The 461,373-nt window shown below is 72.9% G+C and carries 389 protein-coding genes, 9 tRNA genes, 3 rRNA genes, 4 pseudogenes and 3 riboswitches (2 of these 408 running past the window's edge); of the genes and pseudogenes, 183 read left to right on the plus strand and 222 right to left on the minus strand.

Translation table 11 applies throughout. The features are described from left to right. Together OG823_RS14825 and OG823_RS14830 are read right to left on the minus strand one after the other, a co-directional pair. Positions 1–2,510, minus strand: partial view of a sacsin N-terminal ATP-binding-like domain-containing protein gene (locus OG823_RS14825; RefSeq protein WP_371479999.1) — the 5' portion only. Its footprint begins 796 nt before the window's first position; only the first 2,510 of its 3,306 coding nucleotides appear in the window; the start codon lies at positions 2,508–2,510; its stop codon lies beyond the left edge, outside the window. 196 nt (positions 2,511–2,706) lie between these two features. Next, positions 2,707–3,588 carry a DUF3027 domain-containing protein gene (locus tag OG823_RS14830; protein ID WP_371484486.1) on the minus strand — a complete coding sequence of 294 codons (882 nt, stop codon included), beginning with the start codon at positions 3,586–3,588 and terminating at the stop codon, positions 2,707–2,709. A gap of 621 nt (positions 3,589–4,209) precedes the next feature. Between OG823_RS14830 and OG823_RS14835 the strand changes: the two genes are divergently transcribed. The 4 genes from OG823_RS14835 to OG823_RS14850 all read left to right on the plus strand — a co-directional run bounded on the left by OG823_RS14835 (position 4,210) and on the right by OG823_RS14850 (position 7,751). Continuing rightward, positions 4,210–5,532 (plus strand): MFS transporter, encoded by a 1,323-nt coding sequence (locus tag OG823_RS14835; protein WP_371484488.1) that lies wholly within the window; start codon positions 4,210–4,212, stop codon positions 5,530–5,532. A gap of 83 nt (positions 5,533–5,615) precedes the next feature. Then, positions 5,616–6,140 carry a hypothetical protein gene (locus tag OG823_RS14840; RefSeq protein WP_371480000.1) on the plus strand — a complete coding sequence of 175 codons (525 nt, stop codon included), beginning with the start codon at positions 5,616–5,618 and terminating at the stop codon, positions 6,138–6,140. Positions 6,141–6,151: 11 nt separating this feature from the next. Beyond that, positions 6,152–6,913, plus strand: coding sequence for a futalosine hydrolase (locus tag OG823_RS14845; RefSeq protein WP_371480001.1), 762 nt, complete (start codon positions 6,152–6,154; stop codon positions 6,911–6,913). After that, complete coding sequence (locus OG823_RS14850) at positions 6,906–7,751, plus strand: 1,4-dihydroxy-6-naphthoate synthase (RefSeq protein ID WP_371480002.1); 846 nt, start codon at positions 6,906–6,908, stop codon at positions 7,749–7,751. Before OG823_RS14845 ends, OG823_RS14850 begins: the two co-directional genes overlap by 8 nt. A gap of 16 nt (positions 7,752–7,767) precedes the next feature. Here OG823_RS14850 and OG823_RS14855 read toward each other — a convergent pair whose 3' ends face one another. Further along, entirely contained in the window at positions 7,768–8,151 is a 384-nt protein-coding gene (locus tag OG823_RS14855; protein ID WP_371480003.1) for a cold-shock protein, read from the minus strand. A 504-nt stretch (positions 8,152–8,655) separates the two neighbouring features. On the opposite strand from OG823_RS14855, the gene OG823_RS14860 reads away from it, so the two are divergent. Beyond that, a complete protein-coding gene (locus OG823_RS14860) occupies positions 8,656–8,922 on the plus strand; it encodes a hypothetical protein (protein ID WP_371480004.1) in 267 nt (88 codons plus the stop codon). On the opposite strand, the gene OG823_RS14865 is transcribed toward OG823_RS14860, so the two are convergent. Continuing rightward, complete coding sequence (locus OG823_RS14865; protein ID WP_371480006.1) at positions 8,919–9,566, minus strand: HAD family hydrolase; 648 nt, start codon at positions 9,564–9,566, stop codon at positions 8,919–8,921. The genes OG823_RS14860 and OG823_RS14865 overlap by 4 nt on opposite strands. A 95-nt stretch (positions 9,567–9,661) precedes the next feature. Here OG823_RS14865 and OG823_RS14870 point away from each other — a divergent pair, with 95 nt between their 5' ends. From OG823_RS14870 to OG823_RS14885, 4 genes are all read left to right on the plus strand, one after another. After that, positions 9,662–10,795, plus strand: coding sequence for a FecCD family ABC transporter permease (locus OG823_RS14870; RefSeq protein ID WP_371480007.1), 1,134 nt, complete (start codon positions 9,662–9,664; stop codon positions 10,793–10,795). Then, positions 10,792–11,865 carry a FecCD family ABC transporter permease gene (locus tag OG823_RS14875; protein ID WP_371480008.1) on the plus strand — a complete coding sequence of 358 codons (1,074 nt, stop codon included), beginning with the start codon at positions 10,792–10,794 and terminating at the stop codon, positions 11,863–11,865. The genes OG823_RS14870 and OG823_RS14875 overlap by 4 nt, the downstream gene beginning before the upstream one ends. Then, entirely contained in the window at positions 11,865–12,689 is an 825-nt protein-coding gene (locus OG823_RS14880) for an ABC transporter ATP-binding protein (RefSeq protein ID WP_371480009.1), read from the plus strand. Before OG823_RS14875 ends, OG823_RS14880 begins: the two co-directional genes overlap by 1 nt. A 75-nt stretch (positions 12,690–12,764) precedes the next feature. Next, complete coding sequence (locus tag OG823_RS14885) at positions 12,765–13,706, plus strand: ABC transporter substrate-binding protein (protein ID WP_371480010.1); 942 nt, start codon at positions 12,765–12,767, stop codon at positions 13,704–13,706. A gap of 24 nt (positions 13,707–13,730) precedes the next feature. On the opposite strand, the gene OG823_RS14890 is transcribed toward OG823_RS14885, so the two are convergent. From OG823_RS14890 to OG823_RS14900, 3 genes are read right to left on the minus strand one after another with little or no spacing between them, the layout of a single operon-like run. Beyond that, the gene (locus tag OG823_RS14890) at positions 13,731–14,096 is read right to left on the minus strand and encodes a hypothetical protein (protein ID WP_371480011.1); all 366 of its coding nucleotides are present in this window, start codon (positions 14,094–14,096) and stop codon (positions 13,731–13,733) included. Further along, on the minus strand, positions 14,093–14,332 hold the full coding sequence (locus tag OG823_RS14895; RefSeq protein ID WP_371480012.1) for a hypothetical protein: 240 nt from the start codon (positions 14,330–14,332) through the stop codon (positions 14,093–14,095). Before OG823_RS14895 ends, OG823_RS14890 begins: the two co-directional genes overlap by 4 nt. A gap of 49 nt (positions 14,333–14,381) precedes the next feature. Next, the gene (locus OG823_RS14900; RefSeq protein WP_371480013.1) at positions 14,382–14,795 is read right to left on the minus strand and encodes an ATP-binding protein; all 414 of its coding nucleotides are present in this window, start codon (positions 14,793–14,795) and stop codon (positions 14,382–14,384) included. 279 nt (positions 14,796–15,074) lie between these two features. On the opposite strand from OG823_RS14900, the gene OG823_RS14905 reads away from it, so the two are divergent. From OG823_RS14905 to OG823_RS14915, 3 genes are all read left to right on the plus strand, one after another. Next, the gene (locus tag OG823_RS14905; RefSeq protein ID WP_371480014.1) at positions 15,075–15,938 is read left to right on the plus strand and encodes a helix-turn-helix domain-containing protein; all 864 of its coding nucleotides are present in this window, start codon (positions 15,075–15,077) and stop codon (positions 15,936–15,938) included. Further along, on the plus strand, positions 15,931–16,134 hold the full coding sequence (locus tag OG823_RS14910) for a DUF397 domain-containing protein (RefSeq protein ID WP_371480015.1): 204 nt from the start codon (positions 15,931–15,933) through the stop codon (positions 16,132–16,134). The genes OG823_RS14905 and OG823_RS14910 overlap by 8 nt, the downstream gene beginning before the upstream one ends. Positions 16,135–16,837: 703 nt before the next feature. Further along, complete coding sequence (locus tag OG823_RS14915; protein ID WP_371480016.1) at positions 16,838–18,223, plus strand: IS1380 family transposase; 1,386 nt, start codon at positions 16,838–16,840, stop codon at positions 18,221–18,223. Between the two features lie 331 nt (positions 18,224–18,554). On the opposite strand, the gene OG823_RS14920 is transcribed toward OG823_RS14915, so the two are convergent. Then, on the minus strand, positions 18,555–18,866 hold the full coding sequence (locus OG823_RS14920) for an XRE family transcriptional regulator (RefSeq protein WP_371480017.1): 312 nt from the start codon (positions 18,864–18,866) through the stop codon (positions 18,555–18,557). Positions 18,867–18,915: 49 nt separating this feature from the next. Continuing rightward, a complete protein-coding gene (locus OG823_RS14925) occupies positions 18,916–19,272 on the minus strand; it encodes a type II toxin-antitoxin system RelE/ParE family toxin (RefSeq protein WP_371480018.1) in 357 nt (118 codons plus the stop codon). Positions 19,273–19,351: 79 nt separating this feature from the next. On the opposite strand from OG823_RS14925, the gene OG823_RS14930 reads away from it, so the two are divergent. The 3 genes from OG823_RS14930 to OG823_RS14940 all read left to right on the plus strand — a co-directional run bounded on the left by OG823_RS14930 (position 19,352) and on the right by OG823_RS14940 (position 22,231). Beyond that, a complete protein-coding gene (locus OG823_RS14930) occupies positions 19,352–19,954 on the plus strand; it encodes an ATP-binding protein (protein ID WP_371480019.1) in 603 nt (200 codons plus the stop codon). Positions 19,955–20,031: 77 nt separating this feature from the next. Then, positions 20,032–21,408, plus strand: a complete 1,377-nt coding sequence (locus OG823_RS14935; protein ID WP_371480020.1) for an IS1380 family transposase — start codon at positions 20,032–20,034, stop codon at positions 21,406–21,408. 250 nt (positions 21,409–21,658) lie between these two features. Beyond that, positions 21,659–22,231 carry a hypothetical protein gene (locus OG823_RS14940; protein ID WP_371480021.1) on the plus strand — a complete coding sequence of 191 codons (573 nt, stop codon included), beginning with the start codon at positions 21,659–21,661 and terminating at the stop codon, positions 22,229–22,231. A 186-nt stretch (positions 22,232–22,417) separates the two neighbouring features. Here the strand turns inward: OG823_RS14940 and OG823_RS14945 are convergent, their stop codons facing one another. Further along, complete coding sequence (locus OG823_RS14945; protein ID WP_371480016.1) at positions 22,418–23,803, minus strand: IS1380 family transposase; 1,386 nt, start codon at positions 23,801–23,803, stop codon at positions 22,418–22,420. Positions 23,804–24,118: 315 nt separating this feature from the next. Continuing rightward, positions 24,119–25,375: an Ig-like domain-containing protein gene (locus OG823_RS14950; RefSeq protein WP_371480022.1), complete on the minus strand. Its 1,257-nt coding sequence runs from the start codon at positions 25,373–25,375 to the stop codon at positions 24,119–24,121. Between the two features lie 357 nt (positions 25,376–25,732). Here OG823_RS14950 and OG823_RS14955 point away from each other — a divergent pair, with 357 nt between their 5' ends. After that, positions 25,733–27,016 carry a helix-turn-helix domain-containing protein gene (locus OG823_RS14955; protein ID WP_371480023.1) on the plus strand — a complete coding sequence of 428 codons (1,284 nt, stop codon included), beginning with the start codon at positions 25,733–25,735 and terminating at the stop codon, positions 27,014–27,016. 94 nt (positions 27,017–27,110) lie between these two features. On the opposite strand, the gene OG823_RS14960 is transcribed toward OG823_RS14955, so the two are convergent. Further along, a complete protein-coding gene (locus OG823_RS14960) occupies positions 27,111–27,974 on the minus strand; it encodes a hypothetical protein (protein WP_371480024.1) in 864 nt (287 codons plus the stop codon). Positions 27,975–28,110: 136 nt separating this feature from the next. On the opposite strand from OG823_RS14960, the gene OG823_RS14965 reads away from it, so the two are divergent. Beyond that, entirely contained in the window at positions 28,111–30,648 is a 2,538-nt protein-coding gene (locus tag OG823_RS14965; protein WP_371480025.1) for a helicase-associated domain-containing protein, read from the plus strand. A gap of 18 nt (positions 30,649–30,666) precedes the next feature. Here OG823_RS14965 and OG823_RS14970 read toward each other — a convergent pair whose 3' ends face one another. Further along, complete coding sequence (locus OG823_RS14970) at positions 30,667–30,900, minus strand: hypothetical protein (protein WP_371480026.1); 234 nt, start codon at positions 30,898–30,900, stop codon at positions 30,667–30,669. Positions 30,901–31,086: 186 nt separating this feature from the next. On the opposite strand from OG823_RS14970, the gene OG823_RS14975 reads away from it, so the two are divergent. Then, positions 31,087–32,724, plus strand: coding sequence for a DNA repair helicase XPB (locus OG823_RS14975; RefSeq protein ID WP_371480027.1), 1,638 nt, complete (start codon positions 31,087–31,089; stop codon positions 32,722–32,724). Between the two features lie 35 nt (positions 32,725–32,759). Here OG823_RS14975 and OG823_RS14980 read toward each other — a convergent pair whose 3' ends face one another. Continuing rightward, a complete protein-coding gene (locus tag OG823_RS14980; protein ID WP_371480028.1) occupies positions 32,760–32,984 on the minus strand; it encodes a hypothetical protein in 225 nt (74 codons plus the stop codon). A 332-nt stretch (positions 32,985–33,316) separates the two neighbouring features. Between OG823_RS14980 and OG823_RS14985 the strand changes: the two genes are divergently transcribed. After that, positions 33,317–35,401, plus strand: a complete 2,085-nt coding sequence (locus OG823_RS14985; protein ID WP_371480029.1) for an AAA family ATPase — start codon at positions 33,317–33,319, stop codon at positions 35,399–35,401. Positions 35,402–35,453: 52 nt separating this feature from the next. Here OG823_RS14985 and OG823_RS14990 read toward each other — a convergent pair whose 3' ends face one another. The 3 genes from OG823_RS14990 to OG823_RS15000 all read right to left on the minus strand — a co-directional run bounded on the left by OG823_RS14990 (position 35,454) and on the right by OG823_RS15000 (position 37,578). Next, positions 35,454–36,140: a copper homeostasis protein CutC gene (locus OG823_RS14990; protein ID WP_371480030.1), complete on the minus strand. Its 687-nt coding sequence runs from the start codon at positions 36,138–36,140 to the stop codon at positions 35,454–35,456. Positions 36,141–36,283: 143 nt separating this feature from the next. Continuing rightward, entirely contained in the window at positions 36,284–37,234 is a 951-nt protein-coding gene (locus OG823_RS14995; protein ID WP_371480031.1) for a hypothetical protein, read from the minus strand. Beyond that, entirely contained in the window at positions 37,231–37,578 is a 348-nt protein-coding gene (locus OG823_RS15000; protein WP_371480032.1) for a PadR family transcriptional regulator, read from the minus strand. Before OG823_RS15000 ends, OG823_RS14995 begins: the two co-directional genes overlap by 4 nt. 91 nt (positions 37,579–37,669) lie before the next feature. Between OG823_RS15000 and OG823_RS15005 the strand changes: the two genes are divergently transcribed. After that, positions 37,670–38,299, plus strand: a complete 630-nt coding sequence (locus tag OG823_RS15005) for a hypothetical protein (protein WP_371480033.1) — start codon at positions 37,670–37,672, stop codon at positions 38,297–38,299. A 66-nt stretch (positions 38,300–38,365) separates the two neighbouring features. Here OG823_RS15005 and OG823_RS15010 read toward each other — a convergent pair whose 3' ends face one another. The 5 genes from OG823_RS15010 to thrC form a co-directional block, all read right to left on the minus strand. Continuing rightward, positions 38,366–38,722, minus strand: coding sequence for a hypothetical protein (locus OG823_RS15010; RefSeq protein WP_371480034.1), 357 nt, complete (start codon positions 38,720–38,722; stop codon positions 38,366–38,368). A 96-nt stretch (positions 38,723–38,818) separates the two neighbouring features. Beyond that, positions 38,819–40,441: a chaperonin GroEL gene (groL, locus tag OG823_RS15015; RefSeq protein ID WP_371480035.1), complete on the minus strand. Its 1,623-nt coding sequence runs from the start codon at positions 40,439–40,441 to the stop codon at positions 38,819–38,821. Positions 40,442–40,791: 350 nt separating this feature from the next. Next, on the minus strand, positions 40,792–40,995 hold the full coding sequence (locus OG823_RS15020) for a cold-shock protein (protein WP_030289665.1): 204 nt from the start codon (positions 40,993–40,995) through the stop codon (positions 40,792–40,794). Positions 40,996–41,606: 611 nt separating this feature from the next. Then, a complete protein-coding gene (locus OG823_RS15025; protein ID WP_371480037.1) occupies positions 41,607–41,885 on the minus strand; it encodes a ubiquitin-like small modifier protein 1 in 279 nt (92 codons plus the stop codon). A 29-nt stretch (positions 41,886–41,914) separates the two neighbouring features. After that, complete coding sequence (gene thrC, locus OG823_RS15030) at positions 41,915–43,198, minus strand: threonine synthase (protein WP_371480039.1); 1,284 nt, start codon at positions 43,196–43,198, stop codon at positions 41,915–41,917. Positions 43,199–43,215: 17 nt separating this feature from the next. Continuing rightward, a riboswitch (SAM riboswitch) is annotated at positions 43,216–43,348 on the minus strand. A gap of 191 nt (positions 43,349–43,539) precedes the next feature. Here thrC and OG823_RS15035 point away from each other — a divergent pair. Beyond that, positions 43,540–44,574 carry a glucosyl-3-phosphoglycerate synthase gene (locus tag OG823_RS15035; RefSeq protein ID WP_371480040.1) on the plus strand — a complete coding sequence of 345 codons (1,035 nt, stop codon included), beginning with the start codon at positions 43,540–43,542 and terminating at the stop codon, positions 44,572–44,574. Between the two features lie 38 nt (positions 44,575–44,612). Next, positions 44,613–46,082, plus strand: a complete 1,470-nt coding sequence (locus OG823_RS15040) for a trehalose-6-phosphate synthase (protein WP_371480041.1) — start codon at positions 44,613–44,615, stop codon at positions 46,080–46,082. A 47-nt stretch (positions 46,083–46,129) separates the two neighbouring features. Here the strand turns inward: OG823_RS15040 and otsB are convergent, their stop codons facing one another. Continuing rightward, a complete protein-coding gene (gene otsB, locus OG823_RS15045; RefSeq protein ID WP_371480042.1) occupies positions 46,130–46,975 on the minus strand; it encodes a trehalose-phosphatase in 846 nt (281 codons plus the stop codon). Between the two features lie 118 nt (positions 46,976–47,093). Continuing rightward, a complete protein-coding gene (locus OG823_RS15050; RefSeq protein WP_371480043.1) occupies positions 47,094–47,321 on the minus strand; it encodes a DUF3263 domain-containing protein in 228 nt (75 codons plus the stop codon). 125 nt (positions 47,322–47,446) lie between these two features. On the opposite strand from OG823_RS15050, the gene OG823_RS15055 reads away from it, so the two are divergent. Further along, the gene (locus OG823_RS15055) at positions 47,447–47,794 is read left to right on the plus strand and encodes a cupin domain-containing protein (RefSeq protein ID WP_371480044.1); all 348 of its coding nucleotides are present in this window, start codon (positions 47,447–47,449) and stop codon (positions 47,792–47,794) included. A gap of 77 nt (positions 47,795–47,871) precedes the next feature. Here OG823_RS15055 and OG823_RS15060 read toward each other — a convergent pair whose 3' ends face one another. Next, positions 47,872–49,095 (minus strand): extracellular solute-binding protein, encoded by a 1,224-nt coding sequence (locus OG823_RS15060; protein ID WP_371480045.1) that lies wholly within the window; start codon positions 49,093–49,095, stop codon positions 47,872–47,874. 1,114 nt (positions 49,096–50,209) lie between these two features. On the opposite strand from OG823_RS15060, the gene OG823_RS15065 reads away from it, so the two are divergent. Continuing rightward, complete coding sequence (locus OG823_RS15065) at positions 50,210–51,157, plus strand: ROK family protein (protein ID WP_371480046.1); 948 nt, start codon at positions 50,210–50,212, stop codon at positions 51,155–51,157. After that, positions 51,154–52,383, plus strand: coding sequence for an N-acetylglucosamine-6-phosphate deacetylase (gene nagA, locus OG823_RS15070; protein ID WP_371480047.1), 1,230 nt, complete (start codon positions 51,154–51,156; stop codon positions 52,381–52,383). Before OG823_RS15065 ends, nagA begins: the two co-directional genes overlap by 4 nt. A 78-nt stretch (positions 52,384–52,461) precedes the next feature. Here nagA and OG823_RS15075 read toward each other — a convergent pair whose 3' ends face one another. Beyond that, entirely contained in the window at positions 52,462–53,472 is a 1,011-nt protein-coding gene (locus tag OG823_RS15075) for a hypothetical protein (protein WP_371480048.1), read from the minus strand. A 119-nt stretch (positions 53,473–53,591) separates the two neighbouring features. Then, positions 53,592–55,421 carry a diguanylate cyclase domain-containing protein gene (locus tag OG823_RS15080; RefSeq protein WP_371480049.1) on the minus strand — a complete coding sequence of 610 codons (1,830 nt, stop codon included), beginning with the start codon at positions 55,419–55,421 and terminating at the stop codon, positions 53,592–53,594. A gap of 364 nt (positions 55,422–55,785) precedes the next feature. Between OG823_RS15080 and OG823_RS15085 the strand changes: the two genes are divergently transcribed. Next, on the plus strand, positions 55,786–56,322 hold the full coding sequence (locus tag OG823_RS15085; protein ID WP_371480050.1) for a flavin reductase family protein: 537 nt from the start codon (positions 55,786–55,788) through the stop codon (positions 56,320–56,322). Between the two features lie 33 nt (positions 56,323–56,355). Here the strand turns inward: OG823_RS15085 and arfB are convergent, their stop codons facing one another. Then, positions 56,356–56,784, minus strand: coding sequence for an alternative ribosome rescue aminoacyl-tRNA hydrolase ArfB (gene arfB / locus OG823_RS15090; protein WP_371480051.1), 429 nt, complete (start codon positions 56,782–56,784; stop codon positions 56,356–56,358). Positions 56,785–56,852: 68 nt separating this feature from the next. On the opposite strand from arfB, the gene OG823_RS15095 reads away from it, so the two are divergent. Beyond that, on the plus strand, positions 56,853–57,350 hold the full coding sequence (locus OG823_RS15095; RefSeq protein WP_371480052.1) for a hypothetical protein: 498 nt from the start codon (positions 56,853–56,855) through the stop codon (positions 57,348–57,350). A 154-nt stretch (positions 57,351–57,504) separates the two neighbouring features. Beyond that, positions 57,505–58,080, plus strand: coding sequence for a TerD family protein (locus tag OG823_RS15100; RefSeq protein ID WP_371480053.1), 576 nt, complete (start codon positions 57,505–57,507; stop codon positions 58,078–58,080). A 73-nt stretch (positions 58,081–58,153) separates the two neighbouring features. Here OG823_RS15100 and OG823_RS15105 read toward each other — a convergent pair whose 3' ends face one another. From OG823_RS15105 to OG823_RS15135, 7 genes are all read right to left on the minus strand, one after another. Beyond that, complete coding sequence (locus tag OG823_RS15105; RefSeq protein WP_371480054.1) at positions 58,154–59,356, minus strand: hypothetical protein; 1,203 nt, start codon at positions 59,354–59,356, stop codon at positions 58,154–58,156. A 206-nt stretch (positions 59,357–59,562) separates the two neighbouring features. Further along, positions 59,563–60,051 (minus strand): DUF3180 domain-containing protein, encoded by a 489-nt coding sequence (locus OG823_RS15110; RefSeq protein WP_371480055.1) that lies wholly within the window; start codon positions 60,049–60,051, stop codon positions 59,563–59,565. 175 nt (positions 60,052–60,226) lie between these two features. Next, entirely contained in the window at positions 60,227–60,826 is a 600-nt protein-coding gene (gene folK, locus OG823_RS15115; RefSeq protein ID WP_371480056.1) for a 2-amino-4-hydroxy-6-hydroxymethyldihydropteridine diphosphokinase, read from the minus strand. 42 nt (positions 60,827–60,868) lie between these two features. After that, positions 60,869–61,228: a dihydroneopterin aldolase gene (gene folB, locus OG823_RS15120; protein WP_073926649.1), complete on the minus strand. Its 360-nt coding sequence runs from the start codon at positions 61,226–61,228 to the stop codon at positions 60,869–60,871. Positions 61,229–61,457: 229 nt separating this feature from the next. Continuing rightward, positions 61,458–61,940, minus strand: a complete 483-nt coding sequence (locus OG823_RS15125; protein ID WP_371480057.1) for a nuclear transport factor 2 family protein — start codon at positions 61,938–61,940, stop codon at positions 61,458–61,460. A gap of 45 nt (positions 61,941–61,985) precedes the next feature. After that, positions 61,986–62,858, minus strand: a complete 873-nt coding sequence (folP, locus tag OG823_RS15130) for a dihydropteroate synthase (RefSeq protein WP_371480058.1) — start codon at positions 62,856–62,858, stop codon at positions 61,986–61,988. 133 nt (positions 62,859–62,991) lie between these two features. Continuing rightward, complete coding sequence (locus OG823_RS15135) at positions 62,992–64,830, minus strand: phosphatidylglycerol lysyltransferase domain-containing protein (RefSeq protein WP_371480059.1); 1,839 nt, start codon at positions 64,828–64,830, stop codon at positions 62,992–62,994. 372 nt (positions 64,831–65,202) lie between these two features. On the opposite strand from OG823_RS15135, the gene OG823_RS15140 reads away from it, so the two are divergent. Both OG823_RS15140 and OG823_RS15145 read left to right on the plus strand, forming a co-directional pair. After that, positions 65,203–66,384: an alpha/beta hydrolase gene (locus OG823_RS15140; RefSeq protein WP_371480060.1), complete on the plus strand. Its 1,182-nt coding sequence runs from the start codon at positions 65,203–65,205 to the stop codon at positions 66,382–66,384. A 124-nt stretch (positions 66,385–66,508) separates the two neighbouring features. Next, on the plus strand, positions 66,509–67,294 hold the full coding sequence (locus OG823_RS15145) for a ferritin-like domain-containing protein (RefSeq protein ID WP_371480062.1): 786 nt from the start codon (positions 66,509–66,511) through the stop codon (positions 67,292–67,294). A gap of 60 nt (positions 67,295–67,354) precedes the next feature. Here OG823_RS15145 and folE read toward each other — a convergent pair whose 3' ends face one another. The 6 genes from folE to dacB form a co-directional block, all read right to left on the minus strand. Then, positions 67,355–67,960, minus strand: coding sequence for a GTP cyclohydrolase I FolE (gene folE, locus OG823_RS15150; RefSeq protein WP_371480064.1), 606 nt, complete (start codon positions 67,958–67,960; stop codon positions 67,355–67,357). Between the two features lie 131 nt (positions 67,961–68,091). Then, positions 68,092–70,146 (minus strand): ATP-dependent zinc metalloprotease FtsH, encoded by a 2,055-nt coding sequence (ftsH, locus tag OG823_RS15155; RefSeq protein WP_371480066.1) that lies wholly within the window; start codon positions 70,144–70,146, stop codon positions 68,092–68,094. Positions 70,147–70,393: 247 nt separating this feature from the next. Further along, positions 70,394–70,948: a hypoxanthine phosphoribosyltransferase gene (gene hpt, locus OG823_RS15160; RefSeq protein ID WP_073926604.1), complete on the minus strand. Its 555-nt coding sequence runs from the start codon at positions 70,946–70,948 to the stop codon at positions 70,394–70,396. A 72-nt stretch (positions 70,949–71,020) separates the two neighbouring features. Beyond that, a complete protein-coding gene (tilS, locus tag OG823_RS15165; RefSeq protein ID WP_371480067.1) occupies positions 71,021–72,148 on the minus strand; it encodes a tRNA lysidine(34) synthetase TilS in 1,128 nt (375 codons plus the stop codon). Positions 72,149–72,401: 253 nt separating this feature from the next. After that, positions 72,402–73,580: a zinc-dependent metalloprotease gene (locus OG823_RS15170; RefSeq protein ID WP_371480068.1), complete on the minus strand. Its 1,179-nt coding sequence runs from the start codon at positions 73,578–73,580 to the stop codon at positions 72,402–72,404. Between the two features lie 130 nt (positions 73,581–73,710). Beyond that, complete coding sequence (gene dacB, locus OG823_RS15175; RefSeq protein WP_371480069.1) at positions 73,711–75,255, minus strand: D-alanyl-D-alanine carboxypeptidase/D-alanyl-D-alanine-endopeptidase; 1,545 nt, start codon at positions 75,253–75,255, stop codon at positions 73,711–73,713. Between the two features lie 133 nt (positions 75,256–75,388). Here dacB and OG823_RS15180 point away from each other — a divergent pair, with 133 nt between their 5' ends. The 3 genes from OG823_RS15180 (at position 75,389) to OG823_RS15190 (ending at position 77,900) form a co-directional block, all read left to right on the plus strand. Beyond that, positions 75,389–75,880, plus strand: a complete 492-nt coding sequence (locus OG823_RS15180) for an inorganic diphosphatase (protein WP_371484490.1) — start codon at positions 75,389–75,391, stop codon at positions 75,878–75,880. Between the two features lie 179 nt (positions 75,881–76,059). Next, positions 76,060–77,088 carry a FecCD family ABC transporter permease gene (locus tag OG823_RS15185; protein WP_371480070.1) on the plus strand — a complete coding sequence of 343 codons (1,029 nt, stop codon included), beginning with the start codon at positions 76,060–76,062 and terminating at the stop codon, positions 77,086–77,088. Then, entirely contained in the window at positions 77,085–77,900 is an 816-nt protein-coding gene (locus OG823_RS15190; protein ID WP_371480071.1) for a heme ABC transporter ATP-binding protein, read from the plus strand. Before OG823_RS15185 ends, OG823_RS15190 begins: the two co-directional genes overlap by 4 nt. 77 nt (positions 77,901–77,977) lie before the next feature. Here OG823_RS15190 and OG823_RS15195 read toward each other — a convergent pair whose 3' ends face one another. The 3 genes from OG823_RS15195 to OG823_RS15205 form a co-directional block, all read right to left on the minus strand. Further along, complete coding sequence (locus OG823_RS15195) at positions 77,978–78,193, minus strand: dodecin (RefSeq protein WP_371480072.1); 216 nt, start codon at positions 78,191–78,193, stop codon at positions 77,978–77,980. A gap of 101 nt (positions 78,194–78,294) precedes the next feature. Continuing rightward, positions 78,295–79,254 carry an asparaginase gene (locus OG823_RS15200; protein WP_371480073.1) on the minus strand — a complete coding sequence of 320 codons (960 nt, stop codon included), beginning with the start codon at positions 79,252–79,254 and terminating at the stop codon, positions 78,295–78,297. Positions 79,255–79,322: 68 nt separating this feature from the next. Beyond that, positions 79,323–80,036: an AmfC protein gene (locus OG823_RS15205; RefSeq protein ID WP_371480074.1), complete on the minus strand. Its 714-nt coding sequence runs from the start codon at positions 80,034–80,036 to the stop codon at positions 79,323–79,325. 442 nt (positions 80,037–80,478) lie between these two features. Here OG823_RS15205 and dtd point away from each other — a divergent pair, with 442 nt between their 5' ends. Further along, positions 80,479–80,931: a D-aminoacyl-tRNA deacylase gene (gene dtd, locus OG823_RS15210; protein WP_371480075.1), complete on the plus strand. Its 453-nt coding sequence runs from the start codon at positions 80,479–80,481 to the stop codon at positions 80,929–80,931. A gap of 34 nt (positions 80,932–80,965) precedes the next feature. Here the strand turns inward: dtd and OG823_RS15215 are convergent, their stop codons facing one another. From OG823_RS15215 to OG823_RS15225, 3 genes are all read right to left on the minus strand, one after another. Next, entirely contained in the window at positions 80,966–81,928 is a 963-nt protein-coding gene (locus OG823_RS15215) for a folate-binding protein YgfZ (protein WP_371480076.1), read from the minus strand. A gap of 10 nt (positions 81,929–81,938) precedes the next feature. Then, positions 81,939–82,403, minus strand: a complete 465-nt coding sequence (locus OG823_RS15220; protein WP_371480077.1) for a Fur family transcriptional regulator — start codon at positions 82,401–82,403, stop codon at positions 81,939–81,941. 87 nt (positions 82,404–82,490) lie between these two features. Further along, complete coding sequence (locus tag OG823_RS15225; RefSeq protein ID WP_371480078.1) at positions 82,491–83,093, minus strand: FABP family protein; 603 nt, start codon at positions 83,091–83,093, stop codon at positions 82,491–82,493. A gap of 277 nt (positions 83,094–83,370) precedes the next feature. On the opposite strand from OG823_RS15225, the gene OG823_RS15230 reads away from it, so the two are divergent. Beyond that, on the plus strand, positions 83,371–83,733 hold the full coding sequence (locus OG823_RS15230) for a DsrE family protein (RefSeq protein ID WP_371480079.1): 363 nt from the start codon (positions 83,371–83,373) through the stop codon (positions 83,731–83,733). Between the two features lie 13 nt (positions 83,734–83,746). Here the strand turns inward: OG823_RS15230 and OG823_RS15235 are convergent, their stop codons facing one another. The 7 genes from OG823_RS15235 to OG823_RS15265 form a co-directional block, all read right to left on the minus strand. Continuing rightward, complete coding sequence (locus tag OG823_RS15235) at positions 83,747–84,064, minus strand: DUF3099 domain-containing protein (protein ID WP_371480080.1); 318 nt, start codon at positions 84,062–84,064, stop codon at positions 83,747–83,749. Between the two features lie 232 nt (positions 84,065–84,296). After that, complete coding sequence (locus OG823_RS15240) at positions 84,297–84,587, minus strand: DUF1416 domain-containing protein (protein ID WP_371480081.1); 291 nt, start codon at positions 84,585–84,587, stop codon at positions 84,297–84,299. Positions 84,588–84,669: 82 nt separating this feature from the next. Continuing rightward, a complete protein-coding gene (locus OG823_RS15245; protein ID WP_371480082.1) occupies positions 84,670–85,503 on the minus strand; it encodes a sulfurtransferase in 834 nt (277 codons plus the stop codon). Between the two features lie 216 nt (positions 85,504–85,719). After that, positions 85,720–85,800 (minus strand): Ms5788A family Cys-rich leader peptide, encoded by an 81-nt coding sequence (locus tag OG823_RS15250; protein ID WP_353652343.1) that lies wholly within the window; start codon positions 85,798–85,800, stop codon positions 85,720–85,722. 362 nt (positions 85,801–86,162) lie between these two features. Continuing rightward, positions 86,163–86,873 (minus strand): DUF2993 domain-containing protein, encoded by a 711-nt coding sequence (locus tag OG823_RS15255; RefSeq protein ID WP_371480083.1) that lies wholly within the window; start codon positions 86,871–86,873, stop codon positions 86,163–86,165. A 106-nt stretch (positions 86,874–86,979) separates the two neighbouring features. Further along, on the minus strand, positions 86,980–88,176 hold the full coding sequence (locus tag OG823_RS15260) for a hypothetical protein (RefSeq protein WP_371480084.1): 1,197 nt from the start codon (positions 88,174–88,176) through the stop codon (positions 86,980–86,982). 5 nt (positions 88,177–88,181) lie between these two features. Beyond that, complete coding sequence (locus OG823_RS15265; protein WP_371480085.1) at positions 88,182–88,490, minus strand: MoaD/ThiS family protein; 309 nt, start codon at positions 88,488–88,490, stop codon at positions 88,182–88,184. 678 nt (positions 88,491–89,168) lie between these two features. Between OG823_RS15265 and OG823_RS15270 the strand changes: the two genes are divergently transcribed. The 5 genes from OG823_RS15270 (at position 89,169) to OG823_RS15290 (ending at position 94,794) form a co-directional block, all read left to right on the plus strand. Further along, entirely contained in the window at positions 89,169–89,900 is a 732-nt protein-coding gene (locus OG823_RS15270) for a response regulator transcription factor (protein ID WP_371480086.1), read from the plus strand. Positions 89,901–90,022: 122 nt separating this feature from the next. Next, positions 90,023–91,066 carry a LacI family DNA-binding transcriptional regulator gene (locus tag OG823_RS15275; RefSeq protein WP_371480087.1) on the plus strand — a complete coding sequence of 348 codons (1,044 nt, stop codon included), beginning with the start codon at positions 90,023–90,025 and terminating at the stop codon, positions 91,064–91,066. Positions 91,067–91,167: 101 nt separating this feature from the next. Then, positions 91,168–92,394, plus strand: a complete 1,227-nt coding sequence (locus OG823_RS15280; RefSeq protein ID WP_371480088.1) for a S1C family serine protease — start codon at positions 91,168–91,170, stop codon at positions 92,392–92,394. 94 nt (positions 92,395–92,488) lie between these two features. Next, positions 92,489–93,256: a response regulator transcription factor gene (locus OG823_RS15285; RefSeq protein ID WP_371480089.1), complete on the plus strand. Its 768-nt coding sequence runs from the start codon at positions 92,489–92,491 to the stop codon at positions 93,254–93,256. Beyond that, on the plus strand, positions 93,253–94,794 hold the full coding sequence (locus tag OG823_RS15290) for an ATP-binding protein (protein ID WP_371480090.1): 1,542 nt from the start codon (positions 93,253–93,255) through the stop codon (positions 94,792–94,794). The genes OG823_RS15285 and OG823_RS15290 overlap by 4 nt, the downstream gene beginning before the upstream one ends. 104 nt (positions 94,795–94,898) lie before the next feature. On the opposite strand, the gene OG823_RS15295 is transcribed toward OG823_RS15290, so the two are convergent. The 6 genes from OG823_RS15295 to OG823_RS15320 form a co-directional block, all read right to left on the minus strand. Beyond that, positions 94,899–96,692, minus strand: coding sequence for a bifunctional UDP-sugar hydrolase/5'-nucleotidase (locus OG823_RS15295; protein WP_371480091.1), 1,794 nt, complete (start codon positions 96,690–96,692; stop codon positions 94,899–94,901). Positions 96,693–96,970: 278 nt separating this feature from the next. Next, positions 96,971–98,281 carry an ATP-binding protein gene (locus OG823_RS15300; protein ID WP_371484492.1) on the minus strand — a complete coding sequence of 437 codons (1,311 nt, stop codon included), beginning with the start codon at positions 98,279–98,281 and terminating at the stop codon, positions 96,971–96,973. A gap of 69 nt (positions 98,282–98,350) precedes the next feature. Then, positions 98,351–99,925 (minus strand): SCO6880 family protein, encoded by a 1,575-nt coding sequence (locus OG823_RS15305; RefSeq protein ID WP_371480092.1) that lies wholly within the window; start codon positions 99,923–99,925, stop codon positions 98,351–98,353. Positions 99,926–99,932: 7 nt separating this feature from the next. Beyond that, positions 99,933–101,201, minus strand: a complete 1,269-nt coding sequence (locus OG823_RS15310; protein ID WP_371480093.1) for a hypothetical protein — start codon at positions 101,199–101,201, stop codon at positions 99,933–99,935. Further along, the gene (locus tag OG823_RS15315) at positions 101,191–102,030 is read right to left on the minus strand and encodes a hypothetical protein (protein WP_371480094.1); all 840 of its coding nucleotides are present in this window, start codon (positions 102,028–102,030) and stop codon (positions 101,191–101,193) included. Before OG823_RS15315 ends, OG823_RS15310 begins: the two co-directional genes overlap by 11 nt. A gap of 234 nt (positions 102,031–102,264) precedes the next feature. Beyond that, a complete protein-coding gene (locus OG823_RS15320) occupies positions 102,265–102,615 on the minus strand; it encodes a hypothetical protein (RefSeq protein WP_371480095.1) in 351 nt (116 codons plus the stop codon). 248 nt (positions 102,616–102,863) lie between these two features. On the opposite strand from OG823_RS15320, the gene OG823_RS15325 reads away from it, so the two are divergent. Together OG823_RS15325 and OG823_RS15330 are read left to right on the plus strand one after the other, a co-directional pair. Next, positions 102,864–104,027: an NlpC/P60 family protein gene (locus tag OG823_RS15325; protein WP_371480096.1), complete on the plus strand. Its 1,164-nt coding sequence runs from the start codon at positions 102,864–102,866 to the stop codon at positions 104,025–104,027. A 182-nt stretch (positions 104,028–104,209) separates the two neighbouring features. Beyond that, the gene (locus OG823_RS15330) at positions 104,210–104,935 is read left to right on the plus strand and encodes a phosphatase PAP2 family protein (RefSeq protein WP_371480097.1); all 726 of its coding nucleotides are present in this window, start codon (positions 104,210–104,212) and stop codon (positions 104,933–104,935) included. A gap of 98 nt (positions 104,936–105,033) precedes the next feature. Here OG823_RS15330 and OG823_RS15335 read toward each other — a convergent pair whose 3' ends face one another. After that, positions 105,034–105,228 (minus strand): hypothetical protein, encoded by a 195-nt coding sequence (locus OG823_RS15335; protein WP_371480098.1) that lies wholly within the window; start codon positions 105,226–105,228, stop codon positions 105,034–105,036. Between the two features lie 157 nt (positions 105,229–105,385). Here OG823_RS15335 and OG823_RS15340 point away from each other — a divergent pair, with 157 nt between their 5' ends. Both OG823_RS15340 and OG823_RS15345 read left to right on the plus strand, forming a co-directional pair. Continuing rightward, positions 105,386–106,264: a hypothetical protein gene (locus OG823_RS15340; protein ID WP_371480099.1), complete on the plus strand. Its 879-nt coding sequence runs from the start codon at positions 105,386–105,388 to the stop codon at positions 106,262–106,264. A gap of 241 nt (positions 106,265–106,505) precedes the next feature. Then, positions 106,506–106,715 (plus strand): hypothetical protein, encoded by a 210-nt coding sequence (locus OG823_RS15345; RefSeq protein ID WP_371480100.1) that lies wholly within the window; start codon positions 106,506–106,508, stop codon positions 106,713–106,715. Between the two features lie 140 nt (positions 106,716–106,855). Here the strand turns inward: OG823_RS15345 and OG823_RS15350 are convergent, their stop codons facing one another. Further along, positions 106,856–107,239: a metal-sensitive transcriptional regulator gene (locus OG823_RS15350; RefSeq protein ID WP_371480101.1), complete on the minus strand. Its 384-nt coding sequence runs from the start codon at positions 107,237–107,239 to the stop codon at positions 106,856–106,858. A gap of 474 nt (positions 107,240–107,713) precedes the next feature. Between OG823_RS15350 and OG823_RS15355 the strand changes: the two genes are divergently transcribed. Together OG823_RS15355 and OG823_RS15360 are read left to right on the plus strand one after the other, a co-directional pair. Next, a complete protein-coding gene (locus OG823_RS15355) occupies positions 107,714–108,334 on the plus strand; it encodes a DUF47 domain-containing protein (protein ID WP_371480102.1) in 621 nt (206 codons plus the stop codon). 5 nt (positions 108,335–108,339) lie between these two features. Continuing rightward, on the plus strand, positions 108,340–109,335 hold the full coding sequence (locus OG823_RS15360) for an anion permease (protein ID WP_371480104.1): 996 nt from the start codon (positions 108,340–108,342) through the stop codon (positions 109,333–109,335). 199 nt (positions 109,336–109,534) lie between these two features. On the opposite strand, the gene pstB is transcribed toward OG823_RS15360, so the two are convergent. The 13 genes and pseudogenes from pstB to OG823_RS15425 form a co-directional block, all read right to left on the minus strand. Next, positions 109,535–110,311, minus strand: coding sequence for a phosphate ABC transporter ATP-binding protein PstB (gene pstB / locus OG823_RS15365; RefSeq protein WP_371480106.1), 777 nt, complete (start codon positions 110,309–110,311; stop codon positions 109,535–109,537). A 64-nt stretch (positions 110,312–110,375) separates the two neighbouring features. Further along, entirely contained in the window at positions 110,376–111,455 is a 1,080-nt protein-coding gene (pstA, locus tag OG823_RS15370) for a phosphate ABC transporter permease PstA (protein ID WP_371480108.1), read from the minus strand. Then, positions 111,452–112,432 carry a phosphate ABC transporter permease subunit PstC gene (gene pstC, locus OG823_RS15375; RefSeq protein ID WP_371480109.1) on the minus strand — a complete coding sequence of 327 codons (981 nt, stop codon included), beginning with the start codon at positions 112,430–112,432 and terminating at the stop codon, positions 111,452–111,454. The genes pstA (OG823_RS15370) and pstC (OG823_RS15375) overlap by 4 nt, the downstream gene beginning before the upstream one ends. A gap of 160 nt (positions 112,433–112,592) precedes the next feature. Further along, the gene (pstS, locus tag OG823_RS15380; protein ID WP_371480110.1) at positions 112,593–113,726 is read right to left on the minus strand and encodes a phosphate ABC transporter substrate-binding protein PstS; all 1,134 of its coding nucleotides are present in this window, start codon (positions 113,724–113,726) and stop codon (positions 112,593–112,595) included. 461 nt (positions 113,727–114,187) lie between these two features. Further along, positions 114,188–114,619 (minus strand): NUDIX hydrolase, encoded by a 432-nt coding sequence (locus OG823_RS15385; RefSeq protein WP_371484493.1) that lies wholly within the window; start codon positions 114,617–114,619, stop codon positions 114,188–114,190. Positions 114,620–114,841: 222 nt separating this feature from the next. Further along, complete coding sequence (locus OG823_RS15390) at positions 114,842–115,909, minus strand: CHAD domain-containing protein (RefSeq protein ID WP_371480112.1); 1,068 nt, start codon at positions 115,907–115,909, stop codon at positions 114,842–114,844. A gap of 66 nt (positions 115,910–115,975) precedes the next feature. Continuing rightward, a complete protein-coding gene (locus OG823_RS15395; protein WP_371480113.1) occupies positions 115,976–118,156 on the minus strand; it encodes an RNA degradosome polyphosphate kinase in 2,181 nt (726 codons plus the stop codon). A gap of 267 nt (positions 118,157–118,423) precedes the next feature. Then, a complete protein-coding gene (gene mshD / locus OG823_RS15400; RefSeq protein WP_371480114.1) occupies positions 118,424–119,422 on the minus strand; it encodes a mycothiol synthase in 999 nt (332 codons plus the stop codon). Positions 119,423–119,504: 82 nt separating this feature from the next. After that, positions 119,505–119,621: ribosomal RNA gene (rrf, locus tag OG823_RS15405) — 5S ribosomal RNA — on the minus strand. Between the two features lie 90 nt (positions 119,622–119,711). Continuing rightward, positions 119,712–122,833, minus strand: a 23S ribosomal RNA gene (locus tag OG823_RS15410). Between the two features lie 286 nt (positions 122,834–123,119). After that, positions 123,120–124,643: ribosomal RNA gene (locus tag OG823_RS15415) — 16S ribosomal RNA — on the minus strand. The 16S, 23S and 5S rRNA genes sit together here, the layout of an rRNA operon. 632 nt (positions 124,644–125,275) lie before the next feature. After that, positions 125,276–126,661: pseudogene (locus OG823_RS15420) on the minus strand (PP2C family protein-serine/threonine phosphatase); the annotation flags it as partial. Between the two features lie 131 nt (positions 126,662–126,792). Next, positions 126,793–128,229, minus strand: a complete 1,437-nt coding sequence (locus OG823_RS15425) for an NAD(P)/FAD-dependent oxidoreductase (protein WP_371480115.1) — start codon at positions 128,227–128,229, stop codon at positions 126,793–126,795. Positions 128,230–128,615: 386 nt separating this feature from the next. On the opposite strand from OG823_RS15425, the gene OG823_RS15430 reads away from it, so the two are divergent. Then, positions 128,616–129,671: a TetR family transcriptional regulator gene (locus tag OG823_RS15430; protein ID WP_371480116.1), complete on the plus strand. Its 1,056-nt coding sequence runs from the start codon at positions 128,616–128,618 to the stop codon at positions 129,669–129,671. Between the two features lie 324 nt (positions 129,672–129,995). After that, on the plus strand, positions 129,996–132,260 hold the full coding sequence (locus OG823_RS15435) for a sigma-70 family RNA polymerase sigma factor (protein WP_371480117.1): 2,265 nt from the start codon (positions 129,996–129,998) through the stop codon (positions 132,258–132,260). Positions 132,261–132,351: 91 nt separating this feature from the next. On the opposite strand, the gene OG823_RS15440 is transcribed toward OG823_RS15435, so the two are convergent. The 3 genes from OG823_RS15440 to OG823_RS15450 all read right to left on the minus strand — a co-directional run bounded on the left by OG823_RS15440 (position 132,352) and on the right by OG823_RS15450 (position 136,240). Then, positions 132,352–133,065 carry a DsbA family oxidoreductase gene (locus OG823_RS15440; RefSeq protein WP_371480118.1) on the minus strand — a complete coding sequence of 238 codons (714 nt, stop codon included), beginning with the start codon at positions 133,063–133,065 and terminating at the stop codon, positions 132,352–132,354. Between the two features lie 192 nt (positions 133,066–133,257). Further along, the gene (locus OG823_RS15445) at positions 133,258–133,773 is read right to left on the minus strand and encodes a universal stress protein (protein ID WP_371480119.1); all 516 of its coding nucleotides are present in this window, start codon (positions 133,771–133,773) and stop codon (positions 133,258–133,260) included. A gap of 169 nt (positions 133,774–133,942) precedes the next feature. Beyond that, positions 133,943–136,240, minus strand: a complete 2,298-nt coding sequence (locus OG823_RS15450) for an asparagine synthase-related protein (protein ID WP_371480120.1) — start codon at positions 136,238–136,240, stop codon at positions 133,943–133,945. A gap of 675 nt (positions 136,241–136,915) precedes the next feature. Here OG823_RS15450 and OG823_RS15455 point away from each other — a divergent pair. The 8 genes from OG823_RS15455 to OG823_RS15490 all read left to right on the plus strand — a co-directional run bounded on the left by OG823_RS15455 (position 136,916) and on the right by OG823_RS15490 (position 147,222). Next, a complete protein-coding gene (locus tag OG823_RS15455; RefSeq protein WP_371480121.1) occupies positions 136,916–138,343 on the plus strand; it encodes an MFS transporter in 1,428 nt (475 codons plus the stop codon). 507 nt (positions 138,344–138,850) lie between these two features. After that, positions 138,851–140,446, plus strand: a complete 1,596-nt coding sequence (locus tag OG823_RS15460) for a TROVE domain-containing protein (protein ID WP_371480122.1) — start codon at positions 138,851–138,853, stop codon at positions 140,444–140,446. A 115-nt stretch (positions 140,447–140,561) separates the two neighbouring features. Continuing rightward, the gene (gene lhgO / locus OG823_RS15465; RefSeq protein ID WP_371480123.1) at positions 140,562–141,797 is read left to right on the plus strand and encodes an L-2-hydroxyglutarate oxidase; all 1,236 of its coding nucleotides are present in this window, start codon (positions 140,562–140,564) and stop codon (positions 141,795–141,797) included. 95 nt (positions 141,798–141,892) lie between these two features. Further along, positions 141,893–142,711, plus strand: coding sequence for a tRNA (guanosine(46)-N7)-methyltransferase TrmB (gene trmB / locus OG823_RS15470; protein WP_371484494.1), 819 nt, complete (start codon positions 141,893–141,895; stop codon positions 142,709–142,711). 133 nt (positions 142,712–142,844) lie between these two features. Then, on the plus strand, positions 142,845–144,152 hold the full coding sequence (locus OG823_RS15475) for a PrsW family intramembrane metalloprotease (protein ID WP_371480124.1): 1,308 nt from the start codon (positions 142,845–142,847) through the stop codon (positions 144,150–144,152). 127 nt (positions 144,153–144,279) lie between these two features. After that, a tRNA-Met gene (locus OG823_RS15480) sits at positions 144,280–144,353 on the plus strand. A gap of 501 nt (positions 144,354–144,854) precedes the next feature. Next, the gene (locus tag OG823_RS15485; RefSeq protein WP_371480125.1) at positions 144,855–145,658 is read left to right on the plus strand and encodes a hypothetical protein; all 804 of its coding nucleotides are present in this window, start codon (positions 144,855–144,857) and stop codon (positions 145,656–145,658) included. Between the two features lie 502 nt (positions 145,659–146,160). Beyond that, complete coding sequence (locus OG823_RS15490) at positions 146,161–147,222, plus strand: hypothetical protein (protein ID WP_371480126.1); 1,062 nt, start codon at positions 146,161–146,163, stop codon at positions 147,220–147,222. Positions 147,223–147,240: 18 nt separating this feature from the next. Here the strand turns inward: OG823_RS15490 and OG823_RS15495 are convergent, their stop codons facing one another. From OG823_RS15495 to OG823_RS15510, 4 genes are all read right to left on the minus strand, one after another. Then, complete coding sequence (locus OG823_RS15495) at positions 147,241–147,999, minus strand: tyrosine-protein phosphatase (protein WP_371480127.1); 759 nt, start codon at positions 147,997–147,999, stop codon at positions 147,241–147,243. Between the two features lie 10 nt (positions 148,000–148,009). Then, positions 148,010–148,771, minus strand: a complete 762-nt coding sequence (locus tag OG823_RS15500; RefSeq protein ID WP_371480128.1) for a class I SAM-dependent methyltransferase — start codon at positions 148,769–148,771, stop codon at positions 148,010–148,012. Positions 148,772–148,880: 109 nt separating this feature from the next. Continuing rightward, complete coding sequence (locus tag OG823_RS15505; protein ID WP_371480129.1) at positions 148,881–149,603, minus strand: sensor domain-containing protein; 723 nt, start codon at positions 149,601–149,603, stop codon at positions 148,881–148,883. A gap of 119 nt (positions 149,604–149,722) precedes the next feature. Continuing rightward, positions 149,723–150,286, minus strand: a complete 564-nt coding sequence (locus OG823_RS15510; protein WP_371480130.1) for a GNAT family N-acetyltransferase — start codon at positions 150,284–150,286, stop codon at positions 149,723–149,725. A 34-nt stretch (positions 150,287–150,320) separates the two neighbouring features. Between OG823_RS15510 and OG823_RS15515 the strand changes: the two genes are divergently transcribed. Beyond that, positions 150,321–151,259, plus strand: a complete 939-nt coding sequence (locus OG823_RS15515; RefSeq protein WP_371480131.1) for a hypothetical protein — start codon at positions 150,321–150,323, stop codon at positions 151,257–151,259. Positions 151,260–151,307: 48 nt separating this feature from the next. Here OG823_RS15515 and OG823_RS15520 read toward each other — a convergent pair whose 3' ends face one another. Continuing rightward, entirely contained in the window at positions 151,308–152,015 is a 708-nt protein-coding gene (locus OG823_RS15520) for a M23 family metallopeptidase (RefSeq protein ID WP_371480132.1), read from the minus strand. A 168-nt stretch (positions 152,016–152,183) separates the two neighbouring features. Continuing rightward, positions 152,184–152,345: riboswitch (cyclic di-AMP (ydaO/yuaA leader) on the minus strand. Between the two features lie 236 nt (positions 152,346–152,581). Between OG823_RS15520 and OG823_RS15525 the strand changes: the two genes are divergently transcribed. From OG823_RS15525 to OG823_RS15590, 14 genes are all read left to right on the plus strand, one after another. Continuing rightward, a complete protein-coding gene (locus OG823_RS15525) occupies positions 152,582–152,872 on the plus strand; it encodes a YiaA/YiaB family inner membrane protein (protein WP_371480133.1) in 291 nt (96 codons plus the stop codon). Positions 152,873–153,070: 198 nt separating this feature from the next. After that, positions 153,071–153,892: an alpha/beta fold hydrolase gene (locus tag OG823_RS15530; protein WP_371480134.1), complete on the plus strand. Its 822-nt coding sequence runs from the start codon at positions 153,071–153,073 to the stop codon at positions 153,890–153,892. Positions 153,893–153,926: 34 nt separating this feature from the next. Beyond that, the gene (locus OG823_RS15535) at positions 153,927–154,496 is read left to right on the plus strand and encodes a TetR-like C-terminal domain-containing protein (protein ID WP_371480136.1); all 570 of its coding nucleotides are present in this window, start codon (positions 153,927–153,929) and stop codon (positions 154,494–154,496) included. Between the two features lie 120 nt (positions 154,497–154,616). Next, positions 154,617–155,777: a PP2C family protein-serine/threonine phosphatase gene (locus OG823_RS15540; protein ID WP_371480137.1), complete on the plus strand. Its 1,161-nt coding sequence runs from the start codon at positions 154,617–154,619 to the stop codon at positions 155,775–155,777. 86 nt (positions 155,778–155,863) lie between these two features. Then, positions 155,864–158,125: a SpoIIE family protein phosphatase gene (locus OG823_RS15545; protein ID WP_371480138.1), complete on the plus strand. Its 2,262-nt coding sequence runs from the start codon at positions 155,864–155,866 to the stop codon at positions 158,123–158,125. A 146-nt stretch (positions 158,126–158,271) separates the two neighbouring features. Then, entirely contained in the window at positions 158,272–158,640 is a 369-nt protein-coding gene (locus tag OG823_RS15550) for a hypothetical protein (RefSeq protein ID WP_371480139.1), read from the plus strand. 117 nt (positions 158,641–158,757) lie between these two features. Beyond that, complete coding sequence (locus OG823_RS15555; RefSeq protein WP_371480140.1) at positions 158,758–160,482, plus strand: alpha/beta hydrolase; 1,725 nt, start codon at positions 158,758–158,760, stop codon at positions 160,480–160,482. A gap of 233 nt (positions 160,483–160,715) precedes the next feature. Next, complete coding sequence (locus OG823_RS15560) at positions 160,716–162,014, plus strand: ATP-binding protein (protein WP_371484496.1); 1,299 nt, start codon at positions 160,716–160,718, stop codon at positions 162,012–162,014. Next, on the plus strand, positions 161,998–162,408 hold the full coding sequence (locus OG823_RS15565) for a roadblock/LC7 domain-containing protein (protein WP_371480141.1): 411 nt from the start codon (positions 161,998–162,000) through the stop codon (positions 162,406–162,408). Before OG823_RS15560 ends, OG823_RS15565 begins: the two co-directional genes overlap by 17 nt. Next, entirely contained in the window at positions 162,405–162,749 is a 345-nt protein-coding gene (locus OG823_RS15570) for a DUF742 domain-containing protein (protein WP_371480143.1), read from the plus strand. The genes OG823_RS15565 and OG823_RS15570 overlap by 4 nt, the downstream gene beginning before the upstream one ends. Beyond that, entirely contained in the window at positions 162,727–163,344 is a 618-nt protein-coding gene (locus OG823_RS15575) for an ATP/GTP-binding protein (protein ID WP_371480144.1), read from the plus strand. The genes OG823_RS15570 and OG823_RS15575 overlap by 23 nt, the downstream gene beginning before the upstream one ends. Continuing rightward, positions 163,341–164,855: a cytochrome P450 gene (locus tag OG823_RS15580; RefSeq protein WP_371480145.1), complete on the plus strand. Its 1,515-nt coding sequence runs from the start codon at positions 163,341–163,343 to the stop codon at positions 164,853–164,855. The genes OG823_RS15575 and OG823_RS15580 overlap by 4 nt, the downstream gene beginning before the upstream one ends. After that, complete coding sequence (locus OG823_RS15585) at positions 164,819–165,928, plus strand: cytochrome P450 (protein ID WP_371480146.1); 1,110 nt, start codon at positions 164,819–164,821, stop codon at positions 165,926–165,928. The genes OG823_RS15580 and OG823_RS15585 overlap by 37 nt, the downstream gene beginning before the upstream one ends. A gap of 108 nt (positions 165,929–166,036) precedes the next feature. Continuing rightward, positions 166,037–166,258, plus strand: coding sequence for a hypothetical protein (locus OG823_RS15590; RefSeq protein ID WP_371480147.1), 222 nt, complete (start codon positions 166,037–166,039; stop codon positions 166,256–166,258). 40 nt (positions 166,259–166,298) lie between these two features. Here the strand turns inward: OG823_RS15590 and OG823_RS15595 are convergent, their stop codons facing one another. After that, positions 166,299–167,135, minus strand: coding sequence for an isocitrate lyase/phosphoenolpyruvate mutase family protein (locus OG823_RS15595; protein WP_371480148.1), 837 nt, complete (start codon positions 167,133–167,135; stop codon positions 166,299–166,301). Positions 167,136–167,194: 59 nt separating this feature from the next. Further along, complete coding sequence (locus OG823_RS15600) at positions 167,195–167,668, minus strand: carboxymuconolactone decarboxylase family protein (protein WP_371480149.1); 474 nt, start codon at positions 167,666–167,668, stop codon at positions 167,195–167,197. 50 nt (positions 167,669–167,718) lie between these two features. Between OG823_RS15600 and OG823_RS15605 the strand changes: the two genes are divergently transcribed. Beyond that, positions 167,719–169,143, plus strand: coding sequence for a PLP-dependent aminotransferase family protein (locus OG823_RS15605; protein WP_371480150.1), 1,425 nt, complete (start codon positions 167,719–167,721; stop codon positions 169,141–169,143). 50 nt (positions 169,144–169,193) lie between these two features. On the opposite strand, the gene OG823_RS15610 is transcribed toward OG823_RS15605, so the two are convergent. From OG823_RS15610 to OG823_RS15635, 6 genes are all read right to left on the minus strand, one after another. Then, positions 169,194–170,258 carry a cobalamin-independent methionine synthase II family protein gene (locus OG823_RS15610; RefSeq protein WP_371480151.1) on the minus strand — a complete coding sequence of 355 codons (1,065 nt, stop codon included), beginning with the start codon at positions 170,256–170,258 and terminating at the stop codon, positions 169,194–169,196. A 254-nt stretch (positions 170,259–170,512) separates the two neighbouring features. Continuing rightward, positions 170,513–170,716: a DUF6126 family protein gene (locus tag OG823_RS15615; RefSeq protein WP_371480152.1), complete on the minus strand. Its 204-nt coding sequence runs from the start codon at positions 170,714–170,716 to the stop codon at positions 170,513–170,515. Between the two features lie 113 nt (positions 170,717–170,829). Next, complete coding sequence (locus tag OG823_RS15620; RefSeq protein WP_371480153.1) at positions 170,830–171,432, minus strand: helix-turn-helix domain-containing protein; 603 nt, start codon at positions 171,430–171,432, stop codon at positions 170,830–170,832. A 67-nt stretch (positions 171,433–171,499) separates the two neighbouring features. Then, a complete protein-coding gene (locus tag OG823_RS15625) occupies positions 171,500–173,212 on the minus strand; it encodes a pyruvate dehydrogenase (protein ID WP_371484497.1) in 1,713 nt (570 codons plus the stop codon). Between the two features lie 123 nt (positions 173,213–173,335). Continuing rightward, entirely contained in the window at positions 173,336–175,744 is a 2,409-nt protein-coding gene (locus tag OG823_RS15630; RefSeq protein ID WP_371480154.1) for a glycoside hydrolase family 65 protein, read from the minus strand. Next, the gene (locus OG823_RS15635; protein WP_371480156.1) at positions 175,741–176,490 is read right to left on the minus strand and encodes an HAD family hydrolase; all 750 of its coding nucleotides are present in this window, start codon (positions 176,488–176,490) and stop codon (positions 175,741–175,743) included. Before OG823_RS15635 ends, OG823_RS15630 begins: the two co-directional genes overlap by 4 nt. A gap of 641 nt (positions 176,491–177,131) precedes the next feature. Between OG823_RS15635 and OG823_RS15640 the strand changes: the two genes are divergently transcribed. From OG823_RS15640 to OG823_RS15680, 9 genes and pseudogenes are all read left to right on the plus strand, one after another. After that, positions 177,132–178,631 carry a sensor histidine kinase gene (locus OG823_RS15640; RefSeq protein ID WP_371484499.1) on the plus strand — a complete coding sequence of 500 codons (1,500 nt, stop codon included), beginning with the start codon at positions 177,132–177,134 and terminating at the stop codon, positions 178,629–178,631. Next, on the plus strand, positions 178,628–179,035 hold the full coding sequence (locus OG823_RS15645) for a roadblock/LC7 domain-containing protein (RefSeq protein ID WP_371480157.1): 408 nt from the start codon (positions 178,628–178,630) through the stop codon (positions 179,033–179,035). Before OG823_RS15640 ends, OG823_RS15645 begins: the two co-directional genes overlap by 4 nt. Next, the gene (locus OG823_RS15650) at positions 179,032–179,391 is read left to right on the plus strand and encodes a DUF742 domain-containing protein (protein ID WP_371480158.1); all 360 of its coding nucleotides are present in this window, start codon (positions 179,032–179,034) and stop codon (positions 179,389–179,391) included. The genes OG823_RS15645 and OG823_RS15650 overlap by 4 nt, the downstream gene beginning before the upstream one ends. Continuing rightward, positions 179,372–179,986 carry an ATP/GTP-binding protein gene (locus tag OG823_RS15655; protein ID WP_371480160.1) on the plus strand — a complete coding sequence of 205 codons (615 nt, stop codon included), beginning with the start codon at positions 179,372–179,374 and terminating at the stop codon, positions 179,984–179,986. Before OG823_RS15650 ends, OG823_RS15655 begins: the two co-directional genes overlap by 20 nt. A gap of 136 nt (positions 179,987–180,122) precedes the next feature. After that, complete coding sequence (locus OG823_RS15660) at positions 180,123–181,616, plus strand: cytochrome P450 (RefSeq protein WP_371480161.1); 1,494 nt, start codon at positions 180,123–180,125, stop codon at positions 181,614–181,616. A gap of 214 nt (positions 181,617–181,830) precedes the next feature. Then, complete coding sequence (locus tag OG823_RS15665; protein WP_371484501.1) at positions 181,831–183,018, plus strand: selina-4(15),7(11)-diene synthase; 1,188 nt, start codon at positions 181,831–181,833, stop codon at positions 183,016–183,018. 27 nt (positions 183,019–183,045) lie between these two features. Beyond that, a complete protein-coding gene (locus OG823_RS15670; protein WP_371480162.1) occupies positions 183,046–184,404 on the plus strand; it encodes a cytochrome P450 in 1,359 nt (452 codons plus the stop codon). A gap of 427 nt (positions 184,405–184,831) precedes the next feature. Further along, positions 184,832–187,231 (plus strand): annotated as a pseudogene (locus tag OG823_RS15675) (discoidin domain-containing protein); the annotation flags it as partial. Positions 187,232–187,342: 111 nt separating this feature from the next. Further along, positions 187,343–187,723: pseudogene (locus tag OG823_RS15680) on the plus strand (discoidin domain-containing protein); the annotation flags it as partial. A gap of 76 nt (positions 187,724–187,799) precedes the next feature. Here OG823_RS15680 and OG823_RS15685 read toward each other — a convergent pair. From OG823_RS15685 to OG823_RS15715, 7 genes are all read right to left on the minus strand, one after another. After that, entirely contained in the window at positions 187,800–188,813 is a 1,014-nt protein-coding gene (locus OG823_RS15685; RefSeq protein WP_371480163.1) for a LacI family DNA-binding transcriptional regulator, read from the minus strand. A gap of 171 nt (positions 188,814–188,984) precedes the next feature. After that, positions 188,985–193,262, minus strand: a complete 4,278-nt coding sequence (locus tag OG823_RS15690) for a discoidin domain-containing protein (protein WP_371480164.1) — start codon at positions 193,260–193,262, stop codon at positions 188,985–188,987. Positions 193,263–193,832: 570 nt separating this feature from the next. Then, positions 193,833–195,470 carry a glycoside hydrolase family 13 protein gene (locus OG823_RS15695; RefSeq protein ID WP_371480165.1) on the minus strand — a complete coding sequence of 546 codons (1,638 nt, stop codon included), beginning with the start codon at positions 195,468–195,470 and terminating at the stop codon, positions 193,833–193,835. A gap of 103 nt (positions 195,471–195,573) precedes the next feature. Continuing rightward, entirely contained in the window at positions 195,574–196,443 is an 870-nt protein-coding gene (locus OG823_RS15700; RefSeq protein ID WP_371484503.1) for a carbohydrate ABC transporter permease, read from the minus strand. Positions 196,444–196,478: 35 nt separating this feature from the next. Further along, a complete protein-coding gene (locus OG823_RS15705) occupies positions 196,479–197,456 on the minus strand; it encodes a carbohydrate ABC transporter permease (RefSeq protein ID WP_371480166.1) in 978 nt (325 codons plus the stop codon). A 91-nt stretch (positions 197,457–197,547) separates the two neighbouring features. Next, positions 197,548–198,954: an extracellular solute-binding protein gene (locus tag OG823_RS15710; protein ID WP_371480167.1), complete on the minus strand. Its 1,407-nt coding sequence runs from the start codon at positions 198,952–198,954 to the stop codon at positions 197,548–197,550. A 394-nt stretch (positions 198,955–199,348) separates the two neighbouring features. Beyond that, on the minus strand, positions 199,349–200,368 hold the full coding sequence (locus OG823_RS15715) for a LacI family DNA-binding transcriptional regulator (RefSeq protein WP_371480168.1): 1,020 nt from the start codon (positions 200,366–200,368) through the stop codon (positions 199,349–199,351). A gap of 270 nt (positions 200,369–200,638) precedes the next feature. On the opposite strand from OG823_RS15715, the gene OG823_RS15720 reads away from it, so the two are divergent. The 3 genes from OG823_RS15720 (at position 200,639) to OG823_RS15730 (ending at position 206,942) form a co-directional block, all read left to right on the plus strand. After that, entirely contained in the window at positions 200,639–200,857 is a 219-nt protein-coding gene (locus tag OG823_RS15720) for a hypothetical protein (protein ID WP_371480169.1), read from the plus strand. 387 nt (positions 200,858–201,244) lie between these two features. Further along, positions 201,245–204,961 carry a multifunctional oxoglutarate decarboxylase/oxoglutarate dehydrogenase thiamine pyrophosphate-binding subunit/dihydrolipoyllysine-residue succinyltransferase subunit gene (locus tag OG823_RS15725; RefSeq protein WP_371480170.1) on the plus strand — a complete coding sequence of 1,239 codons (3,717 nt, stop codon included), beginning with the start codon at positions 201,245–201,247 and terminating at the stop codon, positions 204,959–204,961. A gap of 1,147 nt (positions 204,962–206,108) precedes the next feature. Further along, a complete protein-coding gene (locus OG823_RS15730) occupies positions 206,109–206,942 on the plus strand; it encodes a BTAD domain-containing putative transcriptional regulator (RefSeq protein ID WP_371480171.1) in 834 nt (277 codons plus the stop codon). A gap of 27 nt (positions 206,943–206,969) precedes the next feature. Here OG823_RS15730 and OG823_RS15735 read toward each other — a convergent pair whose 3' ends face one another. Then, positions 206,970–208,034, minus strand: coding sequence for a ketoacyl-ACP synthase III family protein (locus OG823_RS15735; protein ID WP_371480172.1), 1,065 nt, complete (start codon positions 208,032–208,034; stop codon positions 206,970–206,972). A gap of 284 nt (positions 208,035–208,318) precedes the next feature. On the opposite strand from OG823_RS15735, the gene OG823_RS15740 reads away from it, so the two are divergent. From OG823_RS15740 to OG823_RS15760, 5 genes are all read left to right on the plus strand, one after another. After that, positions 208,319–209,302, plus strand: a complete 984-nt coding sequence (locus tag OG823_RS15740) for an acyltransferase domain-containing protein (RefSeq protein ID WP_371480173.1) — start codon at positions 208,319–208,321, stop codon at positions 209,300–209,302. 39 nt (positions 209,303–209,341) lie between these two features. Beyond that, positions 209,342–210,340 (plus strand): methyltransferase, encoded by a 999-nt coding sequence (locus tag OG823_RS15745; protein ID WP_371480174.1) that lies wholly within the window; start codon positions 209,342–209,344, stop codon positions 210,338–210,340. A 71-nt stretch (positions 210,341–210,411) separates the two neighbouring features. Further along, positions 210,412–211,188, plus strand: a complete 777-nt coding sequence (locus tag OG823_RS15750; RefSeq protein WP_371480175.1) for an SDR family NAD(P)-dependent oxidoreductase — start codon at positions 210,412–210,414, stop codon at positions 211,186–211,188. Between the two features lie 52 nt (positions 211,189–211,240). Next, complete coding sequence (locus OG823_RS15755) at positions 211,241–212,731, plus strand: FAD-dependent monooxygenase (protein ID WP_371480176.1); 1,491 nt, start codon at positions 211,241–211,243, stop codon at positions 212,729–212,731. 26 nt (positions 212,732–212,757) lie between these two features. After that, a complete protein-coding gene (locus OG823_RS15760) occupies positions 212,758–213,192 on the plus strand; it encodes a nuclear transport factor 2 family protein (protein ID WP_371480177.1) in 435 nt (144 codons plus the stop codon). 75 nt (positions 213,193–213,267) lie between these two features. Here OG823_RS15760 and OG823_RS15765 read toward each other — a convergent pair whose 3' ends face one another. The 5 genes from OG823_RS15765 to OG823_RS15785 form a co-directional block, all read right to left on the minus strand. Further along, positions 213,268–214,032, minus strand: coding sequence for a cyclase family protein (locus tag OG823_RS15765; RefSeq protein WP_371480178.1), 765 nt, complete (start codon positions 214,030–214,032; stop codon positions 213,268–213,270). Between the two features lie 101 nt (positions 214,033–214,133). Then, positions 214,134–214,427, minus strand: a complete 294-nt coding sequence (locus tag OG823_RS15770) for an antibiotic biosynthesis monooxygenase (RefSeq protein WP_371480179.1) — start codon at positions 214,425–214,427, stop codon at positions 214,134–214,136. 168 nt (positions 214,428–214,595) lie between these two features. Continuing rightward, positions 214,596–216,194, minus strand: coding sequence for a class I adenylate-forming enzyme family protein (locus OG823_RS15775; RefSeq protein WP_371480180.1), 1,599 nt, complete (start codon positions 216,192–216,194; stop codon positions 214,596–214,598). A 28-nt stretch (positions 216,195–216,222) separates the two neighbouring features. Then, entirely contained in the window at positions 216,223–217,191 is a 969-nt protein-coding gene (locus tag OG823_RS15780; protein ID WP_371480181.1) for an aromatase/cyclase, read from the minus strand. Between the two features lie 146 nt (positions 217,192–217,337). Continuing rightward, a complete protein-coding gene (locus OG823_RS15785; RefSeq protein ID WP_371480182.1) occupies positions 217,338–218,126 on the minus strand; it encodes an SDR family NAD(P)-dependent oxidoreductase in 789 nt (262 codons plus the stop codon). A gap of 175 nt (positions 218,127–218,301) precedes the next feature. On the opposite strand from OG823_RS15785, the gene OG823_RS15790 reads away from it, so the two are divergent. Continuing rightward, positions 218,302–218,742, plus strand: a complete 441-nt coding sequence (locus tag OG823_RS15790) for a nuclear transport factor 2 family protein (protein WP_371480183.1) — start codon at positions 218,302–218,304, stop codon at positions 218,740–218,742. A gap of 142 nt (positions 218,743–218,884) precedes the next feature. On the opposite strand, the gene OG823_RS15795 is transcribed toward OG823_RS15790, so the two are convergent. Further along, positions 218,885–220,402: an MDR family MFS transporter gene (locus OG823_RS15795; RefSeq protein ID WP_371480184.1), complete on the minus strand. Its 1,518-nt coding sequence runs from the start codon at positions 220,400–220,402 to the stop codon at positions 218,885–218,887. Positions 220,403–220,799: 397 nt separating this feature from the next. Between OG823_RS15795 and OG823_RS15800 the strand changes: the two genes are divergently transcribed. The 5 genes from OG823_RS15800 (at position 220,800) to OG823_RS15820 (ending at position 226,545) form a co-directional block, all read left to right on the plus strand. Then, a complete protein-coding gene (locus OG823_RS15800) occupies positions 220,800–222,068 on the plus strand; it encodes a beta-ketoacyl synthase (RefSeq protein WP_371480185.1) in 1,269 nt (422 codons plus the stop codon). Then, positions 222,065–223,315 carry a ketosynthase chain-length factor gene (locus tag OG823_RS15805; RefSeq protein WP_371480186.1) on the plus strand — a complete coding sequence of 417 codons (1,251 nt, stop codon included), beginning with the start codon at positions 222,065–222,067 and terminating at the stop codon, positions 223,313–223,315. The genes OG823_RS15800 and OG823_RS15805 overlap by 4 nt, the downstream gene beginning before the upstream one ends. 219 nt (positions 223,316–223,534) lie before the next feature. Further along, the gene (locus tag OG823_RS15810; protein WP_371480187.1) at positions 223,535–223,792 is read left to right on the plus strand and encodes an acyl carrier protein; all 258 of its coding nucleotides are present in this window, start codon (positions 223,535–223,537) and stop codon (positions 223,790–223,792) included. A 221-nt stretch (positions 223,793–224,013) separates the two neighbouring features. Then, positions 224,014–225,714 carry an FAD-dependent oxidoreductase gene (locus OG823_RS15815; RefSeq protein WP_371480188.1) on the plus strand — a complete coding sequence of 567 codons (1,701 nt, stop codon included), beginning with the start codon at positions 224,014–224,016 and terminating at the stop codon, positions 225,712–225,714. Positions 225,715–225,732: 18 nt separating this feature from the next. Beyond that, positions 225,733–226,545, plus strand: coding sequence for an SDR family NAD(P)-dependent oxidoreductase (locus tag OG823_RS15820; protein ID WP_371480189.1), 813 nt, complete (start codon positions 225,733–225,735; stop codon positions 226,543–226,545). Between the two features lie 264 nt (positions 226,546–226,809). Here OG823_RS15820 and OG823_RS15825 read toward each other — a convergent pair. Next, positions 226,810–226,885 (minus strand) — tRNA-Lys (locus tag OG823_RS15825). Positions 226,886–227,083: 198 nt separating this feature from the next. Beyond that, entirely contained in the window at positions 227,084–227,776 is a 693-nt protein-coding gene (locus tag OG823_RS15830) for a DNA polymerase beta superfamily protein (protein WP_371480190.1), read from the minus strand. A 189-nt stretch (positions 227,777–227,965) separates the two neighbouring features. On the opposite strand from OG823_RS15830, the gene OG823_RS15835 reads away from it, so the two are divergent. From OG823_RS15835 to OG823_RS15845, 3 genes are all read left to right on the plus strand, one after another. Beyond that, positions 227,966–228,712 carry an SDR family oxidoreductase gene (locus OG823_RS15835; RefSeq protein ID WP_371480191.1) on the plus strand — a complete coding sequence of 249 codons (747 nt, stop codon included), beginning with the start codon at positions 227,966–227,968 and terminating at the stop codon, positions 228,710–228,712. Positions 228,713–228,819: 107 nt separating this feature from the next. Then, positions 228,820–229,554, plus strand: coding sequence for a tyrosine-protein phosphatase (locus OG823_RS15840; protein ID WP_371480192.1), 735 nt, complete (start codon positions 228,820–228,822; stop codon positions 229,552–229,554). A 209-nt stretch (positions 229,555–229,763) separates the two neighbouring features. Further along, a complete protein-coding gene (locus tag OG823_RS15845) occupies positions 229,764–232,910 on the plus strand; it encodes a DUF3427 domain-containing protein (RefSeq protein WP_371480193.1) in 3,147 nt (1,048 codons plus the stop codon). A 33-nt stretch (positions 232,911–232,943) separates the two neighbouring features. Here OG823_RS15845 and OG823_RS15850 read toward each other — a convergent pair whose 3' ends face one another. The 9 genes from OG823_RS15850 to crcB (OG823_RS15890) form a co-directional block, all read right to left on the minus strand. Then, positions 232,944–233,387 (minus strand): RICIN domain-containing protein, encoded by a 444-nt coding sequence (locus OG823_RS15850; protein ID WP_371480194.1) that lies wholly within the window; start codon positions 233,385–233,387, stop codon positions 232,944–232,946. Further along, positions 233,384–234,580 carry a low temperature requirement protein A gene (locus OG823_RS15855; RefSeq protein ID WP_371480195.1) on the minus strand — a complete coding sequence of 399 codons (1,197 nt, stop codon included), beginning with the start codon at positions 234,578–234,580 and terminating at the stop codon, positions 233,384–233,386. The genes OG823_RS15850 and OG823_RS15855 overlap by 4 nt, the downstream gene beginning before the upstream one ends. A gap of 127 nt (positions 234,581–234,707) precedes the next feature. Beyond that, a complete protein-coding gene (locus OG823_RS15860) occupies positions 234,708–235,955 on the minus strand; it encodes an SLC13 family permease (RefSeq protein ID WP_371480196.1) in 1,248 nt (415 codons plus the stop codon). Positions 235,956–236,220: 265 nt separating this feature from the next. Continuing rightward, positions 236,221–237,039, minus strand: coding sequence for a TIGR02452 family protein (locus OG823_RS15865; protein WP_371480197.1), 819 nt, complete (start codon positions 237,037–237,039; stop codon positions 236,221–236,223). 257 nt (positions 237,040–237,296) lie between these two features. Next, complete coding sequence (locus OG823_RS15870) at positions 237,297–239,690, minus strand: DEAD/DEAH box helicase (RefSeq protein ID WP_371480198.1); 2,394 nt, start codon at positions 239,688–239,690, stop codon at positions 237,297–237,299. Positions 239,691–239,884: 194 nt separating this feature from the next. After that, positions 239,885–240,508, minus strand: coding sequence for a hypothetical protein (locus OG823_RS15875; protein WP_371480199.1), 624 nt, complete (start codon positions 240,506–240,508; stop codon positions 239,885–239,887). A gap of 340 nt (positions 240,509–240,848) precedes the next feature. Further along, positions 240,849–241,223 (minus strand): fluoride efflux transporter CrcB, encoded by a 375-nt coding sequence (crcB, locus tag OG823_RS15880; protein ID WP_371480200.1) that lies wholly within the window; start codon positions 241,221–241,223, stop codon positions 240,849–240,851. Next, positions 241,220–241,570: a DUF190 domain-containing protein gene (locus OG823_RS15885; RefSeq protein WP_371480201.1), complete on the minus strand. Its 351-nt coding sequence runs from the start codon at positions 241,568–241,570 to the stop codon at positions 241,220–241,222. Before OG823_RS15885 ends, crcB (OG823_RS15880) begins: the two co-directional genes overlap by 4 nt. Then, positions 241,567–242,073 carry a fluoride efflux transporter CrcB gene (crcB, locus tag OG823_RS15890; protein WP_371480202.1) on the minus strand — a complete coding sequence of 169 codons (507 nt, stop codon included), beginning with the start codon at positions 242,071–242,073 and terminating at the stop codon, positions 241,567–241,569. The genes OG823_RS15885 and crcB (OG823_RS15890) overlap by 4 nt, the downstream gene beginning before the upstream one ends. A 70-nt stretch (positions 242,074–242,143) precedes the next feature. Here crcB (OG823_RS15890) and OG823_RS15895 point away from each other — a divergent pair, with 70 nt between their 5' ends. The 5 genes from OG823_RS15895 (at position 242,144) to OG823_RS15915 (ending at position 243,673) form a co-directional block, all read left to right on the plus strand. Continuing rightward, complete coding sequence (locus tag OG823_RS15895; protein ID WP_371480203.1) at positions 242,144–242,485, plus strand: metallopeptidase family protein; 342 nt, start codon at positions 242,144–242,146, stop codon at positions 242,483–242,485. A gap of 117 nt (positions 242,486–242,602) precedes the next feature. After that, positions 242,603–242,675, plus strand: a tRNA-Glu gene (locus OG823_RS15900). A 60-nt stretch (positions 242,676–242,735) separates the two neighbouring features. Beyond that, positions 242,736–242,809, plus strand: a tRNA-Asp gene (locus tag OG823_RS15905). 27 nt (positions 242,810–242,836) lie between these two features. After that, positions 242,837–242,910, plus strand: a tRNA-Phe gene (locus OG823_RS15910). A gap of 217 nt (positions 242,911–243,127) precedes the next feature. Next, positions 243,128–243,673 carry a Uma2 family endonuclease gene (locus tag OG823_RS15915; protein ID WP_371480204.1) on the plus strand — a complete coding sequence of 182 codons (546 nt, stop codon included), beginning with the start codon at positions 243,128–243,130 and terminating at the stop codon, positions 243,671–243,673. A gap of 310 nt (positions 243,674–243,983) precedes the next feature. On the opposite strand, the gene OG823_RS15920 is transcribed toward OG823_RS15915, so the two are convergent. Together OG823_RS15920 and OG823_RS15925 are read right to left on the minus strand one after the other, a co-directional pair. Then, positions 243,984–244,232 carry a hypothetical protein gene (locus OG823_RS15920; protein ID WP_371480205.1) on the minus strand — a complete coding sequence of 83 codons (249 nt, stop codon included), beginning with the start codon at positions 244,230–244,232 and terminating at the stop codon, positions 243,984–243,986. A 332-nt stretch (positions 244,233–244,564) separates the two neighbouring features. Next, on the minus strand, positions 244,565–245,662 hold the full coding sequence (locus OG823_RS15925; protein ID WP_371480206.1) for a glycosyltransferase family 2 protein: 1,098 nt from the start codon (positions 245,660–245,662) through the stop codon (positions 244,565–244,567). A gap of 719 nt (positions 245,663–246,381) precedes the next feature. On the opposite strand from OG823_RS15925, the gene hrpA reads away from it, so the two are divergent. Continuing rightward, positions 246,382–250,338 carry an ATP-dependent RNA helicase HrpA gene (gene hrpA / locus OG823_RS15930; RefSeq protein ID WP_371484505.1) on the plus strand — a complete coding sequence of 1,319 codons (3,957 nt, stop codon included), beginning with the start codon at positions 246,382–246,384 and terminating at the stop codon, positions 250,336–250,338. A gap of 182 nt (positions 250,339–250,520) precedes the next feature. Next, positions 250,521–250,594 (plus strand) — tRNA-Asp (locus OG823_RS15935). A gap of 393 nt (positions 250,595–250,987) precedes the next feature. Here OG823_RS15935 and bldC read toward each other — a convergent pair. Beyond that, positions 250,988–251,194: a developmental transcriptional regulator BldC gene (gene bldC / locus OG823_RS15940; protein WP_014137253.1), complete on the minus strand. Its 207-nt coding sequence runs from the start codon at positions 251,192–251,194 to the stop codon at positions 250,988–250,990. A gap of 547 nt (positions 251,195–251,741) precedes the next feature. After that, positions 251,742–252,650: a hypothetical protein gene (locus OG823_RS15945; protein ID WP_371480208.1), complete on the minus strand. Its 909-nt coding sequence runs from the start codon at positions 252,648–252,650 to the stop codon at positions 251,742–251,744. A gap of 150 nt (positions 252,651–252,800) precedes the next feature. On the opposite strand from OG823_RS15945, the gene OG823_RS15950 reads away from it, so the two are divergent. Next, positions 252,801–253,961 (plus strand): Glu/Leu/Phe/Val dehydrogenase dimerization domain-containing protein, encoded by a 1,161-nt coding sequence (locus OG823_RS15950; protein WP_371480209.1) that lies wholly within the window; start codon positions 252,801–252,803, stop codon positions 253,959–253,961. A 366-nt stretch (positions 253,962–254,327) separates the two neighbouring features. Next, a complete protein-coding gene (locus OG823_RS15955; protein ID WP_371480210.1) occupies positions 254,328–254,582 on the plus strand; it encodes a DUF3073 domain-containing protein in 255 nt (84 codons plus the stop codon). Between the two features lie 152 nt (positions 254,583–254,734). Here OG823_RS15955 and purM read toward each other — a convergent pair whose 3' ends face one another. From purM to OG823_RS15970, 3 genes are all read right to left on the minus strand, one after another. Continuing rightward, entirely contained in the window at positions 254,735–255,820 is a 1,086-nt protein-coding gene (gene purM, locus OG823_RS15960; protein ID WP_371480211.1) for a phosphoribosylformylglycinamidine cyclo-ligase, read from the minus strand. A gap of 71 nt (positions 255,821–255,891) precedes the next feature. Beyond that, a complete protein-coding gene (purF, locus tag OG823_RS15965; RefSeq protein ID WP_371480212.1) occupies positions 255,892–257,475 on the minus strand; it encodes an amidophosphoribosyltransferase in 1,584 nt (527 codons plus the stop codon). 380 nt (positions 257,476–257,855) lie between these two features. Continuing rightward, complete coding sequence (locus OG823_RS15970) at positions 257,856–258,710, minus strand: diacylglycerol kinase (RefSeq protein WP_371480213.1); 855 nt, start codon at positions 258,708–258,710, stop codon at positions 257,856–257,858. A gap of 126 nt (positions 258,711–258,836) precedes the next feature. Between OG823_RS15970 and OG823_RS15975 the strand changes: the two genes are divergently transcribed. Both OG823_RS15975 and OG823_RS15980 read left to right on the plus strand, forming a co-directional pair. Then, the gene (locus OG823_RS15975; RefSeq protein ID WP_371480214.1) at positions 258,837–260,120 is read left to right on the plus strand and encodes an adenylosuccinate synthase; all 1,284 of its coding nucleotides are present in this window, start codon (positions 258,837–258,839) and stop codon (positions 260,118–260,120) included. Positions 260,121–260,251: 131 nt separating this feature from the next. Then, positions 260,252–260,854, plus strand: coding sequence for a GNAT family N-acetyltransferase (locus tag OG823_RS15980; protein ID WP_371480215.1), 603 nt, complete (start codon positions 260,252–260,254; stop codon positions 260,852–260,854). Positions 260,855–261,034: 180 nt separating this feature from the next. On the opposite strand, the gene OG823_RS15985 is transcribed toward OG823_RS15980, so the two are convergent. Both OG823_RS15985 and OG823_RS15990 read right to left on the minus strand, forming a co-directional pair. Further along, positions 261,035–261,457 carry a DUF350 domain-containing protein gene (locus OG823_RS15985; RefSeq protein WP_371480216.1) on the minus strand — a complete coding sequence of 141 codons (423 nt, stop codon included), beginning with the start codon at positions 261,455–261,457 and terminating at the stop codon, positions 261,035–261,037. A 143-nt stretch (positions 261,458–261,600) separates the two neighbouring features. Then, positions 261,601–262,089, minus strand: a complete 489-nt coding sequence (locus tag OG823_RS15990; protein WP_371480217.1) for an LURP-one-related/scramblase family protein — start codon at positions 262,087–262,089, stop codon at positions 261,601–261,603. A 93-nt stretch (positions 262,090–262,182) separates the two neighbouring features. Here OG823_RS15990 and OG823_RS15995 point away from each other — a divergent pair, with 93 nt between their 5' ends. Then, positions 262,183–262,686, plus strand: a complete 504-nt coding sequence (locus OG823_RS15995) for a GNAT family N-acetyltransferase (RefSeq protein WP_371480218.1) — start codon at positions 262,183–262,185, stop codon at positions 262,684–262,686. Between the two features lie 119 nt (positions 262,687–262,805). Next, complete coding sequence (locus tag OG823_RS16000; RefSeq protein WP_371480219.1) at positions 262,806–264,641, plus strand: NHL domain-containing thioredoxin family protein; 1,836 nt, start codon at positions 262,806–262,808, stop codon at positions 264,639–264,641. Positions 264,642–264,708: 67 nt separating this feature from the next. Here the strand turns inward: OG823_RS16000 and OG823_RS16005 are convergent, their stop codons facing one another. Together OG823_RS16005 and OG823_RS16010 are read right to left on the minus strand one after the other, a co-directional pair. Continuing rightward, positions 264,709–266,004, minus strand: coding sequence for a M18 family aminopeptidase (locus tag OG823_RS16005; protein ID WP_371480220.1), 1,296 nt, complete (start codon positions 266,002–266,004; stop codon positions 264,709–264,711). Positions 266,005–266,386: 382 nt separating this feature from the next. Further along, entirely contained in the window at positions 266,387–268,216 is a 1,830-nt protein-coding gene (locus OG823_RS16010) for an acyl-CoA dehydrogenase (protein ID WP_371480221.1), read from the minus strand. A gap of 239 nt (positions 268,217–268,455) precedes the next feature. Between OG823_RS16010 and OG823_RS16015 the strand changes: the two genes are divergently transcribed. Continuing rightward, entirely contained in the window at positions 268,456–268,962 is a 507-nt protein-coding gene (locus OG823_RS16015) for an SseB family protein (protein ID WP_371480222.1), read from the plus strand. 121 nt (positions 268,963–269,083) lie between these two features. Further along, positions 269,084–270,034 (plus strand): pirin family protein, encoded by a 951-nt coding sequence (locus OG823_RS16020; protein ID WP_371480223.1) that lies wholly within the window; start codon positions 269,084–269,086, stop codon positions 270,032–270,034. A gap of 132 nt (positions 270,035–270,166) precedes the next feature. Here OG823_RS16020 and OG823_RS16025 read toward each other — a convergent pair whose 3' ends face one another. After that, the gene (locus OG823_RS16025) at positions 270,167–270,988 is read right to left on the minus strand and encodes an integrase (RefSeq protein ID WP_371480224.1); all 822 of its coding nucleotides are present in this window, start codon (positions 270,986–270,988) and stop codon (positions 270,167–270,169) included. A gap of 368 nt (positions 270,989–271,356) precedes the next feature. Between OG823_RS16025 and OG823_RS16030 the strand changes: the two genes are divergently transcribed. After that, positions 271,357–271,599: a DUF5302 domain-containing protein gene (locus tag OG823_RS16030; protein ID WP_371480225.1), complete on the plus strand. Its 243-nt coding sequence runs from the start codon at positions 271,357–271,359 to the stop codon at positions 271,597–271,599. Positions 271,600–271,783: 184 nt separating this feature from the next. Here the strand turns inward: OG823_RS16030 and OG823_RS16035 are convergent, their stop codons facing one another. From OG823_RS16035 to OG823_RS16065, 7 genes are all read right to left on the minus strand, one after another. Next, positions 271,784–272,665 (minus strand): alpha/beta hydrolase, encoded by an 882-nt coding sequence (locus tag OG823_RS16035; RefSeq protein ID WP_371480226.1) that lies wholly within the window; start codon positions 272,663–272,665, stop codon positions 271,784–271,786. Positions 272,666–272,973: 308 nt separating this feature from the next. Further along, entirely contained in the window at positions 272,974–273,612 is a 639-nt protein-coding gene (locus OG823_RS16040; protein WP_371480227.1) for a TetR/AcrR family transcriptional regulator, read from the minus strand. Between the two features lie 101 nt (positions 273,613–273,713). Continuing rightward, a complete protein-coding gene (locus OG823_RS16045; protein ID WP_371480228.1) occupies positions 273,714–275,141 on the minus strand; it encodes an amidase in 1,428 nt (475 codons plus the stop codon). A gap of 22 nt (positions 275,142–275,163) precedes the next feature. After that, on the minus strand, positions 275,164–275,394 hold the full coding sequence (locus OG823_RS16050; protein ID WP_371480229.1) for a hypothetical protein: 231 nt from the start codon (positions 275,392–275,394) through the stop codon (positions 275,164–275,166). A gap of 87 nt (positions 275,395–275,481) precedes the next feature. Continuing rightward, the gene (alc, locus tag OG823_RS16055) at positions 275,482–276,636 is read right to left on the minus strand and encodes an allantoicase (protein WP_371480230.1); all 1,155 of its coding nucleotides are present in this window, start codon (positions 276,634–276,636) and stop codon (positions 275,482–275,484) included. A 180-nt stretch (positions 276,637–276,816) separates the two neighbouring features. Beyond that, on the minus strand, positions 276,817–277,743 hold the full coding sequence (locus OG823_RS16060) for a LysR family transcriptional regulator (RefSeq protein ID WP_371480231.1): 927 nt from the start codon (positions 277,741–277,743) through the stop codon (positions 276,817–276,819). 129 nt (positions 277,744–277,872) lie between these two features. Beyond that, the gene (locus tag OG823_RS16065) at positions 277,873–278,523 is read right to left on the minus strand and encodes an ATP-binding protein (protein ID WP_371480232.1); all 651 of its coding nucleotides are present in this window, start codon (positions 278,521–278,523) and stop codon (positions 277,873–277,875) included. A 228-nt stretch (positions 278,524–278,751) separates the two neighbouring features. Here OG823_RS16065 and OG823_RS16070 point away from each other — a divergent pair, with 228 nt between their 5' ends. From OG823_RS16070 to OG823_RS16115, 10 genes are all read left to right on the plus strand, one after another. After that, positions 278,752–279,576, plus strand: coding sequence for a hypothetical protein (locus OG823_RS16070; protein ID WP_371480233.1), 825 nt, complete (start codon positions 278,752–278,754; stop codon positions 279,574–279,576). A 160-nt stretch (positions 279,577–279,736) separates the two neighbouring features. Then, a complete protein-coding gene (locus OG823_RS16075) occupies positions 279,737–280,489 on the plus strand; it encodes a YcnI family protein (protein ID WP_371480234.1) in 753 nt (250 codons plus the stop codon). An 86-nt stretch (positions 280,490–280,575) separates the two neighbouring features. Continuing rightward, on the plus strand, positions 280,576–281,289 hold the full coding sequence (locus OG823_RS16080; protein WP_371480235.1) for an SCO family protein: 714 nt from the start codon (positions 280,576–280,578) through the stop codon (positions 281,287–281,289). Further along, on the plus strand, positions 281,286–281,777 hold the full coding sequence (locus tag OG823_RS16085) for a copper chaperone PCu(A)C (protein WP_371480236.1): 492 nt from the start codon (positions 281,286–281,288) through the stop codon (positions 281,775–281,777). The genes OG823_RS16080 and OG823_RS16085 overlap by 4 nt, the downstream gene beginning before the upstream one ends. 20 nt (positions 281,778–281,797) lie before the next feature. After that, positions 281,798–283,843 carry a FixH family protein gene (locus OG823_RS16090; RefSeq protein WP_371480237.1) on the plus strand — a complete coding sequence of 682 codons (2,046 nt, stop codon included), beginning with the start codon at positions 281,798–281,800 and terminating at the stop codon, positions 283,841–283,843. Positions 283,844–283,848: 5 nt separating this feature from the next. Beyond that, complete coding sequence (efeB, locus tag OG823_RS16095; RefSeq protein WP_371480238.1) at positions 283,849–285,066, plus strand: iron uptake transporter deferrochelatase/peroxidase subunit; 1,218 nt, start codon at positions 283,849–283,851, stop codon at positions 285,064–285,066. 166 nt (positions 285,067–285,232) lie between these two features. Next, positions 285,233–286,168, plus strand: a complete 936-nt coding sequence (gene pheA, locus OG823_RS16100) for a prephenate dehydratase (protein WP_371480239.1) — start codon at positions 285,233–285,235, stop codon at positions 286,166–286,168. Positions 286,169–287,378: 1,210 nt separating this feature from the next. Continuing rightward, on the plus strand, positions 287,379–288,656 hold the full coding sequence (serS, locus tag OG823_RS16105) for a serine--tRNA ligase (RefSeq protein WP_371480240.1): 1,278 nt from the start codon (positions 287,379–287,381) through the stop codon (positions 288,654–288,656). 49 nt (positions 288,657–288,705) lie between these two features. Then, positions 288,706–289,551 (plus strand): HAD family hydrolase, encoded by an 846-nt coding sequence (locus OG823_RS16110; protein ID WP_371480241.1) that lies wholly within the window; start codon positions 288,706–288,708, stop codon positions 289,549–289,551. A 326-nt stretch (positions 289,552–289,877) separates the two neighbouring features. Further along, positions 289,878–291,614 (plus strand): LCP family protein, encoded by a 1,737-nt coding sequence (locus OG823_RS16115; RefSeq protein WP_371480242.1) that lies wholly within the window; start codon positions 289,878–289,880, stop codon positions 291,612–291,614. A gap of 81 nt (positions 291,615–291,695) precedes the next feature. Here the strand turns inward: OG823_RS16115 and OG823_RS16120 are convergent, their stop codons facing one another. Further along, the gene (locus OG823_RS16120) at positions 291,696–292,139 is read right to left on the minus strand and encodes a sporulation protein (protein ID WP_371480243.1); all 444 of its coding nucleotides are present in this window, start codon (positions 292,137–292,139) and stop codon (positions 291,696–291,698) included. Between the two features lie 121 nt (positions 292,140–292,260). On the opposite strand from OG823_RS16120, the gene OG823_RS16125 reads away from it, so the two are divergent. Both OG823_RS16125 and OG823_RS16130 read left to right on the plus strand, forming a co-directional pair. After that, complete coding sequence (locus OG823_RS16125; RefSeq protein ID WP_371480244.1) at positions 292,261–292,992, plus strand: FadR/GntR family transcriptional regulator; 732 nt, start codon at positions 292,261–292,263, stop codon at positions 292,990–292,992. Between the two features lie 62 nt (positions 292,993–293,054). Further along, positions 293,055–294,296: a CynX/NimT family MFS transporter gene (locus OG823_RS16130; protein WP_371480245.1), complete on the plus strand. Its 1,242-nt coding sequence runs from the start codon at positions 293,055–293,057 to the stop codon at positions 294,294–294,296. A 34-nt stretch (positions 294,297–294,330) separates the two neighbouring features. Here OG823_RS16130 and OG823_RS16135 read toward each other — a convergent pair whose 3' ends face one another. From OG823_RS16135 to OG823_RS16175, 9 genes are all read right to left on the minus strand, one after another. Then, on the minus strand, positions 294,331–295,047 hold the full coding sequence (locus OG823_RS16135) for an ABC transporter permease (RefSeq protein WP_371480246.1): 717 nt from the start codon (positions 295,045–295,047) through the stop codon (positions 294,331–294,333). Between the two features lie 143 nt (positions 295,048–295,190). Further along, the gene (locus OG823_RS16140) at positions 295,191–296,108 is read right to left on the minus strand and encodes an ABC transporter ATP-binding protein (protein ID WP_371480247.1); all 918 of its coding nucleotides are present in this window, start codon (positions 296,106–296,108) and stop codon (positions 295,191–295,193) included. Between the two features lie 25 nt (positions 296,109–296,133). Continuing rightward, positions 296,134–297,036: an ABC transporter permease gene (locus OG823_RS16145; RefSeq protein ID WP_371480248.1), complete on the minus strand. Its 903-nt coding sequence runs from the start codon at positions 297,034–297,036 to the stop codon at positions 296,134–296,136. Then, a complete protein-coding gene (locus OG823_RS16150; RefSeq protein WP_371480249.1) occupies positions 297,020–298,117 on the minus strand; it encodes an ABC transporter ATP-binding protein in 1,098 nt (365 codons plus the stop codon). The genes OG823_RS16145 and OG823_RS16150 overlap by 17 nt, the downstream gene beginning before the upstream one ends. A gap of 194 nt (positions 298,118–298,311) precedes the next feature. Next, complete coding sequence (locus tag OG823_RS16155; protein ID WP_371480250.1) at positions 298,312–299,379, minus strand: hypothetical protein; 1,068 nt, start codon at positions 299,377–299,379, stop codon at positions 298,312–298,314. Next, positions 299,376–300,434 carry a hypothetical protein gene (locus OG823_RS16160; protein ID WP_371480251.1) on the minus strand — a complete coding sequence of 353 codons (1,059 nt, stop codon included), beginning with the start codon at positions 300,432–300,434 and terminating at the stop codon, positions 299,376–299,378. Before OG823_RS16160 ends, OG823_RS16155 begins: the two co-directional genes overlap by 4 nt. Beyond that, entirely contained in the window at positions 300,431–301,339 is a 909-nt protein-coding gene (locus OG823_RS16165) for a hypothetical protein (RefSeq protein ID WP_371480252.1), read from the minus strand. Before OG823_RS16165 ends, OG823_RS16160 begins: the two co-directional genes overlap by 4 nt. A 186-nt stretch (positions 301,340–301,525) precedes the next feature. Next, a complete protein-coding gene (locus tag OG823_RS16170; RefSeq protein ID WP_371480253.1) occupies positions 301,526–302,482 on the minus strand; it encodes a hypothetical protein in 957 nt (318 codons plus the stop codon). Positions 302,483–302,896: 414 nt separating this feature from the next. Continuing rightward, positions 302,897–303,784, minus strand: coding sequence for an LLM class flavin-dependent oxidoreductase (locus OG823_RS16175; protein WP_371480254.1), 888 nt, complete (start codon positions 303,782–303,784; stop codon positions 302,897–302,899). Positions 303,785–303,869: 85 nt separating this feature from the next. Here OG823_RS16175 and OG823_RS16180 point away from each other — a divergent pair, with 85 nt between their 5' ends. From OG823_RS16180 to OG823_RS16195, 4 genes are all read left to right on the plus strand, one after another. After that, on the plus strand, positions 303,870–304,181 hold the full coding sequence (locus OG823_RS16180) for a hypothetical protein (protein ID WP_371480255.1): 312 nt from the start codon (positions 303,870–303,872) through the stop codon (positions 304,179–304,181). Between the two features lie 52 nt (positions 304,182–304,233). Then, positions 304,234–305,391, plus strand: coding sequence for a hypothetical protein (locus tag OG823_RS16185; protein ID WP_371480257.1), 1,158 nt, complete (start codon positions 304,234–304,236; stop codon positions 305,389–305,391). Positions 305,392–305,556: 165 nt separating this feature from the next. After that, positions 305,557–306,204, plus strand: a complete 648-nt coding sequence (locus OG823_RS16190; RefSeq protein ID WP_371480258.1) for a DUF433 domain-containing protein — start codon at positions 305,557–305,559, stop codon at positions 306,202–306,204. Continuing rightward, entirely contained in the window at positions 306,201–306,662 is a 462-nt protein-coding gene (locus OG823_RS16195) for a DUF5615 family PIN-like protein (protein ID WP_371480259.1), read from the plus strand. Before OG823_RS16190 ends, OG823_RS16195 begins: the two co-directional genes overlap by 4 nt. 44 nt (positions 306,663–306,706) lie before the next feature. Here OG823_RS16195 and OG823_RS16200 read toward each other — a convergent pair. From OG823_RS16200 to OG823_RS16215, 4 genes and pseudogenes are all read right to left on the minus strand, one after another. Next, positions 306,707–306,943: pseudogene (locus OG823_RS16200) on the minus strand (LLM class flavin-dependent oxidoreductase); the annotation flags it as partial. A gap of 73 nt (positions 306,944–307,016) precedes the next feature. After that, positions 307,017–307,646, minus strand: coding sequence for a hypothetical protein (locus OG823_RS16205; protein ID WP_371480260.1), 630 nt, complete (start codon positions 307,644–307,646; stop codon positions 307,017–307,019). Positions 307,647–307,803: 157 nt separating this feature from the next. After that, entirely contained in the window at positions 307,804–308,271 is a 468-nt protein-coding gene (locus OG823_RS16210) for a response regulator transcription factor (protein WP_371480261.1), read from the minus strand. Positions 308,272–308,278: 7 nt separating this feature from the next. Further along, entirely contained in the window at positions 308,279–308,485 is a 207-nt protein-coding gene (locus OG823_RS16215) for a hypothetical protein (RefSeq protein ID WP_371480262.1), read from the minus strand. Positions 308,486–308,707: 222 nt separating this feature from the next. Between OG823_RS16215 and OG823_RS16220 the strand changes: the two genes are divergently transcribed. The 5 genes from OG823_RS16220 to OG823_RS16240 all read left to right on the plus strand — a co-directional run bounded on the left by OG823_RS16220 (position 308,708) and on the right by OG823_RS16240 (position 314,131). Beyond that, positions 308,708–309,697 (plus strand): response regulator transcription factor, encoded by a 990-nt coding sequence (locus tag OG823_RS16220; protein WP_371480263.1) that lies wholly within the window; start codon positions 308,708–308,710, stop codon positions 309,695–309,697. Between the two features lie 428 nt (positions 309,698–310,125). Continuing rightward, on the plus strand, positions 310,126–310,326 hold the full coding sequence (locus OG823_RS16225) for a hypothetical protein (protein ID WP_371480264.1): 201 nt from the start codon (positions 310,126–310,128) through the stop codon (positions 310,324–310,326). A 158-nt stretch (positions 310,327–310,484) separates the two neighbouring features. Then, positions 310,485–311,354, plus strand: coding sequence for a JmjC domain-containing protein (locus OG823_RS16230; protein WP_371480265.1), 870 nt, complete (start codon positions 310,485–310,487; stop codon positions 311,352–311,354). A 217-nt stretch (positions 311,355–311,571) separates the two neighbouring features. Beyond that, a complete protein-coding gene (locus tag OG823_RS16235; RefSeq protein WP_371480266.1) occupies positions 311,572–312,444 on the plus strand; it encodes a JmjC domain-containing protein in 873 nt (290 codons plus the stop codon). Between the two features lie 802 nt (positions 312,445–313,246). Further along, positions 313,247–314,131, plus strand: coding sequence for an HAD family hydrolase (locus tag OG823_RS16240; protein WP_371480267.1), 885 nt, complete (start codon positions 313,247–313,249; stop codon positions 314,129–314,131). Positions 314,132–314,243: 112 nt separating this feature from the next. Here the strand turns inward: OG823_RS16240 and OG823_RS16245 are convergent, their stop codons facing one another. From OG823_RS16245 to OG823_RS16320, 16 genes are all read right to left on the minus strand, one after another. Next, positions 314,244–316,157, minus strand: a complete 1,914-nt coding sequence (locus OG823_RS16245) for a glycoside hydrolase family 9 protein (protein ID WP_371480268.1) — start codon at positions 316,155–316,157, stop codon at positions 314,244–314,246. A gap of 90 nt (positions 316,158–316,247) precedes the next feature. After that, positions 316,248–317,597 (minus strand): cytochrome P450, encoded by a 1,350-nt coding sequence (locus OG823_RS16250; protein ID WP_371480269.1) that lies wholly within the window; start codon positions 317,595–317,597, stop codon positions 316,248–316,250. 279 nt (positions 317,598–317,876) lie between these two features. After that, complete coding sequence (locus OG823_RS16255; RefSeq protein WP_371484507.1) at positions 317,877–318,683, minus strand: phosphate ABC transporter ATP-binding protein; 807 nt, start codon at positions 318,681–318,683, stop codon at positions 317,877–317,879. A gap of 113 nt (positions 318,684–318,796) precedes the next feature. Further along, entirely contained in the window at positions 318,797–319,759 is a 963-nt protein-coding gene (locus OG823_RS16260) for a sortase (protein WP_371480270.1), read from the minus strand. Between the two features lie 34 nt (positions 319,760–319,793). Continuing rightward, positions 319,794–321,539 (minus strand): phosphate ABC transporter substrate-binding protein PstS, encoded by a 1,746-nt coding sequence (locus OG823_RS16265; protein ID WP_371480271.1) that lies wholly within the window; start codon positions 321,537–321,539, stop codon positions 319,794–319,796. A 92-nt stretch (positions 321,540–321,631) separates the two neighbouring features. Then, positions 321,632–322,807 (minus strand): phosphate ABC transporter permease PstA, encoded by a 1,176-nt coding sequence (pstA, locus tag OG823_RS16270; RefSeq protein WP_371480272.1) that lies wholly within the window; start codon positions 322,805–322,807, stop codon positions 321,632–321,634. Positions 322,808–322,889: 82 nt separating this feature from the next. Beyond that, a complete protein-coding gene (gene pstC / locus OG823_RS16275; protein ID WP_371480274.1) occupies positions 322,890–323,903 on the minus strand; it encodes a phosphate ABC transporter permease subunit PstC in 1,014 nt (337 codons plus the stop codon). Positions 323,904–324,081: 178 nt separating this feature from the next. After that, positions 324,082–326,640: a hypothetical protein gene (locus OG823_RS16280; RefSeq protein ID WP_371480275.1), complete on the minus strand. Its 2,559-nt coding sequence runs from the start codon at positions 326,638–326,640 to the stop codon at positions 324,082–324,084. Positions 326,641–326,916: 276 nt separating this feature from the next. Further along, on the minus strand, positions 326,917–327,462 hold the full coding sequence (locus tag OG823_RS16285) for a hypothetical protein (RefSeq protein WP_371480276.1): 546 nt from the start codon (positions 327,460–327,462) through the stop codon (positions 326,917–326,919). 278 nt (positions 327,463–327,740) lie between these two features. Continuing rightward, positions 327,741–328,769 (minus strand): substrate-binding domain-containing protein, encoded by a 1,029-nt coding sequence (locus tag OG823_RS16290; RefSeq protein WP_371480277.1) that lies wholly within the window; start codon positions 328,767–328,769, stop codon positions 327,741–327,743. 279 nt (positions 328,770–329,048) lie between these two features. Continuing rightward, complete coding sequence (locus OG823_RS16295) at positions 329,049–329,453, minus strand: hypothetical protein (protein ID WP_371480278.1); 405 nt, start codon at positions 329,451–329,453, stop codon at positions 329,049–329,051. Continuing rightward, positions 329,443–329,838 (minus strand): YegP family protein, encoded by a 396-nt coding sequence (locus tag OG823_RS16300; protein WP_371480279.1) that lies wholly within the window; start codon positions 329,836–329,838, stop codon positions 329,443–329,445. Before OG823_RS16300 ends, OG823_RS16295 begins: the two co-directional genes overlap by 11 nt. Positions 329,839–330,072: 234 nt before the next feature. Next, positions 330,073–331,896, minus strand: coding sequence for a GAF domain-containing sensor histidine kinase (locus tag OG823_RS16305; RefSeq protein ID WP_371480280.1), 1,824 nt, complete (start codon positions 331,894–331,896; stop codon positions 330,073–330,075). Between the two features lie 73 nt (positions 331,897–331,969). Next, positions 331,970–335,620 (minus strand): thiol reductant ABC exporter subunit CydD, encoded by a 3,651-nt coding sequence (gene cydD / locus OG823_RS16310; RefSeq protein WP_371480281.1) that lies wholly within the window; start codon positions 335,618–335,620, stop codon positions 331,970–331,972. An 18-nt stretch (positions 335,621–335,638) separates the two neighbouring features. Beyond that, complete coding sequence (gene cydB / locus OG823_RS16315; protein WP_371480282.1) at positions 335,639–336,664, minus strand: cytochrome d ubiquinol oxidase subunit II; 1,026 nt, start codon at positions 336,662–336,664, stop codon at positions 335,639–335,641. Positions 336,665–336,684: 20 nt separating this feature from the next. Continuing rightward, on the minus strand, positions 336,685–338,229 hold the full coding sequence (locus OG823_RS16320; protein WP_371480284.1) for a cytochrome ubiquinol oxidase subunit I: 1,545 nt from the start codon (positions 338,227–338,229) through the stop codon (positions 336,685–336,687). Positions 338,230–338,790: 561 nt separating this feature from the next. On the opposite strand from OG823_RS16320, the gene OG823_RS16325 reads away from it, so the two are divergent. Then, positions 338,791–339,228, plus strand: coding sequence for an MscL family protein (locus OG823_RS16325; RefSeq protein WP_371480285.1), 438 nt, complete (start codon positions 338,791–338,793; stop codon positions 339,226–339,228). A gap of 174 nt (positions 339,229–339,402) precedes the next feature. On the opposite strand, the gene OG823_RS16330 is transcribed toward OG823_RS16325, so the two are convergent. From OG823_RS16330 to OG823_RS16365, 8 genes are all read right to left on the minus strand, one after another. Beyond that, a complete protein-coding gene (locus OG823_RS16330; protein WP_371480286.1) occupies positions 339,403–339,690 on the minus strand; it encodes a DUF2087 domain-containing protein in 288 nt (95 codons plus the stop codon). Positions 339,691–339,824: 134 nt separating this feature from the next. Continuing rightward, on the minus strand, positions 339,825–341,306 hold the full coding sequence (locus OG823_RS16335; RefSeq protein WP_371480287.1) for a sensor histidine kinase: 1,482 nt from the start codon (positions 341,304–341,306) through the stop codon (positions 339,825–339,827). 8 nt (positions 341,307–341,314) lie between these two features. Next, entirely contained in the window at positions 341,315–342,085 is a 771-nt protein-coding gene (locus OG823_RS16340) for a response regulator transcription factor (RefSeq protein ID WP_371480288.1), read from the minus strand. 249 nt (positions 342,086–342,334) lie between these two features. Continuing rightward, positions 342,335–343,045, minus strand: coding sequence for a hypothetical protein (locus OG823_RS16345; RefSeq protein ID WP_371480289.1), 711 nt, complete (start codon positions 343,043–343,045; stop codon positions 342,335–342,337). Positions 343,046–343,064: 19 nt separating this feature from the next. Continuing rightward, positions 343,065–344,276, minus strand: a complete 1,212-nt coding sequence (locus OG823_RS16350; protein ID WP_371480290.1) for an ABC transporter permease — start codon at positions 344,274–344,276, stop codon at positions 343,065–343,067. Further along, positions 344,273–345,142 (minus strand): ABC transporter ATP-binding protein, encoded by an 870-nt coding sequence (locus OG823_RS16355; protein WP_371480291.1) that lies wholly within the window; start codon positions 345,140–345,142, stop codon positions 344,273–344,275. The genes OG823_RS16350 and OG823_RS16355 overlap by 4 nt, the downstream gene beginning before the upstream one ends. Then, positions 345,139–346,488, minus strand: coding sequence for an efflux RND transporter periplasmic adaptor subunit (locus tag OG823_RS16360; protein WP_371480292.1), 1,350 nt, complete (start codon positions 346,486–346,488; stop codon positions 345,139–345,141). Before OG823_RS16360 ends, OG823_RS16355 begins: the two co-directional genes overlap by 4 nt. A 182-nt stretch (positions 346,489–346,670) precedes the next feature. Then, positions 346,671–347,567 (minus strand): helix-turn-helix domain-containing protein, encoded by an 897-nt coding sequence (locus OG823_RS16365; protein ID WP_371480293.1) that lies wholly within the window; start codon positions 347,565–347,567, stop codon positions 346,671–346,673. A 180-nt stretch (positions 347,568–347,747) separates the two neighbouring features. On the opposite strand from OG823_RS16365, the gene OG823_RS16370 reads away from it, so the two are divergent. After that, positions 347,748–349,229 (plus strand): MFS transporter, encoded by a 1,482-nt coding sequence (locus OG823_RS16370; RefSeq protein WP_371480294.1) that lies wholly within the window; start codon positions 347,748–347,750, stop codon positions 349,227–349,229. 79 nt (positions 349,230–349,308) lie between these two features. On the opposite strand, the gene OG823_RS16375 is transcribed toward OG823_RS16370, so the two are convergent. The 4 genes from OG823_RS16375 to hisC form a co-directional block, all read right to left on the minus strand. Next, a complete protein-coding gene (locus tag OG823_RS16375; protein WP_371480295.1) occupies positions 349,309–350,154 on the minus strand; it encodes a bifunctional 5,10-methylenetetrahydrofolate dehydrogenase/5,10-methenyltetrahydrofolate cyclohydrolase in 846 nt (281 codons plus the stop codon). After that, on the minus strand, positions 350,151–350,771 hold the full coding sequence (locus tag OG823_RS16380) for a cyclodeaminase/cyclohydrolase family protein (protein WP_371480296.1): 621 nt from the start codon (positions 350,769–350,771) through the stop codon (positions 350,151–350,153). Before OG823_RS16380 ends, OG823_RS16375 begins: the two co-directional genes overlap by 4 nt. 301 nt (positions 350,772–351,072) lie before the next feature. Next, positions 351,073–352,008, minus strand: coding sequence for a hydroxymethylbilane synthase (gene hemC, locus OG823_RS16385; protein WP_371480297.1), 936 nt, complete (start codon positions 352,006–352,008; stop codon positions 351,073–351,075). 155 nt (positions 352,009–352,163) lie between these two features. Further along, positions 352,164–353,240 (minus strand): histidinol-phosphate transaminase, encoded by a 1,077-nt coding sequence (gene hisC / locus OG823_RS16390; RefSeq protein WP_371480298.1) that lies wholly within the window; start codon positions 353,238–353,240, stop codon positions 352,164–352,166. A 363-nt stretch (positions 353,241–353,603) separates the two neighbouring features. On the opposite strand from hisC, the gene OG823_RS16395 reads away from it, so the two are divergent. From OG823_RS16395 to OG823_RS16405, 3 genes are all read left to right on the plus strand, one after another. Then, positions 353,604–354,761, plus strand: coding sequence for a LacI family DNA-binding transcriptional regulator (locus OG823_RS16395; RefSeq protein ID WP_371480299.1), 1,158 nt, complete (start codon positions 353,604–353,606; stop codon positions 354,759–354,761). 114 nt (positions 354,762–354,875) lie between these two features. Beyond that, positions 354,876–356,093 carry a metallophosphoesterase gene (locus OG823_RS16400; protein ID WP_371480300.1) on the plus strand — a complete coding sequence of 406 codons (1,218 nt, stop codon included), beginning with the start codon at positions 354,876–354,878 and terminating at the stop codon, positions 356,091–356,093. A 249-nt stretch (positions 356,094–356,342) separates the two neighbouring features. Continuing rightward, positions 356,343–357,365 (plus strand): hypothetical protein, encoded by a 1,023-nt coding sequence (locus tag OG823_RS16405; RefSeq protein WP_371480301.1) that lies wholly within the window; start codon positions 356,343–356,345, stop codon positions 357,363–357,365. Positions 357,366–357,434: 69 nt separating this feature from the next. Here OG823_RS16405 and OG823_RS16410 read toward each other — a convergent pair whose 3' ends face one another. Then, a complete protein-coding gene (locus tag OG823_RS16410; protein WP_371480302.1) occupies positions 357,435–357,755 on the minus strand; it encodes a hypothetical protein in 321 nt (106 codons plus the stop codon). A gap of 29 nt (positions 357,756–357,784) precedes the next feature. On the opposite strand from OG823_RS16410, the gene OG823_RS16415 reads away from it, so the two are divergent. After that, on the plus strand, positions 357,785–358,333 hold the full coding sequence (locus OG823_RS16415; RefSeq protein ID WP_371480303.1) for a stealth conserved region 3 domain-containing protein: 549 nt from the start codon (positions 357,785–357,787) through the stop codon (positions 358,331–358,333). A 19-nt stretch (positions 358,334–358,352) separates the two neighbouring features. Here OG823_RS16415 and OG823_RS16420 read toward each other — a convergent pair whose 3' ends face one another. Together OG823_RS16420 and thiC are read right to left on the minus strand one after the other, a co-directional pair. Beyond that, complete coding sequence (locus tag OG823_RS16420; RefSeq protein ID WP_371480304.1) at positions 358,353–358,832, minus strand: hypothetical protein; 480 nt, start codon at positions 358,830–358,832, stop codon at positions 358,353–358,355. Positions 358,833–359,020: 188 nt separating this feature from the next. Next, positions 359,021–360,871 (minus strand): phosphomethylpyrimidine synthase ThiC, encoded by a 1,851-nt coding sequence (gene thiC, locus OG823_RS16425; protein WP_371480305.1) that lies wholly within the window; start codon positions 360,869–360,871, stop codon positions 359,021–359,023. Next, positions 360,866–361,000, minus strand: a riboswitch (TPP riboswitch). It overlaps the preceding gene by 6 nt. A gap of 237 nt (positions 361,001–361,237) precedes the next feature. Here thiC and OG823_RS16430 point away from each other — a divergent pair. Genes OG823_RS16430 through OG823_RS16440 form a run of 3 tightly spaced genes read left to right on the plus strand, consistent with a single transcriptional unit; the run spans position 361,238 to position 364,647 of the window. Further along, positions 361,238–362,599, plus strand: coding sequence for an MFS transporter (locus OG823_RS16430; protein WP_371480306.1), 1,362 nt, complete (start codon positions 361,238–361,240; stop codon positions 362,597–362,599). Positions 362,600–362,653: 54 nt separating this feature from the next. Beyond that, positions 362,654–363,316: a response regulator transcription factor gene (locus OG823_RS16435; RefSeq protein WP_371480307.1), complete on the plus strand. Its 663-nt coding sequence runs from the start codon at positions 362,654–362,656 to the stop codon at positions 363,314–363,316. Further along, on the plus strand, positions 363,316–364,647 hold the full coding sequence (locus tag OG823_RS16440; protein WP_371480308.1) for an ATP-binding protein: 1,332 nt from the start codon (positions 363,316–363,318) through the stop codon (positions 364,645–364,647). Before OG823_RS16435 ends, OG823_RS16440 begins: the two co-directional genes overlap by 1 nt. Here OG823_RS16440 and OG823_RS16445 read toward each other — a convergent pair. After that, complete coding sequence (locus OG823_RS16445; RefSeq protein WP_371480309.1) at positions 364,626–365,576, minus strand: TAXI family TRAP transporter solute-binding subunit; 951 nt, start codon at positions 365,574–365,576, stop codon at positions 364,626–364,628. The two genes, OG823_RS16440 and OG823_RS16445, sit on opposite strands and share 22 nt — an antisense overlap. Before the next feature lie 61 nt (positions 365,577–365,637). Here OG823_RS16445 and OG823_RS16450 point away from each other — a divergent pair, with 61 nt between their 5' ends. From OG823_RS16450 to OG823_RS16485, 8 genes are all read left to right on the plus strand, one after another. Next, a complete protein-coding gene (locus OG823_RS16450) occupies positions 365,638–365,838 on the plus strand; it encodes a hypothetical protein (protein ID WP_371480310.1) in 201 nt (66 codons plus the stop codon). Positions 365,839–366,053: 215 nt separating this feature from the next. Next, positions 366,054–367,526, plus strand: a complete 1,473-nt coding sequence (locus OG823_RS16455; protein ID WP_371480311.1) for an SPFH domain-containing protein — start codon at positions 366,054–366,056, stop codon at positions 367,524–367,526. A gap of 213 nt (positions 367,527–367,739) precedes the next feature. Beyond that, positions 367,740–370,553, plus strand: a complete 2,814-nt coding sequence (locus OG823_RS16460) for a PKD domain-containing protein (RefSeq protein ID WP_371480312.1) — start codon at positions 367,740–367,742, stop codon at positions 370,551–370,553. A 126-nt stretch (positions 370,554–370,679) separates the two neighbouring features. Continuing rightward, positions 370,680–371,684 carry a 3-oxoacyl-ACP synthase III family protein gene (locus OG823_RS16465; protein ID WP_371480313.1) on the plus strand — a complete coding sequence of 335 codons (1,005 nt, stop codon included), beginning with the start codon at positions 370,680–370,682 and terminating at the stop codon, positions 371,682–371,684. Next, positions 371,681–372,442 carry a glycosyltransferase family A protein gene (locus tag OG823_RS16470; protein WP_371480314.1) on the plus strand — a complete coding sequence of 254 codons (762 nt, stop codon included), beginning with the start codon at positions 371,681–371,683 and terminating at the stop codon, positions 372,440–372,442. The genes OG823_RS16465 and OG823_RS16470 overlap by 4 nt, the downstream gene beginning before the upstream one ends. A 110-nt stretch (positions 372,443–372,552) precedes the next feature. Beyond that, positions 372,553–374,022 (plus strand): AMP-binding protein, encoded by a 1,470-nt coding sequence (locus OG823_RS16475; RefSeq protein ID WP_371480315.1) that lies wholly within the window; start codon positions 372,553–372,555, stop codon positions 374,020–374,022. Beyond that, entirely contained in the window at positions 374,019–375,134 is a 1,116-nt protein-coding gene (locus OG823_RS16480; RefSeq protein WP_371480316.1) for a cytochrome P450, read from the plus strand. The genes OG823_RS16475 and OG823_RS16480 overlap by 4 nt, the downstream gene beginning before the upstream one ends. Further along, positions 375,131–376,006, plus strand: a complete 876-nt coding sequence (locus OG823_RS16485) for an NAD-dependent epimerase/dehydratase family protein (RefSeq protein ID WP_371480318.1) — start codon at positions 375,131–375,133, stop codon at positions 376,004–376,006. Before OG823_RS16480 ends, OG823_RS16485 begins: the two co-directional genes overlap by 4 nt. Positions 376,007–376,063: 57 nt before the next feature. On the opposite strand, the gene OG823_RS16490 is transcribed toward OG823_RS16485, so the two are convergent. From OG823_RS16490 to OG823_RS16500, 3 genes are all read right to left on the minus strand, one after another. Then, complete coding sequence (locus OG823_RS16490; RefSeq protein ID WP_371480319.1) at positions 376,064–376,264, minus strand: DUF5326 family protein; 201 nt, start codon at positions 376,262–376,264, stop codon at positions 376,064–376,066. A gap of 224 nt (positions 376,265–376,488) precedes the next feature. Further along, positions 376,489–377,214, minus strand: a complete 726-nt coding sequence (gene tenA, locus OG823_RS16495) for a thiaminase II (protein ID WP_371480320.1) — start codon at positions 377,212–377,214, stop codon at positions 376,489–376,491. 190 nt (positions 377,215–377,404) lie between these two features. Beyond that, entirely contained in the window at positions 377,405–377,722 is a 318-nt protein-coding gene (locus tag OG823_RS16500; RefSeq protein ID WP_371480321.1) for a cupin domain-containing protein, read from the minus strand. Between the two features lie 144 nt (positions 377,723–377,866). Here OG823_RS16500 and OG823_RS16505 point away from each other — a divergent pair, with 144 nt between their 5' ends. Both OG823_RS16505 and OG823_RS16510 read left to right on the plus strand, forming a co-directional pair. Then, complete coding sequence (locus OG823_RS16505) at positions 377,867–378,241, plus strand: phage holin family protein (RefSeq protein WP_371480322.1); 375 nt, start codon at positions 377,867–377,869, stop codon at positions 378,239–378,241. 378 nt (positions 378,242–378,619) lie between these two features. Continuing rightward, positions 378,620–381,712, plus strand: coding sequence for a protease pro-enzyme activation domain-containing protein (locus OG823_RS16510; protein WP_371480323.1), 3,093 nt, complete (start codon positions 378,620–378,622; stop codon positions 381,710–381,712). Positions 381,713–381,840: 128 nt separating this feature from the next. Here OG823_RS16510 and OG823_RS16515 read toward each other — a convergent pair whose 3' ends face one another. Both OG823_RS16515 and OG823_RS16520 read right to left on the minus strand, forming a co-directional pair. Then, positions 381,841–382,272 carry an SsgA family sporulation/cell division regulator gene (locus OG823_RS16515; protein WP_371480325.1) on the minus strand — a complete coding sequence of 144 codons (432 nt, stop codon included), beginning with the start codon at positions 382,270–382,272 and terminating at the stop codon, positions 381,841–381,843. 358 nt (positions 382,273–382,630) lie between these two features. Next, a complete protein-coding gene (locus OG823_RS16520; RefSeq protein WP_371480326.1) occupies positions 382,631–383,452 on the minus strand; it encodes an IclR family transcriptional regulator in 822 nt (273 codons plus the stop codon). Positions 383,453–383,783: 331 nt separating this feature from the next. On the opposite strand from OG823_RS16520, the gene OG823_RS16525 reads away from it, so the two are divergent. Beyond that, positions 383,784–384,335, plus strand: a complete 552-nt coding sequence (locus OG823_RS16525) for an NUDIX domain-containing protein (protein ID WP_371480327.1) — start codon at positions 383,784–383,786, stop codon at positions 384,333–384,335. Between the two features lie 40 nt (positions 384,336–384,375). Here OG823_RS16525 and OG823_RS16530 read toward each other — a convergent pair whose 3' ends face one another. The 4 genes from OG823_RS16530 to pdhA all read right to left on the minus strand — a co-directional run bounded on the left by OG823_RS16530 (position 384,376) and on the right by pdhA (position 389,719). Further along, complete coding sequence (locus OG823_RS16530) at positions 384,376–386,007, minus strand: globin domain-containing protein (RefSeq protein WP_371480329.1); 1,632 nt, start codon at positions 386,005–386,007, stop codon at positions 384,376–384,378. Positions 386,008–386,229: 222 nt separating this feature from the next. Continuing rightward, on the minus strand, positions 386,230–387,564 hold the full coding sequence (locus tag OG823_RS16535) for a dihydrolipoamide acetyltransferase family protein (RefSeq protein WP_371484508.1): 1,335 nt from the start codon (positions 387,562–387,564) through the stop codon (positions 386,230–386,232). Further along, the gene (locus OG823_RS16540; RefSeq protein WP_371480331.1) at positions 387,564–388,568 is read right to left on the minus strand and encodes an alpha-ketoacid dehydrogenase subunit beta; all 1,005 of its coding nucleotides are present in this window, start codon (positions 388,566–388,568) and stop codon (positions 387,564–387,566) included. Before OG823_RS16540 ends, OG823_RS16535 begins: the two co-directional genes overlap by 1 nt. Continuing rightward, on the minus strand, positions 388,568–389,719 hold the full coding sequence (gene pdhA / locus OG823_RS16545) for a pyruvate dehydrogenase (acetyl-transferring) E1 component subunit alpha (RefSeq protein ID WP_371480332.1): 1,152 nt from the start codon (positions 389,717–389,719) through the stop codon (positions 388,568–388,570). The genes OG823_RS16540 and pdhA overlap by 1 nt, the downstream gene beginning before the upstream one ends. 212 nt (positions 389,720–389,931) lie before the next feature. Here pdhA and OG823_RS16550 point away from each other — a divergent pair, with 212 nt between their 5' ends. Next, the gene (locus OG823_RS16550; protein WP_371480333.1) at positions 389,932–390,414 is read left to right on the plus strand and encodes an Lrp/AsnC family transcriptional regulator; all 483 of its coding nucleotides are present in this window, start codon (positions 389,932–389,934) and stop codon (positions 390,412–390,414) included. A 269-nt stretch (positions 390,415–390,683) separates the two neighbouring features. Here OG823_RS16550 and OG823_RS16555 read toward each other — a convergent pair whose 3' ends face one another. Then, positions 390,684–391,274, minus strand: coding sequence for a TetR/AcrR family transcriptional regulator (locus tag OG823_RS16555; RefSeq protein WP_371480334.1), 591 nt, complete (start codon positions 391,272–391,274; stop codon positions 390,684–390,686). A 265-nt stretch (positions 391,275–391,539) separates the two neighbouring features. Here OG823_RS16555 and OG823_RS16560 point away from each other — a divergent pair, with 265 nt between their 5' ends. The 3 genes from OG823_RS16560 (at position 391,540) to paaN (ending at position 395,230) form a co-directional block, all read left to right on the plus strand. After that, positions 391,540–392,004, plus strand: coding sequence for a GtrA family protein (locus OG823_RS16560; RefSeq protein ID WP_371480335.1), 465 nt, complete (start codon positions 391,540–391,542; stop codon positions 392,002–392,004). Between the two features lie 96 nt (positions 392,005–392,100). Further along, positions 392,101–393,366: a glycosyltransferase family 39 protein gene (locus OG823_RS16565; RefSeq protein WP_371480336.1), complete on the plus strand. Its 1,266-nt coding sequence runs from the start codon at positions 392,101–392,103 to the stop codon at positions 393,364–393,366. Between the two features lie 163 nt (positions 393,367–393,529). After that, entirely contained in the window at positions 393,530–395,230 is a 1,701-nt protein-coding gene (paaN, locus tag OG823_RS16570) for a phenylacetic acid degradation protein PaaN (protein ID WP_371480337.1), read from the plus strand. A 12-nt stretch (positions 395,231–395,242) separates the two neighbouring features. Here paaN and OG823_RS16575 read toward each other — a convergent pair whose 3' ends face one another. Beyond that, complete coding sequence (locus tag OG823_RS16575) at positions 395,243–396,520, minus strand: glycosyltransferase (protein ID WP_371480338.1); 1,278 nt, start codon at positions 396,518–396,520, stop codon at positions 395,243–395,245. Between the two features lie 101 nt (positions 396,521–396,621). Here OG823_RS16575 and OG823_RS16580 point away from each other — a divergent pair, with 101 nt between their 5' ends. From OG823_RS16580 to OG823_RS16595, 4 genes are all read left to right on the plus strand, one after another. After that, a complete protein-coding gene (locus OG823_RS16580; RefSeq protein ID WP_371480339.1) occupies positions 396,622–398,202 on the plus strand; it encodes an FAD-dependent monooxygenase in 1,581 nt (526 codons plus the stop codon). A gap of 575 nt (positions 398,203–398,777) precedes the next feature. Next, positions 398,778–401,183 (plus strand): protease pro-enzyme activation domain-containing protein, encoded by a 2,406-nt coding sequence (locus OG823_RS16585; protein ID WP_371480340.1) that lies wholly within the window; start codon positions 398,778–398,780, stop codon positions 401,181–401,183. Positions 401,184–401,440: 257 nt separating this feature from the next. Then, a complete protein-coding gene (locus tag OG823_RS16590) occupies positions 401,441–402,616 on the plus strand; it encodes a hypothetical protein (protein WP_371480341.1) in 1,176 nt (391 codons plus the stop codon). 268 nt (positions 402,617–402,884) lie between these two features. Continuing rightward, on the plus strand, positions 402,885–404,198 hold the full coding sequence (locus OG823_RS16595) for a peptidoglycan-binding protein (protein WP_371480342.1): 1,314 nt from the start codon (positions 402,885–402,887) through the stop codon (positions 404,196–404,198). A gap of 101 nt (positions 404,199–404,299) precedes the next feature. Here the strand turns inward: OG823_RS16595 and OG823_RS16600 are convergent, their stop codons facing one another. The 5 genes from OG823_RS16600 to OG823_RS16620 all read right to left on the minus strand — a co-directional run bounded on the left by OG823_RS16600 (position 404,300) and on the right by OG823_RS16620 (position 410,843). Beyond that, the gene (locus OG823_RS16600; protein ID WP_371480343.1) at positions 404,300–405,067 is read right to left on the minus strand and encodes a TrmH family RNA methyltransferase; all 768 of its coding nucleotides are present in this window, start codon (positions 405,065–405,067) and stop codon (positions 404,300–404,302) included. Positions 405,068–405,121: 54 nt separating this feature from the next. Beyond that, the gene (locus OG823_RS16605; protein WP_371480344.1) at positions 405,122–407,290 is read right to left on the minus strand and encodes an FUSC family protein; all 2,169 of its coding nucleotides are present in this window, start codon (positions 407,288–407,290) and stop codon (positions 405,122–405,124) included. A gap of 10 nt (positions 407,291–407,300) precedes the next feature. Beyond that, positions 407,301–408,551 carry an HTTM domain-containing protein gene (locus OG823_RS16610; protein ID WP_371480345.1) on the minus strand — a complete coding sequence of 417 codons (1,251 nt, stop codon included), beginning with the start codon at positions 408,549–408,551 and terminating at the stop codon, positions 407,301–407,303. Positions 408,552–408,565: 14 nt separating this feature from the next. After that, entirely contained in the window at positions 408,566–409,195 is a 630-nt protein-coding gene (locus OG823_RS16615) for a DUF5819 family protein (RefSeq protein WP_371480346.1), read from the minus strand. Positions 409,196–409,577: 382 nt separating this feature from the next. Further along, positions 409,578–410,843 carry a rhodanese-like domain-containing protein gene (locus OG823_RS16620; RefSeq protein WP_371480347.1) on the minus strand — a complete coding sequence of 422 codons (1,266 nt, stop codon included), beginning with the start codon at positions 410,841–410,843 and terminating at the stop codon, positions 409,578–409,580. A 257-nt stretch (positions 410,844–411,100) separates the two neighbouring features. Between OG823_RS16620 and OG823_RS16625 the strand changes: the two genes are divergently transcribed. Continuing rightward, complete coding sequence (locus OG823_RS16625) at positions 411,101–413,947, plus strand: SpoIIE family protein phosphatase (protein ID WP_371480348.1); 2,847 nt, start codon at positions 411,101–411,103, stop codon at positions 413,945–413,947. Positions 413,948–414,014: 67 nt separating this feature from the next. Here the strand turns inward: OG823_RS16625 and OG823_RS16630 are convergent, their stop codons facing one another. Beyond that, positions 414,015–414,698, minus strand: a complete 684-nt coding sequence (locus OG823_RS16630) for a hypothetical protein (protein WP_371480349.1) — start codon at positions 414,696–414,698, stop codon at positions 414,015–414,017. 378 nt (positions 414,699–415,076) lie between these two features. Beyond that, positions 415,077–417,065: a phosphatidylglycerol lysyltransferase domain-containing protein gene (locus OG823_RS16635; RefSeq protein ID WP_371480350.1), complete on the minus strand. Its 1,989-nt coding sequence runs from the start codon at positions 417,063–417,065 to the stop codon at positions 415,077–415,079. Positions 417,066–417,334: 269 nt separating this feature from the next. On the opposite strand from OG823_RS16635, the gene OG823_RS16640 reads away from it, so the two are divergent. Together OG823_RS16640 and OG823_RS16645 are read left to right on the plus strand one after the other, a co-directional pair. Next, entirely contained in the window at positions 417,335–418,006 is a 672-nt protein-coding gene (locus OG823_RS16640) for a response regulator (RefSeq protein WP_371480351.1), read from the plus strand. After that, the gene (locus OG823_RS16645; RefSeq protein WP_371480352.1) at positions 418,003–419,187 is read left to right on the plus strand and encodes a sensor histidine kinase; all 1,185 of its coding nucleotides are present in this window, start codon (positions 418,003–418,005) and stop codon (positions 419,185–419,187) included. Before OG823_RS16640 ends, OG823_RS16645 begins: the two co-directional genes overlap by 4 nt. A 143-nt stretch (positions 419,188–419,330) precedes the next feature. Here the strand turns inward: OG823_RS16645 and OG823_RS16650 are convergent. Further along, positions 419,331–419,414 (minus strand) — tRNA-Leu (locus OG823_RS16650). A gap of 486 nt (positions 419,415–419,900) precedes the next feature. On the opposite strand from OG823_RS16650, the gene OG823_RS16655 reads away from it, so the two are divergent. The 6 genes from OG823_RS16655 (at position 419,901) to pknB (ending at position 428,827) form a co-directional block, all read left to right on the plus strand. After that, positions 419,901–420,791: an FhaA domain-containing protein gene (locus tag OG823_RS16655; RefSeq protein ID WP_371480353.1), complete on the plus strand. Its 891-nt coding sequence runs from the start codon at positions 419,901–419,903 to the stop codon at positions 420,789–420,791. 13 nt (positions 420,792–420,804) lie between these two features. Then, positions 420,805–421,344: an FHA domain-containing protein gene (locus OG823_RS16660; protein ID WP_371480354.1), complete on the plus strand. Its 540-nt coding sequence runs from the start codon at positions 420,805–420,807 to the stop codon at positions 421,342–421,344. Positions 421,345–421,574: 230 nt separating this feature from the next. Further along, positions 421,575–423,170 carry a PP2C family serine/threonine-protein phosphatase gene (locus tag OG823_RS16665; RefSeq protein ID WP_371480355.1) on the plus strand — a complete coding sequence of 532 codons (1,596 nt, stop codon included), beginning with the start codon at positions 421,575–421,577 and terminating at the stop codon, positions 423,168–423,170. Positions 423,171–423,417: 247 nt separating this feature from the next. Then, on the plus strand, positions 423,418–424,776 hold the full coding sequence (locus OG823_RS16670; protein WP_371484509.1) for an FtsW/RodA/SpoVE family cell cycle protein: 1,359 nt from the start codon (positions 423,418–423,420) through the stop codon (positions 424,774–424,776). Between the two features lie 91 nt (positions 424,777–424,867). Further along, entirely contained in the window at positions 424,868–426,325 is a 1,458-nt protein-coding gene (locus tag OG823_RS16675; protein ID WP_371480356.1) for a peptidoglycan D,D-transpeptidase FtsI family protein, read from the plus strand. A gap of 408 nt (positions 426,326–426,733) precedes the next feature. Further along, positions 426,734–428,827, plus strand: coding sequence for a Stk1 family PASTA domain-containing Ser/Thr kinase (gene pknB, locus OG823_RS16680; protein ID WP_371480357.1), 2,094 nt, complete (start codon positions 426,734–426,736; stop codon positions 428,825–428,827). A 127-nt stretch (positions 428,828–428,954) separates the two neighbouring features. Here pknB and OG823_RS16685 read toward each other — a convergent pair whose 3' ends face one another. From OG823_RS16685 to OG823_RS16710, 6 genes are all read right to left on the minus strand, one after another. Beyond that, on the minus strand, positions 428,955–429,932 hold the full coding sequence (locus OG823_RS16685; RefSeq protein WP_371480358.1) for an NADP-dependent oxidoreductase: 978 nt from the start codon (positions 429,930–429,932) through the stop codon (positions 428,955–428,957). A gap of 225 nt (positions 429,933–430,157) precedes the next feature. Next, positions 430,158–430,961: a class E sortase gene (locus OG823_RS16690; protein WP_371480359.1), complete on the minus strand. Its 804-nt coding sequence runs from the start codon at positions 430,959–430,961 to the stop codon at positions 430,158–430,160. Between the two features lie 53 nt (positions 430,962–431,014). Then, positions 431,015–432,106, minus strand: coding sequence for a class E sortase (locus OG823_RS16695; RefSeq protein ID WP_371480360.1), 1,092 nt, complete (start codon positions 432,104–432,106; stop codon positions 431,015–431,017). Positions 432,107–432,111: 5 nt separating this feature from the next. Continuing rightward, entirely contained in the window at positions 432,112–432,777 is a 666-nt protein-coding gene (locus OG823_RS16700) for an aminodeoxychorismate/anthranilate synthase component II (protein ID WP_371480361.1), read from the minus strand. 55 nt (positions 432,778–432,832) lie between these two features. Further along, a complete protein-coding gene (locus OG823_RS16705) occupies positions 432,833–433,003 on the minus strand; it encodes a hypothetical protein (RefSeq protein WP_371480362.1) in 171 nt (56 codons plus the stop codon). Positions 433,004–433,160: 157 nt separating this feature from the next. Continuing rightward, on the minus strand, positions 433,161–433,916 hold the full coding sequence (locus tag OG823_RS16710; RefSeq protein ID WP_371484510.1) for a DUF881 domain-containing protein: 756 nt from the start codon (positions 433,914–433,916) through the stop codon (positions 433,161–433,163). A 219-nt stretch (positions 433,917–434,135) separates the two neighbouring features. On the opposite strand from OG823_RS16710, the gene crgA reads away from it, so the two are divergent. Continuing rightward, on the plus strand, positions 434,136–434,390 hold the full coding sequence (crgA, locus tag OG823_RS16715) for a cell division protein CrgA (protein WP_073929226.1): 255 nt from the start codon (positions 434,136–434,138) through the stop codon (positions 434,388–434,390). 657 nt (positions 434,391–435,047) lie between these two features. Here the strand turns inward: crgA and OG823_RS16720 are convergent. Beyond that, positions 435,048–435,986, minus strand: coding sequence for a rhomboid family intramembrane serine protease (locus OG823_RS16720; protein ID WP_371480363.1), 939 nt, complete (start codon positions 435,984–435,986; stop codon positions 435,048–435,050). Between the two features lie 89 nt (positions 435,987–436,075). Then, positions 436,076–436,600, minus strand: a complete 525-nt coding sequence (locus OG823_RS16725; protein WP_371480364.1) for a peptidylprolyl isomerase — start codon at positions 436,598–436,600, stop codon at positions 436,076–436,078. 227 nt (positions 436,601–436,827) lie between these two features. Between OG823_RS16725 and OG823_RS16730 the strand changes: the two genes are divergently transcribed. Beyond that, positions 436,828–437,772 carry a DUF5324 family protein gene (locus OG823_RS16730; RefSeq protein ID WP_371480365.1) on the plus strand — a complete coding sequence of 315 codons (945 nt, stop codon included), beginning with the start codon at positions 436,828–436,830 and terminating at the stop codon, positions 437,770–437,772. Between the two features lie 91 nt (positions 437,773–437,863). Here the strand turns inward: OG823_RS16730 and OG823_RS16735 are convergent. The 13 genes from OG823_RS16735 to dnaA all read right to left on the minus strand — a co-directional run bounded on the left by OG823_RS16735 (position 437,864) and on the right by dnaA (position 453,903). Continuing rightward, positions 437,864–437,936 (minus strand) — tRNA-Ala (locus OG823_RS16735). Between the two features lie 165 nt (positions 437,937–438,101). After that, a complete protein-coding gene (locus OG823_RS16740) occupies positions 438,102–438,233 on the minus strand; it encodes a DLW-39 family protein (protein ID WP_371480366.1) in 132 nt (43 codons plus the stop codon). A gap of 285 nt (positions 438,234–438,518) precedes the next feature. Further along, entirely contained in the window at positions 438,519–438,833 is a 315-nt protein-coding gene (locus OG823_RS16745) for a DUF6191 domain-containing protein (protein WP_371480367.1), read from the minus strand. 262 nt (positions 438,834–439,095) lie between these two features. Beyond that, positions 439,096–439,169, minus strand: a tRNA-Ile gene (locus tag OG823_RS16750). A 16-nt stretch (positions 439,170–439,185) separates the two neighbouring features. Then, positions 439,186–440,589 carry a class I SAM-dependent methyltransferase gene (locus OG823_RS16755; protein ID WP_371480368.1) on the minus strand — a complete coding sequence of 468 codons (1,404 nt, stop codon included), beginning with the start codon at positions 440,587–440,589 and terminating at the stop codon, positions 439,186–439,188. 247 nt (positions 440,590–440,836) lie between these two features. Beyond that, positions 440,837–441,574 (minus strand): DUF3566 domain-containing protein, encoded by a 738-nt coding sequence (locus tag OG823_RS16760; RefSeq protein ID WP_371480369.1) that lies wholly within the window; start codon positions 441,572–441,574, stop codon positions 440,837–440,839. 149 nt (positions 441,575–441,723) lie between these two features. Continuing rightward, the gene (gene gyrA / locus OG823_RS16765; RefSeq protein WP_371480370.1) at positions 441,724–444,333 is read right to left on the minus strand and encodes a DNA gyrase subunit A; all 2,610 of its coding nucleotides are present in this window, start codon (positions 444,331–444,333) and stop codon (positions 441,724–441,726) included. Positions 444,334–444,388: 55 nt separating this feature from the next. Continuing rightward, positions 444,389–446,413, minus strand: a complete 2,025-nt coding sequence (gene gyrB, locus OG823_RS16770) for a DNA topoisomerase (ATP-hydrolyzing) subunit B (RefSeq protein ID WP_371480371.1) — start codon at positions 446,411–446,413, stop codon at positions 444,389–444,391. Positions 446,414–446,670: 257 nt separating this feature from the next. Beyond that, complete coding sequence (locus tag OG823_RS16775; protein ID WP_371480372.1) at positions 446,671–447,207, minus strand: DUF721 domain-containing protein; 537 nt, start codon at positions 447,205–447,207, stop codon at positions 446,671–446,673. Between the two features lie 138 nt (positions 447,208–447,345). Next, the gene (gene recF / locus OG823_RS16780) at positions 447,346–448,479 is read right to left on the minus strand and encodes a DNA replication/repair protein RecF (protein ID WP_371480373.1); all 1,134 of its coding nucleotides are present in this window, start codon (positions 448,477–448,479) and stop codon (positions 447,346–447,348) included. A 61-nt stretch (positions 448,480–448,540) separates the two neighbouring features. Further along, positions 448,541–449,416 (minus strand): phosphogluconate dehydrogenase (NAD(+)-dependent, decarboxylating), encoded by an 876-nt coding sequence (gnd, locus tag OG823_RS16785; RefSeq protein ID WP_371480374.1) that lies wholly within the window; start codon positions 449,414–449,416, stop codon positions 448,541–448,543. Positions 449,417–449,678: 262 nt separating this feature from the next. After that, on the minus strand, positions 449,679–450,809 hold the full coding sequence (dnaN, locus tag OG823_RS16790; RefSeq protein WP_371480375.1) for a DNA polymerase III subunit beta: 1,131 nt from the start codon (positions 450,807–450,809) through the stop codon (positions 449,679–449,681). A 1,066-nt stretch (positions 450,810–451,875) separates the two neighbouring features. Further along, the gene (gene dnaA, locus OG823_RS16795; protein ID WP_371480376.1) at positions 451,876–453,903 is read right to left on the minus strand and encodes a chromosomal replication initiator protein DnaA; all 2,028 of its coding nucleotides are present in this window, start codon (positions 453,901–453,903) and stop codon (positions 451,876–451,878) included. Positions 453,904–454,337: 434 nt separating this feature from the next. On the opposite strand from dnaA, the gene rpmH reads away from it, so the two are divergent. The 9 genes from rpmH (at position 454,338) to OG823_RS16840 (ending at position 461,280) form a co-directional block, all read left to right on the plus strand. Next, positions 454,338–454,475, plus strand: coding sequence for a 50S ribosomal protein L34 (gene rpmH, locus OG823_RS16800; RefSeq protein ID WP_371480377.1), 138 nt, complete (start codon positions 454,338–454,340; stop codon positions 454,473–454,475). A gap of 18 nt (positions 454,476–454,493) precedes the next feature. Further along, positions 454,494–454,922, plus strand: a complete 429-nt coding sequence (gene rnpA / locus OG823_RS16805) for a ribonuclease P protein component (protein ID WP_371480378.1) — start codon at positions 454,494–454,496, stop codon at positions 454,920–454,922. Continuing rightward, complete coding sequence (gene yidD, locus OG823_RS16810; protein WP_371480379.1) at positions 454,919–455,287, plus strand: membrane protein insertion efficiency factor YidD; 369 nt, start codon at positions 454,919–454,921, stop codon at positions 455,285–455,287. The genes rnpA and yidD overlap by 4 nt, the downstream gene beginning before the upstream one ends. Positions 455,288–455,290: 3 nt before the next feature. Continuing rightward, positions 455,291–456,484, plus strand: coding sequence for a membrane protein insertase YidC (yidC, locus tag OG823_RS16815; RefSeq protein WP_371480380.1), 1,194 nt, complete (start codon positions 455,291–455,293; stop codon positions 456,482–456,484). Between the two features lie 68 nt (positions 456,485–456,552). Next, entirely contained in the window at positions 456,553–457,086 is a 534-nt protein-coding gene (locus tag OG823_RS16820; RefSeq protein ID WP_371480381.1) for a protein jag, read from the plus strand. A gap of 164 nt (positions 457,087–457,250) precedes the next feature. Further along, a complete protein-coding gene (rsmG, locus tag OG823_RS16825; RefSeq protein WP_371480382.1) occupies positions 457,251–458,042 on the plus strand; it encodes a 16S rRNA (guanine(527)-N(7))-methyltransferase RsmG in 792 nt (263 codons plus the stop codon). 354 nt (positions 458,043–458,396) lie between these two features. After that, on the plus strand, positions 458,397–459,368 hold the full coding sequence (locus OG823_RS16830) for a ParA family protein (protein WP_371480383.1): 972 nt from the start codon (positions 458,397–458,399) through the stop codon (positions 459,366–459,368). Then, entirely contained in the window at positions 459,365–460,495 is a 1,131-nt protein-coding gene (locus OG823_RS16835) for a ParB/RepB/Spo0J family partition protein (protein WP_371480384.1), read from the plus strand. Before OG823_RS16830 ends, OG823_RS16835 begins: the two co-directional genes overlap by 4 nt. Positions 460,496–460,662: 167 nt before the next feature. After that, complete coding sequence (locus OG823_RS16840; protein ID WP_371480385.1) at positions 460,663–461,280, plus strand: GNAT family N-acetyltransferase; 618 nt, start codon at positions 460,663–460,665, stop codon at positions 461,278–461,280. Between the two features lie 82 nt (positions 461,281–461,362). Here OG823_RS16840 and trxA read toward each other — a convergent pair whose 3' ends face one another. Continuing rightward, positions 461,363–461,373 carry the 3' end of a thioredoxin gene (gene trxA, locus OG823_RS16845; protein ID WP_371480386.1) on the minus strand. Its footprint extends 316 nt past the window's final position, so 11 of the gene's 327 nt are visible here — the last part of the coding sequence; the start codon falls outside the window, past its right edge — the gene reads right to left on this strand; it ends in the stop codon at positions 461,363–461,365.

Raw genomic sequence — 461,373 nt, forward strand, 5'->3', positions numbered from 1 at the left:
GCCTCGTCGTAGAGCCCGCGCAGCAGCGGGTCCGCGCCGGCCGCGCGCAGGCCGGCCGGCTCGCGGCCGTCCAGCACCGGGTGGTCGCGCAGCCACCAGGCGGTGTAGGGCGGCAGATCGACGTACCCGCCCTCGGGCAGCAGGGTGCGGACGGGGTTGACCACCGCCTCCCGGTACGGCGGGCGGGCCAGCACGGCCAGTGCCTGCGGCCAGGCGTCGTCGTGGACCAGATCGAGGTCGCGTACGGCGAGCAGTTCGGCGGCCACCGGGGGGACGCCCAACTCGCCGTCGTCGTCGGCGTGCAGGGCTTCGAGCGCGTCCTCGCACCACTCGGCCAGGCCGTCCGGCGCCTCGTCGATCAGACCGCTCGGCGCACCGCCGGCCGCGCGGGCGGGTGCGGTGGTCGGGTCGAGCCGCTCCAGGTCGTCCGGGTCGAGCGGGACGTCCTCGGCCCGGACGAGTACGAAGGTGCTGAGCACGCCGACGGCGGCCAGCACCTCGGGGCCCCAGCGCTCCAGCAGGTCCTCGTCCGGGTAGCCGGAGTCCTCCTCGCGGGCCAGCACGGCCAGCGGGCTGTCGGGCAGGATCAGCTCGCCCGCCCGGGTGGCCTCGCCCTCGTCGTCCAGCAGAGCCAGCCGGGCCAGCCAGGGATGCTCGCCGGGGGCCGGCTCGGCGGCCTTGACCAGCGCGAGAACGGAGTCGGCGAGGTCGACGGCGGCGTCCAGGTCGTCCTCGGCGAGGTCGTAGGAGCGCGCGACGGCCGCCCGCACCTCGGGGGTGTCCAGCACCCCGGCGGGGGTCGCGGTGGCGGCGCCCAGCTTGGCCAGCAGCGGGTGCGCCGCCTCGGGGTGGGCCAGGCGCAGGCCGAGCAGGGCGAGCGCGCCGGCCAGCGAGTCCGGATAGCCGGGGTAGGCGGCCCAGTCGGCGTCGGCCGAGGGCAGCAGGACCCGGCGCGGGCCGGTGACGGTGCGGCCGTCGGCCAGCGGGACGGGCAGCGCGCCGAGCGCCTCCGGGTCGGCGCCCGCCAGCGCCCCGTACAGGTTGCGCCACCAGGCCGGCTCACGGTCCAGGCCGCCGAGCTGGTCGACCACCTCGGCGAGCGGGACCCGGCGCACGTTCAGCACCCGCAGCTCGCTGCGGCGCTCCAGCCCGGCCGGGAGCAGCCCGGGGAAGATCGGGGCGAGCGCCTCGACCACCGAGGTGTCCGCGCCCTCCAGCAGCGTCGCGTCCCGGGGCCGCAGGGCCGGGGTGCCCTCCTCGACCGGGGCCGGGTGCGGCAGGAACGGGATGCCGGGCAGCCGGCTCAGCACGGCGTCGCGCACCGCGTTGTCGAGCGCACCCTGACCGAGCCGGCCGGGGACGAGGCCGAGCGAGCCGAGGTCGCCGCCGCGGGCGCGCAGCAGGTCGGCGTAGGTGTCGGCGGCCCGCTCGGTCAGGAAGTCGGTGAGCGGGCCGGGCGCGACGTGCCGGCGGGTCGGGTCCAGCGGGTAGGAGGCGATCAGCAGGGCGGGCACGCCGAGCGGCTCGTCGCTGGGCGTCGGGGCGTGCACCACGGGGGTGGTGCGCGGCGGCCGCGGGGTGCCGTCCGCGCCGACCGGGACGGCCCAGGTGACCGTCCAGTACGGGCGGGCGCGCTCCTCGGTGGGGCGGTCGGCGAGCAGGGCGGCGTCGAGCGTGCCGGAGGCGCCGGCCAGCTGCCAGACGGTGCTGTCGCTCCGCTCGCCCTCGGTGTCGGTCAGCGTGACCACGGTGATCCCGTCGGGCCGCTGCTCGCCGGCCGAGCGGGTCAGGGTGCGCAGGCCGTCCTCGGTCTCGACCACGATCTCGGCCAGACCGGGCAGGGTGAGCAGCAGCGCGTCGTCGATCTCGGTCAGCAGGCGCCGGGCCAGGTCCTCGGCGGCGGCGTCGCGCAGGGGGAGGACGACGACCGTGTCGTAGCCCTCCGGTGCCTCGCCCTCGGCGGCGAACGGCAGGCGCAGCAGCGGCACATGGCCGTCGCGGCGGCGCAGCTCCTCGGCCAGCGAGGGCTCCGTCCCGGCCAGCGCGTGCGCCTCGGCCAGGGACCAGCGCACGCCGCCCGCGCCGCCGAGCACGGCCGGTTCGTCGGTGACGGCGAGGACGGCGGCGAAGCCGACTCCGAAGCGGCCGACGGTCGGGGCGTCGTCCGCGCGCTTGGAGGAGGCGCGCAGGGTGGAGAGCGACTCCACGGCGGCCGCGTCCGGCGGTGCGCCGGTGTTGGCGGCGGCGAGGACGCCGCCCTGCAGGGTCAGCCGGAGCCGGCCGGGCCCGGAGCCGGCCCGGGCGGCGGCGTCGGCGGCGTTCTGCGCCAGTTCCACGACGAGGCGGTCCCGGTAGCCGCCGAGGGCCAGTTCCTCCTCGGCGTTGGCGTCCTCCCGGAACCGCGCCGGGGAGGCGGACCACGCGTCGAGCACGCGCCGGCGCAGCGCCGTGGTGCCGAACGGGTCCGCGGCGTGCTCGTCCGTACCGCTGCCGATGATGCGAGCCTCCACTGGACCTGCCGCCTTCCGCCGCCCTGTACCGCCTACGGGGGCATTCTTCCCTGCGCGGCGGCCGCCGCCGACCAGCGGGGCGCCGGACGGCGCCGTGCACGGACGCCGAGAGCCCCGGCCGGCGTACGCGCGGCGGGGCTCTCGGCGGGCCGGGGCACCGACGGGGTGTCACCCCGGCGGTGCGGCGGGCGGTGCGTCAGGCGTGGCCGAGTTCCTCGGCGGGGGCGTCGGGCTCGACCGAGCCGCTGGAGCGGTCCGGGTGGAGCTGGAGCGGCTCGATGACCAGTTCGTCGAGGATCAGCTCGGAGGGGGCCGGCGGCGCCGGGATGACGGCGGCCTCGGAGTGGCCGCCGCAGCCGTACGCGAAGGAGACGATCTGGCCGTCGGCCGGGCCGAACTCGTTGCCGCAGACGCCGAACGCCTGGCCCAGCGAGCCGCCGATCGGGATCAGGAACCCGCAGCTGTTGCAGCAGGCGGGGGCGGCCTGGGCCATCGGGGTCTGCGGGCCGTGCGCCTGCTCCCAGCGGTCGGCGGCCAGGTGCAGCCCCAGTCGGGAGAGCACCCGGGGGCGGCCCAGGCCCAGCTCCTCGGCGATCGCGCCGATCCGGGCCCGGGCGGGCGCGGGCTGGATCGCCGGGTCGGTGATCTCCAGGTCCTCCTCGGCCTCCAGCGCGGCGACGGAGTTCGGGGCGGGCTCGTCCTCGCCGGTCCAGCCCGGCTCCAGGCGCAGGTCGTCGGCGTCGGTGGGCAGCAGGTCGCCGGGGCCCATGTCGCCGGGGCGCAGCCGCTCGCTCCACGGCACCCACTGCGGGGCCAGGACGGCGTCGGCGCCGGGCAGCAGGACGACCTCGTCCAGGGTCACGTTCTTGGCGCGCGGGGCGCGGGCGACGGTGACGGCCCAGTGCCAGCCGCGGTAGGCGGCGTCCAGGCACTCGAACGTGTGGGTGACGACCCGCTCGGCGTCCGCCTGGGCGCCGATGTGCGCTCCCACTGCCTCGGGTCCGACCGCCTCGGCCGCTGCCTGCCGGGCGAGCTCGACGGCCTCGGCACAGAGCCGATCGGGGGTACGGCTTCGCATCGCAGCACTCACGGCGTCGATTCTCTCCCAGTTCTTCTGTTGCCTACGGCATCTTGCCTGTTTTCGTCGCGGCTCGGTCTCTCGTCCATTCTGCGCGACCGCAGGCCCCTCTGGTTACCGACCGCGCCGCTCACCCCGCCCGGTTCCCCCCACGGCGGCCCCCGTCGTCCGTGTGTGAGGCCGGACGGTGACGCACAGGGCAGGCTACCCGTCGGTCAGCCTCCTGGGACAGTCCGGGGCCCGAGCCGAGACGGTCCACGGGCGCGCGGGCCGCGCCGAGCCGCGCCCAATCCTGGGTTCCGACCGGGATTCTCGGGCAGGATGGGCTGTGTGGCGGAAGAGAACCCGTCGCAGCACGCACTGCACGCCCCGCAGGCCGGCAGCCCCGACGAGCCGGGCGCCGTGCCGCGACAGCATCCCTCGGTCCTCCCTGCGGACGGCGACGAGCCGCAGCCGGTGGACGGCTCCCCGACGCCCGCGCCCGGCGGCGCCACCGGGGCGGAGGAGGACGCCGGGGCCGGGCCCGGGTCCGACGCCTGGGCGGAGGAGGAGGGTGAACTCCCCGGCTCGCGCAACTTTCTGATCCGCGGCGCCTCCGCGGCCGGCCTGCGGACCGGTCGCGTGGTGCACGGCACCGGACGGCGGATCCGCAAGGCGACCTCGGCCGAGGGCGCCGGCGAGTCCGGGCTCGCCAAACTGATCGAACTGCACGCGCTGAACTCGTTCGGCGACATGCTGATCACCATCGCGCTGGCGTCGACCATCTTCTTCTCGGTGCCGACCGGCGAGGCCCGTGGCCGGGTCGCGCTCTACCTGCTGATCACGATGGCGCCGTTCGCCCTGCTGGCCCCGGTGATCGGCCCGCTGCTGGACCGCCTGCCGCACGGCCGCCGGGCCGCGATGGCGACCTCGATGCTGGCCCGCGCCGTCCTGGCCTGGACGATGGCCGGCACGGTGGTCGGCGGCGGTATCGCGCTCTACCCGGAGGCGCTCGGCGTGCTGGTCGCCTCCAAGGCCTACGGGGTGGTGCGCAGCGTCGTGGTGCCCCGGCTGCTGCCGAGCCGGCTCTCCCTGGTGAAGGCGAACTCCCGGGTGACCCTCGCCGGGCTGCTGGCCACCTTCGTCGCCGCGCCGATCGGCGCGGGGCTGCACCTGATCGGCCCCGGCTGGCCGCTGCGCGGCGCCTTCCTGGTGTTCGTGATCGGCACCCTGATGGCCTTCCACCTGCCGCACAAGGTGGACTCGGCCAAGGGCGAGCAGCGGGCCGTGCTGCACGCGGACGACCAGCACGAGCACCTCCTGCACCACCACCAGCAGCAGCCGCAGAAGGCGCAGCCCCCCAAGGCGACCCTGCGCACCGTCGGCCCGTCGGTGATCCTCGCCCTGCGCGGGGTGGCCGGCCTGCGCGGGCTGGTGGGATTCCTGGTGATGTTCCTGGCCTTCCTGCTCCGCGAGGACCCGATCGGCGGTCTGGATCCGACCGTCGCGCTGGGGCTGGTGGCGGTGGCGGCGGGCACCGGCAACGCGCTCGGCTCGGTGTTCGGCTCGCTGCTGCGCACCCGCGGTTCGGAGGCGACGGTCACCGCGATGCTGATGCTGGCCGCGGCCGCCACCGCGGCGGCCGCGCTCTGGTACGGGGTGGTCACCGTGGTGGTGGTCGCGGCCTGCTCGGGGCTGGCCGCCTCGCTGGGCAAGCTGGCGCTGGACGCGCTGATCCAGCGGGACGTCCCGGAGGCCGTTCGGACCTCCGCGTTCGCCCGTTCGGAGACCCTGCTCCAGCTCTGCTGGGTGGCGGGCGGCGCCCTGGGCATCACCCTTCCCCTGGAGGGCGCGCTGGGGCTCTCGGTCGCGGCGGGTGTGATGGGCCTGCTGCTGCTCTGGACGCTGCGGGCGCTGTTCAGGATCGGACTGCGCGGGCGGCCGGCGACGGCCAAGGTGGCGTGAGGCGGCGGGCGGTGCGTCGAGGCCAACACGCGGCGACCGACCCCGGCGTAGCGTGATCGGCAAAGCCCGGTAGCCTCTGTGCCATGAGCCTCAGCACCCGTGTCATCGCCGCCGTCGGCGCCGTCGTCGTGATCGGCGCCGGCACGGTCGGCGGTTCCATCGCGTACGCCTCCGGCAAGGACCAGCCGAGCGACCGTCGCGCCACCGTGACGGTCGGCCGTTCCTCGCACGAGATCAGCGCCCCGTTCTGCGGCGGCACCGGCACCGCCCTCACCGACGAGGAGCAGGCGAAGTGCCAGGCCGACGCCAAGCAGGCGCTGGCCGACGGCCGGATCCCGGGCTCCGACGTGGTCGTCAGTGACCGGATCGGCGTCGGCGTGACGCCGAAGGTCGCCGACAAGGGCTGGTTCGCCTTCACCAACGGCGGCAGCCAGGGCCAGTTCAGCCTGGCGGCGGCCAACAAGGGTGCGACCTTCTCGGGCATGGTCCCCGCGTCCACCGCGCTGCTGTCCACCGGCAAGACCCTGGTCACCGTGGTCGAGGCCGACCCGACCAGCCAGGCCATCTACTCCGTCTGGTACTACCAGCTGACGACCAAGGACGCCTGACGGCCGCGCCAGTGACCGTACGCGTGACCGGCGACGAGCAGCCGGGCCTCCCGGAGGCCAGGCTGCTCGTCGTCGTCGCCGTGCCGGCCGAGGCCGAGGCGGTGCTGCGCGGTGTCGGCCCGGCCGAGCGGCTGGCGCTGCCCGGCGGGACGCTGCACCGCGGCCGGGCGGCCGATGTGCTGGCCGCGGGGGTCGGGCCCGCCGCGGCCGCCGCCGCCACCGCCACCGCCCTCGCGCTGCACCGCTACCGGCTGGTCGTCTCGGCCGGGATCGGCGGCGGGTTCGCCCCGCACGCGCCGGTCGGCTCGGTGGTGCTCGCCGACGCGATCGTCGCCGCCGACCTGGGCGCCGACACCCCCGAGGGCTTCGCCGACGTCACCGAGCTGGGCTTCGGCACCGTCAGGCACACCCCGCCCCCGGCTGCCGTCCGGCTGCTCGCCGACGCCCTGGCCGACGCCGCGCTGCCGTGCGCCACCGGCGCCGTGCTCACCGTCTCCACCGTCACCGGCAGCGCCGCCCGCGCCACCGCGCTGGCGGCCCGGCACCCGCGGGCGGTGGCCGAGGCGATGGAGGGGTTCGGGGTGGCCGAGGCCGCCGCCCGGCACGGCCTTCCGACGCTGGAGATCCGCGCGGTGTCCAACCCGGTGGGTCCGCGCGACCGCTCGGCCTGGCGGATCGGCGAGGCGCTGGCCGCCCTGGAGCGGGTTTTCGCCGCGCTGCCGTACCCGCGGCTGCTCACGACCGTCATGCCCAAGGAGAGCCCCCGTGGCTGAGCCCCTGCACGTCGCCTACTCGCCGTGCCCCAACGACACCTTCGTCTTCCACGCCTGGGCGCACGGCCTGGTGCCCGGCGCGGACGCGCCCGAGGTCACCTTCGCGGACATCGACGTCACCAACTCGATGGCCGAGCGCGGGGAGCTCGACGTCCTGAAGATCAGCTACGGCGCGCTGCCCTGGGTGCTGGAGGAGTACGCGCTGCTGCCCTGCGGCGGCGCCCTCGGCCGGGGGTGCGGCCCGCTGGTGCTGACCCGTCCGGGTGACTCGGGGGATCTGGGCGGCCGCCGCGTCGCGGTGCCCTCCGAGCGCTCCACCGCGTACCTGCTGTTCCGGCTCTGGGCCGCGAAGGCGGTGCCCGGCGGTCTGGGCGAGATCGTCGTGCTGCCGTTCCACGAGATCATGCCCGCCGTCCGGGACGGCCGGGTCGACGCCGGTCTGGTGATCCACGAGGCCCGCTTCACCTACCGGGAGTACGGCCTGGAGAAGCTCGCCGACATGGGCGAGGCGTGGGAGCTGGAGACCGGTCTGCCGATCCCGCTGGGCGCGATCGTCGCCCGCCGCTCGCTCGGTGCGGAGCGGCTGCACGAGATCAGCGAGACGATCCGGGCCTCCGTCCGGCAGGCCTGGGAGGATCCGGCGGCCAGCCGTCCGTACGTGCTCGCTCACTCGCAGGAGATGGACCCGGCCGTCGCGGACCAGCACATCGGGCTGTACGTCAACGAGTTCACCGCCGACCTCGGCGAGGCCGGCTACGCGGCCGTCCGCGGCCTGCTCACCCGGGCCGCCGCCGAGGGGCTGGTGCCCCCGCTCGGCCCGGGTGCGCTGGAGATCTGAGGCGCCGGGGCCCGGGTCAGACGTCGAACTGGTCGGCCACCGCGCGCAGCAGTGAGGCCAGCTTCTGTCCGGTCGGCTTCGCCGGGTAGCGGCCGTGCTGGAGGCCGGGGAGCACCGCGTCCAGCGTGGTGATGAGGTCCTGGACGATCGGGGCCATGTCGTCGGCGCTCTTGCGCTGGGCGGCGGCCACCGAGGGCAGCGCGTCCAGCAGCGTCACGGACATCGCCGAGTCGCCCCGGTGACCGGCGACCACGCCGAACTCCACCCGCTGGCCCGGCTTGAGCACGCTGACACCGTCGGGCAGCGCCTTGGTGTGGACGAAGACCTCACCGCCGTCGTCGCGCGACAGGAAGCCGTAGCCCTTCGTCTCGTTGAACCACTTGACCTGGCCGGTGGGCATCTCGAACAGTCCTCGGTGTGGGTGTGGGGGACTCCGGGCCGTGCCGGAGTCGCCGGGGTGGATGTGCTCTGGTGAAGGTCTGCGGCCGCCCGGCGGGCCGGGCGCCCGCGGGCTCCGGTCCGCGCCGCGCGGAGATCCGCGGTCGGCGCCCTGCCGGGAGCAGACTAACGTTCCGTCACGGCCCGTCGCCGATGAGGTGCGAAAGGCCCCGGCGCGGATCTGGCGGACGGGGCCGGACCGGGCCTGGCACGGCCGGGTCGCGACAGGGCGTTGTCCACCGGCTCACACCCCCGATCGGAGAGCGGGGTGCACCTGCCGCACCCCGTGCACAGCCTGCATACCCCCGCCCAGCAGCCATCGAAACTCCCAGCGCCCGTGAAACTGCGCAACGTGACGAGGCTCGCCACCGGGCGGCGCCACGGCGCCGGTCGGGCCTCTGCGAGACTGGGGGCCGACCGCGGACCCCAGCCGGAGGAGCCCGCCGCCCCGCCCGAGGAGCACCGAGTGAGCAGCCAGAGCACCGACCGCGGCGACGGCTACGTCCGGGCCGGCGCGATCGTCTTCGCCGTGGGCGCGGTGGCCACCCTGGTGACCTTCGTCCCGCTGTTCTTCCACCTCACGCCGCTGCCGACGGCGGCGTACTGGCTGAGCATGCTGATGCCGCTGGGCTTCCTGATCTCGCTGGTCGGGCTGCTCCTCTCGGCCCGCGCCCAGCGCCGCCGCGCGGCCGCCGCCGACGAGGCCCGGACCACCGCCCGGACCACCGCCTAGACCTCGGCGGGGGCCAGGTGCCCGGCGAGCCAGGCGGGGAACTCCGTCAGGTCCGCCAGCACCACGTCCGCGCCGGCCGCCAGCAGCTCGTCCGCGCCGTAGGGCCCGGTGGCCACCCCCACCGCGACCGCCCCGGCCCGGCGCGCTCCCCGGATGTCGCCCAGGTGGTCACCGACGTACACGCCGGCGCCGTGCTCGCGCAGGGCGTCGCCCTTGCCTTCCGCCCACAGGTCGCCGACCAGGACGTCGGCGTGCAGGCCCGCGTGCTCCAGGTGCAGCAGCGCGTTCGGCTCGTACTTGCCGGTGATCACCGCCACCCGCCCGCCCGCGGCGCGGACGGCCTCGACGGCGGCGTGGGCGCCGGGCAGGGCCACGGTCGGCGCGAGCGCCAGCTCCCGGTAGAGCGCCCGGTAGCGGGCGGCGACCTCCGGCAGCCGATCGGCGGCGAACCAGTTGCGGAGCTCGTCGAGCAGCGGCGGGCCGAGGCGGGTGACGACCAGGTCGCTGTCGATGTAGGTGCCGGTCTCGGCGGAGAGCGCCAGATACGTGGCCCTGATGCCCGGCCGGGTGTCCAGCAGGGTCATGTCGAGGTCGAAGCCGACCGTGAACGGGGCGGCCGGCACGGCAGCGGGAGTCGAAGGCATGGGGCCAGGCTATGCGAAGCGGTCGAACGGCCGGTTCGCCCGCGATCCACCCCGGCCCGGGCCGAGAAATTAGCTTAGCCTAAGCTACTTTCGAGATGGATCCCACGACCGCCGCCCCCGTGCCCCCGCCCGCCCCCGGGCCGCCCTCCGCGACCTCTCCCGCACCCGCCCCCTCGCCCTCGCCCGCCCCCTCGTCCGCGCCCGCCCCCTCGTCCGCGCCCGGCCGACGGCGGCTGCTGCGCCGCCGGGTGCTGTGGCTCGCGGCCGCGCTGACCGTCCTGGTCGTCGCGGTGCTGCTGAGCCTGGCCGTCGGCAGCCGCACCATCCCGTTCGGCGAGACGGTGTCGGCGCTGCTGCACGGCGGCGACTCCACCGACGCCGTCGTCGTCAGGGAGCTGCGGGTGCCCCGCACGGTCGTCGGCCTCGCCGTCGGCGCGGCCCTCGGCCTGGCCGGCACCGTCATGCAGGGCATCACCCGCAACCCGATCGCCGACCCCGGCATCCTCGGCGTCAGCCAGGGCGCGGCGGCCGGCGTGGTGCTGGCGATCTCCGCCTTCGGGGTCGGCTCGCTCACCGGTTACGTCTGGTTCGGCTTCGTCGGCGCCGCCCTCGCCACCGTGCTGGTGTACGCACTGGCCGGGCACGGCCGGGGCGGGGCGACGCCGATCAGGCTCGCGCTGGCCGGCGCGGCGATGTCGGCGTTCATCGCCTCACTCAACTCCCTGGTGCTCACCACCGACGCCGCCACCATGGACCGCTTCCGCTTCTGGCAGGTGGGCTCGCTCTCCGGCCGCTCCGCGGACGTGGCCTGGCAGCTGATGCCGTTCCTCGCGGCCGGCACGGTCCTGGTGTTCACCGTCGCCCGCGGTCTGGACGCGCTGGCCCTGGGCGACGACACGGCCAAGGGGCTCGGCGCGAGGACCGGCCTGGTGCGGCTCGTCGGGGCACTCGGCGCGACCGTGCTGACCGGCTCGGCGGTGGCCGCCGCCGGACCGATCGCCTTCGTCGGACTCGCCGTGCCGCACGCCGCCCGCGCACTGGTCGGCGCCGACCACCGCTGGGTGCTGACCCTCTCCGCGCTGCTCGGGCCGGCGCTGCTGCTGCTGGCGGACGCGCTCGGGCGGGTGCTCTTCCCGCCCTCCGAGGTGCCGGCCGGGGTGATGACCGCACTGGTCGGTGTGCCGGTGCTGGTCGCACTGGTGCGCCGGCGCACGGTGGTGGCCGCGTGAGCGCCGCCGTCACCCCCGGCTCCACCCGGAGAGCCACGCCCGCCGGTTACCGGGTGCTGCGCGCCGGACGCGCCTCCTTCCTGCTGCACCGCCGCTCCGTACTGGTCGCCGCCGCCCTGCTGCTGGTGCTCGCCGCCGTGGCGGTCGCCTCGCTCTGCCTCGGCGAGTCCACGCTCTCCCCGGCCGAGGTGCTCAAGGTGCTCCTCGGGCGCCCCAGCCCGGACCGGCTCGTGGTCGGCGAGTTCCGGCTGCCCCGGATCGAGGTCGGCCTGCTGGTCGGGCTCGCCCTCGGGCTGGCCGGTGCGCTGATCCAGACCGTCGCCCGCAACCCGCTGGCCGGCCCGGACGTCATCGGGGTCTCGCACGGCGCGGCCGCCCTGGTGGTCGGCCTGCTCGCGTACGGAGTGGTCGGCTCCACCGGCCAGGTGCCGTACGCGGCGGTGGCGGGCGGACTGGCGGCCGGGCTGCTGGTGTACGCGCTCGCCTGGCGGCGCGGCATGCACGCGCAGCGCTTCGTGCTGGTCGGCATCGGCGTCAGCGTCGCGCTGTCCTCGCTCACCACCGTCTTCCTGACCAAGGGTGACGGCCTCCAGGCCCAGCAGGCCAAGGTCTGGATGACCGGCAGCCTGAACGGGGCGGGCCAGGACCAGTTCGACTGGCTCCTCCGGGTGCTGGTGGCCGCCGTACCCGCCGTGCTCTGGGCCGCCCGGGCGCAGCGCGGCATCTCCTTCGACGACGCCACCGCCGTCGGCCTCGGCCTGCGGCTGGACCGCATCCGCCTGGGCATGGCGCTGCTGGGTGTCGTGCTGGCCTCCTGCGCGGCGGGCGCGGCCGGGCCGGTGGACTTCGTCGCGTTGACGGCCCCGCAGATCGCCCTGCGCCTGGCGCGCTCGGCGCAGATCCCGCTGCTCTGCTCGGCGCTCACCGGCTCGGTGCTGGTCGTCCTCGCCGACCTGCTCGCCCGCCGACTGCTCGCCCCCGTCGAACTGCCCGTCGGCGTGGTGACCGGCCTGGTGGGCGCGCCGTACCTGATGTGGCTGCTCGTCCGATCCCGCCGTGGAGGCTCCTGATGACCGCGCCCCTGACGACCGCCCACCGCCTGGAGGCACGGGACCTCACGCTCGCGTACGAGGCGCGCACGGTCGTGGAGGGGCTGGACCTCGCCGTCCCCGACGGCCGGGTCACCGTGATCGTGGGGCCGAACGCCTGCGGCAAGTCCACCCTGCTGCGGGCGCTGGGGCGGCTGCTGAGGCCCACCCGCGGAGCCGTGCTGCTGGACGGCTCCGAGCTGGCGCGGGTGCCCACCCGGCGGATCGCCCAGCGGATCGGCCTGCTTCCGCAGTCCCCGCTGGCGCCGGAGGGCATCACGGTCGGCGACCTGGTCGCGCGCGGGCGCCAGCCGCACCAGAGCTGGTGGCAGCAGTGGTCGGCCGAGGACGAGGAGGCCGTCGCCGAGGCGCTGCTGCGCACCTCCACCGCCGAGCTGGCCGACCGCAGCGTGGACGAGCTGTCCGGGGGCCAGCGACAGCGGGCCTGGATCGCGATGGCGCTCGCCCAGGGCACCGACATCCTGCTGCTGGACGAGCCGACCACCTTCCTGGACATCGCCCACCAGGTCGAGGTGCTCGATCTGGTGCGCCGGCTGAACGTGGAGAAGGGACGCACCGTGGTCGCCGTGCTGCACGACCTCAACCAGGCCGCCCGGTACGCGGACCACCTGGTCGCGATGCGCGACGGGAGGATCGTCGCGCAGGGCGCCCCGACCGAGATCGTCACCGCCGCGCTGGTTCGCGAGGTCTTCGGCCTGGAGTCGGTGATCGTCCCGGACCCGGTCACGGGTACTCCGCTGGTGGTACCGGGCGCGCCCTGGGCGGTAACGGCCGACCTCCAGTGACAATCCGGACATAATCGACGCATCGAACGGCCGCCGAACCGGCGGGGCCGCCCGACCGACGTCCGAGAGGTCCCGATGCCTGGTCAGATCCCGCACCGGCTCGCCCGGCGGACGCTGCTCGCCGGGCTCGCCGGGCTGGGCCTCGGCGGAGCGGGCCTCACCGCCTGCGCGGGCACCACCGCCACCACCGCCGACAGCGCGGCCTCCGCGACCACGCCGCCGCCGGGCCCGCGCGTCGTCGTCCTGGACACCGCCGCGCTCGACTCCGCCATGACCCTCGGCATCACCCCGGTCGGTGCCGCCCGGGCCCCGGCCGACACCGGCCTGCCCGACTACTGGCCCGCCTCCCGACTCGCCGAGATCACCACGGTCGGCGAGATCGGCGCCCCGGACACCGCCGTCGTCCGGAGGCTGCGACCGGACCTCGTCCTCGGCAACCAGGTCAGCGACGGTGCCCACTACGAGACGCTCCGGCGGGTCGCCCCGACCCTCCTCACCCCGGCCGCCGCCCAGGTCTGGAAGAGCAACTTCCTGCAGCACGCCCAGGCCCTGGACCGCCGTGCGGCGGCCGACGCCTTCACCACCGCCTACCAGCGGCACGCCGCGCAGGTCGCGCAGGCCCTGGCCGCGGCCGGGCTCGGCGGCCGGCGGATCAGCCTCGTCCGGTTCGCCGAGAACGCCCCGCCCCGGATGTACGGACGCCAGAGCTTCCCCGGCACCCTGCTGACCGACGTCCAGCTGGGCCGCCCCGACCCGCAGGACACCGACCAGGCCGAGATCGACCTCCCCGCCGACCAGATCGCCCGCGCCGACGGCGACTTCATCCTGTACGCGACCTACGGCGACCCGGTGGCCTCCGGTGCGACCGCCACCCTGGCCTCCCCCGGCTGGCAGGCCCTGGGCGCGGTCCGGGCGCACCGCGCCTTCCCGGTCGACGACCGGCTCTGGTTCCAGGGCGTGGGTTACACCGGCGCCAACGCCGTCCTGGACGAGCTGCAGCACCTGCTCGGCGCCTGAGACGAGGCGACGGGTCGGCCCGGGTCAGGCGGGTATGCCGGGGCGCCTGCGGTGGCGACCGGGCCGAGGCCGGGTCGCCGGGATGTGCGTCTGGGGGATGTGCGGCGCGGGGATTTCAGTCTCGGGGATATCAGTCTCCGGGTGGTGGGTCTCGGGGCCGAAGTGACCGGCCTGGCGGGCGATCCAGGAGTACTCGCTGCTTCCGTCGGGGAGGCGGCGGAGCTCCCAGCGCCCGTGGCGGGTGATCGGGGTCGGCGGAGCGAGCGCCTGCTCGTCGGGATGCGGCGCCCTGAGCGTCGCCAGGACCCCCAGGGCCACCGTGACGAGCGCGAGCGCGAGGAGGGTCAGCAGGGCCGCACCGGCGAGGAAACCTGCGGTCCCGCTCCTCATCGGTGCGGCCGGATGACCCGGGTGCCGAGGTGGGCGGCGAGGGCGTGCAGGAGTTCCTCGGCCTGGTCGCGGGTGAGCGGAAGCGCGAGCTGCTCACCGGGGCCGAGGCTGATGTCCAGATCGACCGCGCAGCGGAGTTGGACGGCGGCGTCCGGCACGCGTTCGACGGTGAGGTAGGGCACGGTGGTGCGCTCGACGTGCGCCGGCTGCGGCACCAGCGGGATCAGGACTCCCACGGTCCACCCCGGTCCAGGTCGCCGAGCGGATCGGTGCGGTGGTCGCCGGTCATGCGGCGGCGTCCAGCTCGAACCAGATGCTCTTGCCGGTCCTGCGGGGCGCGGCGCCGAAACGGTGGGTGAGGTTGCGGACCAGGTGCAGGCCCCGGCCGGACAGCTCGTACGGGTCGGAACAGGGCAGCTCCTCGGGGAGGTCCGGGCCGTCGTCGGAGACGGACACGCGCAGTGTGCGGTTCGCCAGCACGACGACCACCACGACGGGAGCCGGACTGCCGCCGTGCTTCCAGGCGTTGACGTACAGCTCGCAGAGGGCGAGTTCGGCGTCGTGGATGACGTCCGGGGGCCAGCCGACCAGGCTCATCGCCTCACGCAGCTCCTCGCGGGCGGCGGACCAGTCGGGTGGCTCCGGCGAACGGGACGATTCGGGGGATCGGTACGGTTCGGGCAGGTTGCAGGCACGCATGGGAGACCTCCGTGCGGGATGGGGTGAGGGTACGCGTCGGCGGGGTCGTCGCCGTGAGCCAGGCCAGGACATGGCTGCTCTTCGGTGCGGGGCAGCAGGTATCTACTGCCCTGTGAGTAGGCGTTACTGACGATCCGTCCGATCCACGCGATGACGACCATAGCCGACTCCGGCTTAAATTTAAGTGCGATGCCGGGAAGTTCCCTCTCCAGTGGGACGGATGGCCGCTCTCATGGACGGCGCGGCACACTAGTCTCACAAGAACGCCGAGAGGAACCCATGCCCGGTCGCCACGACCCCACACTTCGTCAGCGCCGCATCGGCGCCGAACTGCGGAGGATGCGAGAGCAGGCCGGTTTCGGCGGCAGCCACCTCGCCCGCGTGCTCGGCGTCAGTCCTGCCCAGGTGACGCAGATGGAGAACGGCAAGTCCAGCGTCAGCGCCGATCGGCTCCGCACGGTCGCGGCAGCCTGCATGTGCGCCAACGGACCTCTCGTCGAAGCCCTCGCCGCCATGGCCTCGGAGCGAGGAGTCAGGTGGTGGGACGAGCATCGCGGCTCCCTGGGCACTCCCTTCCTCGACGTGGCCGAGATCGAGGGCCACGCGGAGAAGATCTCCACCTACACGATCACCTTCATCCCGGGACTGTTGCAGACCGCCGACTACGCCGCCTCCGTATTCGATCGGGCGATTCCGCCCCTGCCCCGCCAAGCCGTCGACACGCGGATCGCCTTTCGCCTGCAGAGGCAACAGATCGTCCGATCCGGCGCGGTTCCCTACACCGCTTTCATCCACGAAGCGGCGCTCCGCATGCAGTTCAGCGGACCGAAGGTTCTCATCGAACAGCTCGGCGCCCTCGTCCAGGACTCGCACCACCCGAGGATCTCCATCCGAGTAGTGCGGTTCGACGTCAAATCGCTGCCTGGCCCCAGCGAGAACCTCACCTTCGCCGAGGGCCCGGTGCAGGAACTGGACACCATCCAGATCGATGTCAGCCATGGCCATCTGATCCTCGACTCGCCGGCTCAACTCGCGAGCTACCGGGAGATCCTCGCTCGCATCGACTCCGTGGCTCTCCCGGAGGACGAGTCACGAGACCTCATCCAGTCCGTCCAGAAGGAAATCGAAAGCAAACATGGCTAGTCCCGCCTGGCAGAAGGCCACGCACTCAAGCGCGAACAACGCATGCCTGGAGGTCCGGACCGTCGACGGCCTGGTCGAGCTCCGCGAGTCCGACGACGGCGAGATCATCGTCCGCACCACACCCCTCAAGTTCGCCAAGTTCCTCCAGGGCGTCAAGGACGGCGAGTTCGACCACCACGCCGACCCCGACACCTGACGACATCGGCCCCTTCGGGCGGGGCGGACGCGGCGGTCGGGCGGCCCTTCCTCGCGAAGGGGCCCGCCGTCCGGATGGGGGCGGGCATCGCAGGGACGCGTGCCCGCTGCTCCTCTACGCTGTCCGGGGAAAATGACGATCTGTCAACAGCGATCAGGGGGCCCTCGTTGACTCCGGCAAGCGCACCGTCACGTGTGATAGCGGGTCGTTACCGGCTGGTCGGCTTCCTCGGGTCGGGCGGGATGGGACGGGTCTGGAGGGCCCACGACCAGCAACTGGGCATTGACGTCGCCGCATCCCGCCAGGAGTGTGATGCCGTCTATTGCGGGGGCTCTTTGTGAGATCACTTCTCTGAGAACCTCAGCTCAGCCTGCGCAACGGGACAATCCGACCGGACAGCACATGGTCGCGGCGCTGACGCCGCCAATCGTCCTCTGGGGAAATCCTGGAGAAGATCTTGCGGTTGGGCCCTCGGAGCGCCGATTCAGACCAACGCAGGGCAACGCACCGATCTGCTCCTTTGACGGCGACCCAGCGCCAGCAAGTTTGATGGGGACTTCGAAGCCCACCTGAAGGTTCAGCCCGAATCCACCGGCCGATAGTCGGTCCAGGGTCCGGACATGAAAACGGAGATGCCCTCTGACCTGGGAAGATGTGACTTGTCTAGGGTTACATCCATCGGGTCTGGAGGGGCATCTCCGGAATGCAGTCTCTCATGCCGCCGCGAGCGGTTTCCGCCGTGTTCGACGAGCCGAACCTGATCGCGGATGCGGGGCTGGTCGCGCTGGTCCGCCTCGCCGAACGGGTCGGCCTGCCGGCCTTGGTCGAGGACAGGCTGCGCATCGACGGTGCCGGCAACAGTGGCGGCGCGAACCCGGTCGCGAAGGTGGTGAGCCTGGTCGCGGCGATGTGTGCCGGGGCCGACTCCATCGACGACACCGACCGGCTGCGGTACGGCGCGATGGGCCTGCTGTTCGGCGGGGTGCGGGCGCCGTCGACACTGGGCACCTTCCTGCGCTCGTTCACCCACGGCCATAACCGGCAACTCCATGCCGTGCACCGGGACTTCCTCGCCCGGCTCGCACGGGCCACTTCACTACTGCCCGGCGCGGACCAGGTGGCGTTCGTCGACATCGACCCCAGCCACCGACGCGTCTACGGCCGCGGCAAGCAGGGCGCCGAGGTCGGCCGGTTCAAGGGCGTGCGCACCCTGCACCCGATCCTGGCCACCCTCTCCACGCCGTTGGCCCGGCCGGTGATCGCGGCCGTCCGGCTGCGGCGGGGCAAGGCTGCCGACGCCCGCGGCGCCGGACCCTTCACCGCCGAGGCCCTGGCCTCCGCCCGACAGACCGGCGCGAGCGGGACGGTGATCGCCCGCGCGGACAGCCAGTTCTACAACGCCGACGTCGTGGCCGCCTGCCGCCGTGCCGGGGCCCGCTTCTCCCTGACCGTGCGGATGAACCCCCACATCGCGGCAGCGATCACGCGGATCCCCGACGACGTTTGGACGCCGATCCGCTACCCCGAGGCGTTCGTCGACCCCGACACCGGCGAGCTGGTCTCCGACGCCGAGGTCGCCGAGACCGAGTACACCGCGTTCACCGGCCGCAAGAAGGCCGAGCAGGTCACCGCTCGCCTGATCGTGCGCCGAGTGCGCCGCCTCAACAGCGAAACAACGGCCGGCCAGGGCGAGTTGTTCACCGCCTGGCGCTACCACCCGGTGTTCACCGACAGCCCGTTCACCATGCTCCAAGCCGAGTACCAACACCGCCAGCACGCCGTCATCGAACAGGTCATCGCGGACGGGAAGTCCGGGCCGCTCGCCCACCTGCCCTCCGGCAGATTCCAGGCCAACAACGCGTGGCTGACCCTGTGGGCGATCGCGTTCAACCTGCTGCGGGCCGCCGGCTGCCTCGCCGGCACCTTCCACGCCCGGGCCACCACCTCCACCCTGCGCGCCCACCTGGTCAACATCCCCGCCCGAATCGCCCGTTCAGCCCGCCGCCTGACGCTCCGCCTGCCCGACCGCTGGCCCTGGCAACACGCCTTCACCGACCTGTTCGACGCCGCCCACGCACCACCGGGCTGATCACCGACCTGACCACCCCGCCCGCCAGGGCCCGACCGGAGCACACGTGGAAGAGCTGGACAGACCAGCGGACACCCCACGCCCTCCGGCCGGATCACCCCGACAGAACCACCAAAACGATCAGTCCGGGAATCAGCCCGGTGGATTCGGGTTCAGTAGAAGGGCTCGCCACGCGCTCATAGCCATACCAGGAGCACGGACTCCTGAGGGCGTTCAGCCCAACCAGTGCACTGGCATTCCTGCGACTTCATCCCGTCATGAGGCGTCCACAGGTCATGGCCCCGCGCCAGCGACCGCGCGGGGCCGATGTGGCGTAAGCACCGGGAGATGGCTAGCCAAGGATGATCCTCTCGTCGCCAAAGTCGGCCACGATCTCCAGTTTCCCGCCCAGGGCGGCGACGTAGGACTCCAAGGTGCTGAGTTCAGTTCGACTCAGCCCACCGCGCTCGATGGCACTGACTCGGGACTGCGTGATACCCATCGCCTCGGCCATCGCCTGTTGCGTGAGGTCACGCCGCTTGCGCGCCTCCGCAAGGCGATGGGCGCGAACCTCAGCGAGCATGCGTCCGCGGTGCGTGTCGACTGAGTCCTCGTCGTCCGGCTCGATAAGTTCAGCGCGCAGGTCACGCCAGTTGGTGCTCATCACGTTCTCCCCTTGGCTCTTCTGATCTTGGTCGGCGGGCGGTCCGGGCTCACTTCGGGTCCAAGTGGGTCCGATAGCGCTTCTCAGCGAGGGGAATGGCTTCCTTGTACCAGCCTGTCCAGTTGCCGGACTTGTCGCCAGCGACAAGTACGACTGCTCGGCGGCTTGGGTCGAAGATGAACAGGAGTCGCACTTCACTGGCGCCGGCCGAGCCGGGCCTGAGCTCCTTCAGGTTCGCAAGATCCGAACCCTTGATGCCGTCCACGAGCGGGCGCCCAAGCGCCGGCCCCTGTCCTTCCAGCACGTCCAAGGCTGCGGTGATGAGGCGAAGGGTGTCACGGTCCTCTTTGCGGAGCAGGTGCAACCACTCGCGCACCTCGTCGACGATGACGATTTCCCAGGCCACGTGTACCCTCACCTTCAACCATGCACAACACAGCTATACTACAACACTTGCGTTCTGATGACTACAGCGAGGTGCGCGTGTGAGCGAGTCTGATCTATACACCCGCAGGAAGCTGGTGCTGCGCTCCTTCAGCCCATCGGCCCCCATCACCAATCGCACCCTGTTCGCCGGTCGCATTGATCAGATGAACACTCTTATGTCCGTCGTCTACCAGCGTGGTCAGCACGCTGTCATCTACGGTGAGCGCGGCGTCGGCAAGACCTCATTGGCGAAGGTCATGAAGGAGGTATTGGACTCTGGCTCCTGGGCCAGCTACCACACCTGCGCGAGTGGCGACACCTTCGGGTCCATCTGGAGATCTATCCTCGCAACCTTTCGGACGGACGAAAGACGCCCTGGTGTCGGCTTCGTCAACACTACAAAGGTGACCATTGGGTCACTGGCGGATGAACTTCCGCCCGGCGAACCTTCGCCCAACGACGTGCGGCTGGCACTCGAGCTGCTTGCGGATGCCGCTCCAGAGTCGGTGATCTTCATCGATGAGTTTGACAGGCCCACCGATCCGGCCATCAGCTCCCACTTTGCGGACACCATCAAGATCCTCTCCGATCAGAGTGTGGCGGTCACGGTGGTCCTAGCCTCGCGCTTTCATGAGCGGCTCGTCCAAACCTTGATCAAATAAACGGAGAGTGCTTCTGACCTGCAACGATGGGACTTGTCTAGGGTCCTGTCCGCTGCAAGGAAAGAAGCACTCTCCAGGTGAAGAAGCTTATCGGGTCCTACCCGCGCGTCCGCGTCCAGGGCGACGGCGGTGCGGTGGTCTCGCAGGCCGGCGGGGTGCTGCTGGTGGAGACCGTGCGCAAGACCGGGTTGGACACAGCGATATCGGCGGCGCTGGCGCCGTGGCGCAAACAGCGTGCGGTGCACGACCCGGGCAAGGTGCTGCTGGACCTGGCCCTGGCGATGGCGCTGGGCGGGGACTGCCTGTCGGACGTGGCCGTGCTGCGTGCCGAACCGCAGGTGTTCGGGCTGGTGGCCTCCGACCCCACCGTCTCGCGCCTGGTGGAGACCCTGGCCGCGGCCGGGCCCCACGCGCTGACCGCGATCCGCCGGGCCAGGGCCGAGGTCCGCGAACGGGTCTGGAAGCTTGCCGGGGCCGATGCCCCCGACGCCGGAGGGCAGGTGATCGTGGACATCGACGGAGTGCTGGTGCTGGCGCACTCCGAGAAGCAGGACGCGACCGCGACCTGGAAGCGGACCTTCGGACACCACCCGCTGGTCGCGTTCGTCGACCACGGAGCGGGTGGTTCCGGGGAACCGGTGGCCGCACTGCTGCGGCCGGGCAACGCCGGCAGCAACACCGCCGCCGACCACATCACCACCACCCAGCTCGCCCTGGCCCAACTTCCCAAGCGCCACCGGCGTGGACGCCGCACCCTGATCCGCACCGACTCCGCAGGAGGCACCCACGACTTCCTGAACTGGCTGACCACACGCGGCCGGTGGCTGTCCTACTCGGTCGGGATGACGATCACCGACGCGGTCCACCAGGCCGTGCTCCATGTCCCGGCCCCGGCCTGGACGCCCGCGGTCGAACCCGACGGCCAGGTCCGCGACGGCGCCTGGGTCGCCGAACTCGCGGGCGACGTCCTCAACGGCTGGCCGAAGGGAATACGGCTGATCGTCCGCAAGGAACGACCGCACCCCGGAGCCCAGTTGAGGTTCACCGACGCCGACGGGATGCGCCTGACCTGCTTCGCCACCAACACCCCCGGAACCGCGATCGCAGCCCTGGAACTGCGGCACCGCCAGCGCGCCCGCGCCGAGGACCGCATCCGCGCCGCCCGCGACACCGGCCTGCGCAATCTCCCCCTGCACCACACCGCCCAAAATCAGCTCTGGCTGGAGATCGTCCAACTCGCCCTGGACCTCCTCGCCTGGATGCCCACGCTCGCCCTCACCGGCCGAACCCGCAGATGGGAACCCAAGCGCATGCGGCTGCGACTGTTCTCCGCCGCCGCCCGCCTGGTCACCACCGGCCGCCGCCGCATCCTCCGCCTGGCCAACCACTGGCCCTGGACCGACGTGATCACTACCGCGTTCAGCAGGCTGCAAGCACTACCGAACCCTGGCTGACCAGCGACAACGACCCACCCCGACGAGCAGCCGAACACCTCCGGAACCGTGGAATCCGACGCGCACCCGACGCGACAGTCGGGCCCTCGGCCTACCCACCACTACCCACACAAGCCGAAACGGCCCGCCGACCACGCCAACGGACCGTCATGAAAAATCGAGGCTAGTCGGGGTAGCGGACACCATCGACGAACTGATCGCCGAACACGCCTCCGTTCAGCGCGCCTTGGTGCAGATTCAAATGCCACGCATGACCAACCAAGAGCTGATGGAGATCGTTACGCAGGGAATGAAGTCAGCCACCCTCAAGGTGAGGCAGGGGTTCGCGCATCGCGTCGTAAAACTCTCGCAAGGGCTGCCCCACTACACTCACTTGCTTAGCCAACACGCCGGACTTCACGTCGTGAGGGAAGGTCGCGTAATTGTCACCAATGATGACTTCGATGCGGCCGTTTCCAACGCCCTCACCAATGTCTCCCAGACCGTGCGGGAAAAATACCACCGTTCGACGTTCAGTAATCGTGAGAACCTCTACCAGGAAGTGCTCCTCGCCTGTGCCCTGGCAGAGAAGGACGAGATGGGCACTTTCGGAGCGCCCGACGTACGCGACAAACTCTCACTCATCACAGGGAAGCGCTACGAGATCCAAGCATTTGCGAATCACCTGACGAACTTCTCCACACAGGACGGAACCCGTGGAGGTATCCTCGTCAAGCGAGGCACCCAACGCCGATTCCGGTATCGGTTCATCGATCCATTGCTCCCTCCCTACGTGCTCATGAAGGGGACCTCGGAGGGAAAGATCAGCCTCCCAGGAGGCTGACAGCGGCCGGCTGGCAGAGGCTGTGGCTGACTCAGCCCGAATCCACCGGGCTGATTCCCGGACTGATCGTTTTGGTGGTTCTGTCGGGGTGATCCGGCCGGAGGGCGTGGGGTGTCCGCTGGTCTGTCCAGCTCTTCCACGTGTGCTCCGGTCGGGCCCTGGCGGGCGGGGTGGTCAGGTCGGTGATCAGCCCGGTGGTGCGTGGGCGGCGTCGAACAGGTCGGTGAAGGCGTGTTGCCAGGGCCAGCGGTCGGGCAGGCGGAGCGTCAGGCGGCGGGCTGAACGGGCGATTCGGGCGGGGATGTTGACCAGGTGGGCGCGCAGGGTGGAGGTGGTGGCCCGGGCGTGGAAGGTGCCGGCGAGGCAGCCGGCGGCCCGCAGCAGGTTGAACGCGATCGCCCACAGGGTCAGCCACGCGTTGTTGGCCTGGAATCTGCCGGAGGGCAGGTGGGCGAGCGGCCCGGACTTCCCGTCCGCGATGACCTGTTCGATGACGGCGTGCTGGCGGTGTTGGTACTCGGCTTGGAGCATGGTGAACGGGCTGTCGGTGAACACCGGGTGGTAGCGCCAGGCGGTGAACAACTCGCCCTGGCCGGCCGTTGTTTCGCTGTTGAGGCGGCGCACTCGGCGCACGATCAGGCGAGCGGTGACCTGCTCGGCCTTCTTGCGGCCGGTGAACGCGGTGTACTCGGTCTCGGCGACCTCGGCGTCGGAGACCAGCTCGCCGGTGTCGGGGTCGACGAACGCCTCGGGGTAGCGGATCGGCGTCCAAACGTCGTCGGGGATCCGCGTGATCGCTGCCGCGATGTGGGGGTTCATCCGCACGGTCAGGGAGAAGCGGGCCCCGGCACGGCGGCAGGCGGCCACGACGTCGGCGTTGTAGAACTGGCTGTCCGCGCGGGCGATCACCGTCCCGCTCGCGCCGGTCTGTCGGGCGGAGGCCAGGGCCTCGGCGGTGAAGGGTCCGGCGCCGCGGGCGTCGGCAGCCTTGCCCCGCCGCAGCCGGACGGCCGCGATCACCGGCCGGGCCAACGGCGTGGAGAGGGTGGCCAGGATCGGGTGCAGGGTGCGCACGCCCTTGAACCGGCCGACCTCGGCGCCCTGCTTGCCGCGGCCGTAGACGCGTCGGTGGCTGGGGTCGATGTCGACGAACGCCACCTGGTCCGCGCCGGGCAGTAGTGAAGTGGCCCGTGCGAGCCGGGCGAGGAAGTCCCGGTGCACGGCATGGAGTTGCCGGTTATGGCCGTGGGTGAACGAGCGCAGGAAGGTGCCCAGTGTCGACGGCGCCCGCACCCCGCCGAACAGCAGGCCCATCGCGCCGTACCGCAGCCGGTCGGTGTCGTCGATGGAGTCGGCCCCGGCACACATCGCCGCGACCAGGCTCACCACCTTCGCGACCGGGTTCGCGCCGCCACTGTTGCCGGCACCGTCGATGCGCAGCCTGTCCTCGACCAAGGCCGGCAGGCCGACCCGTTCGGCGAGGCGGACCAGCGCGACCAGCCCCGCATCCGCGATCAGGTTCGGCTCGTCGAACACGGCGGAAACCGCTCGCGGCGGCATGAGAGACTGCATTCCGGAGATGCCCCTCCAGACCCGATGGATGTAACCCTAGACAAGTCACATCTTCCCAGGTCAGAGGGCATCTCCGTTTTCATGTCCGGACCCTGGACCGACTATCGGCCGGTGGATTCGGGCTCAGTGGTCGGAGAAACGTGCGCAGCTCGTCCAGCAGATCCGCCACGCCGAGGCGGGCGAGATCGACCACCTGCTCGTCCCAGACCTCCGGCCGCCCGGCCGTCATTCGATCGGTGGCCGCTCTGGAAGAGCTCCCTGGTTCGGCGGTCGCCCGTCCTGTTCGTCACGGACGGTGCGGACGAACGGGCGGGGTTACCAGTTCGCCCAGAGGATGTTCCAGCCGCCGAGTCCGTTGTCGGGGGCGACCGTCTTCTCCTTCGAGTTCACGACCTTGACCACGTCGCCGATCAGCGAGCTGTTGAAGAACGCGCCCGCGACGGAGGTGTCGCTGCCGCCCTCCACGTCCTTGAGCGAGACGCAGCCGTGGCTGGTGTTGGCCTTGCCGAACGGGTCGCCCTTGTACCAGTAGTTGCCGTGGAGGTAGGTGCCGCTCGCGGTCAGCCGCATCGCGTGCGGGACGGCGGGGATGTCGTACTCGTCGCCGAGTCCGACGGTCCGGGAGTTCATGTGGGTGACCTTCTCCTTGGACATGATCACCATGGTGCCGCCCCACGACGGGTGCTTGTCGTCGCCGAGCGTGGCCGGCACGGTGGTGGTCTTGCCGTCCCGGACGATCGTGAGCTGGTGCGCGGCGGAGTCCGCAGTGGTCACCTGCGACCGGCCGATGGTGAACGGCTCGTCCTTGTCCACGTCGCCGTAGACGCCCGGCGCGACCTCGACGCTCTTCAGCCGGTAGTGGATGGTGACCTTGGTGCCCGGCTTCCAGTAGTCGGCCGGGCGGAAGTCCAGCCGGTCGTCGCCGAACCAGTGGCCCTTCACCTCGGTGCCGTTGTCGGTCGCGAAGGTGATGCCCCTGGCGACGGCGTCCTTGTTCACGATCTTCGTGCTGAACTCCACCTTGACGATCATGCCCACGCCGTAGGTCTGGCCGTCACCGATGTTGTCGTTGGTGGAGACCTGCTTGTCGGGCGCGCGTGTGGTGAACGCGGTGGTGGCGGCGGCGGTGAGGCCGTCGGCGTCCGTCGCCTGGGCGTTCACCGTGTACGCCGTGCCCGGTGCGAGCGAGGCGGCGGGCTTCCAGCCGGTGCCGTCCGGGGTGAGCGAGCCCTGCACGGGCCTGCCGTTCTTGTCGGTCACCTCGACGGTGGTGAGCTTCCCCTGGGAGACGGACACCTGAAGCGCGTCCGGGGCGACGCCCTGGGAGCCGTCCTTCGGTTCGACGTCCAGCACCGCGGCCGACGTCTTCGGCGCAGCCTCGGCCGCGGTGCTGGCCGCCGGGCCGGCGGCGGCTGCGGTGCCCGTCGGGCGGGAGGCCTCGGCGCCCCCGCCGTGGGGGCCGCCGCAGGCCGCGGTCATCAGCAGGATGCCGCCCATCGTCAGCGCCACCGCACCGCGGTTGAACCGGTCGCCGTTACGTATGGCGGTACGGGCCGCCTGAACAGTACTCACTTCTGCTCCTTCGCGGTGCAACAGTGCTCACTGTTGCTCCTTCTCGGTGATCACCCAGAGCTTGTCGGCGGGTTCGTCCCAGCGGCAACGGCCGGCGTCCGATCTGGGACGCAGGGACGGCTCTACCTGCTTTGAACTGGGACGACGTAACCTTCCTGGGACGCGTCCCAGGGGCGGAGAAGCGGCGTGGCGGGCGGCGGGAACCACGGGAGCGTGCGCGGCGTGCTTCTGTCCCGGAGACCGCTTCACGGTGGTCCGGCCGCAGGGGGGACGCGACAGCGCCGAACCCGACCGCCGGTGGCGGACGGAGACGGCGGGGCACGATCACTGCGGAAGCACGAACGGGGTGGAGGAACGGTGTCAGAGGGGTTCGGGGAGTTGACGGAGCGGGACGAGATCGCGCGGCTGCTCGGGGAGCTGAAGGGCCGGTCGGGGCTCAGTTACGGCACGCTCGCGAAGAGACTGCATCTGAGCACCTCGACGCTCCACCGCTACTGCACCGGCAACGTGGTGCCGACGGAGTTCGCCCCGCTGGACCACCTCGCGCGGCTGTGCCGGGCGACGCCGGAAGAGCTCGTCGAGCTGTACCGCCTGTGGGTCGTCGTCCACGCGGCGCGGGGGAGCAGGACGTCATCCGGGTCCGAACCGTCAACTCCGGCGGGCCCGACGGGAACGCAGGAGTTGACGGGGACGCAGGCGCAGGCGGCACCGGACGGGAGAGGTGACGAGCCCGGGCCGGTCCTCGCCGCCCGCGCCGAACCGGACCGTGTCCCCGGGGCGGCACCGCGGCGGTGGCGCGTCCGCTACCCGGGGATCCTGGCCGCGGTGGCGGTCACCGTGGTGCTGGCGACCATCGGGGCCGTCGCCACGGGGCTGAAGTCGGCCACGGGCGGTGACGCCCGTCCCGGGCGGGCAGTGGCCGGCGGGTCGCCCGCCGCATCCCCGGCACCGGGCGGCCTCGGCTCGCCCTCCTCCCCTGCCCTCGCCTCCGCCGGCTCGGGCTCGGGGTCGGGCTCGCCGGGGCCGACCGGCGCGACGGACACGAGCGCCCCGATCAAGGTCTCGGTCAAACCCGCCGGATGGGACTCCGAGTGCGATCGGTACCTGGTCGACCGCCCGCCGTCCGAGGTCCCCCGACCGCCCCAGGTGCCGGACGTGGCCGGTTGGGTCTCCCAGCTCGGCGCGGTTCCCGGCCACTACCTGTCGACCGAGATCGTCGTCCAGGGCACCGGCAAGGACACCGTCGTGGTGTCGGGCCTCAACGTCCGGATCGCCCGGATCGCGGCTCCCCTCGCCTGGAACGCCTACTCCATGGGCGAGGGCTGCGGCGGTGGAGTCGACGTCCACTCCTACGACCTCGACCTGGACGCGCCCCGCCCGCGGCCGGTCCTGACCGAGGGCCACACCGGTCTGCCGCTCAAGGTGAGCGAGGGCGACCCGGAGGTCATCGAGATCACCGCCCAGACCACCTCCCACGACGTGTCCTGGTACCTGGAACTGGAATGGTCCAGCGGCGACCGGAAGGGAACGCTCACCATCGACACCGGCCACGGCACGCCGTTCCGCACGAGCGCGTTGAACGGCCGGCCGCTGTACGTCCACCCGATCGACGGACAGGCCTGGGAGCGGAGCCAGTTCTGACGGTGGCCGGCGACACGACGCCGGACACCCCGGTGCCCCCCGCCGCCGCTCGGAACGCGGTGCGGCCGTGGCTCCCGGGGTCGCCGTCGGCGGCTCACTCCCCCCGGCGACGGCGCAGCGTGACGCCCAGCAGGAACAGTGCCGACAGCACCGCCGCCAGACGCAGGACGCCCGGCGCCGATCCCCACACCTGCTGCCCGACCTGTTGACCGGGCTGCAGGGCGGCCCCCCAGCGGCCCTGGGAGCGTCCCCAGAGCCAGAGGGTCAGTCCGGTCATGGTCCCCAGGGGAATGCCCAGCACCGCGAACTTCCGGGTGAAGTCGCTGAGACTGCGGGTGAGGTACGCCAGTGCCCAGCCCACCAGCATCACCAGCAGCAGACCGGTCACGGCGCCGCCCAGCAGCACCACCGAGGCGAGCAGCAGCAGCGGTGACGGCCGGCGGCCCGCCAGTGGCCCGGGGCCGGCGGGCGCGGGTGCGGCCTTCCGTCCCCTGCCCGTGCGGCCCGTCCAGCCCGCTGCCTCCGCCGGCTCCGCTCCCGGCGGCTCCGGCGCGGGCTCCTCCGTCGACTCCGGGGCCGGCTCGGCCGGCGAATCGTCCAGCACCGAGAAGTCGATGTGGGCCGACCAGCCGGGAAAACCCCCGGGCTCCGCGCCCCCGAAGCCCGCCGGCTCGCCGACCGGGGGGAGCGGCGCGGGCGGGCGACCCGCCGGCCGGGGCACCGACGACCGGGGCGCCGGCCGGTCGCCCGACGGCTCGGCCGGCTCCCGGTCCGCCGGTACGGCGGGAGCCGGGTCCGACTGCGGGGCCGGCGGTGCCACCGGCCGGGTCGGCTCGGCGGGCGCGGCCGGCACGGTCGGTCGCGGAAGGTACACGCTCTCGCCCGGCTCACCCGCCGCCGCACCGCCGCCGTCGCCTCGTCGGCCCCCGCCCAGCCGCCACCACTCGCCGTCCACCATCGCGCCCACCACCCCACTCGCCCGCCCTACCCCGCCGACGCGACGGTACCGACCAGGCGCCCCCGCACACCACCCACCCGGAACCCCGGCCGCCGACCGGCTCCGCCCCCGCCCGAAGCCGACTAACCTAGGCCGGATGACCGCACAGCAGAGCGAGCAACGCCCGGGCGGCCCCGCCACGGGTCCCCGCACCCTCGCCGAGGAGCTCCGCAGCCGCTCCGACGAGGCCCTCGCCGGCCTGCTGCGGTCCCGCCCCGACCTGCTGAACCCCGTCCCCGGTGATCTCACCCAGCTCTCCGCCCGGCTCTCCTCGCGCGCCTCCGCGCTGCGCGCCCTGGAGCGGCTGGACCGCTTCACCCTCCAGGTCGCCGAGGCGCTGGCCGCCGCCCCCGACGGCAGCCCGCACACCGTCGTACGCAACCTGCTCACCGGCCCCGCCCGGGTCAAGCCCCACCCCGGCGCCACCGCGCTCACCCCCGCCGAACGCACCGCCGTCACCGAGGCGCTGCCCGGGGCGCTGGCCACGCTGCGCGACCGCGCGCTGGTCTGGGGCCCGGACAACGGCCTGCGGCTGGTGATCGCCGCCCGTGAGGCGCTCGCGCCCACCGCCGCCAACCCGGGCCGGACCGGGCTGGGCCCGACCCTCGCCGAGGCCACCGTCGGAATGTCGCCGGCCCGGCTCCAGCAGCTGCTGGCCTCGGCCGGACTGCCGCCCACCCCCGATCCGGTCACCGCCGTCGCCGCGCTCATCGCGCTGCTGACCGACCGCAAGCGCTGCGCCGCGCTGCTCGCCGACGCCCCGGAGCCGTCCCTGCGGCTGCTGGAGCGACTGGTCTGGGGGCCGCCCACCGGCACCGTCCCGGACGCCACCCGCGCGGTCACGGCCGAGGACGCCCGCAGCCCGGTGGAGTGGCTGATCGCCCGGGGCCTGCTGCTGCCCTCCTCTCCAGGCAGCGTGGTGCTGCCCCGCGAACTCGCCCTGCACCTGCGCGGCGGCCGCAGCCACCGTGCCGTCGAGCCCGCGCCGCCCGCCGTCGCCACCGGCGCCGTCCGCGATCCGGCGGCCGTGGACGGCGCGGCGGCCGGTCAGGCCCACACGGCGGTCCGCGTCGTCGAGGAGATCCTCGACCTCTGGGGTCTGCAGCCGCCCACCGGCCTGCGGGCCGGCGGGGTCGGGGTCCGGGATCTCAAGCGCACCGCCCAGGCCGTCGAGAGCAGCGAGCGAACCGCGGCCTTCTGGCTGGAACTCGCCTACGGTGCGGGCCTGCTCGCCCCCGACGGGGAGGCCGACGAGCACTGGGCCCCCACCCCGGCGTACGACACCTGGCTCCAGCAGCCCGTCGCCGTCCGCTGGTCGGCGCTGGCCGCCGGCTGGCTCGCCGGCACCCGGGTCGCCGCCCTCACCGGCACCCCGGACGGCAAGGGCAAGACCCGTGCCGCGCTCGGCCCCGAACTGGACCGCACGCTCGCCCCGTCCGTCCGCCGCGCCGCGCTGACCACGCTGGCCGCCCTGCCGCCCGGCTCGACCGCCACCGCCGACGCCCTGTCGCCCGCCCTGCGCTGGCACCGGCCGCTGCGCGGCGGCCCGGCCACCGCCGAGGGCCGGGACCTGCGCGACGACCTCGTCGAGTGGACTCTGCACGAGGCGGAGCTGCTCGGCGTCACCGGTCGGGGCGCGCTGTCCTCACCGGCCCGGGCGCTGCTCGACGGGCGCGATCCGGCCACCGTGCTCGCCCCTCTGCTGCCCATGCCGCTGGACCACGTGATCCTCCAGCCCGACCTGACCGCCGTCGCACCCGGGCCGCTGCTCACCCCGCTCGCCCAGGCCCTCGCGCTCTGCGCCGACATCGAGTCCAAGGGCGGCGCGACGGTCTACCGCTTCACCGCGGAATCCGTCCGGCGCGCCCTGGACGCCGGGCGCAGCGCTGCCGACCTGCACGCCTTCCTGGAACAGCACTCCCGCACGCCCGTCCCACAGCCGCTCAGTTACCTGGTCGACGACGTGGCCCGCCGGCACGGCGTCCTGCGAGTCGGCGCCGCCTCGTCCTACCTGCGCTGCGACGACCCGGCTCTGCTCGCCGAGGTGCTGGCCGACCGCCGCTCGGCCGACCTGCGGCTGCGCCTGCTGGCCCCCACCGTGCTGGCGGCCCAGGCGGCGCCCGACACCCTGCTCGCCACGCTGCGCGTGATGGGGTACGCCCCGGCCGCCGAGTCGGCGGACGGCGACGTGCTGATCACCCGCCCCGACAGTCACCGCACTCCACCGAGGACCGCCCCCACCCCGGTGCCCGACGGCCCGCCGACCCCGGACGACGCCCTGCTCGGCGCGGCCGTCAAGGCCATCCGGGCCGGCGACCGGGCCGCCACCGCCATCCGCCGCGAGCCGGCCGCCGGCGCCGGCCGACGGCCGGGCGGCCCGCCCGCTCCCGCCGCCCGGCAGCTGCCGCGGACCGTGGCCGCCGAGACCCTCGCCGCACTGCAGACCGCCGTACTGCTCGGCGAGCGGATGTGGATCGGCTACGTCAACGCCGAGGGCCTGGCCTCCCAGCGGGTGATCGACCCGGTGAAGGTCGAGGGCGGCTTCGTCACCGCCTTCGACCACCACAGCGACGCCCTGAAGACCTTCGCCCTGCACCGGATCACCGGAGTCGCCGAGCTGGACGACTCCGCCTGAGCCCGGCGCGGGCGCGGTTCAGTGCCCCTGGGACTTCATCGCCTGGTCCGCCAGGCCGCCGATGCCCTCCTGGGAGACCGGCAGGCTGCCCCCGCTGAACACGTCGGCGAGCAGGAACCCGCCCGCCACGATCGGACCGCCCGGCTGCCCGAGGCCGGCCACGGCGTGTGCGGAGGAGGCGGAGAGGCCGGTGGCGGCGAGCGCCGTACCGGCGACGGCGAGAGCGGTGAGGATGCGCTTGGGCTTGTTCATGCCTGTTCAACGACCGCCGGGCGCCCCGGTCACCGGCCACGGGATCCGGCGCCCGGGCGGCGGGTGCCCGGTCCGGACCGGCCGCGGGCCCGGCCGGGGAGGCCGCCCGACCAGCACGCGTACGGCTCCACCGGGAAATGCGCGACACTGGAGGGTCTGCGCCGAACCGATGGAGGGCATGCCCGCGTGAACGACGGACCGCTTATCGTCCAAAGTGACAAGACGCTCCTCCTGGAGATCGACCACCCCAGGGCGGCCGACTGCCGCCGGGTGATCGCCCCCTTCGCCGAACTGGAGCGGGCGCCCGAGCACGTGCACACCTACCGGGTCACCCCGCTCGGCCTGTGGAACGCACGGGCCGCCGGACACGACGCCGAGCAGGTCGTCGACGCCCTGGTGACCTACTCGCGCTACCCGGTGCCGCACGCGCTGCTGGTGGACATCGCCGACACCATGGGCCGCTACGGGCGGCTGAAGCTCAGCAAGCACCCGACGCACGGCCTGGTGCTCACCACCACCGACCGCCCGGTGCTGGAGGAGGTGCTGCGCTCCAAGAAGATCGTGCCGCTGGTCGGCGCCCGGGTCGACCCCGACACCGTCGTGGTGCACCCCTCCGAGCGCGGGCAGATCAAGCAGGTGCTGCTCAAGCTCGGCTGGCCGGCCGAGGACTTCGCCGGGTACGTGGACGGCGAGGCGCACCCGATCGAGCTGGACCAGGACGGCTGGACGCTGCGCCCGTACCAGCAGCAGGCCGTCGAGGGCTTCTGGCACGGCGGCTCCGGCGTGGTCGTGCTGCCCTGCGGCGCCGGCAAGACCCTGGTCGGCGCGGCGGCCATGGCCGAGGCGAAGTCGACCACGCTGATCCTGGTCACCAACACCGTCTCGGCCCGCCAGTGGAAGCACGAACTGGTGAAGCGCACCACTCTGACCGAGGACGAGATCGGCGAGTACAGCGGCACCCGCAAGGAGATCCGCCCGGTCACCATCGCCACCTACCAGGTGATGACCACCAAGCGGAAGGGCGCGTACGCGCACCTGGAGCTGTTCGACGCCCGCAACTGGGGCCTGGTGGTCTACGACGAGGTGCACCTGCTGCCCGCACCGGTCTTCAAGTTCACCGCCGACCTCCAGGCGCGCCGCCGCCTCGGCCTGACCGCGACGCTGGTGCGCGAGGACGGCCGTGAGGGCGACGTGTTCTCGCTGATCGGACCCAAGCGGTTCGACGCGCCCTGGAAGGAGATCGAGGCACAGGGCTACATCGCGCCCGCCGACTGCTGCGAGGTCCGGGTCACCCTGACCGACTCGGAGCGGCTGGCGTACGCGACGGCCGAGCCGGAGGAGCGGTACCGCTTCTGCGCGACCACCGCCACCAAGCGCCGGGTCGTGGAGGCGCTGGTCAAGAAGCACGAGAAGGACCAGACCCTGGTCATCGGGCAGTACATCGACCAGCTGGACGAGCTCGGCGAGGTGCTCGACGCCCCGGTCATCAAGGGCGAGACCAGCAACGCTCAGCGGGAGAAGCTCTTCGAGGCCTTCCGCAACAAGGAGATCAGCGTGCTGGTGGTCTCCAAGGTCGCCAACTTCTCGATCGACCTGCCGGAGGCCACCGTCGCCATCCAGGTCTCCGGGACGTTCGGCTCCCGCCAGGAGGAGGCGCAGCGGCTCGGTCGGGTGCTGCGGCCGAAGGCGGACGGCCACTCGGCCCACTTCTACTCGGTGGTGGCCCGCGACACCGTGGACCAGGACTTCGCCGCCCACCGGCAGCGCTTCCTCGCCGAGCAGGGGTACGCGTACCGCATCATCGACGCGGACGACGTCCTGTAGTCACCGGCGCGCGCTCGGGCACGGGGGGCGCCCGCTCAGTACCGGACACCGTCACGGCCGAGCAGAGTCACCCGGGCGGCGGTGTCCAGCGCTATGCCGACGTTGCGCACGGCCGTCGTCAGGGGGCTCCGGCGGCGGTCGGGCGCGGCGGCCGTGGCGCCGGGGTAGGGGCTGGTCGGCGCCTTGGGGGCCGACCGCCGGTCGTGCACCCGGGGGGCCGTGGCCGCTGCCCGGGAGTCCTTGCTCTCAAGGGTGCTCATGTCCTCAACCGTAGTTTCCGGACACCTCGGACACATCACCCCAAAGGCATAATTCGACAGGTCTTTGGTCGTCCTCCCGGCGTACGGCCGTCTCAGGGCCGACCGAGGGTTCGGTGCGACCCTCCGAGGTCGGCCGATGACCCGTATTCGGTTAGCGCCCTGAGCCGGACGGGTCTAGCATGCTTCGTCTGCCCCCCTCCCGAACCGTGGTACCTGCTGATGGCCCGCAGGCAGCCGGGGGAGGTGTCGACCGCTTGGTAACCGGCCGACCGTCCCCGCTGTGCGCTTGACGAGTCCGCTGCTCCCGCCGGGGGCAGCCGGGAAGGTTCGCTGTGCCCGCCACCACCCCCACCACCGATCCCCTCCAGCGTGAACGCGACCACCTGGCCTCCTCCAGGGCCGCCCTGCGCGCGATGCGCGAGGACGTCGAGAACCTGGACATCAGCGACGTCACCGGCACCTGGGTGACCGCGATCGTGCTGAACAAGCAGATCCAGGCCCGGATCGCGGCACTGGCCGACCTCGCCCACACCCCCCTCTTCTTCGGGCGGCTCGACTACCTGCACGCGATCAGCGAGGGCCTCTCCTCGCCGCCGGCGGGCACGGAGGGAGAGCTCGCCGGGGGCGGCTCCGGGGAGAGCTTCTACATCGGCCGCCGGCACGTCCACGACGCCCTCGGCGACCCGATGGTGATCGACTGGCGGGCCCCGGTCTCGCAGCCGTTCTACCGGGCCAGCCGCGCCGATCCGCTGGACGTCGAGCGCCGGCGCCGGTTCGGCTACACGGGCGGCGAGCTGACCGCGTACGAGGACGAGCACCTCACCGACCCGGCCGAGACCGACTCGGCCTCCGCGCTGCTGGCCGCCGAGATCGAGAAGCCCCGCGTCGGCCCGATGCGCGACATCGTCGCGACCATCCAGCCCGAGCAGGACGAGATCGTCCGCGCCGACGTCGGCGGCACGATCTGCGTCCAGGGCGCCCCCGGCACCGGGAAGACCGCCGTCGGCCTGCACCGGGTCGCCTACCTGCTGTACGCGCACCGCGAGCGCCTCGCCCGCACCGGCACGCTGGTGATCGGCCCGAACGACGCGTTCCTCTCCTACATCGAGCAGGTGCTCCCGGCGCTCGGCGAGCTGGCGGTGGCGCAGGCCACCGTGCAGCAGCTGGTGGCGCACGTGGAGATCCGCGCCGAGGACGACCCCGAGGCGGCCCGGCTGAAGGGCGACGCCCGGATGGCCGAGGTGCTGCGCCGGGCCGTCCGCTCCGGCATCACGCTGCCGACCGAGCCCTGCGTGGTGGTCCGCGGCTCCCGGCGCTGGCGCGTACCGGTGCACGAACTCATCGCGATCATCGAGGAGCTGAAGGTCCGTGAGATACGCTACGGCGCCGCGCGGGAGGCGCTGCCGCAACGGATCGCGCACGCCGTCCTGCTGAAGATGGAGCAGGGCGGGGAGGCTCCCGACGACCGGGTGCAGGATGCCGTCGCGCGGAACGCGCAGGTCAAGGCCACGGTGAAGGAGTGCTGGCCGCCCGTCGACCCCGCCAAGCTGGTGCACCGGCTGCTCAGCGAGCCGCAGTTCCTGGCCCGGTGCGCGGACGGCATCCTCGACGAGGACGAGCAGCGCGCCGTGCTCCGGACCGAACCCGGACGCTCGGTGCGGACCGCCCTCTGGACGCCGGCCGACGCCGTCCTGGTCGACGAGGCGACGGACCTCGTCCAGCGCACCGCCTCGCTCGGCCACGTGGTGCTGGACGAGGCGCAGGACCTCTCCCCCATGCAGTACCGGGCGGTCGGCCGCCGGTGCAGCACCGGCTCGGCCACCGTCCTCGGGGACCTCGCCCAGGGCACCACCCCCTGGGCGACCGCGAGCTGGTCGGACGCCCTGCACCACCTCGGCAAGCCCGGCTCGCACGTCGAGGAGCTGACCAAGGGGTTCCGGGTGCCGGAGGAGGTCATCGCCTACGCCTCCCGCCTGCTGCCCGCGATCGCCCCGGGGCTGGCCCCGGCCACCTCGATCCGGGACCTGCCGGGGTCACTGGCGATCAGCCGGATCGACGACGACCTGGACGCGGCCGTGGTCGAGGCCTGCCGCAAGGCACTCACCCAGGAGGGCTCGACCGGCCTGATCGCCGCCGACGCCCGCATCCCGCGACTCGCCGCCGCCCTGGACGCGGCCGGCCTGCCCCACCTCGCGCCGGGCACCGAGACGACCGCCGAGGCGCGGCTGACACTCGTCCCGGCCTCGCTCGCCAAGGGCCTGGAGTACGACTACGTGGTGCTGGACGAACCGGCCGCCGTCGTCGCGGGCGAACCGGACGAGCGGACGGGGCTGCGCCGGCTGTACGTCGCCCTCACCCGTGCGGTCTCCGGCCTCGCGGTGCTGCACACGCTGCCGCTGCCGGAGCAGCTGGGCTGACGCACGCCGGGGGCGGGCACCGTCCGGTGCCCGCCCCCGGCGTGTGCGGCGCTCAGGCGTCGATCAGGTCCCGCCAGCGGGCCACCTTCGCCACGTCCACCGGCGAGTCCCAGCCGTGCAGGCGCACCGCCCCGCCGACGTGGAAGGCGTCGAAGCCGGCCGCCCGCAGGCCCGGGACGTGCTCGGCCCGCAGGCCGCCGCCGATCAGGATCCGCTGGCGGTGGCCGGGCGCCCCGGCCTCGGCCAGTTCGGCCAGCAGGACCTCCCGGCCGGCGTCGACACCGGCGGCCGCGCCGGAGGTGAGGAAGGTGTCCAGGCCGGGCAGACCGCCGACGGCGGCCCGCACGGCGGCGCGGTCGGCGCTGTGGTCGAGCGCCCGGTGGAAGGTCCAGTGGCAGCCCTCGACGGCCTGGGCGACGGCCTGCGTGGCGGCGAGGTCCACGGCGCCGTCCGCGTCCAGGAAGCCGAACACGAACTCGTCCGCGCCCTCGGCGCGCAGCGCGGCCGCGCGCGCCCGCAACTCGTCCAGGTCGCCCGGCGCGAAGCCGTCCCGGATCCGCAGCATCACCCGCAGCGGGATCTGCACGGCGGCCCGGATCTTGGCGAAGTCGTCCACGGACGGGGTGAGCCCGTCGGCGGCCATGTCCGCCACCAGTTCGAGCCGGTCGGCGCCGCCGGACTCGGCGGCCTGGGCGTCCTGGGCGGTCAGCGCGATGACTTCGAAGATTGGTCTAGACATATTCGGTAGCCTGCCACATCCACCCGCCCGACGGCGAGCCCTCCGGGGGGAGACGGTCGCTCCTCCCGGCATCGGCGCGCACCCCACGGCGCGCACCCGCGCGCCGGTCCGCCCCGAGGGCCCGCCGCCGGACGGCCGGACGCCTACTCCACCGAGGGCAGCGCCGCCTCCGGCCCGGCCGGGGACCGCTCCCGCGTCGACCGCAGCGCGACCGCCACGCCGACCCCCACCACGAGCACCACGGGCAGCAGTGCCAGGCTCGCGCGCAGGTTCCCCGCCAACTCGCCGGCGACGATCCCGAGCCCCGACGGCAGCACCGCCAGCAGCAGCGCGAGCGGCGCCACCTGCCCCCGGCGGGCACCCAAGAACGCCATCACGGCCAACCCCAGACCCAGGACCAGCACCGGCGCCGACGCCGGCCCACCGGCCGAGCCGATCCGGGTGAGCCCCTGCACACCGCTCCCCACGAAACCGAAGAGCAGGCCCGCCAGCATGGCCGACCGGCCGAGCCGGCTCACCCGACCGAGCAGATCCGCGGGGGCGGCGGGCACCGCCAGGCTCCAGAGCACGCCCGGCACCGAGAAGGCCGAGACCGCGGCCAGCACCGAGAACGGCGGCACGGCGCCGGTCGCCGCCCAGTACCCGAGCACCGCCGCGGCCGGGACCACGGTGACGCTCGGCAGCGCCAGCAGCCGTGCGGGCCGCCAGTTGCCGAACAGCGCGGCCGCCAGCGACGCCAGCGGCAGCACCGAGAGCAGCATCAGCAGCGCCCACATGCTCCGGCTCGCATCGAGCCCGGGCGCCCCCTCCTTCGCGGTGACGGCGAGCACCAGCCCCGCCTGGCCGGCCGCGGCGCCGACCGCGAACGGCGCCGCGGCGGCCAGCGCCCGCCCGGGCAGCCCGGCAGGGGTGAGGCCGAGCCGCAGCCGCAGGCCGTACGCTCCCAGGTCGAACGCCTCCCGCAGGCAGGCCCCCGCCCCGGCGCCGGCCGTGGTCTCGGCGAAGACGGTGCTCAGCTCGGCGCCGCGCTCACTGCGGTAGGCGGCGGGGTAGAGCCGCAGCGCGGCCCGAAGAGCGGTGTCGGAGACGGTCATGCGAAGACTCCCTTGGCCCTCGGGCGGAAGACGGTCAGCCGGCGGTCGGCCTCGGCGACCACGGCACGCAGACGGTCCGCCTCGGCCGCCAGTGCCGCGCGGCCGGCCTCGGCGAGGGCGTAGGTGCGGCGCGCCCGGCCGTCGACCACCTCCTCGCTCTCGATCGTGATCAGGCCCTGCTGGAGCAGCCGGTCGAGGGCGCCGTAGAGCGTGCCGGTGCGCATCTTCACGCGGCCGGCCGAGATCGCCGCGATCTCCTGGATGAGGGCGTAGCCGTGCCTCGGGGCATCGGCGAGCGCGGTGAGCAGAAGCAGTGTCGGCTCCTGCATGGAGCGTTCTGTCATGGCTCATATATATCGGTGACCGGCATATGCTGTCCACTGGAATCACCGGCCCGGCCGACCGGCCCCCGGGTGCGCCGTCCACAATGTGCCCATGTCGTCCGAGAGCCTGCCCGAGCGCTGGTCCGCCCTGCTGCACCGCTGCGGCGCGAGCGTCGACCCCGAGCCGTACGGGCGCGACCTGTTGAAGCGCTGGGCCGAGCCGCAGCGCAGGTACCACGCCACCGAGCACCTGCGGGCGGTCCTCGACCACGTCGACGCGCTCGCCGAACACGCCGGGGATCCGGACACCGTCCGGCTGGCGGCCTGGTTCCACGACGCCGTCTACCGCCCGGACCGCTCCGAGAACGAGGAGCGCAGCGCGGCCCTCGCAGTCCGGGCGCTGACCGAGGCCGGGCTGTCGCGGGAGCGGGTGGCCGAGGTCGCCCGGCTGGTGCGGCTCACGGTCACCCACCGGCCCGAGCCCGGCGACCGCGACGGCGAGGTGCTCTGCGACGCGGACCTCGCCGTCCTCGGCGGCCCGCCGGAGGCGTACGCGGCCTACGCGGCGGCGGTGCGGGAGGAGTACGCCTTCGTCCCGGAGGAGGACTTCCGGGCCGGTCGGGCGGCGATCCTGCGTCAACTCCTGGCACTGCCCGCGCTCTACCGCACCCCGACCGCCCTCGACCGCTTCGACGCGGCCGCCCGGGCCAACCTGGCGGCCGAGCTCACCCGGCTCGGCTGACGGGCGCGCCCCCGGCGCCGCCCGCCCCGGTCGCGGCGGGCGGGCGGGCGGAAGGACCGCCCGGGATCAGGTGAGCCGACCGACCGGCGCGACCACGACGGCCTCCTTGCCGCACACCCAGTGCGGCTCCGGTCCCAGCTCGGGCTCGACGCTCAGCGCGTGCGGGTCGCCCGCCTCGGCGCAGGCGGGGCAGAGCGGCCAGCGGCCGTACTGCTCCAGCAGCTTGTCCTGGACGTCCTGGGCGACCAGACCGAGCACGTACTCGGTGCCGTCGGGCCACTGCTCCAGCCACCACCGCCGGTGGGTCACGGCGTCCTCGACCAGCGAGACCACCGCGGCGTCCGCCACGTCCCGGGTGTTGAGGTCGGCGAGGATCAACGCCCTCGCGCTGTGCAGGGCTGCTTCGATTTCAGGGCTGGACATCCGCCCATTGTCCCGCAACGGGCCCCGGGAACGCCGCGAGGGCGGCCCCCCGAAGGGGACCGCCCTCGCGATCGGAACAGCCGATCCTCGAAAGGATCAGAAGTCCATGTCACCGCCCGGCATGCCGCCGCCCGCGGGGGCACCGGCCTTCTCGGGCTTGTCGGCGATGACGGCCTCGGTGGTGAGGAAGAGCGCCGCGATGGAGGCGGCGTTCTGCAGGGCCGAGCGGGTGACCTTCGCCGGGTCGATGATGCCCGCGGCGATGAGGTCGACGTACTCGTTGGTCGCGGCGTTCAGACCGTGGCCGGCGGGGAGGTTGCGCACCTTCTCCACCACGACACCGCCCTCAAGGCCGGCGTTGACCGCGATCTGCTTGATCGGGGCCTCCAGCGCCACGCGGACGATGTTGGCACCGGTGGCCTCGTCGCCCTCCAGCTCCAGCTTGTCGAACACGACACCGGCCTGCAGCAGCGCAACGCCACCACCGGCGACGATGCCCTCCTCGACGGCGGCCTTCGCGTTGCGGACGGCGTCCTCGATGCGGTGCTTGCGCTCCTTGAGCTCGACCTCGGTCGCCGCGCCGGCCTTGATCACGGCGACGCCGCCGGCCAGCTTGGCGAGGCGCTCCTGGAGCTTCTCGCGGTCGTAGTCCGAGTCGCTGTTCTCGATCTCGGCGCGGATCTGGTTCACGCGGCCCGCGACCTGGTCGCTGTCGCCGCCACCGTCGACGATGGTGGTCTCGTCCTTGGTGATGACCACCTTGCGGGCGGTGCCCAGCAGGTCGACGCCGGCGTTCTCCAGCTTGAGGCCGACCTCCTCGGAGACCACGGTGCCACCGGTGAGGATGGCGATGTCGCCGAGCATGGCCTTGCGGCGGTCACCGAAGCCCGGGGCCTTGACGGCGACGGACTTGAAGGTGCCGCGGATCTTGTTCACGACCAGGGTCGACAGGGCCTCGCCCTCGACGTCCTCGGCGATGATGACCAGCGGCTTGCCGCTCTGCATGACCTTCTCCAGCAGCGGGAGGAGGTCCTTGACCGAGCCGATCTTGGAGTTGACGATCAGGATGTAGGGGTCCTCGAACGAGGTCTCCATCCGCTCCAGGTCGGTGGCGAAGTAGGCCGAGATGTAGCCCTTGTCGAAGCGCATGCCCTCGGTGAGCTCAAGCTCCAGACCGAAGGTGTTGCTCTCCTCGACGGTGATGACGCCTTCCTTGCCGACCTTGTCCATCGCCTCGGCGATGAGCTCGCCGATCTGCGTGTCGGCGGCCGAGATGGAGGCGGTGGAGGCGATCTGCTCCTTGGTCTCCACGTCCTTGGCCTGGGCGAGCAGCTGGTCGGAGACGGCCTTGACGGCCTTCTCGATGCCGCGCTTCAGGGCCATCGGGTTGGCGCCGGCCGCGACGTTGCGCAGGCCTTCCTTGACCAGGGCCTGGGCCAGGACGGTCGCGGTGGTGGTGCCGTCGCCCGCGACGTCGTCGGTCTTCTTCGCGACCTCCTTGACGAGCTCGGCACCGATCTTCTCGTACGGGTCCTCGAGCTCGATCTCCTTGGCGATGGAGACACCGTCGTTGGTGATCGTGGGGGCGCCCCACTTCTTCTCAAGGACGACGTTGCGACCCTTGGGGCCGAGCGTGACCTTGACGGCGTCGGCAAGCTGGTTCATCCCGCGCTCAAGGCCGCGGCGAGCTTCCTCGTCAAACGCGATGATCTTTGCCATGTGAAGTGGTCCTCCGAGACGGCGGCGAATGCTCGGACCGGTAGGTGCCCGCGACGGACGGCCCTGGTGTGCGGGGGTCCTTTCCCCTACCGCTCCCGGGGGCCTCACCGACCCGGTCCGTAGCACTCTCAAGCTGTGAGTGCTAACGCCAATGATTAGCACTCCACCATGTCGAGTGCAAGCCCAATCGACGATCCAGGCGGACGCGTCACGGCGCCGCGGGCGCCCGCGGGAGGGACGCGCGGGGCCGGACGTGCCGACGGGCCCGTACGACGTGAGTCGTACGGGCCCGTCGGTCGAAGCGGATCACCAGCCCTTGGGCCGAGACGAGGCTCCGGGGTCCGGAAAGGTCAGACCGCCGCGCGGACCATGTCCGCCTGCGGGCCCTTCTGTCCCTGGGAGATCTCGAACTCGACCCGCTGGCCCTCCTCGAGGGTGCGGTAGCCGTCCATCTGGATCGCGCTGTAGTGGACGAACACGTCCGCACCACCGTCGACCGCGATGAAGCCGTAGCCCTTCTCCGCGTTGAACCACTTGACGGTGCCCTGAGCCATTCCGAACTCCCCTAGTGCTGTACTGGCCCTTCACGGTGCCCGCGGGTCGCGGTCCCGGGTCTGGTTGAGGCCGACCCGGGGAACCCCCCCTGAGCACAGCCCCGCACACCACGGACACCCACCGAGAGCCACCGGGCGGTGACCGGCTGAACGGGTGAACGCGTCGACCGCGGCTGAATGTATCCGTACCGAAGCCCTCTGCAACAGGCCCAGCCACCGGGAATTCACGGCGACTGTCAAGGGGCAATACCGGATCAATATGGATAAATTTGGCATTCGGCGCGGGACATAGCGGACGAATTACCCGAAACACGGCAGGAATTCTGACACCTGCCTGACATGTTCCACGGGCGCGACCCGCACCGGTCTCAACGACCGGACGGTCACGGGTGTCGCGGAGCGCCCACGGGCGCGGAAGCTGCCGGAATGGGGAGGGGACCCGTCATCGGCACTGTCGGACACTTTACTCCGCCGCGGGCCGCCCGATTCCCACCGGGACACCGAGAGCCGCCTTCCCGGCCCGGAGAATGCGATTCCGGGTGGGGAAGGCGGCTCGGTCGTGCGCTACGGCCTCGGGCCGCTCCTGCCGCGGCGGCGGCCGCCGCCGGGGCTCAGCAGCCGCCGGCCACCGCCGGGATGATCGAGACGCTGGCGCCGTCCTTGATCTCCGTGGCCAGGCCCTCGGCGAACCGCACGTCGTCGTCGTTCACGTAGATGTTCACGAAACGGCGCAGCTTGCCGGTGTCGTCGAGCACCCGGGCCGCGATGCCGGCGTGGTTCTTCTCCAGGTCGGCGAGGACCTCGGCGAGGGTCGCGCCCTCGGCGGCCACCTCGGCGGCGCCGCCGGTGTAGGTGCGCAGGATGGTCGGGATGCGGACGTTGGCGCTCATGGCGGTGGCTCTCCTAGCGGGGTGGGGGATCAGGCGGAGGCGAGGCCGGCCGAGCGGAAGGACTCCAGCGTCGGGCGGATGGTCGCGGTGAAACCGGCATCGGCCACCGCGTCCAGGGTCTTGAGGCCGTCGCCGGTGTTGATCGCGACGGTCTCCTTGGACGGGTCCAGCTGACCGGTCTCGACCAGCTTCTTCAGCACGCCGATGGTCACCCCGCCGGCGGTCTCGGCGAAGATGCCCTCGGTGCGGGCCAGCAGCTTGATCGCCTCCACCACCTCGGCGTCGGTCACGTCCTCGACCGCGCCGCCGGTACGGCGGGCGATGTCCAGGACGTAGGGGCCGTCCGCCGGGTTGCCGATCGCCAGCGACTTGGCGATGGTGTCGGGCTTGACCGGACGGATGACGTCCCGGCCCGCCTTGAAGGCGGCGGAGACCGGGGAGCAGCCCTCGGCCTGGGCTCCGAAGATCCGGTACGGGCGGTCCTCGACCAGGCCGAGCTTGATCAGCTCCTGCAGGCCCTTGTCGATCTTGGTGAGCTGGGAGCCCGACGCGATCGGGATCACGAGCTGCTCCGGCAGACGCCAGCCCAGCTGCTCGCAGATCTCGTACGCCAGGGTCTTGGAACCCTCGCCGTAGTACGGGCGCAGGTTGACGTTGACGAAGCCCCAGCCCTCGCCGGCCGGATCACCGATCAGCTCCGAGCAGAAGCGGTTCACGTCGTCGTAGTTGCCCTCGATGCCGACCAGCTCGCCGCCGTACACACCGGCCATGACGACCTTGGCCTGCTCCAGGTCGTGCGGGATGAACACGCAGGACTTGAAGCCGGCCCGGGCGGCCGCGGCGCCCACCGCGCCGGCCAGGTTGCCGGTCGAGGAGCAGGAGAGCGTGGTGAAGCCGAACACCCGGGCCGCCTCGATGGCGCAGGCCACCACGCGGTCCTTGAACGAGTGCGTCGGGTTGCCCGAGTCGTCCTTGACGTACAACCGGGCGCTGAAACCGAGCTCGCGGCCCAGGTTGTCGGCCTTCACCAGCGGGGTCCAGCCCGGGTTCAGGTTGGGCTTGTCGGCGACGTCGGCGGGGACGGGCAGCAGCGGGGCGTAGCGCCAGACCGACGCCGGGCCGGCCTCGATCCGCTTGCGCAGCTCCTCGGCGTCGATGGAGCCGAAGTCGTACGCGATCTCCAGCGGGCCGAAGCACTCCTGGCACGCGAAGCTCGGACCGAGCGGGAAGCGGGTGCCGCACTCGCGACAGGAAAGCGCGGTGGCGGGGCCGAGGTCAACGGTGGACGCGGCGGCTGCGGTGTCGATAGCCATGATGGCGGAGGCCTCTCTCCTCATCTTCCCCATGACGCGGGCGCGCCACAGGACGGAATTGGCACCTGTCCCGCCGGGCCGCCGAAGCCGCCGCGCGAGAAGGTTGCCGGGACTTCGACGGGCCGTTCCCTCAGTCCCTCTGGATGAGCTCTGTGAAGTTGTGGTCCTGCTCAGCGGGGGACCCCGGCGTGCGAAGGTCTGAACGCTGTACGAAGACTGTATCCGAAGGCGTCAACCCTGAACCCGTCCGTCCGCCACCCGAGATGCCCCGGGCGGCGTGAGCCGCCTCACCCACACTGGTTGCGCCCCACCCGTGCTGTGCCCCACCAAGGAGTGTGCCCGTGCCTGCCGAGCTGCCCACCGCGCTTCTCCCGGAGGTGGCGTCCTGGCTGCGCCGCCGCTCCTGGAGCGCGGCCGACCGTCCGGTGCACAGCCTCCTCGCCGCCAAGCGGGCGGCCGGGCCGGCCGGAACGATCAGCGTGGTCCTGCCCGCCCTCGACGAGGAGGCCACCGTCGGGGACATCGTCCGGGTGATCCGCCGGGAGCTGATGGAGCGGGTGCCGCTGGTCGACGAGCTGGTCGTGGTCGACTCCGGGTCGGCGGACGACACCGCCGGGGCCGCCGCCGCCGCGGGCGCCCGGGTGGTGCACCGGGACGCGATACTGCCCCGGCTGCCCGCCGAACCCGGCAAGGGCGAGGTGCTCTGGCGCTCGCTGCTGGTCACCTCCGGCGAGATCGTCTGCTTCGTCGACGCCGACCTGCGCGAGTTCGACCCGGCCTTCGTCTCGGGCATCGTCGGCCCGCTGCTCACCGAGCCGGGCCTCCAGCTGGTCAAGGCGATGTACGACCGCCCGCTCACGCCGGCCGGCGGCGGCGCCGAGGGCGCCGTCGGCCCGGTGGACCCGGTCGGCGGCGGCCGGGTCACCGAGCTGGTCGCCCGGCCGCTGCTCAACCTCCACTGGCCCGAGCTGGCGGGCTTCGTCCAACCGCTGGGCGGCGAGTACGCGGCCCGCCGCTCGCTGCTGGAGCGGCTGCCCTTCCCGACCGGGTACGGCGTCGAACTCGGCCTGCTGGTGGACGCCCTGGAGACGGCCGGCCTGGACGCGCTGGCCCAGGTCGACGTGGGCGTGCGCCGCCACCGCCACCAGGACAGCCAGGCGCTGGGCCGGATGGCCGCGACCATCTACCGCACCGCCCTGGAGCGGCTGGACCGCAGCCACCGCCTGAAGGCCGGCGAGGATCTGGTGCACCCGCTGCTCACCCAGTTCACCCGGACCGGGGACGGCTTCGCCCCGCAGACCCACCGGGTGGGAGCGGTCGAGCGGCCCCCGATGCGCACCGTCGCCGAGTATGCGGGCCGTCACACCACGCGATAGGGGGTTTGGGGGCACCGGCCCACGGCAAGGTTCCAACCATGGGCGATCTCACGACGGTACGTTCGAGTCCGACCGGCAGCGCCCCCGTCCTGGTGGCCTCCAACCGGGGCCCGGTGTCCTTCACCCGGCAGGGCGACGGCACGCTGAGCCTGCGCCGGGGCGGCGGCGGCCTCGTGTCGGGGCTGTCCGCCATCGACGACCCCTCGGCGGTCTGGGTCTGCGCGGCGCTCGGCGACGCCGACCGGGCGGCCGCGCGCGAGGCGCCCGAGGGGCGCCTGGACCGGGCCGGCCACGACGTCGGCGGACAGGCCGTCCGGATGCTGGACATCGATCCCGACACCTTCGCGCGGGCCTACAACGGCGTCGCCAACTCCACCCTGTGGTTCGTCCACCACCTGCTGTACGCGACGCCGACCGAACCCGCCTTCGACGCCGGCTTCCGGACCGAGTGGGCGGCGTACGAGGCCTACAACGCCGCCTTCGCCGACGCGCTCGCCGCCGAGGCCGCCCCCGGCGCGGCCGTCCTGGTGCAGGACTACCACCTCTCGCTGGTGCCCGCGCTGCTCCGGGCCCGGCGCCCCGACCTGCGGATCGGGCACTTCTCGCACACGCCGTGGGCGCCGCCGGACTACTACCGGATGCTGCCGGACGACGTCGCCGAGGCCGTCCTGACCGGCATCCTCGGCGCCGACCGGGCCGCCTTCCTGACCCGCCGCTGGGCCACCGCCTTCGCGGACTGCTGCGCGGACGTGCTCGGCGCCGAGGTGGACCACGAGGCGCTCACCGTGACGCACGCGGGGCGCACCACCCGGCTCGGCGTGCACGCACTGGGCGCCGACGCCGACTTCCTGCGCGAGCGCTCGCACCGCCCCGACGTCGACGAGCGCCTCGCCGCGCTGCGGGAGGCGGTCGGGGATCGCCGCACGATCGTCCGGGTCGACCGCACCGAGCTCAGCAAGAACATCGTCCGCGGCCTGCTCGCCTACCGGCACCTGCTGCGCACCCGGCCCGAGTGGCTCGGCCGGGTCGTGCACATCGCCTTCGCCTACCCCTCACGGACCGACCTCGCCGAGTACCGCGCGTACACCGCATCGGTGGAGCGGATCGCCGGGGAGATCAACGCCGAGTTCGCCGCCGACGGCTGGCAGCCGCTGATCCTGCACGTCGACGACGACTTCCCGCGCTCGCTGGCCGCCTACCGGCTGGCCGACGTCGCCCTGGTCAACCCGATCCGGGACGGCATGAACCTGGTGGCCAAGGAGGTCCCGGTGGTCTCCGACGCCGGCTGCGCCCTGGTCCTCTCCCGGGAGGCCGGCGCCCACGCGGAGCTCGCGGACGACGCGATCACCGTCAACCCGTACGACGTGATCGCCACCGCGCAGGCCCTGCACACCGCGCTGGTCATGCCGGAGGCCGAGCGCACCGAGCGCACCAAGCGGCTCGCCGCGGCGGCCACCGCGCTGCCGCCGCAGCAGTGGTTCCTGGACCAGCTCGACGCGCTGCGCTGAGCCGGGCCGGGCCGGCGGCCCGGCCCGGCCCGGCCCGGCCGCCCGGGTCAGCGGCCTTCGATCCGCTCCGCCAGCGCCCGCGCGAGCGCGACCACGCCGGCCGGGCCGGGGACCACCAGGTCCGCCCGGTCGGCGATCTCGGGAACGGCCGGCTCACCGTCCGCGGCGCTGCACACCAGCAGACCGGGCACGCCCTCGCCGCGGAGCTTCTCGACCGCGGCGAAGGCCGCGAGGTCGCCCAGGTCGTCCCCGGCGTAGAGCACCGAGCGGGCGCCCCGCTCCCGCAGGAAGGCGGTCAGCGCGGCGCCCTTGTCGATGCCCGGGGGGCGCAGTTCCAGCACCAGCCGACCGGGCTCCACCAGCAGGCCGTGGTCGGCGGCCAGGCCGGCCAGCGGCTCGCGCAGCAGTTCCAGCGCCGCTTCGGGCGCGGCGGCGCGGCGGGTGTGCACGGCCAGCGCCCTGCCCTTGTCCTCCACCCAGGTGCCGGGCGGCGCTCCCGCGCCCTCCAGCCACTGCTCCAGCAGCGGCCGCAGAGCCAGCACCCCCGGGTGCGGCGCGGGGGCCCTGACCTCGCTGCTGGCGGAGTCCCAGCGCTCCACCCCGTACTGGCCGAGCACGACCAGGCCGGGCACCTGGGCGAAGCCGCCCAACTCGACCGCCAGGGCGGCCGGCCGGCCGGTGAGCACCAGCACCGAGTCGACCCGCGGGGCCAGCGCGGCGAGCGCGGCGGCGGCGTCGGGGTGGGCACGGGCCCGGGTCGGGTCGGGGACGATCGGGGAGAGCGTGCCGTCGAAGTCGAAGGTGAGGACGGCCCCGCCGGGGTCGGCGAGCAGGGCCGCCAGCCCGTCCCGCCCGGCGGTCGTTCGGGGCTGCGGCAAGTCGGTGATGGCCATGTTCGGACCCTACCCACGGCTCCCCGGAGCACACCGCGACGCACCGCGGGGCACCGCCGGTGCGCCGTCCGGGGCCGGCGCCACGGCTCTCCACCGCCCACCCGTCCGTGGGCAGGCTCTAGCGGGCCGCCCGCTTGCGCTCGCGGATCCGGCGCAGCCGGTTGATCAGCAGCGGGTCGTGGGCGAGGGCCTCCGGGCGGTCCAGCAGGGCGTTGAGCAGCTGGTAGTACCGGGTGCCGGAGAGTCCGAGCTCCTCCCGGACGGCCCGTTCCTTGGCGCCGGCCGTCCGCCAGGGCCTGGCCTCCAGGGCCAGCACGGCGAGCTCCCGCTCGTCGAGCTCCGCCATCGCCGCCACCTCCGCGTCCGCCCGGGCCGCCGGGTGCGGGCCCCTACGAGGTGTCATTCTCCCCCGCCGGTCCGACACACTCTGCCGCCCCCGCCCGGCGCCCCGGGCGGGTTAGCGTCGGGAGCATGACCGACAGCTACGCCGTGCACGTGCCGAGTGCCGAGCTCGAACCCGACCCGCTCGACCCCGCTCAGATCGTCTCGGGCACCCCGGAGGTGTCCGGCCGGGTGCTCTGGGAGTCCGCGGACGGCCGCCAGCTGCGCGGGATCTGGCAGATCACCCCGGGGGTGGTCACCGACACCGAGGCCGACGAGCTGTTCGTGGTGCTCAGCGGCCGGGCGACGATCGAGTTCGAGGGCGGTCCGACCCTGGAGGTGGGACCGGGCGACGCGGCCGTCCTGCACGCCGGCGACCGGACCACCTGGACGGTCCACGAGACCCTCCGCAAGGCGTACGCGCTCACCCTCGGCTGAGAGCCGCCGTGCCCGCCCCCGGTCGGGGACGGGCACGGCGGGCGAGCGCGGCCGGCGGCTGCGGCGGGCGGGTGCGGCTAGCGGACCTTCTTGGTCTCCGCCGCGGCGGCATCCTGCAGGCCGCCGAGCACCGCGGCGGCGTCGCCGGTCGCCGCCTTGCCGATCTCCGCCTTGATCTTGGCGCTGATCTGCTCCCAGGCCGGGTCCCCGAGCGGGTAGAAGTTGGCGTTGGGCAGGGCGTCGAGGAACTGCTTGAGGTCGGCGTGCTTCCCGTTGCCGCTCATCTCGGCCAGGGTGTCCTCGGTCACCGGCAGCAGGTTGTACTTCTCGTCGAAGGCGAGCTGGCTGTCCTTGGCGTACACCATGGTGAGGAACTTCTTGATCTCGGTCTTGTGGCCGTTGGCCTTGAAGGCCATCATCCAGTCGGCCACGCCGAGCGTGCCGGTCCTGGCCACGCCGTCCTTGCGCGGGAGCGGCGCGGTGCCGAAGTCGACGTTCGCGGCGGTGGCCGCGCCCAGCAGCGAGGGGTGGCCGTTGAGCATCGCCACCTTGCCGGCCGCGAAGTCGCCGAAGGCGGTTTTGCGGTTGACCGTGCCCGGGTCGGCGTAGGTGTCGTGGGTCTCGATGAGGTTGGTGTGCAGCCAGGTGAAGGTGGCCACGTTCTGGGGGCTGTCGATGGTGTAGTTGCCGACGTCGTCGGAGAGGCTGCCGCCGCCGCTCATCGCCCACATCATCGACTCGGCCTGGGCCTCCTCGGAGCCGAGCGGCAGCCCGTACGGGATCACGCCGGGCACCTTGGCCTTGATCTTGTCGGCGTCCTGGCGCAGTTCGGACCAGGTGGCCGGGGGCTGGGTGATGCCCGCCTTCTGGAAGATCGTCTTGTTGTAGAAGAACACCCGGGAGGAGGCGACCCAGGGGATGCCGTACTGGGTGCCGAGCACCTGGCCGGCGTGGGTGAAGTTCTCGCTGAGGTTGGCCTGGGTCTCCATCGAGAGCACGTCGGCGGCGGGGTAGAGCCGCCCGGCGGCGACCTGGTCGGCGAAGCCGCCGGTCTGCACGAGGTCGGGCGTGTCGCCGCTCTTGATCAGGTCGGCGACGTGCTTGTCGATGTCGGTCCAGGCGACCACGTCGACCTTGACCTTGATCGAGGGGTTGGCCGCCTCGAAGCGGTGCGCGAGGTCCTCCCAGTAGGGCTTGGAGCTGTTCGCCTCGGAGTCGCCGTAGTCGGCGGCGACCAGCTTCAGCGTGACGTCCGAGCCGGACAGGAGGCCGCAGCCACTGAGCAGCAGCGCACCGGTCACCGCCGTTCCGATCAGCCGACAGGACCCGTGGGCACGCCTGTTCACCGCGGTTACCGCCTTCGTGAGGGAGAGTGTCGGCAACACTTCCAAACCGGACACTGACAGGTCCAGACCTCTTCGGGGTAGTTACCGAAGTGCGGGGTCACGTTGCAGCACGCGCAATGACATTACGGCGATACCGGACAGATCAACCTCCCGTCCGGTCGGGGTTAAGGCTCTGATCACCTCGACGCCCGCCGCCGTGAACGCAACGGTCGGCTCCTCGCCCACCTCGACTCCGGCGGCCCCACTCCCATGACGGGCCATCACTCCGGGCGCGCCGACCGGCTCGTCGGGCCCAGGCGCCCATGACGTCCGGCACCACGACGCCCCGGGCCACCTCGTCCGGCGCGGCGGCCGGTGGCCGCGGACGGCCTGAGCGACCGCGGGTGATCACGCCGCCGCCGGGGGCACCCCCGCTCCGGACGGACCGTCAACTCGCACCGGATCCGCCGGCCCCTCGGTGACGCCGACCGGCACCCCGGCGGACCCGACCGGAGCCGCCCCCCGCCGCCCGACCGACTCGGGGCGGCCCGCGCAGCCCCCCGACGCCTGGCGGCGGTGGCTCCGCCGTCGAGGTCGCGCCGCCGGACGGCGACCGGGACGCCCGGGCCGCGCAGCCCCTCTCCCGACGTCCGGCCGATCAGCCGCGGCCGGCGGTCGCACCGGCACGTTCCCCCGTTCGCACCCCCGGACACGGGCTGCGCCCTCCCCCGCGCGCCACGCGCCGCGCGCCCACCCTCTGCATCCCGCCTCTGCATCCCCGTGCGCACCCTGCGCGGGATGCGCGAGGCGGGCCCGGCCGCGCGCATCCCGTCCGGGGCGGGCCCGGCCGCGCGCATCCCGTCCGGGGCGGGCCCGGCCGCGCGCATCCCGGCCGGAACGGGCGGGGCCGGACGCATCCCGTCCGGGGCGGGCGGCCCGGCCGCCGCACCTCACCGTCGGCCGAGGGCGTGGCGGAGGTCGGACAAATCACCCGTTCCCCACCCGCAGCGACAAATCTCACTAGCCCCCGGACGGACCAATCGGCCAACTGGACTAGACCTCTTTGCCCTGGCCAGGCGAAACTGTCCCGGTGAAGTACGTCATCGCACTCGATGTAGGCGGCACCGGCATGAAGGCCGCGCTGCTCGCCCAGGACGGCTCCGTGCTGTTCGAAGCACGCCGACCGACCGGGCGGGAGCACGGCACGGACGCCGTGGTCACCACCATCCTCGACTTCGCCGCCGATCTGGCGGACGAGGGACGGGGCCGTTTCGGCTGCGATCCCCTCGGCGCAGGCGTCGCCGTCCCGGGGACGCTCGACGAGAAGAACGGGATCGCGGTGTTCTCCGCCAACCTCGGTTGGCGGGATCTCCCTCTGCGCAAACTCCTCGGCGAACGCCTGGCCACCGGGGGCGGCGCCCTGATGCCGGTCGCGCTCGGCCACGACGTCCGCTCCGGCGGGCTGGCCGAGGGCAGACTCGGCGCGGGCCGGGGCGTCGACCGGTTCCTCTTCATCGCGCTGGGCACCGGCATCGCCGGCGCCATCGGCATCGGTGGACGGATCGAGGCGGGCGCCCACGGCTACGGCGGCGAGATCGGCCACGTGGTGGTCCGCCCCGGCGGCCCGGCCTGCGGCTGCGGCGCCCGCGGCTGCCTGGAGACCCTGGCCTCGGCCTCGGCCGTCTCCCGGGCCTGGGCCGAGGTGACCGGGGACCCGGCCGCCGACGCGGCCGCCTGCGCGGAAGCCGTCGACGCCGGGGACGAACGCGCGCTGCGGGTCTGGCACCGCGCGGTCGACGCCCTCGCCGACGGCATCGTGCTGGCCCAGAGCCTGCTCGACCCGTCCACGGTGATCGTCGGCGGCGGCCTCGCCGAAGCCGGTGACACGCTCTTCACGCCGCTGCGCGCGGCGGTCACCGAGCGGTTGACCTTCCAGATGCCCCCGAAGGTCGTACCGGCCATGCTCAAAGACACCGCCGCATCCCTTGGCGCCGGCCTGCTCGCCTGGGACCTGCTCTCGATGGAGGTGACCGCGTGACGACCGCGCGGATTCAATCAGCGGCTCAGCCGCGGCGCACCGTCCTGTCCGGCGCCCGGCTCGTCCTTCCCGGTGGTGTCGTCGAGGACGGCCGGATCACGGTCGAGGGCTCCGTCATCTCGACCGTGACGCAGGCCCGGGGGGAGAACGGCACCGAGCGGGAGCCGGGCGACCTCGACCTGGCGGGCCACACCGTGGTGCCGGGCTTCGTCGACCTGCACGTGCACGGCGGCGGCGGCGGCTCCTACGCCTCCGGCATCGCCGAGGAGGCACTCACCGCCGCCCGGACCCACCTGCTGCACGGCACCACCACCACCGTCGCCAGCACCGTCACCGGCGAGATCGACGAAGTCTGCCACCAGGCCGCCGTCCTCTCCGAACTCGTCGAGGACGGCATCCTCGCCGGCGTCCACTTCGAGGGCCCGTTCATCTCCCACAACCGCTGCGGCGCCCACCGCCCCGACCTGCTGCGCGACCCCGACCCCACCCTGGTCCGCAAACTCGTCGACGCCGCACGCGGCCACGCCACCATGGTCACCCTCGCACCGGAACTCCCCGGCGGACTGGAATCGGTCCGGATGCTCGCCGACCTCGGCGTCATCGCCGCCGTCGGCCACACCGACTCCGACTACGCCAAGACACTGGAAGCCATCGAAGCCGGCGCCACCGTCGCCACCCACCTCTTCAACGCGATGCCCGGCATCCAGCACCGCGCCCCCGGCCCCATCATCGCCCTGCTCGAAGACGAACGGGTCACCGTCGAACTGATCAACGACGGCGTCCACCTGCACCCCTCCGTCCTCGACCTCGCCTACCGCACCGCCGGCGCCTCCCGCGTCGCCCTCATCACCGACGCCATGGGCGCAGCCGGCATGGGCGACGGCCTCTACCCCCTCGGCCCGCTCCAGGTCCGCGTCCAGGACGGCATCGCCCGACTCGTCGAGGGCGGCTCCATCGCCGGCTCCACCCTCACCCTCGACGTCGCCTTCCGACGCTCCCTCACCGTCAACGGGCTCAGCCTCAACCAGGCCGTCGAATCCCTCAGCGCCGTACCGGCCCGCCTGCTCGGCCGCTACGACACGATCGGCTCCCTCGAAGCGGGCAAGAACGCCGACCTGGTCGTCCTCGACTCCACCACCCACGACCTCGTCGCCGTCATGCGCGGCGGCCACTGGATCACCGGCGCCGAACGCCTCACCCCCGTCACCACCGCCACCACCGCCTGACCAAGCCGACCGGCCGGCCCCGCGCGGCGAACGGGTTCGGACGGCGTCGACCGACCGGTCGACGCCGTCCGTGCCGGGTCAGCCGTTCGGGGACACGGTGATCTGGTCGACCAGGACGGTTCCCGCTCCCGCCGGCACGGTCACCGTGACGGTGTTCGACCCTGCCTGGAGCTGCGGCAGGATGTAGGTGCTGTACCAGGACTGCGTCGGGTCGCCGCCCGGCGCGTAGTTCTGCAGGTTGAGACCGCCGTCGCGGTCCTTGCCGTTGACCGAGACACCGGCCCGGACGTCGGCCGCCGGGTTGTTGAAGTGCACCAGGAACTTGTAGGTGCCCGCCGCCGGGACGCTGCCCGTCCAGGTCACCGAGGAACCCGCCTGGAGCGTCAGATAGCCGCCGTCCGCCGACTTGGCGCCCTTGACGGTGTTGCCCAGCGGAGCGTTCTGCCCCTGGAGCTGGCCCGCGTCGGTGGTGGTCGGACCGGCGACGGTGGGAGTACCGGAGGGCGTGGCGCTGGCCGTGGCACCGGCCGAACCGGTCGCGGTGGCCGGCGCGCTGGTGTGGCCGCCGGTGGCCTTCCGCCTGGTGTCCGGATCACCGCTGGTCGACAGGGCGATGCCCGCGCCGACGGCGATCGCCGCGACCACGGCCACCGCGCCGATCACCGCGCCCTTGCTGCGCCCGCTGCTCGGCCGCTCCTCGCCCGGGCGGGGGCGCGAGCGCTCGGCGTAGCGGCTCTGCTGGGTGGGCAGCTCGCCGCCGTACGACGGCTGCCCAGGGTTCTGGCCCTGGTTCTGACCCTGGCCCTGCCGGCGGCCGTACGGCTGGGCGCTCTCCTGGTACTGCGGCGCCTGGCGCTGGGCGGGCTGGCCGTACTGGGTGCGCCCGACCTCCACCGGCCGGTTGTAGGAGGTACGCGGCACACCGGGCTGCTGGCCGCTCTGCCGGCCGTCCTGCGCGGTCTCCCCCTCGGCGGGCCGGTAGAGATAGCCGAACGGGTCGTCGTCCTGCGGGGCACCGCTTCCAGGGCCCTCGGGCACTCCGTTGCTGCCGGCGCTCGTCACGGTGGTCAACTCCCCGTCGCGGTGCATCGCACGGCAACCACGCCGTACGGGCCCAGGTTGGTCGCTCGTACCCGGGAACCCTACCTTCCGCGCGTGACCCGGGGAAAAGCCCCGTACGGGCCGCCGCTCCCGGCCGCGGCCGGGAGTCAGCCGGCCCGGCGGTGCGAGCGCTCGCCGCGGGCACCGCGGACGGCGCCACCGCGGGCCCGCTTCTCGTCGTACATCCGTTCGTCGGCGGTGTGCAGCACCTCTTCGATGCTCATGCCGCAGCCCGCCCAGCCGATCCCCAGGCTGACGCCCACCCGCATCGCGCGGTTGTCGATCCGCATCGGCGGGATGATCGCGGTGCGCAGCCGGTTGGAGAGCTCCTTGGCCTCCTCGCGGCCGATCCCGTCGGCCAGCACCACGAACTCGTCGCCGCCGAGCCGGGCCACCGTGTCACCCTCCCGGACGACCTGCTGGAGCCGCCGGGCGACCTCGACCAGGACGGCGTCGCCGGCGTTGTGACCGAACCGGTCGTTGATCGACTTGAAGCCGTCCAGGTCGCAGAAGAGGACCGCGAGGCCCTTCTCGCCGCCGGCCGCGGCGCCGCCGGAGCGCAGCGCCCCGCTCCAGAGCTCACCCCCGCCCGCGAGGTCGGCGGGCACCACCGCGTGCGCGTGGTCGGCGCCCGCGCCGTAGGCCGGCAGGTAGCCGGCCGGCCGGCCGGCCCCGAGCGCCTCGGGACCGCCGTAGCCGTGCATCGGCACCGGGCCGGAGCCGTGGCCCTCGATGCCGTCGAAGGCGGAGTGCGAGCTGTACGAGAGCTCGCCCGCCCCGGCGTAGCCCGGCTCCGGCAGCCGGTCCGCACCGTACGCCGCCGCGTGCTGGGGCGCCCCGCCGGGTGCCTGCGGCAGGCCGCAGAGCCGGCGCCCGAGCCGGGCCTTCAGCTCGGCGCCGTTCGGCAGCCCGGTGAGCGCGTCGTGGCTGGCCCGGTGGGCCAGCTGGAACTCGTGCCGCTTGCGTTCCTCGATGTCCTCGACGTGGGTGAGCAGGAAGCTCGGGCCCTCGGCGGCGTCGGCGACCACCGAGTTGCGCAGACAGACCCACTGGTAGCCGCCGTCCCGCCGGGAGAGCCGCAGTTCGGCGCGGCCGCTCTCGGCGCTGGTGCGCTCCAGCAGGGCTCTGTCCTCGGGGTGGACCAGGTCGGAGAAGCTCTGCTGGCGCAGCACCGCGCGCGGGCGGCCGAGCAGCCGGCAGAGCGCGTCGTTGACCCGGGTGAGCTGGCCCCGGCCGGCGCCGTGCAGCTCGGTGATCGCCATCCCGCTGGGGGCGTACTCGAAGGCCTGCCGGAAGCTCTCCTCGCTGGCCCGCAGAGCCTGCTGCTCCTTCTCCAGCCGGGCCAGCGCGCGCTGCATCTCGGCGCGCAGGCGGGCGTTGCCGATCGCGATGGAGGCCTGCAGGGAGAACATCTCCAGGGCTTCGCGGGTCCACGCGCCGGGGCGCTTGCCGCTGCGCGGGCGGTCGACCGAGAGCACGCCGAGCAGGTCGCCGCCGGCGCTGTACATCGGGGCGAGCAGGCCGTCGCTGGGGTGCCAGTCGTTGGTGTAGACGGGCAGCGGGCCGTCGCCCGTCCAGCGCGGGATGTCGCTGCCGATGGCCCAGCCCCGGTCGTACGGCAGGAAGCGCAGGGTGCCCCAGTGGTCGCTGACGCCGAGCAGCCGGTCCCAGGACTCCCGGGAGCCGACCTGGCCGAGCAGGACGGAGGGGCCGCCGAGGGCACTCTCCTCCAGCTCCCAGACGGCCGCCACCACCAGGTCGCCGTCGGGGCGTACGAGGCTCACCGCGGCGGCGTCGAAGCCGAGTCCGTGCACCGCGCCCTCGACCACGGCCTGCAACGTGCCCGCCAGGCTGCGGGCAGCATTGAGGTCCGCCACGACCCGGTGCAAGGTGCGGAGGGTCGCCAGGCGGACGTACGGCTCCGACTCGGCTTCCATGCGGGGGCTCCCCGGCTGCTTCGGATAGTTCTTGATTGGTTATCGTCCGATTGCCAGAAGAACTGAATCACAGGGAGCACAACGATCGGCACTCTCGGTCAGCAATAGCCTGCCACTTGTGACTCAAATCACATCATGGATATGCGCCCTTATTCAGTTCATCCGCCCAATAGGTGGACATATCGCTACATCGCGACCTTTCAGATGGTCGGCCGCAGCGGCCCGGGCCTGAAGCCACCGGACGGCCGGCAGGCCCTGCGGTTCACTCCTGGGAGTGACGAAGCGGTCCTACCCGTGTCCCGCCGGGAGTCCTACGACCAGGGCCCGATGCCGCGCCGGCCGCCCGGCGACTACCGTGCGGTACGTGTACTCGTCCCCGCAGCCCGACGCTGCCCCCCTCGCCACGCCCGACGAGTTCCGGGCGGCCCTCTCCCAGCTCGCCTCCGGCGTGACACTGGTGACCGTCCACGACCCGGAGGAAGGGGCGAACGGCGAGGACGTCGGCATGACCGCGACGTCGTTCCTCTCCGTCTCGTTGGAGCCGCCGCTCGTGCTGATCTCGGTCCGTGAGGACTCCCGGATGGACGAGGTGCTCTCCCGGGTCGACACCTGGGCCGTCTCGCTGCTCGGCGAGGGGCAGCGGACGCTCGGTGCCCGGTTCGCCATGAAGGGGCGGCTCAGCGACCGCCTGCTGTTCGCGGACACCCCGCACCGGCGCGGCCCGATCAGCGGCGCGCCGCTGATCGACCGGGCGCTGGCCACCGTCGAGTGCCGCACCGAGCAGCGGATAGCCGCCGGCGACCACACGCTGCTGCTCGGACGGGTCCTCCAGGCCCGCGTGCCCGATCCCGGTGGCAACCCGCTGCTGTACTTCCGCGGTGGCTACCGGCAACTCGGCTGAGCCGCGGCGGCCCGCCCGCCCGGTGAACCGCGGTCAGTCACCCTGCGAGCGCCGCCCCTGCTTCAGCTCCGCCCGGTGGCGTTTGTTGGACAGCCGCCGCTCGACCATGCCCTTGCTGGGCTTGGTCGCCCGCCGGGCCTTGGGCGGCGGCGCGGTCGCCTCCCCCAGCAACGAGGCCAGCCGGGCCGCCGCGACCTCGCGGTTGCGCCACTGGGAGCGGTGCTCGGAGGCCTTGACCACCAGCACCCTGCCGTCCACCAGCCGACTCGCGAGCCGCTCCAGGGCGCGTTGCTTCCACACCTCGGGCAGGGCCGCCGAGGCGGCCAGGTCGAAGCGGAGCTCGACCTGGGTGTCGGAGGTGTTCACGTGCTGGCCACCGGGGCCGGAGGAACGGGAGAAGCGCCACAGGAGCTCGGCGTCGGGGACGACCACCGATCCCCGGACGCGGATGGGCTCGGGCATGGCACCATCATCGCGCGCCGGACGGGGACCGGTCACGCGGTTATCCACCACCGCCCGGACCCCCGACAATGGCGGATGTGATCGAGCTCGGCTACTCCCTGTCCAACCGCTTCCCGGACCCCCCGCAGACCGACTACCGCAACGCCTCCGTGCAGGCGCTGCGGTACGACCTGTTCTGCGGGGACGTCTTCCTGGACGCGGACGGTGAAGAGGTTTCCACAGGCTGGGGATGGGTGCCGGTCCTCGACTTCGCCTGGGCCCTGTGCGACATCGTCGAGGAACTCGACCGGGATCCGGACGGCAACCGGGCCGCCCGGGTGCAGGGAGCGGACCTGGACTTCACCCAGAACACCGAACTGCTCCGGTTCGCCCGCCGCTTCAACTGGGTCGAGGTGACCGCCACCTGGCTGCCCGACGCGCCGCCCGTCGTGGTGCGCCACTCCGAGCTGCGGCGCGAGGCCAGGGATTTCCTCCAGGACACCCTCGCCGACCTCTTCGACATGCACTCCGATCTGGCCGACAATCCGAACATCTGGTCCCTGCAGGGCCGGTTCCGCCGCATCTGACGGACCGGCACGGCGGCGCGCCCGAAAACGATCATTGAACGGGCCATTGCCCGGCCTTCACCCGGGCAAAAGAATCTCGACGACCGGGATTCGGAACCAAGCCCGGCCGTTCCCGCGTTATCTCCGGCAAAAGCAACGAAGGGACAGCATCACCATGCCAGTGAGCCTCTCCAAGGGTGGCAACGTCTCGCTGACCAAGGAGGCCCCCGGCCTGTCCGCGGTCACCGTCGGCCTCGGCTGGGACGTCAGGACCACCACGGGTGCCGAGTTCGACCTCGACGCCAGCGCGATCGTGCTGAACGCGGACGGCAAGGTCCTGTCCAACAGTCACTTCGTGTTCTTCAACAACACCAGCACCCCGGACAACACCGTCGTGCACACCGGTGACAACCGCACCGGTGAGGGCGCCGGCGACGACGAGGCGATCAACGTCAACCTCGCCGGCCTGCCCGCCGAGGCAACGAAGATCACCTTCCCGGTCTCGATCTACGACGCGGTGGCCCGCTCGCAGAGCTTCGGGCAGGTCCGCAACGCCTACATCCGCGTGCTCAACGCGGCCGGCGGCGCCGAGATCGCCCGCTACGACCTCTCCGAGGACGCCGCCACCGAGACCGCCATGATCTTCGGCGAGCTCTACCGCAACGGCGCCGAGTGGAAGTTCCGCGCGGTCGGCCAGGGCTACGCCTCCGGCCTGGCCGGCATCGCGCAGGACTTCGGCGTCCAGCTCTGACACTCCCGCCCGCGCCACGACGACGGATGCCCGGCCCCCACCGGGGGCCGGGCATCCGTCGTCGTGGCCCCGGTCAGCGGCCGGCGCGCAGCGCGGGCAGCTCGATGTACTCGGTGTCGTCGTCCGCGCTCAGGTCGACCACCTCGGGGGCCAGGCCCTGCGGCCGCTCCGACTCCCGCACCTGCTCGGGCCCGGCGGCCTCCGGGGCGCCGAAGAGGGCGCTCTCGGCGACCGCCTCGTCACCCAGCACGTCCGCCAGGTCCGCCCGCTCGCCCAGCTCCGAGACACTGCCCACGGCAGGGGCCGGCGCCACCGCGCGGACGGCGGCACCGCCACGCCCGAAGAAGCTGAAGTTCTGGCCCCGGCCGGACTGCGAGGTCCGCGGACGCTGGCGCTCGGGCCGCAGCACGGCCGCCGGGGCGCCGCCCAGCTGCTCCACGGTGGCCGTCAGCACCGGCCGCAGGGGCGACGCGCCGACCGCGCGGGCGCCCAACCCGGGCTGCGCCGCACGAGCCGCGGCGGGCACCGCCGAGACCGACGCGCCCGGGACGGGCTGCGCGGGAGCGACCGGGGCCGGCGCGGCCACCGGGACGGCCGCCAGGGCCGGAACGCCCTTCTCGGCCACGACGGCCGCGGCGGTCGCGACGGGCCGGGCGGCCGGCGGGGCCGTGGTGGCCGGCACCGGACGGGCCCGCAGCGACAGCTCCGCTCCGGCGACCCGCTCGCGCTGTTCCTCCAGCGCCGCGGCCTGCCTCGCCAGGTGCCGCAGCACGGACGCCGCACGGACGTAAGCGGCCGGGGTCGCCGGGTGCCTGGGCCGGGCCGCCGCGAGCGCCCGCTGGGTCGCCTCGGCCTCCTTGAGAGCCTGCTCGGCGACCATGACGGCCCGCTCGCGCAGCAGCCGGGCGATCTCGGTCTCGGCCTTCGCCAGACGCGACTTCTCCGCGGTGAGCCGGCGCCCGAAGCGGGTGGCCCGCTCCTCGGCGACCTCGGCGGCGTACTCGGTCTCGGCGAGCTGCTCCTCGAAGCGCTCCTCCGCCCGCATCCGCTGCGCCGCGGCCACCTCGGCGGCCGCGCGGGCGGCGCGGTCCCGCTGGCGCAGCAGCAGGGTGATGCCCAGCGCGGCGAGCACGGCGGCGACGCCCACCGAACGGACCAGCACCGGGTCCTGACTGAAGACCAGGGCGGTCACGGCGGCCACGACGAGCACGGCGGCGGCGGTGGGGGGAGCGATCCGGCCGAGGACGGAGGAATGACGATGACGTCCGCGAGACATGCACAAGAAACTAGCGTGCGAATTGGGCCCCTGTCAGCCCAGGGTGCCATTCCGCCCTTGACACGCCGAGAGGATTACCGCACGTGTCCACCCGCTCGCCCAAGGTCACCACGGGCGGAGCGCGCCGGCCGGGCGACGGCGTGTACAGCTGCTGCGGCGGCGTGCGGGCCGGGGCAGCCCGGCGGTTCAGCGCGGCGAGGCGCGGTTCAGCGCGGCGAGGCGGCCGGACCGGTCGGGTCGTCGTGGTCCTCGGGCAGCCGGCAGACGTGCTGGAGCCAGAGCGCCGCCGCCATCACGCCCACCCCGGCGAGCACCGCGAACCCCGCCGTGACCGCCTGCGAGCGGCGCGCCTCGACGTCCAGCTCGGTGAGCAGCTGGATGCCCGTCCCCGCGTAGATCCCCGTCACGACGGCCGAGACCAGTGCGCTCGCCTGCGCCAGCACGACGGCGCGGGCGGCGCCCAGCGGGTCGACGCCCTTGGCCCCGGGCTGCCGCTCGCGCGCCGCCTTGAGACGGGCGCGCAGCGAGATCGCGGTGGCCAGCAGCACCACCGCCACCGCGGCCAGCACGATCGGGGCGGCGGTGGGCACACCGGGCAGGGTGTCCAGGGACGCCCACAGCCTGGCACCGGCCCAGGCCAGCGCCGTGGTGACAGCGGTGATGCCGGCCAGCAGACGGATGCGAAGCAGCTTCACTCGGACAAGGTCCTTCCCGGATACCGGAGAGACGGGCGGCCGTACCCGGGTGGCACGGCGGCGGCGTCAGGCCACCGTATCGGGCCCGCACGCGCTGACACCTACTCGTACGGTCGGGGAGCCGTCCCGGTTCCCGACCGGGACGGCTCCCGCCGACCGGCGCCGGGGTGCACGGCTACTCGGGCAGTCGCAGCTCGATGTCCTCCCGGCGACGGACACCCTGTGCCGTCTCGCCGCCGAGGCCCTCCAGCAACGTGGCGACCGTGCCGAGGCCCGGCAGTTCGGCCGCCGGGTCGGCGTCCAGCCACGGGGCGAGCACGAAGGCCCGCTCCTGGGAGCGCGGGTGCGGAAGCAGCAACTCGGGGTCGTCACTGGTGACGCCCTCGTAGGCGAGGATGTCGACGTCCAGGGTGCGCGGCCCCCAGCGGACGGTGCGGACCCGGCCGAAGGCGTCCTCGACCGCGTTGCCCCGCTCCAGCAGGGAGTGCGGCGGCAGGGTGGTGCGCAGCACGACCACCGCGTTGTAGTAGTTGGGCTGCTCCTCGGGGCCGCCGAGGGCCTCCGTCTCGTACACCGCGGAGACGGCCTTGATCCGCAGCCCGGGGGTGTCGGCGAGGGCGTCGACGGCACCCTGCAGGGTCTCCAGGCGGTTGCCCAGGTTGCTGCCGAGGGCGATCACCGCGTACCGCGGGTTGTGCAGCGTGGTGTCCGCCGAGTCCACCCGGCGCTCCAGGTCGAACGTGGTCGGCGAGGCGGTCGGATCACTGGTGCTCATCGGATTCCCTCTGCGGCTTGGCGGCGGGACTCGGCGCGCAGGTCATGCGCGGCCCCGGTGGATGGTGACGGTGACGTCGTCGAACGGCACGGTGATGGGGGCGTCCGGCTTGTGCACCGTGACCTCGACCTCCTCCACCGGGTCGTGCTTGAGGCACTGGTCGGCGATGCGCTGGGCGAGCGTCTCGATCAGGTCGACCGGCTCGCCCGCGATCACCGCGGTGACCTCCTCGGCGATGACTCCGTAGTGCGCCGTGCGGGTGAGATCGTCGCCGGATGCGGCAGGGCGGGTGTCGAGGAACAGCACGAGGTCGACCACGAAGGTCTGGCCCTCGACGCGCTCACGCTCGAAGACGCCGTGGTGGCCCCGGGCTCGCAGACCCCGCAGGGTGACGCGGTCCAGCAAACGAATCACTGCTCCCAGTCGGACGGGCCCTGCCTGCGCAGGGCGAAGGCGGGCATCGTCGCCCGCCGGTCATCGAATCTACCTGCGAGCACTGACAACGCCTGACCGTCCTACCCGGCACGGTGTGGCGTCACGCACGCCGAAGCGGCGATCGAGGTGAACGTTCCGTGCCCGTACCGGGTGGGTGCCGTTGTCCCTCCGGCGCGGGGCCGCCGGGCCGCCGGCCTCAGTCCTCTTCCTCGTCGTCCCCGCTGGTCAGCACGGGTGAACCATGGTGCGACCAGAGCTTCCAGCCGCCGTCCGTGCGCCGGAACAGGTTGGTGGAGACGACCTTGCCCCCGACCAGCGGGCCGAGCTCGCCCTCCTCCTCGGCCTCACCGCCGGAGAGGATGTTCTCGGTGCAGGTGACAAGGGCCACATCGCCCTGCACCTCGGCCTCGACGTCGGTCAGGAAGAACTGGATGTACTCCGTGTTCATCATGATCAGCATGTACGAGCGGGTGACCTGGGCCCGTCCGCGCAGCACCGGCCAGCCGGGGTGGACGCACACCACGCCGCTCTTGTCGTCGGCCTCGGCCGCCCCGAGCCAGGCGTTCTCGACCGCCTCCAGATCGCCGTTCTCCAGCGCCTCGTAGAACGCCCGGTTCGCCGCCAGGACGGCGTCCCGGTCCGCTTCCGGCGCCTGCCGGCCCGATGTCCCGCCACTCAACCTGCCGTCACCTGCCACAGACCCTCCCACCCATTCATGCCGCCTTCACCCCTGCCGAGCCGCGCGCTGCCAGGCCGCGACCACCCGGACGGCGTCCGCGGTACCGGCCACGTCGTGCACCCGCACCGCCCAGGCGCCGCCCTGGGCCGAGAGAACCGACACCGCTGCGGTCGCGTCGTCGCGCTCCCGGGCCGGGCGCAGCTCCCCGGTTTCCGGGTTGGCCAGCAGCGTACCCAGGAACCGCTTGCGCGAAGCGGCCACCAGCACCGGCCTGCCGAGAGCGGTGAGGGCGTCCAGCCGGCCGAGCAGGGCCCAGTTGTGCTCGGCGGTCTTGGCGAAGCCGAGGCCGGGGTCCAGCACCAGCTGCTCCTCCTTGACGCCGGCCGCCAGCAGCGCCTCCACCCGCGCGGCGAGCTCGGCGACCACCTCGGCGACCACGTCGCCGTACACCGCGCGGCTCTCCATGTCGGCGGACTGCCCGCGCCAGTGCATCACCACGAACGGCGCGCCGGTGGCGGCGACCACCTCGGCCATCGCCGGGTCGGCCAGTCCCCCGGAGACGTCGTTGACCAGCCGGGCGCCGGCCGCGACGGCCTGCTCGGCCACCGAGGCCCGCATGGTGTCGATGCTGACCACCACGCCGGCCTCGGCCAGCTCCCGGACCACCGGGACGACCCGGTCCAGCTCCTCCCGCTCGCTCACCCGCTCCGCTCCCGGACGGGTCGACTCACCACCGACGTCGACCAGGTCCGCCCCGCGCGCCCGCAGTGCCAGCCCGTGGGCGATGGCCCGGGCGGGGTCGTGCCAGAGCCCTCCGTCCGAGAAGGAGTCGGGCGTCACGTTGACCACGCCCATCACGGCACAGCGGTCGAGTTGCGGCAGACCGGACGGCGGGCGGTGCGACAGCGGGTAGTCCATACCCCCATTATCGAGCCGGCCCCGCTCCGGGCACGCGCCACCGCCGCGCCGCCCCCGCCACGCCGCCCCCGGCCGGAAGCCCCGCCCCGGGCGCCCCGGAGACGGGCGACCCGGAGGCGGGCCGGCGCCCCGGTCAAGCGGCTTCGGTGATCTCCGGGCACGGCGGAGCCGGCATCAGCCCCTGCCGCTGACGCTTGCGGCCGAACCTCGGCATGCCGAGCGTGATGAAGGCCTCCGCCTGCATCACGGCGAAGCCGATCCGCGGCAGGTCCCGGGTCTGCGGGTAGACCAGGAAGCGCGGTTCCCAGTCCGGCTGGAACTTGGCGTTGAACTTGTACAGCGACTCGATCTGGAACCAGCGGGAGGAGAAGACCAGCAGCCCGCGCCAGGCGCGCAGCACCGGGCCGGCGCCGATCCGCTCACCGCGGGCCAGCGCGGACCGGAACATCGCGAAGTTCAGCGAGACCCGGCGGACGCCGAGCGCCGGCACGGCCTGCAGGGCGGCGACGATCAGCAGTTCGTTGAGGCCGGGGTCGGCGGCGCGGTCGCGCCGCATCAGCTCCAGCGAGATGCCGTCCGGCCCCCAGGGCACGAAGTGCAGCACGGCCTTGAGGTCGTCGCCGCTCTCGCCCTCGGCGGGCGCCTTGTGCGCGGTGACCACCACGCAGTCGTCGTCGCCGGGATCGCCGAATCGGCCGAGTGCCATCGAGAAGCCGCGCTCGGTGTCGGTGCCGCGCCAGCGGGAGGCGGCCTCCGCGATCCGGTACTTCTCGTCCTGGCCGAGCTCGCGGACCCGGCGCACCTGGCAGGAGTAGCCGTTGCGCTCGATCCGCTTGACCATCTGGCGGACGTTGCGCATGGACCGGCCGGCGAGCGAGAAGGTGCCCGTGTCGACGATCGCCTCGTCGCCGAGCTCCAGCGCGTCCAGCCCCGCCTCACGGGTCCAGACCTCGCCCCCGACCTCGCTGCAGCCGACCACGGCCGGCACCCAGGCGTGCTCGCGGGCCATGGTCATGAACACCTTGATGGCGCCGGGCCAGGCCTCGACGTCGCCCACCGGGTCGCCGGAGGCGAGCATCACGCCGGAGATCACCCGGTAGGACACGGCCGCCTTGCCGGTGGGCGAGAACAGCACGCTCTTGTCGCGGCGCAGGGCGAAGTAGCCGAGCGAGTCGCGCTCGCCGTGGCGGGCCAGCAGCGCCCGGACCTTCTCCTCGTCCTCGGCGGTCAGCTCGGGTTCCGGCTTCTCCGGGCGCAGCGCGAGGTAGGCGGTGGTACCGGCGGTCAGCAGGCCCAGCGCGCCGAGCAGGTAGGCGACCAGGTCGGAGACCCGCTCGTTGCTGTAGTCGATCGGCCCCTCGAAGCCGAACAGCCCGTAGACCACGTGCTCCAGCCGGTCGAAGAAGCTGGGGTCGTGGATCTCGGACTTCCAGCGGACGCTGACGATGAGCAGGCCGAGGAACACGCTGACGGCGCCCATCACGACCAGGTTGGCGACCGCGCGCCAGCGGGTGCGCGGGTCGGCCTTGGCGTAGAACTCGCGCCGGTGCACCAGCACCACCGCGAGCAGCACCAGGGAGACCACGGCGGGGCCGACCTGGTGCCAGCGCAGGATGTGCAGGGCCGCGCCCACCGGCAGGAGCACGCACACGGCGCGCCAGGCGCGCACCTTGCGCCGGCGCAGGGCGTGCGCCAGCAGCACCAGCAGCAGCCCGACCATCAGCGTGCCGACCGCCGCCAGGGTGGTGGTGCCGCCGGGCAGCTGGCCGTTGATCGAGTGCATCCGGGTGTGCCGGAACTTCGGGAACACCGCGCTCGCGATGTCCAGCAGACCGATCAGCAGGCAGGCGTAGCCGACCGCGCCCGGGAGCCAGGACCGCGGTACGGCGGCCGCTTGGGTACGAAGTGTCTGCAGTCCACGCCGACGGGGCGGCGGGGCGGGCGACGGCTCAACGGACACGGGAACGCTCATGGGAGGACAGCGTAGAGGGTGTGGAGCGCCGTCCCGCGAATCCTGGGGAGGAGCGGTGATGGACATTCATGTTATTTCCTCATTCAGGCAATGCGCGCACCAAATCCCGGATAACGGACGGTGAACCCGTCTCCGCTCCCGCGCGCCGATTGGTCCATGGGTGGGATCCGACCACGCTGCCGCGCGGCGCGGTCGGCCGCCGGAACCCGCGGTACGTACGGTGGACGCCGCGTTCCGGGGTGACGGTTGCGGGCGTCGCCGCCTTCTTCACACTCCTGCCACTGCCCGGTCAGCCTAGCCCCGATGGCCCGACCTGACGACCTGTCACACGATGAACACGTCATGACAGTGATGCACCGAAGGGCGACGGGCATGGAACTGACCAGCGACTCACTGCTGAACACGCTGCTCGCGGCGGGCGCGCTGTCGCTGCTCGTGACGCTCTGGCTGTGGCCACGCCTCGCGCGCCAGCGGCCGCTCCCGATGCTCGGCAGAATCCTGCTGCTGACCGTCACTCAGGCGACCGTGCTGGCCGTCCTCGCCGTGTCGGTGAACAACTCCTTCGGCTTCTACACCTCCTGGGACGGCCTGCTGCACCCGGGAGGCGCGGCTCTGACGCTCACCGGTTCGGCCCATCAGAAGGGCGCCGCCCCGGACACCGAGGCGCTCGTCCAGCCGAGCACCGAGGGCGGTCTGGAGACGGTCACCGACCTCCCGAAGGGCCCGCCCGAGGAGGTCGGGAAGGTGGAGTCGATCCGGGTGACGGGCAAGGAGAGCGGCCTGTCGGACCAGATGTTCATCTACCTCCCGCCGGAGTACTACAACCCGAAGTACTCCCGGATGCACTTCCCCGTGCTGCTCGCCATGTCCGGCTTCCCCGGCACCGCGCTGCACCTGCTCTCCGAGCTCCACCTGCCGCAGACCGCCTGGGAGCTCCAGCGCACCGGCCAGATGGCGCCCACCATCATCGTGATGGCCCGGCCCAACGTCGCCGACCCGCGCAACACCGAGTGCGTGGACGTACCGGGGGGACCGCAGAGCGAGACCTGGTTCGCCAAGGACATCCCGGCCGCCCTGCGCGCCACCTACCGGGTCTCCCGCTCGGCCGCCTCCTGGGGCACCTTCGGCTACTCCACCGGCGGCAGCTGCTCGCTGCGGCTGACGATGCGCTTCCCCGACGTCTACGGCAACGCCGCCGGCCTGCACGCCGACTTCGCGGTGCCCGAGGACTACTCCACCGGGGGCAATCTCTTCGCCGGAAACCGTGCCCTCGCGGACCAGAGCGACCTGACCTGGCGGCTGCGCAACCTGCCCGCGCCGAACGTCGCCCTGCTGCTGGTCAGCACCCGCAAGGAGGAGGACTACACCGCCACCCAGGCGTTCCTGTCGGTCGCCGAGCAGACCTCGGCCGCCCATCCGGAACTGCGCACCGACTCGCTCTTCCTGGACGACGGAGGCCACAACTTCGACAGCTGGCGGCGCGAGCTGCCGGCCTCCCTGCAGTGGCTCAGCGACCACATGGAGACCCCGCAGGACCGTGAGCCCCGCCAGTAGCCGCCATCCGTCGGGGTTCCTGCCGACGGGTGAATCCTCTGCGATCCGCCGTAGGGGCCCGCCCACGCCAGGGAACGCATCAGGACCGTCCGACCGTCCCTGGGGGACCCGTACAGGAGGCCACGTGCTGACCACCCGCTCGCTCTTCGACGAGATCTACCGCAACGACGAGGCGTACCAGCTCTTCTGCAGCATCGCGGCCGGCGGCGAGGACCAGGGTGGCTGGGAGAACGAGCGCATCCACGCGCTGGCCCAGGACCCGGTGCTGGCGCCGAAGATCGCCCGGCACGGCGCCGACGAGCGCAAGCACGGCCGGATCTTCACCCAGCTGCTGCACAAGCGCGGCCTGGAGAAGGTGTCCGTGCCGGCCACGGCCGACTACTGCATGCTGCTGGAGCGCCAGGGCATCGGTCTGGCGCACGAGCGGCTGACCTCCGACGTCCCGCTCGCCGAACGGGAGATCATCACCTATCTCGCGCACAGCCGGGTCACCGAGCAGCGGGCCGCCGAGCAGATGCGCCAGCTGGTGCGGGCCTACCGCGACAACCCCGACATCGGCCGGGCGATGCAGATGATCTCCGCCGACGAGGACAACCACCTCGCGTACTGCCACGAGGAACTGCTGCGGCTGACCGCCGCGGGCCACGGGCCGTACATCCGGCACTCCCTGGAGCACATCGCGAAGGGCGAGATCCGTACCCACCGGGACGTCGGCCTCGCGGTGATGGCGGCGATGGGCGTCATCCTGGGCTGGCCACGAGGCCGCCGGATGCTGCTGGCCGCCGGACTGTACGGGCTCTACCTGTACGAGCGGACGGTGGGCTGGCGACGGATGGTGCGGCTGCGGATGCCCGCACGCCGCAACGCCCTGGGCACCCCCGCGCCGCCGCACGCCGAGCACGCCGGCTGAGCGAGGGGCCCGGAGCCGGGCGTGGCGGGCGCAGGGCGGTCAGCGGTCAGCGGTCAGCGGTCAGCGTCCGATGATCAGGCTCATCGCCTCGGCCCGGGTGGCCGGGTCGCGCAGCTGTCCGCGCACGCACGAGGTGATGGTCTTGGCGCCGGGCTTGCGGATGCCCCGCATCGACATGCACATGTGCTCGCACTCGATCACGACGATCGCCCCGCGCGGTTCGAGGATCCGCATCAGCGCGTCGGCGACCTGGCTGGTGAGCCGCTCCTGCACCTGCGGGCGGCGGGCGTAGACGTCGACCAGCCGGGCCAGCTTGGAGAGTCCGGTGATCTTGCCGCTCGCCGACGGGATGTAGCCGACGTGGGCGACGCCCCGGAACGGCACCAGGTGGTGCTCGCAGACCGAGGTCAGCTCGATGTCCTTGACCAGCACCATCTCGTCGTGGCCGAGATCGAAGGTGGTGGTCAGGACGTCCTCGGGCTCCTGCCACAGGCCGGCGAATATCTCCTTGTACGCCCGCGCCACCCGCGCCGGGGTGTCCATCAGCCCCTCGCGGTCCGGGTCCTCCCCCACGGCGATCAGCAGCTCCCGGACGGCGTTCTCGGCCCGCTTCTGGTCGAAGACCCCCACCGAGGGCGGGCCGTCGAAGGTCACCGGGTCGATCATGCGGGGCCTCGCTCATTCGTGGGGCGGCTGCACGGCAGCCGCCGGAGTGGACGGAAGCGGCGAAAAGGCGGATGCCGCGCCTCCAGGGTACAAACCCCGGTGACGCGGCATCCATTCCGTACGGTGTGCGGTCAGCCCTCCGTGGAGGGCTCGCCGACGGGCGGCAGCTTCACGGTGTCCACCACCGGTGCGGAATCCGTCGGAGCGGCGGCGCCGTTGGTGAGCGCCAGCTCCTTCGGGGACTGCACCGGCGGACGGGTGGACGGCGTGCGGCGGGACGAGCCCGTCCAGGCCGGACGGGCCGGGCGCTTGACGATCGTCGCGAAGACCTCGGCGATCTGCTCCTTGTTGAGGGTCTCCTTCTCCAGGAGCTCCAGGACCAGGTTGTCGAGCACGTCGCGGTTCTCGACCAGGATCTCCCAGGCCTCGTTGTGCGCGTTCTCGATGAGCTTCTTGACCTCTTCGTCGACCAGCCCGGCGACCTCTTCCGAGTAGTCGCGCTGGTGACCCATCTCGCGGCCCAGGAACGGCTCCGACTCACTGGAGCCGAACTTGATCGCGCCCAGTCGCTCGGTCATGCCGTACTGGGTGACCATCGCGCGGGCGGTGGCGGTGGCCTTCTCGATGTCGTTCGAGGCGCCCGTGGTGGGGTCGTGGAAGACCAGCTCCTCCGCCGCGCGCCCGCCCAGCATGTACGCGAGCTGGTCGAGCATCTCGTTGCGGGTGGTGGAGTACTTGTCCTCCTCCGGCAGCACCATGGTGTAGCCGAGGGCCCGGCCGCGGGACAGGATGGTGATCTTGTGCACCGGGTCCGCGTTCGGAGAGGCCGCCGCGACCAGGGCGTGACCGCCCTCGTGGTACGCGGTGATCTTCTTCTCCTTCTCGGACATGATCCGGGTCCGCTTCTGCGGGCCGGCCACGACGCGGTCGATCGCCTCGTCCAGGGTGAAGTTGTCGACCAGCTTCTTGTCGGAGCGGGCCGTCAGCAGGGCTGCCTCGTTGAGGACGTTCGCCAGGTCGGCGCCCGTGAAGCCGGGGGTGCGCTTGGCGACGGCCCGGAGGTCGACGTCCGGCGCGACCGGCTTGCCCTTCTGGTGCACCTTGAGGATGTCCAGGCGGCCCTGCAGGTCCGGGCGCTCGACCGCGATCTGCCGGTCGAAGCGGCCCGGGCGCAGCAGCGCCGGGTCCAGGATGTCCGGGCGGTTGGTGGCGGCGATCAGGATCACGCCGCCCTTGACGTCGAAGCCGTCCATCTCGACCAGCAGCTGGTTGAGGGTCTGCTCGCGCTCGTCGTGACCGCCGCCGAGGCCCGCACCGCGGTGCCGGCCGACGGCGTCGATCTCGTCGACGAAGACGATCGCCGGGGCGTTCGCCTTGGCCTGCTCGAAGAGGTCGCGGACCCGGCTCGCGCCGACACCCACGAACATCTCGACGAAGTCGGAGCCGGAGATCGAGTAGAACGGCACCCCGGCCTCACCCGCGACAGCGCGGGCGAGCAGGGTCTTGCCCGTTCCGGGCGGGCCGTAGAGCAGCACACCCTTCGGGATCTTCGCGCCGACGGCCTGGAACTTGGCCGGTTCCTGGAGGAACTCCTTGATCTCGTGGAGCTCCTCCACCGCCTCGTCGGCACCGGCGACGTCCGAGAACGTCGTCTTCGGGGTGTCCTTGGTGAGCAGCTTGGCCTTCGACTTGCCGAACTGCATGACCCGCGAGCCGCCACCCTGCATCTGGTTCATCAGGAAGAGGAAGACCAGCACGATGATGACGATCGGCAGCATCGACAGCAGCAGGCTGACGAAGGTGCTCTGCTTCTCGGGGCTGACGGTGTAGCCCTCGGGAAGCGTGTTGGAGTTGTTGTCGTCGATCTGCGTCTGCAGCTTGGCGGCAATGTCCCTGCCCTGGTCCCCGATGTAGGAGGCCTGGAACTTGCCGCCCGACGGCGTCTTGCCGGTTCCAGAGGTCGGCAGACTCGTGCCGTCCTTGAGCTGGATCTTGACTGTGTTCGAGTCACCTGTGGTGATCTGCGCCGATTTGACGTCGCCGGCATTGATTGCCGCGACGACCTGCCCGGTGTCCACCGTCTTGTAGCCGTTCGAGTCCGAAACGACCTGCATCAGCACAACGACGGCGAGGACGGCCAGCACGATCCACATGATCGGCGCACGGAAGTATCGCTTGACGTCCATCCATGCGGGGCGTTGCCGCCCCGTCCCTCCTGCCACTCAACGGCGCAGTGCGGCCGTTGGCCGCCGGCGCATCCGGGTCTGTGCTCGTATGAAGAGCGGGTTGCTCATGTGAAGAGCGGTTTTATTGGACCGTACCGCAGTCCGTCCCCTTTACAGGCGGGAGCACGGCGGGACGACCTGTTTTCTTGTCCCCCGACCCAACGGGCGGGAACGGCGTACTGTTCCCGCCCGTCGCCCGAACGGCTTCTCAGCCGCCGTAGACGTGCGGGGCCAGGGTGCCGATGAACGGCAGGTTGCGCAGCTTCTCCGCGTAGTCCAGGCCGTAGCCGACCACGAACTCGTTGGGGATGTCGAAGCCGACGTACTTGACGTCGATCTCGACCTTGGCGGCGTCCGGCTTGCGCAGCAGCGTGCAGACCTCCAACGAGGCAGGCCGGCGCGAGCCGAGGTTGCCGAGCAGCCAGGACAGGGTCAGGCCGGAGTCGATGATGTCCTCGACGATCAGGACGTCCCGCCCGGCGATGTCGGTGTCGAGGTCCTTGAGGATCCGCACCACACCGGAGGACTTGGTGCCCATCCCGTACGAGGAGACGGCCATCCAGTCCATCGTCACCTGCGAGTGCAGCGCGCGGGCGAGGTCGGCCATGACCATCACCGCACCCTTGAGGACGCCGACGATCAGCAGATCACGTCCGGCGTAGTCCCGGTCGATCCGCTCGGCCAGCTCCAGGAGCTTGGCGTCGATCTCGTCCTTGCTGATGAGCACCTTCGCCAGGTCGGCGCCCATGTCCTTGTCGTCCACCGGGGATACGTCCTCAAACGTTCGGGGTCTGTTTCGGCGGCGGCCAGGCGTGCCCCGGGCCATGCCTGCCCGTCAGTCGCCCTGTCGCCGAAACACCAGGTTGCCACACCTGCGGGTGGCCTCGACGCCGCCGGGTAGGTGCAGGGGGCCCTGACCACGCCAGCCGGTGACCAGCAGGTCGACGGTTTCGAGGTGCCGCGCGAAGAGGTCCCCGGCCGGGCAGCCCGCCCGCAGCGCGGCCCGGCGCAGCACCCGGCGGCGCACCGCGGGGGGCAGTTCGGCCAGTTTGGCGACGTCCAGCCCGCCTTCGCCCGTGCGGAGGTCGCGTTCGGCGAGCACCGCCCACTGGTCGAGTGCGTCGGCGTCGTCCCGGAAGAGCCGGGCGGTGCGGGCGAGCGCCTCCACCACGCCGCCGCCCAGGTGCTTCTCCAGGACGGGCAGCACCTCGTGGCGCACCCGGGAGCGGGTGTAGGCAGGGTCACAGTTGTGCGGGTCGTCCCAGACCGGGATGGACTGGGCCGTGCAGGCCTGCCGGGTCGCGGCGCGGTCGAGTTCGAGCAGCGGGCGGCGGTAGCGGCCCTTCTGCGCGGGCATGCCGGCCAGCGAGCGGGAGCCGGAGCCCCGGGCCAGGCCCAGCAGGACCGTCTCGGCCTGGTCGTCGCGGGTGTGGCCGAGCAGCACGGCCAGCGCCTGGTGGCGCTCGGCGGCGGCGTCCAGCGCGGCGTAGCGGGCGTCCCGGGCGGCGGCCTCGGGGCCGCCGGCGCGGCCGACCCGCACCGGGACGGCCTCGACCGGGTCGAGACCGAGCGAGCGCAGCCGTTCGGCGACCAGACCGGCGCGTTCGGCGGAGCCGTCCTGGAGGCCGTGGTCGACGGTGACGGCGCCGACCCGCAGGCCGAGCTTGGGCGCCTCGAAGGCGGTGGCGGTGGCCAGCGCCATGGAGTCCGCGCCGCCGCTGACGGCGACCAGGACGAGCGGGGCGTGCGGCGCGGCCGGGGTGCGGGGCAGTCCGGAGGGGTGGCGCAGGGCGTTGCCGATCAGCGTGCCGGCGGCGCCGGCGTTGACCAGCGCGGCGGCGGCCGGGCGCCCGTGCGGCGCGCGGACCGGCGGGGTGTCGGTGGTCCCGGCCTCGGCGGCGAGGTCGGCGAGCGTGCGGCGTACGGCCAGGCGTATCGCGGCGACAGCGGGGTGTGGGCCCACGGCGGAGCACTCCTTGGCGGCAGGGGTACGGCGACCAGACACGGCGGGGAACCGCGCATCTGTGAGCAACCGGTTACCGGCTGCTCACAGATGGTGGCAGAAAGGAGGCACCGGCTACGCCACCCGCGCCACCGGTACGACCACCGTCCCACGTACGGGTGAATGAAAAAACGTATCTCCAGCCGCCGTCTGCACGATTGGACCACTCGTGCGAACACGTTCGACCTGATCGCGGCCGCCGGACCCGGCCGTCTCAGCGCCCGACCCGGGCCACCCAGGCCGCGGGGTTGTGGATCTCGTCCTTGGTGGGCAGCGTGTTGGGCGACGTCCAGACCCGGTTGAAGCCGTCCATGCCGATCCGGTCGACCACCCCGCGCACGAAGACCGCGCCGTCCTGGTACTGGCGCAGCTTGGCGTCCATCCCCAGCAGCCGGCGCAGCAGCAGGTCCAGCCGGTTGGCGCCGCGGTCGCGGCGCTGCTGGAACTTCTCGCGGATCTCCGAGACGCTCGGCACCACGGCCGGGCCGACGCCGTCCATCACCACGTCCGCGTGCCCCTCCAGCAGGGACATCACGGCCGTCAGTCGGCCCAGGATCTCGCGCTGAGCGGGGGACTGGACGACCTCCAGCAGGCCGGCCGAGGAGCCGTCGCCGCGCACGCCGAGCCCGGTCAGGCCGCCCCCGCCGAACGAGCCGGCGGCCTCCCTGACCCGCTCCAGCAGCGCGCCCGGGTCCACGTCCGTCTCGGCGAGGAAGGACTGCACCTCGGCCTGGATGTGGTCGCGCAGCCACGGCACCGCGGTGAACTGGGTGCGGTGGGTCTCCTCGTGCAGGCAGACCCAGAGCCGGAAGTCGGCCGGGTTCACGTCCAGCTCGCGCTCCACCTGGACGATGTTCGGCGCGACCAGCAGCAGCCGGCCCGGGCCGGGCCCGGCCGGGCCGAGCCGGGGCTTGTCGAACAGCGCGGCCGGACTGTCCGGGGCCTCGACCGGCACGTCCGCCGGCGCGAAGGTCTCGTACTGGCCCAGCACCTTGGAGGAGAGGAACGCCAGCAGCGCGCCCACCTCGATCCCGGTGGCCTTCTCCCCCACCGAGCCGAACACGGCGGCGGCCGGGTTGCCGGAGCGCCGCGCCTGCAGCTTCTCCACCAGCGGCTGGACGATGGTGCGGAACCCCGCCACGTTCGCCCGCACCCAGCCCGGCCGGTCGACGATCAGCACCGGGGTGGCGGCGGCCGCGGCAAGGCTGGTGGAGCGCATCCCGGTGTACTCCCGGACGTGCTCCTCCGCCTCCAGCGCGTGCCGGCGCAGCTCGGCGACCACCCCGGCCGCCTCCGCCCGGGACACCTCGGGGCCCGGCCGGACCAGCCTGGTCGCCGTCGCGACCGCGAGATTCCAGTCGACCATGTCAGCACCGCCGCTCGCGCTCGTCATGCCCTCACCGTACGTGCTCCGCCCTGGCCTGGGGAGCCGCATGCGCCGACGGGCTGCGGCCGATGCGCTCCGGGGGCCGGGCCGGCGGCCCCGGGACGGCCGGTGTCCGGTGCGCCCCGGGCCCGGTGGTTCAGCGGCAGCCGCAGGCGGCCAGCCGGGCGGCGATGCGGTCCATCGCGGCCCGGGCGTTGTCGGCGGGTGCGGTGGTCCTCGTCATGACGGCGAACGAGAGCAACCTGCCGTCGGCGTCCACCACCGTGCCCGCCAGGGTGTTGACGCCGCTCAGGCTGCCGGTCTTGGCCCGCACCACGCCGGCCGCGTCGCCCGCCCCCGAGCCCGCGCCGTAGCGCTTGCCCAGGGTGCCGGTGAAGCCGGCGATCGGCAGGCCGGTCAGCACCGGCCGCAGCTCCGGGTGGTCCGGCGAGGCCGCGAGGCCCAGCAGGTGCACCAGCACCGACGGCGGGATCGCGTTGCCCGGGTGCAGCCCGCTGCCGTCGTTGAGCACCACACCCGGCAACTGCACACCGAGCCCGGTGAGGGTCTGGGTGACGGCGCTCGCCGCGCCCTCGAAGCCGGCCGGCCTGTGCGCGGCCAGCGCCACCTGACGGGCGATCGCCTCGGCCAGGGTGTTGTCCGAGGTGGTGAGCAGCCGCTCGACCAGCCGGGCCACCGTCGGCGACTCGACCTCGCCCAGTACCGCCCCGGCCGGCTGCCCGGCCGTCAGCTGGGTGGCCCGTCCCTCGACGGCGACGCCCTGGGCCCGGAGCAGCGCGGCGAACTGCTCCGCCGCCGCGCCGGCCGGATCGGCGACCCGGGCCGGGGCGTCCTCCCGGCTGCGCGGATCCACCCGGCCCTCGTCCACCATCAGTGCGGTCATCAGCGGGATGTTGGCCGCGTCGTAGTTCGCGTGCCGGTCGGTGCCGCTGTAGAGCGAGGTGTCGTAGCCCAGCCGCACGGACGTGGTGCCGGCCGCCTTGAGGGCGGCGGCGGTCTGCCGGGCCAGCGAGTCCAGCGAGGCGGGCGCGGTGTCGGCGTCGGCGGCCACCCCGCCGATCTCGACCTGGCCGGCCGGCAGCGCGCTGAGGGTCGGGTCGCCGCCGCCCACCAGGGTGATGTCACCGGCGCCGGCTCCCCGCACCACCCGGGTGGCGATCCGGGTGTCCGCCGGGATCAGGGCCAGGGCCGCCACCGAGGTCGCCAGCTTGGTCGTCGAGGCGGGCGTCGCGGCCGTGTTCTCCCCCGAGCCGTAGAGCAGTTGACCGCTGGTGGCATCGGCGACCGCGAACGTCACGGTGCCCAGCGAGGAGTCCCGCAGGACGCCTGCCAGTGCCTGCTGGAGGCCCTGCGCGGTCGGTATGCCGACGGCCGCGCCGTCGGCCGGCTGGAGGACGAGCCCGGCCGGCGGGGGCCCGGGCCGACGGGCGCTCGCGCCGGAGATCGCGGAGGCCGTCGCCGCGGGGCCGTGCCCGGCGCCCTGCGAGGCCGTGGCCGTGGCCGTGGTCGCGGCGGGGCTCGGGCTGCGGCCGGAGCCGCCCTTGCCGTCGTTCCCGCCGCCGCCCCGGCCGTCGTGGCCCGGGCCGTCGTCGCCGTGCCCCGAGCCGTGACCGCCCGGGGACGGGGTCGGCGCGGCGTACGCACCGCCCCCGTTCAGCGCGCCGCCCGTCAACAGGGCCACCCCCAGCAGTCCCGCCGCCGCGCGCCGCCGACGCCCCGCCCCCGCACCTGCTCCCACCGACCGGCCCCTTTCCCGAGCACTCGCTCCCGTAGGAGACACTTGGATTCTGTCAGTCCCTACCTTGGAGGAACCGTTGGAGTTCGACGTCCTGATCGAGATCCCGAAGGGCTCCCGCAACAAGTACGAGGTCGACCACGAGACCGGTCGCCTTCGGCTGGACCGGATGCTCTTCACCTCGACCCGTTACCCGGCCGACTACGGCTACGTCGAGGGCACCCTCGCGGACGACGGCGACCCGCTGGACGCGCTGGTCATCCTGGATGAGCCGACCTTCCCCGGCTGCCTGATCAAGTGCCGCGCCATCGGCATGTTCAAGATGACCGACGAGGCCGGCGGCGACGACAAGCTGCTCTGCGTCCCGGCGACCGACCCGCGCTGGGAGCACCTGCAGGACATCCACCACGTGTCGGAGTTCGACCGTCTGGAGATCCAGCACTTCTTCGAGGTCTACAAGGACCTGGAGCCCGGCAAGTCCGTCGAGGGCGCCGACTGGGTCGGCCGCGCCGAGGCCGAGGCCGAGGTCACCGCGTCGGTCAAGCGTCTGGCGGACTCGGGCGGCCACTGAGCCACCGACCGCTGATCTCGTCTTTTTCGAGGCTGCCGGGGCCGGGCCGGGCGGAGCGATCCGCCGGGCCCGGCCTTCGTCGTACCCGGACGTCGCCCTGCGGGCGGGGCCGCCCGGCACCCGCCCGCCACCGCGCGGTCCGACCGGCCGCCGCCACGGCGCCCGCGACCGGCCGAGCGGTGCGCAGCCGCGGCGCCCTGCTGACCGTCGCGCTCGCCCTCGCGCTGGTGCTGTCCGCGCTGCTCGCGGCCGGCGTGGGCGCGTACCGGATCCCGCTCGGCGACATCCTGGCGTCCTTCGGCCACCGGCTGGGCCTCGGCGGCCACCCGCTGGAGCGGGTCCCCGAGTCCGTCCTGTGGAACGTCCGGCTGCCCCGGGTCGTCCTCGCCCTGCTGGTCGGCGGCTCACTGGGCTGCGCCGGTGCGCTGATGCAGGGTGTGTTCGGCAACCCGCTGGCGGAGCCCGCAGTGATCGGCGTCTCCTCCGGCGGCGCGGTCGGCGCGGTGGCCTGCATCGTGCTGGGCCTGGACGCCCTGGGCAGCTGGACGGTCACCGTCCTCGCCTTCACCACCGGCCTGCTGACGGTGTTCGCGGTCTACGCGATGTCACGCTCCGGCGGCCGCACCGAGGTGGTCACCCTCGCCCTCACGGGGGTCGCCGTCAACGCCTTCTGCGGCGCGCTGATCGGCATCCTCCTCTTCGCCGCCGACAGCGCCGCGATCAGCCAGGTCACCTTCTGGCAGCTCGGCTCGCTCTCCCAGGCCACCTGGGGCAAGGTGCTGGCGGTCCTGCCCTTCGCGGTCGCCGGCCTCACGGTGGCACCGCTGTACGCCAGGCAGTTGGACCTGCTGGCGCTCGGCGAGCGTCCGGCCCGGCACCTCGGGGTGGACGTCGAGCGGCTGCGGCTGGTGCTGATCACCGTGGTCGCGCTGCTGACGGCGGCCGCCGTCGCGGTCAGCGGCGTCATCGGCTTCGTCGGCCTGGTCGTCCCGCACCTGCTGCGGATGGCCGTCGGGCCCGGGCACCGCTTCCTGCTGACCGGCAGCGCGTTGGGCGGCGCGCTGGTCCTGGTCGCCGGCGATCTCGCCGCGCGCACCCTCGCCCGGCCCGCCGAACTGCCGCTGGGTGTGCTGACCGCGCTGATCGGCAGTCCCTTCTTCTTCTGGCTGCTGCGCCGGACCCGCGACCGACAGGGCGGCTGGGCATGAGGTTTCGCACCCGGAAGATCCCGGAACGCCCCTCCTGCGGCGACGAGTTGCTGTCCACCGCGAGCCTCGGCCTGACCCTGGGCGGGCGGGCGCTGCTGACCGGCGTCCGGCTGTCCGTCCGGGCGGGCGAGGTGCTGGCCCTGCTCGGGCCCAACGGCGCGGGGAAGTCCACGCTGCTCTCCGTGCTGGCCGGTGACCTGCCGCCCACCACGGGCGCCGTCCCGCTGCGCGGCCGGCCGGCCGCCGACTACCACCCGGCCGAACTCGCCATGCAGCGGGCCCTGTTGCCGCAGACCTCGGCGCTTTCGTTCCCGTTCCTCGCCGGCGAGGTGGTACGGATGGGCCGGGCGCCGTGGGCCGGCACCACGCGGGCCGCGCAGGACGAGGCGGTGGTCGCACGGGCGATGGCCGCGACCGAGTCGGCCCGGTTCGCCGAGCGCCCGTTCACCGCGCTCTCCGGCGGCGAGCGGGCCCGGGTCTCGCTGGCCCGGGTGCTCGCCCAGAGCACGCCGCTGCTGCTGCTGGACGAACCCACCGCCGCCCTCGACCTGCGCCACCAGGAGCTGGTGCTGCGCGTGGCCCGCGAGCGGGCCGCCGCCGGGGACGCCGTGGTCGTCGTCCTGCACGACCTGTCCCTGGCGGCGGCGTACGCGGACCGGGTGCTGCTGCTCGCGGACGGCGCCCCGGTCGCGGACGGCCCGGTGGCCGAGGTACTGCGGGCCCCGCTGCTCAGCGAGGTCTACGGCCACCCCGTGGAGGTGCTGGCGCACCCCCGGACGGGAAGCCCGCTGATCCTGCCCGTCCGGGGGTGACGACGCCGACGCGAGGTGCCGGGCACCCCGGGTCGGGCGGTCGCGGCGGACGAGTGCCGGGCGCGCGTGTCGCCCGGTCAGGCGTCGTCGTCCAGCCGAAAGCCGACCTTCAGGCCCACCTGGTAGTGCGCGACGTGCCCGTCGGCGATGTGTCCCCTGATCTGGATCACCTCGAACCAGTCGAGATTGCGCAGCGTCCGGCCGGCGCGGTCGACGCCGTTGCGGATCGCGGCGTCGATGCCCTCGCTCGACGATCCGACGATCTCGGTGACCCGGTAGATGTGGTCGCTCATGACGGCCTCCGTGGGGTGGGCGACAGGGTGTCCGACGAGGTGCGTACGGCACCCGTCCACCGTGCACCCTGCGGCGGCCGTCCGCACGCCCGGGCGGCCGGTCAGACGAGTGCGCGGACCTCGCCGACCGGCACGCCGCCGCCCAGCAGCGGGGAACTGCCGATCCGCTCGACGGTGCCGTCGGGGGTGCTGACGCCCAGTCGGCGCAGCGCCGCCGCCAGGACGGGCCCCCGGGCCCGCTCCGCGCCGTCGTCGATCTTGAAGGCGAGCGCCCGGCCGTCCGCGAACGCGACCACCTGGACGGCCTCGGCCCCCATCTTCGACAGCGCGCCCGGCACCGCCCGCATCAGCCAGGTGTCGGCCCGCCGGGTGCCCCCGACGTACTCGGGGTGGGCCCGCATCGCGTCGGCGACCCGGCGCTGCGGAGTGCCGGGATCGGCGAGCAGCAGGGCGCGGTAGCCCCGGGCCAGGCCGGTCAGCGAGACGGCGAGCAGCGGGGCGCCGCAGCCGTCGACGCCCTCGTGCGCGGCCCGCTCGCCGACGCCCTCCTCCAGGGCCTCGCGGGCCAGCAGCTGGATCGGGTGGGCCGGATCGAGGTAGCCACCGGTGTCCCAGCCGTTGGCGACGCAGGCGGCCAGCCAGCCGGCGTGCTTGCCGGAGCAGTCCATCATGATCGGCGCCCGCTCTCCGCCGGCCCGCAGGTACAGCTCGGCCTCGGTCTCGTCCAGCGGCAGGTCGGCCGGGGTGCGCAGCGCACTCTCGTCGAGCCCGGCGGAGGCCAGGATCCGCCGGACGCCGTCGCGGTGGAAGGCCTCGGCGGAGTGGCTGGAAGCCGCCAGCGCCAGCAGCTCGCCCTCGACGGCCAGCCCCGCGCGCAGGGTCGCCACGGCCTGGAACGGCTTGGCGCAGGAGCGCGGGAACACCGGGGCCTCGGGCGCGCCGAGGGCGTACTCCACCGAGCCGTCGGCGGCGAGCAGCACCAGGGAGCCGTGATGGCGTCCCTCGGTGAAGCCGGAGCGTATGACCTCGGCGAGGACGGTCGGGGCGGCGGGCTGCGACATGAGGGTGTGGCCTTCCGGGGTGGGGGCGGGCCGGGCGACGCCCCCGCCCCCGGGCTCCGTCGCCCCGGCTACTCGGCCAGGGAACCGCCCGCGAGCAGGTCGTCGACCCGTGCTTCCCCTTCACGGTACCTGCGGGTGATCTCCGCGCTGCAGTCGTCGGCCGTCCGCTGCAGGCTCTGCCGCCGCCCGGAAACCTCGCGCTCGTGCGACCGCAGCCGCTCCAGCGCGGCGAGCAGGTCCTCGGCGGGGTGCGCGGCCAGATCCGCCAGCCGGACGTCGCCCATCAGGGCGTCCGCCTGCACCTGGTACTGCTCCCCGCGCGGTGGCCCCAGCGTCACGTGGCGGGCCGAGCTGCGGACCGAGGAGGGGGCGTCGGTGAGGATCGCCGGCAGCCGGTCCAGCAACGCCCTCGGATCGCCGCCGGAGCCGCCCGGGGCTCCGGCCGGGCGGCCGGCGTCCGGGCGGCGGTCGAGCTCGGCCCGCAGGATGTCCATCCGGCCGTGCAGCAGCCGGCGGAGGTAGGAGAGATCGGCCTCCTGCTCCTGGGCGTCCCGGCGCAGGCCGCGCAGCTGGTCCAGGCCGAGCCGGCCCAGAGCGTCCCGACCGGGGACGAGCGCCTGCGGCCCGCCGCGGCCGGTGGCCGGCGGCCCCGCCTCGTAGGGGGCGGGGCCGTGCGGCTCGGGGATGAGCTGCTGGAGGGTCGGCGCCGCCGCCGGGGCCCCGTCCAGGGCGCCACCGGGCGCCTCTCCGGACCGACCGTGCACCGCGCTGCTCGCGTCCATCAACCAACCACCTGCCGTTGTCCTGATCCCGCCCGCTCGCGCCACTTCTCGTGTGCCGCGTGTTCGGTCCCGTCCTTGGCGTGCCGCTCGGAACACGTCCGGGCTCCCCCGGTGGTTCCCACCGGCCGCCGGTGCCACTCTCCTGGACCAACCGTCAGAACGGCTGCCCGACCCGATCGACCGTCCGACCGAAACCGACCGCCGCGCCGCCGCGCCGCCGGGCCCTCCCGCCGTCCGTGCCGACCCCAGCGTGCCACCCCGTCCGGCGCCCGCGCACCGCCCGGCCACCCGAACGGCCCCCTGGCGAACAGGGGTGGCTGATACGACCAGCGCATTCTGCTGAGAGATCCGCACCACTGAGGGCGTGCGCGCACACCACCCGGCGCGCGCCAGGGCAGTACGCGCCTCCGGTGCGCCCGGACGGCTCCGGCACAATGGCGCCATGCGAGCAGTGGTTCAGCGAGTGACCGAGGCCAGGGTGACGGTGGCCGGGGAGAGCGTCGGCTCGATCGAGGGCCCGGGTCTGTGCGTCCTGGTCGGGGTCACCCACGAGGACACCCCGCAGAAGGCGGCCCAGCTGGCCCGCAAGCTGTGGACGCTGCGGATCTTCGACAGCGCCACCGCAACGGAGGACACCGGCGTCGAACAGTCGTGCTCGGACATCGCGGCGCCGCTGCTGGTGATCAGCCAGTTCACGCTCTACGGCGACGCCCGCAAGGGACGCCGCCCCACCTGGAACGCCGCGGCGCCCGGCCCCGTCGCCGAACCGCTGGTCGACGAGGTGGTCGCCCGGCTGCGGGAGCTGGGCGCCAAGGTCGAGACCGGACGGTTCGGCGCGGACATGCGGGTCGCACTGGTCAACGACGGCCCGTTCACCGTCCTGCTGGAGGTCTGAGCGCCGACCCCGGGGCTCCCGGGCGCGGCCCGCGCTACTGCGGGACCACGACCTCCTGGCCGGCCGCGACCGTACCGGCCAGCAGCGGCACGTCCACCGGGACGTTGCGCTTGACCACCGCCAGCGCGATCGGGCCCAGCTCGTGGTGGCGCGCCGAGGACGTCACGATCCCGAGCGCCCGCCCCTGCGGGTCCGAGGCGAGGTGGATCTCCGTCCCGTGCGGCGGCAGCACCACCTCGGTGCCGTCCAGGTGCAGGAAGACCAGCCGGCGCGGCGGGCGGCCCAGGTTGTGCACCCGGGCGACCGTCTCCTGTCCGCGGTAGCAGCCCTTGTTCAGGTGCACGGCGGTGCTAAGCCAGTCCACCTCGTGCGGGATGGTCCGGTGGTCGGTCTCGAAGCCGAGCCGGGGCCGGTGCCCCTCGATCCGCAGCGCCTCGTACGCCCACACCCCGGCCGCCGGGCCGTACGCCGCCGTCAGCGCCGCCAGCTCGGCGCGCGGCAGGAAGAGGTCCCGCCCGTAGGCCAGTTCGCGCACCGCGGCGGCCCCCTCGGCGGAGGCGGTGGAGCCGGCCGGAAGGTGGACCAGGGCGTACGCGTCGGTCGCGTCGGCGACCTCCACCCGGTAGAAGAACTTCATGCTCTCCAGGTATCCGAGCAGCGCCTGCCGGGTGCCCGGCTCGACGTGCGCCCACGTGGTGGCGCCGTCGTCGACCAGGTAGAGCGCGTGCTCGACGTGCCCGTTCGGGGAGAGCACCAGCGCCTCGGTGGCCTGCTGCGGCGCCAGCGCGCTCACGTGCTGGGTGACCAGCAGGTGCAGCCAACTGAGCCGGTCCTCGCCGGTGACGGTGATGACACCCCGGTGCGAGAGGTCGACGAAGCCCTTGCCCTGCGCCAGGTTCCGTTGCTCGCGGAAGATGTCTCCGTAGTGGGCGGCGACGCCCTCGTCGGTTCCCTCGGCGGGGACGGCACCGGGCAGCGCAAGCAACGGGCTCTTCATACCCGTCAGCTTACGACGGTGTCCCGGGCAGCTTGGCGGTGCAGTCGGCGCAGCGGCCGAAGATGGCGAAGTGCTTGAGATCGGTGTCGAAGCCGTGCTGGGCCCGCAGGCTGTCGATCAGCGGTGCGGCGATCGCGGTGTCCGTCTCGGTGACCTGGTCGCAGTCCCGGCAGACCAGGTGCAGGTGGTGGTGCCGGCCGGCCAGGTGGTAGGTCGGGGCGCCGTGGCCGAGGTGGGCGTGCGAGACCAGGCCGAGCTCCTCCAGCAGCTCCAGCGTCCGGTAGACGGTGGAGATGTTGACGCCGCTGGCGGTCTTCCTCACCTGCGAGAGGATCGCTTCGGGGGTGGCGTGGTCGAGGACGTCCACAGCCTCCAGCACCAGCTGGCGCTGAGGGGTGAGGCGGTACCCGCGCTCGCGCAGGTCGGCCTTCCAGTCGCCGGAGAGGTGCAAGTCGGTGGTGCCGGTGTCCGCCACGGTGCTCGTCCCTGCCAGGTAGAGGTCCTGAGAACAAGTGTAGGGACCGACCAGTGGTCGGTCCCTACCGGTGCGCCGAGCGGGGGCTCAGCGGAAGAACGCGATGCCGTCGTCCGGCAGGTCGTTGATGTCCTTGATCAGCTGTGCCGGGCTCAGCACCTTCTTCAGCTGCGCCGACATGTACGGCCGCAGGGCCACCTCGGGGGCGGCCTTCTCGCCGACCCAGAGCAGCTCGTCCTTGACGAAGCCGTACAGGCGCTTGCCGCCGGAGTACGGCGCCGAGCCCTCGATCCGGGCCACCGCGTCGGTGGTCACGTCGATCTGCGGCTTGCCGTCGGCCAGCTCGCCGTACCAGATCTCCACGGTGCCGTCGTCCCGCACCGAGGAGATCTCGACCCCGCGGGCACCGCTGGTGCCGTGCGGGTTGCTGGTGATCCGCCAGAACGCGTGTTCGTTCTCCAGCGGGCGCACCTTCTCACCCTCGTTGTCCAGCACCCAGCTGCGGGAGCGGAACTCGAGGAAGGGCCGGCCGTCGTGCCGGATGACGATCTCCTGGCCGAAGTTGCACTTCTCGGCCCCGGCACTCTCTTCACCCGGCAGAGGGGCGTACACGCCCGCGCCTTCCCAGGTACCGAGGAGAAAGGCGAGCGGGATGACGTCCTTGTGGAGGTCGGAAGGAATCTCGATCATGTTCCTGGTCACTGTCGGCGGTGTGGGACTGCCTCAACCGTACGGCAGTGGGGTCAGCGCTGGCCCTGGTAGAGCTTCATCACCGAGAAGATGGCGAACCAGGTGATCAGGACGGCCATGAGGGCAAGCAGGCCGTCGAAGAAGATTTCCAGACCGGACACGGGGCGCTCCCATTGCGGTGACATGTGGCGACTGCACGGATACGACCCCGCGAGTCTAGCCGCCGCCCCTCGGCCGGTCTCGGTGAGGCCCGCCACGTCGCCGCTAGGGTGTCGGCATGGCGAAGAAGCTGGTCATCAAGGTCACGGCAGGCGCGGACGCACCGGAGCGGTGCTCGCAGGCGTTCACGGTGGCGGCGGTAGCCGTCGCGAGCGGGGTCGAGGTGTCGCTCTGGCTCACCGGCGAGTCCGCCTGGTTCGCGCTGCCGGGACGGGCGGCGGAGTTCGAACTGCCGCACGCGGCGCCGCTGCCGGACCTGCTGGAGTCGATCCTGGCGGCCGGCTCGGTCACCCTGTGCACCCAGTGCGCGGCGCGGCGCGGCATCGAGCAGAAGGACACCCTGGAGGGCGTCCGGATCGCGGGCGCCCAGGTCTTCGTCAGCGAGATCATGGCGGACGGCGTCCAGGCGCTCGTCTACTGAGGACGGACGACGGCTACCCGGGCCGTCCGTGGTCCGGGCGGTCGGGGTGGTCCGGGCGGTCGGGACGGTCCGGGTGGTCCGGGTGGTCCCGGTCGTGGCCGGGCTCGTCCCACCGGGGGTTGTCCCAGCGCGGGTCGTTCCACCAGTCGTCCTCCGGGTCCCGCTTGTTGGCGAAGACGGCGGCGAGCGGCGGGATCACCATCGCGACCACGCACATCCCGATCGCGGCCGGCACCGACACGAACCGGACGACGCCCCAGGCCAGCACGAACAGCCCCAGGCAGACGCCCATCATGACGAAGTAGCGGACATGCCGCCGGTGTGCCTGCACCCCTCCACGGTACGGCCGGCGGCCCGCGCGGTCAGTAGCGCGGCGACACCGTCGCGTCGGTCCTGACCGCGTCGCACCGGTCCTGACGGCGCCCGGGCCGCACGGTCGGCCGGTCGGCCCGTCAACCGGTCGGCCGGTCGGCCGGGACGACCTGGCCCCGCCGAAGGACGGCGAGGGCCCTCCCGCCCCGGCGTGAACCGGAGGAGGAGGGCCCTCGGACGATGCCGCGGTCTCAGACCGCGATCGCGACCTCGGTGGAGGCGCCCTTGGAGGCGACCACCACGCGGTCCACGGTCGCACCGGGGATCAGCGCGCGCAGCGTCCACTTGCCCGGACGGGCGAAGAAGCGGAACTGCCCGGTGGCCGAGGTCGGGACCTCGGCGGTGAACTCGCCGCTCTCGTCGAGCAGACGGACGTAGCCGTTGACCGGCTCACCGTCACGGGTCACCGACCCCTGGATGATCGTCTCCTTCTGCACGTCAACTCCTGCCAGGTCGGGACCGCCGGCCTTCGCACCACACATGTCGTTCTCTCCTTCAACAGCCCCGGTCGGGGCAATGCCTTACTGGGGGCCAGTACTCAGCTGTCGGGCTCGGTTGCCGAGCTCAGTTGCCGAGCTCGATCGGCACGCCGACGAGGCTGCCGTACTCGGTCCAGGAACCGTCGTAGTTCTTGACGTTGGTCTGGCCGAGCAGCTGGTGCAGCACGAACCAGGTGAGCGCGGAGCGCTCACCGATGCGGCAGTAGGCGATGGTGTCCTTCTCCAGGTCCACGCCCTCGGCCTGGTAGAGCGCGCGCAGCTCGTCGTCGCTCTTGAAGGTGCCGTCGTCGTTGGCGTTCTTCGCCCACGGGATGTTGGCGGCGGTCGGGACGTGGCCCGGACGCTGCGACTGCTCCTGCGGGAGGTGGGCCGGGGCGAGCAGACGGCCGGAGAACTCGTCGGGCGAGCGGACGTCGACCAGGTTCAGGGTGCCGATGGCGGCGAGCACGTCGTCGCGGAAGGCGCGGATCGAGCTGTCCTGGACCTTGGCCTTGTACTCGGTCGCGGCGCGCACCGGCACCTCGGCGACCAGGTCGCGGGAGTCGAGCTCCCACTTCTTGCGGCCGCCGTCGAGCAGGCGGGCGTCACCGTGGCCGTACAGCTTGAAGTACCAGAACGCGTACGAGGCGAACCAGTTGTTGTTGCCGCCGTAGAAGACGACGGTGTCGTCGTTGGAGATGCCCTTGGCCGACAGGAGCTTCTCGAACGCCTCCTGGTCGACGAAGTCGCGGCGGACCGGGTCCTGGAGGTCCTTGGTCCAGTCGATCCGGACGGCGTTGCGGATGTGGTTCTTCTCGTACGCGCTGGTGTCCTCGTCGACCTCGACGATGACGACCTTCGGGTCGTCGAGGTGGGCCTGGACCCAGTCGGCGTCGACCAGGACGTCGCTGCGGCTCATGGTGATGTTCTCCATCCGGGGGCGGTTTGCGGAAGGTGGTTCAGGGGTCCGGCTCGGCCTGTCCGAATTTCTGTCCGAATGATGGGACGGAAACGGGTGGGGGCCGTACCGGATTCTGGACTGCGAAGGTTCGAGGGGCGACGGCCGGTCAGTTTGCCGGGCCAGGTCACCGGAGAGCGGGCGGCGGGCACTGGAACGCCCGAAAGAGCTGCCCGATTAGCGCATTCGACACAGACAGGCGGACACGCGGCACAGGTCTACCGCCCGCCGCTTCGTGAGGTCCGTCTGTCGCTTCATGCTGACGATGCTAGGGACACCGGGCGCCCGCTGTCATTAGCGTATCGAATATTGAGACGATTTGGTTCGGATCGTGAGATTTGCCGTATCCGTCGCCTTCGGGGACCGACCGGAGGGCATCCGGAGCCTCCCGAGGACCCGAAACGACAGCGCTCCGCGGGCTCGCGCTGGACAGCGCGTCTCGCGGAGCGGAATGAGGAGCGGAACGCGGCCCGACCGGGGCGGGTGGGCACGCGTGGAGGCGGTGCGGGAGGGAAGTTGCGGGGGCCGCGGCGCGCCGCTGGTGCGGGAGGGCAGCGCGGTCCCGGGCGGGGCGGCGGTCCGGGCGGGTGGGCCTGGCCTGGCCTGGCCGCCGAGGGGCGTCAGCCGTTCAGCTTGAACCTGTCGCCCCGGAAGGACAGCCGCAGGCCGTCGGGCCCCGGCTCCGCCGTGGTCAGGGTGAGCCCGGCCGGCAGACCGCTCAGGGTGAAGGAGACCGGGTCGATCGCCTTGTCCCCCCCGTTGAGCAGGGCCGCGACGCCACTGAGCCGGAAGCCGTCCGCCGTGATCGTGTTGCCCGAGTTGTGCAGGGAGCCCTCGCCGACCGGGACGGGCCCCAGCGCGGCCTTGATCTTCCCCGGCCCGCCGTAGGAGAGCGAGAGCCGGGTGCCGCCCGGGATCGCCTTGCCGGACCCGGGCACCAGCTCGGAGGCCGGCGGCATCATCTTGGCCAGGTCCGCGTAGGTGACCAGGCCCTCGGCGGTGCCGGCGGCCACGGTGGCGCTGGTGAGACTGTCGCTCACCGCGACCCCGGAGAGCCGGGCCGTGAAGCCGTGCAGCTCCACCTGCTGCTTGCCGGTGCCCACCGTCAGGCCGTCGGCCGAGAGCCGGACGTCGTCCAGCTCCATCGACAGCGCCTGGGTGAGGAACGGAAAGCCCTCGATCGAGACCTGCGGCCGCTGGCTCAGGTAGCCGGTCTTCACCAGTTGGTCGGCGGCCTGGTCCTCGGCCACGCCGACGGCGATCCGGTCGGCGCCCACCAGCAGCCCCGAGAGCACGACCAGACCGATCGTCGCCTTCACCCAACCACGCATCGACGTCCCCCTCAGCGGTCACGGCCCACGGCCGTACGGTCTCCTACGACGCCCGGCCCCGGGCGATGGTTCCGCACCGGCCGGGCCACCGGGCGCCGGCCGGCGCTCAACCGCCGAGCAGCCGGCTGCCGATCCAGATCAGCGGCGAGGCCACCGCCAGCGGCAGCGCCACCCCCGCCGTCATGTGCACGAACCGGGACGGGAAGTCGTACGCGGCGACCCGGCGCCCGACCAGCGCGCCGACACCCGCGAGCGCTCCCAGAGCGACGGGCGCGCCGACCAGCAGGCCGAACCCGGCCGCCGCCAGCAGACCCAGCACCGGCCCGAGGGCCTTCGGGCCCGGCAGCGGAGCCGCCGCCAGCACGGTCGCCAGCGCCACCGCGCCGACCGCGGCCGGCACCCACTGCGCCAGCAGCAGCGCGCCGCACAGCACGGTCACCAGGGTCGCCGAACCGAGCACGGTCAGCGCGTAGAACCGCTCCGCCGGATCCGACGGACGGAACGTCTGGAGGACGAGCAGCAGCAGGAAGAACCCGCCCAGCGTGCCCACCACGGCGGCCGCGCCGCCGTCCCCGCTCACCAGCAGCACGGCCACGTCCGCCGTGAACCCGGCCAGCGCGGCCAGCGCGATGCCCTGCCGGGCCGGCCACATCCCGTTCAACCGGAACCAGCCGGCCGCCGTCAGCGCCTGGAGCAGCGCCACCGCGATCGCCAGCCCGAAGCTGCCGAGCGCGGCGCCGCCGGCCAGCAGCGCGGCCACCGCGGCCGTGATCAGCGCGGGCTGCAGACCCGGCTCGATGATCGGCGAACCGCTCCGGGGAGCGGCGGGCGCGGCGAACGGCGCCCCCACGGGCCCGGGCCCGGGCGCGGCGAACGGCGCGGCGGTGTACGGCTGCGCCGGGGCATACGCCGCCGACTGCTGGTACGGCTGCGGCTGCTGGTGCTGCTGCTGGTACGGCTGGGCGTGCTGCGGCTGCGGCCATTCCTGGGGCTGCTCGTACAGAGCCTGTCCGTGCGGTGCCTGCCCGTACTGCTGCTGCGGGTACTCCTGCTGCTGTCCCTGTCCGTGCCCCTGCTGCGGGTACTCCTGCTGCGGGTACGGCGGGGACGGATACGGCTGGTCCGCGTACGCCTGACCCGCATACGGCTGCCCACCGGCCGGCTGCTGCTGGTACGGGTCCTGCGGGTGGGGAGCCTGCGGGTGGGGAGCCTGCGCGTACGGGTCGTGCGGGTACGGCGCCTGCTCGGGCAGCGGCCAGGTGGGCCGCTCCCCCGGGGTGGCGGCCGGGTAGCCGTCGCTCACGCCGCTCACCCGCCCGCGAACGGGGGGAGCACCTCGACGGTGCCGCCCTCGGTCAGGGCGACGGTCGCGTGGTCGCGGCCGCCCACCGGGGAGCCGTCGACCAGGAAGGAACTGTGGCCGAGCACCTGGAGGAGGCGGGGCAGGTCGGCGTGGCGCTCGCGGGCGCCGGCCAGCGCCTCGGCGAGGGTGGCGGCCCGGTAGGACTCCTCGGCCAGTCCGGCCGCCGCCTTCGCGGCCGCCCAGTAGCGGATCGTCCCGCCGACCGGCGCCCCGGCCGGGGCCAAGCCGCCGGTGGGCTCGGTGGTCGCAGCCATGGCAACCCCTCCTCGTGGTGCTCGAACGGTTCGGTCGTCCCGGCCCGGTCCCCTGCGGGGCCGGCCGGTCACCCACCCGAAAGGTGTACGTACGGGCGGCCGATTCTGTCTCCCCATGATGGCCTGTCCGGTCGTCCGGGCGGCAATCGCCCTGGTCGGCCCGGGCTCCGCGGAGCGGCCCGGTTGTGGCCGGGGTCACCCGCCGACCGGACGAAGTGGCGGAACAGGCACTTCCGGGGCCTCCCCGTGCGGGACGTGGTCGGCTATTCTCAGTGCGTAAGGGATCCGGGCAGAGTCGCCCCCGGGTCCTTTTGTGCTTTCAGGACGCCAGTACGGACGTCCCTGCGAGTGCCGGCGGTCCACCCCCGCCGGCCCCTCACGGGGACCGCCCCGCCACAGCCGCACAACGACGTGCGGACCACGGCCGGGGCGTCGAACCGGCGCCGGGCCGCCGCCCGGTACCGGAGCAGACCGGAAGGTTCGCGGGATGAGCAGAGCAATATCGGAGCGCCGGAGGTTGCGGGACCCCCGGCGCACACCCCGTACGGCGCTGTGCGCCGGCGAATCCTCCGGAACATTCCTGGCGGACACCACCTCTCCCACCTCAGCACCTGCGCCATCCGGCTGTGGCGGCAGCCGTAACGCGACCGCGACGACCCGGAAAGGGGACTACCGGGTATGAGTTCTCTTCTTCTTCTCACCAACGCACTGCAGCCCTCCGCGGAGGTACTGCCCGCACTCGGCCTGCTCCTGCACACCGTCCGGGTGGCACCGGCCGAGGGATCGGCCCTGGTCGACACCCCGAGCGCCGACGTCATCCTGGTCGACGGCCGGCGTGACCTGCCGCAGATCCGCAGCCTCTGCCAACTGCTGCGCTCCACCGGCATCGGCAGCCCGCTGATCCTGGTGGTCACCGAGGGCGGCCTGGCCGCCGTCACGGCCGAGTGGGGCATCGACGACGTCCTGCTCGACACGGCGGGGCCGGCCGAGGTCGAGGCCCGGATCCGGCTCGCCATGGGCCGGCTCCAGGTGGTCTCGAACGACAGCCCGATGGAGATCCGCAACGGTGACCTCTCGGTCGACGAGGCGACCTACTCCGCCAAGCTCAAGGGCCGGGTGCTCGACCTCACCTTCAAGGAGTTCGAGCTGATCAAGTACCTCGCGCAGCACCCCGGCCGGGTCTTCACCCGGGCGCAGCTGCTGCAGGAGGTCTGGGGCTACGACTACTTCGGCGGCACCCGGACGGTCGACGTCCACGTGCGGCGCCTGCGCGCCAAGCTGGGTGTCGAGCACGAGCAGCTGATCGGCACCGTCCGAAACGTCGGCTACCGCTTCGTCGTACCGGAGAAGCCGGACAAGGGCGAGCGCCCCGGCCTGGAGCAGCGCTCCGCCGCGGCACTGGAGGCGTGACCTCGAGCCGGGCGGGGCCACCCGCCCGGCTTGTCCGGATACGTCACGCCGGTCCGGGGAATACTTGCTGGTAGCTGCCCCTGACCGCTGTCCAACCCGGGCGACCCGCGTAGACTCCGCTCGTGGCCAAAGTGACGCGCGATGATGTAGCCCGACTGGCTGGGACCTCGACCGCGGTCGTCAGCTACGTCATCAACAACGGACCGCGCCCGGTCGCGCCCGCGACCAAGGAGAAGGTGCTCGCGGCGATCGACCAGCTCGGCTACCGGCCGAACAGCGTCGCCCAGGCGATGGCCTCCCGGCGCACCAACCTGATCGGCATGGTCGTCCCCGACGCCCGTCAGCCGTTCTTCGCCGAGATGGCGCACGCCGTCGAACGCGCCGCCTCCGATCGCGGCAAGCTCGTACTGATCGGCAACTCCGACTACGTGGACGACCGCGAGGTGCACTACGTCCGCGCCTTCCTCGGGATGCGGGTCTCCGGCCTGATCCTGGTCAGCCAGGGCCCCTCGCAGCGTGCCGCCGAGGAGTTCGCCGCCATGGAGGGCGCGAAGGTGGTGCTGCTGCACCGCCGGCCCGAGGCGATCGACGACGTCGCCGTGGTCACCGACGACGTGGGCGGTGCCGAGCTGGCCGTGCGCCACCTGCTGGAGGAGCACCGGCTCCCGTACGTCGCCTGCTTCGGCGGCCCGGTCGAGTCCCCCGCACCCGGCGACCCGGTCATCGACCACGTCGAGGGCTGGCAGCGGGCGATGGACGCGCACGGGCTGCCCACCGCGCAGTACCTGATCGACGCGCCCTTCCACCGCTACGGCGCGTACGAGGTCGCCGTGGAGCTGCTGCGCTCCCCCCGGCGGCCGCCCGCCATCTTCTGCTCCACCGACGACCAGGCGATCGGCGTCCTGCGGGCCGCCCGCGAGGTCGGCCTCCGGGTCCCCGAGGACCTCGCGGTGGCCGGCTTCGACGACGTGCCCGAGGCGGCTCTCGCCGACCCGCCGCTGACCACCGTCGCCTCCGACCGGGACGCGATGGCCCGGGCCGCCGTGGACCTCGTCCTGGACGACTCCCTGATGGTGCCGGGGTCGGACACCGAGCGGGTGCGGAAGTTCCCCTCCCGCCTGGTGGTCCGCCGCTCCTGCGGCTGCGGATCGACCGACAAGGCGTAGGTTCGTGGCCTGACCAGCCTTTATGAGAAGTCAACGGGCTTCTCTACCCCTTCTGATCCGCCTCTCACCGGATTCTCATCCGGGAGGCGGACGTTGGTCACATGAGCGAGCAGCAGCGCAGCACCGAGTCAGGAAGCACCCCCTCGTACGGCTACGCGGGCTGGGCCCCGCCGACGCCCGCCGACCGGCCCGCCGCGCACGTGCTGGAGGGCACCGTGGTCGAGAACTCCGCGGCCGGCGGCTACGGAGCCGAGGGTTTCGGGGCCGGGAGCCCGCCGGTCGACGACAGCGGCCGCACGTACCGCGAGGACCACTCCGCCGGAACGTTCGACGCCCCGCCGCCGCCCACCACTCCCCCGCCCGGGTCGGAGCAGCCCGGGTCGGAGCAGCCCGCCCCGGGCTCCTCCTCCGGCGGACACGCCCGCCGCGGGTTCCTGCGCGGCCGGCTCGCCCTGGTCACCGCCGTCGCGGCGGTCGCTGCCGTACTCGGCGGCGTCACCGGCGGCGTGATAGCCGCCGGCGACCGCACCGGCTCCGCCAGTGCCTCCAGCACCATCGCCAGCCCCGTCTCCGCGAAGTCCGACGGCAGCGCGGACGTCGCCGCGATCGCCTCCGCCGTCTCGCCGAGCGTCGTCCAGATCACCGTGAAGACGAGCAGCGGCACCGCCACCGGCACCGGTGTCGTCCTCACCACCGGCGGCCAGATCCTCACCAACTACCACGTCGTCTCCGGCGCGGCGTCCGGCGGCACCGTCACGGTCGCCTTCAAGAACGGCTCCACCGCGAGCGCCACGGTGACCGGCACCGACAAGGCCCTGGACGTCGCCGTGATCACCGCGTCCGGGGCCAAGGACCTCGCCCCCGCCACCCTCGGCGACTCCGGCCGGGTCCTGGTCGGCGACGCGGTCGTCGCCATCGGCAACCCCGAGGGGCTCACCGGTACCGTCACCTCGGGCATCATCAGCGCGCAGAACCGCCAGGTCACCGTCCAGGTCGACGAGGGCTCGACCAGCGGCAACGGCGGCTTCGGCTTCCCGAACCTGCCCGGCACGCGCGGCGGCAGCGGCAGCGGCCAGAGCACCGGCGGCGAGAGCGCCACCTACAAGGCGTTCCAGACCGACGCCGCCCTCAACCCCGGCAACTCCGGCGGCCCGCTGATCAACACGAGCGGCCAGGTGATCGGCATCAACTCCGCCATGTACTCAGCCGACGGCTCCAACTCCACCGCCGACTCCAGCAGTGCCGGCAGCGTCGGCCTCGGCTTCGCCATCCCCGTCAACGACATCAAGCAGGTGCTGCCCAAGCTGCAGGCAGGGCAGAACGTCTAGACGGACAATTGCAGTACCCCGGGGCCCCGGCCCCAGCTCTCCCCCTGGCACCCACGCCGACAACGCCGCCACCCACGAGAAGGGGCACCCGCCCATGACTCCCCCCGCCGACGACCGCACCGCCGCCGAGGCCGCCACCGCCCGCCTCCTCGTGGTCGACGACGAGCCGGCCCTGCGCGACGCCCTGGAGAGCAGCCTCGCCTTCGAGGGCTACGAGGTCACCACCGCCACCGACGGCTACGAGGCGCTCGACGCCGTCGAACGGGACAAGCCCGACCTCGTCCTGCTCGACATCATGATGCCCCGGATGGACGGCCTCACCGCCGTCCGCCGGATGCGCTCGCGCGGCGACACCGCCCCCGTCCTGATGCTCACCGCCCGCGACGCCGTCGGCGACCGCGTCACCGGCCTCGACGTCGGGGCCGACGACTACCTCGCCAAGCCGTTCGAGCTCGACGAACTGCTCGCCCGCGTACGCGCCCTGCTACGGCGCAACGCCCTCGCCGCCGAGGCCGCGGCCCGGGCCGTCGTCCTGGAGGACGACAGCGAGGTGATGGCCTTCGCCGACCTGCGGATGAACACCGCGACCCGCGAGGTCACCCGGGACGGCAAGCCCGTCGAGCTCACCCGTACCGAGTTCATGCTGCTGGAGATGTTCCTCTCGCACCCCCGGCAGGTCCTCACCCGCGAGCAGATCCTGAAGGCCGTCTGGGGCTTCGACTTCGAGCCCTCCTCCAACTCGCTGGACGTGTACGTGATGTACCTGCGCCGCAAGACCGAGCAGGGCGGCATGCCCCGGCTCATCCAGACCGTCCGCGGGGTCGGCTACGCCCTGCGGCCGGCCGCGGGCGTCGCTGCGTGAGCGAGCCGACGACCGCTGCGACACCCCCGGCGCCGGCCCCGCCGGTCGTCCACCCGCCGCGCAGGTCGCTGCGACGCCGGATGGTCGGGTGGTACCGCGGGCGCTCGCTGCGCAGCCGCCTGACGGCGCTGACGGCCCTCGCGGTGGCGGTGGCGATCGCGCTGTCGGCGCTGGCGTGCTGGTTCATCGTCGAGCAGCGGCTGTACGACCTCGTCCGCAAGGACCTGGGCAACGCGGGCAGCGAAGGCATGCCGTTCCCTCCCGGAGTCACGTTCAACGAAACCGGGTGCGCCGCGACTCCTCAGCAGGCGCTCGCGAGCGCCAAACAGGCGCAGGTCGACTCCGGCACCAACCAGCAGTTCAGCGGCCGGGTGCTGCAGGACATCCAGATCGTCTCCACCGACGGCGCCAAGGTCTGCGTTCCCACCAACGCGTCGAGAGCCGTCGTCATCGAACAGGGCGACCTCGCACTCGAACCGGGCAAGTCCGTCGAGAGGTCCGGCACCTACACCGACGGCAAACCCGCCCTCGTCCGCATCTCCTGGCTCACCGACCGCGGCGGGCACCGGATCGGCATCAGCATGACCGCGGCGTCGACCTACCAGGTGGAGCAGTCCCTCCAGCAACTGGCGCTCATCCTCGGCGGGGTGGCCGCCGTCGGCATCGTCGGCGCCGCCCTGACCGGCCGTCTGGTCGCCCGCTCCGCGCTCAAGCCCGTCGACGACCTCACGGACGTGGTGGAGCACATCGCCCGGACCGAGGAGGTCGGCACGACCATCCCGGTGAACGGCAACGACGAGATCGCCCGGCTCTCCACCTCGTTCAACTCCATGAGCACCGCCCTCGCCAACTCCCGGGACCGGCAGACCCGGCTGATCGCCGACGCCGGGCACGAGCTGCGCACCCCGCTCACCTCGCTGCGCACCAACGTCGACCTGCTGATCCGCAGCAACGACACCGGCCGCCCGCTGCCGGAGGCGACCCGGACCAAGCTGCTCGGCAACATGAAGGCGCAGATGCAGGAGCTCACCCTGCTGATCGGCGACCTGCTCCAGCTCTCCCGGCCGGACTCGCCGAAGCCGGGCCAGAACGTCGCGGTGCTCGCCCTGCACGAGATCGCCGGACGGGCCGTCGAACGGGCCCGGCTGCGCGGGCCCGGGCTGGTCTTCGAGCTGGCCATCGACCCCTGGTACGTGCACGGGGACGGAGCCGCGCTGGAGCGCGCGGTGATCAACCTGCTGGACAACGCCGTCAAGTACAGCCCGCCCGGCGGGGCGGTCGAGGTACGGCTGCACGAGGGGCTGCTGACCGTCCGCGACCACGGGCCCGGCATCCCGCAGGACGAGCTGCAGTACGTCTTCGACCGCTTCTGGCGCTCGCCGTCCTCGCGCCAACTGCCCGGCTCGGGGCTCGGCTTGTCGATCGTCGCGCAGTCCGTCCGGGACGCGGGCGGCGAGGTCTCGCTCGGCCCGGCCAGGGACGGCGGCCCCGGGGCGCAGGCGACGGTGCGGCTGCCGGGCGCGCCGGTGGCGCTGTAGCAGAGCCGGTGGCGCCGTAGCGGAACCGGTGACGACGGCCGGCGCCGAGAGCGAACGGGCGGGGCACCCGAAGGCACCCCGCCCGTCACCCGCACGGCAGTCGGTCAGTCGATGTCGGTGCCCGGGCCGATGATCGTGATCCGGTCCTGGGCCGGCACCGCGAGCGGCGCGGCCGCGGAGCTGTTCGCACCGAGGTAGGCGGCGAAGAGGTCCAGGTCGGAGGCCCCGACCAGCTTGTCCGTACCGGCCGCGAAGGCCGGGAAGCCGTCGCCGCCGCCGGCCAGGAACTCGTTGGCCGCGACGCGGTAGGAGGCGGCCGGGTCGATCGGCGCGCCGTTCAGCTTCACGGTGTCCACCAGCACCCGGTCGGCGCCGGCCTTGCGCATGTCCAGGGTGTAGGTGAGGCCCCTGGAGCTCTGCAGGACCTTGGGTGCCACCTCGTTCAGGCCGCTCACCTGCTGCTGGAGCACCTGGAGGACCTGGGCCCCGGTGAGCGTCTTGACCTGCATCATGTTGGTGAACGGCTGGACGGTGAACGCCTCGCCGTAGGTCACCACCCCGTCGCCCTCACTGCCCGAGGCCTGGTAGACCAGGTCGGAGCGGATGCCCCCGGGGTTCATGAAGGCGATCTGCGCACCGCCCTTGTCCGCCGGTGCCAGACCCGCCAGTTGGGCGTCCGCGATCACGTCGCCGAGCGGCTTCTCCAGCGCGCTGCTGCCGCGCCCGTTGACGTCCGAGGCGATGTAGCCGAGCGCCCGGTTGGCGATCGGCGCGGCCAGCGCCGAGTAGTGGGCGATCAGCGCGGTCATGTCGGCGGCCTTGGGCAGGGTGCGCCGCACGATGTGGTTCTCGGCCTTCACCGACGGACGCACGATGGTGCCCGTGGTCCTGTCGAGCTGGAGGTCGATCTCGGTGTAGAGCCGGCCGAACGAGGCCGCGCTGGTCACCGAACGCGGCACACCCTGCGGGTCCGGGATGGTGCAGGCGTACGCGTTGTGGGTGTGGCCGGTGACGATCGCGCCGATGGCCGGGTCGAGCTGCTTGGCGATGTCGACGATCGGACCCGAGATGCCCTGACCGGCCGCGCCGCAGTCGTAGTTGTAGGTGGTGCTGGCCGGGTAGCCGCCCTCGTGGATCAGCGCGACGATCGAGTTGACGCCCTGCTTCTTCAGCTCCGCGGCGTACTTGTTGACCGTCTCGACCTCGTCGCCGAACTTCAGGCCCTTGACGCCCTCGGCGGTCACGATGTTCGGCGTGCCCTCCAGGGTCACGCCGATGAAGCCGATCTTGACGCCCTGCGACTTGGTCACCCAGTACGGGGCCAGGATCGGCTTGCCGCTCTTCTCGTCGGTGACGTTGGCGGCCAGGTAGTTGAAGTTGGCTCCCTTGAACTTGCGGCCCTGCTCGTAGCAGCCGTCCACCGGGTGGCAGCCGCCGTCCTGGAGCCGGAGCAGCTCCTGCGCACCCTCGTCGAACTCGTGGTTGCCGACGGCGGTGACGTCCAGACCGAGCTTGTCCATCGCCTCGATGGTCGGCTCGTCGTGGAACAGCGCGGAGGTCAGCGGGCTGGCGCCGACGATGTCGCCGGCCGCGACGGTGATCGAGTCGTCGGCGGGGATCCGGGCCTGGCGCAGCGCGGTGGCCAGGTACTCGACGCCGCCCGCCGGGGTGGCGACCACCTTGCCGGTGGCGGGGTCGATCTCGTTGACGTTCCCGGAGGAGCCTGCCGGCGGCTCCAGGTTGCCGTGGAAGTCGTTGATCGCCAGCAGCTGGAGGTTGGCGAGCTTGTGACGGTTCGCGTCGGCGGCCTGTGCGGCGGTCGGCGCGGCCACCGAGCCGATGAGGCCGGCGACGGCGACGGCGACGAGCGCCGCCCGCCGGGATCTGACGGTGAGCATGAGGGTCCCCTGCACCTAGAGCGCCCGGCTGTGGGTCCGGACCGGGCGGACGGCGATGTCGTGTGTGACCTGTGCAGCCTAGGGTCAACGCGCGTAGCTGTCAGGACCCTGGACGTAACGAGAGGGTTTCCTGTTGACGGACTGTTGACGAAGGACGGACGCCGGGGAAGACGTCCGCCCACCCCGGCGGGGGCCCGCCCGGACCGGGAGGGCCACCGGGCCGGACGCCCGGTCGGACGCCTCGGTCGGACGACCGGACGCCGCGATCGGACGACCGGTCAGACGCCCGGCTCGGCCGCCAACTGGCGCTCCGCGCGGTCACGTTCGGCCACCGCGTCCTCCGTCATCGCGCGGTCGGTGAAGACCAGCGGACGCTCCGCCTCGGTGATGATGTGCTTCACCACCTGGACGTTGCCGTTGACGTCCCAGACCGCGATACCGGGCGACAGGGTCGGGATGATCTCCACCGCCCAGCGCGGCAGACCCAGCACCCGGCCGGTGGCTCTCGCCTCGTCGGCCTTCTGCATGTAGATCGTCCGGGTCGAGGCCATCTTGAGGATCGCCGATGCCTCCTTGGCCGCCGCGCCGTCCACCACGTCCGACAGGTGGTGCACCACCGCGACGAACGACAGCCCGAGCCGGCGCCCGAACTTCAACAGTCGCTGGAACAACTGCGCCACGAAGGGACTGTTGATGATGTGCCAGGCCTCCTCCACCAGGAAGATCCGCTTCTTGCGGTCCGGGCGGATCCAGGTGTGCTCCAGCCACACCCCCACGATCGCCATCAGGATCGGCATCGCGATCGAGTTCCGGTCGATGTGGGACAGGTCGAAGACGATCAGCGGCGCCTCCAGGTCGATGCCGTCCGTGGTCGAGCCGTCGAACATCCCGCGCAGGTCACCGTCGACCAGCCGGTCCAGCACCAGCGCCACGTCCAGACCCCAGGCCTGCACGTCGCCGACGGACACCCCCAGCGACTCCACCGAGGACAGGTCGGGGCTGCGCAGCGTGGTGATGATGTCGTCCAGCACCGGCTGACGGCCCGTCACCGTGGCGATCACATGGGCGTGCGCGGCCTTCAGCGCGAAGCCGGCCCGCTCCTCCAGACCGCGCCCCATCGCCACCTCGATGATGGTGCGCAGCAGCGACAGCTGACCGGTCGTGGTGATCGCCGGATCCAGCGGGTTCAGCTTCACCCCGCCGTCGCGGGCCGCCATCGGGTCCAGCCGGATGGACTTTATGCCGAGCGCGTTGGCGATCAGGTTCCACTCGCCGACGCCGTCCTCGCCCTGCGCGTCCAGCACCACCACCTGCCGGTCGCGGAACCTCAGCTGCCGCAGCACGTACGTCTTCTCCAGCGCCGACTTGCCGTTGCCGGACTCGCCCAGCACCAGCCAGTGCGGCGCCGGCAGCTGCTGGCCGTACAGCTGGAACGGGTCGTAGACGTACCCCTTCCCGCTGTACACCTCCCGCCCGATGATCACGCCGGAGTCACCCAGCCCCGGCGCCGCCGTCGGCAGGTAGACCGCCTGCGCCTGGCCCGTGGAGGTGCGCACGGGCAGCCGGGCGGTCTCCACCTTGCCGAACATCAGGCTGGTGAACGCGTCGGTCAGGTTGCCGATTGCCACGACGGGCCTCCAGTACGGATCGGTGCGGGGTCAGCGGCGGATGCCCGTGGCGAACGGGAGCGTGTTGACGAACGCCCGGTGGTGCTCGCGATCGCACCACTCCAGCTTGAGGTAGCTCTTGCCCGCCGACGCCCGGATGGTCCGCTTGTCCCGGGCCAGCGCCTCCGGACTGCGCGAGGACACCGTGATGTACCCGACCAGGTTCACCCCGGCCGCGCCCGACGCCAGGTCGTCACCGCGCTGGTCGACCCGGCCGGTGTGGGCCAGGTCGCGCGGGTCGACCGTACGGTTCATCTTCGCCGCGCGGCTGGCCTCGGCCTCGTCGTTGGTCTTCTCGGTGAGCATCCGCTCGATCGCGACGTCGGTGGGCTCCAGGTCCATCGTCACCGCCACCGTCCGGATCACGTCGGGCGTGTGGACCAGCAGCGGTGCCAGGAAGTTGACGCCCACGGGCGTCAGCGGCCACTCCTTGATCCAGGCGGTGGCGTGGCACCACGGCTCCCTGGTCGCCGACTCCCGGGTCTTCGCGGTCAGCATCTGCGGGTGGGTGGCGTCCAGCTCGGCCGGCCAGGCGTTGCGCCGGGACATCGCCTGGATGTGGTCGATCGGGTGGTCCGGGTCGTACATCGAGTGCAGCAGCGAGGAGAGCCGGGCCTGGCCGAGCGGCTGGCGCACCCGGATGTCCGCCTCCGCCAGCCGGGCGCAGATGTCGGTCAGCTCGCGGGCCATCACCGCCGCCAGTCCGTCGTCGTCCCGGGCCCGCTTGCCGCTCGCGGTGCGGCCCATCGCATGCGCCTCGGCGGCCAGATCCCGGGTGTAGTGCATGCAGGCGACCAGGTAGGCGCGGTGCTGCTCGGAGGAGGTGGAGACCATCGACTGCAGCTGGTCGTACGAATCCTGCAGCCAGCGTGGCGCGTCGTGGTCGCCGCGCCGCTCCACGTCCTTGGCGTGCGCGTCCGGGTCGGCCGGCAGGGTGCGGGCCAGGATCTGCAGCCGGGTCACGAAGCCGTCCCCGTTCGCGACGTGCTTCAGCAGCGTGCCGAACCGGTCGACCAGGGTCTCCTGGTCCTCCGAGTCGCGCAGACCGACACCCGGCCCCTCGATCTCGATCGCCGCCGTCACCGTCCGCCGCTCCAGGTGCATCAGCACCGCGACCTCGTCCGGCCCGAACGGCGCCGACAGCCAGCGCAGCCGCCCCACCCCGGGCGGCGGCCCGACCTCGACCTCCCGGCCGTCCAGCCGGGTGCCGGCGTCGATCACGTCCGACTTCCAGATCCCCCGCCCGCTGCGCGCCGTCCGGCGGTAGGTGCGGTTGATCTCCACCCACTTGTAGAACGTCCGGCGCCGGTAGGGCACGTAGACCGCCATGATGGCCAGCAGCGGAAACCCGACCAGGCCCGCGATCCGCAGCGGGAGGATCGGCATCAGCAGGCCCCAGAGCATGCCGAGGAAGGCCCCGAAGATGATCAGCACGATCTCGCCGGACTCGCGGTTCCGGCCGATCGGCGCGTTCGGGCGGGCCTTGCCGATCAGATAGGTGCGGCGCTGGTGCACGTACGCCTGGCCGTACTGGCCACCGTACTGGCCGAGCTGGTCGCTGCTCACTTACCCGTCACCCTCCCTTCGCTGGATTGATGTCGCGGCTCGGAGCCGGCGGCCCCGCCTGCTGCGGCGGCGCCGCGTTGCGAGAACCGTGGGCGGCGATACCCGGCGCGACGGACCCGCCGCCGGCGCCGCCGGAGGCGTTCCCCGCCTGCGGGCCGCCCCGGGAGCCGTGGGCGCTGATGCCCTGCTTCACCAGGTTGGCCGGACCGTTGATCATCGCCGAGCCCGCCGAGACCGCGCTCGCCCGGGCGCTGCGCATGTTCACCATCTCGTCGCCGAAGCCGGGCACGAAGCGGTAGACCGCGGAGCTCGCGAAGATCGACAGGAAGAGGATCGCCAGGCCGGACAGCACCCGGGCGAAGTCGTCGGTCGCTCCTGTACCACTGGCCACTGCACCGGCCAGCCCCAGGATGATCACGATGATCGGTTTCGCCAGGTCGACCGCGACCATCAGGCCGGCCCAGCGGCGCACGTGCTTCCACAGCTGCTTGTCGACCAGCCCGGCGTACACGGCGGTGCCCAGCAGCGCGCCGACGTAGAGCATCGCGGCCCGGATCAGCAGCTCGATCCAGAGCACCGCGGCCGCCAGCACCGCCACCAGGGAGACGATGATCAGGATCAGCGGGCCGCCCCCCATGTCACCCTTCTCCAGGGTGTCGGCGAAGCCGCCGAGGTAGGTGCCGGTGTCCGACTTGGTGCCGACCGCGATCGCCTTGGTGAGCCCGTCGGTGGCACTGACCACGGTGAAGAGGATCAGCGGGGTGAACGCGGAGGCGACCACCGTCAGCCAGAGGAACCCGATCGCCTCGGTGATGGCCGTCCCCAGCGGCGCGCCGCGCACCGCGCGCTTGGTGACCGCCAGCAGCCAGAGGATCAGCGTGATGATCGTCGAGCCGGCGAAGACCACGGCGTACTGCTGCAGGAACGACGCGTTGGTGAAGTCCACCTGCGTGGTGCCGTCGATCGCGCTGGAGAGCTTGCGCACCACCCAGGCCGCGGCCTGGGCGCAGCCCTTGGCGAGCGAGCCGAGCGGGTCGGTGACGCTGCCGACGGTGCCGCTGCCGGGGAGGCCGCCACTGGGCTTGTCCACGCAGAGAATGCCACTGCCGGAGATCGGCAGGTCCGGACAGTTGGCCGAGCTGGGCACGGCCGACGGCGACGGGTCCGCGAACACCCGCTGGGCCGTCACCAGGGCGAGGAGCTGGACCGACGCGACCGTGGCGGCCAGTGTGCCGGCCCGGCGTACGACGTGGCGGACGGGACGCTCAGCGGGCATAGCGGAAGCCCCCGAACTGCTGGACGGCACCGGTGATCTCCTCCGCGGTCGCGGCCTGCTGGTCGCCCGGCACCGGGGCGGGCCCCTGCCGGCTGGTGTAGTCGCTCAACTTCCAGTCCCCACCGGTCCAGCGCAGGCTGAGCGTGAGGGTGTACCAGTTGCTGGTGACCGGCTGGGTGGAGCGCTCCCCGGCGAGGCCGGTGAGGCCCGTGCACCAGACCTCGATCTTGGCGTCGCTCTCGGTGTGTCCCACCGACCTGGTGCCCACCGGGACCGTCCGGCTGACGAAGGTCAGGCCCTTGGGGGCCTTGCCCTGGGCGTCCAGGCCGTACCGGGCCGCCGTGTCGCCGCCGAACCCCTGGTCGAGCCGGCCCTGCAGGGCCGGCAGGACCGCCGGGTCGGCGAGGGTGGCGACGATGGTGTGCCGGGCATCCGCGCGGAACATGTCCGCGGAGCCGAGCGCCACGGCGTAGTTGGTGGCGGCCGACTGGGCGCCCTGGTCGGTGTGCGGATAGCCGTTGGCGATGCCGTTGCTGGTGGTGCCGACCGGCTGGTCGCCGCTCGGTGCCGGGCCCGCGCCTCCCGCGCTCCCCGCACCGCCGGTGGCCGCCGGGGCGGTGGCGCTGTCGCCGGAGGCGGGCCCGGCCGAGGTGTTCGGGTCGGCCTTGCCCCGGTTGGCCACCGAGATGGCCAGCACCAGCAGGGTGACGATCACCAGGACGGTCAGCAGGGTCCGCAGCGGCCTGGGCTGACGGCTGCTCGGGTAGGAGGACTGTTCGGCGACCGGTAGCCGCGTACGGGTGTGCGGCTGGTCGTCGGACAACGGCACGGCGGCCCTCCTGGTGCGGGGAGCCTGCTGGCGGCTCCGGTGGTCCCCGCCGGTCCGGCCGGTCCCGGCCCGTGGCGGGCCGGAGGTGCGGGCGGGGGACGGCGGGGTGGTTTCCTGGCGGGACGGACTGCGGGCCGGGGCCCTGGCGGGCCGCCGGCCGGCGCGGCCGCCGGCCGCGACCGGAACGGAGGCCCCTCCACCGGTGGACCGGTCGAGGGGCAGCCTGTCCGATCGTCAGATCGCCATGCCGTACACAATGGTGAACAGGGTGCCCAGTGATCCAATGATGAACACGCCGGTCAACCCGGCGACGATCAGTCCCTTGCCCTGCTCGGCACTGAAGGTGTCACGCATCGCGGTGGCGCCGATCCGCTGCTTGGCGGCACCCCAGACCGCGATGCCGAGGCAGGCCAGGATGGCCACCGCCATGACGACCTCCACCATCACCCGGGCCTCCGACCCGAGAGTCGCGAAGGGCCCCCAGTCCGGGGCGATCCCACCGATGATGGTGTCGATATTGGCCTTTTTGGGTGGGTCCTCGGCCAGGTAGCCGATCGCGATACTGTCCACGCTGCTCAGGTTCATTTCCATCTCACCGCCCGATCAGGCAAATTCAAGGCCCCGAACCCCACCTGCGCGAAGGGGCAGCACCTATTCTTGGCCAGATCTGATGTCGACTTGGCTTCTTCTCGCGGATTGGTCGTGCGGCATGGGACACGTACGCCAGGATGTCCACCGTACGAAGGATAGCGCTCACTCTTTGTATCCCTGATGATTGCGGTGAGCAACGCCTTCCGGAACACTTCGACTGACGACTCGTCGGGATGGTGCTGATGGTACTCCGGAAGGCCGGTACGGCCGCCGCTGCTACGGGAGTTGTCCTGGTCGGTTTCGTCGGCCTGGTGACGGTCGGCACCTACGCCGCCAGTGGCACCACGGGGAGCCAGGCGTCCCGCGCCGCACTCTCCGCCGGCACGGTGCCGGCCGCGTACCAGGGGCTGATCCAGCAGTGGGGCGCACTGTGCCCGGACATCTCGCCGCCGATGCTCGCCGCGCAGCTCTATCAGGAGAGCGGTTTCGATCCGTCGGCCCGCAGCCCCGCCAAGGCCTATGGCATGGCGCAATTCCTGGAGAGCACCTGGGCGACGTACGGGGTGGATGCCAACAAGGACGGCAAGAAGGACATCTGGGACCCTGCGGACGCAATCGCCTCCGCCGCCACCTACGACTGCGCCCTCGCCCGGGATGTCGCCCAGGTGCCCGGCGACCGCCAGGCCAATCTGCTCGCCGCGTACAACGCCGGGCCGTACGCCGTGCTGAAGGCCGGCGGGGTGCCCGCGTACAAGGAGACGCAGGGGTACGTCCGCAACATCAAGTCACTCGCCGTCAGTTTCACCGCGCCGACCGCCACCGTCGAGGTCTCCGCCCAGGCGGCCGGCGCGATCTACTTCGCCCAGAACGTGCTCGGCACGCCCTACCTGTGGGGTGGCGAGGGCCTGCCCTCGCAGAACGGCCGCTTCGACTGCTCGGGGCTCACCGAGCGCGCGTACGAGACCGTGGGCATCACCCTGCCCCGGGTGGCCAACGACCAGTGGTACGCCGGACCGCACCCCTCCAGGGACCAGCTCCGCCCCGGGGACCTGGTGTTCTTCGCCAGCGACCTGAACGACCCGCGCAGCATCCACCACGTCGGGCTCTACGTCGGCGGCGGCTACATGATCAACGCTCCGCACACCGGTGCGGTGATCCGCTACGACAAGATCGACACCAGCGAGTACATCGGCGCGACCCGGGTCACCGTGGACGGTGCGCAGGCGCTGCCGACCCGCGGGGCGGACGGGAGCATCACCGGCACCGGCGGCCCCGGCGCCACCGATCCGAGCCCGCCGGCGGCCGCTCCCGGAGCGGCCGTGGCCGCACCGGCCGCTCCCGCCACCCGGGCGGCCGCGGGCGCCCCCGCGACGGGCGGGCCGGGTCAAGCCCCCGCAAAGTCCTGACCCCGGGCGCCGTCGCGCTGTGCGTACGAAGTGGACGGCGAGTCAAGTTTCCATAACCGCGGGTTTCCGTGGAACCCTGTGCCCCGGCGGTGACGTTGTGTCCGGTGGTTCTGTGTCAGCTCCCTGGGCTGGGCCGTCCCCGGCCGGAACCACAGGAGCAGCGGACCAGAAGGAGGTGCGGCGTGGCGGTGCCACTCGCCGACACCGGCAACCCGGATCTCGGCCTGCTCTACGCGGTCAACGGCCTGGCCGAGTCCTCCCCGGCCTGGTTGGACTCGACCGTCTCCTGGATCGGTGAGTACGGCATCCTGCTCGGCCTGGCCGCGCTCTGCCTGACCGGCTGGCTCCAGGCCCGTCGGCGGCCGGACGCCCCGGTGGCCGTCGCGGGGCTGCTCTGGGCCCCGCTCGCGGTCGCCCTGGCCGAGCTGGCCAACCTGCCGATCGCCGCGATCGTGAACCGGCCGCGCCCCTTCGTCGACCACACCGGGCTGGACGTCCTGGTGGCGGGCAAGGAGGGCACCCACTCCTTCGTCAGCGACCACTCGACGATGTCGATGGGCATCGCGGTGGCGCTGTTCCTGGTGAACCGGCGGCTCGGCTGGATCGGCGGCGCTCTGGCCCTCCTGCAGGGCTTCTGCCGGATGTTCATGGGCGTGCACTACCCGACCGACGTGATCGGCGGCTTCGCGCTCGCCACCGCGGTCGTCCTGCTGCTGGCGCCGATCGCGATGGCCGTCCTGGTCCCGCTCTGCCACGCGCTGACCCGCACCGCGGCGGCCCCGCTGGTCGTGGCCGCCGGACGCGGCGCGCCCGCCGGCACGGGCCGCGGCGGACGGCGCCGAAAGGCCGCCGTCCCGGGGCGGGTACGGACCGGGGAGTCGGACCGGGAGCCGGATCTCGCCGCCTGAGACCCCGCGGGGGCGGACCGACTCGCGCCTGATACCCGGCGGGGTGGACCGACCGGGCTCCGGTCCCCGTCCCAGCGCGCAGGCACGCCGTCCCGGCCTCAGTTCGGTGGGGCGGCACCGATCTCCGCGAGGTGTTCCTCGGCCTCGCGTCGGGCCAGCTCACGGGAGCGGCGCGCCGGCCGGTACCAGCCGCAGCTGCAGCTGGCGAAGCAGAAGGAGCCGCGCTCGGAGATCTCCACGCGGTGGTCGGGCATCTGGGCCGAGTCGGGGCGGACCGACAGCTCACTGTGCACGTACCTCACCGTAACGCCCTTCCAACCCGGCGCGCGACACCCTGCGCGCGCCGGGTCGCGCGTAACCCCGCGAGCCCCAACTCGTTTGTCCGGAAAGAGCTCTGCCCACCGGGGGTGGGGGCTTTCCGGGCACCGGGCCCGAGGGGGTTGTCGCGAGATGAAGATGCCGAACCAGAGCCAGCTGCTGCCGTACGTCAGATCGGCGGTGAGGGCCGCGGCGGTCGCCGCCGCCCTCACCGGGCTGGCGGCCTGCTCGGGCGTCGCGGGCGTCGCGGGGCAGCAGCAGGGCGTGTCGGCCGACCAGCTCTCCGCCGACCCGCTGACGGCCGTCCGCGGCGCCGCGGACATCACCGGCCGCACCGGCTCGGCGCGCGCCTCGACCGAGCTGGTCACCGAGTCCGCCGCCAAGAAGGCCACCTTCACCGGCACCGGCGGGTACGACTACGTACGGCGGATCGGCCGGCTGGAGGTCGCCGTGCCGCCCGGGGCCGCGACCACCGGCAAGATCGTCGAGGTGGTCCTGCCCGGGCTCGTCTACCTGCAGAACAGCGGGGCGAAGGTGCCGGCCGGCAAGTGGGTCAAGCTGGACGTGCGGCAGCTGCCCGACGGGAACCTGGTGAGCAGCGGTGCCACCGACCCGGCCGGCGCCGCCGGCGCACTGCGCGGGGCGCAGAAGGCCGAACTGGTGGGTACCGAGACGGTCGGCGGTGTGGAGCTGAAGCACTTCCGGGGCACGCTCGACCTCGCCAAGGCCGCCGACGCCACCGGCGGGCGGGGAGCGGACGGGCTGCGGATGGCGGCCCAGACCTTCACCGTCAAGGAGGTCCCGTACGAGGTCTGGCTGGACGGGCAGGGCAGGCTGCACAAGGTGGTCGAGGTGTTCGCGTTCGCCGGGGTCGCCGGCTCCAAGGACGCCAAGGACCAGGTCAAGGTCACCTCCACCACCTCGCTGACTGACTTCGGCTCACCCGTGGAGGCCGCCGAACCCGCTGCCGGGGACATCTACTCGATGAACGCCACCGAGACCCCGAAGTAGGCCGGCCGTCGGGTCGGCCCGATGACCGACCCGATCCGGGTGGTGGCGGCCCGGCGGCCGGCCGACGTGGCGTGCCGGGTGGATCGGCGACGGGGACGGATCGGCGGCGAGGGCGGCCCACCCGTTTCGGCCGCCCGGAGATGGCCCGTCCGTGCCATGTGGCCGGGCCGCGGAGTGCCTAGGCTGGGCACCGGGGCGGCGACGCCCCGCGCGCAGGCGGGGCACTGAAGGGGTGGTGCAGGTGGTGTCGTCCTCCGGCGGCCGCGACGGTGGCCATGACGATGCGGCTCTCGACGAGATCGAGCTGGCCGGCGAACTGATGATCGCCGCGACCTCCTCCAGCGGCGAGCGTCTGCCGACCGAGCGCATCGACGAGGTGCTGCTGGACGCCCCCGGCCGGCCACGGCCCCCCGCGGACGGCCGCCCGGTGGCCGCCGACCCGGGGCCGTAGGCACCGTCGGGTCGGGCCTGAGCGCAGCGGCCCGACCGCGCCGGGATCCGGCGCACCTGAGAGCCCGGCAGTCCGGCAGTCCGGGCGATCCGGCAACGCCGCCGATCCGCCGGTGAGACCGGGCCCCCCGGGGCGCCTCCTCAGCTGCGCAGCAGCCGGCCGATCGCGGCGGTCGCCTCCGCCACCTTCGCCTCCAGCTCCACGCCGCCCTCCTCGGCCGCGGCAGCCACGCAGTGCCGCAGATGCTCCTCCAGCAGCGACAGCGCGAAGGACTGGAGTGCCTTGGTGCTCGCCGACACCTGGGTCAGCACGTCGATGCAGTAGGTGTCCTCGTCGACCATCCGTTGCAGCCCCCGGATCTGGCCCTCGATCCGGCGCAGCCGCTTGAGATGGGCCTCCTTCTGGGCGCTGTAGCTGTGCGGCCCCGCGTGCGAGTGCGGGTCCGGCGCGTGCCCGGCCTGCCCGTCGGTCGCCCGGGCGTCGGTCCCTTGAGTGTCGGTCCCCTGGGTGTCGGTCGTGGTCATCCGGCCCGCCTTCGTCTGGCTCGTCTGGCTTCGTGCGGTGGCTCCCGGTGCCCGCCCGGTCATCATCGCCCGCGTCACGGGTGTCGTACCCGGCGGAGCCCCCGACGTACCTGTCCGAGGTCCGCGCCTGCCGTCCGTACCCGCCGCACCGGTCCGGACCGCGAGCCCTCGGACCGGTCCCGACCTGCGCGGACGGCGGGGCGCGCCGGCCTCCCGTGCTGAACGACCGGGGGCGCCGCGGTGTTCCTCCGTACGGGCGGTGCCCCGGATCCGCAGGTGCACGGTGGGGACAATAAGCCCGAGGTTCCGTCAGACTGTGGCACGTGCCTGCACACAGATGTGCGGTGGCTCATCCGGTCCGCGACCGGTCCCGGAAGCGGACCCTCCGGTTCCCCGGCCGTCCCCCCGTTTGCACGGTTGCGACCGCATGCGCCTAGCATCGTTCAGTCCCTACCCCGCACATCGGAGATTTCCGTGCGTTTTAGCCTGACCCCGAAGGAGACGAGCTTCTACGACATGTTCACCGCAGCCGCGGAGAACCTGGTCGTGGGATCGAAGCTCCTGCTGGAACTGCTGGGTGCAGACGTGTCGGCCCGCGCGGAGATCGTCGAGCGCATGCGCGCCGCCGAGCACGCGGGTGACGACACCACCCACGCGGTGTTCCACCAGTTGAACTCCTCCTTCATCACGCCCTTCGACCGCGAGGACATCTACAACCTCGCCTCGTCGCTGGACGACATCATGGACTTCATGGAGGAGGCGGTCGACCTGGTCGTCCTCTACGACATCCAGACCCTCCCCAAGGGCATCGAGCAGCAGATCGAGGTGCTCGCCCGGGCGGCCGAGCTGACCGCCGAGGCGATGCCGAACCTGCGCAGCATGTCCAACCTCACCGAGTACTGGATCGAGGTCAACCGCCTGGAGAACCAGGCCGACCAGATCCACCGCAAGCTGCTCGCCCACCTGTTCAGCGGCCAGTACGAGGCCATCGAGGTGCTGAAGCTGAAGCAGGTCGTGGACGTCCTCGAAGAGGCGGCGGACGCTTTCGAGCACGTCGCCAACACGGTGGAGACCATCGCCGTCAAGGAGTCCTGACCAGCGTGGACACGGCAGCACTGATCGCCGTCATCGGCGTGGCGTTCTTCTTCACGTACACCAACGGCTTCCACGACTCGGCGAACGCCATCGCCACCTCGGTCTCCACCAGGGCGCTCACCCCACGGGCGGCGCTGGCGATGGCCGCGGTGATGAACCTGGCCGGTGCCTTCCTCGGCAGCGGGGTCGCGCACACGGTGTCCAGCGGGATCATCGAGACCCCGACCGGCAGCCAGGGCATGATCATCCTGTTCGGCGCGCTGGTCGGCGCGATCGCCTGGAACCTGACCACCTGGTACTTCGGTCTGCCGTCCTCCTCCTCGCACGCGCTGTTCGGCGGCATGGTGGGCGCGGCGCTCGCCGGCGGCACCGGCGTGATCTGGAGCGGCGTCATCGACAAGATCATCGTCCCGATGATCGTCTCGCCGATCGTCGGCCTGATCTGCGGCTACCTGGTGATGCTGGGCATCCTGTGGCTGTTCCGCAAGGCCAACCCGCACAAGGCCAAGCGCAACTTCCGGGTCGCCCAGACCGCGTCGGCCGCCGCCATGGCCCTCGCACACGGTCTTCAGGACGCCCAGAAGACGATGGGCATCGTGGTGCTCGCCCTCACCATCGGCGGCCACCAGAGCAGCCAGGACATCCCGGTCTGGGTGAAGATCTCCTGCGCGACCATGCTCTCGCTGGGCACCTACGCGGGTGGCTGGCGGATCATGCGGACCCTCGGGCGGAAGATCATCGAGCTGGACCCGCCACAGGGCTTCGCCGCCGAGAGCACCGCCGCGACGATCATGTACATCACCTCGTACGTCTTCAAGGCGCCGATCTCCACCACCCACGTGATCACCTCGGCGATCATGGGTGTCGGTGCCACCAAGCGGGTCCGCGCGGTCCGCTGGGGCGTCGCCAAGAACATCGTGCTCGGCTGGTTCGTCACCATGCCGGCGGCCGCCCTGGTGGCCGCGATCGTCTACTGGATCACCGACCTGATCTTCGGCTAGCGCCCGACCGCCGCGGGCCGGTGCGAACCGGGACCGCGGCCGCCCGCCCGGCCGAGGCGGCCACGCACCGGGCACATGACAGGGCCCGCCCCCACATCTCGGGGGCGGGCCCTTCTTCATACTCCGCGGCGGCACCGCCATGCAGCACCGCGAAGCAGCTCGTGTGGTCGCCGCTCCCCCAGAAGGGCGCGACAGCGGGTTATCCGAAGCGGCCGGAGATGTAGTCCTCGGTCGCCTGCACGGACGGGTTGGAGAAGATCCGCTGGGTGTCGTCCAGCTCGACCAGCTTGCCCGGCTGACCGACCCCGGCCAGGTTGAAGAAGGCGGTGCGGTCGCTGACGCGGGCCGCCTGCTGCATGTTGTGCGTCACGATCACGATGGTGAACTGCGACTTCAGCTCGCCGATCAGGTCCTCGACGGCGAGGGTGGAGATCGGGTCGAGCGCCGAGCAGGGCTCGTCCATCAGCAGGACCTGCGGCTCGACCGCGATGGCACGGGCGATGCACAGGCGCTGCTGCTGGCCGCCGGAGAGGCCCGCACCCGGCTTGTTCAGCCGGCCCTGGACCTCCTTCCAGAGGTTCGCGCCCTTGAGCGAGCGCTCCACCACGCCGTCCAGCACGGACTTCTTCTTCACGCCGGCGAGCTTCAGCCCGGCCGCGACGTTGTCGTAGATCGACATGGTCGGGAACGGGTTGGGGCGCTGGAAGACCATGCCGACCGTGCGGCGCACGGCCACCGGGTCGACGTTCTGACCGTAGAGGTTCTCGTCGTCCAGCATCACCTTGCCCTCGACGCGGGCACCGGGGATGACCTCGTGCATGCGGTTGAGGGTGCGCAGGAAGGTCGACTTGCCGCAGCCGGAGGGGCCGATGAAGGCCGTCACGGAGCGGGGCTCGACGGTCATCGAGATGTCCTCGATGGCCTTGGTGGTGCCGTAGTAGGCGGACAGTCCGCTGACGTCGATGCGCTTGGCCATGATCTTTCGTCTTCTCTCGCCCGCGGCAGTGCCGCTAGTGATTACTGCTACGTCAGTCGGTCCGTCAGTGCCCGGTCTTGGGTGAGCGCCAGCGTGCGATGCCACGGGCGATGAGGTTGAGCCCCATCACGAAGGCGATCAGCACCAGTGCCGCACCCCAGGCACGGGCGTACCCGAAGTCGTTGTTCACCATGGCGTACTGCTGCCAGATGTACATCGGGAGCGACTGCTGCGGGTCCTGGAACGGGTTGTTGTTGATGATGTCGGCGCCGAACACCAGCATCAGCACCGGCGCGGTCTCGCCCGTGATGCGGGCGACCGCGAGCATCACACCGGTGGTGATGCCGCCGATCGCGGTGGGGATGACGATCCGCAGGATGGTCTTCCAGCGCGGCACGCCGAGCGCGTACGAGGCCTCGCGCAGCTCGTTCGGGACGAGCTTGAGCATCTCCTCGGTCGAGCGGACGACCACCGGCATCATCAGGATGGCCAGCGCGAGGCTGCCCGCGAAGCCGGAGTAGCTGAAGCCGAAACCGAGGATCCAGACGGAGAGAACGAACAGGCCGGCGACGATCGACGGGACGCCCGTCATGACGTCGACGAAGAAGGTCACGGTCTTGGCGAGCCGGCCGCGGCCGTACTCGACCAGGTAGACCGCGGTGAGCAGTCCGACCGGGGCCGCCATCACGGTGGCCAGGGCGACCTGCTGCAGGGTGCCGATCAGCGCGTGGTAGATCCCGCCACCGGGGCCCGACGAGCGCACGCCCCTCATCGAGTGGGTCAGGAAGTTGGCGTCCACCACGCCGATGCCCTGCTGCACGGTGTAGAAGATCAGCGCGGCGAGCGGCACGATGGCCAGCACGAAGGCGACCCAGACCACCGAGGTGGCGAAGCGGTCCTTGGCCTGCCGGCGGCCCTCGATCCGGGCCGAGAGGGTGTAGCTGATGATCATGAACAGCAGTGCGGCGATCAGGCCCCACTGCAGGTGGCTGGCCAGGCCGAAGCCGGCGCCGATCCCGCACCCGATCGCGATGGACACCGCGGCGATGGCGGCCGGTGCCCACGTGGGCAGCCGGGCGGTGGTGAGCCGGCGGTGCAGCTGCGGCACGGCCGACGCGGCGGCGGTAGTGGTCACGGCGCTCATGCGTTGGCCCCCGAGTACTCCTTGCGGCGCGCGACGATAATGCGTGCGGCACCGTTCACCAGCAGGGTGATCACGAACAGGACGAGGCCGGAGGCCATCAGCGCGTCCCGGCCGAAAGCGCCGGCCTCGTTGAACTTCAGCGCGATGTTCTGCGCGAAGGTGCCACCGCCCGGGTCGAGCAGGTGCAGCGAGAGCACGCTGTTCGAGGAGAGCACGACCGCCACCGCGATGGTCTCGCCCAGCGCCCGGCCCAGGCCGAGCATCGAGGCCGAGATGATGCCGGGACGGCCGAACGGCAGGACCGAGGTGCGGATCATCTCCCAGCGGGTCGCGCCGAGCGCGAGCGCCGCCTCCTCGTGCATCCGCGGGACCTGCCGGAAGACCTCACGACTGACGGCCGTGATGATCGGAAGGATCATGATCGCCAGCAGGATGCCGACCGTGAACAGGGTGCGCGGCGTGGTGCCCGCGCGGCTCTGGTCGAAGATGTACGTCCAGCCGAGGTACTGGTCCATCCAGCTGGTCAGACCGTCCAGGTGCGGGACGAGGAACAGCGCGCCCCAGAGCCCGTAGACGATGCTCGGCACGGCGGCCAGCAGGTCGACCAGGTAGGCGAACGGCTGGGCGATCCTCCGTGGCGCGTAGTGCGAGATGAAGAGTGCGATGCCGATCGCCACCGGCACCGCGATCGCCATCGCGATCACGGCGCTGACGATGGTGCCGAAGGTCAGGACGGCGATGCCGAAGACGGGCTTCGGAGCGTCCGGCGTCCACTCGAAGGTGGTGAGGAAGTTGCCCTGGTTCTTGCTGAGCGCGAGCACCGAGCGGTACGTCAGGAATCCCGCGATGGCGGCCATGATGGCCAGCAGCAGGATGCCCGAGCCGCGGGCCGCGTTGAAGAAGATGGTGTCGCCGAGCTGACTGCTCCTGCGCGCGCGGACCCTGCTTCGCGCATCGGCAGGGACGGATGAAGTCATTGGTCTACTCCGGTCTGGTGGCGCTGCCCCGAGGGGGCGGCACCATGGCGGCGGTGCCCCGGACGTGCTTGCGGTGTGTGGTACCCGGTGGGGCGGCCCCTGCCCCCCTGGTCGTACGGGGCCGCCTCACCGGTGGGTCGGCCCGTGCGGGCCGACCGGGTCAGGCCAGGGTCGGGACGACGGCCTGGACCTTGGCGGCGAGCTCCTGGGGCAGCGGGACGTAGCCCGTGTCACCGATGGCCTTCTGGCCCTCGTCGCTGATCGCGTAGGTCAGGAAGGACTTCAGGGTGTCGAGGGTCTCGGCCTTGTTGCCCTTGTCGCAGACGATCTCGTAGGTGACCAGGACCAGCGGGTAGGCACCCTCGTCCTTGGTCGCGTAGTCCAGGCTCAGCGTGAGGTCGCTGCCGGTGCCGGCGATCTTCGCCTTGGCGAAGGTGGTGGCGGCGTTGGCGGCGGTGGCCTCGACCGGCTTGCTGGCGCCGGTGTTGATGGAGGCGCTCTTCAGGCTGTTGGTCTGGGCGAAGGAGAGCTCGACGTAGCTGATCGAGTTCTTGACCTGCTTCACCTGGGCCGCCAGGCCCGCGCTGCCGCTGGCCGACTGGCCGCCCTTGCCCGCCCAGGTCTTGCTGTTCGGGTAGGCCCAGGCGCCGCCCGAGGCCTTCGCGAAGTACTTGGTCAGGTTGTCGGTGGTGCCCGAGTCGTCCGAGCGGTGGAACGCCTGGATGTCGGCGGCCGGCAGCGTCACACCCGGGTTGAGGGCGGCGATGGCCGGGTCGTTCCACTTGGTGATCTGCGAGTCGAAGATCTTGGCGGTGGTGGGGCCGTCGAGCGTCAGCTTGTCGACGCCGTCGACGTTGAAGACGATCGAGATCAGGCCCGCGACCATCGGGAGGTCGATGCCCTGGCCGCCGGTGCAGACCGCCTTGGTGGCGTCGACCTCGGCCGGCTTGAGCGCGGAGTCGGAGCCGGCGAACTGGACCTTGCCCTGGGTGAACTGCTGCACACCGGCGCCGGAGCCGCCACCGCTGTAGTTGACCGAGGAGCCGCTGCAGGCGTTGCCGAAGTTGGTCTTCCAGACGTCGATCGCGTTGGACTGGGCGGTCGAGCCCGCGGCCACCAGGGCACCGGCCTTGCCACAGTTGATCTTGGCGGCCGTGGCGCTGGACGAGCCACCAGCAGACGTGGTGCTGGTGTTGTTGTCGTCCGAGCCGCACGCGGCGAGCGACAGCGAGCTGACGAGCGCCAGGGCACCGACGACGAGGGCCTTGGAGCGGCCGTTCCGCTGGAGCTTCACAGGGTGTCCCTTTCTGTGGCATCCCCCGTGCCGTCCGCGTCCGGCGGTATGTGCTCGGACGATAGGGATGGGCACTGGTTCTGCTGTGGTCCGGGGCCCGTTCGGCCCTCCGGTAAACCCGAAGTTAGGGCGGGCAGGTGACGCGTCAGCCGGTCACAAGTGAACGGAGAGTGAACCTCGAAAGGATGGCAGGAAACAGCGTCAGGTAGTCACGGTTGCGTCACGGGGAGGGCGCGGGAAGATCACTCGGTCGGGTGTCCGGCGGGGCGCACCGGCGCCGGCTGTCGACGGCCGGCGCGACGGCGGTACGGGGACCGTGGACCCGCTGCCGGTTGCCGACGACGGGTGCCCCGGAGCGGTGATCCGGGCCCGCCGTCCGGAGCCGCGGTCCGGGACAGCCGTCCGGGGCGCTCCGGGCGGCCCCACGGCCGGGGCCGCCCACGTGGGCGGCCGAGCGGGCGCTAGCCGCGGGCCAGCGGCCGGGCGCCCAACAGGTCGAGCAGCGCGTCCACCAGCAGCCGGTCCCGGTCGTGGGTGAGCCTGGCGCGGGCCTTGCGGGCCGGCAGCCACTCCAGTCGGTCGACCTCGCGGTTGGGCGCGAAGGCCCCGCCGGAGGGCACCGCCGCCCAGTACCGGACCTCCTTGGGCCGGCCCTGCGCCAGATAGTGCTGGGTCGGCAGTTCGGGACCGAGCACGCAGCGCATGCCGGTCTCCTCCTCGACCTCCCGCAGGGCCGCCTGCGTCATGCTCTCGCCCGGGTCCAGCTTGCCCTTGGGCAGGCTCCAGTCGTCGTACTTGGGCCGGTGGATCAACGCGATCCGCGGCCGGCCGAGGCCCTTGCCGTGCTTCTTCTCGCGCCCGGGCAGCCAGAGCACCGCCCCGGCCGCCAGGATCGTCGGGACGTGCCCGGTCGCCCTGGCCCCCGGGTGACGCCGCGACCGCTTCGCCCCGTCCTGCTGGACGCTCTGGAGCCGGCCGGGTCCGCCCTGTTTCTTCGCCTCGCGCAACCGCCGCCGCTGCTCGCCCTCGGCGGGCACCGCGGGCCGCCCGGTGGCGCTCATCCTCGCGGCGCCCGCCGGGCGGTCGTCACTCTTGCCGGTCAGGCGGTTGCCCATTCATGCCATCCGTGGTGCTGGGGGTGCTCCCCAGGCATCGAGGCCGAGGGACAGTTCTGGCCACTGGCGGCCGAAGGCATAGCGTGCCGCCTCGACCTCCAGTCGCTGATCAGCATGCACCACGCCGAGCACATAGGCGGTCGCGGGGGTGATCCGCGGGGTTCGCGCCGCGGTGGCGGCGGTGACGGCGGCGTCGGACGCCTCCTGGTGACGTCCCAGCACCCGGTCCAGCCCGTCCAGCCCGGCGGCGGGGCGGGCGCACACCTCCAGCGCGTACCGGGCGCGCTTGACCAGGATCCGAACCCGGTGCCAGGGCGCGTCGTCGGCCGCCAGCGCGGCGTCCGCGTCCAGCAGACCCCGCACCGCCGGCGCCTGCGCGCGGGCCGGGGCCGGTACCGAGCCGAGCCGGCGCAGCCCGTCCCCGCCGTACGGGGTCGAGGCCCGGTCCAGCGGCAGGGCCCGGGCGCCGGCCGCCAGCGCGTCGAGCGCGCCGGCCGCCTGGGGGGCGAGTTCGCCGCCCGCGGCCAGCAGCGGCGTCTCACCGACCAGCAGCGTCATCCGGTCCGCCAGCGCGTGCAGCCGGGCCGAGCGGAGGTCCTGCAGGACGGCGGAGTGCGCACGGGTGCGGGCCAGGGTCAGCTGGCGGTCCAGCAGGGCCCGGGCCTTGGGCGCGCCGGCGTGCCCGGCGAGCATCCCGGGGCCGTCCGGCTCGCTGCCGCTCAGCGAGTCCAGCGCGGCCAGCAGCCGGGCCGAGCGCCGCAGGTAGCCGGGCTCCTGCGCGAGCAGGTTGAGCAGCCAGCGCAGCTCCCTCCGGGACTCCTCGGCCCAGGCCTCCTCGAAACTCGCCGCGAAGGTGTGCAGCGCCCCGCCGATCCGCCGGACCGCCCGGAGCAGGTCGGAGGTCCCGGCGGACGGCAGCACGACGGCGCCAGGTCTCGACCCGACCTCGCCGACCGCCTGCGGCAGGGCGCGCAGGAACGCGCCGGCCTGGGCGGTGAGGTGGCGGGAGAGGATCTCCCCTGCGGTGGCGGTGGACGGCCCGGGGGCCGTCATCGGCGCATCGGTCATGGCTTGGTCAAATCCCCGTCCCCCCGGGGGACCCTCCCCCGGGGATGGTGCCGGCTGCTGCTGGCCTCAGCGGGCCGAGGAGGAGGCGCGGCGGCGCTGGCGCGAGTCGATGAGCAGGTCCTGCAGGTGCCGGAGCCTGCGCCCGTCGGCGTCGAGCGAATGGCGGGTCCAGGCCCCGTCGGGGCCGAGGTGCCAGGACTCGGTCTCGTCGGAGACACCGAGGTCGATCAGGCCCGACAGCTCGGCGCGGTGCGCCGGATCGGCCACCCGCACCAACGCCTCGATCCGGCGGTCCAGGTTGCGGTGCATCATGTCGGCGCTGCCGAACCACACCTCCGGATCCCCGCCGTTGCCGAAGACGAAGAGCCGCGAGTGCTCCAGGAAGCGCCCGAGCACGGAGCGGACCCGGACGTTGTCGCTCAGCCCCTCCACCCCGGGCCGGATCGCGCAGATCCCGCGCACCCAGACGTCCACCGGCACGCCGGCCCTGGAGGCCCGGTAGAGCGCGTCGATCACGGCCTCGTCGACGATCGAGTTGACCTTGATCTTGACGAACGCGGGGCGGCCCGCCCGGTGGTGCGCGATCTCCCCGTGGATCCGCGCGATCAGCCCGTCCCGCAGCCCGCGCGGAGCGGTCAGCAGCCGGCGGTAGGACTCGCGGCGGGAGTAGCCGGAGAGCCGGTTGAACAGGTCGGAGAGGTCCGCGCCGACCTGCGGGTCCGAGGTCAGCAGACCGATGTCCTCGTAGAGCCGGGCCGTCTTCGGGTGGTAGTTGCCCGTCCCCACGTGCGAGTACCGGCGCAGGGTGTCGCCCTCCTGCCGGACCACCAGCGAGAGCTTGCAGTGTGTCTTCAGCCCGACCAGGCCGTACACCACGTGGCAGCCGGCCTCCTCCAACTTGCGGGCCCACTTGATGTTGGCCTGTTCGTCGAAGCGCGCCTTGATCTCCACCAGGACCAGCACCTGCTTGCCCGACTCGGCCGCGTCGATCAGCGCGTCCACGATCGGCGAGTCACCGGAGGTGCGGTAGAGCGTCTGCTTGATGGCCAGCACGTCCGGATCGCCGGCGGCCTGCTCCAGGAAGGCCTGGACGGAGGTCGAGAAGCTGTCGTACGGGTGGTGCAGCAGCACGTCCCGCTCGCGCATCGCGGCGAAGATGTCCGGCTGGGAGGCCGACTCCACGTCGGTCAGGCCCCGGGCGGTACCCGCGACGAACTTGGCGTACTTCAGCTCCGGCCGGTCGAGGCCGGCGATGCCGAACAGCCCGGTCAGGTCCAGCGGCCCCGGCAGCGGGAACACCTCGGCCTCGGTGATGTTCAGCTCCCGCACCAGCAGGTCCAGGATGTAGGGGTCGATCGACTCCTCGACCTCCAGCCGCACCGGCGGGCCGAAGCGCCGGCGCATCAGCTCCTTCTCCAGCGCCTTGAGGATGTTCTCGGTGTCGTCCTCCTCCACCTCCAGGTCCTCGTTGCGGGTGACCCGGAACGCGTGGTGGGCGAGCACCTCCATCCCCGGGAAGAGCTCCTCCAGATGCGCCCCCATCACGTCCTCCAGCGGGACGTAGCGCTCCGGGGACGCCTCCAGGAACCGCAGCAGGGACTGCGGCACCTTCACCCTGGCGAAGTGCTTGTGTCCGGACACCGGGTTGCGCACCACCACGGCCAGGTTCAGGCTCAGCCCCGATATGTACGGGAAGGGGTGCGCCGGGTCCACCGCGAGCGGGGTGAGCACCGGGAAGATCTTCTGCCGGAAGAGCGTGTGCAGCCGGGCCTGCTCCTTGTCGGCCAGCTCCGACCAGCGGACCAGCTCGATGCCCTCGGACGCGAGGTCCGGCAGCACCTCCTGCTGGAACGCGGCGGCGTGCCGCGCCATGAGCTCGCGCGAACGCTTCCAGATCTGGTCGAGCACCTCGCGCGGCTGGAGCCCGGCGGCCGAGCGGGTCGCGACACCGGTGGCGATCCGGCGCTTCAGCCCGGCCACCCGGACCATGAAGAACTCGTCCAGGTTGCTGGCGAAGATCGCCAGGAACTTGGTCCGCTCCAACAACGGGATGTCCGGGTCCTCGGCCAGCTCCAGGACCCGCTCGTTGAACGCCAGCCAGCTGCGCTCACGGTCCAGGAAGCGGCCTTCGGGCAACTCCTCCAGATCCTCGTCCTCGGCCGCGAAGGGCTCCGGGGGCATCCCCAGCGTGCCGGACATCAGGGCGGGAGAGGGCAGCGGTACCGAGACGGGGCGGGGGATGCTCATGGGCTCCAGCTCCTCCAACAGGACGCGGTCCGAGTGACCCGGCGAACCGTCGTGCTCACCCAGCGCCAGTGCCCACCCACCCGGAGCGGCCGGATGACGGCCGGCCTGCGGGTGCCGGTTGACGCTGCGCGAACGAGACACTACGGACTTCATCCTGTGATCTTCGCGGCGGCAATTGAATCCACGGTAAACACCGCATGGCCAGGAGGAAAGCTGAATCGGTCGGGGCCGGGGTCGCGAAGCCTCCGGCCCGTCGCCCGTCCGGCCCTACCGGTCCCCCGTCTGGACGCGGTACACCAGGTCCACCTCGTGGATGGTGAATCCCAACCGTTCATATACCCGCACCGCGGCCGGATTGTCGGCATCGACGTAGAGAAGTACGGTTTCCAGGCCCCGGTCGCCCGGTCCGTCCCCGGTCAGGTGCCGCAGGCCGGCGGCGGTCAGCGCCCGGCCGAGGCCGCCGCCCTGCTCCGCCGGGTCCACTCCCACCACGTACACCTCGCCGAGCGCGGGCGCGTCCGCGGTCGCCGGGTGGACCTTGGTCCAGTGGTAGCCGACCACCCGTTCGCCACGGGTGGCCAGGAAGAATCCGTTCGGGTCGAACCACGGTTCGGCCAGCCGATCGCCGAGATCCGCTTCGGTCCAGGAGCCCTGCTCCGGATGGTGGGCGAACGCGAGCGCGTTCAGCCGCAGCCACCGGGCGTCGTCCAGGCCGGGACGGAACGTCCGGAGCGTGACGCCCTCGGGGAGCGACACCTCCTCGACGGCCGCACCGGACCTGCGCATCTGCCGCAGCTCACGGACCAGCTCACCGCCGAACTCCCGCGCCAGGTGCCGGGCGCCCGGATGGCCGCCGTGGGCCCAGAAGTCGACCGGTCCGCCGGCTTCGGCCAGGACCGCGTCGACGAGCTGCCGCCCGAAGCCCCGGCCGCGCCGGCCCGGGTGGACCACGAGCTCGGCGGTGCCACCTGCCGTCCCGCCTTCGCCGGCCTCGGCGAGCTCGAGTTGGGCGTATCCGACCGGCCCGTCCGATCCGTCCGGCTCTCCCTGCGGGGTACCCGCCGCCGTCCCGGTCTGGACGAGGTGGACGACACCGGGTCGTGCCCGGTCCGACCGCAACCGGAGCCGGCCCTGCTCGGACACCGCCTCCCGGCCGTCCTCGCGGGCGGCGGCCGCCAACAGATCCTGCACCTCGTCCGGGGCCTCCAGCACGGCTCCCGCGTCGATCGCGCTCCCGGCCCGCGTGTAACTCCGCTTAGCTCCCATGGCCCTGACCCTACGTCACCGGTCGTGACCACAACGCAAAGAAGCCCCCTCCCGAACGGGAGGGGGCTTCTTCGGAATGATTGTTCGGCGGCGTCCTACTCTCCCACAGGGTCCCCCCTGCAGTACCATCGGCGCTGTGAGGCTTAGCTTCCGGGTTCGGAATGTAACCGGGCGTTTCCCTCACGCTATGACCACCGAAACACTATGAAACTGTCACCGCACCGCTCTCCCCGTGGCCCGGGAAAAACGGGGTCGTTGTTTCAGAACAACACAGTGGACGCGAGCAACTGAGGACAAGCCCTCGGCCTATTAGTACCGGTCAGCTCCACCCCTTACAGGGCTTCCACATCCGGCCTATCAACCCAGTCGTCTACTGGGAGCCTTACCCTCTCAAGGAGGTGGGAATACTCATCTCGAAGCAGGCTTCCCGCTTAGATGCTTTCAGCGGTTATCCCTCCCGAACGTAGCCAACCAGCCATGCCCTTGGCAGGACAACTGGCACACCAGAGGTTCGTCCGTCCCGGTCCTCTCGTACTAGGGACAGCCCTTCTCAATATTCCTACGCGCACAGCGGATAGGGACCGAACTGTCTCACGACGTTCTAAACCCAGCTCGCGTACCGCTTTAATGGGCGAACAGCCCAACCCTTGGGACCTACTCCAGCCCCAGGATGCGACGAGCCGACATCGAGGTGCCAAACCATCCCGTCGATATGGACTCTTGGGGAAGATCAGCCTGTTATCCCCGGGGTACCTTTTATCCGTTGAGCGACGGCGCTTCCACAAGCCACCGCCGGATCACTAGTCCCTGCTTTCGCACCTGCTCGACCCGTCGGTCTCACAGTCAAGCTCCCTTGTGCACTTACACTCAACACCTGATTGCCAACCAGGCTGAGGGAACCTTTGGGCGCCTCCGTTACTCTTTAGGAGGCAACCGCCCCAGTTAAACTACCCACCAGACACTGTCCCTGATCCGGATCACGGACCCAGGTTAGACATCCAGCACGACCAGAGTGGTATTTCAACGTCGACTCCACAACCACTGGCGTGGCCGCTTCAAAGTCTCCCACCTATCCTACACAAGCCGAACCGAACACCAATATCAAGCTATAGTAAAGGTCCCGGGGTCTTTCCGTCCTGCTGCGCGAAACGAGCATCTTTACTCGTAATGCAATTTCACCGGGCCTATGGTTGAGACAGTCGAGAAGTCGTTACGCCATTCGTGCAGGTCGGAACTTACCCGACAAGGAATTTCGCTACCTTAGGATGGTTATAGTTACCACCGCCGTTTACTGGCGCTTAAGTTCTCAGCTTCGCCGAGACGAATCTCGACTAACCGGTCCCCTTAACGTTCCAGCACCGGGCAGGCGTCAGTCCGTATACATCGCCTTACGGCTTCGCACGGACCTGTGTTTTTAGTAAACAGTCGCTTCTCGCTGGTCTCTGCGGCCGGCCCCAGCTCAGAGTGCAAGACTCATCACCAGTTCCGGCCCCCCTTCTCCCGAAGTTACGGGGGCATTTTGCCGAGTTCCTTAACCATAGTTCACCCGAACGCCTCGGTATTCTCTACCTGACCACCTGAGTCGGTTTGGGGTACGGGCCGCCATGAAACTCGCTAGAGGCTTTTCTCGACAGCATAGGATCATCCACTTCACCACAATCGGCTCGGCATCAGGTCTCAGCCTCAATGAGTGACGGATTTGCCTATCACTCGGCCTACACCCTTACCCCGGGACAACCACCGCCCGGGCTGGACTACCTTCCTGCGTCACCCCATCGCTCACCTACTACCCTGTTGGGTCAGCGGCTCCACCACGTCCCTTTGTCCGAAGACTCCGGGCCGGCTTCACGGCTTTAGCATTCAGAGGTTCGACGTTGGCGCTTCAAAGCGGGTACGGGAATATCAACCCGTTGTCCATCGACTACGCCTGTCGGCCTCGCCTTAGGTCCCGACTTACCCTGGGCAGATCAGCTTGACCCAGGAACCCTTGGTCAATCGGCGCAAGAGTTTCTCACTCTTGTATCGCTACTCATGCCTGCATTCTCACTCGTGTCCCGTCCACAACTGGATTCCTCCGCTGCTTCACCCGGAACACGACGCTCCCCTACCCATCACAGCAGGCGTTGGCCCTATAGCTGCAATGACACGACTTCGGTGGTGTGCTTGAGCCCCGCTACATTGTCGGCGCGGAATCACTTGACCAGTGAGCTATTACGCACTCTTTCAAGGGTGGCTGCTTCTAAGCCAACCTCCTGGTTGTCTCTGCGACTCCACATCCTTTCCCACTTAGCACACGCTTAGGGACCTTAGTCGGTGTTCTGGGCTGTTTCCCTCTCGACCATGGAGCTTATCCCCCACAGTCTCACTGCCACGCTCTCACTTACCGGCATTCGGAGTTTGGCTAAGGTCAGTAACCCGTTGAGGCCCATCGCCTATCCAGTGCTCTACCTCCGGCAAGAAACACGTGACGCTGCACCTAAATGCATTTCGGGGAGAACCAGCTATCACGGAGTTTGATTGGCCTTTCACCCCTAACCACAGGTCATCCCCCAGGTTTTCAACCCTGGTGGGTTCGGTCCTCCACGAAGTCTTACCTCCGCTTCAACCTGCCCATGGCTAGATCACTCCGCTTCGGGTCTTGGGCATGCAACTCAAACGCCCTATTCGGACTCGCTTTCGCTACGGCTACCCCACACGGGTTAACCTCGCTACACACCGCAAACTCGCAGGCTCATTCTTCAAAAGGCACGCAGTCACGAGACACACAGCAAGCTGCACATCCGACGCTCCCACGGCTTGTAGGCACACGGTTTCAGGTACTATTTCACTCCGCTCCCGCGGTACTTTTCACCATTCCCTCACGGTACTATCCGCTATCGGTCACCAGGGAATATTTAGGCTTAGCGGGTGGTCCCGCCAGATTCACACGGAATTTCTCGGGCTCCGTGCTACTTGGGAGAAGCTCAAGTGAGCCGCTGATGTTTCGTCTACGGGGGTCTTACCCTCTACGCCGGACCTTTCGCATGTCCTTCGACTACACCAACGGTTTCTGACTCACCCAGCCGCCGGCAGACGACTGAAGAACTTTCCCACGACCCCTACTACGCAACCCCTGCCGGGTATCACACGTAACAGGTTTAGCCTCATCCGGTTTCGCTCGCCACTACTCCCGGAATCACGGTTGTTTTCTCTTCCTGCGGGTACTGAGATGTTTCACTTCCCCGCGTTCCCTCCACATACCCTATGTGTTCAGGTATGGGTGACAGCCCATGACGACTGCCGGGTTTCCCCATTCGGAAACCCCCGGATCAAAGCCTGGTTGACGGCTCCCCGGGGACTATCGTGGCCTCCCACGTCCTTCATCGGTTCCTGGTGCCAAGGCATCCACCGTGCGCCCTTAAAAACTTGGCCACAGATGCTCGCGTCCACTGTGCAGTTCTCAAACAACGACCAGTCACCCACCATCAACGCGTCCACGACGCATCTCAAGTAGGACCGGCACTGAAGCAACGACCATCACGGCCGTTCCTTCAGGACCCAACAACGTGCCCGCCACGACCCAACCCCACCAGATGCTTTCCACGCGCCGAAGCGCAGTACTCGCGGTCGATGAGACCGAACCGTGCCGAATAGTCAACGTTCCACCCATGAGCAACCGTGCGAGACATTCGCTCACATCCGGCTATGTGCTCCTTAGAAAGGAGGTGATCCAGCCGCACCTTCCGGTACGGCTACCTTGTTACGACTTCGTCCCAATCGCTGGTCCCACCTTCGACGGCTCCTCCCCTTACGGGTTAGGCCACCGGCTTCGGGTGTTACCGACTTTCGTGACGTGACGGGCGGTGTGTACAAGGCCCGGGAACGTATTCACCGCAGCATGCTGATCTGCGATTACTAGCAACTCCAACTTCATGGGGTCGAGTTGCAGACCCCAATCCGAACTGAGGCCGGCTTTTTGGGATTCGCTCCGCCTCGCGGCATCGCAGCCCTTTGTACCGACCATTGTAGCACGTGTGCAGCCCAAGACATAAGGGGCATGATGATTTGACGTCGTCCCCACCTTCCTCCGAGTTGACCCCGGCAGTCTCCTGTGAGTCCCCATCACCCCGAAAGGCATGCTGGCAACACAGAACAAGGGTTGCGCTCGTTGCGGGACTTAACCCAACATCTCACGACACGAGCTGACGACAACCATGCACCACCTGTATACCGACCACAAGGGGGCGACCATCTCTGGCCGTTTCCGGTATATGTCAAGCCTTGGTAAGGTTCTTCGCGTTGCGTCGAATTAAGCCACATGCTCCGCTGCTTGTGCGGGCCCCCGTCAATTCCTTTGAGTTTTAGCCTTGCGGCCGTACTCCCCAGGCGGGGAACTTAATGCGTTAGCTGCGGCACCGACGACGTGGAATGTCGCCAACACCTAGTTCCCAACGTTTACGGCGTGGACTACCAGGGTATCTAATCCTGTTCGCTCCCCACGCTTTCGCTCCTCAGCGTCAGTAATGGCCCAGAGATCCGCCTTCGCCACCGGTGTTCCTCCTGATATCTGCGCATTTCACCGCTACACCAGGAATTCCGATCTCCCCTACCACACTCTAGCCTGCCCGTATCGAATGCAGACCCGGGGTTAAGCCCCGGGCTTTCACATCCGACGCGACAGGCCGCCTACGAGCTCTTTACGCCCAATAATTCCGGACAACGCTCGCACCCTACGTATTACCGCGGCTGCTGGCACGTAGTTAGCCGGTGCTTCTTCTGCAGGTACCGTCACTTGCGCTTCTTCCCTGCTGAAAGAGGTTTACAACCCGAAGGCCGTCATCCCTCACGCGGCGTCGCTGCATCAGGCTTTCGCCCATTGTGCAATATTCCCCACTGCTGCCTCCCGTAGGAGTCTGGGCCGTGTCTCAGTCCCAGTGTGGCCGGTCGCCCTCTCAGGCCGGCTACCCGTCGTCGCCTTGGTAGGCCATTACCCCACCAACAAGCTGATAGGCCGCGGGCTCATCCTGCACCGCCGGAGCTTTACACCCACCCCCATGCGGAGGAAGGTCATATCCGGTATTAGACCCCGTTTCCAGGGCTTGTCCCAGAGTGCAGGGCAGATTGCCCACGTGTTACTCACCCGTTCGCCACTGATCCACCCCGAAGGGCTTCACCGTTCGACTTGCATGTGTTAAGCACGCCGCCAGCGTTCGTCCTGAGCCAGGATCAAACTCTCCGTGCATGTCTGCTCGTAATCGAGCGGCCACCCGCGTTGAGCGGCGCGGCGACCCCCGGAATAGGGAAGCCCCGCGCACTGCGTCCTCGCTAGTGTTTTTTACTAAAGGAATCTCCAACCCGGATCGAACGACCCGGGCCGGGGATGTCAACATATCTGGCGTTGACTTTTGGCACGCTGTTGAGTTCTCAAGGAACGGACACTTCCTTCGAGCCGCTCTCACGGTCTCTCCGGGCGCTTCGTTCTTTCGTGTTTCAAGCTTATCAGATGTTCGCCGCTCCGTTTACCGGAGTTTCGTTTCCCTGACCTGCTTTCCTTCGGCCTTTCGGCACTCCCAGACTCTACCAGAGTCTTTCGTGCGTTCCGGCCTTCGGAAGGCTTTCACCGAACCGACCTGACGGCCCGTCCGATGCCTCAAACCTTAGCTCAGCCCCGCCCCGAAAGGCGAATCCGACCCACCTTCCGAATTGCCGCGCACAGCAATTCGCACGGGAACGCGACAAGGCGCGGACCAGGGCTCTTGCTGAAGAGGTGTTTCGGAGAGTGGCCACCCCGGGAACGTCCGTGCGGATCGCGCGTCCGTTTCTCCCAGCCAGGCAGCTCGAAGAACACTAGACCTGTCAGCGGGGAGAGTCAAGAGGGGCCGGGGCGGCCGGCAGCTGGAAGGCCAGCACGGCGACGTCGTCGTCGTGCTCGGCGGTGACGCCCATCGCACGGAGCAGCCGGGCGCAGACCACCTCGGGTGTGCCGACCGGGCCGCCGAGCGTGCGGGCCAGCAGGTCCAGCCCCTGGTCGATGTCCTCGTCACGGCGCTCCACCAGGCCGTCCGTGTAGAGGACGCCGGTGGTGCCCGGCAGCAGTCGCAGGGTGTGCGAGAGGTGGACGCCGCCGCCGGTGCCCAGCGGCGGGCCGTTCTGCTCCTCGCTGCGGAGCACCGTCCCGTCCGGGCAGCGGAGCATGACCGGGAGGTGGCCGGCCGAGGCATAGGTGAGGCTGCTGCGGTCCGGATCCCAGACGGCGTAGGTGCAGGTGGCGATCTGGTTGGCGTCGATCTCCATGGCGATGCCGTCGAGCAGGCGCATCACCTCGTGCGGCGGGAGGTCCAGTCGGGCGTAGGCGCGCACGGCGGTGCGCAGCTGGCCCATCACGGCGGCGGCGCGCAGACCTCGGCCCATCACGTCGCCGATGACCAGCGCGGTCCGGCCGCCCCCGATACCGATCACGTCGTACCAGTCGCCGCCGACGGCGGCCTCGGCGCCGCCCGGCTGGTAGGTCGCCGCGACGCGCAGGCCGGCGGGCTGTTCGAGCTTCTGCGGCAGCAGGCTGCGCTGGAGCGTCACGGCCGCCTCCCGCTGGCGTCGCTCGGCCTCCCGGAGCCTGGTGGCGGCGAGGACCTGGTCGGTGACCTCGGCGGCGTAGACGAGGACCCCGGCCGGTACGCCGCGGCCGCCGGCTCCGCCGCCGTGCTCGCCGGCGCCCAGCGGCACGCAGGAGACGTTGTAGTAGCGGTGGCCGTTGGGCCCGTGGATGCGGCGGGCCTTCACGCTGCGCGGGCGCCCGCTGCGGATCACCTGGTCCATCAGCGGCATCACCCCCAGGGCCGCGAGCTCGGGGAGCGCGTCAGCGGCGGGCAGGCCGACCGGGCGCTCCCCGAAGAGCTCGTGGTAGGCGCGGTTGGCGTAGCCCAGCTGGTGGCGCGGCCCGTGGGTGACGGCCACGGGGGCGGGCAGGCTGCCGAGCACCTCGCGCAGGTCGTAGAGCTCGTGGACGTCGCGCAGGTCGAACAGGCCGGCCACCAGGACCCGCTCCCGTTGGCCGGGGACCACCACCGGGTCGCCCTCGGCGTCCGCCGGAGCGCTCCCCGGGGGTGCGTGCACCGCTCCGTGCGCGGCCCCGTGCAGGGTCGCGAGGGCGGTACCGGCCGCCGTGCCGTCGCCCGCGGGCGCGGCCGTCGCCGCCCCGCGGTGCGGGGCGGTACGCCTCGGGGCTCCGGTGAGCCGGGCGCTCCAGCGCATGAGGTTCAAACGACGGCCGCTTCCTCGGGTTCTTCCAGGCATATCATCACGTTTTGTATGCGAGCTTGCACACCGGGTGATGACTTCGTTGGGCCGATCCTGTCAGGCGGAGGGGCCATTCCGGAAGTCGCGTGGTCATCTCACCCACGCCCGGCCTGCCCCCCGTCCGGGAAGCCCGCCTCGAACTCGGAGCGCGGGTGCTCCACCGTCCCCAGTGAGACCACCTCGCGGGTGAACAGTCCGGCGAGCAGCCAGTCCGTCAGCACCCGTACCCGCCGATCCGCGGTCGGCAGCCGGCGCAGGTGCCTGGCCCGGTGCAGCAGCCAGGCCCGGCGGCCGGTGATCCTGCCCCGGCGGGTGTCGGCGACCCCCCGGCCGATCCCCAGCGAGGTGGAGCAGCCGGCGAGGTCCGGCAGGTAGGAGCGCTGGGGTGGCGGCTGCCCGACCGCCTGGCCGGTGGCGGCGAGCCAGGCGAGCACGTTGTCGGCGAGCAGCTGTGCCTGTGCGAAGGCGTGCTCCGCGTTCGGGGCGCAGGGTGCGCCGTCGGCGTACGGATCGGGCACCGCGGCGCAGTCGCCGGCCGCCCAGACGCCGGGCAGCGGCGCCCCGTCCGGTCCGAGGGCCTGCAGGCTGGGCAGGCAGCGGACCCGGCCCTCGGCGTCCAGCGGCAGGTCGGTCTCACGCAGCAGCGGGGCGGGCCGCACGCCGGCCGTCCAGACCAGCGTGCGGGCGGCGAACCGGCTGCCGTCCGAGAGGGTCATCAGACCGTCGACGGCGGACTCCAGCGTGGTGGAGAGCCGTACGTCGACGCTGCGGTCGCGCAGCTCGGCCAGTGTGTGGGCGGCCAGCCCGGGCCCGCTCCCGTGTGCCCCGGCCTCGGTGAGGATGCGGTCGGTGGCCTCCACCAGCACCCAGCGCAGGTCCTCCTGGACGATGTTGTGGTAGCCGCGGACCGCGTACCTGGCCATGTCCTCCAGCTCGGCGAGTGCGCCCACCCCCGCGTAGCCCGCACCGACGAAGACGAAGGTGAGGGCCGCCTGGCGGAGCGCCGGATCCCGGGTGGAGGAGGCGAGGTCGAGCTGTTCGAGGACGTGGTTGCGCAGGCCGACCGCCTCGCCGACGGTCGAGAAGCCCAGACCGTGCTCGGCGAGGCCCGGCACGGGCGCCGTCCGGGAGACCGAGCCGGGCGCGACGACCAGGACGTCGTACCCCAGTTCGGTCGGCGCGGACGGTTCACCGGGCGACGCGGCCCGCACCCAGGCCCGGCGGGTCGCGTGCTCGATCCGGGTGATCCGGGCGGTGAGCACTTGGCAGTCGGGCAGCACCCGCCGCAGCGGCACCACCACGTGCCGGGGGTCGATCGAGCCGGCCGCGACCTCCGCGAGCAGTGGGTTGTACGTCAGGTACGGCTGCGGTTCGACCACGGTGATCTCGGCCTCCCCGCGCCGGAGCCGGTCTCTGAGACCGCGCTGGAGACGCAGTGCGGCGGACATTCCGGCGCAGCCGCCGCCGACGACCAGAATCCTGATGGGGGCACCCCCTACCGATGTGACCTGCTTCACGCATCCATGACGCACTGCCGGGGCCCGTCTTGTCCACAGTCCGTGCCGGATCCGCCGGGACGGATGCGGCCGGACGGGGAGCAGATGTGCGGGAGTGACGGGATTCGGGACACTTTCGGCCGCGAACTTGCCTGAACTATGGTCGGATTGTGTGTCGGAGGGGGCCCGGCCCGTCGGATCGGGCACATCGTCGCCCGGGAGCGGCCATCATGGCCACCTCAACCGTCGGCCGGGGATCCGACTGCCGACGGGCGTTCCGGGGAAGGGTTGTCCCGGACGAGTCCGCAGAGGGGTTGCCGGCCGCGCCGCGGCCGTGGCCCCGCACAGGTCCGGCCGCACCGGGGGGTGTGGTGGCGGGTGATACAGGGCCCGGGATCGGGCGCCTGTGGGGGAGAGTTGGGATGATGGAGCAGGAGCGACTGTTGGGGCGGGCGGGCATGCCGCAGAGCGGCCAGGGTGTCGTACCGGAGCAGCGCGGCCCTGCCGACCCGCCGCCGTACCAGGGCGTGTCGTACGCGGGTGTGCCGTACCGGCCGGCCCAGCAGCCGTCGCCGCACGCGGCGCTGCCGCCGGAGCCGGCGTTCGCCGTCCTGGGCGGGTCCGAGACTCCCCAGCGGGAGAGCGCCCCCGAGCCGTCCAGGGGCGCGGCGCCGGACGCCGTCGCGCGGACCGGCGGACGGAGCCCGCGCGCCTCGGGAGCGCGGCTGCGGGTGGACGCCCGGCGCAATCTGGAGAGCGTGCTGCGGGCGGCCCGCGAGGTGTTCGGCGAGTTCGGGTACGACGCGCCGATGGAGGAGGTCGCCCGCCGGGCCGGCGTCGGTGTCGGCACGGTCTACCGGCGCTTCCCCAGCAAGGAGGTGCTGGTCCGACGGATCGCGGCCGAGGAGGTGGCCTGGCTGACCGCCCAGGCCCGCGAGTCGCTGTACAACGGCGCCGGCCCCTGGGACGCGCTGGCCGGCTACCTGGCCCGGGCGGTCGGCAGCGGCGCCGGGCGACTGCTGCCGCCGGAGGCCTTCCGGTACGCCCGGGAGCTGGGCCGGATCCCTGGGCAGCGCGGCACCGAGTCGTGGGAGTCCGCGGCGCGGGCCGACCACCCGCGCCCCGGGAGCTCCACGCCGGTGGTGCCCGGTGGGACGACCGGGAGCATCGACGCCGACCCCCGGCTGCTGCTCCAACTGCTCGCCGCTCTGGTGGCACGCGCGGGCGCCGCGGGCGAACTGCGTCCGGGTGTCACCGTCTCCGACGTGGTGCTGGTCCTGACCGCCTCGGTGCCGGTGCACGCCTGGCAGGCGGGCTCGCTCGACGGATCGGACGCCGGGACGCCGCCCGGTTGGGCCCCGGACGCCGCAGCGGTGGACAGCGGGCTCCAGGGCGAGCGGCTCACGGACGGTCAACCCGGCAACGGGCCCGGGGAGCGGCTGCTGACGATTCTGCTGGACGGGCTGCGCGCCCGCTGAGCGCCGCTCCGGCGGGCGGGACGACTTCCCCTTCACCGCCGGTGAGTTGCGGCGCGGCGGCCGCCGCGCCGGGCGGCCGGACGGGTGTTCCGGGGCGCGGTCCGGCGCACCGGAACAGGTGGTGACAGCCCCTCGGAAGAGTGGGCCGTCACCGATCCGGCTACCACTGCACTCTGCGCTATGCCATCCTTTGGCCGTGGTTGGAGCCAATGTCCCGATGCGCGCCCTTCACCCGCCGTCGGCGCCTGGGCCGCTGCCATGCGCCCACGCACTCCCGAGCGCCCCGCCCCGGCACGGGGACCGTCATCAGCACTGGGGGCCACGGTGAGCGCCGAGGAACAGAACGACTACACCTTCGGCCTGGACTTCGGCGGCTCCGGCGCGGGCGGCTCCGAGGACCCGCCGGGTGAACCGGCCGCGGGGGACGCACGGGCGGGCGGGCCGGCCGCCGGCCCCGACCGGTCGCCGGGTCAGCCCTCGGGCCATCTCCCGGGCCATCTCCCGGGCCAGGGCTCCGGCCCGCTGCCCGGCCCGCCGGAGCTTCCGCCCGCCGTCCCCGCGGACACCCCGCCGCCCGGCCCCTTCCACGGCCAACTGCCCGCGCAGGTACCGGACCAGGGCGGCGCGCCCCGCAGGGAGTCACTCACCGGGCCGATGCCCGCCGGACGGGTGCCCGGCCAGGCCGGCGCGGGCCAGGGCAGCGTCAGTGCGGCGGCGTTCGTCGGCGACCGGCGCCCTGGGCGGCCGACGGTACCGGCCCCCGCCGATCCGGTGGACGGCGAGCGACCGCCGTCCGACGCCGAGTTGACGGCGCTGGTCCGGGCCGGTGACGACGAGGCGTACGAGGAGATCTACCGGCGGCACGCCGAGTCCGTGCGGCGCTACGCCCGCACCTGCTGCCGTGACAGCTTCACCGCCGAGGATCTGGCGGGCGAGGTCTTCGCCCGTACGCTGCAGGCCCTGCGAGCCGGCAAGGGGCCGGAGTTCGCCGTCCGCGCCTACCTGCTGACGGCCGTGCGCAATGTCGCGGCGGCCTGGGGGCGCAGCGAGCGGCGCGAGCAACTCGTGGACGACTTCGGCGTGTTCGCACAGTCCTCGGCCACCGCCGCGAAGCTGGATCTCGCCGACCCGGGTGCGGACGCCTGGGCGATGGCGATGGCCGACCAGCGGATGGTCATGCAGGCCTTCGTCGAACTCCCCGAGGACGACCGGGTGGTGCTCTGGCACACCGAGGTCGAACGGGAGTCGCCGAAGACCGTCGCGGTGATGCTCGGCAAGACCGCGAACGCCACCGCCGTCCAGGCGCACCGAGCCCGGGACCGGCTCGCCGCCGCCTTCCTGCAGGCACACGTGTCGGGCAGCCAGCGGCAGGGGTGCGAGGCGTACGCCAACCGGCTCGGCGCGTACGCCCGGGGGTCGCTGCGCAAGCGCGCCTCGGCCGAGGTCGGCAAGCACCTCAAGGAGTGCGACCGCTGCACCGCGGCCTGTCTGGAGCTGTCGGAGATCAACCACGGCCTGCGGGCGCTGCTGCCCGGCGGCGTGCTGGTCTGGGTCGGCGTGGGCGGGTTCGGCACCGCGGCGGCCGCGGCCGGCGCGGGAGCGGTCCTGGGAGGCGCTGCCGCGGGTTCCGCGGCGGTGGCCGGCGGCGCGGCGGCGAGCGGGGCCGCCGCGAGCGGAGGTGGCGCGAGCAGCGGCGGCGCGAGCAGCGGCGGCGCGGTCGCCGGTGAGGGCCTCGGCCTGGCGGCCAAGGCCGGTATCGCGGCCGCCGTCGCGATGGCGGCGGCAGCCGTCGCCGCCTACGCGTTGGCCGGCTCGCCCGAGTCCGCCCCGCCGGTGGCGGCGCCGGCGGTGTCCTCCCCCTCGGTGGCCGCGCCGGCCGCGGTGCCGCCGCCGCTCCCGGCTCCGAGCGCGTCGCCGGTGGCGAGGCCCGCGCCCGGGCCGACGCCCGTGTCCGGCCCGACGCCCGGGCCCACTCCCCGCCCCGCTCGCCCGGTCACCACGCCCCGGCCCGGCCCCACACCTTCGCCGAGTCCGACACCCTCTCCGGCTCCGAGTCCGACCCCGGAAGCGGCGCGGAGCACACCGCCGCCCGCCTCGACCGCCCCGCCGCCGCCCCCGGTCGTCGCGCCGCCACCGGCGGCCACGGACTTCTGGGCGGACACCCTCCCGTACCGCACTCCGGGCGGCGACCGGGCGCCCTCGCCCGGTCCGAGCATCCGGCACGGCGGTGGGTGGCTCTGGCAGCGCGACGGCGTCTGGATGGGGGGCACGCGGTACAAGCACGGCCTCACCGTGCACGCCCCGACCACGACCACCGTCGACCTCAACAGCGAATGCCGGTCCTTCGACGCGGTCGCCGGTCTGGACGACCTCACACCGCAGGGCGGCCGGGCCGTTTTCTCGGTCCTGGACGCCGACGGCGGCACGCTGTGGACGTCCGGCGAACTGAGCACCGGCCGGGCGCCCGTCCCCGTGCACGTCGCACTGGCCGGTCGCCGCTCGGTGCGGCTCGTGGTGACGCCCGTGCGCGGACCGTGGTCCGGCACCGTGGTGGCCGACTGGGCGAACGCCCGCTTCAGCTGCGGGTGAGGCCGGCGCCGCCGGTCGGGCCGTCAGGCCGGGCCGGCGCCGCGGCGTGCGCGGCGACCGTCCGGCGGCCGCACCCGCCGCGCGGCGGTCCTCAGACCGCGCAGGCGCCGTCCGCGCAGGCGTCCGCGTCCGGGGCGGCGGTGTCCTGCCCCGGGACGGTCGCGGGGTCGTTCGCGATGTCGGCGGCCACCTGCTCCAGGACCTGGCGGAAGGTCGCGGCGTCCTGGCCGCCCTGGACCGCCCACCTGCCCTCGAACACGAAGGTCGGCACGGCGCTGATCCCCAGGTCACGGGCCTCGTCGAGCTGCGCGCGGACCTCCGCCGCGCCCTCCTCACCGGCCAGGTAGGCCGTCACCCGCTCGCGGCCGAGGCCCGCGGCGACCGCGATCTCGGTGAGCCGCGCCCGGTCGCCGATGTCCACGCCGTCGCTGAAGTGGGCCTTGAGCAGGGCCTCCTTGAGCTCACCCTGCACGCCCGCGCCGTACTCGGTCTCGGCGAGGTGCAGCAGCCGGTGGCCCAGGAAGGTGTTGGCGTGCAGGGCGGCGTCGAAGTCGTACGTGATGCCCTCGGCCCGGCCGAGCTCCGTCACCCGGTCGTCCATCGCGACCGACTGCGGCCCGTAGCGGTCGGCCAGCCAGGCACGGTGCGGGGTGGCCGTCGCGGGGGCGTCCGGCACGAGCTGGTACGGCCGGTAGACCACCTCGACGTCGGCCCGGCCGGCGAAGCCGGCGAGAGCCTGCTCGAAGCGGCGCTTGCCGATGTAGCACCACGGGCAGGCGATGTCGGAGTAGATCTCGACCTTCATGACGAACGGGCTCCTGAAGTGCGGGGAACGGTTGAAGGTTGAACACTCGACCGCTCCGGCCCATTCCCCACCGGCGGCCCCGCCGCCCGCACCGGCCCCACCGCCCCACCGCCCTTCGCAGCCGTCCGGGAGCGACTCGGCGGATCAGCGAATCGACGTCCCGGCGACTCAGGCGGCCGACGACTCGACGGCTCAGGCGGCCGGCGGCGGTGGCACGACCAGGACCGGACAGCCCGCGTGGTGCACCGCCGCCGTGCTGACCGAGCCGAGCAGCAGCCGCGAGAACCCCCCGTTGCCACGGGTGCCCACCACCAGGGTGTGCTGGTCGGCGGTGGCCGCGAGCAGCACCTCGATCACGTTGCCCAGCACCACGTGCAGCTGCGGCTCGCCCGCGTACGGCCGGGGTCGGGCCTGCTGCACGGCGGCCACCGAGCGCCGCAGGCCGTCCGCCGTGCTCTCGACCAGCTGTTCGACGCTCTCCCGCACCAGGTCGGCCATCCCCGGCGGGTAGCCGGCCGGGGACGGGTTGACGACGGCCAGCACGTACAGCGGCAGGGCGAACAGCTCGGCCTCGGTCATCGCCCGGTCCAGCGCCCACAGCGAGCCGTCCGAACCGTCGCAGGCGGCCAGAACGCCGGGAGGCGCGTCGGGCGGCGGCGGGCCGCCGGTCACCGTCAGGACGGGGGCGGACGGGTCCGAGCTGGTCACCACGGCTCCAGGGACGACGGGCGGATCGGCGGGCGGGCGGATCGGCGGGCGGGGTCTGCGGGCGGGGTCGGGCCGCGCGGGCGGCCCGCGGCAGCGCCCGGGGCCCGCCGACGGCGCCGCCCCCTGATGATCCCGCCCGTCGCCGTCCCGGCCGCCGCGCCGCGCGGGGTCAGCCGAAACGCACCGCCGCGAGGGCCGTGCGTTCGGCCGTCGGCAGGCCCGTCCAGCAGGAGCCGTGCCGGCGGGCCCGGATCCGGCGCAGCCACAGCTCGGTGGCGACCAGGTCGGCGAGCCCGGCGAGGGTCCCCGGGGGCAGGACGGTGTCGCCGGCCGGCCGCAGGCTCCGCCGGACGGCCGCCAGGTCGATCAGCCCGGCCTCGGCGAGCATCGACCGGTCGAACAGCTCGGCGATCCCGTCCGCCGCCAGCCGCAGGCCCGTCCGGGCCGGGCCGATGCGGTCGGGGCGGGCGCCGCGCCCCCAGTCGGCGGGCAGGTCGGTGCGGCCGGCGCCGGTGAGCACGGCGTGCAGCAGGGTGTGCCGGGCTCCGGGCTGCAACCGGACCTCGTCGGGCAGCAGCCGGGCGGCCCGGACCACCTGGTTGTCCAGGAACGGCGCGTGCAGGCGCTGGCCGGGCTGCTCGGTGGCCTGCAGCAGGGTGCGGTACGCGGCGGCGTGCCGGTAGAGGGCGTGCCGGGCCCGACGGGCGCCGGGCGGCTCGGTGGGCGCGGGCCCCCGGGCGGCCAGCCGCAGCCGCAGCGCGACCGCCGACAGGGCCTCGTCGGAGAGCCAGCGGGCGGCCGGTCCCGGCAGGCACCAGGCCAGACCGTCGGCGGTGCCGGCGCCGGCCGTGACCGCCTCGGCGGCCGTCCTGCGGGCGGTCAGCCGGACCGCCGCGTCGTCCAGCGCGTCGGCGTACCGGACCCGGGACAGACGGTGCGCCGCCCGCAGCACCGTCACGGGGGTGCGCACCGCACCGGCCAGGACCCCGGCCGCCGCCCGGTCCACGCCGGCCAGCGCGGCCACCGGCGGGAGGAGCTCGCGCGGGCGGCCGGCCCGGATCAGGTCGGCCAGCCGGGCCGGATGGCCGTCCAGGACCTGCCGGGCGCCGTAGCCGGTGAGGTGGTCGGCGCCGCCGGCGCCGAAGCGGGCCTCGGCGCCGGCGGCGACCACCAGTTCGGGGCCGGGCTCGTCCGTGAGCCGCCCGGCCAGCGGATCGCCCGCCCCGGCGAACGGCAGCGTCCGCGAGCTGGCCGGCAGCAGGGTGTGCCGCACCCGGGAGCTGTCGGGCATCAGGCCCCCGGCCGTCGGCACGACGGGATCGGCGAGACCCGCCCGGCCGACCGTCTCGCCGAGGGTGACCGCCGCCAACAGCTCCTGCCCGGGCCGCTCCTGGACGTGCCGTTCCTGGACCGGCGACCGGGCCCAGGAGCCCTTGGTCGCGCCCGACCGGGACCCCTCGCCGGCGTCGCGGCCCACCGTGCGTGGACCGGGAACGGGCCGGAGCCGGCCGGCGCCCCTCGGCCGGCCGGCCGGTTCGAGGCCGCCCCCCTCGCGCCCGGAGGTCGCCGGGTCGCGCGCGGGAGCGAGCGGCACGGCGGCGGCGAGCAGGGCGACGGTGGCCGAGGCCGTCCCGTACGAGAGGTCGACGCCCAGGCGCGGCCGCCGGGTCGGCTCCGGGCCGCCCGCCGGGCCCGGCTCCGGTGCGAACCCGGCCGCCGGGGCGGGAGTGCGGACCCGCGAGCGCACCGCCTCCAGCAGCGCCCGGGTGAGCTCGCGGACGGCCGGCGCCTCGCCGCGCGGCACCGGCCCGCCGTGCTCGTCGTACGACGCGGTGTACGGCCGCCCGCCGCGCACGGCCAGCACATGACCGGGCGGCACCCGCTGGACGCCCAGGTACGGCGTCCCGGTGCCGAGCGCCTCCGGCGACTCCGGGCAGGCCAGTCGGGCCGCCAGGTGGCCGATGTCCAGGGGTGCGCCGACCAGGTCGGCGAGCGGGAGGGCGGCGGTGGCGTAGGCGGTGCCGCCGCACCAGGGGGTGTGGAACACCGGGAGGGCGCCGGCCAGGTCGGTCAGCAGCAGGGTGCTGCGGGCGCCGGCCCGCAGGACGGCGGTGTAGCTGCCCGGCCAGGCGCTGAGGTGCCGCACGGCGCCGCCGCGGGCCGCGGCCAGACCGGCCGCCAGTTCGGCGTCGGAGGCGCCGCAGTGGCCGAGGACGGCGAGCCGGGTGGTGGCGGGGGTGTCCGGGGCGGGGTCGGGCGCGGCGGCCCCGGTGGTGACCGCCGCCGGGGCGCCCGGGCGCAGGGTGACCAGCCGGATCTCCTCGGGCCGCCAGTCGCCCACCGCCCAGAGCGGGTCGGGACCGGCCCAGAGGGGTCGCGCGGCGATCGGGCGCACGGCGTCGAGCGCCTCGTGCGCCGGTGAACCCGCCCCCGGCGCACTGCCGCTCCAGCCAGTCAGCCACCGCATCGCGCCTCCACCGGACGAGGACCTCATCACGGCGGCGCTCCGGCCGGCCGGAGCAGGACCGGCCCGGCCCCGACCCGGGGCGCACGGAAGCCGTCCTCGGCCACCCGCCCGGCGCACCGCCGGATGCCATCGTGCCACCGGACGGCCCGGTGGGGACCGCAGGTGCGGGAGTCAATTCGCGTGGCGCGCGGGCGAGGAGCGACCGGGCGGCCCGGGCCCTCCCCTCCGTGGTCCGGGCCGCTCGCCCACCGCCCTGTCATGGCCATCGCAGGATGGCCGAAAGGCGTCGTACGGTCCGGGAGGGCATCCGCATGCCCTCCCGGACTCCACCGCCGCCCGCGGGGATGAAGACGGCGGTTCCCCCGGCCCGCCGGGTCCTCGACGGCGGGCCGACCCACGGCACCAATGAATCGCCCACCTGCCCCTCGGACCAGGGGGCACGAGCGGGCGCACATCGGCACCGGACCGGAGCACGGCCCTCCGGCACGGACACAAACGGACGGTCCCGCACCGCACCGGCCCGCCCGCGTCCGCGCACGGCGGGTGCGCGATCCCGCCATCCGGAATGCGAGCCCTTAACCCTCGGAACGCGTCCGACTACTCTAGGTGCAGCAGCTTTTGCCCGGTCCCTCACCGGGCGCCGCGCACAACGTCGCAGGGGGTGCCGCCGCCACCATGACCGTCAGCCCACGAGGACCGAACGAACGGCTCGGCACTCTTCTGACCCTCGCCCAGATCAGCAACGCCGGCCTGGCCCGACGGGTCAACGACCTCGGCGCCCAGCGGGGGTTGACGCTTCGCTACGACAAGACCTCGGTCGCCCGCTGGGTCAGCAAGGGCATGGTGCCGCAGGGGCCGGTACCGCACCTGATCGCCACCGCGATCAGCGGCAAGCTCGGCCGTCCCGTCCCGCTGGAGGAGATCGGTCTCGGCGACACCGACCCCACGCCCGAACTCGGGCTGGCCTTCCCGCGCGAGGTGTCCGAGGCCGTCCGCTCGGCCACCGACCTGTGGCGGGTGGACCTCGACCTGCGCCGCGGGCCGGGCGGCGGCCGCTGGAGCGACAGCCTGGCCGGGACCTTCTCGGTCTCCGCGTACGCGACACCGGTCTCCCGCTGGCTGATCACCCCGGCGGACGGCTCGGTGGCCCGCGAGGCGCCGCGCAGCACGGCCGAACTCGCCTCCTACCGGGTCGGCCACTCGGACGCGCTGAAGCTGCGCGAGGCCGCCCAGGAGGCCCGCCGCTGGGATTCCAAGTACGGCGGCGGGGACTGGCGTTCCTCGATGGTGCCGGAGTGCCTGCGGGTGGAGGCGGCGCCGCTGCTGCTCGCCTCGTACAGCGACGCGGTGGGGCGGGCGCTGTTCGGCGCGACGGCCGAACTGACCAGGCTGGCCGGCTGGATGGCGTTCGACACCGGTCAGCACGAGGCGGCGCAGCGGTACTACATCCAGGCGCTGCGGCTGGCCCGGGCGGCGGCCGACGTACCGCTCGGTGGCTACGTGCTGGCGTCGATGAGCCTGCAGGCCGGCTACCGGGGCTTCGCGGAGGAGGCGGTGGACCTCGCGCAGGCCGCCCTGGAGCGCAACCGGGGCCTGGCCACGGCCCGGACGATGAGCTTCTTCCACCTGGTGGAGGCCCGGGCGCAGGCGAAGGCCCGCAACGCGGCGGCGTGCGCGACGGCGCTCGGCGCCGCGGAGAACGCGTTGGAGCGGGCCCGCGCCGGGGACAGCGATCCGGCCTGGATCGACTTCTACGCCTACGACCGGCTGGCCGCCGACGCCGCCGAGTGCTTCCGCGACCTGGGGGTGCCCGCCAAGGTCCGTCAGTTCACCCGTGACGCGCTGGCCCGGCCCACCGAGGGCTTCGTCCGCTCGCACGGCCTGCGACTGGTGGTCTCGGCGATGGCCGAGGCCGAGGCCGGCGATCTGGAGGCCGCCGTGGCGGCGGGTGAGCGGGCGATCGAGGTGGCCGGCCGGATCTCCTCCCAGCGCAGCCGCGAGTACGTGGTCGAGATGCTCCGCCGGCTGGAGCCGTACCAGGGCGAGCGCCGGGTGCGGGAACTGACGGAGCGTGCGCGGTCGATGCTGGTGGCCCCCGCGTAGCGGGCGGTCCGGCGGCCCCGGTACGCGGGGCCACGGGTAATTCGGATGCGGGGGCGAACAGCACCTGGCTATCGTCGTTCCTGTCCAGGTGCGCAGGCAGAGGTTACTTCCACTTCGAATGGGCAGGCCGCGGGTTCGAGTCCCGTCACCGACCCCGGGTCGGTGTAGCTCAGTGGCAGAGCAGCTACGTCACCTCAGCCGCCGTTGATCTCTGGACATTCATTCGAACAGCTTTTCCGCACCTCCCGGTGCGTCGGCAGCGGTTACTTCTTGGCAGGGCGGCCCTCGGGCCGCTGCGGTTCGAATCCGCGAAACACCGCCGCCAACCGGATCTCGGGAGGCACAGGCGCCGGGGTGCCCGGTGCGCGGGCGGCGGTCGCCTCGCGGAGCGCCTTCACCGGCGCGTCGAAACGCGGTTCCGCACCGCCGCCTCTTCCGACGGCCTCGGGCACCTCCGCTCCGCCGTGCCTCCCTCCGCTTTCTTCGTTCAGCAGGGGAGTTCCCGCCATGTCGCGCTTCAACATCCGCTCGGCCCGCCCGACGCCGTCCTCACCCGTGACCACCACCGGGCAGCAGGTCGTCAACCACCAGGGCGGCACCGGATTCCTGCGCGACCGCAAGTCCGAACTCCTCCTGCTCGCCGTCGCCAACACGGTCGGCCGGGACACCTTCTACGAGAAGGCCGGCGAGCGGGACGACCGCTACACCGCCCTGGTCCGCGAACTGGCCGTCGCCGAGCCCGAGTGGACCCTCGGGCTGCTCCGCTGGCTGCGGTACGGCGCGCAGCTGCGCACCGCCGCGCTGGTCGGCGCCGCCGAGTTCACCCGGGCCCGGCTCGACGCGAAGGCCCCCGGCTTCTCCCGCCAGGTGGTCGACGCCGTCCTGCAGCGCCCCGACGAGCCCGGCGAACTGCTGGCGTACTGGACCTCGCGGTACGGCCGGAGCCTGCCGCAGCCGCTCAAGCGCGGCGTCGCCGACGCGGTCCGCCGCCTGTACGACGCCCGGGCGCTGCTGAAGTACGACACCGGGTCCAGGGGCTACCGCTTCGGCGACGTGCTGGAGCTGACCCACCCCTCGCCCGACCCGGCCAAGCCGTGGCAGGGCGAACTGTTCTCGTACGCCCTGGACCGCCGGCACCACCCCGGGACGGCCGCACCGCCGGTCTCGGCCCGGATACTGTGCGCCAACCGCGAGCTGCTCGATCTGCCGGTCGCCGAGCGCCGCGCCGCCGTGACCGGCGAGGGCGGCGCACAGCGGCTCGCCGACGCCGGCCTGACCTGGGAGGCGCTGGCCGGCTGGCTCCAGGGCCCGCTGGACGCGGCCGTCTGGGAGGCGGTCATCCCGTCGATGGGCACCATGGCCCTGGTCCGCAACCTGCGCAACTTCGACCTCGCCGGGGTCTCGGACGCCTGCGCGGCCGGTGTCGCGAAGCGGATCGGCGACAAGGCCGAGGTGGCGCGCTCGCGTCAGCTCCCGTTCCGCTACCTGGCGGCGTACCGGCACGCGCCGTCGCTGCGCTGGGGGCACGCGCTGGAGGGCGCGTTGGCGCACTCGCTGGCCAACGTCCCCGCGCTGCCCGGCCGCACGCTGATCCTGGTGGACCGCTCGGGGTCGATGTTCGACCGTCCGAACGAGCGGACCGAACTCAACCGGGCCGACTCGGCGGCGATCTTCGGGACGGCGCTGAAGATCCGGGCCGGCGACGCCGACCTGGTCCAGTTCGGCTCCACCAGCGAGGTGGTCGAGGTGCGACGGGGCGAGCCGGTGCTCCGCGTGCTGGAGCGCTTCGGCGACCTCGGGGGCACCGCGACGGCCGAGGCCGTCCGCACCCACTACCGGGCCCACGACCGGGTCGTCGTCATCACCGACGAACAGGCCGGGCCCGGCCGGTGGGGTGGCGATCCCCTCCTGGCGGTCCCGGCCGCCGTCCCCGTCTACACCTGGAACCTCGCGGGCTACCGCACCGCCCACGCCGCCTCGGGCGGTGCGACCAACCGGCACACCTTCGGCGGGCTGAGCGACGCCGCGTTCCGCCTGATCCCGATCCTGGAGTCGGGCCGAGGCGGCGTCGGCTGGCCGTGGGAGCACTCGTCCGGCCGGTGAGGCACCCTCGACCGGCCCCGGCGGCCGTGGCAGCATCGGCGGCGCCGGGCCCGACTCCCCGGCCTCGGCCGAACGGCGGGGCGGCGCAGAGACGGCGGCCGACGAAGGAGCAGGGATGGCGTACGACTTCGACGTACTGGTGGTGGGCGGCGGCATCGTCGGCCTCTCCACCGCCTACGCGCTCACCCGGGCCAGGCCGGGGCTGCGGGTGGCGGTGCTGGAGAAGGAGGACGCCTTCGCCACCCACCAGAGCGGCCGCAACAGCGGGGTGATCCACAGCGGTGTCTACTACCGGCCGGGATCGCTCAAGGCCCGGTACGCGGTCGGCGGGGCCGCCGAGATGGTGGAGTTCTGCCGCGAGCACGGCGTCCCGTACGAGGTGACCGGCAAGCTGATCGTCGCCACCGGACGGGCCGAGCTGCCCCGGCTGCACGCGCTGGCCGCACGCGGCCGGGAGAACGGCATCCCGGTCACCGAACTGGGCCCGGCCGGCATCGCGGAGCACGAGCCCGCGGTCGCGGGCCTCGCGGCGCTGCACGTGGCCACCACCGGCGTCTGCGACTTCCCGGCCGTCGCCCGGACGTACGCCCGGCTGGCCGAGGAGGCCGGGGCGCAGTTGCGGCCGGGCACCGAACTGCGGGCGGTCGCCCGCCGACCGGACGGGATCACCGTGCGGACCTCGGCCGGGGAGCTGCGCTGCGCGGTGCTGGTGAACTGCGCGGGGCTGCACGGTGACAGCGTGGCGCGGCTGGCCGGGGACGATCCGGGGGTACGGATCGTGCCGTTCCGGGGCGAGTACTACGAGCTGGTCGAGGAACGCCGGGCCCTGGTGCGGGGCCTGGTCTACCCGGTGCCCGACCCCGCTTTCCCCTTCCTCGGGGTGCACCTCACCCGGGGCGTGCACGGCGACGTGCACGTCGGGCCGAACGCCGTGCCCGCGCTGGCCCGCGAGGGGTACGACCGGCGCACCCTGCGGGTGGGCGAGCTGGCTCGGACCCTCGCCTTCCCCGGCAGCCTGCGGATCGCCCGCCGGCACTGGCGCTACGGGATCGGAGAGCTGCACCGCTCGCTCTCCAAGCGCGCGTTCACCACCGCCGTGCAGCGGCTGCTGCCCGCCGTGACGGCCGCCGACCTGGTGCGGTCCGCGGCCGGTGTCCGGGCCCAGGCGGTGGCCCGGGACGGCTCGCTGCTGGACGACTTCGCCTTCGCCGGCTTCGACCCCGGCGATCCGTCCTCCACCCGGCGCCTGGTGCACGTGCTGAACGCCCCCTCACCCGCCGCGACCGCCTCGCTGCCGATCGGCCGCGAGGTGGCCCGCCGCGCGCTGGCCGCGCTCGCGGCGGGCGGCTGACCGGTGGCGAGGGAGGTCCGTCACAGTGCCCCGGGGCCGGCCCGGCGACGGCCGGGCCCCCGTAGACTGGGGCGATTGTGACTGCCACCGCCCCCATTCCCCAGCCCTCGCCCTCGCCCTCCGTCCGGCTCTCCGCCGCACCGGCCGGGTATCCCGCGCCGATGTATCCGCACCGGGCAACCGAGGCCCAGCACAGCGAGCGGCGGATCCGCAGCTTCCAGCCGCGCCGGGGCCGGATGACCAACGCCCAGGCCGGCGCGCTGGATCGCGGCTGGGAGCGGTACGGCATCGCGATCGACGGCAGCCCGCTCTCGCTCCCCGACCTCTTCGGCGACCTTCCGGTCACCCTGGAGATCGGCTTCGGCATGGGCGAGACCACGGCCGCGATGGCCGCCGCCGACCCCGCGCGCGGCATCCTCGCCGCCGACGTGCACACCCCCGGTCACGGCAACCTGCTGCAGCTGCTGGAACGGGCCGGCTCGCAGAACGTGCGCACGGCGGCCGGCGACGCGGTGATCCTGCTGCGCGACATGCTGACGGACGCCTCGCTGGCCGGCCTGCGGGTCTACTTCGCCGACCCGTGGCCCAAGCCCAAGCACCACAAGCGCCGACTGGTCCAGCCGTCCTTCCTCGACCTGGTGCTGCCCCGGCTGGCGCCCGGTGCGCTGGTGCACTGCGCGACGGACTGGGAGCCGTACGCGGAGCAGATGCTGGAGGTGCTCACCGCCTCCCCCGAGCTGGAGAACCTGCACCCCGAGGGCGACGGGACGGGCTGGACGGAGCCCGGGGACCACCCGGCCGGCAGCGTGCCCGGCTACGCGCCCCGGCCCGACTGGCGTCCGGTGACCAAGTTCGAACGGGCCGGGATCGCCAAGGGCCACGTCGTCCACGACCTGCTCTTCCGGCGCCGCTGACACCGCTGGGCGGGCCCTCGCCCGCCCCGGATCTCGCCCAGGCGATCGCTCCGGTGACTCGCAGTCACCGGAGCGGTACGGATCGTGTGAAGGGCCTCCCCATCGGCGGGGACCGTCGCCTAGTCTGTGCCGCGTGAGCGGTCCGTCCCCCGGCAGATCCGTGCGCGCGGCGGCCCTCGCCCCGAACGCCGCGGACCCGTCCACGCGCACCGCGGGCACCCGGACCATCCCGGGGCCCCGGACGCGCGGGGCACGTCCCCGACTGCCCGCCGCCTCCCCGCCCGCGCCGCCGGTCCTCGCCGCTCCCCGGCGGCGTCCGGCGCTGCGCCACCCCGCGCTGTCGGCCGGGGCGGCGGTCACCGCCGGCACCGTCCTGGTCCTGGCCGGCTGTGCGGTGCTGATCGTGCACCTGGTCCGGCGCCAGACCGGCACCGCGGGCCTGTTCGTCGGCCTGGCCCTCGCCCTGCTGCCGCTGCCCTTCGTCCTCGGCGCGCTGGCCTGGCTGAACCAGACCGCCCGGGTGCCCCTGCGGCACCTGCTGTTCTGCCTCGCCTGGGGGACCAGCGCCGCGACCACGGTGGCGCTCCTCGCCAACGGCTGGGCCGGCGACTTCCTGCTCGCCCACCAGGGCCTGCGCGGCGAGACCCTGGGCGCCGACTTCGCCACCCCGCTGATCGAGGAGAGCGCCAAGGGCGCCGCCCTGCTGCTAATCCTGCTGCCGGTCCGCCGCCGGCTCCGATGTCGCACCGACCGCCCCTGCGCGGCCCTGCTCCAGCAGCGCGGCCATCGCCCCGGCCGCCCGCACGGCGCTCCGCGCCCCCGCGCGTACGCCCGCCTGCGCAGCGCGGTGAACGCCCGCCCTCGTCTGCGCCTGCGCCCCTACCTGCGCCCACTGCCGTACCTGCGGCCCCACCCGCTCACCCAGGCCCACCAGCGTGCCCGCTCACGCCCGCGCACGCTGGCCGCCGGGATGGTCCTCGGCGGCGTCACCGCCTGCGGCTTCGCCTTCACCGAGAACGCCCTGTACCTGGGCCGCGCCTTCAACGACGACCAGCAGCAGCGGCTCGACCGCATCGGTCTCGGCGGGACACCCAGCCTGCGCGACTTCGACGACACCATCCAGACCTTCGTCCTGCGCGGCCTGCTCTCCCCCTTCGCGCACCCGCTGTTCACCGCCCTCACCGGCCTCGGCCTGGCCCTCGGGCTGACCACCGGACGCCGCTGGGCCGGCCGACTGGCCGCCCCGGGCGGGCTGCTGCTGGCGATGGCCCTGCACGGCACCTGGAACGCCGCGGCCGGCCTCGGCACGCACGGCTTCCTGCTGGTGTACGGGACGCTGATGGTGCCGTGCTTCGCCGGTCTGGTCTCCTTCGCCGTGTGGGCGCGGGTGCGCACCGCCCGCCGCCCACCCGCCGGACGGGGCCGCCCGCACCCGCGCTGAACCGCACGGACCCGAACCGCGCGGACCCGAACCGCACCCGCCCCGAACCGCACGGGCCGGGCCCGCGCCGGGGCGCGGGAACCGATTTCCCATCCGGGCGGCATCCACGTAGTGTGGTGTTCACCGACGCGGGGTGGAGCAGCTCGGTAGCTCGCTGGGCTCATAACCCAGAGGTCGCAGGTTCAAATCCTGTCCCCGCTACTCAGTAGCACAGAAGGCCCGGCAGATTTCTTCTGCCGGGCCTTTCTGCTGTCTCTCGCGGATTCCACCCCGGCGCACTCGCCGATTCCGCTCGCCGATGCCGCTCGCCGTTTCCTCTCGCCGATTCCGCTCACCGATTCCGGCCCGGCTCACTCGGGCCGTCCGGACGCACCCACCCTTTCGACCGTGGAGCCCGCGACGCGGCACGGATCCGACCACGGCGGCCCTCCGGAACGCCCGCGGGAAAGCCGCCGCAATGGCCGCCGTGACCGGCCGCCGAGCGCACGGACGGACCGCCGGAGATCGCACACCGACCATGTTCCGACGCACCGCCGGCACGAACGGCGCCCGGTGGGGCGGGCCATTCATCAGTCACAGTACGAACGGGTAACGCCCTTCGGGAACCGCCCGCCGCGCCGACCGGGGCCGAGCACAATGATCGTCGGATCCGGTCACCCGATCGCGGTGACCGCCGATGTCTCTGAACGAGAAGGAAAACCCATGCTCTCCAAGCGCCTTGCGCACGCCGCCGTCACGTGCGCGGTTCTGACGGTCGGTGTCACCGCGTGCGGCGGCAGCACCACGACGGGCGCCGGCGGCGGGGCGGCGGCCGCGCCGAGCCCGAGCGCCTCCTCGCTCGCCGTCGACACCCTCGGTGCGGACGAGATCGAGAAGCAGGCCAAGGCCGCGATGACCGCGCTCGCCTCGCTCAAGGTCGACGGCACCATGACGGTCGAGGGGAAGAAGATGACCATCAGCCTCGCCGCGGACAAGAAGGGCGACTGCGCGGGCACCATCGGTCTGGGCGCCGACGGCACGATCGACCTGATCAGGACCGGCTCCCAGAGCTGGCTGAAGCCGGACGCGGCCTTCTGGAAGTCGATGGCCGCCAAGGAGGGCGCCGACGCCAAGGGCAGTGCGGCGGTGGCCGAGCTCTTCAAGGGCCGCTACATCGCCAACGCCGGGAGCGACGCGCAGGTCGAGGAACTGGCCGGGATGTGCGACCTGGTCAAGGGACTCGGCGAGGACGACGGCAGCACCGACAAGGCGGTCAAGGGCAAGGCCGGCGACGTCAACGGCGTGAAGACCATCAGCCTCGACGTGACCGACTCGGACGGCCAGGTCAACACCATCCAGGTCGCCACCGAGGGGAAGCCCTACCTGATCAAGTTGGAGCAGACCGCCGGCGCCGAGCCGGGCGAGATGGTCTTCAGCGACTTCGACAAGCCGCTGACCGTCCAGGCCCCGCCCGCCGACAACGTGATCGACTTCTCGGTGTTCCAGCAGAAGCTGAAGACCGCCTGAGATTAATCCGTTGCCCTCCCCGGGGTGCCGTGCCTATCGTGACAGCACACTGAAAGGAGGTGATCCTGGTTGAGTACCGTCAGGATGTGTGAGGTGGCTGCTCGCTAGAGCCGCCCCTGCCTGTGCAGTTGAGGTCCTGAGTGGCCTCCGGCGGCAGGCGATTCCCAAGCAGTCACCCGGCCCGTGGGCTCACCGGAACATCCCCGGTGCCCTGGTGCCAGCAGCCCGGCGCCGGGCTCTGGTACCGGGGAGCAGCCCACGGGCCGTCTGCGTGTCCGGGACCGCCACCGGCGGCGCCCCGGTGCTCGCTCCCCCGCGCGGGCCCCGCACGCCCGCACCTCGTTCGGGTACGGCCCGGTTCGCCGCCGCGCGGTTGGGTACAGTCGCCCCGACTTTCTCGGTACGGCGCAGGGGGTACGCGATGGCGGGGGCAGGGCGCGGGAGTGGTCCGGGGGGCGCGGAGCGGCTCCGAAGGGCCCGGCGGGCCGGGGCCGGATCCCTGGTGGGGGTGGGCCTGCTCGGTCTGCTGCTCGCCGCGCTCGGACGGGCGCACCCGCTGCAGGCGGTGGGCGGCGGCCTGGTGGTCGCGGGCGCGGCGGCGGTGCTCGGCGGGGGCCTCGGCTTCCTGTTCGGGGTGCCCCGGATGCAGGCCGGCGGGAGCGCGCAGCCCGGCCCGGCTGCCGTCGGCGCGCGGCAGGACGCCTCCTACCTGCCGAACACCAACCTGGAGCAGGTCTCCGACTGGCTGACCAAGGTGCTGCTCGGCGTGGGGCTGACCCAGCTCGGCTCGTTGGGCACCCGTCTGCACCAGCTCGGCGCGGCGCTGGCCCCGGCACTGGGCGGCGACCCGGGGACGGCGCCGTTCGCGGCCGCGCTGGTGCTGTACTTCCTGGTGCTGGGATTCCTCGCGGGCTGGCTGGCCACCCGGCTGCTGCTGCCCAGGGCGCTGTCGGACGCCGACCGGGCACTGGACCTCTTCCTCGCCGGCCAGGACCGCGACCGCAGGGGGGACAAGGTCGGCGCGGACGACCTGCGGATGCGCGCGATGCAGCACCTGGGTCTGCTCGGCGGCAGCACCGACCACCCGCAGACCGTTCGGGAGCAGCTGCCGCAGGCCGTCGGCGCGACACCGGAGGCGGTGGTCGCCGAGGTCCGGTCGACCGCCCGGCGGTCGGCGCTGACCGCCGAACAGGTGCGGGAGATGTTCGCCGCCGGTACGGAGGGGCGGCGGGTGCAGGCGCTGGCGCTGATGCAGGGCGATCCTGCGCTGGCGGACCTGGACAGCGTCCTGGAGGCGATCGAGCACCCCCGCTCGGCCTTCGAGCAGTACCACGCGCTGCTGGCGGCGCGCGGTCTGGCGTCCCGGCTCGCGGCCGCCGCCTGGCAGCGGATGCGGGACACCGTGTCGGCGCAGCTGGTGGCCCCCGGCGGCATCCCCTACGGGTCGGACCGGAGCTGGCTGGCGGAGAAGATCCTCGCCCGGGCGGACACGGCGCCGGCCGACGGGGCGGCGCCGCCGGCCGGCGCTCCGGCGGTGCCGCAGCAGAGCTCGCCGACCGGCTAGCCCCGCCCGGCGGGGCCGTCAGGCCGGGGCGAGGAACAGCTCCCGCAGCCGGGCCAGGCCCGCCTCGCCGAGGCCCTGGTCGGCCAGCAGGGCGGCGGGCGATCCGTACCGCGCGCGCACCGTGGCCAGGAACCCGGTGATCAGCTCGGGGCCGACCGCCTCGGTGAGCCGGACCACCCCGTTGGCGTCCTCGTACTCCTGCGGGCCGTCCAGCACGCCGAGGCCGAGGTTGGAGAGCAGGAAGTCGTCCACGATGTCCCGGTCGGCGACGCCGAGGGCGCTGAGCAGCACCGCGACCACGATGCCGGTGCGGTCGCGGCCGACCGCGCAGTGCACCAGGGCGGGCAGCGCCCCGGGGGCGACGAGCCGGGTGAACAGGGGCGGCAGGGTGGCGGCCGCGGTGTCGGTGAGCAGGCGGTAGGCCTCGTCGAGCGGCTTGCCGTAGTGGTCCTCGCCGTCCTGCGGCAGCAGCGGGTGGTGGGCGGTGACGGCGTCCAGCTCGTACAGGCGGTCCGGCCAGCGGTCGATCTCGGCCGGGTCGCGCAGGTCGACGACGGTGCGGACGCCCAGCTTCCCGAGCACCCGGGCACCCTCGGGGGTGAGGTCGGTGAGCCGGCCGGAGCGGTGCAGCAGGCCGGTGCGGACGGTGGCCCCGTCGGTGGTGGTGTGTCCGCCGACGTCCCGGACGTTGCGGACTCCGGGGACGTCCAGCAGCCGGTCGGCTCCGATCACGTGGCGGGGGTGGTCGGCGGCGGGGCCGCGGTCGGTGAGATCCATGGGGGGAACGCTAACCGCCGCCGGGCCGGGCGGCCGGTGCTTTCCCGGCGGCGGCGTGGGTGAGGATCAGGATCCGCCGGGTCCGGCCGTCGCCGGGGCGGGGAAAGGCCCGGATCTCGCTGCTGATCCGGCGCCCGCCGAGCGCGAAGCGCAGCTCGTCCAGGTGCGGGCAGCGGCGGCCGGAGCCGTCGTGCAGGGGGTAGATCCGGGTCTCGCCGCCCGGGGCGGTGACCCGGCTGAGTTCGAGCAGGCCGGCCAGCTGGCGCCGCGGGGTGAAGTGCTCGGGGTGCGCGAGCAGCAGGTAGGAGCTGAGGGTGAGGGCGAAGGCGTGGTCGGCGAAGGGGAGCCGGGGCAGCGCGGCGGCGATGTAGTCCTGCGGGTGGGCGGCGGTGTCGGCGTCGAAGAGCCGGCGGGCGCGGTCCCAGCTGCGCAGGTAGCGCTCGTGGGGCAGGTGGCGGGGTGCGGGGTAGAGGTGCGGGGCGGCCCGCATCGCTCCGGCCATGACGTCCCGTCCGGCGCGGGCCCGGGCGGTGACGGCGGGCAGCGGCGCGGCGTAGACGGGGTCGGCGGCGATGACGTGGCAGCCGAGGGCGCGGGCCTCGGCGGTGAGGCCCGCAGCCCCGCCGGGGCAGTCCAGGACGGGCCCGGGGAGGGCGGCGAGGGCGGCGCGGGTGAGACCGAAGAGCGCGCAGTACTCGTCGAGCGGACGCGAGGTCACGGGGATCTCCCCGGTGGCGGCGGCGGTGGGGCCCGGAGCGGCGAGGTCGGCCATGCGGGCCATCCGAACACGGGGCCGACCGGCCCGCATCCGGGCAGGCGGGCCGGACACGGCCGAACGGGCCCGCCCCGGGGGATCGGGCCCGTTCGGCCGGGCGGTGCGGTCAGCGGCCGAGCAGAGCGCGGATCGCCAGCCGGTTGACGTTGGTCAGTCCGCGCACCAGCACGGGGGTGAGGAGGACGAACACGAACCCGATCGCGGAGAGCGCGGCGATCTGCGCCGGCGACTGGACGAAGTACTGGTGGTGCCGGCCGTCCTTGGTGAAGTCGAAGACCTGGTAGCCGGGCCACGAGGTGTAGCGGGCGAAGACCCAGTGGTAGAGCGGATAGGCGGCGACCACCCAGCCGGTGACCAGGAAGGTCAGCGTGAGCGCGAAGCTGAGGATCGCCCAGGGGAACATCAGCACCTGATAGAGCGCGGCCCGCCAGCCGGCCGCGTCGGCGAGCCGTGCGGTGGTGCCGGCCCAGAAGCCGGGACGGGCCGGGCGGACCGGGGCCGGGGCCGTGACGTCCAGCGCGAGCAGCGTCCGGGCCCGGCCGCGCTCCAGAGCGCCGAGGCCGCGCACACCGCTCAGCAGCGCGGCCAGCACGGGCAGGCCGAGGACGGTCACCAGCGTTCCCAGGCCGAGGCAGAACAGGGTGACGGTGAGGACGAAACCGACGACGGCGACCGGCAGGCCGCTGAGGCTGAAGCCCACCTCGCGGTGGAAGGCCGCGCTGAACGGCGCCCGCCAGAAACCGGGGGACGGCTCGCCGGCGGTTCGGCTCCGGCGCGGAGCGTCGTCCCGGGTGTCGTACACGCTGCGCTGCGGAGTGCTGCTGCTCATGGCCGGCCTCGGTCCCCTCGTGGTGCCCTGCGGTTCTGCTGACTCCTCCAATGTGCCGAACCGCGGCCGCCGGGGGTATCCGGCCCGCAGGCGGACCGGGGGTGGGGATAACCCCCGGGTCAGCCGGCGGCGGCCGTCCACTCGTGCTCCAGCAGCGAGTACTGGAGGGCGTCGTGCCAGGCGCCGCGCAGGTGGAGATCGTGTCGGATCCGGCCCTCCAGCTGGAAGCCCGCCTTGGTGAGCACCCGGGAGGAGGCGGTGTTGGCGGGGTCGACCCGGGCGGCGAGGCGGTGCAGACCGAGGGCGCCGAAGCCGAAGTCGCAGAGCAGTCGGGTGATCTCGCTCGCGTAGCCCTGGCCCCAGGTGTCGCGGCGCAGCGCGTACCCGACGAACGCGGCCCGCACGCCCTCGACGCCGAGCACGGCGTTGCCGATCGGCGCGGCCTGCTCGCCGTCCTCGTGCCGGGTGACGGCGAGGCGGTAGACGGTGCGCGGCTCGGCCTGGGCCTCCTCCAGGTAGATCGCGATCTGGTCGGCGCAGGTCTCCCGGTCACGCGGTTCGAACGGGAGGTAGCGGGCGGTCTCGGTGTCGCCGAAGACCGCGTGCAGCGCGTCGACGTCGCCGGGGGTGTGCTGGAACTCGCGGATGGACAGACGCGGGCCGGTGAGCTGTACGGGGACCATGTCGGACAACGGTACAGCGGCTACCGTTCGTCACATGAACCACGATGACCTGCGGCTCGTCCCGCGGACCCGGTCCGCCGAACTGCTCGCCTGGGCGGCGGCCGAGGGCCGCGAACCGGTGGCCGAGGGCCCGCTGCGGGTGGTGCTGACGCTGCTGGAGCTCGGCGGCGCCAGGCTGCACGACGGCTGGCCGGAGCTGACCTCGGCCCTGCTGGAGCAGCTGCTGTACGAGCGGCTCCACCTGTACGTCCAGCCGGCCCCGGACGAGGACCCGCTCGCGTACGGGGCGGCGGTGCTGCTGCTGATCGAGCACCAGCGGGCCGTCAAGCGGCTGAACGCCAAGCGCCGGGAGCGGCTGCGGGCGGAGGCCGAGTGGCAGGGCGAGGTGGCGGCCGGGCTGCTGCGCCGGGCGGACCTGGTGACCTGGCCCCGGCTGTACACGCTGCTGCTGCGCGCGGACGGCGTGGACGACCGGGATCCGGCGGCGGTGCGCGCCTGGCTGGACGGCTTCCGCGAGCTGGCGCAGGAGGACCGCGCGTCGGCGTACCGGGCGCTGGAGGAGGCGGGCGTCCTGGACCGGGTGGACGGCGACGGTGGCTGGGGTCCGGCCCGGATGCTGGCGATCGGGATGGCCACCGACGGCGGGCGGCTGCTGCTGGAGGACGGGCTGACCCGGCGCAGCTACCGCAACCTGGCCGGGCTGACCGCACTCGGGCTGCCGATGCCGCCGGAGCTGGCGGGCGATCCGGCGGACTTCGAGGCGGCGGTCGTCGCGCGGGCCCTGGAGCTGCTGGGCGGCTGGACGGTGCCGGGGCTCGCCGAGCTGCTGGTCACGCAGTACCCGGACCTGGCGCCCGAACCGGGCCAGGAGGAGATCGACGCGTACCTGGCGACCCTGCCGGCCGAGGACGCGTACCCGCAGGACGGCTTCCCCCAGGACGGCCTCCCGCAGGAGCAGGACGCCGGGGAGTGAACGGCGCCCGGCCCCGGCCCCGCGCGGGGCCGGGGCCGGGACGGTCCGTCAGGGGTTGAGGCCGCGCTGCTGGAACCAGGCCTCCGGGTCGACCGGAGCGCCGCCGTCGGGGCGCACCTCGACGTGCAGGTGCGGGCCGGTGACGTTGCCGGTGGCGCCGACCTTGCCGATCTGCTGACCCGGGACGACCTTGCCCGAGGTCTTGAGGATCGAGGAGAGGTGGCAGTACCAGATCTCGGTGCCGTCGGGCAGCGTCTGGATGATCCGGTAGCCGTACGAGCCGGACCAGCCGGCCGAGGTGATGCTGCCGGAGCCGACCGCGTACACCGGGGTGCCGGTGGAGGCGGCGAAGTCGAGGCCGGTGTGCAGGTGTGCCCAGTACGAGGCGCTCTGCCCGTAGTGCGCGGACAGGTGGTAGTCGTGGACCGGCAGCTGGACGGCGTCGAGCTCGGCCCGCTCCGCGGCCGCGGCGGCCTGCTCGGCCTCGTGCTGCTGCGCGGCGCGCTTGGTCTCGGCCACCTGGGCGGCCACCACCCGGGCGCTCTCGTCGGCGGCGGTGCGCTGACTGTCGGCCTGCTGCTGGATCCGGGCGGCGAGCGCCAGTCCGGGGTCGGCCGAGAGTGCCGGCGCCTCGTCGGGCGTGCTGACGGCCGGTGCGGCGGCGGGGGTCGCGGAGGCGAAACCGGTGGCGCCGAGGGTGGCGGCCATCGCGGTGACACCGAGCAGCGGGGCCGTCCCACGGGTCTGACGGGGCATCCGGTGCCGGTTGCTGTCGGCCGACTGCGAGGCCGCGGCCCCACCGCCCGGGGAGTCCCCGTACGCACCGGCGTAGGCCGGCGGCCCGGGCTCTTCGAGCAGCTGGGTTCCGGCCGCGGAGCCGGGAGGGTATGCCGGAGAGTGCGTCGACGCCACGGAGGCGCGCTCCTTTCCTTCCTTCGCGCCTACCGGGTTAGCTGACGGGTTCGGAGCAGGAAGGTCTCCTACGGCCGGGCCTGGGCCTGGCCGATTCACCCCAAGGAACGGTGGTTCCCCGGCTCCCGGACGCACCCCGCAGGGCCCGTCGTCGGGATTAGGCGCAGGCGCACGGTGCCGTCTGGTCACGGCGTTGCCGACCGCGCTGCGTTATCAAACGTTAATCCTAGGCAGCTCTGATTCCAAGCCGTCCGAGGATGTGAGTCACCATCAGTGTGGGCGGAATGGGCGTTTTGGCATGGTTGCCTTCCGGTGCCACTACGGATCGTGAGCATGTGTCAACGAACCGCTGCCCAATTTTGAGTACACGTACTCATGTGCGCGGCATGGCGCGCGGCCATCCTGACCGCATGACCTCATCGATGCAGTCGCGCACCACGGCGGCGTACCACGTCCAGGCCGTGCTGTCCTTCGCCATCGCCGCCACCGCCCTCGCGGTCGGGATCGCCTATCTCCCGGTCGGCACGTGGACCCGGGCCTTCCTGGCGGTCGGCCTGCTGTACACCGTGACGTCCGCCTTCACGCTGGCCAAGGTGATCCGGGACCGCCAGGAGAACACCGAGATCGTCACCCGGGTCGACCAGGCCCGGCTGGAGAAGCTGCTGGCCGAGCACGACCCGTTCAAGGTCGACGGGATCTGAGCCCGGCGGGGGCGGGGCGTGCGCCGCCCGCCGCCCCTGCGGCGGCCCCCCTCCCGCCGTCGGCCCGGACCACGGCATCCCCCGCCGTCGGACGGCACGACCTCGCGAACGCCGCTTGACGGCTAAGGCTATTAGCCTTAGCTTTATGGCTATCGGCAGCACGCCGACAGCACGGCCCACAGGCCAAGGAGGCCCGCGATGTCCAGCACCGACGCACTCGCCACCCGTTACCTCGACGTCCCCGGCGGCCGGCTCGGGTACGACGACACCGGGCACGGCACCGGCACCACCGTCCTGCTGCTGCCCGGCATGCTGGTCTCCCGCAGCATCTACCGGGACCTGCGCCCGCTGCTGGCCGCGGCCGGCCACCGGGTCGTCACGATGGACCTGCGCGGCTTCGGCGACGCCTCGATCGCCTGGGACGACTACTCCCCGGCCGCGATCGCCACCGACGCCCTCGCCCTGCTCGACCACCTCGGCATCGGGCGCGCCGTGCTGGTCGGCCACTCGTACACCGGCGCCACCGTGGTCAGGGCGGCCGGGCTGGCCCCCGAGCGGGTCGCCGGGATCGCCCTGCTGAGCGCGTTCATCGAGGGCCCCCCGGCGAACGCCTTCCAGAAGGCGCTGATGAAGACCGTCGGAGCGCTCTGGCTGCGCTTCCCCAGCACCTGGGGCACCTACCAGCGCTTCGCCTTCCCCACCAAGCCCGCCGGCTTCGAGGAGCACCGGACCGGCGTGGTGGCCGCCCTGCGGACCCCCGGCCGCAAGCAGGCCACCCGGGGCCACCTCGGTGGGAACGCCGCGCCGGTCGGCTGGAGCACCGCCGTGACCTGCCCGGCGCTGGCCGTGATGGGCTCCGGGGACCCTGACTTCCCCAAGCCCGAACTGGTCGCCGACCACCAGGCCGCCGCGCTGAACGGCCGCAAGGTGATGATCGAGGGGGCCGGGCACTACCTGATGCTGGAGCGCCCGCAGACCACCGCCGACGCCCTCCTCGCCTTCCTCGGCGAGTCGGCGTAGTCCCCCGTTCGCCCCTTCCCCCACGGAGAACCCCTTGCCACGCGTCGGACTCACCCCGGAGGGCGTCGTCACGCACGCCCTCGACCTGATCGACGAGCAGGGCCCCGGGGCCCTGACCCTGGCCGCCGTCGCCGCCCGCGCCGGCGTCGCCACCCCCTCCCTCTACAAGCACGTCTCCGGCGGCCTCGCCGAGCTGCGCCGCCTGGTGGCGGTACGGATCACCGAGGAGCTCACCGCCGAGCTCGCGGCCGCGGCCGTCGGGCGCGGCGGCGACGCGGCGGTCGAGGCGGTGCTGCGCGCCTACCACGCGTACGCCACCGAGCACCCGCACCGGTACGCCTCGCTGCCGCAGGCGCCGCAGCTCGACGACGAACTGGCCGAAGCGGCGGCCGCCCTGGTCGGGGTGATCGTCGCGGTGCTGCGGGAGTACGGGCTGGAGGGCTCCGAGATCATCCACGCGGCCCGGACGGTGCGGGCGGTGGCGCACGGGTTCGCCTCGCTGTCGATCGCCGGCGCCTTCCAGCTGGCCGAGGACCCGGCGGTCACCCAGGCCCGGCTGATCGGCGTACTCACCGGCGGCCTGCAGTCCTGGCCCAGGTCCTGAACCGGCCGGGACGACGCGTCGCCCGCAGGGTCATACCAGGAGCAAACAGACGTATGGCACTAGATTGACTGATCCAACAGGTGGCCGGTGCACGCGGCCACCGAGCCCGGGGAGGTCGACGTGCGCGCACCCGAGGCGGCGGCGATACGCAGGCGCCGGAGGCCGCGCTGGGCTCGGGCCCTGACCCGGGGCCCCCTCGGCCGCTGGGCGAGCCGGCTGCTGGACGGCGACCAGGGCGCGGAGCGCGAGACCCTGCTCCTGCTGGTGACGCTGACGGCGCTGTTCGCCGCCCTGTCCGTCGCCCTGCCGGGCAGCTGGCCACCGTCCGCGCTGGTGCTTCCGCTGGTGGCGGGCTGCCTGGTGCTGCGGGCCGGCCGGCAGCTGGCGCTGGCCGCCGCCGTACTGGCCGCCAGCCTGCTCAGCGCGCTGCTGGCGAAGCCGCACGGCGTCCGGGTGGCCGTCACCGCGGTGCTGGCCGTCACCGCCGGGGCGGGGCTGCTGACCTCGCGCTTCCGCAACCGGCTCGGCCTGCGCGGGCTGCGCGGCGACTCGATGCTGCTGGAGCTCTCCGAACACACCCACGCCCTGGGCCGGCTCCCGGACACGCTGCTGGACTGGCACTTCGACCGGGCGCTCGCCCCCGTCGGCGGCAGCTCCTTCTCCGGGGACTTCCTGCTCTGCGTCCACCAGCCCGAGCGGGATCTCCTGGAGGTCGTCCTGGTGGACGTCTCCGGCAAGGGCAGCCGGGCAGCAGCCCGCTCGATGCACCTGTCCGGTGCCTTCGCGATGCTGCTCGGCTCGGTACCGCCGGAGTCCTTCCTGCCCGCCGCCAACGACCACCTGGTCGGGCTCGGCTGGGACGACGACTTCGCCACCGCCGTCCACCTGGCCCTTCGCCCGACCAGCGGCGAATACCGGCTCTTCAACGCCGGCCATCCGCCGGCCGCCCACTACTGCCCGGCCCGCGGCGGCAGCTGGCTGCTCGGCGAGGACGGTGGGCCCGCGCTGGGCCTGCTGGCCGGCAGCCCCTACCCGGCGGCGCACGGGCGCCTCGCCCGGGGCGACTCGATGCTGCTCTACAGCGACGGGCTGGTGGAGGTGCCCGGCCAGGACATCGACACCGGGATCGGCCGCCTGCTCGCCGCCGCCGAACCGGCGCTGCGCCTGCCCCGGCCCGACGGCAGGACGGCCGGAGCACTGCTGCGGGCGGTGGCGCAGGACGTGGCCGACGACCGGACACTGGTCCTGGTCAGGCGTCTTGGCCGCCCTTTCCCGGGCTGAGCAAATAGGATTCAAGAATTACGTATGCCTGGGACACGCAGCCGCACGGGAACAGTCGAACGGAAACGGAAAGGCCGGGTAGCGCGATGGACCTGACCTCGCCGTGGTTCCCCTCCTCCGAGAACGAGAGCCGGACGCCGACCGGCGTCCCGGGGACCCGCAGTGCCATGCGCTGCGTGCGGCTGCTGCTGCGCGCCACCAGCGCCGCCGAACTGCTCGCCACCGTGCTCGCCGAGGGGCCGGCCTGGATCACCGGCGAGGGATGCGCGGTCTACCTGCTCGACCCGGCCGGCATGCTCCGGCTGACCGCCTCGCAGGGCCTGCCGGACTGGGCCCACGAGCGCTACAGCGCCGTCGACCCGGCGAGCGAGCTGCCCGCCGCGATGGCGCTGCGGCTGCGCCGCCCGTATCTGCTGAGCCCCGAACGCACCAGCGTCGACTACCCCAACCGCAACGCCGGCATGGGCACCGGCCTGGTCGCCCTGGTGACGCTGCCGATGGTCGTGGACGACCGGCCGATCGGCGTCCTCGCGCTGACGCTCGCCCACAGGGGCACCGTCCCGCGCCGCGACCTGGACGTGCTGGAGACGATCGGCGAGGCCTTCGCCCACCGCCTCTCCCACCTGCTCGACCACGTGCACGCGACCACCGGAGCCGCTGCCGGGGTCCGCGTCCACAACGCCGCCGCCGGGACCCGCGCGGCGCTGGCCCATCCGCTGCTCTCGCTCGCCGTCCGCTCCGCCGGGGCCGGCGCCTTCGAACGCGATCTGGTGACCGGCGAGACCTTCTGGGACGCCCAGGCCCACCGGGTCGTCGGCCTGCCCCCGCCGCCCGAGGGCGAGCACGCCGAGGCGCCCGACCTCGGCCGGATCGTGCACCCCGAGGACCTGCCCGACGTCCAGGCCGGCCTCGCCGAGGCGCTCACCGTGGGCGGCCCGTACGAGCTGGTCTACCGGGTGCTGCGCCGGGGCGGCGGGGTGATCGGGATCCGCGAGCTGGGCGAGGTGATGCTGGACATCCACCACCGGCCGGTCCGGATCGCCGGCCTGCTCACCGACCGGGACCGCACCGGCGCGGCCGAGGAGCGGCGCACCCCGCCGACCGGAACCGACGCCCCCGCCGCCGGCGCCCGCGCCGCGCTGCTGCTCGCGCTGACCCGCACGCTCTCGCGCGCGATCACCGTCCGGGACGTCGTCACCAGCGTCACCGACGTGGCCGGCCCCGCCCTCGGCGCCACCGGCATCGTGCTCGACCTGGTCGACGAGGGCCGGCTGCTGCCGGTCTCGCACACCGTCTACGGCGGCCCGCGCCGCTCCGAGCTGAACCGGCTGGCCGACCTCTCCGAGGGCATCATGCAGCACGCGCTGGCCCGGTCCGCCCCGCTGTTCAGCGAGCCAGGGCGCACCGTCGGCGGGAAGGACGGCGGCGGACCGCTGACCCCGCCGGCCTGGGCCGTACTGCCGCTGATCGCCTCGGGCCGCCAGGTCGGCTCCTGCCTGATCACCTTCGCCACCGAACGCGCGTTCAGCCGCGAGGACCGCACCCTCTACTCCGCCTTCGCCGGCATCCTCGCGCAGTCCCTGGAGCGGGCCCGGCTGTACGACACCCACCACCACCGGGCCACCGAGCTGCAGCGCGCCATGCTGCCCCGCACCCTGCCCGAGATACCCGGCGTCAGCGCCGCCGCCCGCTACCTGCCCAGCACCGAGGGCATGCAGATCGGCGGCGACTGGTACGACCTGATCAGGCTGCCGGACGGCAAGGTGGGCCTGGTCATCGGCGACGTCCAGGGCCACAACGCCGAGGCCACCGCCGTGATGGGCCAGCTGCGCAGCGGGCTGCGCGCGTACGCCACCGACGGGCACGACCCGGCGGCCACCCTCGCGAGGACCAGCAGGCTGCTCTCCGAACTGGACACCGAGCTGTTCGCCACCTGCCTCTACCTCACCCTCGACCCGGCCGACGGCACGCTGCTCGCCGCCCGCGCCGGACACCCGCCGCCGGTGCGGATCACGGACGCCGGCGCCACCGAGATCGACCTGCCCGGCGGGCCGCCGCTCGGCGTGGACCCGGGCGCACCGTACCCGCTGACGGTGGACCGCCTGGAGCCCGGCGAGTCGCTGCTCGTCTACACCGACGGCCTGGTCGAGGACCGCGAGGAGGACTACGACGAGTCGGTGCAGCGGATGCTCGGCGGCCTGGAGCTGTGGGTGCGCCGCACCGGCGGGGCGGGCGCCGGCCTGGAACGGCTCGCCGACCTGCTCACCCTGAACGTCACCGAGCACCGCTCGCGCCCCGACGACGTGGCCCTGCTCCTGTTGCACCGCCTCGCCCCGCCGGCCGGCTGACACCGCGTACGCCCGCGCACCACGGCACATCCGCCCGCGCGGCCGCCCCCGTTCGCGCCCTCGGGCGTGGCAGCGGCCGCCCCGGCCCGGCTAGCCTCGGCCCGCCGGGCGGCCGAACGCCCGGACCAGCACGGACGGGGGCACCCATGGCGGACGGATCGGACCCGAAGGGCCCGGCGGCGGGCGGCGTCCGGGAGGGCTCCGGCGAGGCCGGCTTCCGGGTCCGGCCGGGCGAACTGGAGGGGGCCGCTGAGAGCGCCCGCCGGACGGCGGAGCTCGTGCCGGGCGGGGTCGGCGGCCTGCTGGCGGCGTCCGACCGGGCCGAGCGGGCGTTGTCCGGCTGGGCGGCCGGCCGCGAACTCGCCGCCTGCACCGACGCCTGGCGCGCCCGGCTGGACGCGCTCGCCGCCGAGCTGGACCGGCAGGGCGGCAACCTGTGCGCCAGCGCCGGCAACTACCGCGCCTGCGAGGAGAGCGCCGCCCGGGGCCCGTCCCGCGTTCTCGCGCACCACTGACCACCGGGGCCGGCCCGAGCGGCCGTACCGGTCGCCCGCGCCGTACCGGTCGCCCGCGCCGAACCACCACCCGTACCGAACCACCGCCGTCGCCGAACCACCGAAGGCCCACCGATCATGGACATCCGCACCCTGCGGGACGCGCAGCCCGCGGAGCTGCACAGCGCCGCCGACGCCTACGACCGGCTCGCCGAGGAGTTCGCCCGACACGCCCGGGCCTGGGAGGACGGCGTGCGGGACCGGGTCCGGGGATCGGCCTGGGCGGGCGGCGCCGCCGACCGCGCCGAGGAGTCGCTGACCGGCACCGGCCGCCGGTTGACCGCCGCCCGGCTCGAACTCACCCGGGCCGGCGACGTCCTGCGCGAGGGCGCCGAGGCCTTCCTGCTCGCCCAGTCACAGCTGCGGCAGGCACTGGCCGAGGCCGAGGCCCGCGGCTGCCCGATCGGGGAGGACGGCGGCCCCGCCCTGCCGTTCGTACCGGAGCAGGACCGGCACGACCCGGACGCGCGGCTCGTCACGGCGGCCGTCGGCGACCTGCGACGCCGGATCACCGGTGCCCTCGCCGACGCCGCGTACGCCGACCGGGTGACCGCCGACCGGCTGCGCGCGCTCGCCGGTGAGGCCGACTCGGGTGCGGGTCTCGATCTCGCCCTCGCCACCGCCGCCCGGGAGCGGGCCGCCACCGCCGCCCTCACCGGCACCGCCCCGGACCTGCTCGCCCGGGGCCTGCCCGCCCCGCACGCGCAGCCGGCCGAGGTCGCCGCCTGGTGGCACGGCCTCACCGGGGTCGAGCAGCAGCGGCTGCTCGACCGCCACCCCGCGCTGCTCGGCAACCGCGACGGCCTGCCCGCCGCCGTCCGCGACCGGGCCAACCGGCTGATGCTGCCCACCCTGATCGAGCGGCTGGAGCACCGGCCGCGGCTCACCCCCGCCGACCGGAACCTGCTGGAGGGCTTCCGCCGGATCCGGGCCCGGCTGCTGGACGAGGACGCCGGCGGCCCGCCGCACGTCCTGCTGCTGGCCCTCGGGAGCGAGGGCCAGGGCCGGGCCGCCCTCTCCTTCGGGGATCCGGACACCGCCGACGACGTGGTGGTCTACGTGCCGGGCCTCGGCACCCGGGTCGGCGACGTCGGCGGCAAGGACGGCTCCCGGGCCAGGTGCCTGTGGGCCGAGGCCCGGGCGGCGGACCCGGCCCGCAGCACCGCCTCGATCGCCTGGCTCGGCTACGACGCCCCGCAGGTCGGCCCGGACGGCCTCGCGGTGGCGGGCACCGAGCGAGCCGCGCGGGGCGGCGCCGGGTACCAGGGCTTCCTGCGGGGGCTGCGGGCCTCCCGGGAGGGCGCCCCGGCCCACCTCACCGCACTCGGCCACAGCTACGGGTCGCTGACCGTCGGTCAGGCCGCCCAGCGGCCCGGCGGCATCCCGGCCGACGAGATCGTGCTGGTGGGCAGCCCGGGCACCGGGGCCCGAACGGCCGCGCAACTGCGGGTCGGGGCGGGACACGTGTGGGTGGGCGCGGCCGAGCACGACCCGGTGACCCGGCTGCCCGGGCGCCCGGAGCTGGAGCGCGCGGCGGTGGGGGCGGCCCTCGGCCCGGTGCCGGGCGCGGTGGCCGCGCTGGCCGGCTCCGGGCACGACCCGGACGAGCTGTGGTTCGGCCGGGATCCGGCGAGCCGGGAGTTCGGCGCCCGGCGCTTCGCGGTGGCGGACGGCCGGTGGCAGCAGGCCCACTCCGACTACTGGGCGCTCGATCACGAGGGCCGCAGCAGCAGTTCGCTGTCCGCCATGGGCCGGATCGTCGCCGGGCACGGGGAGCAGCTGGAGCCGCAGGCGCCGCGCTGAGCCGGCAGCGGCCGGGCGGGCGGTCACGGCAGGCGGGCGGTCACGGCAGACAGGCACGCAGGCCCGGCGGGTTACGGCGGGCGGGGGCGTACGGCGGGTTACGGCGGGCGGCGGCGGCGTACGGCGAGGGTCCGGGCGTCCGGGTTCGGTGGATTTGGCAGGATCAGGTCACCCTGACTCTGGATCCGTTCACATCATCTTAGGATCGCCGTCCTAGAATTCGCCGCGTGACGATGACTCAGTGGTGCGCAACCGCGACCGGCGTACTCGCCGTCCTTTCGCTGGTGGCGGTAGCGCGGTACCGCGCGGTCGCCCGCACCCAGCGTCGTCGGCTCGCCTCCCAGCAGCGCCAACTGGACTCGCTGCGCGAGCAGCTGGACGTCGAACTGGCCCACCGTCGTGTCGAGGACGCCGCCGTCCAGCAGGAGCAGGACCTCAACGCCTCCACCCAGCGGGCCTTCCTCAGCGTGGCCCGCAGGATCCTGGTGATGGCCCACGACCAGCAGGCCCTGCTGGACGAGATGGAGCGCACCCACCACGACCCCCGCCTGCTCGACGGACTGCTCAAGGCGGATCACGCCGCCGCCCAACAGGCGCGACTGGCCCAGACGCTGGCCGTCCTCTGCGGTGCCAGGGCCGGCCGGCACTGGCCCGAGCCGGTCTCGCTGGAGGACGTGGTGCGGGGCGCCCAGTCCCGGATCCTGCCGTTCCAGCGGGTGGTCGTCCGCAGCCGGCTGGAGACCGCGGTGATCGGCGCGGCCGCCGAGGCGCTGATCCACGCCGTCGCCGAGCTGCTCGACAACGCCACCCGCTACTCCCCTCCCAGTACCCGGGTGTTCGTCACGCTGATGCCCGTTCACAACGGCGCCGTCATCGAGATCGACGACGGTGGGGTCGGCATGCCGGAGCAGGCCATCGAGAAGGCCTCCTCGGTGCTCGCCGGCGGCACCACCCTGGAGGTGTCCCGGCTCGGCGAGGTGCCCCAGCTGGGGCTGGCCGCGGTCGGCCGGCTGGCCCAGCAGTACGGCTTCCGGGTCACCCTCAGCTCGGCGCCCTCACCGTACGGCGGCGTACGGGTCGTGGTGCTGCTGCCGAACACGCTGCTGACCGAACCGCTGCCGCCGACCGTGCCGACTCTCACGGAGCCGGTCGGGCCCGATCGGCACGGCGGCAGGCCCCGCTCGCAGCAGAGCGCTCCCGGGCAGCTCCCGGCCGCCCTCGGCGAGGAGGCCGCCCCGGAGCCCGAGTACCCCTCGGGCGGCGGTGGCACCCCGCCGCCGCTGCCCCGCCGCAGCCACCGGCGCGACCGCACCGCCAGGGATCCCCGGCCCGTCGCCCCCGCGCCGGTGCCACCCCGCTCGGCCCGGGAGGCACAGACCTTCATGTCGCTCTTCCAGGCCGGCACCGCCGACGGCCGCTCGGCCGCCCGTGGCCCGGCGCAGCCGGGCTCCACGCCCCTCCCACCGCCGCACTCACCGCCGGCGGGCCCCCGCCCTCAGCGCTCCGGAGAACCCGATGACCACCCATTCTGACCTCGGCTGGCTGCTCGCCGACATCGTCACCGTCCCCGAGGTCCAGCACGCCGTCGTGGTGTCCAACGACGGTCTGGAGATCGGGCGCAGCCGCGCGATCGAACGCGACGACGCCGAACGGCTGGCCGCCGCCTGCTCCGGCCTGCAGTCCCTGGCCAGAGGCGTCGCCCAGGGTTTCGGCGGACCGCGGAGCGCCACCCGGCAGATCATCGTCGAGTACGGGGGCGGCTACCTGTTCATCGTCGCGGCGGGGGCCGGCGCGCACCTGGCCGTGGTGACCGGCGAGGCCGTCGACGCCGGCCTGGTCGCGTTCCAGATGCAGGTGCTGGTCGAACGGATCGGCGCCCACCTCACCAGCCCGCCCCGTGCGGAAGCCGCGGGGGCACAGCGGTGAGCGGCCCGGTACGGCCCTATGTGATCACCGGCGGCCGCAGCCGGCCGAGTCGCGAGACCCTGGCCCTGGAAAGCCTGCTGTGCGCCTCGCCCCACTTCTCCGAACCGCCCGCCGAAACGCTCAACCGCGAACACCGCAGGATCCTGGCCCTCTGCCGGAACCTGCTCTCGGTCGCCGAGGTCGCCGCCCACCTGGGCCTGCCGCTGGGCGTGGTCAAGGTGCTCGTCGGCGACCTCTGGGACCTCGGCGCCGTCCAGGTCCTCCCGCCCGCCCCGCAGGCCGAACGCCTGCCCGCAACCCTCTTGGAAGAGGTGCTCGTTGGCCTCCGCCAGCTCCGCTGAGCTGTCCCACGCCGAGCCGGACTACCTGCCGCCGTCCGTCCAGGGCGCGGTGAAGATCCTGGTCACCGGCCCGTTCGGGGTGGGCAAGACCACCCTGGTCGGCTCGCTCAGCGAGATCACCCCACTGCGTACCGAGGAGACCATGACCGCCGCCGGCGCCGACGTGGACGACCTCACCGGCCGCACCGGCAAGACCACCACCACGGTCGCGCTGGACTTCGGCCGGATCACCCTCAACCCCCGGCTCGCCCTCTACCTCTTCGGCACCCCGGGCCAGGAGCGCTTCCAGCCGCTCTGGGACGACCTGACGCGCGGCGCGCTCGGCGCCGTGGCGCTGGTGGACCTGCGCCGGGTGGACGAGAGCTTCGAGATCCTCGGCCGGCTGGAGGAACAGCGGATCCCGTTCGCCGTCGCGGTCAACGTCTTCCCCGACAGCCCGAGCTACCCGGAGGAGGAGCTGCGCAGCGCGCTCGACCTGCTGCCCGAGGTGCCCATCCTGCACTGCGACGTCCGCGACCGCACGGCCGCCTACGACCTGCTGATCGACTTCGTCGGCCACCTCCACGCCACCGCCGTACTGGAGCTCCAGCCATGACCACACCTGAGCCGGGCACCCTGCCGCACGCCGCCGCCCCGCCGCCCGGGTGCCCCGCGCACGCGGGCGGCCGGGCCGGGGAGGCCCCCGCCGCGGGGCGCGGAGCCGCGCTCTACGGCCCCGCCGTCTCCGAGGACCCGCACGGCCTCTACGCCCGGCTGCGCGAGCAGTACGGCGCCGTCGCACCGATCGAGCTGGAGCCCGGTGTCGAGGCCTGGCTGGTGCTCGGCTACCCCGAGCTGCTCGAACTCACCCGCAACGAGCAGTTGTTCTCCAAGGACTCCCGCCGCTGGCGGGTCCCGGCGGAGGGCCGGCTGCGCCCCGACTCGCGGGTCCAGCCGATGACCGCCTGGCGGCCCACCCTGCTCAACCTGGACGGCGCCGAGCACCAGCGGCTGCGGGCCGCGGTCGCCGACACCCTCGCCCAGATCGACCACGGCCGGCTGCGCGAGATCACCGAGGCCGCCGCCGACGCGCTGATCGACGGCTGGGGGCCGGACGGCACGGCCGACCTGATCGCGCAGTACGCGCGACGGCTGCCGCTGCTGGTCTTCACCCAGCTGCTCGGCCTGCCCGCGGAGGCCGGTCCCCGGCTGATCGAGCTGATCAGCCACTTCGTGGACAGCAGTGAGAATTCCGTCCGGGCCAACGCCGAGTTCCAGGCCACGCTGGCCGACCTGGTCCGCAGCCGGCGGGCCGAGCCCGGCGCCGACCTCACCTCCTGGCTGCTCGCCCACCCGGCGCGGCTGACCGACGAGGAGGCGCTGCACCACCTGGTGGTGATCCTGGTGGCCGGCAACGAGACCACCATCAACTGGACCGGCAACACCCTGCGGCTGCTGCTGACCGACCGCCGGTTCCGGGCCACCCTGAGCGGCGGGCGCCTCACCGTCGCCGACGCGCTGGAGGAGGTGCTCTGGCGCGACCCGCCGACGCAGAACTTCCCCGGCCGCTGGGCCACCGACGACACCGTGCTGGGCGGTCAGTACATCAGCGCCGGCGACATGCTGGTGCTGGGCCTGGCCGCCGCCAACGCCGACCCGGCGGCCCAGGGGCCGCTGACGCCGGCGCCGGCCCACGCCGCCCCGAGCGTGCGGGACGGCACCGGGACGACCGGCAACCGCGCCCACCTCGCCTGGGGCGCCGGCCGGCACGTCTGCCCGGCGCAGCACCCGGCCCGGCTGATCGTCGAGACCGCCGTCGAGACCCTGTTGCACCGGCTGCCGGATCTCCAACTCGCCGTCCCGGCGGGTGAGCTGTCCTGGCGTCCGTCGCCGTGGTCCCGGGCGCTGGTCAGCCTGCCGGTGCTCTACAGCGCCTTCACCCCGCCCCGCCCCGCCGCCACCGAGAGGCCCGTATGGACACCGCCGCCGCACAGCACTCCGGGGGGCTCGCCCCCGTCACCCTCGACCCCTTCGGACGCGACCAGCACGCCGAGAACGCCCGGCTCCGCGACGCCGGCCCGGCGGTCCTGGTGGAACTCCCTGGCGGGGTGGTGGTCTGGGCGATAACCCGGCACGACACCCTGCAGCAGCTGCTCGCCGACCCCCGGGTCGGCAAGAACCCCCGGAACTGGACCACCTTCACCGAGGGCCGGCTGCCCGAGGGCTGGCCGCTGCTCAACTTCGTCACCGTCCCGGGCATGGTGACCGCCGACGGGGAGGAGCACCGACGGCTGCGCGGCCTGGTCACCCAGGCGTTCACCCCCCGCCGGATCGCCGAACTGCAGCCGGCCGTCGAGGCCCGCACCGAGGCGCTGCTGGACGGCCTGGCCGCCCTGGAGGGCGACTTCGACCTCCGCGAGCACTTCGCCTACCCGCTGCCGATGCAGGTGATCGGCGCCCTGCTCGGCCTGCCGCCCAAGCAGCAGGACGACCTGCACGAGCTCTCCGACACCCTGGTCAGCAGCTCCGCCACGCCGCAGGCCGCGGTCGCGGCCCAGCGCGGCCTGTTCGCGCTGCTGGCCTCGGTGGTCGCCGCCAAGCGGGCGGAGCCCGGTGACGACCTGACCACCGACCTGATCGCCGCCCGGGCGGCCGACGACCGGCTCACCGAGGAGGAGCTGGTCGGCACCCTGCTGCTGATGCTGGTCGCCGGGCACGAGACCACGCTCAACCTGATCACCAACGCCGTCCGGGCGCTGCTCGCCCACCCGGAGCAGCTGCGCCTGGTGCTGGACGGCGAGCAGCCCTGGTCGGCGGTCGTCGAGGAGACGCTGCGCTTCGACTCCCCGGTCGGCCAGTTCCCGCTGCGGTACGCGATCGAGGACATCGAAGTCGGTGACGTGCTGATCAGGCGGGGCGAGGCCCTGCTCGCCTCGTACGCCTCCGCCGGGCGCGACGAGCGGCACCACGAGAACGCCGACGCCTTCGACATCACCCGGCACGGCTCGCGGCACCTCTCGCTGGGCCACGGCCCGCACTTCTGCCTGGGCGCGGGCCTGGCCCGGCTGGAGGCGGAGACCGCCCTGCGCGGGCTGTTCGGCCGGTTCCCGGCGCTGGCCGCCGCCGACGGCCCGGCGCCGGAGCCGATCGGCTCCTTCATCAGCAACAGCGTGCGCACGCTGAAGGTACGGGTGGGCTGAGCCGGAGGCGTCCCGGCGCCGGCCGGCGGGCGGCACGCCGGACGGCACGGCGGTGACCGGCGGGGGGCCCGGGGGTGACCGCCGGGCCCGCCGCTCGTTTGGCCTGCCATGAAGAAGATCGCGGCAGTCGCCGCCCTCACCATGGCGGCCCTCGGCCTGGCCGCCCCCGCACACGCCGCCGGCGACGTTCTCGGCGGCGCCGCCGACGGGTTGTCGGTCTCCCCCGCCGACCTGGCCCTGCACCAGGCCGGTGCGCTGCCGGTGGTCGGCGGGCCGGTGCAGGACGTCCAGGCCGCCGTCCCGGATCCGGGCGCGCTCGGCGGGCGGTGAGCGGGCGGTGAGCGGACGGCGAGCGGACGGCGAGCGGCCGTCAGCCGGTGAACAGGCCGTTCAGCCGCCCGTAGTCCAGGGCGCCCTCGATCGCCCCGTACGTGCCGTCCACCCGGAACTCCTCGGCGGCGCGGGCGAGCGCGGTGTAGGCGGCGCGGGCGGGGCCCGGGCCGAGGCTGATCCGGGCCACGCCCAGCTTCGCCAGCTCGCCGGCGGCCGGCGCGCCGGGGCCCGCCAGCACGTTCAGCGGTGCGGCGAGGGCCCCGACCAGTGCGGCCACCGTCTCCGGCGCGGTGACGCCGGGCACGAAGACGCCGTCGGCGCCCGCCTCGACGTACGCCCGGGCGCGGGCCACGGCGTGCTCCAGCCGCTCGGACGGGTCCCCGACCGCCCGCAGGAAGACGTCGGTGCGGGCGTTCACGAAGAGCGCGACACCGGCCGCGTCGGCGGCGACCCGGGCGGCCCCGATCCGCTCCGCCGCCTCGGCCGCCGGCCGCAGCGGCTCGCCGCCGCCGTGGGCGCCGTCCTCCAGGTTGATCCCGACCGCGCCGGTGGCCAGCAGCGCGTCGACGGTCGCGCCGACACCGGCGGCGGTGTCCGCGAAGCCGCTCTCCAGATCCGCCGTGACCGGCAGTTCTCCGGCCGCCCGGACCACCTGGGCGGTACGGGCCAGCACCTCGGCCCGGTCCGCCTGATCCCCGTCGGGGGAGCCGAGCGTCCAGGAGACCGAGGCGCTGGCGGTGGCGATGGCGGCGGCCCCGCCGGCGGCGACCAGCCGGGCGCCCAGCGCGTCCCAGACGTTGGCGAGGAGCAGCGGGTCACCGGATCGGTGCAGCGTGTGGAACAGTCGGGCCTTGTCCTGCTGGGTGCGCGTCATGGCTGACAGTCTGTCCGTCCCTCGATGGAGCGTCCGGCGGATTCCGGACGCGTACCGGCCTACCTCGGCGCGGGGCTCAACCGCGAGGTGACGCCGATCCGGTTCCAGGCGTTGATGGTGACGATCACCGCGATCAGGCTCGCCAGCTCGGTCTCCTCGAAGTGCCGGGCGGCCTCCTCGTAGACGGCGTCCGGCACGTGCCCCTGGGTCAGCAGGGTCACCGACTCGGTCAGCGCGAGGGCGGCGCGCTCGCGGGCGGTGAACCAGGAGGTCTCGCGCCAGGCCGGGAGGGAGCGGATCCGGTACTCCTGCTCGCCGCCCTTGACCGCGTCGGTGGCGTGCATGTCGATGCAGAACGCGCAGCCGTTGAGCATCGAGGCGTGGGTCTTCACCAGCTCGGCGAGCTGCGGGTCGAGCCCCGCCTTGGAGCTCTTTTCGATGGCGGACATCGCCCGGTAGAACTCCGGCAGCAGGTGCGGGACCGAGATCCGCTGCTCGGGGGCGGGGACGGGGGTGGCGTCGTTCGTCGTCATGCGTACCAGCCTAGGAGCAGAGTGGCCCGCTCGTGTGGTTCATTTGGCGCATGGAATCGTGGGCCACTTTCGGTGGCGACCTGCACCTGGACCTCACCGGCCGGCGGGCCGGCGGCCTCGGCCTGCGGGCCGCCCTGGAGGACGCCCTGCGCGAGGCCGTCCAGGACGGACGGCTGGCGCCCGGCACCCGGCTGCCGTCCTCCCGGGCCCTCGGCGGGGATCTCGGGATCGCCCGCAACACGGTCGTCGAGGCGTACACCCAGCTCACCGCCGAGGGCTGGCTGACCGCCCGGCAGGGCACCGGCACCACCGTGGCGGACCGGGCCGCGCCCCCCGTGCCGGCCACCGCGTCCGAGACCGCGCCGACCCGGCCGCCCGTCCGCTACGACCTGCTGCCCGGCAGGCCGGATCTCTCGCTGTTCCCCCGGAGCGCCTGGCTGGCCGCCGCCCGCCGGGCGCTCACCGCCGCCCCGGACGAGGCCCTGGGCTACGGCAGCCCGCTGGGGCGCATCGAGCTGCGCCGGGCCCTCGCCGCGTACCTGGCCCGGGTGCGCGGGGTGCGCACCGACCCGGAGCGGATCCTGGTCTGCTCCGGCCACACCCAGGGCCTGGGCCTGCTCTGCGGTGTCCTGCGCGAGCGCGGGGCCACCTCGCTGGCGGTGGAGGCGTACGGGCTGGCGCCGCTGCGGGCGGTGGTCGCGGCCTCGGGGCTGACCCGGGCGGCGCTGGAGCTGGACGAGGGCGGTGCCAGGACGGACGCCCTGGCGGGTACCGGCGCCGGAGCGGTGCTGCTGACCCCGGCCCATCAGTTCCCCGTCGGCGCGCCGCTGTCGGCGCACCGCCGGGCGGCGGCGGTGGAGTGGGCCCGGCGCACCGACGGCTTCGTGATCGAGGACGACTACGACGGCGAGTTCCGCTACGACCGCCAGCCGGTCGGCGCGATGCAGGCGCTCGACCCCGAACGCGTCGTCCACTCGGGGACGGCCAGCAAGAGCCTGGCGCCCGGCCTGCGGCTGGGCTGGCTCGCGCTGCCGCGGGCGCTGGTCGCCCCGGTGGCCCGGCTGAAGCAGCTGGCCGACGCCCAGTCCGGGGTGCTGGACCAGCTCACGCTGGCCGAGCTGATCGGCTCGGGCACCTACGACCGCCACGTGCGGCGCTGCCGGCTGCACTACCGGCGCCGTCGCGACCGGCTGGTGGCCGCGCTCGCCGAACGGGCGCCGGGGGTACGGGTGACGGGCGTGGCGGCGGGTCTGCACGCCGTGCTGCTGCTGCCGCCGGACGGACCGTCGGAGGCCGAGCTGATCGCGCGCGGCGCGGCGGCGGGGCTGGCGCTGGGCGCACTCGCCGACTGCCACGACGAGGGGGCGGGCGCGGCGCCCGCCCCGCCCGGTCTGGTGATCGGCTACGGCACCCCGCCCGAGCACGCCTTCGCAGGCGCGCTGGACGCGCTCTGCGGGCTGCTCGGGCGGGGCTGAGCGGCCGCGGGGCGCCGCCGATCACGGACGAGGGGTGGTGTGCGGCGGGGTCAGAGCCCCAGGGCCTGCGACGCCAGGGCGGTTCCCCTCAGCCGTGCCTCGATCTTGGCGAAGGCGAGATCACGTGAGGTGGAGGTGTCGTCGGCGAACGGCGAGAAGCCGCAGTCGTCGGTGGTGCCCAACTGGTCGAGCGGGATGTGCCGGGCGGCGAGCAGCACCCGGTCGCGGACCTCCTCGGGGCTCTCGACGGCGGCGGCGCTCGGGTCGGTCACGCCGACGAACACCCGGATCCCCGGGCGCAGCTGGCCGGCGATGATCGCGAGGACACGCTCGGGGTCCGGCTCGCCGGCCAGCTGGATGTAATAGTTGCCGACGTTCAGCCGGAACAGCGCGGGCAGCAGGCCGGCGTAGTCGACGTCCAGGCTGTGGGTGGAGTCGTGGTCCGCTCCCGGGCAGGTGTGCACCCCGAGGCGGGCTCGTTCGTCCTCGCCGAAGCGGTCGAGGACCAGGTTGTTGAGCGCGATGAAGTCCTGGAGGACGCCACCGGACGGATCCAGCTTGAGCGCCAGCCGGCCCTCGGTGAAGTCCAGCTGGACGCGGTGGGCGCCGGCCTCCAGACAGCCGCGGATGTCCGCCTCGGCCTCGTCGGCGAGATCGCGCAGGAACTCCTCGCGGGAGTAGTCGGCGAGGGACTCGGCCGGGTAGAGCAGGCTGAGGGCGGACGGCGCGATGACCGCCTGCTTGACGGGGAGATCGGTGTGGCGCCGGGCCTCGCGCAGGTAGCTCTCCGCCCGGACCTGGTAGCGGAAGGGCCCCGCGGTGAGCCTGGGCAGTTGCCGGGTGTGGCCGTCGGCGAAGGGGATGACGGCGCCGTCCGGGGCCAGGGTGGTCAGGCCCGCGAGGGGGTACGTGACGAAGCTGGGCTTGGCCTGCTCCCCGTCGACCAGGACGGAACAGCCCAGCTTCTCCAGCCTGTTCAGGGTGTCGGCCGTCGCCTGCTGCTGCAGCGTGGCCAGTTCCGCGTCGCCCAGCCGACCTTCGGCGTGCTCGGCGAGGGCTGTCTGCAGCGCGCGCGGCCTGGGGAGGCTGCCGATCGACTCCGTGGGAATAGTCATGGTGGAGACCGTAGGAAGCGCCACCGCCCGGGTGCAACAGGGCGATGGGCGCACCGCTCGGCCCGGCGCGCGGCGGCCGCCGCGTGGCGCTCGGGAAGTCCGCAGGTCACCGGCACCGTCCCGGAGCCCGGTACCCTCGGACGCGATCGGACGGGGCCCGTTCGCCCCGGGAGCGTCGCCGGAGATTCACTGATACGGTGTCAGTTTTGTGCCCGGGTTGACGGATCGGGAGGCATCACGCCCGACGACCGGCCTCAGTTCTTCCGGGAGCCGATCTCGAACAGCAGCATGATGAAGCCCGCGAAGGCGTGGGTGGCGACCATGTAGATCAGCACCCTGATCCCGACCCGGCGGTTGGCCAGCTTGCCGGCGTCGATGGTGGCGGGCGCGAGCGGCCCGGCGGGAGCGGCGGTGACGGCGGGAGCGGCGGTGACGGGGGTGGCGACCTGTTCGGTCATGACGGGGTCTCCTTCCTTCCGGACGGTCCGGCCGCCCGACGGGCCGCCCGACGGGTCGGCGCACGGCGATGGGTCGGAACGCGGGGGTGGTGCGTTCGGCGCGGCGCGCCGGCTCAGTGCGGTACGCCGCCGCCCAGGCAGAGTTCGCCGCCGGGGCTCTGCAGCAGGGTGTGCAGGAAGAGCAGTTCGACACCGTCCGCCGACTCGGCGGCGATGCAGTGCGGGGTGAGCGAGTCGAAGTGCGCGCCGTCGCCCTCGTCGAGCAGGTGGACGCGTTCGCCGAGGGTCAGCCGCAGCCGCCCCCGCACGACGTGCAGCCACTCCTCGCCGGGGTGGACCCTGACCACCTCGTCCTGAAGGCCGGGGGGCACCTGGACGCGCAGCGCCTGCATCGCGCGGCCGGGGGCGCCGGCCCGGCGGTAGCCCCAGCCGCCGGCCCGGCCCGGTTCGATCGCGCCGCCCCGGACGATCGGGTCGAGATCGCCCGGGGTCTCGCCGAGCAGCCCGGAGACCGAGCTGCCGTAGGCACGGGCGAGACCGAGCAGGACGGGCAGCGAGGGCTGCCGCCGACCGGTCTCCAGACGGGAGAGATACGCTGGGGAGAGCCCGACCCGGGCGGCCGCGGTCTCCAGCGTGAGCCGGCTGGTGAGCCGGTGCTCACGCAGACGGGCGGCGAGGCCGGCGACCTCCTGGTCGTCCGGCGGGCTGGTGGTCATGAACCCAGTGGACACCTGCCGTGCCCGTCGGGCAAGAAATTTGCCTCAGAGGCAAATTCCCCGGGATTCACGGCCGGGGGATGTTGCGCAGGTTGCTGCGCGCCAGGTCGACCATGCGTCCGACGCCGCCCGACAGCACCGTCCGGCCCGCCGCCAGGGCGAACCCCTTGAGCTGCGCGGCGGTGATGCGCGGCGGGATGGAGAGCGCGTTCGGGTCGGTGACCACGTCCACCAGGGCCGGACCGGGCCGCTCCAGGGCCTCCTCCAGCACCTCCCGCACCTTCGCCGGGTCCGTCACCCGCTTGGCCGGAATGCCCGCCGCGCGGGCGATCGCCGCGTAGTCGACGTCCCCGTTGTCGATCTCGAACTCGGGATAGCCGGAGACCAGCATCTCCAGCTTGATCATGCCGAGTGCGCCGTTGTTGAAGACCACGGTCTTCACCGGCAAGCGGTGCTTGGCCACCGTGAGCAGTTCGCCGAGCAGCATCCCCAGCCCGCCGTCACCGGACATCGAGATCACCTGCCTGCCCGGGCAGGCCAGCTGGGCGCCGATCGCGTGCGGCAGGGCGTTGGCCATCGAACCGTGCAGGAACGAGCCGATCACCCGGCGGCGGCCGTTGGGCGTGAGGTAGCGGGCCGCCCAGACGTTGTTCATGCCGGTGTCGACGGTGAAGACCGCGTCGTCGGCGGCGACCTCGTCCAGCACCGCGGCGACGTACTCGGGGTGGATCGGCAGGTGCTTCTCGATGTCCTTGGTGTACGCGCCGACCACACCGTCCAGCGCGCGGTAGTGCTTGTCCAGCATGCCGTCCAGGAAGGTGCGGTCGGTCTTCTGCTCCAGCAGCGGTAGCACCGCGCGCAGGGTCGCCGACACGTCGCCGTGCACGGCCAGCTCCAGCGGGGTGCGGCGGCCGAGCCGGGTGGCGTCGTGGTCGACCTGGATCGTCCTGGCCTGCGGCAGGAAGGAGTCGTACGGGAAGTCGGTGCCGAGCAGCAGCAGCAGGTCGGCCTCGTGCAGCGCCTCGTGGCAGGCACCGTAGCCGAGCAGGCCGCTCATCCCGACGTCGTACGGGTTGTCGTACTGGATCCACTCCTTGCCGCGCAGCGAGTGCCCGACCGGGGCCTGCAGGGCGGCGGCCGCGGCCAGCACCTCCGGGTGCGCGCCGCGCACCCCGGCGCCGCAGAACAGGGCGACCCGGCGGGCCGAGTTCAGCGCCCTGGCCAGCTCCTGCACCTGGCTCCAGGGCGGGGCCGCGACCGCCTGCTCGGTCAGGAACGTGCCGGTGCCGGTGGGCCCGGCGGCCGGCAGCGCGGCGACGTCCCCGGGGAAGACCAGCACCGAGACGCCGGGCGCGCCGAGCGCGTGCTGCAGGGCGACCCGCAGCAGCCGCGGCAGCTGGGCCGGTGTGGAGACCATCTCGCACCAGCTGCTGCAGTCGGTGAAGACCCGCTCGGGGTGGGTCTCCTGGAAGAAGCCGGTGCCGATCTGGCCGGACGGGATGTGCGAGGCGAGCGCCAGCACCGGCAGGCCGCTGCGCTGGGCGTCGTACAGGCCCTGGATCAGGTGGGTGTTGCCCGGGCCGCAGGAGCCGGCGCAGACCGCCGGCCGGCCGCTCAGCTCCGCCTCGGCGGCGGCCGCGAAGGCGCCCGCCTCCTCGTTGCGCACGTGCACCCAGCTGATGCCCTCGGTGCGGCGGATCGCGTCCACCACCGGGTTGAGGCTGTCACCCACGACGCCGTAGACGCGCTCCACCCCGGCCTGCCGGAGCACCTCGACCATCTGCTCGGCCACACTCACCACGAGGCACTCCCTCTCCGCCGGTCGGATGCCATCAGCAGCCTGCGAGCGGCGTGGCCCGCCCGCACCCCGGGCGGGCCACGCGGGTGAGGACGTCCGGCCGGGTCACTCCGCCGCGAGGTGGTCGGGGCCCGGCCCGACCGTCCCCGCGACGACGCCCGCGTGCGTGTGCCGCCGGGCCGGCTCCCGGCCCGGCGGCTGGGTGAACCGTTCCTGCGCCGGGGGCCGGGTGGTCGGCCTGGTGACCGGGGCCCCGGCCTTGACCACCAGCACCTCGCCGTCGTGGCTCAGCGGCAGGGCCTCGCCCCGGCGCAGCGTGTAGGTGGTCCCGGCGTGGGTGATCCGGACCTGCAGCAGGCACTGGCGGATCTGCATCGAGAACGTCAGCCGCCGCAGTCCGGACGGCAGCCGGGGCCGGAAGGCCAGCGCCTCGTCGTGGTCGCGCAACCCGCCGAACCCGGCCACCAGGGCGATGCAGGCACCCGCCAGCGAGGCCATGTGCAGGCCGTCACCGGTGTTGCCGCCGAGGTTGTGCAGATCCATCAGGGCGGCCTCGGCGGTGTAGTCGTACGCCAGGTCGAGCTGCCCCACCTCGGCCGCGATCACCGCCTGGGTGCAGGCCGAGAGGGAGGAGTCGCGCACCGTGAGCCGCTCGTAGTAGGCGAAGTTGCGGGCCTTCTGCTCGTCGGTGAAGGCGTCCCCGCGGACCTGCATGGCGAGCACCAGGTCGGCCTGCTTGACCACCTGTTTGCGGTAGAGGTCGAAGTAGGGGTAGTGCAGCAGCAGCGGGTACTTCTCCGGCGGGGTGCCGTCGAAGTCCCAGAACTGGTGGTCGGTGAACCCGTCGGCCTGCGGGTGCACGCCGAGGTCCTCGTCGTAGGGGATGTACATCGCGCCCGCGGCGTCCCGCCAGGCGGCGGTCTCCTCGGTGTCGACGCCGAGCGCGGCGGCCTCCGTCTGGTGCCGGGTGGCGGACTCCGCGGCGGCCCGCAGGTTGGTCTGCGCCATCAGGTTGGTGAAGACGTTGTTGTCCGCGACCGCGCTGTACTCGTCGGGGCCGGTGACGCCCTCGATCCGGAACCGGCCGGCCGCGTCGTGGTGCCCGAGCGAGCGCCACATCCGTGCCGTCTCCACCAGCAGTTCCAGCCCGTAGGCGCGCTCGAACTCGACGTCGCCGGTGGCCCGGACGTAGCGGGCGACGGCGACCGCGATGTCGGCGCCGATGTGGAACGCGGCGGTGCCGGCCGGCCAGTAGCCGGAGCACTCCTCGCCCCGGATCGTCCGCCAGGGGAACACCGCGCCGGCCAGGCCGAGCTGGGCGGCCCGCTCGCGGGCCAGCGGCAGCGTGGTGTGCCGCCAGCGCAGCGCCTGGTTGACCGCGCCGGGCAGGCAGTACGTGAGCACCGGCAGGACGAAGGTCTCGGTGTCCCAGAAGCTGTGGCCGTCGTAGCCGGGGCCGGTCAGCCCCTTCGCCGGGATGGCCCGCTCCTCGCTGCGGGCCCCGGCCTGGAGCACGTGGAAGATCGCGAACCGGACGGCCTGCTGGAGTTCGACGTCACCCTCGATCTCGATGTCGCTGCTGTCCCAGAACTCCTTCAGGTAGCTGCTCTGCTCGGCCGCCAGCCCCGTCCAGCCGGTGTACTTGGCGGCGGTCAGGGCTGCCTCGACCTGATCCCGGACGGCGGGCAGCGATCGGGTCGCCGACCAGCCGTACGCGATGAACTTGACCACCCGCAGCCGCTCGCCGGGCCGCAGCACCGTCGTGACGCTGATCCGGCCCTGGTCGTCGCTGCTCTCGGCGGTGGTGTCGAAGCCCTCCGGGCCCTCGATCAGGTGGTCCATGCCGGCCGCCACCCGGATCCCGCTGAACCGGGTGCGGTGCACCAGGACCGCCTTGGCGTGGCCCGCCTGGTGCGACTCGGAGATCAGCGGCGCCTCCAGCACGGCGGCGGCCCGGGGGTCGCCGCCGACGCCGCCGGGCAGCTGCTCGTTGGCGACCAGTTCGGACTGCAGCACGATCCGGACCGGGCCGTCCACCGCCTCGACCTGGTACTCCACGGCCGCGACCGCCCGCTGGGTGAGCGAGACCAGCCGGTTGGAGGTGACCTTGACCGTCCGGCCCGCCGGGGAGGTCCACTCGGCCTCCCTGCGCAGCACCCCGTCCCGGAAGTCCAGGCTGCGCAGGTGGCCGCGCAGTTCGCCGTAGCGCAGGTCGAAGGGCTCGTCGTCCACCAGCAGCCGGATGATCTTGCCGTTGGTCACGTTGATGACGCTCTGACTGGACTCGGGGTAGCCGTAGCCGCCCTCGCCGTACGGCAGCGGCCGCAGCTCGAAGACGCCGTTCAGGTAGGTGCCGGGCAGGCCGTGCGGCTCCCCCTCGTCCAGGTTGGCGCGCAGGCCGACGTGGCCGTTGGAGAGCGCGAAGACCGACTCGGCGCGGGCCAGCCCGGCCGGGTCCAGGCCGTTCTCGGCGATCAGCCAGGGGTCGACGGTGAAGCCGTCCTGGCCGGTCACCGCGGCTCCCCCCGGTACAGCTGGGCGAGGTCGGCCACGACCACGGTGGCTCCACTGCGGCGCAGCTCCTCGGCCTGCCCCGTCCGGTCGACACCGACCACCGCGCCGAAGCCGCCGGCCCGGCCGGAGGCCACCCCGGCGAGCGCGTCCTCGAAGACGGCGGCCCGGGCCGGCTCGACGCCGAGCGCGCGGGCGGCCGCCAGGTAGGTGTCCGGCGCGGGCTTGCCCGGCAGGCCCTCGCGGGCGGCGACCACGCCGTCCACGATCACGTCGAAGAGGTCGTCGATCCCGGCGGCCCGCAGCACGTCCCGGCAGTTGGCGCTGGAGGAGACCACCGCCCGGGGCAGGCCCAGCTCCCGCAGCCGGTGCACGTACTCCACCGAGCCGGCGTAGGGCTGCACGCCCTGGTCCTTGATCATGCGCAGCACGGTGTCGTTCTTGGCGGTGCTGACGCCGTTCACGCTGCGGGTGCCCGGCGGGTCGTCGGCCCCGCCCTCCGGCAGGTCGACGCCGCGGCTGTGCAGGAACGCCCTGGTGCCGTCCAGGCGCGGCCTGCCGTCCACGTAGGTGTCGTAGTCGGCGACGGCGTCGAAGGGCGCGAACGGCCCGCCGGTGCGGTCGGCCTCGGCACGCAGGAACGTGTCGAAGGTGTCCTTCCAGGCCGCGGCGTGCACCTTGGCGGTCTGGGTGAGCACCCCGTCGAGGTCGAAGAGGAATGCGCGGATGTCGTCCGGGAGACCCAACATGAGGGCAGTCTCACCCCGATTCGGGAAAAAAACCTCCCATTCGAGGCGCGCGGGCGCGTCGCGGGCGGGCAGGCGCGCGGGCGCCCTCGCGGCCGGCGGCGGCCGGGCGGACCGGGGCGGGCGGCCCCCGCGCCGACGGGACGGGGTGGACGGACAGGGAGCGGTGGGACGTGTGGGGACGGGCAGGACGAGTGGGGCGCCCGAGCGCCGCCGGGCCCCGGAGGCCGCCTCTACCACGGGTCGTCCGTACCGCGTGGTGGTTCCCCGGATAGACCGCTCCGACGGGCGAACCGCTCGCTGACGCGGGTATGACAACACCTGCCCGGGCAAACACTGGTGCGGCAGCACCCGGCCGGGCCCGGCACAGGCCCGGCCGGATCCCTCCGTGACGGTGTGCAGGTTGTGCGAAATGTCCGCCATGGAGGCATTAAATCGGCTATAGGGCAGTGTTGTTGAGGTTGCGTCAGGAACATCCGGAAAACCGGCTATGCTACTTCCGGCTCAGCCCGCTGCACCCCCATCACAGCAGGTCAGCGCGGACCGGAACGGCCCCCAGAGGCCGTGGGACACCGGGCGGCCCGGACCGCTGGAGCCGATTCCCGCTCGTCGTTCCGTAATCTTTCGATCGTTTGAGGATGCTGATGCTTCGTGCTGGATCGTCACCCGGAGGCCGGCGCTCCGCTCCCGTACTCGTGTGGCTCCTGCCCACGGTCGTGACGGCGGCCGCGGCCGCGGCCGCCGTGTCGGTGGTCTCCACCGGCGCCCGGGCCGGGGTCCTCTGGTGCGGTGTGGTCGGCACGGCCGCCGTCGCGGTGGTGGCCGCCGAGGCCGCCCGCCGGGGCCGCGCCCTGGCGACCCTGCGCGAGCGGTACGCCCTCCAGGAGACCGAGCTGCGCCGTCGTCTCGCCCGCCAGGAGGCCGAGACGGTCCAGCTGGCCCGGGTGGTCCTGCCGCAGGCGGTGGCCCGGCTCCAGCGCGGCGAGTTCGTCGAGGACGTGCTGCGCGCCTCCGAAGCGCCCGACGGCGCCGTCAGCCCCGAGTTCCGCGCCGCCCGTCAGGCCGTGCTGCGGACGGTGCTGGAGGCCGTCGACAACGAGGAGGGGATGCGCGAGTCCGCCCAGCGGGCCTTCGTGAACATCGCCCGCCGCGTCCAGGCGATCGTCCACCGCCAGGCCCAGGACCTGCGGGAGATGGAGGACCGGCACGGCAACGACCCGGCCGTCTTCGAGGACCTGCTCCGGCTGGACCACGGCAACGCGCTCGTCGGCCGCCTCGCGGACTCCATCGCCGTCCTCGGCGGTGCCCGGCCCGGCCGCCAGTGGAGCAGGTCGGTACCGCTCTACAGCGTGCTGCGCGGCGCCGTCTCGCGCATCCTCGACTACCCCCGGGTCGAGCTGCACCCCGTCTCCGAGGTCGCCGTGGTCGGCCCCGCCGTCGAGCCGCTGATCCACGCGCTGGCCGAGCTGCTGGACAACGCCACCCGCTACTCCCCGCCGCAGACCAACGTGCACCTCACCGCCGTCGAGGTGCAGACCGGTATAGCGATCGAGATCGAGGACGGCGGCCTGAGCCTCAGCGAGGAGGGCCGGGCCCGCGCGGAGCGGATGCTCCAGGAGGCGCAGGCCGGCATCGACCTCAACGACCTCGGCGAGACGCCCCGCCTCGGCCTGGCCGTGGTCGGCCGCCTCGCCCAGGCGTACGGCTTCCAGGTCTCACTGCGGCCCTCCGCCTACGGCGGCGTGCGCGCGGTGCTGATCGTCCCGCAGGAACTGATCACCACCGCACCCGCGACCGGCCGTGCGCACGGCATCGGAGTCGCCTCCGGCCCGCGTTCGGCGCCGGCGATCGCCGCACCCCGTACCGTCACCCCCCGGCCGGCGGCCGGACCCCAGCCGTGGGCCTCGGCAGTGGAGGAGGCCCCGGTGGTGACCGAGCGGACCCCCAACGGGCTGCCGCAGCGCCGCCGCCACGCCGCACCCTCCCGGGCGGGCGCCGCCGCCCCGAGCATCCCTCAACCCGCCGAGGCCCCGGTGCAGCCCGGCATGTGGCTGGCAGCGTTCCAGGACGGCGTGAACGGCCAGCCGGCCGGTACTCCGGCCGGCCACACCAGTGACGAGTCGGCAGGGAAGGGCGAGCAGTGATTCAGCAGCGGACCAACATGGACTGGATGCTCAAGGACTTGGCGGACGGCGTCCCGCAGACCCGTCACGTCGTCGTGCTCTCGGCCGACGGACTGCGGATGGCCCAGTACGGCACCGACACCGACACCGCCGACCGCCTCGCCGCCGCCTGCGCCGGCCTGCAGAGCCTGGCCGCCGCGGTGGGCCACGAGTTCCCGCACGGCGACGGCCGGATGCGGCTGGTCGTGATCGAGATGGGCGGCGGCTTCTTCTACCTGATGGCGGCCGGCGCCCGTGCGTACCTGGCGGTGCTGGCCGACGAGGGTGTCGACGCCGGCCTGATGGGCCAGCGGATGCGGGACCTGGTCGCACGGATCGGCGAGCACCTCAGCACACCGCCCCGCAACGGCGAGCAGGTCGCATGAGCGAAACCGACCAGGACTGGGAGGCAGGCAACCCCGAGCGGCTCTACGTGATCACTCGGGGTCGTAGCGGCTCGTCCGGGCCGACCACCTTCGACCTGGTCACCCTCGTCGTCTCCCGTGCGGAGCCGACACCGACCATGCAGCCCGAACACGCGGCGATCCTGCGCATCTGCGGCTCGCCGCTCTCGGTGGCCGAGGTCTCCGCGTACCTGGGGCTGCCGATGAGCGTGGTCACCGTGCTCCTCGCGGACCTGCTGGCGGACCGCCTCATCGAGGCCCGACTGCCGGTGCCCCAGGCAATTCTTCCCGACCGTGCCCTGATAGAGGCGGTGATCCATGGACTTCAGAAGCTCTGAGACGGTGGTGGGGCCACAGAGCGCGGACCTGCTGCCGTCCTCGGCCGCCATGGCGGTCAAGGTGGTGATCGTGGGCGGATTCGGGGTCGGCAAGACGACCCTGGTCGGCTCGGTCAGCGAGATCCGTCCGCTGACCACCGAGGAGACGATGACCCAGGCGGGTGCGGACGTCGACGACGTAGCCGGGGTCGAGCGCAAGACCTCGACCACGGTCGCGATGGACTTCGGCCGGATCAGCATCAACGAGGAACTGGTGCTGTACGTCTTCGGCACCCCCGGCCAGGAGCGGTTCTGGTTCCTCTGGAACGGCCTGTTCGAGGGCGCGCTCGGCGCGGTGGTGCTGGTCGACACCCGTCGGCTGGAGGTCAGCTTCGACGTGATCGGACGGCTGGAGGAGCGCGGCGTTCCCTTCGTCGTCGCGGCCAACACCTTCCCCGGCTCGCCCTCGTACCCCACCGAGGAACTGCGGACCGCGCTCGACCTGCCCGCCGACGTGCCGATCGTCACCTGCGACGCGCGGACCCGGGAGTCCAGCCGGGACGTCCTGATGGCCCTGATGCGTTACCTGTACTCGCTCTCGGCGGCGCCGGCGTAGCACCGGCGCCGGGGTTCGCCGCCGGTGTTCTCACGATCCCACCCTCGCCATGGCACCTTCGCAATCGGATCCGTCCCCACACTCCTCCACGACGCCCTCTTGAGAACGTCCCTCCCGCGATGACCCCGGAGACACCGTGACCACCCCGTTCCCTGCTGACGCCCCGCTCACCCCGCCGCCCGGCTGCCCCGCCCACGGGCTCGGCGCCGACGGCCTCCGGCGGCTCTACGGACCGGAGGCCGAGGCCGACCCGAGCGGCCTGTACGAGACGCTGCGCGCCGAGCACGGCGAGGTCGCGCCCGTGCTGCTGCACGGCGACCTGCCGGCCTGGCTGGTCCTCGGCCACTCGGCGAACCTCACCGCGATGCGCACGCCCTCGCGCTTCTCCCGGGACTCCCGCCGCTGGCGGGCGTTCCAGGAGGGCAAGGTGGCCGCGGACTCGCCGCTGATGCCGATGGTGGCCTGGCAGCCGCTCTGCGTCTTCGCCGACGGCGAGGAGCACAAGCGGCTCCGGGGCGCGGTCACCGACAGCCTGAACCGCTTCGACCGGCGCGGCATCCGGCGCCACGTCACCCGCTTCGCCGACCAGCTGATCAACGAGTTCAGCGCCGCCGGGCAGGCCGACATGGTCGCCCAGTTCGCCGAGCACCTGCCGATGCTGGTGATGACCCAGCTGGTCGGCATGCCCGAGGGCTACGGGCCCCGGCTGGTCGAGGCCGCCCGGGACCTGATGAAGGGCACCGAGACCGCGATCGCCAGCAACGACTACGTCGTGGCGACCCTGCGCCAGCTGGTGGACCGCAAGCGCGCCGCCCCGGGCGCCGACCTCGCCTCCTGGCTGATCCAGCACGAGGCCGGCCTCTCGGACGACGAGGTGATGGAGCACCTGCGCCTGGTGCTGATCGCCGCGAACGAGACCACCGTGAACCTGATCGCGGACACCCTCAAGCTCGTCCTCACCGACCGGCGCTTCCGGGCCAACCTCTCCGGCGGGCACATGACCCTGCCCGACGCCCTGGACCAGGTGCTCTGGGACACCCCGCCGCTGTCGATGGTGCCCGGCCGCTGGGCCACCGGCGACACCCAGCTCGGCGGGCGGCAGATCAGGGCCGGCGACATGCTCCTGCTCGGCCTCGCGGCCGGCAACGTGGACCCGGCGGTCCGCCCCGACCTGTCGATGCCGCTCTACGGCAACCGCTCGCACCTCGCGTTCAGCGGCGGCCCGCACGAGTGCCCCGGCCAGGACGTCGGCCGGGCGATCGCGGAGACCGGCATCGACATCCTGCTGACCCGCCTGCCCGACCTCCAGCTCTCCGTCCCGGAGGACGACCTGACCTGGAACTCCGCCTGGCTCTCCCGTCACCTCGCCTACCTGCCGGTACAGTTCGCCCCGCGAAAGCCCCGTACCGGGGACACCATGGAGCTCGGCGCCGAGGCCGCCGCCGCGGTGACCGCTGCAGCGGCGGCCGCCGCCGAGGCCGTCCGGGCCGGCGCGGGCACGGCTTCGAGCGGCGCCCCCGAGTCGGCACCTTCCGTCACCGCCGGCGACGGCGCACCGCTGCCCGCTCCCGCGGCGCCCCGGCGGCGGAGCTGGTGGAGCATCCTGACCGGGCGCGGCCGACAGGCCTGACATCCGGCCAGGTGGGGCCGGGCCCCGGCCAGACTCGGGCGCGAAGGTGCGACTTTGAGCCATGGCGCATTCGTCACCCTTGACGGTTTTCGTCATATACCGCTGTATTGGCGCGTGATCCACTTCGGCCGGGTCGCGGAATCCCCCTCCGCGACCCGGTGACGGGTGGGAAGACGCCAGGCGACCGAGGTGACGGAAAGTGCACGAGCTGACGATGGTCCCGCCGATATTCTCCCCCTACCGGCCGGCGATCCACCCGCACCACGAGGCCATCGACCGGCGGACCACCGCCTGGGCCGAGACCTTCGACATCGGCTCCCCCGGGCTGCGCAAGGCACTCGTCACCCACAGCATCGGCGCCTTCGCCGCCCGCGTGCTCCCGGACGGCCGCGAGGAGGTCGTCGGCATCCTCTCCGACTTCGTCCTGTGGCTCTTCGGCGTGGACGACGGCTTCTGCGAGGAGGGCGAGCTCGGCACCCGTCCCGGCGCCCTGCTCGCCGCACTGTCGCGGCTGCTGAGAGTGGCCCAGAACCCCGAGGCCCCGATGCTGCTGAACGACCCGCTCGCCCAGGGCCTGCGCGACCTGCGCCACCGGCTCGACCGGTACGCGACCGCCGGTCAGATAGCCCGCTGGGTCGACGCCCTGCGCGAGTACTGCCTCTCGGTCGGCTGGGAGGCCGAGCACCGCAGTCACGGCACCGTGCCCGACCTCAACGACTACACCCTGATGCGCATCTACGACGGCGCGACCTCGGTCGTCCTGCCCCTGCTGGAGATGGGGCACGGCTACGAACTCCAGCCCCACGAGCGGGACGACCGGGCGGTGCGGGCCGCCGCCGAGATGGCCTACTTCGTCATCTGCTGGGACAACGACCTGTTCTCGTACCACAAGGAGAGCCGGACCGGCCTGTACTACCTGAACGCCATCCGGGTGCTGGAGCACGCCCAGGGCCTCACCCCCGAGCAGGCCCTCGGCGTCGCCATCTCGCAGCGCGACCGCGTGCTCAGCCTGTTCGTCCGGCTCTGCGCCCATCTGAGGACCACCGGCAGTCCACAGCTGCGGCAGTACCTCAGCAGTCTGGAGACGTTCATCCGGGGCGCCCAGGACTGGGGGATCAGCTCCCTGCGCTACACCACCCCGGACGATCCGGCCGAACTTCCCAGTGCCTTCCGCGACACCCCGTCCGACAGCAGCCGGGAGCCGCTGGACATCCCCGCGATCTCCTGGTGGTGGGACGTCCTGCCGCGCGAGGCGGACGCACTCGGCCGGGAGGGCGTGTTCGCCCAGGAGTCCGAGAGTGTCACCGCGCTGTACGCCGGGCCCCGCACCCCGGGCCGCGCCGTCCCCACCGCCGTCCCCCACACCGCCGTCCCCCACACCGCCGCGCTCCGCTCCGCCTAGGCGGAGCGCAGGAAAGGGAGGCCCCCGATGGCATCCGGTCTCGAATCAGTCCCCCGCGCGCCCGGCGCGCTGCCCCTCGTCGGGCATGTCTGGCCGCTCTGGCGGGACACCCTGGCATTCGTCAAATCCCTGCGCGGACACGGCGAGCTGGTCCGGGTCGACATCGCCGGTATGCCGGTCTACTTCGCCACCAGCGCCGCGTACGCGCACGCCGTCATGGTGACCAACGGCCCCAGTTTCGAGAAGGGCCGGCTCTTCGACCGGATGCGTCCGCTGGTCGGCGCCGGTCTGGCGACCGCCGACAGCACGACCCACCGCCGGCACCGCCGGCTGATGCAGCCCTCCTTCCACCGTGAACGGATAGCCGACTACTGCACGGTGATCGGCGACCGCGCCCGGACCCTGGCGGACGGCTGGCGGGCCGGCCAACGCCTCGCCGTGGAGGAGGTGATGGGCGAGTTCGCCGTCGACACCCTGGCCGCCACCCTGTTCTCCGCCGACATCGGTCGCGGCGCCGTGGACGCGGTCTGCCGGGACGTCCCGGTCATCCTCAAGAACATGCTGGTCCGGGCCGTCTCACCGACGTTCCTCGACCGGCTGCCGATCCCGCCGAACCGCCGCTTCGACGCGGCCGCGGCCAGCCTGCGGGAGGTCATCGACGAGGTGATCGCGGCCACCCGCCGAACCGGCCGGACGGACGCCGGCGATCTGCTCTCCACACTGTTGGCGGCCCGCGACGCGGACACCGGCGAGGCGCTGACCGACACCGAGGTCCGGGACGAGCTCGTCACCATCCTCTTCGCCGGCACCGAGACCGTCGGCTCCACCCTCAGCTGGGCCTTCCACGAGATCGCCCGGCACCCCGAGGTGGAGAAGCGGATCCTGGAGGAGATCGACCGGGTGGTCGGCCGCCGACCGGTCGGCTACCAGGACGTACCCGAACTCACCTACACCCGACAGGTGTTGGACGAGACCCTGCGGCTGCACGGGGTCACCCTGCTGATGCGCCGGGCCACCGCCGCGGTGGAGCTCGGCGGGGTGACCGTGCCGGTCGGCACCGAGATCGCCTTCAGCCTCTACGCCGTCCACCAGGACCCGGCGCTCTACCCGGACCCCGAGCGGTTCGACCCCGACCGCTGGCTCCCGGAGAACCGGGAGGGCATGCCCAGGGAGTCCTTCGTCCCCTTCGGTTCGGGCTCCCGGCAGTGCATCGGCGACGCCTTCGCCCGGGCGGAGATGACCATCACCCTCGCCACCGTGCTGGCCCGTTGGCGCCTGCAGCCGGTGCCCGGCCGGGAGCCCCGGGAGGTGGTGGCCGCCATGCCGCACGCCGACCGGGTCACCATGACGATCCTCCCGCGCGCCACCGGGACGGCGACAACCTGACCAACTCCCGGCGGTCACGCCCGCATTGAGCTCCACCAGCGGCCGGGCGGGCGGCATCGGCACCTCGCGTGCCGGCGTCGCCCGCCCGGCCGTCGTGCTGACCCGACGCATCGTCAGCCCGCTTGCGGGGCAACCCCTTTGCGGCCGTCGCCACGGCGCCCGGAGGGACCTGCGGAGCGGATTGACCGGGTGCAGATGATCGAAACTTGCGTTGTTAGTGTCAGATTTTTGCTCTTTCATATGGACTTCATGCGATGCCCGCCATAGTCTCTTCCCGCTCGGCGGAAACCACCGCGTCACGCTCCCGAAGCCCCCGCGACACAGACCAGTTCACCGCGCCGCAGAGCCCCTGTTCGGCGCCACCGCCAAGCCGCCTGGTCCCCACCCCGGCCCACCCCCCACGACCGGCAAGGATGTGCTTCCCGACATGCAGCCACCACCCACCCGTCGGCTCCGCAGCAGCGTCGCCGCGCTGACCGCGGTCGCGCTCGGCACCGCCGGCCTGTTCACGGCCGTCGCGGTCTCGAACGCGACCTCGGCCGCGGCCGCCGGCGTCCCCACGCTCTCCCCGCTCAACGTGTCAGGGCGCGGCGCCACCGTGCCGTTCCTCGAGCAGGAGGCCGAGTACGCGGCCACCAACGGCACCGTGATCGGCCCCGACCGGCTCTACGGGCACCTGCCCTCGGAGGCCTCCGGCCGCCAGGCCGTCACCCTCGGCGCGACCGGCCAGTACGTGGAGTTCACCCTCACCGCGCCGGCCAACTCGATGGACTTCCGCTACAGCCTGCCGGACACCGCGGACGGCAAGGGCCGCGACGCCTCGATGGACCTGCTGGTCAACGGCAGCAAGCTGAAGAGCGTCGACGTCACCTCCAAGTACAGCTGGTACTACGGTGGTTACCCGTTCAACAACAACCCGGGCGACACCAACCCGCACCACTTCTACGACGAGACCCGCACCATGTTCGGGTCCGTCCTGCCGGCCGGCACGAAGATCCGGCTGCAGGTCAGCTCGACCGCGCAGTCGCCGAGCTTCACCATCGACCTCGCCGACTTCGAGAACGTCGCCGCGCCGAAGGCCAAGCCCGCCGGCGCCCTCGACGTGGTCGCCGACTTCGGCGCCGACCCCACCGGGGCCACCGACTCGACGGCGAAGTTCCAGGCCGCCGTCAACGCCGGTCAGGCGCAGGGCAAGACGGTCTTCATCCCGCAGGGCAACTTCACGCTGTACAGCCACGTCGTGGTCGACGGCGTCACCCTGGCCGGGGCGGGCCCCTGGTACAGCGTGCTCGGCGGGCGCGACCCGAACAACCGCGCCGCCGCCGTCGGCATCTACGGCAAGTCGGCGAGCGCCGGCGGCAGCAACAACGTCAACCTCAAGGACTTCGCCGTCATCGGCGACATCCGCGAGCGGGTCGACGAGGACCAGGTCAACGCCATCGGCGGCGCCATGTCCAACTCGACGCTGGACAACCTGTGGCTGCAGCACACCAAGGTCGGCGCCTGGATGGACGGTCCGATGGACCGCTTCACCGTCAAGAACACCCGCATCCTGGACCAGACGGCCGACGGCGTGAACTTCCACACCGGCGTGACCAACTCGACCGTCACCAACACCTTCGTGCGCAACACCGGTGACGACGGCCTGGCCTCCTGGCCGGAGAACAAGCCGAACGTCAACGACAGCTTCACCCACAACACCGTGGTCCTGCCGATCCTGGCGAACAACATCGTCACGTACGGCGGCAAAGACTTCACCATCTCGGACAACGTGATGGCGGACACCATCAGCAACGGTGGCGGCCTGCACATCGCCAACCGCTACCCCGGCGTCAACTCCGGCAGCGGCACCGCCGTCGCGGGCACCATCACGGCCGCCCGCAACACCCTGATCCGCACCGGCAACAGTGACTTCAACTGGCAGTTCGGCGTCGGCGCGATCTGGTTCGACGGCCTCAACGAGCCGATCGCCGGCGCGACCATCAACGTCACCGACACCGACATCCTGGACAGCTCCTACGAGGCCGTCCAGACCATCGACGGGTCGTCCAGCGGCATCAACTTCACCAACGTGAACATCGACGGCGCCGGCACCTACGCCATCCAGGCGCAGGCCAACGCCAACATGAAGTTCACGAACGTCAAGGCGAAGAACATCGCCCAGGCCGCCACGCCGATCCACAACTGCGTCGGCACCGGCTTCGTGATCGTCGACGGCGGCGGCAACTCCGGCTGGAACACCGGCACCACCTGCACCGGCAACTGGCCGGCCCCGCAGTGGACCTACGGCGGCCAGCCGTCGACCGGTGGCGGCACCTCCTCGCCGAGCCCGAGCCCCTCCGGCTCGCCCTCCTCGTCGCCGTCGCCGAGCAGCAGCCCCTCCTCGTCGCCGACCACCCCGACCACGCCGCCGGTGTGCAACCCGGGCACCGGCAACCTGGCCCAGGGCAAGACGGCCACCGCCACCAGCGTCAACCAGACCTACACCGCCGCGAACGCCGTGGACGGCAACGCGGACAGCTACTGGGAGAGCGCCAACAACGCCTTCCCGCAGTCGCTGACCGTCGACCTGTGCGCCGTGACCGGTGTCGGCAGCGTCACCGGCAAGCTCCCGAGCAGCTGGGGCTCGCGCACCGAGAACCTGACCGTCCAGGGCTCCACGGACGGCGTGACCTTCACCAACCTGGCGGCGAACGCGGCCTACGCCTTCGACCAGGCCGCCGGTAACACGGTGACCATCGGGTTCCCGCAGACCGGCGTCCGCTACGTCCGGTTGACCGTCACCGGCAACAGCGGCTGGCCGGCCGCCCAGCTCTCCGAGCTGGAGGTCCGCTCCACCGGATCCACCTCCACCCCCACCGGCACGCCCACCACCACCCCGCCGACCACGCCGCCGGCCAACACCAACCTGGTGGCGGGCAAGACCCTGACCGCCACCAGCACGGTGGACGTCTACAGCGCCAACAAGGCCAACGACGGTGACGCGAACAGCTACTGGGAGAGCGCCGCGAACGCCTTCCCGCAGTCGCTGACCGCCGACCTGGGTGCCTCGACCGCCGTCGGCCGCCTCGTCCTGAAGCTGCCGCCGGCCACCGCCTGGGCCAGCCGGACCGAGACCCTCTCGGTGCTCGCCAGCAGCGACGGCGCCAACTGGACGACGGTCAAGGCCGCGGCCGGCTACACCTTCGACCCGGCGACCGGCAACACCGTCACCATCAGCGTGCCGGGCACCACCGCCCGCTACCTGAAGCTGTCGTTCACCGGCAACACCGGGTGGGCCGCAGCCCAGCTCTCGGAGTTCCAGGCCTACACCTCCTGATCCCCCGCCGATCGGCCCCGCCCTACCGCAGCCAGCGGTACGGCGGGGCCTTCGCGCGTTCCCCCCTCGCCCGGGGTCAGTCCCGCGGGCGCACCGGGCCGGTGGAGCCGCGCACCACCAGCTCCGGCTCGAAGAGCAACTCGCCGTGGGTGACCCGGTTGCCCGCGATCTCGCCCGCGAGGAGCTCGACGGCGGCTCGGCCCATCGCCTCGATGGGCTGGCGCACGGTGGTCAGCGGCGGGTCGGTGCAGGTCATGAACGCCGAGTCGTCGTAGCCGATCACCGAGACGTCCGCGGGCACCGAGAGCCCGGCCCGGCGCACGGCGCGCACCGCGCCCAGGGCCAGCGGGTCGCTCGCGCAGATGATCCCGGTGACGCCCTGGCGCAGCAGTCGGGTGGTGGCGGCCTGGCCGCCCTCGAGGCTGAACAGGGCGCGTTCGACGCAGGTGTCGGGCAGGTCGAGGCCGGCCTTGGCGGCGGCGGTGCGGGCGGCGTCGAGCTTGCGGCGCGAGGGCATGTGGTCGGCGGGGCCGAGCACCATGCCGATGCGGCGGTGGCCGAGCTGGTGGAGGTGGCCGACGGCCTGTTCGACCGCCACCGCGTCGTCGCAGGACACCCGGGCGAAGTCCAGCTCGTCGATGGCCGCGTTGAGCAGGACGGTGGGCAGACCGCGTTCGGCGAGGCGGTCGTAGTGCTCGTGCGGGGCGTCCTGCTGGGCGTAGAGGCCGCCGAAGAAGACCACGCCGGCGACGTGCTGCTCCAGCAGCAGACCGACGTAGTCGGCCTCGGAGACGCCGCCGGCGGTCTGGGTGCAGAGCACCGGGGTGAAGCCCTGCCCGGCCAGCGCGCCGCCGACCACCTCGGCGAAGGCCGGGAAGATCGGGTTCTGCAGCTCGGGCAGCACCAGGCCGACCAGTCGCGCCCGCTCCCCGCGCAGCTGGGTGGGGCGCTCGTAGCCGAGTACGTCCAGTGCCGTCAGCACCGCGGCCCGGGTCGCCTCGGAGACGCCGGGCTTCTCGTTCAGCACCCGGCTCACCGTGGCCTCGCTCACCCCGACCTTCTGGGCCACCTGAGCAAGTCGTCGTGTCATGGTCGAAAGTGTACGTCGGATGACGCAAGATCCTTGCGCTGGCTTGCGCTCTGCCGCAAACGCGGTGGCCCCAGGGGCCCGCGCCGCCGCGGCGGCGGCCGGAACGCACGAGTGCCGCCGGGAGGTGTGGACCTCCCGGCGGCACCGGACCGTGCTACTGCTCCACGGGCACTACGGGTTGACGTTGATGGTGAACGTCGACGTGGTGTTGCGGATGTTCTGGTAGTTGTTGCTGAACTTCAGGTTGTTGAAGGTCACCGAGCCGACCGCCGGGCCCTGGCCCGACTCCGGCATCTCGTTGGCCCAGAGGCCGATGCCGGACTTGGCGTCGAACGCGTCGCCGCTCTTCTGCGCCCCGGAGATCGTGACGTTGGTGAAGACGGTGTCGGTGATCGGGTTCTGCGGCTGACCAGCCGAGTAGTTGGTCTGGAACATGATGCCGTTGTACGTCGGGTCGACGATGTCCACGTCGCTCACCCGGATGCCCTGGAACACCTTCGAGGCCGAGAAGACCCAGATGCCACCGAAGACCTGGGAGCCCCAGAAGTGGCCGCCGGCCCGCACGATGGAGATGTTCTGCAGGTTGGTCGGGACGGTGCCGAACCCGTTCATCGCGTAGCCGAAGTCCAGCGAGCTGATGGTGACGCCCGAGTAGACCAGGGTGTCCGCGATGTAGATGTTGCGGAAGGTGTTGCCGTAGCCGCCGTAGACGGCGACGCCGGCCGCACGCCAGGTCAGGATGGTGCTCAGGTTCTCGAAGACGTTGTTCTTCTCGTCCGCGCCGCCGGCGTCGATGGCGGAGAAGAGCGCGAAGCTGTCGTCGCCGGTCGCCCGGGCCTCGTTGTTGCTGACCAGGTTGTCCGTGCTGCCGTTGGTCATGTTGATGCCGTCGGCGAAGGTGTCACGGATCCGCGAGTTCTTGATCACCATGGAGTCCGTGTTGGCGCCCCAGTACATGCAGATCATGTGCTCGGTCCAGATGTTGTCGATCGTGATGCCGGAGACATTCGCGAAGTCGAACACCTTGCCGGGGCCGTCGATCCGGGAGGTGTAGTTCCCGAAGTAGGCGAAGCCGGAGAACGTGGAGCCGTTGGCGTCGGCCTGGGCGCGCCAGCCGACGTCCGTGTTGGACTGGTCGGTCGGGGCGAAGAACCGGGTGAACCAGGGCCCGGCACCGATCACCTTGACGGCCTTGCCGTAGACCTGGAACTTGTTCGCGGTCTGGTAGTCACCGGCCGGCAGGTAGACACCCACCAGGGTGCCGGTGGTGTCCATCCGGACCTTGTCCAGCGCGGCCTGCACGTCGCCCTGGGCGAAGCCGGTCGGCACCACGTACTTGGCCGGGTCCGGGTTGGCGATCTGGGTGGCCTGCTCCAGGCTCACGAAGTCGATCGCGTAGTTGGTGCCGTTGGTGGCGTCCTTCTGCAGCTTGATCTTGCTGCCGGCCGGGACGGTCGTCCCGAGCAGGACGTTCGCCTCGTCGTAGATGTGCCGGGGACCGCCCGCGCTGGGCGCGTTGCCGGGGCCGGTCTCGCTCCCGTAGAGCCAGGAGTACTTGGAGGTGAGGTTGATCGCCTTGAGGAAGGTGCCGTTGACGTAGACGTCCAGCGTCGAGTTGATGCCGTCGCCGCCCGCCGCGTCCGGGATGGAGAAGCGGGTGACCAGCGTGTTGGTGCTGGCCTTGGTGGTGAACTCGACCGAGCTGCCGGTGGAGTTCAGGGTGACGGCCTTGCGGCCGGAGGCCTCGCCCGCCAGGTCGCCGACGGTGCGGTTCGGGCCGACCACGGCCGCGCCGCCGCCGAGGACGCCGTCCTCGGCCTCGTACGTGTCGTACGGCATGTTGGCGCCGCGTCCGACGTACAGGGCCTGGCTGCTGGTGTTGTTCGCCTGCTTGACCGGGAGCTCGTTGGTGTCGTTGGCGATCACCGTCTTCACGGTGTACTTGCCGTCCACCGCGGTCCAGCTGCCCAGGGTGACCGGGGAGGCGGTCGCGCCGGGCGCGATGGCGCCGGTGTAGGAGCCGGTCAGCGTCTTGACGACGGCGCCGGTGGTGGCGTCCGAGACGGTCAGGGTGACGCTGTGCGCGCCGCCCGCCGACGCGACGGTGCCCTGGTTCTTGATCGCCGCCGAGAAGGTGACGTTGTTGCCGGCCGCCGGGTTGCCCGGGGTCCAGCTGACCGGCGCCGCGATCAGGTCCGAGCTGGCGACCTGGGCGACCACCAGCGCGGTCGGGTTGGTGTAGGTGTTGTTGGTCTCGTCCTGCTCGATGACGGCGTTGGCCTCGTCGACCTTCGCGATCACCTGGTAGCTGCCCGCGTTCTGCAGGCCGGCCGGGACCGTGACGGTGGTGGAGGCACCCGCGGCCAGCGCGCCGACCGTGGCGGTGCCGACCTTGGTGCCGCCGAGGTACAGGTTGACGCTGGTCGCGCCCGAGGCCGCGGTGCCCGCGTTCTTCACCGTGGCGGAGAGCGTCACCGGGTCGGTCTCCACCGGGGAGGCCGGCGAGGCCGAGGTGGCGGTGACCGTGAGATCCGGGTTCGGCGCCGGGGTGCCGATCACCTGGAACTCGGCGATCTGGCCCGCGCCCGAGCCGGTGTTGGTGGTGATCTTCAGCTGGACGTCGGCCGCGGTCGCCGTCAGCGGGATGGTCACCGTGTTCCCGGAGGCCGGGTCGAAGGTGTACTGCTTGGCGCCCACCAGGCTGGTGAAGCCGGTCGCGCTCTGCTCGCGGCCCAGCACCTCGATGGTCTGGGTGCGGGTGGACCAGGCCGAGGACGGGTTGAGCTTGAGCACCACCGAGTTGACGTTGGCGTTCGAGCCCAGCTGGGTGGTCAGGGTGTTCGGGTAGCTGCCGCCCGCGCCCTCCCAGTAGGTGGTCGCGTCGTTGTCGTTGGCGTTCGCCGCGACGAAGGTGAAGACGCTGGAGTTGGCCGAGATCGGCTTGCCGCCGGCCAGGTTGGTGCCCGTCCCGGTACCGCCGCCGCCCGTGGTGCCGGTGCGGATCACGGTGTTGCTCGCGTCCGACTGGTTGCCGGCCGCGTCCTTGGCCTTGACGTAGTACGAGACGGTGGCGGTGTCGGCCTGGCTGTCCGTGTAGGTCAGCACGTTGCCGGCCACACTGGCCCGCAGGGCGCCGTTGGCGTACACGTCGTAGCCGCTCACGCCGGTGTTGTCGGCGGAGGCGCCCCAGGTCAGCTTGATCTGCCCGGAGGCCGGCTGGGTGAAGGCCAGGGTCGCGGGCGCGGACGGCGCCTGGGTGTCCCCGGTGGCACCGGTACGGGTGACCGTGTTGCTGGCGCCGGACTGGTTGCCGGCCGCGTCCTTGGCCTTGACGTAGTACGAGACGGTGGCGCTGTCGGCCTGGCTGTCCGTGTAGGTCAGCACGTTGCCGGCGACGGTGCTGACCAGCGAGCCGTTCGCGTAGACGTCGTAGCCGCTCACGCCGGTGTTGTCGGTCGCCGCGTTCCAGGTCAGCTTGATCTGCCCGGCCGACGGATGGGTGTAGGCCAGGTTCGAGGGCGCGGAGGGCGCCTGGGTGTCACCCGTCGCCGGGCCGTACACCTCGAACTCGGAGATCTGGCCGGCCGCCCAGGCGGTGTTCGCGGTGATCTTCAGCCGGACGTACCGGGCGGTGGTGGTGCCGAGGCCCACCGTCACCGTGTTGCCGGCCGCCGGGTCGAAGACGTACCCGGCGGAGGCCACCGAGTCGGCGAAGTTGCTGCCGTCGGTGCTGGTCTGCACCGTCAGGGTCTGGGTGCGCTTCTCCCAGCCGGTCGGCAGCTTCAGGACCACCTTGTTGACCGGTACGGCGGAGCCGAGGTCGGCCTGGATCCACTGCGGGAGCGCGTTGTTGGCGCTCTCCCAGTAGCTGGCCTGGTTGCCGTCGTTGGCGTTGCCCGCGGCGTAGACGTCCGAGGTGCTGCTCGCCGTGAGGGTGCGGCCGAGCGCCAGGTTGGCGCTGGTGTTGGTGGTGCCGTGCACCTCCAGCTCGGCGATCTGCGCGGCGGGCCAGCCGGTGTTCGCCGAGATGGCGAGGCGGACGAACCGGGCGCTGGTCGCCGGGAAGCCGATCTTCACGGTGTTGCTCGACCCGGGGTCGAACGAGTAGGTCGCCGAGCTGGTGATGGTGGCGAAGCTGGTGCCGTCGGCGCTGCCCTGGACGGCGAGCGTCTCGGTGCGGGCGCCCCAGCCGACCGGGAGCTTGAGCACGAGCTCGTCGATGCTGGTGCTGCTGCCCAGGTCCACCTGGACCCACTGCGGGAGGGCGTTGTTGGTGCTCTCCCAGTAGGTGCTCTGGTCGCCGTCGTTGACGAAGCCGGAGGCCCGGCCGTCGGTGGCGCTGCTGGCGCTGGACGCCTTGCCGGCCGCGAGGTTGGGACCACCCGCGGCGTGCGCGGGAATGAGCGGGCCGGCCACGATCAGCAGGCTGGCCGAGGCCAGCGCGGCCATCAGCCGGGGGATTGGAGCTGTCGATCTCACTGGAGTCCTCTGGATCTCGTCAGGATGACAGGGTGGGGGCGGGCGGACCGTGGGAAGCGGCCTGCCCGGGTGCCGATCCGTGAGTGCCGCGGGGTGCTCCGGGCACGGGGATGCCCGGGTGTCCGGCGGCGAGGGAAGTGCTCGGGGGCGGTGAACGAGCTGACATCATCTGGAGCCTCCTGGGGAGGGGCCGACGAGCTCAGGGGAAGGTGCGGTGGCGCGGCGGTGCGGTGGCGCGGCAGTGCGGGGACGGCAGCAGTGCGGCGGTGCGGTGGCGCGGCGGTGCGGACGGGCAGTGGCGCGGCAGTGCGGGGACGGCAGCAGTGCGGCGGTGCGGTGGCGCGGCGGTGCGGACGGGCGGTGGCGCGGCGGGCGGTGCGGGGAGGCATCGGTGCGGCGGTGCGCTCGGTACGGCGGCTCTCGGGTCGAGGGGGTGCGCTCTGGCGGCCGCGCCGTCCCCCCTCAAGGACGGCGCGGCCCACGGTGGGCGGCGGGGCTGTCAGGCGGGCCGGCGCCCACCGTGCCTGGGGTGGCGGACCATCAGTTCAGCTGGAGCCAGACGGCGGTGTCGGAGGGCAGCATGCCGTCCTCGACCGGGCCGCTGGCGAGCAGGACGGCGGTGTGCGCGGGCAGCGCGACCGGCTCCGGGGCGAGGTTGACCACGCAGCTGAGGTCGGCGCCCCGGCGGAAGGCCAGCACGTCGGCGTCGCCGGCCAGCCACTCGAACTTGTCGCCGCGAAGGCCGGGGGCCTCCCGGCGGATCCGCAGGGCGGTGCGGTACAGGGAGAGCATCGAGGCCGGGTCGGCGACCTGCGCCTCGACCGTCAGCGGCGCCCAGTCGGCGGGCTGCGGGAGCCACGGCTGGACACCCTCGGGCGAGAAGCCGTACGGCGGCAGGGCGCCCGACCACGGCAGCGGGACGCGGCAGCCGTCCCGCCCCGGGTCGGTGCCGCCGGAGCGCAGGTGCATCGGGTCCTGGAGCCGCTCGACCGGCAGGTCCTCCACCTCGGGCAGGCCCAGCTCCTCGCCCTGGTAGAGGTAGACCGCGCCGGGCAGTGCCAGCGAGAGCAGCGCGGCGGCGCGGGCCCGGCGCAGGCCGAGGGCCGGATCGGTCGGGATGCCGAAGGCCTTGGTGGCGAAGTCGAACCGGGTGTCGCGGCGGCCGTAGCGGGTGACGGTCCTGGTGACGTCGTGGTTGCAGAGCACCCAGGTGGCCGGCGCGCCGACGGGGGCGTGCAGGGAGAGCGTGGAGTCGATCGACTCGCGCAGCCCGTTCGCGTCCCAGGGGCGCGCCAGGAAGTCGAAGTTGAAGGCGGTGTGCAGTTCGTCCGGGCGCAGGTAGCGGGCGAACCGCTCGGCGTCCGGCAGCCAGACCTCGCCGATCAGGATCCGGGTGCCGGCGTAGGAGTCGGCGATCGCCCGCCAGGAGCGGTAGATGTCGTGCAGTTCCTCGAGGTCGGCGTACGGGTGCGGGTCGACGTCCTTGGTGAAGTCCGGCAGCGCGGGGTCCTTGGCGAGCAGCGCCGCGGAGTCGATGCGTACGCCGGCCGCGCCGCGGTCGAACCAGAACCGCAGGATCGACTCGTGCTCGTACCGAACCTGCGGGTGCGCCCAGTTGAGGTCCGGCTGCTGGACGGCGAACAGGTGCAGGTACCAGTCGCCCGGGGTACCGTCCGGGTTGGTGGTGCGGGTCCACGGGCAGCCGCCGAACTCGGACACCCAGTCGTTGGGGGGCAGTTCGCCGGACGGCCCGCGGCCGGGACGGAAGTGGAACAGCTCCCGCTCCGGGCTGCCGGGAGCGGCCGCCATCGCCTCCTTGAACCACGGGTGCTCGGAGGAGACGTGATTGGGGACGATGTCGACGACGGTCCGGATGCCGAGGGCCAGGGCCTCGCCGATCAGCTTCTCGGCCTCGTCCAGGGTGCCGAACAGCGGGTCCACGTTCCGGTAGTCGGCGACGTCGTACCCGCCGTCGGCCATCGGGGACGGGTACCAGGGGTTGAACCAGATGGCGTCGACACCGAGCTCGGCGAGGTAAGGGAGGCGGGCGCGGACCCCGGCCAGATCCCCCGTGCCGTCGCCGTTGCCGTCGGCGAAGCTGCGCGGATAGACCTGGTAGATCGCCGCGTCGCGCCACCAGTCCGACTGCTCGGGCTGGAGCCTGGAGTTCTGTCCCACGGTGGGGGGTCCTTTCGACCGGAAGCGGAGAAGGGCGTGGTGCGGTGGACCCGTCGGCCGCGGTGCCCGGCGGAGGCCGGCCGGTGGCGGGTCCTGGAGCCGGTCAGCCCTTGAGGCCGCCGGAGGTCAAGCCGGACATGATGCTGCGCTGGAAGAACAGGAAGACCAGGATCGTGGGCGCCGAGGCGATGGCCAGCGCCGCGATGATCACGTTCTGCGGCAGGCCGGTGGCCAGCGACCTGATGCCGATGTTGAGCGTCTGGTCGGCCGGGTTCGGCTCGACCAGCATCGGCCAGAGGAAGTCCTTCCAGACGTTGACCACCGCGAAGATCGACACGACGCCGAGGATCGGCTTCGACATCGGCAGCACGATCGAGCGCAGCGTCCGCAGCGGGGAGGCGCCGTCGATGGCGGCGGCGGCCAGCAGATCCTGCGGAATGGAGTCGAAGAACCGCTTCAGCAGGAAGATGTTGAAGGCGTTGGCCACGGTGGGCAGCCAGATCGCCCAGGGGGTGCCGATCAGGTTCACGTGAACCAGCGGCAGGTCGAGCACGGTCAGGTACTGCGGCACGATCAGGACGGCCGAGGGGATCATCAGCGTCGCCAGCATCATGCCGAGGATGACGTTGCCGAGCACCGGCCGCAGCTTGGACAGCGAGTAGGCCGCGGCCACGTCGAAGACCAGCTGGAAGGCGAGCGCGCCGAGCGCGTAGTAGACGGTGTTGAAGAGCAGGCGGCCCATCTTGAGCTGGTGCCAGGCGGTGCTGTAGGTGTCCCAGTGGATCTTCGACGGGAAGAGCGTCGGCGGGCTCTGGATCACTTCCTGGGTGGACTTCAGACCACCGGTGAACAGCCAGTACAGCGGGCCGATGAAGACCAGGGTGAAGACGACCACCACGACGGTCAGGACCGTCCAGTAGACGGCCTTCCCGAGCGGCCGGTTGAGTTGGGTCTGCGGGACGATCGTCCGCATCTGGGTTTCCTTCGCTGCCACGGTCGACTCCCTTCCTAGTCGTTGGTGCGGCTCAGCCGCGCGTACAGGGCGGAGAATCCGGAGAGCACCACGAGCATGACCAGGCCGAGGGCCGAGGCGACGCCGTAGTTGTTGCCGCCCAGGTCGAACGCGTACTCGTAGACCAGGTACACGACGGACATGGTCGAGTTCTGCGGGCCGTTGCCACCGGTCAGCAGGAACGGCTCGACGAAGACCTGCATGGTCGCGACGATCTGGAGCAGCAGCAGCAGCGAGAGGATCAGCCTGGTCTGCGGGATGGTGACGTGCCAGATCTTGCGGAACAGGCCGGCGCCGTCCAGGTCGGCCGCCTCGTACAGCTCTCCGGGAATGCCCTGCAGGGCCGCGAGGTAGATCAGGGTGGCGCCGCCCATGTTCATCCAGGTCGCCGCGATCACCACCGAGATCATCGCGGTGCTGGGCGAGTTGAGCCAGGCCGAGGTGGGCAGGTGCAGGGTCTCCAGGATGCGGTTGAAGAGCCCGTAGTCCGGGTTGTAGAAGTACTTGAACAGCAGCACCGCCGCGACCGGCGGCATCATCACCGGGATGTACACCAGGATCCGCAGGTACGCCTTGGCGTGCCGCAGCTCGTTCAGCAGCACCGCCACGAAGAACGGCACCGCGAAGCCGAGCACCAGGGCGAGCGCGGTGAACAGGAAGGTGTTGCGCCAGGCGTGCCAGAAGTCCGGATCGTGGAAGATCCGGTCCAGGTTGTCGAAACCGACCCAGGTGGTCTTGCCCCGCTTGGTCTTCTGGAAGCTCATGATGACTTCGCGGACCATCGGGTACCAGGTGAAGAAGCCGAAGCACAGCAGCGCGCCGAAGAGGAAGCCGTGGGCCGAGATGTTCCGGCGGAGCTTGAGGCCGAACCCCGAACGCTCCCGGCCCTCGGAGCCGCCCCGGCTCCCGGCGGGGCCGCGGCCCGCTTGCGCGGACCGGCGGTTGGTCTTGTAGGGGGAGATGGTCCCGGCCATCGGTTCTCCTGGTGTGCTGGCTGAGCTGGCTGGTCGGTGGACGGTTGCCAGGGGTACGGGGGCCGGCCGGTGGGCCGGCCCCCGTCCGCTGCTACTGGAGGCTCGACAGGACCTGGTTGGCCTGGCTCTCGGCGTCGTTGAGCAGCTTGGTGATGTCCGCGTTCTTGTCCGTCAGCACGGCGGAGACCGCGGCGTCCAGCACCTTGTAGAGCTGCTGGGCGTTGGCCGGCTCGGTCTTGCCGGGCACCTGGGTCGCGACGTACGGCGCGTAGTTCTTCACCGGGACGGTCGCGCTGGCGGCCTTCGCGGTGTTGTCGGCCTCCAGGGAGGCGCCGCCGAAGAAGCTCGGCTGCGGGATGCCGACCGGCAGGCCGTCCGTCTTGTTGCGGGCGTAGTCGAACTGGCCCTTGCCCATGGTGAGGTACTTGAAGTTGACCCAGGCGATGCCCGCCTTGATCTGGTCCGGGGTGGAGCCCTTCTTGAAGTAGCGGCCGTCACCGCCGAGCAGGGCGGACTTGCCACCGGGCATCGGGCCCATGCCGTAGTCCTCGTAGTTGCCCTTGAGGGTCTGCACCATGTAGGTGATGTCGTCCGGCGCGCCGACGTACATGCCGAGCTTGTCGGTCGAGGTCTGCGTCATGAGGTCCGGCCACTTCAGGCCCTGGGTGGCGCCCATGGTGTTGTCGGTCCAGCGCATGTCGTACAGGTTCTGCAGGACCTGCTTGCCCTCGGGGCTGTTGAACGCGACCTTCTTGCCGTCGTCGGAGAGCATCTTCCCGCCGAGCCCGTACAGCTCGGAGGTGAAGTGCCAGCCGCCCTGGTTGGTGGCGCTGTAGTCGCCGTAGCCGTTGACGCCGTTGCCGAGCGCGGCGATCTTCTTCGCGTCCTCGCGGATCTCGGCCCAGGTCGTCGGGGGCTTCTCCGGGTCCAGGCCGGCCTGGGTGAAGAGCTTGCGGTTGTAGATCAGACCCATCTTGTAGTTGGTGACCGGCAGGCCGTAGAGCTTGCCGTCACTGTCCTTGAGGGTGCCGAGCACCGACGGGTCGATGTCCTTGAGCGCCGGGACGGTCTTGTCGTTGACGTAGGCCGAGATGTCCTCGGCCGCACCGGCGTCGAGGATCTGGCTGGTGTCGGTGAAGTACGCGTAGAAGAGGTCGGGCTGGGTCTTGCCCGCGAGCTGCGCGGTGAACTTCGCGGGCTCCTCGCACGGCTGGCCGTCGGTGGCCTTGATCGTGACGTTCGGGTAGATCTTGTTGAACGCCGCGATGTCGTCGGCCCACTGCTTGCGCTCGGCCGGCTTGGTGGTCGGCGGCTGGCAGTCGGCGGTGATGGTGACCTTGGTGGCCGGGTCCAGCGGCGCGGCGGCGTCGCTCGCCTTGCCGCCGGAGTCGCCGGACGACTTGCCGTCGCCGGAGCTGCCGCACGCGGCGGCCGAGAGGGCCAGACCGGCGACGACGACCGCGACGGCGGATCTGTGGAGAAGCCCGTTTGTCTTCATGTGCGGGTGGACCCTTCTACAAGCACGGTGGGCACGGTTGGCGCTCGGGGCGCAGGAGAGCCCATGTGTTCCGGTGGGGGCCGCCCCGTCGGGGGGACGGGGCGGGGAGGTGCGGTTGAGGAGGTGCACTCTTCGGTTGCGGCTCTGGTGCCCGGCGGCGTCCGTCGTGGGCCCTCGGAGGGCCTCCGGCGGGGTACCCCCTGGCGGCGCCGCTCACTTAACCACTCCCCGACAGATGACCACAAGATGTCTACAGGATTTCGCAAAAACACGATACTTAGTCGTGACTTTGCGAACCGTCCGACCGCAACGGCCGGGCCCGGGACATGACAGGAGGGTGCGGGCCGAAGCCCGCACCCTCCTCGGAACCCTCCCGGCCGCCCCCGGCGCGCCCTCACCCCCGGGGCGTCACCCGTGCCGGGCCGCTGGAGGCACGCACCACGAGATCCGGCTCGAAGGACACCTCGTCGTGGTCGACCCGGGCCCCCGCGATCTCGCTGACCAGCAGGTCCACGGCGGCCTTGGCCATCGCCTCGATCGGCTGGCGGATCGTGGTCAGCGGCGGATCCGTGCAGGTCATGAACGACGAGTCGTCGTACCCGATCACCGAGAGGTCCTCCGGTACGGACAGCAGGCGCCGGCGGGCCGCCCGGATCGCACCGAGCGCCAGGGGGTCACTGGCGCAGACGATCCCGGTCACGCCGTGCCGCAGCAGGCGTCCGGCGGCCGCCTGGCCGCCCTCCAGCGAGAACAGCGCCCGCTCGACGAACACCTGGACCGGCGCCAGGCCGGCGCGCGCCGCGTGCGCGCGGGCGGCGGCCAGCTTCCGGTTGGACGGGACGTGGTCCTGCGGCCCCAGGATCAGACCGATCCGCTCGTGACCGAGCTGGCGCAGGTGCCCGAAGGCCTGCTCCACGGCCACCGCGTCGTCGCAGGAGACCCGGGGGAAGTCGAGGGCGCCGGTGCCCGCGTTCAGCAGCACGGTCGGTACTCCGCGCTCGAACAACCGGGCGTAGTGCCCGTGCGGGGCGTCGTCCTGGGCGTAGAGGCCGCCGAAGAAGACGACCCCCGAGACCTGCTGCTGCAGCAGCAGGCCGACGTACTCCGGTTCGGAGACCCCGCCGGCGGTCTGCGTGCAGAGCACCGGCGTGAACCCGTTCTGGGCGAGCGCCGCCCCGACGCTCTCGGCGAAGGCCGGGAAGATCGGGTTCTGCAGCTCCGGCAGTACCAGGCCGACCAGGCGCGAGCGCTGCCCGCGCAGCTGCGTCGGCCGTTCGTAGCCGAGGACGTCCAGGGCGGTCAGCACCGCCACCCGGGTGCTCTCCGAGACGCCGGGCCGGTCGTTGAGCACCCGGCTGACCGTTGCCTCGCTCATACCGACCTTCTTAGCCACCGCCGCAAGTCGTCGCGTCATGGACGCGATCCTAGGGCAGAAAGATCGGCAGTATTTTCGTCACTCTGCTTGTTTTTTCCAGACACGTGTCATGAAGTGTCATCACGACGCCGCGAGCGGGCGCCGTCACACCCGGCGCGGGCGCGGGAGGGGGCGCCGGCGCGACAGCGGCGGGTGGCGGCCGGGCAGGGGCGAGCGGGTGGCGCCCGAGCAGGGGCGAGCGGGTGGCGGCCGAGCAGGGACGGCCGGGTCGCGAAAGGGGGCCGGGCCCACTCGCGAGAAGATGAGGGCATGAACAACGAGCAGACCCCACCCGGCTCCGCGACCGAGCGCAGGCAGCGACTCCTGGCGACGATGCGGCGCGACGGCGGCTCCTGGGACTGGCGGCGCGCCCGCGAGACCTACCAGCCGCGCCCCGACCCGCGTACCGTGCGCCGCGACCTCCAGCTGCTCTGCCGTGAGAAGCAGCTCGTCCGCGTCGAGGGCGGCGAGTACCAGGCCGTCGAATAGTGACCAGACGCACAGGTGCGGGGCGGCCCACCGGTCCGCCCCGCACCGCCCGGCGACCCGATCCGGCCCGGTCCGCCGACCCCGCGAACGGGCCCCGGCCCGGCGGCGCGTGGACATCGTCCCGGGTCGCGGGCCTGTCATCGCCCCTGGTGACGGCCCGTCACCTCGGCCGGGGCGCCGCCCGGCACGCCGGTTCGTGCACGAGCGAAATCGCCCCGCCGAGTGCCCGCGAGCACCGCCCGGGGAGCAGTTTCGGCCAAATCCCCTGACCCGATCAGGGGGTGGTGCCGGTTCAAGGTCATCTGACTGCGCAGGTTTATCCCGAAGGAGTAGCCTGCCCATCAGATCTCCCATCCCTTAAGGAAGCGGAAGAGGGCGGTTACCGCCGTGTCGTCAGAGTCCCCTTATGCACCCGACAGCTCCCCCGGCCCCGCCGGCGAGCGGCCCCGGTCCGAGGGCGCACCGGCATCCCGCTTCGGCCCCCATGAGTGGCTGGTCAACGAGATCCACCAGCAGTACCTTCACAATCCGGACTCTGTCGACAGAGTCTGGCGAGGCTTTTTCGCCACCTACCAGCCCGCTCCTGAGGTGACCTCCAGCATGTCCAGCAACACGGTAGAAGCAGCTCCCGGGGCCACGGCCGCCCTGTCGGCCCCCACGTCGGCCGTCGCCGCCGCGCCCGCCGCCGTCCCGGCCGTCGCGACAGTGCCTGCTCCTGCCACTGCTCCAGTCGCCCAGGGCCCCGAGTTCGTGCCGCTGCGCGGCGCGGCGAAGGCCGTGGCGACGAACATGGACGCCTCGCTGGAGGTGCCGACGGCGACGTCGGTGCGGGCGGTGCCCGCGAAGCTGTTGATCGACAACCGCATCGTCATCAACAACCACCTGCAGCGCGCCCGCGGCGGCAAGGTCTCCTTCACGCACCTGATCGGCTACGCGCTGGTGCAGGCCGTCAAGGCCAGCCCGGGGATGAACCACAGCTACCAGATCAAGGACGGCAAGCCGTTCCTGGTCAAGCCCGAGCACGTCAACCTGGGCCTGGCCATCGACCTGGTCAAGCCCAACGGTGACCGCCAGCTCGTCGTCGCCGCCATCAAGAAGGCCGACACCCTCGACTTCTTCGGCTTCTGGCAGGCCTACGAGGACATCGTGCGCCGGGCCCGCGCCAACAAGCTGACCATGGACGACTTCACCGGCGTCACGGTCTCCCTCACCAACCCCGGCGGCATCGGCACCGTCCACTCCGTGCCCCGCCTGATGCAGAACCAGGGCACCATCGTCGGCGTCGGCGCCATGGAGTACCCCGCCGAGTTCCAGGGCTCCTCCCCGGACACCCTGGCCAAGCTGGGCATCTCCAAGATCATGACGCTCACCTCGACCTACGACCACCGCGTCATCCAGGGCGCCGCCTCCGGCGAGTTCCTGCGCACCATCCACCAGCTCCTGCTGGGCGAGCACGGCTTCTACGACGAGATCTTCGAGTCGCTGCGCATCCCCTACGAGCCGGTCCGCTGGGCCACCGACGTCGCCGCCACCCACGACGACGAGGTCAACAAGACCGCCCGCGTCATCGAGCTCATCCACTCCTACCGGGTCCGCGGCCACCTCATGGCCGACACCGACCCGCTGGAGTACAAGCAGCGCAAGCACCCCGACCTCGACGTCGTCGAGCACGGCCTCACCCTGTGGGACCTGGAGCGCGAGTTCGCCGTCGGCGGCTTCGGCGGCCAGAAGATGATGAAGCTCCGCGACATCCTCGGCCTGCTGCGCAACACCTACTGCCGCACGGTCGGCATCGAGTACATGCACATCCAGGACCCGAAGCAGCGCAAGTGGCTGCAGGAGCGTCTGGAGAAGCCGTACACCAAGCCCGAGCGCGAGGAGCAGCTGCGGATCCTGCGCCGGCTGAACTCCGCCGAGGCGTTCGAGACCTTCCTGCAGACCAAGTACGTCGGCCAGCGCCGGTTCTCGCTGGAGGGCGGCGAGTCCCTGATCCCGCTGCTCGACACCGTCATCAACTCGGCCGCCGAGGACCGTCTCGACGAGACGGTCATCGGCATGGCCCACCGCGGCCGGCTCAACGTGCTGGCGAACATCGTCGGCAAGCCGTACGGCAAGATCTTCGGTGAGTTCGAGGGCAACCTCGACCCGAAGTCGATGCACGGCTCCGGCGACGTCAAGTACCACCTCGGTTCGGACGGCACCTTCACCGCCCAGGGCGGCGGGACCATCAAGGTGTCGCTCGCCGCGAACCCCTCGCACCTGGAGACGGTCGACCCGGTCGTCGAGGGCATGGCCCGGGCCAAGCAGGACGTCATGGACCAGGGCGGCACGACCTTCCCGGTGCTGGCCGTGCAGGTCCACGGTGACGCGGCGTTCGCGGGCCAGGGCGTGGTCGCGGAGACGCTGAACATGTCGCAGCTGCGCGGCTACCGCACCGGCGGCACCGTGCACGTCGTGGTCAACAACCAGGTCGGCTTCACCGCCGCCCCGGCCGCCTCCCGCTCCTCGATGTACTGCACCGACGTGGCCCGGATGATCGAGGCGCCGATCTTCCACGTCAACGGCGACGACCCGGAGGCCGTGGTCCGCGTCGCGCGCCTGGCCTTCGAGTTCCGCCAGGAGTTCCACAAGGACGTCGTGATCGACCTCATCTGCTACCGCCGCCGCGGTCACAACGAGGCCGACAACCCCTCCTTCACCCAGCCCCTGATGTACGACCTGATCGACGCCAAGCGCTCGGTGCGCAAGCTCTACACCGAGGGCCTGATCGGCCGCGGCGACATCACCATGGAAGAGGCCGAACAGGCCCTGCAGGACTTCCAGGGCCAGCTGGAGAAGGTCTTCTCCGAGGTCCGCGACGCCTCCCAGGCACCCGCGGCGACGACCGGCGACAAGCCGGAGGCCGACTTCCCGGTCTCCGTGCGGACCGGGATCTCCCAGGAGACCGTCAAGCGGATCGCCGCCTCCCAGGTCAACTTCCCCGAGTGGCTGACCGTCCACCCGCGCCTGCTGCCGCAGCTGCAGCGCCGCGCCACCTCGGTCGAGGACAACACCATCGACTGGGCGATGGGCGAGACCCTCGCCATCGGCTCGCTGCTGATGGAGGGCCACCCCGTCCGCCTCGCCGGACAGGACAGCCGCCGCGGCACCTTCGGCCAGCGCCACGCCGCCCTGATCGACCGGGTCACCGGCGAGGACTACACCCCGCTGCTCTACCTGACCGAGGACCAGGCCCGCTACACCGTCTACGACAGCTTCCTGTCGGAGTACGCGGCGATGGGCTTCGAGTACGGCTACTCGCTGACCCGCCCCAACGCCCTGGTCATGTGGGAGGCGCAGTTCGGCGACTTCGTCAACGGCGCGCAGACCGTCGTCGACGAGTACATCGCCTCCGCCGAGCAGAAGTGGGGCCAGCACTCCGGTGTCACCCTGCTCCTGCCGCACGGCTACGAGGGCCAGGGACCGGACCACTCCTCCGCCCGCCCCGAGCGCTTCCTCCAGCTGTGCGCCCAGAACAACATGACGGTCGCCATGCCGACCCTGCCCTCGAACTACTTCCACCTGCTGCGCTGGCAGGTCCACAACCCGCACCACAAGCCGCTGATCGTCTTCACCCCGAAGTCGATGCTGCGACTGAAGGCCGCCGCCTCGGCGACGTCCGAGTTCACCACCGGCTCGTTCCGCCCGGTCATCGGTGACACCACCGTGGACCCGGCGGCGGTGCGCAAGGTCGTCATCACCGCGGGCAAGTTCTACTACGACGTGGCCGCGGCCCGCACCGAGCGCGGCGTCACCGACACCGCCATCGTCCGCGTCGAGCGCCTCTACCCGCTGCCCGTCGCCGAGCTCCAGGAGGAACTCGCCAGGTACGGCGACGACGTCCAGTTCGTCTGGGCCCAGGAGGAGCCCGCCAACCAGGGCGCCTGGCCGTTCATCGCGATGAACCTGGTCGACCACCTGAAGGTCGTCATCGGCCGTGGCGCCGGTGCGGCCCGCCTGCGCAGCGTCACCCGCCCCGCCTCCTCGGCCCCGGCCGTCGGCTCCGCCAAGCGGCACACCGCCGAGCAGCAGGCCCTGCTGGAGGAGATCTTCACCGCCGAGTAGGGCGGCCCGCTCCGCGGGACTCGGCCCGCCGGGAGGGACTCCCGGCGGGCCGAGCGTGTGACGGCCGATCTGCGCCGGCACGCTTCCGGGACAGGCCCGGTGACAGGAAGGCGGTACCTCCGCTCGGCGCGGAGGTACCGCCTTCCTGCTGTCACCGCCGTCCTGCCGTCCCCCGCCCCGCTCACCGCCGTCCCGCCGTCCCGGCCGTCCCCGACAGCTTCGGGCCGACGCCCGTACGGCGCCGGCGCGCGGCGCGAGCAGCCGGGCCACCGGACCGGGCTCCGCCCGGTGCGATCTGCGCCCGGTCGCAGCGGAGCCCACCGCACCGCACCGGCGTGCTCCATGCCCCGGCGAGCCGGCGCCCGTGCCCGAGGCCCCCGGACCGCGTGCTCGACTCCCGGCCCCCGACGGCCCCCGACGGCCCCCGACGGCCCCCGGGGCCGCCCACGACGCCGGGAGGCAGCGCGAACACCCCCGGCGGTCCGTCGGGGGTGCGGTGGCCGGCCGGTGCCGGGGCAGGCCCGGGGACGCGCTCCCGAGGCGGCGCGACCGGCGGTGGAAAACCGCAGTTCACGCCCGGGAAACACACGCGACGAGCTGATTTTGGACATCCGGGCGGCAATATTCTCCGGCTCCGTCCGCGCTTTTGATCGTGCGTCGCCGCTCGGCGGAGGATGGCCGGTCCGGCCGCCCCGGCAGAGGATCATTGCACAGGGATCAAGGCATCGCATCGCTGCAGAGCCCTAATTTTTTGTCAATGGCAACCTCATCCACATGGTAAAAGTTTTGACATATATTGGCGCTGCGACAATGGCTGAAATTAGCGCCCTGCAGGGCCGCTCCCACTGCGCCGACATGGGAGGACTCGCTCCCTCCGCTTCACGTACCGCCGGGCCACAGGGCTGACGCGGACCATTTCGGCCACCATCGGCGGCGCCGGCCCGGCCCCCCGTGGCAAATACCGGACAAGCCGACCCCGATCCGGATATCCATTTCGGCGACAGGGCGACAAACGGGACATTGCGGGATGCAAGTATTTCATTGACATCCAGGTCCGAGCGATGAAGTATCTTCATGAGATCAAGTCGTTAGCTGACCCGCCTCGTTTAATTTTCGTCGATATTTGCGATCACGCCTTGGAGGTTCAGTGATAGCCCGTCTTCTGGGACCGCTCGACGTGCGGGTGAACGGGTTCTCGATCGTGCCGACCGCGCCGAAGCCGCGAAAGGTACTGGCGCTCCTGGTGGTGCACGCCAACCGTGTGGTGGGCACCTCGACCCTGATGCGGGAGTTGTGGCGCGAGGAGCCGCCGCACAGCTCGGCCACCACGCTCCAGACGTACATCCTGCTGCTCCGCAAGCTCCTGGCCGAGGCCCACGGCGGCGACATGCACGCGGCCAAGCAGCAGCTCGCGACGTACCCCGGCGGCTACATGCTGCGGATGTCCGGCGACGCGGTGGACCTGTACGAGTTCGACCGGCTCTGCGTCCTCGGCCGCCAGCAACTGGGCCGGCGCGAGAACGAGGCCGCGTCCAGGACACTGCGCCGGGCCCTGGACATGTGGCAGGGCAACGCCCTGGTCGACGTCCGGCTGGGGCCGATCCTCGACGTGGAGGTCTCCCGGCTGGAGGAGAGCTGCCTGGGCGCGCTGGAGCAGCGCATCGAGGCCGACCTGCGACTCGGCCGCCATCACGAGCTGGTCAGCGAGCTGACCGCGCTCACCCGCAAGTTCCCGCTGTACGAGAACCTGCACGCCCAGCTGATGCTCGCGCTCTACCGCTCGGGCCGCAAGGCCAGCGCCCTGGAGGCCTACCACCAACTGCGGGCGAACTTCGTCGACGAGCTCGGTCTGGAGCCCTCCGCCCGGATGAGCGAGCTGCACAGTGCCATCCTCGCCTCACGCTCCACGCTGGACGTCAGCAGCTATCCGCGTCCGCTGCTGCTGGACAACTTCGAGGTGGAGCGCAGCGCCGTCTCGTAGGCGCGTGCTGCCCTGGGTGCGGCCAGGTCAGTCGGTGTCCCAGCGCTCGCCGGACACCAGCCAGTCGGGCAGGTGCAGGATCTCCACCACGGCGCAGGTCCAGGTGAAGCCGGCGCCCACGCCCATCAGCAGGCAGTGGTCGCCCGGAGCGACCTCCTTGTTCTCCACGAGGTACGTCAGCCCGGCGAACTGGTCACCGCCACCCAGGTGACCGACCCCCCTGCTCCACGGCCAGGTGGACTGCTCGGGCAAGATGCCCAACGGCCCGAAGTACGAGGCCTCCAGCCGCCGTCGGCCCATGTGCGGCAGTACGAAGCGGGCGATGTCGCCGAGCTCCAGACCGGCCTGCGCCAGCGCCCCGGCCGCGGCCCGGCCCGCACCGCCGGACACCAGACCCACCACCGTGCCCCGGCCCGTGTCACGCATGAACCCGTCCTGGCAGGCCTTCAGATCCACCCGTCGGCGCAGGCCCGACGGATCCGGGGCGAACGACTGCCGGCCCCGGTGCATCCCCTCCAACCTCGGCTCGGAGAAGGTGGCCAGGCCCCGCAGCCGGGCGAACCCGGCCTCCCGGGACAGCACCAGCGCGGCGCCGCCGTCCGCGTACACCGTGCCCGGGTCACTGCGCCAGCGGTCGAATCCCGGCAGGCAGAACACGTCCCCCGCGGTGAGCAGGGCGGCGGGCCGGTCGGTACCGGCCCGCAGGTAGGCGGCGGCCAGCTGCAGGGAGGCCATGCCGCCGTTGGAGACCTGCCGCACCTCGATCGCCGGGCAGTCGGCGAAGTCCGACCCGAGGGCCTCCCGTTGGATGTACGAGGCCGGAGACCACAGGTCGTGGCCCTGCTCGTACAGGGTGGCGTGCAGCAGCAGGCCGACGTCCGCGGGGGCGCAGCCGGCCCGGTCCAGCGCGGTGCGGGCGGCGCGGGCCGCCATCTCCGGCGCGGAGGTGTCCGTGGCCACGGTCACCGACTCCATGCCGGCCCGGCCGGCCTCGGCGCGCGTGCAGAGCCCGGCGGCCACCGCCTGCTCGGTTCCCAGTGCCGGCGGCAGCCATGTGGCACAGGCCGAGATGTACAGATCGTCGGGATCCACGCCCCACCTCCTCAGTAGCCGGGCCGTGCGGCCCGTCCGGTTTCCTGTCCCGCCCACTGTCTTCAGCGGGCCTTGAGCCGTGGTTGACGCGGGCTCGAAGGGCTGCGCCGGGCGGGCCGTGCCCGACGGTTCCGAGGAAGCTTCGAGCCGGTCTCGAGGACCCCTCATGACGATGGGGCGTGCCGAGCGCACCGAGGGCGTGAGCAGCGCCCGGAGCCGACCGCATCGTCGACGGAGGGGAAGGCGCAGTGCCGCAGGCCGAGAAGGATTCACCCACACGACAGGTGGCCCTGCTGCTTCCGGGCCAGGGGTCCCAGCACGCCGGCATGGCCGCCGGCCTGTACGACTGGGAGCCGGTGTTCACCGAGTCCATGGACGAGGTGTTCACCGCGCTCGGGGCCGACGGCGGCCGGCTGCGGGCCGACTGGCTCGCGACCGAGCCGGGCACTCCGGTCGACCACGTGACCAGGGCGCAGCCCCTGCTCTTCGCGGTCGACCTGGCCCTGGCCAGGATGGTCGCCGGCTGGGGCGTGTCCCCGGCCGCGCTGCTCGGTCACAGCGCCGGCGAGCTGGCGGCCGGAGCGTTCGCCGGGGTGTTCGAGCCGGCCGACGCGGCCCGGGTGATGTGGGACCGGGCCGGCCGGCTGGCCGCGATGCCGCCCGGCGGCATGCTCGTGGTGGCGGCCGCGGCCGAGGAGTTGACGCCCTACCTGCGCGGGGACGTCGTGGTCGGCGCGGTCAACGCGCCCCGCCAGACCATGCTGGCCGGCCCCGCCGCTGCGCTGGCCGAGGCCGCCGCCGAGATCAGGGCGGCCGGGCACACCTGCCGGGAGGTGCCGGCGAGCACGGCGTTCCACAGTCCGGTGGTCGCCGCCGCGGTCAGCACCGAGGCGTACGCGCAGCTGCGGCTCGGCGTGCCCCGGGTGCCGCTGTGGTCCGGGTACACCGCCGCCCGGCTGACCCCGGAGCAGGCCGTGTCCGCCTCCTTCTGGGCCCGGCACCCGGTCGACCCGGTGCTCTTCGGGCCGGCCCTGGACGCGCTGCTGGCCGATGGCGACCTGCTCCTGCTGGAGAGCGGCCCCGGCCAGGGCCTCTCCGGCCTGGCCCGGCGCCACCCCCGGGTGCGCCAGGGCCACAGCGCGGTCCTCCCCCTGCTGCCGGCCCGGCCGCGCGGCGCCGAGGAGGACCGCCGCTCCGTGCTGCGAGCCGCAGAACAGCTGACGCGAGAGGGGTACGGCCCGGTGCGACTGCCCGCAGCCGTGTCCTGATCCCGTCGGCCGACCGACCACACTTCGAAAGGAACCGGCATGGAGCCGAGTCAGCGGATGATGGAACTGATCGTGGGATCGTGGGCGGCCCAGGCCGTCTACGCCGCGGTCGCGCTGGGGATACCCGAGCGCCTCGGGCCGGACGGCGCCGGCTCGCAACGGCTGGCCGAGGAGACCGGCTGCGCCGAACCGGCCGTGCGGCGGCTGATGGACTACCTGACCGCGCTGGAGATCTGCTCCGGCGACGCCGCCACCGGCTACCGGCTGACCGCCTTCGGTGAGGTGCTGCGCCCGGAGGTGCCGGGTTCGGTGAGCGCCTACGCGCATCTGGCGGGCGAGGAGTTCCACCCCGTCTGGGGACAGATCCTGCACACCCTGCGGACCGGCGGACCGGCCTTCGCCCAGGTGCACGGCCAGGACCTGTACGCCTACCTGGGGAGCAACCCGCAGGCCGGGCAGCGCTTCGACGCCGCCATGAACGTGGGGCACGTGCTCTTCGAGCACATCCCGCAGGTCTACGACTTCTCGGCGGCGGCCGAGGTGGTCGACATCGGCGGCGGCAACGGCGAGTTGCTCACCGCCGTCCTGACCCGGCACCCGGCCGTACGGGGTGTGCTGTACGAGGACCCGTCGACCGTCGAGAACGCCCGTCGCTACCTCGACGAGCACCAGGTGGGCGAGCGGTGCGAGACCGTCGGCGGGAACATGTTCGACTCGGTGCCGGCCGGCGCGGACGTCTACCTGCTGTCCCGGGTGCTGGTCAACTGGAACGACGCCGAGTCCGCGCGGATCCTGGCCGGCTGCGCCGCCGCGATGAAGGACGACAGCGTGCTGCTGATCGTCGAGCGCCCCCAGCCCGAGGGCGCGCCGAGCCCGATCGCCTCCGCCGTCGACATGCTGATGATGCTGGTCACCTCCGGGGGCCGCAGCCGCCCGCTGCACGGCTTCGAGGCCCTGCTCGGCTCGGCCGGTCTGGCCCTGCGCGATGATCTCGAACTTCCGCGCGGATTCCGACTGTTGGTCGCCGGGCGGGCCTGACCGTCCGCCGCGCTCCACCCATACCCGTGTCACCGACAGCACGAACCCCCAGAGACCGAGGAGTCGCCGCCATGGCGGAGAACGAGACGTCCAACCAGCACGCCGGCCGGGTCGCCGTCGTCACCGGGAGCAGCAAGGGCATCGGCGCGGCCATCGCCGTCGAGCTCGCGGCCCGTGGGCACCGGGTGGTGATCAACTACCTCAGCAGCGCGCAGGAGGCGGCCGCGGTGGTCGAGCAGATCGAGGCGGCGGGCGGCACCGCCGTGGCGCACCGCGCGGACGTCTGCGACGCCGAGCAGGCCCGCGGCCTGGTGGCGCGCGCCGTCGAGGAGTTCGGCGCCCTGGACGTGCTGGTCTGCAACGCCAACGTGGGCCTGGGCGCCGGCGACGTGGCGAGCGTCGAGTGGGAGGTGTTCGCCGGCAAGCTGAACGCCGAGCTGGCCGCCGCCTTCCACCCGACCCAGGCGGCCCTGCCCGAGCTGGCCAAGAGCGGCGCCGGCAGCATCGTCTACCTCTCCAGCGACTCCGCCCGCGGGCCGGGCGCGCCGCACCTGCTGGCGCACGGCGTCAGCAAGTCGGCGCTCAACGCGTACGGCCGCTTCGTGGCCAAGGACGCGGCCCCCCAGGGCATCCGGGTCAACGTCCTCTCGCCGGGCCTGGTGCGCACCGAGGCGACCGCGGCCATCCCGGCGGAGATGTTCCAGCACTGGCTGGACCGCATCCCCTACGGCCGGGCGGCGGAGGCCCAGGACGTGGCCCGCGCGGTCGCCTTCCTGGCGTCCGGCGAGTCGGAGTACTTCGTCGGCCAGGTGATCTCCCTCAACGGCGGCTCCGACCTGGGCCGTTGAGCGGTCGGCGGGTGAGGCGTCCGAGGCTGGTAACGGGAAGAAGGGAACGAGGATGACTCCGGATGTGATCGTGGCCGGCGGCGGCCCGGTCGGGCTGATGGCCGCGTGCGAGCTGCAGCTCGCCGGGGCGCGGACGGTGGTGCTGGAGCAGGCCGCCGAGCCGAGCGGGCAGTCCCGCGCGCTCGGCCTGCACGCGCGCACGGTGGAGGTGCTCGACATGCGCGGGCTGCTCGACCGGGTGGACAGCCGGGCGCCGGTCTGGCCGAAGGGCCACTTCGGCGGCCTGCGGAAGGTCGACCTGACCGAGCTGGACGGTGAGCACAGCTATGCGCTGATGGTGCCGCAGTCGAGGACCGAGGCGCTGCTGGAGGAGCGCGCCGCGGAGCTGGGCGCCGACATCCGGCGCGGCCACACGCTGACCGGCCTGCGGCAGGACGCGGACGGCGTGACCGCGGAGGTGACCGGCCCGGACGGCGGCTACCGGATCGGTGCCGGCTACCTGGTCGGCGCGGACGGCGGCGCCAGCGCGGTGCGCAAGCTGGCGGGCATCGCCTTCCCCGGGACGGCGTCCACGGTGAACGCCGTGCTCGGGGACGTGCAGATCACGGGCGAGCAGTCGCAGTCGCGTGAGCTGCACCGGCTACCGGGCGGCCTGTTCGCGATGATCCCGCTCGGCGGGGACGTGTACCGGGTGGTCGCCGTCGAGTTCGACACCGAGCCCGTGCCGCGCAGCGTGCCGATGACCGCGCAGGAACTGCGGGACACCGCCCGCCGGGTGTCCGGCAGCGATCTGCCGGTCGGCGAGACCTACTGGCTGTCCCGCTTCGGCGACGCCACCCGGCAGGCCGAGACCTACCGCAGCGGCCGGGTCGTCCTGGTCGGGGACGCGGCGCACGTGCACTTCCCGGCCGGTGGGCAGGGGCTCAACACCGGCATGCAGGACGCCCTGAACCTCGGCTGGAAGCTCGGTGCCACGGCGCTGGGGCACGCGCCCGAAGGGCTGCTCGACAGCTACCACGACGAGCGGCACCCGGTGGCGCACCGGGTCTGCATGAACACCCGGGCGCAGCTCGCGCTGATGCACCCGGCCGACCGGATCACCCCGCTGCGCGACCTGTTCAGCGAGCTGATGGACCTCCCCCAGGTGAACCGCTACCTGGCGGAGATGATCACCGGTCTCGACATCCGTTATCCGATGAGCCCCGCGGCGGAGGACTCCCCGCTGCTCGGCTGCCGGGTGCCGCCGCTGCACCTGGTGACCGCGGACGGCGCCACCGTCACCCCCAACCAGCTCCTGCACGAGGCCCGCGGCCTGCTGATCGACCTCACCGAGGGCGGCGCGCTGGCCCCGGTCGCGGCCGGTTGGCACGGCCGGGTCCGGTACGAGCCGGCCCGCCCGGCCGAGGACGAGAAGACCCGGGACCTCGCCGCCCTGCTGGTGCGCCCCGACGGCCACGTGGCCTGGGTCTCCTCGGACGGCCACGACGAGAGCGGGCTGCGGCGCGCGCTCGCCACCTGGTTCGGCGCCCCGGCGCAGCCCTGACCCGCCCCCCGACAGCGGAGGACACCATGCAGACAGCGAACAGCGGCACCCTGGCCGATCCCGTCCTCTACGAGGAGATCCAGGCCTTCTACGCCCGGCACATGCAGCTCATCGACGAGGGCAGCCTGACCGCCTGGGCGGCCACCTTCACCGAGGACGCGGTCATCTCCAACAACGTCAACCCGCGCCCGGCCGAGGGCCGCCCGGCGATCGCCGCGGTGATCCACCGGGCGCACGGCGAACTGGCCTCGAAGGGGATCCAGCAGCGGCACTGGATGGGCATGCTCACCGTCGAGCCGGTGGACGGGGAGAACGTCCGGGCGCGCAGCTACGCGCTGATCCTCAACACGGCGGCGGGCGGCGCACCGGCCGTCGAGCGCAGCACGGTCTGCCACGACGAGCTGTCGCTGGTCGGCGGCGCGTGGCAGATCCGGCGCCGACGGGTGCACCACGACGGGTAGCCGGTACGGCGAAGCGGGCGGGCCCGCGGGGAGATCCTCCCCGCGGGCCCGCCCGCTTCGCCGTACCGGGCGCGGTCAGTCGAGCATGGCCACCGCGCGGGCCCAGCCGGCCCCGGCGCCGGCGATCTTCACCGGGAAGCAGGAGACCTGGAAGCCGTACGAGGGCAGCGACTCCAGGTTCGACAGCCGCTCGATCTGGCAGTACTCGCGGTCCCGGCCGGCGAAGTGCGCGGGCCACAGCACGCTACGGTCGCCCGTCCGGCGGTACTCGTCGATGATGTGGGTGAAGGGCGCGTCCAGGCTGAAGGCGTCGGTGCCGATCACCCGGACGCCGAGGTCCAGCAGGTAGTGCACGGCCGGGCCGTCGAGGCCGGCGAACTGGGTGAAGTAGGCCGGGGTGCCGATGCGTTCGGCCGCCCCGGTGTTCAGCAGGACGATGTCCAGGGCGTCCGGGAGCCGGCCGATCCGGTCGAACTCGGTCTTCAGCCGGTCGGCGCCGATCGTCCCGGTGCCCACGTCCCGGACGTCGAGCACCAGGCCGGGGCGGTAGAACCAGTCCAGCGGCATCCGGTCGATGGTCCGGGCCTCGCCGTAGGAGGCGGTGCCGTAGTGGGCGGGCGCGTCGACGTGCGTCCCGGTGTGGCTGGTGAGCGTCAGCGTGTCGTTGGTCAGGAACTCACCGCCCGGCAGGGTCTCCGGGGCGAAGTCGAGGTCGAAGTGGGCCTTCATCTCGGACGCCATGTGCCGGGCGCCCTCGGCGGCCGACATCACCTTGTGGATGACCGGGTCCGGCTCCCAGAAGGCGGCGTCGATGGGGGAGGAGATGTCGATCAGACGCATGCGTGGGCCTCTCGTAGATGTCCGTGACGGCGTTCTCCCGGCCAGGGAGGCCCGGGCCGGGAGAACGGGATCGGTGCGGGGCGCGCGGGGCGCCGCCCGGATCAGGCCTCGGCGGCCGAGACCAGGGCGAAGGAGTCGGCCTTGACGGACACCAGCGGCATCATCTCGCCGACGTGGGTGCGGAACTCGCCGCTGGAGACGACCGCGTGGTGGGCCGCGGCGTCCTGCCACCGGCCGATGTTGACGTAGGTGGTCGGGTCCGACTGCGAGCGGAGCATCTGGTAGTCGACGAAGCCGGGCTGCTCGGCCATGAAGGCCGCGTACTTGCCGAACAGCGCCTCGAACTCGTCGGCGGTGTCGCCCTTGAGCGTGAAGGTGGTGATGAAGGTGGCCATGGTGATTCCCTCCTCGGGTACGGACCCCGGCTCACTGCCGGAGCGGGGCTGGTGCGGGTGGCGCGGCGCGGGGCCGACGCGGGGGCCGACGCGGGCGGCGGGGCGCCGCGGTCGCGTGGGCCGGGCGTGCGGGCGTGCGCCGGCCGGGTGTGCGGGGGACGGCGGCGGTCAGTCGCGGCGCAGCAGCTGGGCCATCCGGGCCCGGAGCTCCTTGCGCGGGACCTTGCCGTTCGGGGAGCGCTCGATCGACGCCACGATCTCGATGTGCTCGATCCGCTGGTAGTAGGGGAGTTCGGCGTTGACCTCCTCCGCGACGGCCAGCGCGGCCTTCGCGCGGTAGTCGCCGTCGGCGGTCTCGTCCGGGCCCGCCGCCTCCTCGGTGAGGACGACGAAGGCGGTGGCCACCGCGTCGCCCACGGCGCCGGTGAAGTCCACCACCACGCAGTCCCGGACCGCGCGGTGGCGGCCCAGCGAGCGCTCGATGTCGGTGGGCGAGACCACCCAGTTGTCGCGCTTGAAGACGTCCTTGATCCGGTCGACCAGGAAGAGTCTGCCGTCGGCCTCCACCCGGCCCACGTCGCCGGTGGACAGCCAGCCGTCCCGGTCCACGGCCGTCCCCGCGTCGTCGCCCAGGTAGCCCAGCATCACCTGCGGGCCGCGCACCTGCACCTCGCCGGGCTCGTCCACGCCGAGCACCGCCCGGGTGTCGATGTCCACCACCCGGCACTCGGTGTCCGCCACCGGGCGGCCGACCGAACCCGGCTGCCAGTCGGCGGCGTCGTCGGAGTGCGTCAGCGGCGAGGTCTCGGCCAGACCGTAGCCCTGGATGACCGGTACCCCGAAGTGTCCGGAGAGCAGCCGGGCCGCAGCCGGGGGCAGTGCGGCGCCGCCGGAGGCGATCACCTGGACGGTCTCGAAGCGCAGACCGGCCAGAGCCGGCGAGCCGGCGAGCGCCGCCAGCCGGACGGGCAGGCTGTAGTAGTGGGTCGCGCCGTGGTGATTGGCCAGCTGCACGGCCTGGACCGGATCCGGCTCCCCGCAGAGGAGTTGGGTCGCCCCGGCGAAGATCGCCGAGTTCATGTGCATGGGGTGGAAGGTCGGCAGGTGGTTGAGCGCCACCGAACTGCCGCCCAGCCGGTGCGCGTGCGCCACCTGGGCGGCGTTGACCGCCACGTTGCGGTGGCTCAGCATGACCGTCTTGGGCATGCCCGTGGTGCCGCTGGTGAAGTGCAGGCAGGCGAGGTCGCCGGGCCCGGGCCGGGCCGCGCGGTCCTGCTGGGGCCGGCCGCCGGCCTCGGCGAGCACCTCGCGCAGGGTACGGGCACCCGGGACGCCCCGGCCCGAGTGCGGACCGATCACCACGATCTCCTTCAGCTTCGGCAGCCGCTCCCGCATCGGCGCCAGCCGCTGCGCCGTGGCCGCGTCGACCAACGCCACCTCGGTGCCCGAATCCCCCAGCACGTAGGCGAGTTGCTCCTCGCGCAGGTACGGGTTGAGCGGCGCGGCCACGTTGCCGCTGCGCAGGATGCCGTAGTAGCCGACGATGAAGTCGGGCGACAGCAGGGAGGTCAGGGCCACCACGGTGCCCGGCCGGCCGAGGTACTGGCCCAGCACCGTCGCGCACCGCTCCACCATGGCGTCCAGCACCGCGAAGGAGATCGTCCGGGTGCCCGCCCGGACCGCGAGCCGCGAGCCGTGCCGGGCGGCGGAGGCGGTCAGCATCGCGTCGGCCGAGGACTGCGGGTAGGCGAGACTCGGCCCCGTCACGAACGTCCCCTCTCCGGATGTGAGTCGGTCAGCCACGGGCCTGCGCCTCCGCGAACGCGCGGGCGTGGTTCAGGGTGGCGGTGCTGTTGGTCCCCAGCGCGTTGCGCACGAAGGCCTTCGCGTCCTGCACCGTCTTCCCCTCGCCCAGCAGGGACACCTTCTCCGGGTTGATCCGGATGACGTGCCGGGACGAGGCGGTGACCCTGCCCTCCGGGGTGGCGGTCAGCGTCCAGCACCCCAGGTGCAGGTCGAGCAGCGGCGGCAGTTTCAGCTGCTTGTAGACGATCCGCTCCTGCGGGAAGCAGACCCGGATCGAGGCGGTGGTGTGGATGTTCCCGTCCACGGCCTTGGTGTCCATCTCCAGGTACTGGAGTCCGGCGCTCTCCTCGCGCAGCTCCAGCCGGGACACGTGCGGCAGCCGGACGGGCCACTCGCCCGCCTCGTACAGGAACGCGTACACCGCGGCGAGCGGGCCGTCGATGACGACCGTGTCCTCGAAGTCCAGCTCCAGGTCGCCCCGCCGGTCGCCGCCCTCGACCGCCGCCCTGAGCGAGGCCAGCTCCGCCTCGCTGTTGCGGTCCACCGCGCGGGCGATCCACTCGGCCGCGTCGGGGACGTCCTCCACCGGCGTGTAGTCGTGCGTCAGCAGGACTCCCGCTCCCCCGCCGGGCAGCTGTTCGATGATCCACTCGCCGCGCATCGCCGCCACCGGCGACTGCGAGACCTCCTGGCGGAAGCTCACCCGCCTCTGCTCGGGCAGCAGTTCGCGGCGCGAGATCCAGGTCTTGGGCTCGCCGTTGGCGGTCGCCCAGAGCTGGATGCGCTCGTCGCGCCCGTCGAACTCCAACCGCTGCGCGTGGATCGTCGGCCCGAAGGCGCCCGGCCAGCGGGTGACGTCGGACACCAGCGCGTACACGGCGTCGGGATCCGCCGCCACGTCGATCCGGTGCTCGGTGTGATGGCTGTAGGGGCCAGCCTGGCCTGGTGACGGCCGCATGCCCGCACCTCCTCTTTCCCTTGGTTCGCCAAAAGTCGCCGAAAGTCGCCGAAGGGCACCGGACTCGGCCGGCGGGCAGCGGACTTCGCCGGAGCCGGCCGGGTGTCAGGGCCTTCGGGGCCGCTCGGGTGGAGCGGCCCGGGGCATCAGTAGTTGCCGAGTCCGCCGCAGACGTTGATCGCCTGCGCGGTGATCGGGGCCGCGGCCGGGGTGGTCAGATAGCCCACCAGCGAGGCCACCTCCTGCGGGGTGGTGTAGCGGCCCAGCGGGATCTTCGCCTCGAACCGCTCCTGGATGTCGTCCACCGTGGTGTTCCAGGCCGCCGCGTAGCCCTGCCGGACCCGCTCCGCCATCGGCGTCTCCACGTATCCGGGGCAGACCGCGTTGACGGTGATCCCGCTCTTGGCGAGCTCCAGCCCGAGTGCCTTGGTGAAGCCGATCACGCCGTGCTTGGAGGCGGAGTACGGGGCGGCCATCACCACGCCCTGCTTGCCCCCCGTGGAGGCGATGTTGATGATCCGCCCGGAGCCCGCGGCGGCCATGCCGCCCTCCTTGAGGACCTGCCGGGTGATCCGGAAGACGCTGTTGAGGTTCGTGTCGATGACGTCGTCCCACAGCTCGTCGGGGAGATCGGCGGTCACGCCGCCACCACTGCGGCCGGCGTTGTTGACCAGGACGTCGATCCGGCCGTACGCCTCCAGCGCGCGGGCGACGAACGCCGCCACGTCCTGCGCCGAGCGCACGTCGCAGGCGACGCCGTCGGCGGTGAAGCCTGCCGCCCGCAGCTCCTTGACCACGGAGCGGACGTTCTCCTCGGAGCGTGCGCACAGGAACAGCCGGGCGCCGGCGCGGCCGAGCTCCTCGGCCACGGCGCGGCCGATGCCGCTGGTAGCGCCGGTGATCAGGACCACCTGCGAGCGGTCGTTGTCGACCATGGAAGCCACCTCCTCGTCCGCCGCGGGGCGAGGCGCCACGCAGCAGGACGACCCTCGGCCGCCGGCCTCGAAGCGCCCTCGAAGCGGCCTCGAAGGGCCCCCGACCCGGCTTCGAGCCGCGTTCGAGGCCGGCCCGGCAGCCTCGTGCTGTCACATCACCACCGAGGAGGATGACGTGCAGTCCACCACCGACCCCGCTCTGTCCGGCACCGGTCTCTACAGCGAGATCCAGCAGTTCTACGCCCACCAGATGCAGTTGCTGGACTCCGGCGAGACCGACGCCTGGGCCGACACCTTCACCGAGGACGGCGTCTTCGCGGCCAACGCGCACCCCGACGCCAAGGGCCGCGAGACCATCCGGGAGGCGGCCGGCAAGGCCGCCGCGCAGCGGATCGGCGCCGGACTGCAGGTGCGCCACTGGCTCGGCATGCTGGAGGTGGCCGCGCAGGAGGACGGCTCCGCCCGGGTGCGCAGCTACGCCCTGGTGCTCAACACGCCCGCGGGCGGAGCGCCCGCCGTGCACGCCAGCACCACCTGCGACGACCTGCTGGTCCGCGGTGAGGACGGCGCCTGGCTGGTCGCCCACCGCTACATCAGCCGCGACGACCTGCGCTGACCCGCGCCGGCCTGCGCCGTCCGGCCCGACCGACCGACCGGCCGACCGGACGGCCCGGCCCGACGGCGCCGCGACGCACGAAGGCGCCCGCCGACTCGCGGCGGGCGCCTTCGCGTTGCGGGCTCCGGGGGCCGCGGCCGTCCTAGGGCCGGCCCACCGCTTCCTTCTTCTTCCTCGGCAGCAGCAGCGCCGGGACCAGGCCGACCAGGCTGAAGCCCAGCGCCCAGAGGAAGGCGTGGTCGAAGGCCGGCACCACGTCGTGGACGCCGGTCGGCACCGAGCGGACGGCGTCGAGCGAGGAGTGCTCGCCCGCGCGGTTCCGGTAGCCCTGCTGGAGGATCACCGACAGCAGCGCCGTGCCGAGCGAGCCGCCCACGCGCTGGGCGATGTTCACCATGCTCGTCGCGTGCGGGATCCGGGACGGCTCCAGCCCGTGATAGGCCGCGACCAGCGTCGGGACGAAGGTCAGGCCGAGCCCGACCCCGCGGACCAGCAGGGTGACGGCGAGCCACGGCTCGGGGGTCGCCTCTCCGACGAAGGCGTACGGGACGGTGCCCAGCAGGACCAGGGCGAGACCGGCCGGGACCACCCGACCGGGGCCGAGACGGTCGGTGAGCTTGCCCGCGTACGGCGTGACCAGCACGGCGCCCAGACCCTGCGGGGCCAGCAGCAGACCGGCCATCATCGCGTCCTGCCCGCGGACCAGCTGGTAGTAGAGCGGGAAGAGGATGAGCGCCCCGAAGAGCGAGGCACCGAGCATGAACGCCGCGGTCGTGGAGGCGACGAAGCTCGGCGCGCGGAACAGGCGCAGGTCGACCAGCGGCGGCTTCTGCCGGCGCAGCGCGTGCACGACGAACCCGGCGAGCATCACCACGCCGAGCGCGAGCGAGGCGTGCACCACCGGGGAGGCGAGGCCACCGGCCTGGCCCATCTCGGAGAAGCCGTAGACGAGCGCGGCGAGTCCGGGCGAGAGCAGGAGCAGCGAGACCACGTCGAGCGGCGCGGCCTGCTGCGGCTCGTCACGGGGCAGGATCCGCAGGGCGAGCACGAAGGCCACGGCGCCGAGCGGCAGGTTGACGTAGAAGAGCCAGGGCCAGTCCAGGTGGTCGACGATCAGTCCGCCGATCACCGGGCCGAAGACGGGAGACAGCATGCCGGGCACGGCCGCCATCCCCATCACGCGGCCCATCAGCAGCGGGCCGGCGGCCCGCGCGAGCATCGTCTGCGCCAGTGGCATCAGCATGCCGCCGCCGAGACCCTGCAGAGCGCGGAAGGCGATCAGGCTCGCCGGGTCCCAGGCCAGGCCGCACAGCGCGGAGCCGAGCACGAAGACGCCGAGCGACACCAGCCAGGCGCGACGCGCGCCGAACCGGCTGACCGCCCAGCCGGACAACGGGATGACCAGGGAGAAGGCCAGCAGGTAGCTGGTCGTCACCCACTGGATCGTGGAGAGCGAGGTCTTGAGGTCCTGGCCCATGGTGTGGACGCCGACGGTGACGATCGTGGTGTCGAGGGTCGACATCACCACGCCGAGCGTCACGGTGGCGCCGAGGAGCAGCAGTGAGCGCGGTATCCGGTCGGGCGGTGTGGGTGGCGCCGGGTCGGGCGCACCCGTGGCGGGAGCCGGATCGACGCCGAGCTGAGGCGGCTGCTGGGACATGGTTGAAGCCTCCGGGAAATGTGGGGAGACCAGTCGGGCATCGCGGCGCGCCGGCCGGTTCGGTCCGGCCGTCGGGCGATTTCCGTTCTGGGTAAGGCAGATGACTGTTCAACAGTTTCTGGCGAACGGCCGACCGTATCGTAGCCACCCCCGCCCGGATCCGTCCCGCGATCCCGGCGGCCCGATGGGGCCCGGCGGATCGTCCGCAGTTCGCTGATGTGATGTCATATACCTGGTATCGACCCTGGTTTGACCCTTCCATGGAGCATGGGTTCGTACACGATGCTCCCTGTCGGCCTTCAAGGCGGACTCAAGGTGCCCTTGAGTCGCCCTGGCGAGCCTGAATCCGAGAGATCCGGCGAACGGTCATTTCCCCTTATCCGCCGTGAGGACAGGCATGAGACGCAGAGTTGTCATTACAGGCATCGGCACCGTGGCTCCGGGCCGAACCGGCACCAAGGAATTCTGGGACCTCGTTTCGAGCGGTCGGACCGCGACGCGGGACATCTCCCTGTTCGACGCCACCGGCTACCGCTCCCGCATAGCCGCCGAATGCGAATTCTCACCGCTCGCCGAGGGGCTCACCCCGCGCGAGATCCGCCGCATGGACCGCGCCGCGCAGATGGCCGTGGTCGGCACCCGCGAGGCGCTGACCGACAGCGGGCTCAAGGACTCCGCCCTGGCGCCGCACCGGATCGGTGTGGTGATCGGCAGCGCGGTCGGCTGCAGCATGAGCCTGGAGGAGGAGTACGCGGTCGTCAGCAACGCCGGCGAGAGCTGGCTGGTCGACCACTCCTACACCTCGCCGCACCTGTTCGGGCAGTTCGTGCCGAGCTCGCTCGCCGCCGAGGTGGCCTGGGCCGCCGAGGCCGAGGGGCCGGCCGTGGTGCTGTCCGACGGGTGCACGTCCGGGCTGGACGCACTGGGCCACGCCTGCGAGCTGATCCGCGAGGGCTCCGTGGACGCCGTGCTCGCGGGGGGCACGGACGCGCCCATCTCGCCGATCACCGTCGCCTGCTTCGACGCGATCAAGGCCACCACCCCGCGCAACGACGACCCGGCCCACGCCTCGCGCCCGTTCGACCGGACCCGCAACGGCTTCGTCCTCGGCGAGGGCGCGGCAGTGATGGTCCTGGAGGAGTACGAGCACGCCCGGCGCCGGGGCGCGCACATCTACGCCGAGGTCTCCGGCTTCGCCAACCGGTGCAACGCGTACCACATGACCGGGCTGCGCACCGACGGCCGCGAGATGGCCGAGGCCATCCGGGGTGCCCTGGACGAGGCCCGGATCACCGCCCGGGACATCGGCTACGTCAACGCGCACGGCTCCGGGACCAAGCAGAACGACCGGCACGAGACCAACGCCGTCAAGGCGGTGCTCGGCGACCACGCCAGGGCCACCCCGATGAGCTCCATCAAGTCGATGGTCGGCCATTCGCTGGGCGCGATCGGTGCCATCGAGGTGGCGGCCTGCGCGCTGGCCATCGAGCACGGGGTGCTGCCGCCCACCGCCAACCTGCACGAACCCGATCCCGAGTGCGACCTCGACTACATCCCCGTCCACGCGCGGGAGAAGCGGGTCGACGCCGTGCTGAGCATCGGCAGCGGGTTCGGCGGGTTCCAGAGCGCCGTGGTGCTCACCCGTCCCGAGAGGAGCGCAGCGTGAGCCGGCAAGCCGTGGTGACCGGCCTGGGCGTGATCGCGCCCACGGGTGTGGGCGTCGCCGACTACTGGGCGGCGACCCTGCGGGGACGGTCCGGGATCCGCCGACTGGAGCGGTTCGATCCGTCCTCGTACCCGAGCGTGCTGGCCGGCGAGATCCCGGAGGACGCCTTCGACGCCGCCGACCACCTGCCGAGCCGGCTGCTCCCGCAGACCGACCGGATGACCAGGATGGCACTGGCCGCCGCCGACTGGGCGCTGGCCGACGCCGGCGCCGATCCGGCCCGGACCGCGGACTTCGACATGGGGGTGGTCACCGCCAGCTCCTCGGGCGGCTACGAGTTCGGCCAGCGGGAGCTGCAGAACCTCTGGGGCAAGGGCCCCGAGCACGTCAGCGCGTACCAGTCGTTCGCCTGGTTCTACGCGGTCAACACCGGCCAGATCTCGATCCGCAACGGGATGCGCGGGCCCAGCGCGGCCTTCGTCGCGGAGCAGGCCGGCGGCCTGGACGTGCTCGGCCAGGCCCGCCGCTCGGTACGCAAGGGCACCCCCATGATGCTCAGCGGCGGCGTCGACGGCTCGCTCTGCCCCTGGGGCTGGGTCGCCCACCTCTCCACCGGCCTGGTCAGCACCGAGCACGCCCCGGAGCGGGCGTACCTGCCGTTCGCCCAGGACGCCGGCGGCCATGTGCCCGGGGAGGGCGGCGCACTGCTCCTGGTCGAGGACGCCGAGGCCTTCGAGCGGCGCGGCGGGGCCGGACACTACGGGACGATCGCCGGCTACGCCGCGACCTTCGATCCCAGGCCCGGCTCCGGACGGCCCCCGGCCCTGCGCCGGGCCGCCGAACTCGCCCTGGCCGACGCCGGCCTCACCGCCGCCGAGGTGGACGTGGTGTTCGCCGACGCGGCGGGATCGCCGGAGCAGGACCGTGCGGAGGCCGAGGCCATCCGCGGTCTGTTCGGCGCCCGGGCGGTGCCGGTGGCCGCCCCCAAGGCCTCGACCGGCCGGCTCGGCTCGGGCGGCGCCCCGCTGGACGTCGTGGCCGCGCTGCTGAGCATGCGCGACGGCCTCGTCCCGCCGGCCGGCCCGGTGACGGCCGCCGCCGAGGCGTACGGCCTCGACCTGGTGGTCGGCGAACCGCGCCGCGCCGAGCTGCGGACGGCCCTGGTCCTCGCCCGCGGCCACGGCGGCTTCAACAGCGCCCTGGTGCTCCGGGCCCCGGCGGCCGAGGGCGCGCCGGCGGCCGCCTGACCCGCCGGGCGCCGCTCGCACCGAGCGGCGCCCGTGCACCCCGCGGCGCCCCTACACCCCGCGGCGCCCGTGCTCGCAACGCCCTGACGCCGCAGAGCCCGTACGCCGCACCGCCCCCGAGCCACGCGGCCCGCGCACCCCACCGGGCCGGCACCCCACCGGCCCGCATCCCGCAACGCCCGTACACCCCGCACCACCATCCCCGAGAGGACGGAACCCGTGAACACACTGACCCTGGACGCCCTGGTCGTCATCCTGCGCGAGAGCGCGGGCGAGGACGAGAGCATCGACCTGGGCGGGGACATCGCCGACCAGTTCTTCACCGACCTCGGCTACGACTCGCTCGCACTGCTGGAGACCGCCGGACGCATCCAGCGCGAGTACCGGGTCACGCTCGACGACGACCAGCTCGGCGCGGCCGAGACGCCGCAGCAGTTCCTGGACGCCGTCAACGGCCAGTTGGCCGCGCGTACCTGATCGACCACCCGGCCGGGCCGCGCCGTCTCCCCCAGCACCAGGAGAGGGCGCGGCCCCGTCGGTGCGGGCGCCCGGAATTCCGCGGCGCCCGGCGAACAGGAAGTTCGACGGGACTTCAAGGGAAGTTCGAGGCCGGTTCCGGAGGATGACGACGGACGGGCCCGACCACAATCGGCGACCACCGCGGGAGCGCACGCCGAGAGAACGCCAGGAGGCGTGACATGACGGACAGTTCCTCACAGGTTCTCGTGGTGGGTGCCGGCCCCGCGGGTCTCACCGCCGCCCATGAACTGCTCAGGCGGGGCATTTCGGTGCGGCTGATCGACGCCGCGCCGGGGCCCGCCCCCACCAGTCGGGCACTCGCCACCCATGCCCGGACGCTGGAAATCTACGACCAGATGGAAATCCTGGACATCCTGCTGCCGCAGGGCCGGATCATGCAGAAATTCACCATTCACCAGAACGGCTCCCAACTGGCCGCCCTGGGAGCCGACTACTCGCAACTCCCGACCCGTTTTCCGATGACCGTCCTGGTGGACCAGGCCATCACCGAAACCGTCCTGCGCGACGCGGTGAGCCGGCTCGGCACCGAGGTCGAATGGGGAAAGCGGCTCGACTCCGTCGAACAGGACGGCACCGGCGTCACCGCGATCGTGCGGGACGGCGACGGCACCGAGGAGAAGCTCAGGACCGACTGGCTGGTCGGCTGTGACGGCGGGCACAGCACCGTCCGCAAGCTGCTGGGCCTGCGCCTGCTCGGGGACTCCACCGAGACGTGGCTGATCGCGGACGCCGAGGTCGACACCGACATGGACACCCACAGCCTGCACTGGCTGCGCTCCGGGTCGGACGCGATGATGGCGGTGCCGTTCCCCAAGGAGCGCAAGTGGCGCCTGCTGGACACTGCGGACGCCTCCTACGACGGGGACGCCGCGGCGGTCGGCGCCCGCTTCTCCGAGAAGCTGAGCCGCGCGCTCGGCCGGCAGGTGACGGTGCACGAGCCCAGCTGGGTGTCGGTGTTCACCATCCAGCAGCGGATGATCACGGCGATGCGGTCGGGCCGCTGCTTCGTGGCCGGCGACGCCGCGCACGTCCACAGTCCGGCGTCCGGACAGGGCATGAACACCGGCATCCAGGACGCGTACAACCTCGGCTGGAAGCTCGCCGCGGTGATCCGCGGTGAGGCCGCCGACCCGCTGCTGGACACCTTCGCGGCCGAACGCGTGCCGGTCGGGGCCAAGCTGCTCGGCTCCACCAAGAACGCGACCCGGCTGATCGCCCTCCAGGAGCGCATCGTCGGTCTCGTCCTGCCGCCGTTCTTCAAGGTGCTCGGCCTGTTCCCGGCCCTGCTGATGATGATCTCCCGCAAGGTCATGCGGGCCATGTCGGCGCTCGACCTCGACTACCGGGACAGCCCGCTGACCACCGCCGCGCTCGCCACCGCCCCGGGCTCCACCGTCAAGGCGCCGAAGGCCCTGTGGCCCACCCCCGGACGACGGGTCTCCGAGTTCACCGAGGCGCAGGAGAGCGACCCCGGCTGCGCGGACCTCCTGCGCGAACTGCGCGACGTGCGCTGGACGCTGCTGGTCGGCGACGCCGGCCGGGCCGCGTCCTGGGCGGTGCCGGAACGCCTGGACCGGCAGTACGCCGAGTGGCTCTCGGTGCGCACCGTCTGCGCCGGGACCGGCGGCGGAACGGCCGACGCCGACGCGGTGCGCCCGCTGCACGACCCGAGCGGCACCGTCGCCCGGCGGCTCCACCTGCGAAGTGACGGCTGGATCCTGGTGCGGCCCGACGGCTACGTGGCCTCGCGGGGCGACCACGGCGCGGAGGACCTGCTGGCCGAGGCGCTGCGGATCGGCACCGGCGGCCTGGTCACCGCCGGCCCGCCCGCAGCCCGCGGATCTCTCGGCAAGCACTGACACCGGAGGAGTTGGACGATGGACTTCGAACTGCAGGACCGCACTGTCCTGATCACCGGCGCGACCGGAGGGATCGGGGCGGCCGTCGCCCGGGCCTACGCCGCCGAGGGCGCGCGGGTCGCGATCGGGTACGCCTCCGACGCCGAGGCCGCGGGCAAGCTGGCCGCGGAGCTGGGCGCGGCGCACGACCGGGCCTTCGCCGTACGGTGCCGCATCGGCGCGGACGCGGCGGCCGGGGAACCCGCCGGAGCGGCGGCGGCGGACGGCTCGGCGGACGGCTCGGCGGAGTCGGCCGTCGCGGCGGTGACCGAGCGCTGGGGCGGGGTGGACGCCCTGGTCGTATGCGCCATGGAGCCCGGCGGCCTGCGCCCGCCCACCGCGCCGTTCGAGTCGCTCGACCCCGAGCACTGGGCCGGCTTCGTCAGTGCCAACCTCTCCCACAACCTGCGCCTGGCCCAGCTCACCCTGCCGCACATGCGCCGCTCGGGCTGGGGCCGGATCGTCCTGGTCTCCTCCGTGGTCGCCCGGCTGGGCAAGCCGGGCCGGGAGTTCTACGGCACGGTGAAGAGCGGCCTGCACGGCTTCACCCGCAGCCTGATGTGGGATCTGCGGGACACCGGCGTGCTGGTCAACCTCGTCAGCCCGGGCCTGACGCTCACCCCCCGGATGGCGGCCGACCTGCCCGCCGCCCGCCGCGACGAGGAGCAGCGGGCCACCCCGACCGGTCGCCTGAGCACTCCCGAGGACGTCGCCACGGCCGTCCTGTACCTCGGTTCGGCCGCCAACCGGAACATCACCGGCGAGGAACTCACGGTGGCGGGCGGTCGCTGACGATCAGTCAGGTGCATACTCCCGGCCGGGGGCCCTCCGAGCGACCTCGGAGGGCCCCCGGCCGTTCCTGCTCACCGAGGCGGGGCCGCACAGGTCCGGCGCCGTCGACGGCCGCCCGGGCACGGCGATGCCACGCCCGGGCCGGGCGGGGGAGGCGGTGAGGGAGCAGGCGGGAAAGGAGCCACCGCGGCGGCCGCCCGGGAGCACCGGCGACGCCGGCGGCCCGGAACAACGGCGAACGCCCAGGTCGGGCATGGCACGATCTGGTGGGCCGCCAGGGGCTCGAACCCTGAACCTACGGATTAAAAGTCCGCAGCTCTGCCAATTGAGCTAGCGGCCCGCCGGCCTGCGCCCACCGCGCTCGCGGTACGGCACCTGCCGGGGTGATCCTACCTGGTGGCACCGGGGCATCCGCCAGCGGATTGCCGGGGCGCGTCGTACCCGTGGCGGCCCGATCCCGTCGGTCGGCGGGATCGACGGGCGGAGCGACCGGGGCCGGCACCGGTCCGGCCCCGGTAGCGAGCGCGGGAGCGGCCGATCAGCCGGCGGACGGCGGGGTGTAGTGCGCGGCGCGGACCCGGCGCAGCCAGGCCTCGGCCGGCGCGCGGTCCGGGGCCGCCGGCAGGACGCCGGGGCGGGCGAGGCGCTCCTCGGCCGCGACCAGCAGGGCGGTCGCGAGCTCGGGACGGTCGGCGATCCGCTCGCCGAGGTCGCGGACCCGCTCCGGGTCCTCAAGGCGCAGCACGATCTCGCCGCTCTCGTGCAGCCGTACGCCCTGTTCCACGAGTCGCACCAGGTGCCGGGCGTGCTTGGCGGCCCGGGCACGGGTGACCGGGTCGGTGGTGTCGCGGGTCAGGAGCTTCGTGAACTGCTTGCGGGCGTAGCCGAGGTAGGAGCCGCGCACGGCGCCGGCGCTCAGGAAGCAGTGGCGGATGCCGATCAGTTCGTCGCCGAGCGGGGTGCGGATCTCGTAGAGCTCGGCCGGCAGCCAGACCAGCTCGGAGGCGGTCGGATTGCAGCCGAGCGCCAGCCGGCACCACTTGGCCGCCTCGTGCAGGGTGAGGTCGGGCGCCGTGCTCACCCGGGACTCGTCGGGGCGCTCCAGGCCGTGGAAGTCCTCGGTGGGCGCGGCGAACAGGCCGAGGCGGTCGAGGTCGGAGCCCGCGTGCGCGAGGCCGTAGGCCGTCGAACCGACGATGCCGGACAGCAGGACCTGCCGGGTCGGGGGCATCGCGTCTCCTCGGTCGTCCGGTGGTGTGTGCGGCGGTCCGGTGAGTCTGCCCTGCCCTCGGCGGTGGCGGCGAGCGAATTCCGCTCCGCCCGTCCCGCTGCGCAGGGCCGGCGGAGCGCCACCGAAGCGCCGTGGCGCGTCATCGCCCTGTCTGCCGGGGGAGTTCGCCGCTTGGGTTACGGTCGGGGCATGTCGGATGTCATCCTGATCACAGGGGGCGGGCGCGGGATCGGCGCCGCCACCGCCCTGCTCGCCGGCCGCCGCGGCTACCGGGTCTGCGTCAACTACCGTAGCGACGAAGAATCCGCCGAGGCCGTGGCCGGCGCCGTCCGCTCGGCCGGCGCAACGGCCCTGGCCGTCCGGGCGGACGTCAGCCGCGGTGCTGAGGTCGAGCGGCTCTTCGCCACCGTGGACGCCGAACTCGGCCCGCTCACCGCCCTGGTGAACAACGCCGGGACGGTGGAGCGCCAGGGCCGGCTCGAAGAGTTCGACGAGGCCCGGCTCGCCCGGATCTGGGCGGCCAACATCACCGGCCCGTTCCTCTGCGCCGCGCAGGCCGTCCGCCGGATGTCCACCCGGCACGGCGGCACGGGCGGCGCGATCGTCAACGTCTCCTCGCGGGCCGCCCAACTCGGCTCACCCAACGAGTACATCGACTACGCGGCCTCCAAGGGAGCACTGGACACGATGACCCGCGGGCTGGCCCTGGAGGTGGCCGCCGAGGGCATCCGTGTCAACGGGGTGCGTCCGGGGCTGATCCACACCGCTTTCCACGCCCTGGGAGGCGAGCCCGGCCGGGTCGACCGGATCGCCCCCGACCTGCCGATGCGCCGTGGCGGCACGGCCGAGGAGGTGGCGGAGTCGATCATGTTCCTACTCTCCCCCGCCTCCTCCTACACCACCGGCTCGTTCCTCGACCTGGCCGGCGGCCGCTGAGCGGCGCCGGGCCTCCTGCGCCGGGCCTCCTGCACCGGGCCTCTTGCACCGGGCCTCTTGCGCAGGTCTCCCCACCCGCCTCCTCCGGGCCGCCTACCGTGGAGGCCATGACCGACCGCGAGTCCGACCCGGCGCCCGGCAGCACCGCCTTCGTCCCCGTTCCCGGCGTCCGCAACCTGCGCGACGCCGGGGGCACCGGCCGCGCCGGCACGCTGCGCCCCGGACGGCTCTACCGCTCCGGCTCCTTCCACACCCTCACCCCGGAGGGCGCCCAGCGACTGAAGGCCCTGGGTCTGCGCACCGTCATCGACCTCCGCAGCGCCGCCGAGCTCGCCGGTTGGCCGGACCTTCGGCACGGCCTGGACCACGAGACCCTGCACCTGCCGACCTTCCCCGACGACCGTGAGAGCGGCGACCGGAGCTGGCCCGAGAGCCAGGCCGACCTCTACCTCTACCTGCCCCGGTACGCCGGTCCCTCCCTCGCCGCCACCATCCGACGCCTGGTCACCCCCGGCGCCCTCCCGGCGCTCCTCCACTGCGCCGTCGGCAAGGACCGTACCGGCCTGACCGTGGCCGTCCTGCAGTCGCTCCTGGGCGCCACCGACGCGGAGCTCACCGCCGACTTCCTGCTCTCCAACACCGGCCTCGGCCTGCTCGACGGCCCCACCCCGTACGTCGACGAGACCGGTACCGAACGCGTCTCCCGCCCGGTCACCGCCGCCCTGCTGCTCTCCTCCCTGCACTGGATCCGCGACACCTTCGGCTCGGTGGAGGCCTACGTCCTGGCAGCGGGGGTGACCGAGCGGGAATTGAGTGAGCTGCGCGTGGCACTCGGCAGCTGAGGTGCGGGGCGACTGGAGGTGCGGGCGCCTCGACCACGCGCCGGGTCCCGCCCACCGGCAGGCCCTTCGATGGGCCCGCGCACGAGAGGCCGGTAGCCCTCAACCACGAAAGCCCCACATGGCATTGAACCGATTGTGGGTTGATCTCCCGATGTCGGAACGAGGTGCTAGAAAGATCTCCACTGCTTCGTGGACGACAGGAGAGATCCGTGCCCGACCCGAACGCTCCGCACCCTCAGCTGGTCCCCGGTCTGTACGAGAGCGTGGTGACCGACTCGCTGTCCGGCCGACTCGCCGGGTTGGCCGGCTCCGGGCTGCGGGCGGTCGATCGCGAGGTGGCCAAGGAGTCGTCCTCGTACGTGCTGGCGCGCCACATCGGGCTCCAGGCGCAGCGCGTTCTCCAGGAGATGGATCCGGATCAGCGCGTCGAGGCCGCCAACCGCCTCCTGTCCGTGCTGGCGGGTCACGGCGGCGGCGCCGACCCGGTGGATCAGGTGGCCGCCGGGCCGAGGGAGTTGATCGCCATCGCCGAACAGGAGGCGCCCGGCGTCTACGCGATCCGGCCGGTGACGCCCCTCTCCGAGAGCGCCCTGCTGACCAACGCGCCGGAGGAGCAGAGCCTCGGACACGAACTACGAGCCGAGATAGTCACGGCCGACCGGGTCGATCTGCTCTGCGCCTTCGTCAAATGGCACGGACTGCGGATTATCGAGGAGCAGCTCCGCGAGCTCCACCGGCGCGGTGTACCGCTGCGCGTCATCACCACCACGTACATCGGCGCGACCGAACGCCGGGCACTCGACCGGCTGGTGCGCGAGTTCGGCGCCGAGGTGAAGATCAACTACGAGCTGCGCACCACCCGGCTGCACGCCAAGGCCTGGCTGTTCCGGCGAGCCACCGGCTTCGACACCGCCTACGTGGGCAGTTCCAACCTGTCCAAGGCGGCCCTGTTGGACGGGCTGGAGTGGAACGTACGCCTGTCGGCCGTCGCCACCCCCGCCGTACTCCGGAAGTTCGAAGCGACGTTCGACTCCTACTGGAACAACCCCGACTTCAAGAGCTACGACCCCGACCGGGACGCCGAGGAGCTGGACCGCGCACTGCTGGAGGCCGGCGGCGGTCGGCAGGACGACGGGCGCCGGATCTCCCTGTCCGGCCTGGAGGTCCGCCCGCACCCGCATCAGAAGGGCATGCTGGAGCTGCTCCGCACGGAGCGCGAGGTCCACCAGCGGCACCGGAACCTTCTGGTGGCGGCTACCGGCACCGGCAAGACGGTGATGGCAGCCCTCGACTACAAGCAGCTCCGCAAGGAGTCGGGCCGCGATCTGACGCTGTTGTTCGTCGCGCACCGCCAGGAGATCCTCAAACAGTCGCTGCGGACGTATCGCGAAGTGCTGGCGGATGCGAACTTCGGGGAGCTGATGGTCGCCGGCGAGCGCCCCGAGCTGCGCCGGCACGTCTTCGCCAGCATCCAGTCACTGCACACCCGCGGCCTCGGCTCCTTCGCACCCGACCACTTCGACGTGATCGTCATCGACGAGTTCCACCACGCCGAGGCCGCGACCTACCGCAAGGTCATCGACCGGTTCACGCCGCGCGAGTTGCTGGGCCTGACCGCCACGCCCGAGCGGGCCGACGGCAAGCGCGTACAGGACGAGTTCTTCGACGGCCGCATCGCCGCCGAGATGCGCCTGTGGCAGGCCATGGAGGACGACCTGCTCTGCCCGTTCCACTACTTCGGCGTGCACGACAACACCGATCTGAGCGGCGTCAGCTGGCGCCAAGGCGCCTACGATCCGGTAGAGCTGACCAACGTCCTCACCGCGGGGGACGCGCAGGCGCTCCAGGTCGTCGGGACGGTCCGGGGCAAGATCTCCGACCCGCTCCGGATGCGGGCGCTGGGTTTCTGCGTGTCCGTCCGGCACGCCGAACACATGGCCCGCGCCTTCAACCGCGCCGGCTTCTGCGCCCGGGCACTGTCCGGTCACACGCCCGCCGCGGAGCGCAAGGCCGCGCTCGACGGGCTGAGCAGCGGCGAGATCCAGGTCCTCTTCACCGTCGACCTGTTCAACGAGGGCCTGGACATCCCCGGGATCGACACCCTCCTGCTGCTCCGCCCCACCTCAAGCGCCACGATCTTCCTTCAGCAGCTCGGCCGCGGGCTGCGGCGCTCCGCCGACAAAGCCGTCCTCACGGTCCTGGACTTCATCGGCTACCAGCGCAAGGAGTTCCGCTTCGAGGAGCAGTTCCGCGCGCTCACCGGCTATACCCGCAAGGCGCTGGAGAACAACGTCTCCCGGGACTTCCCGCACCTTCCGTCGGGCTGCCAGATCATCCTGGACCGGGTCTCCAAGGACATCGTCCTGCGCAACATCCGCCAGCAGCTCGCAGCGAACGTCAAAGTCCTCACCCAGGAGGTGCGCGCTCACGGGGATTCGCGGCTCGGAAGCTACCTCACCGAGAATCAGCGGCACATCACCGACGTCTACCGGGGCGGCAACTCCTGGACGGGCATCCTTCGCCGGGCCGGCCTGACACCCCCGGCAGAGGTACCGGGTGAGGCCGCACTGCTCAAGCGGATGGCCGCGCTGCTCCACGTCGACGACCCTGATCGGGCACAGGCGTACAGCCGCCTCGTCGAGGACGACTCCGAGCCCTACCAGAAGCTCGACGACCGGATGCGGGCCTATGCGGAGATGCTCTTCTTCTCGCTCTGGCCCGGCGGCGGGGGCTTCACCTCGGTCGGGGAGGGCCTGGAGTCGCTCCGACCGCACAAGGCCGTCCGAAGCGAACTCCGACAGTTGTTCGCGCACGGCCTCGAACACGCCCGGCACGCTCCCAGGCCCCTGGGTCTGGACCTCGGCCCCCTGACGGGCCGGCCGCTCGCGGTCCACGCGCACTACAACACCCCCGAGCTGCTGGCGGCGCTGCGCTGGGCCGAACTCGGCCGCAGGCTTCCGACGCCGTTCAACGCGGGCGTCGCCTGGTGCCAGGAGACGCTCACAGACGCCCTCCTGGTGACTGTCAGGAAGGATGAGAAGGACTTCTCGGAGAACACCCGTTACCACGACTACGCGCTGAGCGAGGACCTGTTCCACTGGGAGTCGCAGTACGCCACGTCAGGCGCCTCGACCACGGGCAGGCGCTACCAGAACCACCACCGGGACGGCAGCAACGTCCTGCTCTTCGTTCGGCAGGAGAGGGAGAACGAGATAGGCCGGCCGTCCCCCTACATCCTGCTCGGACCCGTCCGGTACAGCTCGCACGAGGGCGACCGTCCGATGGCGGTGACCTGGAGGCTCCGCCACCCGCTGCCGTCCGACGTGCACCACTTCACAGCGGTGACCACGGGGTAGCCGCGGCCGGTCGGGTCCTGCGACCGGCCGCGGCTACCGCGCCTCCAGCCGCCACCACTGCCCCGGGCTGTCCGTGTCCTCCCATTGGCGGACCGGGGCGCCCGGGGTGGTGGCGGCGTCGGCCACTTCGAGGGCTTTGCCGCTGATGAAGCTGGTGATGGTGAAGGTGCCGGGGGCGTCGACGTGTTGTTCGAGGAGCCACTCCTGGGCGCCGAAGGCGTTGGGTGACCACTGCTGGACGAGGACGCCGTTCTCGGTGGAGGCGCCGGTGACGTCGAGCCGCTTGCCGCTGGCGGTGTTCTCGACGTGGAAGAGGGCTCCACCGGGGTGGACGGCGGTGAGGCGCCACAGCTGCGCGGGGGTGCCGGCCTCCTCGCCCTGGCGGGCCTTGGCGCCGCTGCGGGGGCTTCCGTCGGTGATCTCCAGAAGGAGGCCGCTGGCGACGTTGCGGATCCGGTAGAGCCCGTCCTTGATCATTGCTGGACTCCCCGGTGGTGGTGTCGGTCCTTACCGCTCGCAGTCTCCCACCCTGCGCCGACACGCCACTCCTCGTAGCCGAAGGCGGCGGCCATGATCGCGGCCGTCGCGGCGACCTGGGCGAGGGCGCAGTGGCCGGTGCCGAGCGGTACCGTCGCGGTCAGCGCGAGGGCGGCGAACAGGCGGGGAAGGACCGGGGCCAGGCCGAAGGTGCGGCGGATGGCGGCGTTGGCGGCGAGGAAGAGCGCGACGCCGCCGGCCAGGGCCGCCGACTGCGGGAGCGAGATCGGGGCGCCCGGGTGGGCGACGGCGGACTTCACACCGGCGGCGAGGACCAGGACCCCGAGCAGCAGGGCGTAGTGGCCCAGGTTGTAGACACTGACCGCGAGTCGGTTGCGGTCGGCGTCGGAGAGAGCGGCCATGTGGTGTTCGGCGCGGGCGTCGTCGTCACGGCCGAAGTAGGCCCACCAGAGGCCGACGCAGACGCCGAGGGTGAGCAGGGCGGTGGCGACCAGTGCGACGGTGAGGTCGCTCTCGCCCGCCCCGACGCCGATGGCGATCACGGATTCGCCGAACGCGATGATGACGATCAGGCCGTGGCGCTCGACGAAGTGGTCGGAGCGGAGCTGGAACCGGGGCAGGTCGACCAGCCGGGGTATCGCCAACTGGAGCCCGAAGGCGGCAGCCCAGAGGGCGAGTTGGACGGTGCCGGTGAAGTAGCCGCCGGTGACGACCAGGGCCGTGTTGAGGACGTTGAGGCCTCCCATCCGCAGGACCGAGCCGATCGCGACGCCGGCCGCCGCGAACATCCCGGTGTGGACGGCCACCACCACGAGGTACGCCCAGCCGAACGCGACACCGCTGCCGGTGAAGGCGTGCGGGACGGCCAGCGAGATCACCAGGAACGCGGCCATGCCGAGGAACAGCAGGCCCCGGCGGCCGTGGGTGGAGGGCGGCATCGCGTTGGTGAGCCAGATGAAGGCGTCGTACATCCACCAGATCACCGCGAGCATGACCAGCACCTGCACCAGCCCGCCGGTGGTGAGGTGATGGGCGAGGCTGCCGGTGAGCTGGGTGATGGTGAAGACGAAGACGAGGTCGAAGAAGAGCTCCAGCGGGCTGACGCGCAGGGCGGTTTCGGCTTCGCCCGCGGTGGCGCCGGGGGCTGCTGGGGCGGAAGTGGTTACGGTCACGGCGTGAGTATGGGTTCTGCGGTGCGGCGGAGTCGGCGTTTCCCGACATGCTCCGCCAGAGGCGAAACCGCGCCGGCCCCCCGCGCACCCGGGGCGCGCCCGGGCCGGCCGGCCACATCGGGACGGGTCAGGTGCCCACCAGTTCCAGCATCCCCCACACCGCGACCGTTCCCGCCACCACCGTCAACGGGACGACGATCAGGCCGAGCCGGGTGAACACCTTGAGTTCGACCGGCTCGGGCAGCAGTCCGCGCCACAGCAGGGTGGCCAGCGACCCGACGTAGGTCAGGTTCGGGCCGAGGTTGACCCCCACCAGGACGGCCAGCACCGGGCCGGTCCCGCCCGCCGAGGCCAGCGGCAGCAGTGCGAGGGTCGCGGGCAGGTTGTTGATCAGGTTGGCGAGCACGGCGGCGATGCCCGCGACGACGAGCAGCTCGGGCAGCCCGGCGCCGTCCGGCAGCAGCCGCTCCAGCCCGGCGCCCAGGCCGTTGTCCACCACGGCCTTGACCACCACGCCCAGTGCCAGCACGAACAGGCAGAAGTACAGCCCGGCCGAGCCGACCAGCTCCCGGACGGTACTGTCCCCACGCCGCAGGGCCCGGGCGCCGAGCACCAGCACACCGCCGAGCGCCGCCCAGGCCGGGTTGGCCCCGAGCAGGGAGGTGACCGCGAAGCCGAGCAGGGTCAGCGCCAGCACGACCAGGGTGAACAGCGGCAGGGCGACCGGTCCCTTCGGCGGGGGCAGCGGCGCGCCGGCGGCCAGATCCTCCCGGAAGAACCGCCGGAAGGCCACGAACTCGATGCCGATCACCACGACCCAGGCCGGCGCCATCAGCAGCGCGAACCGCGTGAAGGTCAGGCCGCTCGCGGCGAAGGCCAGCAGGTTGGTCAGGTTGGAGACCGGCAGCAGCAGCGAGGCGGAGTTGGCCAGGTGCGCGCAGGCGTACGCGTGCGGGCGGGGCCGGGCGCCGAGCCGGGCGGTGGTGGCGAGCACCACGGGGGTGAGCAGCACCACCGTCGCGTCCAGGCTGAGCACCGCCGTGACCAGCGCGGCGACCCCGAAGACACCGGCGAGGAGCCGGTCGGGGCGCCCGTGGCACACCGTGGCGACCAGGTGCCCGGCCGCCTCGAACAATCCCTCGTCGGCGCAGAGCTTGGACAGCACCAGGATCGCGGCGAGGAAGGCCACCACCGGCAGCAGCTCCCTGGTCTGCGCCCAGGCCTCGGACGGTCCGACCGCGCCGACGGCCAGCAGCAGGGCGGCGGCCGGGACGGCGGCCGCCGCCTCCGGCCGGCCGCGCGGCCGTACGACCGCGAAGGCCAGCACCAGGACCAGCAGGACAACGGAAAGGACTTCGGTGACGGCGGTGCTCACCGGCCGATCATGGCACGCCCGCACAGCCACCCCGAACAGGTCGCGGCGCCACCGCGGCCACGCAGTGGAACCGTCAGGCCGGAGCGGGCGCGGCGGTGGCGCTGACCGGTCTGTACGTGGCGGCGTTCGGCGGCTCCCACCCGCTCGCCGGGAGGATCGGCGCCTGACCGGCCGTCCTCGCCGTCACCGGTGTGGTGGCCGCCGCCTCCACCGTCGTGACCGCGCGCCGGGGCCGAGCCGGCCCCGACCACCCGCCCGCCCGGCGTCAGCTCCCGAACCGGGCCTCGAACGCGGCCCGGTTCGCGGAGACCGGTGAGCGGTCCCACACGGCGAAGACCACCCGGTCGAACGCGGCCCCGTACCGCGCCAGCCCGGCGTCGAAGGCCTCCGCCACCTGCGCCGGGTCGTTGCGGAACACCCCGCAGCCCCAGGCACCGAGCACCAGCTCCCGCACACCGTGCGCCGCGGCCACCGCGAGCACCCGCAGCGCCCGCTCGGCCAGCACGTCCCGCACGTCCGTACCGGCCGAACGGCGCTCCAGCTGACCGGCGTTGGGCGCGGGCGAGGTCAGGAAGGCGACCTCGTACGGCTGCGCGAGAAGCTCTCCGTCCTCCCCCCGGACCACCGGTACGCCCGGGGCGAAGATCACCCGGTGGCTGTACCGCAGGTCGGTGGAGGCCCGGTGCGCCGCGTAGTAGTCCGGCGCCTCCAGCAGGCAGGTGTACAGCAGCGCGCTGCGGCAGACGTCCTCCTCCTGGGCCCGGGCGCCGCGCAGGTACCCGCCGCCGGGATTGCGCGCGGAGGCGAAGTTGAGCACCCCGACCGGGCCGCCGCCGGCCGCCACCAGCCGCCGTGCGGCCTGCATGCTGCCCTCCGCCGTCACCTCGACCGTCCCGGGCCCCGGGCCCGACTCGGCCCCGGCCACCAGCTCCTCCAGCGCCTGCGGGGTGTACGAGACCGTCCCGGCGCGGGCGGCCGCCAGCCACCGCGCCACCTCCACCAGCTCACCGCCGGCGGCCAGATAGCTCCCCCGCTCGACGCTCTCCTCGTTGACCATGGCCACTCGGTGCAGTCTGCTGCTCATGGCGCTGACGGTATGCCAGGGCGCGCCGTCGACGCCACCGGTTATTCTCACCCTCAGAACAACGCCCCGGGCTCCACCGCCGGGCAGTGCCGGCGAACCCCCGCCCCCGGACCCAAGTCGCGCGCAACCGGCGACCGGCCGGCCCCACCGAAGTGGAACGGCGACCGGCCGGCCCCACCGAGCACAGACGGCGACGGGCCCGCCCCACCGAAGTGGAACGGGCCCGGAGCCTGCGGATCAGCGGGAACTACCCGGCGTCAGCTCTTCCAACGCGGCTTGCGGTCGCCGCCGTTGAAGCTGCCGCCACGGTCGTCACGGTTGAAGCCACCGGAGCGGCCACCACGGTCGTCACGGTTGAACGAGCCGCCGCCGGCACCCTGCGGACGGCCACCGGTGCGGTGGTCGTCACGGCGCGGGGAGAACGGGCGGCTGCTGCTGTTGCTGCTGCCGCCGCGCTCGTCGCGCTCACCGAAGGAGCGGGCCGGACGGTCGCCGAAGGAGCGCGCCGGACGGTCGCCACCGAAGGAGGAGCCACCGGAGCGGCCACCACGGTCGTCACGGTTGAACGAGCCACCGCCACGGTTGTCACGGTCACCGAACGAACGGCTGCCGCCACGGTCATCACGGTTGAAGCCACCGGAGCGGCCACCACGGTCGTCACGGTTGAACGAGCCACCGCCACGGTTGTCACGGTCACCGAACGAACGGCTGCCGCCACGGTCATCACGGTTGAAGCCACCGGAACGGCCACCACGGTCGTCACGGTTGAACGAGCCACCGCCACGGTTGTCACGGTCACCGAACGAACGGCTGCCGCCACGGTCATCACGGTTGAAGCCACCCGAGCGGCCACCACGGTCGTCACGGTTGAACGAGCCACCGCCACGGTTGTCACGGTCACCGAACGAACGGCTGCCGCCACGGTCATCACGGTTGAAGCCACCGGAACGGCCACCACGGTCGTCACGGTCGCGGTTGAAGCTGCCGCCGCGGCTCTCGCGGTCGCCACCGGCGGGACGCTCGGCGCGGGCCTCGCGGTACGCGGGGGCGCGCTCCTCCTCGACGGCCGCCGGGGCGGTGGTCTCGGCGGCGGCCTCGGCCGGGGCGTCCTCGGTGACGGCGGCCGGGGCCTCGTCCTCGATGCCCAGCTCGGCCCGCTCGCGCGCCGCACGGGCGGCGAGGCGGTCGGCCTCCTCGCGCAGCTCGGTGGCGCGGCGCTGCGCGCGCTCCAGCTGGCGGGTCATGTCGGCGAGCTCGCGCTCGGCGGCACCGGCGATGCCGGCCGCGCTCTCGGCCTGCACCTCGACGAGCGAGCGGGCGCCGGTGATCCGGGCCACCTCGGCGTCGAAGGCGTGGTCGAGGATGTGGCGGCTGGCGTCGACGCCCGCGTCCTCCATCAGGCGGAACACACCGCGACGCTGGTGCGGCAGCACCAGGGTGACGACGGCGCCGGAGCGGCCGGCGCGGGCGGTGCGGCCCGAGCGGTGCAGGTAGTCCTTGTGGTCGCCGGCCGGGTCCACGTTCAGCACCAGGTCGATGTCGTCCACGTGGATGCCACGGGCGGCGACGTCGGTGGCGACGACGACGTTGAGGTAACCGTCCTTGAAGTCGCCGAGCACCCGGGTACGGGCGCCCTGGGTCATCCCGCCGTGCAGCGCGTCGGCCTTCACGCCGGCCTCGATCAGCTGCTCGGCCACGCGGTCGGCGCCCATCTGGGTGCGGACGAAGATGATCGTGCGGCCCTTGCGGGCGGCGATCGCGTTGGTGATCGGCGCCTTGTCCTTGGGCTTCACCACGAGGATGTGGTGGCTCATGGTGGTGACCGCGCCCTGGGCCGCGTCGACCTCGTGAGTGACCGGGTTCTTCAGGTAGCGCTTGACCAGGCTGTCGATCTCGTTCTCGAGCGTCGCCGAGAAGAGCAGGCTCTGACCGCCGGACGGGACCTTGTCGAGGATCTCGGTGACCTCGGGCAGGAAGCCCATGTCGGCCATCTGGTCGGCCTCGTCCAGGACGGTGACCATGACCTCGTCGAGCTTGGCGGTGTTGCGGTTGATCAGGTCGCGCAGGCGGCCGGGGGTGGCGACGAGGACGTCGACACCGCGCTCCAGCGCGTAGATCTGGTTGGACATCGAGGTGCCGCCGCAGACGACCTTCAGCTTGAGGCCGAGCACCGAGCCGAACGGCTCCAGCGCGTCGGCGACCTGCATGGCCAGCTCGCGGGTCGGGACGAGGATCAGGCCCCGCGGGTGCTTGGGCTTGGTGCGGCCCTCGGCGCCGGCGATGCGGGTGAGCAGCGGGAGACCGAAGCTCAGGGTCTTGCCGGAGCCGGTACGGCCACGGCCCAGCACGTCCTTGCCGGCCAGGGCGTCCGGGATGGTCGCGGCCTGGATCGGGAACGGGGTGGTGACGCCGCGCTTGTTGAGGGCGCGGACGACGTCGTCGTGCAGGCCCAGGTCACCGAAGGTGATGGTGGGCTCGGCGGGCTCGACGTCATCGGCGGCGTCGTCGGCCTCGATGGTGTCGTCGGCCTCGGCCGCGTCGGCGAGCTCGTCGAGCTCGGTGATCTCCGCGAGTTCGGTCTCGGAGAGGGAAACATCGGCGGCGGACTCGCTCGCGGGCATGGCGAAGCGGGCGTCGTCAACGAGAGACATGCAAAACCTTCCGGAAGTGGCACGCGCCTAAGTCCGGGGTTCTGGTCTCAACCGCCTCTATGCGGTCAGCCACGGATCGCCGGAACGCGCCAAGGGCGCCAGATGGGAATAGGGCGCCAAGCAAATGGTTCAAAGTAACGATCTACTACCATAGACGAACCTCGGGATCAGAGGCAAATGCCCTGGCCAGACCGCTAACGGCCGGCCCTGCCCTGGCTCGGTGCCGACGATCCGGAGCTGCCGGTGGTCGGCGCGGGATCGGCGCTCACCGTCGCGGCCGGCGAGCTGTGCTCGGGAGCGGGCGAGGGCTGGGCCGACGCGCTCGGGCTCGCCGCCGGAGAACCGGCCGCGCCCCCGGCCGTACCGCCGGCGGCGCCACCACCGGCCGTGGGTGCCGGAGACGACCCGCCGCCGGGCCCCGAGGTCGCAGCGCCGCCGGGCGCGCCCTCGCCGGGCAGGGCCCCCGGCACCGCGACGACACCCGCCACCGCCGCGCCGGGCAGGGCGGGCACCGGCTCCGCCCCGACGCCCGCCGAGGGCGTCACCTCGCCCTGCGCGCCTGCGGGACGCTCCGTGCGCGCCCCGCCACCCGCATGCCCCGCGCCCGCTCCGCCGGCCGTCGCTCCGCCGCTGTGGCCCGCCTTGCCGGCCGATCCGGTCGGCACCGCGCCCTGCTGCCGGTCCGCACCCGGTCCGACCGACATGCAGCCCGTCAGCCCCAGGCCCGCGACGGCGAGCACGGCGGCCGCCCGCACCGCACCGACCCGCACCGCCCGGGCCCGAGGCCCCGGCTCCCGCACCGCCGACACCCTGGCCACCGGGCCCACCGGACCGACCGAACGCACCGGACCGACCGAACGCACCGCACGAGCTGACCGAACCGCCGTCACCGAACTCCCTCTCCTGCCGCCCCACCCGGCCCGCCCACTGCGCGGAGCCGCTTCCGCTGACCAACGCGCACCGGCGGGCGGAGACACGGGCAAACCACCCGGGACAGGTGGAACGACATCCGCCCGGCGCAGCCCGCACCGTCGGCGTACCGTCCCCAAGGTCCAGCGCCGGCTCCCGGCGCCCGCCGGTGGCCCCGAGGGGCCCCACGGCGCGCACCGCCTCCACGGGGCCCGTACGGGGCTCCGCGGCGGCACGCCGGCCGTGTGCTCAGCCCCAGAGGCCGTGCGCCAGCCCCGTCCCCGCGTACACCGCCAGCAGGCCCGCCGTGATGCTCCCCAGCACGTTCGTCACGGCCAGCAGCCGGGCCCCGCCCTCGGCCAGCCGCAGGGTCTCGAAGGAGAAGGTCGAGTACGTGGTGAGCGCCCCGCAGAGCCCTGTTCCGAGCAGCAGCTGCAGCTGCGAGGAGGCCGCCCCCGCGGCCACCGCGCCGGTGACCAGCCCGAGGACCAGGCACCCGGCCACGTTGACGGTGAACGTCCCCCAGGGGAACACCGAATCGTGCCGCGACTGGACGGCCCGGTCCGTCAGATAGCGCAGCGGCGCGCCGACCGCCGCCCCGGCCACCACCAGAATCCAGTTCACCCCCGCTCGCCCGTCCGTCCCACGTACCTGACGACCTCGCAGGCCTCCAGCGTCACCAGACCCTCCGACACCAGCTCGTCCAGCTCCGGCAGGAAGGCCCGCACCCGCTCCTGCGCGTCCACGATCACCACCGCCACCGGCAGGTCCTCCGCCAGCGACAGCAGCCGGGAGGTGTGGATCAGCGAGGAGGCACCGAACCCCTCGATCCCCCGGAACACGCTCGCCCCCGCGAGCCCGGCCGCATGGGCCCGGTGCACGATCTCGCTGTACAGCGGGCGGTGGTGCCAGGCGTCGTACTCGCCGACGATCACGGTGAGCCGCAGCGCCGGGCCGGCGATCCCGGTCACCGGACCGCCCCCGTCACGGGGTGCGGCCGGCGGCGGTTCAGCCGGGCCAGCAGCCGCCGGGTGAGGCCGGCCGCCGCCCACACCGCGCACATCGCGCCGACGAGCGTCAGCCCCAGGTACGCCGCTCCCGGTCCCGGCCGGCCCTCGGCCAGCAGCCGGCGGATGTCCACCGCGTACGTCGAGAAGGTGGTGAAACCGCCCAGCACCCCCGTCCCGAAGAACGGCCGGACCAGTGGATGCACCGGCCGCCCCTCGGTGACCGCCACCAGGAACACCCCGATCACCGCGCAGCCCAGCACGTTCACCAGCAGGGTCGTCCACGGGAACTGCCCCGGGCCGCCGGTCGGCCACAGCAGCCCCGCGCCGTAGCGCGCCGACGCCCCGATCGCACCGCCCAGCGCGACCGCGCCGACCGCCCGGCCCTGCCCGCGCAGCACCGACGGCCGCCGGGGCCGCTCCGCCCGCCCGGGCCGCTCCACCCGCACCGTCTCCTCCGAACTCATGGACTCATGAAACACCGGCCGCGATCACCTGGCACCGCGTCATCCCAGACCCGACAATGAACCGGTGGAGATGACCCGGGAAGACTTCGAGCTGCTCGTGAGCGACGCCCTCGACCGGATCCCCCCGAACCTCGCGGCCATGATGGACAACGTCGCCGTCTTCGTCGAGGACGAGCCCGATCCCACCACCCCGGACCTGCTCGGTCTCTACGAGGGCACCCCGCTCACCGAGCGCGGCGAGTGGTACGCCGGCGCCCTGCCCGACCGCATCATCGTCTACCTCGGCCCGACCCTGCGGCACTGCGAAAGCCAGGACGAGGTGGTGGACGAGGTCCGCACCACGGTGATCCACGAAGTCGCCCACCACTTCGGTTTCGACGACCACGAGCTGGACGAACTCGGCTGGGCCTGACCCGCCCCGACACGCCGCGCACCCCGTCGGCCGAAACCGTTTTGGCGATCCGCCCGGCATCCCATATGCTTCTCGACGTCCCCGAACGCTGGAAAGTTCAGACCGGACAGGCCGCAAGCCCTCATCGTCTAGTGGCCCAGGACGCCGCCCTTTCAAGGCGGTAGCACGGGTTCGAATCCCGTTGGGGGCACGTAGTAAGGTACCGAAGTCGGTGTCGCAGGACACCGAAGCGGATAGGATCCGCAAGCAAGGTCCTGTGGAGCAGTTGGTTAGCTCGCCACCCTGTCAAGGTGGAGGTCGCGGGTTCAAGTCCCGTCAGGATCGCTCGTCCCGCAAGGGACGGTGCAGTACGGCCAGGTAGCTCAGTTGGTACGAGCGTCCGCCTGAAAAGCGGAAGGTCGCCGGTTCGACCCCGGCCCTGGCCACATAGCATGACCAGGCACGATGCCCTCGAAGCAGCTCGCTTCGGGGGCATTTTCGTGCTGTTTGACGCCAATGGCACAGCGGAAGGTCGGTAGTCCGAATGAGCGGCCCGTACGGTCCAAGGGCCGGGCGCCCGGCCCTTGGACCGTACGGGCGATCCCGGACCCCGTCCCGGACTACGCTGAGGTGCTGCCCGGCACACCCCAGGAGGCCCCGCGCATGAACCCGGAGCACTTTCCACTCCTCGAAGAGGCCCGCAGAAGCCTGCCCGACGGATTCAAGGTGGAGCTGTCGGGCGACACCATCGTGATGATGGTCAGCCCCTCGGGCATCCACCAGCGGAACCTTCTCCTGGTCCGCCGCCAGTTCGACGCGCACGCCCCGTCGGAGCTGCTGCCGAGCGAGAACACCGACCTCGTTTCACCGAACGTGGGCAAGAGCCGCAACCCGGACCTGACATACCTTCCAGGCGAGGCGTTGGAGACGACTGACAATCAGGTCCCCTCCGAAGTCGCCGCTGTCGCCGTCGAACTGGTCTCTCCCTCCAACCCGGAGAACAACTGGGTCGGCAAGGTGCGCGACTACCCGTTGATGGGGATCCCGCTGTACCTGTTGATCGACGCCAGGCAGAAGACCGTCACGCTCTTCAGCCGCCCCGACGGCACGAGATACCACCGCCGCGAGGACATCGAGTTCGGTGAGACGCTGCACATCCCGGAGCCGTTCGACTTCGACCTGAACACGACCGAACTGCTCCCTTACTGACCGTCGGACACGTCCAGAGCTGCGACGAGCCGCAGCAGCAGGTCGGACGTGACCGGGAGTGCTCCCCCGACCTCGAGGTGCTCGACCTCGTCAGCCGTGGTGCCGAGCCGCACCGCCGGCTCGTCCTCGCTCAGACCCGGCTGGGCATGTCGGTCGTCGACCGGTTACCCGAGCGCCAGGGCCAAGCGGAGCTGCACGCGCTCGGCGATGATCGCGGGGGGCCGACGTCCCCGTGCAGCTCGCGCTTGTCCCGGGCCAGCTGCCGGCGTGCGTGGTTCACCGCTCCTCCTCCGCCGTGTTGCGAGCGTCATCAGCCCCGCAGCCGCTGCTCATCGAGGCGGCGCAGCAGGCCGGGCAGGCGCTGATGCTCCTCGCGAAGCGCGCTGAGGCACTGCCGGAAGGCGGGAGCCCGTCCGACGTGGTCACAGGCGTCGCGAAGGTCCGCCAGGAGATGAGGTGCCGTGAGCTGGTCGAGCCCGGCCGGGACCGGTGGCTCGACCGTTTCCTGGTACTCCTCTTCGTCGTCGTCCTGGAGCCCCCGGACACCAAGAGCGGACAACCACGCCAGGTACAGAGCACGGAGATCACCGGCCGCCAACTCCGCCCGAATCCCGACGACGGCACCGAGCGAGTCCTCCGCCCCCTCGCCCCAGTCTCCGCTCTGTCGGCGAGGCGGTGCTCCCCGCCGGATCGCTCGGCTCCATGCTCGCGGAGGAGTACCCCCGCCGGGCTGCGGGCGGTGTTGACGAGCCTCTACGCCACTGACCTTCCGGTGCCGGAGCACGGAAGGCACGGAAGGCACGGAAGGCACGGAAGCCACCGCGCGCGGCGGTGCCCGCCGGGGCTGCTCACCCCTCCGGCGGGCACCCCGGACACGACGGGTGGCTCAGGTCAGCTGGTCGGCTGGGGCACCGACTGGGGCACCAGGGTGGGCGGTGAAGCCATGAACTGGACGGGCGGACGGCCGGGGCGCAGCCGGCCGCGGTTGCGGTAGAGGCGGTGCAGGCGCTGGACCGCCACGAAGGCGGTCGTCCGGCCGGCCAGCGTCAGGCGGTACTTGAGCCGCAGCAGCGAACCCAGCCCGGCGATCTGCTCGGGGCCGATGGCCCGCAGCAGCCGGCCGACGTGCTCCTGGTAGGCCGCGCGGAACGCCCGGTCGCCGTCCGGCACCGACCAGAAGAACATCGGGATCTCCTCGACCAGGCTGTTCCGGTCGTAGGCACGCAGGTGGTCGCGGAACTCCGGCTCGGGGCGGGCCAGCAGCCACTCGCGGACCAGCTCCATCGAGCGCACCCGGTCGACCAGGCCCTTGGGGTCGGTCTTCATCTGCGTGATCGACACCTCGCCGCCCTCGCGGATGCGCCAGTGGTAGATCGGCTCGGAGAACACGTCCACACCGGTGGCGAGGAAGTGGTGCGGCACGCTGACCGGGGCGTCCTCGTACAGCAGGCCCTCGGGGTAGTGGACGCCGGCGCCGTCGTAGAAGCTGCGGCGGTAGACCTTGTTCCACGCGGTGCGGTCGGTGACCAGCGACGGGATCTCGGTCACGTGGGTGCTGCGGCGGGTCTGCGCGAACGGCTTGCTGTGGGCGTGGGACTGGTAGTACCCGGCCTCGCGGAAGCGCAGCGCGTTGCCGGCCGCGAAGTCCGAGCCGGTCTCGTCCAGCGTGGCGATCATCAGCTCGTACGCGCCCGGCGGCAGGGTGTCGTCACTGTCCACGAACGCCAGGTAGTCGGCGGCGGGGTCGAGGTGGCGCCAGCCGGTGTTGCGGGCCGCACCGAGGCCCTTGTTCTCCTGCTGGACCAGCCGGAAGCGCGTGTCCGCGGCGGCGTACTCCCGCGCGACGGCGGCGCTGGTGTCGGTCGAGCCGTCGTCGACCATGACGCACTCGAAATCGCTGAAGGTCTGGCCGGCGATCGAGTCGAGGCACTCCCGGAGGTAGCGCTCGACGTTGTAGATCGGTACGACGACGGACAGGCGTGGAGCCATCGGCTGCGCGGCCTTTCGATCAGGGAGGGCGACCGGCCCGTGGCGGGGTGCCGGGAGCGAACCGGCTCATTGTGCGGCTCCGATGCTGCCACAGAACGAACGGAGGGTGTCGGGGAGGTTGCGACTTGAAACTCTTCTGCACCGCGGAAGTTGGTGTCACCGGCGATCGGCGCGCCGGATGCCCGACGTTCCGTCAGTCCCGTCGGCCTGCTCAGGTGGCCTGCGCCGGATGACCTGCCCCGGCGGCCGGGGGATCTCCCCGCCTCCGTGGAGCTGGACCGGTCCGGAGGTCCGAGCGGCACCGGGCGGTCAGGCGGCCCAGGCGGCCCGAGCGGCGATCCGGCGGACCGAGCCCCGGACCGAGCCCCGGACCGGTGCCCGCCGGCCCGCGCCACCGGAACCGCCACCGCCCCCGTCGCCCAGGCCCGCACCCAGGCCCGCGCCCACACCCGCACCCCTGGACCACGCCTCCCGACCGCACCCCCCGGCACCGCGCGCCGCCCGCGCCCGCGGGGCCGGAGTTCGCACCTCCCGGGCGCGGGCTGTGACACTGGAGGAGCTCGAAAACTGAGGTGCGCGCCGCCGCACCTCCTTGCGAACCTAGAGGGATGCCCGCAGTGAGTTCTCCCGTAGCCCAGTCCGCCGGTGCCCCCGACGGGAGCCGTCGCAACGGCGCCGGCGGCGACGATCCAGGCGACGGCCCCGCGAAGGGCCCCGGCATCGCCGAGCTGGCCGCCCGGCTGCCCGGACTGACCCTGCGCGACCAGCAGCGGATCGGCCGCCGGCTGGAGGGCGCCCGGCGGGTCCGCAAGCCGGAGGCCTGGCGCAAGGTCGCCGACGAGATCGCCTCGGAGCTCGACCGGGCCGAGCTGCGGGTCGAGCAGCGCCGGGCCGCCGTCCCGGAGATCACGTACCCGGCCGAGCTCCCGGTCAGCCAGAAGAAGGACGACATCCTGGCCGCGATCCGCGACCACCAGGTGGTGATCGTGGCCGGTGAGACGGGCTCCGGGAAGACCACCCAGATCCCGAAGATCTGTCTGGAGCTGGGCCGGGGCGTGCAGGGCCTGATCGCGCACACCCAGCCGCGCCGGATCGCCGCCCGTACGGTGGCCGAGCGGGTGGCCGAGGAGCTGCGCACCCCGCTCGGCGAGGCGGTCGGCTGGAAGGTCCGGTTCACCGACCAGGTCGGGCCGGACACCCTGGTCAAACTGATGACCGACGGCATCCTGCTGGCCGAGATCCAGACCGACCGGGAACTGCGCCAGTACGACACCCTGATCATCGACGAGGCACACGAGCGCAGCCTCAACATCGACTTCATCCTCGGGTACCTCAAGCAGCTGCTGCCCCGGCGCCCTGACCTCAAGGTCGTCATCACCTCGGCGACCATCGACCCCGAGCGCTTCGCCAACCACTTCGGCGACGCCCCGATCATCGAGGTCTCCGGGCGCACCTACCCCGTCGAGGTCCGGTACCGCCCGATCGTGGACGACGCCGAGGGCGACGAGGACGACGGCCGGGTCGAGGTGGACCGCGACCGCGACCAGATCCAGGCGATCTGCGACGCCGCCGAGGAGCTGCAGGCGGAGGGGCCGGGCGACATCCTGGTCTTCCTCTCCGGAGAGCGCGAGATCCGCGACACCGCGGACGCCCTCGACAAACTGAAACTGAAGTTCACCGAGGTCCTCCCGCTCTACGCCCGGCTGAGCTCGGCCGAGCAGCACCGGGTGTTCCAGCGCTCCAACAGCCGCCGGATCGTGCTGGCGACCAACGTCGCGGAGACCTCGCTCACCGTGCCCGGCATCAAGTACGTGATCGATCCGGGCACCGCGCGGATCTCCCGCTACAGCCACCGCACCAAGGTGCAGCGCCTGCCGATCGAGGCGGTCAGCCAGGCCAGCGCCAACCAGCGCAAGGGCCGCTGCGGCCGTACCTCCGACGGCATCTGCATCCGGCTGTACTCGGAGGAGGACTTCCTCTCCCGGCCCGAGTTCACCGACGCCGAGATCCTGCGCACCAACCTGGCCTCGGTCATCCTGCAGATGACGGCGGCAGGTCTCGGCGACATCGCGGCCTTCCCGTTCCTGGACCCGCCGGACTCGCGCAACATCAAGGACGGCGTCAACCTGCTGCACGAGCTGGGCGCCCTCGACCCGGCCGAGAAGGACCCGCGCAAGCGCCTCACCCCGCTCGGCCGTCAGCTCGCCCAGCTGCCGGTCGACCCCCGGATGGCCCGGATGGTGCTGGAGGCGGACAAGAACGGCTGCGTCCGCGACGTGATGGTGATCGCCGCCGCCCTGTCCATCCAGGACCCGCGCGAGCGCCCCACCGAGAAGCGCCAGGTGGCGGACGAGCGGCACCGCCGCTTCCAGTCCGAGACCTCCGACTTCCTCGCCTACCTGGCGATGTGGCGCTATGTCAGGGAGCAGCAGAAGGAGCTCTCCTCCTCGGCGTTCCGCCGGATGTGCAAGGCCGAGTTCCTGAACTACCTGCGGATACGGGAGTGGCAGGACATCTATTCCCAGCTGCGCACGGTCGCCAAGCAGCTCGGCGTGACCATCGAGGAGCCGCACCCGGACGCGGAGCCGGACGCCGACCGGATCCACCAGTCGCTGCTGGCCGGCCTGCTCTCGCACATCGGCCTGTACGACGTGGAGAAGCGCGAGTACGGCGGCGCGCGTGCCGCCCGCTTCGCGGTCTTCCCCGGCTCCGGCCTGTTCAAGAAGCCGCCGCGCTGGGTGATGTCCGCCGAGCTGGTGGAGACGTCCCGGCTCTGGGCCCGGATCAACGCCAAGATCGAGCCCGAGTGGGTCGAGCCGCTGGCCGGCCATCTGATCAAGCGCAGCTACAGCGAGCCGCACTGGGAGAAGAAGGCCGGCGCGGTGCTGGCCTACGAGAAGGTGACCCTGTACGGGATGCCGATCGTCGCCCAGCGCAAGATCAACTACGGCCGGATCGACCCGGAGCTCTGCCGCGAGCTGTTCATCCGCAACGCCCTGGTCGAGGGCGACTGGGAGACCCACCACGACTTCTTCGCGGCCAACCGGAAGATGCTCGGCGAGGTCGAGGAGCTGGAGAACCGCGCCCGGCGCCGCGACATCATGGTCGACGACCAGACGCTCTTCGACTTCTACGACGCCCGGCTGCCCGAGGAGACCGTCTCCACCCGGCACTTCGACTCCTGGTGGAAGAAGACCCGCCACGACCAGCCCGACCTGCTCAACTTCGAGAAGTCGATGCTGATCAACGACGCGGCCGGCGGCATCACCGAGGAGGACTACCCGGACCACTGGCAGCAGGGCAAGCACCGCTTCAGGCTCACCTACCAGTTCGAACCGGGCAGCGACGCGGACGGCGTGACCGTGCACATCCCGCTGCCGGTGCTCAACCAGGTGACCTCCGAGGGCTTCGACTGGCAGATCCCGGGCCTGCGCGAGGAGCTGGTGACCGCCTACATCAGGGCGCTGCCGAAGGCGGTACGCCGCAACTTCGTCCCGGCGCCGGACTTCGCCCGGGCCGCCCTGCGCCAGGTGAAGGAGCGCCAGGAGGCCGGCACCTTCGGCTCCGCGGAGCCGCTGCTGCCGTCGCTGGAGCACATCCTGCGCCGGCTCACGGCCGTGACCGTCCCGCCGGACGCCTGGGACGACGAGCGGGTGCCGGACCACCTCAAGGTGACCTTCCGGGTGGTGGACGGCAAGCGGAAGCTGGCGGAGTCCAAGGATCTGGAGGAACTACGGCTGCGGCTCAAGCCCAAGCTGAAGGAGACGCTCTCCTCGGCCGCCTCCGGCCAGGGCATCGAGCAGAGCGGTCTGACCGCCTGGCCCGCCTCCCTGCCGGTGCTCCAGCGGACCTTCGAGCAGCGCTCCCGCGGCCACTCGCTGCGGGCCTACCCGGCGCTGGTGGATGACGGCGCCTCGGTGGCCGTGCGGCTGTTCGACACCGCGCAGGCCCAGGAGGAGGCCATGTGGGCGGGCACCCGCCGACTGCTGATGCTGACCACCAACTCCCCGGCCAAGTCGATCCAGGGCAGGCTGGGCAACCAGGCCAAGCTCGCGCTCTCCTACAACCCGCACGGCTCGATCCCCGCGCTGTTCGAGGACGTGGTCGCCTGCGCCGCCGACCGGCTGATGGCCACGGCCGGCGGCCCGGCCTGGGACGAGGCGGCGTTCGGCAAGCTCCTCGACAAGGTGCGGGCGGACCTGTACGAGGTCTCGGCGGACACCACGCTGAAGACGGCCGGCGCGCTGATCGCCTTCCACAAGGCGTCCAGCCGGCTGAAGACGGTGAGCAGCCCCGTCCTGCTGACGGCGGTGAACGACATCCGCCTGCACCTGGCCTCACTGGTCCACCCGGGCTTCGTCACCGACACCGGCTGGCGCCGGCTGACCGATCTGAAGCGCTACCTGCTGGCGGTGGACCGCCGGCTGGAGGCCCTGCCCAACCACCCGCAGCGGGACGCCCAGCAGCTGCTGAAGGTCCAGCAGGTTCAGCAGGAGTACGGGGAACTGCTGGCGGCCGTCCCGGCCGGGAAGCAGCCGACGCCCGAGGTACGACAGATCCGCTGGATGATCGAGGAGCTGCGGGTGAGCTTCTTCGCGCAGTCGCTGGGCACGCCGACCCCGGTCTCGGAGAAGCGGATCGTGAAGGCGATGGAGGCGGCCCGAGCCACGCTCTGAGCGCGGCGGGCGGCGGACGGGCCCCGGTGGTCCGCCCGCCGCCCGCCCGGGCGGTCTGAGCTGGCAGGGGCCCCCGCCCCCGGCCGGCGCCCGCTCGGAGCCGGTTCGACCTGGGGGCCCGCCATGCAGTACGATCTGTCTTGTTCGCACAGCGCAGCAAACAGAACGCGGCGCGAATGCCAGGTCCTGTGGAGCAGTTGGTTAGCTCGCCACCCTGTCAAGGTGGAGGTCGCGGGTTCAAGTCCCGTCAGGATCGCCCTACGCCGAAGGCCCGGAACCGCAAGGTTCCGGGCCTTCGGCCTTTGACGTCCGGTCATCTCATGGACCTCCGGTCGCCTCGCGCCGCGACCCCCGGCCCGATACCCCACTGCTGGTCTAGACCACAAGCACGGCCACTGTGACGGTCATCACTTTTCTCATCCTGAGACCGGCCTTCGACGACCCCCCTCCGAGGGTCACTAATTTAATATATAAAATTGCACCACCATTACCGGGGAATGCCCCCCGCCCCAGAGATATCCGATCCTTGCCTCGAAGAAAACATTCCGACCGGCCGAAAGGTTATCGCCGACAACGCCGAAGGGACCCTTCAGCAGACCCGGCGGAGTCTGCTGAACGGTCCCTTCGATCAAAAGAGCTTTTACTGCTGTCAGGCTTCGGTGCGCTGGGCCGGAATACCGGCCAGCAGGGCGCGCACCTCCGCCTCACGGTAACGGCGGTGCCCGCCGAGCGTGCGAATGGATGTGAGCTTGCCGGCCTTGGCCCAGCGGGTGACCGTCTTCGGGTCCACGCGGAACATGGTGGCGACCTCTGCCGGCGTCAGCAGGGGCTCAGCATCAGGGGTACGAGCGGTCATGAGCGGCCTCCTCGGAGAACCGAACCAGGGCGGTTCTATCCTTCAAATTCTGCACCTTGGCCCGCGATGCCCGAAATGACATACACAGGCCGAGTCGGTTATAGGACGAACGGCTTGTCCTGGTGTCTACAACTACACCATCCGTCCAGCCCCATCGGCCAAACCGCCAAAATTGGCTACCCTAGGGGCCAAGCATGACGAAGGACGATGGACTGGCCTATAACGGGCAGTCACGTTATGGTGACAATCGGTAATATCTGGGCCAGACCCGATGATTCCCAACAAAGCGCACATCTACTCCAGAACCACCCAAAAGTGGGCACGCTCGTGTGGAAGTGGGCTGGTTGTCCCATTTTTACACATAGGGGTAAGTTCACGTCAACGGTGAGTAGTGTCACGTTCGAGAGGTATTGACCCGAACCGGGACCTAGGTCTCGACTTTCGGGCCGAAGGACCCTGTCAGCATGCCAAGCCGCACCGACAACCGGCCCCCACCGACCCCCACCGGCCCTGACACGGCATCAAGCGACCCGCAGCCGCGGTGTCCTCAGTTCGCCTGCCGCAGCCCCAGCACGCGGCGCCAGCGCTTCGCGACCGCCTCGTACGCCCGCAGCGCCTCCGTCGTCTCCCCGGCCCGCAGCGCCGCCAGACCCTCCTCCAGCTCGCCGGCCGAGCGGTCGGCGGCCAGTCGCTCGGATCCGAGCAGGTGCACCAGGCCGCCGTAGTCCAGCTCGACCAGCGAACGCGGGTGGAACTCCTCCAGCCAGCGCCCCACCTGTTCCGCCGCACCGGCGGGCCGGCCCTGCGGCAGATCCGTCCGCAGCGCCCGGTAGGCCCGCGCCACCCGCCGCCGGGCCTGGGCCATCGGTGTCAGGTAGAAGAGCGCGGCCGGCACCGGGACGTCCCCCTCCCCGGGCCCCGCGGCCGCGGCCGGGACGAAGCAGCGGTCCTCCTCGCCGAACGGCAGGAACCAGTGCACCGGCACCTCCCAGCGGCTGGTGAGGATCCACGGCCGGGCGTCCGGGTGCTCGGCCCGCCAGCGCTCCCGGTCGGCCTCCGCGGCGGCCCGCGCGGCCGGTGGCAGCGCGGTGTCCAGCAGCGCCACCGGCCAGCTCTCCCGCAGCTCGTCCAGCGCCTGCCAGTTGCGGAGCCTGGTGGCCCAGGGGCAGACATAGGTGACCTGGTCCACGACCCGGACGAAGGCCCGCCCGCTCTCCCGCTCGGGCAGCGCGCGCGGTGTGCGCCCCACCAGCTCGGCGAGCGCCGCCCGCTGCTCCTCGAGCGCTGCCCCGGCCACCGCCTGCTCCACCGCGTCCGCGTCCGGGCCGTGCGTCGTCGCGTACGCCTGCCAGCGGGCCCGCTCCGGCTCCGGGAAGGCGGCCAGCGGCTCGTAGACCCGCAGGTGGGCCGCATAGGGCGGAAGCACGGAGGTACGCACGGCGGTCACGCTTCGCATCGTCGCACGGGCCGCCCGCGGACCGGGAGGGTGCACACCGGCGCACGGCGACAACCTCGTGCACGGGGGATCACCCGGCCCTTGCCGGACTACGCTTCGCCATAGGCGCCCGCACCACAGCAGCGGGCCTCGGATACTGGAGTCACCACAGTGACCGACGTACAGACCACCTCCGCTACGCACCCCGTACCCGGCGTGCTCAGCAGGATCTTCCGCACCGAGCAGGACGGCGCCCCCGGCGACGGCCACGAGCAGGTCGTGCTCTGCCACGACCGCGGCTCAGGGCTCAAGGCGATCATCGCCATCCACTCCACCGCGCTCGGCCCCGCCCTCGGCGGCACCCGCTTCTTCCCCTACGCCACCGAGGAGGAGGCGCTGGAGGACGCGCTGCGCCTGTCGCGCGGCATGAGCTACAAGAACGCGCTGGCCGGCCTCGACCTCGGCGGCGGCAAGGCCGTCATCATCGGCGACCCCGGCCGGGACAAGAACGAGGCGATGCTCCGCGCGTACGGCCGCTTCGTGGAGTCCCTGAACGGGCGTTACGTGACCGCCTGCGACGTGGGCACCTACGTCCAGGACATGGACGTCGTCGCCCGCGAGACCCGGTTCGTCACCGGCCGCTCGCCCGAGCAGGGCGGCGCCGGGGACTCCTCCATCCTGACCGCCTTCGGCGTCTTCCAGGGCATGCGCGCCAGCGCGCAGGCCCGCTGGGGCCAGCCCACCCTGCGCGGCCGCCGGGTCGGCGTCGCGGGCGTCGGCAAGGTCGGCCACCACCTGGTCGGCCACCTGGTGGCCGACGGCGCGGTCGTCGTCGTCACGGACGTCTCCGAGGCGGCCGTGAACCGCGTCCGGGCCGCCTACCCGGAGGTGGAGGTGGTCGCCGACACCCCCGCGCTGCTGGCGGCCTCCCTGGACCTCTACGCGCCCTGCGCGCTGGGCGGCGCGCTGGACGACCACACGGTGGGCGCGCTCGGCGCGGCCGGCACCGCGGTGGTCTGCGGCGCGGCCAACAACCAGCTGGCCCACCCCGGTGTCGAGAAGGACCTCGCCGACCGCGGCATCCTGTACGCCCCGGACTACCTGGTGAACTCGGGCGGCGTGATCCAGGTCGCGGACGAGATCCAGGGCTTCAACTTCGACCGGGCCAAGAACAAGGCCACCAAGATCTTCGACACCACGCTGGAGATCTTCACCCGGGCCACCGCCGACGGTGTGCCGCCGGCCGTCGCCGCCGACCGCCTCGCCGAGAAGCGGATGCGGGAGATCAGCGCGCTGCGCACGGTCCTGCTGCCCGGCGCCCGGATCAGCTGACCGATCGTGGGGGGCGGGGCCGTTTCCCGTCCCCCACGCATCACGATGTGGAACCGGATTCTCACTTCTGCGTCCGCTCGGGTGATCGGGAGCCCCCCTTGGGGGGATAATCAAGGCTGGAACGACGGACCGGGAACACCTCCGGACAGCCTGAAAAAGCCCAGAAAACCGCCCCTGAGCTGGTAAGACCGCCTCTCGGGTGCCGACGGTGCGCGCCACGTCACACTGACGACGTACCGTCCAGCGGCAGAAACAGGTACCGTTAATGCTCCAAGGGACGGTTCTCCCCATTCGGGCAGGCCGCTCCTGATCATGAACACGTGTCAGACTCGGGGCCGTGAGCCCCATCGTTGAGGGGGTCGACCCATGGGGCGCGGCCGGGCCAAGGCCAAGCAGACGAAGGTCGCCCGCGAGCTGAAGTACAACAGCGGCGGGTTCGATGCCAACCGTCTGTCCAGCGAGCTGGGCGTATCGCCCTCGACTCCGATCGAGCCTGAGCCGATCGAGGAAGAGGACGACGACGACCCCTACGCGGCGTATGCGAATCTCTACGCCGACGAGGACGAGGACGACGACTCCGAGGCGGAGAGCGGCCACACCCAGGCCCGCCGCCGCGCGTAGTCACCGTCCGGCCTGACCGGCCCTGGCGCTCCGAGCGCCGGGCCGGTTTTCGGCGTTCCCGGACGTGGCCGCCGCGCGGAGCCGCCCTCCGCGTCCGGATGTGACGGGGGCCCCTTCGCCGGCGTCCGGCGAAGGGGCCCCCGTGCCACGGCTCAGACCGTGGCGAAGCCCTCGTACGCGTTGTACAGCGCCGCGCCGTCGGTGTGCTCCCCGGTGCGGTCGACGACGTCGCCGAGCAGCCAGGCCTCGACCCCGCGGTCCTCCAGGATCGCCAGCACGGCGTCCACCGACTCCGGCGGGACCACGGCGACCATGCCGACGCCCATGTTCAGCGTCTTCTCGATCTCCAGGGTGGCCACCTTGCCGACCCGGGCCACCGTCTGGAAGACCGGCAGCGGCGTCCAGGTGCCGCGGTCCAGGCGGGCGTGCAGGCCGGCCGGGATGACCCGGGCCAGGTTGGCGGCCAGGCCGCCGCCGGTGATGTGCGAGAAGGCGTGGATCTCGGTGGAGCGGGTGAGCGCCAGGCAGTCCAGCGAGTAGATCCTGGTCGGCTCCAGGAGCTCCTCGCCCAGCGTGCGGCCGAACTCCTCGACCTTGCGGTCCAGGCTCCAGCCGGCCTCGTTCAGCAGCACGTGGCGCACCAGCGAGTAGCCGTTGGAGTGCAGGCCGGAGGCGGCCATCGCGATCACCACGTCACCCGCGCGGACCCGCTCGGCGCCCAGCAGCGCGTCGGCCTCCACCACGCCGGTACCGGCGCCCGCGACGTCGTAGTCGTCCGGCCCGAGCAGGCCGGGGTGCTCGGCGGTCTCGCCGCCGACCAGCGCGCAGCCGGCCAGGGCGCAGCCCTCGGCGATGCCCTTGACGATCTGGGCGACGCGCTCCGGGACGACCTTGCCGACGCAGATGTAGTCGGTCATGAAGAGCGGCTCGGCGCCGCAGACGACCAGGTCGTCGACGACCATGCCGACCAGGTCGTGGCCGATGGTGTCGTGCTTGTCCATGGCCCGCGAGATGGCGACCTTGGTGCCGACGCCGTCGGTGGCCGAGGCCAGCAGCGGCCGCTCGTAGCGCTTGAAGGCGGAGGCGTCGAAGAGCCCGGCGAAGCCACCGAGGCCGCCGACCACCTCGGGGCGGTTGGCCTTCCTGACCCACTGCTTCATGAGTTCGACGGCGCGGTCGCCGGCCTCGATGTCGACACCTGCGGCGGCGTAGGTGGCACCGCTCTCGTTGCTGGTCACTGCGTGCGGCCCTCTCGGGTCAGGGGGTGAACAGCCGCGGGGCCCGGGTGAACGGGCCCCGCGGCGGAAAATTACGGTCGGCGCAGCGCGTCGGCCGCGCCACCGCCACCGAGCAGCGACTGGACACCGTCCAGATCGGCACCCGAGTGCGGCTTGCCACGGACTGCGGGGGGCTGCTGGCTGCCCTTGATCTCGGCCTCCAGCAACAGCTTGCCGAGCAGCGCCGGGTCGGGCAGCTCCATCGGGTAGACCCCGTCGAAGCAGGCTCGGCAGAGGTTGTCCTTGGGCTGCGCGGTCGCCTCGATCATGCCCTCGAGGGAGATGTACGCCAGGGAGTCCGCGCCGAGCGTGCGGCCGATCTCCTCGACGGTCATGCCGTTGGCGATCAGCTCCGCGCGGGTGGCGAAGTCGATGCCGAAGAAGCAGGGCCACTTCACCGGCGGCGAGGAGATCCGGATGTGCACCTCGGCGGCGCCCGCCTCACGCAGCATCCGCACCAGCGCGCGCTGGGTGTTGCCGCGCACGATGGAGTCGTCGACGACGACCAGGCGCTTGCCCGCGATGACTTCCTTGAGCGGGTTGAGCTTGAGCCGGATGCCGAGCTGGCGGATCGTCTGGCTGGGCTGGATGAAGGTACGGCCCACGTAGGCGTTCTTCACCAGGCCGGAGCCGTACGGGATACCGCTGGCCTCGGCGTATCCGATGGCGGCCGGGGTGCCGGACTCCGGAGTCGCTATCACCAGGTCCGCGTCGACCGGCGCCTCCTTGGCCAGCTTGCGCCCCATCTCCACCCGGGAGAGGTGCACGTTGCGGCCGGCGATGGAGGTGTCGGGGCGGGCCAGGTAGACGTACTCGAAGACGCAGCCCTTGGGCTTGGCCTCGGCGAAGCGGCTGCTGCGCATGCCGTTCTCGTCGATGGCGATCAGCTCGCCGGGCTCCACCTCGCGGATGTAGGAGGCGCCGCAGATGTCGAGCGCGGCCGTCTCGGAGGCGACCACCCAGCCGCGCTCCAGCCGGCCGAGGACCAGCGGGCGGATGCCCTGCGGGTCACGGGCGGCGTAGAGCGTGTGCTCGTCCATGAAGACCAGCGAGAAGGCGCCCTTGACCGCGGGCAGCACCAGCTGGGCGGTCTCCTCGATGGAGAGCTCCGGGTGGCCCGCGAGCAGGGCTGTCACCAGATCGGTGTCGTTGGTCGCGGCGCTGCGGCCCGAGCGGGAGACGTGCTCCTCCCCGGGCAGTTCGGCGACCATCTCCGCCAGTTCGGCGGTGTTCACCAGGTTTCCGTTGTGCCCGAGGGCCAGCGAACCGTGAACGGTCGCGCGGAAGGTCGGCTGGGCGTTCTCCCAGACCGAGGAACCGGTGGTCGAGTAGCGGGCGTGTCCGACGGCGATATGCCCGTGCAAGGACCCCAGAGAGGCCTCGTCGAAGACCTGGGAGACAAGTCCCATGTCCTTGAAGACGAGAATCTGGGAGCCGTTGCTCACTGCGATGCCCGCGGATTCCTGTCCACGGTGCTGCAGGGCGTATAGGCCGAAGAACGTGAGCTTGGCGACCTCCTCGCCGGGAGCCCAGACACCGAAGACGCCGCAAGCGTCCTGGGGGCCTTTCTCGCCGGGAAGAAGATCGTGGTTGAGTCTTCCGTCACCACGTGGCACGTCTTCGAGTCTAGGGCAGTTGGCACGGCGTTCAGGAACGGGGGAGGGGCGGATCGTCGGAGGATCAACCGGCGACGCGCGTAGACAAAACCCCTTACCGGAAGGCCGGTTCGAGCCGGGGCCGAACGGCGAACCGGCGCACTGCCTTGGCATGGGCGCCCGTTGGCGCCCCCGGACGTCCGGTCGCCCACCCGCACACCGGTCGGGCCCGACCCGGCAACGTGACCCTGCTCACCCGTGGGCCCGCGGGCCCACGGCGCCGGCCGGACCGGGACGTCGGGCCGGTCCGTCGCCGCCTGCGCCCTCGCCGTCCCGCCGGGGGAGCGGGCCGGAGGCCGGCCATGGGCCGGAGCCGGTGCGGGCCCGGGCCCGGGTGCTCCTCAGCCGGTGGGCGGCAGCAGCAGCCGCCACGCCCCGGCGTGCACCGTCCAGGTCCGGGACCGGACCGGTCCGGAGGGATGTCCGTCCGCCTCGTAGGCGAAGCCGCGCCCGTTCACCGTCACGCTGGTCGCCCGGCCCCGGACCAGCGCCCCCGGGGCGCGGACCACGATCTCCATCGCGCCCTCGCCGAGCGGCAGGCTGATCTGCACCACCCGGACCGGCCGGTGGACGTCGGCGAGCAGTCGCCCGTCCGCCTCGACCCGCAGCCGGGCCTCGGTGTGCTCGCCACCCTCGGACGGCATAGCAGTCGCCTGCTCGGCCGCAGCCAGTTTCGCCCATAGCGAACGCCAGCCACCCATCCGGCCCATCCCCCGCCGGCCGCCCGCGCCGGAGATCCGCAGCTCTCCCAGCACCACCCCGCCACCGTCGTCCACCAGCAGGTCCAGCTCGCGCGGCACGCCGGTGAGGACGGCCCGGGCGGCCTGCACCGGCTCCGCCGGCACCCCCAGCGCGCGCGCCGCCGACAGCTCCGGGGCCCGACCCACCGGGATCAGCCCGACCGGGTCGCTGCCCAGCTCACGCTGCCGGTGCAGGGCCTGGAGCACCCGCTGGAGGGCCAGATCGGATCCGATCACGACCGGCCGCCGGCGGCCCCGGTGCGAAAGAACCCGGTCCAGTTCGGACGGGCTCTCCGGGTGCGCCACCTTGGCGTCCGCCCCTCCGCAGAGCACATCCTTCGCGATCCGTACCGACTCTCCGTCGGTCTGCTTGGCCGCCGGGTCGAGCAACACGAGCAGTGGCTCGCCGTTGCTCGGAGTGGCAGCGTGGGATGCGGGCGTGGACAGGGACGACACGACCGGTCCTTCCTCAGGTAATCTCTCGGTGCAAGAGCCCCTTGCGCTATTGCGCCAGGGGCTTCGTCTATCTCGGGGCAGACTGCGGCCTACGCAGGATGCCCCAACCGGAAGGGGTGTACGCCTGTGCCGGCACTCGTGCTCGTTGGCGCTCAGTGGGGGGACGAGGGCAAGGGGAAGGCGACCGACCTCCTCGGTGGCTCCGTCGACTATGTCGTCCGCTACCAGGGCGGCAACAACGCCGGTCACACGGTGGTCATCGGCGACCAGAAGTATGCCCTGCACCTGCTCCCTTCCGGCATTCTCAGCCCGAATGTGACGCCGGTGATCGGTAACGGCGTCGTGATCGACCCGGGTGTGCTGCTCTCCGAGCTGGCCGGCCTGAACGAGCGCGGCATCGACACCTCGAAGCTGCTGATCTCGGGCAACGCCCACCTGATCACGCCGTACCACCGCACCCTGGACAAGGTCACCGAGCGCTTCCTCGGCAAGCGCAAGATCGGTACCACCGGCCGCGGCATCGGCCCGACCTACGCGGACAAGATCAACCGCGTCGGCATCCGGGTGCAGGACATCTTCGACGAGTCGATCCTGCAGCAGAAGGTCGACGCGGCCCTGCACGACAAGAACCAGCTGCTGGTCAAGCTCTACAACCGCCGCGCCATCCCGGCCGAGCTGGTCGTCCAGGAGTACCTCGGCTACGCCGACAAGCTGCGCCCCTACCTCGCCGACACCACCCTCGTCCTGGACGAGGCGCTCAAGGCGAACAAGGTCGTCCTGCTGGAGGGCGGCCAGGGCACCCTGCTGGACGTCGACCACGGCACGTACCCCTTCGTGACCTCGTCCAACCCGACCGCCGGCGGCGCCTGCACCGGCGCCGGCATCGGCCCGACCAAGATCGACCGGGTCATCGGCATCCTCAAGGCGTACACCACCCGCGTCGGCTCGGGCCCGTTCCCGACCGAGCTGCTGGACGCCGACGGCGACGCGCTGCGCCGGATCGGCGGCGAGCGCGGTGTCACCACCGGGCGCGACCGCCGCTGCGGCTGGTTCGACGCGGTGATCGCGCGCTACGCGACCCGGGTCAACGGTCTGACCGACTTCTTCCTGACCAAGCTGGACGTGCTCACCGGCTGGGAGGAGATCCCGGTCTGCGTCGCGTACGAGATCGACGGCAAGCGCGTCGAGGAGCTCCCGTACAACCAGTCGGACTTCCACCACGCCACGCCGATCTACGAGAACCTCCCCGGCTGGACCGAGGACATCAGCAAGGCGCAGACCTTCGCCGACCTGCCGAAGAACGCGCAGGCGTACGTGAAGGCGCTGGAGGAGATGTCCGGCGCGCCGATCTCGGCCATCGGCGTCGGCCCGGGCCGGACCGAGACGATCCAGATCAACTCGTTCGTCTAGCACCCGGGCCCTTCGGGGCCGGGCGCACGAAGGGCCTCGCGGTTCTCCGCGGGGCCCTTCGCTCTCTCCCGTGATTGCACTAGTTCAATAGCCTGTTGCATCTAGTGCATAGTCGGACTACCGTCCCGGTCATGACCGCACAGCTGCCCGCACCCGTCACCCTCACCGGCCGCCACGTCCGCCTGGAGCCGCTCGGCCGCCATCACCTGCCGGATCTCTTCGCCGCCGCCGGCGGGGACGAGGAGGTGTGGCGCTGGATCCCCTCCGGCACCCCGCACACCGTCGAGGAGCTCGGCGCGGTGATCGACAAGCGGATCGCCGAGATCGCCGCCGGGGGCGCGGTGGTGTTCGCCGTGATCGGACTCGACAGCGGCCGGGCCGTCGGCATGACCGGCTACCACGCCTTCGACGCCCAGGACGAGCTCGTCGAGATCGGCGGCACCTGGTACGCCCGCTCCTGCTGGCGCACCGCCGTCAACACCGAGTCCAAACTGCTGCTCCTCACCCACGCGTACGAGGACCTGGGCATGGGGCGGGTGTTCTGGAAGACCGACCACCTGAACGAGCGCTCGCGGAGCGCCATCCTGCGCCTCGGCGCGACGTTCGAGGGCATCCACCGGCGCGAGCGCCGGCGGGCGGACGGCACCTGGCGCGACAGCGTCTACTTCTCGATGCTGGCGGACGAATGGCCCGCCGCGAAGGCCCGGCTGACGGAACGCCTGGCCCGGGCCTGACGGGAACCCGGCCTGACGCAAGCGCAGCCCGATGGGACCGCAGCCCGACGGGAGCGCAGGCCCGGCGCAGGCGCGGGCCGGGCGGGTGCCGTCGGGCCGGTGCGGTCACGCGACCGACCGTGGAGTGGGCTACCGTCCCGCGACCGCCCGGCGCGCGACCGACCGTGGGCCGGGCGCCCGTCAGGCGATGGCGGCCGAGACGATGGCGGCCACCGCGAGGTTGCAGCTGGCCGACACCCACACCGCCGGGTGCGGCTCGGGGTCGACCAGGACGGCGCCGAGCCGGCCGGGCGTCAGCAGGTCCACCGCCCAGAACGCCACCGCCATCAGCACCAGGCCGAGCAGTCCGAACAGGGCCGTCGAGGCCAGGCCCTTCCCGAAGTCCTCGTAGGTGTAGAGGATCGCCGTGAAGACGATCCCGCCGATCCCGAGCAGCGCCGAACTGAGCAGCACGGCCGCGTTGCGGTTGCGCTCCACCCATATCTGGCGGCCCAGCTTCCCCGGCGTCAGCAGGTCGACCAGGCCCACCCCGAGGAGCAGCAGCACGATGCCCACGGCTCCGAAGGCCGCCGCCGCGCCGAGACCGTGCACGATGTCGTTCATGGGCGCTCCCCCAGGGTCTGCCGCCGCCCGCCGGGCCACCGCCGGGGGTCAAGGATCGGCAAAACATACCGCATGACCGAGGGCCCGCCGAGAGTCGTGCACGCGGTCCGCGGCACCGGCCCGGCGGGCCGCCGTGGGCCGGCTCAGTCCTCCTCGTCCACCAGGTGGTCGACGCAGGCGGCGACCGCGAGCAGCAGACCGGCGTCCGCGCCGTCCGCGATCTCCACGCCGTAGGTGTCGCGGATCCGGAACCACTTGCGGGAGATCCGCGCGAGCTCGTCCCCGTGGTCGTTCTCGATCCGGTAGTCCTTGCCGATCAGATTGCCGTGGATCTTCAGCTCCCCGCCGTCGGCGAGCTCGACCAGGTACTTGTCGCGGAAGGGGGTGAAGAGCTTCTCCCGCACCGTCGCGATCACGTGGCCGTCGGCGTTCTCGATCTTCATGGCGTCACGGACGGTGAACGCCTTCTCCTTGATCACGGCGACCACCCGGCCCGTCGAGTCCTTCAGCTCGAAGGTGTCGCGCAGCCGCAGCACCTTGCCGTCCACCAGGTAGGCCTTGCGGCCGTCCTCGTCCTCGATCCAGTAGTCGTCGCCGATCGCGAACAGCCGTTCCCTGATGAGGTACTTCACGCCGTCTCCTGAGTGCTCCGTGTCGGGCTCCCATTCGACCCGATCCCGGGCCGCCTGCCCAGCACCCGCGCGGTAACAGGATTCAATGACCGTATGCAGAACGCCGACGCCGCTCCCTTCCGCACGCCCCGCCTCGACCTTGTGCCGCTGCGGCCGCAGGACGCCGAGGAGATGGCCGCCGTCCTCGCCGACCCCGCCCTGCACGCCTTCACCGGCGGCGCTCCGGACTCCCCCGAGGCCCTGCGCGCCCGCTACGAACGCCAGGCGGCCGGCTCCCCCGACCCGGCCGTGCACTGGCACAACCGGATCATCCGGCTGCGCGCCGACGGCCGCGCCGCCGGGTACGTCCAGGCCACGGTGAGCGGCGACGGCGCCGAGATCGCCTGGGTGGTCGGCACCCCCTGGCAGGGCCGGGGCATCGCCACCGAGGCCGCCCGCGCCCTGGTGGCCGCGCTGCGGGGGCAGGGCGTGCGCACCGTGACCGCCCACATCCACCCCGCCCACCTCGCCTCCGCCGCCGTGGCCCGGGCGGCCGGGCTCGCCCCGACCGACGAGTGGCAGGACGGCGAGATCCGCTGGCGGCTGCAGGCCGGGTGACGCGGCCGGGCACCGGAGCGCGGCGGGGACGGGCGCCCGCGCCGGTACGGCAGCGTCACCCGGCCGCTCGAATCGGGGTGCCCGGAATGCGGACGCCGGTGGTGCGGTTTGATGGGGGTATGGCATCTCGTGCACGTGTACGCGCCCCCGAACTCGTCGGGGCAGGCGGTTGGCTCAACACCGGCGGCAAGGATCTCTCGCTCGCGGACTTCCGCGGCAAGATCGTGATCGCCGACTTCTGGACGTTCTGCTGTGTCAACTGCCTGCACGTCCTGGACGAGCTGCGCGAGCTGGAGGAGAAGCACCGCGACACCTTGGTGATCGTCGGCGTGCACTCCCCGAAGTTCGTGCACGAGGCCGACCACCAGGCGGTGGTCGACGCCGTGGCCCGGTACGAGGTGCACCACCCCGTGCTCGACGACCCGGCGCTGGTGACCTGGAAGCAGTACGCGGTGCGCGCCTGGCCGACGCTGGTGGTGATCGACCCGGAGGGGTACGTGGTCGCCCAGCACGCCGGCGAAGGGCACGCGCACGCGATCGCCAAGCTGGTCGAGGAGCTGGAGGCCGAGCACGCGGCGAAGGGCACGCTGCGGCGCGGCGACGGGCCGTACGTGGCGCCGGAGCCGGTCGCGGGGGATCTGCGGTTCCCCGGCAAGGCGGTGCGGCTGGCGAACGGCAACTTCCTGGTGGCCGACTCCGGGCACCACTCGCTGGTCGAACTCGACGGGGACGGCGAGCGCGTGCTGCGCCGGATCGGGGACGGCGAGCGCGGGCTGGTCGACGGCCTCGCGCCCCGGTTCAGCGAGCCGCAGGGGCTGGCGCTGGTGCCGCGGGGGCTGGACCTCGGCTACGACGTGGTGGTGGCCGACACGGTGAACCACGTGCTGCGCGGGGTCCGCCTCTCCGACGGCGAGGTCCGGACGCTGGCGGGCACCGGGAAGCAGTGGTGGCAGGGTTCGGCCACCGAGGGCCCGGCCCTCGGGGTCGAGCTCTCCTCGCCCTGGGACGTCGCCTGGTTCGACGGCAGGGTCTGGATCGCGATGGCGGGGGTGCACCAGCTCTGGGCCTACGACCCGGCGGCCGGCACGGTCGGCGTCGCGGCAGGCACCACCAACGAGGGGCTGGTGGACGGACCGGTGGCGCAGGCCTGGTTCGCCCAGCCCTCCGGACTGGCCGTCTCGGCGGACGGCGAGCGGCTCTGGGTCGCCGACTCGGAGACGTCCGCCCTGCGCTGGGTTTCACGTGAAACCATGACGGTGCACAGCGCCGTCGGCACCGGCCTGTTCGACTTCGGGCACCGGGACGGCGAGGCGGGGCAGGCGCTGTTCCAGCACCCGCTGGGGGTGACGGTGCTGCCGGACGGCTCGGTGGCGGTCTGTGACACCTACAACCACGCGCTGCGCCGCTACGTCCCGCCGGCCGAGGAGGGCGGGAGCGGCGAGGTGACCACCCTGGCGACCGATCTGCGGGAGCCCTCGGGGGCCGTCCTGGTGGACGGCGACATCGTGGTGGTGGAGTCGGCCCGGCACCGGCTGACCAGGCTGCGGCTGCCCGAGGCGGCAGTCAGCGTCGAGGCGGTGGCGCACCGGACCCAGCGCGCGGCCACCGAGGTCGCGCCGGGCGTGTTCCAACTGGACGTGGTGTTCTCCGCGCCGACCGGCCAGAAGCTGGACGAGCGCTACGGCCCGTCCACCCGGCTGCTGGTCAGCTCCACCCCGCCGGAACTGCTGCTCTCCGGTGCGGGGCCGGACTCCGCGCTCAACCGCGAGCTGGTGTTCTCCGAGGACGTGACCGAGGGCGTGCTGCACGTCTCCGCGATGGCCGCGTCCTGCGACGACGACCCGGAGATCGAGTACCCGGCCTGCCACGTCCACCAGCAGGACTGGGGCGTACCGGTGAAGCTCACGCCGGGTGGCGTGCGCCGGCTCCCGCTGGTGCTCGCCGGCATGGAGTAGTCCGCCGGACAGGAGAGCGGGCCCGGGGTTCTCGACAGGACGAGCCCCGGGCCCCCGCATGCGCCGCTCAGCCCTCCAGGAACGCCTTGATCGCACTCGCCAGCAGATAGGGGTCGTCCGCCCCGCAGAGCTCCCGGGCCGAGTGCATCGACAGCGCGGCGATTCCGCAGTCCACGGTGGTGATCCCCAGCCGTGCGGCGGTGATCGGGCCGATGGTGGTGCCGCAGGGCATCGCGTTGTTGGAGACGAAGGTCTGCCACGGCACCCCCGCCTTCTCGCAGGCCGCGGCGAAGACCGCCCGGCCCACCCCGTCGGTCGCGTACCGGTTGTTGACGTTGACCTTCAGGATCGGCCCGCCGTTGGGCAGCGGGTGGTGCCCCGGCTCGTGCCGCTCGCTGTAGTTCGGGTGGACGGCGTGGCCCATGTCCGAGGAGAGGCAGACCGTGCCGGCCAGCGCACGGGCCCGGTCCTCCGGACTGCCGCCGCGGGAGTAGACACTGCGCTCCAGCACGTTGCCGAGCAGCGGGCCCTGCGCACCGGTGTCCGACTCGCTGCCGGTCTCCTCGTGGTCGAAGGCGGCCAGCACCGGGATGTACTGCGCAGTGCCCCCGGCGACCGCGGCCAGCGCGGCGGCGGCGGCGTGCACCGAGAGCAGGTTGTCCAGCCGGGGGCCGGCCAGCAGCTCGCGGTCCCGGCCCAGGTAGGCGGGCGGCTGGACGTCGTGGGTCATCAGGTCCCAGCCGACGATGTCGCCGGCGGCGACCCCGGCGCGCTCCGCGACGTACTCGATCAGCGAGCCCTCGTCCTGCCTGCCGAGGCCCCAGATCGGCGTCAGGTGGCGCTGCTTGTCGAGCTTGAGACCGTCGTTGACCTGGCGGTCCAGGTGGATCGCCAGCTGCGGCACCCGCAGCAGCGGCTCGTCGAGCTGGACCAGCCGGGTGGTGCCGTCGAGCAGCGCCAGGCGGCCGGAGAGACCGAGGTCGCGGTCGAGCCAGGTGTTCAGCGGTACGCCGCCGTAGATCTCGACCGCCACCTGCCGCCAGCCCGCCGATCCGGTGTCCGGCACCGGCTTGACCCGCAGGTTCGGCGAGTCGGTGTGGGTGCCCACCACCCGGAACGGCGTCTGCGGGCCGGCGCCCTGCGGCACGTACCAGGCGATCATCGCGCCGCCCCTGATCACGTACCGGCCACCGGCCGCCCCGTCCCAGGCGTCGGTCTCGGCCACCTGCCGGAAGCCCACCTTCTCCAAGCGCTCGGCCGCGCTGGCCACCGCGTGGTAGGGCGACGGCGAGGAAGCGAGGAAGGCGATCAGGTCGTCGGTGTGCGTCCGGTCGAAGAAGGCCTGGCGGGCGGCGGTCGACATGCTGCTCCTGGGTCGAGGGAGGGTCGAAACCGGTCGGGGAGGCGGCTTCGCACCATTGAGCATATGCCCGTACACGGACATGACAGCCTGATACGGCCAACGGGTACAGAACGGGGACGACACCGTGAAGTCGTGAAGTAGTGAGGCGAACGCGGTGTGTCAGATCTCCCCGGCGGGCTCGCCGATCCCCGGCTTCGCGGCGGCTTCTGACCGCCGGTCGGCCGGGCGGCCGCCCCCGGCGCCGGGGCCCCGCAGACCGGCCGCGGCGGGCAGCCGGCCGTAGCCGGGCGCCGGTGCGGCGGGCAGCAGGAAGGGGGCCCACCGGCTCTCGGCGGGCCCCCTTCCTGCTGAGGGTGGGTCAGGCGGTCAGTGGACGGCAGACCTAGAAGGCCTCCTCCGCCAGGTTCATGATGTCGTTGTCGACGCCCTCGGCGATCACCCGCTGCGGGGTGATCGTCGGCAGCACGTTGCGGGCGAAGAAGCGGGCCGCGGCGACCTTGCCCTGGTAGAAGGGGATGTCCTTGTCCGAGGCGCCGGCCTCCAGCTTGGCCAGCGCGACGCTCGCCTGGCGCAGCAGCAGCCAGCCGATCACCACGTCGCCGGAGACCATCAGCAGGCGGGTGCTGTTGAGGCCCACCTTGTACATGTTCTTGACGTCCTGCTCGACCGAGGAGAGGTCGGCGAGCATCGTGCCGACGATCGCCTCCAGGTCGCCGGCGGCCTTGGCGAGCAGCTCGCGCTCGGTGGCCAGGGCGTCGCCGCCCTCGCCGGTGCCGAGGAACTTCTGGATCTGCTCGGAGACCGCGGTGAGCGCCTGGCCGCCGTCCTTGACGATCTTGCGGAAGAAGAAGTCCAGGCCCTGGATCGCGGTGGTGCCCTCGTAGAGGGTGTCGATCTTGGCGTCCCGGATGTACTGCTCCAGCGGGTACTCCTGCAGGTAGCCGGAGCCGCCGAAGGTCTGCAGGGACTGCGCGAGCTGCTCGTAGGACTTCTCCGAGCCGTAGCCCTTGACGATCGGCAGCAGCAGGTCGTTGAGGCGCTCGGCGGCCTCGTCGTGCTCGCCGCGCAGGCGGGCGGCCAGCACGTCGTCCTGGGTGGAGGCGGTGAACAGGACCAGCGCGCGCATGCCCTCGGCGTAGGCCTTCTGGGTCATCAGCGAGCGGCGGACGTCCGGGTGGTTGGTGATGGTGACCCGGGGGGCGGCCTTGTCCAGGAAGTTCGAGATGTCGGCGCCCTGCACGCGCTCCTTGGCGTACTCCAGCGCGTTCAGGTAACCGGTGGAGAGGGTGGCGATGGCCTTCGTGCCGACCATCATCCGGGCGAACTCGATGATCTTGAACATCTGGCGGATGCCGTCGACGGTCTCGCCGAGCAGCCAGCCCTTGGCCGGGTGCTTGGCGCCGAAGGTCATCTCGCAGGTGTTGGAGGCCTTGAGGCCCATCTTGTGCTCGACGTTGGTGGCGTAGACGCCGTTGCGCTCGCCGAGCTCGCCGCTCTCCCAGTCGAAGTCGTACTTCGGGACGATGTAGAGACCCAGGCCCTTGGTGCCGAGCTTGCCGCCCTCGGGGCGGGCCAGCACCAGGTGGATGATGTTCTCGGACATGTCGTGCTCACCCGAGGTGATGAAGCGCTTGACGCCCTCGATGTGCCAGGAGCCGTCCTCCTGCTTGATCGCCTTGGTGCGGCCGGCGCCGACGTCGGAGCCCGCGTCGGGCTCGGTCAGCACCATCGTGGCGCCCCACTGGCGGTCGACCATGTGCTGGGCGACCTTGGACTGCTCCTCGGTGCCCTCCTCGTGGACGACGCCGGCGAAGGCCGGGCCGGAGGAGTACATCCAGATGGCGGGGTTCGAGCCGAGGATCTGCTCGGCGAAGGCCCAGATCAGCGAGTTCGGGGTGACCTGGCCGCCGATCGCCTCCGGGATGCCCAGGCGCCACCACTCGGCGTCCATGAAGGTCTGGTAGCTCTTCTTGAACGTGGCCGGGATCGGCGCGGTGTTGGTCTCGGGGTCGAACACCGGCGGGTTGCGGTCGGTGTCGGCGAAGGACGCGGCGAGGTCGTTCTCGGCCAGGCGCGCGATCTCGCTGAGGATGTTCTTCGCGGTCTCGACGTCCATGTCGGCGAACGGACCGGTGCCGTACACCTGGTCGCGGCCGAACACCTCGAAGAGGTTGAACTCCACGTCACGCAGGTTGGACTTGTAGTGACCCATGGCCGTTTTCTCCGGTTCGTCGCTTCCGGGGGTTCGCCGCGCCGGGCACCCCACTTACCCACCAGTAGACCTCATGATGCTACCCGGCGGTAACTTGTTCAAGCCCTTCGGCGCGAATCCCATATGAACGTTGTCACGTCGGATCGCGGCCACGTGGCCACGTCCCACAACTGCGGGCCGGTACTCCTTGTCAGGATCGACCGCCGCACAGGGGCGCGCGCTCCCGATAGCCTGTCCGTGTGTACGGCTATGAGCAGACCGCATACCCGGGCGACCCCTACCAGCAGCAGGCGGGGCCGCAGCCGGGGATGAACGGCATGCCCGGCCCCGGCCCCTACGGCGAACAGCCCCAGGCCGCGGCGCAGCAGTCCCTCTACCCCGAGCCCTCGCCGCCCTCGCTGGCGGACGCCGTCCGGGCCTTCACCACGGGCTCGATGGCGGTGGAGGACTTCCAGGCGATCTTCATCACCTCCAAGGTGCACTGCCCGCGCGGCGACCGGCCGGGCTTCCTGGCGCTGCACAACACCCCCACCCCGGTCATCCCGATGTTCAGCTCGCTGAAGGAGCTGCGCCGCTACGCCGGCAAGGACTCCAAGCACTTCAGCGTCTCGGGCGCCGAGGTGCTCGACCTGCTGCCCACCGGGTACGGCTTCGCGCTGGACATGGAGGGCGAGCACCGGATGGTGTTCGACGCCAAGGCCGTGGAGCAGATGGTGGACTTCACGATGCGGCGGATGTACGGCTGAGCCCCACCCGGGGACGCCGTGGACGCCCGCTCTTCCTCATAGTTCAATTTTCAACTTGCTTGTCGTTGAGGATTGAACTAATCTGTTGGACGTAGGCCACAGACCCCCGAAGGAGGCCGACATGCCCGCCGTGACCGTCGACAACCCGCTGACCCTCCCGCGCGTCGCCACCCCCGACCCGACCACCAACACCCCGCGACCGGTCCTCACGGTGGCCACCGCCCCGGAGGGCTTCGAGGGCGAGGGCTTCCCCGTCCGCCGCGCCTTCGCGAAGATCAACACCAAGTTCCTCGACCCGTTCATCATGATGGACCAGATGGGCGAGGTGGAGTACGGCGTCGGGGAGCCCAAGGGCACCCCCTGGCACCCGCACCGCGGCTTCGAGACCGTGACCTACCTGATCGACGGTGAGTTCATCCACAAGGACTCGCACGGCGGCGGGGGACACCTCGGCGGCGGCGACACCCAGTGGATGACGGCGGGCTCGGGCATCCTGCACATCGAGACCCCGCCGGAGTCCCTGGTCGCGACCGGCGGCCTGTTCCACGGCATCCAGCTCTGGGTCAACCTCCCGGCGGCCGACAAGATGACCGCCCCGCGCTACCAGGACATCCACGGCGGCCACGTCAAGCTGCTCTCCACCCCCGACGGCGGCGCGGTCCTGCGGCTGATCGCCGGCGAGCTGGACGGCCACCGGGGCCCCGGCGCCACCCACACCCCGATCACCCTGCTGCACGCCAGCATCACCCCCGGCGCGCGGGTCACCATCCCCTGGCGGCGGGACTTCAACGCCCTGGCATACGTCCTGAACGGCGACGGCACGGTCGGCGCCGAGGGGCGCCCGGTGCACACCGGACAGGCGACGGTGTTCGGCGAGGGTGACACCCTCACCATCGCCGCCGACACCAAGCAGGACTCCCGGCACCCCAACCTGGACGTGATCATCCTGGGCGGACAGCCGATCCGGGAGCCGGTCGCCTGGTACGGGCCGTTCGTGATGAACAGCCACCGCGAGCTGGAGCAGGCGATGAAGGACTTCCAGTCCGGCTCCTTCGGCCACCCGGTCGACTGACCGGCGGGGCCGCCCGCGCTCCACGGCCCTCGATGCGCCTCACCCCGGCGCCTCTCACCACGGAGCCCTCCCGCCCCGGCGCCGCGCACCTCGGCGCCTCTCACCTCGGCGCCTCTCACCTCGGCCCTCTCGTCAGATCCTGGCGTAGAGGGCCGAGGCGTCGTCGTGCGCCTTGCCGCGCGGCCAGCGCTCACAGCGGGCATCCGCCCGCTCCACCGCCCTGACCTGGGAGATCAGCTCGGCCGGCCCCGATTCGGCGAGCAGCCGCAGGGCGTCCGACCAGCTGCCCAGCCCGAACCGCTCGGTGAAGCGCGAGGCCCCGTCCGAAACCGCGGCGACCGCGTACAGGTCGGCGAGCGGCACGAAGCCCGTCTCGGCGTGTGCCGCGGCCTTCGGCGAGGCCGCCGCGATCCACGGACCGCGCCCGCTGTTGCGCGCCGCCCGGACGGCCAGCGCGTACCGCATGTGCAGGTCCTCGCGCTCGGCCGAGCCCGGGACCGTCGACCAGATCTGCCGGCGCAGCCCCTCCCCGTCCGGGAAGTGCTGGTTGTCGCCGATCACCCGGGGCGGGCCGTCCTTGAACTGGAGGACCAGCAGCGAGTCGCCGAGCACCAGGTACTCCAGCGAGCGCCCGTGCCGGCGGGCGGCCACCACCATCGCGGCCGGCGTGTTGTGATGCCCCAGGTCGCAGCGGCCGCCGTGCAGGGCGGCCGTCTCCGCGATGGCGTCGGCCAGGCACTCGGCGATCGACCGGTCCGCCCGGTCGGTCATACGGGCCAGCAGGTGCACCCCCAGTCTGCGGACGTACCAGGCGGTGCCGTGACGGCACCCGGACTCCAAGGCGTCGGGCGAACTCGACCCGTCGAGCAGCACCAGCGCCTCCGGCGTGGCCGCCGCGAAGTCCTCGCTCTCCCGGCCGGGCACCTGCGGTTCCCCTGCGAGCTGTACCTGCATCCCGACAGTCTGGCCGTCGGGTGGGCGCGGCGCACAGACCTGTGCGGCGATCCCCCGATATGTCCGGTAGCGGCCTGACAGGTATGGACATACCGTCTGATATCGAACGGGTTGTCGGGATTCTTCGAGGAGTGATCCACGTGGTCTGGCAGTTCATCGTGCTCGTGGTCGCGTCGATCGGCTTCCCCGTCGCCACGCTGCTGTTCCTCATCGGCGGGCCGCGCTTCCCCGACGAGCCGCGCGACGCGCGCTGACCCGCGCCCGGAACGGTCCGCCGGACGGGCGGTATTCGGACGCCGCACCCCCCTGGACGTGGGATCGTGGGCGTGAGCGCGTGATCCGGCTCCACCCTGTCCAGGAGGTCCTGTATGAGCAGCGATGCGATCGACACGAGCGATGTAGCGGCAACCGACCGGCCCGAGGCGCCGGCCGCGGACGAGAGTGCCGCCCCCGCCCAGGACGACGTCAAGGCGAAGTTCCTCGCCGCGCTGGAGCGCAAGCACGGCGGCCGGTCGGACGGCGCGGCCGGCGGCCCGGGCGCCGACGGCAAGATCCACGGCGCGCACGGCGCGGTGGGCGGCAAGCGCAACTTCCGCCGCAAGAGCGGCTGACCTTCGGGTCGGCACCAAGGGGCGGGCGGTCTCGGACGAGGCCGCCCGCCCCTTTTTTGGGCGCTGCCCTTGCCCGGCGCTGCCCTTGCCCGGCGCTGCCCTTGCTCGGCGTCGGGCTCTCGGCGCCGGGTTTCCGACCGCACCGGAGTCTTCCGGCGCGGCGGGCCGCCGGAGCCGCCGGGGCTCACGCGGTGCGGGCCTCCTGACCCGCGGAGGCCAGGAAGCCGATCGCGTTGTCGATCACGGCAGGGTCCGCGAGGATCCGCCGGTGGCCCAGGCCCCGGGTGGTGAGCAGCTCCACCTGCCCGCCGTACGCCGCCTTGAGCCGGTGTGCCTGGCCGATGCCGACCACGTCGTCCCCCTCGTCGTGCACGACCAGGACCGGCAACGGGATCGCGCCCGGATCGTGGGTGGCGTCGAAGTGCTCCCAGATGTCGTCCGGCAGACCGGCGGCCCCCACAAACAGCTCCTGCTCGATCAGCCGCCGGAGTTCCCGCTCGATCCGGGGCCCCAGCCCCAGCCCGGCGCAGAAGCCGGCCGGCAGGTGGCCGAACTCGGCGACCCCGGCCACCGCGACCAGCCGCCCGGCCCGGACGCCGTCGCGCAGCGCCAGGAAGGCGCAGGTGACGCCGAAGGAGTGCGCGACGACGGAGTGGAACGTCCCGTACTCCTCCTGGAGCCGGCGGATGACCTCGCGGTACTCCAGGATCGTGGTGGCGCGGCCGCCGGAGTCGCCGTGGCCCGGGGCGTCGAAGGACACCGGGCTCAGGCCGAGCGCCCGCAGCCGGGGGACGAACTCCGCGTAGCGCGAGGCCCGGGAGCGCCAGCCGTGCAGCAGCAGGACGGGCCGGGCGCCGTCGCCCCAGCGGTAGACGACCACCCGCTTGCCGGCGACGGTGATCTCCTCGGTGACCGCGCGATCGTGCACCTCGCGTTCGGTGTCGCGCAGCCTGCTGCGGCGCAGCGGATGCCGGAAGAGTTCGAACGCCGCCCGGCCCGCCACGCGGGGGGCGAACAGCGCGGTGGTGTTGAGGACGGTACGGACGAGTGTGACGGCCGGGTCCATGGGTTCTCCCTGTCGGACTGCCTGAGCGGGACGGACGGGACGAGCGGGACGGGCGGGACGGGCGGGCCGGGCTGGTCGGGCTGGTCGGGCGGGTCGGCGTGTTCGGCACGGCCTGTCCGCGACCGCGCGGATGGGACACGCGAACGGGACACGCGTTCGGGATCACGCGGCCGGGATCACGCGGCCGGGGCGGGACCACGCGTTCGGGGCGGGACCACGCGTTCGGGATCGAATGGGCGCGATATTAGCACGACCGTTCGTGCTTTTATGGGCGCGGACCCGTTCCCCGGCAGGCCCATGGAGGGGTGTCAGTCGGTCAGCTGCGCCGGGTCCGCGGCTTCGGCCCGCAGCAGACGCAGGAGCGCCCGCCCGGCCCGGTCGTAGGGTGTCTCGTCGTCGAACAGCAGCGCCTGCGAGTTGGCCGTCTCCAGATAGCCGACCAGGGCGAACGCCAGATCGTCGAGGTCGGTCCCGGGCCGCAGTCCGCCGACCGCGCGGGCGTCCCGCAGCACCCCGGTCACCGTCTGCCCCCACTCCCGGGCGGCCTCGGCGAGCCGGTCCCGGACCGGGCCCGGCTGGGCGTCGAACTCGGCCGTGACCTGGTAGAAGAAGCACCCGCCGGGAAAGACCCGGGCCCGTGAGTACTCCAGCCAGCTGTCGCACAGCGCCCGGACCTGGCCCAGCCCGGGAGGCATCTCCAGGACGGGCGCCACCACCGCGTCGAAGAACATCCGGCGGGCCGCCCGGACCGCCGCCAGCTGCAGCTCCTCCTTCGAGCCGAAGGCGGCGAACACCCCGCTCTTGCTGAGCCCCAGATCGGTGGCGAGCCGCCCGATCGACAGGGCGCCGAGCCCCTCCACCGAGGCGACCGACACCGCGCGGTGCAGCACCGCCCGCCGGGTCTCCTCGCCGCGCAGCACACGTCCGTCCGTGGAAGAGCCGGCCACTGCCCACCTCAGCTGTCACAACGGGAACGGCGCCGGTGCGGCCGGTGGGGCCGTGACCCGGGCGCCCGGGTCACGCCAGGGTATAGCGCGGGCCGGTGCGCTCAGCCGGCCCCGGCGGCCAGGATCCGCTCCAGACCGGCCGCCAGCGCGAGCAGCCGCTCGTCCGCGCCGGCCGCTCCGACGCACTGCAGCCCGAGCGGCAGTCCGCCGGCCGCCCGCCCGGCCGGCAGGCTGACGGCGGGCAGACCGGCGTAGCTCCACGGCAGCGACATCACCGCGTCCCCCGTGCTCTCCAACCCGGACGGCGCGGGCCCGGTGGCGGCCGGCGTCACCCAGAGATCGACGCCCTCCCGGCCGCCCGCGGCGGCGATCCGCTCCCGGAAGTGCGCCCGGGCGCGCAGCGCCGCCAGGTAGTCGTCCGGGTCGATCTCCTGTCCGTGCCGGATCACGGCGGCCGTCTCGTGCCGGTAGAGGCCGCCGAAGCGGGTGAACCAGTCCGCGTGCACCTGGGCGGCCTCGAAGCGGACCAGCACCCGCAGGTGCCGGACGACCTCCTCGACGTCCGGGATCAGCGCGACCCGGCGGACCGTCGACCCGGCCCGCTCCAGCAGGGCCAGCTGCGCCTCGAAGGCGGCCGTGGCCAGGGGCCCGGCCCGGTCCAGGTACGGACCGGTCGGCACTCCCAGCACCGGCGACCCCTCGGCGTCCCCGGCCGGGCGCGGCCGCTCGGCGCTCCCCCCGGCGCCTGCGGCCCTCCACCCGGCACTCCCCCCGGCGCTCCCCCCGGTGCTCCGCTCCGCGCGCGAATCGGCCGACCCGCCGGGCCGCCAGTCGTCGCAGAGCACGGACGCGGCGAGCGCCGCGCCCCCGACGTCGGCGGCGAGGACCCCGACGGTGTCCAGGCTCGGTGCGTACGGGATCACCCCGTCGGTCGGGATCCGTCCGTAGGTCGGGCGGAAGCCGACCACCCCGCAGTAGGCCGCCGGGCGGATCACCGACCCGACCGTCTGGGTGCCCACCGCCAGCGGCACCAGTCCCGCCGCGACCGCCGCCGCCGACCCGCTGCTGGAGCCGCCCGGGGTGTGCGTCGGGTCGTGCGGGTTGCGGGTCGGACCGGGGGCGGTCATCGCGAACTCGGCGGTCGCCGTCTTGCCCGCGACGAGCACCCCCGCCGCCCGCATCCGCCCGACCAGGGTGGCCTGCCGCCCGGCCAGCACACCGGGCGGCAGCGCCGAGCCCGCGTGCGTGGCCAGGCCGTCCACCCGGATCACGTCCTTGACCCCGACCGGTACGCCGTACAGCGGCGGACGGGCGGCGGGGTCGGGGTGACGGGCCTCCAGCGCGCGGACCTCGGCCGACAGCCGGTGCCGGCGGCCGGACTCGGGGACGAACGCGCGCAGCACCGGGTCGAGCTGCTCGATCCGGTGACAGAGCCGGTCGACGTCCTCGGCGAGGCCGGCGCCACCGGCCCGCGGTTCCGCGGCCGAGGCGGCCGGCGGCGGGCCGCCGGACCCGTGCTCGGCACCCACGGCCATGCCTCCGGGCCGCCGGCTACTGGTGCTCGGCCGGCAGGTAGGGCGACTCGCGCAGGAAGACGGCCCCGCAGGTGTGGCAGCACAGCTCGGCGGTGGTGCCCCAGGCCTCCGGACCCTGCGTGGGAGCCCCGGCGTCGAGCTCCCGTCCGCACATGGCCACGTGCTCGTCGGCGCGGACCATGTGCCAGAGCTTCACCCCGGCGGAGGGGCCGCCGGACCCGTACTCGGCACGCATCTGATGCAACATGTCCCCATCGTCCGGCGGCCTTTCGGGCCCGGCAACCCGGGCCGGAGCGGGCCCGGCCGGTACGGGTCGGCGGGACCGGCCGGGGGCTCAGCCGTCGAGCAGACTCCCGTGCAGGCGCAGGCGGGCGATGCCACCGTCCGGGAAGACGTCGAGCCGGACGTGGGTCGCGGGGCGGGGCTCGGGGAGCAGCAGGCGGTGGACGGCGTCCGGCTGGAGCCTGGTCGGCGGCAGCAGTTCGAACCAGCCCCCGGCGGCGTCGGTGCCCACAGTGCCGGCCCCGGCACCGCTACCGCTCGTCCCGGGACGACCGGCAGCCGTCCCGCCCGTCTGCGCGGCAGCCGGGTCGCTCGTCCCGTCGCGGCCGTACAGCGCGGCCCAGCCCGCCGCGTTGCCGACGTAGCAGCCGGTGTCGATCTCGACGGCCCGGATCGCGCCGCGACCGGCCAGACGCAGCCGGACCCAGTCGTGGCCGCCGTCGCGCCGTCGGCGGTTCTCCCAGCCGTCGCCCATCGCCCGCGACCTGCCGGGCATGATCATGTTGGCGGGCGACGAGAAGAAGCGGTCGGAGGCGTCCTCGACGGAGCCGCCGTTCTCCAGAGCGGCCAGGTCGAAGGTCCCCAGTGCGGCCAGCCAGCGGTGATCCGGGCGGGCCTCGCCGTGCACCCGCAGGCGGGCGACGCCGCCGTCCGGGTACTGGCGCAGACGCACGTGGGTGAAGCGGCGGCGGTTCCCGACCGGGAAGCCGTTCGCCGCGTGGCCGCGCACGGGCGAGGGCGGCACCAGCGGCACCCAGTCGGCGGCCTGCAGCGCCTCCGGGTCGGGGGTCGCGGGCAGTTCGGCGCCCTCGACGGAGATCCGCTGCGGGTGGTTGCCCCGGAAGTGCGCGGTGTCGACGACCACGCCGTGCACCACCCCCGGCACTCCCAGGCGGATCACTGCCCAGTCGTGGTCCCCCTCGACGGGGTGCGGGCTGCCGTGGCCGCTGCCGCGCCGGCGGCGGGTCTCCCAACCGTCCATGATCTGGCCCTTGTTGCCGAAGGTGTGCGGGCGGAACTCCGCGGGCTCCGGCAGCAGCAGGTTCTCGCGCTCGGCGAAGAGCTCGTCACTGGCCGCCGGCACGGCGCCGCCGAGACGGCGGTCGGCGAGGTCGGTCAGCGCGGTGAAGGCGAACTCGTCCGCTCGGTAGTCGGCGTACGGGTTGCCCCCGGCGTAGGGGAGAGCGGCGGTCGGCGAGTCGGACATGCGGGAACCTCTCGAAGGGTCGGGCGGCCGGTTCCTCCACTGTGGCGCCGGACGAACCATCAGGTCCATCGCAAAGATCTGACCGGAACGTTCAGTCGGACTGAACGTTCGAGCCGCTCCCCGGCCTCGGCAGGCCCGGCGGGCGTACGCACGGCAGGCGCGGGCACGGGCGCCGCGCGGTCAGGACGACCGCACGCTCCGCGCCGCCGCCTGCGCCGCGACCACCTCCAGGGCCGCCAGCACCCGCCGCACCGGCGGGGTGTGCTCCGTCCCGATCCGGACCGCGGCGATCACCCGACGGGTCGGCAGATCCGTGGGCAGCGCGCGGACCACGGCGGCCCCGCCGCGCCCGGCCGAGGCGAGCCGGGGTACCAGCGCCACCCCGATGCCGGCCGACACCATCGCCAGGATCGCGGACCAGTCGGCGGCGGTGTGAGCCCGCTCCGGCACGAAACCGGCGTCCGCGCACGCCCCCAGCGTGATGTCCCGCCAGGGCCCGGTCGCGCCGAAGATCCAGGGCTCGTCCGCGAGATCCGCCAGTCGCAGGCCGTCCGCGGCCGCCAGCGGATGCCCCGGCGGCAGCGCCACGTCCAGCGGGTCGCTGAGCAGCGGGAACCGGACGAAGCGCCGGTCCCCGGCGGACGGCGGCCCGCCCGCCAGCGAGAGCGCGAGGTCCACCTCCCCCACCGCGAGCAGTTCGTACGCCTCGGCGGCCTCCGCCTCCGCCACCCGCACGCGCAGCCGCGGCGCCTCGTCCCGCAGCCGGCCGATCGCGGGGACCAGCAGCCCGGTGACTGCGGTGGCGAACGCGCCCACCCGCACCTCGCCCGCCTCCCCGTGCAGATAGCCCGCCAGCTCGGCCTCGGCCCGCTCCAACTCCCCGAACACCCACTCGGCGTGACCCAGCACCAACCGCGCGGCGCCGGTCAGCCGGACCCGTCGGCCGTACGGTTCCAGCATCGGTGCCCCGAGCTGTTTCGCCAGCGCCGACAGCTGCTGGGAGACGGCCGAGGGTGTCAGACAGAGCCGTTCGGCGGCGGCGGTGACCGTCCCGCACTCGTCCAGTGCCTGCAGCACGCGCAGCTTTCTCAGGTCCCAGTCGGTCATCCGGCCAGGGTAGGCGCGGGCACCCCGTCAAGGGCCCGACGGCGCAGACCGGTCGGTGACCACCGCCGGACGGCCGCGGCGCGGGGCCGGGGTCGGCACCGGGGTCGGTCCGGGGTCGGTCCGCCCGTGTCAGGACGCCACGCGCAGCGGGGCGCCCTCGCGCCAGGTGAGGATCTTGTCGAAGCTGACGATGGCGCCGCGCAGCGGGTGGTTGCGCAACTGGACGTGGTCGGTGAGGGCGTGGATCAGGAAGAGGCCGCGGCCGCTCTCGGCGCACAGGTCGGGGAGATCCTCCGGGTCGACCGGGCGCAGGACCGGGGCGGGCCGGCCCGGCGGGAGAACGTGGGTGTCGTACGGGGCGGCGCCGGCGTACCGGGGGCGGTGGGCGAGCGGCGCGGCGGCCGGGAGCGAGGCCCGGCCCCGGCGGCCGCGGGGGCGGGCGGCCGGGCGGGTGGTCGCCGCTGGGCGGCGCGGGGCCCGCTGCGGAGCGGACGCCGAGGGCGTGACGGCGGGGCCGAGCGGCAGACCGGGGCCCGAGTCGGTGACCTCGATGCGCAGGCGGTCGCCGCTGATCGAGGCGGTGACCTGGAAGCCGTCGCCCGGACAGCCGCCGGCCGCGTGTTCCACGGCGTTGGCGCAGGCCTCCGTCAGGGCGACGCCGAGGTCGTACGAGACCTGCGGGTCCACGCCGGCCGTCTCCATGGCGCCGAGCAGGATCCGCCGGGCCAGCGGCACGCTCGCCGGGTCGCGCTTGAGGTGCAGAGTCCACCGGATGTCCACGGGAGGTCCCTCCTGGCTGCGGCTCCACATACCGCTAGATATCTCCTGGTGATCCGCCGGTGAACCGTGTCGAAGGTCCGCAGTCACTCGTTCGGCGGATGGACTGGGGTCCAGGTCTATGCCGAGCGGCGCACGGCGGCGCCCGCACGCGGGGCCGAACGGGCTGTTCCGATGGATTTCCCACCCTCCCCCGTCCGCCCGGGGTCTCGATGAGATGATGGGCCGGCCATGACTGACCACCCTGCCGCCCCGCATCCGGGCGCCGCCGCACCGGACGCGCCGGTACGGTCGGCCGCCTGGGATCTGCGGCTGGCGCGGGCGGTGCCGTTCGCCCTGCTCTGCACGCTGACAGCGGCGGCCGGGCACGCCCTGACCGGCGGTGGCGACGTGGCGGTGCCGGCGCTCGCGGCCGGCTTCGCGGGCGTCCTGGTCCTCGCGGCGGTCCTCGCCGGGCGGGAGCGCCCGCTGGCCGCCATCGCCACGGCGCTGGGAGCCGGACAGCTCGCCCTGCACGCCCTGTTCCACGGGTTCGGCGCGCACGCAACCGCGATGGACGGGATGCGTCGCGGTGGCTCCGGCGCGATGACCATGCCCGAGGTGGCCGGCCGGCTGCTCTGCAACGAGGGCCACCCCGGAACGCTCGTCGGCCTTCCCGGCGGGACCTCCGCCGAGCAGCTGATCAGCGACGCCGGTCTGGACCCGCAGAGCTACGCCGCCGCGCCCTGGTGGCAGGGCGGCGTCCTCGGGCTGAGCCCGGCGATGTTCGCGGGCCACCTCGCCGCGGCCCTGGTGGCCGGCTGGTGGCTGCGGCGCGGCGAGGTGGCCCTCTGGCGGCTGGTGCGGCTCACCGCGGCCGCCGCGCAGGAGTGGGCCGCGCCACTGCGAACGGCCTTCGCCCTGCTGGTCACCCTGCTGCGCGGGCTGCTCGGCGCGCCGGGCACGGCGCTGCGCCCGTACGGACCGGGCGAGGGGAACCTGCGGCTGCCGGTGGCGGCCGCGCTCCGGCACAGTGTGGTGCGGCGGGGGCCGCCGGCGGCGGCGTTCGCGCGCTGATCCGGCCTGCCGCAGGGCAGCGGCCGGAGGGGCGCGCCAGCGGGGCCGTACCCATGGAGCGGTACGGCCGTCGGCCAACCCCACGGCGCGGTCCGCCCGTGGTGCGGGAGCCCCCCGTGCCCGGACGCGGCCCGGCCTCCTCCGATCGGAGACCACAGCCATGCGTTCCACTCCCGCCCGCCGCAGCGCCGGTGTCGTCCTCGCCGCCGCCGCGTGCGTCCTCGCCCTGGCCGGGCCCGCGTCCGCGCACGTCACGGTGAACCCGGGCACCGCCCAGCAGGGCGGCTACACCGCGGTCGACTTCCGGGTGCCGAACGAGAACGACGCCGCGAACACCGTCAAGCTGGAGGTCAACCTCCCGCTGGACCACCCGCTGGCCTCCGTGCGCACCCTGCCGCTGCCCGGCTGGACCGCCACGATGGAGAAGTCCAAGCTCGACAAGCCGATCAAGGTGCACGGCGCCGACGTCGCCGAGGCGGTCTCGAAGATCACCTGGACCGCCGACGCCGGGACCAGGATCGCCCCCGGGCAGTTCCAGGAGTTCCGGGTCTCGCTCGGCCCGCTGCCGGCCGACGCCGACAAGCTGGTCTTCAAGGCGCTCCAGACCTACGACAACGGCGACGTCGTGCGCTGGATCGACGAGGCGAAGGACGGCCAGCCCGAGCCGGCCAAGCCCGCGCCCACGCTCGTCCTGACCAAAGCCGCCGACGCCACCGCGGGTGCCTCGCCGGCCGCCGACGGACACGCCGGGATGACCGCCTCCCAGGACGGGGCGGCCGGCGCCGCCGGCGCCGCGTCCGGCAGCGACTCCACCGCCCGGGTGCTCGGCGTGGTCGGCATCGTGGTCGGCGTGGTCGGCGCCGGGCTCGGCTTCGTCGGCCTGCGCCGCAAGAGCGGCACCACCGCCTCCTGACCCGCACACCGGTGGGGCCGTGGGCCCCGGACGCCCCGGGCCCACGGCCCCACCGGTGCACCCCTGCGTACGATCGGACCACCGCGATGCCCCGCACCACCCCCCGCACCACCGCCCGCAGCACCGCCCGCACCACCGCCGGGACCAGGCGCCTGCTGGGCGCGGCCGCCGTCGGCCTGGCCGCCGTGCTCGCCCTGACCGCCTGCGGCTCGGGCGGCTCCGCCGGCGCCGCAGGCAACGCCAAGGTCACCAAGGAGACCGGCGACTCCCCCTACCAGGGCACCGTGCTGAGCAAGCACTTCGACAAGCCCGACCTCGTCCTCGACGACACCTCCGGCCAGCCGTACGACCTGCGCAAACAGACCGCCGGCCACAGCACCCTGCTGTTCTTCGGCTACACCAGCTGCCCGGACGTCTGCCCGACCACGATGGGCGACATCGGCGTGGCGATGCAGAAGCTCTCCCCCGAGGAGCAGCAGAAGATCGACGTCGTGTTCGTCTCCACCGACCCTCAGCGCGACACCCCGCAGGTGCTGCGCACCTGGCTGGACTCGATGGGCAAGAGCTTCATAGGCCTCACCGGCGACCTGGAGAAGGTCAAGACCGCCGCGAAGACGCTCGGCATCATGGTCGAGGACCCGGTGGTCAACAAGGACGGCAGCGTCACCTCGACGCACGGCGCTCAGGTACTGGCCTTCCTGCCGGCCGACGACAAGGCGCACCTGCTCTACCTGAGCGCCACCTCGGTCGAGACCTACCAGCACGACCTGCCGCTGCTCGCCAAGGGCGTCCAGGCATGAGCGGGCGCACGTTCCGGCGCACCGCGCTCGCCGGGGCGGCGCTCGCCACGGCGCTCGGCACCGCCGCCATCCTGGCGGCCTGCGGCTCGGACGGCTCCGGGGGCGCGGCGGCGGCCGGCGCACGGCTGAGCATCGCCGACCCGTACATCCCGCTGCCGGCCGCCGGCGCGATGGCGGCCGGCTACCTGACGGTGCGCAACACCGGTGGCGCGGACGAGCTGCTCAAGGTCAGCAGCCCCGGGGCCGGCTCGGTCACCATGCACCGCTCGACCGACACCACCATGGAGACGGTCGAGGCGCTCACCGTGCCGGCGCACGGCACGCTGGACTTCGCCCGCGGCGGCGCGCACCTGATGATCATGGGCTGGACGAAGCAGCCCGCCGTCGGCGACAAGCTCGAACTCGACCTCACCTTCGCCAAGGCCGGCACCATCGCCGTCGAGGTGCCGGTGGAGCCGCTCACCTACCGGCCCGGCCGGCAGAACTAACGGAAACCGGGGATCGCCAGATGCTGAAGGCAAGTCACCGCAGACTCACCGGGCTGCTCGGGATCCTGGGCGCCCTGCTCGTGCTGACGCTCGCGGGCGCGGGGCCCGCGTCCGCGCACGCCGCGCTGGAGTCCACCGACCCCGCGCAGAACTCGGTGGTCGCCACCGCGCCGACCGCCGTCACGCTGACCTTCAGTGAGTCGGTCTCCCTCTCCGGGGACTCCGTCCGCGTCCTGGACCCGGCCGGAAAGCCCGTCGACACCGGCGACCCCGGGCACGCCGACGGCCGGGCGGACACCGCCCGGGTCGGTCTGAACAGCGGGCTCGCCAACGGCACCTACACCGTCGCCTGGCGGGCCGTCTCGGACGACTCGCACCCCGTCGGCGGCGCCTTCACCTTCTCCATCGGCGCCGCCTCGGACACCTCGGTGTCCACCACCGCCCTGCGGCAGGCCAAGGCCGACAGCGTGGTCGCCGCGTTCTACGGCACCGGCCGGACCGTCGCGTACGGCGCCTTCGCGCTGCTGATGGGCACCGCCGCGTTCGTCCTGATCTGCTGGCCGGCCGGCGCGGGCGTGCGCCCGGTGCAGCGGCTGCTGATGACCGGCTGGGTCGCGCTGCTGCTCTCCACCATCGCCGTCCTGATGCTGCGCGGCCCCTACGAACGCGGTTCGGGCCTCGGGCAGGCACTCGACCTCTCGTTGGTGCGCGCCACCCTCGACGAGCGGATCGGCACCGCGCTCGCCGCCCGGCTGCTGCTGCTCGCGGCGGGCGGGGTGTTCCTGTCCCTGCTGGTCGGCCAGCTGGGCGCGGCCGTGCCCGCGAGCGGCCCGCAGGAGCGCGCGGACGGCTCCGACGCCGGGGCACCGGGTGGCGGCGACAGCGACGGCGACGAGGACGAGGACGAGCTGCGCAGGCTGGAGCGGCGGGCCGCCGAGCGGCCGCAGCGCGAGGCCCGGCTCGGCCTGGGTGTGGCCGGGCTGCTGCTCGCCGTCGCGCTCGCCGCCACCTGGGCCGGCGCCGACCACGCCTCGGTGGGCATCCAGGTCGGGCTGGCCCTGCCGTTCGGCGTGCTGCACCTGATCGCGATGGCGCTCTGGCTCGGCGGTCTGGTCACCCTGCTGGTCGGGCTGCGGCACGGCCTGGGGGCGGACACCGCGGACCGGTTCTCGAAGGTCGCCTTCGGCTCGGTCGCGGGGCTCGGCGTCACCGGTGTCTACCAGTCCTGGCGCGGGCTGGGCAGCTGGGGCGCGCTGGTCGACACCGAGTACGGACGGCTGCTGCTGATCAAGATCGGCTGCGTCGCCGCGATGCTCGGGGTCGCGTGGATCTCGCGTTCCTGGGTCGCCCGGCTGCGGAGCGCCGACGCGCTCGGCGCCACCGACGCGGTCCGGATCGCCGAGGCGCAGGAGGGCGCCCGGACGCCCGTCCAGGTCTGCGCCGCCGGCGCCGAGGCGACCTCCGACCCCGCGCGCCGGGCCCAGCTCGACCGCCAGCGGACCGCCCGGCTCACCGCCACCCGTGACCGCGGCTTCACCCCCGCCCGGGCCGGACTGCGCCGCTCGGTGCTGGTCGAGGCCGCCGTCGCGGTCGCGGTGCTGGTGGTCACCACGATGCTCACCAACTCCCCGCCCGGACGCGTCGCCCAGGCGGCATCGGCCGGCTCGCGGCAGCCCGCCGCCACCGCCCCGGGCGGCGCCGCGACCGCGGGCGTCCCCGGGCAGAGCCTGGAGCTCACGCTGCCCTACGACACCGGCGGCCGGACGGCGAACGCCAAGGGCACCGCCACCGTCACCGTCGATCCGGTCAGGACCGGCGCCAACGCGGTGAAGCTCGCGCTGGACGGCGCCGACGGGAAGCCGGTCGAGGTGCCCGAGGTGCAGCTCGCCTTCACCCTGCCGGACCGCGACCTCGGGCCGCTGCCCGTCGCCCTCACCCCCGACGGCGCCGGACGCTGGACGGGCACCGCGCAGCTGCCGCTGGCCGGCAACTGGGTGCTGTCGGTGGTGGTCCGCTCCTCCGACATCGACCAGGCCACCGTGATCAAGCCCCTGACGATCGGCTGAGCGGCATGGACACCCGGGACGGATTCTCCCGACGCGCCCTGCTGGGCGGCGCCGGCGCCGGGCTGGTCGCGGGCGCGGTCGGCGGCGCCGCCCTCGGCCGCGCCGCCGAGGCGGCGCCCGCCGGGGCGCCCGCGCTGGGCACCGGGCGACTGCCGTTCCACGGCGCCCGGCAGGCCGGCATCGTCGAACCGCAGCAGGCCCGGGTGCACCTCGCCGGCTTCGACCTGGCCGCCGGCGCCGGGCGGGACGGGCTGCGGACGCTGATGCGGCGCTGGTCGGCCACCGCCGCCCGGCTGACCGCGGGCGAGCCCGCCGAGGAGCACGAGAGCCGGATCGCCGCCGACGCCGGCCCCTGCTCGCTGACCGTCACCTTCGGCTTCGGCGCGAGCCTCTTCGACCGGACCGGCCTCACCGCGCAGCGCCCGCAGGCCCTGGAGCCGCTGCCCGACTTCCCCGAGGACGCCATCGACCGGGCCCGCAGCGACGGCGACCTCTGGGTGCAGATCGGCGCCGACGACGCGCTGGTCGCCTTCCACGCCCTGCGGGTGCTCCAGCAGCAGGCGGCCGGCACCGCGACCGCGCGGTGGCAGATGTCCGGCTTCGGCCGCACCCCCGGGGCGACCGGGCGGCCGGTGACCGGCCGCAACCTGATGGGCCAGATCGACGGCACCAACAACCCGAAGCCGCAGCAGCCGGACTTCGCCACCCGGGTGTTCTGCGGCGCCGAGGCGCCCGGCTGGCTGGCCGGCGGTTCGTACGTGGTGCAGCGCCGGATCAGGATGCTGCTGGACAACTGGGAGAACCTGCCCGAGGACCGGCAGGAGCGCGTCATCGGCCGCCGCAAGGCGGACGGCGCCCCGCTCTCCGGCGGCGCCGAGAGCACCCCGGTCGACCTGACCGCGCAGAACCCGGACGGCACCCTGGCGATCCCCGCCGACGCCCACGTCCGGGTGGCGGCGCCGGCCGCCAACGGCGGGGCGGCGATGCTGCGGCGCGGCTTCTCGTACCACGACGGGCTGCTCCCGGACGGCTCCCCGGACGCCGGGCTGCTCTTCCTGGCGTTCCAGGCCGATCCCCGGCGCGGCTTCGTACCGGTGCAGCGCAAGCTGGCGCGCGGCGACGGCCTCTCCCGCTTCCTGCGGCACGAGGCGAGCGGCCTGTACGCGGTGCCGCCGGGCGCGCCGGAGGGCGGGTACGTGGGCCAGGCCCTGCTGGAGGGCTGACCTGCCCGGGGCTCCCGACCGGCGCGGGCCGGGGTCCGCACGCCCTCCCCGGTTCCACGGATCGGGATGCGTCAGTGCCCCGGTCGCCGAGTGACTAAGGTGGCTTGCCTGGTACGGCCGCGCGGCACCGCCCGCACGGCACCACTTTTTTCGCTCGGAGGCGGCAATGTCGGCCACCCGCTACACCTACCTCGGGCCCGAGGGCACCTTCACCGAGGTCGCCCTGCGGACCCTGCCCGAGGCGGCGACCCGCGAGCTGGTGCCGCTGGCGTCGGTGCCGGCCGCCCTGGACGCGGTGCGCGAGGGGATGGCCTCCGGGGCGTTCGTGCCGATCGAGAACTCGGTCGAGGGCGCCGTCACCGCGACCAGCGACGAACTGGCGACCGGCGCGCCGCTGATGATCTACCGGGAGGTGCTGCTGCCGATCGCCTTCGCGCTGCTGGTCCGCCCCGGGACGAAGCTGGCGGACATCAAGACCCTCACCAGCCACCCGGTGGCCCAGCCGCAGGTGCGGCACTGGATCGCGGCGCACCTGCCGGACGCCCGCTGGGAGTCCGCGGCGTCCAACGCCGACGGGGCCCGGCTGGTCCAGGAGGGCCGGTTCGACGGGGCCTTCGCCGGCGAGTTCGCCGCACCCCTGTACGGGCTGGAACCGCTGGTCAGCGACATCCACGACGCCGAGAACGCGGTCACCAGGTTCGTCCTGGTCGGCCCTCCCGGGCGGGTCTCCTCGCCCACCGGGCTGGACAAGACCTCGATGGTGGTCTGGCTGCCGGACGACCACCCGGGCGCGCTGCTGGAGCTGCTCCAGGAGTTCGCGGTGCGCGGGGTCAACCTGATGCGGATCGAGTCCCGGCCGACCGGCGAGGGGCTCGGCAACTACTGCTTCCTGATCGACTGTGCGGGACACGTGGCGGAGCGCAGGGTGAGCGAGGCCCTGATGGGGCTGAAGCGGATCTGCCCGCAGGTGCGCTTCCTCGGCTCCTATCCGAGCGCGGACCGCCAGGCCAAGACGTACAACCGGCTCGGCACCTCGGACTCGGACTTCACGAAGGCGGCCGACTGGCTGTCGCGCTGCCTGGACGGGCGCGCCGAGGTCTGAGCGCCGCTCGGTCGGGCCGTTCGCGGCCCGGCCGGCCCCGGCCCTGACGAGCCCGGCCCGGACGTCGGCGCTCGGTGCCGGGCGGCAGGTGCCGGGAGTCGAGTGCCGGGCATTGAGTGCCGGGAGTCGAGTGCCGAGAGTCGAGTGCCGGGCCTTGAGTGCCGGGCGTCGAGTGCCGGGCGTTGAGTGCCGGGAGGCCGCCGGCGGGCGGCGTGGCGGCCCGGTGGCCGGGCGGTCCGCCCGCCGTCCCGTCCGAGTGATCACTTCTGCTCAGCGATATCCGAATACGTCCGTATTCGACATTTTTCGACGCGCCGATGCGTTCACCCGTCCAGCCGGAGCAGGCTCCGGACGTCCTCGACGGGGCGACCCGGCGGACGCCGCCGACCGAACGCCGGGCTTCGTCCACAGGCCCCCCGGGGCGCCGGTGCCGCTCCCCGGCTATCCACAGGCCGGTCCTGGTATCCACAGCCCCGAGTTATCCACAGCCATGGGGGTGAGTCGACAAACCGGTATAGCCATCCTCAAGCCCGGTCAGATCATCGGTTAGCGCCATAGAGATGACGAATCGGACCAGAGTCACCCCACTGCCACCGAATCACCCGTCCGAGCGGAGTAATTCCCTCGGCCGAGACGGTTGATTGAGGTTTGAAACCTCAATTCCTTGGCGGATGTCGATGTGGACCTTGCGTTCCCGGTAATCCACAGGAGTCGCCGAGGGCCTGTGGATAAGAGCCCCACAGACGGTTGTCCACCGGAGTTATCCACAGGATCGGCCCGGTTATCCCCAGCCGGAATCCGGCGTTCCCCTACCCGTGGGCCGCTCCCCACCGGCCCCCGGCCGGCCTTTCGGCCCCCGGGCCGGCAGGCGGCCCGGGTCATGATCGCAGAGAACCGGGCAGAAGGCGACATACCCGGATGAATGATGACAGGGTGTTGCCGATCCGGTCCGATCCGGCGAAAGCCGTGAATCACCCCGCCGAAAACCGACCGCCGGTCAGAAGTGTCCCGCACCGACCGGCGAGCACGGCCACCTCGGCCCGCTCACCCGCCCCCGCCGCCCCGTCCAGGGCCCCGCCGCCCCCGTGGGCCCCCCGTCGCGCCCTCCCTGCCCCGGACGGCCCTGCCGGGCCCTGCCCGGCGCCCCGGCCGGGCGGCAGCCGCAAATCCGGTACCGATCCCCCTGTCCCGTCCCGGTAGGCTTGGCCCCGTGATTGACCTTCGCCTGCTTCGTGAGGACCCAGACCGTGTGCGCGCCTCGCAGCGCGCCCGAGGCGAGGACGTCGACCTGGTCGACGCCCTCCTCTCCGCCGACGAGCGGCGCCGGTCCTCGGGCAGTCGCTTCGACGAGCTGCGCAACGAGCAGAAGACGCTCAGCAAGCAGATCCCGCAGGCCCAGGGCGACGAGAAGACCGCCCTGCTCCAGCGCACCAAGGCGCTGGCCGCCGAGGTCAAGGCCGCCGACGTCGCACAGGGCGAGGCCAAGGAGGAGGCCGACCGCCTCGTCCGGCAGCTGGCGAACCTCATCGACCCGGCGGCGCCCGTCGGTGGCGAGGAGGACTTCGTCACCCTGGAGGAGATCGGCACCCCGCGCGACTTCGCGGCCGAGGGCTTCGAGCCCAAGGACCACGTCGAGCTGGGCCAGATCCTCGGCGCCATCGACACCGAGCGCGGCGCCAAGGTGGCCGGCTCGCGCTCGTACTACCTGACCGGTGTCGGCGCGCTGCTGGAGCTCGCCCTGGTCAACATGGCAATCGCCCAGGCCGTCTCGGCCGGCTTCACCCCGATGATCACCCCGGCGCTGGTCCGCCCGGCCGCCATGGAGGGCACCGGCTTCCTCGGCCAGGCCGCCGAGAACGTGTACTACCTGGCGGACGACGACCGCTACCTCGTCGGCACCAGCGAGGTCCCGCTCGCGGCGTACCACATGGACGAGATCATCGACGCGGACAAGCTGCCGCTGCGCTACGCCGGGTACTCCTCGTGCTTCCGCCGCGAGGCCGGTACCTACGGCAAGGACACCCGCGGCATCATCCGGGTGCACCAGTTCGAGAAGGTGGAGATGTTCGTCTTCACCACCCCGGAGGAGGCGGAGGCCGAGCACCGCCGCCTGCTGCAGTGGGAGAAGGACTTCCTCAACGCGCTCGACCTGCCGTACCGGGTGATCGACCTCGCCTCCGGCGACCTCGGCTCCTCGGCCGCACGCAAGTTCGACATCGAGGCCTGGGTCCCGACCCAGGGCAAGTACCGCGAGGTCACCTCCACCTCGAACTGCACCGAGTACCAGGCCCGCCGGCTCTCCATCCGGGTGCGCGAGGAGGGCAACAAGGTCCGCCCGCTGGCCACCCTGAACGGCACGCTGGTCGCCGTCCCCCGGGTGATCGTGGCGATCCTGGAGAACCACCAGCAGGCCGACGGCTCGGTGGTGGTTCCGGAGGCGCTGCGGCCGTACCTCGGCGGGCGCGCCGTACTCGAACCCGTCAAGTAGCCGCCGGCGACCGCCGCACCACAGGCAACTCCCGGGAGACCCAGGGCCCATGAGTACCGCAAGCGCCGAGACCGTCTCGCCCGGCGGTGACCTGCCCTACCGGCTGGTCGCCACCGACCTGGACGGCACGCTGCTGACCAGCGCCGAAACCGTCTCGGACCGTACCCGCGCGGCCCTGGCCGGCGCCACCGCCGCCGGGGCCCTGCACATCATCGTCACCGGCCGCTCGGCCGGCTGGGCCCGCCCGGTCTTCGACGAGATCGGCTACACCGGGATAGCGGTCTGCGGCCAGGGCGCCCAGGTCTACGACGCGGGCGCGCACCGGCTGCTCACCTCGATGACGCTGGACCGCAGGCAGGCCGCCCTCGCCATCGCCAAGATCGAGGCCGAGACCGGCCCGCTGGCGATCGCCGCCAACCAGGACGGCCTCGACGGCCAGGTGCTGGCGGGGCCCGGCTACGAACTGCTGATCGGCTCCGACCTGCCGACCGTCCCGGTCACCTCCGCGGAGTTGCTGAGCACTCCGGTCAGCAAGCTCTACATCCAGCACCGGCGCCTGACCGACGACGAGCTGGCCGAGACCGCCCGGCGGATCGCCGGCGACCTGGTCGGGGTCACCATGGCCGGCGCGGGCATCGTCGAGCTGCTCCCGCTGGGCCTGACCAAGGCGACCGGCCTGGCCGTGGCCGCCCACCGGCTGGGCGTCCGGGCGGCGGACACCATCGCGTTCGGGGACATGCCGAACGACATCCCGATGTTCGGCTGGGCCGCGCACGGCGTGGCGATGGCGGGCGCCCACCGGCAACTCCTGGCGGTGGCGGACGAGGTCACTCTGAGCAACGACGAGGACGGCGTGGCCGTCGTCCTGGAGCGGCTCTTCCCCACCGGCACCTGAGCGCGGGCCCGTTCGGAGCCCTTCCGAACGTGACCGGGAGCACCCGGATGCTGATCCTCCAAGAAAGAGTTTGTATGCTCCGCTGAAGCTCCATGCGTTGGCCGGAGCTGTGCAGTAGGTCCTGCCGAACGCACCCCCGGTGCACTCGGCTGCTCCTGCGCTCCTCGTCCATGCAACCTGGGAGCGTTCCCGATCGTCTCTTCGGGTGCGGTGCTCGTCGGCACGGCGACCCTGGGTGCGGTGCTCCTCGGACACCGCGGCCCCGGGGTGCAGTGCTCTTCAGGTGCAGTGCGGGACCAGTGCTTCCGCCGGTGAAAGGTACGCGCATGTCAGGCCAGTGGGACGAGAGCCCGTACCCGGGCGACGGGCAGCGGCGTGGCGACGGCTCGACCGGCGGCGTACGCACCACCGGCGCCCAGGCCGGCCAGAGCGCCGGCGTCCCGGCACCGCGCAACGGCGGACGGGCGGAGGCCAGGCGGGCCGCGCAGGGGCGCGGCGGCCAGAGCCAGAGCGGCGGCGGGCGGGGCAGCGGCGGCGGGCACGGCGGACGGGCCGGTGGCCGGGGGCGCAAGCCGAAGCGGAACGCCAAGAAGATCGTCGCCTGGACGTCGGCAGGCGTGCTGGTACTGATAGTCGGCGCCGGTGGCGCGGTCTACCTGAAGCTGAACGGGAACATCCGCTCGTTCGACGCGAGCGCCATCGCCACCGACCGGCCGCCGGAGTCCACCGCCGACGCCAACGGCAACAAGCCGGTCAACATCCTGCTGATCGGCTCCGACAGCCGGGGCGGCAACAACAGCGACCTCGGCGGCGGCGACGACGCCGGCGCGCGCTCGGACACCACGATCCTGCTGCACGTGTACGCCGACCACAAGCACGCGGTCGGCATCTCCATCCCGCGTGACTCGCTGGTGACGATCCCGACCTGCAAGCTCCCCAACGGCAAGTGGACCAAGGAGCAGAACTCGACGAAGTTCAACGGCGCCTTCTCGGTCGGCGACAGCGACCAGGGAAACCCCGCCTGCACCCAGAACACCGTCGAGAAGCTGACCGGCATCCGGGTCGACCACACGATCGAGGTCAACTTCGAGGGCTTCGCCGCGATGACCTCGGCCGTCAACGGCGTCGACGTCTGCCTCCCGAACGCCATCTACGAGGGCGACGTCAACCCGAACCTCGGCAAGAAGGGCAAGGAGGTCCTGAAGAAGGGCGAGCAGACCGTTCAGGGCCAGCAGGCGCTGGACTACGTCCGGCTGCGGCACGGCATCGGCGACGGCTCCGACATCGGCCGGATGAAGCGCCAGCAGGCCTTCCTCGGCTCGCTCATCTCCAAGGTCAAGAAGCAGGGCCTCAGCCCGACCACCCTGCTGCCGCTCGCGGACGCCGCGACCAAGTCGATGCAGGTCGACCCCGGGCTCGACACGGCCCAGAAGCTGATGTCCTTCGCGCTGTCGATGAAGGACATCGACCTGCACGACCTGAAGTTCGTCACGGCTCCCTGGAAGTTCCGGGGCGCCGACATCGACCTCGTCCACCCGGACATCGACAACCTGTGGGCCACCCTCAAGGCGGACCGCACCATCGACGGCCAGAACGCCACCGGCCAGCAGCAGGACCCGGCGAGCCCCGCCGCGGAGGCGGCGCCCACCACGGCGGCCCCGCAGGCGGCCGACGTCGACGGCACCGGCGTGCGGGTCGCCGTCTACAACGGCACCACCTCCGACGGCATCGCGGGCAAGGCCGCCGACACCCTCAAGACCGCCAAGTTCACCGTCACCCGGACCACGAACGCCCCGAGCACCAGCCACGCCACCACCGTGGTCGAGTACGGCGCCGGGCAGAAGGCCAACGCCGCGAAGGTCGCCGCGCTGTTCCCCGGCGCCACGGTCAGCCCGAGCAGCGCCGCCGGCATCAGCCTGATCCTCGGCAAGGACTACGCCGCCGCCAACCCGGTCGCCGGCACCCCGACCGCGCCCGCCACGCTGCCCCCGAGCGTCACCGCCGACGCCCGCTCCGCGGACGACGACATCTGCGCCAACACCACCTACGGCAGCGGCGGCTGATCCGGATCAGCCGGTGCCCGGCCCCTGCGGGCCGGGCACGGCCGGTCCTCGCCGTAGCGGGCCAGGTTCAGCGGGCCCGGCTCAGAGGGCCTGGCGGATCCAGCCGTCGACGAGCGCGGTGAGATCCCGGTCGGCGGCGGCGTGCACCAGCACGTGGGTGCGGACCACGTCGCCCCCGTGGCCGAACAGGCCGCCCCTCCTGTCGGTCTCCAGGACGACCTCCACCTGGTGCGGACCCGCCAGGAAGGTCACCTCCACCGAGCTGCAGGCGTGCGCGTACTGCGGCGCCGCCGCGAACTCGATCTCCTGGTAGGACGGCAGGCTCTGCGCCGTACCCCGGGTGTGTCCGGCCTCCAGGTCGGCTGAGCGGAACCGGAAGCCGAGCGCCAGGAAGGCGTCCGGCAGCCGGTTCCGGACGGGCAGTGGCTCCACGTCCAACGGGTCGCGGTCGCCCTTGTCGAGGGCGCCGCTGATCTCCACCTCGGTCCGGACCCGAGCGCCATGCCGGCCGGACGCTGCGAGCACCGTCCGCGGAGCGGTTCCCCGGTCACCCGGACCATCGCCCTCGGATCACGGTTGTAGGATGACCGGACAAGCAGTTGTAGGACAACTGCTCCACCCATCCCGACCTACCCGAGGGGACCTCGTGACCGGCGCGAACGACAGCCTGCAGGCCGCAGGCAAGCGCTCACTGGTGGACCACGCGATCGACCAGCTGCGCGAGCAGCTGGCCGGTGGGGCGTGGCCGGTCGGCTCCCGGATCCCCACCGAGCACGAGCTCGCGGAGCGGCTGAAGGTCGGGCGCAACACCGTCCGGGAGGCGATCCGGGTGCTGGTGCACGCCGGCATGCTGGTCTCCCGGCAGGGCGAGGGCACCTTCGTCCGCAGCAGCAGCGACCCGGCCTCCGTGCTGAGGGGCGTCCAGCGCTCCGGCGTACGGGACGTCCTGGAGGTGCGGGCGGCGCTGGAGACCGAGGCCGCCCGGCTGGCCGCTCTGCGGCACACCCCCGAGGATATCGTCCGGATGCGGGCCGTCCTGGCCCGCGAGGCCGAGGTGATCGCCGCGCACCCCGAGCGGGCCGGCCGCGAGGCGACCGTCGAACACGATCTCGAGTTCCACACCGCCGTGGTGGAGGCCGCCAACAACCCGGCGCTCACCGAGGTCTACCGCTACTTCGGCGCCTCCGTGCGCGAGGCGATGCGGACGGCCTTCGGCGACCACGAGATGCCCGAGGTCGTGGTGGCCACCCACGAGGCGTTGGTGGACGCGATCGAGAGCGGCGACCCGGATCGCGCCGAGGCCGCCTGCCGCGAACTGCTCGCCGGCCCGATCTCCGGCGTCGAGCAGCTGCTCGCGGCCATCGCCGCGCGGAAGTGACCCCCGGGGCCCGGCCCCCGCACGACGCTCATCGCACCCGCGCTCCAGAAAGAACCCGTTCCATGGCAGTCACCCGTGCCCAGCAGCCGGTGCTCACCCCCGTCCTCCCCACCCGCGACCGACTCGCCCGTCCGGCGCTGCTGCTCACCGGCATCCTGCTGGTCGCGCTCAACATGCGGGCCTGCCTGGCCGCGATCTCGCCGATGGTCGGCGAGATCCAGCACACCTTCGGTCTCTCCTCCACCGCGAGCGGCCTGATCACCACGGTGCCGGTGCTGTTCCAGGGCCTCGGCGCACCGCTCACCCCCCGGCTCACCCGGCGCTTCGGCACCGAGCGGGTGGTGCTCGGCGCGGTGCTGGTGCTCGGCGCGGGCGTGCTGCTGCGGGTCCTGCCGTCGGTGGCCGCGCTGTACGCCGGCTGCGTGGTGATCGGCGTCGCCATCGCCGTCCTCAACGTCTCGATGCCGGGTCTGGTCAAGCGCGAGTTCCCGGACCGGGCCGCGACCATGACCGGCGTCTACTCCACCACCATGCTGGTCGGCGCGACGCTGGCCGCCGGCGTCTCGGTGCCGCTGGAACAGGCGCTCGGCGGCGGCTGGCGGGCCTCGCTGGGTGCCTGGTCGGTGCTCGCGCTGATCGCCGCGGTGGCCTGGCTGCCGCAGGTGCTCCGGGCGCGGGCCGTCCGGCCGCAGCCGACGGCGGCCCCCGCACCCGCTGCGGCGGCCAGGCCGATCGAGGGCATCTGGCGCTCGCCACTGGCCTGGCGGATCAGCCTCTTCATGGGCATCTCGTCGCTGCTCGTCTACACCCTGGTGGCGTGGATGCCGACCATCCTGGCCGACCACGGGATGGACCGGGGCGAGGCCGGCCTGGTCTTCGCGTACAGCAACCTGGTGCAGGTCGCCGGGGCGTTCCTGGTGCCGCTGCTGGCCGGACGGATGACCCGTCAGCGCGGCCTGGCCGTCACCATGGCCGGACTGAACGCCCTCGGCGTCACGATCCTGCTGGTCTCCCCCGTGCCCGGGGCCTGGGTGTCGGCCACCATCCTGGGCGTCGCCCAGGGCGGTTCGCTGGGCCTGGCCCTGGCCTTCATCGTGCTGCGGACCGGCAGCGCGGCGGGCGCCGCGCAGCTCGGCGGCATGAGCCAGGCCGTCGGGTACCTGGTGGCGGCGGCCGGACCGGTCGGCGCCGGCGCGCTGCACCAGGCCACCGGCAGCTGGACGACTCCGCTGGTGCTCCTGCTGGTCCTCGCCGGCGTCGCCGCCGTGGCCGGCTGGGGAGCGGGCCGCGACCGGACGCTCTGACCGGCCGTCCCGTCGCCGACCGCCCCGCGCGGGGCTACTCCTCGGCGGCCAGGGTCAGCCCCGCCAGCCGGACCGAGGCCAGCACCGTCGCGGCCACCGTCACGATCACCAGCATCGGCAGCGCCACCCCGAGGGCCACGTCCGCCGGGATCGCGCCGGGGGCGGCGATCCGCTCGGCGACCGACAGGCCCCACTGCTGCACGCTCAGCGTCCTGGCGCCCTGCACGAAGTTGCCGACCAGGCTCTCCCAGACCAGCGCGTACGCCAGACCGGCCACCACGGCGTGCCGGGTGACCACGCCGAGCAGCAGGAACAGCGCGCTGTAGGCGGCCCCCGCGAGCAGGGTGCCGACCGTGAAGGCCACCGCGAGACCGTCCTTCGTCCCGTAGAGGATCAGCCCCGCGACGAAGGTCGGAACGGCCGCGAGGACCCAGGTGGTGCCGATCGCCACCGCCAGTTTGGTGGTGATGATCTGCCACCGGGGCAGCGGCTTGGCGAGCAGGTAGACGATCGAGCCGTCGTCGATCTCGGTGGCGATCACGCCGGTGCCCACGACCAGGCCGAGGATCGGCACCAGGGTGCCGAGCGACAGCTGCCCGAGGATCTTGACGGTCGTGTCGTGCCTGTCACCCCCGGCGTTCGCCGCGATCACCGAGATGATCAGCAGCAGGGCGGGGACGACCAGCAGCAGGACGCCGCGGCGGCGGCCCAGCAGGCCGCGTACGGTCAGCCTGGCGACGGTCGGGTTCACGGTGATCGGCCTTCTTTCGGTGACCGGGGCGGTGCCGGGTCGGAGCACTTCGGTACGGAGGCCGGCTCGCGAGGCGGATCGGGAGCCGGCTCGCAGGACGACACGCAGGACGACAGCAGGACTCGGGGGGACGGGGTCGGCGCTCAGGAGGAGACGAGGTAGGAGAAGACGCTCTCCAGCGACTCGTCCGCCGGGGAGACGGTGTAGAGGCGGATGCCCGCCCGCTGCGCGACCTTCGGCAGCAGGGTCGTGAAGCCCTGGAAGTTGACCGCCTGGACCCGCAGGGCCTTCTCACGCAGGTCCAGTTCGATGCCGGCCGTCGACGGGTCGGCGATCAGCGCGGCGGCGAGTGCGCGGTCGTCGCTGGAGCGGACCAGGTAGCGGTGCGGGCGGTCGGTCATCAGCCGCCGGATCCGGCGGAAGTCGCCGGAGGCGGCGTGCCGGCCGGCCACCACGACCTCGATGTGCCGGGCCAGCTGCTCGACCTCCTCCAGGATGTGCGAGGAGAACAGCACCGTCCGGCCGTCGGCGCCGAAGCGGCGCAGCAGTTCCATCAGCTGCAGCCGCTGACGCGGGTCCATGCCGTTGAACGGCTCGTCGAGCAGCAGCACGGCGGGGTCGTGGACCAGTGCCGAGGCCATCTTCACGCGCTGCTTCATGCCCTTGGAGTACGTACCGGTCCTCCGCTCCTGCGCGTACTCCATCCCGACCAGGGCCAGCGCGCGCCGGGTGGCGGCCCCCGGGTCGGGCAGGCCGTGCAGTTCGGCGTTGGTGAGGACGAACTCCCAGCCGGTCAGGAAGTCGTACATCGACTCACGCTCGGGCACCAGCCCGATCTGCCGGTACACCTCCTGGTTGCGCCAGATCCCCGCGCCGTCCAGGGCGACCGTGCCGGACGAGGCGGCGAGGAAGCCGCTCATCATGTGGATGAGCGTGGACTTTCCCGCGCCGTTGGGGCCGAGCAGGCCGGTGACACCGGGACCGATCGTCATGCTGACGTCGTTCACCGCGACCACGTTGCCGAACCAGCGGGAGACCTTGTCGATGGTGATGGTGGCCATGACGCCCTCTCAGGGACTCGGTTGATCAGATGCTGCGGTAGCGGCGCCGGAGCAGCCCGTACGAGCCGGCGACGATGAGCACCGCCTCGGCGGCGAAGACGACGGCGCCGAGCGCACCGGGCGCCCGCAGCGCCCGGGAGGTCTCGCCCAACCCGAAGAGCTGGGTGACCAGGCCCTCGACCAGCCAGCCGGGCGAGAGCAGGGCGGTCCAGTTCGCCGAGGCCGGCACCGGGCTCTGCCCCCCGCCGGCCAGGCCGTAGAGGATTGCGGCGACGGCCAGGCTCACCACCAGGAAGCCCATGACGGCAGCCACGCCGAAGCCCCGGCGCGGGGTGCTCGCGGCGATCAGCAGGCCGATCGCCGAGAACACCAGCGCGTAGAGCACCGCCGCCACCAGGCCGTACAGGAAGTGCGCGGTGTTGTGGCCGGGCGGCATCCCGCCGAGCATCGCGCCGAGGTAGAGCACCACCAGCGGGGCGGCCATCAGCAGCAGCATCGCGGCCGCCATCGCGCCGAACCTGGCGCGGACGTAGTCGCCGCGCGTGATCGGGCGGGAGAAGTACAGCGGCACGGTGTTGTACCGCAGGTCACGGGACATCAGCACAGGTGCCTGGGCGGCCACGAACAGCTCGACCACCAGGCCGAAGGCGCTCAGATAGTCGGGATAGTCGAGCGGGAGCTCGTCGGCGTGCTGGGCCACCGCGAAGGCGACGACCACCACGGCGGGCAGCACGAGCACCGCCAGCACCAGCATCGGCAGCACCTTGGAGCGGCCGGAGCGGCCGAGCCCGAAGGCGGCGCGCAGCCCCTGGACGAAGAGCGAGCGGGTCGCGTGGGCACGGCCCAGCCGGGGGCCGGTGTAGCCCCGGTAGCCGATGTCGTGGATGACGCCGGCGTCGGGCGTCCTGCTCTCAGGAGGCAGCGACATCTGCGGTACCTCCCTCGGGGGCGGCCGGGCCCGGCACCGCGTGCGGCCGCGCGGCCTGCGGCCCGACGGACGGCGGTTCGGTGGCCTGCGGTTCGGTGGCCTGCGGCTCGGTGGCCTGCGGCTCGGTGAACTGCGGCTCGGTGAACTGCGGCTCGGTGTCGGCCGCGAAGATCTCGGCGACCCGGTGCCGGCGCTGCTCCAGCCGCACCAGCCCGAGTCCGAGGTCCGCGACCGTGTCGCGGACGGTGTCGTACGTGCCGTCGTCCTGGATGCCGACCAGCAGCAGCCGGGTTCCCTCGGCCCCCACGGTCAGCCCGGCGGCGGTGAGCCGCTCGCGCACGGCGGCGCCGGTGTCGAGCGAGGAGTCGTCCGGATGGTCCGTCACCTCGACCGCGAGGAGCTGGGTGGCCTCGGTGAAGGAGGCGGTGGAGGAGGAGCGCAGCAGCCGGCCGCCGTCGATCACCACCAGGTGGTCGCAGGTCCGCTCCAGCTCGCCCAGCAGGTGGGTGGTGACCAGCACGGAGATGCCGAAGTCGGAGTGGACGCGGCGGATCAGGCCGAGCATCTCGTCCCGGCCGACCGGATCCAGGCCGTTGGTCGGCTCGTCCAGCAGCACCAGGTCGGGGTCGTGGACCAGGGCCTGGGCGAGCTTGACCCGCTGTTTCATGCCCGTGGAGTAGCCGCCCATCGGACGGTAGCGCTCCTCGTACAGGCCCACGTGGCGCAGCGTGTCGGCGGTCCGTTCACGGGCCGCGGCGGCCGGCAGACCGGCCATCCGGGCCATGTGCACCACGAACTCGGTCGCCGAGACGTCCGGTGGGAGGCAGTCGTGCTCGGGCATGTAGCCGACCCGCTCGCGGATCGCCGAGCCCTCGGTCGCGATGTCGAGGCCGAGGACCTGGCCGGTGCCGGAGGTGGCCGGAGCCAGCCCGAGCAGGATCTTGATGAGTGTGGACTTGCCTGCGCCGTTCGCCCCGACCAGGCCGACCACCCCGGGCCGCACCTCTACGGTGAGCCGGTCGAGGGCGGTGACCCGGGAGAACCTCTTGGTGAGGCCGTCCGTCTTGATGACAGTGGACACGCGTCACAACGTAGCCCTCGGCGGCCCCGCAGGCCATGAGCTGGAATGACGAACCGGGGATGCTCCTGCGGGATGACTGCGGCTCACCGTCCCCTAGGGGACGGGCTCCCGGGTGCCCGCCCGCCCGGACGGGGCTGCGGGCGCCGCCCGGGCGGGGTGTGCGGCCACCGGTGCGGCCGCACACCCCGGCGGGGTCAGGCCAGCAGGTCGGACTGGAGGGTGACGACCTGACGGAAGGCCTGGACCGGGACGTTCGTCGGGTTGGTCATCACGACGACGCCCACCACGTCGCCCGCGAGCAGGAACCCGACCCGGGTGGTGGCGGGCCCGCCGGGCAGGTCGCCGCGGTTCGAGCGGAGCAGGGCCGCCACCCCGACCACGGAGGGGATGTCCTTGCCCGAGTCGGCCCGGAGCGAGACGCCCTTCGGCCCGCCGCTGGTCCAGAGGTACCTGGAGAGGCCCGAGGCCTCCTCCTGGGAACCGAAGCGCAGCAGCCTGATCTGCGTCCTGGTGCCGTCCTCGGCCGTCCACTGCCGGACGGTCGCCGCCCGGCAGGCGTTCTCCAGCAGCAGGGCCGTGGTCTTCGCCGGATCCTGCTGCTCGGCCACCAGCTGGTCGCAGGTGACCCAGTCGGCCGAGGCCCCACCGGCGGCCGCGGACGCCGTACCGGACGGCGACGCGCCGGCAGCCGCTGCGGGGGCGGACGCCGAGGCCGAGGCGGCGGACGAGGCGGCGGCCGACGTGGCCGCTGCGGCCGCCGGCGCGAGTGAGCCACCGGCCTCCTTCGGCGCCGGCAGCAGCAGGTACCGCAGGTCGGCGTAGTGCCGCCCGCCGCCGTCCGGAGCGGACGGCGCGGGCCGGCCGGACGGCAGCGGCGGCAGGGCGAGCGCCGGAAAGCTGTAGCGGCCGTCGTTGGGCGTCGCCAGGCCCGGGAGGTCGGTACGGGCCGGGAGGGTCACCACGACCGCCGTACCCGCCACGGCGAGGGCGAGGACCAGCCCGACCGCGCCCCGGCGCAGGGCGGTCGCGCGCCGCCGCCGGACGCGCTCGCGGCGCTGCTCCTCGGTCTCGGGCGGCAGGAAGGGTCCGTACTGGTAGGGGGAGGCCCAGACGTCCGCCGCGGCGGCCGGAGCGGCTCCGTCCTCCAGCACGACGGCGCCGGCGGCGAGGTCGGTCGGCGCGGCGGCGGGGTCGGCCGGTGCACCGGCGGCGGGGTCGGTCGGCGCGGCGGCGGGGTCGGCCGTGGCGTTGTGGTCGGTCATGCTGACGCTCCGGGGCTGGCGAGCCGGTCGAGCTGCGCGGTGAAGAGGCTGACGATCTTGTCCTTGGGCAGCTGGGCCACGCCCTGGACGTCCATGACGACCAGCAGGTCGCCCTCGGCGGCCGAGCACTCCAGGTAGTCGATCTGCGCGCCCGGATCGACGGGCATCAGGTAGCAGTGGGCCTCCGGATGTCCGGAGATCTCCGGGCCGGTCCGGAAGAGACCGGTGTCACTGGTGAAGACGGCGGTGTACTCGTTCTCCTTCTGCACCTCCTGCTGGTTGAACTGACGCAGCTTGAGGTCCACCACCAGATCGCCGGCGGACGCCTTGAACGTGCGGATACCGGTGCCCTTGACGTGCAGCGCGTTCCAGGACGCCTTCAGCTGGTCCCGCTTGTCGGCCGGCACGTCCTTGAGGCCCTCGTCCAACTCGGCGGCGAGCTGCTCGGCCGTCAGCTCGGTGTCGTTGCCGTAGCCGTCGTAGTCCGGGCCGAGCACGTAGCCGGCCGGGGCGGGGAGCAGCAGGTCGCGGAGCGAGCCGAAGTGGTTGCCGTTGGACTTGGCACCGTAGGCCGATGCCGAGGGAGCGGGTGCGGCCTTCGCCGCGGCGGCCGGAGCGACCGCGACCGCTGCCGGGGCGTCGTCGTAGCGGACGTGGATGACGCCGACGCCGATGACGACCCCGACCAGCGCGGCCGCCACGATCGCGGCGCCGGCCCGCAGGGCCCGGCCTCCTCCGCGCGGGGGCGCGGGATCGGCGAGGAGCGCCGACGGCGCCAAAAGCTCCTGGCCGTCGGACGCGGTCGCCGGCACGCCGGCCGCCTCGTCGCCGGGAGCACCGGCGGGTACGGCGTCGGGTGCGCTGCCGGGTGCGCTGCCGGGTGCGCTGCCGGGTGCACCGGCCGGTGCGGTCTCCAGGGTGGTCTCCGGTGCGTTGGCCGGTGCGTTGGCCGGTGCGGTGTCCGGTGCGGTGTCCGGTGCGGTGTCCGGCGTGCCCTGCGGCGGAACGCCGGCCCCCTCGGCGGAGGGGGCCGGGCCCACGGTGGTGTCGCTCATGCCAGCCGCTCCCACTGCTTCTTGGCGAGGTCCTTGAGTTCGCCGGCGTCCACCTGCTGCGGGGCGAAGACCTCGATCTCCATGACCACGGTGCCGCGCCGCGCGTGGGCGTAGCCGTAGTAGTACGTTTCCGTGCTCTCGGCCCAGTTGGTGGGCTCGGTCTCGGTCCTGACGCCGCCGTTGGCCCCGTCCGCGAACGGCAGGTCCGCGCCGGCGTCGTTCGCCCGCAGCGTCGCACCGGTGACGCTGTCCGGACCGAACTGGGTCAGGGTCACCCGGTACTTGGTGCCGCCCTTCTGCCACTCGACACCGGCCGCACGGCGGAACCCGCCGTGGCTGAGGCGGACGAACTCCTCGTCCGCGCCGCCGGAGCGGTCCGCGATGTCACCGATGGTGAGCCAGGACGGATCGGTCAGGGTCCTGTCCCAGGCCTCGGTGCCGTCCGGGCGTCCGATCACCAGCTTGCGGAGGTCACCGTCGATGCTCAGCGGCTGGGGTGCCGCGTCGGCCACGGCCTTCGCGTCGGCCACGGCGGCCGGGTAGCCCGGGCGCGCCACCTGGAGCGAGGGCAGCGGCGTCGGCGGACGTTGCGCCTGGATGCCGTACCCGAGGGCGCCGCCCAGCAGGACACCGACCACCAGGGCCGCCGACAGCACCAGCACGAGATCGGGCCGGCGCCGGGCGGCCGGCGCCTCGGCGACGCCGTCCCCGACGGTGGGCTCTCCGGCGGCGAGGAGGTCGACCACCGGACCGGCGTACCCGGCCGACGGGCCGGCCACGGTCGGGTCCGTCCCGTCGGCCGAGGCCGGGGCGGGTGCCGCGGCCGGCGATCCCGGCGCGGCCCACGGGCTGAGCTTGACGGGCGGGGCCGCGGCCAGCGGTGACGGCGGGCCGACCGGCGCCACGGGAGGCACGGGAGGCGCTGCGAGGGGCGGCGGCGGCGTGACGGATGGTGCGGGGGGTGCGGCAGGGGGCGGCACGGTGGGCGACACGTCGCAGGACGCGTCAGGAGACACGTCGGCCGACGACGCCTCCACGGGCTCGGTACTCACGGGATTGCTCCAGGAACTGGGAGGAAAAGGAGGCGGGGCTCAGCCGCCGGAGGACAGCCGGTCGCGCTGACGGCGCATCACGTCGGCGAGCACGGCCTTGTCCGGGTCGCCCTTCACCTGGATCTCGATCTCGAACTCCACATCGCCCTTGCTGGCGATGCCGATCATCTCGCCGGTGTAGGCCTTCTGCTCCGGCTTGAACATGAAGCCGCGAGCGCCCGAAACACCGTCGACGTCGAATGCGTCGCCCTCCGAGTAGGTGGCGTTCTTGACGAAGTCGGAGGCGTGCGAGGCGGACGAGAAACGCATCAGCCGGATCCGGACGTTCGCCTTTCCGTCGGCCGTACGGTAGGTGCGCTCGGCCGCTTCCTTGTACCCGTACGAGTTGAGGATGGACATGATGTCCTTCTGGCCGCCGTATTCGGCGGACAGCTCGTCGTCGGACATCTTGACGCCGTCGGCCGAACCGAACGACTCGCCGTTGTCCGGGATCGGGGCGAAGAAGTACCGCAGGTCACCGCCGTGCGTGCTGCCGTCGACCGTGCCGTGCAGGGTGCTGCTCGGCTTCGGGGCGGGCGGGGGTGGCGGCGTGGGCGTCGGCGTGGCGGTCGGCGTCGGGGACGGCGAGGCGGACGGGGCGGCCGAGGCGCTCGCCGATACGGTCGGCGCGGCGGCCGCCACGGCCGCCGGACGTCCGTCCGGCTTGCCGACCGCCACGGTCACGGCGGTGCTGGTGGCGGTGACGGCGAGCAGCCCCACCGTGGCCAGCGCCACGCCCAGCGCGCGCGGCACCGTCCGGGCGGACGCGGCGGTGGACCCCGGCGCGGACCCCGCGTGGTACGAGGGCCCGGCGTCGGTCGCGGACAGGGGCGCGGACAGGGGCACGGCGTCGGGCGCGGAGACAGGCGCGGCGTCGGTCGCCGCCGACGAGGCTTCGCCGGGGCCGGACTGTAGGTCGGCCGGATCGGCGGACGGCGCGTTTTCGGGCGCGGACAAGGAATCCCCCAGGAATGTGCGGAATGGGCCGCGTGCGGGCCCACAACAGGCCACCCCCGGGGCCTCTCCAGACCGACCGCTACGCGCGTCAGCTGGAATTATGAGAGTTTCCGCCCCCCGCGCCAACAGAGTTAACCCTGACACTTCACACAATGATCAACCAATCGGACATGCCGTGATCGAACCGCAACGCGACCGCACCGGCCGTTCGTCCCCAGCACACCGCGGTGACCGTCGAACGATCCTCCCGGCCGATCCTTCCGACCGACCGCCGCGGCGCCCTCGGCGGCACCGCTCGGCGACACCCTCGGCCTGCGACCCGAAACGGCCCCGCACGGTCTCCCGGGCGGTACCCCCGGACGCGCCGGAGCACCCGACCCGGCGGGGGCGGGTGCTCCGGCGACCGAGCCGCGGTCAGTCCAGTTGTGCGAGGCCCTCGGTGGCGATCCGTTCGAACACGGTGAGGTCGTTCTCGAAGACCGAGTCGGGCACCGGCCAGTGGACGACGAGCTCGGTGATGCCGAGCTCCCGGTAACGGCCCGCCCAGTCGACGAACGCGTCGAGCGAGACGAGCGGCCGCTCCGCCGTCGAACCCTGCAGCAGCACCTTCTCCAGCGTCGCCACGTCCCGGCCCTGCGCCTCGCAGGCGACGGCGAGCTTGGCGAGCTGCGCCTCGATCACGGCCGGCGCCTGCTCGACCGGTACGTCCGCCGGCCCGCGCGCGTCCCCGTACGTGACCCAGCCCTGCCCGTGTTCGGCCGCCAGCCGCAGCCCGCGCGGCCCGGTCGCCGCCACGTAGAACGGAGCCCGTGGCCGCTGCACGCACCCGGGGATGTTCCGCGCCTCGACCGCCGAGTAGTACTGCCCCTCCTCGGTGGTGGCGTCCTGGGTCAGCAGCCTGTCCAGCAGCGGCAGGAACTCCTCGAACCGGTCCGCCCGCTCCTTCGGCGACCACGCCTCCTGCCCCATCGCCGTCGCGTCGAACCCGGCCCCGCCGGCCCCGATCCCGACCGTCAGCCGCCCCTGCGAGACGTCGTCCAGCGAGACGAGTTCCTTGGCCAGGGTCACGGGGTGCCGGAAGTTCGGCGAGGTCACGAGCGTCCCCAGCCGGATCCGCTCGGTCGCCGTCGCGGCAGCGGTCAGCGTCGGAACCGCCCCGAACCAGGGCGCCTCCCGAAAGGACCGCCACGACAGGTGGTCATAGGTGTAGGCCGCATGGAAGCCGAGGTCCTCGGCCCGCCGCCAGATCTTCTGCCCCTCGCTCCACCGGTGGATGGGGAGGATCACTGTGCTCAGTCGCATGACATCGACCCTATGCGTGCACACCGACGGGTGAGATTCGAGCGACCCGCGGCGACGTCACCTGCACGACCGCTAGCGTGGCGCCATGGGTGCACTGGGCAGGGCCGAGCTTGAGGCCATGGTCGACGAGGCCACCGTCGACGCCTACGGCGAGGACGAGCAGCTGACCGGTCTGTTCACCATGCTGCAGGAGAATCTCGCAGTGCCGTTCGGCACGACGATTCTCGGAGTGGAGGTGACCGTGCGCGGCATCGATCTCGCTCAGGACGGCCGGATCATCGCCCTGTGCTTCCGCGGCCGTGTTCGACAGAAGATCGGGATCCTGGAGCTGCCGCTGCCAACACCTGCCCCGAACGGCGCCGAGTGGATCGAGGCGTACCGCTACTGGTCCGGCTGACGTCAAGCAGCTCACACATCATTTCGGCACTGGCACGCAGGGAGAGCAGGACATGGCGATCGCCGTTCGGGATGCGGATCACAGCGAGCGCTCGCTCACCGATCTCATCGAGCGCAGTGCCGAGTTGAAGGGCGAACTCGTCGCCTTCGCACAGAGCGCGCGCTTCGACCGGTGGTTGACCCCCCTCCTGCTGGAGGCCGCAGGCCCTGAGCGGCGGCTGGACGAGGGCGACGCGATCCGGATCACCGACCACTTCATCCTGCGGTACCGCCTGCCGGGCGATACCACCGTGGTGGACCGATTCGTCGGCTCACGGCGGGACTTGAGCGAAGTTGATCGGGATATGCTGCTCAGCTGGCGTGACCCGGTCGAGGGCATCTTCGAGATCCGACGCAAGGACGGAGACGGCGTCGTCCTGCTGAACCTGGTCGACGACCTGGAGTACCGCACGTACTCGAACGTCGGGCCGAAGGCCTTCCGTGGAGTGTCCAAGGGACAGTTCCTTCTCGCCTGCCTGGTGCCCATCCACGCGGCCGACGGTGTGTGGCTGATCTCCGGAATGATGTCGTCCTACCCGAAGTCCAGCGCCACCGAGATCGCCCGGGCCGCGCTCCAACTGGCTACCAGCCGACCCGAACTGGTCTTCCGCAACCCCGAGAAGATCGAGCAGGGATGGGAGCGGATGCGGGAGGACCGCGCCGCGTTCGTCGAGTTCTGCGGCGGCGACGAACTGGTCCTGCCCCCTGCCGAGGCCGAGGCCAGGCTCAACGCCTACTACCGGCACCGACAGGAAGCCACCGCCGCCGCACACCCCGACCACGCACAAGGCAGGCGGCTGCCCGGGCTGGACTTCCCGGCATTCGAACTTCCACCGGCCCTCGCAGACTCGGACACCATCGGCGTCATCTACGACGAAGTCGACGGAATGAACTTCTACGCGGACTACGGGATGCTGCGGGACCTCTTCGCCGACCCGGCCCTCGCAGGCCGCAGGCGGCACCAGGACCTGCTACGCACATACCTCGCGAGGACTCGATCGCGCCCCTGCCGATCCGCCGCCTGGCCACCGCCCACCCGGAGACCACCGACGCGGTCTTCCGGAAGCTGCTGCGGAAACCCGGATTCACCTGGGCCCAGCACGGCGAGGAACTGTTGCGCCGACGCAAGCCCTGGTACTACACACAGGAGTCCCGACCCGGCGTCTCCGTGATCGGCGAGCGCCTCAGCGAACTCGCCGCCGGCGACCGACGGCGGAAGCTCACGAGAGCGCGGCGCGTCTCGGCGGCCTCGTCCGGGTGAAATGCTGGCGAGCCTGATGCCCGTACGGGACGATGAAGTAGCGTCGGATCGTCGTCTGGAGCCGAGGAGGTGCCGCATGTCGTACGAGCCCAAACTGGCTGCCGCGTTGTCCGGTGCGACTCTGCGGCAGCTGTCGCACTGGCGGCGGGCCACCGGCGAGCGTGGCGCTGTCCTCGTGCCGGAGATCTCGGCATCCCGTCCGATCCTCTACTCCTTTCGCGACGTGGTCGCCCTGCGAGCCTGTGTCCGCCTTCGCGAGGAGGCATCCCTGCAGAAGATCAGGCGGGCACTGAGCACGTTGCGTGAGGGCCTCGACGAACGGGAACACCTCTCGGCCTACCGACTGGTCGCAGGCGGTGACACGATCTACCTGGCAGACCCGGAGCACGCAGTGGACCTCGTGCGGAGCAAGGGCAATGTCGTCATCCACGACATGGTGGACGTGCTTGCGCCTTTCTACCGTGGTGGTCGACGAATCCCGGACCTCCTTGAACCCCGGCCGCACGTGTCCATCGACCCTGCCGTGCGAGGCGGTGAGCCGGTCGTCGAGGGGACACGCATCCCGGCGACGGAGGTCGCCGCTCTCCTGAGGGACGGCGTGCCACCCGAGCAGATCGGCGACTACTACCCGGGCGTGACAGCAGAGGCAGCGCGGGACGCAGCGGACTTCGCCGACTATGTCGACAGTTACGAGGACGCGGAAATCCGGCAGGCAGCGTCTTGAAGCTGCTGCTCGACGAGAACGTGCCGCTTCCCATGGCACGGATCGTGCGGCTGCTCCTGAAGCACCACGTCGTCGAGCACGTAGCCGAACTCAGCGGCTGGGCGGGAACCAAGGACGTCGACCTCTATGCGCGTGCGGCAGCGGACGGCTTTCAGATCGTTGTCACGAATGACACGAAGCAACTGAGCCGCCCGCTCGAAGTAGTCGCCATCGCAGAGTCGGGCCTGCATCGCATCGAGTACCGCCAGAATCACAAGCACGGTGGGCTGGTGGGTCTCGGTGCGGCTATCGCCACTGTGTGCGCCGGCCTTCCCCACGCCTTGGCTGAACTCGACCAGGCGGACGGCCAACGTCTGATCTCGCTGAATGCGGTCGACCCGTCCCAGCAGAGCCGCTTGCGGATTGTGGATCCTGCCAGCGCCCCACCCAGGTTCTGGCCCGCCGACTCGCAGGGATAGTGGCATCAGGGGCTGAACCGGCGAAACATCGCAGGTCAGGCTGCGATAGGTGAAAAAGGATTGACTGAGGTGACGAGCGTCCCGAGCCGGATCCGTTCGGTCGCCGTGGCGGCGGCCGTCAGCGTGGGAACGGCCCCGAACCAGGGCTCCTCCCGGAAGCTCCGCCAGGAGAGGTGGTCGTAGGTGTAGGCGGCGTGGAAGCCGAGGTCCTCGGCCCGCCGCCAGATCTTCTGGCCCTCGCTCCACCGGTGGATGGGGAGGATCACCGTGCTCAGTCGCATGCTCGCGACCCTACGCGAGCAGGGCGCGGAGCTGTTGTCTGCGCATCCGGACTCCTATCGGCGCAGAGGATCGTCACACATGGCCAAGAGATGCCTGGAACTCGGCGTCCGTGATCTTCCCGATGAGCCACGACCAGAGAATCCTGGCGGCCTTCCGATCGAGGTCGAGGCTCTCCCTGGCGGCCCGGAGGAACAGGCCGTCGACGGTGGCGGCATAGCGGCCTGAGCTTCGGAAGCGGAGGCAGGCGTCGGCCGGGCCCAGTCCGTCGGCGACCAGCCGGGACAGCTCAGCCACGTCGTCGTCGAAGCGCGACTGTGGACGGATCCGCACGCCGTACGCAGACTCGAACTCCGCACAGAAGCTCCGGGCCGCGTACGACGGGCTGTTCCGCAGCCACCACTGGTCGACCGGGTAGGACGGGAACGACTCGTCGGTCAGCACCAGCCGGACAGCCAGGTCGGTGCGCTCGATCGCCTCCCGAAAGCCGTCCGCCTCGGGGCCGGACAGCTGAGGCAGAACCTCCGAGAGGACGGTCCGCAACGACAGGTCGTTGAGGTAGTCGTCGAGGTCCCAGGGGAACCCGGCCGCGCAGTCGGCGGCGAACCGCTGCCACCGATCCACGGCCTCCCAAGGAGAGATCTCGGTGCGCCACCCCTTGTCGGTGAAGGCTCGTGAGAACTCCAGATCGAAATCCGCTCCCACTATCGCACGCTCTCCTTGTCCATGAAGTCGCTCGGGTCGTCCGGCCGGAAGAAGCCGGAAGCGGTGCGCGCGCGCCGGCGCGCAGGGCGTCTCCTCCTGCGACGAGCCGCTCACCGCGCAGACTCCGCGCGGCGCGCGGTGGGCGCCGCGCGGACGGCTACCGCTCCAGGATGCTGGTGAAGGCGAGCAGTGCCAGCTGCACCCGGTTCGTGGTGCCGGTCTTGCCGCGGATCCGGCGCAGGTAGGTGTCCACGGTGTGCGGGCTGAGCTGCAGGCGGTTCGCGATGGCGGCGTAGGTGGCGCCCTCCGTCAGCAGCTCCAGCACCTGCAACTCCCGCCGGCTGAGCCGCGCGCCGCCGTAGCCGCGGTCGTGGTCGTGCCCATGCCCGTGGTCGTGGCCGTGGCCGTGACCGTGACCGCCGCAGTCGTCCTCCCGGCCGCCGCCGTCAGCGGGGGCGGCCGGGTAGTCGGTGCGGGCGCCCGGAAGGACGGTGCGGACGGCCGGGTCGGCGTCGTTCCGGGGCGTTTCCGATAACCCTTCCGACAGTCCGACGACACCGGGCGGCGGTGCGGATCGGCCCGGGGCCTGGGCCCGGCGCGAGGGCACGGCGCGGCGCGGGGGCACGGCCGACTCAGTTCAGCGGCTTGCAGAGCGGGAGTTCGCAGCCGCCGCCCCAGGACGTGTCGGTCAGATCCGACACCGCCGTACCGCCGGCGCCCGCGGCCGTGAGCGCGTTCCCCGCCGGTGCGGACCACCCCGGCAGCACACCGGCCGCCGCGGTCGCTCCGCCGCCCAGGAGTGCGGCGAGCAGGGCGGCCGGGACGAGGAAGCGCTTCACGGTGTCCTCCGGAGGGATCGTAGACGTTGGTCCGGTGAGGGGGCGCCCGGCGGAGCCGGCGAGCGGCGGGCTGCACGGCAGCGGCCGTCGGCGCGTGACCTAGCATGTCAATCGAGGTGGTCCGGGGCCATCCGCCGGTCACCTCAGCAACTTCGATGGCAGCAAGATGACCGGGGGACGGATATGGACTTTCTACTCCAAACCCCTGGAGAGCCGACCGGAGTGGAACCCGATCCGGTCGACACCGCCGTCTACGACTGGGTGCTGACGCACCGCCGGCTGGACCTGACCGCCCTCGCCGACCACCTGCGCCGGCTCGGACTGGACCCGGCGGGCGCGGGGAGCGCGTTGCACCGCCTGACCGAGTGGCAGCTGGTCCACCGGGATCCGCGTGATCCGGCGGTGGGGTACGCGGTGGCACCGGACGCCGCGATGACCGCCCTCGCCGCCCCGGTCGAGGCCGCGATCCGGCGCAGCCAGGAGGAACTGGCCCGCAGGCGGACCCAGGTGGCCGGTTTCCTGCCGCACTACCGGCGCAGCCCCGGCGCCGACGGCGCCGGCCAGGGCCTGCGGGTCATCGCCAGCCTGCCGGAGGTGCGGGCGGCCCTGGACCGGGCCTCCGACAGCTGTCGGGAGGAGGTGCTGACCAGCCAGCCCGGCGGCGGCTCCCGAGTACCGGAGGCAATGGAGGAGGCGTTGGGCCGTGACCACGCCCTGCTCGCCCGCGGCGTGCGGATGCGAACGCTGTACCACCACACCGCGCGCTTCAACGGCCCCAGCCAGGCCTACGTGGAGGCCGCCACCGGGCTGGGCGCCGAGTACCGCACCGCCCACGAGCTGTTCGGCCGGCTCATCGTCTTCGACCGCGAGCTGGCGTTCCTGCCGCTCAGCGACGGCTCCTGGGGTGCCCTGATGGTCAGCCAGGACTCGCTGGTCGCCTACCTGTGCGAGATATTCGAGCAGTCCTGGGCGCTGGCGCGGCCCTTCGCGGCGGCGGCGGAGGAGGGCCTCGAACAGGTCGCCAGGGAGCTCGACCGCACGATCGTGCGGATGCTCGCCGCGGGCCTCAAGGACGAGGCCATCGCCCGGCGCCTGGGCATGTCCCTGCGTACGGCGCGCCGGCACATCGCGGACATCATGACCCAGTTGGCGGCCGAGAGCCGGTTCCAGGCGGGCGTGGCAGCGGCCCGGACCGGACTGCTGGACGACTGACGCCCGGCACGCGGCCCCGCGAGGCCGCCGTCACGCGCGCCCCGACGCACACGGACCCGACGCGCACCCGCCCCGACGCACACGGGCTCTGTCACGCACGGGCCCTGTCACGTACTCCCGGGACCGCGGCCCCGGGACCGGCATCCCGTGGCTTTCCGTCGGCGGTGTCCACATTTCAAGATGGACACCGGCGGGACGCGGATCTGCGCCTTGCCGGGCAACCGCCCGGCGAACGGCCCCGATCCGAGGTCCGGCGCGCAGGCGCCCGTGCTCCTCCCGCTCCGGGCCCGCCCCCCGCCCGTCGCCGGACCACCCGGCGCAGCCGGCCGTCCGACGCCAGGGCCGTAAGGACCGGTTCGGGCGTTCGGCGGCCCCGTCCTGCCCGTCCGGGCAGGCGACACCCTCACCATCTCTCGGAGGAACGAACCGTGGACACTGCCCAGCACACCGACACCACCTCCAGGCTCGCCGCCCTGACCCGCCAGGCCGCGCTCTCGGTGGCGGTCGCCGCCGCCATCGGCGGTGCGGTCTTCGCCCCCGCGGCCCAGGCCCAGGCCGCCACCCCGACCGTCACGGCCGGCCACGTCACGCCGGACGGCTGCGGCGGCTGCTACCCCGACGTCATGTGAGTGCCCTCCGCCCGGTGCCCCGCCGCCCGCTCCGGCCGGCGGGGCACCGGGCGGCCGGGCCCACGGCGGAGGAGGAGCGCGCGACGCGACGGAGCGGACGGCGCGCGGACACGGGGCGACGCGCTGACCGCGGCGCACCGGAGAGGGAGTGAGGGGCCGTGAACTGGCTCGAACGATGTGTGTCCGACCCGGACGCCTTCCTGCGCACCCAGTGGCGCCGAGGGCCCGCGCTGCTGCGTCCGGCCGACCCGCCCACCGAGATCCTCACCCCCGCCGACCTGGACGCCCTGATCGACGGCGGCACGCTGCGCACCCCGTACGCGGGGCTGTTCACCCGCGCGGGCGCCGTGGCGGACGAGCGGATCTGCCCGCCCAGGATCGTCGCCGGGCACCCGCTGGCGGGCTGCCTCGATCCGGAGCTGGTCCGGGCCGTGATCCGCGACGAGGACGCCACCCTCCAATTGCGTTACCTCAACCACTGGCACCCGGCGGTGCGCGCGCTCACCACCGACCTGGGTGAGCGACTGGGACGCCTGGCCGACGCCTTCCTCTTCTCCTCCCTTCCCGGGCGCCACGGGCCGGTGCACCGCGACGACGGCGACATCCTGGTGATCCAGCTCAGCGGCACCAAGCACTGGCAGGTGTACGCGGGCCCGACCGACCCCGCCTGGCAGCCGGTACGCGAGGACGACCCCGGACCGGTGCTGCTGGAGACCCTGGTACGGACGGGTGAGGTCCTCTACGTGCCGAACGGCTACGCCCACACGGCCCGGGCCACCGGGGCGGGACCGTCCCTGCACCTGACCGTCGCCCTGCGCGAGGCCGGCGGCGGCCATCTGCGGACCCAACTGCGGGCGCTGCTCGCCGAAGATCTCGCCCTGCCCGCCCACCCGCTCGACGAGGCCGAACTGACCCGGACCGCGGCCGCGCTGCTGGAGCACCTGCGGGCCCGGCTCGCCGACGCCACCCCTACGGCCCTGGTGGCCGGTGCCCGCCGCAACGCCTTCAGCAGCCGCCCCACCGCCTGACCCGACCCGCCGCCTGATCCGACCCACCGCCTGACCCGACCCGGCACCGGCCGGCCCACGGTCGGCACCCGTCCCGCGCCCCGAACCGCCCGTGCCCGCGACCGCCCCCCCGTACCCGGACCCGGACCCGCGACCGCGACCCCACCCCCACGCCCTGCCCCGGCCCCCGCCCGCAGGGCCCGAACCGGCCCGCCCGGGGCAGAGAGCGACATCGGACATGACCGAGAACTGGCTGCGCCGCTGCGTGGGGGACGAGGAGCGGTTCCTCGCCGCGTACTGGCGCAGGACCCCGGCGGTGCTGCGTCCCACCGACCCTCCGGTGGACGTGCTGCCCCGCACCGAGCTGGAGCAGCTGCTCGACCACGGTCTGCTGAAGGTCCCCTACATCGCCCTCGTCCGGCAGGGCGGCCACCTGCCCGGCGCCGACTTCTGCCGGCCCCGCGTGGTCCTGGGCGAGGTGGTGCAGGAGTACGCCGACGCGGACGCGGTCCGCACCCTGGTCCGCGACGAGGGGGCCACCGTGCTGTTGAGCCACGTCGACCAGTGGCACCAGGGCGTACGCGCCCTCGCCCGGGGTCTCGCCGAGCAGCTCGGCCGCCGGGTGGAGGCGTTCCACCTCCTCACGCCTCCCGGTGGCCGGGGGCGCCCCGTGCACAGCGACGACGCCGACGTGCTGGCCGTACAGCTCGGCGGGGCCGCCCGCTGGCGGGTGCACGCGAGGCCGGAGACCGGCGACCGGGAGGGCGCGCCGCCGGACGGCGACCCCGGCGAGGTGCTTCTGGAGGCCGTGCTGCACCCGGGCGAGGTCCTCTACGCTCCCCGGGGCTTCGCGTACAGCGCCGACCCGGTGGGTGACGAACCCTCGGCCCATCTGTCGCTGACGGTGCGCGAGGTCGCCACCGCCAACCTGTACGCCCTCGCCCAGGCCCTGGTCACCGGTGGGCCCGACCTGCCGGGGCGGCCGCTCGACGACGACGCCCTGCACTCCGCCGCCACCGACCTGCTGACGTACGCCCGCACCATGGCGGCCGAGCTGACCCCCGCCGACCTGATCGAACTCGCCCGGGCCGCGATGCGCCAGACCGCCTAGCACCGGCCGCCGGCCCGCTCGGCGCCACCGATCCCCCGGGGGCGGTGGCGCTCACGTCGAACACCGCGCTCAGGTTTCCGGGGTTCCAGGACTCCGACGCTCCAGGCTTCAGCGCTACGCGACGTCCGACGGCACGGCAAGGCCCGGCGCCGCGCCACCGGGCCGCCATGACCCGCCGTCATCGTCCGCCCGGAGCGCCGGCGGCCGCGGAGCCGAAGCCGAACCGGCACCGGCGGCCGGGACGGCAGTGGCTGGAGCGCCGGTGGTCGGGACGGCGGTGACCGGAACGCCGGTGGCGGTGGTCCGCTGGGCCGGGACGAGCGGTGTGACGCGAGCCGCCCGGGCGACCTCCTCGAACGCCCCTGCCAGCGCCTCACCGAGGGACACCGGCTCACGGTCGGCCGTCGGAGGGCGGGGTGGGGCGCAGCAGGTGCACCGGGAGCGCCCGAGAACGGCCGTCCACCGGGTCAGCGGGCGGGCGCAGATCTCGCAGACGGGGGGTCGCCGGCCGGACCTGCCGGGTGCGGCGGTTTCGGCCGGGTCGTACGCGTCGTTGCGGTAGCGAGCTGGCATCGGACTTCCTGTGGACGGGGCTGCCGGGGTGATTCCTGCCCAGATCCCTCCGGCTGATGCCTCGGACCGGCACGAATCGGTCAACCGCCACCCGCCGCACCGGTCTGTCGGTCCGGCTCCGGCTCGGCCGCCGCCGCCGTGGCCCGGTCCCCGCCGTGCGTCGCTCGACGGGCCGGCGGAACCCGCCCGGGCCGGTGACCGCCCCCGGCCGGTGAGCGAAGATGGATCGGTGACCACCTCCCCGGGCCACCCGAAGCCCCGCACCCGCCTGATCGCGACCGACCTGGACGGCACCCTGCTGTGCGCCGGCGGCACCGTCTCCGCGCGCACCGCCGCCGCGCTGGCCGCCGCCGAGGCGGCGGGCGTCCAGGTGGTGTTCGTCACGGGCCGCCCGCCGCGCTGGATGCAGCAGGTCAGCTCGCACGTGGGCGGGCACGGCGTGGCGATCTGCTCGAACGGCGGGGCGATCGTCGACGTCCGACGCGGTGAGCTGCTGGAGACCTTCCCGCTCGGCCCGGAGGAGACCCTCGCAGTGATCACCGCGCTGCGTGAGGACCTGCCGGGGACGGCGTTCGCCTTCGAGTACCCGGGCGGATTCGCCCGCGAGCCCGGGTACGAGGTGCGGATGTGGGGCTCGGACGAGTCGCACCCGGTGGGCCCCGCGGAGGAGCTGCTCGGGGCGGCCGGCGCCGTCCGCGGCCTGTTCAAGCTGCTCGCCAAGCATCCCGACCTCGACCCGGACACCTTCCTCGCCCGGGCCAGGACGGCGGCCGGCCACCTGGCCGAGATCACCCGCTCCAGCCCGATCCCGCTGCTGGAGGTCAGCGCCCCGGGCGTCACCAAGGCCAGTTCCCTGGCCCGCTGGTGCGCGGAGCACGGCATCGACCGCACCGAGGTGGTCGCCTTCGGCGACATGCCGAACGACCTGGAGATGCTCGCCTGGGCCGGCACGGCGTACGCGGTGGCCAACGCGCACCCCGAGGTGCTCGCCGCCGTCCCGCTGCACACCCTGAGCAACGAGGCGGACGGCGTGGCGACCGTGGTGGAGAGCCTGCTGGCCGCGGACGGCGCCGCCGGCGGAGCGACCGGGAAGGCCGCCGCCGCGAGCGCCTGAGAACGCCGACGGCCTCCGGCGCGCGAGGCGTCGGAGGCCGTCGGGGGCCGCGGGAGCCGTCGGAGGCCGCGGGGGCCGTCGGAGGCCGCGGGGGCCGTCGGGGCCGTCCCGCTCAGCCGGAGAGCGAGAAGGCCAGCAGGGCGGAGGCCGTCATGTCGAGCGCGGGCTCGCTGCTCTGCCAGGAGCGGACGTCGTCCACGTACGTGCTGCCGTGGCCGGTGAAGGCCGAGAAGGCGTCCGTCCCGCCCGCCGGGCAGGGCCGCATGCCGGTCAGGTAGTCGCCCAGTCCGCCGGTGAACTGGCCGGATCCGTTGGGGCCGTTGACGATCGCACCGAGCTGCACGGGCCTCGCGCCGTCGAGGCTGCCGGCCAGGTTGGGGAGCTGTCCCGCGGTGCAGTGCGGGAAGGTGCTGCCCTCGCCCACCATCATCGAGGTGCCCCAGGCGTTGGCTCCGAGGATCCAGTCGGTCTGCTGGACGCCGAAGCGGTTGAGCGAGGTGTCGCCGGTGAGGTTGCGGTAGAGGCGGGTGGTGGCGGCGAGGCCGAGTGCGTGCGAGTCGGCGTCGAAGTCGTCGTAGACCGCCCCCATGTGGAACGGGTCCCGGTCGGCGCGGGCCTTGGCGCCGGTGATCTGCGCCTTGAGGTCGGCGACCAGGGCGTCGTAGCCGATCGCCAGGCCGCCCGGGTTTCCGGCCGCCTTGACCGCCCTGGCCAGCTCGGCCTGGGCGAGCGCGGCGGTGTCGTACATGTTGAGGGTGTCGGTGTTGCCGGTGGCGTCGTAGGCCTTGGCCCAGGTGGCGCCCTGGGACAGCCAGCCGGACGTCCGGGAGTCGGCCAGCGCCTGGCCGGCGAGGGCGAGCTCGGCGCCGCCGAAGGCCAGGTCGTCCTGCCAGCTGTCCTCGGGGTAGTAGGCGTGCGGGACGGTGGTGACCAGCGTCCCGGGTGCGGTGTCGGCCAGGGCGTAGATCTGCGCCGCGGCGTCGAGGTAGCCCTTGGCCTTCGCCACGTCGGTGGCGGCGTACAGCTGCGCGCCGAGGGCGAAGTCGGCGGCGATCCGGCCGGCCTGGTTGGGGCTGATCTTCGCGCCGGGGGCGGCGGCCCGGAAGACCGGACGGTTCTTGAGGAACGGGTGCGCGCTGTCGGCGTCGTCCTTCTCGGGCAGTCGCCAGACGTCGTGGTCGCCGACCACACTGCCGTTGGACGTGCCCGAGCCGAGGCCGACCTGGATGTAGAGGGTCCGGGTCTTCTCGTCCCACATCTTGTCCAGCCAGTCGAGCCCGTACTGGGCCTCGGCCCGCAGCGCGGAGTCGGGCGCGGCCCCGCTCTCCCGGGCGGCCAGCTGGAGGGTGGCGTCGGCGTAGGAGGCGGTCTCGGTGAACTTCAGGTAGTCACCGGCGTCGAACCAGCCGCCCTCGACGTCCACCGTGGTGCCCGCTTTCGTCGGCGCGCTCTTGATCGTGTCGCCGTCGGAGCTGGTGAACGCGGGCCAGTTGTAGACGGCGGCGGAGCTGTCGTCGAGGTGCGCGGGCTTGCGGGCGAGCTGTCCGGGGACGGTGCCGCGGCCGTCGCGCTGGGACTGGAAGAAGGTGGTGGCGTCGGCGGCCAGGCCGCCGAAGAGCGCGGGGGCGCCGCCGATGGTGAAAGCGGGCGAGGTGCCGGTGGCGGCGCCGCTGACCTGGATCCGGTAGCTGCCGCCGGCCTTCACGCCGGTGAAGTCGATCAGGTAGACCGCCGGGTAGGCGGTGTTCCAACTGCCGAGGCTGGCACCGGTGGTGCCGGAGGCGACGGTGGCACCGGAGGCGTCCAGCAGCTTCCAGGCCGCACCGGTGACGGCGGCCTTGGAGAGCAGGAAGGCCTCCTTGGCGCCGCTGTCCGCGTAGCCGACCTGGTTGACCCGGATCTGCCCGGTGGTCGCGGCCTGCGCGGCCGGGGCCCAGGGGGCCTGGAGGAGGGTGGCGCCGAGAGCGAGGGCCGTGGCGAGGGCGGGGGCGCCGCCACGGAAAAGCCGGGTCCGGGTGTGCGTCATACGGCCGTCTCCTGCCTGGGGAGGGGAAGCTGCGCTTTGTTAGGAAGGTTTCCTAAACTGCGGCGAAGCTAGCGCCACCCGGCCCAGCGGTCAAGACGTGGCGGGCGGCCCCAGCCGCACCGGCAGCCGGACCAGCCGCCGCCCGTCCGGCAGCGGGACGTGCTCCAAGGCGTCCGCCGGCACCGCGAGCGACAGCGCCGGGTAGCGGCCCAGCAGGGCGTCGAGCGCGACCTCGCCCTCCTGCCGGGCGAGGGCGGCGCCGAGGCAGTAGTGGATCCCGTGGCCGAAGCCGACGTGCTGCTCGCCCTTGCCCGCCGACTCGCGCAGGAGGTCGAGGCGCTCCGGTCCGGCGTGCCGACGCGGGTCGAAGTTCGCTGCGACCAGGACGAGTCGGACGGCCTCGCCGCGCCGGATCCGGGTGTCCCGGAAGGTCAGATCCTCGGTGGCGTAGCGCAGCCGGGTCATCTGGACCGGACCGCACCAGCGCATCAGCTCCTCGACGGCCCCCGGCCACCGCCCCCGGTCGGCGCGCAGCGCGGCGAGCTGGTCGGGGTGGGCGAGCAGGGCGGCCGTACCGTTGCCGATCAGGTGGGCGGTGGTCTCGTGACCGGCCAGCACCAGCATCAGCACCATGGTGACCGCCTCGTCGTCGTCGAGCGGGTCACCGTCCCCCGCTTCGCCGTCCGGGCGGAGGAGTTCGCTCAGCAGGTCGTCGGCGGGCGCGCCGCGGCGGCGGCGGACCAGCTCCCGGACGTGGTCGATGAGCACCGGGGTGGCGGCGGCCGGCCGGCCGGCGGCCGTGCCGAGGAGGTCCGCACTCCACTCGCGCCAGAGCGCGCGGTCGGCCTCGGGGATGCCCACCAGTTCGCAGATCACCGTGATCGGCAGCGGGTACGCGAAGTGCTCGACCAGATCCACCACCCCCTCGGTGGCGTGCCCGGGCAGTGCGGCGATCAACTCGGCGGTGATCCGCTCCACCCGGGGCCGCAGTGCCTCGACGCGGCGGGCGGAGAAGGCCCGCGAGACCAGCCGGCGCAGCCGGGTGTGGGCCGGCGGGTCGCTGTCCAGCAGCGAGCCGAGGAGGTACCGGTGGAGCCCCACGGGCAGCCCGGTCGGCTCCGCCGGCGCGGTGCGCGGATCCGGCCCGGTGTGGCCGGGAACGGACATCGGCGAGTTCACGAACCTCGCGTCGCGCAGCAGTTCGCGGACGTCGTCGAAGCGGGTGACGAGCCAGACCGGCGAGTCGTCCGGCATCCGGCCGCGGACGATCGGTGCCTGTTCGCGCAGCCTCCCGTAGCCGGCGGCGGGATCCGCCAGCAGCTCGGGGTCCATCACGTTCGGCTCGCCCGGGTGCCTGCCCATGTGCGCCGCGAGCCCGGCCGGGGCCGCCTCCCGCGCGGGCGGCACGGCAACGGTGGCATCGGCGGCGGGCGTGGGCATCGTCGGCCCCTCTCGGGTGGTCTGCGTCTTCCGGTCCTTCCGGCCCAACGACAGGAGCGTCAGCGGGTCACGCTCCGGACGGCCGCCCCGGCCGGGCACCGCCCGACGACGCCCGTTCGGCCCAGTCCGGGCCAGCGGGGGCGCCCTCGGCCGCCGCCGCCCGGTGCGCCGGACGGGCCCGCGCCCGGGCGGCGCCGCGGTCGGCCGCGGCGGTCCGGTCCCCGGCGCCGCGACCGAGTACCGCCGGCCCTGCCGCTCCCCGGGCGCCGCGCCGGACCGCTACCCGAACCGGCCGTTGACGTAGTCGGCGGTGCGCTGGTCGCGCGGGTCGCCGAAGAGCCGGTCGGTCGGTCCGGCCTCGATGATCCGGCCCGGGGTGTCGTGCGTGGCGAGGAAGAACGCGCAGGACTGCGAGACGCGTTGGGCCTGCTGCATGTTGTGGGTGACGATGACGATGGTGAGCCGGCCGCGCAGCTCGGCGATGGTCTCCTCCACCCGGCGGGTGGAGGTCGGGTCGAGGGCGGAGCACGGCTCGTCCATCAGCAGGATGTCCGGGGAGACGGCCAACGAGCGGGCGATGCAGAGGCGTTGCTGCTGACCGCCGGAGAGCGAACCGCCGGGCGCGTGCAACCGGGCGGCCACCTCGTCCCAGAGGCCGGCCCGGCGCAGGCTGGACTCCACCAGCTCCTCGCGCTCGTCCTTGGCGACCTTGATGCCGGCCAGCTTCAGGCCGCTGACGACGTTGTCCCGGATGGACATCGCCGGGAACGGGTTGGGGCGCTGGAACACCATGCCGATCCGGCGGCGGACCTCGGCGGGCCGTCGGCCGGGGCGGTAGACGTCGTCGCCGTCCAGCAGCACCTGGCCGGCCAGCGCCGCACCGCGCACCATCTCGTGCATCCGGTTGAGGATGCGCAGGTAGGTGGACTTGCCGCAGCCGGAGGGCCCGATCAGCGCCGTCACCTGGCCCGCCGGCATGCCGAGCGAGACCCGCTCCAGCACCTTGTGGGCGCCGAACCAGGCGGAGACGTCGCGGGTTTCCAGGCCGGCCAGGCTCCCGGCCGGTTCGTCCCGGTGACTCCTCATGGCGGGCAGCGTGAGAGTGCTCACGGCGTCGCCGGGGACGGCGGGGGGCTTGAGGAGATCGGCGGTCTGGAGCGGTGCTTCGGTCATCGGTGCGGTCCTCCGGGCGGGGCGCGTCAGTAGAGGTTGGGCAGCAGGGCGGCGGCGTTCTCGTACACGTTCCAGAGCACCGCGCCGAGGACCGGTGCCAGGCTCAGGTAGGCGGCGGTGCGGCGCCAGTAGCGGGCCGCCAGGGTGGCGGCGACGACGGCGCCGAGCAGCGCGAGCGTCCAGAGCTGGAGGGCCGCGAGGGCGCTCTTGTCCGCCGCCAGGGCCTTGTCGTACGGCGTGGAGGCGGGCCGGCCGCCGGGGTTCGGCTGCGCGGCGCCGTCGAGCCGGGCGCCGATCAGCACCGTGCTGCCGGGGATCCAGCCCGAGTCGCCGGTGACCAGCACCAGGCGGTTGGCGGCCGGGTCGGTGATCGGTGAGTCGGCGCCGCCGTACACGTTCACGGTGTAGCTGAACGTCCCCTGGCCGGTGGTGGCCCGGATCCGGTCGCCGACCCGCAGTTCGGACAGCCGGGCGAAGGGTGAGCCGAAGCTCGCACCCCGCCCGAAGACCACGGCGACCCCCTGCTGTCCGGGCAGCGCGGTGTCCCGGCGGTGTCCCGGGCCGCGCATCAGGTCGCGCCCGGTGGTGCCCTCCACCACCACGGCCTGGTGCAGGCCGATGGCGGGGATGTCGATCAGGGCCACCGGCTCGCCGTCGGCGGCCGCGCCGGTCGGGGCGACGGCCTTGGCGAGCTGGTCGCGGAAGCTCTTGTAGGAGGTCGACTGGAAGTGCCGCTCCTGGAGGTGGGAGAAGGTGAACAGATAGCCGGTGAAGCCGGTCAGCAGGGCCGCGAGCAGGCTGACCGCCCAGGCGCCCTGCAGGAAGCGGCGCCGGGCGGGGGAGCGGGCGCCCGGGGGCCCGCCGGGGCCGCCCGGGCCGTCGGCGGCGGGTCGGGGCCGATCCGCCGAGGCGTTCGGTGCCGTGGGCGCGGGCCCGGTGGCCCGGGCCGGCACCGGTGCGGCGGCCTGGTCGATGGTCGGCGCGCTCACTGTCTCCCCCTGCGGTCGTCATCCTGACGGTACGTCATGCCGGACCGCCGGTGTTCTGCCGTCGCCGGCGGACCAGGTACCCGCCGAGCAGTGGCGGCACGGTGACCACCGCGAAGAGTTCGATCGCGGTGAGGGTGGTCAGCAGCCAGTCCTCCGGCCGGCCGCCGACGGCGACCACGGTGGCCGGGATCTCCCCGGCGCCCCCGCCGCCGCCCTGCGCCACCACTTGGCCGGTCTGCGGGTCGATCACCTGCTCGGCTGCCGGGTCACCGGCCCCCGCGGGGGCGGCCGCGCCCGGCTCGGCCGCGCCGCCCGCGGGCCCGCCGCTCCCGCTCGCGGCGCCGCCCGCACCCGCCGTACCGGTGCTCCTGGCTCCGCCGGTCGCCGCGCCACCCGTACCGGTGGCGCTCTTGGCGACCGCCTGGCCGCCCTGGACGGTGCAGTCCAGCGGCGCGCCGAGCTTGTCGCAGGGGCTGGGCTGCGGGGCGTTGGTGAGGACGGTCAGCTGTCCGGCCGAGTTGAAGGTCGGATTCGCGCAGTTGCTGAGCGAGTTGGCGTCGACCGGGCTGGCGTTGCCGGGGATGTGCTGGGTCTGCAGCAGACCGCCCTTGACCAGGCCGCGCGGGATCGGCGAGTACCCGAGGCCGTCCGCCTCGCCCTGGCCCTCGCAGAGCACGTACGAGATGAACCGGCTGAGCGCGCTGCCCTTGTCGTTGGTGAAGCGCGGCGGGACCGGCAGGGCCGCCCCGGCGCGCGGCACGATCAGGTAGCTGTAGCTGGAGATCGGGTAGGAGCGCGGGTCGTTCATGGTGTAGACGCCGTCGAGGTTCTGCTGCAGGAAGTCGGGGTCGCTCGCCGGGGTGCCGTCGTCCACGCCGCGGATCTTGGCCGCGGTGAGCGCGATGGCCACGTTGGAGGCGGTCGGCAGCGAGTAGTAGCCGGCGGGGTTGAGCACCTTCACCACCGGCCAGTTGCTGCGCTTGGCGAACGCGTACTCGTCGTAGCCGATGGTGCCGAGCCCGGCCTGGGACTTGATGTAGCCCGCCACCACGTCGGAGCCGTTCTGGGCGACCATCCGGCCGGCGGGCGGGAAGAACTCGGTGTAGTCACCGCAGCCCGCCCCGTTGACCTGGGTGCAGTAGGCGTCCCACTGGTCCTTGTGGGTGTGCGACATCCAGCGGGTGAACTGGGCGGTGGCGCCGGAGCCGTCGGAGCGCACGACCGGGGTGATCGGCAGCTTCGGCAGGGCGCGGCCGTAGTCCGCGGTGATCTTCGGGTCGTCCCAGGAGGTGATCTTGTTGGTGAAGATGTCGACGACGGTCTGGGGGGAGAGCCGAAGGTCGCGGACCTGCTTGCCGGCCACCACCAGGTTGTACATGAAGGTCGTACCGCCGGCCGTGATCGGTACGTAGGAGTAGCCGTAGGTCTGCGCCTCGGCGCCGGCGTAGACGTGCGTGCGCCCCTCGGCGCTCAGGCCGGTGTCCTCCTTGGTGCGGAACGGCACGTCCGAGGCGGTGAAGTCGTCCAGCCCGTTGCTCCACTGGGTGCGCCCGGCCGCCGAGCCGACCGGGTTGAAGTTGATCTGGATGCCCTGCGGGCCGACGTCCTGGCGCCACTGGTCGATGGCAGGCCCCGCCCAGCTGGAGCCGTCCGCGTTGAGCGAGGTGGACGCGTACGCGGGGGTGCTCTGCCCGACCAGCACGGCCAGGGCCAGCGGCAGGACGGACAGCAGCAGGGCCACCGGTCGGGACAGGGGGCGGCTTGCGGCCTCCCGGGACATGGGAACTCCTCTGGAACGCAGGGCGGTCGGTACGGACAACGGTGCTCCCCGGGCCATCAGTGCTTCCCGGTCCATCGGTACGCCGGCGGCCATCACTGCCCCCCGGCCGCGCGGGCGGCGGCGGCGCGGGCGCTGCGACGGCGCCCGCGGCGGGTCTGGCGACCCGGCGGCCGGCCGCCGAGGACCCGGGCGGTGACGAAGAGGACCAGCACCACGGCCATCAGCGTCAGCGCGGCCGCGAAGGCCCGCGAGACCATCTCGGGGTAGGGCTGCTTGACGTAGTTCCAGATGTAGAGCGGCAGCGACACCTGGTGCTCGGAGAACGGGTTGCCGTTGAACTGCGAGGTGAAGCCCGAGGTCAGCAGCACCGGCGAGGTCTCCCCCACGCCGCGCGCCATCCCCAGCACCACCGCCGTCACCAGCCCGGGCCGGGCGGTGGGCAGGACCACGTTCCACACCGTGCGCCACTGGCTGCCGCCCAGCGCGTACGAGGCCTCCCGCAGCGTGCCCGGCACCAGCCGGATCACCACCTCGGCGGCCCGGGTGACGATCGGCATCATCATCACGGTCAGCGCGAGCGAGGCCGCGAAGCCGCTCTTCTCGTAGCCGAACGTGATGATCACGATTCCGAGGACGAACAGGCCCGCGACGATCGAGGGCAGCGCCGTCATCGCCTCGACCAGCGTGCGCACCGGACGGGACATCCGGCCGCCGACCTCGGACATGAAGACGGCCGCGGCGATTCCCAGGGGAACCGCGAACAGCGTTGCCAGGCCGAGCTGTTCGAGCGAACCGACGACGGCGTTGAGGGCGCCGCCGGAGGTGATCGGGGAGAGCGCGGCGGTCTTCTCCATGGACTCGGTGAAGAAGTTCAGATGGCTCGCCGCCTGCAGGCCCCGCGCCAGCAGGTAGCCGATCTGGTCCACGATCACGGCCGCCACCAGCAGTCCGGCGCTCCACGTGACGACCGCGACCAGTCGCTCGCGCACCAGCAGCGGGCCCCACTGGAGCCGGCCGAGCGCGACGTAGCCGGCCAGGAAGAGCAGGTACCAGCAGAGCAGGAAGCCGAGCGCGCCGCTGAGCGGCAGGATCCTCTCGTACAGCAGCCAGTCGAGTGCGAGGGAGCCGCCGAGCGCGCCGAGCAGCGTCAGCACGTCCTCACGGGTGACGCCGCCGAGGCGCACCCGCTGCTCGGGCGGGTGGACGGGCCGGTCGGCGGCGGGCACCGACGCGGCGGCCGGGGCGGGCGGCAGGTCGAGGGTGGTCATCCGGTGGTCCCTTCGGGGCGGCGGGGCGGCAGTGGGGCGCGGCGGCGGGGCGCCGTCGCGGGGCCCGGGATCGCGGTCACGGTCAGTCCGCCGTGTTCGCGCCGGAGCGGGAGCGGTTGATGACCACCCCGGCGGCCAGGTTGACCAGCAGGGTCAGCGCGAAGAGCACCAGTCCGGCCGCCATCAGTGCGGAGAGCGACAGCACGTCGGACTCCCCGAAGCGCAGGGCGATCAGCGCCGAGATCGAGTTGGCGCCGTTCTCCAGCACATGGGTGATCGGGGTGAAGCTCGGCGAGATGATCAGCGCGACCGCGATCGTCTCGCCCATCGCCCGTCCGAAGCCGAGCATCACGGCCCCGATCACGCCGCCCCGGCCGAACGGCAGCACCACGGTGCGGACCATCCCCCAGCGGGTGCTGCCCAGCGCGTACGCGCCCTCCCGCTCGCCCTGCGGCGCCTGCGAGAACACCTCCCGGCTGAGTGACGCCACGATCGGGATGATCATCAGGGAGACCACCACGCCCGCGATGAAGGTCGAGGAGGTGTACGAGGTGCCGATGTCGCCGGTGCGCACCTTGAGGAACGGGATCGCGTCGCCCAGGTGCAGCGACATCCAGCGGACCAGGCCGATGATCCGCGGCTGCAGGAAGAACAGCCCCCAGAGCCCGTAGACGATGCTCGGGATCGCCGCCATCAGGTCGACCAGCGAGACCAGGGCCGCGCGCAGCCGCTGCGGGGCGTACTCGGAGATGAAGACGGCCGAGGTCAGCGCCACCGGGACGGCGATCACCAGGGCGATCACCGCGATCAGCAGGCCGTCGGGCAGGACGGCGGCGATACCGAAGGAGTGCGCCTGGGGGCGCCACTTCTGCTCGGTCAGGAACGACCAGCCGGTCACCCGCAGGGCGTCGGAGCCGCGCCACAGCAGGAAGAAGGCGATCAGGCCCATGATCACGAAGACCGAGAGCCCGGCCGCCCGGAGCACCCCCCGGAACACCCGGTCACCGGGCGTGGCGGGAGAGGTGATCGTACGCGGCACGTCGGGGTCGGGCGAGGCCTGGGCGAAGGGTTCCGCGGGCCCGGTGGCGGCTGTCATGGTCTGTTCTCCGGCGCGCTCGGATCGGGAGGGGAGGTGGTGGTTCCGGTGCCGCCGGTGGGTGCCGTCGGCGCGGGAGCGGGGTGGAGGGCCCGACTGGGCGGACCGGGGGTGAGGGCCCGGCGGGACGGGTGCCGGTGGCCCGGCGGGGCCGGACGGGGCCCCGCCGGGCCGCCCGTCAGCGCCCGGTCCGGCGCAGCCGCCCCCAGCCGGAGCGCAGGCCGCCGACGAGCCGCGCCCCGGCGGGCGTGCCGCCCAGGATCAGCGCGGCCGGACCGCCGACCAGCAGCACCAGGCCGGTGACCAACGCGACCGGCAGCAGCAGCCTGGCCGCGCCTGCCCGGTCGGGCGCCGGCCGGCCGGCCGCCACCGGCGCCGCGTCCAGCGGGCCGGCGCCCGGCGAGGCCGTCCCCGACTTCGGCGTGCCCGTCGCGGCCCCGGTGCCCGTGGCGCCACCGGCGCCGGCGCTCCCCGCGAAGTCGCCGTCACCGCCTGCCGCGCCGTTCGAGGAGCCGGTGCCCGTGCTGCCCGCGGCCGCCTGGCCGCCGGTCGCCGCGGCGTCGCCCGCCGAGGTGGCCGGGCCGGTGTCGCCGGCCGGGGCCTTCTGGTTGCCGGGCAGCGTGCCGTCCTGCGCCGCGACGTGCGTCACGGCCGCCTGTGCCTGGGCGAGCTGGTCCGTGGTCAGTCCGAGGAACCCGCCGGCGAGCTGCCCGGGGCCGGCGCCGTAGACCTGGCCGCCGCCCGGATCGGTGGTGCGCCGCAGGAAGGTGGAGACCGCCTTCGCCTTGGCGTCCGCCAGACCGGCGGTGGGCGCCATCGCGTACTGCACGGTGGTCAGCGGGTACGCCCGCTGGTCCTTGGCGAAGTCGGTGCCCGCCGTGCCGTAGGGCAGCTGCTGGGTGCCGGTGAGCGCGTCGAGGGGCATGTCGTCGACGGCCGCCCGGTAGGAGTCCAGGCCCGGGGTCACGAAGGCCCCGGCCGGGTTCTGCAGGGCGGCCTCCGGCAGGCCGAACGCCCGTGCCTGGCCGGCGTCCAGGACCGCGAACAGGGTCCGCTGGCCGATCGACTGGCGGCCGATCTTGCCGTGGGTGCCGCCGACCGCGTCGGGGTTGATCGCGGTGGGCTGCAGCTGCAGCAGGTTACGGGCCACCTGGCCGAGGCCGCCGAGCAGCGGGTTCCACTCCCACTGCTTCCAGACCGCCTTGTCACCGCTCTCCCCGACGATCCCCGAGAAGTCCTGCGGCTGGAACGCCTCCACGGGGTATCCGGGGAACTTCGGACGCAGGTAGAAGCTGTCCACGTGCATTCCCCACGGGTCCGGGGCGCCCTGCAGGAACTGGGCGGCGTCCGGGTCGCCCGCGATCCACGAGGTCAGCTGGTACACCAGGTCCGTGGTGCCGCCGAGCACGATCGGCAGCATGTTGATCGCGTTGGCCGCGCAGCTGCTCGGCCAGTGTGCGCCGCCGAGCGTCGAGTCCGGGTTCAGCTGACGGAACTCCGGGTCCATGAAGATGCAGTTCGGGTTGCCCGCGACCGAGGCGACGTTCGCCGCACCCGTGTACGACTGGGTGAGCATCTTGGCCATCAGCCTGGCGTTCAGCCGCATGCTGCGGATCTGCCGGCCGGTCTCCGGGTCGTCCACCAGGTAGACCACCGAGATCCCGGTGGTGGCCAGCGGCGCGTAGACGTAAGGCCTGGGCGCCGGTGAGCGGTCGGGGCGGGCGGTCAGCGCGACGGTCGCGCCGGTGCCGCCGAGGAAGTCGGCCCGGGCCTGCGGCTCACCGCCGGCCGGGCTGTACTGCATGCTGAGTGGATCGGTGCCCTCGCAGAATCCCGAACGCCACTGCTGGACGGCCCGGTTGGCCATCTCCAGGCCGGCGGCGCTGAACTCCGCGGCGGCGGCCTTGCAGTCGTCGGCCGTCGGGGAGAACTCCAGCGGCACGACCGTGCGCTTGTTCCACGCGCAGCGCTCGCCCGTCCAGTTGCCGGTCTTCCAGCTGGCACCGATGGAGCGCACGATGTAGTCCGTGGCGGTGTTGCTGTCGAAGTCCATGTCGAACTCGTGGTCGTTGCAGTCGGCGGCGCCGTCCCGGACCCGGCCCGCGTCGTTCGGGTCACCCCCGTAGTTCGGCTCCACCACGATCGAGCACGGGTGGGTGGCGTCGCAGCCGAGCGAGGGGCTCTGCTTCGCCGACCAGACCTCGATGGACGCCGTGCCGGAGCCGTCGGCGCCGGTCACCGCCCACTGCTGGTTGGTCGGGAAGTCCGGGGCGAGGACGCCCACGTCGCGGGAGGGCTGGTCGAAGCCGAGGGCGCTCTCGCCGCCGTAGAGCCAGTTCCCGTAGCAGTCCGTGATCTTCGGATCCGCGCCCCGGCACTGGTAGACCCGCACCGGGTACATCACGCCGCTGTCACCCTCCTTGGCGACGCTGGCCTGGGTGCCGTCCCAGTTGACGGTCGGCGTGAACCCGCTCCAGGAGACCTGGACCACCTGGTTGGAGAGGTTCTTCGCGGGCGTGACCGTCACGCTCCCCGGCAGGCCGTCCGCCCCGGTGGCGGGGTCGTAGCGGTTGGGCCCGGCCACCGTCACCCCGGAGTCCGCGTGCGCCGCCGTGGCCGGCCCGAGGGTGAGTGGCAGCACCGACAGTGCGGCGACCACGGCCCAGGCGAGGGCGAGCGCGGGCAGCCTCCTGCGCCACCGCCCCTGCTGTCTCGGGTCTGGCAGGCGGAGTCTCATGGCGGGCACCTCCGGGCGAATGCGCAACGGGTCTGCGCGGGTGATGGGCGGTTCGGTGGGCGCACCGACGGCTGCGGTACCGTCCCATTCGGCCATCCGGAGATGGCCGGATTCGGTCGGCAGGATGTACTGGGCCACAACAGGCCCACTCTTGTGGCCAGTTGCTCATGAACGCCGGCGCGGGCCCACATGAGGACGCGTGGACCCGCACCGCACGACAGATGCCGGCCGGCCCCGTGGCGGCGGGGCGCGACCGGCCGGACCGGGAGCGGCGGCTCAGGCGGCCGGCGTGAAGGTGACCGAGAGCGTGCCGACGGACTGACCGCCGACGAAGAAGGTGCTGTTCAGCTTCCCGTCGAGGAACTGAGCGCCCTGGGCGTCCACCTTGAGGTCGGTCGCCACCAGCTGCTGGGTGGTACCGGTCCGGGTGATCGTGGTCTGGCCGGCCGGGTCGAGGAGCGGGACCGGGTCGGTGCCGCCGAGCGGCACGCCGGTCAGCTGCCAGGCGAAGGCGTCGAAGGCGAGCTGCAGCTGGATCCCACCGAAGGAGGCGGCCAGATCGCCGTCGCCACCGGTGGCCGGGAAGGTGGCCGAGAAGCCGGTGGCGCTGTCGTAGGCCGGGGTCGCCGAGGGCAGCGGGACCACCAGGACACCGGCGGCGGCCGTCTGCTGGATGAAGGCGGTGGTCTCGTTGACCACCGCGCTGCCGCTCGCCGCGGCGGCCGGCACCGAGGTGTCGGCAGCGGCCGCACCGCTCAGTCCGGTGACGGCGAGGACCGCGGCGGCGGCGGTGGCGGCGAGGCGGACGCTGGTGCGGGACATGCTGCTCTCCTTGGGACGGAACGAGGGACTGCGGACTGCTGGACTGCTGTGTGTCGACGGGCCGGGCCGGGCGGTGGTTCGCCGGCGGCCGGGACACCGGGCGGGCCGGAGCGCGTACGGGCCGGGGTGGGGCGGGTACGGCCGCTCCTGGGTGCCCGCGGGTGGCCGGGCCACCCGCGGGCGGGCCGGCGGCCGGGGCTTCCCGCGCCCGGCCGCCGGTGTGTGATGTCACGTCAACTTCGTTGCTTCCGGCCGTCGATGGATCGGCCGGAGGGAAGTCAGCGGACGATCGTGCCGCAGGACGAGATGGTCAGGAAGCCGTAGCTCTTGGTGTCGGCGATGCCGGCGGTGCTGGTGCAGATCCAGCCGGTGGGGCCGAAGATGGCGCGCAGCGCGTCGCCGTGGGCGCCGGTGGCGACGTACTCGGCGTCACGGACCACGTTGAAGAGCGTGCGGCCGTAGACCGGGTTGGCGAAGGTGGGATTGATGGTGTGGGCGGCGGTGACCGGGGCCACGCCGTTGACGTTGCGCAGGCTCAGCACGCCGGCCGCGTCGGTGCCGCTGCTGTGGCCGTTGTAGACCTGGCCGATGAAGTGGCCGACCGAGTACGGGAAGATCACGTTCGGGTCGTTGAGGGCGACGTTGGTGCCCTCGTTCTCCTCCGGGCCGCTGACGACGTTGACGCCCAGGGTGGTGACGCCGATCGCCTTCAGGAAGAAGGAGCGGGTGCCCGAACCGCTCTGCGGCAGGTAGGGCTTGATCGTCACGGCGGGACCGGTGTAGCCGGAGATGTCCGTGATCTGGTTCCAGGTCGTGTAGGTGCCGTCGTAGATCTTGGTGAGGTCCGCCGTGGTGAGGTTGGCGGGCGCGTTGCTGCCGGTGGCCGTGGCGGACCAGGTCACCGCGTCCTTCGCGAAGCTGATGTAGTCGTAGGCGGTCGAGGTGCCGGCGGCCGGGGCGCTGGAGGAACGCGCGAAGTCGACCTGGCTGCCCGCGGCGGTCAGGGCGGCGAAGCCCTGGCCCGAGCCGTTCGGGCGGGTGATGGAGGTGGCGCCGGCCTTGGGCGTGATCGACGCGGAGCCCGTGGCGTCCCAGCTGTACAGGTGCGGCGCCGAGGCGGCCAGGGTGGCGTTGTAGTCGGTGGAGTACTGGGTCAGAACGGTCTGCGTGGTGTCCGAGCCCACACCGACGATGTCGGTGGCGGCAGGCGTCACGGTCGGGTCGGCCAGCGCGGTGCCACTCGCAATGGTGACGAGCGAGGTCGCGAGGGCGGCGGCGGTGAGCAGCTTGGCAGCGGTCTTGCGCATGTTCCTGTTCCTCCGGTGGGAGAGACGTACATCGCTTGCCCGGACCTGGATGGGGCCCGGGGCCGGAGTCCGCGGCGGCCGCTCCGGCAGAGCTGATCCTGTCCGGCCCGGGGCCGCCCCAGGAAGGGCCTCCGGGCGGCCGGCCCCGACGGGAGCGACAACCGGAGGCGGGTCGTCCGCGCTGGTCGGAGCGGGTGCGGCGGGCGGGCTTCGGACTCCGCGGGCCCGGCGACGTTCTTCTCCCGGTGGCGGTTCGGGGTGCTGCCGGAAACCTCCGCTTCACCAGGGCCACCGGTCGTCCCGTCCGGCACGCCGGAGCTCCCGGCCGATCTGCTGGAGGCCCGCGACGAAGCTGTCGACGCCGCCCTGGCACTGGTCGCGGCGCAGGTAGCCGCGCGCGCTGCGGGCGATCGGCCCGGCGTCGGCGGCGCCGGGCCGGGTGCTGAGTGCCGGCAGGTAGGCCGTCCACACCCAGAGCCGGCCGTCGGACTGCCCGACGCTGCACCGCAGCGCGGCCCGCTCGATGAGCAACCGTCTCACCGCCTCGGAGAGTTCCTCCTCGTTGCGGTACGCCCTGGCGCCGACCGCGAGCTGCCGACCGTTGGCGGCCCGCAACGCCCAGCCGACCCCGCGCTCCGCGCCGCGGACGGTGAGCAGACGTGGACCGCGCGGCTCAGTCGCCATCGGACGGTCTCAACGGGCCCTGCGGCCCCTGCGGTTCGGGAACGGCTGCGCCCGGCCCGTCCAGCTTCGCGAGCAGCACGACGAAGCGCCGGAAGGCGTTCTGACAGGTGGCGTACCGCTCGTAGGCGCGACTGGAGCGGATCTCGGGCAGGCCGCGGGCTCCCGGGACCACCCAGATCCAGCCGATGCCGTCTCGGACATGGGTGATCCGGGCGACCAGTCCTGGCCCGGCGACCCGCAGGTCGGCGAACCCCCGCTCGGCCTCGCCGGGGGTCTCGTACCCGACCGGTGAGACCGCGACGAGCCGGCCGTTCGGTGACTTCAGCTGCCACCGGTAACGCCCGTCGGGCGAACGCTCGGTGCGAAAGCCCCCCCGGCCCGGCACCGCGGGCGGCGGCCCGGCTCCGGGCGGTGCTCCTGCCCCGGGTAATCCGCCCGGTCCTGCTGATGCGGCGCGACCTCGGCCCGACGCGTCCACTGCTCCCCCGTCCGATAAGCGAGACGGGGCAAAGCTATGTGTGCACACGAGCACACAGGAAGGGCAGCAAATACACAACTTGCTCCGTTGGCCGCGAAGTTCTCCCTCGTTAAACTTTCACCAAGCGCACCCCAAGAGCCGTCAGAGCCGGGCCGTCCAGCGGACGGTCGTGCCCTTTCCGTACGGTCCGGGCTCGTGCCAGGCCTCGCCGCCGAGCGCCTCGGCCCGGCGGGCCAGATTGTTCAGGCCGCTGCGCCGTCCGCCGTCCGGGATGCCCACCCCGTCGTCCGTGACGATCAGCATCACTCCCGGGCGGCCCACCCGGTCCGGCGGATCCGGATCGGCCGGAACCGGCCGGCCCTCGTCGTCCAGATGGACGGTCGCGTCGACCTCCACCCCGACCCGGGAGGCCCGCGCGTGCCGGGCCGTATTCGAGAGCATCTCCCTTAGTGCAGCGAGCAGTTGACGCCCGGTCCGCTCGCCGACCAGGCTCTCCACCGGGCCGGTGAAGGTCACCGAGGGCTTGAACCCGAGCGCCGCGGCGGCCTGGCTCGCCTCCCGGAGCACCCGGGTGCGCAGGGTGTCCGGCTCCTCGTCGTGGTCGCCGTGCTGGAGGGCGTAGATGGTCGTGCGGACCTCCTGGATGGTCGCGTCGAGCTCGTCCACCGCCTTGCCGATCTGCGCGGTCACCTCGGGCACCACGGCCCGCCGGGCGGCGCTCTCCAGCATCATCCCGGTGGCGAACAGCCGCTGGATCACCAGATCGTGCAGGTCCCGGGCGATCCGGTCGCGGTCCTGGAAGACCGCGAGGCGCTGCTGGTCGCGCTGGCCCTCGGCCAGGCGCAGGGCCAGCGCGGCCTGCGAGGCGAAGGTCTGCGCCAGCTCCTTCTCCGAGTCGGTGAAGGCAGGCGCACCCCGGCGCCGCCAGACGCAGAGCGCACCGAGCACCCGGCCGGTGGCCGCCATCGGCACCGCCATCGAGGGCCCGAAGGTCCGGGCCAGCCGGATCACCACGGCGGGGTCGGTGGACATGTCCTCCAGGTAGACGCTCTCCCCCGCCAGCAGCCGGCTGGCGAAGGAACTCGGCGGCAACAGCTCGCCGGTGACGAACTCGGCGGCCTCGCCGGAGGCGTGCGAGACCCGCATCCGGCCGTCCCCGGTCGGCAGCATGATCATGCCTAGCGCACCGCCCGCCAGCTCCCGCACCTGCTCGGCGGCCACCGTCAGGGCCGCCTGCGCCTCGTCCGTCGAGAGCAGCGCCGTGGTCACCGCCGACGCACCCGCGATCCACCGCTCCCGGCGCCGGCCCGCCTCGTACAGCCGCGAGTTCTCGATCGCGACGCCCGCGGCGGCCGCCAGCGCGTGCACCACCTGCTCGTCCTCCGGGGTGAAGGCGCCGCCGCCCTGCTTCTCGGTGAGGTAGAGGTTGCCGAACACCTCCCCGCGGACCCGGATCGGCTCCCCGAGGAAGGACGTCATCGGCGGGTGGTGCGGCGGGAACCCGGCGGAGCGCGGGTCGGCGGTGAGATCGGTCAGCCGCAGCGGCTCCGGCCGGTCGATCAGCGCGCCGAGGATGCCCCGGCCGGCGGGCAGCTCACCGATCCTCGCGGCGGTCCGCGCGTCGATCCCGACGTGGATGAAGTCGCTCAGCCCCTGCCCGGCCGGGTCGACCACCCCGAGCGCCGCGTACCGGGCGTCGACCAGTTCGGCGGCGCCGACGGCGATCCGGTGCAGCGTCGCGTGCAGGTCGAGCCCGGCGCCGACCGAGACCACCGCCTCCAGCAGCCGCTGCATCCGGTCGGTGACGGCGGCCGCGGACTGGAGCCGCTCGGACACCTCGGTGACCAGCGTGTCCAGGCCGAGCGAGGCGATCTCCGGCACCCGCAGCGGCGCGGCCGCGCGGGGGGCCGGGCCGGCCGAGGCGGGGACCGCCGGATCGGGGTTCCGGGAGGAAGTGGGCTCCATGCTTCGAGCGTAGTTTGTGTGGATTTCCGATGGACCGCAACCGCGGCGTGTCGGACGCCCGCGAGAGCTCCGGTCACCGGCCGGCACCGCTCTCCACCAGCAGTCCGTCCGCCTCGCGCTCGCGCTGCCACATCGCCGACAGCCGTCCGCCCGGATCCGCCGTGAGCCCGGCCCAGCTGCCCCGCTCGACGACCCGGCCGTGGTCCAGGACGAGGATCTCGTCCACGGCGCCGGGGGCGGCCAGGCCGGCCAGGCGGTGGGTGATCAGCAGGGTGGTACGGCCCGCGGTGGCCGCCAGCAGATCCGCGGTGAGGGCGTCGGCGGTGGGCAGGTCGAGGTGCTCGGCGGGCTCGTCCAGCAGCAGTACGGGGAAGTCCGCGAGCAGCGCGCGGGCCAGTGCGAGCCGCTGGCGCTGGCCGCCGGAGAGCCGGCCGCCGTGCTCGCCGACCATGGTGTCCAGGCCCCCGGGCAGGGTGTCGACCCAGTCCAGCAGGCGCGCTCCGCGCAGGGCCGCGCGCAGCTCCTCCTCGCCGGCCTGGGGCCGGGCGAGCCGCAGGTTCTCCCGCAGGGAGCTGTCGAAGACGTGCGCGTCCTGGGCGCAGAGACCGATGGCGCGGCGGACGTCGTCCGAGGCGACGGCGGCGCTGTCCACAGCCTGTGGACGACCGGCGGCGAAGGTGACCGTGCCGGCGCTGCGGTCCAGAAAGCGCAGCAGCGTCTGCGCGAGGGTGCTCTTGCCGGAGCCGGACGGGCCGACGACGGCGATCCGCCGTCCGGGCCCGAGGTCGAGCGAGACGCCGAAGATCGCGTCCTGCTCCTGACCGGGGTGCCGGGCGGCCAGGCCGCGGACGGCGAGCGGCAGCGGATCGCCGGGCAGCGCCGCCGGCTCGGCGGGTTCGCCGACCGGCGCCGGGCTGTCCAGCACCTCCGCCAGCCGGGCCCGCGCCGCCCGGCTGCGCTCGCGGGCCTGCACGGCGAGCGGCATCCCGGTGACCGCCTCGAAGGCGGCCAGCGGTGTCAGCACGATGACGGCCAGGCAGACCGGCGGCAACGCGCCGCTGCTGACGCCGTGGATGCCGACGGCGGCGGCCGCCGTCACGGTGAGGCCGGTGAGCAGCGTGATCAGACCGGCGCCGAGCGCCGTGGTCGCGGCCGAGCGGGCGGCCAGCGAGGTGAGGGCGGCGTCGGCGGCGCGGACGGCGGCCAGCCGGGTCGGCAGGGCGCCGGCGACGGTCAGCTCGGCGGTGCCGGTGAAGGTGTCGACCACGGCGTCCGCCAGGTCGCCGCGCGCCGGCGCCTGCCGGCGCTCCGCGCGCCCGGACAACCGGACGGCGACGACCGGCACCACGGCGCCCGCGAGCAGCAGACCGGCGGCGAGGACCACCCCGGCCCAGGGCAGCAGGAGAGCGAGTGCGACCGAGGAGGCCAGCGAGACCACCGCCGCGATCGCCGCCGGCAGCCGCCAGCGCAGGTAGTGGTCCTGGATCGCGTCCACGTCCGCGACCAGCCGCGAGAGCAGGTCGCCCCGGCGGTGGGCCGGCAGCCCGGCGGGGGCCAGCTGCTCCAGCCGGCGGTAGACGGCGGTGCGGAGCGTGCCGAGGCCGCGCAGCACCGCGTCGTGCGAGACCAGCCGCTCGGCGTAGCGGAACACACTGCGGCCGATGCCGAAGGCCCGCACGGCGGTGACCGCCATCATCAGGTAGAGCACCGGCGGCATCTCGGAGGCGTACGAGATGAGGTAGCCGGAGGTGCCCATCAAGGCGACGGCGCAGAGCAGGGCCAGCGAGCCGAGCAGGGTGGCGAGCGCGAGCCGGGGCCCGCCCGGCCCCGCCGGTTCGGGCTCGGGCTCGGACGTCGCGGGCGTCGCGGGCGCCGAGGGCGCCGAGGGCGCCGAGGGCGGTGGGGGCGGCGGGGGCGGCGCGGGCGTCGCGGGCGTCGCGGGCGTCGGCGCGGCCACCACCCGGGCGGCCACCACCCGGGCGGCCGCGCCGTCGGGGGCGGGGCCGGGGGCGGCGGGGGCGGGGCCGGGGGCGGCGGGGCAGGGGGCGGCTGGCTCGGCCTCCGGCGCCGTCAGGCGGTGCCGGGCGTCCGCCACCGCCAGCAGCGCCGGACGGTGCGCGACCAGCAGCACCGTCCGGGCCGGGTCGGCGGCCAGCGCCCGGACCGCCTCGACGACGGCGGCCTCGCTCTCACCGTCCAGGTTGGCGGTGGGTTCGTCCAGCAGGACGAGCGGGCGGTCGGTGGCGAGCAGCGCGCGGGCCAGCGCCAGACGCTGGCGCTGCCCGGCGGAGAGGCCGGCGCCGCCCTCGCCCAGGCGGGTGTCGACGCCGAGGGGGAGGCGGTCGACGAAGTCGAGCGCGTGGGCGGCGGCCAGCGCGCGGCGGATCTCCTCGCGCCCGGCGTCCGGGCTGGTGAGCCGGACGTTGTCGGCCACCGTGCCGGCGAACAGGTGGGGACGCTGCGGGACCCAGGCGATCTGCCGGTGCCAGCCGCTCCGGTCGAGGTCGGCGAGCCGGTGGCGGGTGCCGTCGGCGGCGGTGACGGTGACGCTCCCCGCGTCGGGCGCGGTGAGGCCGAGCAGGACGGACAGCAGAGTGCTCTTCCCCGCGCCGCTGGGCCCGGTGAGGACGGTGGTCGTCCCCGGTGCGAGGGTCAGGCCCGCGTCCCGCAGGGCGGGGGCGCCGCGGCCGGGGAAGGAGGCGGTGACGCCGGTGACGGTGATGGTGGCGCCGGCCAGCGGGGGCGCCGGGGTGCCGCCGGCCGCCGGGAGCGCGGTCTCCAGCACCCGGAAGATCTCCTCGGCGGCGGTGAGGCCCTCGACACTGGAGTGGTAGAGCGTGCCGACCTGCCGGATCGGCACGTACACCTCGGGCGCCAGGATGAGGATCAGCAGGCCGGTTTCGAGGTCGAGGGTGCCGTCGACCAGCCGGAAGCCGACGGTGACGGCCACCAGCGCGACCGAGAGGGTGGAGAGCAGTTCCAGCGCGAACGAGGAGACGAACGCGATCCGCAGCGTGCGCAGGGTCGCGCGGCGGTAGTCGGCGGTGATCCGGGAGATCGTGGCGGCCTGGGCCTTGGCCCGATTGAAGACCTTGAGCGTCGGCAGACCGGCCACGACGTCCAGGAAGTGGTGCGAGAGCCGGGCCAGACTCGCCCACTGCCGGTCCATCCGGCTCTGGGTGGCCATCCCGATCAGCGCCATGAAGAGCGGGATCAGGGGGAGCGTCCCGGCGATGATCGCGGCGGAGGTGAGGTCGGCCCCGACGATCCGCAGCAGCACGACCACCGGGACCACCACGGCCAGCGCCAGCTGCGGGAGGTAGCGGGCGAAGTAGTCGTCGAGGGCGTCGACACCCCGGGTGGCGAGAGCGGTGAGCTCGCCGGTGCGCCGGCCCGCCAGGTAGGACGGGCCGAGGGCGGTGGCGTGGTCGAGCAGCCGGCGGCGCAGGGTGGACTTCACCCGGGCCACCGAGCGGTGCGCGGCCAGCTCGGTGAGCCAGGTGACCAGCGCCCGGCCCGCCGCGGTGGCGGCGAGCAGCAGCAGCGGCCCGGCCAGCTCGTCGACTCCGGCCCGCTGCTGGAAGGCCCGGACGACGATCTCGGCGATCAGGCTCGCCTGCGCGACCACCAGGGCCGCGCCCGCCCCGCCGAGGATCACCGATCCGGCGAGGAAGGCACGGGTGGTGCGGGCGTACGCCAGCAGGCGCGGGTCCACGGGTTTCACGTCGGCTGCCTCTCGGCGTCAGTGCTGGTCGAGGGGGGCGGCCGGGTCGTGCCCGGGGATGTGCTGGACGCCGATCCGCTTGCGGAACACCCAGTACGTCCAGCCCTGGTAGATGATCACGACCGGCGTGAAGACCGCCGCCACGATCGTCATCAGCTTCAGCGTGTAGGGCGAGGACGAGGCGTTGCTGACGGTCAGGCTCCACCGCGGATCGAGGGTGGAGGGCATCACGTCCGGGAACAGCGCCAGGAAGAGCATCCCGACCGCGGCCACGACGGTCAGTCCGGAGAGCCCGAACGCCCAGCCCTCGCGGGCCAGCTGGTTGGCCACCAGGGCCCCGACCAGCGCCAGCACCGCGACCACCAGGGCGGCCAGGCTCCAGCCGTCGCCGCTGTCGGCCTGGGTCCAGACCAGGAACACCACGGCCAGAACGGCGGTGGCCAGCCCCAGTTGGAGGGCCATCACCCGGGCCCTGGCACGGATGTCGCCGACGGTCTTCAGCGCGGCGAACACCGCACCGTGGAAGGTGAAGAGGAACAGCGTCACCAGACCGCCGAGCAGGGCGTACGGGTTGAGCAGGTCCCACAGGGTGCCGGTGTAGTTCTTCTGCTGGTCGATGTCGACGCCGGCCACGATGTTGGCGAACGCCACGCCCCACAGGAAGGCGGGGATCAGCGAGGTCCAGAAGATCGCCTGTTCCCAGTTGCGCTGCCAGCGCTCCTCGTCGCGCTTGTGCCGGTACTCGAAGGCCACGCCCCGCACGATCAGGCAGACCAGGATCAGCAGCAGCGGGATGTAGAAGCCGCTGAACAGCGTCGCGTACCAGTCCGGGAAGGCCGCGAAGGTCGCGCCGCCGGCGGTGAGCAGCCAGACCTCGTTGCCGTCCCAGACCGGGCCGATGGTGTTGATCAGGACACGCCGCTCGGTGGTGCCGCGCGCCAGCAGCTTGGTCAGCACGCCGATGCCGAAGTCGAAGCCTTCGAGGAAGAAGTAGCCGATCCACAGGACGGCGATGAGGACGAACCAGACGTCGTGCAGTTGCATGCTCTCTCAGTCCCCGGGCGTCAGTAGGCGAAGGCGAGCGGCTTGTCGGCGTCCTCGTCCGAGGACGGCCCGCGCAGGGTCGGGTCCTTCGCCGGGGGCCGCTCGGACGTGTCCGGGCCGGCCTTGGCGTACTTGACCATCAGCTTCACCTCGATGACCGCGAGGATCGCGTACAGCAGGGTGAAGGTGCTCAGCGCGATCACCTGGGTGGTCACGCTGACGTTGGGTGAGACCGCGTCAGCCGTCCGCATCAGGCCGAACACCGCCCAGGGCTGACGGCCCATCTCGGTGAAGATCCAGCCGAAGCTGTTGGCGATCAGCGGGAAGCCCATGGTGAGGATGCCGATCCGCCAGCTCCACCTGGTGAGGAAGGGTCCGAGCTCCCGGCCCCGGGTCAGCATCAGCCTGGGGACCTCGTCCTCGGCGGTGCGGTGCTCGGGCGCGAGGAACCATTTCCTGCGGGTGGTCCAGAGCCCGACCAGGCCGGCCAGGAAGGAGGTCATCCCGAAGCCGATCATGAGGCGGAAGCCCCAGTACGTCACGAAGATGTTCGGGATGTAGTCCTTCGGCTCGCCACCGAACCTCGTGGCCTCGGCGGCGGCGGTGTCGTTGATGCCGGGCACCGGCGAGCTGAAGTTGCTGTTGGCCAGGAAGGACAGTATCCCCGGGATCTCCAGCTCGACCGAGTTGTGCCCCTGGTTGACGTTCCCGACCGCGAAGATCGAGAACGGCGCCGGGTCCTGGGTCTCCCACAGTGCCTCGGCGGCGGCCATCTTCATCGGCTGCTGCTTGAACATGACCTTCGCCAGCTCGTCACCGGTCAGCGCGGTACCGAGGCCGAAGACCACCGCGAGCACCAGGCCGAGCCGCAGCGAGGTGCGCATCACGGCGGTCCGCTTCGGGTCCGCGCCCTCGGGGCGGCGCTTGGCCTTCCACAGGTGGACGGAGGAGATGCCGACCACGAAGGCCGCACCGGTCAGGAAGGCGGCGGTGAGCGTGTGCAGCACGACGACCACGGTGGTGTCCTGGAACAGCACCCGGGCGATGTCGTTGAGCTGTGCCTTGCCGGTGGCCGGGTTCACCTCGTAGCCGACGGGGTGCTGCATCCACGAGTTCGCGGCCAGGATGAAGTAGGCCGACAGCGAGGTGCCGATGGCGACCATCCACATGCAGGCGCAGTGGATCTTCTTCGGCAGCTTGTCCCAGCCGAAGATCCAGAGCCCGATGAAGGTCGACTCGAAGAAGAAGGCGATCAGCGCCTCCATCGCGAGCGGCGCCCCGAAGACGTCGCCGACGAAGCGCGAGTAGTCGGACCAGTTCATGCCGAACTGGAACTCCTGCACGATGCCGGTGACCACGCCCATCGCGATGTTGATCAGGAAGAGCTTGCCCCAGAACTTGGTGGCGTGGAAGTACTTCTCCTTGCCGGTCCGCACCCAGGCGGTCTCCAGCCCGGCCACGACCGAGGCCAGGCTGATCGTCAGCGGGACGAAGAGGTAGTGGTAGACGGTGGTGATGCCGAACTGCCATCGCGCGATGGTCTCGTGAGCGACTGCTAGGTCCACTTCGCCCTCTCTCCGGCCAGGGAGTCATTACGTCTTATAGCGGACAAATTTCATATATAGCGACAGAGCATCACGTTGCCACGCAAGCTTGTCCGCTTGTGAACGTGAATACATTCACAAGGGCAGTATCCATCATACTTATGGCGGTACTGCAAGGGGGGTGTGGTGGTACGCGTCACAGCCGCCGGACGGCCGTCCGACAGGGCGCTCACGGGGTCACCGGCGCCGCCCCGCCGTTCGGGCCAGTGTGCTGAGTGCGCCCGACCCGCCACAACCGGCAGCCGGTCGCCGCGACCCGGCCTTTTGGACGATCAGGCGCTTGACAGCGGACGGGCCGTCGTCCGCCCGCCCCCCGGGCGGTGGTCCGCCGCTCGACGGTGGCGCGAGCGGAGGGCCGGGCACGACGCTCCGGGGTGCCCGGGGACAGCACCGGGAACAGCACCGGGGATCGCCTCGGGGACCAACCCGGCGGGACCAACCCGGCGAGCCGATCGACGGCCGGGACCTTAGCGTTCTCGGTATGCCCACCTGCGGAGTCGTCGATCCCACCGGGAGCTGACCGTGATCAAAGGCTTCAAGAACTTCCTCATGCGCGGCGACGTCATCATCGTGGCGATCGGTCTGATCGTCGCCCTGGCCTTCAGCACGCTCATCAAGGCGTTCACCGACTTCGTCATCAACCCGATCATCACCCGGCTGCAGGGTTCGAACTCGGTCGGGCTGGGCTGGCAGCTCGGGGACGAGGGGAACGCGGCCACGTACCTCGACCTCGGTGCCTTCATCTCGGCGATCGTCTACTTCGTGATCTTCATGGCCGTCGTCTACTTCGTCATCGTGCTGCCCTACAAGCACGTCCAGGCCCGTCGTGGGCTGATCGTCTTCGGCGACCCCGTCCCGACCAAGATCTGTACGGCCTGCCTGTCCGACGACATCCCACGGGCCGCGACCAGGTGCAGGTACTGCGGCAGCGACCAGCCCGCCGCCGGAGTCCCGGCCTGAGCCGGCCGGTGACGCCCCGTCAGCGGCCGGTGGTGCCCGGCGCCGACCCGCAGGACCCGGCCCGACGCGGCGGGGCGAGCCCTGACACGGGCCGGCCACCGTCGCGCGGCCGAGGTCGTGCGGCGCGGAGAAGGCGGTGCGCACCCGCCCGCGACGGTCGGCCGTCCTCCCCGCTCAGAGAGTCTGCCGGTAACTGCCGCCGTCCCTGGTACGGGCCAGCAGGTGCGCCTCGACCAGGTAGCGGCGCAGCGCCGAGCAGTCGTCGTGCACCGCGAGCAGCGCCGCGTTGACCTCGGGTTCGGTGTAGTCGCGGCCGGGTTCGAAGAGGGTCCGCGCGAGGTGGACGAGCAGTTGCTCGCGGCGGGCGGCCTTGCGCGGGACGCTGATCAGGCGGCCGTGCGAGAACAGGCTCTCCACGTCGCGCGGGCCGCCGGGGGCGGTACGGGTGCTGGTCTCGGACATGTCACCGACCCTCTCCCGCGGGGCGCCGGCGGGGCAACGCGTTTTCGCCGCCCGGCAGTCGGCCCGGCGGACAGGCGGACAGGCGGACAGGCGGACAGGCGGAAAACGGTGGCGCTCCCGGCGGGTGGCGGCGGTCACCGCTGGCGGGGGATCTCCATCCGGAAGACCGCGCCGTCGCCCGGGGTGCTGCGCAGGGTGAGGGTGCCGCCGTGGGCGTGGGTGAGGGCGGTGGCGATGGCGAGGCCGAGGCCGGCGCCGCCGCCGTCGTGCCGGCTGCGGGAGGCGTCCACCCGGTAGAACCGGTCGAAGACGCGTTCGGCCTGGTCGCGGGTGAGGCCGGGGCCGGAGTCGGCGACCTCCAGCAGGCAGTCGCCCCGGGCGGTGCCCACGCCGATCCGGACGGCCGTACCGGGCGGGGTGTGCTTGACGGCGTTGCCGACCAGGTTGGTGACCACCTGGCGCAGCCGCGCCTCGTCGCCGAGGACGGGGGCGGCGCCGGGCGCGCCCTGGCCGGCGGGGCCGGTGAGGGCGACCGGGCGGGTCGGGTCCAGGGCGGTGAGGTCGTGCAGGGCGTCGGCGGCCAGCGTGCGCAGGTCCATCGGGGCGAGGTCGAGCGGGCGCTCCTCGTCGAGCCGGGCGAGCACCAGCAGGTCCTCGACCAGGGTGCCCATCCGGACGGCCTCGTTCTCGATCCGGCCCATGGTGCGGTTGACGTCAGCGGGCGTGGGCAGCGCGCCCATCCGGTACAGCTCCGCGAACCCGCGGATGCCGGCCAGCGGGGTGCGCAGCTCGTGCGAGGCGTCCGCGACGAAGCGCCGCATCCGGGCCTCGGACTCGGCGCGGGCCGCGAAGGCCGCCTCGATCTGGGTGAGCATCCCGTTGAGCGCAGCCGAGAGCCGGCCGACCTCGGTGCGCGGGGAGAGCTCCGGCATCCGGTGCGACAGCTCGCCCGAGGCGATCCTGGCGGCGCCGTCCTCGATGATCCGCAGCTGCCGCAGCCCGGCCCGGACGGCGAAGAAGCCGAGGGCGGCGATCAGCAGCAGGACCACCCCGCCGATCACCAGGAAGGAGGTGCGCAGCTTGCCGACGGTGGCGTCGATGTCGTCGCGGGAGACCGCGACCAGCAGGTAGGAGGGGCTCGGCGCGGCGAACTCGCTGCCGGTGCTCTGCCGCTGGAGCGGCAGCACGAGGACCCGCCAGGTGCCGTGACCGCGTCCGTCGGGCAGGTCGAAGGCGGTGTCCGGGTCGGTGGCGGGCAGGTCGAGCCGGCTGAGCTGCGGCGCCGGGTCGGAGTCGGCGATCGGCTGCCGGACGGTCTGCTGCACCTTGCCGTCCGCGGAGAGGTACTGGACGACGTACTGGCTGGGCAGGGCGGCCAGGTACTGCGCCGCGCGCTTGCCGGGGACGGCCGGGGCCTGGCCCTTGTCGCCCCAGGTCTGGCGGCCGGGCGCGCGGTGCGAGAGCGGCTCGGCGAAGCGCTGGAGCTGTTCGTCCATCCGCTGTTCGAGCTGGTGGCGGACGGTGCCGAGGACGACCGTGTCACTGACCGCGAGGCCGGTGGTGACCAGGAGCAGGGCGAGGATCAGCAGGCGGGCGCGGAGCGAGAGCCGGGTCATCCCGCGGTTCAGTTCTGCGGCGGCCGGCGCAGGGCGTAGCCGATGCCCCGGACGGTGTGGATCAGCTTGGGCCCGTGCGCGGGGCCGGAGTCGAGCTTGCGGCGCAGGTAGGAGATGTACGACTCGACGATGGAGAGGTCCCCGCCGAAGTCGTACGCCCAGACGTGGTCCAGGATCTGCGCCTTGGAGACCACCCGGCCGACGTTGGCCAGCAGGTAGTGCAGCAGTTTGAACTCGGTCGGCGAGAGCGAGACCGGGACGCCGGCCCGGGTGACCTCGTGGGCGATCGGGTCGAGGGTGAGGTCGGCAACGACCAGGCGGCCGTCCTCGGCGGGGCCGCCGGCCCGGCGCAGGATCGCCCGGATCCGGGCGATCAGCTCCTCCAGGCTGAACGGCTTGGTGACGTAGTCGTCCGCGCCGACGGCCAGCCCCTGGACCTTGTCGCCGACGCCGTCCTTCGCGGTGAGGAAGAGCACCGGCAGGTGCTCGCCGGAGTGTGCGGGCCCGGCGATCTGGCCGCGCCGGGTCTGCTCGCGCAGCCGTTCGACGACGGTGAAGCCGTCCAGGTCGGGGAGCATCACGTCGAGCACGATCAGGTCGGGACGTTCGGCGGCGACGGCGGCGAGCGCCTCGTGGCCGGTCGCGGCGGAGGAGACCCGGAAGCCGGAGAACCGGAGCGAGGCGGAGAGCAGCTCGCGGATGTTCGGTTCGTCGTCGACGACGAGGAGGAAGGCTTCACCGGTGCTGCCGGGGGCCGCCGCGGCCCCAGGTGTCGACACGATCCCTTGCACGGCTGTTCGGCCTCCCGGTCGGACGATGGCACTCATACGGACGATAGCCCGGTCGAGGCTATGCACGGTCGATGAATGTTGGATTAACCAGCTTAGCCGGGGGGGGATTTTTCCCGGACCGGTCGGGGCCCGGCGACGGACCGGTGGGGCCGGCCGACGGCGTCCCGCCGGCGGGGGGCAGAGCGAGGCCCGGCCGGCGTGCTGCCGGCCGGGCCGCTGTCGTCCGGTGCCGCGGGGTCAGCCGCCGGACGCGTTGGTGCCGCGGGCCCCGGCGAAGCCGCCCGCGGCCGCCGCGCCCTCGACCAGCTGGGTGGCCGCGTAGCCACCGGAGGCGTCCGGGGTGCCCACCACCGTGACGCTCTGGCCGGGCAGCAGGTCGGCGACCTTGCCCTCCTGGTTGAGCTGCACCTTGGTGGAGTCGCCGGTGGTGACCTTGATCGTGTTGCCGTTGGCGTCGGTCAGGTAGACCGTGGTGCCGTCCACGGCCTTGACCGTGCCCCGGGTGAAGCCGCCGGCCGCGCCGGCCGCCCCGCCCTGCGCGCCGGTGCCGCCCGCCTGACCGCCCGCCTGGGCGCCCGTCCCGCCGGCCTGACCGCCACGCCTGGTCCCGCCGTAGCCCGCCGCGCCGCCGGCCTGCCCGCCGTACCCGCCGGCCTGGCCGCCGAAGCCGCCCGCCTGGCCGGCGGCCCGCTGCTGGCCGCCGCCGGCCGCCGTGGGCGCCTTGGTGCTGCCGTGGTTCTGCTGGTACCAGATGCCACCGCTGAACGCCGCCGCGGCGAGCACTCCGCCCGCCAGGGCGAGGCTCAGCCAGGGCAGCTTGCGGCGCGGCGGCGCGGCGAGCTCGGCGGTGATGTCGCGGGCGTCCGGCGGGGTGCCGAGCAGTTCGACCTGGGCGGCCGGGCTGTTCTCGCCGGTACGCGCCACCAGGGCGTGTTCGTCGTTGCTCATGGTGGTCAGGACTCCTGGGTCACTCGTGTCGAAGGGCGTCGATGGGACGCAGCGAGGCGGCCCGGTTGGCGGGGTAGCTGCCGAAGAACAGGCCGATGGCGACCGCGATGCCGAACGCGGCGAGCACGGACTCCGGGATCACCACCGGTTTGATGCCGACGATGCTGAAGTGCGAGCCGATCAGCCCGGCCAGCACGCCGAGCCCGGCGCCCAGGACGGACAGCAGCGTCGACTCGGTGAGGAACTGCCCGAGGATGACGGCCTTGGGCGCACCGAGCGCCTTGCGGATGCCGATCTCCCTGGTCCGCTCGGTGACGGTGACCAGCATGATATTGGTGATACCGATCCCGCCGACCAGCAGCGAGATCGCGGCCACCGCACCGAGCAGGACGGTGAAGGTCTTGCCGGTGCTCTCCCGGGCGGTCAGCAGCGAGCTCTGGTTGCTGATCCGGAAGTCGACCTTGGTCGAGTCCTTGATGGCGTGGGTGCCCATCAGGATCTGGGTGATCTCGGCCTGCGCGGCGGTGGTGGTGTCCGCCGAGGTCGCCTGCACCAGGATCTGGCTCACCGAGCCGAAGCCGGTGAAGGCGTTCTGCACGGTCGGCAGCGGCGCGATGACCACGTCGTCCGGGTCGTTGAAGCCGGTGCTGCCCTTGGTCTTCAGCACCCCGGTCACGGTGAACGGCGTGCCGCCGATGACGACCTGCTTGCCGACCGGGTCGACGTTGTCGAAGAGCTGCTTGGCGGTGGTGGCCCCGAGCACCGCGACCTTGCGGGCGTTCAGCACGTCGTCGTTGCTGAAGTAGTCGCCGTGCTCGACCTTCAGGTTCGAGGTCTCGAAGTACGCCGGGTAGGTGCCGACGATCGATCCCGGGCTGTAGGAGATGTCGCCGTACAGCGCGGTGCCGGTGGTGGTGACCACCGGCGCGACGGACTTGACGTCCGGCGCCTCGGTGGAGGAGGCCAGCGCCTTGGCGTCGTCGACGGTGAGCTTCTTGGTGGTGGTCGCGCTGCGGGAGCCGCCGAAGGAGGCGCCGGAGCTGACCGTCAGCGAGTTGGTGCCCAGTGCGGTGATGGAGTCCTTCACCGCCACCGAGGAGCCGTTGCCGACGGCCAGCAGCAGGATCACCGAGGCGACACCGATCAGCACGCCGAGCATGGTCAGGGCGGAGCGGACCTTGTTGGCGACCAGGCCGCCGAAGGCGAAGCGGAGCATCTGCCAGAGGATCACGGCCGGCCTCCGGCGAGTTCGGGCAGGAGGGCCGGCGGCGGTCCGCTCACCGGGCCCTGCCGGACGTCGGAGATGATCGCGCCGTCCATCAACCGCACCACGCGCTTGGCGTGGTGGGCGACCTCGTCCTCGTGGGTGATCAGCACGACGGTGCGGCCGATCGCGTTGAGTCCGTCGATGATGCCCAGCACCTCCTCGGTCGAGCGGCTGTCCAGGTTTCCGGTCGGCTCGTCGGCGAGCAGCATCGCGGGCGCGGTGACCAGCGCGCGGGCCACCGCCACACGCTGCTGCTGGCCGCCGGAGAGCTCGTTCGGCTTGTGCCCGGAGCGGTCCGCCAGACCGACCAGCGAGAGCGCGGCGAGGGCCCTGCGCCGGCGTTCGGCGGAGCGGACGCCCGCGTAGGCGAGCGGGAGTTCGACCTGGGCGAGCGCGGTGGTGCGGGGCACCAGGTTGAACGACTGGAAGATGAAGCCGATCTTGCGGTTGCGGACCAGCGAGAGCTGCTGCTCGTCCAGATGGCCGACGTCGGTGCCGTCCAGCAGGTAGCGGCCGGTGGTGGGGACGTCCAGGCAGCCGAGGATGTTCATCAGGGTCGACTTGCCCGAGCCCGAGCTGCCCATCACCGCGACGAAGTCGCCCTGCTCGATGTCGAGCGTGACGCCCATCGGCTCACCGGTCACCTGGTCCGACGGGCCCCGCAGGGCGTGCACGGTGGCGTCGCCGTGCCCGTACGACTTCGTGAGCCGGCGGATCTGGATGACCGGCGGGGGTGCGGCGTCGGCCCGGCGGACCGGGACGGCGGGGCGAACCGCGCCGGCCCGGTGACCGGGGGTCCTCTGGAGCCCGGAGGCCTTCTGGAGCTTCATCCGCGAGTGCCGCCGCCCCGGGTGCCGCCACCCGCCGCGCCGCCGACACCGGCGGCCCCGCCGGTCAGACCGGGGAAGTTGCCGCTGGGGAAGCCGTTGCCGGAGCCGCCGGTGGTCGTGGTGGCCAGTTCGACCTTGTCGCCCTCCTTGAGCCCCTCCGTCACCTGCACGGTGGTGTCGCCCTCGACGCCGACCGTGACGCTGACCCGGGAGGAACTGCCGTCCTGCGCCACGACCGTGGCGGTACGGCTGCTGCCGGTCCCGGCCAGCGCGGCGGTCGGCACCGAGAGCGCCTGGTCGGCCTCGCCGGTGACCACCGAGACGGTGGCGCTGAGGCCGGTCCGCAGCTTGCTGGTGTCACTGGTGATCTGCAGCGTCGCAGCGTACTGCACGGCGCCGCTCGAACCGCTGGTCGGCAGCGAACTCACGGACAGCACAGTGGCGTTGAGCTTGGTGTCGGACTGCGCGTTGAGCGTGACGGTGGCCGCCTCGCCCTTCTTCAGCTTGAGCGAGTCCAGCTCCGAGAACGAGGCGGTGACCTGCATCCCGGTCGGGTTGGTCAGCACGATGAACCCGCTCGGCGTCCCGGAGGAGGACGAAGTCCCCGTGCTGCCGGTCGTCTTGGCCGAGCTGGATCCGGTGGAGCCGGTGGACGAGCCGGAGTCGCCGGAGACGCTGTCGCCGACCTTGTTGGAGACCGAGGCGACGGTCCCGTCCACCGAGGCGGTCAGGGTGGTACCGGTGAGCGCCGCCTGGGCGTTGGTGAGCGTGGTCTGGGCGTTGTCGACCTGCTGCTGGGCCTGGGCCACCGCGGCGTCGTCCACCTTGGTGGTGGTCGTGGTCGTGGTCTGCGGCGCCGGGGTGGCGGCGGCCGTGGAGCCGCCTCTCGATCCGCCGGATCCGCCTGAGCCGCCCGAACCGCTGCCGGGCACCTCGGAGGTCGTGGTGGTGGTGACGCCGGCCTTGGCCTTCGTCAGGTTGGCCTTGGCCGCGGTGAGCGCCGACTGGGCGGCGTCCACGGCCTGTTGGGCCGCCGTGGTGTCCACGGTCGCCAACACCTCGCCCTTGGTCACGATGTCGCCGACGGCCACCTTCAGGGCGGTCAGCTTTCCTCCGGTGGTGAAGTTCTGGGCCGCATCGGTGGGGGACGCGAGCGTACCCGTTCCGGACACGGTGGCCAGGACCGTGCCCTTCGTCACCGTTGCGGTTCGTACCTGGGCCTTGCCGGCCGCCACGCTGGTACCGCTGTCCATGGTGGTGTACACCAGGGCGGCGCCGCCCAGGAGGGCCACGCCGAGTGCGGAGTTGACGAGGACGGCACCACGCCGTCGCGGGAGCACCTTCATGGGAGCAAGCCTCACCCGGCGCTCTTGCGGAGTCCTGGGGCCCGGCTGAGAGCTTGCTGACCCCGGAAAACCGGTCATTTCGCCACAGATCACCCCCAGTTTGGCCGGACAGCGCCGAGATGCTTCTCATCGGTTGACCGAACGCCCAGGGAACTCCCAGCCACCCACAGGATTCTCGCGGCTCAGAGCGGGCTCCCGGCGGGCCGGGTCGCCCCGCTCGCCGGGACGGCCGACGCCGCGGCGGTGCCCAGCAGCCGCAGCCCCGCCTCGGACGGCGTCCCGGGCCCTGCGCTGTACAGCAGCATCCGGTGGCCGCCGCCCTCCGGCAGCGGCATCGCCTCGAAGGCCAGCTCCAGCGCACCGACCACCGGATGCCGCAGCACCTTGGTGCCGTACAGGCAGTCGTTCACCGGGTGGCGGGCCCACAGCCCACCGAACTCCGGGCTCTTCATGGCCAGTTCGCCGACCAGGGCGGCGAGTTCGCGATCCTCCGGATGGCGGCCGGCGGAGAGCCGCAGATACGCGACGTGCACCCGGGCCTCGTCCTCCCAGTGGCGGTGGAGATCCCGGCTGTGCGGGTCGAGGAAGAGCATCCGGGAGAGGTTGGGGCGCTCGCCCCGGTGGTCGGGGGCGTCCGCGGCGAGATGGCCGGCCAGCAGGGCGTGACCCAGCGTGTTCCACGCCAACACCTCGTTGCGGCGACCGACCACCACCGCCGGGACACCCACCATCGCGTCGATCAGCTGGCGGGTGCCGGCCCGGGCCCGCTCGAAGCGCTCCGCCGGACGCGATCTGGCCCGGCCCGGCCGGGCGAGGTTGCGCAGGTGGGCGTGCTCGTCCGCGCTGAGCCGCAGGGCCCGGGCGAGCGCGTCGAGCACCTCGTCGGAGGCGTTGTGGCTCTGCCCCTGCTCCAGCCGGGTGTAGTACGTGACGCTCACCCCGGCCAGCTGGGCCAGCTCCTCCCTGCGCAGCCCCGGCACCCGGCGGCGGACGCCGTAGGCGGTCAGGCCGACCTCCTCGGGCTGCAGGCGGGCCCGCCGGGTGCGCAGGAAGTCGCTCAACTCCGCTGGATTCTCCATGACTCCAGTGAACACCGGCCGGGCGCCCGCAGCCTGTCCCTGCCAGTGCTACCCATCGCAGGGGGCTGGGTGGGCGGAGCGAGCGGGCGGACGCTTCTCGACGACACACCGGCCGGACGCACTGGCCGGACGCACCGTCCCGAAGCCCCCCGTCCCGCCGTTCCGAGAGGTCTCCCCGCCATGGCCCTGCTCAGTCCCCGCCCTCACGACGATCCGCCCCGACGTTCGACCGCCGCGCCGAAGGCCGCCCCGCCCCTGGCGCCGCCGACCGCCATGACCGGCCGTCAGCGGCTCGTCCTGGTGGTCCTGCTCGCCGCCCAGTTCATGCTGGCGGTGGACTTCTCCATCCTGAACGTCGCCCTGCCGGTGATCGGCCGGGGCCTGGGCTTCCCGCTCGCGGACCTGCAGTGGATCGTCACCGCCTTCGCGCTCGGCGCCGCCGGGTTCAGCCTGCTGTTCGGCCGGGTCGCCGACCTGTTCGGCCGCCGCCGGGTGTTCCTGACCGGGCTGGCCGTACTCGCCGCCGCCTCGCTGGTCGGCGGCCTGGCCACGACGCCCACCGTACTGCTCGTCGCACGGGTCGCCCAGGGTCTGGCCACCGCCGCCGTCACCCCGGCCGGTCTCGCCCTGCTGACCACCGCGTTCCCCGACGGTCCGCTGCGGGCCCGGGCGCTGGGCCTGAACGGCGCCCTGATGTCCGCCGGGTTCACCTCCGGAGCGGTGCTCGGCGGGCTGCTGACCGACCTGCTCAGCTGGCGCTGGGCCTTCTTCGTCAACGTACCGGTCGCGCTCGCCGTGCTCCTGGTCGCGCCCCGCCTGGTCGCCGAGGGCCGGGCCGCCGGCGCCGATCGCCCCCGGATGGACCTGCCCGGCGCCGCCACCGTCACCGGCGGCCTGGTCGCCCTCGTGTACGGCCTCACGGCGGCCGGTGAGCGCGGCTGGGGCGACCCGCTCGCGCTCGGCTCCCTCGCCCTCGGCGCCCTGCTGCTGGTGGCCTTCCGGTCCGTGGAGCGGGCCTCGGCCGCCCCGCTCGTGCCGCTGCGGATGCTGCAGCGGCGCACGGTCGCCTGGGGCAACGCGGCCGGACTGATCGCGTTCGCCACCGAGACCTCGCTGGTCTTCCTGATGACGCTCTACCTCCAGCGGGTGCTGGGGTTCTCGGCGCTCGCCACCGGTCTCGCCTTCGGCGTGCTGGGCGCCGGAACGGTGCTCGGCGGGGTGTACGCGCCGCGCGTGATCGGCCGGTACGGGACCCGGCGCACGCTGTCCGGCGGGCTGCTGGTGCAGGCCCTGGCCACCGTCTCGCTGGTCCTGCTGGGCACCGGCCACGGCTGGCTGGGCCTGCTGCTGGCGGCCACCTTCGTCGGCGGGGTCGGCAACATGCTCGCGATCGTCGGCTTCATGGTGACGGCCACCTCCGGGCTCCCGGACGACGAACAGGGCCTGGCCACCGGCGTCGCGACGATGACCCAGCAGGTCGGCATCACGCTCGGCACCCCGGTGATGAGCGCCGTCTTCACCGCCCGGACGACCGCCCTCGGCGGCGGCACCGGCGCCGCGACGGTGCTCGGCGGGGTCGGCACGGCGGTCCTGGTCAACGCGGCCCTGGTGCTGCTGGGCGCCGTCGCCTCCGCGGTCCTGCTGCGCCGGCGCGACGGGTGAGCGCGAGGACCCGCTCGTCCCGGGACTCCCGGCGGGCGCCACCGGTGGGCGACGACGCCCGCCGGTGGCGCCGCGCGTGTCACCGGCGCTCGGCCGCCCGCACGGTGTGGCGCAGCAGCAGCGCCGTGGTCACCGGGCCCACGCCGCCGGGTACGGGGGTGAGCGCGCCCGCGCGCCCGGCGACGGAGACGGCGTCCACGTCGCCGGTCAGGCCGCCGTCCTCGGTCGGATTGGTGCCCACGTCGACCACCACGGCTCCGCTGCCCACGTGCTCGGCGGTGATCAGACCCGCCCGGCCGACGGCGACGACCAGGATGTCGGCGGCCGACGTGACGGCCGCCAGGTCGGAGGTGCGCGAGTGGCAGACGGTGACGGTCGCGTCGCGGTCCAACAGCAGGTGGGCGACCGGCTTGCCGACCACCGTGGAGCGCCCCACGACGGCGACGTGACGGCCCGCCGTCTTCACTCCGTGGTGCTCCAGGAGATCCACCACCGCCTCGGCGGTGGCCGGGGCGAACGCCGGTAGTCCGGCGGCCAGCCGGCCCAGGGAGAGCGGGTTGGCGCCGTCGACGTCCTTCTCGAACGCGATGGCGCCGGCGAGGTCCTCCAGGGCCGCGCCGGCCGGCAGCGGGGTCTGCAGGATGATCCCGTGCACCGTGTCGTCGGCGCTCAACCGGGTCAGCGCCGCGCGGACGGCGTCCGCCGTGGCCCCGGCGCCGAGGTCGACGACCTCGCAGACGATGGCCGCCTTCTCCGCCGCCTTCGCGATCGAGCGGACGTACCAGGCGCTCGACTCGTCGGCGGTGGCCACCACCACGGCCAGCTTCGGCACCACCCCCGCGGCGGTCAGCTCGGCGGCGCGGGCGGCGGTCTCGGTGCGGACGGCGGCGGCGAGTTCGCGGCCGGACAGGCTGAGCGCGCTCAACGGGCGATCTCCTTGCGGACGGTGTCGGTGATCTGATCGGCCCTGGCGACGATCCCGTCGACGGCCGCGAGCCCGGCGGCGAGCCCGGCCCGTACCTCCTGGTCCCCGATGCCGCCGAGGTTGACCTCGACGTTCACCCGGGCCGTGGTGGCCGCCGCGCGGGCGGCCTCGGCGGCGGCGGCCACGTCGGTCACCACGTTGCGGTTGCCGATCGGCAGCAGCTCCTCGGCGAGCGCCACCAGCGCCAGGGCGAGCGCGACCACCTCGGCGGGCGGCCGGGCCGCACCCACCAGCGCGCCGGCGATGGCCGCCGAACGGGCCGACGCCTCGGCCTCGGTGGCCTTCGGCAGCCGGTAGGCATCGGTGACGGCGGTGAACGCCGCCGCGTCGTCGTCGGCGAGTCGCAGCGCGTGGGCGCGCAGTTCGTCGCTCTCGGCGGTGATCCGCCCGATCGCCGTCTGGTGCTCCGCGTACTTCTCGCCGGTGCTGTAGCGGGCGACCATCCCCACCAGGGCCGCCGCCTGGGCGGCGTGCAGCGCCGCCGAGGCGCCCCCTCCGGGAGCCGGCGCCCTCGACGCCAGCCGGTCCAGGAAATCGCCGATCTTCTCGTCGCGCACGGGCACACGTACCTCCGGTCGGTGGCGGATCACGGGATGCCCCGAAATCCTCGCACGACGGCCCGGTCCGGCGCTCGGGAGTTCCCGGCCGGAACCGCCTCACACGAACGGGTGAACTTCATCTGGTGGACCGTCACAACGCAACAGCCGGACTCCGCCGTGCGCTCTGATTGCTGCGCACGCCGACCATTCGTTCACCACGCCCACCCGGCAGGCCGCGCGGGCCTCGGTGCGTCGGCGCCCTGGTGTCCCGGTGCGGACGGTGTCCCGGTGCGGACGGTGTCCCCGTGCGGGACGTGTCTCAGTGCGGGATGGTGTCGATCAGCTCGCGCGCGCCCTGGCGCAGCAGAGCGACGGCGACGGACGTCCCCAGGGTGGCCGGGTCCAGCGGTCCGGCCCACTCGTGGGCGTCCAGCACGGTCTTGCCGTCCGGGGTGAAGACCCGGGCGCGCAGGGAGAGCCGGCCGTCCCGCTCCGCCTTGGCGTACCCGGCGATCGGGCTGTTGCAGTGGCCCTGCAGCACGTGCAGGAACATCCGCTCGGCGGTGGTCTCCCGCCAGGCGTCCGCGTCGCCCAGACCGGAGACGGTGTCGATGGTGACGTTGTCGTCCTCGCGGCACTGCAGGCCGAGCACGCCGGCGCCGATCGGCGGGCACATCGTCTCCACCGGCAGGATCTCGGTGATCAGATCAGGACGCCCGATCCGCTCCAGGCCGGACACCGCCAGCAGCAGGGCATCGGCCTCGCCGGCGGCGAGCTTCTCCAGTCGCCGGTTCGCGTTGCCGCGCATCGGCACGCACTCCAGGTGCGGGTGCGAGACCGCCAGCTGAGCCCGGCGGCGGACCGAGGAGGTCCCGATCCGGGCCCCGGCGGGCAGCGCGTCTAGGGTGAGGCCCTCGGGGTGGATCACCGCGTCCCGGATGTCGTCCCGCTTGAGGAACCCGGCGAACACGGTGCCCGCCGGAAGCGGCCGGTCGGCCGGCACGTCCTTCACGCAGTGCACCGCGAGATCCGCCTCCCCCGCGAGCAGCGCGGCGTCGACCTCCTTGGTGAAGGCACCCTTGCCGCCGAGCGCGGCCAGATCCCCCATCCAGCGGTCACCGGAGGTGGTCACCGGGACGACCTCCGTCCTGATCCCCGGATGCAGCACGGCCAGTTCGGCGCGGACCCGGGCCACCTGGGCGAGCGCCATGGGGGAGGAACGGGAGACGATGCGGATCAGATCGGCTGTGGGCATGCTGAAAACGATAGACCGTCAGATCTCCGTGCACGCAAAGCGGCCGGTGGCGCGGCGCCCGCGGAACGGGCGTCGCGAACGGCCGCGCCCGGCGGGGGCGCATCGAACAGCACCGGGGGCGCACCGCCACTGGCGGTGCGCCCCCGGCATCCGGTCTAGAGCGTCTTGCGGAAGGCCTCGGCCGTCTGCAGGAAGATGTCGTTGCCGGCCACCTCGCCGATGGAGACCCGCACGCCCTCCGGGAAGGGACGGACGATCACACCGGCCGCCGCGCAGGCGGCGGCGAAGTCGGCGGTGCGCTCGCCGAGCCGCAGCCAGACGAAGTTGGCCTGCGAGTCCGGGGCCGTCCAGCCCTGGGCGGCGAGGGCGGCGAGCACCCGGGCCCGCTCCTCGACCAGCGCCTCCACCCGCACCAGCAGGGCGTCCTCGGCGCGCAGCGAGGCGACGGCCGCGTCCTGGGCGAGCTGGCTGACGCCGAACGGGACGGCGGTCTTGCGCAGTGCGGTGGCCACCGGCTCGTGCGCGATCGCGAAGCCGACCCGCAGCCCGGCCAGGCCGTACGCCTTGGAGAAGGTGCGCAGCACGCAGACGTTGGGACGGGTGCGGTAGAGGTCGATGCCGTTGGGCACGTCCGCGTCCCGGATGAACTCGATGTACGCCTCGTCGACGACGACCAGGATCTCGGACGGCACGGCGTCCAGGAAGCGCTCCAGCTCGGCACGGTGGATGGCGTTGCCGGTGGGGTTGTTGGGGTTGCAGACGAAGATCAGCCGGGTCCGCTCGGTGATCGCGGCGAGCATCGCGTCGAGGTCGTGGTCCTCGTCGGCGGTGAGCGGCACCGGGACGGGGGTCGCACCGGCGATCTGCGTGATGATCGGGTACGCCTCGAAGGAGCGCCAGGCGAAGATCACCTCCTCGCCGGGGCCGGCCGTCGCGAGGATCAGCGACTGGGCGACGCCGACCGAGCCGGTGCCGGTGGCGATGTGCTCCACCGGCACGTCGAACCGGGCCGCCAGCTCGGCGGTGAGGCCGCCGACCGCCATGTCCGGGTAGCGGTTGAACGAGCCGGCCGCCGTGAGGGCCGCGTCGAGCACGCCGGGCAGCGGCTCGTACGGGTTCTCGTTGGAGGACAGCTTGTAGGCGTCCGCGCCGGCCGGCTTGCCCGGCTTGTAGGTGGGGATGCCCGCCAGGGCCGGCCTCAGCCGGGGGCCCTGCGCCGCCGTGTCGCTCACGCTCGTCTCCTTCTGTGCTCTGCCGCTGCGTCCTGGTTGCAGGCCCGCAGTGCTGATCATGTCCTGCCGCGCCGCGGGATCGCCGCTGCGGGGAGTCCTCGGTACGCGCCCGCACCGTGACCCCGGCCGGGTGTCCTGAACGATACCCAGCGCACTCACCCGTAGGAGTGACATGCCCGGCGGCCCGATAGGTGCAGATCAGCCATTCTGCAGGGTTCCTTTGGCACATGTCAGAGGTAAGACGGCCAATTTCGTACGGGTATGAAGGGCCCGGCGCAGCCTTGCTCATGGAGAAACGTATCTTCTGCGCTTGCGACCTCCCCGGTCACAGGGAGCCGTCGTGAGCCATACGATCGGTTCGCCATGACAGCAGCAGCCAACCAGAGCGGTCGGCGACCCACCACCTCACGACGTCTGGAGCGGGCCGGCATCCGGGATGTGGCAGCAGCCGCCGGAGTGTCGATCACCACGGTCTCCGACGCGCTGAACGGTAAGGGCCGCCTGCCCGACGAGACCAGAAGCCGGGTCCGCGAGGTCGCCGAGCGCCTCGGCTACCGCCCCTCGGCCGCCGCCCGCACCCTGCGCACCGGCAGGTCGGGCCTGATCGGACTGACCGTCACCACCTACGGCGAGGAGCCCTTCACCTTCACCGAGTTCGCGTACTTCGCCGAGATGGCCAGGGCCGCGACCAGCGCCGCACTCGGGCGGGGCTACGCCCTCGTGGTGCTGCCCGCCTCCTCCCGCCACGACGTCTGGGGGAACATCGCCCTCGACGGCACCGTGGTGATCGACCCGCCGGACCAGGATCCGCTGGTCAGTGAGCTGTACCGGTCCGGCGTGCCGGTGGTCAGCGACGGCAAGCCCGGCAACTGCCCGGTCACCGCCTGGGTCGACAACGACCACGAGGCCGCCGTGCTCGGCATCCTCGACCACCTCACCGAGTCCGGCGCCCGCCGGATCGGCCTGCTCACCGGCACCAGCACCGACACCTACACCCGGCTCTCCACCGACGCCTACCTCGGCTGGTGCGCCCGGGTCGGCCAGGAGCCGGTGTACGAGGCGTACCCCGCCCACGACCCCGCCGCCGGCGCGGTCGCCGCCGACCGGCTGCTCGCCCGGCCCGACCGCCCCGACGCGGTGTACGGCCTCTTCGACCCGAACGGCACCGACCTGCTGGCCGCCGCCCGCCGGTACGGCCTGCGGGTGCCCGACGACCTGCTGCTGGTCTGCTGCAGCGAGAGCGACGTCTACGCCGGTACCGAGCCGCCGATCACGACGCTCTCGCTCAAGCCGCGCCGGATCGGCACCACCGTCGTCAACCTGCTCATCGACGCCATCGAGGGAGTCGACTCGGGCACCGGAGTGGACGTCGGACGGCTCTTCCCGCCCCGTTTCCGCAGCGCCGGCACCGGCCCACCGCCCGGCACCCTGATGCCCACCGAGCTGATCGTCCGGGCGTCCTCCCAGCGCCGGAGCACCCGAACCACCGTCAGCCCGCCCCGCTCTCCCGGCGAGGTCTAGACCATCCCAGGAGGGGATAAAACGGACCCGGCCGGCCCGTCCCGCTGACGCTCCGGAGAATTGGATACCCACCAGGTGAGGACGGCGGGAGAGTGCTCTTCCTATGATGGGCGGATGACACCCGAGGACCGCTTCCCCGGGCCTGACCAGCCGGACTCAGGCCCCCGCCACCAGCCGGACCTCGACGTGCTGCCCTACGGCTCCTACTTCGAGCCCGCCGAGCCCACCGGCTATGCCGACGGGTACTCCGAGACGTACAGCGCGTACGGCGGCGCCCGCTACCTCGAACAGCACTGGCCGGCCGCCTCGCACGAGCCCACCCTGCACGACCGCACGGCGCACTCCCACGCCGCGCAGGGCCATGAGCCGCAGGGTCACGCGGCGCCGGTTCACGACCCGCGGAGTCACGACCCGCAGGCGCAGCTGCGCCACGAGGACCCGCCGACCATCGAGCTGGGCCCGCCGCTCACCGAGGACGGCCTGCCGTACTCCACCCCGTACCCGGCGCCCGACCCCTCCGAGCCGCCCGGCCCGCTGTACGTGATCGGCGATGTGCACGGCTACCTCGACGAGCTGGTCGCCGAGCTGCGCCACCAGGGCCTGATCGACGCCGAGGGGCGCTGGTCGGCCGGCCGCTCCCGGGTCTGGTTCCTCGGCGACTTCACGGACCGCGGGCCCGACGGCATCGGCGTCATCGATCTCGTCATGCAGCTCGCGGCGGAGGCCGCCGCCGCCGGCGGGTACTGCCGCGCCCTGATGGGCAATCACGAACTGCTCTTCCTCGGCGCCTCGCGCTACGGCGACGAGCCCGTCCGGTCCACCGCCGGCACCGCCTCCTTCCTGGCCGCCTGGCGGCTCAACGGCGGCCAGCAGCACGACCTCGACCGGCTGGAGCCGCACCACGTCAGCTGGCTCTCGCGGCTGCCCGCGATGGCACTGGAGGACGGCCACCTGCTGCTGCACTCCGACACCACCGCGTATCTCGAATACGGCTCGTCCATCGCCGAGGTCAACGACGCCGTCCACGAACTGCTCGCCGACGAGGGCGCCGACGAGTGGTGGGACGCCTTCCGCAGCTTCACCAAGCGGTTCGCGTTCCGCGGCGAGGCCGGCCCGTCCGCCGTCCACGAGCTGCTCGACACCTACGGCGGACAGCGCGTCGTGCACGGCCACAGCCCGATCCCGTACCTGACCGGCACGGCCCACGCCGAGGACGGCACGCCGCCGCACATCCCCGGCCCGTACGTCTACGCGAGCGACCTCGCCATCGCGATGGACGGAGGAGTCACCATGGACGGCCGGCTGCTGGTCGCCCGACTGCCCGTCAACTGACCCGTTCGTCAACGGACCCCGCCCTCCGGCCGGCCCCAGCTGTCGGCCGATCCCGTCAACCGACCGTGCCCGGCCGAACACCGGGTGTCCGGCCCGCGCCCCCCGGCGCTGAAATTCCGGAAACCTACTGTCTGCACGCCCCCACCCGCCCCTACCATCGAGGCACACCGCACCCGGCAGCCCCGGCCCCACCCACCGGGCCGCCCGCGTGCGGACGTCAACCTCCGTGACGGAGCGAACGGGGTCCGCATGAACAACGCCCCGCACCTGCTGGCCGAGGACCGCCCGGACTTCGAGCGCATCCTCGACGAAGCACTGCGCGACGGAACCATCCTGACGGCACAGCGTGAACCGGCAGGCACAAGCAGGACCAGCGAGCCGAACGAGACCCGGGACACCCGGGACACGCGTGACACGAGCGCCGGTACAGGCGCGAGCGGGACGAGCGGGACGACCGCCACCCGGCTCACCAGCGAGCAGTTGCGCACCAAGGCGCTGCTCGCCGCCGGGACCATCGCCTCGGGCGCCGCCGTCGAGTACGAGCACTACACCCGGCTGCGCGAACACCTGCGCACCCCGCTCGAAGGACCGGCCGCCGCACCCGCCCAGGAGTCGACCCCTCGCAGCACCGGCCCGCAGACCGTCCGAGAACTCGCCGCCCAGCTCGGCTCCGAGAACGGCGCCGGGCTCCTCCCCGTGCTCACCGTGCTCGCGCCGATCCTGGCCGGCGCCGCCGCGGTGGTCCTCCTGGCCCTCGGGTACCTGCTGCGCGCCGCGAGCCCGGCCCTGGTCCTGGGCCGTTCGCTGGTCACGGCGGGCTGGCTGACCCTCGCCGTCGGGATCGCCGCGATGGTCCTCGGCATCATCGGGCTGATCCTCACCGCCCTGCGGGACGGCGCCGGACCGCCCGACGACGCCGACCCGGATCTCCGGGCCGAGGTCGCCGACGCCCGCCGCGCCTGGCAGCTGGCCCTGCGCGAGCGCGCCCTGCTGCCGTACCTGCGGGCCAACCTGGACTCCGAACCGGCGCTGGCGCCGTACACCCCGGCGCCGCGACCGGCGCCGGGGGAGGAGTCCGGTCAGCGCCAGGACCCTTCGGCCTCTCCGGAGTTCAGCAGTCCCGGCTACACCGGTGCAAGCTTCAGCAGTCCCGGCTTCTCCAGCCCGGGCGTCGAGGGTGTGACCGACCCCGAGGGCCGCACCCCGCGTCCCGCCGAGTTCAGCAGCCCGGGTTACAGCCCGCCCGCGTTCACCAGCCCCGACGACGTCTGAGCCGTCGGGCCCGGCCGGCGCACCGGGCCGGTGCGCCCGGCCCGGGCGCACCCGACCCGGCGAAGCGGCTCAGCCGGCCTGGTTCGGCCCCGCCACCGGGGCCGGCCGCACGCTGTTACGCGCACCGAGCGAGCGGACGAACTGGACGATCAGGACGACCGGCAGGATGAACGCCTTGAAGAAGATGATGTACTCGCCGCCCTCGAAGATGAACCCGAGGTAGATGCCGTAGCCGGCGAAGCCGAGCCCGGCGAGCACGTTGAAGATCCGCCAGCCGATGCTCAGGCCGCCGAAGTTGGTGCTGCCGATCCCGAGCATGGCCACACCGCTGATGAACAGCAGGACGACGTACCAGGAGAAGAGGGGCTCGGCGCTGAAGTCAAGGTTCATAGGAATTCCCGTATAAAGATCAGATAAGCATGGTGGGACGATCGCGTACAGTACTGGATTCCCGGACGCCCCGTCACCGCCTTTCACCCCCCGCCCCGGGGCCGAGCGCCCCGGGCGCGTCCCGACCAGGACGCTCGGCCACACGCCACACGCCGCGCACCGCGCACCGGAGCCTGCTGCGGCAGAACGCCGAGGACTTCTCGGCCGAGTTCGCCCGGACGGCCGCCGAACCGTTCCGCGCGCACCGCAGCCTCTCCCCGCTCACCCTCTGCGGGTACACCGCGTACCTGGCGGGGAAGGCCGTGTCCGTCCCGGGCGACGAGCTGTTCGTGGACATCGGCGACCCGGTGGCGCTGCGGCGGCTGCCGGCGCTGACCGCGCGTCGGGAGCACGCGGTGCTGTGCCTCAACGACGTCACCACGGGCCTGCTCGACCCGGCCGTCCAGGACGTCGCCGTCCGCGAGTTCCTGGAGGCGTACTTCCCCGTACCCGGCCCGTTCGAGCGGCCCCGCGCCCTGCTCCCCCGGCCGGCCGAGGGCGTCGTCGCACCGGTGACGACGGCGGGAACGACAGGCTGAGCCGGGCCCGGGCGGGCCGTCACTCGATCCCGAGGGGCGCGATCCCCAGATCCGCCCGCATGAGGCCGCGCATCCGCGCCATCGCGGCCCGGCGCTCCACGATCAGGGCCGCGTCCTCGGCGGAGCCGACGCCCGCGCCCGCGGCGTAGGCGTCACGGAGCCGGCGCAGGCTGCGGAACGCCTCGTTCCCGGCCGCCACCACCGGCGTCGGGCCGACCAGCCAGAGTCGTTCGCTCGCCGTGTACAGGTCGGCGCCGCGGAAGGCCTCCCGGACGGCCGAGTCCCGGGCCCGGTCGGACAGGTGGTCGCCCAGCGCGACCGCCCGGATCTCCTCCCCCGCCGTCTTGAGCGCCGAGACGAACACCGTGTACACCTCGCGGCGCAGCTCCGTCGCCCGGCGAACCTCCTCACGCCGCCACCGGCCGCGGTCGGCGACCAGCGTGGCAGTGATGCCGATGACGGCGCCGGTCAACGTGGAGAGCAGGGGCATCCAGTCCATGCCCGCAGCTTGTCCGAACCGGCCTGTCCGCACCAGGGGCCGTGCACCCGCCGGGTCCCCCGGTGCGTCCGGGCGCACCGGCGGGCCCGGCGGGCCGGTGCGACGGCGCGGAGGTCCGGGCGGACCGGACGGCGCCGCCCCGGGAAGCCCCCTCCGCCTCCCGGAACGGCACGACCGGCGACCCGGCGTCAGTCCGCCAGCGGCAGGTAGACCCGGTTGCCCCTGGCCGCGAACTCCTCCGACTTGGCCTTCATGCCCTCCTCGGCCTCGTCGGCCCGGGCCCCGGACATGTCGTCGCCGTAGGTGTCCATGATGGTCTTGCTTATCTTCATCGAGCAGAACTTCGGGCCGCACATGGAACAGAAGTGGGCGGTCTTGGCGGGCTCCGCCGGGAGCGTCTCGTCGTGGAAGGCGCGGGCCGTCTCCGGGTCGAGGGCCAGGTTGAACTGGTCCTCCCAGCGGAACTCGAAGCGGGCGTCCGAGAGGGCGTCGTCCCAGTCCCGGGCGCCGGGGTGGCCCTTGGCGAGGTCGGCGGCGTGGGCGGCGATCTTGTACGTGATCACGCCGGTCTTGACGTCGTCCCGGTTGGGCAGGCCCAGGTGCTCCTTGGGAGTGACGTAGCAGAGCATGGCCGTGCCCCACCAGGCGATCATCGCGGCGCCGATGCCGGAGGTGATGTGGTCGTAGCCGGGCGCGACGTCGGTGGTGAGCGGGCCGAGGGTGTAGAACGGCGCCTCGTCGCAGATCTCCCGCTGGAGATCCATGTTCTCCTTGATCTTGTTCATGGCGACGTGGCCGGGGCCCTCGATCATCACCTGGACGTCCCGCTCGCGGGCGATCCGGCCGAGCTCGCCGAGCGTCTGCAGTTCGGAGAACTGCGCCTCGTCGTTCGCGTCCGCGGTCGAGCCGGGACGCAGGCCGTCACCGAGCGAGAAGGTGACGTCGTAGGCGGCGAGGATGTCGCAGAGTTCCTCGAAGTTTGTGTACAGGAAGTTCTCCTGATGGTGCGCCAGGCACCAGGCCGCCATGATGGACCCGCCGCGCGAGACGATGCCGGTCTTGCGGCGGGCGGTCATCGGGACGTACCGCAGCAGCACGCCCGCGTGCACGGTCATGTAGTCGACGCCCTGCTCGCACTGCTCGACGACGGTGTCGCGGTAGACGTCCCAGCTCAGCTCCTCGGCCTTGCCGTCGACCTTCTCCAGAGCCTGGTAGAGCGGCACGGTGCCGATCGGGACGGGCGAGTTGCGCAGGATCCACTCCCGGGTGGTGTGGATGTTGCGGCCGGTGGAGAGGTCCATGACGGTGTCGGCGCCCCAGCGGGTGGCCCAGGTCATCTTCTCCACCTCCTCCTCGATCGAGGAGGTGACCGCCGAGTTGCCGATGTTGGCGTTGATCTTCACCAGGAAGTTGGTGCCGATGACGGCCGGCTCGACCTCGGGGTGGTTCACGTTCAGCGGGATCACCGCCCGGCCGCGGGCGACCTCGGCGCGGACGTACTCGGGCGCCAGCCCCTCCCGCAGGGCGATGAACTCCATCTCCGGCGTGACGATCCCCCGCTTGGCATAGCCGAGCTGGGTGACCGCGACGCCGCCGCGGCCGCGCAGCGGGCGCCGCGGGCGGCCGGGGAAGACGGCGTCCAGGTTGCGCAGGTCACCGCCGCGCGGGGCGGTGTGCCTGATCCCGTCGTCCTCGGGCCGGGCCTCCCGGCCGTCGTACTCCTCGACGTCGCCGCGCTGGCGGATCCAGGCGTCGCGCAGGGCGGGCAGCCCGCGCCGCACGTCCGGCTGGTAGGACGGGTCGGTGTACGGACCGGACGTGTCGTACAGCGGGACGACCCCGCCGTTGGTGAGCACCACCTCGCGGTACGGAACCCGCAGGTCGGGGCGGGAGCCCTCGCGGTAGGCCTTGCGCCAGGCGGTGGTCGGATAGCCGGTGCCCGCGCTGTTCGGGGCGCCGTTCGCCGGGGTGCCGCCGCCGTTCGCCGGGGCGCCGGCCGGGCTCTGGACAGACGTCTCCGGTACTTCGAATGTGGTCATCGGACCCTTACTCCCTACGCCGGCATTACCCGGTCAGGTTCCTGCGGTCGACGCAGCGGTCGGTACGTGTGGTGGCGTACCGTTCAGCGCCCTCTCAGCCCGGTGCTCCGAGCTCCCGTGTCTGCGGACGGTGTGTCCGCAACAAGACGTCAACACCGTAGCGACCCGATCGCCGCCGGTCCAGAGCGGGTCCACGCGACGGTCTGCTCCCGGCCAACCGCCACCCCGGGCGCCCCGGGGCGCCCGGACTGTGTTAACCGGAGGTTAGGTGTCGGCCCGGCCCCTGTACCGGGGCACCGCCCCGGCAGGACGCTGCGTGTGACGGCGCGACCACCCCGCGCCGCCCCCGCCACCAGGAGGTTCACCATGAGCGCTGCCGGCCCCGGCACCCCCGCGAGAACGGCCCGGACACCGTGGAAGGCCGTCGTCGGCGGCTCGATCGGCAACATGGTCGAGTGGTACGACTGGTTCGTCTACGCGAGCTTCGCGACCTATTTCGCCTCGGCGTTCTTCCCGCACGGCAACCCCACGGCCCAACTGCTCAACACCGCGGGGATCTTCGCCGTCGGGTTCTTCATGCGCCCGGTCGGCGGCTGGCTGCTCGGCCGGTACGCCGACCGGCGGGGCCGCAAGGCCGCGCTGACCCTCACCGTCACCATGATGTCCGCGAGCGCGCTGCTGATCGCGATCGCCCCGACCTACCGGCAGGTCGGCTACTTCGGGGTGGTCGTCCTGCTGCTGGCGCGCCTCCTGCAGGGCCTCTCGGTCGGCGGCGAGTACGCCGCCAGCGCCACCTACCTGACGGAGGCGTCAGCGCCGGCCCGGCGCGGGTTCGTCTCCAGCTTCCAGTACGTCTCGATGACCCTCGGTCAGCTGATCGGCCTCGGACTCCAGATCCTCCTCCAGCACACCCTGTCCGACTCCGAACTGCACGCCTACGGCTGGCGCATTCCGTTCGCGCTGGGGGCGGCCGGGGCCGCCGTGGTGCTCTGGCTGCGACGCAGCCTGGTGGAGACCGGGGCCTACACCGAGGCGGCCCAGGAGCAGCTCCGGCCGCGGGCCGCGCGGCCCGCCTCCGAGGAGCGCGGAACGATTCGCCAACTCATGCAGCACCGACGTGAGTTCGCCCTGGTGATGGCGCTGACCATGGGCGGCACGGTGGCCTACTACACGTACACCACCTATCTGACCAAGTACCTCTCCAACACGGCGGGCCTGAGCAAGTCGGACGCCGCGCTGGTCAGTTTCTGCGCGCTGTTCGTCTTCATGCTGTTGCAGCCCTTCGCCGGAGCGCTCTCCGACCGGATCGGGCGCAGGCCGCTGCTGATCACCTTCGGTGTGGGCGCCACCCTCGGCACCGTGCCGCTGATGACCGCGCTCTCGCACGCCGGCACCTTCGGCGGCGCCCTGCTGCTCGCCGTCGCCGCCCTGGTCCTCGTCACGGGCTACACCTCGATCAACGCCGTGGTGAAGGCCGAGCTCTTCCCCACCCGGATCCGCGCGCTCGGGGTCGCGCTGCCCTACGCCCTGGCCAACGCCCTGTTCGGCGGCACGGCCGAGTACGTGGCGCTCTGGTTCAAGAACGCCGGCGCGGAGTCCGGCTTCTACTGGTACGTGTCCGGCTGCGCGGCGGTCTCGCTGGTGGTCTACCTGTCCATGCGGGAGACCAGGGGCACCCGGCTGACCCCGGCCGGGGTGAGTGCCGCGCCGGAGCGGGCCACCGTCTGAGCCGGGCCCGCGAAGAGCCCGCGGCGCGCCCCGGTCGGACCTACCCTGAGCGGCATGCACGTACTCCTCGTCGAGGACGACGACCGGCTCGCGGCGGCCCTGGCCGCCGCGCTGGCCCGGCACGGGCACCAGGTGGTCCGGGCCGGGCGGGCCGACGACGCACTCCGGCTCAAGGACACCGCCGAGTTCGTCCTGCTCGACCTCGGACTGCCCGACATGGACGGCCTGGAGGCGCTGCGCCGGCTGCGCCGGGTCTCCACCGTGCCGGTGATCGTGCTCACCGCGCGGACCGAGGAGCGGGACATCGTCAGAGGGCTGCGCTCGGGAGCGGACGACTACCTGGTCAAGCCGTTCCGGACGGCGGAGCTGGTGGCCCGGATGGAGGCCGTGCAGCGGCGCGGCACCAGGCCCCGGGCCGCCGCCGGGCGACAGGTCTCGGTCGGCGACACCCTGATCGACCTGGAGACCCGCCGGCTGACCGTGGACGGCGCCGCGGTCGTGCTGACCCGGCGGGAGTTCGACGTGCTGGCACTCCTCGCCCGCGAGCCCGGGGTGGTCCGCAGCCGCGAGGAGATCCTCGACGAGATCTGGGGGGACGTCCTGCTCTCCGCGTCCCGCTCGCTGGACGTCCACATCGCGGGGATCCGCGCCAAGACCGGTCGACCGGGCCTGGTGGAGACCCTGCGCGCGACCGGCTACCGGCTGGCCACCGCCTGATGCAGCGACGTCTGCTGGCCGTCTACACACTGCTGATCGCCTGCCTGGTCGCGGCGCTGGCCGTACCGCTCGCACTGGCCTACTCCTCCCACCGCACCGGGGAGCTGCTGCTCGCCCGCCGCGCCGACGCCACCCGCTTCGCGGAACTCGCCGACCGCGCGATCCGGGACGGGGACACCGCCGGACTCACCCTGGAGGTCTCCCGCTACAGCGCCCTGTACGCGACGGCGGTGGAGATCCGCGACCGGGACGGCGTGACCGTCGCGGGCGGCGGCGTCCGCGACGAGGCCGCCGTCTCGCGCGCGCTGTCCGGGCGCACCACCGACCGGCTGCCGCTGCTCACCCCCTTCGGCCCCGCCGGCGTGCTGATCGCGGAGCCGGCCGGGCGGGACGCCCAGGTCACCGGGACGGTCCTGATGCGGGCCCCGACCGGCGCCGCGCGCCGCGCGGTGGCGGCCGTCTGGGCGGCCCTCGCCGGGGGCTCGCTCGCGGCCCTGCTCTGCTCCCTGGTGGCCGCCCGCCGGCTGGCCGGCTGGATCCTGCGGCCGGTCGGCGAACTCGACCGCACCACCAGGGCGATCGCCGAGGGCCGGTTGGACGCCCGCGCCGGCACCTCCCGCGGCCCGGCCGAACTGCGGCGCCTGGAGCAGCGGTTCAACACGATGGCGGATGCCATCGCGGGGGCGCTGGAGCGTCAGCGGGCCTTCGTCGCGGACGCCTCGCACGAGCTGCGCACGCCGCTCACCGTGCTGTCACTGCGCCTGGAGAACCTGGAGCCGCACCTCGTCCCCGCCGGCCGGGCCGAGTTCGACGAGACGCTCGCCGAACTCGACCGTCTGAACGCTCTGCTGGAGGACCTGCTGACGCTCGCCCGGGTGGAGGCCGACGCCGGTCTGCCCGAACTGGACGCGGTGGAGCACCTGCTGCCCCGACTGGCCGGCTGGCAGGAGGTGTACGCGGCCCGCGGCATCGGGCTCGGGACGCAGATCGCCGCGACCGGCCCGGTACCGGCCGCGGCGGCCCGGATCGCCGACATCGCCCTGGACAACGCCGCGAAGTTCGTTCCCGCCGGCGGCCGGGTCCACGTCACCCTGGCCGACGGGGTGCTCCGGATCGCGGACGACGGGCCGGGACTGGACGAGGAGAGCCGGCAGGCGGCTCTGGGCCGCTTCTGGCGGGCGCCCGGGCACGGCAACGTCCCCGGCAGCGGGCTCGGACTGGCCATCGCCGCCGAACTGGCCCGGGCCTGCGGCGGCGCCCTGGCCCTGCTGCCCAACCACCCGCACGGGCTGGTGGTGGAACTGCGGCCTCAGCCGTGGACCGAGCGGTAGTACGCCTGCGCCCCGGGGTGCAGGGGCACGGTTCCGGTGCCGATCGCGTAGCGCTCGTCCAGCCGGCTGCCCGGCGCGTCCGGCACCTGGAGGCGCTCCCGCCGCCGGAACAGCACCTCGGTGACGGCCCGGACGGTGGCGGCGGCCAGCTCCGCGCGGCAGACCAGGTAGCTCGGCGTGCCCAAGGTCGTGGTCGGCTCCCGCTGCCCGTAGGCTCCCGCCGGTATCGACACGCTCTCGTAGACCGGACCGTAGGTCTGTCGCAGTGCCGGCGCGAGCCCGCCGAGCGGGACCAGCCGGATCGGCAGGTCGGCGGCCAGCTCGGTGATCGCCCGGGTCGGGACGCCGCCCGACCAGAAGAACGCCTCCAGCGCCCCCGACCGCAGCGCCGCCACCGACTCCGGCAGGCCCAGGCGCCGGGCGCCGCCGGCATCGACCCCGGCCGCGGCCAGCACCCGTTCGGCCACCACCGAGGTGCCCGACCCGGCGGCGCCCAGCGACACCGCACGGCCGAGCAGCTGCTCCGCCGAACCGACAGGCGAGCCGGCCGGCACCACCAGGTGCAGCTGGTTCAGATAGAGCCGGGCGATCGCGGAGACCGCCACCGGCCGGTCGAAGGAGAAGCGCCCGGCCACCGCGTCCGCCGCGCTGTCGGCGAGCGTCAGCCCCAGTTCGGCCTCCCGCCCGCCGAGCAGCAGCAGGTTCTGCACGCTCGCCGCCGTACCGATGACCTCGACCGCCAAGCCGCCGTACGCCGCGTGGATCTCCGCCGCGAGCCGCCGGCCGAAGGCCTCGTACGGGCCGCCCTCCGGCCCCGCGGCCAACCGGAGCTCCCCGCGCGGCGCGGGCCCCGAACAACCGGCGGGCACGGCCGTGCCGAGAACTCCGGCACCGAGGGCCAGGACCGCGCGGCGGGAGAGGCTGGGCACCGCGCCATGCTAGCCGGGCGCAGGGGCGTCACACTTGGTCCGGAACCGAAGGAGGCCGGCGATGGTGGGCAGTACGGGCCGGGTGACCGGCACGGTGGGAGAGGGCCTGGTCGGCGAGGTGCTGCTGCACGTACCGCAGCGGCAGGGGACGGAGGCCTTCCTCGCGTACCTGGCGGTACCGGGGGAGCGGCTGCGCCCGGGCACCCAGGTGGTGGTGATCGAGCACCAGCCGCCGCGCACGGTGTACGTGGCCCCGCTCTGAGCGCCGGCGGGTGCCGGGACGAGCGCCGAAGGGGCACCGACACCGCGCTGACCAGGGCGGACGGGCGACCGGGAGACTGATGCAGAATCAGGACGCGGAGCGCTTCCAAAATGATCGAAAGAGGCGCAGAATCTCCTGCTGCCACCGCGTTCCGCGCCATCCTGCACAACAGAGCGCAGCCACGGAACCGGTGTGCCCTGAAGGGGGAAAAGCCGATGCTCATCGGCATCGCAGGGGCGTCCGTCGCCTCTCTCATCATCCTGATCGTGCTCTTCAAGCTCATGTGGCGGGTCGCCGAGCCCAACGAGGCACTGATCATCTCCGGTTCGAGGCACCGCGCCGAGGGGGTCGGCGAAGGGCTCGGCTTCCGCATCGTCACCGGCCGCGGCACGCTGGTGACCCCGGGCGTGCAGGTGGTGCGCAAGCTGTCGCTGGACCTCAACGAGGCCGACCTCGACGTCGAGTGCGTGACCTCACAGGGGATCCCGGTGCACGTCAAGGGCGTTGTGATCTTCAAGGTCGGCGACGACGCGGTGTCGATCGCCAACGCCGCCCGCCGCTTCCTGGACCAGCAGGCGATGATGGGCCACCGGGTCCACAACGTCTTCGCCGGCCACCTGCGCTCGATCGTCGGCGGCCTGACCGTCGAGGACATGATCCGCGACCGCGAGCGGCTCACCGGCGAGACCCGTGCCGCCTCCGGCACCGAGATGGAGAAGCTGGGTCTGATCATCGACTCGCTGCAGATCCAGGAGATCCTCGACCCGACCGGCTACATCCAGAACCTGGCCGCTCCGCACGCGGCCCGGGTCATGCGCGACGCCCGGATCGCCCAGGCCGAGGCGGACCGCCAGGCCACCGAGGCCGAGCAGGAGTCCTTCGCCCGCAAGGCCGAGGCGACCCGCAACAGCGGCATCCAGCAGGCCGGCTACCAGGCCGAGATGGAGACCGCGACCGCCCGCGCCATGCAGGCGGGGCCGCTGGCCCTGGCCGCCTCCCGCCAGGAGGTCGTGGTCCAGGAGACGAAGGTCGCCGAGCTGGAGGCGCACCGCAAGGAGCAGCAGCTCCAGGCGGACGTCCGCAAGCCGGCCGACGCCCGCGCGTACGAGACCAGGACCAAGGCCGACGCCGACCGCGACGCCCGGATCTCGGCCGCCCAGGCCCAGGCCAAGGAGACCGAGCTCAAGGCCGGTGCCGAGGCGAACCGGGTGAAGATCGCGGCGCTCGCCGAGGCGGAGGCCACCAAGGCCCGGGGCCTCGCCTCCGCGGAGGCCACCCGTGCCACCGGCCAGGCCGAGGCCGCCTCCGCCGAGGCCAAGGGCCTGGCGGCGGCCGAGGCGGCCCGTGCGCTCGGCCTCGCCGAGGCCGAGGCGATCAAGGCCCGTGCGGCCGCCCTGGCGGAGAACCAGGAGGCCGTGGTCGCACAGCAGTTGGCCGAGAACTGGCCGGAGATCGTCCGGGCCGGCGCGGAGGCGTTCGGCAACGTCGAGCACATGGTGCTGCTGAACGGCGCCGAGGGCATGGGCGAGATGTTCGCCAAGGCCCTCACCATGGGCGGCACCGGCCTCGGCCTGGCCCGTCAGCTGCTGGGCACCATGAACGGAGCCACCCAGCCGGCCGCCGACCTGCCCGCGCAGGCCGCCGCCGAGCGCCCCCGGGCGCAGTCCATCCCGGTCCAGGAGGACTGACCGACCGGCGGCGTGCCCCCGCCGAAACGGCGCGGGCACGCCGCCGGGCCCCTCCCCCCGGTCGGCCGCCGGTCCCGCCCTCGCAGTGGATCTTCACAGCGCTACCCTGTTCCTGCTCCACGCCCGCACCCCGGGGGCGCCTCGCCGGCGCCCCGGCGTCGCGCGTGTCGAGCGATCGCGCCATCATGCTCTTCGCCAGGGGGAAACAACACCGTGCGTCTTCGTCACGCCGTCGGCCTCGCGGCCGCCACCGTCTCGGCCGTCGTCGGCCTGCCCACCGTCGCGTCGGGCGCGGAACCCGCCTCGGTGCTGTACGTGGACAACGCCGCCGCGGCGCACTGCCTCGACGGCGGTGCGGGCACGCAGGCACAGCCGTACTGCACGATCCAGGCCGCCGCCGACGCCGCCCGGCCGGGCCAGACGGTACAGGTGGCCCCGGGCGCCGACCTGGCCGGCGGGGCGAAGCTGACCCACTCGGGCAGTCCGGGCCACCCCATCGTGATCAACGGATCACCGCTGGCCCCCCTGGACAGCTCGGGGATGAGCGGACAGCCCTCGCTGCACAACGAGTCGGGCCATGTCCTCGAACTCTCCGGCGTCACCGACGTCATCGTCCGGGGATTCGACATCTACGGCACGGCCGACCCGATCCTGGTCACCGGTTCGAGCAGGATCGAGCTCGACCAGAACATCATCGAGTACTCCGGGACCGCGCCGCTGCCCGGTGGATCGGCGGCCGTCCGGCTGTCGGGGGCGAACGACCACGTCACGGTCAGCAGGTCGATCGTCTACCGGAACGCCGGCATCGTCGTGGAGACCGGCTCGCAGCACACCACGATCGTCGGCAACAGCGTCAGCTCCCCGGGGTCGACCGCCCTGACCGTGACGGACGCCCCCGGCACGGTCCTCACCAACAACACCCTCGTCGGTCTCGGCGCCGGTCTCGACCTGCGCGGCGCCTCGCCGGGCTCCGTGATCGAGAACAACATCGTCATCGCGTCGGCCACCCGGTCGTCGGTGGCCCCGGTGTCGGTCTCGGCGGACTCCGTACCCGGGACGACGATGGACTACAACATCGTCCACCGTCCGCAGCCGGGCGACGCGTACGCCTGGGGCGGGACGGGCTACCCGGCCCCCGCAGCGTTCACCGCCGGGACGGGCCAGGGCTCGCACGACTCGGACGCGGACGTCCCGTTCGACGGGGTCACCGGCCTCTACCCGATGCCCACGGACGCGGCCACCGCGGCCGTCGACTCCGGCGACCCGGCCGCGCCCGGTCTGCCGGACACCGACATGTTCGGCAAGGCCGTGGTGGACGATCCGCTGGTCGCCAACACCGGACCCGGGGGTGGCGTCAGGGACCGGGGCGCGTTCGAGGTGCAGGGCCTGCGGTACGCCTCGCTCAACCTGTACGGCGTCGACCACCCCGCGCCGGGCCCGCAGGGCCCCGGCCCGCTCGTGGTGGAGCTCACCGCGTACTCCTCCACCCGCTGGCCGACGGTCCTCCACTACACCTTCGACTTCGGTGACGGTTCCGCGCCGCTGGTCACCACGGACAAGACGGTCCGCCACACCTACTCCACGGTCGGCCGCCACCCGGCGAAGGTCACCGTCACCGACGGCATCGGCGGCAGCGTCGCCTCACCGGACGGCTCCTGGGTGACCGTCAACCCGGACGGCCCGGTCGTGCCGACCCTGGACGCCACGCCGAACGGCACCGACCCGCTGGGCTTCCGGCTCGACACCGGGGGCAGCAGCCCGTGGGGCATCCGCGACTACGCGGTGGACTTCGGCGACGGCAGCTCCGACTCGCGCTCGTACAGCGGCTTCACCCACACCTACGGCCACCCCGGCACCTACACCGTCAGGCTGACCGTCACCGACTTCGCCGGGCGCAGCGCGAGCACCACCCGGCAGGTCACCGCCGCCTACGCGGCCGCCGGCTTCACCGCGATCACGCCCGCCCGGGTGCTCGACACCCGCGTGCCGGGCAGCCGCAACGAGCAGCACGGCGCGTGGAGCAGCATCGACGTGAACGTGCGCTCCGCACAGGCGAACGGCTCGGCCGCCGTGGTGCCGGCCGGTGCGACCGCCGTCGTCATCAACCTGACCGCCACCGGCGGCAGCGGCACCGGCTTCCTCGCCGCCGGTCCCAACCGGGGCGAGCGGCCGGCCACCTCGAACGTCAACTACGGGCCCGGCCAGGACGTCGCCAACGTGGTCACCGTCCCGATCGGGGCCGACGGCAACGTCACGATCACCAACAGCACCGGCGCGGTGGGCGCCGTCGCCGACGTCCTCGGCTACTACCGGGCGGACAGCCCGGCGAAGTACACCGCCGTCACGCCGGCCCGGCTGCTCGACACCCGGGCCGCCGGTGACTCCCCGCTCGGCCAGGACAGGGCCCGCTCGCTGAAGGTCACCGGCGCCGGGGTCCCCGCCGATGCGGGCGCGGTCGTCCTCAACGTCACCTCCACCGACGCCACCGCCGACAGCCACCTGATCGTCTACCCCACCGGGGCGAACCGGCCGGCGGCCTCGAACCTCAACTTCGGGCCCGGCCGGACCGTGCCCAACCAGGTGATCGTGCCGGTCGGCGCCGACGGCAGCATCGACCTGTACAACCACCTCGGCAGCACCGACGTGATCGTCGACGTGTTCGGCTACTACGGTCCGGACGGCGGCGGCCTGTTCACCCCGGTCACCCCGGCCCGCCTGCTGGACACCCGGCTGAGCGGCGGCGCGCTCGGGCAGGGGGCGTCCCGGAGCGTCGGCGGGGTCCCGGCGGGCGCCACCGCCGCGGTCGTCAACATCACCGCGACCGGGACGACCACGGACACCCACCTGATCGTGCACGCCACCGGCACGGCCCTGCCGGGCACCAGCAACCTCAACCCGGTGCCCGGGCGCGACGTGCCCAACCAGGTGACCACGCCGGTCGGCGCCGACGGCAGGTTCGACGTCTTCAACCACATGGGCAGCACCCAGGTGATCGCCGACCTGTTCGGCTACTTCACCAACGGGTGACCCACCCCCGCCCTGCCGCGTGCCCGTCCACCGATCCCGGTGGGCGGGCACGTTGGGTATCCGGCGGCCCGGAACTGAGTACCCGTACTCAGGCCGTCGGAGCGCGCGCGACGGGAGCATGGCGTCATGGACCTCCCGATAGCGCGGGTCGGCATCACGGCCGTCGGCTCGTTTCTGCCCGCCCACCGGCTGACCTCGCAACAGCTCCAGGACGAGGTGGCCGGGGAACTACGGCTTCCCGAGCGGATGTTCGAGAAGGCGACCGGCATCGTCACCCGGCACTTCGCCGCCGAAGGCGAGTACGCCTCCACGCTCGCCCTGGGCGCCGCCCGCCGCGCCCTCGACGCCCGCGGCATCGACGCCACCGACATCGACCTGCTGCTGTACGCCTCGGCCACCCGTGATCTGTGCGAACCCGCCACCGCCCACCTGGTGCAGGCCGAACTCGGCTCCCGCGCCCACGCCCTGGACGTCGCCAACGCCTGCAACAGCTTCCTCAACGGGATCGACCTGGCCCGCGCGATGATCCTGGCCGGCCGGGCCCGGCGTGCGCTGGTGGTGACGGGCGAGACCCCCAGCCGCGCGATGCGGCGCGACCCGGGCGGCCTCGCCGACTTCCGCGAGGGCTTCGCGGGCTACACCTTCGGGGACGCCGGCGCCGCCGTCGTGGTCGAGCCGGTGGCGCGTGGCGGCATCCTCGACGTCGAGACCGAGACCGCCTCCGAGCACTGGGCGGTCGGCGGCATCCCGGGCGGCGGCTCGCGGCACCCGCGCGGCGACGAGTACAGCTACTTCCGCGGCGGCGGGACGCGGTTGCGCACCGTCTTCGAGAAGATCGGCGGCGACATCCTGAACCGGGTGGCGGCCCGCACCGGCCTCGGCTGGGACGCCTACGCCCGCGTCCTGGTCCACCAGGTGACCGTCCCCTACCTGGAACGGTTCGTCGAACTGACCGGGGTGCCCGCCGAGAAGCTGGTGCTCACGGTGCCGGACGTCGGCAACGTCGCCAGCGCCACGCTCGGCCTCCAACTCGACCGCGTCCGGCACGAGCTGGCTCCGGGGGACCGGGTGCTGCTGATCGGCCTGGGCGGCGGCGTCAGCCTGATGACCATGGTCTGGGAGGCGTCGTGACCGCCGGCCCGGGGAGCCCCGACGGGCTCTGGGTGATCGTCCCCGCGTACCAGGAGGAGGCGAGGATCGGCGACACCCTGACCGCCCTCGCCCGCCAGCACGACCGGGACTTCACCCTGCTGGTCGTCGACAACGGCTCCACCGACCGCACCGCCGCGCTGGCCCGCGCGTTCGCCGCCGAGGCGCCGTTCCCCGTGCGGGTCCTGGTCGAGTCGGAGAAGGGCGTCGGCTGCGCCGTCGACACCGGGTTCCGGTACGCCCTGGCACACGGCGCCACCCTGCTCGCCCGGACCGACGCCGACTGCGTCCCCCGGCCGACCTGGACGGCCGCCGCCCGGATCGCGCTCACCGCCCGCCCCGGACTGGTCTGCGGCCGGATCCTGGCCCGGCGCGACGAGCACGGCCCGCTCGGCCGGGCCGGCTTCCGCGCGCTGGTCCTCACCGCCGCCGTGTTCGGACGCCTGCGCCCCGCCCACCACCGCCGGCACGGCTACCTGGCCCCCTACCGGATGCACGCCGGCAACAACATGGCGATCACCGCCGAACTGTACGAGGCCGTCGGCGGCATGCCCCGGCGCCCGTCCCCCACCGACCGCGCCTTCCTCAACCGGGTCCGCCGGCACACCACCGCGATCAGCCGCTGCCGGGCCATGGCGGTGCACAACTCCACCCGCCGGCTGACCGCCTTCGGCGTGCTCGGGACGGCCCGCTGGTACCTGGACCGGGGCAGCGGCCGGCACGGCGCCAATCCGCGCTGACCCGCCGCACCCGCGCCCACCGCGCGCACGACGCCCACCGCGCCCACCGCGCCCACCGCGCGCACGACGCGCCGCCGACCCCCGCCCGAGCACACCGGAAGGACCGATCCGTGCTGGACAACCTCGCTCGGGCGCTGCGCACCGCGCCCGAGCGCCCCGCCGTACTGCGCAACACCCGTGGCGGCGCCGCCCGGGTGCAGATCCGCCGCGGTGAGCTCGCGGACCTCGCCGACGCCTACGCCGCCGCCCTGCACCGGCGCGGGCTGGGCCCGGGGGACACCCTGGGCGTGGCCGTCCGCCCGGGGCCGCGCGCGCTGGCCGTGCTGCTCGCCGCCCACCACCTGGGGCTGCGGATCGCCGTGCTCGACCCGAGCGCCGGTCCGGACGTGCTGCGCGCCCGGCTGTCGCTGGCCCGGCCCGCGCTGATCCTCGCGGACGCCGCCGCCCAGGCGGTGACCGGCTGGGCCCGCCCGCTCGCCCGCCGGGCCCACCTCGCGCTCCCTCCGCTCGCCGAACTCGGGCCGGTCGCCACCCTCGGGCGGCGCTGGCCGGGCAGCGCACCCGGACTACGGGCGGCCCCCGCCCCGCCGCCGAGGGCCGCCGACCCGGGGCCCGACGCGGACGCCGTCATCGTCTTCACCTCCGGCACCACCGCCGACCCGCGCGCCGTCGTGCACAGCCGGGCCGGCCTCGCGGCGGGCCTGCGCACCGTCGCCGCACTGGTCCGGCCGCAGGACGGATCGACCGTCCTCGGGGGCACCTTCTTCGTCCTGGTGCCCGCCCTGGCTGCCGGCGCAGGCGTCGCCCTGCCGGCTCGCTCGCCCGCCGCGCTGGCCCGCCAGCTCCACCACCTGGCGCCCGCCGAGACATACCTCACCCCACCGCTGCTGCGGGCCGCCCTGGCGGCCGGCGCCGGCTTCACCGGCCGGGTCTGGACCGGCTCCGCCCCGGCCGGCGCGGAGCTGCTGCGCCGGGTGAAGCGGGCCGGGGCCACCGAGGCCTGGAGTGTGTACGCGCTGACCGAGCTCTTCCCCGCCGCGGCCGTCGAGGAGGCCGAGAAGGCCGCCTTCACCGGCGCCGGGGATCTGGTCGGCCACCCCCTCCCGGGGGTGCGGACCCGGCTCGCGGAGGACGGTGAGCTGCTGCTCACCGGCCCCGGCGTCCGCCACCGCTACCTCGGCGAGCAGCCCGATCCCTGGGTCCGCACCGGGGACCGGGCCACCCTGACCGCCGACGGACGGATCGCGCTGGCCGGCCGCTGCAAGGACATGGTGCTGCGGCGGGCGGAGAACATCTACCCCGGGCTGTACGAACCCGCGCTGCACCTGCCCGGGGTCGAACTGGCCGTCCTGGTGGGCGTCCCGGACGCGGAGGGCGACGAGCGGCTGGTCGCCCTCGTCCAGCCGCGCCCCGGGGCCGACCACCGGCGGCTGCGCGCCGCCCTGGAGGAGCCGCTCGCCCGGATGGGCAGCGCCCGGCCGGACGCCGTCCTGTTCGCCGACGTGCCGCTCGCCGGCCGCTCCCGCAAACCCGACCGGGCCGCCGCGTCCCGGCTCTGCGCGGGGGAGCCGGCCCGATGAGCGGCGCCGGCACGCGCCGGGCCCGGCGCCGCGACCGCCGGGTCTACCTGGCCGGCCATCCCGTCCTGTTCGTCCTGCTCGCCGCGACCCGTCGCCGCCCGGTGGTCCGGATCGGCCGGACGGTGCTGGTGCACGGCGGCGCGGCCTACCACGAGGTGCTCACCCGGCTCCCGCTGGACCGCACCGCGGCCGGCACCACCGGCGGCGCGGCCGCCGAACTCACCGGCGGCGGGCTGCTGTTCGACCAGGACGGCGACGACCACCGGGCCGCCCGCCGCACGCTGGCCGCCGACCTCGGCGCCCGGACCGCGCTGCGGCTGCGCCCACGGTGGCAGGCCGTGCTGGACGAGCGCCTGGCCGTCCTGGGCCGGGGCCTGGCCCTCGATCTCGTACCGCTGGCAGCCGAGTTGGCGGGCCTGACCGCCGCCGCGCTGACCACCCCGGCCCCGACCGCCGCCGGGCCCGCCGGTGCGCCCGATCCGCTGCTGCTCGCCCACGCCGCCACCGAGGCGGCCGCCGCCACCGCCCGCGACCACCTGCCGGGGCGCCGCCGCCCCGGCGGTGCCGAGGCCGCGGCGACGGCCGCCGCCCGGCTCAACTCGCTGCTGCCGGACGGCCTGGACGCGATGCTGGCCGTGGCCGCCGTCAACACCACGGTGGCCGCCCTCCCCCGGGCCGCCGCCTGGTGCGCCGACGCGGGCCTCTGGGCCGGGCTCACGCCCGACAACGCCCCCGGGGTCGCCTCGGAACTGCTCCGGCTGACGGCCCCCTCGCCCGTCCTGCCGCGCGTCGCGGCGGCCGGCGCCACCGTCGCCGGCTGCCCGATCGCCCGCGGCGACCGCCTCGTCCTGGTCGCCCGGCATGCCGCCGAGTCGCACCGCGACACCCCCGTCGACCCGGCCCGGGCGACCCAGGCCGTGTTCGGCGCGGGCCCGCACGCCTGCCCGGGCGCCGCCGCTGCCCGCGCGCTGCTCGCCGAGTTCCTGCTGGCCCTGGCCCCGTACCGGCCGACGGTCGTGAGGGCCCGCGCCGACCACCGCTCCGCCCTGCCGGGCTGGGCCGAGCTGCAGGTCAGGGCCGGGCGACCGGCCGGCCGGGGAGCGAGCCGATGAGGATGGCCGTCACCGGCGCGAGCGGGTTCTGCGGCTCGCGGGTGGCCCTCGCGGCCGCCGCCCTGGGCGCCGAAGTGCTCTGCCTGGGGCGCGCTCCCGGCCCGCTCGGCCGGCACATCCGCTGGGACGCCACCGCCGGACGCCCCGACCTGGCCGGCGCCGACCTGGTCGTGCACTGCGCGGCCGCGGTCGGGGACCCGGCCCCCGGCTCCCCCGCCGAGGCCCTGCACCACGCCGTCAACGTCGACGGGACCGCCCGGCTGCTCGAAGCGGCGGCCGGGCGCCCGGTGGTCTGGGTGAGCAGCGCCAGCGTGTACGACCCCCGGCCCGACCGCTCGCTGGTCCGGGAGGACCACCCCACCGCCGGCGGCCACCTCAACGCGTACGGGCGCAGCAAGGCGGCCGGTGAGCGGCTCGCGCTGGCCGCCGGCGCGGTGGTGCTGCGCCCGCGGGCGGTCTACGGACCGGACGATCCGCACCTGGTGCCGCGACTGCTGGAGCGGGTCCGGCACGGGGTGCTGCTGCTGCCGGGCCCGGACGTGACGCTCAGCCTGACCGCGGTGCAGAACCTCGCGGACGCCTGTCTGGCCGCCGCCGGGTGGCCGCCCGGCGCCTACAACATCGCCGACGCCCGGCCGTACCGGCGGGACGAAACCGTACGCCGCGTCCTGGCGGCCCACGGCCGGAGCGTGCGGATCGGCCACCTGCCCGTCCGGCTGGCCGAGTTCGCCGCCCGCACCGGCCGGTTTCCCGGTCTCACCCGGTACGCGGTCGACCAGCTGGCCCGGGACGTCGTGCTGGACACCACCCGGGCCCGGGCCACCGGCTGGCGGCCCCGGTGGGATCTGGACTCCGCCCTGCCGTGGCCGTGAACGCGGCGACGCCCGTACCCCTGGGACAGGGGTACGGGCGTCGCCGGCCGAGGACCGTCAGTTCTTGGCGGCCTTCTTCACCAGGATCACCACGGCGGCGGCGATACCGACCACCACCAGGACCTTGAACGCGAACGCGAGCAGGGCGCCGACCACGCCGAACACGAATCCGATGATCTGCCACGCCAGGATCAGCACGATGATCGGGACGACGATGTTGCGCACCCACGAGGGCAGCGACTTCCAGAGCTCAGCCATGTCCGTTCCTTCTCTCCCCTCGGGCCGGCTGCCTGTCCGGTGCCGCATCCCGTCTGCTTCGGTACTTCGATCGTACGGGTGCCGAGCAGCCGGAACGAGGGCCCGCAGCCCCGAGAGAACCCGGAGATCACCCCGAGTCCCGACCCCGGGGCCAACCCTGGGAGTCGCTCCCCGGGAGCCCTCGGACCGGCCCCGGGGAGAGAGCGCGAGAGCCCCCGGCGGGATCAGACCGGCCAGGTCTCACCGCGCCAGGCGGCGTCCCAGAACATCCACTCGTACCGGGAGGTGGTGGTGAAGTGCTCGACCACCCGGCGCCGCTCGGCCGGCGAGATCTCCTCGCCGATCCGGTCGGTGAGCGCCAGCACCCGCCGGACCACGCTCTGGAAGGCCTCGTCGCCGTAGGTGGCGATCCACCGGGCGTACAGCGGGTCCGGCGAGGACCTGGCGAGCAGCTGCTCGCCGACCCGGGCGTAGATCCAGTAGCAGGGCAGCACCGCGCCGACCGCCTCCGCGAAGGAGCCGCCGTACACCGTCGCGAGCAGGTAGCTGGTGTAGGCCCGGGTGGTGGGCAGGACGGGTTCGGCGGCCGCCTGCTCGGCGCCGGCGCCGAGGGCGTCCATGAACTCGGCGTGCATGCCCTGCTCGGCGGCGAGCGCGCCCACCGCGTCGTCGGCGAACGCCCGGACGTCCTCCTCACCGGGCGCCTTGGCCGCGCAGACGGCCAGTGCCCGGGCGTAGTCGCGCAGGTAGTGCGAGTCCTGGACGACGAAGTGCCGGAACGCGGCGCGCGGCAGGGTGCCGTCGGTCAGGCCGCCCAGGAACGGGTGGTCGAGGATCCGGGTGTACACCGGCTCGATCGCCGCCCAGAGCTCCTCGGTCAGGCTCTGCGTGGCGACGGGCGTGGCGACGGGCGTGGCGCCGGACGCGCTCCCGGTCGGGCTCGGGGTCATGACTGCTGCTCCCTCCCTGTCCCGCACGGGGTTCGCCCCCGTGGCGGCCAGGTTCTGGCGGTCGGCGCGGCCGGCCGCACCCCGGCGGGCGGACCCGCCGTACGTGCCGCTCAGCGCCCTCTCAGCCCGCTGCCACGGGCTCCCGCGGTGATCACGGACTGGTCCGGACGACCCTACCGGGGGCCGCCGCTCAGTCCTCCGGCGGGGAGAACACGACCAGCACCCGCAGCTCCTCGGTGACGTGGTGGAACCGGTGCGGCACACCGGCCGGCACGTACGCCACGGTGCCCCGGCCGACGGTGGTGGTCTCGGCGCCGACGGTGAGCTCGGCCCGGCCGCTGACCACCTGGTAGATCTCGTCCTGGTCGTGCGCGGTCTGCTGGTCGGTGTCACCGGGGGAGAGTGCGTACAACCCGGCGGACATGTGGCGTTCCTTCAGGAAACGCAGATAGGCACCCTCGTTCGCGACGCGTTCCGCGTCGAGCGCGTCCAGCCGGAACACCTTCATCGGCAGCCGCTCCAGTTCCTCGGTGTGTGGGTCCCCGTACGGACGGTCTGCATCGGCGTCGGGGGCGTTTCGGCCAAGGGCATTCAACAACAACTTGTCCGCGCGGAGCTTCCCCCCACCCGAACGGCCTGCGACCATCGCGCCATGAAGGGTTTCGTCATCAAGACACTTATCAACGCGGCCGCCATCTGGGTGGCCGCCTGGATCGTCACCGGCATCACCCTGACGGGGAGCGACTGGGGGCACAAAACCCTCACGGTGATCGCGGTCGCCCTGATCTTCGGGGTGGTCAACTGGCTGATCAAGCCGCTGGTGAAGCTGCTCTCGCTGCCGCTGTTCATCCTGACCCTGGGCCTGATCACCTTCGTGATCAACGCGCTGATGCTGTGGCTGACCTCGTGGGCCTCCGACAAGCTCGACCTGGACTTCCACGTGGAAGGCTTCTGGGCCGCCCTGTTCGGAGCCCTGATCATCAGCCTGGTCTCCTGGGGCCTCAGCCTGGCCCTCGACGACGACTGACCCGTCCCCTTCCCACGCCCGTTCCCGCGCCCGCCCGGTCCTCCGGGCGGGCGCGCGGTCGTACAGGGCGCGGTCGTACGGGCGCGGAGTGCCGGCGTCCGGACGCGACCGGGCGCGGACCGGGCGCGGTCCCGCAGGTCGATATCCCCTTTCCGGAGTCCGGAGCGCGACTGATATAACGACCCTCGGTGATTCCACCGCCGGGGGTGGGGGAGTTGGGGGGATTCGGGCCGTTCGGTACGCACGGCCATCCACAGCACGTCCGCGCGGACCGGGATTCCCCGCCGTCCTCGTCCGGAGCGATTCCTCCCGGCCGTCGGAGTCACCACGGAGGCTGCGTTCGCAGCACTCACTCTCGTACGTCTCAGGAGAATGTGGATGGCCCATCCCACGGATCCGCCCAGCGGATTCCGAATAGCCGGTGCCCGCGGGCCCCGAGCCCGCCGGCAGCCGTCGCCGAGGCGTCTGCTCACCGGATCGGCGACGGCCGCGCTGGTGGCCGCACTGCTCGTCCCCGGTACGGCGTTCGCCGACAGCGCGTCACCGGCCCCGGCGCCGCAGCGGGTCGGCAAGGCCCCGACCGCACCGGCCGGCGCCGTCGTCGCGGCCGCGCCGACGGACGACACCGTGCTCCAGCTCGGCGTCACGCTGTCGCCGCGTGACCCGGGCGCCCTGCAGAGCTTCGTCGGCGCGGTGTCCACCCCCGGCTCGGCGCAGTATCACCAGTACCTGAAGACCGGGGAGTTCGGGCAGCGCTTCGGCGCCGACCCGGCCACCCTGGAGAAGGCGGCCAAGGCGCTCACCGACCTCGGCCTGCACCCCGGCGCGGTCGGCGCCGACGGCCTCACCATCCCGGTCACCACGACCGTGGCCGAGGCCGAGCGCGCGTTCAGCACCGACATCACCGGCTACCGGCTGGCCGACGGCCGGAGCGCGTACGCCAACGCCACGGCGCCCGAGCTGCCCGGCAGCATCGCGGGCTCGGTCACCGGCGTGGTGGGCCTGAACACCCTGGCCAAGGTCCGCAGCAACCACGCCCTGCCGGACGGCGCCGCCGCCGCCCCCAAGGCCGTCACGCCGCAGGCCACCGGCGGCGCCGGGGTGGCACCCCGGGCCGGCACCACCGCGGCCCCGCAGCTGTGCCAGTGGGTCCAGGACTGGCAGCAGCAGCAGTTCGGCCGGGCGGACTACCGGGACTACTACAGCAGTTCCGCGCTGGCCTCCGTCTACGGCCTGCCGTTCGTCGACGGCGGCTCGAACACCACCGTGGCGATCTTCGAGCTGGAGGACTACTCCGACGCCGCCGTCGCGGCCTACCAGCAGTGCTACGGCACCAGCACCTCGGTCTCGCGGGTCAGGGTCGACGGCGGCCCGACCCACGCACCGGACCTCTCCGACTACGGCATCGAGTCCGCACTCGACATCGAGACCGTCCTCGGCCTCGTCCCGAACGCGAACATCCTGGTCTACCAGGGCCCCGACGCGCAGAACGCCACCAAGACCAACATCCTCGACGTCTACCGCGCGATCGTGAACGACAACCGCGCGCAGGTGGTGTCCACCAGCTGGGGACTCTGCGAGGCGGACTCCGACCCCGCGATGACGGCGACCGAGAACCTGATCTTCCAGCAGGCGGCCGCACAGGGCCAGACCATGGTGGCGGCCTCGGGTGACAGCGGCTCGACCGGCTGCTACCACCAGAACGGACCGCTCGACACCCGGCTGAGCACCGACGACCCGGCGAGCCAGCCGTACGTCACCGCCGTCGGTGGCACCTCGATGACGGGTCACTCCTACGACCTGGTCCAGTCGGCGTGGAACCGCGGCGGCGCGACCGGCGGCGGCGCCTCCGCCACCTGGGCCCTCGACAAGGCCACCGGCTACCAGGCCGGTACCACCGGCCAGGGGTACAGCGACAGCCGCTGCTCCGCGGCCACCGGCACCGCCTGCCGGCAGGTCCCGGACGTGTCCGCGCTCGCGGACGGGTCCAACGGCTACCTGATCGCGGTCGGCGTCGACGCCCAGGGTCTCCAGTACTGGGGCCGGATCGCCGGCACCAGCGGGGCGGCCCCGGTGTGGGCCGCCATCGCCGCCCACGCCGACTCCTCCCTGCAGTGCGCGGCGGACGGCCCGGTGGGCTTCCTCAACCCCGCGCTCTACAAGGCCAAGGGCAGCAACGCGTTCACCGACGTCACCACCGGGAACAACGTGCTGGCCGCCTCCGGCTACATCGGCGGCCTCTACCAGGCCACCGCCGGCTACGACCTGGCCACCGGCCTGGGCACCCCGAACGCGGGCACCCTGACCGACGTCCTGTGCGCCGCACCGCCGCAGAGCCCGGCCGGCACCTTCAAGGCCGTCGCGCCCAGCCGCCTGCTGGACACCCGGGACGGCGGCGGGCAGACCGCGGGCAGCCCCGTCGGCGCCTACCAGACCCTCTCCCTGAAGATCGCCGGCCGGCCCGGCATCCCGACGGACGGCCTGACCGGCGTCGTGCTGAACGTGACCGTCACCCAGCCCCGGGCGGACGGCCACCTGACCGTCTACCCCTCCGGCAAGGCGCAGCCGGGCACGTCCAACATCAACTGGGTGAAGGGGACGACCATCCCCAACCTGGTGACCGTGCCGGTCGGCGCCGACGGCACCGTGAAGCTGTACAACGGCAGCTGGGACGCCGCCCACCTGATCGCCGACGTGTCCGGGTTCTACTCCAGCACGGCCACGGACGGGTCGACCTTCACGGCCACCGGTCCGACCCGCATCCTGGACACCCGGCAGAGCGGCGGCCAGACCGGCGGCCGGCCCGCCGGCGCCTACCAGGAGATCCCGCTGGCGATCGCCGGCCGCCCGGGCCTGCCCGCGCAGGGCATCACCGCGGCCGTGCTCAACGTGACCGTGACCGGCACCCAGTCGGACGGCCACCTGACCGCCTATCCCTCCGGCGGGGCCCGCACCAGCACGTCCAACCTCAACTGGACGACCGGCCAGACCATCGCCAACCAGGTGATCGTCCCGGTCGGGCCGGACGGCAAGGTCATCCTGCTCAACGACACCTGGACGAGCTCGCACGTGATCGCCGACCTCTTCGGCTACTTCACGGCGGACACGACGGGCGCGAAGTTCCACACCACGGTGCCGCACCGGCTGATGGACACCCGTACCGGCACCGGCACCTACCAGGGCCCGTTCGAGGACCACACCATCCGCACGCTCCCGCTGGACTTCGGCGGGCTGCTGTCGCAGTCCAAGGCCGTGGTGCTCAACATCACCGTGACCGACACGTACGACGACGGCCACCTGGAGGTGTACCCGTACAACGGGACCACCACGGCCTCGGCGCTCAACTGGAGCAAGGGCCAGACCATCGCCAACCACGTCACGATTCCGGTCGGCGGCTCCGGCGCGATCGAGATCTACAACGCGAGCCTGCGGGCCCACGTCATCGTCGACGTGCTCGGCTACTACAGCTGACGTCGCCGTGAGGTGAGTGCCGGCCGACCGGCGGCACCGGGAGGGGTCCTGCACCGAAGGTGTGCGGGGCCCCTTCGCCGTTCCCGGCGGCGCCCCCGGCCACTCCCGCGGACCCGCCGCGGAGCGGGTCAGCCGGCGTTGTTCTCGCACCCCCGGCTGAGGATGTCGGCGAGCTGCTCGTCGAGTTCGCCGCCGGTGAGCTCCTCGCCCATCGGCACCAGCCGGTCGGTCCGGGTGAGGAACGCGATCAGCGGCGGCGCCGAGGCACGCAGCAGCGCGTCGCCCTCGGGCGAGTGCAGCACGATGCAGACGTCGGAGAGCTCCTGCGCGCCGATGGGGTGGATGTGCACATCACCCTCGCCCGTCGGGCGGCTGATCCCGTCGAGCAGCAGCTCGCGGGCGAAGACCCAGGTCACCGGTTCGTCGCCGGGCAGATGGAACGTGAAGCGGACCGCGAACGGGTCGTCGGGGTCGTACTCGAGATCGACCACGATGCGGAAGGAGAGCTCGTTCGAGACCACGAGGTTCATGACCACGTGGCCCTGGACTGTGCTGTGCATGCGCCAGTACCTCTCGTTCTGCCCGGCTGTGCGTGCTGATGGTCCACCGATGGCCGGAAACTGCGGTTTGCTGTGTACATACGGTGATGCCCCGAGTGGGCGCTCCCCGCCGGAGCGGATGCCCCGCCCCGGGATCGCCCGGGAGCGTGCGGCTGCCGACTCCGAGAAGTCCTGCCAATTCTGTTGTTTTCGCCCCGATCCCCCGTTCAAACCTCATCGTCCACGTTTGGGGAGGTAGTGGACAAGGTGTGCTTTTTCAAATGGTGAACGAGCACGAACCGCCCGGTCCCACGCCGCAGCAGCCCCGGTGACCCCCCATGCCCCAGGAGCCCCGGCGGCGAGGCGCCCGTGGCGCCGGTCAGAGTGCGAAGGACGGCGACATCGCGCCAACCTTCTGCCGCAGCTGTTCGGCGGTGGCCCGCAGCCGTCCCGCCTGCTCCAGCGGGAGCGAGAGCGCCATGGTGGCCACCACCGATCCCACCGTGATCGGCACGGCCGCGCACACCGTGCCCAGTGCGTACTGCTGGCACTCCAGCACCGGTACGGCCGGCCGCACCGTCGACAGCAGCCGCAGCACGGCGGCCGGACCGGCGACCGTCGAGGGGGTGAGCCCGGTGGGCGGGTGGCGGTCGAGGTGATCGCGCCTGGCCTCCTCGGAGAGCTGGCCGAGCAGGCACTGGCCGATCGCGTGCGCGTGCGCGGTGGCCCGCAGATCGGCCCAGATCTCGACCGACGGCTGGTTGGCCCCGGCGGCGACGTCCACCACCCGCACCTCGCCCTCCTCGTAGACCGCTAGGTAGACGGCGGCGCCCAGCTCGTCCCGCAACTGCTCCATCCGGGCCCGCAGATCGGTGCGGCCCGACTGCGCCTCGTCCGCCCGGCTGATGCCCTCGACCGAGTCGCCGTAGAAGAACCTGCCGTCGGCCCGGCGCAGATACCCCTCGTGGGTCAGGGTGCGCAGGAGGTGGTACGTGGTACCGAGCGGCAGCCCCGCGGCCCGGGCGAGCTGTTTGGCGGTGGCTCCCTGCAGGAACTCCCCGACCGCTTCGAGCAGGCGCAGCGCGCGCTGCACGGAGGCGATCAGCGTGGGCTGCCCGTCCTTCCTCGGCGACGCCTTCGCCGGAGACCGGGGCACCCTGCCCAGCCGGACGGTTTCCGACGGCTCCGCGATCTGATCCATGGCCACACCCAGCCCCCAGCCCCGAAGTTCATTGCACAGGAAGGCATACGGAGTGGGCCGCTCCGTTTCGCCCGACAGTGGCTCATTGCAGCACAGGCGGCGCCCTGCCGCAATTACTCTCGTGCGTAGCACCGGCCAAAAACCTTCGAATAGTAGATCTGATAGGCGAATTGCCAAGGAAATGCCAGCGGGTTGCAATGATTGCCGAAGTATCCAAGATCCACTGCATCTTGCTCCCTCTGCCCGAACGGACGCACCCGGGCCGGGCAGCGTTTCGGCCGCCCCGAGGCGCGGCAGACTCCCGCACAACGCTCCAGCCCCGGAGGTGGCCATGGCCAACCCGCCGCGTCCCGTCGTCAAACGCACCGCACGGGCGATCCTGCTGGAACTCGATCCGGACACGCCGCACGGCCCGGCCTCGATCGTCCTGATCAAACGCACCAGGCCGGGCAGCCGCCCGTACTGGATCACGCCCGGCGGCGGCGTGGAGCCCGAGGACCGCACCGTGGTGGAGGCCCTGCACCGCGAGGTGGACGAGGAACTCGGCGGCAAGGTCGTCGACGTCGTCCCGGCCTTCGTCGACACCATCGCGCACACCGTCCCCCACTCCCCGGGTGGCCGGACCCCGGCGGAGCAGGACGCCCTGCTCCACCCGCACGGGGTGAAGGTGCAGCACTTCTTCGCCTGCCGGCTGGCCTCGATGGACCCGTCGCTGCGGCACGGACCGGAGGTCGACGAGCCGCAGGGGGAGTACGAGATCGTCCGGCTGCCCTTCACCCGCGAGGGCGTCACCTCGGTCAACGTGGTGCCGCCCAGCCTGCGCGCGTACCTGGCCGCCAACATCGAGGGCGTCCGGGCCCTGCTCGCCCCCGACCTCGGCTGAGAGGCGGGCCGCCCGGGGGCCGGGTCCACGGCGGCGCCCGCTATCCGGCCGCCAGGTCGCCGACCAGGTCGTGCCGGATCCGCTCCGGCGCCACCCCGGCCCGCAGCAGCACGCCGACCCCGCGCCGCACCATGGCCGGCGGGCCGCTGAGGTACGCCTCGCGGCCCGACCAGGGGCCGAACCTGGCCACCACCTCGGGCAGCTCCCCCGGCAGCGCCCCGCCCGGCCCGGGACCCCCGGTGGCGGGATCGGCCGAGAACGCCCCCGGCCCGGACAGCACCGGCCGCACGGTGAGCCAGGGGTTGCGCTCGGCGAGCCGCCGCAGCACCTCCAGCCCGTACAGCTCCGCGCTCTGCCGTGCCCCGTAGAACACCTCGACCGAGCGCCCGGCCGCGCCGTGCTCGACCACCTCCTCGACCAGTGCGCAGACCGGCGCGATGCCGGTGCCGCCGCCCAGGCAGAGCAGGTCGGCCCCCGAACCGTGGTCCACCACCATCGCCCCGGCGGCCGGCCCGAGCCGGAGCACGTCGCCGGGCGCGGCCCGGTGCACCAGGGCGTTGCTGACCCAGCCGGCCTGGACGGCCTTCACGTGGAAGGACAGCAGGCCGTCCGGCCGGGGCGCGCAGGCGAACGAGAAGTGCCGCCAGACCCGCGGCCACCAGGGCGTCTCCAGCGTCGTGTACTGCCCGGCGCGGTACGGGTAGGCCGCGTCCGGACGGACGGTGACCACGGCGACGTCCGGGGTCACCCGCCGGTGCGCCACCACCTCGGCCTGCCACCAGGGCGGCGCGACCTTCGCGGCGTCCTCGGCGGCGTCGGTCATGACGGTGGAGATCAGCCGGTAGGCGCGCCGCCAGGCCAGCTCCGTCCCGCCGTCCCAGCGGCTGCCGGCGTACCTGGCCAGCGCCGCCACCAGGCACTCGCCCACCGGGCCGTAGTGGGCGGCCAGCGTGCCGTACTTGCGGTGCCCCCGGCCCAGTGCGCCCAGGTACTCGGTCAGCGCGGCCGGGTCGTCCGCGCCGCGGGCCGCCTGGAGCAGCGCCCGGAACAGCCGGTCGCGCTGCACGTCCATGGCCGCCGGGAAGAGCGACCTGATCTCGGGGTGGTGCAGGAAGAGCAGGGCGTAGAAGTGCGCGGTGGCACGGTCCGCGACCGGCTCGACCACCGCCAGACTGGCCCGGATCAGCGCGATGTCGTGGGCGGTCGGCGGCAGCTCGGCCCCGGCGGGCCCCGGCCCGGGGGCGGCCGCCTCGGCGGCGGGCGGCAGCGCCGGACGGGAGCCGGCCGACGGCTGGTCCGTCCACGCCCGGCTCCAGCGGTCGCCCGGTCCGGCCCAGTTGAGGCCGGGGGCATCGGTGAACAGCGGCGGCACGACCGGCGGCGGCCCGGCCTGCGACCCGGGGGCGACGGGGGGCGGGAACGACGGCGCGACGGCCGGGGCCGGGATCGACGGCGCGACGGTCGGCATGGCCGGGATCACCGGCGCGGGCGCGGGCCGCACCGGCTGCGCCGGGGCCGGGGGAGCGGGCTCGGCCACCGGCCCGGGCTCCGGCCCGGACCCGGCGGCCGGGGCGGGGGCCGCCTCCGCCCCCGCCGCGGGCAGCCCCGGCACGGCCGTGGCAGCCGCCGACCCGTGTCCGGCGCGGACCAGGAGCGCACTGCGTGACTTCACCGCAACTTGACGAGTACTCAAGAGAATCGTTTCGCCTCCGGCCGTCCCTGCAACCACCTGGCTTGTCCCTACCGAAGCCTTCGGTAGCGTGGCACGGGCGAACAGCTGATCCGACGAATCACGCGAAGACCGGACATCCGGCCCCCGCGCGCGCTACGCTCCCCCGATCCATGCCCGTCGCCTTGCGTGGCCGGTCCACCACGCAAGGCGACGGTCTGCGGCTCAGAGCCGGCGCAGCAGCATGCCCGGCTGCTCGACGCAGTCCGCGACGAACCGCAGGAACCCGCCCGCCGTACCGCCGTCGCAGACCCGGTGGTCGAAGGTGAACGACAACTGGGTCACCTGCCGCACCGCCAGCGCGCCCTCGTGGACCCACGGTTTGGCGATGATCCGGCCGACGCCGAGCATGGCCGCCTCGGGGTGGTTGAGCAGCGGGGTGGAGCCGTCCACGCCGAAGACGCCGTAGTTGTTGAGGGTGAACGTGCCGCCGGTCAGCTCGGCGGGGGTGAGCGTCCCGGCGCGGGCCGCCCCGGTCAGCCTGGCCAGCTCCGCGCCGAGGCCGCCGGTGCTCAGCAGGTGCGCGTCCCGTACCACCGGGACGACCAGACCCCGCTCGCTCTGCGCCGCGAAGCCCAGGTGCACGGCGCCGTGCCGTCGCAGCCCGGTCGGCGCGCCGCGGTCGTCGGCCACCACGCTCGCGTTCAGCTCCGGATGGGCGGCCAGCGCCGCCGTGCAGATCCGGGCGAGCAGCGCCAGCAGACCGATCCTCGGCCCGTCGGTGCGGTTCAACTGATCACGCAGGGCGAGCAGTTCGGTCGCGTCCGCGTCCACCCAGCAGGTGGCGGCGGGGATCTCCCGGTGACTGAGGGTCAGCTTGTCGGCGATCGTCCGGCGCAGGCCGCGCAGCGGCACCACGTCCTCCTGCGGGCCGGCGGGCGCCGCGGCTGCGGCCGCGACCGCCCGGTCCACGTCGGCGCGCAGGATCAGCCCGTCCGGCCCGCTGCCGCGCAGGGCGGCCAGGTCGATCCCGTGCTCCCGGGCGGAGCGCCGCACCAGCGGCGAGATCACCGCGACCACCGCCGGTGCGCAGGCCGGAGCGGCCGGCGGGGCAGGCTCGACGGGAGCGGGAGCGGGGGCCGAGACCGGGGCAGGAGCAGGGGCGGTGAGGGCGACGGGCGGCACGCCGGCGGGGCGGACCCGGCCGCGCCGGGCACCCCTGCCGGTCTCCGACGTCCCGTACCCGACCAGGACGTTGCCCGAGCCCTCGGCCGCGACGGCGCCCCCGGCCCCGAGGGCTCCGCCGGACGCCGGCGGGGACACCGCGACGGTGACCAGCGCGGCGCCGACCGGCACCTCCTGACCCGGCTCGCCGTACCGCGCGGTGACCACCCCGCCGTACGGGCAGGGCACCTCGACGACGGCCTTGGCGGTCTCCACCTCGACCACCGGCTGATCGACCGCGATCACGTCGCCGACCTCGACCATCCATCGCACCACCTCGGCCCCGGTGAGCCCCTCACCGAGGTCGGGCAGGGTGAACTCGCGTACGACGGGCATCATCCTCGGTCCTCCCACTGGAGCCGGGCGACCGCGTCCAGGATCCGGTCGACCCCGGGCAGATGGTGGTGCTCCAGCATCGGCGGCGGGTAGGGGATGTCCAGACCGGTGACCCGCAGCACCGGGGCGGCCAGGTGGTGGAAGCAGCGCTCGGTGACCCGGGCGGCGATCTCCGCGCCGGTGCCGCCGAAGCCGCTCGCCTCGTGCACGACGACGGCCCGGCCGAGCGAGCGCACCACCCGGCAGACCGTCTCGTCGTCGAACGGCACCAGGGAACGCAGGTCCAGCACCGCCAGGTCCCAGCCCTCGGCGGCGGCCGCCTCGGCCGCCTCCAGGCAGACCGGCAGCGAGGGGCCGTAGGTGATCAGGACGGCGGAGGTGCCGGTGCGCCGCAGCACGGCCCGCCCGATCGGCTCGACCGGGGCGACCGGGTCGAACTCGGCCCTGCCCCAGTAGAGCCGCTTGGGCTCCAGGAAGATCACCGGGTCGTCCGAGGCGATCGAGGCCCTCAGCAGTCCGTACGCGTCGGCGACGGTGGCGGGCGCGACCACGTGCAGCCCGGGGGTGTGGGTGTAGTAAGCCTCGGAGGAGTCGCTGTGGTGCTCGACCCCGCCGATCCCGCCGCCGTACGGGATCCGGACGGTGATCGGCAGGGGCAGCCGGCCGACCGTGCGGTTGCGCATCTTGGCGACGTGCGAGACGAGCTGCTCCATCGCCGGGTACGCGAAGGCGTCGAACTGCATCTCCACGACCGGGCGCAGCCCGTACATCGCCATCCCGACGGCGGTGCCCAGGATGCCCGCCTCCGCCAGCGGGGTGTCCAGGCAGCGGTCGGGGCCGAACTCGGCGGTCAGGCCGTCGGTGATCCGGAAGACGCCGCCGAGCGGGCCGACGTCCTCGCCGAGCACGTGGACGGAGCGGTCCTCGCGCATGGCGTCGCGCAGTGCGGCGTTCAGGGCCTGGGCCATGGTGGAACCGGCCCTGGCGGGTGCGACGGCGCTCATCACTGCCGCACCCCGGCCTCGGCGGCCCGCTCGGCGGCCAGTTCGGCGGCCAGCTGGGCGGCCTGCTCGCGCAGCTGCGGCGTCGGTTCGGCGTAGACGTGCGCGAACAGCGACATCGGGTCGAGCTCGGCGTCGGTGTGGAACTCGGCCCGCATCCTGGCGGCCAGCGCCTCGGCCTCCTCGGCCGCCTGCCGCACCAGTTCGTCGTCGAGCAGACCGGCAGCGCGCAGGTGACGCTCCATCAGCAGGACGGGATCGTGCTCCCGCCAGGCGGTGACCTCCTCGTCCTCCCGGTAGCGGGTGGCGTCGTCGGCGTTGGTGTGCGCCTCCAGACGGTAGGTGAGTGCCTCCACCAGGGTCGGGCCACCGCCGGCCCGGGCCCGCTCCACGGCCTCGGTGAGCACCGCGTGCACGGCGGGCGCGTCGTTGCCGTCCACCAGCCTGCCGGGCATGCCGTAGCCGACGGCCTTGTGGGCCAGGCTGGGCGCGGCGGACTGCCGGGTGAGCGGCACCGAGATCGCGTAGCCGTTGTTCTGCACCAGGAAGACCACCGGGGCCTGCAGCACCGCGGCGAAGTTCAGCGCCTCGTGGAAGTCGCCCTCACTGGTCCCCCCGTCGCCGAGCAGCGCCAGCGCGACCACCGGATCGCCGGCGAGCCGGGCGGCGTGGGCCAGCCCGACCGCGTGCGGGGCCTGGGTGGCCAGCGGGGTGCAGAGCGGCGCGGTGCGCACGGCTCGCGGGTCGTAGCCGGTGTGCGCGTTGCCGCGCAGCAGGGTGAGCGCCTCCAGCGGGTCGACGCCCCGGGAGACCACGGCGAGGGTGTCGCGGTAGCTGGGGAAGAGCCAGTCCCCCGCGCCCAGCGCCATCGCGGCGGCGACCTGACAGGCCTCCTGGCCGGTGGAGGCCGGATAGACCGCCAACCGGCCCTGCTTGGTCAGGACGGTCGCCTGCTGGTTGTAGCGGCGCCCGACGACCAGGCGCCGGTACAGCTCGCGCAGCACCGCCGGATCGTACTTCTCCAGCGCCGGGGTGCCGAGCACCCGTACGGGGGAGGCGTCCGGGAGCAGCGGCGCGGGGTCGGTGCGCGGGGCGGTGGCCCCGGGCAGCCAGCCCGGCACGGACGTGTGGTGTCTGTGATCGAGAACGGTCATCTCGGGCACCTCCAAGGGGTGGGGGAGGAGGCTGCGGTGGCAGCGGGTGGTGCCGTGCACGAGGAGCTGCGACCGGGTCGGCGACGCCCTCCTCCCTACCGATTGTTCGGTTGTCTGTTCATTCTGACCACAGTTGCGCCGAGGTGGTGGACAATCGGCCGCGACGGCGGTCGACTGGAAGCCGTGCGTCCATAGTCGAGGGGTGGGGGGCCATGTCCGCTGAACAGACGTCCAGAGGCAGGGAGCCGGGCCCCGAGCTGGACCGGGTGGACCGGGCCATCCTGCGACTGCTCCAGCAGGACGGCCGCGCCTCGGTGCGCTCGGTCGCGGAGCGGGTGCACGTCTCCCGGGCGAACGCCTACGCGCGGATCTCCAGAATGACGGAGACGGGCGTCATCCGCGGCTTCACCGCCCGGGTGGACCACGAGCGGGCCGGCCAGGGCGCGTCCGCGTACATCACCCTGAAGATCGTCCAGAACTCCTGGCGAGCCGTACGCGAACAGCTCGTGGACCTCCCGGGCGTCGCGCACATGGCACTGGTCGGCGGTGAGTTCGACGTGCTCCTGCTGGTGCACACCGCGGACAACCGGGCGCTGCGGGAGCTGGTGCTCGGGCGGATCCAGTCGATTCCGCAGGTGCTGGCGACCCAGACGCTGATCGTGTTCGAGGAGACGGACCAGGTGCCGCCTCTTTGATTGGTGCGCCCGCTCGCCTCCGGGCCGCTCTCGTCCGGTGCCGCCTCTTTGATTGGGGCGCCCGCTCGCCTCCGGGGCGCTCTCGTCCGGTGCCGACGCCTTGATTGGGGCGCCCGCTCGCCTCCGGGGCGCTCTCGTCCGGTGCCGACGGTCGTCGCTCCCGCGCTCCTTCGTCGCTTCCTCGCTCTCTCCCTTTCGGCACCGGCGCGCCCCTTCGGCTCGGGGCACGCTGTGTGGGGGGCCGGGGGCCGGGGGCCCGGGGGTCCGGGTCAGGTGAGGGGGGTGCGCAGGCCGTCGAAGGCGAGCCGGACCACGGCGTCCGCGACGCTGTCGGCGGACTTGCCGTCCGGCCGGTACCACTCCACGATCGAGTTGATCATGCCGAAGAGCAGCCGGGTGGCGAGTCGCGGCTCGACGTCCGAGCGCAGGGCGCCGTCGGCCACGGCGGCCCGGAGGAGTTCGGCGACCTGGTGGTCGAAGTCCCGGCGGCGCTCCAGGGCCCACTGCTCGGTGGCGGTGTTGCCGCGCACCCTGAGCAGCAGGGTGACGTACGGGAGCTCCGTCAGCAGGACCTCGGCCGTGCGCCGCACCACGTGCTCCAGCCGCAGGACGGCCGGGCCCCCGGTCGCGGCGGGCTCGGCCAGGATGCCGAAGAGGCCGTCCAGGGCCCGCCCGACGGCGAGGCGCAGCAGTTCCTCCTTGCCGCGCACGTGGTGGTAGATGGACGACTTGGAGATCCCGGCGGCCCGGGAGAGGTCCTCCATCGAGGTGCCGTCGTAACCCCGCTCGTTGAACACGTCGACGGTCACCGCGAGCAGCGACTCCACGGTGTAGGCGGTGCGGGTGATGTGATCGGCCATCCTCCGAGTATCCCCGGCGGCCGTGCGCCCGGTCAGGCCGGGGGGAGTTGGGCGCCGCGCGGCCGGAAGGCACCCACCCCCGCCGGCCCGGACCGGCGGGGGTGCGCGATCGTCCGATCGGCGCAACCGGACCCCGGTGGGGCGTCCACGCCCGTACCGTAGACTGCGGCGATTCCGCTCGGGCGGTTCGCGGTCCGAGGACACCTCGAAACGGTGCGGGCCGATCAGCAGATCCGCCCCCTCGAACCCGGGAATCCCGCAGCCGATGCCCTCCGACTCCGTGCACACCGCCGCCGCTCCGGAGCCGGCCGCGCCCTCGTCCGGAACGCGCCGGGCCCGCCGCCAGCTGCCGGTCTTCGCGGTCGTCGGCGCCGTGTGCACCGTCGCCTACCTGGGGCTCTACGCCGCGCTGCAGCCCGTCACCGGCCCGCAGACCGCCAACCTGATCGCCCTGCTGGTCACCGCCGTCGGCAACACCGCCGCGAACCGCCGCTTCACCTTCCAGGTCCGGGGCAGCCGGGGGGCGGCCCGGCACCAGTTGCAGGGGCTGGTGGTCTTCCTGGCGGGGCTGGCGCTGAGCAGCGGCGCGCTGGCCCTGGTCCACCTCACCGATCCGCACGCGTCCTCCCTGGTGGAGATCGGCGCACTGGTGGCGGCCAACGTGGCGGCCACCCTGCTGCGCTTCGTCCTGCTGCGGCTGTGGGTGTTCAAGGAGGCCGTGCCGGGCTGAGGCGTCGGCCCGCCGGTGCCGGAACCTGCCTGAACCGGTCTGGACCGGTGCCCTAGAATCGGCGCACTATCGTCCTCGGCAGCAGGGTGGGGTCCAGTGAGCGCGACACCGGCAGTCACCGCCGACGTGCCCGAGCAGCGCAGTGGTGGGACACCGGACGCGGCGGACGGCCGGCGCGAGCGCGCCCGCCGGCTGGCCCTCCGCTACGGTCCCGCCGTCTGGTGCTACACGGTCCTGAAACTGGTCGGCTTCACCGTCTTCATGCGGATGCTCCAGTTCTCCGGCGAGTACCTCAAGAAGGACCCCCGCTTCGGCGGCGGCGCCCAGCCCTGGGACGTGCTGGCCTCCTGGGACGGCTGGTGGTACCAGCAGGTCGCCCAGTTCGGCTACCACCCGCAGCTGATCCCGGTGCCCGGCGCCACCAGCGGCTTCATGATCGAGCAGAACTCGTCCGCGTTCTTCCCGCTCTACCCGGGCCTGATGCGGCTGGTGTCCGACGTCACCGGCCTCGGGCTGTACGGCGGCGGGATGCTGGTGTCGGTGATCGCCTCGCTGTTCGCCGCCGCGGGAATCTTCGCGGTCGCCGAGCGGCTGGCCGGCACCCGGGCTGGCGTCATCGCGGCCGGCCTGTGGGCCGTCATCCCGGGCTCCGGCGCCGAGTGGGCGATCTACTCGGACTCGACCTTCGTCGCGCTGGCCGCCTGGTCCTGCTACTTCGTGATGACCCGGCGGTGGATCGCGGCCGGTGTGGTCACCCTGGTCGCCGGGCTCAACCGGCCCACCGCGGCGGCGCTGATCGCCGCCGTGGGCCTGGCCGCGCTCATCGACCTCCACCGCCGGGAGAGCGGCGTGCTGCGCCCGGTGGCCGCGATGCTGCTCGCCCCGCTGGGCCTGCTCGGCTACGTCGGCTGGGTGGGATGGCGGATGGGCGACTACGGGGGCTACTTCAAGCTCCAGCGCGAGGCCTGGCTGCACTACTTCGACTACGGCCTGACCACCTGGCACGCGATGCGCGGGGTGATGCTGGGGCGCTACGACTACCCCTTCGCCTACCCCGTCCCGGACATGCTGGCCGTACTGATCGTGCTGGCACTGCCGATCCTGATCGTGCTGATGCTGCGACTGCGGCCGCCGGTGGTGCTGATCGTGTACACCCTGGTCACGCTCGTCACCGTGCTCGGCAGCGCGCAGATCTTCGGCAACGTGTCCCGCTACCTGCTCCCGGTCTTCCCGCTGTTCGTCCCGCTCGCCATCGCACTGCGCAAGCTGAGCTGGCCGGTGCTGGCCACCGTGCTCGGCTCCGCGGCGATCGCCTCCGGCTGGTTCGCCGGCTACATCCTCTTCGAACTGGGCGTGCCGTAACCCCTGCCCCACCACTGTGCTCCCCGGCGGGTGTCCTCCGGGGGAGCACACCCGTGCCCGGCCGCGCCCGCCGCGCCACGGCGGGCCCGGCACGGGGTCTTGCCCCGACCGATCGTTCGGTTACCCTGAGCTGTGTCCCGCCCGCCCCTGTGAGGAGCGCACCATGGCTGCTGCGACCCCCGACCACTCGGTCTCCGTACTGATCGAACGCCACCAGGACACCCTCGACCGCGCCCTGGCCGCGATCACGAGCCGCGACTACTGGTCGCCGTACCCCGAGTTCCCCAAGGCGTACGGCGAGAGCGGCGCCGCCGACGGCGGCGCCGCGTTCGAGGCCCTGCGGGGCGCCCCGTTCGCGCTCGACGGGCACCCCGGCGACGGCGACCTGGTGGGCGGCGAGAGCTCCCCGTACGGCATCGAGCTCGGCATCGGCTACCCGCACGCCGAGCCGGACGCCCTGATCGCTGCGCTGCAGTCGGCCCGGCCCGGCTGGGCGGCGGCCGGTCCGGCCGCACGGGCCGCGGTCTGCCTGGAGATCCTGGCCCGGATCAACGCCCGCTCCCACGAGTTCGCGCACGCGGTGATGCACACCACCGGCCAGGCGTACGGCATGGCCTTCCAGGCGGGCGGCCCGCACGCCCAGGACCGCGGACTGGAGGCCGTCGCGTACGCCTACGCCGAGCAGACCAGGCTCCCGTTGCGGGCGAACTGGACCAAGCCGCAGGGCAAGCGGGAGCCGCTGGAGATGACCAAGGAGTTCGCCGTCGTCCCGCGCGGCGTCGCTCTGCTGATCGGCTGCAACACCTTCCCCACCTGGAACGGCTACCCCGGGCTGTTCGCCTCGCTGGCCACCGGCAACCCGGTGCTGGTGAAGCCGCATCCGCGCGCCGTCCTGCCGCTGGCGCTGACCGTGCGGATCGCCCGGGAGGTGCTGGCCGACGCCGGTTTCGAGCCCGACCTGGTCTGTCTGGCCGCCGAGCACGAGGGCTCGACCGTCGCCCAGCAGCTGGCGGTGCGCCCGGAGGTGAAGCTGATCGACTACACCGGCTCCACCGCCTTCGGCGACTGGCTGGAGGACAACGCCCGGCAGGCCCAGGTCTACACCGAGAAGGCCGGCGTCAACACCGTCGTCATCGACTCCACCGACGACTACCGGGGCATGCTGGCCAACCTGGCCTTCTCCCTCTCGCTCTACAGCGGCCAGATGTGCACCACCCCGCAGAACCTATTGATCCCGCGCACCGGCGTCCCGACCGACCAGGGCGAGAAGTCGTACGACGAGGTGGTCGCCGACCTCGCGGCCGCCATCGAGGGACTGCTCGGCGACGACGCCCGGGCCGCCGCCGTGCTCGGCGCCGTGGTGAACCCCGGGGTGCTCCAGCGCACCGTGCAGGCCGCCGGCGGTGAGTTCGGCGAACTCGCCCTCGCGCCGCGGGTGGTGACGTCCCCCGAGTTCCCGGGCGCGACCGTCCGCACGCCCGCCCTGGTCAAGGCGGACGCCGACAAGCCGGACGACCGGGCGGCCTTCCTGGCGGAGTGCTTCGGCCCGGTGTCCTTCGCCGTCGCCGTCGAGAACACCGGGGCCGCCGTGGAGCTGCTGCGCCGCACCGTCCGGGAGCAGGGCGCCATGACGGCGGCCGCCTACACCGTCTCGGAGGAGGTCGAGGCCGCCCTGGTCGAGGCCGCGCTGGACGCCGGCGTCTCGCTGTCGCTCAACCTCACCGGCGGGGTCTACGCCAACCAGACCGCCGCCTTCTCCGACCTGCACGGCACCGGCGCCAACCCGGCCGCGAACTCGGCGTACTGCGACGCGGCCTTCGTCGCGAACCGCTTCCGTACGGTCGAGGTGCGCCGCCACCGCTGAGCCCGACGGTCCTCAGCCCCGGGCGCCCCGCCCGGGGCTGAAGACCCACACCCGCAGCAGCACGAAGCGCACCAGCGTCGCCAACGCGTTCGCCGCCACCAGCGTGACCAGCTCCGCACCGTGCCGGGCGTCCGGCTGGAGGAGCCCCAGCAGGGCGATCGCGCCGCTGCTCAGGCCCAGGCCGATCAGGAACGCGATCCCGCCCTCCACCTGGTGCTTGAGCGCGTCCCTGCTGCCCGTCACGCCGAAGGTGAACCGCCGGTTGAGCGCGGTGTTGGCCACCGCCGTCAGGCCGAGCGCCAGCGCGTTGGCGAGCAGCGCCGGCATCGCCTGGCGCATCATCAGGTAGAGCAGCACGTAGGCCAGCGTGGAGAGCGTGCCGACCACCGCGAAGCTCGCCAGCTGCCAGCCCAGGCCCGGCGCCAGGCGCGCCTGGCCGACCCTCGGCGGGACGGGCAGCCGGGTCGCGCCCCAGAGCGAGCGGCGGGCCACCCTCGCCATGCCCTTCAGGTCGTCCAGCACCGTACGGACGATGTCCACCCGGCTGTCCGGGTCGTCCACCCAGTCCACCGGCACCTCGTGGATCCGCAGGCCCGAGCGCTCGGCCAGCAGCAGCAACTCGGTGTCGAAGAACCAGGCGTTGTCCTCCACCTCGGCCAGCATCCGCTGCACCACGTCGGTGCGGGCCGCCTTGAAGCCGCACTGCGCGTCCGAGAACTTCGCCGCCATGGTCGCCCGCAGCAGCACGTTGTAGGTCCGGGAGATGAACTCGCGCTTGGGGCCGCGTACCACGGCCGAGCCGCGGTGCAGCCGGCTGCCGATCGCCAGGTCGCTGTGCCCCGACAGCAGCGGCGCGACCAGCGGCAGGAACGCCTCCAGACCGGTGGAGAGGTCGACGTCCATGTACGCCACCACGTCCGCGTCGCTGTCACCCCAGACCTGCCGCAGCGCCCGGCCGCGGCCCTTCAGGTCCAGGTGCACCGCCCGGACCTGGTCGATCTCCGCCGCCAGCGCCGTGGCGACGGCCCAGGTGCCGTCGATGCTGGCGTTGTCGGCCACGGTGATCCGGTAGTCGTAGGGGAAGGTCTCGTCGAGGTAGGCGTGCAGGCGGCGCACGCACTGCTCCAGCACGTGCTCCTCGTTGTAGACCGGGACGACCACCTCGACCAGCCTGGTCCTGACCCGCGAGGGCCCGACGGCGCCCCCGGCGCCCCGGCCCCCACCGGGCGGGACGTCGGCGGAGAGCGGGCCGGGCGCGCGGACGGTCTCGGAAGCTGCGGACTGAGTCATGAGTGGGAGATTCACAGGTCTCGATGGGCCCGCGATGATGGGAGCCTGAGAGCGTGCTGAGAAGTCGCTCCCACCCTCGTCCGATCATCGGGAGATGACATATGACCGAGAAGCAGCTCAGCTCCGATGTCCTGATCGTCGGCGCCGGACCCACCGGCCTCCTGCTGGCCGGCGACCTGGCCACGGCCGGGGTCCGGGTGACGGTGCTGGAGAAGCGCGGCAGCGAGTCCAATCTGACCCGGGCGTTCGCCGTGCACGCCCGGACCCTTGAGCAGCTCGACGCCCGGGGCCTGGCCGACGACCTGATCGCCACCGGCGCCCCGCTCTCCTCGCTGCGCCTCTTCGGCCGCCTGCGGATCGAGCTCGGCGACCTGCCGACCCGCTTCCCGTTCGTCCTCATCACCCCGCAGTCCAACACCGAACGACTGCTTCAGGAGCGGGCGTTGAAGGCCGGTGCGACGATCCTGCGCGGTGTCGAGGTGACCGGGCTGCGGCAGGACGCCGAGGAGGTCCGGATCGAGACGCTCACCCACTCCCCGGGCGGGGACACCCCCACGGCCGGTGCCACCGTCGTCCACCGGGCCCGCTACGCGGTCGGCACCGACGGCGTCCACAGCACCGTCCGCGACCTGCTCGGCATTCCGTTCCCCGGCGAGTCCGTGGTCAACTCCCTGCTGCTGGCGGACGTCCGGCTGGAACGCACTCCCGCGGAGGTGCTCACCGTCGGCGCGACCGAGGAGGGCTTCGCCTTCCTCGCGCCGTTCGGCGACGGCTGGTACCGGGTGATCGCCTGGGACCGCGCCCGGCAGCTGCCCGACACCGCGCCGGTCACCCTCGCCGAGATCGCGGACATCGCCCGCCGCGCGCTCGGCGAGGACTACGGCCTGCACGACGCCCGCTGGACCTCCCGCTTCCACAGCGACGAACGGCAGGCCCCGAACTACCGCTCCGGCCGGGTCTTCCTGGCCGGCGACGCGGCGCACTGCCACTCCCCGGCCGGCGGCCAGGGTATGAACACGGGCCTCCAGGACGCCGCCAACCTCTCCTGGAAGCTCGCCGCGGCCGTCCGGGGCTGGGCCCCCGACGCCCTGCTGGACAGCTACCAGGGCGAACGGCACCCGGTCGGCCGGGCCGTGCTGCGCGGCTCCGGCGCCCTCGTCAGGCTCGCGCTGGCGCGCTCCGCGCCGACCCGGGCGCTGCGCTCCGCGCTGACCGCCTTCGCCGACAACCTCGGCCCGGTCACCGCCCAGGGCGCCCGGACGGTCTCCGGCATCGGCATCCGGTACCCGGCGCCCAAGGACGCCCACCCACTGGTCGGCCGCCGCATCCCGGACCTGCGGCTCACCGGCCTGTACCCGACCGGCGAACGGCGGCCGGAGGAGCCCTCCGAGCCGGCCGGCTCCGCCGGAGCGGCGGCGGGCCGGCCGAGCAGCCCCGGCCGACTCTACGAGGCCCTGCGGGAGGGGAAGTTCGTCCTCGTCAGCAATGACGAACTGTCCGCCGCCGAGCCCTGGGCGGACCGGGTGCTGACCGCCGCGCCGGCCGACCCGCACGGCAAGCTGCGCGACACCGTCCTGCTGGTCCGCCCGGACGGCCACGCCGCCTGGGCCGCCGTCGACCCCAGCCGGGGCGAGCTGCGCGCGGCCCTGGCGCACTGGCTGGGTTCGCCCTCCGAGGACTGACCCCGGCCTTGGGGGAGCGGCCCCGCGGCCCGGCACCCGGGCGCGGGGCCCCAGGGCGGGACGGACCGCGGGCGCGGGGATCACCCCTTCACCCGCGGTCGCCGCCGCGGCCGCGGGCAGCCGGGCCGGATGCGGCCGGTAGGTGCACGAGCCGGGCCGGATGCGGCCGGTACGTGCACGGCCCGGGCCGAGTACCGCCGGATATCGTCGCCCGGCACCGTCGAGGATCTCCGGTGCCATTCCCGAGCGGATAATTTCACGGCCCTTCGACGCATATCTCCGCGAATCCCGACGGCCACTTCCGGCCATCCGCCGGACGATTGGGCCAGACCAATTTTCGATCTTCCCGACATCCCCCGCCAACTGCCGGAATGACGCCGCGAAGGTCATTCACTGTATGGACCGGCACCCATTCTGTTTCTGAATTAGCCGTCCACACTTGACTGTTCTTTAGTAATGAATTGCTTGGCCATAAGCCAATGAGCGCACGGGTTCTGGGATGTTCTAGCAAGCGTTTTCGACCCCGGAACGCGTAGTCCCTGCCGGCCCCCACATGCCGGCCAGAGGAGGAGCCCGTGCGCCCCCGCCCGCTCGCCCTTGCCGCAGCCCTCGCCGTCCTGCCGCTGACCGCGGTCTCGCTCGGAGTCACCGCCGCCCAGGCCGCGCCCACCCCTAACGCCGCCGCCTCCCGAGTCGCGCTTCCGGACACCGTCACCCCGGCGGTCGCCCGCTCCCAGAAGAAGGGCGACGTCCCGGCGGCCCAGCAGTTGTCGGTCGCCGTCAGCCTCAAGCTGCGCGACACCGCCGAGCTGGACAGCTTCCTGGCGGCCGTCGCCACCCCCGGAACGGCCGAGTACGGCAAGTACCTGACGCCGGAGCGGTTCACCGCGCTGTACGGTCCGACCCAGGCCGCCGTCGAGCAGGTGAAGAGCTACCTCAAGGCGCAGGGCCTGACCGTCGGAAGCGTCAGCGACAACCGCCAGGTGGTGAACGCGCAGGGCACCGCCGAGCAGATCGCCAAGGCCTTCGGCACCCACGAGAGCTCCTACCTCGACCCGCAGCAGCAGCGGACGTTCTTCGCGAACGACGCGGCCGCCTCGGTGCCGGCCGACCTCGCCGAGGTGGTCCAGGGCGTCTCCGGCCTGAACGACTTCACGGTGCGCACCACCCGCCTCGCCAAGCCGCAGAACGCGGCCCCGCACGCGACCCCCAGCGGCTTCGGGCCCAGCCAGTACGACGGCGCCTACAAGCTCAACGGGATCGGCGCGGACGGCACCGGTTCGACCGTCGCGCTCTGGGAGTTCGACGGCTACAAGTCGGCGAACCTCAGCACCTACGACACCCAGTACGGCCTGTCCGGCCCGGCGGTCAGCACCGTCTCGGTGGACGGCGCGAGCTACGACTCGGCGCCCGGCGGGGGCCAGGGCGAGGTCGAGCTGGACAGCGAGATCGTGCGCGGCGTCGCCCCCAAGGCCACGCAGCTGGTCTACGAGGCCCCGAACAGCGACCAGGGCGAGATCGACATGGCCGCCAAGATCGTCGCGGACAACCGGGTCTCGGTCATCTCGATCTCCTGGGGCTCCTGCGAGCCGGACACCACCGCCTCCTCGATGACGGCGGTCGACAACTCCTTCAAGCAGGCCGCCGCGCAGGGCATCTCGATCTTCTCCGCCTCGGGCGACGACGGCTCCCGCGACTGCACCCGCTCCACCAGCGGCTCGGCCGTCAAGGCCGTCGACTTCCCGGCGTCCAGCCCGCACCAGACCGGCGTCGGCGGCACCAACCTCAAGGTGTCCGGCACCAGTTACTCCTCCGAGAGCGCCTGGAGCACGGCCGGCGGCGGTGTCTCCACCGTCTTCGCCAAGCCCAGCTGGCAGACCGGCACCGGCGTCACCGGCACCATGCGCACCGTCCCGGACGTGTCGTCCAACGCCGACCCGGCCAGCGGCTTCGCGATCTACACCGCCGGCGGCTGGCAGGTCTACGGCGGCACCAGCGCCGCCGCGCCGCTGTGGTCCGGTTACGCCGCGCTGTTCAACCAGAAGGCCAAGGCGGCCGCCAAGCCCGTCCTCGGCGAGGCGAGCCCCAAGCTGTACACGGTCGCCAACAGCACCGGCTACGCCACCTCCTTCCACGACACCACCACCGGCAAGAACCAGGACTTCTCCACCAAGGCCGGCTACGACCAGGTCACCGGCTGGGGCACCCCGATAGCCGACGGCCTGAGCACCGCGCTGCTCGGCGGGACCTCGACCGGCAACACCGTGACGGTCTCCAACCCGGGCACCCGCAACACCGCCACCGGCACCGCCGTCAGCCTGCAGATCAGCGGCTCGGACAGCGCCACCGGCCAGACCCTGACCTTCAGCGCCACCGGCCTGCCCACCGGCCTGTCGATCAGCTCGACCGGCCTGATCACCGGCACCGCCACGACGGCCGGCACCTTCAACGTCACCGTGACGGCGAAGGACACCACCAACGCGACCGGCTCGGCCTCCTTCACCTGGACGGTCGGCGGCACCAGCACCTGCACCCCGGCGCAGCTGCTCGGCAACGCGGGCTTCGAGACCGGCACCGCCGCCCCCTGGACGGCCTCCTCCGGCGTCGTGGACAACAGCTCCGGCGAGGCCGCGCACGGCGGCTCCTGGAAGGCCTGGATGAACGGTTACGGCTCCGCTCACACCGACTCGGTGTCGCAGACCGTCACCATCCCGGCCGGCTGCAAGGCGACCTTCTCCTTCTGGGTCCACATCGACACCGCCGAGACCGGTTCGACCGCCTACGACAAGCTGACCGTCCAGGCGGGCTCCACCACCCTGGCCACCTACTCCAACGCCAACGCGGCCACCGGCTACGTGCAGAAGTCCTTCGACCTCTCGGCCTACGCCGGCCAGACGGTGACCCTCAAGTTCACCGGCACGGAGGACGCCTCGCTGCAGACCAGCTTCGTCGTCGACGACGCCTCGGTCGCCACCTCCTGACCCTTCCCACCTGCGCGTCCCTCACGCGGCGTCACCGCCGGGGCTGGCCTTCGAGGCCCGCCCCGGCGGTGGTGTTTCCGCAGTGTTTCAAGATCTATAACCTTTGACCTCTTTTGTCGTGACCACTGTCATACGCGCAACTGATGACGTAGCCTCTCGTCCGTGCGTAGGGTTCCCCCAGCTCGGTGACGCAGCTCCCAGCGCATACCGGCGGCGGGCCGGTCCCGCCGAACTCGCTTGGTGGGGAAGGTATCCGGATGGGCTCACAGCACCCGCAGAACGCCGCCAGGCTCCGCCTGGTCGGACAACGGTCCATCGACCAGGAGCCGGGTGCGCCGCAGCCGGCCGGTCCCGGACCGACGGACCGTCAGCCGACCGCCTCCCCGCCCTCCTCCTCACCCGCCCTCACTCCCGCGGACCGGCCCGCCGACGCCCCCCGGTCGACGGCGGCCCGCCCGCGCACCCCCGGTCCGGCCGCGGCCCCGCCGGCCGCCCCGCCGGCCTGCGCCACCGGCCGGGAGCCCGTGGCCAGGACCAACGCGGCCGGCAGCTTCGCCGAGGCCCTGAACGCCGCCGTCGAGGCGAGCGGCCTGAGCCTCGACCGGATCCGGGCCGCCCTGGCCGCCCGCGGCGTCCGGGTCAGCGTCACCACCCTCAGCTACTGGCGACGCGGCCGCAGCCAGCCCGAGCGGGCCGCCTCCCTGCACGCCGTCCACCTGCTGGAGGAGCTGCTCGGCCTCCCTCACACCGGCCTGTCCGCGCTGCTCGGCCCGCCGCGCCCGCGCGGCCGCTGGGCCGCCGCCCCCGCCGCCGGAAACCTCCGACTGGAGGACGTCTGGCCCGGTGAGCAGCAGATCTCCGACGTCTTCAGCGAGCTGGACGCGCCGCCGATCGGCGAACTGGAGCGGCTCAGCATCCACGACGCCTACTACGTGGACGCCCACCGGCGCGGCTACCTGCTGAGGATGCGCCAGGTCGTGCGGGCCACCGTCAGCGGCGTCGCCCGCTGCCTGGTCGTGCACAAGGCGGACGACGAGGCGACGGGCTGCCCGGAGATCACCTCCGTCCGGCACGGCCGGCTCGGCCGGATCCGGCGCCGCCCCGAGATCGGCCTGATCGTGGCCGAGCTGATGCTCGACCGCCCGCTCGGCCTGGGCGACAGCACCGTCTTCGAGTACGAGGTGGAGATCCCGCCCGGCGGCCCGACCACCGTCTACGGGCGGCGCTTCGCCGTCCCGGTGCGCGAGTACGTGCTCCAGGTGCACTTCGACCCGGCCGCGGTGCCGGCCCACTGCGAGCGCTACGACCGGGCTCCCGGCGAGGAGGTGGACCGGCGGCGCGAACAGCTCTGGATCGGCGCCTCGGCCAGCGCCCAGGTGCTCTCCCCGGACCAGCAGCCCGGCCAGGTCGGTATCCGCTGGGAGTGGGAGTAGCGGCACGCGGGCCCCGGCCCGGCGGTGTCACTTCGTACCGGCACCACCCTTCCCGGGAGCGGCGGACACCGCACCACGGCGGCACACCGTCAGTCACCACCCGTTCGCCGGGGCGCCGCGCTCACCCACCCGGCCCAGTCCGCCGCGCCGAACACCCGCCCGATTTGGGACTTTGGTCCCGATAACACACGGAATCGACCGGGGAAGGTCACTCCTGCCGTGCCGTCAGAGGTGACCACCGAGGACGTACCCCGGGAAAGAGGCGGAGATGACCGACCTGCTGGACTTCGACGAGGTCGAACCCGACACCGACTGCATATGCGCGGGCTGCACCGCCCGCCGCCGGGCCCGGCTGCACGCCGCGTCCGTCCGGGACGGCGGACACGCCTCCTCGCACAGCCGCCGCCGCCGCGCCGCCGTGCTGGTCGCCGCGGTGGGCACCGCGATAGGAGGCGGAGCGCTCGGCGCGGCCGCCACCCCGGCCCCGGGCGGTACCAGCAGCACCCCGGCCCCGGGCACCCCGCAGGGCGAGGTCAGCGGCCGCTTCGGCGAGAGCCCGCCGGCCGACGGCGCCGGCCGGCGCGCGCTGCAGGGCATCACCCGGGAGCAGATCATCGCCCGCGCCCAGGGCTGGGTGGACCAGAAGGTGCCGTACAGCATGAGCACCTACTGGACGGACGGCTACCGCCAGGACTGCTCCGGCTACGTCTCGATGGCCTGGGGCCTGGACAGCAGCCAGACCACCTGGACCCTGCCGGATCTCGCCGACCGGATCACCAAGGACGAGCTCCAGCCGGGCGACGTACTCATCTACAACAACGCCGCGAACCCGCAGGCCGGCTCACACGTCACGATCTTCGGCGGCTGGACCGACTCCACGCGCACCGGCTACCTGGCGTACGAACAGACCTCCCCCGCCACCACCCGGCGGACCACCCCGTACGCCTACTGGAGCAACTCCGCCTCCTACCTCCCCTACCGCTACCGGGCGCTGTCGCCCGCGGGCGGCGGCGCCAGCAGCGACGGCGCCGGCCAGAGCACGGCCTTCCCCGGCGCCGACAAGTTCGCACCCGGCCGGTCCAACGCCTACGTCACCGAGCTCGGCCGGATGCTCGTCCGGCGCGGCGCCGGCCGGTTCTACACCGAGGGCCCCGGCCCGGACTGGGGCGAGGCGGACCGCCGGGCCACCGAGGCGTTCCAGCTCGCCCAGGGCTGGACCGGCGCGGAGGCGGACGGCTACCCCGGGCGGGACACCTGGGACCACCTGGTCAACGGCACGGGCCGGAACATCGACGGCGGCTCGCCCCCGCCGCCCACCACCACCCCGCCGCCCGCGAGCGGTGTGCCGCCCTTCCCGGGCGCGGCGAGCTTCGCGCCGGGGATGTCCAACAGCCATGTGCAGCTGCTCGGCGAGCAGCTGGTGCGCAAGGGCTTCGGCCGCTACTACACCCAGGGGCCCGGCCCGGTCTGGACCGAGAGCGACCGGCTCAACGTGCAGGCCTTCCAGCTCTCGCTGGGCCTGCGCGGCAGCGAGGCGGACGGCTACCCCGGCCCGGACACCTGGCGCCGGCTCTTCGGCTGACGCCGGGCGGCGCGCGCCCGGACGAACGCACGCCGCCCGGCACCCGCCTCCCGGCGCCCGGCGCCCGGCTGGCCCGTCGGCCCCGAGGACCTGCGCGGTTCTCAGGGCCGGCGACCCGCCATCCAGTGGAACAGTCCCATCGCCACGCTGGTCGCCAGGTTGAAGCTGGAGACGCCCGGCTGCATCGGCACCGCGACCAGCTGCGCCGCCCGCCCGCGCAGCTCGTCCGAGACGCCGTGCCGCTCCGAACCGAAGGCCAGCAGGGCGTCGTCCGGCACGGTCACCGAGCGGATGTCGTCGCCCTCCGGGTCCAGGACGAGGAGCGGCCCGGACGGCAGCTCCGCGAGGGCCAGCCGCTCCACCGCCGTCGCGAAGTGCAGCCCGGCGCTTCCCCGGACGGCGTTCGGGTGCCAGGGGTCGAGGTCCCCCGTGGTGACCACCCCGGCGGCGCCGAAACCGGCCGCCAGCCGGATCACCGCGCCGACGTTGCCGAGGTTGCGCGGGTTCTCCAGCACCACCACCGGGGCCCGGCGCGACGCCGGCGCCAGCGCGGCCAGCCGGGCCTCCCGCCCGGGCCGCACCGCCAGCGCCGCCACCCCGGTGGGGTGCGCCTTCGCCACCAGCGTGCGCAGCAGCGGGGCCGGCAGCTCCACCGCCAGGGCGGCGACGGCGGGGCTCACGTCCGGCGCGAGTTCGGCGGCCAGCGCGAGCAGCGCGGCCCGGTCGGCGGTGACCACCTGGCGGACGTCACCGCCGAAGCGCAGCGCGTGCTTCAGCGCGTGGAATCCGTCGAGCAGCACCGTGCCCGGTGCCTCGGCGCACTCGCGCCAGCTGCGTACCAACCCGGTGGCCCCGGCATCGTCGTTCATGGCAGCCACTCTCCCACCCGCGCCCGCCCGGGCGGTGTCGCGGGTCGGCGGGCCTCACTCCCGGCGCCGGCCGACGCCGCTGGGAGCGGGCGCGGGTCGGGCGGCGGGCGAACCACTCGGGCGGCCGGCGCGCCGCAGCGCCCGCTCCAGGTCCTTCAGCGCCTGCAGCAGCAGCCGGGTGGCGGAGCGCACCACCTCGATCCGGTGGCTCTCCGGAGCGGCGCGCAACCCCTTCTCCAGGGCGCTCTGGGCGTCCCGGACGGCGTCGAAGTCGACCAGCCGCCCGGTGAGCAGGGCCCCGGCGGCCAGCGCGGTGCCGTACTTGAGCTCCTCGGCGAAGTCCGCGACCCCGGGCACCGGCTCGGCGTCCGGGCCGGGCAGGTGCGCCTCCAGCAGCAGGCCGATCCGGCCGAGGTGGCCGACCGCCGCGCGGGCCTTGTCGATCTGCTTGCGGGAGACGTCCGGCAAGCGGGTGACGTTCCTGACCGGCTCGACGTCGGCCCGCTCCACCGCCAGCATCAGCTCCGAGCGGGCCTCGCGGGAGTCCAGCAGGGCGGCCCGCACCTCCTGGGCGTGGTCGGCGCCCGGCTCCCCGTAGGCCGTCAGCACCGTCGCGTTGTAACGGCCCACGGCGGCCAGCCACTCCGCCAGCCGCTCGCCGAGCCGGGCCGACTGCCAGGTCGGGAACAGCGCGTACGCGAGCAGCGCCACGCCGCCGCCGAGCGCGGTCAGCCCGACCCGCTCGAACGCCGTCTCCAGCGGATTGCCGGGCTGGAGCCCGAGCAGGAACACCACGTAGGAGGAGACACAGGCCGTCATCAGCGCGTACCCGGTCCGCAGCGTCAGATACGCCCCGCCGATGCAGAGCACGGCGAGCGCGGCCGACAGCCACTGGCCCGGGTCCAGCACCTGCACCACCAGGGTGGAGAGGACCACACCGACCATGGTGCCCGCGAGGCGGGCCACGCCCCGGCTGTAGGTCTGGGCGAAGTCGGGCCGCATCACCATGGCGGAGGTCAGCGGGGCCCAGTACCCGTGCTCGAAACCGACCAGCCGGGCCAGCAGGTACGAGACGGTGACCACTGCGCTGAGCCGCACCGCGTGCTGGAAGATCGCCGAGCGCGGCTGGAGCTGACGGCGCACGGCCCGGGCCGCCACCGGCAGCATCAGGGACAGCGGCGGCCTGCGCAGCGAGGTGCCCGCGTCGACCGCCAGACTGCTGACGGTCTCCTCGTCGTTGCCGTCCAGCGAGTCGGCGGCCCGGCGCAGCAGACCGGCCAGCCGGCGGGCGGCCCGGCGGGCGGCGCCGTGCAGCTGCGCGCCCTGCGCCGGTGCGACCAGGGTGAGCGCGGGGGCCGAGCGCGGCAGCCGCAGCGGCTCGCCGGAGCGCACCGCCCGGGTGATCGCGTCCATCGCCTCGGCCGCGGCGGCCAGCACCTCCCGGGCCCGGTCGCGCTCGGGGCCCTCCGCGGGAGCGCCGACCTTGGGGTCGGCGATGGCGGCCAGCGCCGGGCGGATGCGTTCCGCGATGCTGCGCAGCCCCCGCATCTCGGGCGGCCGGTGGCGCTCCTGCCAGGGGGTCAGGGCGGCGGCCTGACGGGCGGTGATGAAAGGCGCCGGGTCCAGGTGCGCGACCGGGTCGTGCCGCAGCCGGCGGGCGTAGTCGGCGAGCTCCGCGTAGGTGTCGGCGAGCGCCTCGCGCTGGGCGGTCCAGCTGCCGACCGGCCAGAGCGTGATCACCAGGGCCTGGGCCGCACCGCCGAGCGCGCAGACCAGACCGTGCCCGAGCGCGGTGGACACGCTGACCGGCAACTGCACGACGACCAGCATCACCGCGACGGTGGTGGCGGCGACGACACCCGCGGTGCGGCCGATCGCCCACATCAGCCCGGCGCCGAAGGCCCAGAGCGCCAGCAGGACGGGAAAGGCCCCGGGAACGCCGACCGCCAGATAGCCGAGGAAGGTGCTGACGCCCAGCCCGGTACCGGCCGCCACCGCGATGGTGGGGCGGGGCCGGAAGCTGCGCTGGAAGGTCGCGGTACCGGCGATGAAGGCGCCCATCGCGGCGGAGGTGGCCAGCCTGGGGCCGCCCACGGCGAGGGTCGGGAAGATCACCACCGCGACGGCCAGCGCACCGCGCGCCGCCCGTCGGGGGTTGGTCAGGGCCCGGTCCAGGGTCAGGCCGGTCCGTGCGGTGTCGCGAAGGGCCGCCAGCCAGGACATAACGGACAGCTTAGGGCAGCGGTGACGGCCGGGCAGGACAGCGGCCGGTGCGGCCGACCAGGTCCCCGATCCGCAGCAGCGCGGCGGTGGGCAGGAAGACCGCGTCCGCCGCGATCATCGCCAGGGAGAACACCGGCAGCCCGAGCACCACCGCGATGGCCGCGTGCTCGGCCATCATCACCACCAGGAGCACGTTCTTGACCCGCCGGTCGAGCAGCGTGAACGGGAACGCCACCTGGACCGCCACCGTCCCGTAGGTGATCAGGAACACCGGCAGCAGCGCCGAGCCGAGCAGCCCCGACAGCCAGGGCCAGGGAGCGAAGTAGTCCAGGTGCAGCGGGTAGTAGAGGGCCGTGCCGTCCTGCCACCGCGAGCCCTGCACCTTGTACCAGCCGGCCGTCGAGTAGATCAGCACCACCTCGGCGGCGATCACCAGCAGCGCGCAGTTGTGCACCATGGTCGCGACCGCGTCCAGGACGGCGCGCGGCTCGCCGCCGGGCCACCACCGGTTGACGGCGTACCAGAGGCCGGCCACCGCCCACAGCGCCCAGAGCGCGGTGGCGGGCGACAGGTACGGTCGTGCCGGTGAGAGCCGGTCCAGGGTGGTGCCGGAGAAGCCGCCGAACTGGGCCGCCGTCAACGCGGCGCCGAGCACCGCCCAGAGCAGCACCCCGACCGCGTCCCGGCCGGTCCGCCGGCGGCGGGCGTCCAGCGACCAGACCGTCGCGCACCGGGTGAGGAGCAGGTAGACGGCCATCACGTGCAGGACGTTGTCCCCGCCGTCGCCGACGAACACGTTGCGGTTCTGCAGCGACAGCACGGTGACCGCCAACAGCACGCCGCTCGCCCTGGTCCGCCAGCCGAGCACCACCAGCACGGCGGCGAGCACGGCCAGGTGGTAGACCAGCTCGAACCAGAACCGCCCCCCGAACCAGGGCAGCACGGTGAACGCGCCGTTGTCGGCCAGCAGCCTCCCGGCCAGCTCGGGCGACCAGGGCGAGAGGTCGCCGTACAGCACCCGGCGCTCGGGCCACTCGCGGAGCAGGAAGGCCAGCCAGGCCAGGCCGAAACCGATCCGCACCGCAGCGGCCTGGTACGGGCCCAGCACCCGGCCGGTGAACAGCGCGAACGCCCGGGCGAGGGCGGCCGGGGCGGCCGGCCCCCCGCCTGGCCGGGCCGGCCCCCCGTCGGCGAACGGCGAACCGCCCGGCTGACGGGGGATGCCGACCACCCGCTGCCGGTCCGGCGAGGTCCCGCTCACGCCGGCGGTCCCGCTCACGCCAGCCCCCGGTAGTCCTCGTCGTCGACCGGCCACCAGGGCAGCTCCCGGGGCGCCGTCGCGACCGGCTCGCTCTCACCGCTCCAGGGCGGCGGGGCGACGGCCGTGGTGGTGGCACGGAACTGGATCTCCAGGATCCGCTCGCCGTCGGCGGTGCGCCCGATCCGCTGCAACGCGATCCGCTTGAGGTACTCCTCCGCGAGCTTGCCGCGCGGGGTGCTCAGCGCGCCGTCCGGCCCGGTGTGTGTGCCGTCGTAGAAGTCCCAGGCGCGGCGCAGCAGGTTCTGGTCACCGTGGCCGGGCGCCGGGTTGCCGCGGATCGCCGCGATGTCCTGTGCGGTGAGCCCGATCCAGTCGTGGGTGCGGGTCTCCCCGCCCGGGACGACGGTGCGCACCCGGGCGTCCACGCTGATGTTCTGCTGCAGCGGGTTGGGCGCGAACAGCTTCCAGTTCTGCTCGAACTCCGGGTAGACGACGGCGTCGACCTGCGCGCGGTACTCCCGGGAGAGCGAGTTGGCGGGCGCGACGTGCAACAGGATCGCCCCGAGGAAGAGCGCGGTGGCGCCGATCAGCAGGGCCGCCGTCAGGCCGAGCACCACCAGGGCGGGGGTCGACCAGGCCCGCACTGGGCCGGCGTCGGCCGGTCGCGGCCGGGACGGCGCCGGCGGCCCCGCGGCCGGCTCCGCCGACTCGGCCGGCGGTCCGGCGGTGGTCGGCGCCATGCTCCCCCCGGGTGCTCGGTCGCGTCCCGGCGGTGGTGCCCCGACGCGCCCGCCCATCTTGCCCCACCGCCCCTGGGCACCCGTCCTGGACGGCCCGGCCCCTCAGCGGGCCCTCCGGCCGGTCCGCCCCGGGGCACCGGCCGGGGCCGGGAGGGCCGGGGCCGGGAGGGCCGGGGCCGGGAGGGCCGGAGCCGGGTCGGCCGGAGCCGGAGCCGGGTCGGATCAGCCCGGCTCGGCCCGGCTCAGGCCCGGCTCAGGCCCGGCTCAGACCCGGCCGGACGGATCGCTAGAGAACGAAGGCCTGGCCACCGCCGCTGCCCACCATCGGCCGGCCGGCTGCCTCCCAGGCGTACATCCCGCCGTCCACGTTGACCGCCTCACGCCCCTGCTGCACCAGGTACTGCACGACCTGGGCGGAGCGCCCGCCGACCCGGCACAGCACGTACAGCTTCTCCTCGGGCAGTTCGCCGAGCCGGGCCACCACCTCGCCGATCGGGATGTGCAGCGCGCCGTCCACGTGGCCGGCGTCCCACTCGTCCTGCTCGCGGACGTCGAGCAGCGCGGCGTCGGCCGGGACGGAGACGGCGTCGGTGGTGGGGATCTGGGCGAACATCGTCTGGGTCTCCTGGGTCTGGTGGTCGGTGGTGCGGCCTGCCGCCGGGCGGTCGTGCGCCGGGCGGTCGTGGGCCGGGCGGTCGTGGGCCGGGTGGTCGTGGGCCGGGTGGTCGTGACCGGCCAGCAGCCGGTCCAGTTCGGCCTGCTGGGCGGCCGCCTTGCCGAGCAGCTGCTCGGCGAGCTCCTCCAGCAGCCGGTCCGGATCCTGGGGGGCCAGCGCGAGCAGCTCGCCCATCGCGGTGTTCTCCAGCCTGACCTGCTCGGCCGCCACCTCGGCGATCTTCCCACCGAGCCACTCCAGCCGCTGGCGCAGCCAGGCCGGCCGGTCCGGCGAGTCGGCGGCGGGCGCGGCCTCCGGGTCGGTGGACCACTCCTCGGCGAGCTGCTCCAGCGCCAGGGCGTCGCCGTGCGCGTAGGCCTCGTTGACCCGGGCGATGAAGGCGGAGCGGCGCCGCTGCTCGACCGGGTCGGTGGACAGGTCGGGGTGGGCCCGGCGGGCCAGGTCGCGATAGATCCGCTGGGCGTCCTTGCCGGGACGCACCCGGGTCGGCGGCTGCGGCTGCGCCGCGGGCGGAAGGCGACCCTCGTCCTCGGCCTGCTCCCGGACCTGGGCCGTGACGTCGGCGATGTCGCTGAAGAGGGCGTCCAGGTCGGGCAGGTCGTCCACCCGGCGGCGGGCCTCGGCGGCGCGGCGGGCGTCCTCGGGGTGGCCGCTGCGGGCCGCGACGGCCTCCGCGATCAGCGCGTCCAGCTCGTCGAGGCGGGCGTACAGCGGGCCGAGGAGCTGGTGGTGGATCAGGGCGAAGTTGTCGATCTCGACCCGGAGGGTCTGCACGTCGACGTCCAGGGTGAGCCAGGCGAGCTCGGTGGCGGCGACCCGCTCCTCCAGCTCCTGCCGCTCGGGGTCCGACCAGCGGACGGGGCTCTGCGCGGTCACCTTCTCGCCTCATGTCTCGTCGCTGTCCGGTCCGCCAGCGTACCGCGCGCGCCTTGCTCCAATCGGGTGGACAGGATGTACGTGACGGCGCACGCTGGGTGACACGCAACCGATACTTGGGAATCTCACCGTTTAGCTTTCAGTCCAGACCCTCTCCGTGCTTCGCTGGAACCGCTGGAACCGGCAGAGCACGCCGCCCCACCACACAGACGGGCCACCTCTCAGGCGCGGCGGCCAGGCGGGAGCAGATCGAATCCATGGTGGACGAGCCCAACCCGACAGCGAGTCCGGGCGCCGTCGCGCCCGCAGCAGCAGCCCTGGACGCGACCGCCGACCGGGACGACCCGTCGTCAGGGGTGGCGGCCCTCCTCCGGCTCGCCGCCGTACTGGTGGACGAGGACGGCCGGATCGTCCAGTGGAACCGGGCGGCCGAGGAGCTGTTCGGCCACCGCGCCGAGGTCGCGCACGGCCGCGCCGCCTCCGGGCTGCTGCCCGCCGTCGAGCCGCGCACCGGCGCCTGGGCCCTTCCCGGCCACGGCCTCGTCCGAGCACCCGCCGGGCGGCGCTGCGACGCCTTCGACACCCTGGACGACCTCACGCAGCTGGACACCCCCTGGGCGGGGGCGATGACCGTCACCGACCGCGAGGAGCGCCAGCGCGACGTGCTCTGGTGGGCGTACCCGCTGATCGAGCCCGCCGGACGCAGCCTGCTGGCGCTGGCCGCGGACGCGCGCCCGCTCCGCTCGGGCGGCCCCCGGATCGCGGTGGGCGAGCGCCTGCTGCCCTACGCCGCCACCGCCACCGCGCAGGGCGGCTTCAAGCGACTCGGCGCGATCTTCACCGCGCCCGGCCAGGGCTCCTCCGGCCGGCTGGCCGCACTGCTGCCCCACGCCTCGCCCGAACGCCGGAGCCGGCTGCTGACACAACTCGTCCGGGCCGGGCTGCCCGCCCTGCGGGTGGACCCGACGACGACCCTGCCCGTCCTGCCGTACGAGCCGCCGGCCGCCGGCACGGCCCGCGCGGCCGCGGGTCTCGGCCGCCGCTACCCGACCCCCCAGCAGCGCGCCGCCCGCCTCGGCCAGGCCAGGGCGGACGCCGTGGGCGCGGGGCGGCGCGGCGACAACGGCGGGCCGGCCCTCCGCAACGGCGCCGTGCCGGGACTGCGGGTGGTGCCGTCCACCGGCCCCGGCTCCGTACCGGGCCAGCGCGAGGCCGCCCGTGCCACCGGGCCCGACGCGGCCGCCCAGGACACCACGGCCCCCGACCCGTCCGTACCGGCCGGCGCACCGGCCCCGCCCGAAGGAGGCGTCGCCATCGAGCCGGCCGCCGCCCAGCCCACCACCGACGGTCACCTCCCCCGGCCCGCGCCGGCCCCGGCCGGAGCCGTCGGCGGCTCCCCGACGGGCCAGCCCGTGCCGATCCTCACCAACGGCCAGGCGGGCGAGCAGCTCGCCCTGCTGAACGAGGTCGGCGGCAAGGTCGGCACCACGCTGGACCTGCACGCCACCGCCCGTGAGCTCTGCCAGGTACTCGTCCCCCGGGTCGCCGACTTCGCGTGCGTCGACCTGCTGGACGGGCTGATCTCCGACGCCGAGCTGCCCGCCGCCCGCCCGGACGACGACACCATGCTGCGCCGGGTCGCCCGCACCTTCAACGAGGTGGCGGGGGAGTGGGACCACGTCCTGGAGGAGGGCGCCCTGCTGGCCATGCCGCGCAGCACCCCGCCCGGAATGGCACTGCAGCTCAACCAGCCGGTGCTGGTCCCGGTGATCAGCCCGGACGTCGCCGTCGACTACGCCGCCTCGCTGGGCGGCCCGGGGCTGGTCCCCGTGGTGACCGGCCGCTCGATGCTGGTGCTGCCGCTCGCCGCCCGGGGCAACGTGATCGGCATCCTGAAGCTGCTGCGGCTGCCCGACCGCGCCTGCTTCGACGAGGGCGACGCCGCCACCCTGAAGGAGCTGGCCGCCCGCGCCGCGCTCTCGCTGGACAACGCCCGCCTGCACCGCGCCGAGGCCAGGGTCGCCACCACCCTGCAGCGGTCGATGATCCCGACCCGCCCGCCGCGGATCCCCGGCGTGCAGATCGCCCACCGCTACCTGCCGGGCGACCCCCGGGCGGAGGTCGGCGGGGACTGGTTCGACGCGATCCAGCTGCCCGGCAGCCGGGTCGCCCTCGTGGTCGGCGACGTGATGGGCCACGGCCTGCACTCGGCCGCCGCGATGGGCCGTTTCCGTACCGCGATGCAGACCCTGGCCGCCCTGGACCTCCCGCCCGGCCAGCTGCTGCGCCACCTGGACAACCTGGCCCACAAGCTCGGCGACGACCATCTGGCGACCTGCCTGTACGCGGTCTACGACCCGATCAACCGCACCTGCGAGCTGGCCAGTGCCGGCCACGTCCCGCCGGTGCTGGTCCACCCGGACGGCACCGGCGAACTGCTGGAGATCCCGGCCGGAGCACCGATCGGGGTCGGCGGCGTGCCGTTCGTCGCGAAGAAGATCGACGTGTCGGACGGGTCGATGCTGGTGCTCTGCACGGACGGTCTGGTCGAGGTCCGGGGCAGTGACATAGGAGCCGGGCTGGCCGCGCTCTGCGGCAATCTGATCGACCCCAAGCAGACCCCCGAGCAGGCCTGCGACGTCGTCCTGGACCGGCTGCACTCGGACGACCGCAAGGACGACGTCGCCCTGCTGGTCGCCCGCTTCGACGGGGTCGCCCCCAGCGAGGTCGCCACCTGGGACCTCGCGGTGGACACCGCCGAGGTGCGCCGGGCCCGCGCGCTGGTCCGCGAGCAGCTGGCCGCCTGGCACCTGGAGGCGATCGCCGACACCACCGAGCTGCTGGTCAGCGAGCTGGTGACGAACGCCGTCCGGGTCGCCCGGGACCGGGTCAGGCTGCAGCTGATCCGGGTGGACAAGCTGCTGGTGGAGGTCAGCGACGACAACCACAACCTGCCCTCGCTGGAGCCCGCCGAGGAGCTCGGCGAGACCGGCCGGGGGCTGAACCTGGTCACCAAGCTGGCCGAACGCTGGGGCTCGGCCCGCAAGGCGGTCGGCAAGGTGGTCTGGTTCGAGCTGCCGCTGCCGCGGGCCGCCCGCGACTGACCCCCGGCCGGGGCCGGCGACCGGGGCCGGCGACGGAGCGGCAGCCGGGCCGGACGGCGGCCTCGGATCAGGGGCTGACCGCGGAGGCGTGCCGGCGGGCGTCCGACGCCCGCGAGGCGGCCGCCGCGATGCTGGTGGCGGCCGCGACCCCGGCCAGCACCCGGGGCCAGTAGTCCCCGAAGACCTCCACCGCGGCGGCGATCAGTGCCGCCGCCAGCAGCGCGACCACGTGCTCCAGGCCGGCCAGGTTCGGCAGCACGACCGCCTCCCCCACCATCACCGCCAGCACGGCGGCACCGGTGAACCAGGCCCGGCAGCGGAACGCGACGCAGAGCGCGAGCGCCACCACGGCGGCGGACGGTCCGGTGTCGCGCACGTGCGCCACCCAGCGCGGGAAACCGAAGAGGTGATCCGGCCCGATCGCCACCGCGAACCGGGCGAAGAGCGTCCCGGCGAGGGTGCAGGCGTACGCGATGAGCAGGGTCAGCCGGCGCCCGAGCACGATCTCGGCGACCCCGAAGACCAGGAACACCTGGACCAGCGCGCCCCAGACCGGCAGATCGAGCGCGGGCACGTACAGCGACAGCGGGGTGCGCAGCAGCGAGACGCCCAGCGGCAGCGAGGCCTTGACCACGCCGACGTGGGTGACGAATCGCTCCCCCCCTGGCACGTGCTGGACGACGCTGAACAACAGGACGAGGAACGTCGCCGCCGTGGCCACCGGAACGGCCGCGAGCCGCTTTCGCGCCACCCGCTCCCGGACGATCCCGACCAGCGGCCCCCACTCTGCGACAACGGCCCGTCGGGCAGATGCCCACGGCCCCTTTCGCACGCCCCCCGCGTGGGTCCTCTCCATCACAGTCGTCGCTCCGTTTCCGATACTCCCCGAACCTCTACCACCACTCAACATTAGAAGGCGGCAGATGAATCCTCATCGGCATTTGTGCCGAACCACTGTCATCCTCAAGTGGGAGATTCCCGGCCGGAGCACCGTCATTCGGGTTACATCCACGGGACTACCCGGTCATTCGGCCCGGACGGTTCCGGGCATGCCTTTCGGCGGGCCGCCAATCCCGACGGCCCGCCCCGCGGGGCGGTCGTGGCCGCCCTCCGCCCCCCGGCGGAGGGTCTACCCCTTCCCACTGCTTTCCGCCACCGGCACCCGGGGACCCGCGACTGCGGAACGGGCGTGTCGGCGACGGAACAGAGCGGGCAGGCTCGGTGCGGTGATGAATCCCTCGGCGCGGGCACTGGCGATGCCGATCCGCGGAATCTCGCTGCTCTTCTCGAAGAGCAGATAGCGCGGCTCCCAGATCGGGCGGTACTTCGCGTTGGCCCGGTAGAGGGATTCGATCTGCCACCAGCGGGAGAAGAAGCCCAGCACCGAGCGCCACAACCGGAGAACCGGCCCCGCGCCCAGTTTCGATCCGCGCTCGAAGACCGAGCGGAACATCGCGAAGTTCAGCGAGACCCGTTCCAGCTCGACCTCCTCCGCGCGCTGGAGAAGTTCGATCACCATGAACTCCATCAGGCCGTTCTCGGTGTCGCGCGCACGGCGCATCAGATCCAGCGAAAGGCCCTTCTCCCCCCAGGGCACGAAGCTCAGCAGCGCCTTCAGCTCGCCGTCCCCGTCATGGCACTCCAGCATCACGCAGCGTCCGTCGCCGGGGTCGCCGAGCCGGCCGAGCGCCATCGAGAAGCCGCGTTCGGTGGCCCCGTCCCGCCAGTGGTCCGCCCGCTCGACCAGCTCGGCCATCTCGCACTCGGGAACGTCGTCGTGGCGCCGGATCCGTACGGTGTACCCGGCTCGCTTGACCCGGTTGTACGCCTGCCGGACCACTCGCATCGCACGGCCGTCCAGCGAGAACTCGTCCAGCTCGACGATCGCCTCGTCGCCCAGCTCCAGCGCGTCCAGGCCGTGCCGGGCGTAGATCACCCCGGCCTCCTCGGAGGCGCCCATCACGGCCGGCGCCCAGGCGTGCTCGCGGGCCTCGGTCAGCCAGGCGTCGATCGCCCCGGGCCACGCCTCCGGATCACCGATCGGGTCGCCCGAGGCCAGCGAGACCCCGCCGACCACCCGGTACGTCACCGCCGCCTTGCCGCTGGGGGAGAAGACCACCGCCTTGTCCCGGCGCAGCGCGAAGTAGCCGAGCGAGTCCCGCTCGCCCTGGCGCTCCAGCAGGGCCCGCAGCCGGGCCTCGTCCTCCGGGGTGAGCAGTTCCTTGTCCCGCGGGCTGCGGAACGCCACGTAGATCACCAGCAGGAAGAGCACCGCGCTCATCGCGTTGATGACGGCGTTCACCCAGGTCGACACGGAGATCACCGAATCGAGGTGCTGGGAGGGCGCGACCGTGACCATCCGGCCCAGCGAGTAGCGGAACAGATCCCAGAACTGCGCGCCGGTGAGGCTGTTGTTCAGCCAGACCAGGAACGATCCGATGCCCGCGCCGACCAGCAGCCCGGCCACGAAGGTCGCCGCCGCGGTCTTGGGGTTGGAACGGTCCCCCTTGGAGGTGAACTCCTTGCGGCTGACCAGCAGCGACAGCAGGAACAGGCCGGTCAGCGTGATGGAGAACCAGTTGAACGGGTGCCCGACGTAGTCGTAGCCGTCCTCCGGCAGCGCCATCAGCAGCACGTACACCAGGAAGGTCACGCCTCCCAGTGCCACGTTGAAGATCCAGGCGGCCCGCTTGCGCCGCCGCATGGCGACGGCGAGGAAGACCGACAGGACGACCGAGCTCAGCCCGGCCGTCATGAGGTACGGGGTGAAGTACTCCCCCTCGTTGTGGTCCTGCACCTGGTCCCGGAAGGGCACCGCGAGAACGGTCACCAGGTTGAGCAGGGCCAACAGGCGCAGGTACCAGACCGTCGCCGCCGCGGCCCGTGGGCGCCAGCGTGCGAGAAGTCCGGTCCGGCCCTCGACGGGTGGTGCGGTGGACGGCTCCGGCTTCACAGTGGACGACACAGCTCTATTCCAAACGATCAGATGGTGGGGCGCATCCGCACGACCGGGCACCGGGCACCGGCGCCGGGCGTTCGCACCGGCCGTCGGCGCGGGTGTCCGTGCCGCACATCGGCACCGGCCCGTCCGCACAGGCCGCCCTCGCCTGGGTGGCATCCCGCCCGGCCGACGCCGGCAGGTGCCGCTCACTACCATCGTGGCCCACCAGGGATGAGAAATTCATGAACCGGGCAGCGGATTCCCACCCCCGCCGTTCGGCGGGGGTGGCCGCCCGGGGCCGGCCCCGGCGGCCCGCGCCGGGCCGGGGCCCGGCGCCAGGGCCTAGGCTCGGAGCGCGCCCGGCACACCCCCGCCCACCCCGGCGGCCCGGCCGGCCCCACGGCGGCCCGCTCCCGGCCGCACCGACCCGACCCGAGGAGGGACCCATGGCGACGACCCGTGTGCTGATCGTGGACGACGAGATCCTGGTCCGCTCCGGCCTGGGTCTGATCGTCGGATCGGCCCCCGATCTGGAGGTGGTCGGCGACTGCTCCGGGCTGCGGGCCGAGGAGGAGGTGCTGCGGCTGCGCCCCGACGTGGTGCTGCTCGACATCCGGATGCCCGACCTGGACGGCATCTCCGCGCTCCGGCTGCTGCGGGCGCTGCCGGAGCCGCCCGCGGTCGCGATGCTCACCACCTTCGACACCGACGAGTACATCGGCACCGCGCTGCGGGCCGGAGCGGCCGGCTTCCTGCTCAAGGACACCGCTCCGGAGCAGCTGGTGCACGCCGTCCGGGTGCTGGCGGCGGGCGGCAGCATCCTCTCCCCCGCCGTCACCCGCACCGTGATCGGCGGATACGTCGACGGCGGCGGACCGGACGCCGAGGCCGCCGCGCGCACCCGCACCCTCACCGGCCGCGAGCTGGACGTGCTGGCACTGCTCGGCGAGGGCCTGTCCAACGCGGAGATCGCCGACCGGCTGTTCCTCGGCACCGGCACCGTGAAGGACCACATCTCCGCGATCCTGGGCAAGCTCGGCGCCGTCAACCGCGTCCAGGCCGCCGTGGTGGCCCACCAGGCGGGCCTGGCCGGTCCGCGGCACCGCGGGGACGTGTGACCACCACAGCGGCCGGTGCCCGCCCGGCCGCGGCGGGCCGCCGGCGCGCCCGGCTGACCGCTCCCTGGCTGATGCTGCTGCTGCCGGTGCTGTTCTCCCTGGTCGACGCCGCGCTGGTGGCCAAAAACGCCTCCTGGTGGGAGAACGGCCTGTCCGTCCTGGCAGCCGCGGCGCTGCTGCTGCGGCGGCGCGTGCCGGTCCTGGTGCTGCTGCTGACGCTGCCGGGCAGCTTCCTCGACTACATCTGGATCGCGCCGGTCACCGCGGTGTACTCGGTGGCCGCGCACCGGGCCAGGGTCGGGGTGAGCGCGCTCTGGGCGACCGTCTTCGCCCTCGTCGAGTTCTTCCACTGGCCGCTCGCCGACCACCCGCTGGCGCTGGACCGGGACAACGCCCTGTACGCGATCCAGTGCGTGATGCTCGCGGCGGGACCGGCGGCCCTCGGGCTGCTCGCCCGTACCCGGCGGGAACTCGCGGCCCGGCTGGACGAGCTGACCCGGGGCCAGGAGCGGGAGAGCAGGCTGCTGGCGGAGCGGGTCCTGACCAGCGAGCGCGGCCGGCTGGCGCGCGAGATGCACGACGTGGTCTCCCACCAGGTCAGTCTGATCAGCATCCAGGCCGGCGCCCTCCAGGTCAGCAGCGGCGACCCCGCCGCCGTGGCCACCGCCCGCACCATCCGCGAGCTGTCCGTCCGCACCCTGGAGGAGCTGCGCCAGATGGTCGGGGTGCTGCGGGCCGCCGGGGCCCGCGGTGACGTACCGCTCGCGCCGCAGCCCCGGCTCGCCGATCTGGGCCGGCTGATCGAGGAGAGCGGGCTGGCCGCCGAGAGCGAGATCCGGGCCGACGACCGCCTCTGGCCGGAGGCCGTCGAGCGGGCCGCCTACCGCACGGTGCAGGAGGCGCTCACCAACGTCACGAAGTACGCGCCCGAGGCGCCCGTCCGGGTCCGGGTCACGGCCGTCGGGGCCCGGCTTCGGGTCGAGGTGCGCAACGGACCGCCGCCGGACCGCCCGGAGGCGCCGGGCCCGGAGGTGACGGGGGAGCGAACGCTGCCGGGCGGCGGCCACGGGCTGGTCGGCCTGCGCGAGCGGGCGCAACTGCTCGGCGGCACCCTGACCGCCGGACCGACCGGCGAGGGCGGCTTCGAGGTCCGCGCGGATCTGCCGGCCACCCGCGACTGAGAAAGCTCCGGGCCGGGCCGGCGCGAAGGGCCCGGCCGCAGGGTGGCCGCCCTCCGTCGGCCCGGCCGGCGGAAGGACTGGCGGCACGACTGGCGGCACGACAAAAAAACCCCGCAGATCCGAAGATCTGCGGGGTTTCGCTGTGCGCGAGGGGGGAGTTGAACCCCCACGCCCTTTCGGGCACTGGAACCTGAATCCAGCGCGTCTGCCTATTCCGCCACCCGCGCATGGGTGTTGTCGTAGATGCTAGCCCATCCTCCGACCCGCTCCGCGCCGTCTCCGGTGTTTCGCTGGCCTTCGGCTCGGCTCCCTTGCGGGCGCCCCTTCCGACATGCAAAACATTAGCACGCCCCCGGGGCTACCTCCGAATCCCTTTCCCCGGGCCGCCCGCGCACCGCCCCTCCAAGATCACCCGGAACCTCTCCCGGAAGCGGACCGCATCCGAACGGCTGCCCCGCGAACAGGCGAGCGAGGGATGAGCCGGGCCACAGCCGGGTAGCCCTGCCATGGCGGCGACCGGCGCGGGCCGGCGCGGGGCCCGGCGGTGGACGCGGTGTGCGCAACCCCACCCCCGGGTACGACGCGGTCCGGGAACCGTACGGATGGCCCGGGCGTGGATACGATCAGTACGGAAGTACCGCAAGTAGGCGCGACCGGATCTCCGCGATCCGTTCCGCGGACAAGCGAACCGAGCCCTAGGAAGGGGGTGCCCCGTGGGAGTCCTGAAGAAGTTCGAACAGCGGCTTGAGGGTCTCGTCAACGGCACCTTCGCCAAGGTGTTCAAGTCCGAGGTCCAGCCGGTGGAGATCGCCGGTGCGCTCCAGCGCGAGTGCGACAACAACGCCACCATCTGGAATCGCGACCGCACCGTCGTGCCCAACGATTTCATCGTGGAGCTCAGCCCGCACGACCACGAGCGCCTCAGCCCCTACTCCGGCCAGCTGGGCCAGGAGCTGGCCGGCATGGTGCGCGAGTACGCCGAGGCGCAGCGCTACAGCTTCATGGGACCGCTGCAGGTCAACCTGGAGAAGGCGGACGACCTCGACACCGGCCTGTACCGGGTGCGCAGCCGCACGCTGGCCGCCGAGGAGCCCCAGCAGTTCCAGCAGCAGTCCCCGCAGTCCCCGGGCGGCCAGCCCGGTTACGGCCGCCCGCCGGCCGCGGCCACCCCCGGTGCGCCGTGGCAGCAGCAGCCGGCCCCGGCCCCGTACGCCCCTCCGCAGGCCCCGACCATGCCGCCCACCCTGCCCCCGCCGCCCTCGCACCAGCCCGCGGCGGGCGGAAACGTCCGCCCGTTCCCCGGCGCGGGTCACGGCGGCACGGCGGTGCGGCGCTGGATCGAGGTCAACGGCTCCCGGCACCAGATCACCGGGAACGCCTGTGTCCTGGGCCGTTCCACCGAGGCCGACGTGCGCATCGACGACCCCGGGGTGTCCCGCAAGCACGCCGAGATCCGCCCCGGCACCCCCTCGATGGTGCTCGACCTCGGGTCGACCAACGGCATCGTGGTGGACGGACAGCACACCCAGCGCGCTACGCTCCGCGACGGCTCGCGAATCGTCGTGGGCTCCACCACCATCGTCTACCGACAGGTCGAAGGGTAGAAGCGGGCCACTTATGTCAGAACTGACCCTGACGGTCATGCGGCTGGGCTTCCTCGCCGTGCTGTGGCTGTTCGTCATCGTCGCGGTCCAGGTGATCCGCAGCGACCTCTTCGGCACCAAGATCAACCCGCGCTCCTCCCGGCGGGCCGCCACCGCGCAGGCCGGACCGGGCACCGCGCCACCCGGCCGGCCCGCCCAGGGCCCCGGTCAGGCGCAGGGCCAGTCGGCCCCGCCCGCCGCCCCCGCGCGGCGCCGGGGCGCCCCCACCCAGCTGGTGGTGGTGCAGGGTTCGCTGGCCGGCACGACCGTCGCGCTGCAGGGGCAGACGATCACCCTGGGCCGGGCGCACGACTCCACCATCGTGCTGGACGACGACTACGCGTCCTCCCGTCATGCCAGGATCTACCCGGATCAGACTGGGCAGTGGACGGTGGAGGATCTAGGCTCCACCAACGGCACCTATCTGGACCGGCAGCGCCTCACGGCGCCCACGCCGCTCCAGCCGGGCATGCCGATCCGTATCGGCAGGACCGTCATCGAACTGCGGAAGTAGTAGCGCATGAGGGAGAACATCCCGTCCGTGACCGGCCGGGACGGCGGCAGCACCGCTGTCGCCGCCGTGCGCGACCGTTCCCGTGGAACGGGCCGTGGTCGTGGCGACGCCCGGAGTCGGGGCACGGAGGCCAGGAGCGAGCTTGGCACGGGGGCGACCCCGGCCGGAGGGTGGGGGAGGACTGTGAGCTCCGCGCCCGGCGAAGCCGCGATGCGAAACGAGGCGGGGGAATGAGCCTCGTACTGCGCTTCGCCGCCGGCTCCCACAAGGGACTGATCCGGGAGGGGAACGAGGACTCCGGCTACGCCGGCCCGCGGCTGCTGGCCGTGGCCGACGGCATGGGCGGGGCGGCGGCCGGCGAGGTCGCCTCCTCCGAGGTCCTCGGTTCGATCGTCCGTCTCGACGAGGACGTGCCCGGCGCCGACCTGCTGACCCTGCTCGGCGACGCCGTCCAGGGCGCGAACGACCGGCTGCGCCAGATGGTCGACGAGGATCCGCAGCTGGAGGGCATGGGCTGCACCCTGACCGCGATGCTCTGGACCGGCCAGCGGATGGGCATGGTGCACGTCGGCGACTCCCGCGCGTACCTGCTGCGCGACGGCTCGCTGACCCAGATCACCCAGGACCACACCTGGGTGCAGCGCCTGGTGGACGAGGGCCGGATCACCCCGGAGGAGGCCGAGACCCACCCCCAGCGCTCCCTGCTCATGCGCGCGCTGGACGGCCGCGGCCAGGTCGAGCCCGACCTGTCGATCCGCGAGGTCCGCGCCGGCGACCGCTACCTGATCTGCTCCGACGGCCTCTCCGGCCCGGTCAGCCACCAGACGCTGGAGGAGACGCTCGGGAGCTTCTACTCCCCCGAGCAGACCGTCCAGGCGCTGATCCAGCTCGCCCTGCGCGGCGGCGGCCCGGACAACATCACCTGCATCGTCGCGGACGTGATCGACGTCGGCGCCACCGACACCCTCAGCGGTCAGCACCGGGACGTCCCCGTGGTGGTCGGCGCGGTCGCCGAGACCCCGCCCTCGTCCACGGCCGCCGACCAGTCGATCCTGAACACCCCGGCCGGCCGCGCGGCCGGCCTCGGCCGCCCCCCGCAGGGCGCCTTCGGCCCCGCCGAGGGCTACGAGGGCGGCTACGGCGCCGCACCCGGCGGCTTCGGCCCGGCCGAGGGCTACGAGGGCGCCTACGGCGCCACCGAGCCCGCCGGCTACGGCCCGGAGGACGACGAGGAGGGCGCCCCCCGCAAGGGCAGGTGGGCGAAGCGCTCGATCATCGCCGTGGTCACCCTGGGCCTGCTCGCCGGCGCCGGCTACTTCGGCTGGCGCTGGACCCAGGACCAGTACTACGTCGGCGTGGACGGCGACCACGTCGCGGTGTTCCAGGGCGTCAACCAGAGCCTGGCCGGGCTGAGCCTCTCCTCCGTGCACGAGTCCTTCGGCGACGTCCAGGTCAAGTTCCTGCCGCAGGACCAGCGCACCCACGTGAGCAACACGATCACGGCCACCAGCCTGACCGACGCCACCGACAAGGCGAAGCAGTTGCAGGAGCAGGCCGCGGTCTGCCGCAAGGTCTCCCAGGGCGCGACGACGGCGCCCTCCGCCGCTCCCGAGCCCGGCGCCTCGGCCTCGGCCTCGCCCTCGGCGGCGGCCTCGCCGAGCGCCGCGCTCAGCCACGCCGGGGTCGCCCCGGCGCCGGCGGCCTCGCCCTCGCCCTCGGCTCCCGCCACCACCGCACCGGCCGATCCGGCCGCCCCGCAGCAGACCGACGTGCCGACGCTGACCGAGGAGGAGAAGCAGAAGGCCACCTCCTGCCCGACGCCGTGACGGCGGACGGTCTCCGCCCGGCCGGGCACCCTCCGGCCGGGCACCGCGTTCAGCACCAACCGAGCAGTACCGGCTCCGCCCAGCGCGGGCCTGCCAGCCGTCGGGGAGCGGCCACCACGTGAGCACCTATGACCTGAGCAGCGGCCAGGGCGGCCGGCCCGGCGAGCAACCACCCACCGGCGACGCACCCTCGCAGGCGCCCCCCGCCCCCGCCCGGGGCGCGGCGCGGCGGCGCGGCAACACCACGATCACCCCCCAGGGCGCGCCGAACCGGCGCAACACCGAGCTGGCGCTCCTGGCCTTCGCGGTGCTGCTGCCCGTCCTCGCGTACGCCAACGTGGGGCTGGCGATCGACGGCAGCCTGCCGGCCGGCATGCTCGGCTACGGCCTGGGCATGGGCGCCCTGGCGCTGATCGCCCACCTGGTGATGCGTCGCTGGGCGCCGTACGCGGACCCGTTGCTGCTGCCGCTGGCCACGCTGCTCAACGGGCTCGGCGTGGTGATGATCTGGCGGCTCGACAAGGCCGGCGGCCTGCTGAAGGGGAACTACCCGGCGGCGGCCAACCAGCTGATGTGGTCGGGCCTGGGCATCGCCTTCTTCATCGTGGTGATGGTCTTCCTCAAGGACCACCGGGTCCTGCAGCGGTACACGTACATCTCGATGGCGGTGGCCCTGGTGCTGCTCGCCGCCCCGGCGTTCTTCCCCGCCCGCAAGGGCGACTTCGGTGCGAAGATCTGGATCCACCTGGGCAGCTTCTCGATCCAGCCCGGCGAGTTCGCCAAGATCATCCTGACCGTCTTCTTCGCCGGCTACCTGATGGTCAAGCGGGACGCGCTGGCGCTGGCCAGCCGCCGCTTCATGGGCCTCTACCTGCCGCGCGGACGCGACCTCGGCCCGATCATCGCGATCTGGCTGGTGAGCCTGCTGATCCTGGTCTTCGAGAACGACCTCGGCTCGTCGTTCCTGTTCTTCGGCCTCTTCGTGGTGATGCTCTACGTCGCCACCGAACGCACCAGCTGGATCATCTTCGGCCTGGTGATGTCGATCGGCGGCGCGACCGTGGTGGGCGCCACCTCCAGCCACGTCAAGGTCCGCATCGACGCCTGGCTGGACCCGATGGCCGCGTTCGCCCCCAACCACGCGGACGGCGCCAGCGACCAGATCGGCCAGGCGCTGTTCGCGCTGGGCTCCGGCGGGGTCACCGGCTCCGGCCTCGGCCAGGGCCGCTCGTACCTGATCGGCTTCGCCGCCAAGAGCGACTTCATCATCGGCTCCTTCGGCGAGGAGCTCGGCCTCACCGGCCTGATGGCGATCTTCATGCTCTACGGCCTGATCGTGCAGCGCGGTCTGCGCACCGCGATCGCCGCCCGCGACCCGTTCGGCAAGCTGTTCGCCGTCGGGCTCTCCTCCGCGCTCGCCCTGCAGGTGTTCGTGGTGGCCGGCGGGGTCACCGGCCTGATCCCGCTGACCGGTATGACCATGCCGTTCATGGCGCAGGGCGGCTCCTCGGTGGTCGCCAACTGGGCGCTGATCGCCCTCCTGCTGAAGATCAGCGACAGCGCCCGCCGCCCGGGGCTGGAACCGGCCACCGCCCAGGAGACGTGATGGACGGTGCAGGCGACCGGCACCGGCGTTCGATGCGGTTGAATGTCCGGAGTTCTGCTGTTGCGACCGGTACGGGGAGGGGATCCGTCTCATGAACAAGCCCATCCGCCGGGTCTCGATCTTCTGCCTCGTGCTGATCCTGGCCCTCATGGCGCGCACCAACTGGGTCCAGGGCGTCCAGGCCACCAGCCTGGCCGACAACACGCACAACGACCGCAACAAGTACGACCGCTACGCCTACCCGCGCGGCAACATCATGGTCGGCGGCACGCCGGTGACCAGCTCCGACTTCGTCAACGGCCTGCGCTACAAGTACAAGCGCTCCTGGAAGGACGGCGCCCTCTACGCGCCCGTCACCGGGTACTCCTCGCAGTCCTTCGGCAGCAGCCAGCTGGAGTCCCTGGAGGACGGCGTCCTGGCCGGCACCGACGACCGGCTCTTCTTCCGCAACACCCTGGACATGCTGACCGGCAAGCAGAAGCAGGGCGGCGACGTGACCACCACGATCAACGCCAAGGCCCAGAAGGCCGCCTTCGACGGCCTCGGCGCCAAGAAGGGCGCGGCGGTCGCGATCGACCCGCGCACCGGCGCCATCCTCGCGCTGGTCTCCACCCCCTCGTACGACCCCAGCACCTTCGCGGGCGGCGGCGCCGAGGACACCAAGGCCTGGACCGACCTCAACGCCGACGCGAACAAGCCGATGCTCAACCGGGCGCTGCGCGAGACGTACCCGCCGGGATCGACGTTCAAGCTGGTCACCGCGTCGGCGGCGTTCGAGAACAACGTCTTCCACAGCATCGACGACCCGACCGACACCCCGGATCACTACATCCTTCCCAACACCACCACCGAGCTGAAGAACGAGAGCGCCAACGAGCCCTGCGCGGGCGCGACCCTCAAGGTCGGCATGGACTACTCGTGCAACACGGTCTACGGCAAGATCGGCGCCGACCTCGGCCGGGACAAGATGCGGGAACAGGCCGAGAAGTTCGGCTTCAACACCACCGTCGACACCCCCATCCGGGCGGTCCAGAGCTTCTACCCGAAGACCTCCAGCGCGGACGGCACCGCCCTGGACTCCATCGGCCAGCACGACACCCGGGCCACCCCGCTGCAGATGGCCATGGTCGCCGCCGCGATCTGCAACAACGGCTCGCTGATGCAGCCGTACCTGGTCGACGAGGAGAGCTCCGCCAGCCTGACCACCATCTCCAAGCACAGCCCGAAGCAGCTGAGCCAGGCGATCAGCCCGGCCACCGCGCAGAAGCTGCAGGACATGATGGTCAGCGTGGTCGACAACGGCACCGGCACCAACGCCAAGATCCCCGGCCTGACCGTCGGCGGCAAGACCGGCACGGCCCAGCACGGCGAGGACAACAACGGCCTGCCGTTCGCCTGGTTCGTCTCCTACGCGAAGGACGCGAACAACAACGCGGTGGCGGTCGCCGTGGTCGTCGAGGACGGTTCCAACAACCGGGACGGCATCAGCGGCGGACGCCTCGCCGCTCCGATCGCCAAGGCCGTGATGCAGGCCGCTCTGAGCAAGTAGCGGCCTCCGCGCGAGTGCGGCGATCGTCACAGTGGGCCGGGGGCGGCGCCGCCCTCGGCCGGGCGGCTCCCCGGGCCCGGAGCGAAGCCGGTTGTGGGGCCTTTCGCCCGAAAGGCCCCTGATCATCGGCCTTCCGGCCGGCGGCGCGGCGATTATCGGCCCTCCGACCGGGACCACCGGCCGCCGCCCCCCGGCCGATACCGGTCTGGTATCAGCCTGCGGCCGACTCGGGATGTGCCGGGTGCGACCGGTAGCGTGTCCGCAAGCAGCGGGTGTGCCCGTTGCCCGCCTGCGGGCAGCCGTGGGGTCTGCGTCACAGAACCATCGTGGCGCGGGCGGCGTCACACAGAGCGTGCGGGGACACCTACGTCACATCCTCACCGGCCGGTGAGGGAGAGGGTCGGAACTATGGAAGAGCCTCGTCGCCTAGGCGGCAGGTACGAGCTCGGCGGCGTCCTCGGGCGCGGCGGCATGGCCGAGGTGTACCTCGCCCATGACACCAGGCTCGGCCGTTCCGTCGCAGTGAAGACGCTCCGGGCCGACATGGCCCGGGATCCGTCGTTCCAGGCCCGCTTCCGCCGTGAGGCACAGTCCGCGGCGTCACTCAACCACCCCGCCATCGTCGCCGTGTACGACACCGGCGAGGACTACATCGACAACATCTCCATCCCGTACATCGTGATGGAGTACGTCGAGGGGTCCACCCTGCGCGAGCTGCTGCACTCCGGACGGCGCCTGCTGCCCGAGCGCGCGCTGGAGATGACGATCGGCATCCTGCAGGCCCTGGAGTACTCGCACCGGGCCGGCATCGTGCACCGCGACATCAAGCCCGCCAACGTGATGCTCACCCGGCAGGGCAACGTCAAGGTCATGGACTTCGGCATCGCCCGCGCGATGGGTGACGCCGGCATGACGATGACCCAGACCTCGGCCGTCATCGGCACCGCCCAGTACCTCTCCCCCGAGCAGGCCAAGGGCGAGCAGGTCGACGCGCGCTCCGACATCTACTCCACCGGGTGCCTGCTGTACGAGCTGCTCGCCGTGCGGCCGCCGTTCGTCGGCGACTCGCCCGTCGCGGTGGCCTACCAGCACGTCCGCGAGGAGGCCCAGCCGCCGTCGGTCTACGACCCCGAGCTGCGGCCCGAGATCGACGCGATCGTGCTGAAGGCGCTCACCAAGGACCGCGACTACCGCTACCAGAGCGCCGACGAGATGCGCGACGACATCGAGCGCTTCCTCGACGGCCTGCCGGTGGCGGCGGCCCAGCAGGCCGCCTACGGCATGGGCGCGGCCGGCGCGTACGGCTACGACCAGAACGGCCAGTACGCCCAGCACGACCCGTACGGCCAGACCAACATGCTGCCGCAGCAGGCCGGCGGCGGCCCCACCACGATGCTGCCGCAGGTCGGCTCCCCGCAGCAGGGCTACGGCCAGCAGGGCGGCTACCAGGACGACGGCTACCAGCAGTCCGGCGGTGGCAACGACGACGGGTACGGCCGGTCCGGCCGGCGCGGCGAGGATCCGCCGAAGAAGAGCAACACCTCCTGGATCGTGCTGGCCGTCGCGGCCGTGCTGGTCCTGGTCGGCACCTTCTTCGTCGCGCAGGCCATGTTCGGCGGCGGCAAGGGCAACACCGTGAAGGTGACCGCGCCGTCCCTGGTCGGCAAGAGCCTGGCCGACGCGAAGACGGCCGCGCAGGCGGCCGGTCCCAAGCTCGTGATCACCTCGGGCGACGCGGTGGCCTGCCCCGACACCAAGATCCAGAAGGACCAGGTCTGCACCCAGGACCCGGTCGCCGGGACCGAGGTCGCCGAGAGCGGCACCATCACGGTGCGGCTCTCCTCCGGCCCCGCCAAGGCGACCGTCCCCGGTGTCGTCGGCAAGTCCAAGGACGTCGCCACCAAGGCACTGCAGGACGCCGGGTTCGCGAACGTCAGCACCGAGTACAAGGACGACGACACCGCCCCGCTCGACCAGGTGACCGCGCAGGACCCGCCGGCCAACAGCGCCGCCGACCCGCAGGCGCCGATCAAGCTGACGATCTCGCAGGGCAAGTCGAAGGTCGCCGTCCCCGGGGTGGTCAACCAGCAGGTCGCCGCCGCCACCCAGGCCCTGCAGGACGCCGGCTTCCAGGTCGACTCCAGCAAGACCGTCCCGACGACCGACCCGACCAAGATCGGCACCGTCGCCCAGCAGACCCCGACCGCCAACACCAAGGCCGCCACCGGCTCCAAGGTGACCCTGACGGTCTACAAGGCACCGGACAAGGTCACCGTGCCCGCCGATCTCCGGGGCAAGCCCGTCAAGGACGCGATCGCCGAGCTGAAGAGCGCCGGGCTGCTCTGGAGCTTCGTGGGCGCCGGTGGTGACAACAACAACATCGTCATCAACTACTCGCCCGGCCCCAACGAGCCGGTCGACGCCAACACCAGCATCCAGCTGCAGACGATGCCCGGTCCGAAAGGGAACGATCCCGGGTCGCAGACCCCGACCAAGCCCTGACCACTGAGACCGGGGCCTCCCCCGGTCTCGGGCCGGCCGACAGGGGCCGTCGGCGCCGATCAGGCGCCGGCGGCCCCTGCGCCGTTCCCCGGCCGGAGCGGGCGGCCCCGCGACGGCCGCCCGGGCGCTACGGCGCCACCCGCAGCACCAGCTTCCCCTGCACCCGGCCGGTCTCCCCCAGCGCGTGCGCCCTGGCCGCGTCCGCCAGCGGCAGCTCGGCCGCGATGTGCGCCCGGAGCCTGCCCTCGGCCGCCAGGGCCGCCACCGACCGCAGGCCGGCGGTGTCCGGCTCGACCAGCATGAACCCGGCCCGGACACCTCGGGCGGCCGCCTCGGGCCGCAGCGCGTCGTCCTGCGGGGTGGTCAGCGAGACCAGCGTCCCGCCGTCCCGGACCAGGGGCAGCGAGCGAGCGCCGTAGTCACCGCCGACCGTGTCCAGCACGATGTCGACCTGGCCCACCGACTCCCGGACGGCCTGCGCGAAGTCGCCCGCCGTGTAGTCGATCACCTCGTCCGCGCCGAGCTCCCGGACGAACGCGTGCTTGCCCGCGGACGCCGTCCCGATCACCGACAGCCCCAGCGCCTTGGCGATCTGCACCGCCAGGTGGCCCACCCCGCCCGCCGCCGCGTGGATCAGCACCCGCTGGCCCGGCCGGGCCCGCGCCCGGTCGACGAACGCCTGCCAGACCGTCAGCGCGCCCAGCGGCAGCGCGGCCGCCCCGGCATGGTCGATCCCGGCCGGCCTGCGGACGAAGCGCCGCCCCGGCGCGGTCACGTACTCGGCGTACCCGCCCAGCAGGTGCGGGTAGTCGAGCATCCCGAAGACCTCGTCGCCGGGCTGAAGGACCGTCACGCCCCAGCCGACCGCCTCGACGACCCCCGACACGTCGTGTCCGAGCACGAACGGCGGCTCGGCCCGCAGCAGCCCGCCGAACGCCCGGGTCTTGTAGTCGGTCGGGTTGACCCCGGCCGCGTGCACCCGGACCAGCACCTCGCCCGCGCGCGGGACCGGCCGCGCCACCTCGACCGGTTGCAGCACCTCCGGCCCGCCGAGCCGCCGCTGCCCGACCGCGCGCATGGTCCGCTCCGATGCCCCACTGCTCATACCGTGCTCCTCACAAGGGAAGTGTCCGACCGAGGGGAAGTCCTCGACCGCGCGACGGCGCCCGACCGCGGGAAGGCGCCGAGGGGCGTCGTGCCCGGAGGGGCGTCGTGGCGGCCCGGGAACCGCTCCCGCGCCGATCACCCGCACGGGTGACCGGGCAGCCGCCGGCGGGCCCCCTGGGCGGTCCCGGGGGCGGTCCGGGGGCGGTCCGCGGGCGGTCCGGGATCACCCGAGCTCGGGCGGCGGGGTGCGGGCGGCGTCCACCGGATCCACCCGTACCAGGCTGCCCCAGACCGCCATCCGGTAGCGCGAGGTGTACACCGGCGTGCAGGTCGTCAACGTGATGTAGCGCCCGGGGGAGTGATACGAGGAGCCCACCGGCACCGGCGCGACCACACCCGTGTCGTACTTCGAGGTCTCCGGCAGCGTGTCGTCGACCCGGTAGACGTACCAGCTGTCCCGCGTCTCGACCACGACCGCGTCACCCGGCTTCACCGCGTCCAGGTCGTGGAACTTCGCGCCGTGCCCGTCCCGGTGCGCGGCCAGCGCGAAGTTGCCCTCCGCGTCCCAGGGCATCGCGGCCTTGTACGGCGTCTCGTAGACCCCTGCCACGCCCTCCGCCAGGGTGTCGGCGTCCGTGCCCATCCGGATCAGCACCTGGTAGTCCCGGCCCATCGCCGGCACGTGCAGGAACCCGACCCCGTCACCGGCGGCGTAGGTGCGCGGGGCGGACGCCCCGTCACCGGCCGGGCCGGCCGGCGCCGTCCAGGAACCGCGCAGCCGGTCCGACGCGCGGTCGGCGCTCCGGTCGGCCTGCACGTTCGTCCACCAGAGGGAGTACGCGGCGAACAGTGCCAGCAGCAGCCCGACGGTGATCAGCAGTTCGCCGAACAGCCCCAGCAGCGCCATGGGGCGGCTGCGGACCCGCCCCGGCGGGCGGACCCCGGCGCCGTCCCCGGAGCCCTCACCCGGCCCCTCCCCGGGCCGCGTCGCGTCCTCGTCCGCCGGACCGATCGACTGGTGGCTCACGCTGTACCGCCTTGCTGGTGCTCGGGGCCCGCTGCCGGGTCTGCGGCGGCCTGCTAACCGCCCGTCAGTGCGGCGGGCTTGCCCTGACTGCGCGGCCGCTCGTCGACCATCTTGCCAAAGACGATCAGCCGGTACTTGGAGGTGAACTCCGGTGTACAGGTGGTCAGAGTGATGTACCGGCCCGGCTGGGCGAACCCGGAGCCCTTCGGCACCGGCTGGATCACGCTGACGTTCGACGGCGGCGTCTGCGGGATCGTGCTGGTCACCTCGTACGTGTAGAACGAGGTCGCGGTCTCCACGACGACCTTGTCGCCCTTGGAGAGCTTGTTGATGTAGCGGAACGGCTCGCCGTGGGTGTTGCGGTGCGCGGCCAGCGAGAAGTTGCCCGACTTGTCGGCCGGCATCGCGGTGCCGGGGTAGTGGCCGACCAGGCCCTTGTCCAGCACCTGCGCCTTGCCCGTGCCCTCGGCGATCGGGAAGGTCAGGCCCAGCTTGGGCAGGTAGATGATGGCGAAGCCCTGGCCCGGGGCGAACACCCCGGCCTGGTTCGGATCCGCCGGCTTCCCCGCGTCGGGCTGCTGGCCCGCCGCGTCGAACTGCTGCTCCAGCTGGCTGCGCGCGCCGCTCGCGGCCGCGTCCGCCTGCACGTTCGTCCACCACAGCTGGTACGAGACGAAGAGCAGCATCACCACGCCGAGCGATATGCACAGCTCGCCGAGCATCCGCGCGGCCACCACGCCGGTCGTCTCCTTGGGGCGCGCCCCTCCCCCGGGCGCCCGGCCCCGGGCCCGGCGCCGCCCGCTGCCGGAGCGCACCGACAGCCGCCCCCGGGCGGCCCGACGGCGCTCGGCCCGGCCGCCGCCCGGCGGGGCGTGGCCGAGCGCGGCCTCCGGGATCGTGCGCAGCTGGAGTGTCTGGTCGGCCAGCCACGGGTACTCGGGCACGGCGTCGCCGGCCTCCGGCCGGTAGGGCTCGTAGACGCCCCAGCCGTCCGGGTCCACGACGGCGTCGGCGCCGTCCAGGCCGAGCCCGTCCGCGGGGTGACCGCCCGCCGCGTCCCGGTACGCGCCGGGCCCCTCGCCCGGTCCGCCGCCGAAGGGGCCGGCCCCGGCCTGGTGGCGCCCCTCCGGACGCACCGCCGTCACGGCGCTCAGCCCCGGCCGATCACCGGCGCGAGGCCGGCCGACCGCCCGACTGCCGCCGGGTCACCGCACTCCGCCAGCCAGTTGGCCAGCATCCGGTGCCCGCCCTCGGTGAGCACCGACTCGGGGTGGAACTGCACGCCCTCCACCAACAGCTCGCGGTGGCGCAGGCCCATGATCACGCCGCTCTCCGTCCGTGAGGTCACCACCAGCTCGCCCGGCACCGTGGCCGGCTCCACCGCCAGTGAGTGGTAGCGGGTCGCCGTCATCGGCGACGGCAGCCCCTCGAAGACCCCGCCGTCCTCGTGGAACACCGCCGAGGTCTTGCCGTGCAGCAGCTCGGGTGCCCGGCCGACCACGGCGCCGTAGGCCACCGCGATCGACTGCAGGCCCAGGCAGACCCCGAACACGGGCAGCCCGATCCGGGCGCAGTGGTGCACCATCTCGATGCAGACCCCGGCCTCCTCCGGCGCCCCCGGGCCGGGGGAGAGCAGCACGCCGTCGAAGCCGGCCGGATCCTGCGCGCGGCGCACCGCGTGGTCGACCGTCACCTCGTCGTTGCGCACCACCTCGCAGGTGGCGCCCAGTTGGTAGAGGTACTGGACCAGGTTGAAAACGAAGCTGTCGTAGTTGTCCACGACGAGGATGCGGGGCGAGGTGGCCTGGGTGGTCATGCGCGCGCTACTCCGGTGTGATGCGGGGCTGGGGGATGGAGGGCAGGACCGCCGGTCAGCCGGCGCCTCCGCCGTCCACCGTGACGTCGCCGAAGGGCAGCAGCGGCTCCGCCCACGGGAAGACGTACTGGAACAGCACGTAGACCACCCCCAGTACGAGGAGCAGCGCGAGGACGGCCCGGACCAGGGTGTTCCCCGGCAGATGGCGCCAGATCCAGCCGTACATGGTGCTCCCTCGACGTAAAGGTTGGGCTCAAGACTAGACCTCGTGACGCGGCGGCACGGCGCCTGTCGCCCGCCCAGGCCCTCGGCCGACGCCTCCGCCGCCGCCCGCGCCGCCGCGAACGGCTCCCGCGGGCCCGCCGCGCGTGGCGGCGCTCCCGCTACTGCCCGGTCGCCGAGCGCAGGTCAACCGTCCCCGAGTACCCCGGGACGGACAGCTCCCCGCTCTCCTGGACCTTCCAGCCCAGCCCGTACGCCTGCACGTACTGCAGGTAGTTGCGGATCGTCGGATCCGCCTCCACCGCCGAGCGCAGCCCGTCCGTGCGACCCACCGCCCTGATCACGTACGGCGGTGAGTACACCCGGCCCTGGAGCAGCAGCGTGTTGCCGACGCAGCGCACCGCGCTGGTCGCGATCAGCCGCTGGTCCATCACCTGGATCCCCTCGGCGCCGCCCCGCCACAGCGCGTTGACGACCGCCTGGATGTCCTGCTGGTGGATGACCAGGTCGTTGACACCGGGAGCCGGGACGCCGGGGATCCGGGCGGTGGCGTTCGGCGGCGCGTCGTTGAGCGTGACGGTCAGCCCCGGGCCCTGCAGCGGCTCCAGCGCGGAGCTCTGCTGGAGCTCGCCGAGCCGGGCGGTGTCCGCCGGGCTGCGGCCCTGCTGCTCCCCCAGCTGCTGCGAGCGGTCCTGGAGGTCGGCCAGCTGTGCCTGCGCCTGCTGGTTCTGCGCGCTGCGCTGGCGTATGACGTCGCTCAGGCGCAGCAGCGAGTTGTCCGTCCGCAGATCGGTCCCCCGGGCCGCGTGCGCGCTCACGTAGAAGAGCAACCCGGCCAGGGCGAAGACGGTGCAGGTCAGGGCACGCCCGACAATTCGGGTCCCGGCGGCGCGAGTGGGAGCCGGTTCAGGGTGAATCGACAAATTCGTCACCGTACCCTTATCTCCTTCGGACCCGCCGAACCACTACGCTAACGGACGCCGGTGGCATGTGCGGAGTGCCCTGGCAGGTACGCCCCTGGGTCCACCCGGAGTGTTCCTGCCGTCAGCCCCCCGCACCACCCGGTCCAGCCCCACCGCCGCCCCGCCCCGCTGCACCCTGCGCGGTCTCACAGCGCATCGACAGGAGAGCTCCTCGTGCCGAAGTCTCGACTCCGCAAGAAGTCCGACTACACCCCGCCGCCGTCCACGACGACCGCGGTGAAGCTCAGCTCAGGCCGCAGCTGGGTCGCCCCGCTGATGCTGGCGCTGTTCCTGGTCGGCCTGGTGTGGATCGTCACCTATTACGTGACGAGCGGCAGCTACCCGGTGGAGAGCTGGCGCAACTGGAACATCCTGGTGGGCTTCGGCTTCATCGCAGCGGGGTTCGGCGTCTCCACCCAGTGGAAGTAGCGTCCCGGATCCGCTGAGCCCGGGCGTCCGCACGGGCGCGGCACACCGGTTCTGCGCCCGCCCGTTCGCCGGGCCGCGCCGCCGTCCGGGTTGCGCCACAGCGCCGCCGACCTCCGGTCCGCTCCCGCGCCGGTCCGGCCGGGTGCACGCCGTCGGACGGTGAGCCGCGCCCGCTGTCGCTCCCGCACGTCCGCGGCCGCCTCGGCCGGCCGCCTCACCGCGGCCGCCGCCGGGCGGCGCCGAGGGCTGCCCGGCGTCCTGCTCCGTCTGCCGTGCCGTGCTGGTCGGCGCCGCCGTCCGGGGCGCGGTGAGGCCGGGCAGCAGGGAGGCCGGGGAGGCCCGGAGCCACCGTGCGGACAGGGCACGCCCCCGGCGCGCGGCGCCCGCCGACTAGCGGGCACCGGTCACACCGTCTGCTTATCCACATGGTTATCCACAGTGGGGAAAAGTCCTCTCCACCTGTGGATAACTCGACTGATCCGGGTGCTCCCCGGCGCCCGCCGACATCGCGTCGAGCATCGATGCCCGCAGCGGGACACGCGTAGACCTGCCCCGGTCCAGGCGGATCCCTGACCGGCTGTGCACAGCCGGTCAGTCGTTGTGGACAACGGCTGACCGGTACTCAGGACACGGTCCGCCGGGAAAACGGCCGGCGGCTCACCCGTTGAGGCGCGCCGTCTGCAGCACCACGGTCGCGAGCACCAGCGCCAGCATCAGCAGCACCGTCCCGGCCTGGACCAGATTGCGGCGCTCGCGCGGCGCGTACATCAGCCCGAATCCCATCGCCAGCCCGGCCAGCAGCCCGCCGATGTGCGCACGCCAGTCGATGCCGGGCACCGAGAAGGTGATCACCAGGTTGAAGACCAGCAGCGCGATCACCGGCCCGAGCGGCAGCCGGTTGCGCAGGAACAGCACCACCGTCGCCCCGAACAGCCCGAAGATCGCGCCGGAGGCCCCCAGCGAGTTCATGAAGTTGCCGGCGACCAGGTAGGCGAGCGCGCTGCCGGCCAGCCCCGACACCAGGTAGAGCGCCAGGTAGCGGATCCGTCCCAGCGTCCGCTCCAGCGCAGGCCCCAGCCACCACAGGGCCAGCATGTTGGTCCCGATGTGCCAGATCTGGACGTGCAGGAAGGTCGCGGTGAGCAGCCGGTACCACTGGCCCGGTCCCTCCGCGACCCCGTACGCGTAGCCGTAGCTGAACCCGCCGTGGTGCAGGCCGACGCTGAGCAGCGACAGATCGTTGGTGAACCAGTCGCCGTAGACGTAGGCGGCGAGCACGAAGACCACCAGGTTGATCCCGATCAGGATCTTGGTGACCAGCGCGCCGTCCCGCTCCGGACGGCCGCCGAACAGCGTGGTCGCCCGGCGCACCTGCTGGTGGCCGCCCGCGACGCACTCCGGGCACTGGAAGCCCACCGAGGCGCTCACCATGCACTGCGGGCAGATCGGCCGCCCGCAGCGGGCGCAGCCGATGCCGGTCTCACGCTCGGGATGCCGGTAGCACCCGGGCAGCGGCTGCCCGCCGTCGGGGCGCAGGGGCTCCCCGCCCCCGGGCAGGGGACGGTCGGCGGGCTGCTGGGGCTCGTCCGGGCGCATCCGGGGTGACTTCCTTCCGTCATGACCGATCCCGGTGGCGCCGCCGCCGAACGGGGTACCACCGGGATCGCCAGGCTACTGCGGCCGGGTCACCGGCGGGTGATCTCCACGGACTCGATCACGACGTCCTCGACCGGGCGGTCCTGCCCCTTGGTCTCCGTGCCGGCGATCTCCTGGACGACCTTGCGGCTCGCCTCGTCCGCGACCTCGCCGAAGATGGTGTGCTTGCGGGTCAGCCAGGTCGTCGGAGCCACGGTCACGAAGAACTGCGAGCCGTTGGTGCCGGGCCCGGAGTTGGCCATCGCCAGCAGGTACGGCTTGGTGAAGGCGAGATCCGGGTGGAACTCGTCGGCGAACCGGTAACCCGGACCGCCGGTGCCCAGCCCGAGCGGGTCGCCGCCCTGGATCATGAAGTTCTCGATCACCCGGTGGAAGACGGTGCCGTCGTACAGCGGGGTCCTGGACACCTCACCGGTGCCGGGGTGGGTCCACTCCCGGCCGCCCTCGGCCAGCTCCACGAAGTTCGCCACCGTCTTCGGGGCGTGGTTCGGGAAGAGCTTGACCACGATGTCGCCGCGGTTGGTCTTGAGGGTGGCGAACAGTTCCTCGGCCACGGGGTGCCTTCCTGTCTACTCGTCGCTGACGCCGGAGATCATCCCACGACCCGGGTCGCGACCGGCCGGGTGAGGGGGCGGCCCCGGCCCCGCGGCGAGCCGGTCGGGGCACCGCGAGGCGCTCCGTACGGCCCAGCCCGGCGTGCCGGTGGACACATCCGGATGCATGATCAGCTACCAGGTGGAAATGTGCAGAACAGGACACCACCGAGGAGGAGAGGATCCCCGTGACCCGTTTGGACTCAGCTCGTGAGACGGCCGACAGGACCAAGGAGACCCTTGCGCCCTACGCCGCCACCGCCAGGGACACCGCGCTGCACTACGCGGACGAGGCCAAGCAGCGCGTGGGCCCCGCCCTGGAGGCGCTCGGCCCCAAGGTCGGCGTGGCGGCGGAACGGGCCAGGACCGGTGCCTCCCACACCGCGCAGAGCGCACGCGTCCAGTTCGACCGGCACGTGCTGCCCCAGCTCGGCCATGCCTTCTCCAGCCTCCCGCCCGAAGCCCAGCAGAACGCCCTGAAGGCGTTCCACCGGGCCCAGGAGGCCGCCCTGGCCGCGAAGCTCTCGGCGGCCAGGGTGGCGGGGCAGACGAAGGCCACCGTCGCTCCCCGGGTCGCCCAGGCCGTCGGGGACGCCCGCGCCGCGGTCGTCCCCGTCGCGCTGGAGGCGCAGACCCGTGGCGCGGCCGCGATCACCGCCCTGCAGGGCCACGTCACCGCCGCCGAGATCGGCGAGCTGGCCGCCAAGAACGCCAAGAAGGAGCAGCGCAACGGCTGGGCCACCGGCCTCGCCGTGGCCGGCACCCTGGCGATCGGCGGCGGGGTGGTGGCCTGGCAGTGGTGGCGCCGCTCGAACAGCCCCGAGTGGCTGGTCGAGCCCGCCGTCCAGGGCGGCCCGAACACCACCCACAGCGGCGCCCACGCGGCCGGCAGCGGCCCCACGGTCGCGGCCGCCGGCAGCGCGGTGGCCAACGGGAACGGCGGCCCGGTGGGGGGATCGACCTCCCCGCTCAACGGCTCCGCCCCCACCGACGGCGCCACCGGACCGGACGCGGACCCGACCGCGCCCAAGCCCGGCCCGACACCCTCCCCCGGCCCGCCGCCCGGCAAGCCGGGCCAGCCGGGCCCGGGTGACGACCACCCCAAGCCGCACGACCCGCGCAAGCCGCACTGACCCCGCCCCGGTGCCCCGCCCGAGGCCCGGAACGACGAATCGGCCGCTGACCCGTGTTCGGGTCAGCGGCCGATTCGTCGGTCGAACACTGTGGAGCTTAGGAGACTCGAACTCCTGACATCTGCCTTGCAAAGGCAGCGCTCTACCAACTGAGCTAAAGCCCCGGGACGGCAGCGGTCGCGCCGTCAGGGACCAGCGTACCGGGTCCCGGCGTGAATCCCACGCCGGTCTCCCACGACGCCGGTGTGCGGAACCGGCCGGCGCCCGCCCGGAGGCGGGGCCGACCGGTCCGAGGAGCACCCTGGGGCGCCCCGAAGATCGTCGTGGGCTCAGCGCACGCCGGCCGGCACCGGGTCGGTGGCCTCGGTCCACAGATCCTGCTCGGCGCGGTCCGCCTGGACCTGACGGTAGACAAAGAAGCCGCCGAGGGCGACCAGGGCGACCAGGAGAAGCTTCTTCACCGCGGGACCTCGTCCTTCTTGCGTAACGGACTCAGCAACGACGCTCCGACCGGGTTGGCCGAACGGCGAGTCCATGAGATTTCGAGCACGAACAGGCGGCCGGAACGACAGACTGCCCTGCGGCCGATGATACACACCGGTGTCCCAATCGTGACCAGCCGCCACCGCGCCAACCGGCCGGTCCGGGCACAGGATTGACGCCGCACCTCCTGCCCCGCGACCGTCCCGGCACACCACTGCCGCACCCGTCGCCGATGGCGGGGGTGTCCGACCGGAGGGCGCCCTTCAGGGTGCCTGCGGCACCCGCACCACAGCCCTGCCACGGGCCAGGTCGACCCTGGTCCGCGGCGGCGCGCCCTCGCCGTCCTCGTCGCGCAGCATCAGCGTCGTCCTGCGCTGCTCCAGCTCGTGCTGCTTGCCCGCCGCGAACTGCGCGTGCAGTTGCTCGAAGCCCGTCGCCGAGATCTGGCCCTCCCGGCCGCTCCCGCGCCACGGGATCCACCGCGACCGCCTGGCCCGCAACGCCAGCTGATCCACGAAGGCCAGCGCCACGAGGGCGCAGACCAGCCCCGGAACGCTCATCGCCCAGAACAGCGCCATCTGGTCCGCCTCTCCGCGGGAGTGTCCCGTCCACGGGCGCCGGGCGTTCGTCCCGGCAGCCGTTCAACCTCCAGTAGACCCGCCGGGTTCCGGAGCCGTCCAGAGCTCCCGGGCAGGGATGCCGCGCGGGGCGCCGCCCGTGGGGGCCGCTCGTGGGGGCCGACGGCGGTAAGGCGTTCAGCACCTCACCCGCCCGAGCGGGGCCGCCTCACCCCGGACATGGCAGAAGGCCCGGAGTGAGATCACTCCGGGCCTTCGTCGGTGGGCCTAACAGGACTTGAACCTGTGGCCTCTTCCTTATCAGGGAAGCGCTCTAACCGTCTGAGCTATAGGCCCTTGCCGCACTGAAAGATTAGCGGACCGACGGCCGATCTCCCAAATCCGTATCCGCGGCGGTGTCGGGGCGGCTCCCCGGGGCGCCTGCGGCCAGGTGCAGCTCAGGGCGTTGCGGGCGCAGGAGCCACTGCTCGCGGGTGGCCGGGAGGCCGGCCGAGCTGTTGGCCGGGGTGCGGACCGCGAGGACCTGGTTGACCCCGATCCGGTTCTCCTCGAAGGCCAGCGCGGAGGCCGCCATGTAGAGCCGCCAGACCCGCGCGCGGCCGCGGCCGACCAGGCGGACGGCCTGGCCCCAGTTGGCCTCCAGGTTGGACACCCAGTCGCGCAGGGTCAGGGCGTAGTGCTCCCGCAGCGACTCGACGTCCCGCACCTCGAAGCCGGCCTCCTCCAACAGCGAGACCGTGCTGCCCACCGGGGAGAGCTCGCCGTCCGGGAAGACGTACTTCCGGATGAAGGGGCTCAGCTCGTACGGCTCGTCGGGCAGGCTCGGGCGGCGGGAGATCTGGTGGTTGAGCAGGCGGCCGCCCGGCTCCAGCAGCCGGTACAGGCCGGAGGCGTAGGTGAGGTACTGCGCGGAGCCGACGTGCTCGGCCATGCCGACGCTGGAGATGGCGTCGAACGGGCCGTCCGGGATCTCCCGGTAGTCCTGCAGCCGGACCTCGACCCGGTCGCCGAGACCGGCGTCGGCGACCCGGCGGCGGGCCAGCTCGACCTGCTCCGCGGAGATCGAGACGCCGACCGCGCTCACGCCGTAGTGCTCGGCGGCGTGCAGCAGCAGCGAGCCCCAGCCGCAGCCGACGTCCAGCAGCCGCATCCCGGGGCGCAGGCCCAGCTTGCGGCAGATCAGGTCGAGCTTGGCCTCCTGGGCCGCCTCCAGGCTCTTGGCCTCGGGCGTCCAGTACGCGCAGGAGTACACCATCGAGGAGCCGAGCACGAGGCGGTAGAAGTCGTTGCCGACGTCGTAGTGGTGGCTGATGGCCGCGCGGTCCCGGCTGCGGCTGTGCAGGCGTCCGCGGACGGCCCGGGCCTCCTCCGGCGGCGGGGTCGGCTGCAGGCCCAGGGCGCCGATCCGCAGGGCGGTGCGCAGCAGGTCCCGCCCCCTGGGGCCGACCGCGTCGGTCACGCCCAGGCCGAGCCGGCGGATCTCCGGGCGCTCGGCGAACTGCGCGACCACCGACAGCACCTCGTAGAGGTCGGTGTCGGAGGCCAGCTCGATGTCCCCGGCGACGTACGCCCGGGCCAGGCCCAGCTCGTTCGGCTGCCAGACCAGGCGGCGGACCGCCCGGCGGCTGCGCAGGAGCAGGGTGGGGGCCCCGGGGGGCCCGGCGATGCTGCCGTCCCAGGCCTGGACGCGAAGCGGGATCGGTGATCCCAGCAGCCCCTCCAGCGATCCGACCATCTGCCGTGCGAGCTCAGCCATTGCGCGCCTCCGTCCAGCCGTCCTGCCGTACCTGTCCGAACCTGCGCCTCACGAGGGCCCGCGTCCTCACGGACCGGTGCCCTCACGAACCAGCGTCCAGCTAAGCCCACGGCGGCCGTCGCGGAACCCGGCGGCACGCCGGGTCGCGACGCCCGTCACCCGAACGCCGGGCGCCCGCAACGCCGACGGGCCCCGAAGGCTGCAACAGCCTTCGGGGCCCGCACATTCCAGCTGGGGTGACCCGGCGTCAGTCCTCTTCCGCGAGGGTCAACTCGACGCCCCCGGTGAACCCGGCGGCGGTGTTGTAGATGAACGCCGACAGCGTGGACAGCGCGGTCAGCAGCACCACGTCGACCACGGCGATCAGCACGGTGAAGCCCATCACCTTGCCGAAGCCCACGTAGTCCATCAGGTTGAGGCCGCCGGTGGTGTCCGAGCCGGTGACGTCCTTGAGGGTCTTGGACAGCGAGTCGAAGACCCCGAGCGAGTCGAGGGTCATCCAGAGCACCGCGGCCGCGACGATCATGATCACGCCGACCGCCAGCGACAGCAGGAAGCTGACCTTCATGACCGACCAGGGGTCGGCCTTGGTCACCCGCAGCCGTGCCTTGCGCGTCCGGCCGGCGGCGGCGACGGCCGCGGGGCCAGGACGCCGGGCCGTGCCGGCCGAGGTCGCCGGGCCGGGCGCGGAGGCGGCGCCCGCCGGGGTGCCCCGGGCCGGCGTGGGCTGGCCCTTGGCGTACGTCGTCGGCGTCGAGAACCCGTTTCCGCCGGCCGGCGGCGCGGCGGGCGGCGGCGGCGCCGGCGTGCCGTACCCGCCCGCCGCACCCGGCTGACCCGCCGAGCCGACCGGGGGCATCAGCGAGGTGGACGCCGCCGGGTGCTCGCCCGGAGTCTGCGGCGCGCCGCCGTACGGCATGCCGCCCTGTGCTGCGCCCGGACGGCCGCCCGCGGCGCCTCCCGCAGCACCCGTGGCTCCACTCACCCTGGTCCTCCCGCACTCCCCACCAGACCGGCGGTCACCGGTCTGGTTCATCACCCGTCACCCAGCGCCCGGCGGGATTGCCCGGTACTGGTCGGCGGCCGGTACCGACGCGCGCCTGGCGCGTCGGTACCGGCCCCCGGGACACGAGATCAGGCCTCGGCGTCCTCGCCACCCGCCGTCACCGTGCCGTCAGCAGTCTCGACGGCGTCGCCGGACTCGGCCGTGATGGCCTCGTCCTCCGCCGTCTCCTCGTCCTCCGCCTCCGCGTTGCGGGCCATGCCCACGACCGCGTCGCGTTTTCCGAGGTTGATCAGTTGGACGCCCATCGTGTCACGTCCGGTTTCACGAACTCCGGAAACCCTTGTGCGGATTACACCACCCGAGAGGGTGATCGCCATGATCTCGTCCGTGGAGTCGACCACCAGGGCGCCCACCAGCGAGCCACGACCCTCGACGATCTTCGCCGCCTTGGTGCCGTAGCCGCCGCGCCCCTGGACACGGTACTCGTCCACCGGAGTCCGCTTCGCATACCCGCCGTCCGTCGCGGTGAACACGTACGTGCCCTCCCGTACGACGTTCATCGACAGCAGCTCGTCGTCCTCCCGGAAGGCCATGCCCTTCACCCCGGAGGTGGCCCGGCTCATCGGGCGCAGGGAGTCGTCGGTGGCCGTGAAGCGGATCGACTGCGCCTTGCGCGACACCAGCAGCAGGTCGTCGTCGGCGGAGACCAGCTCGGCGCCGATCAGCTCGTCGTCCCGGCCGTTCTCGTCCGTCCGCAGGTTGATCGCGATCAGACCGCCGGAGCGCGGCGAGTCGTAGTCCTTGAGAGGCGTCTTCTTGACCAGGCCGGCCCGGGTGGCCAGCACCAGGTACGGCTTGTCGTTGTAGGTGCGCACCGCCATCACCTGGGTGATGTGCTCGTCCGGCTGGAAGGCCAGCAGGTTCGCCACGTGCTGGCCGCGGGCGTCGCGGCCGGCGTCCGGCAGCTCGTAGCCCTTGGCGCGGTAGACCCGGCCCTTGTTGGTGAAGAAGAGGATCCAGTTGTGCGTGGTGGTGACGAAGAAGTGGTCGACGAGGTCGTCCTGCTTCAGCTGCGCGCCGCGCACGCCCTTGCCGCCGCGCTTCTGCGAGCGGTAGAGGTCGCTGCGGGTGCGCTTGACGTAGCCGCCACGGGTGATCGTGACGACGATGTCCTCCTCCGCGATCAGGTCCTCGACGGACATGTCGCCGTCGAAGGGGATCAGCGTGGAGCGCCGCTCGTCGCCGTACTTCTCGACGATCGCGGTCAGCTCCTCGGAGATGATCTCGCGCTGGCGGGGCGGCGAGGCCAGGATCGCGTTGTACTCGTCGATCTTGCGCTGGAGCTCGTCGTGCTCGTCCATGATCCGGCGGCGCTCCAGGGCGGCCAGCCGGCGCAGCTGCATCTCCAGGATCGCGTTGGCCTGGAGCTCGTCGATCGACAGCAGGCCCATCAGGCCGGTGCGGGCGGCGTCGGCGCTGTCCGAGGCCCGGATCAGCGCGATGACCTCGTCGATCAGGTCGAGCGCCTTGAGCAGCGCGCGCAGGATGTGCGCCCGCTCCTCGGCCTTGCGCAGCCGGAAGGTGGTGCGGCGGACGATGACCTCGACCTGGTGGTTGACCCAGTGCCGGATGAAGGCGTCCAGCGACAGCGTGCGCGGCACGCCGTCCACCAGGGCCAGCATGTTGGCGCCGAAGTTGGTCTGCAGGTCGGTGTGCTTGTAGAGGTTGTTCAGCACCACCTTGGCGACCGCGTCGCGCTTGAGCACGACCACCAGCCGCTGGCCGGTCCGCGAGGAGGACTCGTCGCGGACGTCGGCGATGCCGGCCACCCGGCCGTCCTTCACCAGGTCGGCGATCTTGAGCGCGAGGTTGTCCGGGTTGACCTGGTACGGCAGCTCGGTGATCACCAGACACTGACGGCCCTGGATCTCCTCGACCTCCACCACCGCGCGCATGGTGATCGAGCCGCGGCCGGTGCGGTAGGCGTCCTCGATCCCGCGGCGGCCCACGATCAGCGCACCGGTCGGGAAGTCGGGGGCCTTGATCCGCTCGATCAGGGCCTCCAGCAGCTCCTCGTTGGAGGCCTCGGGGTGCTCCAGCGCCCAGAGCGCGCCGGAGGCGACCTCGCGCAGGTTGTGCGGCGGGATGTTGGTGGCCATGCCGACCGCGATACCGGTGGCACCGTTGATCAGCAGGTTGGGGATGCGGGCCGGCAGGACGGTCGGCTCCTGCGAGCGGCCGTCGTAGTTGGCGGCGAAGTCGACGGTCTCCTCGTCGATGTCCCGCATCATCTCCATGGCCAGCGGCATCATCTTGCACTCGGTGTAGCGCATGGCCGCCGCCGGGTCGTTGCCCGGTGAGCCGAAGTTGCCGTTGCCGTCCACCAGCGGCATCCGCAGCGACCACGGCTGCGCGAGGCGCACCACGGTGTCGTAGATCGAGGTGTCGCCGTGCGGGTGGTAGTTGCCCATCACGTCGCCGACGACGCGGGCGCACTTGTAGTAGCCCTTCTCGGGGCGGTAGCCGCCGTCGTACATCGCGTACAGGACGCGGCGGTGCACCGGCTTGAGGCCGTCGCGGACCTCGGGCAGCGCGCGGCTGACGATCACGCTCATCGCGTAGTCGAGGTAGGAGCGCTGCATCTCGGTCTCGAGCTCGATCGGCTCGACCCGGGACACGAAGACGTCGGTGGCGGTGCTGTCCGGCTGCTCGCCGTCGGGACGGTTCTCGTCGACCACTGGTGGTCAGTTTCCTTTCACGCGTGACTGGTACGGATGCGGGGGGCTGCCCCCGTCACACGTCCAGGAAGCGGACGTCCTTGGCGTTGCGCTGGATGAAGGACCGGCGGGCCTCGACGTCCTCGCCCATCAGCACCGAGAAGAGGTCGTCGGCACGGGCCGCGTCCTCCAGGGTGATCTGCTGGAGCAGGCGGTGCGCCTGGTCCATGGTGGTGATCCGCAGCTCCTCGGCGTTCATCTCGCCGAGACCCTTGAAGCGCTGGATCGCGTCGTCCTTGGGCAGCCGGCGGCCGGCCGCGGTGCCGGCGGCGATCACGGAGTCCTTCTCGCGGTCGGAGTAGACGTAGTCGAAGTCGTCCCGGCCCCACTTGATCTTGTACAGCGGCGGCATCGCCAGGTAGACGTAGCCGGACTCGACCAGCGGGCGCATGAAGCGGAACAGCAGGGTCAGCAGCAGGGTGCGGATGTGCTGCCCGTCGACGTCGGCGTCCGCCATCAGAACGATCTTGTGATAGCGGAGCTTGGACTCGTCGTAGTCCTCCTGGATCCCGCAGCCGAAGGCCGAGATCAGCGCCTGGACCTCGGTGTTCTGCAGCACCTTGTCGATCCGGGCCTTCTCGACGTTCAGGATCTTGCCGCGGATCGGGAGGATCGCCTGGATCCGCGGATCACGGCCCTGCTTGGCCGAGCCGCCGGCCGAGTCGCCCTCGACGATGAAGATCTCGCACTCGGACGGGTCCTTGGACTGGCAGTCGCTCAGCTTGCCCGGCAGCGAGGCGCTCTCCAGCAGGCCCTTGCGGCGGGTGAGGTCACGCGCCTTGCGGGCCGCGACCCGGGCGGTGGCCGCCTGGATCGACTTGCGGATGATGTCCGAGGCCTCGGTGGGGTGGCGGTCCAGCCAGTCGTTCAGCTGCTCGTGCACTACCTTCTGGACGAAGGTCTTCGCCTCGGTGTTGCCCAGCTTGTCCTTGGTCTGGCCCTCGAACTGCGGCTCGCCCAGCTTGACCGAGATGATCGCGGTCAGGCCCTCGCGGATGTCCTCGCCGGAGAGGTTGTCGTCCTTCTCCCGGAGCAGCTTCTTGTCCCGCGCGTAGCGGTTCACCAGGCCGGTCAACGCGGCGCGGAAGCCCTCCTCGTGGGTACCGCCGCCGTGCGTGTGGATGGTGTTGGCGAAGCTGTAGACGCTCTCGGTGTACGAGGTGTTCCACTGCATCGCGATCTCCACCGAGATCGACCTGTCCTTGTCCTCCTGCTCGAAGTCGATCACGGAGGGGTGGATCACGTCGCCCTTGCGGGAGTTGAGGTGCGTCACGAAGTCGGCGATGCCGCCGTCGTACCGGTACGTGATGGAGAGCGGGTTGCCCTCCTCGTCCAGGTGCTCCACGCGCTCGTCCGTCAGCGAGATGGTCAGGCCCTTGTTCAGGAAGGCCATCTCCTGGAACCGGCGCGAGAGCGTCTCGAAGGAGTAGACGGTGGTCTCGAAGATGTCCGGGTCGGCCCAGAACGTCACGCTGGTGCCGGTGCGGTCGCTCGCCTCGTGCTGGACCAGCGGAGCGGTCGGCGCACCCTGCTTGTACTCCTGCGACCAGCGGTGGCCGTCGGTGTGGATCTCCACCGCGAGCCGGGTCGACAGCGCGTTCACGACCGAGACGCCGACGCCGTGCAGACCGCCGGAGACGGCGTAGCCGCCGCCACCGAACTTGCCGCCCGCGTGCAGGACGGTGAGGACGACCTCGACGGCCGGCTTGTCCTGACCCGGGACGTTGCCCACCGGGATGCCGCGGCCGTTGTCGACGACCCGGACCGAGCCGTCGGCCTGGATGTTCACCGAGATGGTGTCGGCGTGCCCGGCCAGCGCCTCGTCGACGGAGTTGTCCACGACCTCGTACACCAGGTGGTGCAGGCCGCGCTCGCCCGTCGAGCCGATGTACATGCCGGGGCGCTTGCGGACGGCGTCGAGGCCTTCCAACACCTGGATCGCGTTGGCGTCGTAGGACTTCCCGGTCGCCGGGTCGATGGGTTCCTGGGTCTGGCTGGGGTTGCCGGAATCGGCCACGAAGCGCCCTCTCTGGCACAGCACGGGCCGCATCGCCCCTCATGAACGGAGGGCGTGCGACCACGGCGGTTCGACTCGGTTGCTACTAGCAACAGTGTTTGGCTTTCAGTCTACCGGTACGACTGACAGAGATGGGCGTTTGGCAGCCCCTGAGGGCAGATATGCCGCCCGAAACACCCTCCGGACATGTCCCGATACTCGCCCAGGGGGCCCAGAGCGCTCCAAAGGGCCGTCAGCGGTTCCGGAAGCTCGCCGTCCGGCCCGCAACCGGCCCACCGGCCTCACCCCCAGGTGTCCCCGGGCCCCTTGCTCCCGGGCGCGCGCAGCCGCCCGTACGCCCTGACCGGCGCCGCGGGAGCCAGCACCTTGATCGTCTTGACCGTGCCGTGCCCCAGGTCGTGATTCAGTCTGGCCACCAACTGTCGCGCGAGCAGACGAAGTTCGGTCGCCCAGGCGGTCGAGTCGCACTGCACGGTCAGAACCGCCGTCGCCTCCTCGTAGTGTTTCGGCTCACAGTGCGCCGAAATGTTCGGACCGACGATCTGCGGCCAGCGCCCCATCACCCCGCCCACCGCCGCCGGCGCCTCCCAGCCCCGCTCGGTGATCAGCCGGTTCAGCGCGGCGCCCAGGGGCACCGGGTCGCGCCCGTCCGCCCGGGCACCGCTGCGCAGGCCGTGCCGTTTCGCCTCGCGCTTCTCACGCACCTGCTCGCCCCGCTTGCGCGCCTGCTCCTTGGCGGCCCTCAGCGCCACCCGCGCCAGGTCCACGCCCGAGGGCTCCTGGGCCCGCTGCGCCGGATCGGCCGTCGGATCACTCACGACGATCTCCTTGTCCCCAGGCTGTGGACACCGTCCAACGGGCGCGGTGAGCCGTCCAGCTTACGAGGTCGCCGGGGTGTCCGGGACACGATGCGCCACGGGAGGCGGCGCCCGCCACGCAGGAACGTCCGGCGCGGGTCACGGGTCGAGCCGCCGGACCTCGCCGTCCGCCACCGCGAACCGGGCCCCGGCCAGCGCCTTCGGCACGTCGTCCGCCACCGCCGCCGTCACGAGCACCTGCTCGCCCCCGGCGACCAGCTCCGCCAACCGGTCGCGGCGCCGTGCGTCCAGCTCGGCGAACACGTCGTCCAGGATCAGCACCGGCTCCCCGCCGTCGGCCCGCAGCAGTTCGTAGGAGGCCAGTCGCAGCGCCAGCGCGTACGACCAGGACTCGCCGTGGCTCGCGTATCCCTTGGCGGGCAGCGGGCCCAGCCGCAGCACCAGTTCGTCCCGGTGCGGTCCGACCAGGGTCAGGCCGCGGTCGATCTCCTGCTTGCGGGCCGCCAGCAGGGCACCCAGCAGCTGTTCCTCGGCCTGCTCGCGACTGGACGGCAACTCGCCCTCGAAGGAGCTGCGGTACTCCAGGACGGTCTCCCCGCCGCCCGGCGCCAGCTGCTCGTAGGCCTGCCGCACCAGCGGCTGCAGGCTGGCGACCAGCTGCAGCCGGAACGCCGTGAGTTCGGCTCCCGCCCTGGCCAGATGACCGTCCCACACCTCCAGGGTGGAGAGGTCCGCGCCCTTGCCGCCGCCGGACCGGCGGGCCGTCGCGGCGGTCTTCAGCAGCGCGTTGCGCTGCTTCAGCACCCGTTCGTAGTCCTGCCGCACCCCGGCCAACCGCGGCGCCCGGGCGGTCAGCAGCTCGTCCAGGAAGCGCCGCCGCTCGCCCGGGTCGCCCTTGACCAGCGTGAGGTCCTCCGGGGCGAACAGGACGGTGCGCAGCAGGCCGAGCACGTCGCGGGGGCGGACGTTGTCGGAGCGGTTGATCCGGGCCCGGTTGGCCTTGCCGGGGGTGATCTCCAGCTCGACCAGCGTGCTGCGGGTACCGGTCGTGATCGAGGTCCGCACCACGGCCCGCTCCGCGCCGAGCCGGATCAGCGGGGCGTCGGTGGCGACCCGGTGGCTGCCCAGGGTGGCGACGTAGCCGATGGCCTCCACCAGGTTGGTCTTGCCCTGGCCGTTGGGGCCGACGAACGCCGTCACGCCCGGGTCGAGGGGCACCTCGACCCGGGCGTACGACCGGAAGTCGGCGAGCGACAGATGCGCTACATGCATGGGTGTGGACTGCGCTCGCCTTCTGGTCCTGCCGGTCTCTGTCCCGCCGGAGCGGTCGCTCCTACTTGTTCTCGACCGCGTGGCCGCCGAACTGGTTGCGCAGCGCGGCGATCATCTTCATCTGCGGGGAGTCGTCCTGGCGGGAGGCGAAGCGCGCGAAGAGCGAAGCCGTGATGGCCGGCAGCGGCACCGCGTGGTCGATGGCGGCCTCGACCGTCCAGCGGCCCTCGCCGGAGTCCGCGGCCCAGCCCTTGAGCTTGGCCAGGTGCTCGTCGTCGTCCAGCGCGCGGACGGCGAGGTCGAGCAGCCAGGAGCGGATGACCGTGCCCTCCTGCCAGCTGCGGAAGACCTCGCGCACGTCGGTGACCTCGGGGGCCGCCTCCAGCAGCTCCCAGCCCTCGGCGAAGGCCTGCATCATCGCGTACTCGATGCCGTTGTGGACCATCTTCGCGAAGTGGCCGGCGCCCACCGCGCCCGCGTGCACGGCGCCGAACTCGCCCTCGGGCTTGAGGGAGTCGAACACCGGCTGCGCCTTGGCCACGTGCTCGGCGTCGCCGCCGTACATCAGCGCGTAGCCGTTCTCCAGGCCCCAGACACCGCCCGAGACGCCGCAGTCGACGAAGCCGATGCCCTTGGCCGCCAGCGACTCGGCGTGCTTGATGTCGTCGGTCCAGCGGGAGTTGCCGCCGTCGACCACGACGTCACCGGGGGAGAGCAGCTCGGCGAGCTCGTCGACGGTCGCCTGGGTCGCGGCGCCGGCCGGGACCATCACCCAGACGACGCGGGGGCTCTGGAGCTTGTCCACGAGCTCCTGAAGGCTGTCCACGTCGGAGATGTCCGGGTTGCGGTCGAAGCCGATGACGGTGTGGCCGGCGCGGCGGATCCGCTCGCGCATGTTGCCGCCCATCTTGCCGAGACCGATGAGGCCGAGCTCCATGTCCTGGTCCTTACCTGTGGTGACGTGCCTGACGGCGGCGCCGTTGCCGCACAGATTGAGCCTACGCCGGGAGGGGGCGCGCCCTCGGCGGGTGAGCCGCCGACACAGCCGGTGGCGGTGAGGGAACCGTCGCGGGCCGGAGCCGGAGCGGCGAGGGCCCACCGAACCGGCGCGGCCTCCGCCGGTCCTCGCACGGCGAGAGGCGGAGGCCGTCCACAGGTTGTGCACAGCCTGTGGGTACAGCTGGGGACGCGCGGCCGGATCAGCCGGAGAGGCGCACCGGCATGATCAGGTACTGGTACGCCTCGTCCGCCTCGGCGTCCGCGGCGGGCCTGCCGCTCAGCAGGGCCGGCTTGGTCGAGGTGGTGAAGCTGAGCTGGGCGTACGCGGAGTCGATGGCCTTGAGGCCCTCCTCCAGGTAGCCCGGGTTGAACGCGATCGAGATGTCGTCGCCCTCGAGGTCGGCGTCGATCCGCTCGGTGGCCTGGGCGTCGTCGCCCGAGCCCGCCTCCAGGGTGAGCACGCCCTGCTCGAAGTTCAGCCGGACGGGAGTGTTGCGCTCGGCGACCAGCGAGACGCGCTTGAGCGCCTCCAGGAACGGCTGGGTCTGGATCGCGGCGACCGCGCTGAACTCGGTCGGGAACAGGCTGCGGAACTTCGGGAACTCGCCCTCCAGCAGCCGGGTGGTGGTCCGGCGCCCGGCACCCTCGAAGCCGATCAGGCCCTCGCCCGCGCCGCCGGAGGCCAGCGCGATGGAGACGGTGTCGCCACTGCCGAGGGACTTGGCGATGTCCTGCAGGGTCTTGGCGGGCACCAGCGCGACGGCCGAGATGTCGGCCTGCTCGGGCTTCCACATCAGGTCGCGGACGGCGAAGCGGTAGCGGTCCGTGGCGGCCAGCGTGATCCGGTCGCCCTCGATCTCGACCCGGACGCCGGTGAGCACCGGCAGGGTGTCGTCACGGCCGGCGGCCACGGCGGCCTGGCTCACCGCGGAGGCGAAGACGTCGCCCGGGACGGTGCCGGTCGCGGTCGGCATCTGGGGCAGGGCCGGGTACTCGTCCACCGGCAGGGTGGGCAGGGTGAACCGCGAACTGCCGCAGACCACGGTGACCCGCTGGCCGTCGGTGGAGATCTCCACCGGCCTGTTGGGAAGGTTGCGCGAGATGTCGTTGAGCAGGCGCCCGGAGACCAGGACGGTGCCGGCCTCCTCGACGTCCGCCTCGGGCTCGACCCGGGCCGAGACCTCGTAGTCGAAACCGGAGAGCGCCAGGCTGCCCTCCTGGGCCGTCAGCAGCAGGCCGGCGAGCACCGGCACCGGCGGCCGCGCCGGGAGGCTGCGAGCAGCCCAGGCCACCGCCTCCGCGAGGACGTCACGCTCCACCCGGAACTTCACCGGTAACCGCCTCCTGGATCGAGCTCTCGCCCGCAGTCTCTGTCTGGTTCGTCTTGATCGTCTGCCGGTAGCCGTCCGCCGAGCTCTGCCACTCCGCATCCGGTTGCCGAAGGACAGTCTGTCGTACTCCACGGACAGACGGGGCAGACGGGCGGAAGCAACCCGAACAGGTGTCGCCATCCGGTTGTCCACAGATTTCGGGCCCACCCACTGTTAAGCAGGTTCAGGGGTCTATAGGTGTAGTGGTAGTAGTAGGGCCTGTGGATACCGTGGATAACCCTGTTTCCGCAGGTCAGACCGGGTTTTTTGTCCACAGAGGGTGTGGACGGCACCGGTGGATAACCAGGGCCTGCTGTGGACGGCGGAGCGTTACCCACAGGGCACGCTGAGTATCCACAGGTTATCCCCAGGGTCGTCCCCAGATCATGGACCGGTTATCCACTGCGTCGGGTCAACAGTACGTGACGCCTTTCACACCTGGGCATGAACGGCCGGGCAATGTTGTCGAACTGTGGATGCGGCTGTGGAGAAGCTGGGGATAACGTACGCCGGCCTGGGGACAAGCGGTGGACAACCCGAACGGCCCATTGACGGCCCGTCCGTTGTCCACAGCCTGTGGACAACGGTTGTGCACAAGTCCACAGGCACCTGACCTGCGCTGAAGAGAGTAGCGGCGGCGCGCCTGTGGAGGAATTCTGGATAACTTCCGACTCCCCAGGCTGTGGACGGGGAGAAGGCACCCGTACCTGTGGACGACGGCGTTCGGCGCCCGGCCTGTTCGAATCTCTGGTCAGATGTTCGGCGGGGCGGCGGGTCTGTCGGTCCGTCCGCTGCGGTGATCCTGCCCCGCATCCGTCGTCCTACACCCGCGCGGCGGGCCCGGAGGCCGGCTCCGCAGGACCGTCCACAGGACCGCCGGCGCCTGCCGCGCGGCCGGGGGACGGCCGGGCGACGCGGGGCGGCCCCGCCCCCGGGCGGGGCCGCGCCACCCGGCTCCGGACATGCCGAAGGGGCGCCGGGACCACGCCCCGACACCCCTGTGGATGCCCCGACCGCCGCCGTGCGGCTAGCTCTTGATGCGGTTCGTCAGTTCGGTGACCTGGTTGTAGATCGAGCGCCGCTCCGCCATCAGCGAGCGGATCTTGCGGTCCGCGTGCATCACCGTGGTGTGGTCGCGGCCGCCGAACTGTGCGCCGATCTTCGGCAGCGAGAGGTCGGTGAGCTCCCGGCACAGGTACATCGCGATCTGACGCGCCGTCACCAGCACCCGGCTGCGCGAGGATCCGCAGAGGTCGTCGACGCCGAGCCCGAAGTAGGCGGCGGTCTGCTGCATGATGACCTGCGCGGTGATCTCCGGTCCGGCGTCCTCGTCCCCGCCGGGGATCAGGTCCTTGAGGACGATGCCGGCCAACTCCAGGTCCACCGGCGCCCGGTTGAGGTTGGCGAACGCGGTGACCCGGATCAGCGCGCCCTCCAACTCCCGGATGTTGCGGGTGATCCGGGAGGCGATGAACTCCAACACGTCGGCCGGGGCGTTCAGTTGCTCCTGGATCGCCTTCTTGCGCAGAATCGCGATCCGGGTCTCCAGCTCCGGCGGGGTGACGTCGGTGATCAGCCCCCACTCGAAGCGGTTGCGGAGCCGGTCCTCCAGCGTGATCAGCTGCTTGGGCGGCCGGTCGGAGGAGAGCACGATCTGCTTGTTGGCGTTGTGCAGGGTGTTGAAGGTGTGGAAGAACTCCTCCTGCGTGGACTCCTTGCTGGCGAGGAACTGGACGTCGTCCACCAGCAGGATGTCCATGTCCCGGTAGCGCTTGCGGAACGCGTCCGCCTTGCCGTCCCGGATCGAGTTGATGAACTCGTTGGTGAACTCCTCGGAGCTCACGTAGCGGACCCGGGTACCGGGGAAGAGGCTGCGCGAGTAGTGCCCGATGGCGTGCAGCAGGTGGGTCTTGCCCAGCCCGGACTCGCCGTAGATGAAGAGCGGGTTGTACGCCTTGGCCGGGGCCTCGGCCACCGCCACCGCCGCCGCGTGCGCGAAGCGGTTGCTGGCGCCGATCACGAAGGTGTCGAAGAGGTACTTGGGGTTCAGGCGGGCGGCCGGCTCGTCCTTGCGGGAGCCGCCGGCCGGGGGAGCGCCGGGCGGGGCGGGCACACCGGGGCTCGGGCTGCGCTCGGGCAGACCGGGGCGGACCGAACGCTCGGCGGCGGGCACCGAGGGGCGGCCCTGGGGCTGCCGGCCACGGTCCGCCGGGGGCAGCAGCTGGCCGCCCGCCTCGGAGGCGTCCTGTCCCTGCCGCGCGCCGGGGCCGGGGGAGCGGCGGCCGACCGGCCGTGGCCCGCCGGGGGGCGGGCCGTACGCGCCGCCGAAGAGGTCGCCCTGCGCGTCGGCCGGGCCGCCCTGGGAGTCCTGCTGCTCGCGGTAGCCGGAGCGCGGGGGCTGGTCCTGGTCCTGGTAGCCGCCCTGGGCCTCCCAGTCGCCGCCCGGCCGCTCGGCCGGCGGCCAGGGCTGCTGGGGAGCGCCGCCGTACGGGGCCGGTCGCTGCTCGTAGCCGGCGGTGTCGTACCGGCCGCGCTCGTAGCCCTCGTCGTAGGAGCGGTCGTAGGGCCGGCCGCTGCCGTACTCACCGCTCTGGGACGGGTACGCCTCGGGGCGGTCGGAACGGTACCCGGGCTCGTCCTGGTAGGGCGGCCTGGGCTGGCGCTCGGGCCACTCCGGGACGCGGCCCTGCGGATGCCCCTGGAGGTGGCCCTGCGGGTCCTCCACGGGCTCCTGCGGGTGATGCTCGGCCGGCGGCCCCGCGGGTGCGGGAGCGGCGGCCGGGGGGACGGCGTTGGCGTCCACCATCACGGCGATCCGGACCGGGCGGCCGAACTCACGGGTCAGCGCGTCGCTCAGCTGCGGCAGAAGCCGGCCCTCCAGCACCTGCTTGGCGAACTCGTTCGGGGCCGCCAGCAGTGCGGTGTCGTGCATCATCCACATCGGCTGGGTGCGGCGTACCCACTGCTTGTCCTTGTCACCGACGTCCGGGTCGTTGACCAGCCGCTCGACGACCCTCGCCCAGACCGGGACGAGATCGCTGTTGACATCAGCCACTGGTGCACGCTTTCTCGGTTCCCCGCGGCTCCAGCAGGGGTTGATGGAACTGGAAACTGTTGATCGGAGAAGGATCGAAGAACAAACCAGACAAGTCCTGCAACGGTAGTCAGCGGGCAGAGTTGATTCAAGTCGTTGTCCACAGGCTGTGGGCGAACGGGAACCTGCAGCCCGGGGGCGTGTCATCACCCGGTTTGACCCCCGGACCCGCCGCCGCGTACCGTAACCAGGTCGAGTTGTCGATGGCCGCTGCCGCATGTCCGCGGGTCCACCCGCATCACATAAGGCGCGCAGCACGGGCGCCGTGGATTGTCCAGAACCCCAGCAGACCTGGGAGGACGGACCGGATTCCCTGCACAGGGGAGATCACGCGGACGCACGGTGACGGCCAAGCGACCCCCCGTCATCCTACGATTCACATCAGGAGCCCCCGAGTGAGCAAGCGCACTTTCCAGCCGAACAACCGTCGTCGCGCGAAGACCCACGGCTTCCGGCTGCGGATGCGTACCCGTGCCGGCCGCGCCATCCTGGCGACCCGCCGTGCCAAGGGCCGCAGCGCCATCTCCGCCTGATCCGCGCCAGAGTCTGCTGTGCTGCCCTCCGAGAACCGGCTGCGGCGGCGCCAGGACTTCGCGACCGCGGTGAAACGCGGTCGCCGGGCCGGCCGGCCCCTGTTGGTCGTCCATCTCAGTAGAGACGGCGATCCCCAGGGGCAGGCCGACCGGACCAGCGACATCCGCCCGCACGTCGCCGAGGGGACACCTTCGGCGCGTGCGGGTTTCGTCGTGAGCAAGGCCGTGGGACCAGCGGTCGTGCGCAATCTGGTGAAGCGCCGCCTACGTCACCTGGTCCGTGATCGCCTCTCCAGGCTGCCCGCCGGTAGCCTGATAGTGGTGCGCGCGCTGCCTCCGGCAGGTTCCGCCTCGTACCACGATCTTGAGCACGACCTGGACGCGGCCCTCAAGCGGCTGCTCAGGGTCGAGCCGACCGCCACCGCGGCGACAGGAGCAGGGCGATGAAGTACCTGCTGATGGGTCTGATCAGGGTCTACCAGTGGACCATCAGCCCGCTGCTCGGCCCGGTCTGCCGCTACTACCCGTCGTGCTCCCGTTACGGCTACGAAGCCGTCCGGGTGCACGGCGCGGTCAAGGGCGGCGGTCTGACCGCCTGGCGGATCCTCCGTTGCAACCCGTGGTCACCCGGCGGGGTGGACCACGTGCCGGCACGCAAGCACCCGGTGTGGCACCGCAGGCTGCGTGACCTGATGAATTCCCGTGGCAGGGCCGACGCCGGAGCACCGGCGCCCGAGCCCTCCGCCGGTCCGGAGCCCGAGGGCCCGGCGACCATTGGCCCGGCGGCCAATCCCAATGTCCAAGGAGCCTGACCGGTGACCTTCTCCTTCCTGAATCCCCTGTACACAGCGGTGTCCTGGATCATCGTCCAGTTCCACTCGCTGTACAGCCACGTCTTCGACCCGGACGGTGGCTGGGCCTGGGGTCTTGCCATCGCGTCGATGGTGATCGTCATCCGGATCTGCCTGATCCCGCTCTTCGTGAAGCAGATCAAGGCGACCCGGGCCATGCAGGCGATCCAGCCGAAGATGAAGGCCATCCAGGAGCGCTACAAGAACGACAAGCAGCGCCAGTCCGAAGAGATGATGAAGCTGTACAAGGAGGCGGGTACCAACCCGTTCTCCAGCTGCCTTCCGATCATCGTCCAGGCGCCGTTCTTCACCGCCCTGTACGGCGTGCTGGCCTCGGTCGCCAAGGGCAAGCCGATCGGCGTCATCAGCGGCGCCCTGCTGGTCAGCGCCGGCAAGGCGCACATCTTCGGCGCCCCGCTCTCGGCGACCTTCGTCAGCAGCCACGAGACCAACGTCAAGATCGTCACCGCGGTGATGATCATCCTGATGTCGGCCTCGCAGTTCGTCACCCAGCGCCAGCTGATGACCAAGAACATGGACCTCACGGTCAAGACGCCGTTCATGCAGCAGCAGAAGATGCTGATGTACGTCTTCCCGGTGATGTTCGCCGTGATGGGCATCAACTTCCCCGTCGGCGTCCTGGTCTACTGGCTGACCACCAACATCTGGTCGATGGGCCAGCAGCTGATCGTCATCCGCAACAACCCGACGCCGGGCAGCATGGCCTGGGACGAGCGTCAGGCCCGGCTGAAGAAGGCCGGCCGGCTCAACCCGGACGGCACCGTGATCAAGGGCAAGTTCTTCGGTCTGCTGCCCGCCGGTGCCACCGCGAAGACCGCTTCGGCCGAGAGCGTGGTCGAGGACTCGGTGCAGGTCCGCCGCCAGCAGCCGCGCAAGCTCACCAAGGCCCAGCGTGCCCACGGCGTCACCGCCACCGGCGCCGCCCCCTCGGTCACCAGCCTGACCAAGGACGAGCAGCCCGAGGAGCCCGCGGACGCCGTCCCGGCCGACTCCGGCACCGCGGCCAAGAGCGGCGCGGCCAAGCCGGCCGCCGCCAAGCCCGCGGTCGCCAAGCAGGGCGCGGCCAGGCCGGGCACCCGCCAGCAGCCGAAGCGCGGCGGGCCGCAGGGCGGCCAGCGGCCGAAGAAGAAGTCCTGACCGGACGGTCTCTCCGATCTTCGTTCCCGGCCCAGCACGCTGGGCCCCACTTCCGAAGGAGTCCATCAGTGACGGAAGGCACCACCACCTCCGCTGTTGAAGCCGAGGCCGAGGGCAGCGCCGACGACAGCACCATCGCGCGCCTGGAGCAGGAGGGCGAGATCGCGGCCGACTACCTGGAGGGTCTGCTCGACATCGCCGACCTCGACGGTGACATCGACATGGACGTGGAGGGCGACCGCGCCCTGGTCTCCATCGTCGGTGAGGGCAACGACCGCTCGCTGCAGCGCCTGGTCGGCCAGGAAGGCGAGGTGCTGGAGGCTCTGCAGGAGCTGACCCGGCTGGCGGTCCACCGGGAGACCGGTGAGCGCAGCCGCCTGATGCTGGACATCGCGGGCTTCCGGGCCCGCAAGCGCTCCGAGCTGGCGACGCTCGGCGCCGAGGCGGCCGAGCAGGTGAAGAGCACGGGTGAGCAGGTCAAGCTGCGTCCGATGACGCCCTTCGAGCGCAAGGTCGTCCACGACGCGGTCGCCGCGGCGGGGCTGCGCAGTGAGTCGGAGGGCGAGGAGCCCCAGCGTTTCGTGGTCGTGCTGCCGGGCTGACGCCGGTGACATCGCTGGCCGGTGGCCACGATGAAGGTCGACCCCGTCCGCCACGTGCGGGCGGGGTCGTCGTCCCTTTGCGGAGCGCACCGTTTGGCGAGAGATGTTTCACGTGAAACGGTGCTGGAGTGCGGGTCGGTGGAATCGTGAGCGGAGAGGCTGAGATGGACACGGAGAGTGGGGCTCCCGGCGGCGAGGCGGTCGCCGAGGGTGCAGGGAGCCCGGGCGAGGCGCCGGCGGCAGCGCGGACGATCTTCGAGGACCGCTTCGAGTCCGCGGTCCGCTACACCGAGCTGCTGGCCACCGCGGGGGTGCAGCGCGGCCTGATCGGCCCCCGCGAGGTGCCACGGCTCTGGGACCGCCACGTACTGAACTGCGCCGTGCTGGCCGAGCTGCTGCCGGCCGGCGCCTCGCTCTGCGACGTCGGATCGGGCGCCGGGCTGCCGGGCATCCCGGTCGCGCTGGCCCGTCCGGACGTCTCGGTCACCCTGCTGGAGCCGCTGCTGCGCCGCACCACCTTCCTGGAGGAGGTGGTCCGCGAGCTCGGTCTGGAGAACGTCACCGTGGTGCGCGGCCGCGCGGAGGAGATGATCGGCAAGCTCGCGGTGGACGTGGTCACCGCTCGCGCGGTGGCGCCGCTGGACCGGCTGGCCGGCTGGGGGATGCCGCTGCTGCGTCCGCACGGGCAGATGCTGGCGCTCAAGGGCGACAGCGCGGAGCAGGAGCTCGCCGACAACCGGGCCGGACTGGCCAAGCTCGGCGCCGTCGAGTGGTCGGTGATCTCGGTGGGCGAGGGGACGCTGGAGACCTCGACCCGGGTGATCCAGGTCAAGGCCGGAGAGAGTCCCGGGGGAGTGAAGGCCGCCACCCGGCGGGCGAGGGCTGCCCGGGCCGGCCGGGCGGCCACCGGAAAGACTCCCGAGCGCGGGCGCGGCGCGGGGCGTCGCCGACGCTGAGCGCGGGGGCCGGCGCCGATCCGGTGCCGGTTGACCGGCCCGGTCGTCCGGGGCGTGACAGGACCGTCGTACGGGCGGGTGGCCTTCCGGCCGCCCGCCCGTTGCCGTTCCCGGGGGCGGGGCCCGGCCCCGGTGCTCAGCGGGTGGCGGGCGGGTGGCCGGAAGGGGCCGACCGGGTGACGTCGGCACGCCGGAGTGTCGGGGCGTCAGATTTCCGACAAAGCGGGCATGGTGTTTCACGTGAAACGTCGCTCCCTGCTTTCCGGAAGTTTTGACCTGCGGCTTCGCCGTGGGCTTGGTCGCAGCCGGGCGGCGACTGTTGCCGCTCCGGTTTCACGTGAAACACTGACCCCCATGCAGGACTCGGAGACCATCGACCAGATCGATGACACGCCCATCGCGCGTGCCGCCCAGGCCGCGGTCCAGGCCATCGGACGGGCCGGTGAGGGGCTGCCCAGGCCGGCCACGACCCGCGTGATCGTGGTGGCCAACCAGAAGGGCGGGGTGGGCAAGACCACCACGACCGTCAACATGGCCGCCTCGCTCGCCATGCACGGACTGCGCGTCCTGGTGGTGGACCTCGACCCCCAGGGCAACGCCTCGACGGCGCTCGGGATCGACCACCACGCCGAGGTGCCGTCCATCTACGACGTCCTGGTCGAGGGCAAGCCGCTCGCCGACGTGGTGCAGCCGGTGGTGGACGTCGAGGGGCTGTTCTGCGTCCCGGCGACCATCGACCTGGCCGGCGCGGAGATCGAGCTGGTCTCGCTGGTGGCCCGCGAGGGCCGGCTGCAGCGCGCCATCGCCGCGTACGAGCAGCCGCTGGACTACATCCTGATCGACTGCCCGCCCTCGCTGGGACTGCTCACGGTCAACGCGATGGTCGCCGGGCAGGAGGTGCTGATCCCGATCCAGTGCGAGTACTACGCGCTGGAGGGTCTCGGCCAGTTGCTGCGCAACGTCGAGCTGGTCAGGGCGCACCTCAACCCGGAGCTGCACGTTTCCACCATCCTGCTCACCATGTACGACGCCCGGACGAGGCTCGCGGCCCAGGTGGCGGAGGAGGTGCGGACGCACTTCGAGCAGGAGGTGCTGCAGACCGCCATCCCCCGTTCGGTCCGGATCTCGGAGGCGCCCAGCTACGGCCAGACGGTGCTGACGTACGATCCGGGTTCCACCGGTGCGTTGTCGTACCTGGAGGCCGCTCGCGAGCTGGCCTTCCGGGCGGTGACCGCCGGGTCCGGCTCGGTGGGGCAGCAGCGCGGCGGTGTCGCGGCGCCGGCTGCCCACACGGTTCAGCACAGTACGACGGAGGGCAATCGGTGAGTGGTCGCAGGGGTCTGGGACGAGGGCTCGGGGCACTGATCCCGGCGGCGACGCCGGCGGCGACCGGTGTGGTGACAGCCCCCCGGACGGCGGAGCCGGCTCCGGGTGACACGGGCGTGGAGCGTCAGCGGACGCCCGCTCCGCTGACGGCGACCGGGCGTGGCACGGTCGCGGCGAAGGCCGCGGCGGAGAGCGTGCGCGAGCAGCAGGGGGAGTCGCAGCAGTCCGACCCGGCACTCGGCCGCCCGGAGCCCACGGACGGGTCGGAGCGGCTGGCGCCGGTCACCGGCGCCAGGTTCGCCGAACTGCCGCTGGACTCGATCACGCCCAACCCGCGCCAGCCGCGTGAGGTCTTCGACGAGGACAAGCTGGCCGAGCTGGTCGCCTCCATCAAGGAGGTGGGCCTGCTCCAGCCGGTCGTGGTGCGCCAGGTCGGGACGGAGCGCTACGAGCTCATCATGGGCGAGCGGCGCTGGCGGGCCTCCCGGGAGGCCGGGCTGGAGCGGATCCCCGCGATCGTCCGGGCCACCGAGGACGACAAGCTGCTGTTGGACGCGCTGCTGGAGAACCTGCACCGGGCGGAGCTCAACCCGCTGGAGGAGGGCGCCGCGTATGACCAGCTGCTGCGTGACTTCTCCTGCACGCACGACGAGCTGGCCGACCGGATCGGCCGCTCACGCTCGCACGTCACCAACACGCTGCGGCTGCTGCGGCTCTCGCCCGCGGTCCAGCGCAGGGTCGCGGCCGGTGTACTGACGGCGGGCCACGCCCGGGCGCTGCTGGGGGTCCAGGACGGCGAGCGGCAGGACCAGCTGGCGAAGCGGATCGTCGCGGAGGGTCTCTCGGTGCGGACCACCGAGGAGATCGTCGCGTTGATGGACCGCGAGGAGACGCCCGCGCGTTCGGCCGGCCCCAAGGCCGGCAAGCTGCTCTCGCCCGCCTTCAACGATCTCGCGGGCCGGCTCTCGGACCGGTTCGAGACCCGGGTCAAGGTCGAGGTCTCGCAGCGGAACGGAAGGCTCGGCAAGGGCAAGGTGGTCCTGGAGTTCGCCTCGGTGGAGGACCTGAACCGCATCCTGGACAGCCTGGCGCCGGGGGAGGACGGGCTACGGCTTTCGGGGAGCTGATCCGGCACCCGGCCGGGCTGTGCGCGAGCAGTCGAACCGATGGGTGCATGTTTCACGTGAAACGCGGCCGAACGAGCCCCGTTTCACGTGAAACATGCACCCATCGGCATGTGGACCTGCGGGCCAGAGGGGGGAATGCTCGAAGTGAGGACGAGGAGGTGCGGGGCATGGGACGCCGGATCGCCCCGCTGACGCTGGACAACCTGGGAGACCTGCCGACGACCTGTCGCTCCTGCGTGTTCTGGGAGCTGGACCCGGTCAGTGCGAGAGAGGCGGTCGAGGCCGGAAAGCCGGAGGCGGAGAAGGAGGGGTGGATCTCCGCCGTCCTGCTGGAGTGGGGATCCTGCGGCCGGATCGCGTACGTCGACGACGCCCCGGCCGGATTCGTGCTGTACGCGCCGCCGGCCTACGTCCCCCGCTCGCTCGCCTTCCCCACCAGTCCGGTGTCGCCCGACGCGGTGCTGCTGATGGTGAGCCGCGTCCTGCCCGGGTACCAGCGGCAGGGGCTGGGCCGGGTGCTGGTCCAGACGGTGGTGAAGGATCTGATGGGGCGCGGGTTCCGGGCGATCGAGGCCTTCGGGGCGATCGGACCGGACCGCCCGAGCTGTGTCCTGCCCGTCGAGCACCTGCTCGCGGTGGGCTTCAAGACCGTCCGGCCGCACTACCGGTACCCGCGCCTGCGACTGGAGGCCCGGAGCACGCTGTCCTGGAAGGGCGACATGGAGGTGGCGTGGGAGCGGCTGCTCGGCGGGGCGCGCAAGGAGCCGGCGCTGCGTCCGTTCTGATCCGGGGAACGCGGGCCGCCCGGATCGTGGATGTCGCAGACGCGGGCGGGAACGAACGACGGTGGCGGATCGATCGGCCGGACTAGAGGAACT

Origin of the sequence: Kitasatospora sp. NBC_00315, from assembly GCF_041435095.1 — a bacterium.
In the GTDB taxonomy this organism is placed as follows: domain Bacteria; phylum Actinomycetota; class Actinomycetes; order Streptomycetales; family Streptomycetaceae; genus Kitasatospora.

What these genes read in the sequence shown, in the direction of transcription:
- OG823_RS14830 (WP_371484486.1), bottom strand. Translation starts at nt 3,588, where the DNA reads ATGCGAAGCCGTACCCCCGATCGGCTCTGTGCCGAGGCCGTCGAGCTC.
- OG823_RS14840 (WP_371480000.1), top strand. Translation starts at nt 5,616, where the DNA reads ATGAGCCTCAGCACCCGTGTCATCGCCGCCGTCGGCGCCGTCGTCGTG.
- OG823_RS14855 (WP_371480003.1), bottom strand. Translation starts at nt 8,151, where the DNA reads ATGCCCACCGGCCAGGTCAAGTGGTTCAACGAGACGAAGGGCTACGGC.
- OG823_RS14865 (WP_371480006.1), bottom strand. Translation starts at nt 9,566, where the DNA reads ATGCCTTCGACTCCCGCTGCCGTGCCGGCCGCCCCGTTCACGGTCGGC.
- OG823_RS14870 (WP_371480007.1), top strand. Translation starts at nt 9,662, where the DNA reads ATGGATCCCACGACCGCCGCCCCCGTGCCCCCGCCCGCCCCCGGGCCG.
- OG823_RS14880 (WP_371480009.1), top strand. Translation starts at nt 11,865, where the DNA reads ATGACCGCGCCCCTGACGACCGCCCACCGCCTGGAGGCACGGGACCTC.
- OG823_RS14885 (WP_371480010.1), top strand. Translation starts at nt 12,765, where the DNA reads ATGCCTGGTCAGATCCCGCACCGGCTCGCCCGGCGGACGCTGCTCGCC.
- OG823_RS14890 (WP_371480011.1), bottom strand. Translation starts at nt 14,096, where the DNA reads ATGAGGAGCGGGACCGCAGGTTTCCTCGCCGGTGCGGCCCTGCTGACC.
- OG823_RS14900 (WP_371480013.1), bottom strand. Translation starts at nt 14,795, where the DNA reads ATGCGTGCCTGCAACCTGCCCGAACCGTACCGATCCCCCGAATCGTCC.
- OG823_RS14905 (WP_371480014.1), top strand. Translation starts at nt 15,075, where the DNA reads ATGCCCGGTCGCCACGACCCCACACTTCGTCAGCGCCGCATCGGCGCC.
- OG823_RS14910 (WP_371480015.1), top strand. Translation starts at nt 15,931, where the DNA reads ATGGCTAGTCCCGCCTGGCAGAAGGCCACGCACTCAAGCGCGAACAAC.
- OG823_RS14915 (WP_371480016.1), top strand. Translation starts at nt 16,838, where the DNA reads ATGCAGTCTCTCATGCCGCCGCGAGCGGTTTCCGCCGTGTTCGACGAG.
- OG823_RS14920 (WP_371480017.1), bottom strand. Translation starts at nt 18,866, where the DNA reads ATGAGCACCAACTGGCGTGACCTGCGCGCTGAACTTATCGAGCCGGAC.
- OG823_RS14940 (WP_371480021.1), top strand. Translation starts at nt 21,659, where the DNA reads ATGACCAACCAAGAGCTGATGGAGATCGTTACGCAGGGAATGAAGTCA.
- OG823_RS14945 (WP_371480016.1), bottom strand. Translation starts at nt 23,803, where the DNA reads ATGCAGTCTCTCATGCCGCCGCGAGCGGTTTCCGCCGTGTTCGACGAG.
- OG823_RS14960 (WP_371480024.1), bottom strand. Translation starts at nt 27,974, where the DNA reads ATGGTGGACGGCGAGTGGTGGCGGCTGGGCGGGGGCCGACGAGGCGAC.
- OG823_RS14965 (WP_371480025.1), top strand. Translation starts at nt 28,111, where the DNA reads ATGACCGCACAGCAGAGCGAGCAACGCCCGGGCGGCCCCGCCACGGGT.
- OG823_RS14970 (WP_371480026.1), bottom strand. Translation starts at nt 30,900, where the DNA reads ATGAACAAGCCCAAGCGCATCCTCACCGCTCTCGCCGTCGCCGGTACG.
- OG823_RS14980 (WP_371480028.1), bottom strand. Translation starts at nt 32,984, where the DNA reads ATGAGCACCCTTGAGAGCAAGGACTCCCGGGCAGCGGCCACGGCCCCC.
- OG823_RS14990 (WP_371480030.1), bottom strand. Translation starts at nt 36,140, where the DNA reads ATGTCTAGACCAATCTTCGAAGTCATCGCGCTGACCGCCCAGGACGCC.
- OG823_RS14995 (WP_371480031.1), bottom strand. Translation starts at nt 37,234, where the DNA reads ATGACCGTCTCCGACACCGCTCTTCGGGCCGCGCTGCGGCTCTACCCC.
- OG823_RS15000 (WP_371480032.1), bottom strand. Translation starts at nt 37,578, where the DNA reads ATGACAGAACGCTCCATGCAGGAGCCGACACTGCTTCTGCTCACCGCG.
- OG823_RS15005 (WP_371480033.1), top strand. Translation starts at nt 37,670, where the DNA reads ATGTCGTCCGAGAGCCTGCCCGAGCGCTGGTCCGCCCTGCTGCACCGC.
- OG823_RS15010 (WP_371480034.1), bottom strand. Translation starts at nt 38,722, where the DNA reads ATGTCCAGCCCTGAAATCGAAGCAGCCCTGCACAGCGCGAGGGCGTTG.
- groL (WP_371480035.1), bottom strand. Translation starts at nt 40,441, where the DNA reads ATGGCAAAGATCATCGCGTTTGACGAGGAAGCTCGCCGCGGCCTTGAG.
- OG823_RS15020 (WP_030289665.1), bottom strand. Translation starts at nt 40,995, where the DNA reads ATGGCTCAGGGCACCGTCAAGTGGTTCAACGCGGAGAAGGGCTACGGC.
- OG823_RS15025 (WP_371480037.1), bottom strand. Translation starts at nt 41,885, where the DNA reads ATGAGCGCCAACGTCCGCATCCCGACCATCCTGCGCACCTACACCGGC.
- thrC (WP_371480039.1), bottom strand. Translation starts at nt 43,198, where the DNA reads ATGGCTATCGACACCGCAGCCGCCGCGTCCACCGTTGACCTCGGCCCC.
- OG823_RS15040 (WP_371480041.1), top strand. Translation starts at nt 44,613, where the DNA reads ATGGGCGATCTCACGACGGTACGTTCGAGTCCGACCGGCAGCGCCCCC.
- otsB (WP_371480042.1), bottom strand. Translation starts at nt 46,975, where the DNA reads ATGGCCATCACCGACTTGCCGCAGCCCCGAACGACCGCCGGGCGGGAC.
- OG823_RS15050 (WP_371480043.1), bottom strand. Translation starts at nt 47,321, where the DNA reads ATGGCGGAGCTCGACGAGCGGGAGCTCGCCGTGCTGGCCCTGGAGGCC.
- OG823_RS15055 (WP_371480044.1), top strand. Translation starts at nt 47,447, where the DNA reads ATGACCGACAGCTACGCCGTGCACGTGCCGAGTGCCGAGCTCGAACCC.
- OG823_RS15075 (WP_371480048.1), bottom strand. Translation starts at nt 53,472, where the DNA reads ATGCACCGCGACGGGGAGTTGACCACCGTGACGAGCGCCGGCAGCAAC.
- OG823_RS15080 (WP_371480049.1), bottom strand. Translation starts at nt 55,421, where the DNA reads ATGGAAGCCGAGTCGGAGCCGTACGTCCGCCTGGCGACCCTCCGCACC.
- arfB (WP_371480051.1), bottom strand. Translation starts at nt 56,784, where the DNA reads ATGCCCGAGCCCATCCGCGTCCGGGGATCGGTGGTCGTCCCCGACGCC.
- OG823_RS15095 (WP_371480052.1), top strand. Translation starts at nt 56,853, where the DNA reads ATGGCGGATGTGATCGAGCTCGGCTACTCCCTGTCCAACCGCTTCCCG.
- OG823_RS15100 (WP_371480053.1), top strand. Translation starts at nt 57,505, where the DNA reads ATGCCAGTGAGCCTCTCCAAGGGTGGCAACGTCTCGCTGACCAAGGAG.
- OG823_RS15105 (WP_371480054.1), bottom strand. Translation starts at nt 59,356, where the DNA reads ATGTCTCGCGGACGTCATCGTCATTCCTCCGTCCTCGGCCGGATCGCT.
- folK (WP_371480056.1), bottom strand. Translation starts at nt 60,826, where the DNA reads ATGAGCACCAGTGATCCGACCGCCTCGCCGACCACGTTCGACCTGGAG.
- folP (WP_371480058.1), bottom strand. Translation starts at nt 62,858, where the DNA reads ATGGACTACCCGCTGTCGCACCGCCCGCCGTCCGGTCTGCCGCAACTC.
- OG823_RS15135 (WP_371480059.1), bottom strand. Translation starts at nt 64,830, where the DNA reads ATGAGCGTTCCCGTGTCCGTTGAGCCGTCGCCCGCCCCGCCGCCCCGT.
- OG823_RS15140 (WP_371480060.1), top strand. Translation starts at nt 65,203, where the DNA reads ATGGAACTGACCAGCGACTCACTGCTGAACACGCTGCTCGCGGCGGGC.
- folE (WP_371480064.1), bottom strand. Translation starts at nt 67,960, where the DNA reads ATGATCGACCCGGTGACCTTCGACGGCCCGCCCTCGGTGGGGGTCTTC.
- ftsH (WP_371480066.1), bottom strand. Translation starts at nt 70,146, where the DNA reads ATGGACGTCAAGCGATACTTCCGTGCGCCGATCATGTGGATCGTGCTG.
- OG823_RS15170 (WP_371480068.1), bottom strand. Translation starts at nt 73,580, where the DNA reads ATGACGAGCGCGAGCGGCGGTGCTGACATGGTCGACTGGAATCTCGCG.
- OG823_RS15190 (WP_371480071.1), top strand. Translation starts at nt 77,085, where the DNA reads ATGAGGTTTCGCACCCGGAAGATCCCGGAACGCCCCTCCTGCGGCGAC.
- OG823_RS15195 (WP_371480072.1), bottom strand. Translation starts at nt 78,193, where the DNA reads ATGAGCGACCACATCTACCGGGTCACCGAGATCGTCGGATCGTCGAGC.
- OG823_RS15200 (WP_371480073.1), bottom strand. Translation starts at nt 79,254, where the DNA reads ATGTCGCAGCCCGCCGCCCCGACCGTCCTCGCCGAGGTCATACGCTCC.
- OG823_RS15205 (WP_371480074.1), bottom strand. Translation starts at nt 80,036, where the DNA reads ATGGACGCGAGCAGCGCGGTGCACGGTCGGTCCGGAGAGGCGCCCGGT.
- dtd (WP_371480075.1), top strand. Translation starts at nt 80,479, where the DNA reads ATGCGAGCAGTGGTTCAGCGAGTGACCGAGGCCAGGGTGACGGTGGCC.
- OG823_RS15215 (WP_371480076.1), bottom strand. Translation starts at nt 81,928, where the DNA reads ATGAAGAGCCCGTTGCTTGCGCTGCCCGGTGCCGTCCCCGCCGAGGGA.
- OG823_RS15225 (WP_371480078.1), bottom strand. Translation starts at nt 83,093, where the DNA reads ATGATCGAGATTCCTTCCGACCTCCACAAGGACGTCATCCCGCTCGCC.
- OG823_RS15230 (WP_371480079.1), top strand. Translation starts at nt 83,371, where the DNA reads ATGGCGAAGAAGCTGGTCATCAAGGTCACGGCAGGCGCGGACGCACCG.
- OG823_RS15240 (WP_371480081.1), bottom strand. Translation starts at nt 84,587, where the DNA reads ATGTGTGGTGCGAAGGCCGGCGGTCCCGACCTGGCAGGAGTTGACGTG.
- OG823_RS15245 (WP_371480082.1), bottom strand. Translation starts at nt 85,503, where the DNA reads ATGAGCCGCAGCGACGTCCTGGTCGACGCCGACTGGGTCCAGGCCCAC.
- OG823_RS15250 (WP_353652343.1), bottom strand. Translation starts at nt 85,800, where the DNA reads ATGAAGCGACAGACGGACCTCACGAAGCGGCGGGCGGTAGACCTGTGC.
- OG823_RS15255 (WP_371480083.1), bottom strand. Translation starts at nt 86,873, where the DNA reads ATGCGTGGTTGGGTGAAGGCGACGATCGGTCTGGTCGTGCTCTCGGGG.
- OG823_RS15265 (WP_371480085.1), bottom strand. Translation starts at nt 88,490, where the DNA reads ATGGCTGCGACCACCGAGCCCACCGGCGGCTTGGCCCCGGCCGGGGCG.
- OG823_RS15270 (WP_371480086.1), top strand. Translation starts at nt 89,169, where the DNA reads ATGAGTTCTCTTCTTCTTCTCACCAACGCACTGCAGCCCTCCGCGGAG.
- OG823_RS15280 (WP_371480088.1), top strand. Translation starts at nt 91,168, where the DNA reads ATGAGCGAGCAGCAGCGCAGCACCGAGTCAGGAAGCACCCCCTCGTAC.
- OG823_RS15285 (WP_371480089.1), top strand. Translation starts at nt 92,489, where the DNA reads ATGACTCCCCCCGCCGACGACCGCACCGCCGCCGAGGCCGCCACCGCC.
- OG823_RS15295 (WP_371480091.1), bottom strand. Translation starts at nt 96,692, where the DNA reads ATGCTCACCGTCAGATCCCGGCGGGCGGCGCTCGTCGCCGTCGCCGTC.
- OG823_RS15300 (WP_371484492.1), bottom strand. Translation starts at nt 98,281, where the DNA reads ATGTTCGGCAAGGTGGAGACCGCCCGGCTGCCCGTGCGCACCTCCACG.
- OG823_RS15310 (WP_371480093.1), bottom strand. Translation starts at nt 101,201, where the DNA reads ATGCCCGCTGAGCGTCCCGTCCGCCACGTCGTACGCCGGGCCGGCACA.
- OG823_RS15320 (WP_371480095.1), bottom strand. Translation starts at nt 102,615, where the DNA reads ATGAACCTGAGCAGCGTGGACAGTATCGCGATCGGCTACCTGGCCGAG.
- OG823_RS15325 (WP_371480096.1), top strand. Translation starts at nt 102,864, where the DNA reads ATGGTACTCCGGAAGGCCGGTACGGCCGCCGCTGCTACGGGAGTTGTC.
- OG823_RS15340 (WP_371480099.1), top strand. Translation starts at nt 105,386, where the DNA reads ATGAAGATGCCGAACCAGAGCCAGCTGCTGCCGTACGTCAGATCGGCG.
- OG823_RS15350 (WP_371480101.1), bottom strand. Translation starts at nt 107,239, where the DNA reads ATGACCACGACCGACACCCAGGGGACCGACACTCAAGGGACCGACGCC.
- pstB (WP_371480106.1), bottom strand. Translation starts at nt 110,311, where the DNA reads ATGGCCAAGCGCATCGACGTCAGCGGACTGTCCGCCTACTACGGCACC.
- pstA (WP_371480108.1), bottom strand. Translation starts at nt 111,455, where the DNA reads ATGAGCGCCGTGACCACTACCGCCGCCGCGTCGGCCGTGCCGCAGCTG.
- pstC (WP_371480109.1), bottom strand. Translation starts at nt 112,432, where the DNA reads ATGACTTCATCCGTCCCTGCCGATGCGCGAAGCAGGGTCCGCGCGCGC.
- OG823_RS15390 (WP_371480112.1), bottom strand. Translation starts at nt 115,909, where the DNA reads ATGACCGATGCGCCGATGACGGCCCCCGGGCCGTCCACCGCCACCGCA.
- OG823_RS15395 (WP_371480113.1), bottom strand. Translation starts at nt 118,156, where the DNA reads ATGAGCATCCCCCGCCCCGTCTCGGTACCGCTGCCCTCTCCCGCCCTG.
- mshD (WP_371480114.1), bottom strand. Translation starts at nt 119,422, where the DNA reads ATGGGAGCTAAGCGGAGTTACACGCGGGCCGGGAGCGCGATCGACGCG.
- OG823_RS15430 (WP_371480116.1), top strand. Translation starts at nt 128,616, where the DNA reads ATGATGGAGCAGGAGCGACTGTTGGGGCGGGCGGGCATGCCGCAGAGC.
- OG823_RS15440 (WP_371480118.1), bottom strand. Translation starts at nt 133,065, where the DNA reads ATGAAGGTCGAGATCTACTCCGACATCGCCTGCCCGTGGTGCTACATC.
- OG823_RS15450 (WP_371480120.1), bottom strand. Translation starts at nt 136,240, where the DNA reads ATGCGGTGGCTGACTGGCTGGAGCGGCAGTGCGCCGGGGGCGGGTTCA.
- OG823_RS15455 (WP_371480121.1), top strand. Translation starts at nt 136,916, where the DNA reads ATGACCGTCAGCCCACGAGGACCGAACGAACGGCTCGGCACTCTTCTG.
- OG823_RS15460 (WP_371480122.1), top strand. Translation starts at nt 138,851, where the DNA reads ATGTCGCGCTTCAACATCCGCTCGGCCCGCCCGACGCCGTCCTCACCC.
- lhgO (WP_371480123.1), top strand. Translation starts at nt 140,562, where the DNA reads ATGGCGTACGACTTCGACGTACTGGTGGTGGGCGGCGGCATCGTCGGC.
- OG823_RS15485 (WP_371480125.1), top strand. Translation starts at nt 144,855, where the DNA reads ATGCTCTCCAAGCGCCTTGCGCACGCCGCCGTCACGTGCGCGGTTCTG.
- OG823_RS15495 (WP_371480127.1), bottom strand. Translation starts at nt 147,999, where the DNA reads ATGGATCTCACCGACCGCGGCCCCGCCGCCGACCACCCCCGCCACGTG.
- OG823_RS15500 (WP_371480128.1), bottom strand. Translation starts at nt 148,771, where the DNA reads ATGGCCGACCTCGCCGCTCCGGGCCCCACCGCCGCCGCCACCGGGGAG.
- OG823_RS15505 (WP_371480129.1), bottom strand. Translation starts at nt 149,603, where the DNA reads ATGAGCAGCAGCACTCCGCAGCGCAGCGTGTACGACACCCGGGACGAC.
- OG823_RS15510 (WP_371480130.1), bottom strand. Translation starts at nt 150,286, where the DNA reads ATGGTCCCCGTACAGCTCACCGGCCCGCGTCTGTCCATCCGCGAGTTC.
- OG823_RS15515 (WP_371480131.1), top strand. Translation starts at nt 150,321, where the DNA reads ATGAACCACGATGACCTGCGGCTCGTCCCGCGGACCCGGTCCGCCGAA.
- OG823_RS15520 (WP_371480132.1), bottom strand. Translation starts at nt 152,015, where the DNA reads ATGCCCCGTCAGACCCGTGGGACGGCCCCGCTGCTCGGTGTCACCGCG.
- OG823_RS15525 (WP_371480133.1), top strand. Translation starts at nt 152,582, where the DNA reads ATGACCTCATCGATGCAGTCGCGCACCACGGCGGCGTACCACGTCCAG.
- OG823_RS15530 (WP_371480134.1), top strand. Translation starts at nt 153,071, where the DNA reads ATGTCCAGCACCGACGCACTCGCCACCCGTTACCTCGACGTCCCCGGC.
- OG823_RS15545 (WP_371480138.1), top strand. Translation starts at nt 155,864, where the DNA reads ATGGACCTGACCTCGCCGTGGTTCCCCTCCTCCGAGAACGAGAGCCGG.
- OG823_RS15550 (WP_371480139.1), top strand. Translation starts at nt 158,272, where the DNA reads ATGGCGGACGGATCGGACCCGAAGGGCCCGGCGGCGGGCGGCGTCCGG.
- OG823_RS15555 (WP_371480140.1), top strand. Translation starts at nt 158,758, where the DNA reads ATGGACATCCGCACCCTGCGGGACGCGCAGCCCGCGGAGCTGCACAGC.
- OG823_RS15560 (WP_371484496.1), top strand. Translation starts at nt 160,716, where the DNA reads ATGACTCAGTGGTGCGCAACCGCGACCGGCGTACTCGCCGTCCTTTCG.
- OG823_RS15565 (WP_371480141.1), top strand. Translation starts at nt 161,998, where the DNA reads ATGACCACCCATTCTGACCTCGGCTGGCTGCTCGCCGACATCGTCACC.
- OG823_RS15580 (WP_371480145.1), top strand. Translation starts at nt 163,341, where the DNA reads ATGACCACACCTGAGCCGGGCACCCTGCCGCACGCCGCCGCCCCGCCG.
- OG823_RS15590 (WP_371480147.1), top strand. Translation starts at nt 166,037, where the DNA reads ATGAAGAAGATCGCGGCAGTCGCCGCCCTCACCATGGCGGCCCTCGGC.
- OG823_RS15595 (WP_371480148.1), bottom strand. Translation starts at nt 167,135, where the DNA reads ATGACGCGCACCCAGCAGGACAAGGCCCGACTGTTCCACACGCTGCAC.
- OG823_RS15600 (WP_371480149.1), bottom strand. Translation starts at nt 167,668, where the DNA reads ATGACGACGAACGACGCCACCCCCGTCCCCGCCCCCGAGCAGCGGATC.
- OG823_RS15605 (WP_371480150.1), top strand. Translation starts at nt 167,719, where the DNA reads ATGGAATCGTGGGCCACTTTCGGTGGCGACCTGCACCTGGACCTCACC.
- OG823_RS15610 (WP_371480151.1), bottom strand. Translation starts at nt 170,258, where the DNA reads ATGACTATTCCCACGGAGTCGATCGGCAGCCTCCCCAGGCCGCGCGCG.
- OG823_RS15615 (WP_371480152.1), bottom strand. Translation starts at nt 170,716, where the DNA reads ATGACCGAACAGGTCGCCACCCCCGTCACCGCCGCTCCCGCCGTCACC.
- OG823_RS15620 (WP_371480153.1), bottom strand. Translation starts at nt 171,432, where the DNA reads ATGACCACCAGCCCGCCGGACGACCAGGAGGTCGCCGGCCTCGCCGCC.
- OG823_RS15625 (WP_371484497.1), bottom strand. Translation starts at nt 173,212, where the DNA reads ATGGTCGAGGTGCTCCGGCAGGCCGGGGTGGAGCGCGTCTACGGCGTC.
- OG823_RS15635 (WP_371480156.1), bottom strand. Translation starts at nt 176,490, where the DNA reads ATGTTGGGTCTCCCGGACGACATCCGCGCATTCCTCTTCGACCTCGAC.
- OG823_RS15640 (WP_371484499.1), top strand. Translation starts at nt 177,132, where the DNA reads ATGCTTCGTGCTGGATCGTCACCCGGAGGCCGGCGCTCCGCTCCCGTA.
- OG823_RS15650 (WP_371480158.1), top strand. Translation starts at nt 179,032, where the DNA reads ATGAGCGAAACCGACCAGGACTGGGAGGCAGGCAACCCCGAGCGGCTC.
- OG823_RS15655 (WP_371480160.1), top strand. Translation starts at nt 179,372, where the DNA reads ATGGACTTCAGAAGCTCTGAGACGGTGGTGGGGCCACAGAGCGCGGAC.
- OG823_RS15665 (WP_371484501.1), top strand. Translation starts at nt 181,831, where the DNA reads ATGGTCCCGCCGATATTCTCCCCCTACCGGCCGGCGATCCACCCGCAC.
- OG823_RS15670 (WP_371480162.1), top strand. Translation starts at nt 183,046, where the DNA reads ATGGCATCCGGTCTCGAATCAGTCCCCCGCGCGCCCGGCGCGCTGCCC.
- OG823_RS15685 (WP_371480163.1), bottom strand. Translation starts at nt 188,813, where the DNA reads ATGACACGACGACTTGCTCAGGTGGCCCAGAAGGTCGGGGTGAGCGAG.
- OG823_RS15690 (WP_371480164.1), bottom strand. Translation starts at nt 193,262, where the DNA reads ATGGCCGCGCTGGCCTCGGCCAGCCTGCTGATCGTGGCCGGCCCGCTC.
- OG823_RS15700 (WP_371484503.1), bottom strand. Translation starts at nt 196,443, where the DNA reads ATGCGGACGATCGTCCCGCAGACCCAACTCAACCGGCCGCTCGGGAAG.
- OG823_RS15705 (WP_371480166.1), bottom strand. Translation starts at nt 197,456, where the DNA reads ATGGCCGGGACCATCTCCCCCTACAAGACCAACCGCCGGTCCGCGCAA.
- OG823_RS15710 (WP_371480167.1), bottom strand. Translation starts at nt 198,954, where the DNA reads ATGAAGACAAACGGGCTTCTCCACAGATCCGCCGTCGCGGTCGTCGTC.
- OG823_RS15715 (WP_371480168.1), bottom strand. Translation starts at nt 200,368, where the DNA reads ATGACGCGACGACTTGCGGCGGTGGCTAAGAAGGTCGGTATGAGCGAG.
- OG823_RS15720 (WP_371480169.1), top strand. Translation starts at nt 200,639, where the DNA reads ATGAACAACGAGCAGACCCCACCCGGCTCCGCGACCGAGCGCAGGCAG.
- OG823_RS15745 (WP_371480174.1), top strand. Translation starts at nt 209,342, where the DNA reads ATGGAGCCGAGTCAGCGGATGATGGAACTGATCGTGGGATCGTGGGCG.
- OG823_RS15750 (WP_371480175.1), top strand. Translation starts at nt 210,412, where the DNA reads ATGGCGGAGAACGAGACGTCCAACCAGCACGCCGGCCGGGTCGCCGTC.
- OG823_RS15755 (WP_371480176.1), top strand. Translation starts at nt 211,241, where the DNA reads ATGACTCCGGATGTGATCGTGGCCGGCGGCGGCCCGGTCGGGCTGATG.
- OG823_RS15760 (WP_371480177.1), top strand. Translation starts at nt 212,758, where the DNA reads ATGCAGACAGCGAACAGCGGCACCCTGGCCGATCCCGTCCTCTACGAG.
- OG823_RS15765 (WP_371480178.1), bottom strand. Translation starts at nt 214,032, where the DNA reads ATGCGTCTGATCGACATCTCCTCCCCCATCGACGCCGCCTTCTGGGAG.
- OG823_RS15770 (WP_371480179.1), bottom strand. Translation starts at nt 214,427, where the DNA reads ATGGCCACCTTCATCACCACCTTCACGCTCAAGGGCGACACCGCCGAC.
- OG823_RS15780 (WP_371480181.1), bottom strand. Translation starts at nt 217,191, where the DNA reads ATGCGGCCGTCACCAGGCCAGGCTGGCCCCTACAGCCATCACACCGAG.
- OG823_RS15785 (WP_371480182.1), bottom strand. Translation starts at nt 218,126, where the DNA reads ATGGTCGACAACGACCGCTCGCAGGTGGTCCTGATCACCGGCGCTACC.
- OG823_RS15795 (WP_371480184.1), bottom strand. Translation starts at nt 220,402, where the DNA reads ATGTCCCAGCAGCCGCCTCAGCTCGGCGTCGATCCGGCTCCCGCCACG.
- OG823_RS15800 (WP_371480185.1), top strand. Translation starts at nt 220,800, where the DNA reads ATGAGACGCAGAGTTGTCATTACAGGCATCGGCACCGTGGCTCCGGGC.
- OG823_RS15815 (WP_371480188.1), top strand. Translation starts at nt 224,014, where the DNA reads ATGACGGACAGTTCCTCACAGGTTCTCGTGGTGGGTGCCGGCCCCGCG.
- OG823_RS15820 (WP_371480189.1), top strand. Translation starts at nt 225,733, where the DNA reads ATGGACTTCGAACTGCAGGACCGCACTGTCCTGATCACCGGCGCGACC.
- OG823_RS15830 (WP_371480190.1), bottom strand. Translation starts at nt 227,776, where the DNA reads ATGCCCCCGACCCGGCAGGTCCTGCTGTCCGGCATCGTCGGTTCGACG.
- OG823_RS15835 (WP_371480191.1), top strand. Translation starts at nt 227,966, where the DNA reads ATGTCGGATGTCATCCTGATCACAGGGGGCGGGCGCGGGATCGGCGCC.
- OG823_RS15840 (WP_371480192.1), top strand. Translation starts at nt 228,820, where the DNA reads ATGACCGACCGCGAGTCCGACCCGGCGCCCGGCAGCACCGCCTTCGTC.
- OG823_RS15850 (WP_371480194.1), bottom strand. Translation starts at nt 233,387, where the DNA reads ATGATCAAGGACGGGCTCTACCGGATCCGCAACGTCGCCAGCGGCCTC.
- OG823_RS15865 (WP_371480197.1), bottom strand. Translation starts at nt 237,039, where the DNA reads ATGAGCAGCAGACTGCACCGAGTGGCCATGGTCAACGAGGAGAGCGTC.
- OG823_RS15870 (WP_371480198.1), bottom strand. Translation starts at nt 239,690, where the DNA reads ATGTCTCTCGTTGACGACGCCCGCTTCGCCATGCCCGCGAGCGAGTCC.
- crcB (WP_371480202.1), bottom strand. Translation starts at nt 242,073, where the DNA reads ATGAGTTCGGAGGAGACGGTGCGGGTGGAGCGGCCCGGGCGGGCGGAG.
- OG823_RS15895 (WP_371480203.1), top strand. Translation starts at nt 242,144, where the DNA reads ATGACCCGGGAAGACTTCGAGCTGCTCGTGAGCGACGCCCTCGACCGG.
- OG823_RS15915 (WP_371480204.1), top strand. Translation starts at nt 243,128, where the DNA reads ATGAACCCGGAGCACTTTCCACTCCTCGAAGAGGCCCGCAGAAGCCTG.
- OG823_RS15925 (WP_371480206.1), bottom strand. Translation starts at nt 245,662, where the DNA reads ATGGCTCCACGCCTGTCCGTCGTCGTACCGATCTACAACGTCGAGCGC.
- bldC (WP_014137253.1), bottom strand. Translation starts at nt 251,194, where the DNA reads ATGACCGCTCGTACCCCTGATGCTGAGCCCCTGCTGACGCCGGCAGAG.
- OG823_RS15945 (WP_371480208.1), bottom strand. Translation starts at nt 252,650, where the DNA reads ATGCGAAGCGTGACCGCCGTGCGTACCTCCGTGCTTCCGCCCTATGCG.
- OG823_RS15955 (WP_371480210.1), top strand. Translation starts at nt 254,328, where the DNA reads ATGGGGCGCGGCCGGGCCAAGGCCAAGCAGACGAAGGTCGCCCGCGAG.
- OG823_RS15980 (WP_371480215.1), top strand. Translation starts at nt 260,252, where the DNA reads ATGACCGCACAGCTGCCCGCACCCGTCACCCTCACCGGCCGCCACGTC.
- OG823_RS15985 (WP_371480216.1), bottom strand. Translation starts at nt 261,457, where the DNA reads ATGAACGACATCGTGCACGGTCTCGGCGCGGCGGCGGCCTTCGGAGCC.
- OG823_RS15995 (WP_371480218.1), top strand. Translation starts at nt 262,183, where the DNA reads ATGCAGAACGCCGACGCCGCTCCCTTCCGCACGCCCCGCCTCGACCTT.
- OG823_RS16000 (WP_371480219.1), top strand. Translation starts at nt 262,806, where the DNA reads ATGGCATCTCGTGCACGTGTACGCGCCCCCGAACTCGTCGGGGCAGGC.
- OG823_RS16005 (WP_371480220.1), bottom strand. Translation starts at nt 266,004, where the DNA reads ATGTCGACCGCCGCCCGCCAGGCCTTCTTCGACCGGACGCACACCGAC.
- OG823_RS16010 (WP_371480221.1), bottom strand. Translation starts at nt 268,216, where the DNA reads ATGGGTCACTACAAGTCCAACCTGCGTGACGTGGAGTTCAACCTCTTC.
- OG823_RS16020 (WP_371480223.1), top strand. Translation starts at nt 269,084, where the DNA reads ATGCCCGCCGTGACCGTCGACAACCCGCTGACCCTCCCGCGCGTCGCC.
- OG823_RS16025 (WP_371480224.1), bottom strand. Translation starts at nt 270,988, where the DNA reads ATGCAGGTACAGCTCGCAGGGGAACCGCAGGTGCCCGGCCGGGAGAGC.
- OG823_RS16030 (WP_371480225.1), top strand. Translation starts at nt 271,357, where the DNA reads ATGAGCAGCGATGCGATCGACACGAGCGATGTAGCGGCAACCGACCGG.
- OG823_RS16035 (WP_371480226.1), bottom strand. Translation starts at nt 272,665, where the DNA reads ATGGACCCGGCCGTCACACTCGTCCGTACCGTCCTCAACACCACCGCG.
- OG823_RS16050 (WP_371480229.1), bottom strand. Translation starts at nt 275,394, where the DNA reads ATGTTGCATCAGATGCGTGCCGAGTACGGGTCCGGCGGCCCCTCCGCC.
- alc (WP_371480230.1), bottom strand. Translation starts at nt 276,636, where the DNA reads ATGTCCGACTCGCCGACCGCCGCTCTCCCCTACGCCGGGGGCAACCCG.
- OG823_RS16060 (WP_371480231.1), bottom strand. Translation starts at nt 277,743, where the DNA reads ATGACCGACTGGGACCTGAGAAAGCTGCGCGTGCTGCAGGCACTGGAC.
- OG823_RS16070 (WP_371480233.1), top strand. Translation starts at nt 278,752, where the DNA reads ATGACTGACCACCCTGCCGCCCCGCATCCGGGCGCCGCCGCACCGGAC.
- OG823_RS16075 (WP_371480234.1), top strand. Translation starts at nt 279,737, where the DNA reads ATGCGTTCCACTCCCGCCCGCCGCAGCGCCGGTGTCGTCCTCGCCGCC.
- OG823_RS16080 (WP_371480235.1), top strand. Translation starts at nt 280,576, where the DNA reads ATGCCCCGCACCACCCCCCGCACCACCGCCCGCAGCACCGCCCGCACC.
- OG823_RS16085 (WP_371480236.1), top strand. Translation starts at nt 281,286, where the DNA reads ATGAGCGGGCGCACGTTCCGGCGCACCGCGCTCGCCGGGGCGGCGCTC.
- OG823_RS16090 (WP_371480237.1), top strand. Translation starts at nt 281,798, where the DNA reads ATGCTGAAGGCAAGTCACCGCAGACTCACCGGGCTGCTCGGGATCCTG.
- efeB (WP_371480238.1), top strand. Translation starts at nt 283,849, where the DNA reads ATGGACACCCGGGACGGATTCTCCCGACGCGCCCTGCTGGGCGGCGCC.
- pheA (WP_371480239.1), top strand. Translation starts at nt 285,233, where the DNA reads ATGTCGGCCACCCGCTACACCTACCTCGGGCCCGAGGGCACCTTCACC.
- OG823_RS16110 (WP_371480241.1), top strand. Translation starts at nt 288,706, where the DNA reads ATGAGTACCGCAAGCGCCGAGACCGTCTCGCCCGGCGGTGACCTGCCC.
- OG823_RS16115 (WP_371480242.1), top strand. Translation starts at nt 289,878, where the DNA reads ATGTCAGGCCAGTGGGACGAGAGCCCGTACCCGGGCGACGGGCAGCGG.
- OG823_RS16130 (WP_371480245.1), top strand. Translation starts at nt 293,055, where the DNA reads ATGGCAGTCACCCGTGCCCAGCAGCCGGTGCTCACCCCCGTCCTCCCC.
- OG823_RS16140 (WP_371480247.1), bottom strand. Translation starts at nt 296,108, where the DNA reads ATGGCCACCATCACCATCGACAAGGTCTCCCGCTGGTTCGGCAACGTG.
- OG823_RS16145 (WP_371480248.1), bottom strand. Translation starts at nt 297,036, where the DNA reads ATGTCGCTGCCTCCTGAGAGCAGGACGCCCGACGCCGGCGTCATCCAC.
- OG823_RS16155 (WP_371480250.1), bottom strand. Translation starts at nt 299,379, where the DNA reads ATGACCGACCACAACGCCACGGCCGACCCCGCCGCCGCGCCGACCGAC.
- OG823_RS16160 (WP_371480251.1), bottom strand. Translation starts at nt 300,434, where the DNA reads ATGAGCGACACCACCGTGGGCCCGGCCCCCTCCGCCGAGGGGGCCGGC.
- OG823_RS16175 (WP_371480254.1), bottom strand. Translation starts at nt 303,784, where the DNA reads ATGCGACTGAGCACAGTGATCCTCCCCATCCACCGGTGGAGCGAGGGG.
- OG823_RS16180 (WP_371480255.1), top strand. Translation starts at nt 303,870, where the DNA reads ATGGGTGCACTGGGCAGGGCCGAGCTTGAGGCCATGGTCGACGAGGCC.
- OG823_RS16185 (WP_371480257.1), top strand. Translation starts at nt 304,234, where the DNA reads ATGGCGATCGCCGTTCGGGATGCGGATCACAGCGAGCGCTCGCTCACC.
- OG823_RS16190 (WP_371480258.1), top strand. Translation starts at nt 305,557, where the DNA reads ATGTCGTACGAGCCCAAACTGGCTGCCGCGTTGTCCGGTGCGACTCTG.
- OG823_RS16235 (WP_371480266.1), top strand. Translation starts at nt 311,572, where the DNA reads ATGACCGAGAACTGGCTGCGCCGCTGCGTGGGGGACGAGGAGCGGTTC.
- OG823_RS16245 (WP_371480268.1), bottom strand. Translation starts at nt 316,157, where the DNA reads ATGACGCACACCCGGACCCGGCTTTTCCGTGGCGGCGCCCCCGCCCTC.
- OG823_RS16250 (WP_371480269.1), bottom strand. Translation starts at nt 317,597, where the DNA reads ATGCCCACGCCCGCCGCCGATGCCACCGTTGCCGTGCCGCCCGCGCGG.
- OG823_RS16255 (WP_371484507.1), bottom strand. Translation starts at nt 318,683, where the DNA reads ATGAGGAGTCACCGGGACGAACCGGCCGGGAGCCTGGCCGGCCTGGAA.
- OG823_RS16265 (WP_371480271.1), bottom strand. Translation starts at nt 321,539, where the DNA reads ATGTCCCGGGAGGCCGCAAGCCGCCCCCTGTCCCGACCGGTGGCCCTG.
- pstA (WP_371480272.1), bottom strand. Translation starts at nt 322,807, where the DNA reads ATGACCACCCTCGACCTGCCGCCCGCCCCGGCCGCCGCGTCGGTGCCC.
- pstC (WP_371480274.1), bottom strand. Translation starts at nt 323,903, where the DNA reads ATGACAGCCGCCACCGGGCCCGCGGAACCCTTCGCCCAGGCCTCGCCC.
- OG823_RS16280 (WP_371480275.1), bottom strand. Translation starts at nt 326,640, where the DNA reads ATGAGACTCCGCCTGCCAGACCCGAGACAGCAGGGGCGGTGGCGCAGG.
- OG823_RS16285 (WP_371480276.1), bottom strand. Translation starts at nt 327,462, where the DNA reads ATGTCCCGCACCAGCGTCCGCCTCGCCGCCACCGCCGCCGCCGCGGTC.
- OG823_RS16290 (WP_371480277.1), bottom strand. Translation starts at nt 328,769, where the DNA reads ATGCGCAAGACCGCTGCCAAGCTGCTCACCGCCGCCGCCCTCGCGACC.
- OG823_RS16295 (WP_371480278.1), bottom strand. Translation starts at nt 329,453, where the DNA reads ATGGCGACTGAGCCGCGCGGTCCACGTCTGCTCACCGTCCGCGGCGCG.
- OG823_RS16305 (WP_371480280.1), bottom strand. Translation starts at nt 331,896, where the DNA reads ATGGAGCCCACTTCCTCCCGGAACCCCGATCCGGCGGTCCCCGCCTCG.
- cydB (WP_371480282.1), bottom strand. Translation starts at nt 336,664, where the DNA reads ATGCAACTGCACGACGTCTGGTTCGTCCTCATCGCCGTCCTGTGGATC.
- OG823_RS16330 (WP_371480286.1), bottom strand. Translation starts at nt 339,690, where the DNA reads ATGTCCGAGACCAGCACCCGTACCGCCCCCGGCGGCCCGCGCGACGTG.
- OG823_RS16335 (WP_371480287.1), bottom strand. Translation starts at nt 341,306, where the DNA reads ATGACCCGGCTCTCGCTCCGCGCCCGCCTGCTGATCCTCGCCCTGCTC.
- OG823_RS16345 (WP_371480289.1), bottom strand. Translation starts at nt 343,045, where the DNA reads ATGAGCAACGACGAACACGCCCTGGTGGCGCGTACCGGCGAGAACAGC.
- OG823_RS16355 (WP_371480291.1), bottom strand. Translation starts at nt 345,142, where the DNA reads ATGAAGCTCCAGAAGGCCTCCGGGCTCCAGAGGACCCCCGGTCACCGG.
- OG823_RS16360 (WP_371480292.1), bottom strand. Translation starts at nt 346,488, where the DNA reads ATGAAGGTGCTCCCGCGACGGCGTGGTGCCGTCCTCGTCAACTCCGCA.
- OG823_RS16365 (WP_371480293.1), bottom strand. Translation starts at nt 347,567, where the DNA reads ATGGAGAATCCAGCGGAGTTGAGCGACTTCCTGCGCACCCGGCGGGCC.
- OG823_RS16370 (WP_371480294.1), top strand. Translation starts at nt 347,748, where the DNA reads ATGGCCCTGCTCAGTCCCCGCCCTCACGACGATCCGCCCCGACGTTCG.
- hemC (WP_371480297.1), bottom strand. Translation starts at nt 352,008, where the DNA reads ATGCCCACAGCCGATCTGATCCGCATCGTCTCCCGTTCCTCCCCCATG.
- OG823_RS16395 (WP_371480299.1), top strand. Translation starts at nt 353,604, where the DNA reads ATGACAGCAGCAGCCAACCAGAGCGGTCGGCGACCCACCACCTCACGA.
- OG823_RS16400 (WP_371480300.1), top strand. Translation starts at nt 354,876, where the DNA reads ATGACACCCGAGGACCGCTTCCCCGGGCCTGACCAGCCGGACTCAGGC.
- OG823_RS16405 (WP_371480301.1), top strand. Translation starts at nt 356,343, where the DNA reads ATGAACAACGCCCCGCACCTGCTGGCCGAGGACCGCCCGGACTTCGAG.
- OG823_RS16410 (WP_371480302.1), bottom strand. Translation starts at nt 357,755, where the DNA reads ATGAACCTTGACTTCAGCGCCGAGCCCCTCTTCTCCTGGTACGTCGTC.
- OG823_RS16415 (WP_371480303.1), top strand. Translation starts at nt 357,785, where the DNA reads ATGGTGGGACGATCGCGTACAGTACTGGATTCCCGGACGCCCCGTCAC.
- OG823_RS16420 (WP_371480304.1), bottom strand. Translation starts at nt 358,832, where the DNA reads ATGGACTGGATGCCCCTGCTCTCCACGTTGACCGGCGCCGTCATCGGC.
- thiC (WP_371480305.1), bottom strand. Translation starts at nt 360,871, where the DNA reads ATGACCACATTCGAAGTACCGGAGACGTCTGTCCAGAGCCCGGCCGGC.
- OG823_RS16430 (WP_371480306.1), top strand. Translation starts at nt 361,238, where the DNA reads ATGAGCGCTGCCGGCCCCGGCACCCCCGCGAGAACGGCCCGGACACCG.
- OG823_RS16435 (WP_371480307.1), top strand. Translation starts at nt 362,654, where the DNA reads ATGCACGTACTCCTCGTCGAGGACGACGACCGGCTCGCGGCGGCCCTG.
- OG823_RS16440 (WP_371480308.1), top strand. Translation starts at nt 363,316, where the DNA reads ATGCAGCGACGTCTGCTGGCCGTCTACACACTGCTGATCGCCTGCCTG.
- OG823_RS16450 (WP_371480310.1), top strand. Translation starts at nt 365,638, where the DNA reads ATGGTGGGCAGTACGGGCCGGGTGACCGGCACGGTGGGAGAGGGCCTG.
- OG823_RS16455 (WP_371480311.1), top strand. Translation starts at nt 366,054, where the DNA reads ATGCTCATCGGCATCGCAGGGGCGTCCGTCGCCTCTCTCATCATCCTG.
- OG823_RS16465 (WP_371480313.1), top strand. Translation starts at nt 370,680, where the DNA reads ATGGACCTCCCGATAGCGCGGGTCGGCATCACGGCCGTCGGCTCGTTT.
- OG823_RS16480 (WP_371480316.1), top strand. Translation starts at nt 374,019, where the DNA reads ATGAGCGGCGCCGGCACGCGCCGGGCCCGGCGCCGCGACCGCCGGGTC.
- OG823_RS16485 (WP_371480318.1), top strand. Translation starts at nt 375,131, where the DNA reads ATGAGGATGGCCGTCACCGGCGCGAGCGGGTTCTGCGGCTCGCGGGTG.
- OG823_RS16490 (WP_371480319.1), bottom strand. Translation starts at nt 376,264, where the DNA reads ATGGCTGAGCTCTGGAAGTCGCTGCCCTCGTGGGTGCGCAACATCGTC.
- tenA (WP_371480320.1), bottom strand. Translation starts at nt 377,214, where the DNA reads ATGACCCCGAGCCCGACCGGGAGCGCGTCCGGCGCCACGCCCGTCGCC.
- OG823_RS16500 (WP_371480321.1), bottom strand. Translation starts at nt 377,722, where the DNA reads ATGAAGGTGTTCCGGCTGGACGCGCTCGACGCGGAACGCGTCGCGAAC.
- OG823_RS16505 (WP_371480322.1), top strand. Translation starts at nt 377,867, where the DNA reads ATGAAGGGTTTCGTCATCAAGACACTTATCAACGCGGCCGCCATCTGG.
- OG823_RS16510 (WP_371480323.1), top strand. Translation starts at nt 378,620, where the DNA reads ATGGCCCATCCCACGGATCCGCCCAGCGGATTCCGAATAGCCGGTGCC.
- OG823_RS16515 (WP_371480325.1), bottom strand. Translation starts at nt 382,272, where the DNA reads ATGCACAGCACAGTCCAGGGCCACGTGGTCATGAACCTCGTGGTCTCG.
- OG823_RS16520 (WP_371480326.1), bottom strand. Translation starts at nt 383,452, where the DNA reads ATGGATCAGATCGCGGAGCCGTCGGAAACCGTCCGGCTGGGCAGGGTG.
- OG823_RS16525 (WP_371480327.1), top strand. Translation starts at nt 383,784, where the DNA reads ATGGCCAACCCGCCGCGTCCCGTCGTCAAACGCACCGCACGGGCGATC.
- OG823_RS16535 (WP_371484508.1), bottom strand. Translation starts at nt 387,564, where the DNA reads ATGCCCGTCGTACGCGAGTTCACCCTGCCCGACCTCGGTGAGGGGCTC.
- OG823_RS16540 (WP_371480331.1), bottom strand. Translation starts at nt 388,568, where the DNA reads ATGAGCGCCGTCGCACCCGCCAGGGCCGGTTCCACCATGGCCCAGGCC.
- pdhA (WP_371480332.1), bottom strand. Translation starts at nt 389,719, where the DNA reads ATGACCGTTCTCGATCACAGACACCACACGTCCGTGCCGGGCTGGCTG.
- OG823_RS16550 (WP_371480333.1), top strand. Translation starts at nt 389,932, where the DNA reads ATGTCCGCTGAACAGACGTCCAGAGGCAGGGAGCCGGGCCCCGAGCTG.
- OG823_RS16555 (WP_371480334.1), bottom strand. Translation starts at nt 391,274, where the DNA reads ATGGCCGATCACATCACCCGCACCGCCTACACCGTGGAGTCGCTGCTC.
- OG823_RS16560 (WP_371480335.1), top strand. Translation starts at nt 391,540, where the DNA reads ATGCCCTCCGACTCCGTGCACACCGCCGCCGCTCCGGAGCCGGCCGCG.
- paaN (WP_371480337.1), top strand. Translation starts at nt 393,530, where the DNA reads ATGGCTGCTGCGACCCCCGACCACTCGGTCTCCGTACTGATCGAACGC.
- OG823_RS16575 (WP_371480338.1), bottom strand. Translation starts at nt 396,520, where the DNA reads ATGACTCAGTCCGCAGCTTCCGAGACCGTCCGCGCGCCCGGCCCGCTC.
- OG823_RS16580 (WP_371480339.1), top strand. Translation starts at nt 396,622, where the DNA reads ATGACCGAGAAGCAGCTCAGCTCCGATGTCCTGATCGTCGGCGCCGGA.
- OG823_RS16590 (WP_371480341.1), top strand. Translation starts at nt 401,441, where the DNA reads ATGGGCTCACAGCACCCGCAGAACGCCGCCAGGCTCCGCCTGGTCGGA.
- OG823_RS16595 (WP_371480342.1), top strand. Translation starts at nt 402,885, where the DNA reads ATGACCGACCTGCTGGACTTCGACGAGGTCGAACCCGACACCGACTGC.
- OG823_RS16600 (WP_371480343.1), bottom strand. Translation starts at nt 405,067, where the DNA reads ATGAACGACGATGCCGGGGCCACCGGGTTGGTACGCAGCTGGCGCGAG.
- OG823_RS16605 (WP_371480344.1), bottom strand. Translation starts at nt 407,290, where the DNA reads ATGTCCTGGCTGGCGGCCCTTCGCGACACCGCACGGACCGGCCTGACC.
- OG823_RS16625 (WP_371480348.1), top strand. Translation starts at nt 411,101, where the DNA reads ATGGTGGACGAGCCCAACCCGACAGCGAGTCCGGGCGCCGTCGCGCCC.
- OG823_RS16635 (WP_371480350.1), bottom strand. Translation starts at nt 417,065, where the DNA reads ATGCCACCCAGGCGAGGGCGGCCTGTGCGGACGGGCCGGTGCCGATGT.
- OG823_RS16640 (WP_371480351.1), top strand. Translation starts at nt 417,335, where the DNA reads ATGGCGACGACCCGTGTGCTGATCGTGGACGACGAGATCCTGGTCCGC.
- OG823_RS16660 (WP_371480354.1), top strand. Translation starts at nt 420,805, where the DNA reads ATGTCAGAACTGACCCTGACGGTCATGCGGCTGGGCTTCCTCGCCGTG.
- OG823_RS16665 (WP_371480355.1), top strand. Translation starts at nt 421,575, where the DNA reads ATGAGCCTCGTACTGCGCTTCGCCGCCGGCTCCCACAAGGGACTGATC.
- OG823_RS16675 (WP_371480356.1), top strand. Translation starts at nt 424,868, where the DNA reads ATGAACAAGCCCATCCGCCGGGTCTCGATCTTCTGCCTCGTGCTGATC.
- pknB (WP_371480357.1), top strand. Translation starts at nt 426,734, where the DNA reads ATGGAAGAGCCTCGTCGCCTAGGCGGCAGGTACGAGCTCGGCGGCGTC.
- OG823_RS16685 (WP_371480358.1), bottom strand. Translation starts at nt 429,932, where the DNA reads ATGAGCAGTGGGGCATCGGAGCGGACCATGCGCGCGGTCGGGCAGCGG.
- OG823_RS16700 (WP_371480361.1), bottom strand. Translation starts at nt 432,777, where the DNA reads ATGACCACCCAGGCCACCTCGCCCCGCATCCTCGTCGTGGACAACTAC.
- OG823_RS16705 (WP_371480362.1), bottom strand. Translation starts at nt 433,003, where the DNA reads ATGTACGGCTGGATCTGGCGCCATCTGCCGGGGAACACCCTGGTCCGG.
- OG823_RS16720 (WP_371480363.1), bottom strand. Translation starts at nt 435,986, where the DNA reads ATGCGCCCGGACGAGCCCCAGCAGCCCGCCGACCGTCCCCTGCCCGGG.
- OG823_RS16745 (WP_371480367.1), bottom strand. Translation starts at nt 438,833, where the DNA reads ATGGCGCTGTTCTGGGCGATGAGCGTTCCGGGGCTGGTCTGCGCCCTC.
- OG823_RS16755 (WP_371480368.1), bottom strand. Translation starts at nt 440,589, where the DNA reads ATGGCTGAGCTCGCACGGCAGATGGTCGGATCGCTGGAGGGGCTGCTG.
- recF (WP_371480373.1), bottom strand. Translation starts at nt 448,479, where the DNA reads ATGCATGTAGCGCATCTGTCGCTCGCCGACTTCCGGTCGTACGCCCGG.
- gnd (WP_371480374.1), bottom strand. Translation starts at nt 449,416, where the DNA reads ATGGAGCTCGGCCTCATCGGTCTCGGCAAGATGGGCGGCAACATGCGC.
- yidD (WP_371480379.1), top strand. Translation starts at nt 454,919, where the DNA reads ATGAAGTACCTGCTGATGGGTCTGATCAGGGTCTACCAGTGGACCATC.
- rsmG (WP_371480382.1), top strand. Translation starts at nt 457,251, where the DNA reads ATGGACACGGAGAGTGGGGCTCCCGGCGGCGAGGCGGTCGCCGAGGGT.
- OG823_RS16830 (WP_371480383.1), top strand. Translation starts at nt 458,397, where the DNA reads ATGCAGGACTCGGAGACCATCGACCAGATCGATGACACGCCCATCGCG.
- OG823_RS16840 (WP_371480385.1), top strand. Translation starts at nt 460,663, where the DNA reads ATGGGACGCCGGATCGCCCCGCTGACGCTGGACAACCTGGGAGACCTG.